Source organism: Stenotrophomonas sp. 169 (genome assembly GCF_014621775.1).
GTDB lineage: Bacteria > Pseudomonadota > Gammaproteobacteria > Xanthomonadales > Xanthomonadaceae > Stenotrophomonas.
The window spans coordinates 1,367,497-1,828,869 of the sequence record NZ_CP061204.1; the positions used below are offsets into that span (position 1 = coordinate 1,367,497).

The following is a 461,373-nucleotide window of genomic DNA, read 5'->3' on the forward strand; positions in this document are numbered from 1 at the left end:
GTTCGGGCTTCATCATTTCCGCTGATGGCTACGTGCTGACCAACCACCACGTGGTGGCCGATGCGGCCGAGGTGAAGGTCAAGCTGGGCGACAGCCGTGAGTTCACCGCCAAGGTGGTGGGCAGCGACCAGCAGTACGACGTGGCCTTGCTGAAGATCGACGCCAAGGGCTTGCCCACGGTGCGCGTGGGTGATTCCAATTCGCTCAAGCCCGGACAGTGGGTTGTCGCGATCGGCTCGCCGTTCGGTCTGGATCACTCGGTCACCGCCGGCGTGGTCAGCGCGGTCGGTCGCAGCACCGGCGGCGCCGAACAGCGCTACGTGCCGTTCATCCAGACTGATGTCGCGATCAACCAGGGTAATTCGGGCGGCCCGCTGCTCAATACCCGTGGCGAGGTCGTCGGCATCAACTCGCAGATCTTCTCCGCCTCTGGCGGCTACATGGGCATCAGCTTCGCGATCCCGATCGACCTTGCCATGGGGGCCGTCGAGCAGATCAAGAAGACCGGCCGGGTCAGCCGCGGTCAGCTGGGTGCGGTGGTACAGCAGATCGATTCGTTGAATGCGCAGGCCTTGGGGCTGCCGGACAGCCGGGGCGCGCTGGTCAACGAGATCGTGGTCGGCAGCGCAGCGGCCAAGGCCGGTGTCCAGGTCGGTGACGTGATCCGCTCGGTGAATGGCAGTGCGGTCAACTCGTTCAGTGACCTGCCGCCGCTGATCGGTGCGCTGCCCCCGGGCAGCAAGGTACGCATCGGGCTGGTCCGCGATGGCAAGGAGCGTGAGCTCAGTGCCACCCTGACCGAGCTGGCAGAAGATGCGCAGGCGGCGGCCAATCGCCCGTCAGCGGCCAATGACGCCGCCGCACCGCAGGCCGGTGCCAATGCCCTGCTGGGCCTGGACGTGGCCGACCTGACCGCCCCGCAGCGCACGCAGTTGGGCCTGGAAGCAGGCGAAGGCGTGCGCGTGACCCGGGTCAACGGGCAGGCAGCGCGCGATGCGCGGCTGTCGCCGGGGATGGTGATCCTGCAGGTCGGGCGCACCTCGGTGGGCAGTGTGGATGCCTTGAACCGCGCGCTGGCGGGGTACAAGAAAGGTGACGTGGTCATGCTGCTGGTGCGCAGCGGCGGCAACAGCGCCTTCGTGGCCGTGAAGATCGGCAGCTGACCCGGTCACGGGTCACGAGTCCTGGGTAGCGCCGAGCCATGCTCGGCGAGCGCAGCGGCATGACGCGTCACGCACCAGGGGAGGTCACCATCCACCGGGGACCCCCTTCCCGTGCGATAATCCAACGTTACCCTGACGACGCCCGGCGCCGCCGCCACCTCTATGTCCTCTGATTCGATGCGGAACATCCGCAATTTCTCCATCATCGCCCACGTCGACCATGGCAAGTCCACGCTGGCGGACCGCATCATCCAGCTGTGTGGCGGCCTGCAGGCCCGCGAGATGGAAGCGCAGGTGCTCGATTCGAATCCGATCGAGCGCGAGCGCGGCATCACCATCAAGGCGCAATCGGTGTCCTTGCCGTACGTGGCCGTGGATGGACAGACCTACCATCTGAACTTCATCGATACGCCCGGGCACGTGGACTTCTCCTATGAAGTCAGCCGCTCTCTGGCGGCATGCGAAGGCGCGTTGCTGGTCGTGGATGCGGCCCAGGGCGTGGAAGCGCAGTCCGTCGCCAACTGCTACACCGCGGTGGAGCAGGGCCTGGAAGTGGTGCCGGTGATCAACAAGATCGACCTGCCCACCGCCGATATCGAGCGCGCCAAGGCGGAAATCGAAGCGGTGATCGGCATCGACGCGGAAGACGCCGTCGCTGTCAGCGCCAAGACCGGGTTGAACGTGCGCGACGTGCTGGAAGCCATCGTCAAGCGCATTCCGCCGCCGGTGCCGCGCGATACCGACAAGCTGCAGGCGCTGATCATCGATTCCTGGTTCGACAACTACCTTGGCGTGGTATCGCTGGTACGCGTCATGCAGGGCGAGATCAAAGCCGGTGACAAGCTGCAGGTGATGTCCACCGGCCGTAACCACCAGGTCGACAACGTCGGCGTGTTCACCCCCAAGCGCAAAGTGCTGGCCAAGCTCGGCGCGGGTGAAGTGGGCTGGGTAACGGCGAGCATCAAGGACGTGCACGGTGCACCGGTGGGTGACACCCTGACCCTGGCGTCGGATCCGGCGGCCAAGCCGCTGCCGGGCTTCCAGGAAATGCAGCCGCGCGTGTTCGCCGGCCTGTTCCCGGTGGATGCCGAAGATTATCCGGACCTGCGCGAAGCGCTGGACAAGCTGCGCCTGAACGATGCCGCGCTGCGCTTCGAGCCGGAAAGCTCCGAAGCCATGGGCTTCGGCTTCCGATGCGGCTTCCTCGGCATGCTGCACATGGAAATCGTGCAGGAGCGCCTGGAGCGCGAATACAACCTGGATCTGATCAGCACCGCGCCGACCGTGGTGTATGAAGTGCTGAAGACCGATGGCAGCATCGTCAACATGGACAATCCGGCCAAACTGCCGCCGGTGAACCAGGTGATGGAAGTGCGCGAGCCTATCATCCGCGCGAACATCCTCACCCCCGAGGAATACATCGGCAGCATCATCAAGCTGTGCGAAGAAAAGCGCGGCAGCCAGTTGGGCATCAATTACCTCGGCAGCCAGGTGCAGATCAGCTATGAGCTGCCGATGGCCGAAGTGGTGCTGGACTTCTTCGACAAGTTGAAATCCGTCAGCCGCGGCTACGCATCGCTGGACTACGCCTTCGTGCGTTTCGACGCCGGCCCGTTCGTGCGCGTGGATGTGTTGATCAACGGCGACAAGGTCGATGCCCTGTCGCTTATTGTCCACCGGTCGCACTCCGATCGCCGTGGCCGCGAGCTGTGCGACAAGATGAAAGAGCTGATTCCCCGGCAGATGTTCGACGTGGCCATCCAGGCCGCGATCGGCGCGCAGGTGATTGCCCGCACCACCGTCAAGGCCATGCGCAAGAACGTTCTTGCGAAGTGCTACGGCGGTGACGTGTCGCGCAAGAAGAAGCTGCTGGAGAAGCAGAAGGAAGGCAAGAAGCGCATGAAGCAGGTCGGCCGCGTGGAGATTCCGCAGGAAGCCTTCCTCGCCGTGCTGCAGATGGACAAGTAAGGTAGCGTTTGGCCCCCCTGGCCCGGGGTAGGGCCGCCCTGCCTTCGATACGTTGCTAAGGACCCTGAATGAAAGCGTTTGAGTTCCTCCTGGTTGCCCTGACCCTGGCCTCCGGCTTGATCCTGCTGGCTGACAAACTGTACTTCGCCCGTCGTCGCGCCCGTCGCGCCGGCCTGCTGGACAGCGAGCCGGCGCTGGTGGACTACTCGCGGGCCTTCTTCCCGGTGCTGGCCATCGTGCTGGTGGTGCGCAGCTTCATCGCCGAGCCGTACAAGATCCCATCCAGCTCGATGATGCCCAACCTGCTGATCGGCGATTTCATCCTGGTCAACAAGTTCGCCTATGGCCTGCGCCTGCCGCTGACCAACACCAAGTTCATCCCGGTGGGCGAGCCGTCGCGCGGTGATGTCGTGGTGTTCCATTTCCCCGGCCACAACGACCAGGATCCGGCGAAGGGCGAGAACTTCATCAAGCGTGTGATCGGTGTACCGGGCGACGAGATCCGCTTCGAAGGCAACGCGCTGACCCTCAACGGCCAGCCGGTGAAGTACGAAGACAAGGGCCTGTACGCCGGCCATCGCGGCCACGGCGAAGGCGCCAGCCTGCTGGTGGAAGAGTTGCCGGGCCGCACCCATACCGTGCTGGAGACGGCGTATCCTGCCGGGCAGGGGGAATGGACCGTTCCGGCGGGCCAGTACCTGGTGATGGGCGACAACCGTGACAACAGTGACGACGGCCGCTTCTGGGGCCTGCTGCCTGAGCAGAACCTGCGCGGCAAGGCATTCCTGATCTGGCTGAACTGCTCGGGCTGGTTCTGCAAGGACGGTTTCGAGCCGTCGCGGATCGGTTCGGGCGTCAATTGATTCATCCACGCGTATCTGGGGAGAACGCAATGAACAACATGAAAGCGCAGCGCGGCCTGACCTTGACCTCCTTCCTGGTGGTCCTGATCGTGGTGGGGTTCTTCTTGTACGTCGGGATGAAGCTGTTCCCGATGTACCAGGAAAACTATGCCGTGCGCTCGGCGATGAAGAGCCTGGCCAAGGAGCCGGGCATCGGGACGATGCAGCCGGCCAACATCCAGTCGCTGTTCTTCAAGCGCCTGTACATCAATTACTCCGACAACGTGAAGCCTGCCAACGTGAAGTTCGACCGCAAGAACAACGGTTGGACCCTGCGTGTGAACTATGAAGTGCGGCGCCCGTTGATCGGCAACCTCGACGTCGTCGGCAAGTTCGACGCCAGCCAGGACCTTACCCGTAGCGGTGTCGAATAAAACTTTCCAACGTGGTGATCTGATCGGTCACCCTTTCGCCACGCCGGACCTGCTCGTGCAGGCCCTGCGGCACCGCTCTGCGGGTGTGCCACACAACGAACGGCTGGAGTTCCTCGGCGACAGCATCGTCAACATGCTGGTGGCCCAGGCCTTATACGAACGCTGGCCGAAGGCCGACGAAGGGGCGCTGACACGCGGCCGTGCCGAGCTGGTGCGCGAAGGTGCGCTCGCCGAACGCGCGCGCGAACTGATGCTGGGCGACCGGCTGACGCTGGGCGCCGGTGAAATGAAGACCGGTGGTCATCGCCGTGATTCGATCCTTGCCGATGCGTTTGAAGCCGTGGTGGCCGCGATTTACCTGGATGCCGGCTTCGATGCCTGCCGTGCCCGTGTGCTGCCCTGGTTCGACGCCGCCATGGATGCGCTGCCGGCGACCGGAAAGCCCGGCAAAGATCCCAAGACCCGCCTGCAGGAATGGCTGCAGGGCCGACAGAAGGCGTTGCCGCAGTACGAACTGGTGTCAGAATCCGGTGACGACCACGCCAAGACCTTCCAGGTACGCTGCATCTTGACCGAACCAACCGTCAGCACCGAGGGCGAAGGCTCCTCGCGGCGATTGGCAGAACAACAGGCGGCCGCGGCCGCGTTAGACCTATTGGTGGATTCAAAGTGAGCGAACAAACGCCCCATCGTTGCGGCAGCGTTGCCGTCATCGGCCGCCCCAACGTGGGCAAATCGACCCTGACCAATGCGTTGGTCGGGGCCAAGGTGAGTATCGTCTCGAACCGGCCGCAGACCACGCGGCACCGGCTGCTGGGCATCGCCACGTATCCGCAGGGCCAGTTGGTGCTGGTGGATACCCCCGGCCTGCACAAGGTGCAGAAGCGGGCGATGAACCGGGTCATGAACCGTGCCGCGCGCGGTTCGCTGGAGGGCGTGGACGCCGGGCTGCTGGTGATCGAGGCCGGTCGCTGGGACGAAGAAGACGCCATGGCCTTCAAGGTACTGCGTGATTCGGGCATCCCGGTGGTGCTGGTGGTCAACAAGGTCGACCGCCTGAAGGAAAAGGCGGCGCTGCTGCCGTTCCTGCAGCAGGTGACCGAGGGGCGCGAGTTTTCCTCTGTCCATCCGATTTCGGCGCAGAAGCGCAACGGGCTGGAAGCACTGGTGCACGACGTGCTCGCGCTGATGCCGGAAGCGCCGCCGATGTTTGGCGAGGATGAAATCACCGACCGCAGCCAGCGCTTCCTGGCCGGCGAACTGGTGCGTGAGCAGCTGATGCGCCAGCTGGGCGAAGAGCTGCCCTATGCCACCACGGTGGAAATCGAACGCTTCACCGAAGACGGCAACCTGCTGCGCATCGGTGCGGTGATCTGGGTCGAGCGCGAAGGCCAGAAGGCCATCGTGATCGGCAAGGGCGGTACCCGCCTGAAAGAGATCGGTGCCAAGTCGCGCCTGCAGATGGAGCGCTTGTTCGGTGCCAAGGTATTCCTGGAGACCTGGGTACGCGTGCGCGAAGGCTGGTCGGACGACGAGGCCGCGTTGAAGGCCTTCGGTTACGAGTAAGCGGCGGAGCGCCCGGGTCGATGCTCATCGCAGCCGAGCCGGGCTTTGTCCTGCATGCGCGGGCTTACCGCGAGACCAGCCTGCTGGTGGATGTACTGACCGCTACGCATGGTCGGCTGGGGCTGTTGGCACGTGGCGTGTCGAGTGCGAAAGGGCAGGTGCTGCGCGCCGCCCTGCAGCCGCTGCAGTGGATACGCTTCGATGCCGTGCAGCGGGGTGAGCTGGCGCAGCTGCGCGCAGCGGAAGCGCTGGATGCCGCACCTCGCCTGGCCGGGCACACCATGCTGGCCGGCTTCTATGTGGGTGAACTGGTGATGCGGCTGGCGCCCCGCAACGATGCCGTGCCCGATCTGTACCGGGCCTACGGTGAAGTGCGGGCGAGGCTGGGACTGGAGCTCTCGCTGGCATGGAGCCTGCGCCGGTTCGAGCGTGATCTGTTGGAATCGCTGGGTGTTGGATTCGACCTGGCCTGCGCGGACGACGGTGTCGCGCTGGATCCTGCGGCGCGCTATGAGCTGGATCCGCAGGACGGGCCGCGTCGCCTGCTCAGCGAGCGCGACGGGCAGGGGCGGCGGGGTACCGCGACCGGAGCGGCGCTGCTGGCGCTGGGCCGCGACAAAGAACCCGCCGCTGACGACCTGGCCAGCCTGCGGCTGCCGATGCGCACCGTGCTGGCCCACCACCTGGGGGGCCGCGGGCTGAAATCCTGGGAGATGCTGGACGACCTGGCGCGCCGGCGCTAGGCCCGCACTTTCAGTGCAGCAATGCCGCGACCGCGTCGCGGAACCCCGCCTGCGCCTGGTGCGAGGCCGGCATCTGGTGCAGGGTGCGCACCGCACGGCTCAGCCGCGCCGCGCCGACAAAGCCGCAGCTGGCCTGCAGGCGATGCAGCTGATTGCGCAGCGCCGGCTCGTCATGACGGTCCACGGCCATGTCCACCGCATCGCGCACACTGGGCAGTTCGGCCAGGAACAGCTCGCGCAGGGCAACCAGATGGGTCCGCTGGCCGTTCAGCGCGGCCAGTGCCGTGATTTCATCCCAGTCCTGCGCTTCGTTGAGCACTAGGCCCGTCGATACCATCGGTGTCGTTCGATACGCGGCGCCGCGCCCCAGGCTGCGGCGCACCACCTTCAGCAGGTCTTCGCGACCCAGCGGCTTGACCAGCACCTCGCTGAAGCCCGCTTCGCGCAGGCGCACATGCAGGCGGGAGTCGCGGTCTGCGGTGTGGGCCAGCGCCGGTGTATCGGGGTGCAGCGGATGCAGGCGTTGCAGCAGCTCGCTGCCGTGCCCATCGGGCAGATTGGCATCGATCAGCCACAGGTCATACCGGCATTGCTGCACGCAGGCCGTCGCCGCGCGCAGGGAATCGGCGGTGTCCACGTCGGCCGGCAGGGTTTCCAGTGCGGCTTTCAGGAACCCGCAGGTAATGATGTCGTCCTCGACCAGCAGGAAACGGGGGCGCGGTGACCGCGACGGGCTCGTCTGCATAAGTGCTGCCTCCATGTCAGCTATGCGCATATTAAACGCCGCGGGCCACCATGCAAGCGCGAAGAGGCGGTCGCGTGCCCTATCTGAGACAATACGCGCCCTTTTTCTCACGCAGCCCTCCGCCACGTGGCCCGTCACCGTTCCCGCATCGACCGTACCCCTTTCGAAACCGACATCCTCGACCTCAGCCACGACGGCCGCGGCGTTGCCCGCCGTGAAGGCGAGGGCGGCAAGGTCACCTTCATCACCGGCGCCCTGCCCGGCGAGGTGGTGAAAGCCGAGCCGACCGCGCGCAGCAAGCATTTCGACCAGGCACGCACGGTCGAGGTCGTGCAGGCGTCGCCGCTGCGCGTGCAGCCGAAATGCCCGCATTTCGGTGTGTGCTCCGGCTGCGTGCTGCAGCACCTGGAGGAAAGCGAGCAGATCGTGGCCAAGCAGCGTGTGCTGATGGATAACCTGCAGCGCATCGGCCATGTGCAGCCGCAACAGGTGCTGCCGCCGCTGGTCGGTGAGAGCTGGGGCTACCGCCGCAAGGGCCGGTTCTCGGTGCGTCGCGTAGAGAAGAAAGACAAGACGCTGGTCGGTTTCCGCGAGCTGGATCCACGGTTCGTGGCGGACCTGTCGCAGTGCCTGACGGTGATTCCGGAGATCGGTCTGAAGGTCTCGGTGATCTCGGCGTTCGTCGAGTCGCTGGACGGCAAGCGCGACATCCCGCAGATCGAATTCATCGCAGGTGACGACGCCATCGTACTCACCATCCGCCACATGCAGCCACTCAGCGCGGCCGATCGTGCTGCGTGGACCGCGTTCGGGCAGGAGCACGGGTTTGCGATCTTCCTGCAGCCTGATGGCGTGGATTCGGTCCATCCGCTGTGGCCGCAGGAAGTGCCGCTGTCGTTCCGGCTGGCGCCGTGGGACATCGAGCTGGCGTTCCGCCCGCTGGACTTCATCCAGGTCAATGCAAACCTGAACGTGAAGATGATCGAGCATGCGTTGGCATTGCTGGACGCCGGTCCGGATGAGCGGGTGCTGGACCTGTTCTGCGGCCTGGGCAACTTCACCCTGCCGCTGGCGCGCGGGGTGCGCGAAGTGGTGGGGGTGGAGGGCGATGCCGGGCTGGTGGCGCGGGCGAAGGACAATGCACAGCGCAACGGGCTGGGCAACGCCAGCTTCCATGCCGCCGACCTCACCCAAGACCAGACCCAGGCGCCGTGGATGCTGGAAGGCTTCGACAAACTGCTGCTGGATCCGCCGCGCTCCGGCGCGATCGAAGTCCTGCAACAGCTGCCGCTGGAGCAGTTCAAGCGCATTGTCTACGTCAGCTGCCACCCGGGCTCGCTGGCGCGCGATGCCGGCTATCTGGTCAAGGAGCGCGGCTTCACCCTGGTCAGTGCGGGGGCGATGGACATGTTCCCGCACACCGCACACGTGGAAAGCATCGCGGTGTTCGAACGCCTGTGACCGGGCAGGGGCGTGACGCGCGTCTGTCGTCACGCCGTTGCTTCATAATCGCCGCATGGGCATTGAAATCGAACGCAAATTCCTGGTGACCGGTGAAGGCTGGCGCGCTGCCGCGCACGCCGTCATCCCGATGGCGCAGGGCTACATCAACGACATGGGCGCGCTGGATCGCGGCGACCAGAACGCGTCGGTGCGGGTGCGCATCGAAGGCGATGTTGCCGCGCTCAACCTTAAATCCCGCACGCTGGGCCGCAGCCGGCAGGAGTTCGAGTACCCGATCCCCCTCGACGACGCGCGGGCGCTGCTGGCGCTGTGCGTGGGTGGCCTGATCGACAAGCGCCGCCATCTGGTGCATCACGAAGGCCTGTTGTGGGAAGTGGATGAGTTCCTGGGCGACAACGCCGGCCTGGTGGTTGCCGAAGTCGAACTGGACGATCCCGACCAGCCCGTACCGCTGCCCTCCTGGGCTGGCGAAGACGTGACCGACCAGGCCCGCTACTACAACGTCGCCTTGGCCTCCCACCCCTACACCCGATGGCAAAAAGGGGACGGAGGGGATTAAGTCGTTTCTGGCTGTCGGACCGCGGGCGGGGTGAACGCGACTTAATCCCCTCCGTCCCCTTTTTTGAGTGGCTCTGAGACAATGCGGCGCCCGGAGTGGAGACCTGACCATGCTGCTGATCGGCGTTGCCGGAACTGAACTGACTGCGCAGGAGCGTGACTGGCTGCAGCACGATGCGGTGGCCGGCGTGGTGTTGTTCAAGCGGAATTTCCAGGACCGGCAGCAGGTGGCAGCGTTGTCCGCTGCCATCCGTGACGCGGCGCCGCGCCCGCAGTTGATCTGCGTGGACCAGGAGGGGGGGCGCGTGCAGCGCTTCCGCGAGGGCTACAGTGCGCTGCCGCCGCTGCAACAGCTCGGCGCCGGTTATGCGGACGATCCGCAGGCGGCGCTGGCCCGGGCCGAACAGCACGCCTGGCTGATGGCCAGCGAGATACGTGCCAGTGGCGTCGACCTCAGCTTTGCACCCGTCGTGGACCTCGGCCATGGCAACCATGCGATCGGCGATCGTGCCTTCAGCGATGATCCGCAGACCGTCGCGGCGTTCACCGCGGCGTATGTCCGTGGCATGCACAGCGCCGGCATGGCCGCCACGCTCAAGCATTTCCCGGGACACGGCACGGTCATCGAGGACACCCACGTGGACACCGCGATTGATCCCCGTGGGCTGGACGAGCTGCGCGCGCGCGACCTGGTCCCCTTCGTCGCGGGCATCGACGCGGGCGCCGATGCCGTGATGATGGCGCATGTGGTCTACCCCCGTGTAGCGTCCGAGCCGGCAGGCTACTCGCGGCGCTGGATCGAGGAGATCCTCCGCGGCGAAATGGGCTTCCGTGGCGTCGTGTTCTCCGACGACATCGGCATGGCGGCTTCGTTCAGCGCCGGTGGAGTGAAGGCGCGCGTGGACGCGCACCTCGACGCGGGGTGCGATGTCGTGCTGGTATGCCATCCTGAACTGGTGGAAGAATCCCTGCGTGCGGTCGAACACCGCACCTGCAACACCGCCGCGCTGCTGGGCCTGATCGGCCGCGGCGCGCTTGGCTGGGACGGCCTGTTGGCCGACGCCCGCCATGGCGATACACGAACCCATCTGCTTGAACTTTCTGGAAGAACCGTCTGATGCCCAACCTCACCATCTCCCAGGCGCTGGAACAGGCCGACCTGCTGGTCGACCGCGCCACCATCGACCAGGCCATCGGCCGCATTGCCGACGCCATCGCGGCGGACTACAAGGGCGAAGTGCCGCTGTTCCTGTCGATCATGCACGGTGCGCTGCCGTTCGCCGGCCAGCTCGCACTGGAGCTGGGTGCCCGTGGCCAGGACGTGCAGTTCGATTACCTGCATGCCACGCGCTACCGGGGTGAGACCACCGGCGGCGACCTGGTGTGGAAGCACAAGCCGGCCACCGCGCTGTTCGGTCGCCGGGTGCTGCTCGTCGATGACATCCTCGATGAGGGCTATACGCTGCAGGGCGTGCGCACGTGGTGCCTGGAACAGGGCGCCACCGACGTGCGTATCGCCGCGCTGACGGTCAAGCAGCACGACCGCGCGCTGCCGGACGTGCACGCCGATTACGCGGGCGTGGACCTGCCGGACCGCTATGTATTCGGCTTCGGCATGGACGTGAACGAGACGCTGCGCTGCCTGCCGGCCATCTATGCGATGAAGGAAGGCTGATGCAGCAGATCGCATTGGCGGTCATCGGCGGGACGGGCGTGTATTCGCTCGCCCAGTTGGACGACGTGCAGACGCACCAGGTCGATACCCGCTACGGCACCCCCTCCGGCCCGATCCGCGTCGGCACGCTGCTGGGCCATCGCGTGGCGTTCCTCGCCCGGCACGGCGAGGGGCACTCGCTGCCGCCGCACAAGATCAATTACCGGGCCAACCTGGCGGCCCTGCAGCAGATCGGCGCGCAGCGCGTGCTGGCGCTGAATACGGTCGGCGGTATCGGCGATGCCTTCGGTCCGCGCGTGCTGGCCTGTCCGGACCAGCTGATCGATTACACGTGGGGGCGTATTTCCACCCTGTGTGAAGAACCGGGCAGCGAGGTGCTGCACGTGGATTTCGGCCACCCCTACACGCCGATGCTGCGGAGCAAAATTCTCGCCGCCGCAAAAGTGACTGGTGTCACAGTCCACGACGGCGGCTGTTACGGCGCGACCCAGGGTCCACGGCTGGAAACCAGCGCGGAAATCGCGCGCATGCGGCGGGATGGGTGCGATCTGGTCGGCATGACCGGAATGCCCGAAGCAGCCCTCGCCCGCGAGCTCGGACTGGACTATGCCTGCCTCGCAATTGTGGCCAATTGGGCCGCTGGGTGTGGGTCCGGAGAGGAAATCACCATGGCCGAAGTGCTCGCCAATGTGCAGGCTGCGTCCAACGGATTGCCCGAATTGATTGGTGAATTGGCACGGGGGTGATTGTCATCCTCGGGCAAGGTTTGCATACTCGCCCAGTGCGCAGGGTTTTTGCGCACACCACCCATTCATTGCAAAGGTCTCGCATCAACATGGCAACAGGTACCGTTAAGTGGTTCAACGACGCCAAAGGATTTGGCTTTATTACTCCGGACGACGGCGGCGCTGATCTGTTCGCGCACTTCTCCGCCATCTCTGGCAGCGGCTTCAAGTCCCTGCAGGAAGGCCAGAAAGTGACCTTCGAAAAGACCCAGGGCCCGAAGGGCGACCAGGCTTCCAACATCCAGGCTGCCTGATTTCCGCGTCTGCGTGTTGAAAAACCCCGCTTCGGCGGGGTTTTTTTTGCCCGCTGCGCAGATCAGGCACACTCTCCGAATGGACTCCCGCATGCGCATCGCCGTCATCGGCTACGGAACCGCCGGCCAGGCATTGGCCATCCTGCTGGGGCGTGACGACCATCACGTCGATATCTTCGAACGGGCACCCGCGCCGGGCCCGGTGGGCGCCGGGTTCCTGCTCCAGCCCAGTGGCCTGCAGGTGCTGTGGCGCATGGGGCTGCTGGATGCGGTGCGCGCGCACGCGGCCCCGGTGCACCGCCTGCACGGCGATACGCCCTGCGGGCGGGCGGTGATGGACATGGGCTACGACGGGCTGGATCCGCGCCTGCACGGGCTGGGCATGCAGCGCGGCGCGCTGTTCCAGCTGCTGGACCAGGCACGTGAAGGCACCGGTGCCCTGCACGCGGGCACCGCCATTACCGCGGTGGACAGCGAACGCGGCCTGCTGCGTGACGCGCAGGGGCGGCAGCATGGCCCCTATGATCTGGTCATCGCCGCCGACGGCTCCGCCTCGGCGCTGCGCGCGCAGGTGGGCGGCACCACCCTGGACCGGGTGTATCCCTGGGGCGCCCTGTGGTGCCTGCTGCCTGCCGAAGACTGGCCCCACGTGAATGAGCTCAGGCAGCGCTACGTCGCCGCGCGCAAGATGATCGGGCTGCTGCCGGTGGGCACCCGGCCCGGAGATGACACGCCGCGGCTGAGCTTCTTCTGGAGCCTGCCGTGCCACGACTTCGCGCGCTGGGAGCAGGACGGCCTGCAGCCGTGGCTGGATGAACTCCACGCGTTGTGGCCCGAAGCGGGGCCCCGCTTTGCCCACCTGCAGGACGCCGGCCAGCTTGCCCGCGCCAGTTACCGCGATGCCGTCGTGCACCGCTGGCACACGGGGCGGCTGGTGCTGGCCGGCGATGCAGCGCATTCGATGAGCCCGCAATTGGGGCAGGGGGTCAACATGGCCCTGATGGATGCGCTGGTGCTGCGTGACGCGCTGCGGGTGCACGGGCGCGGCGAGGCGGCGTTGCAGGCCTATCAGGCCCAGCGGCGTGCCCACGTGGCCGTGTACCAGCGCTGGAGCCGCTGGCTGACGCCGCTGTTCCAGTCTGATCGCGATGCCTGGGCAAAGGCGCGTGACGTCCTGCTGGGCCCGATGGGGCGCATGCCGGGAGGGCGCGGCCACATGCTGCGCGTGCTCAGCGGCACCCAGCAGGGGTGGCTGGGTACGTTGCCGTTGGAGGCCGCATTCATCGATGCGCTTGAACGGCGTCCTGCGGCGTCCGTGGACACGCCGCTGCCGCCTGATGTTAATGCCGCACTGCAATAAGTTGACAGCCGGCTCACCTGCCTCGTGGCACAAGTAGGGGGTACGCACACGCGTGTGGCCCCTGTGATACGTGATCCTGCATCGCGCACCGCCTGCGGCCCGGCGCTGCTGCCCCAGTTGGCTCGGGTGAGCCGAATGCAAAGGAGTCTGTCATGTTGTTCTCGGCCGAAGCGCTGGAATCGGAAATCTGCAAGCTGCGCGGACTGTTGCAGATGCTGCACGAAGACCAGCCGGACGTGCTCGAAGACGTGTTCGAGTTCCATGTCGGTAGTCTGATCAGCCATTCTTCGCCAGAGCACCACGGGTATGTCCGTACCTGCGCACAGGAAATGCTCGCGACCATCCGCGCATTGCCCCGGCGGGTGGAAGGGCGTGAGGTGGATTTTCGGTTGATGCCTGAGATGCTCGCCGTCGCCTGAAGCACCACCCCCCACCAGTAGGATCCCGTGAGCGATGCGCGCGGGGCCCACCCCGGGCGCAGGACCTGCTAAACGCGCTTTGGCAGCAGAAACACCGCCCCATCCCCGCAGGCCGCCATCTGCTCGCCCGTCTGCAGGCGCGGCACCACGCCGGCAGTGAAGGCCGAGAAGGCCGGCAGCACCGTCATGTGTCCACGCAGCCAGAATGCCGGTAGTCGTCGCGGCAGGCCAGGCAGCGCAGCCTGCGGGTGCAGGTGGCCCGCAATCACATGCGTGCCGTCCTCGGCCGGTTCCGGCTCATGCCGCAGCACGAAGGGCCCGAGCATCGCTTGGCGCTCATGCACGTCCACCGCCAGCGTCGCCTTGGACAGGGCGCGATCGTGATTGCCACGCACCACATGGACCTGCAGGCCGGGCTGCTGCTCGCGCCAGCCCAGCCACTGCGCATGCCATGGGGCGCGATGCACCGGGCCGTGCAGCACGTCTCCCAGGATCCAAAGCTGATTGCAGTCGGTGCGCTCTACCAACTGCTGCAGACGCTGCAGGTCGCTGTGGGTGCCGCCCACCGGCAAGGCAATGCCGGCGCGGCGGAAGATGTCCGCCTTGCCCAGGTGCAGGTCGGCGATCAGCACCGCGCCGCGCTGGGGAAGCCACAGCGCACGCTCGCCCAGCAGCACCGCCTCTTCGTCCCCCAGGTGCACGCGTACGTCATCGTCCATGCCGCTTCTCCAGTTGCTGCGACGCACGCAGCACCCGCGTGCGCCAGTCTTCGTTGCTCAGCTGGCCGCGCAGGCGCTCGGCCCACAGCGGGAAGCCCAGTGGCGTGAGTGAGGTCGGCGCACGCAGGCACAGGGCCCGTGCACCCAGCCGCTGCAACGTCGCGTGCAGTCCGTCGATGTCCAGGCTGTCATGCAGCACTTCGTGCTCGGCCAACTGCAGCAGCATGTGATCGGGATCGTGCTCGCGCAGTACGTCATACAGCAGGCCTGACGATGCCTGCAGTTGGCGCAGCGAACGCGGCATGCCACCGGGCAGGCTGGGTACCAGCAGGCCGGCGACGCGGGCAATGCCGCGGAACTGGCGGCGTGCCAGTTCGCCCAGGTTGACCGCCGCGCGCAGGTCATCCAGCAGGCCGTCGGCGGACAGCAGGGCGCGCCACTGCAGTTCGTCGAGCGCCTGCGGCAGCGCCGGGGCCAGCACCAGGCCATGGTCGTTCACCGCGTAGCCGATGCTGTTGCGCTGCAGCCGCGTGCAGCGCAATGCCAGCAGGGCCGCCAGGGCCTCGTGCACATGGCGGCCGGCAAAGGGATACAGGAACAGGAACTGGCCCTCGCGCCGACGCACGTCTTCGATCAGCACATGGGCCGGCGACGGACGCGCCGACAGCCGCTCCTGCAGGCCCAGCAGCGGGTGCAGCCACTGCGACTCGGGGCTGTCGTCGGCGCCGCCGAGCACGGCCTCCAGTTCGCGCCCCAGCGATGGGGACAGCGCCAACTGGCCACCCTGCCAGCGCGGTACCGCCCCCTCGCCGCCACGGGCAAGGCGCACGTAGGCGGTCATGTCCTGCAGCTTCACCAGTTCCAGCAGTCGGCCCGCGAACTGGAAGCGGTCGCCGCGGCGCAGGCGGCTGGCGAACTGTTCCTCCACTGCGCCCAACCCGCCGCCGCGCATGAACTGCACGCGTACGCTGCCGTCACTGCTGATGGTGCCGATCGACAGCCGATGGCGCAGCGCCTGGCGGCGGTCATGCACGCGGTACTGGCCATCGTCGTCGCGCACCACCTTGTGGAAGTCAGGGTACTGCGACAACGCGCGACCGCCCTGCACGATGAACTCGAGTACGGCCTGCCAGTGTGCATCGGTGACCTCGGCGAAGGCATGGGTGCGGCGCACCTGCGCCAACAGCGCGTCGGCCTCGAAGCCGCCGGCCAGGGCGCGGCTGATGCAGTGTTGCGCCAGCACGTCCAGCGACAACTGCAACGGCCGCCGCGCTTCCACCACGCCGTCGTCCAGCGCGCGGCGGACGGCGGCATATTCGGCAAGCTCCAATGCGTGGCTGGGAATGCACACGATCTCGCCACTGGCGCCGGGGCGGTGGCGGGCGCGACCGGCGCGTTGCCGCAAGCGCGCCACGCCCTTCGGGCTGCCCAGTTGCAGCACCTGGTCGACTTCGGGAAAGTCCACGCCCAGGTCAAGGCTGGAGGTGGCCACCACGCAGCGCAGCGTGCCGCCACGCAGGCCATCTTCCACCTGCTGGCGCAGGGCCGGGTCCAGCGAGCCGTGGTGCAGGGCCAGGGTGTGCAGGTCTTCCGGCCACACGGCGGCCAATGCCTGATGCCACAGCTCGGCCTGCGCGCGGGTGTTGGTGAACAGCAGGCTGCTGCGTGCAGCCATCACCGTCTGCAGCACGCGCGGCAGCTGGCGCAGCCCGAGATGGCCGGCCCAGGGAAAGCGTTCGCCGGGCTCGGGCAGCAGGCTGCGCACGCGCACCGGGCGCGGCCGCGCGCCTTCCACGCTCAGTGCATCGTGACGATCAGGCAGCAGCACCGCACGGGCCTGATCAAGGTTGCCGAGGGTGGCAGACAGCCCCCAAAGCTGCACCGCGGGAGCGGCATCGCGCAGCAGTGCCAGGTTGAGCTGCAGCAGCACACCGCGTTTGCTGCCCAGCAGCTCGTGCCATTCGTCGACGACGATGCAGCGCAGCTGGCGCATGCGGGCCAGCGTATCGGGGTAGCTCAGCAACAGCGCCAGCGATTCCGGCGTGGTCACCAGCACGTCCAGCCGTCCTTCGCGCGCCAGGCGTTTGTCACGGCTGCTGGCGTCGCCGCTGCGCAGGCCCACCTGCCAGTCGAGGCCGATGGCCTTCAGCGGCTCCTGGAGCGCGCGTGCGGTGTCGGTGGCCAGCGCGCGCAGGGGCGTCACCCACAGCACCTGCAACGGCCGTATGGCGCTGCGACGGGCCGGTGTGGGCAATGGATCCAGCAGGGCCTGCAACAGCGGTCCGCCGAACATCGCCAGCGTCTTGCCGCTGCCGGTGGGCGTGTGCAGCAGGCCGGAGGCACCGCCCAGGTAGTGCCGCCACATCGTGCGCTGGAACGGCAGCGGGCGCCATCCACGTTCGCTGAAGAATCCCGTCAAACGGGCCAGCGCCTCGCTTCGGGTCATCGAGCGAGGGCCTGCAGCTGTGCCAACTGGTCGGCTTCGCTGGCCGGCTTGTCGTGGCGCCAGCGCAGGATGCGCGGGAAGCGCACGGCGATGCCGGACTTGTGCCGCTTGCTGATGTTCACTGCCTCAAAGCCCAGTTCGAACACCTGTTCGGCGCGGACGCTGCGCACTGGCCCGAAGCGTTCGCGGGTGTTGGCCCGTATCCAGCGGTCGAGGGCGAGGATTTCCTTGTCGTCCAGGCCGGAGTAGGCCTTGGCCACCGGTACCAGTTCTTCGCCGTGCCAGACGCCAAAGGTGTAATCGGTGTACAGCGTGCTGCGCCGGCCATGGCCGGCCTGTGCATACAGCAGCACCGCATCGATGGTCAGCGGGTCGACCTTCCATTTCCACCAGTCACCGCGTCGGCGCCCGGCCTGATACACCGAGTCGCGCCGTTTCAGCATCAGGCCTTCCACGCCGCGCACGCGGGCCTCTTCGCGCAGCGTGGCCGCCTGCTGCCAGTCGTCGGCCTGCACCTGCGGGGACAGCTGGATGCGCGGGTCGGCCAAGCGCTCCAGCAGCGCGGCCAGACGCTCGCGTCGCTGCTGCAGGGGCACGCCGCGCAGGTCTTCGCCGTCCTGTTCCAGCAGGTCATAGGCCAGCACCCGCACGGGAGTGCTGCGCAGGGTGGCCGGCCCCGGTTTGCGCCGCTGGATACGGGTCTGCAGGGCGGTGAAGGCGCGCGGCAGGTCGTCGTCGGCGTCCCACGCCAACAGTTCGCCGTCGATCACGCAGCCATCGGGCAGGGCGGCGGCGGCCTGTTCTATCTCCGGGAAGCGCCCGTCCAGCCGTTCTTCGCCGCGCGACCACAGGGCGACTTCGCCTTTGCGGCGCAGCAACTGCAGGCGGATGCCATCCCATTTCCATTCCAGCACCCAGTCCTTCACAGGGCCCAGCGTCTGCGCCTCGGCTTCCAGCGGCGAGGCCAGGTAGAACGGATAGGGTTGCTGCCGATCCAGGGGCAGTTCTTCGTGCGTCAGCAGGGTGCCCAGCAGATCCGGTGAGGGCACCCACTCACCCAGCATGCGCTGGGCGATGCGCGCGATATCCAGCCCCGACAGTTCCGCCAGGGCCTGTTGCACCAGGCGCTGCGAAACACCGACCCGCAGCGCCCCGGTCAGCAGTTTGTTGAAGACCAGTCGCTGCGGTGCCGGCAGCGACTGCCAGCCGAGTTCGACGGCCGCGCGGCGCACGCTTTCATCCCTGTTCGCCACGGCGAGCAGGTGGCCTTCGATCCACTCCACCAGCGAGCGGTCCGCCGCGGCCTGCGCGGGCTCATCGATCAGCAGGGTAAGTGTCTCGGCAAGATCACCCACCTGTTCGTAGCTGTCCTCCACCAGCCAGGCGGGCAGGCCAGTGGCTTCGACCAACCACGCGCGCAGTTCGCCACTGGCGGCGATCTTCCTGCGTGCACCGCCCACCTTGCCGCCGCTGAGCAGGTACAGCGCCCAGGCCGCATCGTGTGGCGGGGCGGAACGGAAGTAGTCGACCAGCGCGGCGCGCTTGTCGCCGGTCGCGGTGCTGCGGTCAAGGCGCTGGTAGAGCGCGGCGAAGGCCTTCATTCTTCGCTCCCGTAATCGGTACGGAAGGCCTCGGCAGCGGTGCCGTTTTCGCGCAGGTAGCGGATCAGCGCATCGGTGTTGCCATGGGTGGCGATGATGCGCGACGCGCCGGTCTGCGCGATGGTCTGCAGCAGCGCCGGCCAATCGGCGTGGTCGGACACCACGAAGCCGCGGTCGACGTTGCGGCGGCGCCGGTTGCCACGCAGGTGCATCCAGCCGGAGGCAAAGGCCAGTTGATGGCGACCGAAACGCCGCACCCACGGCGTGCCGGCCGCCGACGGCGGTGCCAGTACCAAGCGACCCGCGGAGTCCGGCTGGCGTCCCTGTTCGGCGACGGCTTCGGTGGCCAGCATCGGGATGCCGGCCTGCCGATAGACCTGCACGCCGTTGTCGATGGCGCCGTGCAACCAGGCAGGCTGATCGTCGAGTGGCAGCAGTTCGCCCAGTATGCGTTGCGCCTTGCCCAGCGAGTAACAGAGCAGGATCGCCGCCTCGCCGCGCTCACCGCATTCGCGGCGCCACGCCACGATGTCGGCGGCCACCTCGGTGGTATCGGGCCAGCGGTAGATCGGCGAGGCGAAGGTCGCTTCGGTGATGAAGGTATCGCAGGGCACGACCTCGAAGGGGTCGCAGGTGGGATCGGGCTGCCGCTTGTAGTCGCCCGAGGCCACCCAGACCTGCTCGCCATCATCGATGCGCACCTGGGCCGAGCCCAGTACGTGGCCGGCCGAATGCAGCGACACCTCGACCGCGCCCATTCGGAAGGGCACGCCCCAGCCGTGGGTGTGGATGCGGACATCACCCAGTCGCCAGCGCAGGATCGCCGCGCTGGACAGGCTGCAGAAGTACTCGCCCATGCCGCCCCGGGCGTGGTCGCCATGGCCGTGGGTAATCACCGCGCGCGGCACCGGCCGCCATGGGTCGATGTGGAAGTCGCCAGCGGGGCAATACAGTCCTTCGGGCCGCAGTACCACCAGATCGTCGCGTCTGCTCATGCCCGCACTGTGCCGATGCATTCGTGCAGGAGGTGAGAATCCGCCTGAACAGCAGGGGACACGGCAGTGCGGCAGAATCGTGCTTTGCTGCTGCCAAGGAGGACTCCGCCATGCGCACCGATCCTGCCGCGTTCCAGACCCACGGGGTTCAGAACCAGCCCCCACCCTTTGCCGGGCGGCACCTGTGGTCGGACGACGCGGCACTGGTGGAGGCGGTGGATCGTGCCGGCGCGTCGTCGTTCGTGCCGCGGCTGGCGGCGTACGGCGTGTTGGCCGGTGACACGCTGTATCGGTTGGGCTTCGAAGCGAATCGTGACCGGCCACGGCTGCGCACCCACGATGCACAGGGCCATCGCATCGATACCGTCGAGTTCACGCCGGCCTACCATCAGTTGCTGCAACTGGGAAAGGAACATGGCGTTGCTGGCCTGTCCTGGCATGAGCCACAGCCGGGGGCGCACGTGGCGCGCGCGGCCTTGAGCTATCTGCACCACCAGGCAGAGGCCGGCACCAGCTGCCCCTTGACCATGACCCACGCGGCGGTCGCCGTACTTGCCGACCACCCGGTGCTGTCCGACTGGGCGCGCAAGGCGGCCGCGCCGGTGTACGACCCGCGCGATGTGCCGGTGGCCGACAAAGCCGGCATCACGCTGGGCATGGGCATGACGGAGAAGCAGGGCGGCTCGGACGTACGTGCCAATCAGACCCATGCCGAGCCCTGCGCGGATGGGAGCTATCGGCTCGTCGGGCATAAATGGTTTTTCTCTGCGCCGATGTCCGATGGCTTCCTGGTACTCGCGCAGGCACCGGCGGGCCTGACCTGCCTGCTGATGCCGCGGCGGCTTGCCGATGGCGATCGCAATGCGTTCCAGTTGATGCGGTTGAAAGACAAGCTGGGTGACTGGGCGAACGCATCCAGCGAAGTGGAGTTCACCGGCGCCCAGGCGTGGCGGGTGGGCGAAGAAGGGCGCGGTGTAGCGACCATCATCCACATGGTGATGATGACCCGGCTGGACTGCATGCTCGGGGCGGCGGCGGAGATGCGCATGGCACTTGCCCAGGCACTGCACCACGCGCGCCATCGCCGCACCTTCGGTGAGCGCCTGTGCGACCACCCGCTGATGGCCAACGTGCTGGCCGATCTGGCGCTGGAGTCCGAGGCCGCTACGGCGCTGGCCCTGCACGTCGCCGCGGCGGTGGATGCTGCATCGCGCGATCCGCAGCGCGCGCTGATGGCCCGGGTGGGCACTGCACTGGGCAAGTACTGGGTCTGCAAGCGCGCCGCGGTGTTCGTCAACGAGGCGCAGGAATGCCTGGGCGGGGCAGGCTACGTGGAAGAGTCGATGCTGCCCCGGCTGTACCGGCAGGCGCCGCTCAACTCGATATGGGAAGGCAGCGGCAACATCCAATGCCTGGACCTGTTGCGTACGCTGCAGCGCGAGCCGCAGGCGCGCCAAGCTCTGTACGACGAACTGCTGTCCGCCACGGGCCTGGACAGCCACTTCGACGAGGCGCTCTCACGCTGCTGGCACGACGTGCCGGTCGCACCGGTCATGGCGCGCCTGCATTGCGAGCAGCTTGCGTTGCTGTTGCAGGCCGCGATCCTGCTGCGCGCGGGCAGTCCGTTCGCGGCGGCCTTCGTGCGCAGCCGTCTGTGCGCGCAGCACGGCCTGGCGTTCGGTACCTTGCCCGCCGATCTCGATTTCGGCGCGATGTTGGCGCGCGCGCTGCCCTGAGCGGTGGCATGAAAAAGGCGCCGGATGCCTCCGGCGCCTGCCACGTGGAAGAGCTGCGTGATTCAGTGCTTGCCGTGGTCGGCGGTGTCCTTGGCATCGTCGGCGACATCGCGTGCTTTGTCGGCCACGTTCTGCGCGGCCGTGGCGGTCGCTTCGCTGGCATGGGCGGCAGCATCCTTGGCGGCGACCTTGGCTTCTGCTGCTGCATTGGCCGTGGCATCCGCCGCGCGGTCCAGCGCCTGCTGGGTATCGGCAGCGGCCGTCGCCGAGGCAGCGGAGGCATCATCGGCGGCGTTGCGGGTAGCGGCAGCGGCGCGGTCAACGGCATCGCGCGCGGCCACGCCGGCGCTGTCGGCGGCCTGTGCGGCGTCCTGGCGTGCCTGCTCGGCTTCCGGGCCCTTGCAGGCAGCAAGGCCGAAGACGAGGGAAGCGGCCAGCAGGGAGGTCGTGAGGGTGCGGATGGTCATGGCGCGCTCCAGGTCAGGGTTTCAGTGAGCGCCAGCCTATTCATGTGAGGGTCGATGGCGGGTGAAGTTCTTGTTTGCGCGTGCGCGCGGCTTGAAGGCAAAGGCAAGAGCAACGGCAAAGGCTGCAGGGCTGCGTGCTGGTGGGGCGGGGTGGGTTGGCGGGGGACGGCAGAAGCCGCTCCTGCGGGCCTTGTTTCGCGCCATCCATGGCGCTCAACACCCCCGCCAACCCACCCCGCCCCACCTTCGACAGTTCCGTGGTGGCCCTTGAATCGGTAGCGCCGACCCATGGTCGGCGGACTCTGAGGAAATGGGGTTTGATGGTTTCCGCCGACCATGGGTCGGCGCTACCGCTTTTTCCTTTTTTTCATGCGCGGCGGGCGGCCACGGAACCTGTCAGGGGCCGGGCGGTGGGGCGGGGCGGGGGCGTTGAGCGCAGGGGCTCCCTCCACCCGACGGGGCAACGAGGTCTGCGGTAGCGCCGAGCCGTGCTCGGCGGAATGTTTCCGCCAACGGCCCGCTGCGCTCGCCGACCATGGGTCGGCGCTACCGCTTTTTCCTTTTTTTCATACGCGGCGGGCGGCCACGGAACCTGTCAGGGGGTCGGGCGGTGGGGCTGGGCGGGGGCGTTGAGCGCCATGGATGGCGCGAAACGAGGCACGCATGGACGCAGTTTTTGCCGTCCCCCGCCCAGCCCCACCGCCCGGCCCAGCCCCACATGCACTCAGCCCGCCGCGAGGGGGTCTCACCCGCTCGACCACCCGAACGACGGGCAAAGAAAAAGCCGCTGGCGAACCAGCGGCTTCTTCAGAACAGCGTGAAGAAAGAAGTTATTACTTCTTGGCTTCTTCAGCAGCGTCCTTGGCCTGCTCGGCGGTGCCTTCGGCAGCCTTGGCAGCGTCGGCAGCGGCGTCAGCAGCAGCGTCGGTGGCAGCGCCAGCAGCCTGACCAGCAGCGTCGGCCGAAGCGTCAGCAGCGGTAGCGGCGGTGTCAGCAGCCTGCTGAGCAGCGTCAGCGGTCTGCGAGCCAGCAGCAGCAGCCTGGTCAGCAGCGGCCTGCGCTTCGGTGGCAGCTTCGTTGGCCGAAGCGGCGGCGTCCTGGGCAGCTTCCTGCTTCGAGCAGGCAGCCAGGGCCAGGGCCAGGGACATAGCAACCAGCAGCTTGTTGATGCTCATTTGGTGAATCCTCGTCGTCGTTAGATAGGCAACGCGCAGTTGCGCGCCGTCAACATGATGACAAGCCAAGATTGGCTGTCAAGCGATCCCGCATTCAGTTTTGCGAAACGGGCGTTAAACTCAATCAAATCAATTCGATGGCAATGGCCGTTGCTTCGCCACCGCCGATGCACAGCGTAGCGATGCCGCGCTTGCCACCGCGGCTGCGCAATGCGTGCACCAAGGTGACCACCAGTCGCGCGCCCGAGGCACCGATGGGATGGCCCAGTGCGCAGGCGCCGCCGTTGACGTTCAACTTGTCGTGGGCGATGCCCAGTTCACGCATCGGCGCCATCGCCACCACGGCGAACGCTTCGTTGATTTCGAACAGGTCCACATCCTCCAGCGCCCAGCCGGCTTTTTCAAGCAGCGTATGGATCGCACCGATCGGCGCGGTGGTGAACCACTCCGGCTCCTGCGAGTGGGTAGCGTGGGCGACGATGCGCGCCAGCGGCTGCAGGCCGCGCGCCTTGGCATCGTCTTCCGACAGCAGCACGACCGCAGCCGCACCGTCGGAGATGCTGGACGAGCTGGCGGCCGTGACCGTCCCGTCCTTCTTAAACGCCGGACGCAGGGTCGGGATCTTGCCGATGTCGGCGCGTGTCGGCTGTTCGTCGAGGGAAACCTCGACGTCGCCCTTGCGGGTGGCGACCTTCACCGCGACGATCTCGTCAGCGAATGCGCCGTTGGCCTGCGCGGCCTGCGCGCGCTTTACCGACTCGATCGCGTAGGCGTCCTGTTCTTCGCGGGTGAACTGGTACTTGTCCACCGCACATTCGGCGAACTCCCCCATCGCCTTGCCGTCGTAGGCGTTGACCAGACCATCGTGGGCCATGTGGTCGACCGCCTGGAAGTTGCCGAAGCGGTTGCCGGTGCGCGAATTGGGCAGCAGGTGCGGCGCATTGGTCATCGATTCCATGCCACCGGCCACCACGATGCGGGCCGAGCCGGCCTTGATCAGATCGTGCCCCAGCATGATCGCCTTCATGCCCGAACCGCAGACTTTGTTGAGCGTGGTGGCGCCGGTGGACAGCGGCAGTCCGCCGGCGATGGCCGCCTGGCGGGCGGGGGCCTGGCCCAGGTTGGCCGGCAGCACGCAGCCCATGATGACTTCAGAAACATCCGCAGCAGGGACACCGGACTGTTCCAGCGCGGCGGCGATGGCCGCTGCGCCGAGGGTCGGGGTGGGCACACCGGTGAACTGGCCGAGGAAGGAACCGATGGCGGTGCGCTTGGCGGCGGCGATGACGATGTTGGACATGGCAATCTCGTTGTTGCGTGAGCAAATTCGGAAAAGGAGACGCGAGGCGTTGGATAGCGACGCAAATCCCGGCAGACTGCGTGGGGGACGCCCAGTATAGGCGGTGCCCCTGACCGCTGCTGTCCACGCAGGCTCACACGCAGCGGCGACGGCACTACTCGACACCATCGACGGGGATGCAGGGATGACGCACGTTCACGAGTCGTATCGCGGGGCCATCCGGTCCGCACTGGCCGTTGCACTGGTGGCTGCATTGACGGCCTGTGGCGGAGGTGGCGGGGGCGGCAATGTCCGCGTCGATCCCCCTGTGCCGCCGCCGGTGACCCCCCCTGTCACGCCGCCGCCGACCACGCCGCCGCCGGTGACGCCGGATCCACCGCCGCCGCCGCAACCCACCCTGCAAGGCCACCTGACGGCGGTGAATGCGCTCGGCACCGGCTTGACCGGCCAGGGCGTGCGCATCGGCGTCGTCGACTCCGGGGTCAATCGCAGCCATCCCGCGCTGGCGGGACGTGTCGCGGCCAGTTACAGCTACGTCGACCCACGGGCCAACGACCTGACGCGTGACGATGTGGTCGGGCACGGCACCACCGTCGCCATGCTGGCCGCCGGTGGCTCTTACGCCGGTGCGCAGGTGGGCGTGGCGCCCGGCGCCGAGGTGGTGTCGGCACGGATCATCGCCGACACGCGGCCGGTGGATGATGGGTCAGGCTCCGGTAACCAGGTCGACGGCCCGATCGGCTTGGCCGGTGTTCACCGCGACCTGATCGCGGCCGGTGTGAAAGTGATGAACAACTCTTGGGGCGGCCTGTACTGGACCAGCCCCGCGACCACCGCGCAGATCGCCGACGAGTACCGGTCCTTCATCATCGGCCACGATGGGCTGGTGGTGTTCGCCACCGGCAACGACGGCAGGAACACGCCCTCCAACATGGCGGCCCTGCCCAGCCGCCCCGGCAGCGGCGGCACGTTGCCCGCTGCGGACCTGGCACGCGGCTGGCTGGCAGTGACCGCCGTCGACACGGTGAATCCGACCGAGCTGGCGAACTACGCCAATGCGTGCGGCGAGGCGGCCAGCTACTGCCTGGCCGCGCCTGGCACGGCGGTGTATCCGGATCCGCAGGCGACCACGCAGGCCGCTACGTTTTATTACGGCTGGGGCACGTCGTATGCCGCCCCGCTGGTCTCCGGCGCAGCTGCATTGGTGTGGCAGCGCTTTCCTTATTTCAGCAACGACCTGGTCCGGCAGACTCTGCTCGGCACTGCCACCGATCTCGGCGCGGCCGGCGTCGATCCGGTGTTCGGCAATGGGCTGCTCAACGTCGGCAAGGCGGTGGATGGTCCCGGCCGCCTCGACTGGGGCGACGTCACCGTCAACGTCAACCAGCTCGGACTGGATTCGGTGTGGCGCAACGATATGAGTGGCACGGGTGGCCTGATCAAACAGGGTGCAGGCGCGCTGGGTCTGGCGGGACGCAACACCTATTCGGGCAGCACGCGCATCGAGCAGGGCACGCTGGCCCTGCGGGATGGATCCTCGATCAGCTCCAGCGTCAGCATCCTGCCGCAGTCCGGCAATGCCAGTGGCGCGGGGCTGCAGTTCATGAACGGCAGTACCCGGGTGATCGGCAATGTGGACAACGGGGCCAGCGTGATCCTGACCAGTGCGAACGCCGACGCCACGATCGAGGGCAATTACGTGCAGCGTGACGGGGCGCAGCTGATGGTGGCGCTGGGCGTGAATCCACTGCAGGTGACCGGCACGGCCACGCTGCAGGGCGGGGGGGTGCTGGTCAATGGCGTCATCGCCGGCTACGTCCCGGCCGATGGCAGCCGGCAGGCGCTGCTGCGCGCACAGGGGGGATTGTCCGGGCAGTTCAATACGGCCGCGAGTGGGCAGAACGGGGTTTCGCTTCTGGAATCGCGCTACGGCTATGACAGCACGTCGGCGTGGCTGGAGCTGACGCGGGTGAGCGTGGTGGCGGCCGCAGGCGCGGCGTCATTGGACGCGCAGGCGATGGCTTCCGCGCAGCGGGTGGAGCGGGCTTTTGAACAGCTTGATGGTAATGGCGCTGCGCAGGCCAGTGCGTTTGCCGGTGCGGCTGCCGACCTGCAGCGCGTGAACGGCGGCGCTGGCGGGCTGGCGCAGAGCCTGGACAGCCTGTCCGGCAAGGCGCACGCGGTGGCGGCCCAGGCGACTTTCGACAGCGTCGACATGAGCCGGCGCGCGATCGCCAGCCGCTTCGGCCAGGTGCAGGCCGCGCCTGCGGTGCGCGGTGCGTGGCAGAGCGCGTTGGGTGAAGCGGGGCAGGGCCACTTCGCGGGCAACGCGACGCAGAGTGATGGCTGGATGGTCGGCCAGGAAACGGCGCTGGCAGGCAACGGTGTGCTGGGCGTGGCCTTCGGCGAAATACGCAGTGCGGCCGGTGGCACGGACAACGGCGGCACCGCGCGCGACCGCCAGGCGCAGGGGCAGCTCTACGCAGGATGGACGGCGGGACGCGGCTATGCCCTGGCGCAACTGGGGGTCGGCCAGTTCCAGCGGCAGGTGGATCGACAGCTGTTGCTGGGCAGTACGGCGTTGCCGGCAGGTGCGCGCTATGGCGGCCGTTTCGGCAGCGCGAGTGTCGAATCCGGCCTGCGGTTTGGCACCGCGCGCGCCGCGCTGACCCCTTATCTTGCGGCAAGCGTGGTGCAGGTCCGCTCGGACGGTTTCAGCGAGCAGGGCGGTCTGGGCTTCGGCCTGCGCACGCAGGACAATACGGCCCGTCGCAGCCTGGCGATGCTGGGCCTGCGAGCCGAACGCCAGTGGCATGCATGGACGTTGCGCGGTTATACCGAGTGGCAGCAGGAATTGTCCCGCGATGGATTCGATCCGCAGGCCAGCTTCACCGGCATTGATGCGTTCGCGCCGTTGACGGCGGGTGGCTTGCCGCGCGCATCCGGGTTGGCAGGCATTGGGCTGGAAACCTGGCTCGGTCGCCAGGGGCGGCTGACCTTTGGATATGACCAGCGCTTTGGCGGCGGTTTGGATGTATCGCAGGTGGCCATGCGCTACGCCGCCGGGTTCTGACCGGCAGCGGGCGGGTAGAGCCGACTTCAGTCGGCTGCACCTGCCGCGGCGACAACGGACGGCAGCCGACTGAAGTCGGCTCTACCGGTCAGCTTTACTGGCGCGGCGGGCTTAGCCGGCGCGCAGGTCACCCAGGCGCGGCGTGGCGCGGCCCAGCGGCATCTTGAGCTTGCCGATGGACTGGATGCGCGCTTCTGCGATGCGATCAGCGGCGCGCGGCGGGGCGATGTTCTCGCGCTGCGACAGCTCGAAGACGCGGCCGAGGTTGTGGTAGATGCTGCGGATGAGGCGCATGGCGCGTTCGCGGTTGTAGCCGTCGATTTCCAGCGAGACGTTCATGACGCCGCCGGCATTCACGGCGTAGTCGGGTGCGTACAGGATGCCGCGCGCATGCAGTTCGTCGCCCACGTCGGGGCTGGCCAGCTGGCTGTTGGCGGTGCCACAGATGATGCGTGCCTTGAGGCGCGGCAGCACATCCAGGCTGATCGCGCCTTCCAGCGCACAGGGTGCGAACACGTCCGCGTTCACCTCGTGGATTTCATCGGGTTTGACCGCCTCCGCGCCGTACTCGGTCACGGCGCGCTCGACCAGCGCGGGGTTGAGATCGGTGACGAACAGCTTCGCCCCCCGGTCACGCAGCAGCTTCACGAACTCCATGCCGATGTGGCCCAGGCCCTGCACGGCAATACTGGTCTTGCCCACTTCTTCATGGCCCAGCTTGGTCTGCAGCGAGGCCATCAGGGCCTGCAGCGCGCCGTAGGCGGTGAACGGCGCCGGATCACCGGACCCGCCGTGCACCTGGTGCACGCCGGTGACGAACTGGCTTTCCAGGTAGATGTTTTCCATGTCGTTGACATCGGTGCCGACGTCTTCGGCGGTGATGTAACGACCGCCCAGCGCATCAACCTGGCGGCCGAACGCGCGCAGCAGCACTTCGGTCTTGTCGGTGCGCGGGTCGCCGATGATCACCGCCTTGCCACCACCGACATTGAGGCCGGCCAGCGCGTTCTTGTACGTCATCGTCCGGCTGAGCCGCAGCACGTCGGCCAGCGCCTCGTCGGTGCTGGCGTACGGGCGCATGCGCACACCGCCCAGGGCGGGGCCCAGCGTGGTGTTGTGCAGGGCGATGATGGCCCGCAGACCGGCGTCCGGGTTGTGGCAGAACACCACCTGTTCATGACCGGTGGTTGCGAGGGTTTCGAATAACATGGCGACTCCGTTGGCGTGATCAGCGACGAACCACTTCGAACACGCCGGCAACGATGAGGGTGCAAAAACAAAAAAAGCGACTTCGTCAGTTCTGGAGACGGGTCGCGCGGCGCCATTCTAGTCCATTCCCCGCCGCCCCGCTGTTCACATCCCGGCGCTGGCACGTGACGGCCTAAAGAAGCCGCTTGTGGGGCCGATGCTGGAGACACGGCGATGTCCGCCATGCGAAAGGATGGGTGCAGTGGCAGGTGTGGTGACCAATATGGGGTGGGTCGGCTGCTGCGGCACGGCGCGGGTCCGCCTGCTACCCGGCGGGGCCGGTCGATGACGGGGTTTGCGCGCTGGTGGTGGGGCCTGTTCGGGCGCCCGCCCGGGCGGACCTCATCGCGGCTGCATCAGCGCGCTGACTATGCAGAGCAGGTCCAGCGCGTTGCCGACTCCCTTGCACCGGTCGCGCAGGACGATGCGGAGGCGCGACTGCATGCGGGCCTGTACGCGCTGGCCCTGCACCCGGCGCTCGACGGCGGCTGCCCGCCGAACCAGGCCCTGCTCGAGGCGACACGGCAGGCCCTGCAGCGCAGTGACTGGAATGCCCGCCAGCTGCCGCGACGGCCGCAACTGCTGCCGCAGCTGATCCAGACGGTCAACGATCCGGATGGTTCGGCGCGTGCCACGGCCGCCATCATCGGCCAGGATCCGGTGTTGACCGGCAACCTGCTGCGGATCGCCAACAGTCCCGCGTTCCGCATGCAGGAGCGACCGGTCGACAGCCTGCAGCGCGCGATCACCCTGGTAGGCACCGAAGGCATCCGACAGATCATCAGCGCGGTGCTGGTACAGCCGGTGATGCACATCCAGTGCCAGGCGTTTCCGCAGTTCAGCACCATCATCTGGGAGCACGCGCTGCTGTCGTCGCGCGCGGCCGCTGACCATGCCCGTACGGTCAGCCAGTGCGATCCGTTTGCGGCCCAGTGGTTGGGGCTGACCCAAGGGCTGGGCGCGGCGCTGGTCATGAAGGCGCTGGTGCAGGAAGCGGAGACTCTGCAGGTGGCCGTGGACTATCCCAGTGCAGAAGCACTGCTGCGCCAATGGACGTTGCCGGTGGCGCAGCGTATCGCCGCCGCCTGGGAGCTGCCCCTGCCGGTGCATCAGGCGCTGGAACCCGAGCATGCCGGCAGTGGCCTGGCACAGAGCCTGCGCTTCGCACGGGCGGCGGCAGCGGCCAGCCTGTTGGCACGACATGGGCATATGGGTCAGAGCCAGGGCCTGGCGTGGCTGGAGCAACTGCCGGGTACCCCGCCGCATGCCCTGTTGTGGATCTGGCGCCGCCTGCATGGACGATCAGTGGAAACCCTGGCGGACGAGCACGCCGACGCCTGACACATCCGCCGAGCACGGCTCGGCGCTACAGGCACTCCGCACGGCCGCACCGCCACGCCGCCCGCTCGGTAGCGCCGAGCCACGCTCGGCGAGCGCAGCGGCGCACCGCTGTCTAGAGCTGCGACTCCAGCGGCAACCAACTGATCACGCGCGCACTCGCGCGCATGCGCAGGCTGCTGTCCGGCTCGGTGGTGACCCAGTGCGGAGATTTATCGCGTTCCAGCCAGCGCACGTCGCCGGCCGGATCCAGACCCAGCCACCAGCTCTGCTGCGGGCTGGACAGGCGCAGGTACTCCTGCGTCAGCTGCGCGGCCAGCACCGGGTCGTCGAAGATCACGCCCATTTCCGTATTGAGGTAGGCCGAACGGGGATCCAGGTTGAACGAGCCCACGAAACCATGCCGGTCATCGAGCACGAAGGCCTTGGTGTGCAGGCTGGCGCCACTGCTGCCGAACAGGCCCGAGCTGGTTGCCTTGCCATGCGCTTTCAGTTCGTAAAGCTGCACGCCGGCCTGCAGCAGCGGTGCCCGGTAGGTCATGTATCCGCCGTGCACGGCCACCACATCATTGGCCGCCAGCGAGTTGGTGACCACGCCCACCTGTACGCCGCGCTCGCTCATCATCGACAGGCCGTCCAGCCCCTCGTTGCCGGGCACGAAATAGGGCGAGATCAGCAGCGCCTTGTGCTGGGCGCTTGTCATCATCCGCACCAGATCGGTGACCAGCCAGTTGTGCTGGTCGTCGCGCTTGTGCTTCATCGGCGGATCGGAAGCGATGCGGACGTTGGCACTCCAGTGCAGCGGTGCCGCACTCGCGCGGACGCGCTGCCGCGATGCGGCCACTTCCTTCAGGTAGGGCGTGGCGGCATCCCGCTTGGCCTCGTTGTCGGACTCGCGCAGCAGCAGGCGCAGCTCGGCCGGCGTGTGGAAGGCCAGCGCGCCGATCGGCACGGCGGCCTCGCTGTTCCAGTAGTCGTCGAATACGCGGTTGGCGCCGTCCACGGCCTCGCCGGCAACCAACAGATCCAGATCACGGAAATTGACGTCCGGGCGCGCGCTGAAATATTCCTCGCCGATGTTGCGGCCGCCGACGATGGCGACGCGGCCATCTGCGATCCAGCTCTTGTTGTGCATGCGATGGTTCACCGAGAAAAACCGCTGCACCATTTCGACCAGCCGCCACAGCCCGGCGCGGTTGCGGAAGGGGTTATACAGGCGGATCTCGATATTGGGATGCCTGTCGAGCGCCATCATCAGCGCGTCCTTGTCCTGCGCGTTCATGTCGTCAAGCAGGATGCGCACGCGCACGCCGCGCGCGGCGGCATCGTGCAGGGCACGCGCCATCAGGTGGCCGATCAGGTCGTCCTGCCAGATGTAGTACTGCAGGTCCAGGCTGCGCTCGGCGCGCTCGGTGATGACCGCCCGGGCCGCGAAGGCATCCAAGCCATCGGACAGAAACGCCACACCGGACTGGCCCGGATGGGCAGCCTGCAGTGCACTGATTTCGCGATCGATGCGGGTCTGCGCCGGTTGCACCGGCAGCACGCTCGACGGTGTGCCACGGGCCTGCGGTGTCAGCCGGTCCGCCAGCAGCAGGCCCGACAGCACCAGCAGCACCAACAGGCAGATCAGGATGGCCAGTACACGCAGCAGCCGGCGCCACAGGGGCAAGGGTTCAGTCATCCCCTGACTGTAACCGGCACCGCAGTGCAGAGGGAGTGCAGCCGTCAGAAGCGCTCGTCAGAGCCGAGATAGCGCCACTGGCCCGGTGCCAGCTTGCCCAGTGATACGCGGCCGATGCGCAGCCGGCGGATCGCAACCACCTCCATCGAGGCGATGGCGCAGGCTTCGCGCAGCATGCGCGGATGCAGACCCTTGCCGGCGAAGCGCAGGCGCTGTTCGCTCTGCCAGCTGATCTTGCAGCCAGGTATCGTTCGGCCGTTTTCTTTCAGCCCGGTCTGCAGGCGTGCCACGTCCCACATGGCCCGCTCGCCCTGCACATCGACCAGGAATTCCTGTTCGGTGCGGGACAGCTGCTGCTGCAGGTGGGTGATGATCAAGGGATCCTGGCTGACGACCACCAGCCCGCTGTCCGACGCCGGCAGCGAGGCCGCCAACTGCAGGCCGTGGAAGTGTCGCTGCAGCGGGCGGATGCTGCCCAGGTCCAGCGGACTCTGCGATTCGGGCGTGATCAGCGCGCTCAGCGTGTGCGCGGCCGCATCGATCGGTTTGGCGAGCAGCATCGTGACGCGCTCGGACTTCTCGTCGCGCGCGGCCGGATCCAGCTCCACCGTTTCCGTGGTCACCTGCGCCTGCGGCTGCTCGACCACCTGCCCATCCACGCGCACCCAGCCGCCTTCGATATAGCGGCGGGCTTCGCCACGGGGGCAACCGAGCAGTTCAGCGAGGCGTTTGTCCAGACGGGTCGGGAGCATGGGGCAGGGATCTCCAAGGGGCGCGCAGTGTACCTGTCGCGGCGCGCGGCTGCTTCAGCCGCTGCGGTTGACGAGTTCGGTGAGGTACAGCCGGGTATCGAATTCCAGCTGCAGGTAGTTCGGTTCCATGTGCTGGCACAGCTGGTAGAACGCCTTGTTGTGGTCGGCCTCCTTCAGGTGGGCCAGCTCGTGCACCACGATCATGCGCAGGAACGCCGCCGGTGCCTCCCGGAACACGCTGGCCACGCGGATCTCACGGCTGGCCTTGAGACGCCCGCCATGTACGCGCGAGATCGCGGTGTGGGTACCGAGGGCATGCTTCACCACCTCCAGCTTGCTGTCGTAGCAGACCTTGTTGAGGTGCACCGATTTGCGCAGGTAGCGGTCTTTCAGCTCCTGGGTGTAGTCGTACAGCTGGCGGTCGTTGCGCACCTCGTGCAGCTCCGGGTAGCGGCGCTGCAGCACGGCGCCCAGCTTGTCTTCGGCCAACAGCGTGCGGACCTGGTCGAGCAGGGCGTCGGGGTAGCCGGTCAGGTATTTCAGCGAAGGCATGGGGCCGCCGGGGCTCCGGTATCATGGGGGCCTCCTACGATAGAACAGTTGCAGGCACGATCATGGCAAAGCCCAACGCGCTGCAGGAACAATTGCTCAAGGCCGGGCTGGCGAAGAAGTCGCAGGCCAGTGCCGCCGCCCGTGAGCAGGCCAAGGCCCGGCAGGGCAAGGCACCGGATGCATCGGCCGAGGTCCAGCGTGAGGCCGAGCGGGTCCGGCTGGAGAAGGTCGAGCGTGACCGTGCCATCGCCGCCGAGCGCAACGCGCAGCTGCGTGCGACCGAGCAGAAGGCGCAGGCACGGCAGATCGTGAAGACCCACGCGGTGCCGCATGCAGGCGAGAGCGAGTATCGCTTCAGCGACGGCGATGCGATCCGCACCTTGTGGATCGATGCCAAGCTGCGCAAGGCGCTTTCCGCCGGTGCGCTGGTCATCGTGGCCAACGGTGAGGGCCATGCGCTGCTGCCGCGCGCTGCGGCGGAGAAGGTGCGCGAGCGTGCGCCGGAGCTGGTGGTGGTCGATCATGGCGAGGCCGGCCAGAGCACGGTGGCATCGACCGGCAACGCCGAAGATGACGCCTACTACGCGCAGTTCCAGATTCCCGACGACCTGGTCTGGTAACCGCCGTCGGGGCCGCCCTCAGCGCAGCTGGCTGTCCTTGCTGCCCCGCCGGTTGTAACCGGACTGGGCGTGCTCGTCTTCATCGTGTTCCTGCTGGCAGGACACGCACAGGCGCACGCCGGGCACTGCCTGGCGCCTGGCCAGCGGAATCGGTGCATCACATGCTTCGCAGTGTTCCAGCCCAGGCCCTTGCTTGAGCTGGCTGCGCGCGCGTGCGATGGCGTCATCGACGGTGGCGTCGATCTGGTCCTGTACCGCGCCGTCCTGTGCCCATCCGGTGGCCATGGCCTGTCCTCCACGTGTTTGCCAGCAGACAGCGTAGGCCTGGGAAGGTGTAGGGCAGGTTGAGGTACAGGGGCTCGGGGTCGGACGGGCTCAGCCGTCGCCTTGGATGCCGCCAGGCGCGGTGGACGGATCCCGCCAACGCCGTACCGTGCGCTGGAAGAACAGATTGTTGGGCAGCTGCAGCACCGTGCCCTCATGGCCGTCGCCGGTTTCCTGCAGCGTGGTGTAGATCAGGTTGACGTCGATCACGCGCCCCTTCAGGCCCGGCTTTTCGCCGTTCTCGAGGACTTCGATGTAGTCATGCAGGCGGAACGGCCGCGTGGTGAAGATCAGCAGGGTGCAGAATATGTTCGACAGCACGCTCCACGCGGCGAAGAAGGCCACCGCGCCGACCGCTGCAAAGCCGGTGAAGGCGGTCCACAGCACGGACGCCGACGTGCCCAGGATGTGCAGGATGACCAGCAGCGCGCCGAAGTAGACGATGAAGCTGGTCAAGCGCCGCGCGCCCATCACCATTTCCAGCGGCAGCGTGTAATGGGCGGCGAAGCGGCGGATCAGCCGCCGGGCGATGAAGCGCAGCAACCATGCCGCCAGCAGGGTCAACAGGACCATGCCGATCAGCTCGGCCTGTTCAAGCCAGGCATGGGTCCACGGCGGCAGGTACTTCTCCATGCAACAACATCCAATCAGACACGGGGGAGCACGATGTTACGCGCGCACTGCCCGTGATTCGACCTTCGGCCACGTTGCGGGTAGACCGGTGCAGGCCAGCGTGTGGGCGCCACGCAGCAGGCAGGCCTGCTGCGCCTGCAGGCTGATCCGCAGATGCAGGGGATTGCCCTGCAGCAGCGCGCAGACGAGGATGGCCAGCAGGCCACTGACTGCAGGGGTGGACATCATGTCGCTCCGTGGCCATGGCGGGCCGGTGGGGTGTACGGCTTGGATGCCCCGACCGGCAGAAAGGTTTGAATCCGGCGGCTTTAAACCTTTTCTTTCGTGGCGGCATCCAAGGGTCATGTTCGATACGTTGACGCCAGAACGCGACACCGCTTCCCCCGCCGCCTACGACGAGCACGCCGTGGTACGCGCGGCGGTTGCCGGCGATGTGGCGGCCTACGAGCAGTTGTATCGCCAGCATGCCCCGCGTCTGTTCGCGGTGCTGTGGCGACTGTGCGGTGGGCAGCAGGCGCGCGCCGAAGATGCGCTGCAGGAGGCCTTCCTGCAGGCATGGAAAGCACTGCCCGCGTTCCGCATGGAGAGCAGCCTGGGCACCTGGTTGCATCGGCTCGGCGTCAATGCCGCCCTGATGGACCTGCGTGCGCAGGGGCGCCACGACCATGACAGCCTGGAGGACAGGGACCGGGAGCTGCCCGGGATGGGCATCGATGATCCCTGTGCCGGCACCGAGCGTGACCTGGAACGCGCCCTGGCCCGCTTGCCGCCACGTGCACGTGCGGTGCTGGTGCTGCATGACATCGAGGGCTGGAAACACCACGAGATCGCCGAACAGCTGCAGATGGCGGTGGGTACTTCAAAAGCGCAGCTGCACCGTGCGCGCGGCCTGCTGCGTGCGCGACTGGGAGACATGACATGACGCACCACGATGACCTTGACCACGCGCGGGACACGGCGCTGCTACGTCAACTGCAGGACCTGCCGCGCGAGATGCGCGTGCCTGCCGACGGTTGGACCCGCCTGCAGGCCGCGCTGCCGGTGCGCGCTGCGGAGGAACAGCCCGGGGCGAAGGTGATCCCGTTGCGGCGCCTGCGCCATGCACGCTGGTCGCTGCCCGCAGGCGCTGCGCTGGCCGCCAGCCTGGCGCTGTACTGGGTGTTGCCCTTGCCACTGCAACCCGCCGCGCCGCCGGCGCCCACGGTGTTGCAGCAGCAGGCGGCCGTCATGACCGACGCATACCGCCAGGCCATGGCGGCCCTGCCGCCGGTGGATGCGCCGGAGTGGCGGCCGGCGCTGGTGGAACTCGACCACGGCGCCGACCAGATCCGCGACGCGTTGCAGCAGAGCCCGCGCTCGCGCCATCTTCTTGAACAGCTGCAGCGCACCTACGCATTGCGGTTGGAACTGACCCGGCAGGCAACACGCGCTGCCTCCGGCCTGCCCACCTGATCCTGTTTCCCGAGGTAACGACCATGCGCCCCTTTCTCCTGTTGTCTGCGTTCGCGCTGCTTGCGTCACCGGCATGGGCCGATACGCGTGTCGATGAGCGCCATGCCATCGCGCCCGGCGGACGGATCGAAATCAGCAACATCGCCGGCAAGGTCACCGTGCGCGGCTGGGATCGCCGCGACGTGCAGCTGACCGGCACGTTGTCCGACGGGCTGACGCTGAAGCCGGAAAAGAGTGCCAGCCGCGTGCGCTGGGAAGTGGTCTACCCCCGCCGCAGCAACAGCGGTGGGGCCACGCTCGAGGTCTTCGTGCCGCGCGGGGTGGAGCTGCAGCTCGGGACGGTCAGCGCGGATATCGATATCGCCGGCATCGACGTCAAGCGGGTGCAGGCCAACACGGTCAGTGGCGATGTGCGAGCGGCCGGACGCAGTGCGGAAGGCACCCTCAACTCTGTCAGCGGTGACGTGGACACCGAGTTGCAGACCACCCGCATGGAGGCGCGCACGGTCAGCGGCAGCATCCGTGCCGGTGGCGGACTGTCGGGGGAGATCGGCGCGACCACGGTGTCGGGTCAGGTCGGGGTAGAGGCGGGCCGCACGCAGCGGCTGGTGGTGGAAACGGTGTCCGGCCGCATCGACCTGTCAGCGGCAGCGTTGGCGCCGGGCGGACGGATCAGCGCGCAATCGGTCAGTGCGCCCATATCCCTGCGGGTGCCGGCCACCGTGTCGGCCCAGCTGTCGATCGACAGCTTCAGTGGGAACATCCAGAGTGATGCCGGAAACGTGGAGCGGCCCCGGCATGGTCCCGGCAGCACGCTGGACACGCGGCTGGGGAGCGGCGACGGTGATATCAGCCTGCAGTCACATTCGGGCGGGGTACGCGTGCGCCTGGACCGCTGAGCGGCAGGGCATGCAGGCCGGCCGCGGCGGTGCAGCCGCCGCGGTCGCCGACACGGTCAGCTGGCTTTCTTCAGCGACCAGGTGTTGCCAAGTACTTCGATCTTGCCACCCGCTTTGCGGAACGCGGCCAGGTCGGCGGCGATGCTGTTGCTGCTGGGCGTAGAGCTGGACGAACCGCTCTTGCGCTCATTGCGGATGGTGTTGCTGGCCTTCGCGGGGGTCTTTGCCTTGCGGGGCATGGTTGCTCCTGTCAGGGTGAAGGGTGGGGGGAGGTCCAGGCATCTGCCTGGTGCTGGTAATCCTGCCGTTCGCGCTGGCAGTCATCGCCGCCCATCTTGAACTGGCGACAGATCGCGGGGCGCTGCGTATAGATGCTGCAACGCAGGTGGTACGGGTCGATGGCTGCGCACCAGCCTTCTTCGTTCTGCGCCATGCGACGGCCGCCCCGGCCGTCACTTTCCACGAACCAGATGGGGACGTCATCGCCCGGCATCAACCACACCGGCAGCCGGCAACAGACGGCATCGCATCGACGGCAGTCGATGGGGGCGGGTGCCTGCTCAGGTTGTACGGCCTCGTGGGCCTTCGTAATGCCCAAGGATGGTCTCGATCGCGGCTCGGAAGCGTGGCCATGGCAGAGCCAGGAGCCATGGCCGGAAGGCCCGCGGACGGGCCGTTGCACGCAGTGACACGTCGCGCACGCAGGTAGAACGTGCGCCGACGGAATATGCGGTGATTGTCAAGCCGGTCGAGTTTAACGCGGATCGCTTCGGGATATGTTAAGGGGTGCCGGCTGCTGCCAATGCCAGCCCCTGCACCACGCCGAACGAGGCATCGCCGTGGACCTGCCGGGCATCCGGGAAGGCCGCTGCCGCGACCTGCCGCAGATAGCCTGCGCGGGACATGCCCCCGGTCAGGAAAACCGCATCCGGGTCATGCCCGATGTCCTGCCGGACCTGGGCCAGCAGCGCCTGCAGCTGCCCCAGGTAGGCATGTGCGGCCTGTCCCAGGCCGTCGGCCGAGGTGTCAGCCTGCAGCCCCTTTTCGATGAACGGCAGCGGACTGGCATGGGCGGGCGTGCTGCTCAGGCTGATCTTGGCCCGCTCCACTTCACGGTACAGCCGTGCGGTATTGCCGGTGTCCTGCAGGGCCTGCAGGCGGCTGCCGTACGGGTTTTCAACGTGATCGTAGGTGTGCTGGCGGAAGTCGCGCTGGCGCGTCATGTCCTGCACCGTGGCCGCCTCCACATAGTGGTGGGTTGGCACGCGGGTGATGCCGCGGCCGAACAACGGCATGTACGCCGCCAGGCTCAGCGCCAGATCGATATCGGTGCCACCGCGGGCGATGCCCCAGGCCCGGTGGATGCGCGGGGCTTCACCGCCGCCCACCCGCGCATGGGCGATGTCGGTGGTGCCGCCGCCGATGTCCACGATCACGGCATCATGGGCATCGCTGCTGGTGGCGTGGTAATGCATGGCCGCCGCTGCGGGTTCTTCCAGGAAGTCGACCTGGTCGAAGCCGGCCGCGACCGCTGCCTCGCGCAGGATGTCCAGCGCCTGGTCGTTGCCGGCATCGCCGATCGAGCTGCGGAACTGCACCGGGCGGCCCAGCAGCGCCTCGCGCACGGGCACGCCAAGTTGGGCGCTGGCGGTGAGCCGGATGTGCTCGAGGATGTGCGTGGCGATGCCGGTGATGGTCTGGCGAGCACGCGGATGCAGGTTGTAGCCCAGCATCGACTTCGGGCTCTGCACCAGGTTGCCCTCGTTCTCTTCGAAGTAGGCTTCCAGCGCCTCATCGCCATACACCGCGTTCTGCAGCAGTTGGCTGGAGCTGCGTGGTTCGGCCATGCGGCGCTCCATCCATTGCCGGCGCAGGGTGCGCAGGGCTTCGCGACGGAGGGCTTCCAGCGGACGTGGATGGCCGGCGGCACGGGCTTCGCGCGCGGCGGTGTCGATCAGCTCCTGCAGCTCATGCTCCTGCCCTGGCTCAAGGGTGAACTCACCGGGGTCCTGCATGATGCCGGGAAAGTACACCGTGGTCCGGAACTGGTCGGCGTCGCCGAAGCGGATCGGCTCCACCCGCCCATCGCGGACGATGGCCGCGGCGGAGTTGCTGGTGCCGAAGTCGATGCCCAGGCGCATGTTGGGGCTTCCGTGATTGCAAGGGCCGCGCACTGTAGCGCGCCGGCCGGCGCAGCGGTAGGGCAGGGCGCGGGGGCCGCCCGGTTACAATGCGGGCTGTCGAAATTCTGCAAGGTCCCGCCCGATGTCCGCCACCCCTCCCTGCCCGCAATGCACCCTGGAAAACACCTACGCCGATGGCGCGCTGATGATCTGCGCCGACTGTGGCTTCGAGTGGACGGCTGAAGAGAGTGTCGGCTCCAGCGTGGTGGTGCGGGACAGCAACGGCAACGTGCTGGCGGCCGGGGACACGGTCACCGTGATCAAGGACCTGAAGGTCAAGGGCTCGTCGATTCCGCTGAAGCAGGGCACGGTGATCCGCAACATCCGCCTGGTGGAAGACGATGCCGAACACATCGAAGGCAACTCGGAGAAGATCAAGGGCCTGGTGCTGAAGGTCTGCTTCCTCAAGAAAGCCTGATGCGCGCGCCGCCGGGCAGGGCTCGGCGCTACAACGCCGCATGGGCGGCCTGCTGGTGTCGCCAGCGCTGCAGGCTGTCCAGTTTGCTCTGATAATGCGACTGTTGCGCCGCTCCACCCAGCTGCTGCGCGCGCTGCAGTTCGCGGCCCGCGCGCGGCAGGTCACCGGCCATCACGTAGGCACGTGCCAGCGCGAAGTGGAACTGGTGGGCGCTGTCGTACAGCCGCAACGCCCTGCGATAAAAATGGATGGCGCGATCGCTGTCGCCTGCGCGTTCGGCCTGCGTGCCCAGCAGGTACTGCACGAAGGGATCACGTTGCCGCACGTGCTGCAGGCGCTGCTGCAGGCGCGCTGCTCCCGCGCGGTCGCCCATGCGGGCCAACAGGCTGCTCGCGTTGATCAGGCTGGGGGTGTGGCGGGGCGAAATGCGCAGCGCTTCCATGTAATGCGCTCGCGCCAATGACAGGTTTCCCTGGCGGCCTTCCAGCACGGCGAGGTTGTTCAGGGCTGCACTGAAGCCGGCCGATTGCCGCAGGGCAGCGTCGAACCATGCGCGCGCGGCGACCACGTTGCCCGCCTCCAGCTGCACTGCGCCGCGATTGTTGTAGAAATGGGCGAGGGCCCGCGCATCGTCGATCGGGCGCGGTCCTTTGCGGTCATAAAGGACGTTGCGGTCGAGGTCCACCGTGCCGCTTCGTCCGTTGACCTCGATCCCCGCGTTGACGTGGCCGACGTTGTAGAGCACGCCTTCCTCCTGATACCACGACACCACCTGGTCCACTTCCTGCACGCGGGCCTGGATGCCAGCGCTGCGCGCGAGGGCAACGAACAACAGGGTGAAGGACAGGCAGTTCGCGCGTCGCTGCTGCCAGGTCTCGCTGACGGTGAGCGTTGCAGCGGCGTCGTACTGAAGATCCATGCCGTCGCGGGCGAAGATCATCTCGACCAGTTGCTGCAGGCGCGCTTCGCGGTCGGGCCCGGCGGAGATCACCCGTTGCCGCAGCAGCGCCTGCAGGCCAGGCGGCACCGCGACGATCTGCGACGCCGATGGTGGGGTGTCCGCAGCCAACGCCTGCACCGGAGCGCCCTGCGTCACGGGCAGGGCGAAGGCGGACACGCTGAAGAAAGCGAGCAGCAGCACCGGCCAGCGCGTCATGGCGGTTCTCCGTGGGCACGCGGGTGCCTCTTCGGGCGAGTCTAGCGCCGGCGCGTGCCCCCGCAAGACCGCCCGTCGGCCGGTTGCGCGTCATCCACAGCGGGTGTGGACGAGCGCTCAATAAAGCTGTGCATAAGTGCTCCCGCCCCAAGCGCAGCAAGCATCGTGAAGGGGTGGTGAAAAACTAGCCAGTGCTTGCGTGCGCAGGGACTGGCGGGCCATGCTGCGGTCATGGAATTCCAGCCTATCGTTCTGCCTGCCGCACAATGGACCGAGCTTGAAGCGTGTTACGCCTCGCCGCCGCGTGCGTATCACCATTTCGGCCATGTGCGCGCGCTGCTGCAGCACTGCCAATGGGTTGCCGATGGCCCCGGCTGGGCACAGCCACGCGAGGTGTATCTCGCCGTGCTGTACCACGATGCCGTCTACGAAAGCGGTCGCAAGGACAACGAGGCGCGCTCTGCCGCCCTGGCGGTGGAGGCGATCACCCGCTGGTTGCCGGACGAAGGTATCGACGCGGGCAGAGTGAGCGAGCTCATCCTGCTGACGGCGCAGCATGGTGGGCTGCAGCCGGCCGATGTGGATGCGGACGCCGCGCTCTTCCTGGACTGCGACATGGCCATCCTCGGTGCGCCCGCCGAGGTCTTCGATGCCTATGATCGGGGCGTGGCGGAGGAGTATGCCGGGACGGTTCCCGGCTTCCTGTACCGGGCGGGACGGCGGCGCTTCCTGCGCGGCGTGCTGCGGCAGCCGCGCATTTTCCTCAGTGACACCTTCCACCAGCGTTTCGATGCGCCTGCGCGGGACAACCTGCAGCGGGTGGCGGGCCGCTGAATCGGCTCGTTACACTGACCGCCCTTTTGTTGTCGGCGTGCCTGCGTGGCTGATCCTGATTCCGATCCGCGTCCTGTTCCCCCAGAAGCGCCCGGCCCGAACGAGTGCTGCGGGAGCGGCTGCCCCCTGTGCGTGCTGGACCTGTATAGCGACGAACTGCAGCGTTACCGGCAGGCCTTGGCCGAATGGCAGTCGCGGCACCCTGAGGATGCCGCCAGGTGAGTCGCCAGGATGGGCTGCGCACGGCGAGCGGGGTTGCACTGTTCGCTTTGGCGGGTTTCATCGTCGTCGCACTGTCCACGCAGTTTCTTCGTGATGATCTGGATTGGATGCAGGCGACGTTGAGCCTCTACCTGCGCGGGCCATGGGGGCTCATGTTGCGGTTGGCCTATGCGCTGCTGGCGCTGGCGCTCGTGCTGCTCGGCACCGCCCTGTTCCGATATGCCCGCGGCCCTCGCCGTAGTGGGGCGGCGCCGTTGCTGTTCGCCATGGCGGCCTTGGGACTGCTCGGTGTGGCGGTCGGGGACAGTTGGCTGCCCACCCATGCGCCGTTGGTGTGGCCCTTGGCCCACGGCGTGGCGGCCAACACTGCGTTCCTGTGCGCCAGCGTGGCGATGCTGCTGCAGGCGTGGTATCTGCGCTGCGAGCCCGGCTGGAAACGCATCGCCACCCGGTTGTGGTGGTGGGCGTGGCTGGCCTTCGGGCTGCTGTGGATGCACGTCCTGTGGCGTGCACCGCCCCGCGGTGCGGGACAGAAGCTGGTGATCGCGGTCATCGTCGCGTGGCTGGTGGCAGTGGCATGGGCCGGGTGGCGGCGCGGGGCCCTGCCGGTGGATGACCACGACAGGAACGGCATCGCCTAGCGCACGCGCGCAGGCGTATCGTTGCGGCATTGTCCGATGTCGGGAGCAGTGCATGCGGTTTGCGGGGACGTGCAGCGGGATGCTGCTGATGTTGACGATGCTGGGGGCGCTGCCGGCCGATGCCGGCACGCTTCAGGTCAGCCATGGCCGCTTCCAGCAGGTGCCGGTGCAGCAGCCGGAAACGGCGCCGCAGCGGGTGGTGATCTGGTTCCATGCAGCCGGCAAAGCGGCGCTTGCGCAGCGGGAACGTGCTGCGCTCGCCGACGATGGTGCGCTGGTGGTGGCGGTCGACCTGGGCCAGTTGCAGGCCGCACTGCGCCGAGAGCACGCGGGCGACTGTGCGTTCGGCTCCGGTGATGTCGAGAATTTTTCCCGCTGGCTGCAGGCCTACCTGCGGCTGCCCGGTTACCGGTTACCCCTGCTGGCGGGTGACGGCGAGGGCGCGGCCTTCGCGTATGCGCTGGCGGCCCAGGCCGATACGGGCGTGTTCGCCGGACTGCTCACCACGCAGCTACCGGAGGCGCCTGTACGGCAGCGGATGACCTGCGGCGCCGGTATGGCAGCAGGACGTCTGCAGGCCAGCGCTTTGTCGCTGCCCTGGTTGGACGCACGCGATGCGCAAGGACACGCAGAGCACGCGCTGCTGCGCGAAGTGGCGCGTGCCCGGTCCTTCCGGCGAACCGCGGACGGTGACGCGGTGCCGGGGCTGCGTGCCGCAGCGCGGGTGATCGGTGCGGCACCGGGAGTCAGCGTTGCGCCGCCACCGGCCGGGCTCGACGACCTGCCCGTGGTGGAAGTGCCTGCGGTGGGCGCAGGTGACACGATGGCGATCTTCGTCTCCGGCGATGGGGGCTGGGCCGGGCTGGACAAGGACGTCGCCGCCGCACTGGCCGCGCGCGGGGTCGCCGTGGCCGGGGTGGACTCACTGCGTTATTTCTGGAGTGCACGTACACCGGCGGGATTCGCTGCTGATCTTGCCCGCATCGCGACACACTACCAGCAGCGCTGGCAGCGCCCCAATCTGCTGCTGATCGGCTTCTCGCAAGGCGCGGATGTACTGCCCGCGAGCATCAACAAGCTGGCCCCTGCGCTGCGGGCACGGGTCGATCTGATTGCGCTGATGTCAGTGGGTCGCACGGCGGACTTCGAGTTCCACGTAAGCAACTGGCTGGGCAGCAACGACGATGGCCTGCCGATTGCCCCCGAAGTGGCGAAGCTGCCTGCTGCGAAAACGCTGTGCATCTATGGGGCCAAGGATACCGATGCCCTTTGCCCGGACCTGCCGCCGGGCAGCGTGCGGGTGCTGCAGCTGCCGGGTGATCATCATTTCAACGGCGACCACGACCGTCTGGCCGCCGAGATCCTGAAAGCGGCAGGCCGCTGATCGTCAACCCGAACGTGAAGTACAAGCAGCCGCCCGGTAGTGCCGACTTCAGTCGGCACCGCGAAGCACGAGCAGCCGACTGAAGTCGGCTCTACCGTCGCGGTTCCAGCGAGATCAATCGGGTGGCATCCAGCAGGGCAGCGGGTAGATGGACGCCACCCGGTGCGGCCAGGTAGCGCGGGCGCCACTGCGGCGCGAACTTGGACTTGAAACGGCGCAGCCCGCTGAACCCGTAGAAGCGCTCACCATGGCGCGCCACCAGCGAAGCGACGCGGTTCCACCGGCCCGCGAGGCGATGCGTAGCCAGCCCGGACAACGGCGCCATGCCCAGCGAGAACCGTGTATCGCCCTGTGCGCGGGCCCACAGGAACAGCTCGATGAAAAGAAAGTCCATCGTGCCTTTCGGTGCATCGGGCAAATGGCGCATCAGATCAACCGACAGCTCATGCCCCGCTGGTGCGTGCCATAGGTTGGCGAACGCCACGATGCGCCCCTCTGCCTCGACCAGCGCGATCGGAAAGCGGGCCAGGTAGGTGGGATCGAAACTGCCCAGTGAAAAGCCTTTCTCTTCGCCCGCCTTGTCGTCCAGCCACGCAGTGGAAACCAGCGAGAGCGCCGGAATCAATGCAGGAACTTCGTCGGCGGCGGCGACGCGGAACGTCAGTCCACTGCGCTTGCCCCGGTTCCAGGCCTGCCGCAGATCAGCACGGTCGCGGCCCTCCAGGGTGAAATCCTGCAACGGCACCATGGCTTCCTCGCCCAGCTTCACCAGCCCGAGGCCCAGATCCAGGTAGGTCTGCCAGTACGCTTCGCCGACCTGGTAGAACACCGGCCGCAGCCCCAGCCGGTCCGCCTCTTCGCGGAACTGCCAGATCAGGGCGCGCGCGATGTCCGGCGGGCCCACCGGATCCCCCATGGCGATCAACGAGCCGCCATGGCGCTGCATCATCACGAAGCCCAGGCCCTGCGCATCGCGCAGTACCGCTTTGTCCGCGGTGAGAACCAGGCAGGCCTGCGTATCCTTCGCCTGTGCCAGCACCGGCGTGAGGGCCTGCAGTGTCGCGTCGTCTGCCGGGGGCAACGGGCCCCGCGTGCTGTGCAGCAGCCGGCCCAGGCCGAAGATGGCCAGGGCCATCGCCACCACCAGCAGCGCACGCAGCGCGCGGGGGGCGTTGCCGGACAAGGCGAACTGCCACCAGAGTTCATTCTGGTACTCGACGTGGCTGTAGACGAAGAACAGCAGCCACACCACCGCGACCAGCACCAGACCCAGGTTGCGGATCCACGGCCACGACCACGCCTGGTCAAGCAACGCGCCCTCGCGGTAGAACTCGCGCCGCGCGCTCCACAGCGCCACCGCGACCACCAGTGCGGCCAGCGCGATCAGTACCTGGCCGCCGCGCAGCCAGATCGGGAGCGGCGACGCGACGCAGATCGCCACTGCCAACATCCAGGCGGCATGGCTGCGTCGCGCCAGGCCCTGGGCGATCAACAGCAGGACCACGCCCGCCAGGCTGCCCAGCAGGTGCGAGGTCTCCAGCAGCGGCAGCGACGCGGTACGCAGGTAGCGATGCGTGGCCGGCAGGGTGCCGTCCACGATCAATGCCGCCCCCACGCTGAAAACCGCCAGCGCGATGATGTTCGGTAGCCAGGGGCGCAGGGTCTTCCAGCCTGCGCGCGTCACGCCGGCGCTGGCACGCAAGGGACGACGCAACGTGGGCGCTGCGGCCAGCACGGTGGCCAGCAGCAGCGGCAACACGTAGTAGGTGATGCGATAGACCAGGGCGGCGGCCAGTACCGCGCCGGGGGCCACCTGCGGCAGCAGTTTCAGCAGGCTCCACTCAAACACGCCGAGCCCGGCGGGTACCGTGGATATCAGGCCCGCCAGCACGGCGACCAGGTAAAGGCCGACGAAGCCGGGCAGGCCGGTCGGTGCGGAGTCGGGCAACAGGACATAGAACGCCGCAGCGGCCAGGACCAGTTCCACGATGCTGAGCGCGGTGACGGCCAGCATCGTGCGGCGGTCCGGTAGCCACAGGCCGTGGCCGAGCACCGAGAAGGTGCGCCCCTGACGGCCGACCAGCAACGCCGCGCTGACATACGCCAACAGCAGCAGCACGCCGAGTGCCTGCAGCGCGCCGCTGTGCAGGGGAAGCGCCAGCGCGGCCGCGGCCGGTTCCAGGCTCAGGGCAACACCGAGCAGCACCCAGGCACCAAAGACGAAACCGAGCGTGCTCATCAGCACCACCTGGCCGATCTGTGCCAGGTCCAGGCCAGCGCTGCGGTAGCCCCGCAGGCGAACGGCGCCGCCGGTCAACGCGGCGAATCCCACGGTCTGGCCAAGCGCGTGGGCGAGGAACGCGGTAATGCCGATGCGCGCGGGGTGCACGCGGACGCCGCTGCGATTCAGTCCGATCGCATCGAAGCCGATCAGGCAGGCATAGCTGGCCAGACCCAGCAGCACGGCCAGCAGCAGTTGGCCTGCACTGAAATCGTGGAAGGCCTGGCGCACGGCACGGTACCCATGCGCATCGAAGGCGCCTGCCAGCCCATGCAGGGCCAAGGCCAGCACCGCGAGCGGAAACAGCACGGCGAACACACGTTTGACGCGCAGTGACGTCGTGGAAGAAGGCGCGGTCGTGTCGGTCATGGGGAGAAGGTGGGCCAAGGATGGCGACGGAGGCGTCAATGCGTCGAAGCTGCGCACTTTGCGCCGGGTTGGATGATTTTGCCAGCGGAATGGCGTGCAGAGGATGAGCGCACATTGATGTCCATGTACTGCCCACAGTCGCGCCGTGGTGGAGGACAATGGGGGTCCGTTTCGTCCAAAGAGGAGCCACGCCCATGTTGGAGCGTTTCGATGTTGGTCCGCGCATGTCCGAGATGACCGTGCACAACAAGGTCGCTTACCTGTCCGGACAGATTCCCGAGGACACCAGCCAGGACATCACCGGGCAGACCCGGCAGGTGCTGGAAGAGATCGACAAGTTGCTCGGGCAGGCCGCCAGTGACAAGCAGCACGTGCTGCGCGCGGAGATTTTCCTTGCCGACATGGCGGATTTCGATGGCATGAACGCGGCGTGGGACGAATGGGTCGTGGCAGGAATGACGCCCGCCCGTGCGACCGTGGAAGCCAAGCTGGCGCACGCCGAGTGGAAGGTCGAGATCGTGGTGACGGCCGCCGTCCCGTAAGGGCGGTTGCCCGGGCCCTGCTCTCAACGCGAGGGCCGGAGCTGCGGGGCTGCCTGCAGGTAGGGCGGGGTGGGTTGGCGGCGGGCATGCGCTGACCTGTCGCGCCGACCCATGGTCGGCGGAATGTCCACGCCAACGGCCCGCTGCGCTCGTCGACCATGGGTCGGCGCTACCGTCCTGCGGCGACTGGAAATGGGGGCGTCGCGGGGGTTCAGTCCGTTCGACCGGGCACCAGCACGATGCAGTCCACCGGGCACGGGGGAATGCACAGCTCGCAGCCGGTGCACAGATCGGCAATCACCGTGTGCATGTACTTGGCGCCACCGACAATGGCATCCACCGGACAGGCCTGGATGCACTTGGTGCAGCCGATGCAGTCCGCTTCCACCACCAGCGCGACCTGCGCTGGCTTGTGCGCGCCGCGGGTGCGGTCGAAGGGTACGGCCGGCACGCCCAGCACCCGCGCCAGTGCGCGTGCGCCGGCGTCGCCGCCCGGCGGGCAGCGCTCCACGCCAGCGGCGCGGCGGGCCATCGCATCGGCGTACGGGCGGCAGCCCTCGAAGCCGCACTGCCCGCACTGGGTCTGCGGCAACAGGCGGTCAAGGCGCTCGACCAATGGCGGAAGCATCGTGCTCATGCGGGGCGGAGGCTGCGCAGGGAACTCATGGGGTCAGGGGTTTTCCGCGGTACCAGCGGTCATGGGCGAGGGCCAGCATCGGCCGGTCTTCGCTGCTGTCACCGTAGGCGTGGATGCGTGCGTAGCGGTCCAGGTCGAACCGTTGACGGACCTGCTGCGCCTTGCGTGGACCACAATCGGTGCCGGCGTAGCGGCCGGTCAGGCGACCATCGCGGCTTTCCAGCCGGTTGCAGATCAACTGCAGGCCCAGCGCCGTGCACCAAGGCTGAAGGTACAGGTCCACCGACGCCGAAACCACGGCCACGGTATGCCCCTGCGACTGGTGCCATCGGATCTGCTCCAGCATCTCCGGCCGCACCATGTCCGGCAGCAGGTCGCGCGCATAGCCGGCGGCCAGCGCGGCGATATCGTCTGCGTGGCGGTCCCGCATCACCAGCGCAGTGACCCGTGCGCGGATACGCGCGGCAGAGATCAGCCGTAGCCGGTACGCGGCCAGCCACGGGCCCACCGTCCACCACGCGCGTGCGCGCTGTTCCGGCGTCGCGACACGACGCAGGAAACGGCTGTAGGTATCGCGCGTGGTGATGGTGTGGTCGAAATCGAACAGCGCCAGTTCCATCGCACCCTCCGTGGCGACCATGGCGGGCTTCAGCGGACCGGCATGCCCGGCAGCGCGGCACTGTCGGCGTCCAGCAGGGCCAGGGCACCGCCGTCGAAACCGGCCGAAAGGATCATGCCTTCGCTCAGGCCGAAGCGCATCTTGCGCGGCGCCAGGTTGGCGATGAACACCACGCTGCGGCCGACCAGCTTTTCCGGCTCGCCGTAGCTGGCGCGGATGCCGGAGAAGATCTGCCGGGTGCCCAGCTCGCCGGCATCCAGTTCAAAGCGCAGCAGTTTGTCCGAGCCTTCCACGAATTCGCACGCGACGACCTTGCCGATGCGCAGGTCGAGCTTGGCGAAATCATCGATGCCGATGTAGGCCGGCGCGCCGTCGTCCTTCGTCGGCGTGGGGGCAGCGGCAACTGCGGCAGCCGTCTTGGCTACGGCATTCGCAGCAGCAGCGGGCGCGGCCGGGGTCGGGGTCGGGGTCGGCTGCAGGGTGTCTTTGGAGGCGTCGGTCATGGCGTCGATTTTCTTCGGGTCGATACGGGTGAAAAGCGGAACGTACTCGTTGATGCGGTGGGCCAGCAGCGGCTGCGACAGCGCGGTCCAATCGGTCACCGGCGCGGCGAGGAAGGCTTCGGCTTGTGCCGAGGTGGCCGGCAACACAGGCTTCAGCACGGTCACCAGCACCCGGAACAGGTTCAAGCCCTGGCTGCACACCGACTGCAACTGCGCGTCGGCGCCTTCCTGCTTGGCGATCACCCACGGTTTGACGTCGTCGATGTAACGGTTGGCTTCGTCCGCCAGTGCCATGGTCTGCCGGATCGCCGCCGCCGGGTCGTTGCGCTCGTAGGCTTCGCGGATCGGCGCGAGCGCTTCGACGAAGCGTTCGTACTGCGCCGGGTCAGGCAGCTGCGCGGCCAGTTGGCCATCGAAGCGCTTGGCGATGAAGCCGGCGCAGCGGCTGGCCAGGTTGACGAACTTGCCGACCAGGTCGGCGTTGACGCGGGCGATGAAGTCGCCGAGGTTCAGATCCAGGTCGTCCACGCCGCCAGAGGATTTCGCAGCGTAGTAGTAACGCAGGGCCTCCGGTTCCAACCCGGCATCGAGGAACGTGCGCGCCATGATGAAGGTGCCGCGCGACTTGCTCATCTTCGCCCCGTCCACCGTCAGGTAGCCGTTGACGTGCAGGCGGGTCGGCGCGCGGTGGCCGGTGCCATGCAGCACCGCCGGCCAGAACAGGCCATGGAAGTTGACGATGTCCTTGCCGATGAAGTGATGCAGCTCGGTGGACGTGCCGGCGCGCAGGTGCGATTCGAAATCCACGCCGGTCTTCGCACACAGCGTCTGGAAGCTGGACAGGTAGCCGATCGGCGCGTCCAGCCACACGTAGAAATACTTGCCCGGGTGGCCGGGGATCTGGAAGCCGAAGTAGGGCGCATCGCGCGAGATGTCCCACGCACGCAGGCCGCCGTCGGCATCCAGCCACTCCATCAGCTTGGCCTTGACGCCGGGCAGGGCCACATCGCCGGACAGCCACTCGCGCAGGAAGCCTTCGAAACGGCCGACTTCAAAGAAGAAATGCTCCGAATCGCGGATTTCCGGCGTCGCCCCGGAGATCACCGACTTCGGTTCCTTCAGGTCCGTCGGGCTGTACGTCGCGCCGCAGACTTCGCAGTTGTCGCCGTACTGGTCAGCGCTGCCGCAGTTCGGGCAGATCCCCTTGATGTAGCGGTCCGGCAGGAACATGCCCTTGGCGGGGTCATAGAACTGCGCCACCGAGCGACGGCCGATGTGGCCCTGCGCTTCGAGCTTCAGGTAGAAGGCTTCGGTCAGCGCCCGGTTGGCATCGGAATTGGTCGAATCGTAGTGATCGAAGGCGACGTCGAACGCGGCGAAGTCGCGTTCGTGGCTGGCCTGCACGTTGGCGATGAAGGCCTCCGGGGTGACCCCGGCTTTCTCGGCCGCCAGCATGATCGGCGTGCCATGGGTGTCGTCGGCGCAGACGAACCAGGCGGTCCCGCCACTCATTCGCCGCGCGCGCACCCAGATGTCAGCCTGGATGTAGCCCACCAGATGGCCCAGGTGAAGGGGGCCGTTGGCATAGGGCAGGGCGGTGGTGACAAGCGCGGTACGGGTCATGGTCACGGGGTGCAGCGAGGGGAAGCGACGATTATCGCATGGCCCCCACGGATGGGGGTCGGATCCCGCTCGCAACGCGAACCCGATCCGACCCCGTCGGCCCCGTCGGGCTTATTCGCGCTGCCAGGTCTGCGCGCGGCAGATGAAGGCGACACAGCCGGACACATCCAGCTTGGTGCCGCCGGTCTGCAGCTTCATCTTGGATTTGTAGGTCTTGCCGTTGGCCGGGTCCAGGATGGTGCCGCCGGACCAGCTGCCCGCGCCATCGGACTTCAGGTTCCACAGGATCGTCATGCCCTTGACCGGCTTGTCCTTGTTGGCACCGCTGCAGTCGCTGCAGACCGGGTTGGGGCCCTTGTCGGACTGCAGGATGTCCACCACCTTGCCGCTCAGCGTGCCATTGCTGGCCTGGGCGATTTCCACGATCGACTTCACCTTGCCGGTCTTGTCGTCGATGGTTTTCCAGCGGCCCACCGCAGAGTCGGCGGCATTCGCCGACAGCGCGGCCGCGCACAGCGGCAGCGCCAGCAGCAGGGTCTTGAAGGTCTTGCGCATGGTCCCCTCCCAGGGCATTGATTCGAGATCGGCATGGGTGCCGACGTGTGCTGACTGTATACCCATCCGGGTGGGTATGGTGCAAGGCTTTCCCTCATCGACCACGCGCCCGCCTCAGCCTTCGTAGAGTTCCAGCGGAAGTTCATCCGGGTCGGCGAAGAACGTGAAGCGCCTGCCGGTGTACTCGTCCACGCGGATCGGCTCGCAGGCCACGCCGTGGTGGGCCAGCTGGGCAATGAACGGCTCCAGTGCGTCCACTCGGAAGGCCAGATGGCGCAGTCCCTGGGCTTCCGGGCGACTGGGGCGGGGCGGCGGCGTGGGGAAGGAGAACAGTTCCAGCTGGCCGCCGTCGGGCAGTGCCAGGTCCAGCTTCCAGGAGTCGCGTGCGGCACGGTGATGTTCGCCGAGGACGGTCAGTCCGAGCACGTCGACATAGAACGCTCGTGAGCGGGCGTAGTCGCTGCAGATGAGGGCGACATGGTGAATGCCTTGCAGACCGTGGGCCATGGGCGTGCACTGAGTAAGGGCATGCCATGTTCGCAGAACAGGGCGCAGCGCGGGGCGATTGGCCAGTGTGCAAGGACGAAATGCGAAAGTACGCGCAGCGCGGCGCGGGCAGTCTGAGGCTTCCTCAATCCGCAAACGAGTACCCCCGTGACAGCCACCGCGACACCCAACGCCGAACCGTTGTTCAGGCACACCGCCGCGTTCCTTGCCGGGCAACTGACGATCAAGCCCACTGCGCCTCCGCCGCCGCCGCGTGCGCTGATATCAGTTGCCAACCAGCCCTCGCCTGGCAGGGTGACGAGCCTTTCAGCCGCGCCCCCCAGTGGCGGGGTGGTACCCCGCCCACCCCCGCGTGGCGGGTCTGATGCACCGCTCGTTACCGACTGCGGCGAATGGAGGTGCTTCGTGGACCATCTGCAGCGGGGAGGCAATGTTCCCGGTGCCAGCTGCAATGATCCCGAGGACGGTGTGGTCTCACCGGCCCATGTCAGTGTCAGGCAGATGCTCGCGTTCCTTCGCACCCCGACGCCCGTTGATCCGGCCTGCAGTGCGAAGCCTGCGTCACTGCCCATGGCAGCACGCGTTGCACCGCCCAGTGATGGCGGCGGGACTGACGAGCCGATATCAGCACGCCCCGTCGGTGCTCCGCCGGAGCCGGCCACCCTGCTGCGGCGGGTATCCCAGCCGGAAATGCAGGACATCGCGCTCGACGTTGAAGAAAGCGCGCTGGACGAGGAGCTCGAACAGTGGGCCGAGATCTACCAGACCAACGATCAACCATCGGCCGCGCCGCATGAGGATGAGCACGACGAGCCACACCAGTGCTTTGGCACGATGCCGCGGTTCGAGTTGGCGAAGTACCGGACTGACCGCGTCAAGCAGGCCAACGAGGCGCTCCAGGACGAGGGGAGTGAAACGGCACAGGATGTGGCTGAGCGCACACGCCGTCTGGGGTTTCACGAGCATGAAGTCACGCGCGTCTATACGCTCGACCCGGTGTCTGACGAGCTCGTGTCCAGCAGCGACCAGGTGTACCTGACCAAGGTGTTCGACGGGAAGTCCAAGCCGAAGCGACTGCCCGTGGCGCTCGCGCCCGAGCAGGTCATGCAGCACCGGGCAGCAGGTCAGCGGGGTGCGTCACGCCGCACTGTGAACGTGTCCTCCATGGAGGATGCGCCCCGTAGTGTGCTGAAGCGCGCGGAAGCTGATGCAGGGTTCGTGATGCCCTCGACTGACGCTTACCAGGCGCCGCCGCACGCGGACGTTGCCGAAGGCAGCACGCTCTGGACCGACCTTGGTAGGGATGACGAGTGGCCCGACCTGCACACTCGGTCAGACGAAACGTATGTCTCGCCGATGCAGGGCCTGCAAATCCTGGATCACAGCGACCCCGCCGCCCGCGCCCTTCGCTGCGAGCAGGAATTGGATCACGTGATGGAGAAGGTGGAGCAACTTGAGGACGAGATGAAGGCGCAGCTCCTCCTCAACCTTGGCGGGGAGGAAGGCACCGCACGCACCCTTCGCCGCAAGCAGGAACTGGAGCACCTGCTGCAGAAGGTGCAGCACCTGGAGGACGAGTGGAATGCGTGCGTCTTGCCCGACCAGGCCGAGGAGGACGACGTCGGCGTCTACTTCTGAGCCAAGCAGCGGTCAGGTCCCTTCCCCGGCAGGGAAGGGACCTGATCCGTTCACCGCGCGGGCTGTCCCATCCAGCGGATCATCCGCTGTTCCAGGATGTCCAGCGGCATCGAACCGTCTTTGAGCAGTTCGGCATGGAACGCGCGAAGATCGAAGGCCGCTCCCTGCGCTTGCCGCGCACGATCGCGCAGTTCGACGATCTTCGCCTCACCCAGTACGTTCGACAAGGCCTGGCCCGGCTGCGCCATCATCCGCTCGACCTCGGCATTGGCGTCTTCGGTGGTCATCGCCGTGTTTTTTTCCAGATACTCCACGGCCTGCCTCTTGCTCCAGCCCTGCGCGTGGATGCCGGTATCGGCGACGACGCGCGCCGCGCGCGTCAGTGCCGCGTGCAGGTAGCCGATGTGGTCGTACGGATCGGTGTACAAGCCCAAGGGCTCGCCCAGCGACTCGGCATACAGCCCCCAGCCTTCAATGAAGGCCAGATCACCACCGAGGCGGCGAAACCGTGGCAGTTTTTCGATTTCCTGCTGCAGCCCCAGCTGCACGTGATGGCCGGGGACTGCCTCGTGCAGGTACAGCATCGGCACACTCCAGCGGCGTCGCGTGGGCAGGCTGCTGGTGTTCACGTACAACACGGCAGGACGCGCGCCGGGCACACCCTGCTGGTAAAACGCGGCCGCTGCCGTGGCGGCACGTTCCTGCTCCACCGGCTGGATCTCCAGCGTCGCCTTGGGCAGGGTCTGCAGCACCGTAGGCAGTTTGCCGCTGACCTGCTGCTGCACCTGGCGATAGCGGCCCAGCAACGCATTGGCGTCGTTGTACTGGAACTGCTTGTCGCTGCGCATGCTGCGCAGCAGTTTGGCCTCGTTGCCACGCAGTTTGTTGTCTTTCATCACCGTGGCGATCTGCGCATGCAGGGCCTGCACCCGCTGCTCGCCCCAGGCATGCAGCTGCGCCGGATCCTGTGCCGTGGCGGTTGCTTGGCGCAGCGTGCCGGCATACCACGCCGCACCGTTGGGCAGTGCGCCGATACCGGCGCTGGCGCGGCAGGCGGGCAGGTATTCGGTGGCGATGAAACCGCGCAGCGCGCGATACGCCGGCATGATCCGGTACTCGATCATGCGCTTGTACTCCGCGCTGATACGGGCTTTTTCGTCGGCCGGAATGCTGTCGGGCATGGTCCGCACCGGCGTCCAGAAGATGCTCTCTTCGGCCGTGGGCTTGATCACTGCATCGAGCTGGGGCAGGACTTTTTCCATCAACTCGCGCGGCTGCACCACGCCGGCGGCCATGCCTTGGCGCATGTTGGCGATGGCCTGGTCGAACAGCTCGGGAATGCCGAGCGAGCGCTTGGACCAGTCATCGTAGTCTTTGACCGTGTTGAACGGCTGCGCGCCGGCACCGGCGCCCAGGATCGCCATGATGCTGCCGAGGTTGTAGTACTGGCTGATCGGCAGCATCCACGACGGGTACTGTTCGGCGGCCAGTGAGGCGCGTGCGTCGCGCACGAAGATGTCGTAGCTGAGCAGGTCCTGGCCCTGCAGGCCGGCGCTGCCGATCTTCTCCACCTTGCCCAACCATTGGGTGGTGAAGTCATGCGACTGCTGGCGCCAGGTGGCTGACAGGATGTTGGGCAGCTCGGCGTTGTAGCGCGTTTCGCCCTGGAAGGTCGCCTGCAGCGGATTGAACCGCATCGACGCATCCCAGTATTCCTCGTACAACCGCTCCAGCTGGGCAGCCTTGGTGGCTTGCGCGGCGGGTTGCCGGGCGGCAGCGGCAGCGGCGGGACGCGCACGCGGCTTTGCCTTGGGTTTTGCGGCCTGACGCGTCTGCGCGGCAGCGGGGCGGGTGGCTTTCTTCTTCGCGGCATCGGCCGGCGGCGCAGCGCTGAACAATATCAGCGAGGCAAGAGCGACCGCCAAGGCGCGGGCAAGCTGGGGCATCGGGTCTTTCCGTGGAACACAGATCGTGGAGCTTGCACGATCTGTGCGGATACGGCCAGCGCTGCCGCCGTAGTCAGCGTGCGACGCGTTGGCCGACAGTCAGCTGGGCGATGACGCACGCCCATGTCGCAAGGCGCTTACGCGTTGCGTTCGCCCGCGCGGGTGAATGGCACGGTTTCCGGGGCTACCGCGCCGCCGGAAATGATGAAGCTCATGGCCTGGTCCACGGTCCAGTCGGTCGGCGTGAGCAGTTCCACCGGCACGATTTCCAGGTAGCCAGAGGTGGGATTCGGCGTGGTTGGCACATACACGGCGGCCAGTTCGCGGCCCGTGCCCTGTTCGCGGATGACCCGCGTCACCAGCCCCACTGCCTTCATGTCACGGTGCGGGAAGTCGATCAGCACCACGCGCTGGGTGGTGCCCGGCTCGGTCTGCAGCATGTCAAGCAGCTTCTTGGCACTTTCATAGATGATGCTGGCCAGGGGAATGCGCTTGATCACCGCGCCGACCCAGCGCAGCAGGCGCTGTCCTACCACGCGGCGGCTCAGCACACCTACCGCCAGGATCACCAGCAGCGTGGCGACCAGGGCGACCACGTTCTGGATCCACTCGGCGTGCACCCAGCCCAGTGAATTGGGAAACCAGGTCGCGATGCGCTCGGACATCGGCACCACCAAGGGGCTGGAAATCCCCGACAGCAGCACGAAGACGAACTTCACCACGACCCACGTGAGCCAGATCGGCAGCAGGGTCAACAGGCCGGTCAGGAACAGGCGCTGCAGGGAAGGACGGGGGACAAGTTCGGGGGCAGGGAGTGACATCCGCGCATTGTAGCGGTCGCTGGAGCCCGCTTACGGGGTCCATGTGGAACGACGCACGGCTGCTCAGGGGCCGTTGTGCCAACGGTGATTCAGACGGCGCTGCGTCGACTTCGCAGCACCCCGCAGTGTGCGTCAGATACCGGCCTAGCCGCTGGCCAGCACCACGGTCCATTCGCCGATCAGCGGAGCCGGCGCACCGGCCACGGCGTGACGCGGGTCCAAGGTGACCGTATCCCGTTCTGCAGGTGTCAGCGCCTGATAGAGCCGATCCGTATCGTTGTGTGGCTCGCCAGCGAAGTAGATCTGGGTCACCAGCCGATCGTGCTGGCCGCGTATGTCGAAGTGGATATGCCGCGTGCGCAGCCAGGGAGAGTCGGGGTCGGGGACGGGATAAGCGCCCGGTATCACCGTCAGGAAGCGGAAGCAGCCCTCCGTATCGGTGCGTTGCCGCGCGAAGCCCTGGAATGCGGGATCCAGCGGGGCCGTGACGTTCGTATCGCTGGCATGGGCATAGCGACCGTGCGTGTTGGCCTGCCACATTTCAATGTGGGCGCCGGCCACGGGGTGCCCCAGGGTGTCGAGAACCCTGCCGCGCAGGTCCAGCACGCGCCCCTGTGCAATGCCGGGCTGGCCGGCCACGCGGGTGAGGTCGGCATCCTCGTCCAGCGGGCGCACGATGGGGTAGAACGGCCCCATGATGTCGGCCGCCGTGGGACGGCGTTGCTGCTGGGCACGTGCGGAAGCGGAAGCGGTCAGCAGTGCAGCCGCCGCACAGGCTGCCGCTTTCAGCGCACCGCGCCGGGTTGTCATCGAGTCGGACATGCGGGATCTCCTTGATGTGTCGCCGGCCGCACCGAAAAGTGCGACTCGTGGACATCATCAACAGCAAGGAAATGCGCGGGTGTGCGTTGCTTCCCGGTATGCAAAAAGACAATCCGTGTCGGAAATTCGACTCAGCCAGCCTGCCTTGCCTGCGGCTTGAGCCGGATGTAGACCTGCTTGCGCACGCGTGCGACCACGTCGCCGCTGGCGTCGATCACATCGTTGCTGTACCAGCGCAGCTGCTTGCTGCCATCGGCGGCGGCCTCGCGGATCTCGGCAAGCATGGCCTCGTCGATATGGAACGTTGCGCTGACCGTGCCGCGGCCGGGTTTGAGGAACTCGATTGCGCCTGCGCGGTCCCATACGTAGTAGTCGCGACCCAGGTTGTTCATCAGCCCCAGCATCCAGAACGGATCGGTCATCGCGAACAGGCTGCCGCCAAAGTGGGTGCCGACATAATTGCGGTTCCACGGGCGCATGCGCAGGTCGACGGTGATGTCGCGGTAATCGGCCGCAATGTGACGCACATGGATGCCGGCGAACAGGAAGGGGGGCCACAGGTTGATGCCGTGGCGGAACAGGCTGGCTTTCATCGAGACGCATACCGGGGCGGGAGGCGTCCAGTCTAACCATGCGCATGCGTATGGAAAAGGCCTGTCTGCCATCACGGCTGCGGCGGCTGCGGCGGGTGCGGCAGTCGCCAGACGTACGTTCCGTTCTGCTGGGGGATTGCCTCCCCTTTGTCGGTGATCGCGTCCTGTATGAAGAAGCCCGCCGTGCCGCTGTCCTGGATGAAGGTGAGTTGATGGAACGCGGTGCGGTTTCCCCAGTCCGGAGAGGGCAATGAGATGTAGCGGACGGTGAACGTCTGGTCGTCGAACGCCCCCTGCAGCACGTAGACGCCCCAGTGGTCTTCACCCTCGGAGGTGATGCGGTACATGCCGTTGTCGTAATGGACGAGGCGTGCGTCCGGAAACGGCTTTTCCTCGTAGAGCTTGCGGTAATGCAGTTGGTGCACCGCGATTGCATGGCCTGGTTGGAGCGGATCCGCGGTGGGCAGAGAGACTGCGGAAGGGCTGGTGGCCTGCATCAACGCAAGGGTCAACGGAAGACTGGACAACGTCATGGGCAGCTCGCGGCGTCGGGTGAGCCTCGACCGTCGGCATTTTCCCGCGGAGCGACAAGAGGCAGTCGCGTCATCAGACGGCGCGTGGATGGGCTCAGCCGTTGCTGGAGATGGCGCTGGGAAGGCGCGGATCCGCCTTGGCCTCCTGGAGTGCGTTCTGGGCGTCGGCGAGGACAGCGGGTGCGACCCCTTCCGCGCTGGGCACCCGGCAGTGGATGCCGATGCGGACGGTGCGCGCCGCACGGGTCGTGCCGTGCTCGGGCTGCACGCCGTGCAGATCGCCGAGAAGCGCTTCCGCGACCTGCGTGGCGCCGCTGCAGGGCGTGTCCGGCAGGATCAGGGCGAACGTGCCGGCGCCGAGGCGGGCGGCCGTGTCGCGCGGGCGCCGCGCATGGGCGCTGATGCCCCTCGCCAGGCACTTCAATTGGCGATCGTTGGTCGGGTCGTCGACGCCACCGACCTCCACCAGCATGAGCGACAGCGGGCGCTGGGCGGCATGCGCCGCTGCGCAGGCGTGTCCCAGCGCCTGGTCGAATCGCGATCTTCCGGCGAGGCCGGTCGCCGCGTCCATGCCCGAAGGGCGCCGCCCCACGATCCGCCACGCTGCCCATGCGACCCCTGCGACCGAGATGCACGCCATCGCGGTGGCCGGTGCCCACCAGGCGTGGCCTGCACGCAGCATCGCCGCTGCGATCAGCAGGGGCACCAGCGGCCCGGCTACCGCTGCCGTGCGGGCGATGGCACCGCCACTGGCCAGGGCGAGCACGCTGGCCGCCACCAACAAGGCGGTCGCGGCACCGTGCCAGCGCCTTGGCGGCACGAGCACGGTCTGCTGCTGCAGCAGCGCCGAAGCGAGATTGCCCTGGAACTCGATCTCGCTCATGGCCGGTGGCAGTGGGCTGTGCATGCCTGGCCCGGCGGCCAGGGGCGGCGTTGTCAGTCCGATCAGTATCCTGCGGCCCTGCAGACGAGAGGGCGCGATGCGGCCGCTGAGCACATCGTCATAGGAGACACGTGCCAATGTGCCGGGCGGACCCACCAGTCGGGGGCGAACCGTGGCGGCATGCCGGTCGATGACACGGGGGGCCGGAGCGACCAGCGCCACGCCAAGCGCTGGCCAGTACGGTGCGCCGACGCCCTGCTGCAGTGACACATCACGCACTACGCTGTCGCGATCGGGGTGCGCCATGGCATGGCCCAACGCGGCGGCGCTGGCGCTGAGCACCGGAATCGGCCACTGATCTTCGTGCAGCGCGGCCGCTTGGGGCCACGTGGTGAGTACCGGCAGTACGACATGGCCATTGCGCCGGATCGCGGCGGCAAGGTCGGCATCGGCACCCGGCTGCGGATCGGGCTCCTGCAGCGGCAGGTCAAGGACGATGCGACGTGCACCCGCGTCGGTAAGCCGGTCCAGCAGCCGCGCGTGGACGGTCCGCGGCCATGGCCACGGACCGATCTTCCGCAGGCTGGCGGGATCGATCGCGATGAGCAGGACGCTCGCGTCGGCGCTGGCGTGCCAGTGGCGCGTCAGCCGGTCGTAGATCGCCGTGTCCAGTGGCTGCAACCAGGGACCGTAGCTTGCCGCCCCAGCCAGCAACCCGGCCAACACGACCAGCAGCAGGCGCAACGGCCACCGCGGCGCAGCCCGGTGGGCGACAGCTGGCGCATCAGGTGCTTGTCCATCGACAGGTGTCACGCGATCCTCCCCCCGGAAGATCGGCGGAGCCGCCGCACGACCCGATGGTCGGTGGTCGTTCCCGCCGTGATCGCTGGCGTGCAGTCACCCCAGCGTCCGCAGTATCGCGCTACGTCCTGCGTCAGATTCTTAACGCATTCAGCATCAGAACAGGAGCGCCGCCATCTTCCGGCGGTACTGGCTGACCAGAGCGGGGTCTTCAATGACATTGAACGCGTCGATCAATGCCTTGCGCGGCAGACCGTCATCGTAGGTACGATCGAGGCGCAGCATGGCCAGGAACTGGTCCAGCGCGGCCTGGTCCTCACCGGCCAACAGATGCTGCACACCGCGCAGATGCCGCGCCGCCAGATCTGCATCGTCCGCGGCGATCCGCGCATCCAGTGCCTCGGCGGCGGGGGCGTCCTTCAGCGCGGTGGCGAACGTCAGGCGCGCGCGGGCGCGCACGGCACGGTCATCGGTGGCCAGGTTGGCGGGCAGGCCATCGATCAGGCCGCGTGCTTCGTCCACGCCGCCGATCTGCAGCAGGGCCACGGCGAGGTCCAGCTTCAGCGCCTCATTCCCGGGTTCAGCGGCAATCTGCGCGCGCAGCACATCGACCTGTGCCTGCGGATCCAGGGGTTCCGGTTCCGTTTCGGGCACGGGCTCGGCCGGGCTGATGCCATGCTGGGCCAGGAATTCGCGCAGCTGGCCTTCGGGCACCGCACCGGGGAAACCGTCAACCAGTTGCCCACCCTTGACCAGGAAGACGGTCGGCACCGAGCGGATCTGGAACGCCGCTGCGATCTGCTGCTCCTTGTCCACGTCCACCTTGGCCAGCTGGAAGGCGCCGTTGTATTCGGCCGCCAGCTTCTCCAGCAGCGGGCCCAGCGTCTTGCAGGGTTCGCACCACGGTGCCCAGAAGTCGACCAGCACCGGCGTCTGCAGCGATTTCTGCAGTACTTCGGTTTCGAAGGTTTCGGTGATGGCGTCGAATACGTTCGGCAGTTCGCTCATGGAAGCTCTGGATCTACGGCGGGAAAACGATTCTATGGTGACGCCCCACGCCCGACGCAACCCGCCTGCGCCGCAATGGCCCACAATTGCGCATTGTCTTCTGGAGCCTGCATCAATGCCCCTGCACTCGCCGCGACGTATCGAAAACCCGCTGGGCGCCATCGCCGCCGCGATCTTCATCCTCGCCGTGGTCGGCTTCGGCGCAGCGCTGGACGGGTATGTGCAGACCCGCCATCCGGTGGCCTTGCTCGGCGCCGGGGGCATGCCCCATGCACTGGCCTTCAACGTGCTTGGCTGGGCGGTGCCGGGCCTGCTGGCGGTGGCCGTAGCGGTCTACCTGCTGCTGCGTCTGCCGGTGGGCAGCCACTGGGTGCAGCGGGTTGCGGGCCAACTGCTGGTGCTGGCGGGCATGGCGTTCACCGGCATGGGCCTGCTGCCGCTGGATGTGGCGGACCTGGATGGACCGGCGAGCCAGGCCCATGCCAGTGCGTGGATGGTCTGGGCGCTGGCGTTCATCGCCGGCACGCTGATGCTGGGCATCGGCAGCTGGAAGACCCTGCCGCCGCTGGCGCGGCTGGCCCTGTCTTGCGGCCTGGTCGCGGCTGTGAGTGCCTTTGCCCTGCAGGGCCTGGTGCCGGCGCCGATCGCACAACGCGTCACCTTCCTGGCCTGGGCGGTATGGCTGGGCCTGGCCCTCCCGATGATGGGCAGGTCTTCGCCCCACCGGTGAAGCGGTTGCCCGCCGCAGACGCGGATTTTCGTCCTTGTCTGATGTCGTGAATGGGCCTGGGTGGCCATCCTGCCTGCATCACCGCAGGAGGGCGTCCCATGAAGTTCCGTCATTCACTGCAGTTGCTGGTCGTGGCCGTGGCCATCCTGCAACTGGTCCAGGTGGCCCATGCAGAGGCCTTCGTCTGCAGGGCCAACATCACCACCGGCGACGGGCGCCACAAGGCGGTCTCCGGTTGGATGCACGCCGACTCCGCCGCGCTGGCCGACCAGGCCTGGCGGGAGCGGGTGCATGGCCAGCACCGTCCGCGCCAGATCGCCTCCACCCGCTGCACCCCGGTCGCCGCACCCCCCCGCCGCTGAAGGCTTCCCGGGCAGGCGGCGGATGCGCTGCGCCGCTGATTGGAGGCTTTTGCCGCACTGCGGTACCCTGTGCCGCTTTGCCGCCGCACTTGTGTGTTCCATGACCAGCGTCGAACCAAACGCCTACGATCCGCAGCAGGTTGAATCCGCCGCCCAGCAGTACTGGGACGGCACCCGTGCCTTCGAAGTCAACGAGACCTCGGAGAAGCCGAAGTACTTCTGCCTGTCTATGCTGCCGTACCCGTCCGGGGCGCTGCACATGGGCCATGTGCGCAACTACACCATCGGTGACGTGATCAGCCGCTACAAGCGGATGACCGGGCATAACGTGCTGCAGCCGATGGGCTGGGACGCCTTCGGCCTGCCGGCCGAGAACGCCGCGATCAAGAACAAGACCGCACCGGCCAAGTGGACCTACAAGAACATCGATCACATGCGCACCCAGCTGAAATCGCTGGGCTATGCGATCGACTGGTCACGCGAGTTCGCCACCTGCCGCCCGGATTACTACGTCCACGAGCAGCGCATGTTCACCCGCCTGATGCGCAAGGGCCTGGCGTACCGTCGCAACGCGGTGGTGAACTGGGATCCGGTGGATCAGACCGTGCTGGCCAACGAACAGGTCATCGACGGGCGCGGCTGGCGTTCCGGCGCGCTGGTTGAAAAGCGCGAGATCCCCCAGTGGTTCCTGCGCATCACCGATTACGCCCAAGAACTGCTGGACGGCCTGGACGAGCTGCCGGGCTGGCCGGAATCGGTCAAGACCATGCAGCGCAACTGGATCGGCCGGTCCGAAGGCCTGGAAATCCAGTTCGCGGTGCGCGACGTGGACGGCAGTCCGCTGGACCCGCTGCGGGTGTTCACCACCCGTCCGGACACGGTGATGGGCGTGACCTTTGTGTCGATCGCCGCCGAGCATCCGCTGGCCCTGCATGCGGCGAAGACCAATCCGGCGCTGGCCGAGCTGCTGGGCGGCCTGAAGCAGGGCGGTGTGTCCGAAGCCGAGCTGGAAACCCAGGAAAAGCGGGGCATGGACACGGGCCTGAAGGCTGTCCATCCGGTCACCGGTGAAGAGGTCCCGGTGTGGGTCGCCAACTTCGTGCTGATGGGCTACGGCACCGGTGCGGTGATGGCCGTCCCCGGCCATGACCAGCGCGACAATGAGTTCGCCAACAAGTACGCGCTGCCGATCCGCCAGGTCATCGCGCTGAAGGCACCGCGCAAGGACGAGGGCGCCTACGATTCCGCCCGCTGGCAGGACTGGTACAGCGACAAGACCCGTGAGACCGAGCTGGTCAACTCCGCCGAGTTCGATGGCCTGGATTTCCAGGGCGCGTTCGAGGCACTGGCCGAGCGTTTCGAGCGCAAGGCGCAGGGCCAGCGTCGGGTCAACTACCGCCTGCGCGACTGGGGCGTGAGCCGCCAGCGCTACTGGGGCTGCCCGATTCCGGTGATCTACTGCGAAAAATGTGGTGCAGTACCGGTGCCGGAAGAACAACTGCCGGTCGTGCTGCCTGAAAACGTGGCCTTCGCCGGCACCGGTTCGCCGATCAAGACCGATCCGGAATGGCGCAAGACCACCTGCCCGGAGTGCGGCGCCGCCGCCGAGCGCGAGACCGATACCTTCGATACCTTCATGGAATCGAGCTGGTACTACGCGCGTTACACCTCGCCCGGCGCGCGCGACGCGGTCGACAAGCGGGGCAATTACTGGCTGCCGGTGGACCAGTACATCGGCGGCATCGAGCACGCGATCCTGCACCTGATGTATTTCCGCTTCTATCACAAGCTGTTGCGTGACGCGCGGATGGTGGACAGCAACGAGCCGGCGCAGAACCTGCTGTGCCAGGGCATGGTGATCGCCGAGACCTACTTCCGCCCGAACCCGGACGGCAGCAAGGATTGGATCAACCCGGCGGACGTGGCGGTGGTGCGCGACGACCGCGGCCGCATCACCGGCGCCACGCTGATCGCCGACGGCTTACCGGTGGAGATCGGCGGCACCGAAAAGATGTCCAAGTCGAAGAACAACGGCGTGGACCCGCAGACCATGGTCGGCAAGTACGGCGCCGATACGGTGCGTCTGTTCTCCATGTTCGCTGCGCCGCCGGAACAGTCGCTGGAGTGGAACGAGGCCGGCGTGGATGGCATGGCCCGCTTCCTGCGCCGCCTGTGGGTACAGGTGCACAAGCATGCCGGCGAAGGCGCTGCCGCCGCGCTGGACGTGGCGGCGCTGGACGCCGGGCAGAAAGCCCTGCGCCGCAAGACCCACGAGACCATCGGCAAGGTCGGTGACGACTACGGGCGCCGCCACAGCTTCAACACCGCGATCGCGGCGGTGATGGAGCTGATGAACGCCCTGGCGAAGTTCGACGACAGCAGCGTGCAGGGCCGTGCGGTACGCCACGAGGCGCTGCAGGCCATCGTACTGATGCTCAATCCGATCACCCCGCATGCCAGCCATGCGCTGTGGCAGGTGCTGGGCCACGGTGAGACGCTGCTGGAAGACCAGGTCTTCCCGCAGGCCGATCCGGCGGCGCTGGTCCGCGACGCGCTGACCCTGGCGGTGCAGGTGAACGGCAAGCTGCGTGGCACGATCGAGGTCGCCGCCGAGGCGGCGCGTGAGCAGATCGAGGCGCTGGCACTGGCCGAACCGAACGCGGCCAAGTTCATGGACGGCTTTACCGTGCGCAAGATCATCATCGTGCCCGGCAAGATCGTGAACATCGTGGTCGGCTGATCGCGGGACGGGCGGTGACGGCCCTTGGGTCGTCATCGCGCGTGCCGGCGTCAGAATATCAATCCCCATTCACGCATCATCGGGCAGGCTATGTTGCCGCAACTGCCCGGCTACTACAGACTGTGCCCATGACCCGAATCCTGCTCGCGCTTCTCTTTGCCCTCGGCCTGGCCGGTTGCGGTTTCCACATGCGCAACAAGCTGATGTTGCCGGCCGATACGGCGGCGGTGAAGGTCGTCTCCAGCACGCCCTACAGCGAACTGGCCAAGCTGCTGCGACGCAGCCTGCTGGCATCGGGCGCCGAACTGGCCGACGAGGATTCCAAGGCACCGGCTGCACAGCTGCAGGTCCTGTCCGAGCGCTGGGGCGACCTGCCCATCGCGATCGACGCGCAGGGCCGTGCACAGGAGTTCAGCCTGCGCTACGCGGTGATCTTCATCTTCCGCCGTGAAGATGGCAGCGAACTGGTGCCGCAGCAGGTGATCGAATTGTCGCGGGACTACGTGTCGCCGCCGACCGACGCCACCGGTACCACGACCGAGCGTGAGATCCTGGCTGACGAACTGCGCCGCGAAATGTCGGCGTCGATCATCCGCCGCATCGACAGCGTGGTGCGTAATGAACTGCGCGAAGGCCGCAGCCTGTCCGCCCCGGTGGATGGTGTGGTGGTTCCGGCCGGTCCCGCGCCGGCGGGCGTGCCGGCCATCCAGACCACCGTGCCGACGGCCAAGCCCGCACCCGAACCGGCCACCCGGCCGGTGCAGGACTGAGCCGGCCCCGGCATGGAACTGCGCCCGGAGCAGTTGGCCAGTGCAGCTGGCGGGCAGCCGCTGGCGCCGGTCTACCTGGTCGCCGGGCCGGAGACTCTGCGCGTGCTGGAAGCCGCCGACGCCGTACGCAGCCGCGCACGGGCCGAGGGCATCAGCGAGCGTGAAGTGTTCGACGCCGATGGCCGCGATTTCGATTGGGGCAGGCTGGAGGCGGGCTTCAATGCGCCCAGCCTGTTCAGTGCGAGACGGTTGATCGAAGTGCGCTTGCCCAACGGCAAGCCGGGCAAGGAGGGGGCGCAGGTCATCAGTGATTTCTGCGCGTCCCCACCGCCGGACGTGGTGCTGTTGATCACCACCAACGAGTGGAGCAAATCACATCAGGGCAAGTGGGCCGATGCCGTGGGCCGTGCCGGGGTCATTTCCGTGGCATGGGCGATCAAGCCGCACGAGCTGCCCGACTGGATCGAGCGCCGGCTGCGCAGCAAGGGCCTGCGCGCGGATCCGCAGGCGGTGCAGCGACTGGCCGAGCGCGTGGAAGGCAACCTGTTGGCTGCGGCCCAGGAAATCGACAAGCTGGCGCTGCTGGTGGACGGTGGCGACGTGCTGGATGTTGAAAAGATGGATGCGCTGGTCGCCGACGCGGCTCGCTACGACGTGTTCCGGTTGGTGGAGTCCACGTTCTCCGGCCAGCCCAAGGCTGTGCTGCGCATGGTCGCTGGCCTGCGTGCGGAGGGTGAAGCGGTGGCGGCGCTGATGCCGATCGTCATCCGTGAGCTGCTGGCGGGAGCGGGCCTGGCACAGGTGCAGGCACGCGGTGGCAACCTGGCGGCGGAGATGAAATCCCGCGGCATCTGGGAATCGCGGCAGGCGCCCTACAAGCGTGCGCTCCAGCGCCATCCCGAGGCCAAGCGGTGGGAGCGGTTCGTGGCTGAAGCGGGCCTGGTCGACCGTATCGCAAAGGGGCGGGCCGACGGCGATGCCTGGCTCGCGCTGGAGCGTCTGCTGGTGGCCGTGTCCGAGGCGCGTGCGGTGCGTCTGCTCGCCCGCGCCTGACCCATGGCGAAGGGCCTGCGCCTTTATTACGGCGGCACGTTCGACCCGGTTCACCTGGGTCATCTGGCCATTGCCCGCGCTGCGCGCGACGAGTTACAGGTCAGCGTGCGCCTGCTGCCGTCCGCGGATCCTCCGCATCGGGCAGCGCCGGGTGCCACGGCCGTCCAGCGATGCGAGATGCTGCAGTTGGCGCTGGCCGACGAACCCGGGCTGCAGCTGGACCGGCTGGAACTGGAGCGCGCCGCGCGCACGCCGGGTGTGCCCTCCTATACGTTCGATACGCTGTCCGGCCTGCGCGCCGAGGTCGGCCCGGAGTGCCCGCTGGCGTGGCTGGTGGGGGCCGACAGCCTGTTGTCGCTGGCCACGTGGCACCGGTGGCGCGAGCTGCTGGACCTGGCCCATTTCATCGTGGCCGAACGCCCTGGCAGTCCGCTGCCGGAGGTGGTGGCCGGCGAGCTCGGCCAGGCGTTGCAGGGACGCTGGACCGACCGGGGCCAGGACCTGGCAGCTGCCGCGGCCGGTCGGGTACTGCGCCTGCATCAGCCCCTGCGCGGCGAGTCGGCCAGCGCGGTGCGGACGCAGATTGCCCGTGGCGGGGCAGGGCGCGATCTGCTGCCGCCGGCCGTGGCCGATTACATCGCCGCCAACGGCCTGTACCGTACTGCCGGACGGTAAGGTCCGGCCTGCTGGACTGCCAGCTGAACATCGCCATGAATGGCACGCCGCTGCTGTGGCCGTATAATCCCCCTTACGTTTATCGAGTCGACCCGCTTTGAGCAACCAGCCCGAAACCCAGTCCCAACCCCAGACCATCAAGGTCGATCTGCCCAGCCCGCCGCCCTCCGTGGAGCAGCTGCTGGCCTGTGTCATGGAAGCCACGGAAGAGCTGAAGGCCAAGGACGTGGTGACCATCGACGTGCGCGGCAAGTCCAGCGTCGCCGATTACTTCGTGATCGCGTCGGGTACGTCCTCACGCCACGTCAAATCCATCGCCGAAGAAGTTGTGCGCTTCGCCAAGAAAATCGACCAGATGCCGCTGGGCACCGAGGGCGAGCGCGAAGCCGAATGGGTGCTGGTGGACCTGGGCGACGTCGTCGTCCACGTCATGCTGCCGCGCATGCGCGAGCTGTATGCGCTCGAGCGCCTGTGGACGGTCGGTGACCAGCCGTCTTCGCGCGACGAGATTGAAGACGAAGTCTGAGCGGTCCTGCCGCGTTGACGTTGCACTCTGACGGCGCCGATGGCGCCGTTGGACGTTATGAGGAGCCAGGATGAAAGCACGCCTGATCGCGACCGGTGAACGTGCCCCCAGTTGGGTGGCGCAGGGCTTTGCCGAGTATCAGAAACGTCTGTCGCATTGGCTGCCGTTTGATCTCGTGGAGATCGAGCCGGGCCTGCGCGGCAAAGGGCGCGACGCGCGCCGCGCCACCGATGACGAGGGCAAGCGGGTGATTGCCGCGCTGCCAAAAAATGCCTATGTGGTTGCGCTGGATGTGCCGGGCAAGCAGCTCAGTTCAGAGCAGCTGGCGCAGCGCCTGGAGCACTGGCGCGGGAAGGGGAGGGACCTGGCGTTTCTTATCGGTGGGCCGGAAGGCCACTCCGCCGAAGTGTCCGCATTGGCCGATGAAAAGTGGTCGATCGGACCGCTGACCTTGCCGCACATGCTGGTCAGGCTGGTGGTGGCCGAACAGCTGTATCGCGCGGCCGCGATGTTGGCCAATCACCCCTACCATCGCGCGTGAAGAGTCGTTATACTGGTCGTCTGCCCGAATAGCTCAGCCGGTTAGAGCACTTGACTGTTAATCAGGGGGTCGTTGGTTCGAGTCCAACTTCGGGCGCCATTTTGAAAACCTGCATCGTGAGATGCAGGTTTTTTTTTGCCTGGTCGGATGCGCGGGGGAAGCGCATGCCACTTTTTAAAATACTGTATGGCGTTCGTGGGGGCATCATTGTTCTGATGAAGCACTCCCTCGGAGAGGTGATTTCGATGACTCCTTTCATCGCTGTGGCCACCACTGTTGCCCTTGTCGCCGCGTGCTCATCAGACGTTCTCGCGGCCGAACCGACGCCGGGCCACGACAACGCTCCCGCGTTGATGGCATGCCCACCGGCAGCCCGGGTGCACGTGCACGACGGTCGCTACCACGCACGCGAGACGCTGGGCGGCTGGGAGGGCGAATGGCTGTCGCCGGCGCGGCCATCGGGCGCCGTATCCCGCCTGGAACGCGTACTCCTCTATACACAAGGCGCGGAAACCAACGCCATCGTGGTCAACTGCACCTATGGCCTGATGTCGGGACATGAAATCGACCTCGCCTACCAGCCGGACGGCTCGGAAGGGCGGCTCGGCAACCTTTACGTTGATGTGGAAAACAAGGGCGAGTGGCTGCTTGATCCCGACGACGCGGCCGGAGACGCGTTCAGGGAGTGCACTCCTTCTTCCGCATCGCGCGCCTGCCGTTTCTTCCCGATACGCTATGGTCGCTAGCGATCCAGCGGCGGGTGCCTGACGGCGCTTTCCCGCCTGACTCGTGGCATGCTGCGTCCATCCCTTGGCCGGAGCGTCACGATGGGCGAGATCATGACAGCGGTGGTCGTCTTTGCCTGCCTGTGCGCGGCCTCGATCGGGATGATGTTCCTGTATCCCCGCTTGTCGGCCCGGCATCGCGATGACGAGACCAATACCGTCCTTCGGCTGGTCGCCAACATCTTCGTGGTGATGACCTCGCTGGTGTTCGGCCTGTTGATCAATTCCTCGAAGAACACCTTCGAGACCATCGATACCACCGTGCACGCGTTTTCGACCAGCCTGATCATGTTCGATCGGGCACTGCGCACGTATGGTGCGGAAACCGATGAAACCCGTACGCGGCTGATCGAATACATCGAACTGGCGATTGCCGATCCCGCGCGTGGCGATGACGCGCTGTCGCATCGGCGGAGCCCGGCGGCGAACGCACTGGATCAGGTCGGGGGTGCACTGGACCGCATCGCACCGTCTGACCGTTTCCACGAAGGCCTGCTGGCCGACGCACGCCAGCAGTACCAGACGGTGGTGCGCCAGCGCTGGAGCATCGTCGAGCAATCCGAAGCCAGTGTGCCGCGGTTGATCATCTGGATGCTGATGGCCTGGATGACGCTGATCTACGGCAGCTTCGGCTACCGCGCCCCACGCAATCCGATGGTGGTCGGCGTGTTCGTGGTGTCTGCTGCCCTGATCGCCGTTTCCGTCTACTTCGTGCTGGACATGAGCGTGCCGTTCGACGGCCCGATCCAGGTATCGGACGCACCGCTGCGCAGGGCGCTGGCGCAGATCCAGTAGCGCCGAGCCACGCTCGGCGGAGCGCGTCCCCGTTCGCGTGCGTGCAGACGCAAAGCCACCGAAGTGCGTCACCGCGCTGTAGCGCCGAGCCACGCTCGGCGGAGCGCGTCACCGTTCGCGGGCGTGCAGACGCAAAGCCGCCGAGCACGGCGCGACCGTCACACATTGAAAAAGGCCCGGGCGCGTGGCCCGGGCCTTTTCATTCAAGCGACAGCCTTCCCTCAATTGAACGTGCCCTTCGCCCCCACGGTGAAGTAACGTCCGATCGCGCCGCTGAAGTGCAGCGGGTTGTAGTTGATGCCGCCGTAGGTGGCCGGATCCAGCGGGGCGGTGCGGTCGAACACGTTGGCCACCGAACCGAAGATCTCCATGCTGTCGGCCACCTTCCAGTTGGCGGACAGATCGAAGGTGGTGAACGAGGCCAGCGAGCAGTTGCCCGGGGCCGGACTGCCATCGGCACGGAAGTTCAAGCAGTCGTCTTCTTTGGTACCGCCGGTCTCAGCCAGATTGTCGATCGCGCTGATGTAGTTGACGATGCCGCTGACCGACCAGTCGTGGTAGTTCCAGGTAGCGCCGAAGTTGATGCGGTCCTTCGGCGTGCCGATGCAGTTGGTCACGTCGCAGTTGCCATGCGTGCCCGCGTACTCGTGCGTGGTGCCGCCCTCGGTCCGCTCGAACTTGCTGGTGTGGCTCCACTGCAGGTCCAGCCGCAGATCACCCGCGTTACCCAGCGGAATGTCCTGGCGGATGTCCGTATCGATACCCTCGACCTTCGACGCACTGGCATTTACGTAATTGGTGTTGATGGCCAGGATCGAGCCGGTCCCCGGCACGCCATTGAGCAGATCGGTATCGCGCAGCACGTTGCCCGATGCAATGGCGTCGGCCGTAGAGCCCTGTGCGATTTCGTTGCTGCGCTTGATCCGCCAGGCATCCACGGTGATCGAGGTGGTGCGGGTCGGCTGCAGCACGATGCCGACCGAGTAGCTCTTGGACTCTTCAGCTTCCAGGTCCGGGTTCGGCCGGGTGATGATCGCAACAGGCTGCTGGCCGCAGTCGTCCTGCGTGCCGCCCGGTGCCGGGTTGCCGCCCGGGCAGCGGACCGGATCGAGTGCGTTGGAGAACGCGGCCAGGCCGCCATCTCCGTTCTCGGCCGGGTTCGGTGCACGGAAGCCTTCGGCGTAGGTGCCGCGCAGGGCAAACCACTCGGCCGGCGTCCACTTGAAGCCGACCTTCGGGGTCACCGAGTCGTCACCGCTTTCGTATTTGTCGTAGCGTGCGGCGGCCGTCAACTCCAGCGATTCCAGCACCGGCGCTGCAAGCTCCGCGTAGCCGGCGTAAACGTTCTGGGTGCCGTCATAGGCCGAGTAGCCCAAGCCGATGATGTCGCCCACATCGGTGTAGGTCTGCGGCGTGAGGCTGTTGGTGGTGCGACGCCATTCGGTACCGATGGCCAGGCCGAGTGGGCCACCTGCCAGGTCCATCAGCGAGCGGTTCACCTTGAAATCGAACATGTCCAGGCTGCTCTTGGCGTTGGCCTGGATGGTCGGCGAGATGTAGTCGTACAGGCTTTGCGGATTCGCATCCGATCCGGCGCCGATGTTCCAGGTGCCGGCCGGGCAGGCCAGGTCACCGAGCACGCACTGGACCGCGCTGTAGCGCAGGAAACCATCGCGCTTGTTCACCAGGTTGGTCGACGAGTGCAGATAGCCGGTGTCGTAGCTCCACTCGCCCCAGGTGCCCTTGACCCCGGCCAGGAAGCGGATGAACTCGTTCTTGTTGTTGGTCACCCGTGGACCGACGTCGAAGGCGTTGTAGCGTACGCGCACCGGCGTGGCATACGGGTTGTCCGGGTGGCCAACAGCGAGCACGGTGGCACCGGGGCCGCTGTTCGCGTTGACGGGGCCGCCCTGGAACCCCCAGGCGCCGGATACGTTGGAGGGCGTGTTGTTGAAGGTGGTTTCCTTGCTCGAGTAGCCCATCTCCACGTACGCCTCGGCGCTGTCGTTGAAGGCGAAGGTCGCGCGGCTGAAGACGTTGACGTACTTCTCTTCCGGGCTGAGATCACGGAAGTTGGCCATGTCCCACAGGCAGCCGCCACCCGGATCCTGCGGGCTGACATCGGAGAACTGGGCGCAGCCAGGCAGTGATTCCAGCAGCCCGGTGGTCGGGTTGAAGATGCTGCCGGCCGGTGAGTTGCCGCCGCCGCTGCCGTTGCCGGTGATCGCGCCGCCGAGGAACTGGCTGCCGCCGGCGCTGTAGCCCCAACGACGCAGATCGCCGGTGCCGATCCAGTCACGGTTGCGGCGGTCGCTGACCCGGATGCCGTCGGTCTTGCCGACGTCCAGACTGAAGAACGCATTCCACCCGTCGGTGGACAGGTTGCCGGTACCGGCCGTCAGCGTCGCCTTCTTCGCATCGCCGTCGCTGTCGCCGGATAGACCATACGACCCACGCAGGATCACGCCCTCGAAGTCACTGCGCAGGATGATGTTGACCACGCCGGCAATCGCATCGGACCCGTAGGTAGCGGACGCGCCGTCTTTCAGCACCTCCACGCGCTCCACCGCATCCAGCGGAATGGTGCTCAGGTCGGTGAACACCTTCTGGCCGTCATCGGCCAGGCCGTAGGTGGCCATGCGGCGGCCATTGAGCAGCACCAGGGTGGAGCCGGCGCCGAGACCGCGCAGCGAGATGCCTGCACCGCCGCCAGCGAACCCATTGCCGAAGGTCTTGGGGATGGAACCAGAGCCATCCGAGGTGAGGGTCTGCAGGTACTCCGCAACCGTGGTCTTGCCGGTGCGGTCGATTTCCTGGCGGGTGACCACCTGGACCGGCGATGGGGTTTCGGTGTCGGTGCGGGGGATGTTCGAGCCGGTGACCGTGACACGGTCCAGGTTGGTGGCCTGCTCCTGCGCGAAGGCGCTGGGAGAGACGGCTGCGGCCAGCAGCAGTGCGCCGCCGGTCAGGATGTGGGTGATGGAGGCGGCAAGCGGGGTGCGGCGGGTGGCGGGGCAACGGGTCGGATGATTCACAGCTCTCTCCTGACTGGGAAACCTTGATGGCGTCGTTCGACCGCGGGCCCCCTTGCCCCGCGATGGCGTCAATCTAGGTTCGTATCAGGTGATGCAAGAGTGAAATTTTGCTTAATTCGCACCGCTCTGTGATCTGCGTCAAACGGTGCGGCCGGGGCAGGGCACGCCTGCCCCGGCGATCGGCTTACTGCGGCAGCGAGAAATCAATGGGGACCAGGCCCACGGACGCCGTCGCCACGCCATCGCGCATCGACGGTTCGAACGTCCAGCGACGCAGCACCTGCTGGCGCGCCGCAGTGTCCAGCGCACGCGAGCCGCTGCTGCGCTCGATCGTCACGCGTGTGGGCTGACCCTTCGCATCCACCTCCACGCGCAGCAGTACCGTGCCCTGCTCCTGGTTGCGCAGGGCAGCGATCGGATACGACGGCGGCGGCGCGCTGCGATAGCTCAGGTAGGCGCCGGCACCGCCCATGGCGGGCGCCTCGGTCGATGACGGGACGGCCTGTGGCGCAGCGACTGCGGACGTGGACGCGGACGCGGGCAGCGCAAGCACCGGTGCCTGATCGATGACCGCAGGGGGCAAGGGCAGCGGCGTCGGTAGCGGCTGCACGCTCGTCTGCGGCGGCACCACCGCCACCGGATCTGCAGGTGGCACGGGCGTGGGCGGCAGCGGCTTTTCCGGCGTGATCCAGCGGATCTGTGGCGCCTCGCGCGGAAGCGGCAGGGCGACGTAGGCGGCGGGGATGATCAGCAGCAGAAAGGCCAGCAGATGCAGTGCGATTGCCGCACTCCAGGCGGTGATCCTGACCGGATCGACGTGTTGCGGTACAGCCGGATATGCACGAACCATGATCCACCTCCATGCGGGACAGCGAGGGAACATCGTCTTGCCGGCCGGTGCCGGTGATGCAGGAATAGCGCGCTGAGCAGCCTGTGCCCAGTGGGCGCGCAGGCAGCGTTTGGCTACGGGTCAGGCAGCGGAGCGGTGGGGTGTCCGGGCAGGTCCTCTTCGCGGGGGCGACGAGGACCCGCCTGGATCACGGCATCAGCGTCCGAGTTCGAACACGACGTCCAGGTTCACCGAGACGGTGGTCTCACCTGCGGCTACCGGCGTGCTCATGTCCGCGGCCATCGGGGCGGCCTGCGCGCGCATCATCACCGGGCGGAAACCGCCGCCACTGCTTTCGGAAATGCTGACGATGCGACGGACCTGCAGCCCCAATGACTTGGCATAGGTCTGCGCGCGAGCCTGCGCTTTCTTCAGCGCGGCCAGGCGGGCTTCGTCATAGACCGGTTCCGGCTGGTCGATCTCGAAGCTCGGCCCGTTGATCTGGTTGGCGCCCTGCGCCGCCAGTCCGTCGAGTACCTTGCCCAGCTTGGCGATGTCACGGACCTTCAGGCTGACCGTGTTGCTGGCCTGGTAGCCGGTGATCTTCGGCGCTTCGTTTTCGGCATAGCGGTACTGCGGGCTCAGGTTCACGCCGCTGGTCTGCACGTCGCGCTCGGCGATACCGGCCGCTTTGATCGCAGCAAGCACTTTGTCCATCTTCTGCGCGTTCTCGCGCATGGCACTGTTGCCGTCGACGGCCTGGGTGACGACGCCGGCCGACAGGGTGGCCACGTCAGGTACCCGGCTGGCTTCGGCATTGGCGGACACGTTGAGCAGGGTGCCTTCCACCGGCGCGATGGCAGGGGCCGGTACGGCGGCGTTTGCGGTCACGGAAGCTCCCAGGGCGAGGGACAGGGCGAGCAGAAGCGGGGAAAGAGCAGGGCGACGCATGGTGATCTCCTTGAAGGCCATCGAGGTTGCTGGCGTAGGGATGAACGCGTTGTGAGCCGGAACGGGGTTGCCGGTTTTCCCGCCGTGTTGCCGACGATTCAGGCGCTGCGCGCAGGGTATGCTGTGTGGATGCTCTATCTTGCCTCCCGCTCTCCCCGCCGCAGTGAATTGCTTGCCCGCCTTGGCCGCCCGTTCCAGTCCTTGGACCTGGACGTGCCTGAAGTGCGTCTGGCCGGCGAAAGCCCGCATGATTATGTGCTGCGGGTGGCCACCGACAAGGCCCGCGCGGGCCTGCTCGCGGTAGCCGGGACGGATCCGCGCGCCCAGGTGCTGGGATCAGACACCGAAGTCGTGTTGGGCGAGCGGGTGTTCGGCAAGCCGACCGACGCCGACGATGCCGCCGCGATGCTGCGTGCGTTGTCCGGCCGCAGCCACCAGGTGATGACCGCCGTGGTGCTGGTCGACGCGCAGGGCGTGCACGCTGACGTGGTGGTGTCGGAGGTTCGCTTCGCCACGCTGGACGATGTCTCCATCGCAGCCTATGTGGCCACCGGCGAGCCGATCGGCAAGGCCGGTGCCTACGCCATCCAGGGGGAAGCAGAGCGCTTCATCACCCATCTGGCCGGGAGCTATTCCGGCGTGATGGGATTACCGCTGTACCAGACCGACCGGTTGCTTGCCGGTGCCGGCTTGCCTTCCCACCCTGTTGCCGCCACGGAGGCTGCCGTACATGTCTGAAGAAATACTGGTCAACGTAACTCCCCGCGAAACCCGGGTAGCGGTGATCGAGAACGGCATGCTGCAGGAGCTGCATATCGAGCGCGGCTGGCGGCGCGGTGTGGTCGGCAACATCTACAAGGGCAAAGTGCAGCGGGTCATGCCCGGCATGCAGGCCGCGTTCGTCGAAGTGGGACTGGACCGCGCTGCGTTCCTGCATGCCAACGACGTGGTGCGGCCGGCGCCCGTTGCCAGCCCGGATACCGATGGCACCACGCTGCCGCCGCCATCGTCCGTGCCGATTGTCGAGCTGCTGCGCGACGGCCAGGACATCGTGGTCCAGGTAGTGAAGGATCCCATCGGCACCAAGGGCGCGCGCCTGACCACGCAGATCAGCATTCCATCGCGCTACATGGTGCTGCTGCCGCAGTCCAAGGTGGTCGGTGTCTCGGCGCGGATCGAAGACGAAACCGAGCGGGCGCGGCTGAAGACGCTGGTGACCGAGCTGTCAGCGCAGCACGGCGGCTACGGCTATATCGTGCGCACCAATGCCGAAGGCCAGCCTGCCGAGGCCATCGCCGAAGACGTGGCCTACCTGTCGCGCGTCTGGAACGTGGTCGAGCGCCGTGGCCGCGAGGCCGCATCGTGCAGCGTGATCTATGAAGACCTGAGCCTGCCGTTGCGGTCGGTACGCGACCTGATCCGCAAGGACGTGGACAAGGTAAAGGTCGATTCCAAGGAAACGTTCGTCCAGCTGCAGGCGTTCGTCGCCAAGTACATGCCGGTGCTGGCTGAAAAGCTGGAGCTGTATGCCGGCGACCGTCCGATCTTCGACATGTTCGGGGTGGAGGACGAGATCGGCCGCGCGCTGGACAAGCAGGTGCCGCTGAAGTCCGGGGGCTACCTGGTGATCGACCAGACCGAGGCGATGACCACCATCGACGTCAACACCGGTTCGTTCGTCGGCCAGCGCAATCTGGAAGAAACCGTGTACCGCACCAATCTGGAGGCGGCCCAGGCCGTGGCCAGGCAGCTGCGGCTGCGCAACCTGGGCGGCATCATCATCATCGACTTCATCGACATGGTGGATGCCGAGCATCGTCGTCAGGTGCTGCGCACGCTGGAAAAGGCGTTGGCGCGCGACCACGCCAAGACCACGGTCTATGATTTCTCGCCGTTGGGCCTGGTGGAGATGACCCGCAAGCGCACCGTGGAGAGCCTGGAGCGCCAGCTTTCCGAGACGTGCCCGCAGTGCAGTGGCCGCGGCAGCATCAAGACCACCGAAACGGTGACCTACGAGATCTTCCGCGAGATCACCCGCGCGGTGCGTCAGTTCGAAGCGGCGCGCCTGCTGGTGATCGCTTCGTCGAAGGTCGTGGCGCGGATCACCGATGAAGAATCCACGGCAGTCGCCGAGCTGGAGGAATTCCTCGGCAAGAGCATCAGCTTCCAGGCTGACGACCAGTACCTGCAGGAACAGTTCGATGTGGTCCTGCTCTGATCCAATCCGGCCGGTTGCCGGCCAAGGCCGATGAGCGCGCCGCCGCGCCTGCGACTGCGAAGGATCCGCCGTCTTGCCCTGTACGCGCTCGCCATCACCCTGGTGGTGGTGGCGTTGCTGGTGGGTACCCTCAGCCAGCTGTTGCCGCTGGTTGAGCGTAATCCCGACAAAGTTTCTGCGTGGTTGAGCACGCGTGCCGGGCAGCCGGTGCGCTTCGATGCGTTGAAAGCGCAGTGGACCCGCCGCGGGCCGCTGCTGCAGTTGGATGGACTGCGTATCGGCGCCGGCGAAGGCCTGCGCATCGGCCAGGCCGAGGTGCAGGTGGCGATGTATGCCGGCCTGTTGCCGGGCCGATCTTTGACCGAGCTGCGCCTGCGTGGCCTGGCGCTGACCCTGCAGCGGGCCGATGACGGGCGCTGGAGCGTGCGTGGATTGCCGGCAGCGAAAGCCGGCGACCCGCTGGACGGCCTGCGTCGGCTTGGGGAACTGCAGGTGGAGCAGGGTCGCCTGACCATCGAGGCACCATCGATAGGCCTGCAGACAACCTTGCCGCGCCTGGATCTGCGCCTTCGGGTGGACGCTGATCGGTTGCGCGTTGGCGTGCGGGCCTGGGCGCAAGCCGATGCGCTGCCATTGGCGGCAGTACTGGATGTAGATCGTCGCGCCGGCAATGGCGAGGCGTGGCTGGGCGGCGATCCGGTAGACCTGCAGGCCTGGTCGCCGCTGCTGTCCGGTGCCGGCGTACAGCTGTTGCAGGGCCGCGGCGAGCTCAACGCCTGGGTGGCACTGCGTGATTTCCGCCCGGTGATGGTCACCACGGACTCGGATCTGTCCGGACTGCGGCTTGCCGGCACGCCGACGGCCCACGTGGCCAAGCCCACGTTGGACATCGAGCGCCTGCAGGTACGTGCGCGCTGGCGTTACAGCGCCGGTGGCTGGCGGGCGGAAGCCCCACGCCTGCGGGTGCGGGCGGAAGATCGTGAGCAGGTACTGGATGGACTGCTGATCGGTGCAGGACAGCACACCGCGCTGGTGGCCAACAACATAGACGGCAACGTGCTGCTGCGGGGCCTGGCGCTGACCGACCGGGTGGATGCCGGCCTGCGCGACTGGCTGTACCGCGCCCATCCCCAGCTGCGCGTGCGCCAACTGCAGGCACGCGGTGAGCGCAACGGTCCGTTGTGGGTGCAGGGCGACCTCGACACATTGGCGTTTTCCAGCGTGGATGGGGGCCCCGGCCTGGTCGGTATCGGCGGCCGGTTCCAAGGCGATGCCGAAGGGTTCTCGTTGCAGTTGCAGTCCCGACAGCAGATGCAGCTGGACTGGCCAAAGGGATTCGGCGTGCGCCACGACGTGCGACTCGCCGGTGAGATCGTCGGTTGGCATGACGAAGCGGGCGGTTGGCGGGTCGGCACGCCGGCGCTGCGCGTGCAGGGCACCGATTACGCTGCCGATGTCCGTGGAGCATTGTGGTTCCAGGGCGACGGCACGCGGCCGTGGATGCAGCTGGCAGCGAAGATCGACGATGTCCCGATGACCGCCGCCAAGCGCTTCTGGATCCGTTCGAGGATGAGCGAGCATGCCCGTGACTGGCTGGACACCGCGTTGCAGGCGGGTCGCGTGCGCAACGGTATCGGCCTGGTGGCCGGCGACCTGGACGACTGGCCGTTCGACCGCAACAACGGGCGCTTCGAAGCGACCGGACATATTGAAGACGGCACCATCCGCTTCCAGAAAAGCTGGCCCGACATGACCGCCGTGGATGCGGACATCGCCTTCATTGGCCCCGGCTTCTCGCTGACGGGACGTGGTGATCTGGCGGGCGTGAACGTGGATGCGATGCAGGCAGGCATCGAAGATTTCGGCGAGACGCCGCTGTACGTGCGCGCGCAGAGCCGCAGTGAGTCCAGCAAGCTGCTGGCGATGCTGCGTCGCAGCCCGCTGCACGCGCAGTACGGTGACACGCTGGATGCGCTGAGCGTGAGTGGCCCCGCCGCGGTGGACTTCGATCTGCTGCAGCCGTTGCGTGCGGGTCAGCCGGGGCACCTGAAGGGCAGCGTGACGCTGGAGGGCGTGAAGCTGGCCGACAAGCGCTATGCGCTGGATTTTGACGACGTGCGCGGGGTGGCCCAGTACGCCGGCGGCGGTTTCGGTGCCGACAACCTGGCGGTTCGTCACCTGGGCGCAGCGGGCACGCTGAGCCTGCGCGCGGGCGGCTTCGTGCGCGATCCGCAACTGGCCTTCGAATCGCAGCTGGACGCCAACCTGGATGCCGGCGTGCTGCTGGATCGGGCGCCGGAGATGGCCTGGCTGAAGCCGTACATCACCGGCCGCTCGAACTGGACGATCGGCGTGGACATGCCGAAGGCCGTCGCCGCTGCCGCCACTGGCGGTGCGCCGGCACCGGTGCCGCCCGCACGGTTGCACCTGCAGTCGGACCTGGTGGGCACGGTGCTGAGCTTTCCCGCGCCGCTGGACAAGCCCGCCGGTGAAGCGCTCGATACGCGCGTGGCTGCGCAGCTGCCGATGGGCGATGGCCGCATCGAGGTGGCGTTCGGTGACCGTCTCGCCTTGGCCGCGCGCACCCACCAGGGCCAGACCGGCGTGCAGGTCACGCTGGGCAGCGCACGGGTCGACCGGGATCCGCCCGCCAGCGGCTTGGCGGTGAACGGCCGCAGCGGGTCGCTGGACGCATTGGAGTGGATCGGACTGGCACGGGGTTCGGCTGCAGACAGCAGCGGTGGGGCAGGCAATGACCCCATGCCGCTGCGCTCGGTGGATGTGCAGGTGGCGCAGTTGCTGCTGATCGGCGGGGTGTTCGAACAGACGCGACTGCAGTTGCGGCCGACCCTGGAATTCCTAGATGTGCGTCTGGATGGCCCTTCGCTGGCCGGCCAGTTGCAGGTGCCCAGCGCCCGCGGCGGCACCATCAGTGGCGCCTTGCAACGCGTGCATTGGAAATCGCTGCCGGGCCCGGTGCAGCCCCGTCCGCGCGACGGTGCGCCGATCGTGATGCCCGACGGGGAGGTGATGGCCGCGCGGGTGCAGGCCACGGCCAACGACACCGATCCGGCCGGCATCCCGCCGTTGTCGCTGGACATCGCCGACCTGCAGTTCGGCAAGATCACGTTGGGCCAGGCGACACTGCGCACCCAGCCGGTGGCGAATGGACTGCGCGTGCAGCAGCTGGATTTCCGCTCACCCAAGCAGGCCATCGACGTGCGCGGCGACTGGCTGGGCAAAGGGCCCGCAGCGCGTACCGCGCTGACCGCGCAGGTGCGCAGCGAAGACCTCGGTGACCTGCTGCGTGACCTGGACTACGGCGGCCAGCTGCGCGGCGGCCAGGGCCGCATCGACCTGCAGGCCGGCTGGCAGGGCGGTCCCTCTGATTTCCAGCTGGGCAACCTGCAGGGCACGATGACCGTCGATGCGCGCAATGGCCAGCTGTTGGAACTGGAGCCCGGCGCCGGGCGCGTGCTGGGCCTGCTCAGCATCACCCAGCTGCCGCGGCGGCTGATGCTGGACTTCCGCGACTTCTTCTCCAAGGGCTTCGCCTTCAACCAGATCGGCGGCACGCTGGCCTTCGCGGACGGGTCGGCCACCACCGACAAGGTGATGATCGAAGGGCCGGCGGCAAACATCCGCATCCGCGGCCGGACCGACCTGCGCAACCAGCAGTTCGACCAGACCATCGATGTCAATCCGCGCTCGGGCAACCTGCTGACCGTCGTCGGTGCGGTGGCCGGCGGCCCGGTGGGCGCCGCGCTGGGCGCGGCCACCAATGCGGTGCTGTCCAAGCCGCTGGGCGAGATCGGTGCCAAGACCTACCGGGTAACCGGGCCGTGGAAAGAGCCCAAGGTGGACGTGGTGGAGCGTGATGCCGCCGCGCCTCCGCCGCCCAAGCCGAAGGCGCGCTGAGCGCCTTCCTCCCTCACAACGGCGGCGCGGTGGCTTGCCAATGCCGCCATCCGCCCCCAGATTGAAGCCCATGACCGATAACGCCCTGACCCTCGCTACCGACCGCCTGCTGCAGCCCGCCGGGCTGGATGCCGGCCTCCTGGAAAACACCTTCGGCCACCTGCTGGGCCCGGGCATCGACTTTGGTGACCTGTATTTCCAGCATGCCCGCCGCGAAAGCTGGAGCGTGGAAGACGGCATCGTCAAGGACGGTGCGCATTCCATCGAGCAAGGCGTCGGCGTGCGCGCGATTTCCGGTGAGAAGACCGGCTTCGCCTACTCCGATGACATCCACCGCGACGCATTGTCCAGTGCAGCGCAGTCCGCGCGCGCGATTTCGCGCGAGGGCGGGGCGCAGACCGGCAAGTCGCTGCTGCGCGGCGATGCGCGCGCGCTGTACCCCGCGCTGGATCCGGTGGACAGCCTGGGCAACGAAGCCAAGGTGGAGGTGCTGAAGCGGTTGGACAGCTACCTGCGCGCGGCCGACCCACGGGTGAAGCAGGTCACCGTCAGCCTGTCCGGCGGCGTGGACACCGTGCTGATCGCCCGCAGCGACGGCGTGCTGGGGGCGGATATCCGCCCGCTGGTACGCTTGAACGTGCAGGTGATCGTGGAGCAGGGCGGTCGCCGCGAATCCGGTTATTCCGGCGGTGGCGGTCGCTACGACTACACCGAGCTGTTCGCCAATGGCCGCCCGGAAGCCTTTGCCCGCGAAGCGCTGCGGCAGGCCTTGGTGAACCTGGAGGCCGTACCGGCCCCGGCAGGCGTGATGCCGGTGGTGCTGGGTCCGGGCTGGCCCGGTGTGCTGCTGCACGAAGCCGTGGGTCATGGGCTGGAAGGTGACTTCAACCGCAAGGGCACCAGCGTGTACGCCGGTCGCCTGGGTGAGCGCGTTGCATCGCCCGGGGTGACCATCGTCGACGATGGCACGCTGGAAGGTCGCCGTGGCTCGCTCAACATCGACGATGAGGGCCAGCGGACGCAGTGCACCACGCTGATCGAAGACGGCATCCTGGTCGGCTACATGCAGGACTCGCTCAACGCGCGGCTGATGGGCATGGCGCCGACCGGCAACGGCCGCCGCGAGTCCTTCGCGCACCTGACGATGCCGCGCATGACCAATACCTACATGCGCGCCGGTCAGCACGACCCGCAGGAAATGATCCGTTCGGTGAAGAAGGGCCTGTACGCGGTCAATTTCGGCGGTGGCCAGGTCGATATCACCAGCGGCAAGTATGTGTTCACCGCGACCGAGGCTTACCTGATCGAAGACGGCCGCATCACCGCCCCGGTGAAGGGCGCCACGATCATCGGCAACGGTCCGGAGACCATGCAGAAGGTGCGGATGATCGGCAACGATCTGGCACTGGATGCAGGCGTCGGCATCTGCGGCAAGGACGGCCAGAGTGTGCCGGTAGGCGTGGGCCAGCCCTCGCTGCTGATCGACGGACTCACTGTGGGTGGCACCCAGGCGTGATGCCTGCGGTGCTGAACCTGGGGAGCGCCGAGCCAGGCTCGGCGGCTTTCCCGCCCCGGCGGACCTCAGTCCTGGGCGTCTTCGGTCGCGTCGCTGCTTTCGTCAGCGTCCACGTCTTCGTCGCTGTCGGCCACGATCAACCCCAGCGCCGCCGGCAGCATCAACGCACGCAGCACCTGGAAGATCTCGCGGTACGCACGCGGCGGCTTGTTCTTCGCCTTTTCGGCCTGGGCATTGCGCACCAGCGTGCGCAGTTCCTGCCGGTCCGCCTGCGGATATTCGCCCAGCAGCTTGGACAGCGCCGCGTCACCGTCGTTCATCAGCTTCTCGCGCCAATCTTCGGCACGATGCATCATCGCCACTTCGCGGCGACCGGTATCACTGTTGGCGTCCAGCGCCTCGCGGATCGCATCCAGCGCCGATTCTTCCTCGCGCCGCATGTGCTTGGCCAGGAACGCCAGTTGCCGCTTGTGCGCGATGTGCGCGGTGATGCGCTTGCATTCGGCGATGTGCGGCAGCAGATCCTCCGGCACCGGCAGGCGCGCCAGCTGCGCCGGTGTCAGCGAAACCAGCTTTTCGCCCAGCGCAAGCACGTCCAGCGCATCGTTGCGCTTCTGCTTGCGGCTTTTATCGTGGAATTCACCGGTTTCTTCGTCGCGTCCGCGCATCGTCTTTCCTACTTTCGTAAATACGTCGCCCGGCGCCGTGCCGGGCCCAACCTGTACAGGATAAAGCATTGAACGTCATCGCCCCTGAAGCGGCCGTTGCCACTGGCCCCGAGGCCCGGCTGGAACAGCTGGCCGACATTTCCCAGCAGTTGCTGGACCATGCGCGCCGACTGGGCGCCAGCCAGGCCGAGGTGTCCTGCAGCGAGGATCGCGGGCTGGATGTGAATGTCCGCCTGGGCGAAGTGGAGACAGTGGAATCCACTGCCGACCGCGGCATCGCGGTCACGGTGTACTTCGGCAAGCGCAAGGGCAGCGCCAGCACCGCCGATCTGCAGCCGTCCAGCCTGGTGGCCACGGTGGAGCAGGCCTGCGCCATTGCCCGCCACACCGAAGATGACGTCGCGTCCGGTCTGGCGGATGCCGAGCTGATGGCCCGTGAATTCCCGGATCTGGATGGCTGGCACCCGTGGGCGCTGCAGGCCGAGCACGCCATCGACCTGGCGCTGGCCTGCGAAGCGGCCGGCCGCGAGAGCGATGCCCGCATCAGCAATACCGACGGCGCCTCGGTGTCCACCGGGCAGAGCCTGTCGGTGTATGCCAACTCGCACGGTTTCTTCGGCCGCGAGCGCGGTACCCATCATTCCATGAGCGTGGCCCTGATCGCCGGCCACGGCGATGGCATGCAGCGGGACGGCTGGTACACCAGTGCGCTGGCCCGTGAGGACCTCGAGGACGGCGCGGCCGTTGGGCGCAAGGCGGCCGAGCGCACCATCGCCCGATTGCAGCCGCGCTCGTTGGCGACGGCCAGCATGCCGGTACTGTTCGCCCCGGAAGTGGCGCGCAGCCTGATCGGGCACCTGCTGTCGGCGGTGTCCGGTGGGGCGCTGTACCGCGAAGCCAGCTTCCTGCTGGACAGCGTGGGCACGACGCTGTTCCCTTCCTGGATGCAGATCGACGAGCTGCCGCACCTGCGCCGTGGTCGCCGATCGGCCGCGTTCGATGGCGACGGTGTGGCCACCCGCACCTCGGCCATCGTGCGTGATGGCGTACTGCAGCGTTACATCCTTGGCAGCTATTCGGCACGCAAGCTGGGCCTGCAGACCACCGCCAATGCCGGCGGCGTGCACAACCTGCAGATCGCCGCCAGCGAAGCGGGCCTGGACATGCGGTCGATCGCCCGGCAGATGGGCAATGGCCTGCTGGTGACCGAGCTGATGGGGCAGGGCGTCAATGCCGTGACCGGTGACTACTCGCGCGGCGCCGGTGGCTTCCGCGTGGAGAACGGCGAGATCCTGTACCCGGTGGACGGCATCACCATCGCCGGCAACCTGCGGGAAATGTTCCAGTCCATCGAGGCGATCGGCAGTGACATCGACCCCCGCTCGCACGTTTCGATGGGCTCGCTGCTGGTCGGAAAAATGACGGTGGCCGGTAACGATTGATGTCGTGAATGGCGTACTCTTGCCGGGCTGCGACGGCCTGCGGGGAGCGGGCCACGCTGACCCATTACCTTAAAAGGAGTTTTCCATGAGCGAATTCGACAACGTCACCGCCCCGCCGCCGCCGCCGACCAGCCTGGATCCGGCCCCGGCCGATCAGCGCACCATGGCACTGGCTGCCCACCTGCTGGGTATCTTCACCTGGTTCATCGGCGCGCTGGTCATCTGGCTGATCAACAAGGATGACGCCAGCAAGGCCTTCGTCACCGACCAGGCCAAGGAAGCGCTGAACTTCCAGATCACCATCGCCATCGCCATGGCGATCTGCGTAGTGCTGATGATCGTCTTCATTGGCGCGCTGTTGATGCCGGTGGTCGGCGTGCTGAACGTGGTGTTCTGCATCATCGCTGCAGTGAAGGCCAACAACGGCGAAGCGTACCGCTACCCGTTCACCCTGCGCCTGATCAAGTAATCCTGTTCCTGTGGAGCAGACGACGCCCGGCACTGCCGGGCGTTTTTTTTGCCCGCAGCCCCAGCTACACGTACCCCAGGCTACACGTACCCCCGGTCGCGTATCCCCGGTCACGTACCCCCAGGTCACGTACGCCCGGTAGAGCCGACTTCAGTCGGCTGCCGTTGCCGCTGTTGCTGCCGTTGCCGCCGTGGCGTCCCCCCCATTGTCGACCCCGTACCGCTGACCTACCATCCGAGATCTTCATGGAGGAGCGAGCATGAGCAGGACCGGTATCGCGTTTTGCGTTCTCTACATGGCCATCGCCGCTGTCTTCATCTCCGCTGCCGACGACGCCGGCGGCGACCACAAAGGGCGATTCGTTGCATTGCAATTGCCGCTCGTACTGCAGATGAACGCGTTGGAACTGGTCGGACTGCGCGACTGGTTCTCTGGCACCTCGTGGGTGCAGGCGTACATACGAATCGGCAGCCTGACGCTGGTCGTCCTTTACTTCGCCGGGTGGGGCCTCAGCCGACTCGTCCGCGCACAGCTGGCGCGGGAAAAGAAGGACGCTGGTTAGGCCGTGATCTGCCTGTTCTGCGCCTCGATGCGACACATCGTGGGTGCAGCAGGCATCAGTCCGCGTGGCATGGCTGGGCAGCTTTCATCAACGCACGTCCGGATACGATCAAGCCCTCGACCAGATGCTCGCTGAGCACGCCTTCGTGATCTCCCTCATGGCGGGCGAGTTGCACCGCATGCAGGATCTCGAAAATCGAGGCCAGTCCCTGCAGGATGCCCGGCGAAACGGGCACCTCGCTTCGGCGTTGCATGTCAGCGAGCCGGTCCGCGTCTGATAGGGGAGGCGGGGCGCGAACATCGCCCACCAACTGAAGGTGCGGCACGCGCACGGTGGCCAGACACTCCCGTTCGTAGGCCTCAAGCGTGTGCTCGAGCTGCCTGATGATCCGGGGCGGGAACTGGTACATGCGGTCGCCGAGCAACGCGTACAGGCGCTGCGCATCAGGCGGGTGGGTCGTCTCCATCCGGGTACCTCACATGGCGTGTAACCACCCGCGCCGAGGCGCGAGGTGGCGGGCGATGCGGGTTGGCGTACCGGGAGAAAATACCAAAGAACCGGCGGATCATGGACCCCCACACAGCGCCCGCCGTATGACCGGAGAGCAGTGCAGTTCATTCTCCGCCGTGCCCGGAGGCAAAACAGAGTTCCGTTGGTAAATTCTTACTCAGGACGCCAATCCCGGCTGCAGCCTTTCGGCTTCAGCACGCACATCGTGCGCATGCCATCCGCCAGCGTCCATGAGCAAAGTTGTGGAGTTGTGCGCCGCGACACATGGCTGAGGTGTGTCTACGACCGGCCGGTCGCCCGGTTGCACCGAGCCGATATGCCCACCGCGCGATGTCAGATGAGCTCACTTGCGACCCCAACCTAACACTGTTAGATTCGCCCCTAACAACGTTAGGTAAGGCTGTCCATGCGCCAGGCAATCGCCCGGGAACACATCGTCGAGGCCGCCTTTCTGATCCTCGACGAGGCGGGTCTGGAGGGCCTTACCCTGCGCAAAGTGGCCTGCTCGCTGGGCATCCGCGCGCCGTCGCTTTACTGGCACTTCAAGAGCAAGCAGGCGCTGATCGACGCCATGGCCGACGCGATGATCGCCGACGTGGCGCGGGTGATCCCTGACGGCCAGCCTTGGCGGCAGACCCTGCTGCAGATCGCCCGCGAGTTCCGTCTGGCCTTCAAGGCGCGCCGCGATGGTGCGCGCGTCTATGTGGGGACCTTCCTCGCCACTGAGAACATGCTGCGGGTGGCCGAGGCAAGCATTGCCGCGCTGGTCGGCGCGGGCGCGCCGGTGCCTTTCGCTGCAACCACCGGGATGGATCTCGTTTACTACACGATGGGCTTCGTCATCGAAGAACAATCGTGGCCGGGCGACGGCAGCATGGAAGCGCTGGGCGCGACCTTCATGGCATTGGCCGAAGCCCGTTTCCCACGCTGCTGGCAGGCCCGCGACATCTGGCGTGAAGTCGATTTCGACGCCCGCTTTGAACAAGGGCTGGGCCTGATGCTGGATGGCATCGAACTGCGCCTTGCCCGCGCCTCCTGACTGCATCCCTCTCCGCTGTTCTGACCCGGAAATCCCCCTCATGCGTGCACCCTTCGTGCGTGTTACCCCTCTGCTCCTGATCGCGATCCTGCTCAGCGCATGCGCTGGCAAGGAGGACACGACTGCCGAGGCCGCGGCGGCAACCTCGGCGTTGCCGGTTTCGCTGGCTACGGCGGAGCAGCAGGTGATGGCGCGCACCGTGCTGGTGTCCGGCCCGGTCACCGCGTATGAGGAAATGCAGTTGGGCGTGGAGATCAGCGGTCAGCGCGTTACCGCGTTGCCGGTGGATGTCGGCCAGTGGGTAAAGAAGGGGCAGGTACTGCTGCAACTGGACCATCGCACGCTGGACAGCGAACTGGCACAGGCCGACGCATCGCTCAAGCAGGCACAGGCCGCGCAGGAACTGGCCCGCCTGAACTTCGATCGCAGCGAGAAGCTGGCTGCCCAGCAACTCATCAGTGCCAGCAGCCTGGATGAACTGCGGGCCAGCCGCATCAATGCCGAAGCGCAGACCGCGACCGCGCGCGCCGCGCGCGATGCGGCCCGCCTGCGCCGCGAGTTCGCCGATCTGCGTGCCCCGGCCGATGGACTGATCTCCAAGCGGCTGGTGCAGCCGGGCCAGGTGGTGTCGGCCGGCACCGAACTGCTACGCCTGATCCGCGATGGTCGGTTGGAGTGGCGTGCCGAGCTGCCGGAAAACCAGCTCGCCGATGTGGCGGTCGGCAATGCGATCGAGTTGCCTTACGCAGGGCAGGTGGTCACCGGCCGCATCCGTGCGGTCACTCCGGGGGTGGATGCACAGACGCGCACCGGCACGTTGTACGCCGACCTGCCCACGCCCGGTCCCCTCAAGCCCGGCGTCTTCGTCGAAGGCCGCATCGTCACCGGCGACGGCGAGGTGCTGACCATTCCGACCGCGGCGATCGTGCAGCGTGATGGCCACAGCTATGTCTTCAGCGTGAGCGACACGCAGCAGGCAGCGCGCCTGCGGGTACGTACCGGACAGGCCGTGGAAGGCCGCACCGCGATCCTCGACGGCCTGAAGGCGGGCGACAAGGTGGTGGTGGAGGGCGCTGGTTTCCTCGGCGAGGGGGATCGCGTGCGCGTGGTCAGCGCGGCGAAGGCGGCCGCACGATGAACTTCTCTGCCTGGGCGATCAAGCGCCCGCTGCCTGCGCTGCTGATCTTCTTCGTGTTGTGCGTGGCGGGTCTATGGGGCTTCTACCAGTTGCCGGTGGCGCGCTTCCCGGACATCGCCTTCCCGATGACGACCGTGACGGTAACCCAGCCCGGTGCGTCGCCGAGCCAGCTGGAAGCCGAAGTCACCCGCAAGGTGGAAGACTCGGTCGCCACGGTGAACAACGTGAAGCGGGTGATGTCGTCGGTCAGCGAAGGCGTCAGCACCACGACCATCGAGTTCCAGCTTGAGGCCGACCTGGCCACCGCGCTGGACGATACCCGTGATGCCGTCACCCGCATCCGCACGGATCTGCCGCAGGACATCCAGGAGCCGGTGATCTCCAAGGTCGACATCGGCGGTTCGCTGATGACCTATGCGCTGGTTGCTCCGCACATGACGCCGGATGAGGCGAGCTGGTTCGTCGACCGCGACATCGCCCGCGCCATGTACGGCGTACCCGGCGTGGCACAGGTGACCCGCGTGGGCGGCGTACAGCGGCAAGTGCGCGTGGACCTGGATTCCAATGCGCTGATCGCGATGGGCATCACCGCCGGCGATGTATCGCAGCAGTTGGCCAGGATCCAGGTAGAGCGTGCGGGCGGGAAGGCGGAAATCGCCGGGGCGCAGCAGACCATCCGCACGCTGGGCACGGTAGGCGATGCGCAGGCCCTGCGCGATTACTCCATTGCCTTGCCGGATGGCCGTGCGGTACGCCTTTCGACGCTGGCCACGATCACCGATGCGGCGGCGGATCCGACCGAGGCGGCGCTGCTGGATGGCGGTGAGGTCGTGGCGTTTTCGATGTCGCGCACGCGCGGCTCCAGCGAGGTCAAGGTAGAGGCCGGCGTCCATGCAGCACTGGACCAGATCAAGGCAGCGCATCCCGGCATCGATTTCCGACTGGTCACCACGGCCATCGACGAGACCCACCGCTCCTACGATTCGTCGATGACCATGCTGTGGGAAGGCGCGCTGCTGGCCCTGCTGGTGGTCTGGCTGTTCCTGCGCGACTGGCGTGCGACGTGGGTGGCGGCACTCGCGTTGCCGCTGTCCATCATTCCCACCTTCGCGGTCATGCACTTCTTCGGCTTCACGTTGAACATGATCACGCTGCTGGCGCTGTCGGTGGTGGTCGGCATCCTCGTGGACGATGCGATCGTGGAAATCGAGAACATCGTGCGCCACCTGCGCATGGGCAAGCCGCCGCTGGAGGCGGCGCGCGAGGCCGCGGGTGAAATCGGCAACGCGGTCATTGCGACCTCGCTGACCTTGGCCGCGGTGTTCGTGCCCGTGGCGTTCATGCCCGGCATCGCCGGCAAGTTCTTCCGCGAGTTCGGCTGGACGGCCGCCACGGCGGTACTGTTTTCCTTGCTGGTGGCGCGCCTGCTGACGCCGATGATGGCCGCCTACCTGCTCAAGCCGCACGGCGAAGAGAAGCCGGACTCCCGTTTGATGGTCTGGTACCTCGGCTGGGTGGACGCCGCGTTGCGTCATCGCGGCCGCACGTTGTGGCTGGCCACCGGGCTGTTCGTGGCATCGCTTGCGCTGGTGCCTTTCATCCCGGCGACCTTCATCCCGCAATCCGATCTGGGCCGCAGCAATCTCAACCTGGAACTGCCCCCGGGCACGCGGCTGCAGGACACCGTCGCGGTGGCCGAGCGCGCCCGCGCGCTGCTGACCGGGATGCCGGAACTCAAGCAGGTGTACACCGCGGTAGGCAGCGTGCTCGACCTCGGTGACCCGGGTGCGACGGGCGTGGGTGAGCCGCGCAAGGCCACCCTGGTGCTGGACTGGGGCACCGCCAATACGCGCGACCGTGGCCAGCAGGAACTCGAACGTGACGCACGCCAGCGGCTGGCCAACCTGCCGGGTGTGCGCGTGAGCTATGTCAGCTCCGAACCCGGCAACCTGCTGCAGTTGGTGCTGTCCGGCGACGACCCGCAGCGGCTGCAGGATGCGTCCACCGCACTCGAGCGTGACCTGCGGAGTCTGCAGGGCCTGGGCAGCGTGTCGTCCACCGCGTCGCTGCTGCGCCCGGAGCTGCAGATCGTGCCCAACGCGGCCCGCGCAGCCGATCTGGGCGTGGCGACCGCTGATATCGCCGAGGCCGCGCGCATCGCGACCGCCGGTGATTACGAACAGCGGCTGGCCAAGCTCAACCTGCCGGACCGGCAGGTCCCGATCCGGGTGGGCTTCGCTGAGGCCACGCTGGCCAATCCGGCGTTGATCGGACAGCTGCGGGTGCCCGGCCGAAACGGTCCGGTGCCGCTGGCGGCGGTGGCCGAGATCCAGCAGGGCAGTGGGCCGTCGCAGATCTCGCGCTACCAGCGCCAGCGCAACGTGACCCTTACCGCCGAACTCAACGGACGTCCGCTGGGCGAGGTGATGACCGAAGTGCAGGCGCTGCCCAGCGTCAAGCAGCTGCCGCCGGGCGTGAGTTTCCTCAACACCGGTGATGCGGAAGTCTTCGTCGAGCTGTTCATCGGCTTCATGCTGGCGATGGCGGCCGGCCTGGTCTGCATCTACATGGTGCTGTTGCTGCTGTTCAACCATGCGCTGATGCCGATCACCATCCTGGCGGCGGTGCCGCTGTGCGCGGGCGGTGCCTTCGGTGCGCTGTTGATCACCCAGAACATGCTGTCCCTGCCGGCGCTGATCGGGCTGCTGATGCTGATCGGCATCGCCACCAAGAACTCCATCCTGCTGGTGGATTACGCGGTGATCGCCGAGGACGAACACGGCATGAGCCAGCACGACGCCTTGGTGGATGCCTGCCGCAAGCGTGCGCAGCCGATCATCATGACCACCTTGGCGATGGGCGCGGGCATGATGCCCATCGCGCTGGGGTTTGCCGGTGACTCCAGTTTCCGCGCACCGATGGCGATCGCCGTGATCGGTGGACTGATCACCTCCACGCTGCTCAGCCTGATCGTCATCCCGGCCGCGTTCACCGTGGTCGACGACCTGGGTGAATGGTTGTCGCGGAAGTTCCGCCGCCAACCCTCGCATCCAGTTGCGTAACGCGGTAGCGCCGACAGGTAGAGCCGACTTCAGTCGGCTTCCCCTCCAGTCGGCTCCCCTCCGTGTCTCACCGCTCCCCACGCATCGACACCAGCCTCATGAACGCCTCGTTCTGATAACGGCTCATGCGCAGCTGCTGCCCAGTATCCAGCGTCACCACGTGGTGACCGTTGAACCACGGGTGGATGGACTTCACGCGCCGTACGTTGACGATGGCAGATCGGTGCACGCGCGCGAAGTGCCGCGGATCCAGCCGGGCGGCGAGGGCGGTCATGGTCTCGCGCAGTTCATGGATGCGGTCGGCCACGTGGATCTGCACGACGTTGCGGTCCGCCTTGATCCAGACGATGTCATCCACCGGCACCAGCACCACGTGCTCGTCCACGCGCAGCGGAATCCGCTCCAGGTAATCCTCACGCGGACGCAGCGCATCGAGTGCCTGCAGGATGCGGGCCGACGCCTCGGGTCCCATGCCCGTACGTGCGGAAAGGCGGTCCTTCGCGCGCTGCAGCGTGGCGGCAAAGCGTTCGCGGCTGAAAGGTTTGACCAGATAGTCCACCGCGTTCGCCTCGAACGCCTTCACCGCGTACTGCTCGTAGGCGGTAACGAACACAGTAGCGGGCATGCGCTCCGCGCCGATGGTGGCGACCACGTCCAGCCCGGTGATGGCAGGCATCTGGATGTCGAGGAAGACCAGGTCCGGCGAGTGCTCGCGGATCGCTTTCACTGCGGACACGCCGTCGCCGCACTCACCGACGATCTCGATCTGCGGATCATCGCGCAACAACCGGACGATCGCATGCCGCGCGATGGGTTCATCGTCCACCACCAGCGTGGCGATGCTCATGCGGGGGCGAGCCCGGCGCTGAACTCGGGTCCCTCATCCGGCCCTTCGAGCTCGCGGAAGGGCACGCGGATGCGGCAGACCACTCCCTCTGGCCAGATCATGTCCAAGCGCACATCGGCGGCACCGCCGTAGAGCTCCTTCAGGCGCAGGCGCGTGTTGGACAGGCCGATACCGTGGCCGGCGCACGGTTCCGGTTCGGTGGACAGGGTGCTGTTGCGGTTACGCACTTCGATGCACAGCGTGTCCCCCTCGCGACGGCTCTCGATCTCGATGGTGTCGCTGCCCACACGGTTGCCTATGCCATGCCGCACGGCGTTCTCCACGATGGGCTGCAACAACAGGCTGGGCACGGCGCAGTCCAGCGTGTCAGGTGCGATGTAGATGCGGCTCTGCAAACGGTCCTTGAACCGCGTGCGCTGGATGCCGAGATACAGCTCGATCAGCTCCAGCTCCTGGCGCAGTGTGATTTCCTGGCCGTCGTAGTCCTCCAGGAAGGCGCGCAGCAGCTCGCTCAGCCGCAGCAGCATGTCTTCGGCCGATACCTTGTCTTCGTCAAGCAGGGTAATGATGGCGTGCAGCGTGTTGAACAGGAAATGCGGTTGCAGCTGGGATTTCAGAGCAACCAGTCGTGACTGCGCGAGATCGGTGGCCAGTTGGCTGGCCTCCAGCGTGCGCTGCGCCTGCTCGGCATGGAAGTGCATCGCCTGCTGTATCGCAAACAGGGCCCAGTAGGTCAGCATCCCCACCGCGAAATGCTGGGCAAGGAAATAGCCCAGCTGATCGGCAAACCCGCTGGGCTCGAACAGCGTGGAGATCAGTGCGCCGGTGATCATCGCCATGAAGGTGACGGCGAGGCTGGCGACGAGTTGTGGGCCCAGCCCGAGCAGGTGCCGCCCTGGCTGCAGGGGATAACGCACGGCCAGCCGGAACACCAACGGCGCCAGCGCAGCCCAGCTGTACCACTGGATCATCGACCAGCGCAGGTGATCGAACAGGGCAGCGGCCTCGCCATTGAGCGAGCGGGTGAGTGCGTTCTGCAGGGCGAACACGATGGCCACCGCAGTCCAGATGGCGAGGTAGTACATCCATCCGATGCGGGTCGTGCCGAGGCGGATCTTCATTGCGGTATCCCGTGCGCCCGACGTTCGGAGCTGGCCCATCCTAGGCCCGGTGGGGAGCGGGCGGAAGCGCTGTGGCGGCCGGCTGCGATTGGTCCGCGCTGGCTGACGATTGGTCCCGGATCGCTTGTGGGGCGAGTCCGTGCAGCGCGTGATGCAGAGGCCGGACCGCGCCGCCACGTCGCTGCGACTGGCCCACCGCCACCTACTGGAACCCGTGACATGCCCATGATCCGATTCGCTGTCCTTTCCCTTCTCTCCGCTGCAGCCACTGTGCACGCAGGCGAGGGCATCCGCTATCTCGAACTGCTCAACCGCGCCCATGACAGCGTCACGGGTGTCGCGGTGGCACCGGCCGGTACCGACCGCTTCCGGCAGGTCGACATCGACCTGCTGCCTGGCGGCGGTGGGGCCACCCGCCTCGTGGTGGCCAACACCGGTTGCCGCTACGATCTGCGCGTTGCGTTCCGCAACGGCCAGCAGGTGGTGTATCCCAACGTGGATGCGTGCAAGGGCGGCAAGCTGGTGATCAGCAGCCAAGCTAAAGATGGACGTTACCCGCTGACGGCATCCACGCCGTTGTAGCGCCGAGCCACGCTCGGCGGACTGCGTGGTTGTCCGGCCCGCTGCGCTCGCCGACCGTGGGTCGGCGCTACCGATCTGCCTCGGTCGTTGTAGCGCCGAGCCGTGCTCGGCGGATTGCGTGGTCGTCCGGCCCGCTGCGCTCGCCGACCGTGGATCGGCGCTACCGAACTGCCTCGGTCGTTGTAGCGCCGAGCCGTGCTCGGCGGACTGCGTGGTCGTCCGGCCCGCTGCGCTCGCCGACCATGGGTCGGCGCTACCGATCTGCTGTGGCCGTGCGGACTCCGTCCGGCCAGCGGCCGTCACTACCGGCTAGTGATTGCGTTCTATAGCCAAGCGGCCGAGGGCGCGCAGGGCGTTGGCTTCTTCGCCGTAGTGGGCCAGGGCGTCGTCCATCACTGTGCTCAGTTCGGCCAGCCTGGCCTTGGCGCCGTCCATTCCCAGCAGGGCGGGGAAGGTGGATTTGTCCTGCGCTACGTCTTTGCCGGCGGTCTTGCCCAGCTGCTCGGAGCTGGCTTCCACGTCCAGGATGTCATCGCGCACCTGGAAGGCCAGACCAAGCGCATCGGCGAACTGGTCCAGACGGGCCAGATCGGTTGCCGGGGCGTGGCCGCACAACGCGCCCATGCGAACGGCAGCGCGGATCAGCGCACCGGTCTTCAGCGCATGCATGCGGGTCAGTGCGTCCAGCGACTGCAGTTGGCCGGTGGCATCGATATCCAGTGCCTGACCGCCGCACATGCCGGCCGCGCCGGAGGCGTGAGCCAGCGCCTGCAGGCAGGCAACGCGGAGTTCCGCCGGCAGTGCCGCTTCGGCCAGCAGGCTGAAGGCGCGGGTCTGCAACGCATCCCCGGCGAGGATGGCGGTGGCTTCGTCGAACGCGATGTGGGTGGTCGGCTTGCCACGGCGCAGGGCGTCGTCGTCCATCGCCGGCAGGTCGTCGTGCACCAGCGAATAGGCGTGGATCAATTCCACCGCCATCGCCGGCGCATCCAACTGGTGCGGGTCGGTGCCGAACACGTCGCCAGCCGCGTACACCAGCAGGGGACGCATGCGCTTACCGCCGCCCAGCACCGAATGGCGCATGGCCTGGTGCATCCGACGCGGGGCGTCGGTGGCCGAGGGCAGGGCGGCGTCGAGCTGGCTTTCGATGCGATCGCGCAGGCGCGCGAACATCGCTTCAACCGTCATGGGACGGCGGGTCGAAGGGCTCGGCGTTTTCCGGCTGGGCCGGATCGGTGAGCAGGCGCACGCGCAGTTCGGCCTGTTCCAGCGCCTGCTGGCACTGGCGGTACAGACCGACGCCGCGTTCGTAGGCGCTGAGCGACGCTTCCAGGCTGAGCTCTCCGGTTTCCATCTGCTCGACGAGCTGCTCCAAGGATTCGAGCGACTGCTCGAACTGGGCTACCGGGGACGCATTTTCGGGGGTTTTCTTAGCCATGCGACAAGTGTGGACGGCCCGCGCGCAGGGGTCAATTCACCAGCCGCCGGGACGCCAGTGCAACTGGGCATCGTGCTGCTGCAGCCAGGCCTGCAGCGGCGCGGACAGCACCACGTCGGCGGCGGCCTGCAGCTGGCCATCGGCGGCGAAGAGCAGCGGCAGCTGGCGGCGTCGCCATGGGGCCAGGTGCTCACGCTGCAGGCAGTCCTTCAGCGCATGCTGGTGGCGGCGGCCGGGCAGCTGGATGCGTTCGCCGCCTTGCCGGCCGGTCACCTGCATCGGCGCATCGAATGCCGCCGCACCCTGCAGTTGCAGTTGGCCGCCATCGGGCAGGGCCAGCGGTGCGCGGCCATCCCAGGTGGCCTGCCATCCGGCAGGCAGTTGCGGCAGCTCGGCCGGCAGCAGGTACCAGTGGCCGCGCCATTGGCGGATGCTGTGCTGCTGCCAGCGCACCTGCGCCTCGCGGTCAGGCCCGGCCGGCAGCACTTCGTTTTCCAGCTGCGCGAGCACGCGCGCGGGCAGGGCGGCAGCGCCCTGGGTGGATACCCAGCGACGCAGCACGCGAGCACGGCGCGGCGGTGACACCTGCTGCAGGCGCTCCACCGACACCACGCGCGTGGCGGCCTCCACATGCTGCAGCAGCTCGTCGTCTTCTTCGTCCAGCATGTCCCGCAGCTGACCGCAGTGGGCGGCGCTCGCGGCCAGCGCGGCGTCAGCGTGCGGCCACCGCTCGCGCAACAGCGGCAGCACGTGCAGCCGCAGGAAGTTGCGATCGGGGCCATCGTCGCTGTTGCTGGGGTCTTCGATCCACTCCAGTCCGTGTTGCTGCGCGTAGCTCAACAACGCCGAGCGCGGCGTCTGCAGCAGCGGTCGCCACAGCCGATGTGTACCCAGCGCCGACACGGGCGACATCGCCGCCAGCCCATCCACGCCGGAACCGCGCAGCGCACGCAGCAGGAAGGTTTCGGCCTGGTCATCCTGGTGCTGCGCCAGGGCCAGCGTCTCGCCAGCGCGTAGTTCCGCTACGAAGGCATCGCGCCGTGCCTGGCGTGCTGCCGCTTCCATGCCGATGCCGGAAGAAAGATCCACCTCTACCCGGCGCACGCTCAGCGGCACGCCCAAGGCATCGCACTGGCGTTGGCAATGCACCGCCCAGTCATCGGCCGCTGCCTGCAGTCCGTGATGGACATGGACCGCCCTCAGGGTGAACCCCCACGCCTGCGCCGACGGCAGCAGCCAGTGCAGCAGCACCGTCGAATCCAGCCCGCCGCTGTAGCCGACCAGCAGGGGCGCATCGACAGGCGTGATAACGGAGAGGTCAGGCACGTTCAACGGGTTTCAGGGCTGGATCCATCGACGGAAACTGGAGTCCGCAGCACATAGTGCGCCGACGCCCGCTCATGGTGCAGCACACCCTCATCGACGAGCCACGTCAGCCAGACCTGCGTCTGCGGGAGCGATACCTCCAGCGCCGCTGCGATCTCGGCAGCCTGCAGGGGTTCACGCAGCAGCCGTGAGAAGGCGGCACGCACGCCCTGCTGGAGAAGGTCACGTGCACCCTGCGAAGCAGGCTCCGCAGGCACGGCGTAAGGCTCCATGGCGTCGCTGTCTTGGGTCGCATAGGGTGCAGCGGCTTCAGCGACTGCGCGTATGGAATCCCGCCCACGCGATGCGGTGTAGCCGCTCGATTCGCGGAACACCTGTTCCATCGCGGCGACGTCGAGTGGCGCGGGCCAAGGCGACGCGCCCTTCGCCTGCAGTCCGTCGAGGCCTGCACTGGACTCTCCTGCAGATCGTACGAACAGTGGCACAAAGCGGTGCTTTTCCAGCTGTTCAACCGCGCCTGCCCAGGTTCCCCCCTTGCCGAGATCTGCGTTGACCACCAGCGCCACATCCGCCAATGCGTAGATCAGCTTGTTGCGTTGCATGGCGTGGCCCACGTTGAAGCTGGCAGACGGATCGTACGGAGACACCAGCGTGAGGCGACCCTCCAGCAACGGATCGCGCTGCGCGCGGGTCATGCTGTGCTGTTCCAGGCTGTCTGCCAGAACCCCGCAGACCCGGCCACCCGCGCTCAGTGCGCCGCCCATGGCCGCTTGATCGACCCCTCGCGCCCCGCCAGACACAACCGGCCTCCCTGCTTCCGCGGCCAGACGTCCAAGGGCGGTGGTGTAGTCGATCAAGCTGTCTGTCACTTTTCTTGATCCAACAACGGCGAGCCCACCCTGCTCCAGATTGTGCGGATCGCCGCATCCGTAGAGCACGGCGGGTGCGTCTTCGCGAAGGCGTGTCTTGAGACGTCGCGGGTAGCCGGGGTCTGCGCGGCTGATAACCCAGATTGCGCGCGCACCCCAGCGCTCCAAGGCTTGGCTGAGCAGGAAACCACGGCCCAGCAGTCTCTGCAGGCGCGCGCTGTCAACAAGGCCAGTGCAGTCGCGCAGCACCGGACCCATGTCAGCTGTGACAAGGTCCGCAGGTTGCCGGTGGATGCTGCGCAGGTGGCGTGCAAGTGCCTTGTACTCACCCGGTGTCAGCGGATCAGAAGAGGCGCTCGCCTTCCCGATGATCAGGGGGGCCGTCAGCAGCAGAATGGCTTGGGTGTTCGGCGAGATGGGGGTGGTCATCCGCCATGACCTGTCTTGGCGAGCACCATCGGCCAGACGAGGCCGCTTCCGCTGCGACGAAGCAGCCAGGCCGCCACGGTCAGCGTCCAACGCGAATCCACGATGTCGTCAAGCAGCAGGACCGGCCCATTGGACAAGGGCAATCCGGTGACGGTGAGAGCGCCATCCAGGTTCCGCGCCTGCTGCGTGCTGTTTGCCATCGTCTTCTGCTCTGGTCTTTCGTGGGATTCCGCAATGACCATCGAGAAGGGAAGGCCCAGTGCATGGGCGACGCGCATCGCAAAGTCTGGCATCAGGTCCGGGCGTCGCGGGGAGGGCACGCAGGTCACCCACGTGGGCGCGGGATGCGGGCTCCAATCTTGCAGCATCTCCACACAAGCGGCAACCAGACGGTCGGGGAAGTGATGGTCGGCATACTTTCCCTCCTGCACAAGGCGGCCAAGACCGGCGTCATTGAGCATGCAGAGGGCCTTCCCAGCCTGCGCCACGTGCGAGATGGAGCTGGCGTTGTGGATTCCGAAGCGGGGCATTCCGCCCACGGGCCACTTCAGCCTGGGGGCAATGGGCAGACAGGTCCGGTTGAGGAAGGCCTGGGCGCGCTGTAGCAGTGTCGTATCGATGTCCGAGGGAAGGGCTGGCAGGCGAGGGGGCGTGAGCATATCGCTGTTGCCATCAAGGGCATCAATGAGAAATGCCATGTGGCTGCCAAAGGGCTGAGCGACGTAGGTCCTCATCTGTTGCAGTTCCTGATAGCGGAGTGCCGTCAAGCGTTCGGCCCGCGACCAGAATTCAGGACGCAGCAGGGCGGACGTGAGCTGCCACCGGGTCTGCTGCCGTGCGATCGGTGCGGGTGATTCAAGCGACAGAGCGGTGATCGTCTTCTCGATGCGCCCCTTTCCCAGATTCACCCGTGCCATCAAGTCCGGCACGGAAAGCCCCTCGGGCGCGGTTTCAAGCGCAGCCAGGACCAGGGTGACTTCGTCACGGCTGGGGAATGCGCTGCGGATGAACCAGTCGAGGGTTGCTTCCTGTTCGTCTCCGCTGAGGAGCACCCCGTATGCAGATTCGAGCGCGCGTCCCGCACGCCCTGCCTGCTGGTAATAGGCGACGACGGAACCCGGCATCTGGTAGTGGATGACGAACGAAAGATCGGGCTTGTCGTAGCCCATACCCAAGGCAGTCGTTGCGACCAGCGCCTTCACCTTGTTGTCCTGCAGGGCCTGCTCCAGCGCAGGGCGGTGTTCGCCCGACTTGCCGGTGTAGGCGTCGACCGCGAATCCCTGCAGCCGCAGCCACGCTGCGACTTGATCGGCGTCGTCTATCGTGAGGGTGTAAATGATGCCGTGACCGGGCAGTGTGTGCAGTTGCTGCGCCAACCAAACCAGACGACTTGCCTTGTCGGGCATCTGGAGCGTTTGCAGGGTCAACGAGCTTCGATTCAGATCGCCTCGCATCACCCGCATCCCCGGTCCCAGGACAGCGGTCAGGTCCTGCATCACGCGGTCATTCGCGGTGGCCGTCGTAGCCAGCAGGCGAAGGTTCTGCGGCAGTCGCTTCACGACGCGTTCCAACAGGCGATAGTGCGGACGGAAGTCGTGGCCCCAGTCTGATATGCAGTGGGCTTCGTCGATCACCATCAACGCGATGTCAGAGGCGATCGGTGCAAGGATTTCCGCAGTGAAGTACTCACTTCCCAGCTGCTCAGGCGAGATAAGCAGGATGTCGATGTCGTTGCTGTGCAATCGTGCCGTGATGGCATCCCACTCTTCGCGGTTTTCCGAGTTCAGCGTCGCAGCGCGAAGGCCCATGCGCTCCGCTGCAAGGACCTGATTGCGCATGAGTGCCAGCAAGGGCGATACCAGCAGAGCAGGGCCGGCACCCCTGTCGCGGAGCAGCCGGGTCGCGATGAAGTACACGAAGCTCTTGCCCCAGCCGGTTTTCTGCACAACGAGCAGACGCCCTGCGCCCTCCACGACGTGACGTATGGCGGCTTCCTGGTCTTCCCGGAAATCTGCCATCACGTTGCCTGAGCCGAGCCTCAGAAGTTCAAGCGCACGCGTGTGATCGTAGGTCATGACCTGCTCTCCTCAGTCCTCCATAAGGTCTAACGGATCGGTCTGCCTTTGTCCAAGTGAAAGAAAAGGCGGCAACCCGCAGGGGTCGCCGCCTTCGCTTCACATCCTCCCAGCCAGCGCCTTACTCGGCAGCCGGTTTCCGCTCGAACTTCACCGGCGCCGGCAGTTCCACCGGTACGCCGTTGCCATCACAGGTGCCGGCTTCGCACAGCCGCGCACGCAGGCGCGGGGTAGCCTGCACGATCATGTGGTAGATCGCGTTCTGCTCCAGCGTGCCGCGGATCGCCTTGCTGCCCGGACCGCGCGCCCAGATGCCCACGTCCTCGCCACCGTGCGATTCACTCTTGCCCGGCACCAGCGCTTCCTGCATGTAATCCGGGTGCTCGGTATCCACCGCGGTCAGGTCGGGACGGCCGGTGGACGGGTCGAAGCTGGACGGATTGTGCGGGTAGCGCTTCGGGCCGGCCGGCTGCTGGTTGGTGGCGCCGGTGAAGCCCGGGCCATTGGCGTAGGTCAGCGTGGTGTACGGCTGGCCGCCCCCGTCCCGTGCCAGATCCAGTGCGCCCAGCCCGTCTTCGCCGCCCTTGTCCTTCACCTTGCCCAGGATCGGGTTGCCGCGCGCCGGATAGCCGACGAAGTTCAGGGTGTGCGAATGGTCGGCGGTGACGATGATCAGCGTGTCGTCATCCTTCGTCAGTTCGGTCGCCACCCGCACCGCGTCGGACATCGCTACGGTGTCGGTCAACGCACGGTAGGCGTTGCCGCTGTGGTTGGCGTGGTCGATGCGCGCGCCTTCGATCATCAGGACGTAGCCTTCCTGGTGCCGGGACAGGTTGGTGATGGCGGTGCGGGTCAGCTCGGCGAGGCTGGGCTCACCGCCCGGATCCTGCGCGCGCTCGTGCTCGTACTGCATGTGGTCCGGCTCGAACAGGCCAAGGATCGCCGGCGCGTTGCCGGCGGCCTTGAGCTGCGCGGCATTCCACACGTAGGCACCCTGCGGATGGGCCTGCTGCCATTCGGTGACCAGGCTGCGCCCGTCCAGGCGCTGGCCGACCTTGTCGTCGTATTCGGGATCGCGTTCTTCCACGGTGGTGAACTCGCCGCGGCCACCGCCCAGGGCGACCAGCGGGCCGCGGCCGAAGCGTGCAGTGGACAGCAGCTGTTGGGCGATGTCCTTGCAGCCGGCGGCCTTGGCCTCTTCGGTCAGGTCGGTGTCGTTTTCCCAGTTGCGCTCGGGCGAATGGGCGTACGTGGCGGCCGGGGTGGCGTGGGTCAGCCGCGCGGTCGACACGATGCCGGTCGCCATGCCGGCGCTGTCGGCCAGCTGCAGCCAGCTCAACAGGCCTTTCTGCAGGCTGTCGGCACAGTCCGGACGCTTGCCCGCACTGACGCCGATGGCGCCCATGTGGGTCTTCACGCCGGTGGTGATGGCGGTCATGGTGCCGGCCGAATCCGGGGTCTGCGAGTCGACGTTGTAGGTCTTGCTGAATGCCGTCGCCGGGAAGTGCTCCCAGGACAGCAGGTTTTCTTCACCCGAGCTGCCCTTGCGCTGGCCTTCAAAGATGCGCGCGGCGGCCACGGTGGTCAGGCTCATGCCATCGCCGAGGAACAGAATCACGTTCTTCGCTTTGCCGTTCATGGCGCCATTGCCGGCGGCCTGGGCGGCGCCGCTGCGGTACCACCACTGCGGGGTCTCGCCATCCGGGTGGGTCACGGCAGGCACCGCGACCGTCAGGCCGGCAGGTCCCGCTGCCTGCGGCGTGCTGGAACAGGCGCCCAGCAGCAGCGTGGCGGCGGTGGCGGCGAGCAGGGTGGTGGTACGGATCATGGACAGCGGGCCCTCACGAAACGGAACAGGCGTTCATTATGACGCGTACGACAAGGCACGCCGATGACACGCTGATTTGCCGCTCGGGCTGTCGTACCCGAAGCTGGGTTGGGCTAAGGTGCGATCAGTATTCTCTCCCCCTGGAATTTCCATGAAGCTGGTCTCTGCCTGGCTGCGCATCCCGTTCTGGCAACGCGTGGTCGCAGGCTTCGTCCTTGGCGCCCTGGCCGGCTGGTTGATGGGCCCGGCTGCCGAAACCTGGTTCGGCCCCTTGGGCGACCTGTACGTGACGCTGATCAAGATGATCGCGGTGCCGCTGGTGTTTTTCGCGGTCATCAATGCCATCTCCTCGCTCAGTGGCCAGAAATCGGTCGCCGCGCTGAGTGGCCGCACGTTCCTGTGGTTCGTCATCACCGCTGCGCTGGCCGTCGGTATCGGCCTGCTGGTCGGCACGGTGATGCAGCCCGGTACCGGGGGACTGCAGTTGGCGATGCCGCACAACTACGTGCAGCGCGAAGTCCCCAGCGTGATCCAGGTGTTGCTGGACGTGGTGCCGTCGAATGTCTTCTATGCGCTCAGTGGCATCGGCACGCGCGTCAATGCCGCCGGTGAGACCGTGCTGGCCGCCGGACGGGGCTCGATCCTGCCGGTGATCTTCTTCGCCGGGCTGGTCGGCTTCGCCATCGTCAAGCTGGGCGAGAAAGTCACCCAGGCCCGCCTGCTGGTCGGGCAGTTGAGCGAGATCATGATCCAGGTGACCCGCTTCGTGCTGGAAGTCACCCCCATCGGGACGTTCGGCCTGATCGCCGCGCTGGTGGGCAGCTACGGTTTCGAGAAGCTGCTGCCGCTGGGCAACTTCGTGCTGGCGCTGTACATCGCGTGCACCCTGCACATCGTGGTGGTGTACAGCACGCTGCTGCTGGCGCACGGCCTGAACCCGCTGAAGTTCTTCCGCGGGGCCGCGCCGGGCATGCAGGTGGCCTTCGTCAGCTCGTCCAGCTTCGCGGCGATGCCGGTCGCATTGCGTTCGATCACCCACAACCTGGGCGTCAACAAAGATTACGGTTCCTTCGCGGTGCCGCTGGGTGCCAGCATCAAGATGGATGGTTGCGGGGCGATCTATCCGGCGCTGTGTGCAGTGTTCATATCGCAGTACAGCGGTGTGCCGATGTCGGTGGAGCAGTACGTGATCGTGCTGATTGCTTCGGTGCTGGGCAGCTTCGGTACCGCCGGTGTGCCGGGCACGGCGGTGGTGATGGCCACGGTGGTGCTGAGTGCGGCCGGATTGCCGCTGGAGACCATCGGCTACCTGTACGCCATCGATCGCATCCTGGACATGATGCGCACCATGACCAATGTCACCGGGCAGATGCTGGTGCCGGTGCTGGTGGCCAAGGAGACCGGCCTGCTGGACCAGGCGGTGTATGACAATCCATCCACCAACGTGGGTATCGACGATCCGGATCCCGCGCCACGCGCGTGAGCACAGTCAGCCCATGGGCCGTCACTACCGGCGTACGAACATCGGCAGCTGAAGCGGGGGCGTACGGGGGTGTGTCATCCCCTGTAACAGGGGTGATACACCCGCGCCCGCGCCAGGCGGGGCGGTCGCCTTCGCTGATTCATCGAGCGCCCGGCATTCACCCGGGTGTAACGGTCGGCATCCACAACGCCCCGCCCTGAGCCACGAATTCCCTTGCCAGGCGGGCCCTGCGTAGTTGGCACGAATGCTGCGTTCCCCTCTCCATACGTAACGGGAGAGCGGCATGGACAGCAGCACGCGCAATACCTACCTGATGGCCAGCCTGATCGTGCTGACGGCGTGCCCCGCCGTTGCCGGGGCCTCCGGTGCGCGTCAAGGTGTCAACGCGCGTCCAGGTGAGATGGTGCTGCTGCGTGACGTGCACGCCCGCACCGCCTACCGTCCGGCGCCTCCGGGCATTGCCCTGATCGCCGATCCCTCGCCACAGCGCGAAGTCAGCGCGGCACTGGGCACCTCCAACGGCATGGCCGAGCTCAGCGACGACGATTTCGCTGGGCTGGGTGCTGGCCAGGGCACGGCTCCCGCGCATACCGGCAGCACCACCGTGGAGCGGGTCACCACCACGGCGCTCGGCGGCGCGGTAGGCCGGCTGGGCAGCGGCAACGGCGGCATGATTTCCGGCAACCAGATCAGCGGCGCGCTCAGCGGCCCACTGAGTGCGATGGGCAACAGTACCCGCGGCATCGGCGATACGGTGCGCGGTGCGCTGGCCCAGTTCCCGATGGGCGGCGCCCCGGCAGGTGGCAAATGAAGCGGTGCGGCGCATGGCTGATGGCGGGCCTGCTGCTGCCGTGTGCGGCGTTTGCCGACGAGTACGCCGGCATGCTGGGCTACCTCAATCAATCACGCATCGAGGGCCACGCGCTGGCGGGTGCCAACGGCCTCATCGCGATCAACCAGGCCGCCGGTGATCTCAATGCCCAAGCCAACCTGATCGGCATGGCGCAGGGGGGCCAGGCGCACGTGGATATCGATGCGCGGAGCACCTCGGCACGCAACACCGTGCTGCTGGATGGCCCGCTGCATGCCAGCGCGCACATCGACGGCCAGGCGTTGCAGGGCGCCAGTGGCATCGCAACGATCAACCAGGCCAGCGGCATCGCCAACACGATGGTGAACATCGTCAGCGCGACGCTGGCCCGTGAAGGAATACGCGAGTCCGACGACGCGGCACTTGCCGCAGCGCGCGTACCCGCGTCAGCAGGGGGGCAGGGCAGTGCCGGTGACGGCGACGCCATGGGCACCCGCAACGTCGGCGTGGCAGCGTCGGCGTTGCAGGGGTTCGATGGTGTCCTGCAACTCAATCAAATCGCGGGAGCAGGAAACGATACGGCCAACATCCTCGGTATGGCCGTGCACGGCACCCCGTGAGTGGTACCCACCCGTTACACCACTGATGAGAGAGAAGGCACCATGAAAGCGATCGTAAAAGGGACTGTACTCGCCATGGCCATTGCAGGCGTCGTGGCAACCGCCTCTGCAGCTGACAACCAGAACCAGAGCGCGAACATCAACCACAACCACAACGTCAATGAAAACTGGACGTTGAACGATACCCGCAACGTCACCCGCAACAACGTGACCAGCAACACCAACACCGATACCGACAACGACAACTACACGCTGAACGACAGCCGCAACCTGGTGCGCAACACCACGCGCAACACCAATACCACCAACAACACCAGCACCACCAACAACACGGCCAACACCACGTCGAACGTGCGCTACAGCAGCACCACGACCAATACCGCCACCAACCGGTCCAACGTCGATTTCTCCGACGTGGACCACACCCGCGATGTCACGGTCAACGAGACCAGCAACATCTCCGCCGATGAGCGCAAGGAAAAGAACAACCACGGCGTGGACGTGAACCTGGAGAAGGACCTGCGCCTGAGCTCGGACATCAACTTCTCCGGCGATCCGGAGATCACCGGTGCCATCGATCTCGATTCGGCCGCCATCGCCGTCATCGACAACCGCCAGACCATCAGCGCCAACGATGCGTCCAACGAAATGCTGGACAACACCGCCACCATCTCCGACGACGTCGCCTCGGGTGCCTCGGGCAACCTGGGCTTCAACGTCGCCGCTGGTGACAACAACGCGCAGGACAACGCCGCTTCGCTTTCCGCGGCCGATGCCTCCTTCAGCTTCGGCATGGCCGATGCCGAGGTGTTCGTCAACCAGGGTGTGGGCGGCAACACCACCATGAACGAAGGCGTGACCAACGCGGCCGGCCTGGGTGGCAATGCGTTCTCGGGGGCTTCGGGCAACATCGGTGTCAACGTCGCGTCGGGCAACAACAACGCGCAGAAGAACGCGCTTGCCGCTTCCGTAGCGACCGCCGCCATGGCGCAGTCGAGCATTTCCTCCAACCAGGTATCCAGCGGCAACTCGGTGACCAACGCCGGTTACGTGCAGCGCTTCAGTGACACCACTGAAGTCAGCCTGCGTGGTCGTGTGGCCGGCGCCACGCTTGCTATCGGTGCTGGCACCTATCAGGGAACCGGCAACGCCTACCAGCAGGACAACTATTACCTGGACAGCTGGAGCGGCGCACTGCCGCACGCCAGTGGCAACCCCACCGGGCACATCGACCTGGATGACGAAATCCAGAACGCAACCGACAACCCGTACCGTGACGGCGTCGGTGGCATCGCGTTCGACACCGATGAGGAAGGCACCAGCCAGTTCGTCGAACTGGGCGTGGCTGACCTGTATGCCAGCCTGAGCGGCACCGTCCGCACCTCGCGCTGGGTGGCAGTCAATGCCACCAACACCGCTGGCCTCAACGGCAGTGCGTTCTCCAACGCGTCGGGCAACATCGGCGTGAACGTGGCCTCCGGCAGCGGCAACCTGCAGGCCAACAGCCTGGCCTTGGCCGTCGCACAGCCCTCGACCGGTCCGGCACCGGGCGGCGGCGGCGGCGAGTAACGACCAGGCGTGACCGCTTTCGCAGGCTGACTGCGTTGAGCGCAACAAACCCGGTCATCCGCCAATGACCGGGCTCCCCGGGAGCCCCTGTTCCATCTCCCCCTTTGGGGCAGGGGCTCCTTTCTTGGAAGGAGCCGTTGCAATGCACGTGTCCTGGATCGCAAGCCTGCTGCTGGGCGTGGTCGTGTCGAGCAGCGCCGTTGCGGCGCGGGCCGGCGAAGTGAGGTTCAGTGGCGTGCTGCCCAATGGCGCACTGATCGAACAACGCGTGGAGAGCATGCAGGAACGGCGTTTCCGCAACCTGGTGCGACAGCACACGGACTACAGCTGCGGCGCTGCGGCGCTGGCAACCATCCTCAAGTACGCCTATCACCTGGATGCCGACGAAGCGACGGTGATTGAAGGAATGATGGGGGTGTCCGATCAACAGCTGGTACGTGATCGCGGCTTCTCGTTGCTGGATATCAAGCGTTATGTCGAATCAATGGGCATGCGGGGCCGCGGCTACCGCGTTGATGAGGCCCGACTGCGCAACCTGCGCGTGCCCGGCCTGGTGCTGATGGATGTGCGTGGCTTCCGCCATTTCGTGGTGATGAAGCAGGTGCGCGGCGACATCGTCGAAGTCGCCGACCCGATCCTTGGCAACCGCAGCCTGCCCTTGGCTGAATTTCTTGAAGCATGGCCGTCGCGTGCCGTTTTCATCGTCATCGGCAGTGACTTCGATCGCAACAGCGTACTGCTGCAACCCAACGAACGACCCAGCGCCCGCGCACTGTACGCGCGGCAAGGGCCGATCACCGATGCCGAGCTGGTCGACTTCGGCTTCAGCCACGCCGACCTGTTCTGAAGGAGAACCGCCATGGATACCCGTCTTCTGCTACTGGCCACCGCGCTGCTGGGGTTGATGCCCGCTGCGGTACTGGCCGAGCAACCGCGTGGCAATGGATTGACCGAAATACCCGATCCGGAACTCAACCTGATGCGCGGGCGCTACACGGTCGGCGGCAACAACGTGGCCTGGTTCGGCGTCACCATGGTCTCGCAGTGGCAGGCCGCCAACGGCACCGCCATGCAGGGCGCGCTGACGCTGGGCATGGACTTCCGCCAGGGCAGGACGCCGAAAGTGAGCTTCACCCCCAGCGTCAGCATCACCGCCGTTGACGCGCCGCTGCCGCAGGGCGGCAGCATCGCCAGCGTGGACAGCAGTGGTCTGGCCAACGCATCCGGGCTGGTGCAGAGCGTGCAGGTGGCCGGTGATGGCAATGTCGCGCGCAATGTCACCTCGCTGACCCTGCGCGATGGTGAGGTACCGGCCATGACCGGCAGTGAGGTCGGCACGGCGAGCGCCCAGCAGGGCGGAGCGCGTGCTACGGCGTCCTTCGACAACAACCAGGCGCGCCTGCTGCTGCAGCTGGACGGCGTCGGCGAAGTGCAGCAGTGGATCCGCAACGGCAGCGTAGGGCAGAGCATCGCCCTGGCCGGCGATGGCCAACAGGTGGGCAATCGCCTGCAGATTGAACTGGTCCGGCAGAACCTGGCCAGCAACACCCCGTTGACGCAGAACATCGCGCAGGCAATGGCACTGACGCGCGGGATCGGGCCGGGCCAATAGATCGGTCGGGCAAAGGGGGAATGGCACTCACCGGAAAAGGGACATGCACACCACACACCGCTTCACCCCACTGGCGCTGGCGGCGCTGGTCTACATCGGAAGTACCGCCACGGTCCACGCACAGGCGACGTCAGGCGAACACGCTGACGTGCAGGCTCTGATGGCTCAACTGGAATCACTGAAAGCCAATTACGCGCAGGAAGTGCGCCGGCTGCGCGAGCTCGACATGCAGGTGCAGGCCATGCAGGCGCGCCTGTCGGGCAAAGCCTCGGTCGCCACGGCGGGCCCGCCCGCTCCGCCCCCCCTGCCTGACCAACCCCCTGCTTCAGTGGGCGGTGGCGAGGGGTACGCCAGCTCTGCAGCCGAAGCACAGCAGGCAAAACAGGCCGCCCGACGCAGCGTGGATGATGTGAAGCAGCAGCAGGCCGCATTGTTCTCGCGTCGGTTCACGGTGGAAAACAGCATTACCTATGCACGGTATGACCGAAAGCAGTTGACCTTGAATGGCTTCCTTGCACTGGACGCGATTTTCCTGGGCAACATCGGCATCGAGAACGTCGAATCCGATTCGATCACTTACAACCTGGCGGCACGCTGGGGCATCAGTCCTACCCTGACGGTCAACATGGATGTTCCATGGATTGCACGCAAGACCGTGTACCAGAAGGGGGGCGCAGGGGGCTCCGCTGCGGCGATCGCCGAAGAAGAGACGACCGGCAACGGGATCGGCGACGTCAGTCTGGGGGCCAACTATAAGGTGTTCGGCGAACGCGGCTGGCGGCCCGAGACCGTGCTGACTGCCGGCGTCACCGCCCCCACCGGGCGCGCGCCGTACGGCGTGGACTGGACGGTGCTGGAACGCGATGACGATGACTACATCCGGTTCGCCGTGCCCAAGGACCAGCCCACCGGTAACGGGGTATGGCAAGCCAACATCGGCCTGTCCATCGTCAAGACGGCAGACCCGGCGATCCTGTTCGCGAATGCGGGCTACATCCACTCATTCAAACAGAGTTTCGATGACATCGACGGTAATCCGGATACGGTCAATCCCGGGGATGTGAAGCTGGGGGGCTCGTACTACTTCGGCGCCGGCGTGGCGTTTGCGTTCAACGAGCGTACCAGCCTGAGCATTTCCTTCAGCGACAAGCTCAGTGCGCGTGCGTCCACGCGGTACAGCAACGGGCAGTGGATGAAGGTGATCGGCAGTGATGCGAATGCCGCGACATTCAACCTGGGCGTTACCTATGCACTGAACCAGAAGACCACCCTGGTCAGCCTGCTGGGCATCGGCCTCACCCCGGACGCGCCCGACTTCAGCCTGGCCTTCAAGGTGCCGTACATGCTGTAACCGCGTGCGTTGAATGGGCACGGATCCCGGTAGCGCCGACCCAGGGTCGGCGAGCGCGCGGCGCGGCGCTTTTGTTCTCCCGCCGAGCACGGCTCGGCGCTACCAACCGCGTGCGTTGAATGGGACGGATCCCGGTAACGCCGACCCAGGGTCGGCGAGCGCGCAGCGCGGCGCCTTTGTTCTCCCGCCGAGCACGGCTCGGCGCTACCAACCGCGTGCGTTGAGTCCCCACGGATCCCGGTAGCGCCGACCCATGGTCGGCGAGCGCGCAGCGCGGCGCTTTTGTTCTCCCGCCGAGCACGGCTCGGCGCTACCAACCGCGTGCGTTGAGTCCCCACGGATCCCGGTAGCGCCGACCCAGGGTCGGCGAGCGCGCAGCGCGGCGCTTTTGTTCTCCCGCCGAGCACGGCTCGGCGCTACCAACCGCGTGCGTTGAGTCCCCACGGATCCCGGTAGCGCCGACCCAGGGTCGGCGAGCGCGCAGCGCGGCGCTTTTGTTCTCCCGCCGAGCACGGCTCGGCGCTACCAACCGCGTGCGTTGAGTCCCCACGGATCCCGGTAGCGCCGACCCAGGGTCGGCGAGCGCGCAGCGCGGCGCTTTTGTTCTCCCGCCGAACACGGCTCGGCGCTACCGGCGACGACAGACATGGATTCACCGTATCGCGGGCAACTCCACCTGGTGCTTGCGGCACAGCCGATACACCGTCACCCGCGATACCTGCATGTGCCGTGCGCAGGCAGAGACGTTGAACTCATTCTCGCGCAACGCCTGCACCAGCAGATCGCGCTCCACCTGCTCGCGTGCGCTCTGCAGCAGCGCACGCGCAGCCGCCGGCAGGGTCGCAACCAGATCCAGATCCGACGGCTCGATCAGCTCACCGTCGGCCACGATCGCCGCACGTTGAACCCGGTTGAGCAGCTCGCGCACGTTGCCCGGCCAGTCGAAGCGTTGCATGGCCTGCCGCGCGCAACTGCTGAAGCCCCGTGCACGGCCGGGGTGGCGTGCACGGAACTGGCGCAGGAAATGCTCCGCCAGCACCAGCACATCCCCGCTGCGCTCACGCAAGGCCGGCATGGCCAGCCGCAGCACGTTGAGGCGGTAGAACAGATCGCGGCGGAAGCGTCCTTGGGCGACGGCCTGCTCCAGATCGACATGGGTGGCCGCCAGCACACGCACATCCACCCGCAACGGCTGGCTGCTGCCCACGCGCTCGATGGTGCCTTCCTGCAGCACGCGCAACAGGCTGGTCTGCGCATCCAGAGGCAGGTCGCCAACCTCGTCGAGGAACACCGTGCCACCGCTCGCGCTTTCGAACAGGCCCAGACGTCGCTGCGCCGCGCCGGTGAACGCGCCGCGCTCGTGGCCGAACAGTTCCGACTGCACCAGGTTGGCCGGGATCGCGCCACAGTTGACGGCCATGAACCGATGATCCGCGCGCGCGGACATGGCATGCAGCGCGTGTGCGGCGAGCTCCTTGCCGGTCCCGGTTTCGCCGGTCACCAGGACCGGCAGGTCGACCGGGGCGAATTTGAATAGCGATGCACGGGTGGCCAGCAGCGCGGGGCTGTCGCCGATAAGGCGCTGTGCAGGGCTGTCGGCGTCGGTGCTGGTGTGCTGTGGATGATGCGCAAGCTGCTCAAGCAGTGCCTGCTGTTCCAGCGGCAGGCTGAAGTGACCCTGGCACGCATCAAGAAGCGGCTGCCAACTGGGGGGAGGGCTGCTTACCCCTGAAGGCAGCACGGCCAGCAGCGGCAGGTGATCGTGCCGCTGCGTCCACTCGGTCACCGCCGTCAGCGCGAGAGCGGGAATCTGCCGGAGATCGATGACGCCAACCACTTGGTCCCGGCCACGCAAGCCCACGGCCTGCGGCTGCAGGGGATCCACGCTGCGCACCTGCCAGCCGACCGCCGCCAGCGCTGCCCGCTCGGTCGCAAGTGGCTGGCCGAACCAGATCGCGCAACGTGCCTGGATATCAGAGACCACCGCCATGCCTCACCTGTCCTTGTAGAGGGGCGGCCCTGGATGAAAAAAGTGCGTACGTGCCGCCCCACGCCGCGCCCCCGGCCGGGCATTGCTGCCACAGCCACCCCTGGATCCAATCCGGGGGATACACCATGCGAACGCGGTCGGCGGTCAGGACCGGCCACGCAGCTCGCAGGTGGGAGGCAAAAAAAAACCGCTGCAGGGCAGCGGCTTTCGGAGCGGGTACGGCGTGACCGGTTACAGGTCGACGCGGCGTGCCTGCATGAACTTGTTACCCCAGTAGCCGGTCAGCAGGGTGTCCACGCGGACGTCCTTGCCGGTGCTCGGCGCATGCAGGAACCGGCCCTCGCCGACGTAGATCCCGACGTGGTCCACCCGTCCCTTGCGGCCGAAGAAGACCAGATCGCCTTCGCTCAGCGCCGTACGGTCGGCAATCAGTTCGTTCTGGCGGTCGCTGGCCATGTCACGCGACACGCGCGGCAGTTCGATGCCCAGCGCAGTGCGGAAGACGTAGCCGACCAGGCCACTGCAGTCGAAGCCGCTGTCCGGGGTGTTGCCGCCCCAGCGATAGGGCGTGCCCAGCAGGGTCATCGCGCGGCGCAGGACGGACTGGATCTTGCCGTTCTCTTCGGCACCACCGACCACGATCGAACCGGAGGCACTGGTGTCGTAGTTGGCGAGAAGGCGGCTGAGGTCGCCGGCGACCATCGCCGAACGGTCCATCAGCGGAATGCTGTCGTTGGCGGCAAGGTGGGGAAGGAGGGCGGCGAGGGTGGCGCTGGCGGCGGCATCGGCGCGGCTGCGGGTGGCAGCGACCGGCTCGGCCTTGGCAGCAGCCTTCACTGCGGTGATGGCGGTGTCGGTCGGTACGGCGACCGGTGCGCTCTGTGCCCAGGCCGGTGCACTGGTGAGTGCAAGGGTCAGCGAGAGCAGGGCGACGCGCGTGATGCGCTGGGTCAGGCGAGGTGAATTTACGGCGCGCTGGCCTTCACACATCAGTTCGTCGGTCGTCACTCGGCGGTCACAGGGTTAGAAGCGATGGGCAATCATGCCTTGCGAAAGCGTCAAATAAGTACAAATTCCGTTAAAGTTTCGTTGGAAAGGGTGTGATGGCCATCACGTTTTGGGTCATCTGCCCTATTCACGTTAGTGGAGGACGCGTTTGGCTCCTGTGTAGTGGTCCTTCCAGTAGTGTCCGCCCAGCGAATCCAGCCGGACCGTGCCGCCGGTGCTGGGGGCATGCACAAAGCGCCCTTCGCCGACATAGATGCCCACGTGGCTGACGTTGCCGCGGCTGCCGAAAAAGACCAGGTCGCCCGTCGCCAAGCGCTGGGGTTCGATCTTCGGGCCCTGCACGGCGGCCAGCTCGCGCGAGGTGCGTGGCAGTTTCAGGTCGACCATTTCACGATAGACATATGTCACCAGGCCGCTGCAGTCGAAGCCCGACTCAGGGGTGTTGCCCCCGTAGAGATACGGTGTGCCGACCAGACCGATGGCGCGCATCAGCACGGCGTTGGCCACCTGCGGGTTGGCCGGCGACACGCTGGGCCAGACCTGGGTGACGGACGGGGCAGGGGGCGGGGCGGGGCGGGACGCTTTGCCGCCACCGCATCCACTCAGTGTGGCGGAGAGGGCGAGCGTCGCGGCGAGGGAAAAGAAACGGCGCAGGCCGGGCGAAACTGGCGTCATGTCCATGATCTCCGGATAATGCGCGACCTCAGATAGGCCGCCATGATGGCGGCGTACCCGTCGGGCGGCAACCCGCCCCCTCCCGCCTGCCCTCGGCAGCTACCAGACAGAGTTACGCATGAAGATCGAAAAAGACCGCGTCGTCCGTTTCCACTACACCGTTTCCGAAGTCGGCCAGGAGCCGATCGAATCGTCCAAGGACCGTGAGCCGCTGGCCATCCTGTTCGGCCACGGCAACATCATTCCGGGCCTGGAAAAGGCGATGGAAGACAAGGAAGCGGGCGCCACCTTCGGCGTTGACGTTGCGTCGGCCGATGCCTACGGCGAGCGCCGCGAGGGCCTGACCCAGCGCGTGCCGAAGAAGCATTTCGGCAAAGAGAAGCTGGTGCCGGGCGCGCAGGTCGTGCTGCAGACGAACTTCGGTGCGCGTGCGGTGACGGTGCAGAAGGTGGGCATGAGCGTGGTCGACGTCGACCTCAACCACCCGATGGCCGGCAAGGATCTGCACTTCGACGTTGAAATCATCGACGTGCGCGAAGCCAGCGAAGAAGAAGTCCAGCACGGCCACGTGCACGGCGACGGCGGCCACCAGCACTGAGTGCCAGTGGTTGCAGTGTTTCGAACGGCCCGTGCAAGCGGGCCGTTTTTTTTAGCGTCAACGTCAACGTCAACAGCTGCAGGGCGGTGGGTCGCGGGGCGGGGTGGCGGATCGGTAGCGCCGACCCATGGTCGGCGGAATGTTCCCGCCAACGGCCCGCTGCGCTCGCCGACCATGGGTCGGCGCTACCGCTTTTCTTTTTTCTTTATTACGCGGCTGGCGGCCCCGGAACCTGTCAGGGGGGCGGGCGGTGGGGCTGGGCGGGGGCGTTGAGCGCCATGGATGGCGCGAAACGAGGCACGCATGGACGCAGTTTTTGCCGTCCCCCGCAGCCTCACCGCCCGGCCTCTGGCACGTAGCTTTGAGGCAGCCGCCCGCGAGGGGGTCTAACCCGTTCGATCCACCCTCACCGCATAATGATGCCCCGCCTTCCCGGATTCCCCGTGACCATCGCGACTTCCTCCCTGCCGCCGTTCGCGGACGCCGACCGCATTACGGTGATGGACATCCTGCGTGGCGTGGCCCTGTTCGGCATCCTGCTGATGAACATCGAAGCGTTCAGCGGGCCGCTCGATCTTTCCTTCACCGGCATCGACCCGCACTGGCAAGGGCTGGATTACGCAGCGGACGCGCTGGTCTACGTGCTGGTGCAGGGCAAGTTCTTCCTGTTGTTCTCCTTCCTGTTCGGTGCGGGTTTCGCGGTGATGGCACGACGTGCCGACGAGGCCGGCCGCGCGTTCACGCCGATCTACCTGCGGCGCAGCGTGGTGCTGATGCTGATCGGTGCCTGCCATGCCTTGCTGGTGTGGTCCGGCGATATCCTGATGGTGTACGGCCTGCTGTCATTTCTGCTGCTGGGCACACGGCGTTGGCCGGTGCCGGTGCTGCCCGTCGCCGGCGTCCTGGTGTACGCCTTCGCGGTCGGCTTGACCCTGTTGTTCGCCCTGCTGGTATGGGCGGCCGCGCAGGGCGGCACTGCGTTGGACAGCGCAGGAAGCCTGCGTACGGCGCAGGACATCATTGAAGCGCAGCGCCAGGCCTACGGTCATGGCACGTGGAGGCAGGGCACCCTGCAGCGGCTGGCCGATGTGCGCCACATGGTCGGCGGCATCCTGATCACCGGTCCGGAGATCTTCGGCATGTTCCTGCTGGGCGCATGGTTCACGCGCAGCGGCGCACTGTCCGATCCACAGCGCCATGCGACGCTGTACGCACGCCTGCGCTGGATCGCGATGCCACTTGGTCTGCTGCTGATGGTGATCAGCGCAGTGTGGAATCCGTATCTGGCGCCCGGCGAGTTCACCGTACAGACCGGACTGTCCTATGCACTGGCGGCGGTCGCGAGCCTGCTGATGGCGCTGGGCTACCTGGCGTGGATCGTGCAAGCGCGCCACGCGCTGGGCTGGCTGGCAGCACCAGGACGCATGGCGCTCACCCACTATCTGCTGCAGTCGTTGCTGTGCACGTGGGTGTTCTACGCGCCCGGCATGGGTTTCTTCGAGCAGATGCCGCGGGTCTGGCAGTTGCCCTTTGCATCGGCGGTGTTCGCCGCGCAGGTAGTGATCAGCCATGCATGGCTGGCGCGTTTCCGCCACGGGCCGATGGAATGGCTGTGGCGCGCACTGACCTACCTGCGCCTGCCGCCGATGCGCCGCACGGTGGCAGCCCGCTGAGCGGGCGTCGTCACGTCTGCCGCGCAGCGGGACATGGCATGCTCTTGCCCTGTAGGACCCTGATACGTAACGACGCGAGCGATGCCGATGACCACGACTTCCCATGACTACGACCTGATTGTCCTCGGCGGCGGTTCCGGTGGCCTGGCGGCCGCCTTCCGCGCCGCACAGTACGGCAAGCGCGTCGCGATGCTGGAGCCGGATGAGCTCGGCGGCACCTGTGTCAATGTCGGCTGCGTGCCGAAGAAGGCGATGTGGCTGGCCGCCGATCTCGCCGGCCGTATCGGCTTGGCGCGTGCGATGGGATTCGACGTGCCGCTGCGTCCCGCGTTGTCCTGGAAAGAACTGATCGTCCATCGCCAGGGGTATATCGAGAACATCCACGTCAGTTATCGCAAGCGGCTGGACGAGACGGGCGTGGTGCGCGTGCCGCGCCGCGGGCGACTGGTGGACACGCACACGGTGGAGTGCAGCGATGGCGTGCGCATCAGCGGCGAGCACATCGTGCTGGCCACCGGTGCTCACCCGCAGCGCCCGGACATTCCCGGTGCGGAACTGGGCCTCGTCTCGGACGACTTCTTCAACCTGTGCGATGCACCGGACCACGTTGCCATCGTCGGCGGTGGCTACATCGCCGTGGAGTTGGCTGGCCTGCTGCAGGCGCTGGGCAGTCGAGTGACGATGCTGGTGCGCGGTAGTCGCCTGCTGGACCGCTTCGATGGCGAACTCGCCGCGCAGTTGGCGGATAATCTCTGCCATCAGGGGGTACGGATCCAGTTCAATTACCGGCTGCGCGAACTCCAGCGCGACAGCGAGGGCGATCGCGTGCGTGTACTGGGCCACGACGGCCCGTTGGACAGTGTGTTCGACAAGGTGTTCTTTGCGATCGGCCGACGTGGCAACTCCCGGGACATGGGGCTGGAGCAGGTTGGCGTGCAGATCGGCGAGCGCGGCGAAGTGAGGGTCGACGAGTGGCAGACGACCTCCGTTCCCAGCGTGCATGCGGTGGGCGACCTGGCCGGCAAGGAAGGCTTGACGCCGGTGGCGATCGCCACGGCGCGCCACCTCATGGACCGCCTGTTCGGCGGCAAGCCGCAGGCGAAGATGGATTTCGACAACATTCCCAGCGTGGTGTTCTCGCACCCACCGCTGGGCAAAGTCGGTCTTGGCGAAGAAGAGGCCCGCCAGCAGTTCGACGACGTCCGCATCTACCACAGCAATTTCAGGCCCATGCTGCAGGCACTGGCCGACGGCACCCAGCGCAGCATGTTCAAGCTGGTCTGCGTCGGCCCGGAAGAACGCGTGGTGGGTGTGCACCTGCTCGGTGAAGCCGCAGACGAGATCCTGCAGGGCTTCGCGGTCGCGGTGAAGATGGGCGCGACCAAGGCGCAGTTCGATGCAACGGTGGCGATCCATCCCACATCGGCCGAGGAAATCGTGTTGATGCACCGCTGAGCACGGCATTGGTAGAGCCGACTTCAGTCGGCTGCCTGTCAGCGCCAGCCGACTGAAGTCGGCTCTACCCCGGGGCACCACACCAGGGCACCACACCAAGCCACCACACCAAGCCACCACACCAAAGCACCACAGGCCAGGCCCGCCCGTAACCCGTGCGACAATAACCGGCCTCATGAACACCCCTTCGACCTTCCCCACGTCCTCCGCCCGCCTCGCCGTGGGCGGCGTAGGGCTGGCAGCCATCGGCGCCATCGCCGCGTCGGGCAAGGCGATCATCGTCAAGCTGGGTCTGCGTCATGGCGTGGACGCCACGACGCTGCTTGCGCTGCGGATGGCGATGGCCCTGCCGCTGTTTCTGCTGTTGGCCTGGTGGTCTTCGCGCCGCGCCGCGCCCTTGTCCTGGGCCGACCGCGGACGCATCGCGTGGCTCGGCTTCACCGGCTACTACCTGTCCAGCTGGCTGGACTTCCAGGGCCTGCAGTACATCAGCGTGACCTTGGAACGGCTGATCCTGTACCTCAATCCCACCTTGGTATTGCTGATCCATGTCGTGCTGACGCGACAGCGACCAGGCCGCTGGCAACTGGTGGCGCTGGCGCTCAGCTATGCCGGCGTGCTGGTGGCGTTCGGCCATGATCTGCAGCGCGAGGGCGGGCAGATCATCCTCGGCAGCCTGCTGGTGCTGGGCAGTGCCATCAGCTATGCCTTGTATCTGTTCGGCAGCGGCCAGATCGTGGCCCGCATCGGTGCCGTGCGCCTGACCGCGCAGGCCAGTTGCGTGGCCTGCGCGCTGGTGCTGCTGCACTTCGGCCTGACCCGTCCGTGGCCTGTGCTATGGCAGGCACCGCACGCGGTGCACTGGTTGTCGCTGATCAATGCCACGGCCTGCACGGTGCTACCGGTGCTGGCGATCATGCTGGCGGTCAAACGCATCGGCTCGTCGTTGGCCGCGCAGGTCGGTATGCTCGGGCCGGTGTCCACCATCGTGATGAGTCTATGGCTGCTCGACGAACCCATGGGCCCGGCGCAGATCGCCGGCACCGTCCTGGTGCTGTGCGGGGTGCTGCTGGTGACCCGGCTCCGGCGCTGACGCCGGAACAGGCGCGTGAGCGCATCCTGGCGGTGATCCGTGCCATCCCGGTCGGCCAGGTGATGGGCTACGGCCAGGTCGCGGCACGTGCGGGGCTGCCAGGACGCGCGCGCTTGACTGCCCGCGTGCTGGGCATGAATGACGACCCGGAGCTGCCGTGGCATCGCGTACTGCGTGCCGACGGACGTATCGCCATGCCCGAAGGGTCGACAGGCTGGCGCGAGCAGAGTCGGCGCCTGCGCGCCGAGGGCGTGGCGGTGGAGCGGGGCAGGGTGCGGATGCAGGCCGTCGACCCATCCGCATCGCTGGATGCCGCGCTGTGGGGGCCCGGTTGACCCTGGCCGCGTGCTGAACCTGTCCTCGCCCGGGCGTGCCGACGCGCCGCGGCGCTGCCGCTATGATGGAGGCCGTTCCCGAGGGTACCCCCATGCTTCCGCGACTGCCTACCGTCACCAAGGCGCTGTTGATCGCCAATGCGATCCTGTTCCTCCTGCAGCAACCGTTCCTGCTGGGCGATGCGACGTTCGCGCCGTTCATGCTGCAGCCGTTGCAGGGCAGCTTCGATGCCTTCTCACCCGGCGGTAATTTCCAGCCTTGGCAGCTGCTGACCTACGGCTTCCTGCATGGCAGTTTCAGCCACCTGTTCTTCAACATGTTCGCCGTTTTCATGTTCGGCGCCGCGTTGGAGCAGACCTGGGGCGAGAAGCGCTTCCTGATCTATTACCTGGTGTGCGTGGCCGGTGCCGGCCTGTGCCAGCTGCTGGTGGGCAGCCTGATGGACAACCCGGCGACCGTACTGGGCGCATCCGGCGGTGTGTTCGGGCTGCTGCTGGCCTACGGCATGCTGTTCCCCAACCAGCGGGTGATGCTGCTGTTCCCACCGATCCCGATGAAAGCGCGCACGTTCGTGATCCTGTTCGGCATCGGCGAGCTGGTACTCGGTGCCACAGGATGGCAGCCGGGAGTGGCGCATTTCGCGCACCTCGGGGGCATGCTGTTCGGCTGGCTGCTGATCCGTTACTGGCGCGGCCAACCCCCGTTCAAGCGCCGCCCCCCCGGCCCACCCAAGCGCCCCAACCACCTGCGCAGCGTCTGACAATGAAAAAGGGGACGGAGGGGATTAAGTCGTTTCCGGCCCGCCCGCGATGCAGGGGGGCCGGAAACGACTTAATCCCCTCCGTCCCCTTTTTATCAAGTCTTCGATCTAGAGATCGCAGCTCCGCTGGTTGGCATCGTGGGGTACAGGGGACCGCTGTCACTACCCGTCCTGAGGGGCGGTTCGTGATCGGCTGGATTCCGAGCTGCGATCGTCGTGCCTGCGCGACGTCAAAAGCCTGAATGCGAAACCGAGTGACTGTATGGACGCTGGAATGATGATTATCCGCGTTCGTCGCAGGAGTGTGGTTCAGCTGCTTGTTAGAACAGGGTTGCAGATCGGCGGGTGACCGCGGCCTGTTTCTTCTGGGACAAGGAGCTTGCATGAGCAGCAGCAACCACGCCGCAGCATTGAGGCGCAGCAGTATCGCATTAGCCCTGATGTCGATCATGGGCACCGCCGCAGGCCAGAGCACCACAGGCTCGCTTTACGGCAGCGTGCCGGGCGCTGCGGGTGCCTCGATCATCGTGGAGAGCGACAGCGGTCTGAAGCGCATTGCCGAGGTCAATGCGAACGGCCGATACTCACTCAGCTCGTTGCCCGTCGGCAAGTACACGGTCACCCTGCAGCGTGATGGGCAGATGGTCCAGCAGCGCGAAAACGTGCAGCTGACAGTGGGCATGCGCACCGACGTGTCATTCGATGGGCCTGTCGCCAATACGCTGGACACGGTCACGGTGACGGCGGCCAACCTGCCGAAGATTGATGTCACCAATACCGTTTCGCGGTCGGTCATCACCTCCGAGCAGCTTGATGTACTACCCCTGGGGCGCAGTGCTGAAGCCATCGCGCTGTTGGCACCGGGCGTTGTGGCGGGCAGCGGCGCGTTCGGCAACGGCTCGCGCTCTGCGCTTTCCTTCGGGGGTTCCAGCGTCAGCGAGAATGCCTATTACCTCAACGGCTTCAATGCCACCAATCCGCTCAACAACATCGGTGGCGTGAGCCTGCCTTATGGCTCCATCGACCAGCAGGAGACCTATACCGGCGGTTACAGCGCCCGCTATGGCCGATCCACCGGTGGGGTGATCAACCAGCTCGGCAAGCGCGGCACCAACCAGTGGCACTACGGCGTCCAGACTACCTGGGAGCCCGGTTCGCTGGCCTCCTCGCCACGCGACATCCGCTACCCACTTCATTCGCCGGGGGCAGGCTATGAGCTGCAGGATCCGACTCTTTCCGGTTCGCTTTACCGCTCGCGTCGTGGTGACACCGCCGACCGTAAAACGCACAGCGCGTATGTCAGCGGCCCGCTGATCGAGGACAAGCTGTTCTTCCACGTGGCCGGAGAGATCGCCACATCCCGCGGCGTCTCGACCACCAGCGTTGAATCGGCTCAGCAGGTGAGGGGGCATTACGCCGTCGATGCGCCGAAGTTCTACGGCAAGATCGACTGGAACATCAACGACAGCAACACGTTGGAGTACACGCGTATCCAGAATACGGACCGCTATGCTGCCTACCTTCGCGCGTATGACTACGCGACGGGTAGCGAAGGAGGCCGCACCGGCACCTTCGCCAATACCACCAAGCTGAAAGACACCTATGACATCTTCAAGTTCACCAGCTATCTCAGCGACGACCTGACGCTGAGCGCGGTGTGGGGCCGGAGCCGACAGCTCAATCTCGATTCGAATCCGCTTAGCTCTGCGAACCCGTTCATCAGCGGCGCCAACAACCAGGATCCGTCCATCACCGGGGGCTCGCCTATCCGCAACGATCAACCGGCGATCAATGAAAAGGCGGCCAACGCAGGCAGTAGCACGCGCGGCCTGCGCGTGGACCTGCAGTACCGCATCGGTGACCACGAGCTCACCGCTGGCATCGACAACATGACCTTCAATGCGAACAACGAAGGCCAGGCCATGAGCGGTCCCGGCCATGCATGGATTTATTCCCGCATCGCCCCGGGCTCCTCGCCTTCACCGGGTTTCGGCATCCGCCCGCCGGGTGGTGACGGTTACTTCGTGCAGAAATATATCTTCTCCACCACCACCAGCATGTCGCTGGCGCAGAAGGCGTACTACCTGGAAGACCGCTGGCAGGTGACGCCGGATTGGCTGCTTACCCTGGGGCTCCGCAACGACAAGTTCACCAACTACAACAGCGCCGGTACAGCCTACGTGCAAAGCGGCAATCAATGGGCGCCGCGGCTGGGTGTGGCGTGGGATGTATCCGGCGACGCGTCGCTGAAAGTGTTCGCCAATCTGGGACGGTATTATCTGGCGCTGCCCAACAGCGTGGCCATCCGCGGAGCATCGGCGTCGACCTATACCCGTGAATACTTTACTTACAGCGGCATTGATGCCAACGGCAACCCTACCGGCCTCAACCCTCTGGGACCGGGCCCGGTTTCGTCCAACAACGAGTATGGCCAGACACCCGATCCGCGCGGCGTCGCGCCCTCGGACCTGGCCTCCCAGTACCAGGATGAGTTGATCGTTGGGTTCGAAAAGGCCTTCGGCGCCTCATGGAACAGTGGCGCCAAGGCGACTTACCGCCGCCTGCAGACCGCTATCGACGATACCTGTGATGGGGGCCGCATTGCCGACAAACTCAAGGCGGCGGGCGTGGACCCGAGCACGCTGGATGTCCCCGGCTGCGTCATCTTCAATCCGGGCAAGACCAACACCTTCCTGGTCAAGAAGCGCGATGGCACAGGCTATGTGCCGGTGAGCATGAGTGCGGGAGACTGGGGGCTGGACGGGCGAAAGGCCAAGCGCGACTATGTCGCGGTGGACATGTTCATCGAGCACCCTATGCGCAGCAACTGGTACGGGCGCCTGGATTACACATGGTCGCGCAGTTTCGGCAACACCGAAGGGCAGGTAAAATCGGACATCGGCCAAGGCGATGTGTCCAAGACCCAGGACTGGGACTCGTATTATCTGATGGAATATGCTGGCGGCTATCTGGCCAATGACCGTCGTCACCAGTTGAAGGGATACGGCGCTTACCAGTTCACCGACGAGTGGACGGCGTCGGCCACGCTGCAGGTGATGTCCGGTGCCCCCAAAACCTGCTTGGGCTTTTACGGTGCCGATGAGGGTGACCCGGTGGGATATGGCTCGTCGTACCACTACTGCAATGGCAGCCCGTCGCGTCCTGGCGATGCCGGCCGCCAGCCGTGGACCGCCCGCCTTGACCTGGGCGTGATGTATCGCCCGGCGTTCGCGCGGAAGCGGTTGGCACTGGGGCTGGACGTGTTCAACGTCCTCAACCAGCGCCGCCAGGTGCAGTCCGATGCGACCTATGAGAAAGGACCGTATACCCTATCCAATACCTATGGCATGGGGACCTACTTCAGCGCGCCGCGCTCGGTCCGCCTGACTGCCGCTTACGATTTCTGAGCAGCGCACGGTGCTACTGATAACGCAGAAGGGCGCCCTCGCGGGCGCCCTTCTGTTTTACCGCTGATTCTTCACTCAGCGCCAGATACGCAGCTGTTCGGCGTCGGTACGCTGCATCGGCTGGCCCGGCTTGCAGCTGAAGCTGGCCGAGAAGGCCGGCAGGTTGGACAGCGGGCCGTTGGTGCGCCACTTGCCCGGTGCGCGGACGTCCGTGCTCAGGCGTGCAGCCGCTTCGTTCGGCGACAACTGCTGGCCCCACAGCGTGGCCCATGCGCTGAAGAAGCCCTGCTGGTCCGCCGGCTTGGCGTTGGCTTCGACGGCGCGGTAGGCGTCCCACGCCAGCTCCAGGCCGGCCAGGTCGGCCAGGTTCTCTTCCTGGGTCAGCGTGCCGTTGACCTTGGCACCCTTGACGCCCGGGAACTCGTACGCGCCGTACTGCGCGGCCACGCGGCTGCCCAGCAGGGTCCAGGCGGTCTTGTCGGCCGGCGTCCACCAGCTGCGCAGTTCGCCCTTGGCGTCGATCAGCGAACCCTTCGCATCGATCGCACGGGTCAACTCATGGCCGACCAACGCGCCGTAGCTGCCGAACTTGTCGGCGGCACTGGCCTGTGCGTTGAAGATCGGGCCCTGCAGCGCGGCGGCGGTGACGATCAGGCGGTTCTGCGCTAGGTCATAGGCCAGCGACGGCTGCTGCGGCAGGACGTCCCAGCGACGATCCGCGTTGCCCTTGCCGATGCGCTTCATTTCTTCGCGATGGCGCCAGGTGGAGGCGATCAGCATGTTGCCACCGAAGCTGCCGCGGCCCATCGGCTGCACGCTGTAATCCAGATCGCGCCGCGGGGTGCCGATTTCGATCTTCATCGCGCCCAGCTTGGCCTCTGCTTCGGCCTTCGCCTCGGCGCTCAGCCAGGTGCTGCGCTTCACGGCTTCGATCTGCGTTTCGCGCAGCTTGTCGATGATCCAGGCGGCCTGGCGGCGATCTTCCGCCGACAGGTGCTTGGCGGCGTACTCGCGACCGACCATCGGACCGGCGGCGACGTTGATCGCATCCAGCACCTGCTCCCAGCGCGCGGCCGGCAGGGTCTGCGCGCGCAGCACGCGGCCACGGAACTCAAACTCGGCATCGCGGTAGGCCTTGGACAGGTACGGCGCCATCGCATCGCCCACGCGCCAGCGCAGGTAGGCTTTCCACTGGTCCGGTTTGATGCGCGTGACCATGCCATCCAGCGCGCGGAACAGGGCTTCGTCGGACAGCGACACCAGATCGTCGTTGACACCCTGTGCCTTCAGGAAGGCATCCAGCTGCAGGTTCTTGTAGCGGCCGTTGAGATCCTTGGTGGAGATCGGCGCGTAGTTGCGGAACGGGTTGTTGAGGTCGGCCAGCGACTGCGCGTTGCGGGCCAGCTCGGTCTCCAGCGCGATGACGGCCTGCGATTCGGCATCCAGCTTGTCCGCCGCGGTGCCGGTCAGTGCCAGGATCTGCTTGACGTAGGCGCGGTAGCGGCCCATCACGGCCACGGTATCGGCGTCGGTGCGGGTATAGAACGCCGGGTCCGGCAGGCCCATGCCGCCCTGCATGAAGTAACCGATGTGGCGGTCGAGCGCCTTCAGGTCCACGTCGGGGCTGAAGTTGAAGGCCACCGGGATGCCGACTTGGTGCAGGGCGGCGATCGATGCCGGCACATCCTTGGCGCGCTTGATCGCGTTGATGCGGGTCAGCAGCGGGGCGATCGGATTGGAGCCGTCGGCTTCAACCGCAGCTTCGTCCAGGCCGCTGGCCCAGAAGTCACCGAGCAGCTTCTGCACGTTGCCCTGCGGGCTGTTCATTGCGGCATCCAGCAGTTCGCGCTGCTGCGCGCGACTGCGGTCGACCAACTGGCCCATGGCCGTGGTGGCGCCGCTCTGCGGGACCGGGTTGGCCTTCAACCACGTTGCGTTGCTGGCGTCGTAGAAATCCGTGCACTGGGCGCTGACGGCCGGTGCACGCGCCGCCTTCTTCTTCGCCGCCAGGGCATCGGTAGCGGGAACCAGGAAGGCCAGGCTGACGCCCAGGGAAATGGCAAGCGGACGAAGGTTGGGCATGGAAGAGCGAATCCGTCGAGGATTAAGGGCGGGCGAACTATAGCAAGCCCTGCATGTGCAGAGCATGCAGACGCGGCGATACACCGCGGTGTGCAGGGCTGCCAACGAAAAGGCCCGGGTTTCCCCGGGCCTCCATGGCAACAAGCGGTCAGCCGTGGCTTACCAGATCACCACCTGTGCATCGCCTGCGCGCACCATCGGCGAACCGGCCTTGCACTGGAACGCCGCCGCGAACGTCGGCAGGTTCGACGGCGCGCCCATCGCGCGGAACTGCGCCGGTGCGTGCGGATCGGTCGCCAGACGGACCTTGGCGTTTTCCGGGGTGTACTTGGTACGCCACACGGTGGCCCAGTTGAAGTAGAAGCGCTGATCGCGGGTGAAGCCATCGATCTTCGGATCTTCCTTGCCTTCCGATGCCTTCTGCAGCGCATCGTAAGCGGTGGCCAGGCCACCCAGGTCGGCGATGTTCTCACCCAGCGTCAGGCTGCCGTTGACGGCCTGGCCGTCGACTTTGTAGCCATCGAACTGCTTGACCAGCTTGCCGGTCAGGCCCTGGAAGTTTTTCTTGTCGGCGTCGGCCCACCACTCTTCGAAGTTGCCGGTCGGGCCGAAGCGCGCGCCCTGGTCATCGTAGCCGTGGGTCATTTCGTGGCCGATCACCGCACCGATGCCGCCGTAGTTGAGCGCGTCGTCCGCGTTGGGATCGAAGAACGGCGGCTGCAGGATGGCGGCCGGGAACACGATCTCGTTCTGCAGCGGGTTGTAGTAGGCGTTGACCGTCTGCGGGGTCATGCCCCACTCGGTCTTGTCCACCGGCTGGCCGATCTTGGCCAGGTTGAACTTGTAGTTGAAGGCATTGGCCGCACGCACGTTGCCGAGGAAGCTGTCACGGCCGGTGTCCAGGCCCGACCAGTCACGCCACTTGTCCGGGTAACCGATCTTCGGGGTGAAGGTCTCCCACTTGGCAATGGCCTTCGCCTTGGTCTCAGCGCTCATCCAGGACAGGCCCTGGATGCGTTCCTTGAGGGCGGCGGCCAGGTTCTTCACCAGCGTTTCCATCTTCGCCTTGGCTTCCGGCGAGAACGCGACCTTGACGTACAGCTGGCCGAACGCTTCGCCCGCACCGTTTTCGATGGTGCCGAGCACGCGCTTCCAGCGCGGCTTCTGTTCCTTCTGACCGTTCAGGGTCTTGCCGTAGAACTCGTAGTTCTCGTTGGCGAAGGCATCGCTCAGGTACGGCGAGGCGCTGTCCACGGTATGGAAGCGCAGGTAGGCCTTCCACACGGCCGGATCGGTATCGCCCAGCGCCTTGCTCACTTCCTCGTGGAAGCTCGGGATGGCCAGCGAGAACTTCTCCGGCGCGGCCACGCCCTGCGCCTTGAAGAACTCGGTCCAGCTGAAGTTCGGGGTCAGCGTGTCCGCATCCGCCAAGGTCACCGGGTGATAGAACAGCGAGACATCGCGCGACAGTTCAACGCTGGACTTGGAGGCCTTGGCGAGGCGGGTTTCCAGCGCGACCACGTCCTGTGCCTGCTTGGCGGCGTCGGCCGCCGGCACGCCGGCCAGCTCGAGCACCTTGGCCACGTGGGCCTGGTAGGCCTTCAGCTTGTCGGCCTTGCTGGCTTCGGTATAGAAGGTCTTGTCCGGCAGACCCAGGCCGCCCTGGCTGGCGTAAGCCATGTTGACCGCGGAGTTCTTGAAGTCCGCTTCGGCGCCGAAACCGAACAGTACGTTCTCGCCCTTGGCCGCGCTGTCGCGCAGGTAAGCGGCGATGGCGCCCTTGTCGTTCAGCGCATCGATGGCAGCAAGGTCCGCCTTCAACGGTTCGATGCCCTGGGCATTGATCTTCGCTTCGTCCATGCCGGTGGCCCACAGGTCACCAACCACCTTTTCGATGTGGTTCGGGTTCTTGACCTGCGCGACCTGCTCGGCGAGCTGGTGCTGCGCGGCCACCGAGCGCTCGTCGAGGATGGTGAAGGCGCCCCAGCTGGTGCGGTCGGCCGGGATTTCATTGGCGGCCAGCCACTTGCTGTTGACGTAGTCGCCGAAGGCCGTGCAGGCGTCCAGCGTGCTGTCCAGGTCGCTGGGCTGGAAGGCGTTGTACGCCGGCAGCTTGGCCTGGTCCAGGGTGTAGGTGGTGGCTTCGGGTGTGGCGGCCGGGGTGGAGGCGGCGCCTTCCGTGGCCGGGGCTTCGCTCTTGCCGCAGCCGACCAGCGCGGCCGAAACGGCGAGGGTCAGCAGGACGATCTTGGGAGTACGGGTCACTTTGTTTGGCCTCCAGGCCGCGTGATAGCTGAGAAAGCCCCCGCAGGGGCCGTAGGGCGGACGATACGCCTCCAGCCCGGCCCGCAAGGGTGTCGAAGGTCATGCCGGGACGCAAGTGGGCGAACGGACAAGGTTGGCAACATGCCGGCCCGCGCCCATGAAAAAAGGAGGCGACCGGGGTCGCCTCCTTCGGGTGTCACGTCGTGCGGATTATCAGAACTTGTACTTCAGACGCACGTACGGGGTGCGGCCGTACAGGTCGTACTGCGTAGCGAACGCGGCGGTGTTGCCGTAACGCGTACCGGCACCGGTGGAGATCAGGGCGGGCTTGGTGTTGAACACGTTGGACACACCGACCAGGATTTCCCAATCCGACTGCTCGTAGCTCAGCGACGCGGTGTGGTACAGGCGTGCGTCGGCGGTCAGGTCGCGGTAGGAGTTCGGACGACCCTGGTAGGTGAACACATTGTTCAAGTCCTTGTTCTCGGTCGAGCCGATGTACTGGGTCAGCCAGTTGTAGCTCCAGTCGCCACGGGTCAGGCTCAGGCCCAGGTTGGCCACCACGTCCGGCCGGCCGATGTAGCCCAGCTGGTCCGAATCAGACAGGCCGCTGGCTTCGGCGGTGTCGAAGATCTGCGCCACGTCTTCCATCGTGTAGGTGACCTGGGTGTCGACCGCGAAGGTGCCGAAACCGAACTCACGTTCCCAGTTTGCCGTCAGGTCCCAACCACGGGTGCGCTGCTGGTTGATGTTGAGGTACTGGGCGTAGATCTCGCGGATCGAGTTGGCATCCGGACCGGTGGTCGGGTTGCGCACCAGCAGCTCGCAGTAACGGTTCGGGAAGGTGCTGGAGGTATAGCAGCCGTCCACGATGTCGGCCGAACCCAGCGCGGTGATCTGACCCTTGACCTTGTAGTCGAAGTAATCGATCGCGATGCTCAGGTCGGTGAACGACGGGGTGAAGACGATACCGGCGCTCTTCGCCCGCGAGGTTTCCGGCGTCAGGTTGCCGGCGCCGCCGCTGGTGAACACCGTGGCGCTGGAGCCTGCACCGGTGTAGTCCGCCGGGATGCCCGCCGCGCCGCAGTTGGTCTGCAGGTTGGTGTTGTTGCTCTCGCCCCAGCGGATGCACGGATCGATCGCGGTCTGTGCCTGGAAGCCGGTCTGGTTGCCCAGGTACAGCTCATACAGGCCCGGTGCGCGGTACGACGTACCCAAGGTGCCGCGGACACGGAACGCCGAATTGATCTGCCAGTTCAGGCCGAGCTTCCAGACCGAATCGCTGCCATCGACCGAGTCGTATTCGAAGATACGGCCGGAGGCGTTGGCGCTCAGCGATTCGATGCCGGTGATGCCCTTCAGCAGCGGAACGTCGAACTCGACGAAGGCTTCCTTGACCTTGTCTTCGCCCTTGGTCTGGTCAGCGGTGGACGCGCCCCACAGATCCTTGTACTCGACGCCCGGCTGATCGTTGATCTTGTAGTTGCGGTACTCGAAGCCGATGGCCGTGCCGACCGCGCCGGCCGGCAGGTCGAACAGCTCACCGGTGAATACTGCGTTGATGCTGTACTGGTCGTAGGTGGTCTTGCCCGGGGCCCACACGCCCAGGATGTCGACCAGCTCGTCGACCTTCGCACCGCTCAGGTAGCCCGGATCGAAGTAATTGGCGGCCGGCGTTTCGCCTGCGCCTTCGGTGAGCAGGTCACCGGTGATCGAGTTCTTGATGCCCAGCGTGTTGTACTTGCCGCTGGACCGGCTGTAGTTGCCGTTGACTTCCCAGCCCCACGACTCGGTGCCCTTGAACAGGCCATCGAACTTGGTGGCGCCGTAGAAGTAGTCGACCTCGGTGTGGGACTGCGACTTGAACGGCAGCACCGGCTGGGCATAGCCGTTGGTGGTGCCCGGCGCTTCCACGGTCGGGAAGAACTGGCGCCACTGGAAGTTGTCCGTGGTGCGCTTGTTGTACAGGAACTGGGTCTTCCAGTTGAACGAATCGAAGCCGAAATCAGTGGCCAGGTAAGCCGACTTGCGCTCCTGGCGGTTCATGATGTGGCTCTCGCCCCAACGCGAGAAGTTCAGCGGTTCCTGGTAGAACGCAACCGGGTTGCCACCGGCATAGGTCTGGTTCGCGCGCGGGCGATAACCGGCGAACGGACCGACCGTGCTGCCATCAGCAGAGGGCACGTAGCGGATCGGCGAATCGTATTCGTCGATGACGTTGTGCAGCAGGTTGTTGCAGTTCGCCAGCGGAGTGCCGGCATTGATGGAACGATCCTGGCGATCGATACGGTTGCCGTCGGCATCCTTGATCAGATCTTCGCCGCACTTGAGGTAATCGCGGTCACCGCGGGTCAGCTCGTTGTGGCGGTACCACTCGACCGCAGCGACGACGCTGCCGGTTTCGAAGTTCCAGCCATTGGCCAGCGACGCGGCGAACACTTCACCGCCGCCCTGGGTCGGGATGCGCGAGGTCACGGTCAGTTCCGGACGATCGAAGTTCTTCTTGGTGATCAGGTTGACCACGCCGGCGACGGCGTCGGAGCCGTAGATCGAGGACGAACCGTCCTTCACGATCTCAGCGCGCTGCAGCACCGCGGTCGGGATCACGTTCAGATCGAAAGCGCCGACGGCGCCGCGGGTGCCGGCCGGGCCGGGACGCTGGCCGTCAAGCAGCACGAGGGTACGGTTCGCGCCCAGGCCGCGCAGCGAGAACGTCTGCACGCCGGTACCGCCGTCGACGACGAAGCCGCCGAACTGGTGGGTGATCTGCGTTTCAGCGGCGCCGATGGCCGAGCGCTGCAGGAATTCGCCAACGTTCACCTGGCCCTGAGCGGCGTTCTTCTCGGTGTCAATGGTGAACACGGGGGAGGCGGTCTCGTAATCCGCACGGCGGATCAGCGAGCCGGTGACAGAGACTCTGTCCAGATCCCGGGTCGTCGGCTCAGCGGAGGCGGCCGTTGACTTGGCGGTGTTGCTCTGATTGCTCTCCTGCGCGAAGGCAGGTGCGGCGGTGAGGCAGGCCAGCACAGCGAGGGTCAGAGGGACACGGCTTGGCGAGAGGTGGCGATTGGCTTTGCGCATTGCGTTGACTTCCCAGTTGTTATGCTCCGGTTAACCGAGTCTATGAGCGCTATTTGCTAAATGCAACGTAAATGTTGCGACATTTTCATCACACTGTCGTAATCACTGATTCAGGTTCGCAGACACGAAAAGAGCTCCGGCGAGGTGATCGCCGGAGCCCTGTGCTGACCGTTGCGTCGCGCTGGATCGATTTACAGACCGCCCGGACCGCACTCCTTGGCGAGGAAGTCGGACATCAGCGGCAACGTCTTCTGATAGTGGCTGGGGTACCACGGCATGCTGTGCGGCATGTCGGGGATCAGCTCGAACTTGGCAGGCACCTTGCCCTGCACGGCGTTGTAGAAGCTGCGCGCATGGAACGAAGGCGTGCGTACATCGCGGTCACCCACGTAGAGCAGCACGGGGATGGTGGCCTTGGCGGTGTTCTGCATCGGGTCCATGCCCTTCACCGTCTGCCCCTGCAGGATGCGCTGCAGCCGGTTTTCGCTCCAGGACACGCCGAGTCGTGCCAGGTCGGTCACCGGTGCACCGGCGATGGCGCACTGGTAGGGCGATGGGCTGCGCACGGTGGCTGCCGCCGCCGCGAAGCCACCGTAGGAATAGCCGAAGATCGCGACGCGATCCTTGGCGGCAATGCCCTGCTGCACCATCCAGGCCGCCGCATCGTCGTTGTCGTCCTGCATCTTCTGGCCCCACTCGCGGTCACCGGCAATCCAGTGCTCGCGGCCGAAACCGGTGGAGCCGCGGTACTGCGGGCGGATCACCGCATAGCCACGCGAGGTGAAGTAGGGCACCCAGCCCGAGCGGTCCCAGCCGGTGTAGTCGCGTGCCCACGGGCCGCCGTGCGGATGCACCAGAGTGGGCAGCGCGGTGCTGCCTTCCTTCCAGCCAACCGGCAGGTCGACGATGGCGGGAATCTTGCGGCCATCCCGTGCGGTGTAAGTCACCCAGCGCTGCTCGCCGATCTGCTTGCCATCGATCCACGGACGTTCGCTGCCCAGGGTGGTCACGTTCTTGCGGTCGCGCAGCACGTAATAGCTGACCGGCGACTGCGCGCTGTCGGTGGTGAACAGCACGCGTGACAGATCGTCGTTGTAGCCGGTGATGGTGACATCCAGACCCGGGTAAGCCTGCTTCAGCCCGTCCTGCAGGGCCTTCATCTGCGGATCGACGTAGATCGTTTCACGGGTGGGGCCATCGACGTGGAATCCCAGCACCTGGTTGAAGTTGCTCGGGCGCGTACCCAGCACCAGGCCGCCGATCGGATAGGTCGGGTGCGCGGCGAGGGGCTCCGGATCGAAGGCGCGGGTGGTCGGGTCGTACATCCGCGCCTGCACCTGCGGCGAGAAGCGATCGGTCAGGATGTAGAGCTTCTTCGATGCTTCATCGATGCCGACGATGTCCATCGTGTAACGATCGGTGAGCTTGGTGGTCAGCGGATCGTGCTTCTCGAACTGCCCGGAGGCCGGGTTCTTGATCAGGATCTGCTGCTCGTACTCGTTGGCGCCGGCTGGCTCGATCTGCACGCGGGTCAGCAGTTCACCGTTGCGCGGATTGAACAGGCCCGGCGAGGAACGCGCGCCGCCGCGGAACAGAAGTTCGGTCTGCCCGGTGCGCAGGTTGAACAGATAGTAGTTCGCCGACAGGGTGGTCTGGTTGACCTGGGAGATGACGACCTTGTCCGGGTCCAGCGGCAGCGCGTGCACCAGCGACGCGGAACCGGCGATCTCAAGGCAGCGCTGGGTCTGCTCGCTGATACCCAGTTTGCGCGTGTTGTCGGCGAACGCTTCGTCGAACTTCACCTGGCTGGAATCGGTCAGGTAGGCCTTGGTCAGGAAGGTCTTGGTGGAGCCGATCGAATTGCCTTCGCCGCAGCCGGACAGCTGCGCGGTCAGCTCCTGGCGGCTGAGCACCAGGTTCTTGCCGGCCTTCAACGCACTGGCGGCAACGAACTTCATGCGGTCACCGGACGGGGTGATCGCCACCGGACCGGCATCCAGCTTGTCCATGTCCCAGTTGGCAAGGGCGGTGTCGCCGTTGTTGCTGCCCGGGGCGGAGATGATGGCGACCAGCTGCTTGCCGTCGGCGCTCATGGTCACCGACTGGATGGCCGGGATCTTCGAGAAGTCGTCGACCGGCAGGGGGGCGGCCATCGCCTGCGAGACAGAGGCGGCAAGCAGCGACAGCGCGGTGCAGAAGCGAAGCGATCGGGTGAGGTGCATGGTGAAAAGCGTCCGTTGCAATGAGGCTGCGAAGATGAACGAAGCGTGAGTGTGAGTCAACTTCGATCACGTTGTTGGCTGTGGGATTCACGTCACGACGGGCGGCCGCGGGCCATGGGGCCGGAACGAAGGCGCGGGGCCACGCGTATCATCTCTATGTCCCGCACTATTTCCCCCGGAGTCCCGAAGTGAACAACCCGCCACGCCGCCCGCACGTCAGCCAGGTCCAGAAAGGGCTGACGCCGCATCCGCGCATCCGCAACGTGGTGGCCGTGGGCTCTGGCAAGGGCGGGGTGGGCAAGAGCACCACGTCGGTCAACCTGGCCGTCGCGCTGCAGCAGTTGGGCGCCCGCGTCGGCCTGCTGGATGCCGACATCTATGGTCCGTCGGTGCCGGCGATGATGGGCCTGTCCGGCCGGCCGGAGAGTCCGGACAACAAGAGCATCGAGCCGCCGCGTGCATTCGGCGTGGACACGATGTCGATCGGCTACCTGATCGACGATGAGACTCCGATGATCTGGCGCGGCCCGATGGCCACCTCGGCGATGACCCAGTTCTTCAACGACACCCTGTGGGACGACCTGGACGTGCTGCTGATCGATCTGCCGCCCGGCACCGGTGACATCCAGCTCACCCTCACCCAGAAGATTCCGCTGGCCGGTGCGGTGATCGTCACCACGCCGCAGGACATCGCCACGCTCGACGCGCGCAAGGCGCTGAAGATGTTCGAGAAGGTCGAAGTCCCGGTGCTGGGTATCGTGGAAAACATGGCCGTGCATACCTGCAGCAACTGTGGTCATGTCGAGCACCTCTTTGGAGCGGGCGGCGGCGAGAAGATGGCCGCGCAGTACGCTGTACCGTTGCTCGGCTCGTTGCCGTTGCAGATCGACATCCGCGAGCAGGGGGATGCCGGCACGCCGATCACCGCCGCGCAGCCTGATTCGACCGCTGCGCAGGCCTACCGCGTCGCCGCGACGCGCCTGCTGGAAGAGCTGGCCAAGCGTCCGCGGGCCTCGATTCCGATCCTGTCCTCGCTGGTCTGACGGCCGCTGGCCGCCAGAACGGCGCGCGAGCGGCCGCTGGTCGTCACCCCGTGGCCGCAGCTGTAGAATCAGGCCCCGGGTTATTGCCTCCCTCCCCAGCCAGGATCAAGCATGAGCATCAAGAGTGACCGTTGGATCCGCCGCATGTCCGAGCAGCACGGCATGATCGAGCCGTTCGAAGCCGGGCAGGTCAAGCAGGCCAACGGCGAGCGCATCGTCAGCTACGGCACCTCGAGCTATGGCTACGACGTGCGCTGCTCGCGCGAGTTCAAGGTGTTCACCAACATCAACTCCACCATCGTCGACCCCAAGCACTTCGATCCGAAGAGCTTCGTCGACGTGGTGGCCGATGAGTGCATCATTCCGCCGAACAGCTTCGCGCTCGCACGTACCGTGGAGTTCTTCCGCATTCCACGCGACACGTTGGTCGTCTGCCTGGGCAAGAGCACGTACGCGCGCTGCGGCATCATCGTCAACGTGACCCCGCTGGAGCCGGAGTGGGAAGGGCACGTGACGCTGGAATTCAGCAACACCACGCCGTTGCCCGCACGCATCTACGCCAATGAAGGCGTGGCACAGATGCTGTTCTTCCAGGCCGACCAGGACGATGTCTGCGAGACCTCGTACAAGGATCGCGGCGGCAAGTATCAGGGCCAGACCGGTGTGACGCTGCCGCGCACCTGATCAACGTCGCATGCCGACCGGCCAGGTCGGCATGCGCGCGATCCGCGCAGTTACTTGCCGCGGCCGAACAGCATCCCGATGCCGACCGCCACCAGGCCCACGGGCCACCACGTGGCAAGCAGGCGGGTGAAGTTCATGTTGGTCCAACCGAGGTTGGTGGCGAGCATGAACAGCCCGACCAGGATCAGCAGGATGGCGGCGACTAGATTGAAACGCATCGGGGTCTGCTAACGCTCAAGGGTGGGGCGGATATCCTAGCTTGTCCTTCCAGTGCAGGACACGTTGTTCCAGCACCTCCGGAGCGAAACGATGTGCTTCGCCGTGGCCCCACACCGGTGCCGGCCATGCCGGATCGCCTTCATGGCGCCCGATCACATGGAAATGCAGCTGCGGCACGATGTTGCCAAGCGCACCGATGTTGATCTTCTGCACCCCGTCTTCGACCTTCAGCGCCTTGGATACCCGGTTGAGCTCGGTGCGCAGCTTGTCCTGCTGCTCGCCATCCAGGTCGATCCATTCGGTGACCCCGGGCAGGCGCGGCACCAACAGCAGCCAAGGGTAACGTTCATCATTCATCAACCGGATCTGCGACAACGGCCCCTCGGCGACCAGTACGCTGTCGTTGGCCAGGCGCGAATGCAGTTCGAAATCACTCATCCAAGATGCTCCTTGAAGAATTTCAGGGTGCGGTCCAGCGCCAGGGCGGCGCTGTCTGGATCATACGCATGTCCGACGTCCCGGTTGAAGCCGTGGTCGGCCGGGTACACGAAGGTCTCCATTCTGGGCAGCTTCTCGCGGTGGGCGGCAATGGCCTCCGGCGGGATGCTCTTGTCCTGTGCGCCGAAGTGGAACATCACCGGTGCCTTGGGGACTTCATCCAGGAACTGCACGTTGCGGGCGCCGTAGTAGCTGACCGACGGCAGGCCCAGCCGCAGCGCGGCGAGCAGGGCGATGCTGCCACCCCAGCAATAGCCGACCGTGCCCACTTTGCCATGCACGGCCAGCCGGCTGGCCGCGGCGCGGACCAGCACCAGTGACTTCTCCACACCGACGGCGTCCACCTTTTCCAACCCGGCCTTCACGCCGTCACCGTCGTAGGGCAGCTCGACCGGCGGGGCGTCCGCGTCATCGCTGAGCAGGTCGAAGAATGACGGCGCGAGGACCGCGTAGCCCTCGGCGGCAAAGCGTTCAGCGACCGAGCGCATGTGCGGGTTCACCCCGAAGATTTCCTGGATGACCACCAGGCCGCCACGGGGCGTGCCTTCCGGCAGGACTTCCCAGGCGCGTGCCTTGCCGTGGTGAGTATCAAGGTTGATCCAGTTGCCCATGGTGCGAGGCCTCTTCAATAGGGTTGGCGCACCATTATCCGCTTCGGCGGCGTAAGCGGGCTGTCAGCAGCGACCGGTCAGCGGCATCCGAGGTGCTGGGGCTGCTTGCCCTGTGCCCGCAGGTCGTCCAGAAAGACTTCAAACTTCGCCATGGCCGCCTGAAGGCTGCTTTCCAGGTACTCCACCCGGCGCACGACGGGCTGGCCGTTCTCGTACACCCGGTAGGAACAGGTGTAGTACGTGTCTCCCGCACGGGCTGCCGAAGCGGCTGTGGTCAGCAGAAGGAGGGTGAGGCAGGTCGCGGCGATGCGTGTCATCGGGGAGTCCTCTTGCATGCCGGCACCGGGCCGGTCCGGCGCGGGCGGATGATCGCCCTGGCAGCTTCATGCTGGGATCGACCGGGCAGCATGCATATGAGGATTGCTGCAGAAATGAGGCCGGGGCACCCATTGTCTTCATCCCGTCATGCCCTGCCGCCCGGCTCAGGGTTCAGGCGCCGGCGGCTGGCCCGGTATACTTGCCCGATCCAGGCCCCCAGGCCACGCCCGGCCCAGGCCCCCAGAGTCCCCGATCCATGTCCCAGCTGAACCCCAAAGTCGGCTTCGTCAGCCTTGGCTGCCCGAAGGCCCTCGTCGATTCCGAACGCATCCTCACCCAGTTGCGGGTGGAGGGGTACGACATCGTGCCGACCTACGACGCCGCCGACGTAGTGGTGGTCAATACCTGTGGCTTCATCGATTCGGCAGTGGCCGAGTCGCTCGACGCCATCGGTGAGGCCATGAATGCCAACGGCAAGGTGATCGTCACCGGCTGCCTGGGCAAGCGCCCCGAACAGATCCGCGCGGCGTATCCGGACGTGCTGGCCGTGTCCGGTCCGCAGGACTACCAGAGCGTGATGGAAGCGGTGCATGCGGCGATTCCGCCACGCCACAACCCCTTCGTGGACCTGGTGCCGGATTACGGCATCAAATTGACGCCGCGCCACTACGCCTATCTGAAGATCTCCGAGGGCTGCAACCACCATTGCAGTTTCTGCATCATTCCGTCGATGCGCGGCAAGCTGGTCTCGCGGCCGGTGGATGAGGTGCTGCGCGAGGCCGAGCGGCTGGTGCGGGGTGGCGTGCGCGAACTGCTGGTGGTCTCGCAGGACACCTCGGCCTACGGCGTGGATGTGAAGTACGCCGAGCGGATGTGGCGTGACAAGGCTTACCAGACGCGCATGAAGTCGCTCTGCGAAGGCTTGTCCGAACTCGATGCCTGGGTGCGGATGCACTATGTCTACCCGTATCCGCACGTGGACGACATGGTGCCGCTGATGGCGGAAAACCGCATCCTGCCCTACCTGGATATCCCGTTCCAGCACGCCAGTCCGCGCATCCTGCGCCTGATGAAGCGCCCGGGTGCCGTGGAAAAGACCCTCGAACGCGTGCAGAACTGGCGCCGCATCGCGCCGGACATCACCGTGCGGTCGACCTTCATCGTGGGCTTCCCCGGTGAGACCGAGGCGGAGTTCGAAGAACTGCTGTCCTTCCTGGACGAGGCGCAGCTGGACCGTGTCGGTGCGTTCGCGTACTCGCCGGTGGAAGGCGCGACCGCCAACAACCTGCCTGATCCAGTGCCGGAAGAGGTGAAGCAGGAGCGTCTGGCGCGTTTCATGGAGAAGCAGGCACAGATTTCCGCGTCGCGGCTGGAGGCCAAGATCGGCACTGTGCAGCAATGCCTGGTAGACGCCATTGAAGGCGACATCGCGGTGGCCCGCTCCAAGGCCGATGCACCGGAGATCGATGGACTGGTGCATATCCAGAACGCCGACGAGGTGACCCTGCGGGTGGGCGATTTCGTCGACGTGGAGATCACCGAAAGCGATGAGCATGATCTGTACGGCGACGCGCTGCCGCCGGCGGCCGTGCCTGCCGCACGCAAGTCGCTCGACCTGAAGATGCTGTGACCCTGTCGGGCCCCGGGGGCGTCGTGCGTGGCAACGAGTGACTGTCACGCTGTGGCGCCAGACGGGCCGCGTCGGCGCTTCGTTGCCCCGCAGCGACAGGACGTGGATATGTCCTGCTTTGCGCACCCGCTGTTCGACGCGGTGCGCGCATACGGCGATCTACTGACCGCACGTGACTGGCCAGCGATCGATGGTCTTGCCAACCGTCTGCTGCTGCCCGGCAAGCATCTTGTCCCGCAGGATGAGAGGCTGCTGGCCGATGGCCTGCACTATGAGTGCCGCATTGCCGAGCGCGGGCAGATCGCGACCCGCGCGGAAAACTGGCATGACCTGTTCAATGCCTTGGTCTGGGCGCGCTACCCGGCCATCAAACTTGCCCTCAACGCGTGCCAGTGCATGCACATTGCGGCCATGGGGGCCAGCCAGCGCAATCGCGCGCAGGCCGCGCTGACCCAGTTCGACGAAACGGGCGTGATCGTCCGGGTGCGCGACGCTGCGGTGATGGCAGCGTGGAATGCGCACGATTGGCAGGGTCTGTTTGTCCAGCACGCTGGATCGTGGCGTAACGGCGACATCAGCGTGGTTGCGGTGATCGGCCACGCGCTGATGGAGCAGGCGCTGCTGCCGGGCCGTCTGCTGGTCGGCAAATGCGTGGTGGTGCAAGGCGAGGAGGATGCGATGTGCGTCGACGCGGTGGCGCAGGCGATCGGGCATCAGGACGTCCTGACAGACCCCCTGCAACTGCGGCCCCTGCCGTTGGCCGGGATTCCCGGATGGCATGCCCCGCAGGACGTCGGATTCTATCGCCAGGCAGCGTATTTCCGACCGCTGCGCGACGGCCGTGTCTACCCGCTCCCGGTAGAGCCGCAGGTAGAGCCGCCGGTAGAGCCGACTTCAGTCGGCTGCATTTCACGCGGTGCAAAGGCAGCCGACTGAAGTCGGCTCTACCCATCGGCTCTACCCATCGGCTCTACCCATCGGCCAACCGTCGGTGTCAGACGCTGTTGTACGCGACCGATACGATCACGAAGCCGTGCCGGCCCCCGGGCAGGTCGACTTCGAACTCGTCGTCGACGCGCTTCTTCAACAGGGCGCGGGCCAAGGGCGAATCAATGCTGATCCAGCCGGTGCTGGCGTCGGTTTCGTCCGGGCCGACAATGCGGTGCCGACGCACTTCGCCGCTGTCCACGTTCTCCAGTTCCACCCACGCGCCGAAGAAGACCGCCTGTGGGTCGCTGGGTTCACCGTCGACCACGCGCAGGGCTTCCAGTCGCTTGCTCAGGTACCGCACGCGCCGGTCGATCTCGCCGAGCTGCTTCTTGCGGTACGTGTATTCGGCGTTCTCCGAACGATCGCCTTCAGCGGCGGCCGCCGCCAGGGCCCGCACCACCTCCGGGCGGCGTACCCGCCACAGGTCGTCCAGCTCTGCTTTCAGGCGCGCATGGCCGCTGGAGGTGATCAACGCAGTACTTTTCTCTGCCGGTGGACGCCAACGCGACATCAGCGCTTGCCGCCGAAGATGCCACCGAGAATCCCGCGTACGATCTGGTTGCCCAGCTTGGTGCCGACGGTCCGCGTGGTCTGTTTGGCCATGGTCTCGATCATGCCTTGGCGGCGTTTGGTGCCGAAGATGGCGTCCTTGATGGTCTGGCCGAAGCCGCCGCCCTGGGCGTCATCCTGTTCGCGCGTGCGGGCCTTGGGCGCGTCGGTCGTTTCCACGGTTTTCTGCGCCCGCTGTGCCAGCCGTTCCGCTGCCGATTCGCGGTTGATGGCAGTGTCATAGCGCGTCCCGACCGGACTGCCTGCACGCACCTGCGCACGTTCCGTGTCGGTCACCGGCCCCATCCGGCAGCGGGGTGGGGCGATCAGGGTCTGCTGCACCGGCATCGGAATGCCTTTGTCCTGCAGCGTGGACACCAGCGCTTCACCGGTGCCGAGCGAGGCAAGGACGCGCGCCACGTCCAGCTTCGGATTGGGAACGAACGTCTCTGCGGCGGTCTTGACCGCCTTCTGGTCGCGCGGGGTAAAGGCGCGCAGCGCATGCTGCACCCGGTTGCCCAGCTGGCCCAGGATGTTGGCGGGCACGTCGTCGGGGAACTGGGAACAGAAGTACACACCGACCCCCTTGGAACGGATCAGCCGCACCACCTGCTCGATACGCTGCACCAGGGACGACGGTGCGTCGTTGAACAGCAGGTGCGCCTCGTCGAAGATGAAGACCAGCTTCGGCTTCTCCAGGTCGCCCACTTCCGGCAGCGTTTCAAACAGCTCCGACAGCAACCACAGCAGGAAGGTGGAATACAGCCTGGGCTTGAGCACCAGCTGGTCCGCTGCAAGGATGCCGATCACGCCGCGTCCGTCATGGTTGACCCGCATGAGGTCAGCCAGTTCCAGTGCCGGTTCGCCGAAGAACGCTTCACCGCCGTCCTGGGACAGGCGTAGCAGCGCGCGTTGGATCGCCGCGACCGACTGCGCGCTGACCAGGCCGTATTCGGTGGAGATGTCCTTGCGTTCTTCAGCAACCAGGCCAAGCAGGGCGCGCAGGTCATCCATGTCCAACAGCAGCAACCCGCGGTCATCGGCCAGCTTGAACACGATATCCATCACGCCGGACTGGGTGTCACTCAGTTCCAGGATCCGTGACAGCAGGGTCGGCCCCATTTCGCTGATGGTGGTGCGCACCGGGTGCCCCAGCTTGCCGTACAGGTCCCAGAAGATGGCCGGACTGGCCGCCGGTGCGTAGTCGGCCACGCCGATCTGCGCCGCGCGCTGCAGCAGGGCATCACCGCCGGCCCCGGCAACCGCCAAGCCGGATACGTCGCCTTTTACGTCCGCCATGAATACCGGAACGCCGATGCGCGAGAAGCCCTCGGCCAGCGTCATCAAGGTGACGGTCTTGCCGGTACCGGTAGCGCCGGCGACCAGGCCATGGCGATTGCCCAGTTTCGGCAACAGGGTGACCGCTATGTCGTCGGTGATGCCGTTGCCGAGCAGAATCGGGTCCATGGTCCAGCCTCTCTGATGAATACGCGCAATGTACGCGCAATGTTAACGGGCCGCGCCGCGCTGTCGTTGCCCGGGTTGCCCCGACCTTGGCGGCACCGCTACTCTGCCCGTCTGATCCGCACACAGTGCCAAAAATGCCCGTTCCTGTCCTGCTTGCTCGTGCCTTGCCCGTCCTGGCGCTCGCCAGCCTGCTGGTTGCCGTCCCCGACGCCCATGCGCAGCGTGTATCCAACCGTGACCGGGCCAAGGCCGATGCGCTGCAGCAGCGCATGGGCGTGGCCGAGAAACGCTACACCGACGCGCTGCTGCGCGTGGCCAATGCCGATCCCAAGGGGGCTGCCGAAGCCGATGCGGCACTGGAAGACATGGAGGACGTGCTGAGCGCATGCGTGGCGCAGAAGGGCTGCCAGATGAGCAACCTGCTGGCGACCTACAAGCGGCTGCTCAAGCGGGATGCCGATGCGGAAGGCGAGGACAGCGTGGCCGACGAGGCGGGTGACACCTTGCAGGCCGACCCTGACCACATCGGGCCGCTGGCCGCCGACGTGCCCGAGGCGGCGCGTGCCGCCGCCCTGCTCAACGACAAGCGCCACGCCTTCGACAGCATGGTGGAGTACAACCCGGCCATCCAGGCCGGCATCCGCCGTTGGCTCACCGACATGCGCCCCGCGTTGCTGACCAGCTACGAGAATTACCAGAACGTGCGCGCGGTCATGTGGCCGGAGTGGGAGAAGCGCGGTCTGCCCGAGGCGCTGCTGTTCGGCATCATGGCCAAGGAATCCAACGGGCGCGTGCATGCGTCATCGCGTGCGGGCGCTGCCGGGTTGATGCAGTTCATGCCGGCTACCGGTCGGCGGTTCGGACTGGGCCCGGATGGCACCGGCTTCGATACCCGGTTCGATGCGCGCAGCGCGGCTGAAGCCAGCGCGACCTACCTCAATGAGCGCATGCGCCAGCTCAACAACAATATCGAGCTGTCGCTGGCAGGCTACAACGGCGGGGAAGGGCGCGCGCTGCGTGTGTTCCGCCAGGGCGGTGGTCAGAGCTTCTGGGTGGACAGCGTGTACAGCGAGTTCCCGGCAGAAACCAAAGACTACGTGCCGATGGTGATCGCGGCGGCCTGGATCTTCCTGCATCCGCAGCAGTACGGCGTCGAGTTCCCGAAGGTCAACGCACAGCCGGCCACGGTGCGCCTGGCCAAGTCGACGACGATCTACGAGCTGACCATCTGCCTGGGTAGCCAAGGCACGCGTGATGGCTACATGCGGACGCTGCGCAACCTCAACCCGCGCTACGAGGCGGACGGCTGGATCCCGGCCGGTACGCTGATCAATGCCACCACCCGCATCGCTGGTCTGTACACGCGCAACTGCGTCAGCGGCCCGCGTGCCGACCTGGCGCGTACGCTGATCACCGCCGATCTCAATGCGGCGATCGTGCGTCCCAGCGCAGCCAGCTTCACCGGCAGCGTGGCGGTGGGGGGCGTGGTGCCGGTGGCGGCTGCGGAAGCGAGCGTGGTCGGCACGGCGCCGGCCGCCCCGGTGGTCGCACCGCGTCCTGCCGCAGCGCGCCCGCAGCCGGTGCGCACCCACAAGGTGGGAAAGGGCGACACGCTTGGCAGGATCGCGGCGAAGTTCCGCTGCGATGTGCCGACGCTGGCCCGCGCGAATGGGCTGAAAGCGCCCGCGTACAGCCTGCGCCAAGGCCAGACGTTGAAGCTGCAGGGCTGTGGCAACTGACGTGCCCCGGTAGTGACGGCCGCTGGCCGTCAACGGGCAGAGCCGCCGAGCATGGCTCGGCGCTACCGAAGCGAGGGTCGCGTCCAAGGGCGCGCGATGGCGGGATACCCGGTAGCGCCGAGCCACGCTCGGCGAGCGCGCAGCGCGGCCTGCATCAGGTGATGCGCGCGGTGTCGGTAATGACGGCCGCTGGCCGTCAACGGGCAAACGCGCCGAGCATGGCTCGGCACTGCCAGGGCCGTCTTACTGCAGGTCGCGCAGGTTCAATCGGCGCAGCGTGGGATTCTTCCAGGCGGTAATGCCCGCCACGCTGAGCACGGCGAAGCCGCCCAGTACCACCGCAGGCACCAGTCCCAGCCACTTCGCCATCGTGCCCGCGTAGAACGCGCCGAGTTCGTTGGACGAGCTGATGAAGATGCCGTTGATGGACGACACGCGACCGCGCATCTCTTCCGGCGTCGCCAGCTGCAGGATGGTCGAACGCACCACCACCGACACGCCGTCAAACGCGCCGTAGAACAGCAGGATGAGCGCCGACAGCCAGAAGTGGTGGGACAACCCGAAGCTGATCACACATACGCCGAAGCCGCCCACGGCGAACAGCAGCACGCGGCCGGCGTGCTGCTGCAACGGGTGGCGCGCAAGCCACAGCCCGACCGCGATGGAACCCAATGCCGGGGCCGCACGCAGGATGCCCAGTCCTTCCGGGCCGTAATGCAGAATCTCCTGCAGGAAGGCGGGCAGCATCGCCACCACGCCGCCCAGCAGCACCGAAAACATGTCCAGCGCCATCGCCCCGACCATGATCCGGTTGCCGACCACAAAGCGCGCCCCTTCGGCGATGCTGCGGAAGATCGGCGCGGCCGGCCCGGTGTGCACCGGCTCGGTGACGCGCAGCGAGGCCAGGCAGCCCATGGCCACCACCGCAAAGCCGGTCGCCACACCGTACGCCACGCCCTTGCCGCCCCAGCCCACCAGTACGCCGCCCAGCGCGGGGCCGACCACCATGCCCGCCTGGAAGAACACACTGCCCAGCCCGGCGCCGCGTGCGAACTGATGGCGCTCCAGCACGCGGGCAAACAGTGCGTTGTAGATGGGTGACAGGAAGGCGCGGACCATGCCGGTCAACGCGATGGCCGCATAGATCGGCCAGACGCCGTGGAAGGGGAGCCGGCCGAACGCTACCGCGCACAGCACCAGCGCGGTGGCGACCAGGCCGGCACACGCGGCCATGCCCAGCCGGCGCCGCGGCAGGTGGTCGACCAGATAGCCCGCGAACGGCGCCACGCAGAAGAACGGCAGCACTTCGGCCAGGCCGACCAGGCCCAGCGAAAAGGGATTCCGGGTGACCTCGTAGATGTGCCACCCCACGGTGACAGCCACGATCTGGTACGACAGCATCGCGAAGATGCGGTAGGCCAGCAGCTTGGTGAAGCCGGGACGGGCCAGCAGCGTGCGCGCGCTTTCTTCGGTGGGGGCCGGCACGCTCACGGGGCAGGGTGCGGTTGCTGGGCCTGTGCAGTCTCACGGATGAAGGACAGCATCGCCGCCACGCCATTGCTGCGGGTGGGCGAGAGGTGGCGCGACAGACCGATGTCCTGGATGTAGGTCGGTTCGGTGGCGAGTATCTCGCTTGCGCTCCTGCCGGAATACACCCGCAGGGCCAGGAAGATCAGGCCGGACACGATCGCCGAGTCACTGATCGCATGGAAGCGCAGGTTGTCTGCATTGCCCTCGGGCACGATCCACACCATCGACTGGCAGCCGAGCAGGCGATGCTCTTCGGTCTTCCATGCCTCAGGGAAGGTCGGCAGCTTGCGGCCCAGGTCGATCAGGTACTGGTAGCGCTCGGACCAGTCGCTGAAGAACGAGAACTCGTCGGCGATCGTGGTCTGTGCCTCGGCAGCGGTGGCTTCAAGGGGAAAGGGGGAGTCGGTCATTTCAGTCTTCAAAGGGCGGAACAGCCGGCCGCAGCGGCCGACCGAGGGACCATCAGGCGCGCTTGCGTACCCAGCGCACACCCTGGGCGGTGTCTTCCAGCACGATGCCTTCGGCCGCCAGCTGGTCGCGGATGGCGTCGGAACGGGCGAAATCGCGGTTCTGCTTGGCCGCTGCCCGCGCGTCGATCAGGGCCTGGATGCGGGCATCGTCGTCGCTGTCGCCAGCGGCGTTGCCGAACCACACGCCCGGATCCTGCTGCAACAGGCCCAGCGCGAGGCCGGCGCCGAGCAGTTCCTGCTTGAGCTGGTGGCGTGCAGCAGGATCGACGGCTTTGCGCGCCTCACCGGCGATGCGTGCCAGTTCGGCCAGGGCCAAGGGCGTGTTGAGGTCGTCATCCAGCGCCGCTTCGATGGCTGCCGGAATCCGTGCCTGCGCGTCGACGTCGGCCAGATCACGCAGCGTGCCGTACAGGCGGTCCAAGGTGCGTCCTGCTTGCTCGATCACGGCGTCGGACCAGTCCAGCGGCTGCCGGTAATGCGCCGACAGCAGCGCCAGGCGCAGCGCTTCCGGAGGGTGCTGGCGCACCAGGTCGTGCACGCGTTCGATGTTGCCGAGCGATTTGCTCATCTTGGCACCGCCGAAATTCAGCATGCCGTTGTGCAGCCAGAAGCGCGCAAAGACCTTACCGCCATGCGCGCACTCACTCTGCGCGATTTCGTTTTCATGATGCGGGAACTGCAGGTCCACGCCGCCGGCGTGGATGTCGATGGTCGGGCCCAGGTGCGCGGCGGCCATTGCCGAACACTCGATGTGCCAGCCGGGGCGGCCACGCCCCCACGGGGACGCCCAGCCCGGGAGGTCGTCGCTCGACGGCTTCCACAGGACGAAATCACCCGCGGCGCGTTTGTAGGGCGCCACCTCCACGCGGGCACCGGCCAGCATTTCCTCCGGGTCGCGGCGCGACAGCTTGCCGTAGCCCTCGAAGGTGTCCACGGCGAACAGGACGTGGCCTTCCGCCGCGTAGGCATGGCCGTTGGCGATGAGCTGCTCGATCATGGCGATGATCTGCGCCATGTGCGCGGTGACTTCCGGCTCGATATCCGGCGGTACCACGCCCAATGCGGCCATGTCGTCGCGGTAGGCAGCGGCGAAGCGGTCGGTGATGGTGCTGATCGGCACACCCTGCTCTCGCGCAGCGGTGTTGATCTTGTCGTCCACGTCGGTGATGTTGCGCGCATAGCGCAGGTTGCCGAAGCGGCGGCGCAGCAGGTCGGCCAGCACGCCGAATACCACCGGTCCGCGCGCGTTGCCGATGTGCACGTAGTTGTAGACAGTAGGGCCGCACACATACAGGGTCGGACAGGCAGGATCGAGCGGGGTGAACGTTTCGAGCTGTCGTGTCAGGTTGTTGTGCAGGCGCAGTGTCATGGCGGGAGGACTGGGGGACAAGCCGTTGATTCTAGCGCTGCAAGGGCCTGCGGGGTACCGCCGGGCATTGCGCGCGACCGCGTGGGGTGGCCCCGCGCGCGACGGACGGGTAATGTTCAGCCCCTTGGCGTCCGTGCTGCCTACACTATTACCGTGCATCTGATCCCCTCGCCAATGAGAACCGCCCTCCTGCCTGCGCTGGCCTGCCTGCTGGCCGGGCCTGCCGTGGCCCAGTCCGAAGAGGGCGAACCGCGCAACCGGGTGGTGATCGTCGAGAATCTGAAGTTCGACTACGCCCAGGTGCTGAACGTCGAGCCGGTGTTCCAGACGCTGCGTGCGACACGCACCGAGGAGCATTGCGAGCCGGTGACCACGCGCAACCTGCCACCGGTGAATGTCACCGGCGAAGAGCCGGTGGAAGACAAGGGGCGGTTTGGACGGCTGTGGGAGTCGGTCCGGTCTATCTTCAAGCCGGGCGAGCAGGATCCGGCGGCCCCGCCGGTCGCGCCGTCCGAGACGCCGTCCAGCAATGCACCGATGCTTACCCGTGACTGCCGGATCGTCCCGGTCGGGCGCGAGTTCCGCCGGCCCATCGCCTACGATGTGGATTACGTCTACAAGGGCACCAAGTACCGCTCGCGACTGGCCGAAGACCCGGGCAACCGGTTGAAGATCCGCGTATCGATCACCCCGTGGGTGGGGGCCGAGCAGGGCGCCGCCGCAAATCCCTGATCAGCCTCTTGCACCGCACCATCGGCCATGCCACCATGGCGGAAATGAACGCAACCGACTTCCAGCACGACACGAGCGCCGCCCGCCAGGCCACCGGCATGACGTCGCGTGCCCGCCGACCGGAATCCCACATTTCCGCTGGGTGACCGGAGCTTCGTGCTGTCTGTTCGGTAAAAAACCCAGCCCCCCGGCTGGGTTTTTTCGTTTCAGCGTCTGAAAAGTTACATCTGCACTCATTCCCACCCCCGCGCACTGGACGCTCCGCCCCGCCCGTGCCCAACGCAAGGATCGATTGATGTCCCTCAAGCATTTCCTGAACACCCAGGACTGGAGCCGCAGCGAGCTTGATGCGCTGCTGACCCAGGCGGCGCTGTTCAAGCGCAACAAGCTCGGCGACCAGCTCAAGGGCAAGTCGATCGCACTGGTGTTCTTCAACCCCTCCATGCGCACCCGCACCAGCTTCGAGCTTGGTGCGTTCCAGCTGGGTGCCCACGCGGTGGTGCTGCAGCCGGGCAAGGACGCATGGCCGATCGAGTTCAACCTCGGCACGGTGATGGATGGCGACACCGAAGAGCACATCGCCGAAGTGGCCAAGGTGCTGGGGCGGTACTGCGACATGATCGCCGTGCGTGCCTTCCCGAAGTTCGTCGACTGGTCGGTCGACCGCGAAGACACCGTGCTGAAGAGCTTTGCGAAGTACTCGCCGGTGCCGGTGATCAACATGGAGACCATCACCCACCCGTGCCAGGAGCTGGCGCACGTGATGGCCCTGCAGGAGCACTTCGGCACGCAGGACCTGCGCGGCAAGAAATACGTGCTGACCTGGACCTACCATCCCAAGCCGCTGAACACCGCGGTGGCCAATTCCGCGCTGACCATCGCCACCCGCATGGGCATGGACGTGACCCTGCTGTGCCCGACCGAGCAGTACATCCTGGATGAGCGGTACATGGGCTGGGCCGAGCAGAACGTGGCCGAGAACGGTGGCTCGCTGCAGGTGAGCCACGACATCCAGAGTGCCTACGCCGGTGCGGACGTGGTGTATGCCAAGAGCTGGGGCGCGCTGCCGTTCTTTGGCAACTGGGAGCCGGAAAAGCCGATCCGCGAAAACTACAAGCACTTCATCGTCGACGAGCAGAAGATGGCGTTGACCAACAATGGCGTCTTCAGTCATTGCCTGCCGCTCCGCCGCAACGTCAAGGCCACCGATGCGGTGATGGATTCGCCGCAGTGCATCGCCATCAACGAGGCCGAGAACCGACTGCACGTGCAGAAGGCGATCATGGCCGCGCTGGCCGGCCGCTGAGTTCTTTCTGATTGAACCCTTCCGTCGGGCACGGCCCGGCGCTACCAGGATCCTACCCCCATGAGCAACAAAGACGTCGTCCTCGCCTTCTCCGGCGGCCTTGATACCAGCTTCTGCGTGCCCTACCTGCAGGAGCGCGGCTACAACGTGCACACCGTGTTCGCCGATACCGGCGGCGTGGATGATGAAGAGCGCGACTTCATCGAAAAGCGCGCCGCCGAGCTGGGCGTCACCAGCCATGTCACCGTCGACGGTGGCCCGGCGATCTGGGAAGGCTTCGTCAAGCCGTTCGTCTGGGCCGGCGAAGGCTACCAGGGCCAGTACCCGCTGCTGGTGTCGGACCGTTACCTGATCGTCGATGCCGCGCTCAAGCGCGCCGCCGAGCTGGGTACCCACCTCATCGCCCACGGCTGCACCGGCATGGGCAACGACCAGGTGCGTTTCGACCTGGCCGTGAAGGCGCTGGGCGACTACCAGATCATCGCCCCGATCCGCGAGATCCAGAAAGAACACACCCAGACCCGCGCCTACGAGCAGAAGTACCTGGAAGAGCGCGGCTTCGGCGTGCGCGCCAAGCAGCAGGCCTACACCATCAACGAGAACCTGCTGGGCCTGACCATGTCCGGTGGTGAGATCGACCGGTGGGAAGCGCCGGGCGAAGGGGCCCGTGGCTGGTGCGCACCGCGCAGCGAATGGCCGGAGCAGGCGCTGACGGTCACCCTGAAATTCGTTGACGGCGAAGCGGTCGAGCTGGATGGCAAGGCGCTGCCGGGTGAAAAGATCCTGGCCACGTTGAACGCGTTGTTCGCACCGTACGGCGTGGGTCGTGGCGTGTACACCGGCGATACCGTGATCGGCCTGAAGGGCCGTATCGTGTTCGAAGCGCCGGGCCTGGTCTCGCTGCTGGCCGCGCATCGCGCGCTGGAAGATGCCGTGCTGACCAAACAGCAGAACCGCTTCAAGCCGGACGTGGCGCGCAAGTGGGTGGAGCTGGTGTACGAGGGCTTCTACCACGACCCGCTGAAGACCGACATCGAAGCGTTCCTGAAGTCGTCGCAGGCCAAGGTCACTGGTGAAGTCGTGCTGGAAACCCGCGGTGGCCGTGTCGATGCGGTGGCCGTGCGTTCGCCGCACCTGCTCAACACCAAGGGCGCCACGTATGCGCAGTCGGCCGATTGGGGCGTGGAAGAAGCCGAGGGCTTCATCAAGCTGTTCGGCATGAGCTCGACTGTCTATGCGCAGGTCAATCGCGGTTAAGCAGCGATTGACCTGCCCACGCATTCCACCTTGACCCCGCGCCGTTGGCGCACCCCCTTCAACAAGAAGGGGGTTCTCCACCAGACGCGTTCCGGTAGCGCCGGGCCATGCCCGGCGGAATTCCACAGGATTGTTGATTCATGCTTGAACAGACGCTCGATCACCTGCAGGCCCTGGTGTCTTTCGACACCCGCAATCCACCGCGCGCAATCACCACGGGGGGGATCTTCGATTACCTGCGTGACCACCTGCCTGGCTTCCAGGTGGAGGTGATCGACCACGGCGACGGAGCGGTCAGCCTGTATGCGGTGCGCGGTACGCCGAAGTATCTGTTCAACGTGCATCTGGATACGGTGCCGGATTCGCCCCACTGGACTGCGGACCCGCACGTGATGCGGCGCCTGGACGATCGCGTGGTGGGGCTCGGTGTGTGTGACATCAAGGGTGCAGCGGCGGCGTTGGTGGCTGCGGCCAATGCCAGCGACGGCGATGCCGCGTTCCTGTTCTCCAGCGATGAAGAAGCCAATGATCCGCGCTGTATCGCCGCGTTCCTGGCGCGCGGCATTCCCTATGAAGCGGTGCTGGTCGCCGAGCCGACCATGAGCGAGGCGGTGCTGGCCCACCGTGGCATCAGCTCGGTGCTGATGCAGTTTGCCGGCCGCGCCGGCCACGCATCGGGCAAGCAGGATGCGGCGGCCAGCGCGCTGCACCAGGCCATGCGCTGGGGCAACCGGGCGCTGGACCACGTGGAGTCGCTGTCGTCGGCGCGCTTCGGCGGATTGACGGGCCTGCGCTTCAACATCGGCCGCGTGGAAGGTGGGATCAAGGCCAACATGATCGCGCCCGCTGCGGAAGTGCGTTTCGGCTTCCGGCCGCTGCCGTCGATGGATATCGATGCCTTGCTGGCCACGTTTGCCGGGCTGGCCCAACCGGACGCGGCGCAGTTCACTGAGACCTTCCGTGGCCCCAGCCTGCCGGCCGGCGACATCGCCGATGCGGAGAACCGACGCCTTGCCGCGCGCGACGTGGCCGATGCACTGGACCTGCCGATCGGCAATGCGGTGGACTTCTGGACCGAAGCGTCGCTGTTCTCTGCAGGTGGCTACACCACGATGGTGTTCGGCCCGGGCGACATCGCCCAAGCACACACCGCCGACGAGTTCGTGACGCTGGAGCAACTGCAGCGTTACACCGATGCCGTGCACCGGATCATCAGCGCCGGCGCCTGAGTACTTCCACTGCCGTCGTGCCATTGGTACGGCGGACCTGCAACGCGGCCCAGCCGCCTGTGACGAAACCGAAATGTCCCCAGCCCTCCAGCCTCATCGCCAGACCCGCCAGACCATCGTGCGCCTGCTTTCCAGCATGGCCAGCGCGAAGGAGATCAGCCAGTACCTCAAGCGCTTCTCGCAGCTCGATGCCAAGCGCTTCGCCGTGGTCAAGGTCGGCGGTGCCGTGCTGCGCGATGACCTGGATGCGCTGACGTCTTCGCTGTCGTTCCTGCAGGAAGTCGGCCTGACGCCGATCGTGCTGCACGGCGCCGGCCCGCAGCTGGATGCCGAACTGGCCGCGGCCGGCATCGAGAAGCAGACCGTCAACGGCCTGCGGGTGACCTCGCCGGAGGCCTTGGCGATCGTGCGCCAGGTGTTCCAGCAGTCCAACCTGCGACTGGTCGAGGCGCTGCAGCAGAACGGTGCGCGCGCCACCTCGATCACCGGTGGCGTGTTTGAAGCGGAGTACATGGACCAGGACGTCTACGGTCTGGTCGGTGAAGTCCGCAAGGTCAACCTCGCCCCGATCGAGGCCAGCCTGCGGGCCGGGTCGATCCCGGTCATCACCAGCCTGGGCGAAACGCGCAGTGGGCAGATACTCAACGTCAACGCGGACTTCGCGGCAAACGAGCTGGTGCAGGAGCTGCAGCCGTACAAGATCATTTTCCTGACGGGCACCGGCGGCCTGCTCGACGAGGACGGGAAGGTGATCGATTCGATCAACCTCTCCACCGAGTACGCCGACCTGATGACCCAGCCGTGGATCCACGGTGGCATGAAGGTGAAGATCGAACAGATCAAGGACCTGCTGGATCGTCTGCCGCTGGAGTCGTCGGTGTCGATCACCCGGCCGGCCGATCTGGCCAAGGAACTGTTCACCCATAAAGGATCGGGCACGCTGGTGCGCAAGGGCGAGAAGGTGCTGCGCGCCACCTCGTGGGACGAACTGGACCTGCCACGCCTGCGCGGCTTGATCGAATCCAGTTTTGGTCGCGTGCTGGTCGCGGATTACTTCGACAGGACCCGGCTGCTGCGTGCCTATGTCAGCGAGAACTACCGGGCGGCGGTGATCCTGACCGACGAAGCGGAAGGCGTGTATCTGGACAAGTTCGCCGTGCTCGATGATGCACAGGGCGAGGGGCTGGGCCGTGCGGTCTGGAATGTCATGCTGGACGAGACGCCGCAGCTGTTCTGGCGGTCTCGCAACGGCAACCCGATCAACCACTTCTACTACGCCGAATCCGATGGCTGCTACAAGCAGGGCAGCTGGAAGACGTTCTGGTACGGTGCGGATGGCTTTGACCGCATCAGGGCGTATGTCGAGCATTGTGCGCAACGTGCACCGAGCCTGCAGGGATGAGCAGCGCTGACCACTGGGTGCAGGTGCCCACGCTTCGCGGCCGCCATGTCAGCCTGGAACCGCTGCAGCCGTCGCATGTGCCGGGGCTGCAGCAGGCCGTGCAGGGCAGCGGGTTGGACCAGTTGTGGTTCACCCAGGTGCCAGCGCCGCCCGACGTGGCGGCGTATGTGGACGCGGCGCTGCAGGCGCAGGCAGAAGGCCGCGTGCTCCCCTTCGTCATCCGTGACGCAGCGGGCGATATCGTCGGCAGCACCCGTTATTACGGGTTGGATGCCAGCGTTCCCACGCTGAGCATCGGCTATACCTGGCACGCGCCGCGCGTACAGCGCACCGGCCTGAATACCGAAGCCAAGCTGCTGTTGCTGCAGCATGCGTTCGAGACGCTGGGCTGCCTGAGCGTGGTGTTCGAGACCAGCTGGTTCAACCACGCATCGCGCACGGCGATTGCGCGCCTGGGTGCCAAACAGGATGGCGTGCTGCGCAATCACCGGCGACATCCCGATGGCACGCCACGCGATACCGTCATCTTTTCCATCATCGATGCGGAATGGACAGGGGTGAAGCGCCACCTGCAGTTCCGCCTGGACAGCCACTCATGAATGACAGCACGACCTTCACCCTTGGCATTGTCGGGGCCCGCGGCCATACCGGCGCGGAGCTGATCAAGCTGGTCGCCGCTCATCCGCGGCTGGCGTTGGCCTTTGTCTCTTCGCGCGAGCGGGCAGGGCAGCGCCTGGCCGATCATCATCCGGAGATCGAGGGCGATCTGCAGTACGAGAACCTGGACGCCAACGCGGTGGCCGGCAAGGGCGTGGACGCCGTGATCCTGGCCCTGCCCAATGGCCTGGCGGCGCCCTTCGTGGCTGCGCTGGAGGCGATCAGGCCTGACACGGTCATTGTGGATCTGTCGGCCGATTACCGCTTTGAGGGCAGCTGGTACTACGGCCTGCCTGAGCTCACCCGCAGCGGCTACAACGGCGAGAAGCACATCAGCAATCCGGGCTGCTACGCCACGGCGATGCAGCTGGCGATCCATCCACTGCTCGACCTGCTGGCCGGTCCGCCGCAGTGTTTCGGCGTATCGGGGTATTCCGGTGCCGGCACCACGCCTTCCGACAAGAACGATCCGGCCCTGCTGGCCGACAACCTGATGCCGTACGCACTCACCAACCATGTGCATGAGCGCGAAGTGTCCGCGCACCTGCGCGTGCCGGTGGAGTTCATGCCGCATGTGGCGCCCCACTTCCGCGGCATCACCATGACCGTCAACCTGTGGCTCAACCAGCCGCAGACCCGCGAACAGATCGTCGCGCGCTTCACCGATGCCTATGCCGCCGAGCCCTTGATCGAGGTGGTGGATGAAGCGCCATGGGTCAGCCGCATCGCCGGCCGCCATGGCGTGCAGATCGGTGGCTTCACCCTGGCGCCGGGCGGCAAGCGGGTGGTGGTGGTGGCCACGCTGGACAACCTGCTGAAGGGCGCGGCCACCCAGGCCATGCAGAACCTCAACCTCGCGCTGGGCATCGACGAACTCACCTCGATCCCGCACTGATTGACATCGACAGGCGGCCGTGGCCGCCGATGGAGCACAACATGGCAGACCTTCTGTGGCAGAAGCCGGGCGTCGCGGTCGACGCAAAGATCCAGACCTTCCTTGCCGGCGATGACGTGATCCTTGATCGCGAATTCTTCCTGCACGACATTGCCGCCAGTGCAGCGCACGCGCAGGGACTGCAGCACATCGGCATCCTCAGCGCGGACGAGCTGGCCGGCCTGCAACGCGAGCTGGAGGTACTGGCCGACGACTTCCGCAGCGGACGCTTCGTGCTGGACGAGCAGTACGAAGATGGTCATTCGGCCATCGAAGCGCGCCTCACCGAGCGCTTGGGCGACGCAGGCCGCCGGATACACACCGGCCGCAGCCGCAACGATCAGGTGCTGGTGGCCACGCGCCTCTGGCTGAAGGAAAAACTGCTGCGCGTGTCCCAGCTGAGCGCGGAGATCGCCAAGGTGGCGCTGGACCGTGCCGAGGCGGAGAAAGACCTGCCGATTCCCGGCTACACCCATATCCAGCGCGCGGTCGTCTCGTCGGCTGGGATGTGGTGGGCGGGCTGGGCCGAAGCCTTCATCGACAACGCCATCCGCGCCCGCGACACGCATGCACTGGTGGATGCCAATCCGCTGGGTACCGCAGCCGGCTATGGCGTCAACCTGCCGCTGGACCGAGCGCACACCACGGCGGCGCTGGGCTTTGCGCGCATGCAGATCTCGCCGATCTACGCGCAGCTGTCGCGTGGCAAGTTCGAGATGGCCGCCCTGGAAGCACTGGGCAGCGCCACCCTGGACCTGCGCCGCATCGCCTGGGACCTGTCGCTGTTCACCAGCGCCGAGTTCGGCTTCGTCGCACTGCCTGCGCAGTACACCACCGGCAGTTCGATCATGCCGAACAAGCGCAATCCGGATGTCATCGAGCTGATGCGCGCCACCCATGCCAGCGTGGCCGCCGCGCGTACCGAGATCGAGCAGCTGTTGTCGCTGCCGTCGGGCTACCACCGTGACCTGCAGGGCTCCAAGGGGGCGATTTTCCACGGCTTCGGCCGCGGACTCGCTGCGCTGGAGCTGCTGCCCGCCTTGCTGGCCAATCTGGAATGGCGCAACGACAAGTTGCTGGCGGGCATTGATTCGGGCATGTATGCCACCGACGTGGCGGTGGAGGCCGCGGTGGCCGGCGTGCCGTTCCGCGAAGCCTACAAGGCCGCCGCGGCAGGCGCCGACAGCGCAGGGCAGGGGCGGACACCGGAAGGCAGCCTGGCCGCGCGTGTCTCGCCCGGTGCGGCAGCGGACCTGCAGCTGGATGCCCTGCGCGCGCGCTGGCAGGCGCTGGGCTGATGGCCGGCACCCTGTATCTGGTCGTGGCGCTGCGCCGGCCTGATTTCGACGCGCAGGCCATACCGCCGCATGTGGCGTTCCTGGACGCCTTGCGTGACGCGGGGCAACTGCAGCTCACCGGCGGATTCAGTGACAGCAGCGGCGGTGCCTATGTGCTGTGCAATGTGGGCAGCCTGGAGGAAGCACGCGCCATCGTCGCGCGCGATCCGCTGGTCACGATGGAGACGTCGGACCTGACCGTGCACGAGTGGATCACCCGATGAGCCGCTCATGAGTACATCGCCCTTCGTCGAGCAGCCCCTGCCACCTTGGCGACGGGCGGTGTTGAAGGTCGGCAGCAGCCTGCTCGCTGCCGATGGTGGCGGGTTGTCGCCGCGCTACGCATTGGGGCTTGCGCAGTTCGTCTCTGCCCACGTGCTGGCAGGTCGAGAGGTGGTCATCGTGTCGTCCGGTGCGGTAGCGGCTGGTCGCGCCATCCTGCCGAAGGTAGAGGCCGCCGGTGCCGCGATGGCCGCCCGCCAAGCGCTCGCCGCGCTCGGCCAGGCGCAGCTGATCGGCCTGTGGCAGCGGTTCTTCGAGCGTCCGGTTGCGCAGGTCCTGCTCACCCACGATGACCTGCGCAATCGGCGTCGCTATCTCAATGCCCGTGCCACGCTGACTGAACTGCTGCGGCTCGGTGCGCTGCCGGTGGTCAACGAAAACGACACCGTGTCGGTGGATGAACTCAAGCTCGGCGACAACGACAACCTGGCGGCGACAGTCGCTGCGCTGGTCGACGCCGATGTGCTGTTCATCGCGACCGATATCGATGGCTTGTACAGCGCCGACCCGCGCCGCGACCCGGGCGCTCGCCCCATCATCGACGTGCGCGAGATCACCGCCGAGGTGCTGGCGATGGCCGGTGGCAGCGGCAGCAGTGCGGGCACCGGTGGCATGCGCACCAAGCTGGAGGCCGCCGCCAAGGCGGCGCGGCTGGGCATCGAAACCATTCTGTTCAACGGTCGCGATGGCGATGTGGTGCGTGCCCTTGCGCAGGGCCGGCTGCACGGTACACGCCTGCATGCGTCACAGAGCCGCGAGGCGGCACGCAAGTACTGGTTGCGCCACGCGCCGGTCGAGCCCGGGGTGATCTGGATCGACGACGGTGCGGCACAGGCCATGCGGACAAAAGGCGCGTCGCTGTTGCCCGGTGGTATCACCGGCGCCGATGGCGATTTCCGCCGGGGTGACATGGTGGAGATACGCAGCCGCTGCGAAGGCGCCGCGTCCCGCGTCGCGCGCGGCGTCAGCCAGTATGCGGCCAGCGATGTCAGGCGTATCGCTGGCCGCCACTCGCGCGATATCGAAACTGCGCTGGGATACAACTACGGTGGCAGCGTGGTCCATCGTGATGACCTGGTCCTGCTCTGATCGCATTGCGGCCTGCCACGCGATGGCACATGCGCCGGGTCAGGTCACGTGTCGTCGGTACCTGGGACGTCTTCGACCAGGAAGGTGCGACGCGTCTGCTCCCGCTTGTGGTTGGTTGCGGCAGATCGTGCGATCACGGTGTGTATGCCGGGTGCAAAGGGACCCAGTACGACCTTCCAGGCGTACTCCTTGTCGGGCCTTACCCGCTGCTTCGATCCATCTGGCAGTTCGATATCGAAGGCAAGTCCTGCAAAGCCGCTGAATTCCACGCTGGGTCCGGTGACGGCGCCTTCCTCTGGCGACGTGATGACGGGCGGTTGCAGTTCTACCGTGTAATCACGAATCAGGGGATCACCTGGGCAGCGGAGATAGAGTCTGCCGATCCGGAAGGGCGGCGGCGGGGGAGGTGGTGCCACGTGTTCGAACCGCCAGCGCAGGTCCTCGCCCACCGTCGCCAGGTCGGTCCAAGGCTCTTCGCCGCGCGCGCTGTATTGGATCGTGTCTCCTTGCTCGCCGCGTCCTTCGGCAACGGCACCGGCGCGGGTCACCAGTCCGCTTTCGTCAACGATCGGTCCGGCGAACAGGTGGGTGACCTCCCACACGGGAAAAGACTCCACGTCCACACTGCGTCGCAAGGCCTCACCCGTATCCGGGGTCTCCACGAACACGTCCACCAGCCCCGGCGTGTCTGAACGCGCCTCGGACACTTCCCACGCCCCTCCGGCATTGGCCTCCGTGACAGCGACCGGACCGCCGCCCACCGACACCTCTACCCGCGTCTTCGGCCTGGCGGTACCGGTGACGCGGGTGAGCCGGCTTATCTTCCTTCCTTCTTCGGGGAACAGCAGCCGCAAGGGAATGGCGGGGGCTTCGGCCACCACCACCTGCACAGAGACCCTGGGCGAGTCTGGAAGCGTTCCACCGAGGCACTGGGCGCTGGCCGTGTACGTGCCTGGGGCTGTGTCGATAATGGCGCGCCATGTCCCATCTTTCCCCGCCTCAACCTTGCTGGACGTCTTGTCCAGACGCAGCAGTACTTCTCCGTAAGGCAGCGCCCTGCCGGTGCATATGACGTTCAACCCACCATCTCGTGCAGAAAACTCCGTAGGAGCCGGCAGTGCTGGCAGCACGATATCCACGTAGTTGCTGACGCGTACCGGATTCTCCCGACTCCAGGCGGCGAAGAACCGCATGGTCGTTGCCGTATGCCGTATGGCGTGAGCCCACCATAGGCGCGTCCCGAAGGGCCGCTGGTGCATTTCAGCGTTATCTTTGGTGCTGCTGTGTCGGAAGAAGCCTCCCGATTCGTCTTCACTCCACAGCTGGTAGCCGTCCACGTGAGCTACGTTTGCCTTGGCAGTGATCTTGAAGTCGATCGCGGCATTGCCCTCGGGCGCCACCGTGACCGAATCAATGGTCAGTTCGATCTGGAGATCCGTGGTAGGGACAGAGGGGGTGTCTGTAACGGGTCTGGTCGTCATCGGTCGTTCCTCCTGGCATCGTCAGGCAGACAGGTTCTGCCGGTTGCGAGGCTCGTCTGCAAGATTGCATGCACAAAGGCGCTGCGCATTCGATTGAGCCGGGGGCGGAAACAAATGACCATCCGAGAACGTCGGCATCGGATCAGGCAGCAACCAGGCAGGCCGGAAGCGAACGTCATGGTTGCGGGCACGGCACGCGGATTGACGCGGTAAGCCTTCGCTATACTCGACGCCAGTGTGTGCCTACCTCAGTCTTCAGCAGGTTCTGCCATGACGCCGTCGCCCTTTTGCCTTTTCTGCTCTTCTGCGGGGTCCAACCATGTCTGGAATTGAACAGCAGGCACGTGCCTGCCGCAGTGCCGCCACCGTGGTGGCTGGCCTGGATGCGGGCCAGCGTGCGGCCCTGCTGCAGGCGATGGCTGCCGCGCTTGAGAGTCACGCCGGACAGATTCTTGCCGCCAATGCGCGCGACCTCGCGGCGGCACGCGCGAAGGACGTTGGCACTGCGATGCTGGACCGGCTTGCGCTGGATCCGGCGCGTCTGTTCGCCATGGCCGAGGCGCTGCGTGAAGTGGCGGGACTGCCTGATCCGGTCGGTCAGGTCACCCGCGACGAGGTGCGTCCCAACGGCATCCGCGTGCAGAAGGTGCGCGTCCCGCTGGGGGTGATTGCGATGATCTACGAAGCGCGCCCCAACGTCACGGCGGAAGCGGCGGCGTTGTGCCTGAAAGCGGGTAACGGGGTGATCCTGCGCGGCGGGTCCGAAGCGATCCATTCCAATACCGCGATTGCTGCGGCCTTGGGCAGCGCCCTGCGCGGCCAAGGCATACCCGAGGCGGCAGTCACCGTGCTGACCGACCTGCGCCGGGAAGCGATGCTGGAACTGCTGCAGTTGCACGAGCTGATCGATCTGGCCATCCCGCGCGGCGGCGAGGGCCTGATCCGCTTCGTCGCCGAACACGCGCGAGTGCCGGTGATCAAGCACTACAAGGGCGTGTGTCATCTCTTCGTGGATGCCAGTGCGGACGTGGCGCAGGCCGTCGACCTGCTGGTCGACGGGAAGTGCAGCCGGCCCTCCGCGTGCAATTCGCTGGAGACGGTGCTGGTCCACCGCGATATCGCCGATGTGTTCCTGCCGTTGGCCGGCAAGGCGCTGACCGAACGGGGTGTCCAGCTGCGTGCCGACGTGGCGTCACAGGCGTTGCTGCCAGGCAGCGTGGCGGCGACGGAAGATGACTATGCCGCGGAGTTCCTGGACCTGGTGATCGCGGTCAAGGTGGTCGATGACGTGGACGCGGCAATCGGACATATCCGGCGCTTCACTTCCGATCACACGGAAGTCATCGCGACCCGCGACGCCGCGCACGCCGAGCGCTTCATCACGGCATTGCGGTCGGCGGTAGTGATGGTCAATGCGTCGTCGCGGTTCTCGGACGGCGGCCAGCTGGGGCTGGGCAGCGAGATCGGCATCTCCACCACACGCCTGCATGCGTATGGCCCGATGGGCCTTGAGTCGCTGACCGTGGAGCGTTTCGTCGTGCGTGGCGAAGGGCAGGTCCGCGCGTAGGTGGCAAAGCCGACGGTAGAGCCGACTTCAGTCGGCTGCTGTCGGCTGCGCTCACCGCGCTGCGCGCTCGCCGAGCGGGGTGACCGGCAGCTGCTGCTCGGTCAGACCCACCGGGCGTGCGTCGTCATCCATGTGCAACATCACGGCTTTAGCGCCCGCCAACTGACGGGCAAGCGCATCGGTGGCGCCGAGGTCACGGGCGATGTCCGCATGCGCTACATCGATGCGCGGGGCACGCCGCTCCTTGCCCGAAAAGCGGAAGCGATTGTATTCCGCCCACACGATCAGCAGCGCCGCGCAGCCCACCAGCAATACCGGCAGTGCGACGATCAGGAAAGGATCCAGCTGCTGCTTGCGCTCGTACAGCTGCACCCAGGCCAGGCGCCCCCCCACCAGCCAGGAAACCAGCGTCAGCACCGGCGCCCACAGATAGAAATAAAAGGCCCAGAACACGAGGGTGACGAATCCCCACGCGGTGCGTTGCAGACGGGGTTGCTGGCGCGGCTTCTGGATCAGGCGCGAGTCGAAACGGCGGGACGGCTTGTTGGCGTTCATCGTATTCCCCGGTCCGGGCTGACCCAGGTGGCGCGCCTGCGGCCCCGCTTGAGCAGGGTTTTCGGGAAGGCCACCAGGGTGGTGAACAGGCTGATCAACCAGTACGCCATCGGGTACCAGATCACCCAGAAATAATTGCGGCCGATGTGGGTTTCGTAACGACGGTCGATGATCAGGCTGCTGGCGAACTGCAACAGGCAGACCAGCGCCAGGATCACGCCATGCCACTGCGGCAGCAGGGTGTGGATGTACAGCGAAGGGGGCAGTTCGACGAACTTGCCGAGCGCCCAGAGCACGATGATGAGCAGCATCACGTAGGCCCACAGCACGCTGAAGATGTACTCCACCAGCACGCCCCACATGCGTCGCTTGCGCCAGTCGAACAGGCTGGCGCCGTGCCGCAGCAGGACTTCCACGCCGCCTTGTGCCCAGCGCAGGCGCTGCTTCCACAGGCCGCCGAGGGTTTCCGGCATCAGGATGAAGCCCAACGCATTGGGCTCATAGCGGATGTCCCAGTGATCCAGCTGCAGGCGCCAGCTGATGTCGATGTCCTCGGTCACCATGTCATCGGCCCAGTAGCCGATACGGTGCAGGGCGGTGCGTCGGAACCCGGCGATGACTCCGGAGATGGTGAAGATGCGGCCATAGACGCGCTGCGCGCGCTTGATCATGCCGATGATCGAGGAGAACTCGGCGACCTGCAGGCGGCCAAGCAGGGTGGAGCGGTTGCGGATGCGTGGGTTGCCGGTCACCGCACCCACGCGAGGACCACTGTTCAGGTGCCAGACCATCCAGTGCATGGCGTGCTCTTCGAGCATGGCATCGCCGTCGATGCAGATCAGGTACTCCGACTGCGCCGCCAGCGCACCCATGCGCAGTGCGTTGGCCTTGCCCAGGTTGCGGTCCAGGTGCACCACACGCAGTCGCGGGTGCACGGCGGCCAGTGCATCGAGACGTGCGCCGGTAGCGTCGCTGCTACCGTCGTTGATCGCGATGACTTCGAAATCCGCGTAGCGCTGAGCGAGGGACGCGCCGATGGTGTCGTCCAGGTTGTCCGATTCGTTGTGGCATGGAATCAGCAACGAGGCGAACGGATACTCCGCCATCGGCGGCGGATCAGCGCGGTCGCGTGATTTCCGCTCGCGGCGGAAGAAGTAATAGAGCCCCCCGGACATCCAGAAGAACGCCATCACCATCGGGTAGAAGAAGGCGAACTGGAACAGGTAGTAGACCAGGGTGTGTTCCATGTCACCGCTCCGGATAGGGGAAGTTGCGTGCGGACATGGCGGCCCGGGCGTCTGCAGTGGATGGTTTGTCGGCGATGAAGTCATCCGGGTACCACGCCAGGTGACGCACTCCCTGCGCCTGCAGGCGACGCACCTGGGCACGCAGGCGCTCGCCCGGAATAGGCGTCTGCGTGCGCCAGTCGACCGTCTGCAGCTCGAACAGCGTGTGCTTCAGCTCGGGGTCGTGCTCACGCACCGCCGCCACCAGCCGGTCCAGCCAGCGCTCGGGATCTTTGCTTCCCTCCATCCACGGCATCGCCATCAGCGCGGTGCGATCGTAGGCGGCATTGAACAGGTCAAGGCGTTGTGCGAACCAGGCGGCGCTCTGCGGTTCCAGCACCGGCTGGGCATACAGGTTGCGCACGGTAGCCAGCTTGGGCCGCCAGCGCTCCGCACGGTCGCGCAGGGCCAGGGTGAAATCGATCAGCGCCTGGGTACGGTTACCGTCCGCGCCTTCCTGGTCGAGCGCGGTGAGCTCGGTATCGCGCACGTACGCATCGTCATGGAACAACAAGCCTTCGAAGTACGAATTGATCGCCAGGTCTTCGTAGAGGTCCAGGATGATCTGGCGCGCGGCGGGCTGGGTGAAGTCCATCCGGTACATGCCATCCTTTTCCGGGCTGGCGATGCCCAGCGCCTGCCTCTGCGCCGGGTCGGGCAGCTCGAACCCCAGCACCGGCAGCCACGCATACACCTTCACCCCTGCGCGTGTTTTCAGCTGCCACGCCACCCGGTTGAACAGGTCCGCGCGCATCGGCAGGTGGCGGTTGGGAAAGTACAGCGCATCGGCGGTGTTGTTACCGTCGGGGTCTGCAAAGGCCTGCAGGTAGACGTGGGTCGGGCCGATCTTCTTGACCCGGTCGATGAGCACGTCGAGGTTGCGTGCCAGCTGCGCTGGATCGGCGTCATACACCGCGTCCATGTCGATCTGCAGGGCCCGGGTGCCATCCAGATTGGTATTGCGACGCAGCTCGAACGCCAGCCCGGTGACGTTGGGATTGCCGGTCACCAGCAGGCGCGCAAGTCCGTGCAGATCGCGCGTGATCGGCGTGCTGCGGCCTTCCAGGTCGAATGACACCGGCATGCCCAGCTGCTCGGCGATCGTGTTGCTGAGCTGGTTGTAGGCCGCATACGGCCAGACGATGGCCTGCGGGCGCACGCCCAGGTGCTTCTCGATGAGATCGGCGCTGCGTGACAGGTCATCGCGCAGGCGCTTCTCGTACGCGTCGGCGGTCTCATAGGTGCCGCTGGCCGGATCGTAGGCGCGGGTGATCACCGCCGGGGTCGAGTTGCCCTGTGGGTTGGACTGCACGCCGTGATGCTGGTTGTCGGTATGGCTGGCCAGCTCGATCAGGCCACTGTCCTTCATCTCACGCAGCTGGTCCCAGGTGAGGAAGTCATCGTGGCCGAACGGGCGGTAGCCGTAATCGATCGTGCGATCGGGCGCCATGTCCACGTAGTCGGTGATCACGGCCACCAGGGCGGGATAGTTGTAGGCGCGCAGCAACGGGTAGACCTTGCTGTACACGCTGCACAGCCCATCATCGAAGGTCAACAGTACCGGCCGCGTCGGCAGCGCAGCTTCTCCGCGCGATGCCTTGACGAGCTGGCTGAGCGACACCGGGTGATAGCCGTGCGCAGACAGCCAGTCCAGGTGCGCGGCAAAGTTCTGCGTACTCACCGCGTACGCATCGGGGTCGCCCTTGGCGGCGACGTCGTCGCGCACATCGTGGTAGCTCAGGACCAGCAGGCCATTGCCGGCCGCATCCAGTTCCGTGCGTTGCTGCGCCTGCAGCGGCGCGCACAGCGCCAGCAACAGCAGCATCATCAACACCGGCAGTCGCATCGTGATCATCCGCATCTCATTCTCCCCAGCGCACGCCGGCTTCCAGGCCGACATGCTGCTCGCGTTGGCCGTCATACACCGGACGCGACCAGCGCACGCCGTACTCGAAAATCCGCCCTGCACCGATCTGCCACTCGTGGCGATACTCGGCCGACGGGACCAGGGCGCTGCCGAAGCCTTCCTGCCAGTAGTCGCCGACCGACACGGTCAGCCGATGGCGGAAATGCTTCTCGTAGTGGCGCCACAACTGCTGGTCGATGCGCAGTCCGACTTCCACCGAGCGATCGAGTGAGGGATTGAAGTAGGGCACATCGTCACGACTGCCACGGCTGGCATACAGGCTGCCCAGGCCGTCGACCAGCACGGTGGGCGTACTGAGCAGACGCTGCACCACCGACGTGTTGACGGTATCGCGGCGATTGCCGTCGTCGTAACGGAACTGGCTGGCGCCCATGCTCCATTGGGTGCGCTCATTGCGAGTGTAATCGGCGGTGAGCGCGACGCTGTCGGCGGTGATGCCTGACACACGGGCCTGCATCGATGCATCGGCGTCGTTGCGCGCCGCGCTGACCCCTGCATGCCATTGGTCGCTGAACTGCCAGCCCAGGCCGCCGCGCAGCCCGGTATCGCCTAGCTGGTCATTGGGGTGCACCACCGTCAGCTCGCCATCGAGTCGATCGAAGCGGTAGTTGACACCCGCACCTAACCACCACGGGTTGATGCGCTGGTCCTGGAAATCCACCGAACGTCGGTCAGCGAAGGCGAGCACGCGCCAGCGGTCCGCGATGATCGGCGAAGCCGCCTGCACGCGGTAGCTGCCATCGTCGTTGCCCAGCGGCGATGCACCGCCTCCGCCACTGCTGCGTCCCACCTCGGCGTTGGCCTGCAGCTGCCAGCCGCGGTGGGCACGCCACGCGCGGTCCATCCGCTGTACCGACGGCTGGTTCGGATAGCGTGCCAACAGATCGTCGTGCAACGGGCGCGCCAGATCATCGCGCTGCAGCGCGATATGCGATTCGAACATGCCGATGCGGGGGGAAACATCGCGCGGGTCCAGTGTGTAAGCCATCTGGTGGCGCTCCATGGCCCGACGAGGCCAGCCGCGCATCTGGTAGACGCCGCCGAGCGCGGTCTGCAGGCCACCATTGCCCGGACCGATGGCAACCATCTGCTGCAGCTCGCTCTGTGCCGTCGGCAGGTCGTTGCTGTAGGCGCGGATCATCGCCAGGTTGAGGTCTGCTTCATAGCGCGCCCAGTTCGCGTAGGGTGCACGTGCATTCGGACCCCATCGCCACACGGGTTCTTCTTTCTGCCAGCGCTGTAGATAGTCGATGGCGGTCGTTGCCTGTTCGGTTTCCAGGTAGGCGTAAGCGAGCTCGGATCGCGCCTGAAAGCGCGACGGATCGTTCTTCACCGCGCGCTCCAGCACCGGAATGGCTTCTTCCGGGTGCTGGGTGGCCATCAGCGAATCGCCGACGGCCGGCAGCACGTAGTCCGGCAATTCGATGCCATCGGCGATCAGGGCGTGGTACTCCTTGCGCAGCTGTGCATGGCGTGACAGACGGTTCAACAGGATCAGGCGATCCAGCCGGATGCGCTGCGGGGCCTGCGCCAACGGCGTGCCACCGCGCTGCAGGTAGCGCTCCATCAACGCCAGTGTGTCTTCGGCTTCGTCCAGCCGGGTGTCTTCGCTTTCGCCATAGGCCAGGCTCCAGCCCACCAGGCGGGCCAGGTAATCCGCTTCGAAGCGTTGCTTCTGGCCTTCATCGAACAGCGTCGGACGTGCCTGGTACAGCTGCCACGCACGGCTGGCGTTGCCGATGTCGCCCAGCGTCAGCACCTTCAACTTGTAGAGCAGATCATCGTCCGGCGTGGACGCCTGCGCGCGCTCGATGGCCGCCAAGGCATCCAGCCAGTGTGCCTGGTCGCGATGGCGGCTGATCTCGGCCATCTGCTCGGCATGGCGGGGTGGCGCGGTGGCAGCCTGTGACCCCGACGCAAGGACGAGGCAGGCCAGGCCGACGCAGTGCGCCAGCGGACGGTGGAAAGACATGGGACCCCCAATAGCGACGTTCTGGTGTTGCGTTCAGTGCAAAGTGTGACGCACATCACGTGCCAGCAGCGTGCATGCCCGGGCAAAGCACCGTGGGCAGCCCATGTCGATCCTCTCTGTGAGCACGCGCCTCCCCGACAATCCGGTCTGGAAGCGCGCGCAGGGTCACTAGCTGACGCAGTCCGTCACCTGCGACGGATCACGCCGGCCTGGCGGCCATCCCGGTGTCCATCAAACGGGCGCCGGACCCCACAGGTCTTCCAGTTTGCGTGGCTTGCAGGCGAACCACGAGGCGCAGAGCATCACCAGCGCACAGCAGAACAGGAAGCCGAACGGCACCGTCCAGTTGCCGCTGAGGTCATGCAGCCAGCCGACCACGAACGGGCCCAGGCAGCTGAAGCTGTAGCCGACGCCCTGCATGAATCCGGACAGGGCGGCCGAGCCGGTGGGGGTGCGCGTGCGCAGGTTGATCAGCGTCAGTGCGAGCGGGAACGTGGACGGCCCCACGCCAAGCAGGCAGGCCCACAGCAACGGCGCCTTCATGGGGGCGAGCAGCAGCCCGGCGAACGCGATGGTGAATGCACTGAAGCCGATCAGCACCAGCGGAAACGGATTCTGCATGCGTACCGCCAAGGAGGGAATCACCAGCGACGGCAACAGGCCCAGGCCGGAAAACATGGCGACCATCAGCCCGCCAAAGGCAGGCGTCGCCCCGGCTTCGACGACGATGCGTGGCAGCCAGGTGAACATCGAGTAGGTCATCAGCGAGGTCATGCCGAACATCAGCGTCATGCCCCAGCCCAGCGAGGTGCGGGAGACCTTGCCATGGGGTTGCGCGGACGGATCCGGCGCGTCGTTGATCGTGTCGTGGCGTGGCGTGCGCCGGACCAGCATCAGCCACGGCAGCATGGCGGCTAGCGCCAGCAGCGCCCACATGCCCAGCGACACCCGCCAGCCGGCCGCGTTGGCCACCGGCACCGCCAGCAACGCCGGCAGCATCGTGCCCAGTTGCAGCACGCTGATGTACAGCGTACTCATGGCGCCGACCTTGTTGGCGAAGTAGCGCTTCACCAACGGGGGCACCACGACGTTGCCGATGCCCATGCCCGCCAGGGCGATGATCGAACCGGCCAGCAGGCTGCCCACGCCGACGGCACTGGAGCGCAGCAGAAGACCCACGGCGGCCAGGGCCATCGCCAGCAGGGTGGCGCGCTCCAGCCCGATCCGCCGCGCCAGCATCGGCGTACACACACCAAACAAGGCGAACGACGCGGTGGGCAACATGCCCAGCACGCCGGTCATGGTCGTGCCGAAGCCGAAAGCGTGGCCGAGTACGTCCAGCAGCGGAGTGACCGAGGTCACGGCGGTACGCAGGTTGACCGCCGCCAGCAGGACAGCAGCGAATACCAGCGCACGCCCGTGCAACAGCGAAGGCGCGGGGGACAGCGGAGAGGAGACGGGGGTCATCATGGATCCTTGCCGGCGGCGCGTGGCAGCGACCGGATGCAGCAGCGGCACCGGGCAGAGGCCGGTGCGGCAGGTGGGGGAGGGCATCATTGTACGTCGACCGGTCGACCGGTCGCCCGCCCGCCGATCCTGGCCCGGCGAGCACGGTGGCGGCTCGATATCAGGACGGCAGACATGAAAAAGCCCGGAAGACCGTCGTCTTCCAGGCTTTGTCACGACCAACAAGTGGTCGGGGAGACAGGATTCGAACCTGCGACCTCTACGTCCCGAACGTAGCGCTCTACCAGACTGAGCTACACCCCGAAGGGTAGCCGCCTATCATATCGATTTCCGCGAAGGGCGGCAAGGGAAATCGTTTTTTCCTTCGGTCGTTCCGATCACCTGAGTGGTCGGGGAGACAGGATTCGAACCTGCGACCTCTACGTCCCGAACGTAGCGCTCTACCAGACTGAGCTACACCCCGAAGGAGCCGCCTAAGATACCGTGTGAAGGCCAAGGCGGCAACACTTTTGTTACATCAATTGCCGTCTCGATCGTCGATGCTGCCCGACTCACGCGCTTCGAACCACATGCCGTTGAGGATGGCGACGACCGAGGCCAGACCGGTGCCAAGAATCCAGGCGAAATACCACATGGTGTGCTCCTAGGTAGGTGCCGGCCCGCAGGCCGGCAGGGTCAGTCAATACGCGTTGGGGTTGTCGCCCATTTCTTCGGCGCTGGTCTTGCCTTTCATCACCCGGTAGACCCAGGTGGTGTAGGCCAGGATGATCGGCAGGAAGATCGCCGTGGCGACCAGCATGATGCCCAGGGTGAGATGACTGGACGAGCTGTCCCAGACGGTCAGGCTGGAGCCCGGCTGGCTTGAGGAAGGCAGCAGGAACGGGAAGATCGCAAAGCCGACGGTCAGGATGATGCCGGTGATCGATGCGCCCGAGGCGAGGAAGGCCAGCCCGCCGCGGCGAGCGCGCAGCAGGGCTGCACTGGCCAGTGCACCCGCCAGGCCGATGATCGGCGCGAGCAGGGTGGCGGGCATGCTGCCGTAGTTGCGCAGCCACCCCCCGGCTTCGGCCCCCACGGCCGCGGTTTTCAGCAGTGGATTGGTCGGCCCATCGGTGACCACCTGCGAGGTGATCTCATAGCCGGGCAGGCCGAACGCAACCCAGACACCGGCCAGGGCGAACAGGACGAAGGTCAGCAGCGCCGCGACGCTGCCGTAACGGGCCGCGCGCTCGGCGACCGGACCGTCTGTCTTGAGCACCAGCATCGCCGCCCCGTGTGAGACCACCATCGCCACGCTCACCAGGCCGGCCACCAGGGCGAACGGGTTGAGCAGGCCGATCAAGGTGCCGGTGTAGAAGATGCGCATGCTGTCATCGAAGTGGAAGGGCACGCCGAGCAGCACGTTGCCCACCGCCACGCCGGCGATCAGTGCCGGCAGCAGGCCGCCGACGAACAGCGCACGGTCCCAGTTTTCGCGCCAGCGCTTGCCCGGCATCTTGCTGCGGTACTTGAAGGCGACCGGGCGCAGGATCAGCCCGAACAGCATCAGGAACACCGCGAGGTAGAAGCCGGAAAAGCTGACCGCATACAGCGGCGGCCAAGCGGCGAAGATCGCGCCGCCACCGAGCACCAGCCACACCTGGTTGCCTTCCCACACGGGGCCGACGGTGTTGATCACCAGCCGGCGTTCGTCATCGGTCCTGGCCACGAACGGCAGCAGCGTGCCGACGCCGAGATCGAAGCCATCCATCACGGCCCAACCGATCAGCAGGATGCCCAGCAGCAGCCACCAGATGATGCGCAGGGTGGTGTAATCAAGTCCAAGGATTTCCATTCGGGTTCTCCTGCCTTATGCCTGGCCTGGGGCCGGGTGGGCGGTATGGGAAACGGACGCACGCGGCGCCTGCAGGGAGGGCAGGATCTCGTCAGGTCCCTTTCTGATCGCCTTCAGCATCAGCTTGACCTCGATCACCAGCAGCACCGTGTAGAGCAGCGTGAACACGGCCAGGGTGGTCAGGATCTCGTGCAGAGCCAGGCCCGATGCGGCGTAGAACGTGGGCAGCACGCCATCGACGGCCCAGGGCTGGCGACCGTACTCGGCGACGAACCAGCCACACTCGATGGCGATCCACGGCGCCGGCAGCGACCACACAGCCAGTGTCAGGAACCAGCGTTTGTCCTGGAAGTTGTTGCGGCAGGAGTAGTAGAACGCGAGCGCAAAGAATGCGATCAGATAGAAGCCCAGCCCGGCCATGATGCGGAAGGTCCAGAACAGTGGGGCAACGCGCGGCACGGTATCCATCGCCGCCTTGGCGATCTCGTCCGGGGTGGCGTTGCCGATGTCGTCGCGATAGCGCTTCAGCAGCAGGCCATGCCCAAGGTCCTGCCAGTGGCGATCGAATACCTCGCGTGCTTCCAGGTCGTTCTTGTCGGCACGCACCCGTTGCAGGGCGCCGTAGGCGATCTGTCCGCCGCGGATGCGGTGCTCGGCACGCTCCACCAGTTCCAGGATGCCCGGGATCGGCTGGTCCAGCGAGCGGGTGGCGATCAGGCCCATCAGGTAAGGAATCTTGATCGCGTAGTCGTTCTCCTGCGTGGCCTGGTTGGGGATGCCGAAGGCAGTGAAGTCGGCCGGCGCACGCTCGGTCTCCCACATCGCTTCGATCGCGGCCAGTTTCATTTTCTGGTGTTCACTGGCGGCGTAGCCACTTTCATCACCCAGCACCACCACCGACAGCGAGGACAGCAGGCCGAAGGCGGCGGCAACGGCGAACGAGCGCCGCGCCATGTCCTTGTGCTTGTTGCGCAGCAGGTAGAGTGCGCTGATGGACATCACGAAGATCGCGCCGGTCACATAGCCGGCACTGACGGTGTGCACGAACTTGGCCTGCGCCACGGGATTGAGCAGCACGGCGGCGAAATCCACCACTTCCATGCGCATCGTTTCTGGATTGAAGATGGCGCCGGTCGGGTTCTGCATCCAGCCGTTGGCGATCAGTATCCACACCGCCGACAGGTTGGTGCCCAGTGCCATCAGCCAGGTCACGGTGAGGTGCTTGACCGGGGTCAGGCGCTTCCAGCCGAAGAAGAACAGGCCGATGAAGGTCGCCTCCAGGAAGAACGCCATCAAGCCTTCGATGGCCAGTGGCGCCCCGAAGATATCGCCGACGTAATGGCTGTAGTAGGACCAGTTCATGCCGAACTGGAACTCCATCACCAGGCCGGTGGCCACGCCGATGGCGAAGTTGATGCCGAACAGCGTGCCCCAGAACAGGGTCATCTGCCGCCAGACCGGCTTGCGGGTCATGACGTACACGCTTTCCATGATGGCCACCAGGAACGACAGGCCAAGGGTCAGGGGGACGAAGAGGAAGTGATACATCGCGGTCAGGGCGAACTGCAGCCGCGACAGTTCTACGACTGTCGAATCGATCATGGCCTGGCTACCTCGTGGGATAAAGCCGTGTGGGGTGCGGGAAGGTGGGTCTACGTGGAGTGATGATGTGACCGACGACTTCGAACAGCCTTGATTCAGATCAATGTGCGGATGGATCCCCGGGCCGATCGTATGCCAACACCGCAGGCGATGCGACCGACTGCCGCAGTACCGCCGCGGCCACGGCCTACAATGCGCCCAGCTACCGAGGCCAGAGCCCCGCAGGGGGCCGACCCCGGCTTCTTCTTCCCAGCCCAGAATCCAGTGAGCCAGGCCATCGACAACGAACAGCAGCAGGCGCAGCAGCACCAGCGCGAGACCGCGCAGCGCAAGGACCGCCAGCAGTGGCTGGAGGGGCTGGCAACGGCAGCGGCAGGCAAGCGGCGGCTGGCGGCGGCGTCGATCAGCCTGTCGGGCATCCTGCTGGTCGCGCAGGCCGCCGCCATCGCCTGGCTGGTCCAGCACGTGCTGTTCGAGCGGGCGCCCCTGGCGGACGGCATGGGGGTGCTGGCCGGCCTGGGCGGGGTACTGCTGCTGCGCACCCTGCTGGGCAGCATGACCCAGGCCGCTGCGGGGGATGTCGCCGATGCGGCACGCCTCGCGCTGCGCGAGCGCGCCTACGCCAGCCTGCTGGGCAAGGGGCCGCTGTGGCTGCGGCAGCAGCGCAGCGGCGAGCTGGGTGAGGTGATGCTGGCCCATGCCGATGCCATCGAGAACTACTTCAGCGGATTCCAGCCGGTGCGCATCGAAGTGGTCGTCGTGCCGCTGGTCATCGCGCTGGCCGTCGCCTGGGTGGACTGGGTGGTGGCGGTCATCTTCATCGCCACCGCGCCGCTGGTGCCGTTCTTCATGATGCTGGTGGGCTGGGGCGCGGAGGCGGCAGGGCGCGCGCAGCTGGGCGAGCTGGCGCGCATGAGCGGCCACTTCGCCGACCGCATCAAAGGCCTGGGCCTGCTGCGCCTGTACGGGCGTGGGCAAGCCGAGCTGGATGGCGTGGCGGCCGCTGCGGAGGGGGTGCGCGAGCGCACCATGAAGGTACTGCGCATCGCGTTCCTGTCGTCCACGGTGCTGGAGTTCTTTGCTTCGGTCAGCGTGGCCATGGTGGCGCTGTACCTGGGCCTCAGCTACCTGGGGATGATGTCGCTGCACGCGCAGGTCCCCACCTTGGGAGCGGGCCTGTTCTGCCTGCTGTTGGCGCCGGAGTTCTATGCGCCGCTGCGGCGGCTGGCAGCGCACTACCACGATCGGGCCAACGCGTTGGCCGCCGCCGCCGAGATCGAGCGTCTGCTCGGCGGATTGCCGGCAGCGGCCACCGCGCCCGCCGCACCGCGGGCCACGGTGGTGGCCACCGAGCCGCTGCAGTTGCACGCGCCGCCTCTGCGGGCCCGCGCGTTGGTGCTGCGGCCCTTGGGTGCCGCTCACGATGTTGTGCGCGACATCAGCTTCCAGCTGGAACAGAACCAGCGACTGGCCCTGGTCGGCCCCAGTGGCAGCGGCAAGAGCACCCTGCTGGAGGCACTGGCAGGCTGGCTGCCGCCACGCGGGGGCAGTGTCATCCTGCGCCCGGGTATCGAGGTCGGCTACGCCGGGCAACGGCCCTACCTGTTCCACGGCAGCATCGCCGACAACCTGCGCCTGGCCGATCCCACCGCCAGCATGGCGACGCTGCGCCAGGTGGCGGACGCGGCGCAGGTGCTGGCCTTCGCCGACCGCTTGCCGGCCGGTCTGGACACGGTGATCGGAGAGCGCGGATTCGGCTTGTCGGGGGGGGAAGCACGACGCATCGGCCTGGCCCGGTTGCTGCTGCGCAATCCCGGCATCCTGCTGCTGGACGAACCTACCGCGTTCCTGGATCCGCGCACCGAGGCCGCGCTGCTGCAGGCACTGGCGGTATTCGCCCGCGGCCGCAGCGTGATCGTCGCGACCCACAGTCCGGTCGTGATGGCATGGGCAGACAGCACGCTGGTCCTGCCGCAGGGACAGCTGCACGATGGCGCGCCCGAGGTGCCGGCATGAGCGCCGCGCAGCGCGACACGCTGCGGGCGGTGTTCCGCCGGCACACGCCGCGGCTGCTGCTGACGGTGCTGCTGTTGTGGACCACCATGCTGGCAGGCAGTGCCCTGCTGGGGCTGTCCGGCGGCTTCCTTACCGCGGCGGCGCTGGCCGGTGCCGCTGGACTGGGCAGTGGCTTCAATTTCTTTTCGCCCTCGGCCGGCATCCGCGGCCTGACCATGGCGCGCATCGCATCGCGTTACTTCGAAAAGCTTGTGGGACACGACGTCACCCTGCGCATCGCACGCGATGCGCGCGTGTGGTTTTTCCGCCGCGCACTGCCCTTGGCACCGGCGCGGCTGGGCACGACACGCACGGCTGAACTACTGGCGCGGCTGCTCGGCGACATCGCCGAGGTGGATGGCCTGTGGGTGCGCGCGCTTGGCCCGCTGCTGGCATTGGCGGCACTCAGCGGGGTGGCGATGGCATCGGCGTGGCTGATCCTGCCCAGCGCTGCTGCACTGCTGGCCGTGATGAGCGTGCTGGTTGGCCTGGGCGTGCCGTGGCTGGGCGTGCGTGGGCGCGATGAGGAAGAGCGTGATCGCGCCCAGCATCGGGCGCAGCTGCGCAATCTTTCGTTTGAAGGCATCGAGGGCGCTGCCGATCTGACCGCGCTGGGCGCGGTGGATCACTGGCAGGGCCGGGTGGAGGTCGCGGCGCGGCAACTGCGCGCGCGGGATCGGCGGCGACGCTGGCGGCTGCTGGGGGCGACCACCCTGCATGGCGTAGTGACCGGTGGTGGGTTGCTGGCCATGCTGGCGCTGGTGCTGTCGGCCCATGAGCACGGACGGTTGGATGCACCGCTGGCCGCCGGTCTGCTGTTCCTGACCGTGGCGATGATCGAGCTGTGGGCCGGCCTCGGCCTGGCCTGGCAGTCGCTGCAGTCAGGGCAGGTGGCCGTCGCGCGCCTGCAGTCCATCGTTGATCAGCCGCCGATGGTCGAGGAGCCTGCCGCGCCTGTTCCGATGCCCGACGTACCCGCCGTAGTGCAGTGGGAAGGCGTTTCGTTCGGCTGGGAGCACGGCAGTCGCACGCTGTTGGAAGGGATCGATCTGACCATGGAGCCTGGCCGTCGCATCGCCATCCGCGGCGACAGCGGGAGCGGCAAGACCACGCTGTCCAGCCTGCTGCTGCGTCTGTATGACCCGGGCGCGGGCCGCATCACCCATGGTGGCGTGGACCTGCGTGCGTATGCGCAGGAAGACTGGCACCGGCAACTGGCTTGGCTGCCCCAGCATGCCCCGGTGTTTGCCGGCAGCGTCGCCGACAACCTTCTGCTGGGCAATCCCCACGCCAGCGATGCGGTGCTGTGGGCGATGCTGGAGCGGGTCCGGCTGGGGGAGTGGGCGCGTGCCGTCGGCGGACTGGACGGCTGGGTCGGCGAAAACGGCGCCACGCTGTCGGCTGGGCAGGCGCGTCGGCTGGCGCTGGCGCGCGCGCTGCTGCGCGGGGCGCCGATCCTGGTGCTGGACGAGCCAACTGAAGGGCTGGACGTGGACACCGCCCACGCGCTGCTGCGTGATCTGCCGGCATTGCTGGAGGGGCGCAGCCTGCTGCTGATCACCCACGACGAGTTGCCCGATGGCGTGGTCGATGTTGTGTATCGCGTGCAGGGCGGTCGGATCGCGGAGGAGTCGTTACAAAGCGTGAGCAACACGGCCCCTTAGCCGGTATCCGCCGTTACGTTTTTGCTCCGCGCACTGCTTCAGGTGTATTGGCCAGCAGCGCGCAGCAGCACCGCGACCGAGGCCACGTTGGCCACCACGCACACCCAGAACACCTGCTGGAAACTGGCCTTGCGGCTCTTGTGGCGCAGCAGTGACTGCGCGAACAAGGCGCCGGGCCAGCCGCCGGCAAGCGCGAGCATCTGCAGGGTGCGCTCAGGCGTGCGTCGTTGCGTGGCGCACATGGCGGCACGTTTGTCACGCCAGTACAGACCGAATGTCCACAGGCTTGCGATGAGCAGCCACACCGCCAGCCATCCCGGCAGCCAGCCCACGACCGTGCAGGCCAGCAGTCCACCGGCCACGCACAGCGCCAGCGCGGTACGGGGCGACAGGCGCGGTTCGGGGCGCGGTGCGACAGGCCGACGGCGGGGCGCGGGACGGCGGCTCACAGTGCGTCGAGGAATTCGCGCACGGGGGGGGCAAAGCGCTCGAAATCGACGAGGAACGCGTCGTGGCCCTGCGGTGAATCCAGCCCGATGAAGCGTGCCCGGGCACCGCCTGCCCGCAGCCCGTCCGCGATCTGCTGCTGTTGCTGCACCGGGAACAGGATGTCCGTGTTCGCCCCGATGGCCAACGCCTGTTCCACCTTGATCGAAGACAGGCCGGCCAGCACGTCGCCGTCACCTTCATCGGCCAGATCGAACCAGTCCATGGACCTGCTGAGATACAGATAGCAGTTCGGATCGAAGAAGCGCACAAAGCGTCGCGCGTGGCCTTCGAGGTAACTCTCGACCTGGAACTCAAGGCCGAACGGGTCGTCGTCGGCCTGGTCGGAGTCCAATCGCACGCGACCGAAACGTCCGTCCCATTCCAGCGCCGAGCGATAGGTGATCACGCCCAGCTTGCGTGCCATGCGCATGCCCGATTCCGGGTAATGCGCGTCGTCGTAGTCTCCGTTGTTCCATTGCGGATCCAGCCGGATGGCTTCGCGCTGCAAGGATCGGATGGCGATGGAAAACGGCAATGCCTGTGCACTGCCCGAGATGTTGATGTGGCTGCGCGCAATGCCGGGCTGCACCATCATCAGTGCCAGCGCGGTCATGCCGCCCATCGAGTTGCCAACCACGCAGGCCAGTTGCTGCACACCCAGTGCGCGCACCACCTCCACCGACGCACGCGCTCCGTCTTCCACCGACAGTTCCGGGAACGTAAGACGGTAACGCTCACCGGTGTCGGGGTTGATGCTGGCAGGGCCGGTGGAGCCTTTGCAGCTGCCCAGCGAGTTCACGCAGATCACGAACCAGCGGTCGGTGTCGATCGCCTTGCCGGGACCTACCATGGCCTCCCACCAACCCGGGGCCGGATTGGCTGCGTTGGATGCGGCATGCGCGTCCGGCGACAGCCCAGTGACGATCAGGATCGCATTGCCGGCGTCGGCATCCAGCGTTCCCCACGTTTCGAACGCAACACGGGCGCCGTGCAGGGCGCCGCCTCGCTTGAACGCAAACGGGGAGGGAAGGGCGTGGAAGCGGGTGCCGGGCGGGATGAATTCAGTCATGGCGGCATTCTAGCCGCTGCGCTCGCCGAGCATGGCTCGGCGCTACCAGGTGCCAGGCGGGCGCAGCGGCACGCCGCTCGATCAGCGCAGCGTCGCCAGCGCTTGTCCCAGCTGCACGGCATGCTCGGCATCCAGGTGCGCGGCGAAGTCCGCCACGCCCGGGGGCAGCAGCACGATCACCGTAGAGCCGTAATTGAAGCGCGCCATTTCGGCGAAGCGGTCCAGCACGATGCCGCGGCCACGATAATCCTTGCGCGTGATGCGATCGCCGTAGTGGGGGATCTCCTCGCCACTCCAGACCGTCTCCACGCCGGACACCAGCAACGCGCCGACCATCACGCTGACCATCGGGCCGAATGACGTGTCGAAATGGCAGACCAGCCGCTCGTTGCGGGCGAACAGGCCGGGCACCTTGTTGACCGCAGCCGGGCCCACGCTGAACAAGCGGCCGGGCACATGCACGGTCTCACGCAGCGTGCCGGTCCACGGCATGTGCACCCGGTGGTAATCCTTGGGTGACAGGTACACCGTGGCAAACAGACCCTCGTTGAACGGCTTGGCATCCGCTTCGCTGCCCAGCAGTTCGGCGGCGGTGAATGACTGGCCTTTGGCCTGGAAAATCCGACCGGCGTCGATGCGGCCCAGCTGGCTGATGCGGCCATCGGCGGGCATCACCAGGCTGCGCGGATCAGCATCGGCCACGCGCGCGCCGGGCTTCAATGCACGGGTGAAGAACTGGTTGAAGGTGGGATAGCTGCGCGGGTCCGGGTTGGCCGCCTCGTCCAGGTTCACGCCGAACTTCGCCGTCACCGTGTCGATCAGCCACTGCGATACACGCGGATTGTCCGAGTACGCCAGCGAACGCGCCATCGAGGACAGCAGGCGGTGCGGCAGGGCGTAGCTCAGGGTGGTCATCAGGCTCATGGGGCGGATTTCTCGGTCAGCTTCTGCAGGTCGCGGGCCATGGCCGGCGCGTTGAACGGGGGGCGGATGATGCCGGCAAGGCGGCCTTCGGGATCCAGCACCGCCAGGGTGGCCGAATGCTCGACCGAGTAATCTTCCGGGTTCTCGTCGAAATGCGTCCCCGGCACCTTCTGGAACACGAAGCCCAGGGCGGTGGCGAACTTCTCCAGCGACGGCACGTCGCCGGTGGCGGCCAGGGTGTCCTTGTGGAAGGCATGGACGTACTCACCCAGACGGGTGGCGCTGTCGCGTTCCGGGTCGACTGACACGAACAACACGCGCGGGCGCAGACTCTCCGGCACGGTTTCCCACTGCTTCTGCGCCCCGGCCAGCTCGGCCAGCGTGGTCGGGCACACATCGGGGCAGAAAGTGAAGCCCAGGAACACCAGGGTCCAGTGACCTTTCAGCTCGCCGGGGATCAGGCGGGTGCCATCGGATTGGGCGAGGTTGAAGTCAGGCAGCGGGCGGGGTTGCGGGTAGAACGTGATCGATTCGGTGGCCGGCAGCCCGCTGGGGGCCTTCGGCGCGAAGACCTTCTGCGCCACGAGCAGGCCGAGACCGGCTGCCAGGGCGATCAGCAGGATGATGCCGACGTTGCGGTTGAACATGAGGGCCTGCGCTGCCGAGGGATCGGCCCCCATCATAACGGCTGTACGGTGGCGGTTTCCCCTGCAACGGATGCCGAGGCAGGCGCCAGCCCCTATAATCGGGGGCCAATTTCCCCGTCGTACCGCCATGACTGCCGAAACGGCCGCCGAACTCCACACGATCATCGACCTGATCCGCTACGGCACCAGCCGTTTCAATGCTGCTGGCCTGACCTTCGGGCACAGCTACGACAATGCCCTGGACGAGGCGACCCAGCTGGTGCTGCACAGCCTGCACCTGCCGCACGACCTCGGCCCGGCCTATGGCCAGGCCCGCCTGCTGCAGTCGGAGAAGCAGCAGGTGCTGGAACTGTTCCAGCGCCGCATCGATGAGCGCATTCCGGCCGCCTACCTGACCGGTGAGGCATGGTTTGCCGGGCTGAGCTTCAAGAGCGACGCCCGTGCCCTGGTGCCGCGTTCGCCGATCGCCGAGCTGATCGAAACCGGCTTCGAGCCTTGGCTGGCCGGCCGCCACGTGCAGCGCGCGCTGGATCTGTGCACCGGCTCGGGCTGCATCGCCATTGCCATGGGCCATTACTACCCGAATTGGGAAGTGGACGGCGTGGACCTGAGCGATGACGCGTTGAGTCTGGCGCATGAGAACAAGGACCGCCTGCAGGCGCACAACGTGACCCTGTTGAAGTCGGACCTGTTCAATGGCCTTGGCGGGCGCCACTACGACCTGATCGTGACCAATCCGCCGTATGTCACCAACGACGAGACCGATGCGCTGCCGCAGGAGTATTCGTACGAGCCGGACATGGGCCTGCGTGCCGGCGACGACGGCCTGGACCTGGTGCTGAAGATCCTGCGTGATGCGCCGCTGCACCTGAGCGAAGATGGCCTGCTGATCTGTGAAGTGGGCGAATCCGAACAGCACCTGATCAAGCTGCTGCCGGAAGTGGAATTCGCCTGGGTGGAGTTCAAGGTCGGCCAGATGGGCATCTTCGCGGTGGAATGCCGCGACCTGATCGCCCACAGCGCCCGCATCACCGAACTGGCGGCGCAGCGACCGTGAGCTCCAATTCGTTCGGCAAGCTGTTCACCGTCACCACCTTCGGCGAGTCGCACGGTCCGGCCATCGGCTGCGTGATCGATGGCTGTCCGCCGGGGCTGGCGCTGGATGCGGCCGAGTTCACGCATGACCTGCAGCGTCGGGCCACCGGCAAAAGCCGGCACACCTCGGCACGGCGCGAAGCTGACGAGGTGGAGATCCTCTCCGGGGTGTACGAGGGGCTGACCACCGGCACGCCGATCGCCCTGCTGATCCGCAACACCGACCAGCGCAGCAAGGATTACACCGCCATCGGCCAGCAGTTCCGTCCGGGGCACGCCGATTACAGTTATTGGCACAAATACGGGATCCGCGATCCCCGCGGTGGCGGACGCTCTTCGGCGCGCGAAACCACCATGCGCGTGGCCGCCGGCGTGGTCGCCAAGAAGTGGCTGGGCGAGCGCTTCGGCGTGACCGTGCGCGGCTACCTGTCGCAGCTGGGCAGCATCACCCCGCGTGGGTTCGACTGGTCGGCGGTGGAAGACAATCCGTTCTTCTGGCCCGATGCCGCCCAGGTGCCGGAACTGGAAAGCTACATGGATGCTCTGCGCAAATCCGGTGACTCGGTAGGTGCGCGGGTAGACGTGGTGGCCGACAACGTGCCGCCGGGTTGGGGCGAGCCGATCTACGGCAAGCTCGATGGCGAACTGGCCTCCGCGCTGATGAGCATCAACGCGGTGAAGGGCGTGGAGATCGGTGACGGCTTCGCCAGCGCCGCACAGAAGGGCACCGAGCACCGCGACCTGCTGACCCCGCAGGGCTTTGCCAGCAATCATGCCGGCGGGATCCTGGGTGGCATCTCCACCGGCCAGCCGGTAACAGCCTCGATCGTGCTCAAGCCGACCTCCAGCCTGCGCCTGCCGGGTGCGTCGCTGGACAGCGAAGGCAACATCATTGAAGTCGTCACCGTCGGTCGCCACGACCCGTGCGTCGGTATCCGTGCCGCACCGATCGCCGAGGCGATGATGGCCATGGTGCTGATGGACCAGGCCTTGCGTCACCGCGCGCAGTGTGGCGACGTCGGCAGCATCACCCCGCGCATTCCGGGCATGATCGATGGCTGAGCCGCGGCCGCGCGTCTGGGTCAGCCAACCGCTCATCGATGCGGTGATCGAGCCCCTGCGCGCGCAGGTCGAGCTGATCACCACCGATGAGGTCACTGCCTGGACGGCGGAACAGCTGGCTGCGCGCCTGGCCGACGTGGACGGTGCGATCATCACGCTCAACGAGCGGGTGGGGGCGGCGCAGGTCGCCGGTGCCGCGCGGTTGCAGGTGATCGCCAATGTCGGCGTGGGCTACAACAACCTGGATGTCGAGGCGCTGAGCGCTGCCGGTATCGTCGCCAGCAATACCCCGGACGTGCTGACCGAAACCACGGCGGACCTGGGTTTTGCGTTGCTGATGGCAGCGGCGCGCCGGATTACTGAATCCGAGCGCTGGCTGCGCGAGGGCCAGTGGGGCCAGTGGTCCTTCCAGACCATGCTCGGCGCCGATATCCATGGCAGCACGCTGGGCATCCTCGGCATGGGCCGCATCGGCCAAGGCATCGCGCGCCGCGGTGCACACGGCTTCGGCATGCGCGTGCTGTACCACAACCGATCGCGGTTGCCCGAAGCGGCCGAAGGCGAGGTGGGGGCGCAGTACGCCGACTTCGATACGCTGCTGGCGCAGAGCGATCATCTTGTTCTGGTACTTCCGTATACCGCTTCCTCGCACCACATCATCGATGCAGCGGCATTGGCGAAAATGAAACCGACCGCGACGCTGGTGAACATCGCCCGCGGTGGCATCGTCGACGAGCTGGCGCTCGCCGATGCGCTGGCCAATGGCCGCCTGGCCGCGGCCGGACTGGACGTATACGAAGGCGAGCCGGCCGTGCGCCCGGAGCTGCTGGCGCTGCACAACATCGTGCTGACGCCGCATATCGGCAGTGCCTCGCTGGCCACGCGCAAGGCGATGGTGCAGCTGGCGGCGGACAACCTGCTGGCCGCGCTCAATGTGGACGGCGCAGCGGCCCGCATGCCCAGCGCGATCAACGCAGAGGCCGCCTTCGCGGCGCGCACTGCCTCGGGCGACAAAAGCAAAAAACGATAGGGAGCCTCCGCGCCTGCACGAGGAGGTTCCCCGAACCCTGCCGCATTGCGTGAATCCCCCCTTTTTTGTCGAGAAACATCCCATGAGTACCGAACCACGTTCCTTCCATGTCGCCGTCGTGGGTGCCACCGGCGCCGTCGGTGAGGCGATGCTGTCCATCCTGGCCGAGCGCAATTTTCCGATCGCCAGCCTGAGCCTGGTCGCCTCGTCGCGCTCGGCGGGCGGCGAAGTGGAGTTCAACGGCCAGAAGCACACCATCAAGGACCTGGCCGACTTCGATCCGAGCGGCGTGGACATCGCGCTGTTCTCCGCAGGCGGCAGCGTGTCCAAGGAATACGGCCCGAAGTTCGCCGCCGCGGGTGCGGTGGTGATCGACAACTCATCGGCGTTCCGCTACGACGACGACGTGCCGCTGGTGGTGTCGGAGGTCAACCCGGAGCAGGTGGCCAACCGCCCGCGCGGGATCATCGCCAACCCGAACTGCTCGACCATGCAGATGCTGGTGGCACTGGCCCCGCTGCACCGCCGATACGGCATCGAGCGCATCAACGTGGCGACCTACCAGTCGGTGTCCGGCGGCGGTCGTTCTGCGCTGGAGGAGCTCGGCAAGCAGACCGGCCAGCTGCTGAGCTTCCAGGAAATCGACCCGCAGCGCTTCCCCGTGCAGATCGCCTTCAACCTGATCCCGCAGATCGACGATTTCCTTGAGAACGGCTTCACCAAGGAAGAAATGAAGCTGGTCTGGGAGACCCGCAAGATCCTCGGTGACGACAGCATCATGGTCAATCCGACCGCCGTTCGCGTGCCGGTGTTCTACGGCCACTCTGAAGCAGTGGCGATTGAAACACGCGACAAGGTCACTGCCGAGGCCGCACGCGAGCTGCTGTCGCAGTCGCCGGGCGTGGAAGTGGTGGACCGTCGCGAAGCCGGTGGCTATCCGACACCGGTGACCCATGCGTCGGGTACCGATGCGGTGTATGTCGGTCGCATCCGCGAAGACATCTCGCATCCGCGTGGCCTCAACCTGTGGATCGTGTCGGACAACATCCGCAAGGGCGCCGCGCTCAACGCCGTGCAGATCGCCGAGCTGGTTGCCGCCGAAGCGCGTTGATCCGCGCGCCGGGCGCCGGCTGCACAGGGCCCGGCCTGGCCGATGGGGAGCGCCGGACCCTGTGCTATCGGTAAGTGGCGGCCAACCGGTATATTGGCCGCCATGAACAAAGGGGCCCGCGGCGTTATGCGACCGCTCACGTATCTGACGACCCTGCTGCTGGCGCTTGCCAGCAGCTCGGCCATGGCCTTGGGGCTGGGTGACATCCGCGTGCTGTCCAAGCCAGGGCAGCCACTGCTGGCCGAGATCCCGGTGATTTCCGCCGATCCGTCCGAGCTGCAGAACCTGCGCGTAGGACTGGCCTCGCCGGTAACCTTTGAACGGGTGGGCCTGCAGCGTCCCTCCGGGCTGGTCAGCGAACTGCAGTTCGAACTCAGCCGCAATGCGCAGGGAAGGGCGGTGGTGCGTGTCACCTCGTCCTCTCCGGTGGAGACGCCGGCGCTGGCCTTTCTGATCGAGGCGGATTGGGGGCAGGGCAGGCTGGTGCGCGAGTACTCCGCCCTGATGGATGCCCCGACCAGTGCCATGGCCGTCAGCGAACCGGAGATCGTCGCGCCGGCCGGGGCGATGTCGAATGCCATCATCCGTGAAGCGCAGGCACCTTCCGTGGCTGCAGCCAGTGATCGTGCTCCGATGCCAGTCGCTCGGTCCGCGTCCACAGCCGCCGCGCCACGCGCAGAGAGCGCTGCCGCACCAGCGGAGGGCGCTGCAGTAAAGCGGGGCCAGACGTTGTCCGGGATCGCACAGGCCCTCGCCACCAGCCAGCAGATCAGTCGCGAACGGGCGATGATTGCCCTGCTGCGCGCCAATCCAGACGCGTTCATCCGCGGCAACATCAACCTGCTCAAGCAGGGGACGGTGCTGCGCATGCCCGATGCGGCAGCGCTTGCTGCCGTGGATGACAACGAAGCCGCTGCAATGGTGCGCGAGCATGCCGCGCAGTGGCGCCAGGCCCGTGCTGTTCCGCAGCCGGCTGCCGTTGTGGCCGCCGTGCAGGGGCCGGCGACCGCAACGCCCGCAGTGGCCGCGTCGGACAGCGGCGCCCGTCTTGAAATCGCTCCGGCGGTGGCGGCTGCGGCCGCCACGGCGGGCTCAACCACCGGCACCGGTGATGGCAACGAGGGTGACATGCTCGGCAACGAACAGCTGCGTCAGGCCAGGGAAGACGTCGCCACGCGCGATGCCGAAATCGATGAACTCAAGCAACGGGTCGCGGAGCTGGAGAAGCTGCGGACCGATCAACAGACGCTGGTGCAGATAAAGGACAGCCAGTTGGCCGCGGCCGAACAGCGCCTTGGCCAGGCGCCGCCGCCGGTGCAGGAAGCGGGCGGCCCGTGGTACTTGCTGGGTTTACCCCTTCTGCTGCTGGCCGGCGCAGCCTGGTGGCTTGCCCGGCGCCGCAAGCCGTCGCCGTTGCCGCCGTTGCGACGCGATGATCATGATGACAGTGCGCTGGCGACCAGCCTTCCCGCCGGTGCCGGACTGGACGTACTGGCCGAGCGTGAGGGCTGGAACGACGATGACCTGCACGCGGCGCCCGCGTCGGACGATGCGGGCCCGGTGGCAGTGGACGCTGCTGCGGCGCCGCCTGCCGTAGCGACGCTGGCCCCACTGGGGGATGACCCGGCCACGCCGGCCGATGCCGTGTCGCAGGGGGAAGATATCGGGTTGTCTGCGGTCGCGGTGGACAACGTCGTGGCCGATGCCGGCCCCGATCCGGTGCCCGCCTATGCCCGTCAGGCGGAGCAGCAGGACGACTTCCGCGGTGTGTTCGAGCTGCCGGCAGACGACGTGTACTCCGCGCCCGCATCTGTCGATGCACCCGTGGCACACGAGACTCCGGCATCGTCGACACCGCACGCCGCGGGCCATGACCGCCTTGAGCTGGCCATCGCCTATCTCGACCTGGGTGATGCGCAGACCGCGCGCGCGTTGCTGGAGGAGGTCGCCGCTGCAGACGATCCGCACCTCCGTGCGCAGGCACGTGAACTATTGGCCCGCCTGGGTTGATCCATCAGCAAGGACAAACGGAGTTCCCGACATGCACCACGACAATCGCATCGATTATGTCGAGTTCGCCTCGCACGATCCTGCTTCCAGCCGTCGTTTCTTCGAGACGGTATTCGGTTGGACGTTCCAGGACTATGGCCCTGATTACACCGCCTTCGACGACGGTCGGTTGCAGGGGGGATTCTTCAGCGGAGAGCCCGGCGGTTCATCGACCGGGGCGCCCCTGCTGGTGCTGTATGCCGAAGACCTGCAGCCAGTGATGGATGCCGTGGTGGCCGCTGGGGGGCACATCCTCAAGCCGGTTTTCTCATTCCCTGGCGGCAGCCGGTTCCAGTTCCGCGAGCCCGGTGGCAATGAACTTGCCGTGTGGTCCGAGCGCGACCCCGCCACGTAGGACGCGTCGGCCGCGTGCCTGCGCGCCCTTTTCAGATACAGAGGTAGCACCATGCGTTACGCGCTAGGCGTCGAATATGACGGCAGCGGATTCAACGGCTGGCAGACGCTGGGTGATGCCGGCCCAAGCGTGCAGGCCAGCCTGGAAAAGGCCCTTTCCTCTGTTGCCGATGCGCCCGTGCGGGTCACCTGTGCCGGTCGAACCGATACCGGCGTGCACGGTCAATGCCAGGTGGTCCATTTCGATACCGAGGCCCAGCGGGACCCGCGCGGCTGGGTGCTTGGCACCACCGCCCGCCTGCCGCATGCGATCGCAGTGCGCTGGTGTGTGCCGGTGGCGGACGATTTTCATGCCCGCTTCTCGGCGCGCGCGCGTCGTTACCGCTATCGCCTGCTGACCCGGCCGGTCCGTCCCGCGCTGCAACGGCAGACACTCAGCTGGGATCGACGTGTGATGGATGCGGCGTTGATGCACGAAGCCGGACAGGCGTTGCTGGGCGAGAACGACTTCAGCGCCTTCCGCAGCACCCAGTGCGAGGCGCGGCATGCGCGTCGGTCCCTGCACGCGTTGGCGGTGACCCGGCATGAGGACATCATCGAAGTGTCGGTGCAGGCCAATGCATTCCTTCATCACATGGTCCGCAATATCGTGGGCTCGCTGATGCTGGTCGGCACCGGGGATCGGCCAGTGGAATGGATCGGCGAACTGCTGGCCGGCCGCAATCGTTCCGTGGCAGGACCGACGGCCCCTCCGCAGGGTCTGGTGTTCCTGGGTCCGCTGTACCCCGATAACTGGCAACTGCCCGCCGAGGTCACTTTATGAGTCGTTCCTACTACCGCACCCGCATCAAGTTCTGTGGCATGACACGCGCCGGCGATGTGCGCCTGGCGGGCGAACTCGGCGTCGACGCGGTGGGTTTCATTTTCGCGCGCGAGAGCAAGCGCCGTGTCGCCCCGGCGGAGGCACGCGCGATGCGGCAGGCCATCGCGCCGATGGTGGACGTGGTGGCGCTGTTCCGTGACAACACCCGCGAGGAGGTGCGCGAAGTATTGCGCACGGTGCGTCCGACGCTGCTGCAGTTCCATGGCGACGAAGACGAGAGCTTCTGCCGCGGCTTCAACATGCCGTACCTGAAAGCCATCGCGATGGGCGGGCGGGAGGAAGTCAACGCGCGGACGCTGCAGCTGCGTTACCCCAGCGCGGCTGGCTTCCTGTTCGACAGCCACGCCCCCGGTGGTGGTGGTGGAACGGGCGTGGCGTTTGACTGGACGCGCATTCCCAGCGGCCTGCATCGCCCCTTCCTGCTGGCCGGTGGGCTTACCCCGGACAACGTCTACGAAGCGACGGTGGCGACCCTGCCGTGGGGCGTGGACGTGTCAAGCGGGATCGAATCCGAGCCGGGCATCAAGGACGGATACTCGATGCGCAAGTTCGTCGAAGAAGTCCGCCGCGCCGACTGCGCCAGCCTGGACTGAGTTTCCCGCGATACGCCCAGCGGCCGCATCGCGTCATCCCGCCCCGGTAGCGCCGAGCCACGCTCGGCGAGCGCAGCGGCCGCTTCTGACGGCCAGCGGCCGTCACTACCGTTATCTGACGGCCTACCGGGGGTAGCGCCGAGCCACGCTCGGCGAGCGCAGCGGCCCGGCTTTCACGGCGTCCCTGCCAGTTGCCCCTTCAGCCACACCGCCAGCGCATCGACGCGCGCGTCCTCACGTCCCGTCGGGCGGGCCAGCACCCACATGCCGCCCGTGCCGGCGAATCCCCACGGGGCCAGCAAGCGTGAACTCGCCACGTCTTCGGCGACCAGCGGTTCCGGCGCAATCGCAACGCCCAAGCCTGCGACCGCAGCTTCCAGCAGGTAGTACAGATGCTCGAAGCCCTGGCCAAGCTGGATGGCACGCGGATCAAGCCCCTGCGCCTCGGCCCATGCGGGCCACGCCTGCGGCCGTGACATCGTGTGCAGCACTGCTTCTGGCAGCAAGGCCGCAGGAGGCTGTCCCTGCAGCCGCTGTGCTGCCGGGTGGCCCGGGGATATCACCGCGCCCACGCGCTCCGCTGCGAGTTCGATGACCTGCCAGCCACTCGGCCACGGTGGCTCGGCCAGCAGCAAGACCGCATCCAGTTGCGCCTGTTCCTCGCTGAAGCTGCCATCCAGGGCCGACCAGTGCACGTGCACTGTCGGCAGCGCGGCCTGCAGGCGTGGCAGCCGTGGAATCATCCAGCGCGCCAGCACACTGCTGCTGCAGCCGAGCACCAGCGCGGCCGCCCGGACGGGGCGGCGCACGGCGTCGACCGCCTCGTGCAGCCGGCCAAATGCCTCGCGGCAGGCAGCGTGCAGCACGTGTCCGGCATCGGTCAGCCGCAATCCGCGGCCCTCACGCTGGAACAGCACCGTCGCCACGTCCGCTTCCAGCAGCTTGATCTGGCGACTGACCGCGCCATGGGTGACGTGGAGCTCGTGGGCTGCGCGCCCGACGCCGCCGAGCCGCGCCGTGGCCTCGAAGGCGCGGAGGGCGTTGAGAGGAGGTAGCGGTCTGCTGGTCATGTGAGAAATACTGACATGTCACGCCGGAAATATCGATATTCGCCCGCTGGAGCGTGCGCTAGAGTATCCATCCACCTGCACCACCGGTTGCCGACATGTCGCTCCCCCCGATCACTGATTTCCACGCCTATCCCGATGCTCGCGGTCATTTCGGCCGTTACGGCGGCAGCTTCGTCGCTGAAACCCTGGTTGGCCCGCTGCAGGAGCTCGCGGCAGCCTACGATCTGGCACGCAAGGACCCGGCATTCATCGCCGAATACGACCATGACCTGGCGCACTACGTGGGGCGACCCAGCCCGATCTATCACGCACGCCGTCTCAGCGACCACGTTGGCGGTGCGCAGATCCTGCTCAAGCGCGAAGACCTGAACCATACCGGCGCGCACAAGATCAACAATACGGTCGGCCAGGCGCTGCTCGCCTCGCGCATGGGCAAGAAGCGGATCATCGCCGAGACCGGTGCCGGCCAGCACGGTGTCGCCAGTGCGACGGTAGCCGCGCGGCTCGGACTGGAATGCGTGGTGTACATGGGCGCCACCGATATCGAGCGGCAGAAGATCAACGTCTATCGGATGAAGCTGCTCGGCGCGACGGTGATTCCGGTGACTTCCGGATCGGCGACGCTGAAGGACGCGCTCAACGAAGCGATGCGCGACTGGGTGACCAACGTGCAGGACACGTTCTACATCATCGGCACGGTGGCTGGCCCGGACCCGTACCCGCGCATGGTGCGCGATTTCAACGCCATCGTCGGCCGCGAAGCGCGTGAGCAGATGCTGCTGGAGTACGGCCGGCTGCCCGATGCGATCACCGCCTGCGTCGGCGGTGGCAGCAACGCCATCGGCCTGTTCCACGCCTTCCTCAACGATCCGCAGGTGCAGATCTTCGGCGCCGAAGCGGCCGGTGACGGCATTGAAAGCGGTCGCCATGCGGCCTCGATCGCCGCCGGTCGCCCGGGCGTTCTGCACGGCAACCGCACCTATGTGCTGTGCGACGACGATGGCCAGATCATCGAAACCCACTCGGTATCGGCAGGCCTGGATTACCCCGGGGTCGGGCCGGAGCACGCGTTCCTTGCAGACAGTGGCCGTGCCACCTACCTGGGCATCACCGATGACGAGGCGCTGGAGGCGTTCCATCTGCTGGCGCGTACCGAAGGCATCCTGGCCGCGCTGGAGTCCAGCCATGCGCTTGCGCAGGCGATGAAACTGGCCCGTGAGCGCCCGCGTGACCAGTTGGTGCTGTGCAACCTGTCCGGTCGCGGCGACAAGGACGTACACACCATCGCGGCACGTGACGGCCTGATCCTGTGAATCCCACGGTGTACCAAGGCCGTGCGGAGCTGCGGGGACCGGGCGCCATCCCACCGCGAACGACGAGAAGCTCACCCTGCGCCATCCGGGCTTGGACCTGATGCTGAGGTGGGAGTTGCACCGTGGAAACGTGGAAACGTGACCCGCATGTACTGGGGAACCAGTGACGCTGTTGAACTGATTGAAGGATGTGCCTGATATGCCTGTTTCTCGACTTGACGCCTGTTTCGAGTCCCTGCGCGCGCAGCAGCGCAAGGCGCTGATCCCGTTCATCACTGCCGGCGATCCGTCGCTGGAAGCGACCGTGCCGGTGATGCACGCGCTGGTGGCAGCGGGGGCCGACGTGATCGAGCTCGGCGTGCCGTTCTCCGATCCGATGGCGGACGGTCCCACCATCCAGCGCAGCTCGGAGCGGGCCCTGGCGCGTGGCGCCGGCCTGCGTTACGTGCTGCAGACGGTGGCGGCATTCCGTGAGCAGGATGCACGCACGCCGGTGGTACTGATGGGGTACCTCAATCCGGTGGAGATCCATGGTTACGCGCGATTCGCCACCGAAGCGGTCGCGGCGGGCGTGGATGGCGTCCTGCTGGTCGATCTGCCGCCGGAAGAGGCCGAAGAGGCGAACGTGGCATTTGATGCGGCGGGCCTGGCCCTGGTGCTGCTGGCGTCGCCGACCACCAGCACGGCCCGCGCCGAGACCCTGCTGGGCCTGGCACGTGGCTATCTGTACTACGTCAGCTTCGCCGGGGTGACCGGTGCCTCCGAGCGGCTTGACCACGATGCGGCTGGCACCCGTCTGGCGGCCCTGCGTGCGCGTGCAAGCGTGCCGGTGGTGGCCGGGTTCGGCATCAAAGACGCGGCCAGCGCAGCGGCAATGGCGCGACAGGCCGACGGCGTGGTCGTAGGCAGTGCCCTCGTGGCCGTACTCGCCGAAGCCGATTCGATCGACGCCGCAGTGCAGGCCGCGACCCGGTTCCTGGCCCCGCTGCGCCAGGCCCTCGACGGCTGACCGTCCCGCACGCAGGTAGCGCCGAGCCACGCTCGGCGAGCGCAGCAGCCGGCCCGCACCCAGGTAGCGCCGAGCCACGCTCGGCGAGCGCAGCGGCCGGCTCCGCCCAGGTAGCGCCGAGCCATGCTCGGTGAGCGCAGCAGCCGGCCCGCACCCAGGTAGCGCCGAGCCACGCTCGGCGAGCGCAGCGGCCGGCCAGCGTACGCAGCAGTAGGGTTTTCACCCGCCCCATACGCCGTCGCAGGGGTGCACGGGCGGGGAAGGCCTGAGCTAGACTGTCGGCCTTTGCGGCCTTCGGGCCGCCCTGAACGGAAGTAGCATCCCGCATGAGTTGGCTCAGCAAGTTGATGCCGTCGGGCATCCGCACCGACAACGTCCCCAGCAAGAAGCGCAGCGTCCCCGAGGGCCTGTGGGAAAAGTGCAGCAGCTGCGGCAGCGCGCTGTATGGTCCCGAGCTGGAAGAGAACCTGGAAGTCTGCCCCAAGTGCGGCCATCACATGGCGATCCGCGCGCGCGCGCGCCTGGCGGCACTGTTCGATGCGGACAGCACCACCGAAATCGCCGCACGCCTTGGGCCGACCGATCTGCTGAAGTTCAAGGACCAGAAAAAGTACGCCGAGCGCATCAAGGTCGCGCAGAAGAACACCGGCGAGTACGACGCCCTGATCGCCATGCGCGGTCTGCTGAAGGGACGCCCGTTGGTCGCGTCCTCGTTCGATTTCGCCTTCATGGGCGGCTCGATGGGCTCGGTGGTCGGTGAGCGCTTCGCGCTTGCCGCCGAAACCGCGCTGGAGATCGGCGCACCGTATGTCAGCTTCTCCGCCAGCGGCGGCGCACGCATGCAGGAAGGCCTGTTCTCGCTGATGCAGATGGCGAAGACATCGGCCGCGCTGGGCAAGTTGCGCGAAGCCGGGCTTCCCTACATTTCAGTGCTCACCCATCCCACCACCGGTGGTGTCTCGGCATCGTTCGCGATGCTGGGTGACATCAACATCGCCGAGCCGCACGCACTGATCGGCTTTGCCGGTCCACGCGTGATCGAGCAGACCGTGCGCGAGAAACTGCCGGAAGGCTTCCAGCGCTCGGAGTTCCTGCTGGAGCATGGCGCCATCGACCAGATCTGCGATCGCCGCGAACTGCGCGACCGGCTGTCCGACCTGCTGGCGATGCTGCGCAGTGAGCCGGCACCCGCAGTCGCCGAATCCTGATGGGCGCGCGCAAGTATTTCGGTACCGACGGCATCCGCGGTCGTGTCGGCCAAGGGGTGATTTCGGCGGATTTCGTGCTGCGGCTCGGCAACGCCTTCGGGCGCGTGCTGGTGGCCCAGCAGCGCAACGAGGGCCGCCGCCCGATCGTCGTGATCGGCAAAGACACCCGTATCTCCGGCTATATGTTTGAAGCGGCGCTGGAAGCTGGATTGGTTGCCGCCGGCGTGGACGTGCAGTTGCTGGGGCCGATGCCGACTCCGGCGGTGGCCTTCCTGACCCTGACGCTCGGTGCCGACGCCGGCATCGTCATCAGTGCTTCGCACAACCCGCACTATGACAACGGCATCAAGTTCTTCTCCGCGCAGGGCGAGAAACTCGACGACGCCACCGAGCTGGCGCTCGAGGCTGGCATCGACGAGCCGTTCAGCACGGCGGAGTCCGAAAAGCTTGGCAAGGCGATGCGCGCGCGCGAAGCGATCGGCCGCTACATCGAGTTCTGCAAGTCCAGCGTTCCGCGCAGTTTCGACCTGCGTGGCATGCGCCTGGTGCTGGACTGTGCGCATGGCGCCACGTACCACATCGCACCGCTGCTGTTCCGCGAGCTGGGTGCGGAGGTGATCGCCATCGGCGCTGCGCCGGACGGGCTGAACATCAATGCCGGGGTGGGCTCTACGCACATCGACAGTCTGGCGGCCAAGGTCAGCGAGATGCGCGCGGATCTGGGCATCGCCTTTGATGGCGATGGCGACCGTGTGCTGATGGCCGACGACCAGGGCAACCCGGTTGATGGGGATGACCTGCTCTACATCCTGGCGCGCTCGTGGCAGGCCGAAGGTCGTCTTCGTGGCCCCGTGGTCGGCACGCTGATGACCAACTTCGGTCTTGAGCAGGCGCTGGAAAAACTGGCGATTCCGTTCATCCGCAGCAATGTGGGCGACCGCTACGTACACCAGGCGCTGACCGAACGTGGCGGTGTTCTGGGGGGCGAGGCGTCCGGCCACTTGCTGTGCCTGGACCGGGCGACCACCGGTGATGCGATCGTCAGTGCGCTGCAGGTCCTGGTAGCGCTGCGCCAAAGCGGGCAGACCCTGCGTGAGTCGCTGCAGCCGCTGGTCAAGGTGCCGCAGAAGACCGTCAACGTGCGCTTGGGCAATGTGTCCGCCAAGGCCACGGTGCAGGCGGCGAGCGTGCAGGATGCGCTCGCGCGGGCACAAGAGGCAGTCGCTGGCCGCGGCCGTGCCTTCCTGCGGCCCTCGGGCACCGAGCCGGTCGTCCGGGTAACGGTGGAAGCGGACGAAGCGGGGCTGATGCAGGACACGCTGGACCAGCTGTCCGCCGCGGTGCAGGCGGCCGCCGCCGCCGCCTGACACAGGGCGGCGTCCGCGCCCGAGCTTTCCCCGCATCGATAGAGCCGACTTCAGTCGGCTGGCCTTTGGCATTTCGGTAGAGCCGACTTCAGTCGGCTGGCCTTTTGCGTTTCGGTAGAGCCGACTTCAGTCGGCTGGCCTTTTGCGTTTCGGTAGAGCCGACTTCAGTCGGCTGGCCTTTGGCGCGGTGCCGGCTGAAGCCGGCACTACCAGGGCGTGGTTCGCGCGGTGCCGGCTGAAGCCGGCACTACCAGGCGATGCGGGCCCCGGCGTGAATGCATTGGCTGCCTTAGTGACGGCGGAAACGCGTCAGCGCATCCCATGCGTCGCGCACGCTGGCCGTGTCGGGTTGCTGCACGGGTAGCGGCAGATAGTTCGCTCCCAGCGCGGTGGCATTCCCGAACTTGTCGAATACATAGGTATCGTGGCCATGCCGGATGCCGCGCTGTGACCAGCTTTCCACCAGCAGCGAGCGCGTTCCCGGCGGTGCGGGGGCCAGCAGGTCCTGCCCCGTGCTGAAATCCTCCAGCGGATTCTCACACCCCAGTGCATGGCGCAGCACCGTAGGCACCCAGTCTTCATGCGAGCTCATGCGTGCGTCATGCGCTGCATCGCGCCCCGGCCAATGCAGCACGAACGGCACCTGCAGCTGGTAGTCGGAGAAGTTGCCGTTGTGGCCCCAGTAGTTCAGGCCGAGATCATTGAACTCTTCGGCATGATCGCCGGTGACCAGCACGATCGTGTTCTCGTCCATGCCCGCATCGCGCAGGCCCTGCAGCAGTTCACCCAGCAGGCTGTCTGCGTAGTGCACTGCCGTGCGGTACCGATTGCGTTCGGGCGTGGCGTCGTGGTCGTTGTCCAAGGCAAGGAAATCAATGTCCGGCGCCATCGGGCTGACCAGCGGCGGATAGTCTTTCGGCATGTGATAGGGTGCGTGGGTGGCGTCCAGGAAGGCAAAGCCGAACCACGGCGTGCCGGGCGGGCTTGCCTTGATCTCCGCTTGCAACGTCTGCACCACATGGCGGTCCCGCTCGGCGACGGACAGTGCCGACGGCGCGGTCTGCAGCAGGTCTCGCACATCGGCAAAGGCGGTACGGTCGAACTCCGGGCTGTACAACGGTGCACTGCCATGGATGTGCAGCGCATACCCCTGTTGTTTCATCACCTGCAGCAGCAGCGAGCCACGCTGCTCGGCCAGCATCGGCTGCCAGTAGCCGCCGGGCAGGCCATAGAGCAGGCCGAACAGGCCAAAGCGCGTGGCGTTGCCCGTGCTGTAGTGGTGGTCGAACACCTGCGAACGCGCAGCCAGTGCCCAGGTGTTGGGCATCGTCTGCGGATCAAGCGCGTCGGCGCGCAGCGATTCCATCACGACCATCAAGATGTTCCGGCGTTGGTGGCTCTGGCAGCGCAGTGGCGCCAGCGGCCAGTCCAGCTCGCTGAATCGTGGGTCGGGCAGGGCACTGGCGGGCTGGAGCACGGGGACACCGAGTGCGCGCATCTGGCGCTTGGCCGTGATCGGCTGCGCCCACGGAATGTACGCCCACTGGCTGACCACCGCGCGTTCGCCCCGTGCATCGTAGTAGGCCGTTGCCAGCTGGCCGACGCCCATCACCAGCGCTGCCACCAGCAACGTGGCGGTCAGCACGCGCTGCGGCAGGCGGGCCGGCAGCAACCGCCAGCAGCTCCACGCAAGCAGGCCTTGTGCGATGAAGACCGCCACGAGCACGCCGGCCACCTGCAGCCAGTTCGTCCAGGACAGGCTGACCTGATCGTGCAGGGCGCCGCCGAAGACCATGTTGAGCACCAGGGCATTGATGTGGAACCGGTAGAGCGCGAACACCTTCGCATCGACCAGCAGCAGGCACAGCCACAGGCCTTGGCAGACAACGGCAGCCACCGTCAGTGCGCGCGTGCGGCGCGGCCACAGTCCGATCAACAGGGCCGGCAGCATCGTCAGCGCGCCGAATGCGAGGAAATGGCCGGGCAGGGCGATAGCCAGGTAGGCCTTGCCGAGGGTTCCGCCCGGATTGGCGGACCACGGCGCGTAGGACGCCACGATGGCGATGGCGATCAGCGCGTTGAGGAGGGTGAACAGCGATGCCCATGTCACTCGGGCGCGGCGTGTCAAAGGGCGTGCGGAGGCGTCCATGTCGGTCGGGGGTATCGTGCGGAATCAGAGGGGGAGTCGACAGGCAGCGCATGCCGGGCGCGCGCATTGTATCGATTTGTATCCTCTGGTTGGCTGGCGGCAGGGGGCCGATCTGTCACAATGGCCATCCGCGCCAGCGTCTCTGCGCGGACCGTTCAATTGCCAGCCAGGACATGTTCGTGAGCCAGATCCCCACCCTCGACATCACCCGTTTTGACAGCGACCGCGACGCCTTCGTGGCCGAGCTGGGCGCCGCGTACCGCCAGTGGGGCTTCGCCGGCATCCGCAATCACGGCATTCCGCAGGCCGAGATCGATGCGGCCTACGAGGTTTTCAAAGCTTTCTTTGCCCTGCCCGACGAAACCAAGCGCCAGTACCACGTGGCCGGTGGCGGTGGTGCGCGGGGCTATACCCAGTTCGGCGTCGAGACGGCGAAGGGTTCGCAGCATTTCGATCTGAAGGAGTTCTGGCATATCGGCCGGGAGATTCCGGATGATTCACCGTACCGTGAGGTGATGCCGCCGAATCTGTGGCCGAGTGAAGTGCCGGGCTTCCGTGAGGCGGGCTATGGCCTGTACCAGGCGCTGGACCACCTCGGTTCGCGCGTGCTGTCCGCGCTCGCGCTGCACATTGGTCTGGCGGAGGACTTCTTTGCCGACAAGACCAACCAGGGCAACTCGATCCTGCGCCCGATCCATTACCCGCCGATCACCACCGACGACGTGCCGAACGTGCGCGCCGGCGCGCATGGTGACATCAATTTCATCACCCTGCTGGTGGGTGCCAGTGCCGCCGGCCTGGAAGTGCAGTCGCACGATGGCAAGTGGGTGCCGTTTACGTCGGACGCGGACACCATCGTGGTCAACATCGGCGACATGCTGCAGCGGCTGACCAACCACGTGTATCCGTCGACTATCCACCGGGTGGTGAATCCGCCGGGTGATCTTGCGCGCCAGCCGCGTTACTCGGTGCCGTTCTTCCTGCACCCGAACCCGGATTATCTGATCGACGTGCTGCCCTCGTGCATCACCCCGGAGAATCCGAGCCGGTACCCGGAACCGATCACCGCCCACGGTTTCCTCGAAGAGCGCCTGCGCGAGATCAAGCTGAAGTAGTAGGGTGCCCGGCCTGCGGCCGGACCGCTTCAGGGCAACAGCAACGGCGACAGCGACAGCGACAGCAACAGCAACGGCAACCTCAAGAGCTGCAGGGCTGCTTGTTGGCGGGGCGGGGTGGGTTGGCGGGGGACGGCAAGGGCCGCATCCATGCGGGCCTCGTTTCGCGCCATCCATGGCGCTCAGCGCCCCCGCCAACCCACCCCGCCCCACCTTCGACAGGTCCACGGTGGCCTTGGTAGCGCCGACCCATGGTCGGCGAGCGCAGCGGGCCGTTGGCGGGAACATTCCGCCGAGCACGGCTCGGCGCTACAGATGGCGGCAATCCGTCGGGTGGAGGGGGCCCCTGAGTCAGGGGCGGCCGCGAAGCGGCGGGGTCTGGGAGCTGGTGAGACGGGGCCCACGGTTTGCGCAGCAAAGCGTGGGAGCGACAGCGCGAATGCGATGACGTGGACCCCGCCATGGATGGCACGAAACGAGGCACGCAGGAGCGGCTCTTGCCGTCCCCCGCCCAGCCCCACCGCCCGGCCCCAAGCACGTAACCCGCTGTCAGAGCCCACCGCGAGGGGGCCCCCGCCCGTTCGACCACCCTCAAACCAACGTGTAACCGGTTACTACCCAACGGCGAATAATTTCATTCGTTATCATGTCCAGCTGATACGAAACGGAGCCATCGCCCATGCGCCGCAAGATCGTCGCCGGAAACTGGAAGCTGCACGGCAGCCGCGAATTCGCCACGTCCCTGGTCACCGACATCGCCAACGGCGCACCGGAGCAGGGCGTTGAACTGGTCATCCTGCCGCCCTTGCCGTACCTGGGCGAACTGGTCGACGATTTCGCCGACACCGCCGTCGCCTTTGGCGCGCAGGACGTCAGCAGCAATGAAAAGGGCGCGTACACCGGCGAAGTTTCCGCCGCGATGCTGCACGAGGTGGGCGCGCGCTACGGACTGGTGGGCCACTCCGAGCGGCGCCAGTTCCACCACGAAAGCAGTGAGCTGGTGGCGCGCAAGTTCGCTGCAGCGCTGCATGCCGGCCTGGTACCGGTCCTCTGTGTGGGGGAAACCCTGGAGCAGCGCGAAGCCGGACAGACCGAGAACGTGATCGCCAGCCAGTTGGCCCCGGTGCTCGCGCTGGTGGGCGGGCAGGGCTTCCAGAACGCCGTCGTCGCCTATGAGCCGGTGTGGGCCATCGGCACCGGACGCACCGCGAGCAAGGAGCAGGCGCAGGACGTGCACGCGTTCATCCGTGGCGAAGTAGCCAAGGTCGATGCTAGAATTGCCGATTCCCTGACCATCCTTTACGGTGGCAGCGTGAAGCCCGACAATGCCGCAGAGCTGTTCGCACAGCCCGACGTCGATGGTGGGCTGGTAGGTGGCGCCTCATTGGTGGCTGCCGATTTTCTGGCCATCGCCCAGGCGGCGGCTGCAACCTGATTAGAAGTAGTCCGAGGACGGATTCCAGATGCTGATGTTGATCCTCAATGTCGTTTACGTGCTGGTGGCAGTGGCCATGATCGCGCTCATCCTGATGCAGCGTGGTTCCGGTGCGGCCGCCGGTTCGGGCTTTGGTGCCGGTGCCTCGGGCACGGTGTTCGGCGCACGTGGTGCCTCGAACTTCATGTCGAAGTCGACCAAATGGCTGGCCGTGGTGTTCTTCGGTATCAGCTTGTTCATGGCCTGGTACGCCGGCCATGGCAGCCGCCCGGCGGCGCAGCAGGATCTCGGTCTGATGGCCGCGCCGGCCGCCAGCGTGCCGGCCGCCCCGGCAGGCGAGCGTCCGGCCACGGTGCCGGCAGCCAATGCCGTGCCGGTCCAGCAGCCCGCGCAGCAGCCGGTTCCGGCCGCGACTGTGCCGGCTCAGGCGGAATCTTCAAATTCTGGTGAAGAAAAGCAGCCGGAAGGCTCCCAGAAAGACTGAAGACGGTTACAATACGCCGCGCACTGGAATGATAGTCCAGCGCGATCGTAAGCCCAGGTGGCGGAATTGGTAGACGCACTACCTTGAGGTGGTAGCGACTTAGGTCGTAGGGGTTCGAGTCCCCTCTTGGGCACCATTTAGTAAGTAAAGCGGGTACGTCCGGCGCGCTCTGCGCCGGGTAGCGTTGTCCCCGTCCACTCCCCCATGCCAAAGCGCCTGCAGGCGCGGCGGCAGAGGCAAGAGAGAATCGCTGTGCTGGCCGAATATTTGCCGTCTCTGCTGTTTCTGATCGTCGCCACCGGTATCGGCATTACGCTGATGCTGATTGGCCGATTCCTCGGCCCACGCCGTCCCGATCTGCAGAAGCTCTCGCCGTACGAATGCGGCTTCGAGGCTTTTGAAGACGCGCGCATGAAGTTCGATGTGCGCTATTACCTGATCGCGATCCAGTTCATCGTCTTCGATCTGGAAATCATCTTCATCGTGCCCTGGACCCAGGTCTTCATGGAGCTCGGCGCCCGTTCGCTGGTCACCATGGGTCTGTTCGTCGGCATGCTGTTCCTCGGCTTCATTTATGTCTGGAAGAAGGGAGCGCTGGAATGGGAGTGATCCAAACTCTCGACGGCCTGATGAACAACCCGAGCCCCGAAGGGCGGGTTGACGACATCCTGCGGCCGGCCGGCGATAATCCGCTGCTGGAAAAAGGCTATGTCACCACCAGCGTCGATGCCCTGCTGAACTGGGCACGTACCGGTTCGATGTGGCCGATGACCTTTGGTCTGGCCTGCTGCGCCGTTGAAATGATGCACGCCGGCGCTGCGCGCCTGGATCTGGACCGGTACGGCGTGGTGTTCCGCCCGTCGCCGCGCCAGTCCGACGTGATGATCGTGGCCGGTACGCTGGTCAACAAGATGGCCCCGGCGCTGCGCAAGGTCTACGACCAGATGCCGGACCCGAAGTGGGTCATCTCGATGGGCAGCTGCGCCAATGGCGGCGGTTATTACCATTATTCGTATTCGGTGGTCCGCGGTTGCGATCGCGTGGTCCCGGTGGACATCTATGTCCCGGGCTGCCCGCCGACTGCCGAGGCGCTTGTGTACGGGATCCTGCAGCTGCAGAAGAAGATCTGGCGTACGCAGACCATCGCCCGCTGACCCTTCCCACCTTATCAAGAGCGCGCCAAGCCCCCATGGCAGAGCAAGCATCCTTCATCGACCGACTTTCCGCCCGCTTCGCTGGCGGCCAGGTCATCGTGGTCGAACCCCGCGGCGAAGTGACGCTGGAAGTGCCTGCCGCCGATTGGCACGCCACCGCGCTGGCGCTGCGTGACGAATTTGGTTTCGAGCAGGCCGTTGACCTGTGCGGCGTCGATTATCTCGGCTACGGCTCTGACGAATGGGACACCGCAGACGTGTCTTCGCAGGGTTTCAGTCGCGGTGTCGAAGGCAAGGGCGCCGGCCGCTTCGCCTGGGGTGAGTTCCCCAGCGAAGAGGATGCCGGTGGCGCGCAGCCGCAGCACATGCCGACCCAGCGTTTCGCCGTGGTGGCGCAGGTGCGCTCGTACCAGCACAACCTGATGATGCACCTGCGCTGTTTCGCACCGAACGAAGGCTTGCCGGTGGTCGCGTCGCTGACCGACATCTGGCCGGGACTGAACTGGTTCGAGCGCGAAGCGTTCGACCTGTTCGGCGTGATCTTCGAAGGCCATCCGGACCTGCGCCGCATCCTGACCGACTATGGCTTTGTCGGTCATCCGTTCCGCAAGGACTTCCCGCTGATCGGCAACGTCGAAGTGCGCTACGACGAAGAAAAGAAGCGCGTGGTCTATGAGCCGGTCACCTCGGTGGAGCCGCGCGTCGGCGTGCCGCGCGTGATCCGTGACGACGCCCGCCTGCAGACCGCGGCCGGCGAGCGTTCGCAGGAGGCAGTGAAGTGAGTCAGTTCGAGCAGGCGCACCAGGCGTTCGCCAGCAACACGGCCGAGCGTCGGCAGGAAATCCGCAATTACACGATGAATTTCGGTCCGCAGCATCCGGCCGCGCACGGTGTGCTGCGCCTGATCCTGGAAATGGACGGCGAGACCATCATGCGTGCCGATCCGCATGTCGGCCTGCTGCACCGTGGCACCGAAAAGCTCGCCGAATCCAAGCCGTTCAACCAGTCCATTGGTTACATGGACCGCCTGGATTACGTGTCGATGATGTGCAACGAGCATGCTTACGTGCGTGCCATCGAGACCCTGATGGGAATCGAGGCGCCGGAGCGTGCGCAGTACATCCGCACCATGTTCGACGAAATCACCCGCATCCTGAACCACCTGATGTGGCTGGGCTCCAATGCGCTCGATCTGGGCGCGATGGCGGTGATGCTGTACGCCTTCCGTGAGCGCGAAGAGCTGATGGACTGCTATGAAGCGGTCTCCGGCGCACGCATGCACGCTGCGTACTATCGTCCGGGCGGCGTCTACCGCGATCTGCCGGACCATATGCCGAAGTACAAGGAGTCGCGCTGGCACAAGGGCAATGCCCTGAAACAGCTCAATGCATCGCGCGAAGGCTCGCTGCTGGACTTCATCGAGAACTTCACCAACGAATTCCCGGGTCGCGTCGACGAATACGAGACCCTGCTCACCGACAACCGAATCTGGAAGCAGCGTACCGTCGGTATCGGCGTGGTCACCCCGGAGCTGGCCCATCAGTGGGGCATGACCGGCGTGATGCTGCGTGGCTCGGGCATCGCCTGGGATCTGCGCAAGAAGCGCCCGTACGCGAAGTACGATGCCGTCGATTTCGACATCCCGCTGGGCAAGGAAGGCGATTGCTACGATCGTTATCTGTGCCGTGTGGCGGAAATGCGCGAATCCAACCGCATCATCAAGCAGTGCGTGGCGTGGCTGAAGGCCAACCCGGGCCCGGTGATCGTCAACAACTTCAAGGTCGCGCCGCCCAGCCGCGAGGCGATGAAGGACGACATGGAAGCGCTGATCCACCACTTCAAGCTGTTCAGTGAAGGCTACTGCGTGCCGGCTGGCGAGACCTATGCCGCCGTCGAAGCCCCGAAGGGTGAGTTCGGCTGCTACCTGATGTCCGATGGCGCGAACAAGCCGTTCCGCGTGCACCTGCGTGCGCCGGGCTTCGCCCATCTGTCCTCGATCGATTCGATCGTGCGCGGCCACATGCTGGCCGACGTGGTGGCGATGATCGGCACCTACGACCTGGTGTTCGGCGAGGTCGACCGGTGAATCCGGCCGCCCTGACCCTCTTTCCTGCAGGCAGCCGGCGCAAGCCGGCGCCGCAGCATATGGAATTCCAAGACATGCATTTCGCTGAGGTCGGCCGATGAAGGCGACAGGTAATTTCGAGGCGGCGCGCGACGTCGATCCGATGGTGGTGCTGAGCGACAAGACCCGTGCTCACATCGAGCACTGGCTGTCCAAGTTCCCGCCGGACCGCAAGCGTTCGGCTGTGCTGCAGGGCCTGCACGCCGCGCAGGAGCAGAACGGCGGTTGGTTGACCGACGAGCTGATCGCCGGCGTGGCCAAGTACCTGGACCTGCCGCCGGTATGGGCCTATGAGGTCGCCAGCTTCTACTCGATGTTCGAGCTGGAAAAGGTCGGCCGCCACAACGTGGCCTTCTGCACCAACATCAGCTGCTGGTTGAATGGCGCCGAGGACCTGGTCGCGCATGCCGAGAAGAAGCTCGGCTGCAAGACCGGCCAGTCCACCGCCGACGGCCGCATCTACCTGAAACGCGAAGAAGAATGCCTGGCCGGTTGTGCTGGAGCGCCGATGATGGTCATCAATGGCCATTACCACGAGCGCCTGACCGTCGAGAAAGTCGACGAGCTGCTGGACGGGTTGGAGTAAGCCATGGCACATCATCACGCACCCAGTGGTCCGGTCGGTCCCGCACCGTTGCCGCACCAGGTGGTCTACACCACGCTGCATTACGACACTCCGTGGTCGTACGAAAGCTATCTCAAGACCGGTGGCTATGCCGCCCTGCGCAGGATCCTCGAAGAGAAGATCAGCCCGGAGCAGGTCATCGAGATGGTCAAGCAGTCGAACCTGCGCGGCCGTGGCGGCGCCGGTTTCCCGACCGGCCTGAAGTGGTCCTTCATGCCCAAGGGCACGATGCAGAAGTACATCCTGTGCAACTCGGATGAATCCGAGCCGGGTACCTGCAAGGATCGCGACATCCTGCGTTACAACCCGCATTCGGTGGTCGAAGGCATGGCGATCGCCTGCTACGCCACCGGCAGCACCGTGGGCTACAACTACCTGCGCGGTGAGTTCCACCACGAGCCGTTCGAGAACTTCGAACAGGCACTGGCCGACGCGTATGCGAACGGCTGGCTGGGCAAGGACATCCTCGGCAGCGGCGTGGACATCGACATCTACGGTGCACTGGGTGCTGGCGCCTACATCTGCGGCGAAGAAACCGCGCTGATGGAATCGCTGGAAGGCAAGAAGGGCCAGCCACGTTACAAGCCGCCGTTCCCGGCGAACTTCGGCCTGTACGGCAAGCCCAGCACGATCAACAACACCGAGACCTATGCCTCGGTGCCGGCGATCATCCGCAACGGTCCGGAGTGGTTCGCCGGTCTGTCGCTGACCAAGAACGGCGGTCCGAAGATCTTCTCGGTGTCCGGCTGCGTACAGCAGGGCGGCAACTTCGAGGTGCCGCTGGGCACCACCTTCGACGAACTGCTGGAAATGGCCGGTGGCCTGAAGCCGGGCCGCACGTTGAAGGGCGCAGTGCCGGGTGGTGTGTCCATGCCGGTGCTGAAGGCCGAAGAGCTGAAGGGCCTGCAGATGGACTACGACACCCTGCGTGCCCTGGGCACCGGTCTGGGTTCGGGCGCCATCGTGGTGCTGGATGACAGCGTGTGCTGCGTCAAGTTCGCCTGCCGCATCAGCCAGTTCTTCCACAAGGAATCCTGTGGCCAGTGCACGCCGTGCCGCGAAGGCACCGGCTGGATGCACCGGGTGCTGGAGCGCATCGTCGCCGGCAAGGCCACGATGGAAGACCTGCACCAGTTGAAGGCCGTGGCCGGCCAGATCGAAGGTCACACCATCTGCGCGTTCGGTGAAGCGGCGGCATGGCCCATCCAGGGTTTCCTGCGCCAGTTCTGGGACGAATTCGAGTACTACATCGTCAACGGTCATTCGATGGTTGACGGCAAGAAGGTGGAGGCTGCTGCCGCATGAGCGCGCAACCCGTAAATCAGAGCGTGCCACCGGATCACGTCACCGTCGAAATCGACGGCCAGTCGCTGGTCGTGCCGAAGGGCTCGATGATCATCCAGGCGGCCGACAAAGCCGGCATTCCGATCCCGCGCTTCTGCTACCACGAGAAGCTGCCGATCGCGGCCAACTGCCGTATGTGCCTGGTGGATGTGGAGAAGTCGCCGAAGCCGGCGCCTGCCTGCGCCACGCCGGTGATGGATGGCATGAAGGTTGCCACCCGCAGCGAAAAGGCACTCAAATTCCAGCGTTCGGTGATGGAGTTCCTGCTCATCAACCATCCGCTGGACTGCCCGGTCTGTGACCAGGGCGGCGAATGCGAGCTGCAGGACGTGTCGCTGGGTTATGGCCGTTCGGTCAGCCGCTTCAACGAGCGCAAGCGCGTGGTGGTGGACGAGGACATGGGGCCGCTGGTGGCCACCGAAATGACCCGCTGCATCCAGTGCACGCGCTGCGTCCGCTTCACCGCCGACGTGGCCGGCACCTACGAGCTGGGTGGCATGTACCGCGGCGAGAATCTGCAGATCGGTACCTACGACGGCAAGCCGTTGACCACCGAACTGTCCGGCAACGTGGTCGACGTCTGCCCGGTCGGTGCACTGACCAACAAGGTGTTCCAGTTCCGCGCGCGTCCGTGGGAACTGACCGCGCGCGAATCGCTCGGCTACCACGATGCGATGGGCTCGAACCTGTTCCTGCACGTGCGTCGCGGCGAAGTGCTGCGCACCGTGCCGCGCGACAACGAGCTGGTCAACGAGTGCTGGCTGTCCGACCGTGACCGTTATTCGCACCAGGGCCTGTACAGCGAAGACCGTGCGGTCAAGCCGCTGCGCAAGGTCAATGGTGAGTGGAAGGAAGTGAGCTGGGCCGAAGGTCTGGCCGCCGCCGCGGACATCCTCAAGGCCAACCAGGGCGATGCCCTGGGCGTGCTGGTGCATCCGTCCACCTCGAACGAAGAGGGCGCGCTGCTGGCCCGCCTGGCTTCGGGCTTGGGCAGCACGAACCTCGATCACCGCATCACCAACCGCGACTTCTCCGACGCCGCCACGGCCGAGGTCTTCGGCCTGCCGCTGGCCGAGATCGAAGGGGCCGACCAGATCGTCGTGCTGGGCAGCAATGTCCGCCACGAGCTGCCCCTGCTGCATGCCCGTCTGCGCAAGGCGCAGACCAGCAACGGCGCGAAGATCCACGTGGTCAACCCCGTCGACTTCGACTTCGCCTTCAGCATTGCCGGCAAGCAGATCGTCGCTCCCTCGAAGTTCGTCGACGCGCTGGCCAATGTCGAGCTGCGTACGGCGGTGCAGGGCGGTCGCAATACCGTGCTGATCGTCGGCGGTATTGCCGAGAACCATCCGCAGGCTGCTGCGATCCGCGCTGCTGCGCGTGATTTCGCTGCGGCAACCGGCGCCCGGTTGTGCCGTATCCCGCAGGGCGCCAATGCCATCGGCCTCACCCGTGCCGGCGTGCTGCCGGCGGGCAAGGATGTGGCCGCCATGCTGGCGCAGCCGCGCCAGGCGTACGTGGTCTACGGCCTCGAGCCGGGCCTGGATTTCGCCGACGCCCCTGCCGCCCGCAAGGCGCTGGCCGGTGCGCAGGTCGTGGCTTTCAGCCAGTTCGCCTGTGCCTCGACCCGCGATGTCGCCGACGTGATCCTGCCGATCGGTGCGCTGCCGGAAATCGACGCCACGCTGACCAACCTCGATGGTCGCTCGCAGTCGGCACGTGCCGGCGGCAAGCTGCCGGGTGAGGCCCGCGAGGGCTGGCGCGTGCTGCGTGCCCTGGGTGGCGAGATGGCGCTGGCTGGTTTCGAGTTCACCGATCTGGCCGGCCTGCGTGCCAGTCTGGCCCCGGTGAGCGTGAACGTGGCCGGTTCCACCGCCGTTGCCGTGAGCAACGAGGGTCTGGAAGTCGCGTCGACCGCGGCGATCTACCGTACCGACGCCGTCGTCCGCCGCGCCCCGGCGCTGCAGTCGCATCCGCTGAACACTGCCCCGCGCATCGTGCTCAATGCCGACGATGCCGCGCGCCTGCAGTTGCAGGAAGGGCAGATGGCCAAGGTCGGCACCGACGCCGGCCGTGCCACGCTGCCGGTGGTGGTCGACCGCCGCGTCGCGGCAGGGTCGGTCTGGATTGAATCGGGCCACGGTGCAACCGCACCGCTGGGTGCCGCTCGTGTAACGGTGGTGGCTGCATGAACGAATTGCTGTTGAACGCAGTGGACCCGCTGCACCAGTGGCTGCTTGGCCTTGGTGACATCGGCGCGCTGCTGTGGATCATCCTGAAGATCCTGGTGATCACCATGCCGGTGATCATCTCGGTGGCCTTCTATGTGGTCTGGGAACGCAAGCTGATCGGCTGGATGCATGTCCGCCACGGTCCGATGTACGTGGGCATGGGCATCTTCCAGGCCTTCGCCGACGTCTTCAAGCTGCTGTTCAAGGAAGTGCTGCAGCCGGCCAACGCGCACAAGGTGCTGTTCCTGCTGGCCCCGCTGATCACCCTCGCACCGGCCTTCGCGGCCTGGGCGGTGGTGCCCTTCGATGCGCAGCTGGTGTTGTCCAATGCCAACGCCGGCCTGCTGTACCTGCTGGCGATGACCTCGCTGGGCGTGTACGGCATCATCCTGGCGGGCTGGGCATCCAACTCGAAGTACGCGTTCCTGGGCGCGATGCGCGCCTCGGCGCAGATGATCAGCTACGAAATCGCCATGGGCTTTGCCCTGGTCGGCGTGATGATCGCTTCGGGCAGCCTCAACCTGACCGGCATCGTCATGGCGCAGGCCGGAAGCTCCGGCTTCCTCGACTGGTTCCTGCTGCCGCTGTTCCCGCTGTTCATCGTGTACTGGGTGTCCGGCGTGGCCGAAACCAACCGCGCGCCGTTCGACGTGGTGGAAGGCGAATCGGAAATCGTCGCCGGTCACATGGTCGAGTACTCCGGTGGTGCATTCGCGCTGTTCTTCCTGGCCGAATACGCGAACATGATCCTGATCAGCTTCCTGATCGCGATCTTCTTCCTCGGTGGCTGGCTGAGCCCGATCCAGGGTTGGGTCAATCCGGGTGCGATCTCGCCGTTCATCGACTGGATCTGGACCGGTGGCTGGCCGTGGCTGTTCATCAAGGTCTTCTTCTTCGCCAGCGCCTACATCTGGTTCCGTGCCAGCTTCCCGCGTTTCCGCTATGACCAGATCATGCGGCTGGGCTGGAAGGTCTTCATCCCGCTGACCATTTTCTGGATCGCGGTCACCGCCTTGATGGTGTTCTTCGGCGTGATTCAAAAGGGTGTCTAACGTAATGAACAGGATTACCCATTACTTCAAGAGCCTGCTGCTGCTGGAGCTGTTGGCCGGTCTGTGGCTGACGCTGAAGTACAGCTTCAAGCCGAAGTACACGATGATGTACCCGATGGAAAAGTTCCCGCAGTCCCCGCGCTTCCGCGGCCTGCACGCCCTGCGCCGTTATCCGAACGGTGAAGAGCGCTGCATCGCCTGCAAGCTGTGCGAGGCGGTCTGCCCGGCGCTGGCCATCACCATCGATTCGGCCAAGCGCGAGGACGGCACCCGCCGCACCACGCGTTACGACATCGATCTGTTCAAGTGCATCTTCTGTGGCTTCTGCGAAGAAAGCTGCCCGGTGGACTCGATCGTCGAGACCCACATCCTCGAGTACCACTTCGAGAATCGTGGCGAGAACATCGTTACCAAGCCGCAGCTGCTGGCCCTGGGTGATCGGCTTGAGTCCGAAATCGCCGAGCGCCGTGCCGCCGACGCCGCTTACCGCTGAGGTCGAGACATGGATTGGGTAAATATCGCTTTCTGGGTTTTCGCCATCGCAGCCAGTGTGTCGGCAGCGGCGGTGATCAGTGCGCGCAGCCCGGTCAACGCCGTGCTCTGCCTGGTGCTGACTTTCTTCTCCGTCGCCTGTATCTGGATCCTGGTTGGTGCCGAGTTCCTCGGCGTGGCGCTGGTGCTGGTGTATGTCGGCGCGGTGATGGTGCTGTTCCTGTTCGTGGTGATGATGCTGGACATCGACACCGACAACCTGCGCGAGGGCTGGGTGCGTTACCTGCCGGTCGGGCTGGTGGTCGCGGTGGTGATGCTGGTGCAGATCGTCACCCTGATCGGCGTGCGGGGCAGGGCGGTGACGCCGTTCCCGGCCGACAACGCGGCGGCGCTGGCGGCTGACACCTCCAACATCACCTGGTTGGCACGCAGCCTGTTCACTGAATACCTGCTGCCGTTCGAGTTCGCTGCGGTCATCCTGACCGTCGCCGTGGTCGCCGCTGTGATGCTGACCCTGCGCCAGCGCACCGGCATCAAGACGCAGAACCCGGGCGAGCAGACGATGGTCAAGTCGCGTGACCGCCTGACGGTGGTGAAGATGGACGTCGAAACGCCGTTCGTGCACAGCAACACCAAGGCTGCCGTCGACATGCCGGCCGCCGGCGAGGAGACCAAGCCATGATCACGTTGGGCCATATCCTGGCGCTGGGCGCGGTGCTGTTCTGCATCAGCCTGGCCGGCATCTTCCTCAACCGGAAGAACGTCATCGTCCTGTTGATGTCCATCGAGCTGATGCTGCTTTCGGTGAACATCAATTTCGTCGGGTTCTCGCGGGAACTGGGTGACACGGCCGGCCAGCTGTTCGTGTTCTTCATCCTGACCGTGGCAGCCGCCGAGGCCGCGATCGGCCTGGCGATCCTGGTGACCCTGTTCCGTACACGTCGAACGATCAATGTCGGCGAAGTCGATTCGTTGAAGGGCTGATTAACAGATGGAAATCACACTCGCCAAGAGTCTGTTGATCGCAGTGGTGCTTGCACCGCTGTTCGGCAGCATCATCGCCGGCCTGTTCGGTCGTCAGGTCGGGCGCCTCGGCGCGCAGACCATCACCATCCTCGGCGTGGCCGTCAGCTGCGCCCTGTCGATGTACACCTTCTACCAGCTGCTGTGGGGCGGCGCGCAGCCGTTCAACGAAAACCTGTACACCTTCTTCGAAGTGGGCCAGTACTCGGCACACGTCGGCTTCATGGTCGACAAGCTGACCGCGATGATGATGGTGGTGGTGACCTTCGTGTCGCTGCTGGTGCACATCTACACCATCGGCTACATGGAAGAAGATCCGGGCTACCAGCGCTTCTTCAGCTACATCTCGCTGTTCACCTTCTCCATGCTCACGCTGGTGATGAGCAACAACTTCCTGCAGCTGTTCTTCGGCTGGGAAGCGGTGGGTCTGGTGTCCTACCTGTTGATCGGCTTCTGGTTCAAGCGCCCGACCGCGATCTTCGCCAACATGAAGGCCTTCCTGGTCAACCGTGTCGGTGACTTCGGCTTCCTGCTCGGCATCGGCGGCGTGATGTGGGTGTTCGGCACCCTCGACTACGCCACCGTGTTCGCCAAGATCATGGATCCGGAACTGGCCAACGGTGCGCTGCAGGTCTGGTCCGGCTCGATCAGCCTGTTCGGCCTGCACACCATCCAGGTACTCGACCAGCCGGTCATCTGGGGCAGTGCCACGGTGATCTGCATCTGCCTGTTCATCGGCGCCATGGGCAAGTCTGCCCAGGTCCCGCTGCACGTGTGGCTGCCGGACTCGATGGAAGGACCGACGCCGATCTCGGCGCTGATCCACGCCGCGACCATGGTCACCGCCGGCATCTTCATGGTGACGCGCATGTCGCCGCTGTTCGAGCTGTCGCCGACCGCGCTTAACTTCGTGCTGTTCATCGGTGCGACCACGGCGTTCTTCACCGGCCTCATCGGCATTGTGCAGAACGACATCAAGCGCGTCGTCGCGTACTCCACGCTGTCCCAGCTGGGTTACATGACCGTTGCGCTGGGTGTGTCGGCGTACTCGGCCGCCGTGTTCCACCTGATGACCCACGCCTTCTTCAAGGCACTGCTGTTCCTCGGCGCGGGCTCGGTGATCATCGCCATGCACCACGAGCAGGACATGCGCAAGATGGGCGGCCTGCGCAAGTACATGCCGATCACCTTCATCACCATGTGGATCGGTACGTTGGCCCTGGTCGGCACGCCGTTCTTCTCCGGCTTCTACTCGAAGGACACCATCATCGAGGCCGCCGAGATCCACGCGCACATGTCCAACAGCTGGGTTGCGACCTATGCCTACTGGGCGGTACTGGGCGGCGTGCTGGTCACCAGCTTCTACAGCTTCCGCCTGCTGTTCCTGACCTTCCATGGCAAGGAGCGCTTCCGTGACGTGGCGCATGACGACCATGGTCATGGCCACGGTGCGACTGCGCACCATGACCATGACCATGCGCATGCCGCCGACGCGCATGCGGTCGATGCCCATGCAGGTCATGACGACCACGGCCATGGCCACGGTCCGCACGAGCCGCACGAAACCCCTTGGGTGGTGACGCTGCCGCTGATCCTGCTGGCGATCCCCTCGATCCTGATCGGCTTCTTCAGCATCGGTCCGATGCTGCACGGCACCGATTGGGCCGGGCATCACGCGCACGAAGGCATCAAGGGCCAGGCCACCAACTTCTTCACCGGTATCGTCGATTTCTACGACCCGGCAAAGAACACGGTCGGCTTCCTCGGCGAGCACTTCCATGGCCCGGTGGCGTTCGCGCTGCATGGCATGACGGCCTGGCCGTTCTTCCTGACCGTGGCAGGCTTCCTGCTGGCCGTGATCTTCTACCTGTGGAAGCCGGACCTGTCGGGCAAGGCCCGCAGGACGTTTGCTCCGATTGTTTCGGTACTGGAAAACAAGTACGGCATGGACACGCTGTGGATCGACGGCTTCGCCGGCGGCAGCGTCAAGCTGGGCAAGGTGGCGCGCTGGATCGACACGAACATCGTCGACGGCACCGTCAACCTGGTCGCACGTGGGGCGGACGTAGCAGCCAATGTGCTGCGTCGTACCCAATCCGGTTTCCTCTATCACTACGCCTTCGCGATGATCATCGGCCTGATTGCCCTTCTGGGCCTGCTGATGCATTACCTGCGTTGATGACCTGTACGGAATAAGAAAACGTGTCGAACTGGCCCCTACTTAGTGTCCTCATCTGGCTGCCGATCATCGGTGGCGCCCTGGTCCTTGCCATCCGTGATGCGCAGACCGCCCGCTGGGCGTCGCTGGGTGTCGCGCTGCTGACCTTCGCCCTGAGCATCCCGCTGCTCACCGGTTATGACCCGGGTATCGACGCGCTCCAGTTCGTCGAAACCCGCGCCTGGATCCCGGCTTACGACATCGGCTACAACCTCGGCGTCGACGGCATCGCCATCGCGCTGATCGCGCTGACCACGCTGGTCAGCGTGTTGGCCCTGATCGGCGCATGGAGTGCCATCGACAAGCGCGTGAACCAGTACGTTGCCGCCTTCCTGATCCTGGAAGGCGTCACGGTCGGCATCTTCGCCGCCACCGATGCGATGCTGTTCTACGTGTTCTTCGAAGCGATGCTGATCCCGATGTTCCTGATCATCGGTGTCTGGGGCGGCCCGCGCCGCATCTATGCCGCGCTGAAGTTCTTCCTCTACACCTTCCTCGGCTCGGTGCTGATGCTGGTGGCGCTGGTCTACCTGTACCTGAAGGGCGGCAGCTTCCAGCTGGCCGACCTGTACGCACTGCAGCTCACCGCGACCGAGCAGACCTGGATATTCTTCGCCTTCCTGATCGCCTTCGCGGTCAAGGTGCCGATGTTCCCGGTGCACACGTGGCTGCCCGATGCCCACGTGGAAGCCCCGACCGCCGGTTCGGTGATCCTGGCGGCCATCGCGCTGAAGATCGGTGGCTACGGCTTCCTGCGCTTCAACCTGCCGATCGTCCCGGACGCGTCGCAGGAATGGGCGTGGCTGGTCATCGCCCTGTCGCTGATCGCGGTGATCTACGTGGGTCTGGTCGCGCTGGTCCAGGACGACATGAAGAAGCTGATCGCCTATTCCTCGGTCGCCCACATGGGCTTCGTCACCCTGGGTACCTTCATCGCCCTGTGGCTGGTGCGTGAGGCCGGCAATGCCGACGCCGCCCGCCTGGGCCTGCAGGGTGCGATGGTGCAGATGATTTCGCACGGCTTCGTGTCCGGCGCGATGTTCTCGTGCGTGGGCGTGCTGTACGACCGCATGCACAGCCGCCGCATCGCCGATTACGGCGGCGTGGTGAACGTGATGCCGTGGTTCGCCACCTTCGCCATGCTGTTCTTCATGGCCAACGCCGGCCTGCCGGGTACCTCCGGGTTTGTCGGTGAATTCATGGTCATCCTGGCCGCCTTCCAGCGTAATCCGTGGATCGCACTGGGCGCTGCCACCACCCTGATCATCGGCGCGGCCTACACGCTGTGGCTGTACAAGCGCATCTTCTTCGGCGAAGTGGCCAATGCGCACGTCGCCGAACTGAAGGACATCAACGGCCGCGAGTGGCTGGTGCTGGGGGTGTTCGCCATCGGCGTACTGGCCCTGGGCATCTACCCCAAGCCGCTGACCGACCTGATGGAGCCGTCGATCGCCAAGCTGGCGATGCAGATTGCTTCCAGCAAATTGCTCTGATCGGCCTGCCGAGCGAACTGATTCCAGGATTTGATAATGACCACCTCGCCGTTGCTGCCACTGACCGCCGCTGACCTGCCCCCGCTCGCTCCCGAGCTGGTGCTGGTTGCGAGCGCCTTCGCCCTGATGATCCTCGATCTGTTCGTCAGCAAGCAGAACAAGCTGATCACCCATCTGTTCTCGCTCGCCGCCCTGGCGGTGGTGCTGGTCATGCTGGCCACCGGAACGGGCGGGCAGGGCGAGGTCTTCCACGGCATGTTCGTGCGCGATACCGCGGCCGACGTGATGAAGGTGGTGATCGTGCTGTGCAGCGGGCTGAGCCTGGTGTACGGCTGGAGCTACCTGCGCGAGCGCAATCTGTTTCAGGGGGAGATCCCGGTGCTGGTGCTGTTCGCCACGGCCGGCATGATGATCCTGGTGTCCGCCGGCAGCCTGCTGATGGTCTACCTGGGCCTGGAACTGCTTGCGCTGTGCTCGTACGCACTGGTGGCCAGCAACCGTGACAACGGCCTGGCGTCCGAAGCGGCGATGAAGTACATCGTGCTGGGTTCGCTGGCATCGGGCCTGCTGCTGTACGGCATGTCGCTGATCTACGGCGCAACGGGCTCGCTGCACCTTGATGCGATCAATGCGGCCATCCCGCATTCCGACGAGAAGATGCTGCTGCTCACCGGCGCGGTCTTCATGATCGCCGGCGTGGCGTTCAAGCTGGGCGCGGCGCCGTTCCACATGTGGCTGCCTGACGTGTACCAGGGCGCTCCGGCGCCGGTCGCACTGTTCATCAGTTCGGCCCCGAAGCTGGCGGCGTTCGGCATGGCCTACCGCCTGCTGGAAGTGGGCGTCGGTCCGCTCTCGGATGAGTGGAAGATCCTGATCGGTGGCCTGGCGGCCTTGTCGCTGGTGATCGGCAACCTGATGGCGGTCGCCCAGCACAACCTGAAGCGCATGCTGGCGTTCTCCACCGTGTCGCACATCGGTTTCCTGCTGATGGGCATCGCCGGTGGCGGCTCGCAGGGCTACGCGGCCGCGCTGTTCTATGCGCTCAGCTACGCGATCATGTCTACTGCCGCGTTCGGCGCGATCATCGCGATGTCCCGCAATGGCTTCGAGGCTGAGAACATCAACGATTACAAGGGTCTCAATGCCCGTAATCCGTGGATGGCGGCGCTGATCCTGTGCATCATGGCGTCGATGGCCGGTATTCCCCCGTTCCTCGGTTTCTGGACCAAGCTGGCGGTGCTGGGCGCAGCGGTCAACGGCGGCATGCTGTGGCTGGCGATCCTGGGTGTGCTGTGTGCCGTGATCGGTGCGTTCTACTACCTGCGGGTCATCAAGGTCATGTACTTCGATGAGCCGGTGGGCGAGCCGCTGCCGCGCAACACCGACCGCGTGCTGGGTGTGGTGCTGGGCGTGAATGCGTTGGCACTGCTGGCGTTGGGCCTGGCCTGGAACCCGATCATGGTGTGGTGCCAGCAGGCATTTGCACATATTTCTTAAAAAACGATACAAAACTGCGTTAATCGTGTAATATTCATCTCCTGAGTTGTGACTGCAGCGGTTCTGCCAGAACATCGTTGCAAGAGGCCTCCCTCGCGGGGCAGCAATTCAACCACTTCTGATGCGGGGTGGAGCAGTCTGGCAGCTCGTCGGGCTCATAACCCGAAGGTCGCAGGTTCAAATCCTGCCCCCGCTACCAAGACGAACAAGCGACTCCGGAAACGGGGTCGCTTTTTTCGTTATGGGGGTTTGGATGCGCTGGCCGCGCAGGCAGAAGCCAAGGCAACGGCAACGGCAACGGCAACGGCAACGGCAACGGCAACGTCAAAAGCTGCAGGGCTGCTGGTTGGGCGGGACGGGGTGGGTTGGCGGGGGACGGCAAGGGCCGCATCCATGCGGGCCTCGTTTCGCGCCATCCATGGCGCTCAACGCCCCCGCCAACCCACCCCGTCCCACCTTCGACAGGTTCCTGGTGGCCATGGAGCCTTTGGCGTGCGCCACATCCGTAGCGCCGACCCGTGGTCGGCGGATGTTGAAGGGGAGGGGGTCTGATGGTTTCCGCCGAGCATGGCTCGGCGCTACCGCTTTTTTTCTTTTTTCATACGCGGCGGGCGGCCACGGAACCTGTCAGGGGCCGGGCGGTGGGGCTGGGCGGGGGCGTTGAGCGCCATGGATGGCGCGAAACGAGCGCTACATGGACGTACTCGTGCGCGTCCCCCGCGCAGCCCCACCGCCCGGCCCGGCCCGAGCTCCGGCTTCGCAGCAGCCAGCCGCGAGGGGGTTTCCACCCGTTCGACCACCCAAACCAACAGGAAAAGCTGAGCGGGGGTTGCGCGGCGCAGCAGAATGCTGCATAATTCCGCTTCTGGTGCGGGGTGGAGCAGTCTGGCAGCTCGTCGGGCTCATAACCCGAAGGTCGCAGGTTCAAATCCTGCCCCCGCTACCAACTAGGCATCAGACGAAAAAGCGATTCCGGAAACGGGGTCGCTTTTTTCGTTGGAGCCTTGCAGGGAAGGGCCTCCGCAGGCACAGGCAGCATCCGCAGCTTGCACCAACCCGGTGCAAGGTCTATCATCAGCGGGCTGGCGGTATATCTGATGGTGGGCTCTGCAATGAGTGCGACCATCCCGCCACCGGCTTCGACCAGAAGTTGGGCTTCGCAGGGGATCGCGTCAGCGCGCCCTGCGGCCGGAATCCAATGACCGGATTTCACCGGACAAAGGGCCCAGCGGGCCCTTTTTCGTTTCCGGAACGGGCCCACTGCGGGTCCGGACACCATCCACATTCAACAACAAGGCAGGCTGTGAGCGACAAGGCAACCGAAATCGCGAATCTGCTCGGCCCCACCGTCGATGCGCTGGGCCTGGAACTGCTGGGCGTCGAGTATCTGCCCGCACCCGGCGGCGCCACGCTGCGTCTGTACATCGACGTGCTGATCGCCGAGCAGGACGAGCGCACCATCAACGTCGAGGACTGCGAGCGCGTCAGTCGCGAAGTGTCCGCGCAGATGGACGTCGAAGATCCGATCAGCGGAAATTACACGCTGGAGGTTTCATCGCCTGGCGTGGACCGTCCGCTGTTCAACCTGCAGCAGTTCGGCCAGCACCTGGGGCAGAACGCCAAGGTGCAGCTGAAGCTGCCGCAGGAGAATCGTCGCCGTCTGCAGGGCCGTATCGATTCGGTCGACGCAGAGCAGGGCACGATCAGTTTCACTGTCGACAAGACCACGCTGGTGGTGTCGGCCGACAACATCGACAAGGCACGCATCATGCCGGACTGGGTGGCGCTGGGGCTGGCCCCGAGCAAGCCGACCGGTCCTGCCAAGCAGCCGAAGCCGAACAAGAATCCATCCAACGAGCCTGCGGCCAAGAAGCCGCGCGCGGAGTGAGCCAATGAGCAAGGAACTTCTGCTGGTAGTTGACGCGGTCGCCAATGAAAAAGGCGTGCCGCGTGAAGTGATTTTCGACGCGATCGAAGCCGCTCTGGCGTCGGCCGCGAAGAAGCGCTACCCCGACGAGGAAGTGCTGGCGCGCGTGGTCATCGACCACAAGGACGGCACGTACGAAACCTTCCGCCGCTGGGAAGTGGTCGCTGACGACGTGGTCATGGAGTCTCCGGACCGCCAGATCCGCCTGATGGATGCCATCGACGAACAGGAAGGTGCTGAAGTCGGTGACTACGTCGAAGCACAGATCGAAAACCCGGACTTCGGCCGCATCGCCGCCCAGGCCGCCAAGCAGGTCATCGTGCAGCGTGTGCGCGAGGCCGAGCGGCAGCAGGTGGTGGATGCATGGAAGGATCGCGTCGGCGAGCTGATCACCGGTGTGGTCAAGCGTGCCGAGCGCGGCAATATCTTCGTTGACCTGGGCGGCAACGCCGAGGGCTTCATCCCGAAGGACAAAGGCATCCCGCGCGACGTGCTGCGTGCCGGTGACCGCGTCCGCGGCTATCTGGCTGAAGTGCGCTCCGAGCCGCGTGGCCCGCAGCTGTTCATCAGCCGCGCCGCGCCGGAGTTCATGATCGAGCTGTTCAAGCTCGAAGTGCCGGAAGTCGGCCAGGGCCTGGTGGAAATCATGGCCTGCGCACGTGATCCGGGCGACCGCGCCAAGATCGCCGTGCTGGCCCACGACACCCGTACCGACCCGATCGGTGCCTGCATCGGCATGCGCGGTTCGCGCGTGCAGGCCGTGTCCAACGAGCTCAATGGCGAGCGCGTGGACATCGTGCTGTGGAACGAAAATCCGGCCAACTTCGTCATCAATGCGATGGCGCCGGCCGAAGTGCAGTCGATCATCGTCGATGAAGACAAGCACTCCATGGATCTGGCCGTGGCGGAAGACCGCCTGGCCCAGGCCATCGGCAAGGGCGGACAGAACGTTCGCCTGGCCAGCCGCCTGACCGGGTGGCAGTTGAACGTGATGACCCAGGATCAGGTGACCGCCAAGTCCGAAGCCGAGCAGACCTCGGCCCGCCAGCTGTTCATGGACAAGCTGGAAGTGGACGAAGAGATCGCCAGCATCCTGGTAAGCGAAGGCTTCGGCACTGTCGAAGAAATCGCGTATGTACCCGTCGGCGAGCTGCTGGCGGTGGAAGGCTTCGACGAGGACATCGTCGAGGAACTGCGCGCACGAGCCCGTGACGCGCTGCTCAACGAGGCGCTGGCCGTTGAAGAAGGCCTGGAAGACGGCGTTCCTGCCGACGACCTGCTGGCCCTGGAAGGCATGGACGAGGTTACCGCCTACGCCCTGGCCAGCCATGGCGTGCGCACCGGTGAGGACCTGTCGGACCTGGCTGCCGACGAGGTGGTTGAATTCGGCATCGAGGGGCTGGACCAGGAGCGCGCCGCGGCGCTGATCCTGTCCGCCCGTGCCGAGGAAATCGCCCGATTGGAACGCGGCGAATGAGCCGGCAATGAACAGGGCCCTGAGCCGATCAGGGCGTAGAATCCGCGCTACCTCCAAAAACGGGGGGGCGCCCTCAAGATCATAGGATCCGAATGTCGCAGCAAACCACCATCCGCAAGCTTGCCGAACTGGTCAATACACCGGTTGAAAAACTGCTGGAACAGCTGGCGGGTGCCGGCATGAAGTTCAGCGGCCCAGAACAGGTCGTGACCAGCACCGAGAAGGTGAAGCTCCTGGGCTTCCTTCGCCGTGCCCATGGCAAGCCCGAGCAGGCCGTCGAAGAAGCCACCGAGGCTTCGAAGAAAATCACCCTGAACCGCCGCAAGCACCAGGAAGTGACGGTGAATGCGGGTCGCAGCAAGACCACCGTGAACGTGGAAGTGCGCCAGAAGCGCACCTACGACAAGGCGGCTGCGCGCATGACCCCGGATGAGGAGCGCGCCGACATCCTGCGCAAGCTGGAGGAATCCCGCCAGCGCAATCTTGATGAACAGGCAGCGCTGGCGGAGAAAGACCGCCTGCGCGATGAAGCCATCGTGCGCAAGCGCGAAGAAGAGGTCGCTGCCAAGGAGCGCGCCGAGGCAGACAAGAAGGCCGCTGAAGAAGCTGCCATCGCGGCCAAGGCGGCCGAAGCCGAAGCTGCCAGCCGTCCGGCTGCGCGACCGGCCGATGCCGCTGCGCCTGCCGCACCGCGTGCTGCGCGTCCGCCGGCCGGTGGCCCGTCCGCGCCGCCGCGTGGCGCCGCACCGCCGCGTTCGGATGACCGCAACAACCGGGGTCCGGCACGTACCGACCGTCCGGGCGGCGATCGTTTCGCTGGCCAGATGCACCTGTCGGCCGCCGATCGCGCGCGTCGTGGCAACAGCAACAACAACAACCGTGGCCGTCCGGGCAGCCGCCCGCAGCCGGGCCGTCGTGACATGCGCGGCAGCCAGAACAGTGGTCCGCACGCGTTCGAGCGGCCGACCGCACCGGTCGTGCGTGAAGTGGCGATCGGTGACAGCATCACCGTGGCCGACCTGGCGCAGAAGCTCGCGCTGAAGGGCGGCGAAGTGGTCAAGGCGCTGTTCAAGATGGGCGTCATGGCGACCATCACCATGAGCATCGACCACGACACCGCGGCACTGGTGACCGAAGAGCTGGGCCATGTCGTGGTCCGCGCCGGCAATGATGACGTGGAAGAGGCGCTGCTGGCCGCTGCCGGTGAAGAGCGCGGCGAAGCCGTCTCGCGTCCGCCGGTGGTCACCATCATGGGTCACGTCGATCACGGCAAGACCTCGCTGCTGGATTACATCCGCCGCACCAAGGTCGCTACCGGCGAAGCGGGTGGCATCACCCAGCACATCGGTGCTTACCACGTGGAAACGCCGAAGGGCGTGATCAGCTTCCTGGATACCCCGGGCCATGCTGCCTTCACCTCGATGCGTGCCCGCGGCGCCAAGCTGACCGACATCGTGGTGCTGGTCGTGGCCGCCGATGACGGCGTCATGCCGCAGACCAAGGAAGCGATCCAGCACGCCCGTTCGGCGAACGTGCCGCTGATCGTGGCGATCAACAAGATCGACAAGTCCGGTGCCGATCCGATGCGTGTGAAGAACGAACTGCTCACCGAGCAGGTCGTGTCCGAAGACTTCGGTGGTGACATCCAGATGGTCGAGATTTCGGCCAAGGCCGGCCTGGGCATCGACGACCTGCTGGAAGCCATTTCCGTGCAGGCCGAGCTGCTCGAGCTGAAGGCGGTGTCTGATGGTCGCGCCAGTGGCGTGGTCATCGAATCCTCGCTGGACAAGGGCCGTGGCCCGGTCGCGACGGTGCTGGTGCAGCAGGGCTCGCTGAAGAAGGGCGATTACCTGGTGTGCGGTATCCAGTACGGCCGCGTGCGTGCGCTGTTCGACGAAACCGGCAAGCAGCCGGACCAGGCCGGTCCGTCCATTCCAGTGCAGGTGCTGGGTCTGTCCGGCGTGCCGGAAGCGGGTGATGATTTCACCGTGGTCGACGACGAGCGTCTGGCCAAGGACGTTGCACAGCAGCGCGAAACCAAGCGCCGCGAATCGCGCCTGGTGCAGTCTGCCGGCAGCCGCATGGAAGACATCATGGCGCAGCTGGGCAAGGGCGAGGGCCAGCAGGTCCTCAACCTGGTCATCAAGGCCGACGTGCAGGGTTCGGTGCAGGCGCTCAGCCAGGCGCTGGTCGGTCTGTCCAACGACGACATCCGCATCAACGTGATCCACTCCGGCGTGGGCGGCATCACCGAATCGGACGCCAACTCGGCGGTCGCTTCGAAGGCCACCGTCATCGGCTTCAACGTGCGTGCGGACGCTTCGGCCCGTCGCCTGATTGAATCCAACGGCGTCGACCTGCGTTACTTCTCGATCATCTATGACGTGATCGATCAGGTGAAGCAGGTGGCTTCCGGCCTGCTGGGCGTGGAGATCCGCGAAGAGATCATCGGTATCGCCGATGTGCGCGACGTCTTCCGCAGCTCGAAGTTCGGCGCAGTGGCCGGCTGCATGGTCGTGGAAGGCATCGTCAAGCGGAACAAGCCGATCCGCGTGCTCCGCGACAGTGTCGTGGTGTTCGAGGGCGAGCTGGAATCGCTGCGCCGCTTCAAGGAAAACGTCGACGAAGTCCGCAATGGTACCGAGTGCGGTATCGGCGTGAAGGCGTACAACGACGTCAAGCCGGGTGACCAGATCGAGTGCTTCGAGCGTATCGAAGTGCCGCGCACCCTGTAACGGCTGCAAGGGACCGGGCCGAAAGGCCCGGTCCTGCTTTCAGGCACCACCCGTTAGACTGCTGTCATTACTCCAAATACAAAGAGCCCTGCCGCGTGCCCAAGACTTTCCATCGAACCGACCGTGTCTCCGCCCAGATCCGCCGCGAGCTCGGCACCCTGGTGCACAACGCCGTGCGTGTACACGGGTTGCCCTCGGTGAGCGTGTCCGATGTGGAAATCACCCGCGACATGTCTCATGCCAAGATTTTCGTTACTGCGCTGATGGCGGAACGATCCGAAGAAGCAATGAAGGGCCTGAAGGAACTGGCCTGGCAGCTGCGCATGGACCTGGCGCGCGCGATGAAGCTGCGCCACGTGCCCGAACTGCACTTCCACTACGATGATTCAGTCGATCGCGGCGAACGCATCGACAACCTGCTGCGCGAGCTGCCCGATACGCTGGCGGCGGAAAAGAAGCGCGAAGGCAACGAAGAATAAGGACTCCGTCGCGTCGAGCGCTGCTCGGCGACTGCCTGCGGGCACGGATCCTGCCCGCCGAGCATGGCTCGGCGCTCCCAACGTTGGCGTTCCACAATGAAACCCCGTATTCAATTCCGTCGCCTTGACGGCATTCTGCTGCTCGACAAGCCGACCGGCATGAGCTCCAACGCTGCGCTGCAGAGTGCGCGCCGCCTGTTCCGGGCAGAGAAGGGCGGCCACACCGGCAGCCTGGATCCACTGGCTACCGGGCTGTTGCCGCTGTGCTTTGGCGAAGCGACCAAGATCGCCGGCCTGCTGCTGGGCTCGGCGAAGGCGTATGACGCCGACATCGTGCTGGGGCAGAGCACCGACACCGACGACGCCGAGGGCCAGGTACTGCTGCAACGGCCGGTGCCGTCCATCAGTGCCGATACGCTGCAGGCTGCGCTGGCTCCGTTCGTGGGTCACATCCGCCAGCGCGCGCCGGTGTATTCGGCGTTGAAGCAGGGCGGCGAGCCGCTGTATCTCAAGGCGCGGCGTGGCGAGGTGATCGATGCGCCCGAGCGCGACGTCCATGTCCAGTCGATCACGGTGCTTGAGCAGCAGGCTGATCGCCTGCGCCTGCGCGTGACCTGTGGCTCCGGGACGTATATCCGCAGCATCGCCCGTGACCTTGGCGAGGCGCTGGGGTGTGGCGCGCACATCGGCGCGTTGCGACGCCTCTGGGTGGAACCCTTCCTCGATCCGGTGATGGTGACCCTGGACCAACTGCGTACGCTGGCCGATGCCGGCGATGAGGCGGGGATGGAAGCCCATCTGTTGCCCTTGGCGGCCGGCCTGGTTGCGTATCCGCCTGTACATCTGGATGAACAGCAGGCTGCGCGATTCTGCATGGGCCAGCGGCTGCGCGATACGTCATGGCCGAGCGGGCTGGTCGTGGTGCATGACGCAGCCGGCGGCGTATGCGGCCTGGGCCAGGTAGACGAAACCGGCCTGTTGGCCTCGCAGCGACGCTTCAATCCGTGACATGCAACCGGGCGATTCAGCCCAGGTCCTTGTTCCGGGAGGTCGCTCCCGTTACAATTTTGCGGCCCTTTACAGGGTAGCCTGCGTCCTGCAGGTTCATCATCAGCCTACGGCGAGCCAAGCGGTGCGTGAACACGTTCCTGCTGGCCCCGCATCAAAAGAGAAAAAGCAATGTCGATCGACACCCAGAAGGTAATTGAAGACAACAAGCGCAGCGCCACCGACACCGGTTCCCCGGAAGTCCAGGTCGCCCTGCTGACCGCACGCATCGAACTGCTGACCGGCCACTTCAAGACCCACAAGAAGGATCACCACAGCCGTCGTGGCCTGCTGCAGATGGTCAACCGCCGCCGCAGCCTGCTCGACTATCTGAAGAAGAAAGACGTTGCCCGCTACAAGGGTCTGATCGAAAAGCTTGGCCTGCGTCGCTAAGCAAGAAATCCTCCGCGGCGCAGTGATGCGCCGCGGTTTTGTTTTGCAGCATCGTTTTTCATCGCATTCAGACCGGGACACCGGTCACCCGCAGGCGGCATGGGTCGCCGACGGTCCATTCGCAGACAGCATCCCCAAGGACACCCTCCGTGGCAAAAATCACCAAAACCTTCCAGTACGGCAAACATACCGTCACGCTTGAGACCGGCGAAATCGCGCGCCAGGCCGGCGGCGCGGTCATCGTCAAGTTCGACGACACCGTACTGCTGGTCTCCGCCGTTGCTGCAAAGAGCGCGCGTGAGGGCCAGGACTTCTTCCCGCTGACCGTTGATTATCAGGAGAGGTTCTACGCCGGTGGCCGTATTCCGGGTGGCTTCTTCAAGCGCGAAGGCCGCTCGACCGAGAAGGAAACCCTGATCTCGCGTCTGATCGATCGTCCGATCCGTCCGCTGTTCCCGGAAGACTACAAGAACGAAGTGCAGATCATCGCCACGGTCATGTCGCTGAACCCGGACATCGACGGTGACATCCCGGCCCTGATCGGCGCCTCCGCTGCCCTGGCCCTGGCCGGCACCCCGTTCAAGGGTCCGATCGCCGCTGCCAAGGTCGGTTACAAGAACGGTGAGTACATCCTCAACCCGACCGTGACCGAGCTGAAGGATTCGGAGCTGGAACTGGTGGTTGCCGGTACCTCCAACGCCGTGCTGATGGTGGAATCCGAAGCCGCGCTGCTGTCCGAAGACGTGATGCTGGGCGCCGTGACCTTCGGTCACCGCGAAATGCAGAAGGTCATCCACATCATCAACGAGCTGGTCACCGAAGCCGGTACCAAGCCGTCGACGTGGGTTGCCCCGGCCAAGAACGATGCGCTGATCAGCGCCCTGCAGGAAGCCATCGGCCCGCGTCTGGGCGAAGCCTTCCAGGTGCGTGACAAGCTGCAGCGCCGTGACGCCATCTCGTCGATCAAGAAGGACGTGGTCGAGTCGCTGGCAGGCCGCGTGGCCGCTGAAGGCTGGAACCCGGCCGAACTGTCGAAGGAATTCGGCGAGCTGGAATACAGCACCATGCGCAACTCGGTGCTGGACACCAAGGTCCGCATCGACGGCCGTGCGCTGGACACCGTGCGCCCGGTTTCGGTGCGCACCAGCGTGTTGCCGCGTACCCACGGCTCGGCGCTGTTCACCCGCGGTGAGACGCAGGCCCTGGTCGCGATCACCCTGGGCACCGCTCGCGACGGTCAGGTCATCGACGCCGTGTCCGGTGAGTACAAGGACAACTTCCTGTTCCATTACAACTTCCCCCCTACTCGGTGGGTGAGTGCGGCCGCATGATGGGCCCGAAGCGTCGCGAAATCGGTCATGGCCGTCTCGCCAAGCGCGGCGTGCTGGCAGTGATGCCGTCGCTGGAATCCTTCCCGTACACCATCCGCGTCGTGTCGGAAATCACCGAGTCGAACGGCTCCTCGTCGATGGCATCGGTCTGCGGTTCCTCGCTGGCCCTGATGGACGCCGGCGTGCCGGTCAAGTCGCCGGTTGCCGGTATCGCCATGGGCCTGGTCAAGGAAGGCGAGCGCTTCGTCGTCCTGTCCGACATCCTGGGCGATGAAGATCACCTGGGTGACATGGACTTCAAGGTCGCTGGTACCGCTGAGGGCATTTCCGCCCTGCAGATGGACATCAAGATCGAAGGCATCACCGAAGAGATCATGAAGCAGGCACTGCAGCAGGCCAAGGCCGGCCGTCTGCACATCCTGGGCGAGATGGCCAGTGGCCTGTCCGCGCCGCGTCAGGAGCTGTCGGACTACGCTCCGCGCCTGCTGACCATCAAGATCCACCCGGACAAGATCCGCGAAGTGATCGGCAAGGGTGGTTCCACCATCCAGGCCATCACCAAGGAAACCGGTACGCAGATCGACATCCAGGATGACGGCACGATCGTCATCGCTTCGGTCAATGCCATCGCTGCCCAGGCCGCGAAGGCACGCATCGAGCAGATCACCTCGGACGTCGAGCCGGGTCGCATCTACGAAGGCAAGGTCGCCAAGATCATGGACTTCGGTGCATTCGTCACCATCCTGCCGGGCAAGGATGGCCTGGTGCACGTGTCGCAGATTTCCAGCGACCGCGTCGAGAAGGTCGGCGACGTGCTGAAGGAAGGCGATGTGGTCAAGGTCAAGGTGCTGGAAGTGGACAAGCAGGGCCGTATCCGCCTGTCCATGAAGGCCGTCGAAGAAGGCGAGGGTGTGTCTGCCGAGTAATCGGCCGAAACTCGATCGCGGTGGGTGGCGACCAGGAGTTGTCGCCCACGGCGCGTCGCGGCACTCCATCTGCTCCAGACAAACAACGCCCCGTCAGGGGCGTTGTTTGTTTTGGGCATTGCCTGTTCAGCTCGTCAGCCAAGCTAGCAGGGATCTCGGCAAGTGAGGGCGGACGCGATCCAGTACCTCCACGGACGGTCCCCGTCGGGCCTGGTGGACCAATTGGAAGCCCAGCACACAACCGCTGACCATACCGTCGACGTGATCTTTGCCGCGGCCAATGGCGCGCACCGACGACAGCCGATGCTGGTCAACAGCGCTTGTCACGGTGCGGTCATGACGCCCGGGCTCTCTCCCCAGCAACGTCTGTCGTCCACCGGGCTGGCTGCGCACCTCGATTCCACCCATTGCGGCCGATACATGGCTCCGGACCTGATCAACGGTGAGAAATGCCGCGCCCAGGTCGCGCGTTTGGACCTCGCCCTTCAACGTGCCCGTTTTCGTCTCATTGCCATCACTGTACCGGCAGCTGAATCCGGTCAGATACCTGGCGTCCGGCCTCCCGTCACTCCATGCGCTGATCTGGTCAAGGCTGCCCGCTGGTGCGGGCCAGGCAGGCAGTTCAGTTGGAGGCGTGGAGGCGGAATCCCACCACCCAATCACCGGAGTAAACACTTCTCTGGTGAGATAGACCTCTGTACGACCGGGGTGTTTCCTGCTGTCGAATGCATACCATGTGTCCCGCTGATCGAGTACGGTCAAGTAGAGCGAGGTTCTTTTCTCCAGCATGGCGCTCATCGGCTGGTTGCGGCGATCAGGCTCACTGCCGGTCGGATTATCGTCGCGGACTTTTTCCAGCGCCCTGCGCTGGCATAGGTCGGCATGGCGGGTATAAGACGCGATTCGTGTGGTTAATTCCTCTGCCACGAATTGCACGTACGCATCCTCGAATCCAACGGCTTTTCCTGTCAGGGCGATGTCCCGCAGCAGCGCCAGGTGCAGCGTCGCGCCAATGGCAAACAGGGGAAGCAACTCGAGCGCCTCTGCGGGAATCTGGAACCGCGGCAGCAGTGCAGTCATCAGACTGTTCGCTGCAATGCTCTGCGCCTGCACTGCCTTTGCATCACCTGAGGCTACCGTCCTGATGTACAGAGAGACGACGTCGCTCAGGCCGACCAGGTCGGCACGCACACTCGCAAAGAGTGACTCCGATATTTTCTGGTCGGTGTAGCGGCGCCATGTTGCTTCAGGCGATTCGCCAGCTGCCGGGATGACAAGGGCGCCGATGTAGGAAAGAAATCCGCCGACCGTAGGTACCAGATTGAGCGAGGCGAGGATGCCGTCGCGCAGCAGGCCATAGGCATCGTCTGACGAAACAGCACGCGGTGGCTGGGGGCGGTGCTGCAAGAGCAGGGCGTGTCCATCGGCTGGCAGTGCCAACGCGTTGGGAACGATCAACATGCCTGCGGTGGCAAGTGCAGTGGTCTGCATCCAGCGCCTTCTGCTGCATCCATCAGGCGAGGGGGCACCGGGTGCATTGCTGTCCGGCTTGAGCGGGATACGCATGGCAGGGTCCTTTCGAAGCGGCGACACCCTGTCGCCGAGTTCTAAGGATCCTCTCACTGTGCGGACACTGACCCCATCGGTGGACCAAGCCGATAGCCGTCAGGCTTGCCCGCTGGAAGTCGCCGCAGCCGCTCGCCCGGCCACACCTCTGCGTTGATTACGCGTCGGCCCAGACACTGTTCGGGTCGCCGTCACGCGCGCGCCGTGCGGTCGCGCGTGCAATCACCGCAAAACCAACCGCCATCGCCACAGCGACCGCGTCCACCCAGAACAGCGGCCAGTAGCCCTGGCCGGCGCTGGTCCACCACCAGTATCCGGTAAGCGCACCATGCGCTACCGGCACTGCAGCGGTCACGATCGCAGCCGCCCACAGCAGTTCACGTGCTGCCTGCGCCGGGCGCCGCAGCGCAGCCCACAGTACACAGGCTGCCCAACTGCCGAAGCACACCCAGCGGATGCCCGCGTCGACGCTGTGCGGAGCGAACCGTTCCACTAGCTGTGCCGCGACGAAGGCCGCGGAGATAGCGACCACCAGGCCGATGCACACGCCGACGGTCGCTCGCGCCATGTTGACCTGCGCGCGCCCCTGCTCGACCTGCCGCCGCTTGCGCCGCGATTCGATCCACAACAGGTTGCCGGAGTAGAACAGGAAGGCGCCGCCCAGGCCCATCAGGAAATACAACCAGGCGACCAGTCCATTGCCGAATTCCCCGAAGTGCAGGGCATAGGCCGCGCTGAGGGTGGCATGGTTCGCATCACGCTGGCCCGGCAGCTGGCTGGCCAGCAGTCTGCCACTGGCGACGTCGAAGGCCACCGCGCCTGCCGGCCCCAGTGTGCCCTCCGATTCACCGGTGATCTCAATCGTGGCCATCGCGTCGCCGGCATTTGCCAGCTTCAGATAGGCCGGTTCAAAGCCCTGCACACCTTGGTCGCGGGCGGCTTGCAATGAACGGGCATGCAGGTCGGCCAGGTCCACGCCTCGTCCGGTGGTGCCGCTGGGGGCACGGACGGGCGCGGTGTCCATCGCCGCCGGCACGGCCTGCAGCAGCTTGCCGTCGTAGACCAGCGGGTTGAGCAGGGCCATCTGGAGGAAGACCAGGCACAACAACGCCCCGGTCACCGCGAACATCAGGTGGAAGGGAAGGCTGAGCACACCGACCACATTGTGGGCGTCCTGCCAGAACTGCTTCAGGTTGCGGCCCGGCCGCAGCGCGAACAGATCGCCGGCCAGCTTGGGCAGGTGGATCACCAGTCCGCTGAGCAGGGCCACGCCATACAACAGGCTGACGATGCCCATCAGGTAGATGCCGGCCACCGGCAGGCCCAGCGTGTAATGCAGTTCATTGACCAGCTCAGCCAGGCCGGTCTGCGGCGGGGTGACACTGCCGTCGTAGTGATCCAGCCAGGCGTACTGCCAGACGCCTTTGGCGTCCTGCCAGTAGGCGATCGGCTGCGGGTGGTCGCCGCCGGGGAAGGTCATGCCCACGTGCGTGCGTGCAGCCGGATGGCGCTCCAGCACCCCGTCAAGCAACCGCTGGGTGTCCGCCAGCGTGGCGGGCGCCTGGGTCACGGCCTGCGGGGTCTGCCACAACGGCACGTCATGGTGGAATACCGTCAGGGCTCCGGCATAGAACGCCACGAACAGCGCGAAGCCTGCCACCAGCCCAACCCAGGTGTGCAGCGTGGTGAACGTACGCAGGGTCTGCGAGCTGAACTTCATGTGCGGTTACTCACTGCACCGCGCCGGACAGGCGCAGCAGCCATAGAAGAAGGAAGATGCCTGCCGCACTTGCGCCCAACAGCGCCCATGCGCGTGCCGCAGTGCGGAAGCTGAAGGCCCAGATCGCTGCAAGCATCCACAGCGGGATGAAGGCGATGAGGCTCGGCACCAGAGCGGCCTGCCAGTGCCCGGGGGGCAGCCAGGCGACCAGACCGGTCAGTCCGGCGGCGACCAGGAAGCCGACGACGATGCCCGCCGATGCGCGGCCCCACATCAGCGCCGCGCCTTGGCGGGGTGTGCGTGCGGCCGGTGCCAAGCGGCCAGGGCGGGCAGCAGCATCGCCATGGCCATCCAGCTGCACAGCATCACCACCAGGCCTGCGCCGACACCCAGGTTGGCCATCCACAACCACAGCGAAGCCACCGCTGCGACCGTGCCGATCTCGCGGCCGAGCCGGCCGGCACGGTGCACGCGCGGCCACCGGCAGTGCCGGGAGGCGGCATAGAAGGCCATCGTGGAGAATATCGACGCTGCCAAGGCAAGCGAACAGAAACCCAACGAAGACAATCCGATGGTGGGAACCTGGATCATGCGGCGATCAAGCCCATGGCGCGTGTGGACGGACGATCAGAAGAGGGGGTCATGGGGGAGCCGGAAGGAAAGGCAGGGCCGATTGCCTGAGCATGGTAATCATTGCCATTTGCCGCCGCCAGCCTGGGCTATTCAGGCCGGACACGGTGTTGACCTTGGGCTTTGCGGCAGGCTGGTTTAAGATCAGCGTGGATACCCTGACTGGAACCAAGGTGGCCCGCGCCCAGCGCCGGCCGAGCGTGTGACATGAGCACTACCACCGCCCACCGCTGACCTGCCCCGACGGCCCACTTGCAGGCGCCTTCGTGGCGCTTTTTTATTATCCGGGCGCTGCCCGGATCCGCATTCCAGCCCCTGCGCGGGCCTTGCCAGAAAAAATATCCCGATGATCACGATCACCCTTCCCGACGGCAGCCGCCGCGAATTCGAACATCCCGTCAGCGTCATGGACGTCGCCCAGTCGATCGGCGCCGGCCTGGCCAAGGCCACCCTCGCCGGCTCGGTGGATGGCGTGCTGGTCGATGCCAGCGACGTGATCGATCATGACGCGACCCTGCGCATCATCACCGCCAAGGACGAGGAGGGCGTGGAGATCATCCGCCACTCCAGCGCGCATCTGGTCGGCCACGCGGTGAAGCAGCTGTACCCCGACGCCAAGATGGTGATCGGCCCGGTCATTGCCGAAGGGTTCTATTACGACATCCAGTCCGAACGTCCGTTCACCCCGGATGACCTGGCCGCGATCGAAAAGCGCATGGGCGAGCTGATCGCGCAGGACTACGACGTGGTGAAAAAGGTGACCCCGCGCGCCGAAGTCGTGGAAATCTTCAAAGCGCGTGGTGAGGACTACAAGCTGCGCCTGATCGAAGACATGTCCGACGACATCCAGGCGATGGGCATGTATTACCACCAGGAATACGTGGACATGTGCCGTGGTCCGCACGTGCCGAACACGCGCTTCCTCAAAGCGTTCAAGCTGACCCGCATTTCGGGCGCATACTGGCGCGGCGATGCGCAGAACGAGCAGCTGCAGCGCATCTACGGCACCGCGTGGGCCGACAAGAAGCAGCTGGATGCCTATATCAAGCGCATCGAAGAAGCGGAAATGCGCGACCACCGCCGCATCGGCAAGCAGCAGGACCTGTTCCACCTGCAGGAAGAGGCGCCGGGCCTGGTGTTCTGGCACCCGAAGGGCTGGGCGCTGTGGCAGGTGGTGGAGCAGTACATGCGCAAGGTCTACCGCAACAGTGGCTATGGCGAGGTGCGCTGCCCGCAGATCCTGGACGTGTCGCTGTGGAAGCAGTCCGGCCATTGGGACAACTACAAAGAGAACATGTTCTTCACCGAATCGGAGAAGCGCACCTACGCGGTCAAGCCGATGAACTGCCCGGGCCACATCCAGGTGTTCAACCAGGGCCTGCACAGCTACCGCGACCTGCCGATCCGCTACGGTGAGTTCGGTTCCTGCCATCGCAACGAGCCCTCCGGCGCGCTGCACGGCATCCTGCGCGTGCGCGGTTTCACCCAGGACGACGGCCATGTGTTCTGCACCGAATCGCAGATCGAAGACGAAGTGACGGCGTTCCACCAGCAGGCGCTGGCGGTGTACCAGCACTTCGGTTTCGAGGACATCCAGATCAAGATCGCACTGCGCCCGGAATCGCGCCTGGGCGACGACGCCACGTGGGACAAGGCCGAAGGCGCGCTGCGCTCGGCGCTGTCCAGCTGTGGCGTGGAATGGCAGGAGCTGCCGGGCGAGGGCGCCTTCTACGGGCCGAAGATCGAGTACCACCTGAAGGACGCGATCGGCCGTACCTGGCAGCTGGGCACCATGCAGGTCGATTTCATGATGCCGGGACGCCTGGGGGCGGAGTATGTGGACGAGAACAGCCAGAAGAAGCACCCCGTCATGCTGCACCGGGCGATCGTGGGGTCGATGGAGCGTTTCATCGGTATCCTGATCGAGCACCACGCCGGCCAGTTCCCGGCATGGCTGGCGCCGACGCAGGTGGTGGTGGCCAACATCACCGATGCACAGGCTGAATACGTGAGCGAGGTGCGCAAATCCCTTGCGGATCAAGGCTTCCGCGTTACCGCCGATTTGCGTAACGAGAAGATCGGTTATAAGATTCGCGAGCACACGCTTCAGCGCGTGCCGTACCTCCTGGTCATTGGTGACCGTGAGAAGGAAAACGGCGCGGTCGCGGTGCGTACGCGCTCCGGCGAGGATCTGGGCAGCATGAGTCTCCAGGCCTTCGTTGAGCGGCTGCAGGCCGAAGGCGCGTAATCAAAAGGTCCGACCCGTGCGCAAAGGCGCGCGGGTCGGTTCAACCCCCTTGGGAGATCGCAATATCAGTACCCCTGACAACAAACAGAATCGCAGGAATCAGGAAATCCGTGTCCCGCGCGTCCGCGTGATCGGTAGTGACGGTGAGATGATCGGCGTGCTGACGCGCGACGAAGCACTGTCCATGGCCGAAGACGAGGGCTTGGACCTGGTCGAGATCCAGCCGCAGGCCGATCCGCCGGTGTGCAAGATCATGGACTTCGGCAAGTTCAAGTTCGAAGCCCAGAAGAAGGCCAGCGAGGCCAAGAAGAAGAGCAAGCAGGTCGAGATCAAGGAAGTGAAGTTCCGTCCGGTCACGGATGAGGGCGACTACCAGATCAAGCTGCGCAAGATGCGCGGTTTCCTCGAAGAGGGCGACAAGATCAAGGTCAACATCCGCTTCCGTGGCCGCGAAATGAGCCATCAGGAACTGGGTCGTGAAATCGCCAGCCGGATCGAGACCGATCTGGGCGAGGACATCGTGATCGAATCCCGTCCGCGCCTGGAAGGCCGTCAGATGGTGATGATGATTGCTCCGAAGAAGAAGACATAAAGCCTGACGGGCTGCCCTGCGGGGCGCCTGGCGGCTGAATCGTCACGGTGGAAAGGCGCTCATGGCGCCTTTCTGCTTTTCCGGGGATGACGAGCGGGCAGGCATCTGCTTTGCCCGCTTTTCTTTTTTTCTGCGCGGCCGGCGGATTGCGGAAACCGTCAGCGGGCCGGGCGGGGCAGGTTGCACGGGGCCCTTGGAGCCCCGGACGGGCGGAAAGGAGCTTACATGGACGTACTTGCAGCGTGCCCCGTGCAGCCTGCCCCGTCCGGCCCAGCCCCGGCAACCGCGTTGCATGCGTCGGCGCGAGGGGGTGTCACCCGTTCGCTGACATCAATCGCGTTGCCCGAGGCCCATTTCCCCTGTATGATTGCCGGCTCGACCCATCAGGAGGGGTCGTACGCGGATCATGGCAGGACGGAAAGAGTGGCCACGGCCACCGCCAGATCAGTCAGAAACCAGGGTCATATCCCATCAAGGACATTGCAATGCCCAAGATCAAGACCAACCGGGCGGCGGCCAAGCGTTTCCGCAAGACCGCCTCGGGCAAGTACAAGTGCGGCCACGCAAACCGTAGCCATATCCTCACGAAGAAAGCGACCAAGCGGAAGCGTAACCTGCGGCAGACGAATCACGTCCGCGCAGAAGACGCCGGCCGTCTGGACCGCATGCTCCCTTACCTCTGAGGAACTGACACATGGCACGAGTAAAGCGTGGCGTACAGGCGCGTCGCCGCCACAAGAAAATCCTGACTCTGGCGAAGGGCTACTACAATGCCCGTCGTAAGGTCTTCCGCGTTGCCAAGCAGGCCGTCATCAAGGCCCAGCAGTACGCGTACATCGGTCGTAAGCAGAAGAAGCGTAATTTCCGCTCGCTGTGGATCGTCCGCATCAACGCAGCAGCCCGCATCAACGGCCTGAGCTACAGCCGTTTCATGAATGGTCTGCTGAAGGCGGGCATCACCCTTGACCGTAAGGTCCTGGCTGATATCGCCGTGCACGACGAGGCAGCTTTTGCCGCGTTGGCTGAAAAGGCCAAGGGCGCACTGGCGGCATAAGTCCCCATCCCGCCGTTGACGTTCGCGCGCAACGGTGGTGGTTGAGGCAATGCATGGGGAAGGGCGCAAGTCCTTCCCCATTCTTTTTTGTGCGGTGGCCAGCGCAATGCGCGGCGGCCGGACGGCGGTGGCGACGGGGGTCGGCCCTTCGCGCATCGCGAGGGCACATCCGACCCGAGGTTTCGGCACCCCATGAGTGACATCCAATCCCTGACCCACCAGGCACTGGCCGATGTGGCTGCCGCGCAGAGTCCCGAGGCGCTGGAGCAGTTGCGCGTCTCCCTGCTGGGCAAGAGTGGCAGCATCACCGCGCAGCTCAAGCAGCTCGGCGCCTTGCCGGCCGACGAGCGCAAGGCCGCCGGTGAAGCCATCAACCTCGCGCGTGACGCACTGGGCGCTGCGCTGGCTGCGCGCAGGACCGTGCTGGAAGACGCTGCGCTGGACGCGCGCCTGTCCGCCGAAGCGATCGACATCACCCTGCCGGGCCGTCGCAGTGGTCGCGGTGGCCTGCACCCGGTGACCCGCACGCTGGAACGCATCACCGAGATCTTCGCGCGGCTGGGGTACGAGCTGTCGGAAGGGCCGGAGATCGAAGACGACTGGCACAACTTCGAGGCGCTGAACTTCCCGCCGCACCACCCGGCGCGCGCCATGCACGACACCTTCTATTTCGGTGATGGCCGCCTGCTGCGCACGCATACCTCCGGTGTGCAGGTGCGCTACATGGGCGACCACGCACCGCCGCTGCGGATGATCGCGGCCGGCAAGGTCTATCGCAGCGACAGCGACCAGACCCATTCGCCGATGTTCCACCAGGTGGAAGGCCTGCTGGTGGACGAGCATTCCAACTTCGCCGACCTCAAGGGCACGCTGTCCGAGTTCGTGCGCGCCTTCTTCGAGCGTGACTTCGAGATGCGCTTCCGGCCGAGCTATTTCCCCTTCGTGGAGCCGGGTGCGGAAGTCGACATCGCCTGGCAGCAGCCCGATGGCAGCACGCGCTGGCTGGAAGTGCTGGGCTGCGGCATGGTGCACCCGAACGTGCTGCGCAGTGTCGGGATTGATCCGGAGCGCTATACCGGTTTCGCCTTCGGCCTCGGCGTGGAGCGATTCGCGATGCTGCGCTATGGCGTCAACGACCTGCGCGCGTTCTTCGAGAACGATGTGCGCTTCCTGAAGCAGTTCGCGTAATCCCGATCCGTAGCGCCGAGCCATGCTCGGCGGCTGTTGCTCGGTTGCTCCATTCAACCAGGTTGAACCTCATGAAATTCTCCGAAAACTGGCTGCGCAGCCACGTCCCGACCGCCGCATCGCGCGATGAGCTCAGCGCGGTATTGACGGCCATCGGCCTGGAAGTGGAAGCGGTCGACGCGCTGGGCGCGGGCCTGGACCACGTGGTCGTGGCCCGCATCGTCGAGGCCGTGCGCCATCCAGAAGCCGACCGCCTGCAGATCTGCCAGGTCGATGCGGGGCAGGGCAGCCTGCTGCAGATCGTCTGCGGCGCGCCGAACGCGCGCCCCGGCCTGGTCGCGCCGCTGGCGCTGGTCGGTGCGCAGATCGGCAGCCTGAAGATCAGTGCCGCCACACTGCGCGGCGTCGACTCCAATGGCATGCTGTGCTCGGCCAAGGAACTGGGCCTGGACAGCGATGCGTCCGGCCTGTTCGAACTGCCTGATGACGCACCGATCGGCCAAGGCCTGGTCGAGTACCTGGGCCTGCCCGACGCCAGCATCGAGATCAAGCTGACCCCGAACCGTGCCGACTGCTTCAGCGTGCGCGGCATTGCCTTCGACGTGGCCGCTGCCACCCGCAGCGACGTAGTGCCGTTTGCCGCTGATGCGGTACCGGCCACCGCCACGCGCGAGCTGTCGATCTCGCTGGATGCCGGTGCCGAAGCGCCGCGTTATCTGGGTCGTGTCATCGAAGGCGTCAACGCGGCCGCCAAGACCCCGCTGTGGATGGCCGAGCGCCTGCGTCGCAGCGGTGTGCGGCCGGTGTCGCTGCTGGTCGACATCACCCAGTACGTGATGCTGGAACTGGGCCAGCCGATGCATGCCTATGACCTGGGCACGTTGCAGGGCAGCATCGCCGTGCGTCGCTCGCGTGCCGGCGAATCCCTGAAGCTGCTCGACGGCCGCGACGCCGCGCTGGATGACAGTTTCCTGGTGGTCACCGATGCAGACCGTCCGGTCGGCCTGGCCGGCCTGATGGGCGGCTTCGACACGCGCGTCACCGACGCCACCACCGACGTATTCCTGGAGGCCGCGCACTTCGCGCCGGCCGCCATCATGGGCCGCGGCCGCAAGCTGGGCCTGCATACCGATGCCGGGCACCGCTTCGAACGCGGCGTGGATCCGGCGCTGCCGCGCACCGCCATCGAGCATGCCACCGCGCTGGTGCTGGAGCTGGCCGGTGGCACGGCCGCCCCGGTGACCGAAGCGGTGCGTGCGTCCGACCTGCCGTCGCCGGCGGTGATCGGCCTGCGCCGTGCGCGCATCACCCGCGTGCTTGGCATCACCATCGCTGATGCGGAAGTCGAGCGTATCCTGCGCGCGCTGGGCATGGAGGTCGCCGCCGCAGCCGATGGCTGGCAGGTCACTTCGCCGAGCCGCCGCTTCGATGTGGCCATCGAAGAAGACCTGATCGAAGAGCTGGCGCGCATCCACGGCTACGAGCAGATCCCGACCACGTTGCCCGGTGGCGCCGCGCGCGTGGCGATGCCCAGCGAGACCCGTCTGGAAGAGCTGAGCGTGCGTCGCCAGTTGCTGGCGCGCGAACTGCAGGAAACCATCAATTTCGCGTTTGTCGACGCGCAGCTGCTGCAGCAGTGGCAGCTCAATGACAGTCTGGTGCCGCTGGCCAATCCGCTGTCGGCCGAGCTGGCGATCATGCGTCCGGCGCTGCTGCCGGGTCTGGTCGCCACGTTGGGCCGCAACGTGGCGCGTCAGGCCGGTCGCGTACGGCTGTTCGAAATCGGCCGCGCGTTCGCCGCGCAGGCCGGCGAGGGCGCTCCCGCACCTCTGGAAACGCAGCGCGTGGCCGTTGCGGTGTGCGGCGACGCCGATGCCGAGCAGTGGGGCGTGGCGGCGCGCAAGGTCGATTTCCACGACCTGAAGGGCGATCTGGAAGCGCTGGCCGCTGCCAGCGGGGCTGAGCTGACCTTCAAGCCGTCCGTGCAGCCCTTCGGTCACCCGGCGCGATCGGCCGATGTGTACCGCGGTGAGGTGCGGCTGGGGTGGATCGGACAGATGCATCCGCGGCTGGCCAAGGCGATGGAGATCGACGTGGACGTGTACGGTCTGGAGCTGGATCTGGCGCCCTTGGCGGCCCGTGAACTGCCGCGTGCCGGCGAGCTGTCGCGCTTCCCGGCGATGCGTCGCGACCTGGCCGTGCTGGCGCCCGACGCCGTCGACTGGGCCGATCTGGCGGCCACCGTGCGACGGGCCGCCGGCCCCTTGCTGCGCGAGCTCAACCTGTTTGATCGATACGTCGGACAGGGGGTAGAGCCGGGCTTCAAGAGTCTCGCTATGGGCTTGATTTTGCAGGACAAGTCGCGCACTCTGACGGACCGCGACGTGGACGCGGTGGTGGCCGAGGTGGTCACCGCCATCGAGCGTGAACACCACGCCCGGATCCGCGGTTGAGCGGGCAGCACCAAGGGGTAAGCAGGCGATGGCACTGACCAAGGCCGAAATGGCCGAAAAACTGTTCGACGAAGTGGGCTTGAACAAACGTGAAGCCAAGGAATTCGTCGATGCGTTCTTCGATGTGCTGCGTGACGCCTTGCAACAGGGACGTCAGGTAAAGCTGTCCGGCTTCGGCAATTTCGATCTGCGGCGCAAGAACCAGCGCCCAGGTCGCAATCCGAAAACCGGTGAGGAAATTCCGATTTCCGCCCGCACGGTAGTCACCTTCCGTCCAGGCCAGAAGCTCAAGGAAAGGGTGGAAGCGTATGCTGGATCCGGGCAGTAACCGAGAACTTCCGCCGATACCGGCCAAGCGCTACTTCACCATTGGTGAGGTCAGCGAGCTGTGTGACGTCAAGCCGCATGTGCTGCGCTACTGGGAGACGGAATTTCCCAGCCTGGAGCCGGCCAAGCGACGCGGCAACCGCCGGTATTACCAGCGCCATGACGTGCTGATGATCCGGCAGATCCGCAGCCTGCTGTACGAACAGGGCTACACGATCGGCGGCGCGCGGCTGCGCCTGGATGGTGCCGATGCGCGCGGCGAAGCCGCGTTGAGCCAGCAGATCATCAAGCAGGTACGCGTGGAACTGGAAGAAGTGCTGCAACTGCTTCGCCGCTGATTCCTTTTTCGCGCTGATCCGCTATACTTCACGGCCCGCATCAACGGCGGGGCAACATCGCAGATATTCGGGGCGTAGCGCAGCCTGGTAGCGCATCTGCCTGGGGGGCAGAGGGTCGTCGGTTCGAATCCGGCCGTCCCGACCACTGTTGATGTAAACGAAGAGGCTCGTGCAGCAATGCGCGGGCCTTTTTCGTTTTCGGAGTTTCTACTACCGCTGCGCTCGCCGAGCCATGCTCGGCGGACTTCGTCCGGCACCGCGATGTTGGACACAGGCCGCGCTTCGCGCTCGCCGAGCATGGCGCGGCGCTACCCGGTGAGCAGCGGGGGCGTTACCCGCCGATGCCCACCATCGTCGCCAGCTCATCAGCCGACAGGGGGGCGGCAAACAGGAATCCCTGCAGCTGGTCGCAGTGCAGGTCAGTCAGCACGTCCCGCTGCGCTGCGGTTTCCACGCCTTCGGCCACGGTCGTATAACCCAGGCCCTTGGCGAGCTCGATGATCGCCTTCGCCTTCAAACGTGCACCCGGATCATCCGCCAGGTGATCCACCAGCGACTTGTCCATCTTGATCGTGGAAATGGGCAGCCGTGAGAGATACCCGAAGTTGCTGTAGCCGCTACCGAAGTCATCAATTGCAATCCGCACGCCCACGCCCGCCAGGCGCGCCAACTGCTCGCCCGCAACGGTATTGGCTCGCAGCCATTCTCCCTCGGTAATCTCGATTTCCAACAGCGAAGGCGCCAGCTCACGCACGGCTAGTTTCTGCAGCAGCCGCTCGGCCATGCCCTCGGTGGACAGGTCCGACGCGGCCAGGTTGACCGACAGCGACAGCGACAGGCCGGCCAGCTGCCACGCCGCCAGCTGGTCCAGCGCTGCATCGACGACCCAGCCGCTGACTGCCGGCATCAGCGCCGTACGCTCGAAAACGGGAATGAACTCGGCCGGGCCTACCGGCCCCAGGCGGGGATGGTTCCAGCGGATCAGCGCTTCGGCCGAAACGATCTTCTGCGTGATCGCCTCCACGCGTGGCTGGAACAGCAGGTAGAACTCCTCGCGCCGCAGGCCGCGCTCCGCATCCGCTGCCAGACGGTAACCGCGCCGCAGCAGCTCATCGCGGCGCTCGGAGTACCAGCAGAAGTCCAGGCGCCCGGTGATGGCCGCCTGCAGGCTGACCAGCAGCTTGCGCAGCACATCGTTGCTGCTGTCCTTGGCCGGATCGAACGTGCAGATGCCGGCATGGAACTGCGGTGACATGGGCACGGCGGCGGCCATCACCGGGCGGGTGATGCGCTGCTTCAGTTCCAGCAGCAGCGTCTCTACATCCTCCGCCAACGGCTGATCGACCAGAAAAACAAAGCGGCTGGTGCCGACGTGGTAGATATCGGCGATGTCCTCCAGGGCGACGCGCAGGCGAACGCCGGAGCGGTGGATCATCGCCTCCAGCGGCGGCATGCCCAACGCCTGGCCTGCTTCTTCCAGCCGCGGTACATCCAGCACGTCCAGCAGCACGGCGTGCACGGGGCCCCGCGCACGCGATACCAGGCCGTCGTAATCAATATGGAACTGGTGCCGGTTGGGCAGGCCGCTGACCGGATCCTGCCGCCCGGACAGGCGCCGCAGCTCCAACTGGCTCATGGCCATGGCGGCGAGGGTCTTGAGGTGCTGGCGGTCGTCTTCGCTCAGCTCGCGCGGCTCGCGCGCCATCACGCAGATCGCGCCGATCGGCACCCCGTTCTTGGCCACCAGCGGGGCACCGGCATAGAAGCGCAGGTGCGGCGGACCGCACACCAGGCCGTTACCCGCAAAGCGGGGATCTGCGCGCAGGTCCGGCACTACCATGACGTCGGCAGCGGTGATGGTGTAGGAGCAGACAGACGAGCGGATATCGGTTCCGGGAATGTCCAGACCGACTTTGGAGATGAAGCGCTGGGAGTCCGTACCCACGATCGAAACGAACGCGACCGGCGCATTGAACGCGAATGCAGCGAGCTGCGTGATGCGGTCCAGCGATGCGCCCGCCGCCGCATCGAGCACCTGCAGGGCACCCACGGCGGCCATCCGTTCCTGGGTTTTCAGTTCCTCTGACATCGGCGTCATGGGTGGTGCAAGGCTCTTGGACTGCAATGAACGATTCGATAGTGCCGCACTGAGGGCAGAAGCGGCAGATGCAGGCGCACATCATCGGCAAGCCGGCTAAATCGTTCAGTGCACAGACGTGGTGCAGAGGCAGATCGCATGTTTCGCTGCAGCATCCCGCCACCCCCGGTCACGTCCCGGTGCCATGCGCACAGCGTGCACCCTGCGACATCAACGCCGCGTCACGCCGATAGTCCAGATCAGAAAGTGCTGCGTATTCAGGGGCTTCACCGGACAGGTGTTATTGACGTGAGGTAAGGTACCGCGTTGCCTGCGCTCACCTGTGTCGTTTGAAACGCCGTGTGACGTGGGCCGAAAGGACCATCTGTTTTTCATCCGAGGGCATGATCCACCCATGAGCAATTCCCCCATCCCCCTGGCGCCCGGTGCTCTCCGGCGCTCGGTATCCAATACCCTGAAAGGCTCTGCCGGCAATCTGGTCGAGTGGTACGACGTTTACGTCTACTCGGTGTTTGCCAAGTATTTCGAATCCCAGTTCTTCTCGGCCGACGACAAGAACTCCAACATGTACATCTGGGGCATCTTTGCCGCGACCTTCCTGATGCGCCCGATCGGTGCGTGGTATTTCGGTCGTTTCGCCGACCGTTACGGCCGCCGGCTTGCGCTCACCGTGTCGGTCAGCGTGATGGCTGCCTGTTCGTTCCTGATCGCCATCGCGCCTACGGCGGCCTCCATCGGCATCTGGGCGGCGGTGATCCTGTTGTTTGCCCGCCTGCTGCAGGGCTTCGCCACCGGCGGCGAATACGGCGCCAGTGCGACGTACATGTCCGAGGCGGCCGTTCCCGGCTGGCGCGGTTTCCTGTCCTCCTTCCATTACGTCACCCTGGTCGGCGGCCATGTGCTCGCACAGGCGGTACTGCTGGTGATGCTGCTGTCCTGGGACGCGACGCACGTGTCTGAATGGGGCTGGCGTGTGGCCTTCGGTATCGGCGGCATCGGCGCGCTGGTCGTGTTCTGGCTGCGACGCACGATGGACGAATCGCTGAGCGCGGAATCGATCGAAGCAGCGAAGGACGGCAAGGCAAAGGCCACGGGCTCCATGCGTGAGCTGTTCGTCAACCAGTGGCGTCCGCTGCTGTTGTGCTTCCTGATCACGGCCGGCGGTACGGTGGCGTTCTACACCTACACCATCAATGGCCCGAAGATGATCCAGACCGCTTTCGCTGGCGATGACGTGATCACCGGTACGCTGATCAACCTGGGCGTGCTGACGTTCCTGATGCTGCTGCAGCCACTGGGCGGGCTGTTGTCCGACCGGATCGGCCGCAAGAGCCTGCTGGTGTTCTTCGGCATCGGTGGCGTGCTCTACACCTGGTACCTGATCACGGCACTGCCGCAGCAGACTTCGGCCCTGTCGGCGTTCCTGATCCTGGCCACCGGCTTTGTCATCCTGACCGGTTACACCTCGATCAACGCCGTGGTGAAGGCCGAGTTGTTCCCGGCACACATCCGTGCGCTGGGCGTCGGCCTGGGTTATGCACTGGCCAACTCGTTGTTCGGTGGCACCGCGCCGCTGCTGTACCAGGGCGCGCTCGCGACGGGCCGCGTGGATGAATTCATCATCTACATCACGGCGGTCATTGCCGTGTCGTTGGTGGTCTATATCTTCTTCCTGAAGAACAAGGGCCCGAACTGGCTGGATGGCACACGCAGCTGACCGCGCTGAGCCAGCAATGATGAAATGAGAAGGGCCCGTGCAGCGATGCGCGGGTCCTTTTTCATGGTGCGGAGCGGACAGGTGTGGCTCGTCGATGCTGACGCGCCCTGCACGCGGCGTGCACCTTGCGGATGCTGCCACTCACGCACTCTGGGAATGTCCTTCACCTGATCGGAGCCACATGAATACTCCCGGCAAGCCCAAGCCCTCGTGGCGTCAGGGCCGCTACCTCTGGGTCGCCTTTGCAGTCGTACTGGTGATCGTGTTCATCACCATGTTCAATCCCTGGTAACGCGCGGTCTCCTTCAGTCGAAGTAGACCGCCAGCCCCACGCCTGCCTGCAGATCCGGGCTGTCAGCGTCCAGACCGGCATCGAGTGACGCATCCAGCTGGATGCGTTCGCTCCACAGGAAGGTGACACCGCCGCCCGCGACCGATTCATTGGGCTCGCCACGCGTATGAGTGAAACCCGCTTCAATGAAAGCTGACCAGCGCGGCCCCAAGGCCAGCGACAGGCTGGGTGACCATACCGTTGAGCGCTGTCCGTCGCCACGACTATGGCTGACATACAGATCGCTGGTCAGATCCTCAGTGAAATCATGTTCCCAGCTACCGGCGAGCGCGTACTGCCTGCCCTCACTGAACGCGGCATCCCCGCGTGCCAGGGTCGCAGACGCCAGCACGGCAAAGCGGTCGTTCTCGGTGCGCAGTGGGGCGAGCCACTTCAGTGCGATCTGGGTATCGCCGGTACCACGCTCACGAAGACTCGGTTCCGCCGGTGCACGCATGCGCTCGCGTTGCCAGGGTGACCCCGACAGTTGCAGTTCCAGTCGCGGCGCCAGGCCCGTGCGCAGGGTGACGTCGCTGCCGAACTGTTCGCTGCGGACGCCGTCGCGATCGGTATCGCGCGTGTAGGACGGCAGGCCCAGTTCCAGTGCCATGGCGCCACGCGGCACGATACCGGTCCCCAGCCCGAGACCCGGACGATCAAACGCGGGGACGTCCTCATCGTCTGCCTGTTGCGCGGCGGCGGTGCCGCTCAGCAGCAGGCCCAGCAAGGAGGCGACGAACAGGGGAGTGCGCATGGGATGTCCTGCAGGAACGGTGCGCGGATGATGCGACCGCCGCGATAGCCGGGTCAATCGACCAGGCGGGCAAAGCGGGGCTGCGGACCCTCTGCGCCGGCGATCGTTTCGACGAACATGTCGTACGGGCGTACCCACAGACCGCCTTCGCCGTACAGGGCGCGATACAACACCATCGGCTGCAGCGACTCGCTGCTGCGCACGACGTCGACCACCTCATAGAGGCCGCCCTTGAAATGACGGTAGCGCCCCGGTGTCAGGTGAGGCAGGGCGGGGAGGTCGGACATGGCGGCACCGGTCAACGGGGAAGAAGAACCGGGATTGTTCAACGGCCCGGTCGCCACGTCCACTGCGGTTGCAGCGCGGGTCAGAACACCGTGGCGCGCAGCAGCTCTTCGACCAGGACCAGATAGCTGGCGACGAAGTAGAACTTGATCAAGGACGGACGTTGAGCGAAGTAGGTGCGCATGTGGAAGGGGCCCCCTGTGGTGTACGCAGTGTGAAATAAAACACCAGTGCGTGACAAGCATCACGTAGCGTTCACGGTGAACGGACTCAGGGATGTGATTTCCCGGCAGGGCGGGCCTTTCAGACCGGACCGATGGGGTAGGGGAAGGCCGGCACCTAGCATCTGCTCAACGGCTGGGCTGTCGTCATCAGCCTTGACCCGACCCTCACCCACCTGCCAGGAGCTCCCGCATGGTCATCGTCGTAGAAAAGGTCGAACGCCGCTGGCGTGTCGTCCACCCCAGCATCCCTTGCACCAGGATTTCGCCAGCGGCAGAGATGCATTCGACGTGGCGGCTGCACTGGCCCGCTCCTGCCACCGTGAGGGTGGCCAGGATGTCGTGGTGCGTGTCGAAGCGTTCCAGGCGGGCGTGGAGGCGCTGCGTATCAGTGGCAGTGGCCGCGCCTGAAAATCAGAAAACCCTGATGGAGTCCGAGACAGACATCCCCTAGTCTCGGTGGTTGGCGGGGGCCATTGGTGCCAGGCACAGGGCAGGACGGCGAGGGCAGCGCGAAGGCTTCCCTCCCGTGCCGTATGTCGTGGCATCCCGTTTGCTCATGGAGAGAGACCGACATGTTGATCCGCGTCCAGAACGAGCAGCGCCACTGGCGCGTGCTCCATCCCCAGAAGACTGAAACCGTTTCGTTCCACGAAGGCACGGCCGCGTTCGACTTCGCCGATGCGCTTGCGCGCGATCTGCACGCACGTACCGGCCAGGCCTGCGCGGTACGCGTGGAGACCCCCGACAGTTACGTTGACACCGTCCGCTACGGCTGAAATCGCAGTGCAGCGTGAGGCAGGCGTGCCCCAAGGCTGAACAGGGCGTAGGGGTAGTACAACTGAGGCTGACCGGTTCCGCCCGTGGAGGCTTTGCGTCGGGCTGAACTTGCGCCATGCTCGGCCTACCGATCGATCAGGACGCTTCACATGACCCAGGAACTGTCTTCCTCACGCCGCCCCGTGGCCTCCTTGTGGGCGATCTGCCTGCCGCTGCTGGTCGGTGCCGGCATCGCCGGCACGGCACACGCGCAGTATCGTGACAACGATCGCTACGCGGAGGATCGGTATGGCAACAGCAACACCACCATCCGCTGCGAATCGGTGAAAAACCGCAACAAGGAATGCCGACTCGACGGCCGTGCACGGCTGGTACGCCAGCTGTCCGGCGCGGCCTGCGTTGAAGGGCGGAGCTGGGGCCAGTCGCGCGGCGGCGTGTGGGTCAGCAATGGGTGCCGTGCAGAGTTCGTTGGCGAGCGGGGACGTCCCTCACGCCCGGGCCACGGCGGCGGCAACTGGGGCGGCGGCAATGGCAATGGTAACGGCTGGGGCTCGGCAGGGCAGGTGATCGACTGCGACTCGAATGATCGCCGCCAGCGCCGCTGCAACGTCACCATCCGGCAGGACGCGCGCCTGATCAAGCAGAAATCCGGTACCGCCTGCATCGAAGGGCAAAGCTGGGGCTGGGATCGCAACGGTGTGTGGGTCAGCAACGGCTGCCGCGGCCAGTTCCAGGTCCGCTGAGCCAGCGGATACAGGGGCCCGCCGAGCATGGCTCGGCGCTACGGACTGCGTGACGATCCATCGAAATGCGTGTAGCGCCGAGCCATGCTCGGCGGGGCCACGCGACACGCCACCGACCCGGGGTCGGCGCTACCCGATCAGCCTGCCGCGCTCAGCGGCGTACTGCCCGCCGCCAACGTCGGCCAGCGCTTGAGCACCGCCGCCCGGATCCCGGCGGCATCGATGCCGGCTTCGCCCAGCAGATCTTCGCGGCTGGCGTGATGCTGGAAGGCATCCGGCAGCCCGAGGTGCAGGAACGGCTTCAGCACCTCTTCTGTGCTGAGCAGCTCAGCCACGGCAGACCCGGCACCACCGGCCACCACGTTGTCTTCGATGGTCACGAAGCCCTCGTGGCGCGCAGCCAGCTGCAGAAGCAGATCGCGGTCCAGCGGCTTGATGAAGCGCATGTTGACCACCGTCAGGCCCAGTGCGCGGCCGACGGCCTCGGCATCGTTGACCGTGCTGCCGAAGGCCAGCAGCGCGATCCGGCTGCCCTCCACGCGGACCTCGCCCTTGCCGATCGGCAGGGTGGACAGATCGGTGCCGGCGGCCACGCCGGTGCCACTGCCGCGCGGGTAACGCACGGCGGCGGGGCCCGTGTGCTGCAGGCCCGTGCTCAGCATCTGCCGGCATTCGGCTTCGTTGGACGGCGCCATCACCACCATGTTCGGCACGCAGCGCAGGAAGCTCAGGTCCAGGTTGCCGGCATGCGTGGCACCGTCCGGACCCACTACGCCGGCGCGATCGATGGCGAACAGCACGTCAAGGTTCTGGATCGCCACGTCATGCACCAGTTGGTCATAGGCGCGCTGCAGGAAGGTGGAATAGATCGCCACCACCGGCTTGGCGCCCTGCGTAGCCATGCCGGCTGCGAGTGTCACCGCGTGTTGTTCGGCGATCGCTACGTCGTTGTAGCGGTCGGGATACTCACGGCTGAAACGCACCAGGCCGGAGCCCTCGCGCATCGCCGGCGTGATGGCGTGCAGGCGCGGCTCTGCGGCGGCGGCATCGCACAGCCAGTCGCCGAAGACATCGGTGTAGGTGGGCTTCTTCGCGCCGCCCTTGGCCACCAGGCCCTTGATCGGATCGAACGGGCCCACTGCGTGGTAACCGATCTGGTCACCCTCGGCCGGCTCGTAGCCCTTGCCTTTGGTGGTCAGCACGTGCAGCAGCTTGGGGCCCTTCAGCGTGCGCAGGGTCTTCAGCGTGGACAGCAGCGCTGGCATGTCATGGCCATCGATGGGGCCGGTGTAATGGAAGCCCATCTCTTCGAACATCGTGGACGGCACGAACATGCCTTTCCAGTGTTCTTCCCAGCGTTTGACGAAGCGCGCGGGATTGTTGCGTTTGTCGCCGAGGATCTTCTTGCCGCCTTCGCGCAGGGCATTGAGCGTGCGGCTGCCCGTTGCGCGGCCAAGCACTTTGGTCAGTCCGCCCACGGCTTCGGAGATCGACATATTGTTGTCGTTGAGGATCACCAGCAGGTTCGGCTCCGGTTCCATGCCGCCGGCGTGCATCAGGGCCTCGAAGGCCATGCCTGCCGTCATCGCGCCATCGCCGATCACAGCCACCACGCGGCGATCATCGCCTTCACGCTGGCGGGCGATCGCCATGCCGAGCGCGGCCGAAATCGAGGTCGACGAATGGCCGACGCCAAAGGTGTCGTACTCGCTCTCTTCGCGCTTGGGGAACGGAGCGACGCCGTCTTTCTGCTTTACCGTATGGATCTCATCGCGCCGTCCGGTCAGGATCTTGTGCGGATAGGTCTGGTGGCCCACGTCCCATACCAACTGGTCGTGCGGCGTCTGATAGAGGTAATGCAGGGCGACAGTGAGCTCGATCACGCCCAGGCCGGCGGCGAAATGCCCCCCGCTGCGGCCTACCGATTCGATCAGATAGGCGCGCAGTTCGTCGGCGACCGCCCTCAGTTCGGATTCTTCGAACGTGCGCAGGTCATCCGGTGTCTGGATGCGCGAGAGACGGGGATAGCGGGCAGAGTCGATCATCATGTTCGTACTTGTGCTGACCGTCTATTTTCGCGCTCATTCCAAGGTGGAGCAAGCAGACGCCGACATCCGTGATCGCCCAGTGAGTTCTGATGCCTGCCGGTTCACGCCGAGAGCTTGGATTTCTTCGGCAGCTGCGCTTTCAGGAAGGCCATCTGATCGGCCAGGATATTGCGGTTGGACAGGATCAGGTGTTCGATCCAGCTCGGCCGGAAAGGCACGGCCAGCAAGGGCATGCCCGCTTGCTGCGGGGTGCGGTTGCTCTTGCGCGAGTTGCAATGGAAGCAGGCGGTGACCACGTTTTCCCAGACATCCAGGCCGCCCTTGGACAGCGGCATCACATGGTCGCGGGTGAGAACCGGACGTGAATGCTGTTGCCCGCAGTACAGGCAAAGATGGGCATCACGCGCGAACAGCGCGGCATTGGTGAGGTTGGGCGTGGGAGCGGGCGACCGCGAACGCGCGTGCCCGCGGGTGGCGATGATGGGGTGCAGGTCCATCCCGCTGCGCAGGCCGCTGAGCCGGTTGACGCCGCCGTGAATGTGCAGGCAGGGGTCGCCCAGCGTCCACGACACCGCACCGCGGGCATACAGGCACGACGCGTCCTGCCAGTTGATCCAGTCCAGGACCCGGCCGTGGGCATCAAGGGAAAGCAGGCGGACGGTGCCGGGGCGATGCAGTGCGCTGGCGAGCGGCGATGACCCGGCCTCCGGAGCGGATGAGGCAGCTCCGGTAGTGATCAGACCCAGGCGTGTAGTGTCTGTCTCCATCGGAATAACAGCTTATACCCGAAAGATGACGCTTTGTGTAACAGCCCCCCGCACGGTCATGACGGCCGCTGCGCTCGCCGAGCATGGCTCGGCGCTACCGGGTAGTGACGGCCGCTGGCCGTCAGCCGAAGCGCGCGTCGTCCATCGCCATCAGCGTGTCGGCGCCGGCCTGGATCGCGGCGGCGTGGGCCAGGGTGCGTGGCAGCACGCGCGCGAAGTAGAAACGTGCCGTTTCGCGCTTGGCCTGCTTGAACGCAGCGCTCTGTGCGCTGGCATCAGCGGCGGCCACGCTGCGGGCCCACCAGTAAGCCAGCACCACATACCCGGAGTAGAACAGGTAGTCGTGGCTGGCTGCGCCGAGTTCGTCGGGATTGCCGGCCGCACGCTGCAGGACGTCCATCGTCAATGCGCCCCACTCACTGGCCTTCGCGCGCAGCGGTGCGATGAACTCCGCCAACGCGTCATCCCCTTGGTGCGCCTGCGCGAAGGTTTCAATTTCCGCCAGGAACAGTTTCAGGCCTGCGCCCTGGCTGGAGGCGGTCTTGCGGCCGATCAGGTCCAAGGCCTGGATACCGGTCGTGCCTTCATACAGCGTGGTGATGCGGGCATCGCGGGCCAACTGCTCCATGCCGTGTTCGCGGATATAGCCGTGGCCGCCGAAGCACTGCAGGGCGTTGTACGTATTCTCGATGCCCCATTCGGTCTGGCATGCCTTCGAAATGGGAGTCAGGAAGCTCACCAGCGTGTCGGCACGCTCGCGCTCGGCGGGGTCCTGCGCGCCGTGGGCGATGTCGATCAACGTGCCGGCATGCAGCGCCAGCAGGCGGCTGCCTTCCAGCAGCGACTTGATGGTCAGCAGCATGCGGCGCACATCGGGGTGCACGATGATCGGATCAGCCGGCTTGTCCGGGAACTTCGCGCCGCTCAGCGAGCGCGACTGCAGCCGCTCACGCGAATACTTCAGCGCATTCTGATACGCGCGCTCGGACAGGCCGATACCCTGCAGGCCCACACCCAGGCGCGCGGTGTTCATCATGGTGAACATTGCCTGCAGGCCCTTGTGCGGCTGGCCGACGAGATACCCCTCGGCGCCGTCGAAGTTCATCACGCAGGTGACCGAGCCCTTGATGCCCATCTTGTGTTCGATCGAGCCACACCGCAGCGCGTTGCGTTCGCCGACCTGGCCCTCGCGGTCGACCTTGAACTTGGGCGTCACGAACAACGAAATGCCCTTCGCGCCGGCCGGTGCGCCGGGCAGCTTGGCCAGCACCAGGTGCACGATGTTGTCGGTCAGGTCGTGCTCGCCGGCGGTGATGAAGATCTTGGTGCCGGTGATCGCGTAGCTGCCATCCGGATTCGGCTCGGCCTTGGTCTTCAGCAGGCCCAGGTCGGTGCCGCAGTGGGGTTCGGTCAGGCACATGGTGCCGGTCCAGCGGCCTTCGATCAGCGGCTTCAGGAACGCTTCGTGCTGCCACGGTTCGCCATGGTGCTTCAGCGCCTCGATCGCACCGTGCGACAGCAGCGGGAAATTGCCCCAGGCCAGGTTGGCCGCGTTGATCATTTCATTGAGCGGGACCCCCAGCGTATGCGGCAGACCTTGTCCGCCAACGTCGGGCGACGCGGTCAGGCCTGTCCACCCGCCCTCGACGAACTGGTCGTACGCCTGCTTGAAGCCCGGCGGCGTGGTGACTTCACCGCTTGCCTGGTCGAGCACGCAGCCCACCTCGTCGCCGACGCTGTTCAAGCGCGCCAGCACCGAGCCACTGAAGCGGCCTGCCTCTTCGAGTACGGCATCCACCACGTCGGCGGTGGCATCACTGAAGCCCAGGCGGGCGAACAGTGCCTCCACCTTGAGCACGTCATGCAGGGCGAAGCGCAGGTCGGAAAGCGGTGCGGTATAGCTGCTCATCGTGAAGCGTCTCGATCAGGGGCGGGGGGCAGGGAAGGCGGGAATCAGCGCAGCACGCCGGGCAGGCCCGGTGCGGGGTTGAGGGTGCTGCGGTTGTTGATCTGGAACGTGCGCTGCTTTTTCTCTTCCGGCGTGGCTGAGACCGATCCTTCCAACGTGTAGGAAAGGGTGTGGTTGCCGGCCAGTGCATCGGCCACCATCAGGCGCGCCTGTGCAGCGGGCTGTACCTGCAGTTCGATCACGTCGGCCGATGTGCCGCCGATGGACACGCCGGGTTTGGCGCTGAGCGTCCCGGCGTCGGCGTCGCCGACCGAAAGCTTCAGTTCCACGTCATCGAAGTGCATCGGCATCGAGCTGAAGTTCTGCAGGCGCAGCGCGATCTTCCAGCTCCCGTCGGCATTGACGGTGAGCTGCTGCAGGCGCGTGGCGGGTTCGGAAACGCGCTTCACCACGCCCTCGCCGCAGGCGGTCAGGGCGAGCAGGGAAAGCAGAATCAGGGCAGTACGGAAGCGGCGGAACATGGGCGCAGGTCCTCGCGGAAGAGAGTGCGTGGGAAGGAAGATACTACGGCGTATGGTGCCGTGCACAGGGCTTCGGCTGAACGCCAATCCTAATCGGTACGCACGACGACGGGGCCAGCGCCCTCTGCAGTGCCGCAAGCGGTATCCGGCCCCTGGATCGTCGTGGCGAGCCCGTTATTCGATGGGCGCCAACACCCGCAGTGGCGCCAGGTCGTAGCCCATCGATTCGGCACGTGCCTTCAGGGCGTCCAACTGCGCCCGCGGCATGCTTGGCGAGCGCGAAAGGATCCACAGGTATTTGCGATCCGGCTCGCCGACCACCGCCCACTGGTAGTCCGGGTCCAGCGCGATCACCCAGTAATCCGCCCATACCAGCGGTACCCACGACAGCCAGTCTGGCGCAAAGCGCACCTGCAGCTGTCCGGGCTCGCCGGTGACCGGGCGCGCCACGCCCTCGGCCTGCAGCCGGCTGCCATCTTCCACGCGGCAGCCGTTCAGCACGCTGATGCGCCCGTCGCTGCGCAGGCTGTAGGTCGCGGTGATGTCACCCACGCACTTTTTCTGGAACGACACGGGCAGGTGCGCGATCTCATGCCACTGGCCGGCATAGCGGTCGATATCCAGCGCTGCAACCGAGCGCACCGGCTCGGCAGCGTAAGCGCTCACGGTGAGGCACAGCAGCGCAGCGGATGCCAGCAGGCGGGGCAGGGCATGACGATTTTTCATGGTGGGGGCCCAAGGTCGTAGGGGTCGATCTTAGCCATGCCGGCAGCTCCACCGATGTGAAGTGCGCGATCCGCCTCCGCCCCGGATGTGCCATGCTCCGGCCGTCGCTACCGACAAAGGGAATGCCGTAATGAGCAAGGGTATGAACCAGAAGAAAGACCAGAAGAAGAAGCCGGCGAAGACGGCCAAGGAAAAGAAGGCGGAAAAGACCGAAAAGAAGGCAACCCGCAGCTTCGCGCCGACCTGATCCGCGCGAACTGCCGGCAGGTGCGGGCGCTGCGCTCAGGCGGGAGCGCTCTCGCCTTGTCGCAGGGTCAGTACCTGCACACCCTCGCGTGTCACCGCCACGGTGTGTTCGAACTGCGCTGACAGTTTGCCGTCGCGCGTATGCACGGGCCATGCGTCCGGGCGGTGCCGGATCGCGGCCTTGCCCTGGTTGAGCATCGGTTCGATGGTGAACACCATCCCCTCTTCCAGTTCCACGCCGGTGCCGGCATGGCCGTAATGCAGGATCTGGGGTTCCTCGTGCATCTCCGTACCGATGCCGTGACCGCAGTATTCCTTGACCACGCTGTAGCCCATTTCGCGCGCGAAGCGGGCGATGGCGTGGCCAATGTCGCCGGTGTGTGCACCCGGCCGCACCGCCGCGATGCCTTTCCACATCGCCAGGTACGTCGCGCGCACCAGGCGACGCGCCGGATAGGCAACTTCGCCCACCAGATACGTCGTGCTGGAATCGGCGATGTAGCCATTTTTTTCCAGGGTGATATCGAGGTTGACGATCTGCCCGCTGCGCAGCACGTCATCTGCTGACGGCATGCCGTGGCAGACGATGTCGTCAATGGACGCATTGAGCACGAACGGGAAATCGTACTGCCCCTTGCTGGCCGGTCGCGCCTGCAGGTCGTCGACGATCATCCGTTCGACCAGATCATTGATCTCCATCGTGCTGCGGCCCTCGAGGGGCAGCCGGTCCAGGCGATCGAACACCTGCGCGAGCAGGGCGCCGGACGTGCCCATCAAGGCGATTTCCTGCGCACTCTTGATCATGTGCGCGGTTCACTGAGTCGCTTCGGCTGCACGCCGGCAGCGCGCAGCTCGCTGGCGACGATGTCCTGGAAGCTCGTCTCCGGGTGCATTTCGCACAGCATGCCCCCCTTGATCCAGAAGTTGGCCTGCGCATTGATCGAGCGGTGGCTGACGGTGCACGCGCGACGCAGCTGATCGTGCAGTTCGTCGTCGATGTTGACGATGCCCATGGAAGTACCTGATTACGGAATATACGAATCGTATATGTATCGTATATCTCAAGCAACGGGCAAAAAAAAAGGGCCTGCATGTACGCAGACCCTTCGAAACTAATGGTGGCCGAGGACGGAATCGAACCGCCGACACGGGGATTTTCAATCCCCTGCTCTACCAACTGAGCTACTCGGCCACTTGTTTCGTTGCAGCGATGTCGCTGCCGAGGAGGCGCATATTACGGACGTCGAAGCAGTTCGGCAAGCCTTTTGCAGAAAAAACTTCACATTCGTGTCTGCGCGCTGCGGATGCGCATGCAAGTGGTTGATCCTGCGTCGCTGCAACCCGCCTTCTGCGCGTGCGATGCCCTGCGTGGAAAACTGGCGCGACGCGTGCGTGGGCAATGCTGCTGTGACAGGCGCCGCACGCGTGCAGATGCACAGCACGCCATGGAACGCTGTTTTCGTGTCGCACTCTGCTGCGGCCGAGGAGCGTAACGTCGGTGGTCTCCTTTCAGAAAATGGATATGAACGATGAGCGTTTCTGTCAGCAGTACCGACCGCATCGTGCTTGCCTCGCGACCCAACGGGGCGCCGGTGGCGGCCAACTTCCGTCGTGAGCAGGCCGCACTTCCTCCGCTGCAACCGGGGCAGGTGCTGTTGCGCAATCGCTATCTCTCATTGGATCCGTACATGCGCGGTCGGATGGAAGAGGGACCATCGTATGCACCGCCGGTTGCGCTGGATGCCGTGATGGAGGGGAGCACGGTAAGCGAGGTGGTGGCGTCAGCCGACGATGCGCTGACGGTCGGCACGCTGGTGATCGCGCCCGGTGGCTGGCAGACCCATGCCGTGGTGGATGCCGCATCGATCAGCCGCCGCTTGAATCCCGCGGGATTGCCGCTGAGCACCGCGCTGGGCGTGCATGGCATGCCGGGTTTCACCGCTTACGCGGGGCTGCAGGAAATCGGCCGTGTGCAGCCCGGCGAAACCCTGGTGGTTGCCGCCGCCAGTGGCCCGGTGGGCGCTACGGTGGTGCAGTTGGCCAAGCAGCAGGGCGCGCGCGTGGTGGGCATCGCCGGTGGCGAGGCCAAGCGCGCGTATGTGGAAACACTGGGCGCGGATGTGGCACTGGACCACCGTGCGGATGACTTCGCCGAGCAGCTCCGCCACGCTGCGCCCGACGGCATCGATGTCTATTTCGAAAACGTCGGCGGCAAAGTGTTCGATGCGGTGCTGCCGCTGCTCAACGACTTCGCCCGCGTGCCCGTGTGCGGCACCATCGCCACCTACAACGCGCGCGGTGTGCGGGTGCCGGGACCGGACCGGCTGCCCGGCTTTTTCAGCCAGGTCCTGCGTCAGCGCTTGAACGTGCGCGGCTTCATCCAGTCCGACTTCAACGATCTGTTCCCGCGCTTTGAACAGGACATGGCGCAGTGGCTGCGCGAAGGCCGCATCCAGTACCGCGAAGACATCGTGCAGGGGCTGGATGCGGCCCCGGATGCCTTCTTCGGACTGCTGCAGGGACGCAACTTCGGCAAGCTGGTGGTGGAGCTGGATTGATCAGCCGCCGCGATCAGGGGGCGAAGCGGGCCTGGCGCGGGTCACTCAGGCGCACATGCGTCTGGTAGTAGTACTTGTCGCTGGGCACGCCATCGCGGCTGAAGACGATCTTCTCGCGGCGGGCGGTGCCCTGTACCAGCAGGCGGCGGTTGACCAGCCGGTCCAGCGGCAGATTGTCCAGCCGTGCCCGCAGCGCATCGGCCTGCTCGGGCGCCAGCCACACGGTCAGGTTGGCCTGGTGGCGGTAGTCCGTTTCGCTGTTGAGGTACAACCCGTGGTCGGTCAGATCGACCGTGCGCACGTGGATCACGAAGGTGCCACTGATGCCGCGCTGCGGATCATCGTTGGCGGCGTGCACCGCTTCGGCAGGGGTGATCCAGCCAGCCATCGCTGGCGGCGGTGGCGGCGCAACGCTGCCGTGATGGGCACAGCTGGCGCACAGCAGCAGGGCAGGGAGCAGCAGGGTGATGCGCATGGGACGTCCGTGTTCGATGGCAGGCGCCCAGTGTGACGCGGTCATGCGGCCGCGCCAAGCGACGCTGCACGGCGCCATCGCGTCGTCGTGATGTGCGGCTCACGAGCACGTCGCTAGCGTGGTCGGCAGGCGGGGGCATCGTGCCGCCGCAGCAGCACAGGGCAGCACTCATGGTGGATGACAAGCAGAACCAGGACGACAAGGCCGGCGTGCAGGAAAGCCAGCAGGACCAGCGCCACGACGACGTGGCCAAGCAGCGCCCAGGCCAGCAGGACGAGAAAGTGCGTGACGCGCACTCGAAAAAACCGGAGCGCAAGGATGGCGGCGGCGAGCCGGCCTGAGCCGTGCCGGCCGCGACAACAAAAAACCCCGGGATCGCTCCCGGGGTTTTTCGTTGTAATCATGGTGGAGCCAAGGAGGATCGAACTCCTGACCTCGTCGATGCGAACGACGCGCTCTCCCAGCTGAGCTATGGCCCCATGTCGTGGTCGAGTCTATCCAACCGCTGAATACTTGCCAAGCATCCACACCTCACCCGGAAGGGCGCACATCGCGGTGATGTAACCGGTTACACGGCTATTTCGATTCCGATCAACAGCTTGCAGATGAATCGCAGACTCCTTGGATCGATCCAAGGCTAAAGAGGACCGAAATGGTGCCGATAGAAGTGTGACGCGCAACACGCGCCTTCCCCTTCCAACCAAAGTGCCTCTCGATGACGACTTCTGCCGCCACCGGTTCCACGATGTCCATTTCCAGCCGCTTGGCGCTTCTGCTCGCCGCGATCACGGCCACGGCCTTCATCCTGCTCGCCCTGCTGATCTACCGGCAGACAGCAGCCAGCTACCAGCAGCGGGTAGAGGCGGGACTCACCACGTCGGCCAGCCTGATGCGCGACTCCGTGGCGCTGTATGACCGCAGCCTGGGTGAGAGCACGCGCCATATGGCCGAGTTGTTCCGCAGTGCGTTGCCGCCCGGCGATCCCTCGGTCGACGCCGAGCAGCGTGTCGAGGTGGCCGGCCAGTCCGCGCCGCAGCTGCGCTTCGGCGCTACGCCGCTGGCCCTGGATGACGCATCGGTGGACCGATTTGCCTCCTCTACCGGCGGCGTCGCCACCATCTTCGTGCGCGAAGGGGATGACTTCATCCGCGTGGCGACCTCGCTGCGCAATGCGGCGGGCGAGCGTGTGCTGGGTACCAAGCTGGACCACGCCCATCTGGCCTACCCGAAGATCATGGCCGGTGAGGCCTTCAGCGGCCCGGCGCATCTGTTCGGCACCGATTACATGACGTATTACATGCCGATGAAGGACGCCGCAGGCGAGGTCGTCGGCATCGCCTTCGTCGGCCAGGACCAGTCCGCCGGCCTTGCCGCCCTCAAATCCAGCCTGCGCGAATCCACCCTGGGCCGCGAAGGCTACTTCATGGCGGTCGACACCCGCCCGGGCGAAAGCTTCGGCAAGGTGATCGCTGCGGCTGCCGGAGAAGGCACCGCGCTCAGCGAGCGGGTGGCTGTGGAGGACCGCCCCGTGCTGCAGGCGCTGCTGGAAGGCCGCGAGGCCTCGGCGACGCTGCGCCTGCGCACCGCCGATGGTGCCGGCACGCGCGACTATTTCGTTTCCGCGCAGGCGCATGGGCCGTGGCGCTGGATGGTGCTGGGGCTGGAACCGGTGTCGGTCCTGCAGGACGTGCTGCGCACGCTGCTGCTGCAGATCGCCGGCATTTCCGCACTGGCCCTGCTGGCGGTGATCGCGGCCACCGTGCTGGCCATGCGCCGCCTGCTGGGACGCCCGCTGCAGGAGGCCGAACAGGTCGCTGTCGATGTGTCCGCCGGGCGTCTGGACCGCCACATCCCGCAACGCCGTGCCGACGAGGTCGGGCGCCTGCTGGCGTCGATGCGGCGCATGCAGTCCACCCTGCGCGCCGTCTCCGCCGCGCAGGACCAGATGGCGCAGCAGCACACCGACGGCACCATCAGCTATCGCATCGATGCCGCCCCGTTCGAGGGCGCCTTCCGCAGCATGGTGGAAGGCACCAATGCACTGGTGGATTCCCATGTGCGCACCAAGCTGGACATGGTCGAACTGGTGCAGCAGTACGCGGCCGGTGACCTGTCTGCGTCGATGGCCGAACTGCCGGGTGAAAAAGCAAAGATCAGTACGGCCGTCAACGGCGTGCGTTCACGGCTGCTGTCCATCAACGGTGAGATCAAGCGCCTGGTCGCGGCCGCGGCGGCCGGTGACTTCAGTGCGCGCGGTGATGCGCAGGCGTTCGAGAACGATTTCCGCGAGATGGTGGAAGGCCTCAACACGCTCATGACCACCGCCGACCACAACCTGTCGGCGCTGTCGGACCTGCTGCGCAACCTGGCACGTGGCGACCTGCGCAGCCGAATCGAAGGCGATTTCCAGGGCGTGTTCGCCGAGATGCGCGACGATGCCAATGCCACGGTGGACAGCCTGGGCGGCATCATTGCCGGCATCCAGCGCTCGGCCGACGGCGTATCGGCGGCGGCAGCGGAAACCGCAGCCGCCAGCGAAGACCTGTCGCGGCGTACCGAACAGCAGGCCGCGAACCTGGAGGAGTCGGCCGCGTCGATGGAAGAAATGACGGCGGCCGTGCGGCAGAGCGCCGATCATGCCGCGCGCGCGGACCGGTTGGCGCTGCAGGCATCGGCCGTGGCGACCCAGGGCGGGCAGGCGGTATCGCAGGTGGAGCAGACGATGGCGCTGATCGAGGCGTCGTCGCGGCGGATCGCCGATATCACTACGGTGATCGACGGCATCGCGTTCCAGACCAACATCCTGGCACTCAACGCAGCGGTGGAGGCCGCCCGCGCCGGCGAAGAGGGACGGGGCTTCGCCGTGGTGGCCAGCGAGGTGCGCACCCTGGCACAGCGTTCGGCGCAGGCCGCGCGCGAGATCAAGGGCTTGATCGATGATTCAGTGGAGCAGGTGGGCACGGGCACCACGCTTGCCGCGCAGGCCGGGCAGACGCTGCAGCAGGTCGTCGCCGCGGTGGGTGAGTTGGGCGGTGTGATCGGCGGCATCGCCGCCGCCTCGCGGGAGCAGGCCGCGGGCATCGAACTGGTCAACCAGAGCATCGTGCAGATGGACGGGGTGACCCAGCAGAATGCCGCGCTGGTGGAGGAAACCTCCGCTTCCGCGCAGGCGATGACGGCGCAGGCGCAGGCCCTTCGCGAGGCGACCGCACGTTTCATGCTGGCGCGCGGGAGCATGGCGGCGGCGTAGTTCCGGCACGACAGGCGGCGCCGCGCCCTGCGCGGCGCCTTCAGGGGGCGGGGTTGCCACCAAATTGAAACGCAATCGCCATACTGTGCGCCTGCGCGCTTTGATTTCCTCATCCGCCCGGCTCGCGCAGGCCGCACGGACGCTCACTCGAATCCTCTCCATGCACCCCAATTACCGATCCTTCCGTCGCCACCCGCTGGCGCTGGCCTGCGCTGCATTGTCACTGGGCATGGCGGCACCGTCTTTCGCCCAGCAGGCCGGCGGGGCCCCCAGCGCCACGGCGCTGGACGCCATCACCGTGACCGCCGAGCGGCGCGAGCAGAACCTGCAGGAGGTGCCCGTATCGGTGGGCGTAGTGCAGGGCGAGAAGCTGCGCGACTACACCGCAGGTGGCGATGACACCCTGCTGGCGCTGTCCGGCCGCGTGCCGAGCTTCTATGCCGAAACCACCACGGGCCGCATCTTCCCGCGCTTCTACATCCGTGGCCTGGGCAACATCGACTTCTACCTGGGTGCCTCGCAGCCGGTATCCATCATCCAGGATGACGTGGTGCTGGAGCACGTGGTGCTGAAGTCCAATCCGGTTTACGACGTGGACCAGATCGAGGTGCTGCGCGGCCCGCAGGGTACCTTGTTCGGCCGCAACACCACCGCCGGCATCGTCAAGTTCGACACCATCAAGCCCAGCCAGGATCCGAGCGGGCGCGTCAATGCCAGCTACGGCACCCACAACAGCGTGGCCGTCGATGCCGGCTTCGGGGCGCCGATCAACGACATCGCGGCGTTCCGAGTGTCGGCGCTTTACCAGCACCGCGATGACTACGTCGACAACACCTACGCCGGCTCCAGTGCGGATGGCACGGTAGCGCCGCGCAAGAACGCGATGGGGGGCTTCGACGATCGCAACGTGCGCGCGCAGCTCCTGCTGACCCCGACCGACGCGTTCTCGGTGCTGGCCTCGGCCCATGCGCGTGATTACGAAGGCACCTCCACGCTGTTCCTGCGCAATGCGATCAGCAAGGGCTCCAACCAGCCCACCGCGCCGCGCGATCGGGTGGCGTATGACGAGGCCGCCAACAATCCGCAGGCGTACAAGACGTACGGCGGATCGGTGAAGGCCACCTACGATTTCGGCAATGTCGAGCTGACCTCGATCACCGCCTACGAGACCACCTCCGGCTACAGCCGTGGCGACACCGATGGCGGCGCGGCGGCCAACTTCCCGGTCAACGGCGTGCCCAACGGCTTTGGCCAGTCGATGGGCCAGGTGCGCGACCTGGACCAGTGGACCCAGGAAGTACGGCTGGCCAGCGTCGGCGAAGACCGCCTCAAGTGGCAGGTCGGTGCGTTCTACTTCGATGGCCGTGACACCACCGATTTCTACCAGCGGGCGTGGTTCCTGCAGGGTGCGGCGCGCAACCCGAACAACTGGGTGCGCCTGCGCAATACCAATACGTCCTTCGCGGGCTTCGGCCAGCTCAGCTATGCCGCTACCGACAAGCTGACCCTCACCGCCGGCCTGCGCCAGACCCGTGACGAAAAGCGCACACGCCTGTTGAAGACCGCTGATACGGCGGCCGGGCTGGTCACCTATCGTGGCCGCACCGACGTGGAAATGAGCGACACCACGCCCAGCTGGGACCTCAGTGCGATGTACCAGGTCAACGACCAGGTGGGTGTCTACGCCAAGGTCGCGCGGGGCTTCCGGGGCCCGACGATCCAGGGTCGCTCGGCGGTGTTCAACTCGGACTTCACCACCGCCGAGTCGGAAACCATCCTGTCCTGGGAAGCCGGCGTGAAAAGCAGCCTGTGGGACAATCGCCTGCGCCTGAACGCTACGGCCTTCACCTACGCGGTCAACGATATCCAGCTCAACGGCAACGATTCGGACGGCAACGGCGTGCTGTTCAACGCCGACAAGGCGCGCGCCTACGGCCTGGAGGCGGACATGGAGCTGCGCCCGATCCCGAACCTGACCCTGAGTGCCGGCCTGAGCCTGCTGCACAGCGAGATCCAGGACGACCGCGTGTATGCACAGGTCTGCGCCCTGAACGGCGTGGTGGTGTGTACGGTGGCCGACCCGACGATCAAGGTGGGGGCCAACACGTTCGCGCAGATCAACGGCAATCCGCTGCCGAACGCGCCGAAGTACGGGATCAACCTTGCCGCGCGCTACGACATCCCGCTCAACGACGCCGGCACGCTGTTCGTATCGACGGACTGGAACAAGCAGGGCTATACCAGCTTCGTGCTGTATGACTCGGCGGAGTTCAATTCCAAGGGCGACTTCGAAGGCGGCCTGAAGCTGGGCTACTCCGGCAACTACGGCGCGTACGAAGTGGCGCTGTTCGCGCGCAACATCACCAACGAGAAGAATCTCAAGGGTGTGATCGAGAACTACATGGCTGCGGTGTACAACGAGCCGCGCACCGTCGGCGTGTCGTTGAACATGAACTGGTAACGGATAACCGGCAGTGACGGCCGCTGGCCGTCACTGCCACTGTTTGACGGCCAGCGGCCGTCACTACCGGGTTCGTCAGGGCAGCAACGGCTGCAGCTTCGGCTCCAGCACCTGCTGGCGCCAGCCGGCCAGCGGGGCAGGCCAGGTGCGGCGCTCCAGGTAGCTTTCCAGGTGCTTGCGCGATGCCAGCACGCCGTCCGGCAGGTCCAGTTCGCGGCTGCATTCGGCAACGGCATCCTGCAGTTTCTTCAGTGCCTGTTTGTTGGTGTCGGTGGCCGGCAGGATCCGTGGTGCCTCGGCTTCATCTGCCAGCGGGGTATTCAGTGCCTGCCATACCGCGCCGGCCAGCTTGCGCGGCGCCTTCGGGAACTGGTCGAACAGCCGGCCCAGCGCCGCTTCGTCGACAGGCGGGACGCGTGCCAGCGTGGCCGCCAGCTCGTTGTCCAGGATCCAGCTGCGCGGGCGATCGCTTGCCCGGGCCTGCACGTCACGCCAACGCAGCAGGCGCAGCAGCCGATGCTGGGCAGCCACATCGAGGAACTGCGCGGAGCGCATGCCCAGGTGCGGCCAGAGGTCTTCGTCGTTGGCCACGCTGGCCAGCAGGCGCTCGCCGTCGTCAGCCAGCCACTGCAGGCGACCCTGTGCCTCCAGCTTGGAGCTGATGGCATCGTGCAGGGCGAACAGGTGCTCGACATCGTCGGCGGCGTACTGCAGCTGGGAGTCCGACAGCGGGCGGCGCATCCAGTCCGAGCGGGTCTCGCCCTTCGCCAACGCCACGCCGGTGATTTCCTGCACCAGTTTCTGGTAGCCCATGCCACCGCCGATGCCCGCCAGTGAGGCGCCGATCTGGGTGTCGAACAGTGGTCGGGGCAGGGCACCACAGGTGTGCTTGAACGCCACCAGGTCTTCGCTGGCGCTGTGCATCACTTTCACGATGGAGGTATCGGTGAGCCACGGCGCAAGGGCCTCGGCCATGCCGGGGGCGAGCGGATCGATCAGCAGGATCTCTTCGCCGACCGCCATCTGCACCAGGGCCAGTTGGGGCCAGAAGGTGCGTTCGCGGATGAACTCGGTATCCAGGCCGATGCGGGTGGGGCGCTGCGCATGGCGCGCCTGCAGGTCTGCGGGGGTGGTGATCCAGATTGCCACGGGGCGTTCGACTTCTCGCGTTTGCTCAGGCAGGGGAGAATAGCCTAACGTCGGCCGTCACCCCCGGCATGAAGGAGATGGTTTTGCGTTTGCCGCGCCTGCACCTGCTGTTGACCGCCCTGTGGCTGCTGGGCGCGACCGGCTGCGGAGAGCCACCACCGCCCCCGGCGCAGACGCCGCCGGGCAAGGCCGCACCGCCTGCCCCGGCGCCGGATGCGCAGGAGGCCAGCAGCGGCACGGTCACCATAGGGGGCGAGGACGAGGCTGAGACGGTGCAGCGTTGGACGCCGCCGTCGGTACAGATCGATGCCGCCGATCGCGCTGCGGCGCGCCGGGCCGCCGATGAGGCCCTGCGTGAGGGGCGTCTGTACGAATCCGCCGAGGATGCCATTCCGATCTGGCTGGCGCTGCTGCAACAGGATCCGGACGACCGCCGTGCGCGGCAGGGACTGCAGCGTGCACGTGGTGCGTTGCTGGCGCAGGCCGATGCGCTGTTGGCGCAGCCGCTGCAGCAGCGCATGGCCCTGGCCGAAGCCACCCAGCTGGCGCTGGTCCTGATGACCATCGCGCCCGATGATGAAAAGGTGCGCGCGCTGCAGCAGCGTGTAGAGCGTGCCCAGCGTGTCGTGGCCTTCAACCGCGCGGGCGAGGATGACCTGCGGGCCGGGCAGATCGGCGAAGACGGCGACGGCGCGATCGTCAATTTCCGCGAGGCACTGGCCCTGGACAAAGACAATGGACGCGCTCGCCAGGGTCTCGCCGCGGCGGAGAGCGGGCTGATCGGCCGTGCCGAGCGTGCCGCCCGGTCAGCGGACTTCGCCGCTGCTGGGCGCTGGCTGGCCGAGGCGAGCAAGGTCCATGACGCGTCCCCCACCATTTCCGACGCCTTCGAGCGGATCGAGGCGATCCGCGCCGCCACGCTGGCCACGCTGCGCGACCAGGGCCTGCGTGACCTGGTCACCCCGCAGGGCCTGAAGCCGGCACGGGAGAAGCTGGAAGCCGCGATGCGCATCGCGCTGCCCGGTGACCCGGCGGTAGCCCTGCTGCGCGAGCGCATTGAACTGGCCACCCACTACGGGAGCTTCCGCCCGGGGCAGGTGTTCAGCGACGCGCTGCGGGATGGGGGGCGCGGGCCGCAGATGACCGTCGTGCCGCATGGCGGCTTCCAGATGGGCGCCGGGCCGACCGAGCCTGGTGCCACCGATGCCGAACGCCCGTCGCATTACGTCCGCTTCGAGCGCGGCTTTGCGATGGCGATCACGGAGGTCACGGTGGACGATTTTGCGCGCTTCGTGAAATCGGCCAATGCACGTCCGCGCGCGACCCGGCGCGGCCATTCCATCGTCTATGACGAGCGCAGTGGCAACTTCATCCGCCGCAGCGGCGTGGACTGGCAGTCCGATTACGATGGCGGCCGCGCGTTGGCCAACCAGCCGGTGATGCACGTCAGCGTGCGCGACGCAGAAGCCTATGCCAGCTGGCTGAGCGAACAGACCGGCCGCTCGTATCGGCTGCCCAGCGAAGCCGAGTTCGAATATGCAATGCGTGCGGGCAACGCCGGGCGCTATCCCTGGGGCGATGGCGGGAAGCCGCCGGAGGACTCGGGCAACTTCACCGGCAGCCTGGACGTGTCGCCGTCCGGTCGACGCTGGGCGAATGCGTTCATCGGGTACGGCGACGGGTACTGGGGCGCGGCGCCGGTGGCAATGTTCAAGCCCAACGCCTGGGGCCTGCATGACATGGCGGGCAACCTGAGCGAGTGGGTGGCCGACTGCTGGCACGCCAGTTACCGCCGCGCGCCCGCCGATGGCGCGGCCTGGTACAACCCGGGCTGCCGGGCACGCGTCATACGCGGCGGCAACTGGGCCAACTCGCCTGAACAGACCCGTGCGGCATGGCGGCAGTCCCAGGATTCGGACACCACCAGCGCGCGTATCGGCTTCCGCCTGGTGCGCGGCATCTGAGCTAGGATGGCGGCGTTCCCGCCCGTTCCGGCGGGTCTTGGCCAGGACGCTCGGTGATGCGCAACGATCCCTTTTCCCGATCCCCGCAGCAGCGTCCGCGTCGCGGCCTGTTCGGCAACATCCGCTGGTGGGTGCTGCTGGCCTTCGCTGGTTACGCGGCGTTCTACTGGTTTTCCAACCGCACGGTGGATCCGTACACCGGCGAATCGGTGCTGATCGACAGCGCGCTGGATGCCGATCAGGAAAAGGCCCTCGGTCTGCAGGCCTACCAGCAGATCCTCGCGCAGGAGCGGCCGCTGGATCCCAACGCGCCGATGTCGCGCGACGTGCGTGACATCGCCCAGCGCCTGATCGCCAAGGTGGACGTGGTGGAAACCGCGCTGGCGCAGGAACACGGCCTGCAGCCGGGTCATTTTTCGCGCGGGTTTGATTGGGAAGTGAACGTCATCGAGTCCGAGCAGGCCAATGCGTTCTGCCTGCCCGGCGGCAAGATGGCGGTCTACACCGGGCTGGTACCGGTCGCGCAGACGCGCGATGCCATGGCCGTGGTGATGGGCCATGAGATCGCCCATGCATTGCTGCGCCATGGCGCACAGCGCATGGCGCAGCAGAAGCTGACCCAGATCGGGCAGATGGCCGGCGCAGCCAGCGGCATGGCCCCGCAGCAACAGCAGATGGTGATGGCGGCAATGGGCTACGGTTACCTGCTGCCGTATGCGCGTGGCCATGAAACACAGGCCGACGAAGTGGGCCTGATGCTGGCGGCGGCCGCGTGTTTCGACCCGCGCGAAGCCGTGCCGCTGTGGGAACGGATGGGGCAGGCCAGCGGCGGCCAGTCGCAACCGGAGTTTTCCTCCACCCATCCCAATCCCGGCACCCGTATCCAGAACCTGCAGGCGCTGATGCCCAAGGCGATGGAATACCGGCAGACGTTCTGCGAACAGAAATGACCGGGTTGTGACGGCCGCTGGCCGTCAATCCTTGCCGTCGATCTGGACTCAGCGCTTGACGGCGGTCACCTGCACATCCAGCACGCCATCGCCCACGCGCGCCTGCAGCGCGTCGCCGGCCTGCACCTGCTCCACGCTGCGTACCAGCGTGCCATCGTCATGGCGGGTCAGAATGCTGTAGCCACGCGCAACAGTCGCCAGCGGGCTGACCGCCTCCATTGAACGCGCAAGTCCCCGCAGGCGCAGCGCGTCGCGCTGCAGTTGGCGCTGCATTGCCGCATCCGGACGCCCGCGCAGTGCGAGCAGTCTCTGGCGCAGGGCATCAAGCTGGCGCTGCGGGTGATGACCGCGCAGCACCGCGGATGCGTGGCGCAGACGCGCCGTGCGCTGGTGCCGCTGCTGCGCCGCTACCGCCTGCAGGCGCCGCCCCAGATCGGCATGGCGACGTTGCAGCAACTGCAGGCGGGCCTGTGGACTGCATGCGTTCAACCGCAGCATCAGCCGGTCCGCGCGCTGCATGGCCTGCGTCATCGTCTGCCGGTGCAGCTGCTGCAGGCGTGCGGCATCGCGGCGCAGGCGTCGCGCCAGGTCCTGCTGGTCAGGTACCAGCAGCTCGGCCGCCACCGACGGGGTGGGCGCGCGCAGATCGGCGGCGAAGTCGGTCAGGCTGAAGTCGGTCTCGTGGCCGACCGCCGACACGACCGGCGTGGTGCTGGCGGCCACCGCACGGGTCAGCGCCTCGTCGTTGAACGCCCACAGGTCTTCCAGCGATCCGCCACCGCGGGTCAACAGGATCACGTCGTAGCGGCCACTGGCATCGGCTGCCTGCAGAAGGCGGGTGATCTGCGCTGCTGCCGTCGCGCCCTGCACCAGGCTGGGCAGAACATCCACCTGCAACAGCGGGAAGCGGCGGGCGAGCACGCTGACCACGTCACGCACCGCGGCTCCGGTGGGCGAGGTGATCACCGCCAGCCGGCCGACGTGTGCGGGCAACGCGCGCTTGCGTTCGCTGGCGAACAGACCTTCGGCTTCCAGCCGCGCCTGCAGTTCCTCGAACGCACGGCGCAGGGCCCCTTCGCCGGCTTCCTCCATGTGATCGAGCACCATCTGGTACTCGCCGCGCGCGTCGTACAGCGTCACCCGGCCACGCACGAGCACGCGCATGCCCTCGCGCGGCACGAAGCGCAGCGCGCTGGCTTTCATGCGGAACATCGCCGCGCGCAGCTGCGCCCGCGCATCCTTCAGCGTGAAGTACATATGGCCTGATGACGGCCGCGCCACGCTGCCCAGTTCGGCTTCCACCCAGATGGCCGGGAAGCTGCCTTCCAACAGGTCGCGCGCCAGCGTGTTGAGCTGGCTCGGAGTAAGCACATCGATGCTGCGTTGTTGCATGGGAATCACGGACCAGCGTGGATCAGGCGCTCATGGTCGCACGTCACCCCGTGTGGATCATCCCGCGCCGTGCTGGGCCAGCGCCCAATGCACGTGTTCGCGCACCATCTCGGACGGGTCGGCTGCGCGCGTGCGCAGGCTGTCCACCACCGGCGCGGAGGTGGGCGCATTGCCCAGCGCGACGGCGATGTTGCGCAGCCAGCGCTGGTGGCCGCTGCGACGGATCGGGCTGCCCTCGGTACGCTGCAGGAACTCCGCTTCGTCCCAGGCAAACAGTTCGTCCAACCGCGCCCGGTCGAGATTGTTGCGGGCACGGAAATCGGCTTCGTCGGTACGTTTGGCGAACTTGTTCCAGGGACAGACCAGTTGGCAATCGTCACAGCCGTAAATGCGATTGCCGATCAGCGGACGCATGTCCTCTGGTATCGCACCGTCATGCTCGATGGTCAGGTAGGAGATGCAGCGGCGCGCGTCCAGCCGCTGCGGCGCGATGATCGCCTGGGTGGGGCAGACCTCGATGCAACGGGTGCAGGTGCCGCAGTGCGCACTCGCGGGCGTATCGATGGGCAGCGGCAGGTCGATGTAGATCTCGCCCAGGAAAAACCACGAGCCGCCGTTACGATCGATCAGGCAGGTGTGCTTGCCGATCCAGCCCAGCCCCGCATTGCGGCCCAGAGCGCGTTCCAGCACGGGCGCCGAATCCACGAAGACGCGGAATCCCAGCGGTGCGACCTCATCGCTGATCTGCGTTGCCAGCTTCTGCAGCCGGTTGCGCATCAGCTTGTGGTAATCACGCCCCAGTGCATAGCGCGCGACATAGGCGCGGCCCGGGTCGGCCAGGGTCGCCCAGGCTTCGGTGTCATCTTTGTGGCTGTAATCCATGCCCAGCGAGATCACCCGGACGGTGCCCGGCAGCAACTCGGCAGGGCGCGCGCGCAGGGTGCCGTGGCGGGCCATCCAGTCCATCGTGCCGTACAGGCCCTGGCCCAGCCAGTCCGCCAGATGCGCTTCGTCTTCGGCCAGATCGACGCCCGCGATGCCACAGCGCTGGAAGCCATGCGCGCGGGCGAGGGCGCGGATGCGCTGTACGGCCAGGTGGGGATCGACGGGGGCAGGGGCGGGGGACATGGGGGCAAGTATAGAATCCCTGCATGCATGAGCTTTCCGATCTGTTCGATTCCGCTGCGGCCCGTTCATTGGACGCGCGCGCTTCCGCCATGGCGGGCGACGATGGCCAGACGCTGATGGCGGCTGCTGGACACGCCGCCTGGCAATGCCTGATGCAGCAGTGGCCGGAAGCGCGGCACGTCTGCGTCGTGGTCGGCGCAGGCAACAACGGCGGCGATGGCCTGGTGCTGGCCCTGCATGCGCTGCAGGCCGGGCACCACGTCACGGTGATGGGGCTGAGCGGAAAGCCGCCAGCGACCGCCCTGGCTGCGTGGGCGGCGTCCGCGTTCTTCGAAGCAGGCGGTGTGATCAACGCGTTTTCCGGCTCGTTACCCGTGTCCGACGTGCTGGTGGATGCGTTGTTCGGCATCGGCCTGCAGGACGCGCCGCGCGCCGATGCCGCCGCGCTGATCGAGGCGATGAACGCGCATCCGGCCCCGGTATTCGCGCTGGACGTGCCCAGTGGCGTGGACGCCGACCGCGGCAGCGCGCGCGGTGCAGCGGTGCGCGCGAAGCTGACGCTGCAGTTCATCGTGGCCCACCGTGGGCTTTATACGGGGGACGGGCTCGAGCACGCCGGCGAACGCAGGCTGGCGCCGTTGTCGGTGCCCGACAGCGTGCGTGCCAGCGTGCCGGCGGCTGCGGCGCTCTGGCACCAGGACCGTGCGGCTGCGTTGCTGCCCCCACGCCGCCTCAACGCCCACAAAGGCAGTTCGGGCCACGTGCTGTGCGTGGGCGGGAATCATGGCAGCGGTGGCGCGCTCCTGCTGACCGCGCATGCAGCGCTGCGAGCGGGTGCGGGCCTGGCCAGCCTGGCCACGCGGGCCGAGCACGTGGCGGCGGCCCTGGCCCGCCTGCCCGAAGCGATGTGTCATGCCGTGGACAGCGACGCGGCACTGCAGGACGTGTTGCAACGCGCGAGCGTCGTCGCGATCGGCCCCGGGCTTGGCCAGGACGACTGGGCGCGTGCCCTGTGGCGAGGCGTGCGTGACAGCGGCAAGCCGCTGATCGTGGACGCCGATGCACTGAACCTGCTCGCGCAGGATCCGCAGCCCCTGCCGCAGGCCGTGCTGACCCCTCACCCCGGTGAGGCGGCACGCCTGCTGCACTCGACGACGGCGGCGGTACAGGCCGATCGCTTCGCCGCCGCCGCTGCGTTGGCCGATCGCTTCCACGCTGTCGTGGTGCTGAAGGGGGCAGGCAGCCTGGTCGCCGCGCCCGGTCGGTGCCCTGCGGTGATTGCCGCCGGCAACCCCGGCATGGCCGTGGGCGGCATGGGAGACCTGCTGACCGGCATCATCGCCGCCCTGCGTGCGCAAGGCCTGGAGCCGTTCCCTGCGGCGGCGGGCGGCGCCCTCCTGCATGGCCTGGCCGGCGATGTCGCGGCACGCGACGGCGCGCGGGGCCTGCTTCCCACTGATCTGCTGGCGCCCCTGCGCCGGCTCTGCAACCCGGAACCGCGTGATGTTTGAACTGTATCTTCCCGAGCCTGACCACACTGATCTGCTCGGTGCGGCGCTGGCCACCACGCGCCCAGCCCACGCGCTGTTGGAACTGCAGGGCGACCTGGGAGCGGGCAAGTCCACCACGGCGCGTGCCCTGCTGCGCGCGCTGGGCGTCACCGGCGCCATTCGCAGCCCGACCTATACGCTGGTGGAGCGCTACCCATTGGCCGACGGCCGCGAGGCGTGGCACATGGATCTGTACCGGATCGCTGGCGCCGGCGAACTGGATTTCCTGGGCTTGGACGACGACGTCGCATCGCTGTGGCTGGTGGAATGGCCCGAACGCGGTGCAGGCTCGCTGCCACCCACCGATCTGCGCGTCGAGCTGCGCATTGAAGGGGCCGGGCGGCATGCCCGTCTCATTCCGCTGAGCGATTCAGGTGAAGGCTGGGTGACGCGTTTGCGCGAGCAGGATCAGTTGCGTGTCCTTTCTGTCGATTAACCAGAACAAACCGATGAAAGTTACGGATTATTAAGGGAAAAGGTTTGCATTTCGTTCAGCGCAGTGATTGAATCCTGAGCATGCGATCTGGACCCCTCTCTCTTGCCGTCTGTGCCGCCATCGGTTTCGCTTTGGCGAGCGCAGCCGCGTGGGCGGGCGAGATTCATCAGGTTCGGCTGGACACCGGCTCTACCGGCACGCGCGCCGAGATCGCGCTGGCGGGCAAGGGCGGCTACAAGACCATCGCCCTGTCCGCGCCGAACCGGCTCGTGGTCGACTTTCCGGATTCCAGCGCGGTGCGGGGGCTGAAGCTGCCTGCCGCGCAGGGCGTGGTGACTGCCGTGCGTACGGGCCAGCCCGTGCCGGGCACGTTCCGTGTGGTGTTTGATCTGGCCGACAACGTGGCACCGTTCAAGCCGCAGATGCTGCAGCAGGGCAACGAGTCGAAGCTGGTCATCGAATGGCCAGGCGATGCGCCGGGCAGCACGTCTGCGCCTGTGGCGTCGGCTGCGCCGACCCCGACCCCGACACCGGCACCTGCCCCTGCGGCCACGGTTCCCGTTTCAGGCGCCGTCACCCCGGCACAGTCGCGCAGCGATGCCGCCCGGGCCACGGCCCTGCTGACCGCGCAGGTACAGCAGCAGGCGAGCGCCACGGCGGCCGTCTCCGCCGCACCGGCGCCGGTACCCACTGCCGCGACCGCCAACGTGGTCGCGGCTGGCACTACTGCCAGCAGCGGCACTGCCGCCGCATCGCCGGCTGCCATTCTCGCCGGCCAGCCCACCGGCCAGCGACCGCCCAACACCACCATCGCCGGTACGATGCCGACCCGCACCGGCGCGGCCGCGGCCGCCGTGGCCACTGCACCGCCTGCACCCACCCCGGACGCCGCACCACCGCCGCGCCCGGCGATGCCGAGCGAGGCATCGCGTGTGCGCATGCAGGCGGGCATGCGCCCGCTGGTGGTGGCGATCGATCCGGGCCACGGTGGCCAGGATCCGGGTGCCGTCGGACCCAGTGGCAAGCGTGAGAAGGACATCACCCTCGCGGTAGGCCGTGAACTGGCGCGCCAGGTCAACGCCATGCCGGGGCTGAAGGCCTACATGACCCGCGACAGCGACGTCTTCATCCCGCTGCCGATGCGCGCGCAGAAAGCACGCGCTGCGAAAGCGGACATCTTCATTTCGATCCACGCCGATGCCGCGGAGAACCGCGCAGCGCGCGGTTCGTCGGTGTACGTGCTGTCGACCAAGGGCGCGTCCTCGCAACGCGCCCGTTGGCTGGCCGACAAGGAGAACGCGGCGGATCTGATCGGTGGCGTCAGCCTGCAGCGTACCGAAGGCACGCTCGCGAACGTGCTGCTCGACCTGGCACAGAGCGGCTACATGAAGGCATCCGAAGATGCGGCCAGCCACGTACTGGGTGGCCTGAAGCGCATCGGCAACAACCACAAGCCGAACATCGAGCGCGCGAACTTCGCGGTGCTGCGCACCTCGGACATGCCGGCGATGCTGGTGGAAACCGCGTTCATCTCCAACCCGGACGAAGAGCGGCGGCTGATGGACCCGGCCTACCAGCGCAAGATCGCCGCAGCGGTGCTGGACGGTGTCAATGTGTTCTTTACCCGCCAGCCGCCCCCGGGCACGCTGTACGCCGCACGCGCACAGGCGGAAATGGAAGCAGCCAGCACCGTCGCCGGCGGCAGCAAGTAACACCCGACAACGCAGGTAGCGCCGAGCCACGCTCGGCGAGCGCGCAGCGCGGCCCGCGTCAGGCATCCCCCCCGGTAGCGCCGAGCCACGCTCGGCGAGCGCGCAGCGCGGCCCGCGTCAGGCATCCACACCCCCCGGTAGCGCCGAGCCATGCTCGGCGAGCGCGCAGCGCGGCCTGCGTCAGGCATCCGCACCCCCCGGTAGCGCCGAGCCATGCTCGGCGAGCGCGCAGCGCGGCCTGCGTCAGGCATCCGCTATCATCAGCAGATGAAGTCAGATCTCCGTTTCCCCTCTTTTTCGTTCCCGCCCGCATCATGCCGCCGGGGGCCTGCATGAGCGCCACCATCCGGCCCTTGCCGGACATCCTGATCAACCAGATCGCCGCCGGCGAAGTCGTCGAGCGGCCGGCATCGGTGGTCAAGGAACTGGTCGAAAACGCGATCGATGCCGGTGCGACCCGGGTGGACATCGACCTCGAAGAAGGCGGTGTGCGGCTGATCCGCATCCGCGACAACGGCAGCGGTATCGCGGCCGATCAGTTGGCGTTGGCCGTGTCGCGCCACGCCACCAGCAAGATATTCAGCCTCGACGACCTGGAAGCCGTGGCCACGCTTGGTTTCCGGGGGGAGGCCCTGCCATCGATCGCCTCGGTCAGTCGCTTCACCCTGTCCTCGCGTCGCGCCGATGACGAGCACGGTGCCGCGCTGCAGATCGAAGGCGGCAAGCTGGGCGAGGTAATGCCGCGCTCGCACGCACCGGGCACCACGGTCGAGGTGCGCGAGCTGTTCTACAACGTGCCGGCGCGGCGCAAGTTCCTGCGCGCCGAGCGCACCGAGCTGGGCCACATCGAAGAATGGCTGCGTTCGCTGGCGCTCGCCCGCCCCGATGTGGAACTGCGCGTGTCGCACAACGGCAAGGCCTCGCGCCGGTACAAACCGGGTGATCTGTATTCCGATGCGCGCATCGGCGAAACACTGGGCGAGGACTTCGCCAATCAGGCGGTGCGTGTCGATCACAGTGGCGCCGGCCTGCGCCTGCACGGTTGGATCGCCCAGCCGCATTACTCGCGTGCCAGTACCGATCAGCAGTACCTCTATGTCAACGGCCGCTCGGTGCGCGACCGCAGCGTCGCCCATGCGGTGAAGATGGCCTATGGCGATGTGCTTTTCCACGGCCGGCAGCCGGCGTACGTGCTGTTCCTGGAGCTGGACCCCACCCGGGTGGACGTCAATGTGCATCCCGCCAAGCATGAGGTGCGTTTCCGTGATGCGCGCCTGATCCACGACTTCGTCTACCGCACGTTGAAGGACGCGTTGGCCGACACCCGCGCTGGCATGTCGGTGCAGGAGATCGGTGCTGGCGGCGGTGCGGCCATCGCAGCAGGTGCGCCGCTGCAGCAAGGCGCAGGGTGGGGCCTGGCGCGGAGTGGATCGGGCGCTGGCGGCGGCTCCTGGGGGGCGCAGCAATCACCGCTCGGCCTGCAGGTCGCTGATGCGCCGGCCGCCTACGCTGCCCTGTATGGCGGGCCTGCGGAGCCGGGGATGGGCCCGCAGGGCGACACGATGCTGCAGACCCGTTCCGGCGAATACGGTCTGCCGGTGACCAGCGCCGACGCGGGCGTGCCGCCGCTGGGGTACGCGATCGCGCAGTTGCACGGTATCTACATCCTGGCGGAGAACGCCGAAGGCCTGATCGTGGTGGACATGCATGCCGCCCACGAGCGCATCGGCTACGAGCGGTTGAAGACCGCGCACGATGGGATCGGCCTGCACGCGCAGCCGCTGCTGGTGCCGATCACCTTGGCCGTAGGAGAGCGCGAAGCGGACACCGCCGAGCGCGAAGTCGATACGCTGGTCGCGCTGGGCTTCGACATCACTCGCGCCGGCCCCGGCGCGCTGCATGTGCGCAGCATTCCCGCGCTGCTGGCCAACGCCGAGCCGGAAGGACTGCTGCGCGATGTGCTGGGCGACCTGCGTGAGCACGGGCAGTCGCGCCGCATCGCCACGGCCCGCGATGAGCTGCTGTCCACGATGGCCTGCCACGGTGCGGTACGTGCCAATCGGCGGTTGACGGTGCCGGAAATGAACGGCCTGCTGCGCGACATGGAGATCACCGAGCGCTCGGGGCAGTGCAACCATGGACGCCCGACCTGGGCGCGTTTTTCACTGGCAGAAATCGACCGCTGGTTCCTGCGCGGTCGTTGAAGGGGGCGGCAATGGGGATGCAGCACAAGGGCAGGCCGCGGGGAGTGGCGTCCATGGCGGTCATCGCGATGGCGATGCTTCTGGCGGGGTGCGGCGGCAAGGCACCGGAACCGGCTGCCGCCGTGCCGGACGATCCCGCGTTCGCCGCACAGCAACAGCAATGGCGCATGCAGCGTTATACCGAGCTCACCGCCGCTGACGGCTGGACCGCCCTGGTCGGACTGCATTGGCTGGAACATAAAGCGCACTACATCGGTCGCGGGCCCGGCAGCGGCATTCGCCTCGCCGTCGGTCCAGACAAGCTGGGCATGGTCAGCCGGCAGGGCGATCGCTGGTCATTCACACCCGAGCGAGGGGTGGCGCTGAGCGTGGACGGCAAGCCCCTGACGGGGCGCATCGCCTTCAACAGCGACCACGACGCGCAGCCCACGCGCATCGCCTTCGACCAGGGTAAAGGCCAGCTCAGCCTCATCCATCGCGGTGAACGCTTCGCGCTGCGCATCAAGCACGCCGAGGCGGCATCGCGCACGGGCTTCACCGGACTGGAGTACTGGCCGGGAGGTGCCGACTGGCAGGTGCGTGCCCGGTTCCTGCCGCACCCCCCCGGCCGCACCCTGCCGATCGTGGACATCACCGGCCTGACCACCGCCATGCCCAACGCCGGCACGGTGACCTTCGAGCGCGACGGGCAGGCGTATCGGCTGGAGGCGATCGGCGAGCACGGCGCGCCGTTGTTCCTGATCTTCGCCGACCGGACCAGTGGCCACGGCAGCTATCCCGCCGGACGCTACCTGGATACCGACGCGCCGGGGGCGGACGGCCATGTCCTGGTGGATTTCAACCACGCCTACAATCCCCCCTGTGCGTTCACCCCTTTCGCGACCTGTCCGCTCGCGCCACCGGAGAACCGGCTGGACCTGCGTGTCGAGGCGGGCGAGCGCGCTTACCACCTGCCCAAGGAGAGTGCTGAGTGAAGCGACCTGTTTCCCGCTGGATGAGTGCATCGCTGCTGATGTTGGCGGCCTGCTGCAGCATAGGGGCGGTAGCGGCCCCGGCAACAGCAGCAAAGCCTGCCGGCACCACCCGGCCAGCCCCGCCCGTACCGTTGCTGTGGAAGGTGACCGGCGCAGGCGATGCGCGGCTCTACCTGCTGGGTTCGTTTCACCTGCTGCGCGCTGACGACTACCCCCTCGCTGCGGAGGCGGACAACGCGTTCGACGCCGCGAACCGCGTGGTCTTCGAGCTGTCGGCGGCGGATATCGAGTCGCCCGATCTGGCGAAGAAGATGGTGCAGGCCGCCGTGCGGACCGATGGCACGGAGCTGCGCAGTGACCTGGGCGATGCGACCTGGGCGAAGCTGCAGGACTATGCGACCAAGCACCCGCTGCCGCTTGCGCAGATGCAGGGAATGAAGCCCTGGTTCGTGGGCTTGAGCATCAGCATCGGGCAGATGCAGGCGATGGGCCTGGATCCTGCCCTTGGGCTGGACAAGCATTTCATGGAGCGCGCGGCAAAGGCCGGAAAGCCGATTTCCGGCCTGGAGAGCATCGACACGCAGATCGCGGTGCTCGCCGGCATGAGCATCACCGAGCAGCGGCAGATGGTGGAAGAAGCGCTTGAATTGTCGGACAAGGGCAATGCGGAGATCCGCGCGCTGCACGACGCGTGGCGGCGCGGTGACGATGCCCTGATGTGGAACCGCATGGCGGTGGACATGAAGCGCCAGTACCCGCAGCTCTACCAGCGCATCAACACCGATCGCAACGACGCGTGGCTGCCCAAGCTGCAGCCATACCTGCAGGCGGGGCAGGGCGGTACCCTGGTGGTGGTGGGCACCCTGCATCTGCTGGGCAGTGATGGCGTGGTCGAGAAGCTGCGTGCCAAGGGCTACAAGGTGGAGCGGGTGCGCGCCAAGCGCTGAGCTGCTGGCGTGTAACCCGCAGGGCCGACGTCAGTCGACGTCGCCTGCTGCGTGATGGCCGCACGAAAAACGGCGCGCCTGCCAGGACGCGCCGTTCGTATCTGCGCAGCGGAGCTGTCAGCGACCGCGCGGCTTGCTGCCCGTCGGGCCAGGCGCTTCGCCGGGCTTGTGCGCGGTGGAGCCGGAGGACTGGCCCGGACGCGGGCCCAGGCCGGGGCCGGGATTCGGTGCGGTGCCGCCCGGACGCGGGCCACCAAAGCCGGTGCCCATGCTGCGCTGGAACTCCTGCCAGAGTTCCAGGTTGCGCTCGGTCAGCTGGTTCATCATGGCCCAGGGCGTCTGGCCCAGCAGGTTGCCCATCTGCTGGCGGAACTGCTGCTGCTGGTCGAGGAACACCTGCATGCTGCGCTCCAGGTAATTGCCCATGAAGCCCTGCAGGGAATCGCCGTAGAAACGGATCAGCTGGCTGAGCAGCTGGGTGGAGAGCATCGGCTCACCGTCCTGCTCCTGGTCGGCGATGATCTGCAGCAGGACCGAACGGGTCAGGTCGTTGCCGGTCTTGGCATCGCGGACTTCAAAGTCCTCGCCATCCAGGATCAGCTGGCGCACATCCTCTATGGTGATGTAGCTGGAAATCTCGGTGTCGTAGAGACGGCGATTGGGATACTTCTTGATGATGCGTGTAGCAGCCATGAAGCAAGCACTCGTCACAATAGATGCGCAGCATGGCGCAGCGCAGCAGCTGTTGCAACGGCCGAATGCCCCTCAAACGTGCCGGATGCGTCTAACAATGTTGCGCAACAAGGGTTTTCATGTTGCGCAACATTTCATGCCCGTTGCCACGGCGGCGGCCCCAAGGCGGGCGACCTGCCGCTGCGCGGCGGGCATCCCCTCGTCACCAGCCCATGTGATGGCCGCCGTTGATGTCCAGGTTGCTGCCGGTGATCCACGCCGCCTCTTCGGCTACCAGGAAGGACACGCCGTACGCGATCTCCCCAGGCTTGCCCAGCCGCCCGGTGGGGATGTCGGCAATGATCTTCGCCCGCACTTCCTCGGGGACGGCCATCACCATGTCGGTGGCGACGTAACCGGGCGAAATCGTGTTGACCGTGATGCCGAACCCAGCATTCTCGCGCGCAAGCGAGATGGTGAAGCCGTGCATCCCGGCCTTGGCAGCCGCATAGTTGGCCTGGCCGTACTGGCCCTTCAGGCCGTTGATTGAGCTGATCTGGATGACCCGGCCCCAGCCGCGGCGGCGCATGCCCTCGATGACCGGGCGGGTGACATTGAACACCGAGTTGAGGTTGGTGTTGATGACCTCGTGCCACTGCTCGGCGCGCATGCGGTGGAAAGTGGTGTCGCGGGTGATGCCTGCGTTGTTGACCAGGATCTCCACCGGGCCCAGTTCGGCCTCCACTGCCCGCACCATGGCCTCTGCGCTGTCCGGGGTGGAAACATCACCGGGAAAAATGCCGATCGACAAGCCGCGCGCTGCCATGGCGGATTGCCAGGCCAAGGCTTTTTCGTGGTCACGGTAATTGGTGGCGACCCGGTGGCCCTGGTCGGCCAGGCGTTGGCAGATGGCCGTGCCGATGCCGCCGGTACCACCGGTGACCAGTGCGACGCGTGGAGTCATGCTGCGCTTCCGATTCAGGAGGGGAAAGGGGATTCTGCATGATCAGCGCACCGCGTGCGCCTTCAGGTCAGCAGAATGTCGTGATCGGGAATCCGCCCGGCATCGAACGCCGATGCCGCGCGCCGCAGCAGATCATCCCGATCCGTTGCATCGACAAGGGCCTCCGGTGCCTGGCCGAGCAGATGCCAAAGCTGCCTCAGTACAGGGACAGGGTCGCCTGCGTCCATTGGCAGTGCGGCATCTGATTTGGACAGTTTGCGGCCGTCTGTACCCAGCAGCAGCGGCAGGTGCGCATAGCGCGGGGTGTGCAGTCCCAGCGCGCGCTGCAGGAGCACCTGCCTTGCGGTCGACTCGAGCAGGTCGGCACCGCGGACAACGTCGGTGATGCCCTGCGCCGCATCGTCCACCACGACGGCCAGCTGATACGCCCAGCAGCCATCTGCCCGGCGCAGCACGAAATCGCCGACCTGCGTGTGGACGTCCTGCTGCTGCGGTCCACGCACGGCGTCGTTGAACGTCACCACGCTGCCAGGCGGCACGCGCAGGCGCACGGCGGGATCATGTCGCGGTCGGCGGCTGATGCAGCGATGGTGGATGCCGCCGTTGGCGGCCAGCTCGGAGCGGCTGCAGTGACAGATGAACGCCTCGCCGCTGGTCAGCAAGGCATCCAGGGCCTGCTGATAGGCCGGGGCGCGCTGGCTTTGCCAGAGCACGGGGCCATCGCTGCCCAGGCCGAAATGATCCAGCACGCGCAGCTGCGCCTGGGCTGCGCCGACGACGGTTCGGGGGGGATCCACATCCTCGATGCGCACCAGCCAACGTCCCCCGGCCTGGCGAACGAACAGCCAGCCAGCGAACGCCGCCAGCAGCGATCCGGTGTGCAGGGGGCCGGTAGGCGAAGGCGCGAAGCGGCCGCAGTGAATAGGGGGCGTCATGGAGGCTGAATCGTCGGTCAGGTTGGCGCTTGAATTCAAGCTGAAGTCACCGCAGATTGAGCGTCGACATCCTCATCAGAGCTTACCTTCCCCATGTTCAGTCGTATTGGCTTGTTCCTTCTGACCAACCTCGCAGTGCTGGTGCTGGCCGGTATCGTGATGTCGGTGCTGGGGGTCAACCCCAACCAGATGAGCGGCCTGCTGGTGATGGCCGCGATCTTTGGCTTTGGTGGTTCCTTCATCTCTTTGCTGTTGTCCAAGTGGATGGCCAAGCGCTCCACCGGCGCAGTGGTGATCACCGAGCCGCGCAACGAAACCGAGCGCTGGCTGCTGAAGACCGTGGAGCGCCAGGCGCGCGAAGCCGGCATCGGCATGCCGGAGGTGGCGGTGTACGACGGTCCGGAAATCAACGCGTTCGCCACCGGTGCCAATCGCAACAAGGCGCTGGTCGCCGTGTCCACCGGCCTGCTGCACAACATGAGCGAGGACGAGGCCGAAGCGGTGCTGGGCCATGAAATCGCCCACGTGGCCAACGGTGACATGATCACCATGGCGCTGCTGCAGGGGGTGTTGAACACCTTCGTGATCGTGCTGGCCCGCGTGGTCGGCGGCGTGATCGACAGTGCGATGTCGGGCAACCGCGAAGGCGGTGGGCGTGGCATCGGGTATTACGTGATCGTGTTCGTGCTGGAAATGGTATTCGGCATCTTCGCCACGATGATCGCGATGTGGTTCTCGCGTCACCGCGAGTTCCGCGCGGACACGGGCGGTGCGCAGTTGGCCGGTCGCCAGAAGATGATCGCGGCGCTGGAGCGTCTGAAGGCCAATCATGGCCAGAGCACGCTGCCCACGCAGGTGGCGGCCTTCGGCATCGCCGGTGGCATCGGGCAGGGCATGCGCAAGCTGATGCTGAGCCATCCGCCGCTGGACGAGCGCATTGCCGCACTGCGTGCTTCTACCTCCGTCTGAGGCGGATTGGTCGAACGGGTGAGACCGCCTCGCGGCTGGCTGCTTTCAAGCTGCAGCCGGGGGCCGGGCGGTGGGGCTGGGCGGGGGACGGCAAGGGCCGCATCCATGCGTGCCTCGTTTCGCGCCATCCATGGCGCGGGTCCACGCCATCGCATTCGCGCTGTCGCTCCCACGCTTTGCTGCGCAAACCGCGGGCCCCGTCTCACCGGCACCCACACCCCGCCGCTTTGCGGCCGCCCCTGACTCAGGGGCTCCCTCCACCCGACGGGTCAACGAGGCCGACCCATGGTCGGCGGAACGTTCCTGCCAACTGCCCGCTGCGCTCGCCGACCATGGGTCGGCGCTACCTATGCCCGCATGCCCCATGGCCACCATGGACCTGCCGAAGGTGGGGCGGGGTGGATTGGCGGGGGTGTTGAGCGCCATGGATGGCGCGAAACAAGGCCCGCATGGATGCGGCCCTTGCCGTCCCCCGCCAATTCACCCCGCCCCGCCAGCAAGCGGCCCTGCAGCTGTTGCTTTTGCTTTTGATCCTGCTGTTGCACCAGACAGCAGAACGGCGCCCGCAGGCGCCGTTCGACCAGCCGGATTTCGAAGCGAAGCGTTAGAACTTCGCCTCGAACTCGGCGGCGTAGCCAGTGTTGACCAGCACCTTCTGCAGCGCCTCGGCCACCTTCAGGTTGCCGGCGACCACCTGGTGGTTTTCCGGGCCGCGGTTGTCCATGCGGCCCAGGGGGGCGCCCTTGTAATCGCAGACCTTGCCGCCCGCCTCGCGCACCAGCAGCACACCCGCCGCGATGTCCCACGACTTCACGCCGGCTTCGAAGTAGGCATCGGCGCGACCACAGGCCACGTAGGCCAGGTCGAGTGCCGCCGAGCCGGTACGGCGCACGTCTTCGGCCTGCACCAACAGCGTATCGAGCGTCTTCAGCTGGACGCTGGCGCGGGCGCGCTCGCGCGGCGCGAAGCCGGTGTGGATCATCGTGCCTTCCAGGTCCTTGCGGTCCGACACGCGGATGCGGCGATCGTTGAACACCGCGCCGGCGCCACGGCTGGCCGTGAACAGCTCATTGCGCAGCGGGTCGAAGATGACCGCATCGATCGGCTCGCCGTTCTCGACCAGTGCGATGGACACGCAGTAGTGCGGAAAACCGCGCAGGTAGTTGCTGGTTCCGTCCAGCGGATCGATCACCCACATGTAGCGGTTGGCGCCCTGGATGCCGCCCTCTTCGCCGATCACGCCGTACTCGGGGTAGGCGCGCTTGAGTTCCTTGATGATGACCTTTTCCGCATCGCCATCCACCTCGCTCGCATAATCCATGCGGCCCTTCTGAACGACGTTCAGCGTCTCGAGCTTGTTGATGTTGCGCAGCAATACATTGCCGGCGAGGCGGGCGGCCTTGACCATGACGGTGACGGCGGGTTTCTGCATGGTAATAGCTCCCGGGAGGGCAGAGGGGGGATTGGCGGGGGAAAAGAGCAGGTCCGGCGCAGTGGCCGGCCGCACAGTTTACCATTGCAGGCCGTCCAGCTCGACTACTGCGTTCATGTCCGATCCATCCCTAGCTCCCCGTATCCGTTTTGTCCTGGTGGGCACCCAGCATCCCGGTAACATGGGTGCCGCCGCACGTGCCATGAAGACCATGGGCCTGAGCCGGTTGGTCCTGGTCGCCCCGGAAAAGCCGCTTGATGAAGAAGCCTTCCGCCGCTCGGCCGGGGCCGAGGACGTGCTGGGCGACGCGCCGGTGGTGGCGACCCTGGCGGACGCCGTCGCGGACTGCACCCTGGTGTTGGGCTGCACGGCCCGCGCCCGCCGGGTGCAGCTGGAAGAGCTGCTGCCCACCTTGGCTGCCGAACGGGTGGCTGGCAAGGCGGCCGAAGGGGCCGAGGTGGCGGTGGTGTTCGGCCGGGAGCGCACCGGCCTGACCAACGAGGAGCTGCAGCTGTGCCACGTCGCGGTGCACATTCCGTCCGATCCGGCCTTCAGTTCGCTCAATCTGGCTGCCGCGGTGCAGGTGCTGGCCTACGAAGTGCGCATGCGCTTGTTGGGCGATGCCGCCGCGCCGGTGGTCGAGCCCGGCCTGCGCGAGCAGCCGGCCAGCCACGAGCAGATGGAGAGCTTCTTCGGTCAGCTGGGTGAGACGCTGGAAGAGATCGAGTTCCACAAGGGCAGGGCGCCGGAATCGGCGATGCGCAAGCTGCGTCGCCTGTTCCTGCGCAGTGCGCCGAGCGAACAGGAAGTCCGCCTGCTGCGCGGCATCCTGGCCGATGCCCAGCGGATGGCCCGGATCGCCCACGAGGGCGATAAATAGCCTGACGCAGTTCTCACTTTTTCGGGTAGTCTTTCCCCTACACCAAGGGGGTCATCGTGATCGGTTGGCTGGGACGCATGCAGTGGGGACTGCTGGGCCTGGCGTGTCTGCTGTCGGCAGGCACGTGCTTTGCTGCGTCCGCACCCGTGCCCACGAACCGCCAGGGCGACAGCCATGTGCTGGTGCTGGGGCGCATCACCGATGACCCGCAGGCGCATTACCCACAGCTGCAGCCGTTGCTGGACTACGTGGTAGCGCACATGCACGACCTTGGCATCCGCGAGGGCCGCGTGCTGATGGCACGCGATGCCCAGCAGATGGCCAGCTATCTGCGCCGGGGTCGGGTCGACTGGGTCACAGAAACCGCCGGCACCGCCGTCGCGCTCGGGCAGCGTGCCGACGCGCGCCCGCTGCTGCTCACCGAGCGCAGTGGCGTGCGCGATTACCACAGCGTGTTTTTCGTGCGGAAGGAAAGCCCGGTGCGCCAGCTCGCCGATCTGCGCGGCCACACGGTGGCCTTGCAGAACGTGGCCTCCACCAGCGCGTACCTGGTGCCGGCGATGACCCTGCTCGAGCACGGGATGGTGCCGCAGATCCTGCAGTCGCCCGACGATGTGCCGACCGCTGACGCGGTGGGGTATGTGTTCGCCCGTACCGAATTGAACATCGCGACCTTCGTGCAGAAGGGCATGGTGGACGGCGGCGTGGTCAGCAGCGTGGACTGGGACGACGAGCGGCGCGTGCCGCCGGCGTTCAAGCATGATCTGCGGGTGATCTTCCGCACCGCGCCGTATCCGCGCGCAGTGGAAGTGGTGCGCGCCGACCTGGACGTGCGCGTGCGCGACCGGCTGCAGCAGGTGCTGCTGGATGCAGCGAACGATCCCGCTGCGCGCGGTGCGCTTGAACGGTTTTTTGGTACATCCGGCTTCCATCGCGTCGATGCGCGGATGCAGCAGCGCCTGGATGATTTGAAACGAGGCTTGGTACGCGTGCGGATGGAAGTGGAATGAGGCGGCTAGGGTCTGGGATGCAGGCGCGCTTCGTGCTCGCGATGGGCGGGGCGATGCTGGTGGTGGTGGCGATCCTCGGTGTGTTGCTGGGGCGGCAGGCGGCGTCGCAGCGGGAGGTCACGCGGCTGAGCGGCACGGTGATCCATGAGCTGTTCGATCGCAGCACGCGCAGCCGTGGCGAGATCATGGCGCGCGAGCTGGCGGATGCGCTGGCCAATCCCATCTACTACAACGACCTGGAGCAGGTCGGCGCGTTGGTGCGCAACATCGCCCGCCAACGCGCGGTGGGGTATGTGCTGGTGTTCGATGGCAAGGGCCGTCTGCTGCACGACGGCACCGTCGCGGTGCCCGGCTACGGGCGGGCGATGTCCGATCCGCTGGCGGCCGGCGCGATCGCGGCCACCGGTCCGCTGGTGCAGGAGTCGCCGAAAGTGCTGGAAAACAGCATGCCCATCATGATCGGCAACCAGCGCCTTGGGGGCGTGCGCGTCGGCATGGCCTTGCAGGAGATCCAGGCGCTGGAGGCGCAGGCCAGCCAGACCCTGGCCCAGCGTCTGCAGCAGGTAGGCACGCGCCACCTCGGCTGGCTGCTGCTGATGCTGGGGCTGCTGCTGGCGATCGGCGTGGCCGTGGTGATGTATGTACAGCGCACGCTGGTCGCCCCGATACGAGGGCTGGCGCTGGCCGCACGGCAGATCGAAGCCGGCGATTACCAGGTGCCACTGCGCGAGAACCATCGCGATGACGAGGTAGGTGAGCTGGTGCGCGCTTTCGCCCGCATGCGGGATGCGATTGCGCGGCACGACCGCGAGGTCCGCCACATGGCCTACACCGATGCCCTGACCGGCCTGACCAACCGGCTCGCCTTCCGCGAGGCGCTGGACCATCGCCTGATGGCTGCACGTGCGTCGGGCCAGCGCTTGGCGTTGCTGTTCGCCGACATGGATGATTTCAAGCGGGTCAACGACACGCTGGGTCACGATGCCGGTGACGAGGCCCTGTTGCAGTTCGTGCAGCGTATCGGCGATGCCGTGTCAGAGGCGGGGGGCGACGATGCACTGCTTGCCCGCTTCGGCGGCGACGAATTCGTGATCCTGCTCGGCGAGGGCGACGTGGCGGCACGTGCGCGCGAGCTGGCCGACCGTCTGGTGCACGAGCTGGGCAAGCCGCTCCGGGTGCACGGCAAGGAACTGTTTCTGGGCGCCTCCATCGGCGTCACCTTGTTCCCCGATGATGCAGCCGATGCCACCGCGCTGCTGAAGAACGGGGACGTGGCGATGTACCAGGCCAAGATGGCGGGAAAGAACTGCCACCGGTACTACAGCCGGGCGATGGACCATGCGGTGGAGCGTCGCGTGCACATGGAGCAGGAGCTGCGTGGTGCATGGGAGCGCGGTGAACTGCGGCTGGCCTACCAGCCGATCTTCCGCACGCGGGATCGCCGCATGGTCGGCGTGGAAGTGCTGCTGCGCTGGCAGCACCCGACGATGGGCACGATTCCGCCTTCGGTGTTCATCGAAGTGGCCGAGCAGAGTGGGCTGATTGAAGTCATCGGCCCGAAAGTCCTGCGTGCGGCCTGCATGGAAGCGGCGCAGTGGCCCCGCAACGTGGATGACGAAGGTCTCTTCGTGTCGGTCAACGTGTCGCCGCGGCAACTGCGCGGGGGCGAGTTGCCGGATCTGGTCGCGCAGTGCCTGCATGAATCCGGTCTGCCCGCCTCGCGCCTGCACCTGGAGCTGACCGAAACCGCAGTCATCGGCGATGAAATGCTCGCCGCACAGCTGTTGGACAAGCTGCACCGGACAGGCGTCAAAGTCTGGCTGGACGATTTCGGTACGGGTTTCTCCGGCCTGAGTCATCTTCGCCAAGTGCCGGTGGACGGGGTGAAGATCGACAAGAGCTTCGTGGCCGACATGCAGCGCGACCCGGACGACTTGGCCCTGACTACTGCGATCATCGCCATGGCCCATGCGCTGGGCATCACCGTGGTCGCCGAAGGCATCGAACAGGAAGTGCAGTTCGAGCTGTTGAGCCAGCGCGGCTGCGACCTCGCCCAAGGCTACTGGCTGAGTCACCCGGTCACCGCCACGGCGATCGTGCAGATGATCGAATCCGGCGCCTGAAAAAAGGGGACGGAGGGGATTAAGTCGCATCTGGCCCGCGTGGGCCAGATGCGACTTAATCCCCTCCGTCCCCTTTTTTCTACAGCGGGCGCTTGCTGGGGTCGCCGGGGAGTTCGCGGACCAGCTTGGGCACGAGGTAGCCGGACAGGCGGGCGGTCAGCGCGGCCAGCAGCGCCTTGGCGCGGGCGTCGTCGACTTCGAAGTGCGCTACGCCTTCCACCTTGTCCAGCTGGTGCAGGTAGTAGGGCAGCACGCCGGCGGCGAAGCTGCGTTCGCTCAGCGCGGCGAGGGCTTCGACGCTGTCGTTGACGCCGCGCAGCAGCACGGCCTGGTTGAGCAGCTGGACGCCGGCCGCACGCAGTCGCGCCATCGCGGTGTCCACGCTGTCGTCGAACTCATTGGCATGGTTTGCATGCACCACGAAGGCCAGCGGCCAGGGAAGGCTGCCGAGCCAGGCGATGAGTTCGTCATCCACGCGTTCGGGCAGCACGATCGGCAGGCGGCTGTGGATGCGCAGGCGGCGGATGTGCGGGATGGCACGCAGGGCGTCGGTCAATTCGACCAGCTTGTGCGTGGCCAGCGACAGCGGGTCACCCCCGGACAGAATGACTTCATCGATGGACGGGTCTTCGGCGATTGCCTGCACCGCATCCTGCCATCCGCCCTTGGCCGCGTTTTCCGTGCCGTAGTCGAAGTGGCGACGGAAGCAGTAGCGGCAGTTGATCGCGCAGCTGCCGGTGGTGACCAGCAGCGCCCGCCCGCGGTACTTCTGGATGACGCCAGTGGCCTTCTTTGCGGCACCGTCGCCCACGGCATCGAAACTGAATCCTTCGACCCGCCGCATTTCCTCGTTGATCGGCAGTACCTGGCGCAACAGGGGGTCGTGCGGATCGCCATGGCGCATGCGCCCGGCGAAGCCCTCCGGCACACGCTGCGCGAACTGCTGCAGCGCGGCCTCGGATACGCCCAGTGCCACCGGATCCAACCCCAGCCGGGACAACAGCTCGGCCGGGTCGCGGATCGCCTGGCGCCAGAGCTGCTGCCAGCGGGCGGAGACGGGGCGGGGAGCGGCAGAGAGCTGCATGGACAGGGGGCCTGCGGTTATCATGGGGATATAAATCAGCGCCCACCGGCCTCCGGTGGGCGTTCCATTCTATCCGGCTCGCCGCACATGCGGCGGTTTCGCCATTTGAGGAGCTTGAGCATGGCCACTGCGGGCATGAACGATGTCAAGAACGGGATGAAGATCCTGGTCAACAATGAACCGGCGGTCATCTCGGAAACCGAATTCATCAAGCCGGGCAAGGGCCAGGCCTTCACCCGCGTGCGCTACCGCTTCATCAAGTCCGGCCGTACGGTCGAACTGACCATGAAAGCCACCGACAACGTGGAAGTGGCCGACGTCGTCGACACCAACATGGACTTCATGTACAGCGACGGCGAGTACTGGCACTTCATGGATCCGGAATCCTTCGAGCAGGTCCAGGCCGACAAGGCCGGCATGGGCGGCGCGGAGAAGTGGCTGAAGGGCGAAGAGTCCTGCATCGTGACCCTGTGGAACGGTTCGCCGATCTTCGTGCAGCCGCCGAACTTCGTCGAGCTGAAGATCACCGAGACCGATCCCGGCGTGCGCGGCGACACCTCCGGCGGCGGCGGCAAGCCGGCCACGCTGGAAACCGGCGCAGTGGTGCGTGTGCCGCTGTTCGTCAACCAGGAAGAAATCATCAAGGTCGATACGCGTTCGGGCGAATACTCCGCACGCGTAAAGTAATCCGGCCAAGCCGGATTACGGCAGAGACGGCCGCTGGCCGTCTGCTGCTGCTCCACCTGGCAGACGGCCGCCGGCAGTCTGCTACCTGCTCTACAGGGGGGACGGCCAACGGCCGCCCCCACGGCAGGCCCGCCGCCCCCAGCCAAGTGAGCCCGCATGACCGATACCCTGCGCACCCCCGAAGCCTGTGACCTGCTGATCGAAGCGGGCTACGTGGTCCCGATCGAGCCGCATGCGGTTGTGTTGGAAGACCATGCGGTGGCCATTCGCAACGGAGAGATCATCGCCGTCCTGCCGCGCGCCGATGCCCGCGAGCGCTTCAGCGCCGCCCAGGTAGTGAGCCGTCCGGACGCTGCACTGATGCCCGGGCTGGTCAATGCCCACACGCACAATCCGATGACGCTCCTGCGCGGGGTGGCCGACGACCTGCCGCTGATGACCTGGCTGCAGCAGCACATCTGGCCGGTGGAAGCGGCGGTGATCGGGCCGGAATTCGTGGCCGACGGCACCACGCTGGCCATCGCCGAGATGCTGCGCGGCGGCACTACGTGCGCCAACGAGAACTATTTCTTTGGTGACGTGCAGGCGGCTGTCTACAAGAAACATGGTTTCCGCGCGCTGGTCGGCGCGGTGATCATCGATTTCCCCACGGCGTGGGCGAAGTCCGATGACGAGTACTTCGCCAAGGCCGGCGAGCTGCATGACCAGTGGCGCAACGATCCGCTGATCGGCACGTCGTTCGCCCCGCACGCGCCGTATACGGTCAACGATGCGAACTTCGAGCGCGTGCGCATGCTGTCCGACCAGCTGGACATGCAGGTGCACCTGCACACGCATGAAACCGCTCAGGAGATCACCGATTCGATCAAGCTGCATGGCCAGCGTCCGCTCGCGCGACTTGATCGCCTGGGCCTGGTCAACGACCGCCTGATCGCCGTGCACATGACCCAGCTGACCGAGGCGGAGATCCACCTGTGCGCCGAACGTGGCGTGAGCGTGGTGCACTGCCCCGAATCCAACCTCAAGCTGGCGTCCGGCTTCTGTCCGGCGTGCGCGCTTGAGCGGGCCGGCGTCAATCTCGCGATCGGCACCGATGGCTGCGCCAGCAACAACGACCTGGACATGTTCAGCGAGAACCGCACCGCGGCGATCCTGGCCAAGGCCGTCGCCAACGATGCCACCGCACTGGACGCGGCGACCACGCTGCGTGCCTCGACACTGGGCGGTGCGCGCGCGCTGGGCTTCGGCGAGCGCATCGGTTCGATCGAAGTCGGCAAGCAGGCCGACCTGGTCTGCGTGGACCTGTCCGCACTGGAAACCCAGCCGCTGCACAACGTGCTGTCCCAACTGGTGTATGCCACCGGCCGGCAGCAGGTGAGCGACGTCTGGATTGCCGGACAGCCCAAGCTGCTGCAGCGCGAGCTGGTCGGCATGGACCTGCCGGGCATCATCGCCAACGCACGCCAGTGGCGCGAGCGCATCCGCCACGTACGTGCCTGAACTGCCCATCCGCGTGCGTCTAGCGCCGCAAGGACTCCCGACATGAATGCCCCCAATCCTTCTTCCAATTTCGACCAGGCCGAGCTGGACAAATTCGCCGCGCTGGCGACCCGCTGGTGGGATGCCGACGGCCCGCAGAAACCGCTGCACGCACTCAATCCCGTGCGCCTGCAGTACGTGGTCGAGCGCGCTCCGCTGCGCGGCCTGCGCGTGCTGGATATCGGCTGCGGTGGTGGCCTGTTGAGCGAAGCATTGGCCCAGGCCGGTGCGGAAGTCACCGCGATCGACCTTGCCCCGGAGCTGGTCAAGGTCGCCCGGCTGCATGCGCTGGAAAGTGGAGTGACCGTCGACTACCGCGTACAGGCAGCCGAGGACCTGGCGGCCGAGCAGCCGGCAGGTTTCGACGTGGTCACCTGCATGGAAATGCTCGAGCACGTGCCCGATCCCGCCGCCATCATCGAGGCCTGCAAGCAGCTGCTGAAGCCGGGCGGGCAGTTGTTCCTGTCCACGATCAACCGCACCGCGGCAGCGTTCGCGGTGGCGATTGTCGGTGCCGAGTACGTGGCGCGCCTGCTGCCGAAGGGGACGCATCACTACCAGGAATTCATCAAGCCGGCCGAGCTCTCGCGCTGGCTGCGCGAAGCGGACCTGCAGTTGCAGGATGTCAGTGGCATGGCCTACGAGCCGTGGCGCAACCGTGCGCGCCTGAGCAGCCGTACCGACATCAATTACCTCGCCCACGCGGTCAAGCCCGCATGACCGCAGCGCGCTTCCCGCGCGCGGTGCTGTTCGATCTGGACGGCACCCTGCTGGACAGCGCGCCGGATTTCGTGGCCGCCACCACGGCGATGCTGGCGGCACGCGGCCGCGCGGCGGTGTCGCTGGAGCAGCTTCGTCCCGTGGTGTCCAAGGGCGCGCGCGCCATGCTGGCGGTTGCGTTCCCCGAGCTGCCCGACACCGCACGCGATGGATTGGTGCCGGAGTTCCTGCAGCGCTATGAAGGCCTGATCGGCCAGCATGCCGTGCTGTTCGACGGAGTGGCGGACATGCTCGATGCGTTGGACGCCGATGGCGCGCGCTGGGGCATCGTCACCAACAAGCCGGAGTACCTGGCACGACTGATCCTGCCCCAGCAGCACTGGCAGGACCGGTGTGCGGTATTGGTCGGCGGCGACTCGCTGCCGCAGCGCAAGCCGCATCCTCTGCCGCTGCTCCACGCCGCGCAGCTGATGGGCGTCAGCGCCCCGCACTGCGTCTATGTCGGCGACGACGAGCGCGACATCATCGCGGCACGCGCGGCGGGCATGCGATCAATCGCCGCGCTCTGGGGTTACCGCCTCGCCGAGGACGATCCAGCGACCTGGCAGGCCGACACCAACGTTGAAGATGCGGTCTCCCTGCAACAGGCCTCGCAGTGGCCCACTTTCCCGGCCCATGCCGGGTTCTATTTGAAGGACGTGTAGTGAACAGCAGTGCGTTGGACAGTTTCCTCGACAAATGGCGAGCCCGCTGGCCGGAATGGTCGGTCGCCGAGCCATTCGTGGCGCCAGACCTCCGCGCGCGCACCGTGGCGTGGTTCGCGCTGCTGCAGGAATTCGACGACATGCTCAACACCAGCGGCGACCCGCTGCCGGCCGATGCCAAGCTGGCCTGGTGGGGCGAGGAGCTGCGCAGCTGGGCGTCACAGCGCTCACGGCATCCGCTGGGGCGCGTGCTGGAGCCGGTGCGTGCGCCGTGGGCGCAGCTGGCTGATGCACTGCCGTCGCTGGTCGATGCGCGTGCCGTTGCGCCCGATGCGCCGGCCGCGGAACGCGCGCTGGGCGACTACGCCAACGCCGTGGCGGGCGTGGAGGCGGTGCTGTTCGAAGATCGATTGCGCAGTGGGGCAGGGCAGGCCGTGCTGACGCAGACAATGGCGCAGCGGCTGTTCGATGCCGGTGTTGCCGGCATCCCGCGATCACTGCTGGAGCAGGACGCGACGGGGGCAGCCCAGCGCTGGGCCAGCATGCTGTTGAAGCCGTGGCGTCGGCGCGTTGCCGGCCCGCGGCCGCGTCGGATATGGGCGGCATTGGCCCGTGCCCGGCTGCAGGCACAGGCCGATGGCAAGCCGATAGAAGCGACCCCGGTGCGCACCTTGTTGCGTGTGTGGTGGGCCGCGCGGGGCTGATGCCAGCGCGTCGACGGTAGCGCCGAGCCACGCTCGGCGAGCGCAGCGGGCCGTTGCCTGGACGATTCCGCCGAGCGTGGCTCGGCGCTACCGATGCAGAATCCGCGACGTCCGTAATCCGTAGCGCCGACCCATGGTTGGCGAGCGCAGCGGGCCGTTGCCTGGACGATTCCGCCAAGCGTGGCTCGGCGCAACCGATGCAGAATCCGCGACGTCCGTATTCCGTAGCGCCGACCCATGGTCGGCGAGCGCAGCGGGCGGTTGCCTTGACGCTTCCGCCGAGCGTGGCTCGGCGCAACCGTTATTTCCGTTCGAGCACCAGCAGCGGATCCATGCGGGTGTCGAACCAGTTCATGCCCCAATGCAGATGCGGACCGGTCGCTCGCCCGGTCGCGCCGACGGCGGCGATCACCTGACCCTGCTCGACACGGTCCCCCACCTTTACGTCGATGCGTGACAGGTGCAGGAAATTCGAACTGACCCCGAAACCATGGTCCAGCAGCAAGGTGCCGCCGGTGAGATACAGGTCAGGCGCGGCGAATGTGACCACACCTGCGGCTGGTGCCTTCACCGGGGTGCCGGTGGGCACCGCGATGTCCATGCCGGAGTGGCCCGAACCGGGCTGACCGTTGTACACGCGTGCATTGCCGAAGCGCCCGCTGATGCGCCCCTGCACCGGCCACGTGAACGGCTGCGCGAAGTCGGCGCGGTTGTCATCGCGGGCGCGGGCGGCAGTGACCTGCGCCTGCTCCCGCTTGATGCGCTCGGCAATGGCCGCGGGCGGATTGACCGTCTTCGGCGGGACGCCGTTGACGCGCTCCACCGGCCAGTCGCGGGCCGTGACGGCGATACGCACGGTCTCGCTGCCGCCGTCGGGGCGCTGCACGTCCACCTGCAGCGGACCCTTCTCGTCACGACCGATGCCGAACACCACGCTGCCATAACCGCTAACGCGCAGCGTGCGTCCGCCGAAACGCACGGTGCTGCCTGCGGGCACTTTCCCGATCACCATCGCGCCTTGCGATGCACTTGCCGGGAACACCACCCGGGCCTCGGCGGACTGCGCGGCGGCCGGCGAGATCGGAAATGCAAGCACGAGCGGCAGGGCGCCGGCCAGGATCGACGCGAGCAACGTCCCGCGCATCAGCGGCTGAACGCCAGACGCTGGCCGTTGGCCGCACCGACAATCTGGCTACCGTCCCAGGCCAGCTGGCCATTGATCCAGGTGGACGCGATGCGCGACTGGAACGTGGTGCCTTCAAAGGGCGACCAGCCACACTTGGACAGCACGTCTTCGCGCTTCACGGTAAACGGCTTGTCTTCCACCAGCACCAGGTCGGCGAAATAGCCTTCGCGCAGGAACCCGCGCTCGGCCACGTCGAACAGCTGTGCCGGCGCATGCGCGAACTTCTGCACCACGCGCGTGATGTCGAGCTTGCCTTCGTGCACCAGTTCCAGCGCGGCCGTCAGGGCGTACTGCACCAGGGGCAGGCCGGACGGTGCCTGCGGGTAGGGTTTCTGCTTTTCTTCCCAGGTGTGCGGGGCGTGGTCGGTGGCCAGCACATCGATGATGTCCTCCACCAGAGCGCGGGTCAGTGCCTCGCGGTCGGCCACGTCCTTGATGGCCGGGTTGCACTTGATCAGGTTGCCCAGCCGCGCGTAATCGGTGCGGTCGAAGCGCAGGAAATGGATGCAGGTTTCCGCGGTGATCTGCTTGCGACTGCCATCGGCACGGATCATCGGTCCGCGCTCGAACAGCATCAATTCGTCGGCCGTGGAGATATGCAGCACGTGCAGGCGCGTGCCGTGTTTCTTCGCCAGCGCCACCGCCAGCTGCGATGACTTCAGGCAGGCTTCGCGCGAACGGATGTCGGGATGCTGTTCAGCGCTCAGCGTATCGCCGTACTGCGCCTGGAACTGCTTGGCCAGCGCGTCGATCATCGGCGTGTCTTCGCAATGGGTGATGATCGGCGTCGGCGCATCGCGGAAGATCGCATCCAGCGTGTCCGGGTTGTCCACCAGCATGTTGCCGGTCGATGCGCCCATGAAGACCTTGATGCCCGGCGCGGTCTTCGGATCCAGCCGCTGGATGTGCTCCAGGTTGTCGTTGCTTGCACCCATGTAGAAGCCGTAATTGGCGCGCGCGCGGCCTGCGGCGGCATCGTACTTGGCCTGCAGTGCATCGGCGTTCAAGGTGGGCGGATTGGTGTTCGGCATGTCCATGAAGGTGGTCAGTCCACCGGCCACGGCCGCCGCCGATTCGGTCGCGATGTCGCCCTTGTGGGTCAGGCCGGGTTCGCGGAAATGCACCTGGTCATCGATCATCCCGGGCAGCAGCCAGCGGCCAGCGGCGTCGACGACCTGTTCGCCATCGCGGGCGGCCAGGCTGCCGTCAATGCGGGCGATGCGGCCGTTCTCGATGCGCAGATCGGCAGTGAAGACCCGCCCTTCGTTGACCAGGCGGGCATTGGTGATCAGGGTGGACGACATGTCAGTGGTTTCCTTTGCAGCGGCAGGCAGGGTCGTCGGTGCGCTCGGGCACCGGATCGAATCCGCCGGGATGGAAGGGATGGCAGCGGCCGATGCGGCGCACGGCAAGCCAGCTGCCGCGCAGCGGCCCGTGGCCGGCGATGGCCTGCATGGCATATTCGGAACAGCTGGGGAAAAAGCGGCAACGCGGCCCGAGCAACGGGCTGATGAAGCGCTTGTAGAAGCGCAGCACGGCGATGAGCAGGTGGGAGATCACCCGTTCATAGTAAAACGTGGTCCGTCCTTTGGGGTGAATCGCGGCGGCATGGCAGTCGGCGGCCTCAGGCCCCCCACAAGGACGATGTCGCCCATTCAGTAGAGGCGACGCAGCCGGCATGGTTGGCAGCGGCGAGGATTTGTCGCAGGATGGGCCGTTGGCTGCCGCGCGCGTCCTGCGCCGCAGCCATGCCGGTGGCATGATCCGCCGGCCACGTTCCGTGCCGCGCGGGTGGTGAAGCGGGTCAGGGACAGCATGGGGTCCTGCAGTGGGAGGGCCGTGTGTGCGTCCTGTCACGCGGTTGCTGCTGTCGGCCGGGTAGGCTATAAAGGCCCGCTTTCCCGGGCCCCGGGGAATCCAAGGAAGAGCGTTTCGTGGCTGCTAAAAAAACTGCAAAGAAGGCCGTCAAGGCCGCCAAGAAAACCGCCAGCCCTGTTGCGAAGAAAACGGCGGCCAAGTCTGTAGCGAAGAAGCCGGCCAAGCCGGTAGTGAAGACAGCGAGCAAGCAGGGAACAGCCAGGACGGCGGCAAAAAAGGCCCCGGCAGCGAAGGCGCCGGCAAAGAAGGCGGTGGCCAAGGCAGCACCCGTCAAGGCGGCACCCGCCAAGGCAGTCAAGACGGCCAGCACGCCGGCGAAGTCGGCCAAGGTGGCCTCCAAGCCTGCGAAGTCGACCGGCAGAACGACGGCCGGCAAGGGCGTCGTCAGCACGTCGGCGGCAAAGAAGACCGCGGCCAGTACGGCCCCGGCAAAGAAGGTTTCCAAAGTCGCCACGGCGACCAAGGCCGCCAAACCGGTTACCGGCAAGGCGTCCGTCAACAAGCCGTCGGCCCGTCCGGCGGTGAAGAAGTCCGCACCGGCCTCGCCGGTGGTGGGCAAGGCCGCGAGCAAGCCGGCAGGCAAGCCGGCGGCGGCGCCCGCAGTGAAGTCCGTACCGAAGCCGGCCCCGCCGGCTCCGGCCAAGTCTGTCCCGGCCAGTAACGCGGTCGCTGCGGCACCTGCAAAGGCTGCCAACGCAACTGCCAAGAAGGCCCCGCAAATCAAGAATCCCGTGCCCGTTTCGAAATCGCCCGCGAAAACTCCAGTGAAATCCGATGCCGCCCCGAAGACCGCAACCCGCCCGGTGGGCAAGGTTGCCGTGGCAGTGACCGCCCGCTCGACCGCTCCCGCGCCGCGCAGCAAGTACAAGGTGGTCGAGTACAAGACCGACGAAGCCACCGGCCGTCCGATCCTGCCCACCGGTTACAAGCCGGGTGCGGAAGAGGAATACATGAGCCCGCTGCAGCAGGAGTACTTCCGCAAGCGCCTGCAGGACTGGCGCGCCGACCTGGTGGAAGAATCCAAGCAGACCATCGAGAACCTGCGTGAGGAAGTGCGTGACATCGGCGATGAAGCCGAGCGCGCGACCCGCGAGACCGAGAACTCGCTGGAACTGCGTACCCGCGACCGCTACCGCAAGCTGATCGGCAAGATCGACAGCACGCTCAAGCGCCTGGAAGCCGGTGACTACGGTTACTGCGTGGATACCGGTGAAGAAATCGGCCTGGATCGCCTTGAGGCGCGCCTGACCGCTGAGCGCACCATCGACGCCCAGGAACGTTGGGAACACATGCAGAAGCAGCAGGGCGACTAAGCCCTGCCTGCGCAAGCGGAATCAAAAAGCCCGGCTCACGCCGGGCTTTTTCGTGGGCGGCAGGATTCCGCCGAGCACGGCTCGGCGCTACCAGGCGAGGCTCACGTGCGTCATCAGGCGAGGGTAGCGCCGACCCATGGTCGGCGAGCGCAGCGGGCCTTCGGCGCAGGCCGTTACCGCGCGTGCGGTATCAGGCGAGGGTAGCGCCGACCCACGGTCGGCGAGCGCAGCGGGCCGTCGGCGGACCGTGTCACCGCAGCTGCAGCTGCAGCTCGCCGGACTGCGGCAGCTGCACGATCACCGGTTCGCTTTCCAGGTCACCCTCGGTGTGCGACGCCGTCCCTGCGCGCGACAGGCGGGCCAATACCTCCACGCGTGCGTGGGCAGACAGCGGCTGGGTCGGCATCGGGCTGTCGGCGTCGCTGAGCGTGACGCTGGACGGCAAACCGTCAAGGGGATAACGGCGCACCGCCACCGGCATCGGCGGGCCTCCGGGGGCACGCGCCAGTACGAACAGAGCCGTGGCCTGCGGCCACTGCGCGGGATCGAAGCCAGCGGGCAGTGCAATGCGTACGCTCAGCAGCGGATCGGCGTTTCGCTGCGCCGGGTCCGGGCTGGTAGCGGGTGCCTCGGTGCCCGCCGCAGCGCGTGCGATCGCCAGCTGCTGTTCCAGCGCCGTGGCCGCACCGGGCTGCAGCCGCGGCAACAACGCCGACCACACCTCGACCGCTTCTGCATCGCGCCCGCGTTGGCGCAGCGCGATGCCCAGCAGCCAGGCGGCGCGCTCGGCGTCGGGTTGCACCGTCAGGGCATGCTGCAGCCATTGCAGTGCCGTGTCATCGAACCGCTTCGCGGCGGCGGCCTGCGCGCGTGCCTGTGCCGCTTCGACCAGCAGACCGGCATCATCCGGTGCCAGGGCGGCCGCACGGGCGAACGCATCGGCCGCCGCCGTATTCTGGCCAAGCTCGCTGCGGGAGCGGCCCAGCAGTGCCCAGCCGTCGGCGCGCTGTGGCTCGCGCTGCAGCGATGCCTCCAACGCTTCCACGCCTTGTCGAAGATCGGCCATGGACGGTGCGGCGGGCTGCTGCGCCGCGCGTGGATCGCCGACCAGCAGGTACAGGCTGGCGCTGACGATACCCAGACTGAGGCACGCCGCCATGAAGCCGGTGCGCCCGCGCCGTCGCAACGGCCAGAGCACGCAGGCGGCCAGCACGATGCCGGCCAGCCCGGACAGCAGGGCAAGCCAGAGCGTCACCAGCCGTCTCCGCGTGCGTCATCCACCACCACGGCGCTGCCGCGACGGCGCACCAGCCGCCACAACAACACGGCGCCGCCGAGCAGGAACAGCAGCGGCCCGCCCCACAGCAACCAGGTGCCCGGTTGCAGGGTGGGTTGATAGAGCACGAACTCGCCGTAGCGCTGCACCAGGAACTGCTTCACTTCGGCATCGTCATGGCCCTGGTGGATGAGCTCCAGCACTTCGCGGCGAAGATCCTGGGCAATCTGTGCGTTGGAATCGGCCAGCGACTGGTTCTGGCACTGCACGCAGCGCAACTGCGCGGCCAAGGCATGGAAGCGCGCCTCTTCGGCGGCATCGGCGAACTGCAGCGGGCGCGCATCGTGCACCGGCTGCTGCGCACGCGTGGCGGTGCAGAACAGCGAGGCCACCAGCAGCACGGCCATCAGCAGGCCGTTGGCGAGCAGCCCCAGGCCGCGGCGGTCAGGGCGTGGCGCGCAGCGCATTGCCGGCATCGGCCTGGGCCTTTTCGATCTGTTCCAGCGCCGGGATCAGCTTCTGGTCGACGACGGCCTGGGTCATCGCACCACTGTATTTCCAGCGCACCACGCCACTGCCGTCCACCAGGAAGGTCTCCGGTGCGGCGGTGATGCCCCAGTCGATCGCGGTGCGGCCTTCGATATCGCTCAGCACCACCATGAACGGGTTGCCCAGCTGCTCCAGCCAATGCAGTGCATCGGTGGGCTCGTCCTTCCAGTTGTAGCCGATCACGCGCACGCGCTTGCTTTCGGCAAAGCGGGTCAGCACCGGATGTTCTTCGCGGCAGGCCGCACACCAGCTCCCCCATACGTTCAACAGGTACGGTGCGCCCCGCAGTTCTTCGCTGCGCACCCTGATGTCCGGGTCATGCAGCACCGGCAGGCTGAACGCCGGTGCCTGCTTGCCGATCAGCGGCGAGGGCAGCACATCACGTTGTGGATCGTCGCTCTTCATCACCCCGTACACCATCAGCCCGAGCAGGCCGAAGAAGAACAGCACGCCGATCACGATGGCTACCGGCGGCAGCGGGCGGGAGGGGCGGGGGGCAGGGGATTCGGACATGGACAACGCAACTCCTAACGACGACGGAAACGACGATCAGCCGCAGCAACCAGGCCACCGAGCGCCATCAACAGCGCCCCGAGCCAGATCCAGCGTACGAACGGCTTGATATGCACGCGTACGGCCCATGCATTGTTGCCCAGTGGTTCGCCCATTGCTACGTACACGTCACCCGACAGCCGTGCATCGATGCCGGCTTCGGTCATCACCTGCCCGCCGCTGGCGTACAGGCGTTTTTCCGGGTGCAGCAGGGCCAGCTCACGCCCATCGCGGAACACGCGCAGGTGGCCGCGGTCCGCGCTGAAGTTCGGCCCCTCGCGGTGGTCCACGCCTTCGAAGCGGATTTCGTGGTCACCCACCACCACGGTCTGTCCCGGTGCGAGTGCCACCTCGCGTTGCACGTTCAGCGCCTCCACCAGCAACGCGCCGGCCAGGAACACCGCGACCCCGGCGTGGCCCAGCAGCATGCCGACCATCTCGGCAGTGAAGCGGCCGTTGCCGCGCAGCCGCTGCCAGATGAAGCGTGCAGTGCCGAGTCCCACCCAGGCGGCCGCGCCCACGCCCAGCCCGACCTTCCAGCCATTCTGCGGTGCGTGCCACCAGGCGACGGCCGCCAGCAGCACGGCCAGCAGCAGCCACGGGGCCAGCAGCGCAAGTGCGCGCGACGGCTGGTCGCGCTGCCAGTTGACCAGCGGTCCGAACGGCAGCAGCAGCACCAGCGGCGCCATCAACAGCAGGAACAGACTGCCGAAGTAGGGGGGACCCACGGAAATCTTGCCCATGCCCAAGGCATCGGCCAGCAGCGGATACAGCGTGCCCAGCAGCACCATGGCGCAGGCACAGGCCAGCAGCAGGTTGTTGGCCATCAACAGGGTTTCGCGCGAGGTCGCGGTGAAGCCTCTGCGGGGATCGGCACTGTCCACGCCCATGCGGCCGGCGCGCAGCACGTAGAGCAGCAGCGCACCGCCGACCAGGATGGCCAGGAACAGCAGGATGAACATGCCGCGCGACGGATCGGCAGCAAACGAGTGCACGCTGGTCAGCACGCCGGAGCGCACCAGGAACGTACCCAGCAAGGACAGCGCAAAGGCGGTGATCGCCAGCAGCAGCGTCCAGCTGGCGAACGTTCCGCGCTTCTCGGTCACTGCCTGCGAATGGATCAGCGCCGCGCCGGCAAGCCACGGCATGAAGCTGGCGTTCTCCACCGGGTCCCAGAACCACCAGCCGCCCCAGCCGAGTTCGTAGTAGGCCCACCAGCTGCCCAGTGCGATACCCAGGGTCAGGAACGCCCAAGCGACGTTGGTCCACGGCCGCGTCCAACGCACCCAGCGCGTGTCCACGCGACCGTCCAGCAGCGCGGCGACCGCGAAGGCGAACGGTACCGAGAATCCGACATAGCCCAGATACAACATCGGCGGATGGATGATCAATCCGGGGTCCTGCAGCAGCGGATTGAGGTCGCGGCCTTCCAGCGGCGCCGGAATCAACCGGGTGAACGGATTGGAGGTGAAGATCAGGAAGGCGAGGAAGCCGACGCTGACCAGGCCCATCACCGCCAGCACGCGCGCCTGCACGTCGTCGGGCAGCTGGCGCGAGCCCAGCGCCACCGCACCGGTCCATGCCGCCAGCACCAGCGCCCATAGCAACAGCGAGCCCTCGTGGGCGCCCCACACTGCGGACCAGCGGTACACCATCGGCAGTAGGCTGTTGGAGTTCTCCGCGACGTAGCGGACGGAAAAATCCTGCTGTACGAAGGCGGCCGTCAGCACCGCGAACGCCGCGAGCACCAGCACCAGCTGCGCGAACGCGGCAGGCCGGGCGACCTGCATCCAGCTGCCGATGCGGCGATGCGCACCCACCAGCGGCAGGCTGGACTGCAGCAGCGCGGCCAGCAGGGCCAGCAGCATCAGGATCTGTCCGAGTTCGGGCAGCACTCAGCGCACCTCGGGCACGGGCACGGGCACATCGTGCTTCACGTGCGCCTCGCCCATCTTGTCGGCCAGTTCCTTCGGCATATAGGTTTCATCGTGCTTGGCCAGTACTTCTTCGGCGACGAACTGGCCGCCCTGCAGACGTCCGGTGACCACCACCGCTTGGCCTTCGCGGAACAGGTCGGGCAGGATCTGGTCGCTGCGCACGACGAGGTCCGCATCGCCATCGGTCACGGTGAAATGGGCGACCAGCGAGCCAGACTCCCGGGTCAGGGAACCCTTGGCGACCATGCCACCCAGTCGGAAACGCTCGGCATTGCCGTTTTCGCCACGCAGCACTTCGGCCGGCGTATACAGATAGGCCACGTTGCGCTGCAGGGCCATCGCCACCAGCGCGGTGGCCAACCCCGAAGCGGCCAGCAACAGCACTACCCACAGCAGGCGACGGCGGCGCTGCGGGTTCATCGCTCCAGCTCCAGCGGCCCGGTCGCGGCACTGCGCCGCGCGTCTTGGCGTTGCTGGCGCTGCCGTGCGACCTGCAGGGCCCGGCGCAGGCGCAGGCGCGAGCCGATGGCATCGACGACCAGCAGGCCGACGAATACCGCATAGGCGCCGACGACGTAACCGAGATAGCTCATGGCGCGCCTCCCAGCTGGCGTTGTACCCAGTCCTTGCCGGCCTCGCGCTGCAGGTTGTCCGCACGCGCCTTGGCCAGCAGCGAGCCGACGAACCACAGCTTGGTGCCGATGACCATCAGCCACAGCGGCAACTGCATGCTCGCATCCAGCGTGGACGGCCCGAACAGGCGGATCGTCTGGCCCTGGTGCAGGCTGCCCCACCAGTCCACTGAGTAGCGGATGACGGGTAACAGGGCAACGCCGACGATGGCCAGCAGCCCCGCGGCGCGCGCGGCATTGCGCCGGTCTTCGATGGCCATGTACAGGCCGATCACCCCGAAATACAGGAACAGCAGGATGAGTTCGGTGGTCAGCCGCGGATCCCAGTCCCACCACGTACCCCACATCGGCCGGCCCCAGATGCTGCCGGTGAGCAGGGTGACGGCGGTGAAACCGGCGCCGATCGGCGCGCAGGCCATGGCGAGCACTTCGCAGATCTTGATCTTCCAGATGAGCGCGATGGCGGCATACAGGGCCATCAGCGCGAACACGAACAGGCTCATCCACGCGCTGGGCACGTGCACGAACAGGATGCGGAAGCTGTCGCCCTGCTGGTAGTCGGCGGGCACCACGAACAGCGCCTGCCACAGGCCCAGGGCCAGCACCGGCAACGAGGCGATGAGGAAGAGACGGGACCAGCGACGAGCGAAGCGGTCGAAGGTGGGCGGCGAGCCGAGTTGGTGGAACCAGCGGACGATCGGTTGCATGCGGTAGCGGCTATCCCGGGTGGTCGGTGTGGCTCGGCTCAAGAACAATCAGCTCAACGAGATGCGGATCGCCGCTGCCGTGGCCAGGGGCGCCAGCACCAGCGCGACCACCAGGCCGGCGGCGAGCATCAGCAGCGCACCCAGCGGATCCTGGCCGCGTGCGGCGGCGGCGACACTGCCTGCACCGAACACCAGCACCGGTACGTACAGCGGCAACGACAACAGTGCAACGAGGATACCAGAGCGTCGGATGCCCACCGTCAGTGCGGCGACCATGCCACCGATCAGGCTCAGCAGGGGGGTTCCCAGCAGCAACGATGCCAGCAGCATCGGCCATTGGTCATGTGGCAGATGCAGCATTTCCGCCAGCAGCGGACTGATCACGATCAACGGCAGGGCGGTGGTCAGCCAGTGCATCAGCACGCGGACCAGCACCAGCCAGGACAGCGGTACCGGGGCCAGCAGCCATTGCTCCAGCGAGCCATCTTCGGCATCGGAACGGAACAGCGAATCCAATGCCAGCTGGCCTGCCAGCAGCACCGCCAGCCACAACACGGCCACCGCATTGGCCGCCAGCACCTGTGGATCGCGGCCCAGCGCCAACGCGAACAGCACGACGACCAGCAGGGCGAAAAGCACCGGTTGCAGCGCATCCCCCCGCCGCCGCCAGACCAGACGCAGGTCGCGGCTGGCAAGGGCGCGCGCGGTCTGCCACAGGCCCGGCTCGGTGCCCGGGGCGATCATGCGATCACCTGCAGCGGCAACTGCAGTTGGCGCGTCCGCACCGGCGGCGCAGCGTAGGCACCGTGGGTGGTGACCAGCGCCGCGCCACCGCCGCGCAGGTGGGCGGAAATCATCCGGTTCACCAGGTTGATGCCCTCCAGATCGAGGTTGGCGTAGGGCTCGTCCATCAGCCACAACGGTGCCGCTGACAGCCACATGCGGGCCAGCGCCAGCCTGCGCTTCTGCCCAGCGGAAAGATGCCGCACCAGGGTGTTTTCATATCCGGCAAGGCCCACCACGGCCAGCGCACTGCCCGGCATCTGCCGCGCGCGCCGCCCATGCAGCCCGCACAGGAAGTGCAGATTTTCCAGGGTATCCAGATCCGCCTTCAGCGCGGGAAGGTGGCCCAGGTAGGCGACGAAGTGCGCACGTTCGGCGATGCCTGCGGCGCGTCCATCGATCTCGACCGTGCCTGCCGCCGGGCGCAGCAGCCCGGCCAGCACACGTAGCAAGGTGGTCTTGCCGGCGCCGTTGTCGCCCTGCACCAGCAGGGCCTCGCCTGCATCGACATGGAAGTCGAGCGGACCAAACACCGTTTCTTCGTCGCGGGAAAAACACAGGCCACGGGCGGCCAGCAGCGCAGGGGTATCCAAGGGGCGATTCTCTGCGCCGAACACGGGCCCCGATTGTAAAGGGTAGTGACGGCCGCGCGTCGGTAGTGACGGCCGCTGGCCGTCAAGGCGCTACACTCACATGCCTGTCTTCCAACCCCGCACAGGCCGATGCAACCGCAGACCAAGCTGCCCAAGGTGGGCACCACCATCTTCACCGTGATGTCCCAGCTGGCAGCCGAACACGGTGCCGTGAACCTCGGCCAGGGCTTTCCCGACTTCAGCGCGCCGCAGCGGCTGATCGATGCCACCACGGCGGCCATGGCCGACGGTCTCAACCAGTATCCGCCGATGACCGGCGTGGCGCCGCTGCGCCAGGCCATCGCGCAGAAATCGCTGGACCTGTACGGCGCGGAGGTGGACCCGGATACGGAAATCACCGTCACCAGCGGTGCCACCGAAGCGATCTTCAACGCGATCCACGCCGTGGTGCGTGCCGGCGAAGAAGTGATCGTGCTCGACCCGGCGTATGACTGCTACGAGCCGGCGATCGATCTTGCCGGCGCGCGCGCGGTGCACGTGCCGCTGGATCCGCATACCTTCGCCGTCGACTGGGATCGCGTGCGTGCGGCGATCACCCCGCGCACGCGCATGCTGATGGTCAACACACCGCACAATCCGTCCGGCGCGATGCTCGATGCGGCGGACATGCAGGCCCTGGCCGATCTGCTGCGCGGCACGGACATCTATCTGATTTCCGATGAAGTGTACGAGCACATCATCTACGACGGCCGCCGCCACGAGTCCGCCCTGCGGCATCCGGAGCTGCGCGAACGCGCGTTCGTGATCTCCAGCTTCGGCAAGACCTACCACTGCACCGGCTGGAAGATCGGCTACGCCATCGCCCCGCCCGCAATGAGCGCGGAATTCCGCAAGGTGCACCAGTACAACACCTTCACCAGTTTCGGCCCGGCACAGTATGGCTTCGCGGCGATGATCCGTGACGAGCCGGAACACCACCTGCAGTTGGGGGCGTTCTACCAGGCCAAGCGTGACCGCTTCCGTGAGCAGCTGGCGCAGACGCGCCTGCAGGCGCTGCCGGTGCCGGGCGGTTACTTCCAACTGGTGGATTACTCGGCGATCAGCGACTTGCCGGACCATGAATTCGTGAAGTGGCTGACGATCGAGAAAGGCGTGGCGGCGATTCCGCTGTCACCGTTCTACGAAACGCCGCCGGCCGGCCAGCGCATCGTGCGCTTGTGCTTCGCCAAGAACGAAACGACGCTGGATGCGGCCATCGAACGGTTGGCACGGCTGTGAGCGCGGTGCCGACGAACGCACAGGGCGCTGTGCAGGACCTGCGTATCAGCCTGGTGCAGGGCGACACGCGCTGGCACGATCCGGCCGGCAACCGCACGTATTACGGTGACCTGCTGTCGCCGCTGGCGGGCCGTACCGACCTGGTGGTGCTGCCGGAAACCTTCACCAGCGGCTTCTCCAACGAGGCGATTGCCCAGGCCGAAGACATGCAGGGGCCGACCGTCGCCTGGATGCGCCAGCAGGCCGCGCAGCTGGATGCGGCGGTGACCGGCAGCGTGCAGCTGCGCGAAGGCGAGGCGGTCTACAACCGGTTGTTGTTCGCCACGCCCGATGGCGAGGTGCAGCAGTACGACAAGCGCCACCTGTTCCGTTACGGCGGCGAGCATGAGCGCTATGCCGCCGGCCGCGAGCGCCTGAGCGTGCAGTGGAAGGGCTGGCGGATCAATCCGCAGGTCTGCTACGACCTGCGCTTCCCCGTGTTCTGCCGCAACCGGTACGACGTGGAGCGGGCAGGGCAGTTGGACTTCGACCTGCAGCTGTTCGTGGCCAACTGGCCCTCGGCGCGTGCCTATGCCTGGAAGACCCTGCTGCGTGCGCGTGCGATCGAAAACCTCTGCTTCGTCGCCGCGGTCAACCGGGTGGGTGTGGACGGCAACGATCTGCACTATGCCGGCGACAGCGCGGTGATCGATTTCCTGGGCCAGGCTCAGGTGGAGGTGCGTGAGGTCGAACAGGTCGTGACGACCACGCTGTCGGCCGGTGCGCTGGCGGCACACCGCGCCCGTTTCCCGGCGATGCTCGATGCCGACGCCTTCGTGCTGGAGCAGCCGACGGCTGACTGAACCACAGGACGCGGATGGCGCAGCTGCCCCTGTCCGGAGGAAGGGGCCACTGCTAGATTTCGCGCATTCCACAACGCGGAGCACCCCTATCATGAAGTCCACCGTTTCCCTGCTGCTCGTGCTCGCTGCCTCTGCTTTCGTCGCGCCCGCCGCGCAGGCAGCGGGCAACATCGAATGCAACCTGCGCTACGACATGTCCGGTTGGTCGGTGTTCTACAAGACGGCGTCCGGTACCGGCACGATCACCTGCGACAACGGCATGACGATGCCGGTCAAGCTCAAGGTCAAGGGCGGCGGGCTGACGATCGGCAAATCGAAGATCGTCGATGGGACCGGCCGCTTCAGCGGCGCGTACTCGCCCAATGATCTGTTCGGCACCTATGCCGCCGTTGGCGCACATGCGGGCGTGATCCGCTCCAGCGGTGCAGCGGCGATGACCAAGGGCGACATCTCGCTTGCCTTGGCCGGCACCGGCAAGGGCTGGGACCTGGGCATCGACGGCACCGCGTTCACCATCGAGCGCCGCTGAAAGCCACGGTAGTGACGGCCAGCGGCCGTCACTACCCGACACAAAAAACCCGGCCGCGAGGCCGGGTTTTTTATTGATCAGCCGCCGCGCGGGCCGCCGCCACGTCCGCGGTTGCCACCGGGGCCACCCGGACCGCGATTGCCGCCACCGGGGCCGCCGGGACCACGATTGCCGCCACCGGGACCACCCGGTCCGCGGTTGCCACCGGGACCACCCGGCCCCCGGTTGCCGCCGGGGCCACCCGCCGAGCGGTTACCGCCCGGGCCACGGTTGCCGCTGGCCGGACGGGCACTGCCGTACGGGCTGAAGCCCGGGTTGGCATGATCGGACGGGAATGACGGGGCGTTGCCCGGATGCCCGTAGGGATGCTTGTTGCCCTGGCCACCCTGGCCCTGGCCGCCGCGGTTGCCACCGGCGCCGGCACCCGGCGACTTCGGCTTGGCATAACCGCCACGAGCGCCTTCACCCTGGCCCTGGCCGTAACCGCCACCCTGGCCTGGACCGCGCGCACCCGGACCCCGGGCACCCGGACCACCGGGACCGCGCGCGCCGGGGCCACCGGGACCACGGGCACCCGGACCGCGGGCAGCGCCCGGGCCGGCATTGCGGTGTCCACTCGGGCCGGTGCTGACGCCGTCCGGCACATACCAGCTGCGGAACGCAGCCGGGTTGCCTTCCGGCAGGCCACGATCGTTCTTCTGCGGGCGGGCCTTGAACGGGCGCTGCGACTGCTTGGCAGCCGCTTCACCGCTGACCGTCAGGCCGCCCTTGAAGCCGCCACCCGGCTTGCCGCCGCGACCGCGGCCGCGGTCTTCGCGCACGTTGTCGAAGCGGCGCAGTTCGCGGCCTTCATCGGCGGTGTTGTGGCCATTGACGTAGGCCGTACCCCGACCCCCGTCACGGCCGATGCGCACCGTGGTCTTGGCAGCGCGACGCTGACCGATCACCGGCTGCAGCGTCAGCGCCGAAGGCGCGCCTTCTTCCAGCTTCAGGTCGGCGCGCAGGGCGTCGACCTGTGCGGTCGTCAGCTCCACGGAATGACCACGGACCAGTTCGCGGGGCAGGCTGACCTTGCCGTAGCGCGTGCGCTTCAGCCGGCTCACCTGGCAGCCCTGGGATTCCCACAGGCGACGGACTTCGCGGTTGCGGCCTTCCTTCACCACCACGCGGAACCAGTCGTGGGAATCGGTGCCGCCGATGCGTTCGACTTCGTCGAACTTGGCCGGGCCATCTTCCAGTGCCACGCCGCGCTGCAGGCGCAGGATGGTGTTGTCGTCGACCTTGTCCTGGCCTTCCGGGGCACGCACGCGCACCACGTACTCGCGCTCGACTTCGAAGGACGGGTGCATCATGGCGTTGGCCAGCTCACCGTCGGTGGTCGCCAGCAGCAGGCCGGTGGTGTTGATGTCCAGGCGGCCGACGGCGATCCAGCGTGCGCCCTTCAGTGCCGGCAGCGACTCGAACACGGTCGGTCGGCCTTCGGGATCTTCGCGGGTGGTCACTTCGCCTTCCGGCTTGTTGTAGACCAGCACGCGCGACGGCTCGGCCAGGGCGGTGGCGACGAAGCCGCGGCCATCCAGCTCGATACGGTCGCCGCTGCGCACGGACATGCCGGTCTGCGCGACTTCGCCATTGACCTTGACCAGGCCCTCGGCGATGCGCTGTTCCAGCGCGCGGCGCGAGCCCAGGCCGGCCTGCGCCAGCACCTTGTGCAGGCGCTCTTCCAGCTTGAACTGTTCGGAGGTGGCTTCCCGCTTCAGCGAGAGCTTGTTCAACGAAGGCTTACGGGGGGTGTCACTCATTAACTTTGGCTCCAGCCGACGTTTCGTCATCGGCCTCTGGTTCGGAATCGGCTAGGTCAACAGCCACGGTCGTCATCGCGACGGCGTTGTCTTCGCTTTCGTTCACTGGCGCCGCGCGCGTTCCCGGCGCGGTTTCGGGGTGCCCGTTTTCGGTGGGCGAAGGTGCTTGCTCATCAGGGTCCGCCGCCACGGGGGCGTCGGATGAATCGGGTGCGGCATCGGCGCCATCGGCGGCCAGGGTGCCTTGGTCGTCACTGCCATCGGCGGCGGTGTCATCGTTTGCGGCCAGGTCCGGGCTGCCTGCACTGGCCGTCAGGGGCGCGTCGGGCTGCCCATCCGCGCCAAGCGGCAACTGCGGTTCCAGGTCGGCCAGGTCGCGCAGCTCGGACAGCGGCGGCAGCTCGTCCAGCCGCTTCAGGCCGAAGTAATCCAGGAATCCCTTGGTCGTGCCGAACAGGGCCGGCCTGCCGGGCACGTCGCGGTGGCCGACCACGCGGATCCATTCGCGCTCTTCCAGGGCCTGGATGATATTGCTGCTGACCGCTACGCCGCGCACCTGCTCGATCTCGCCGCGGGTGATCGGCTGCCGGTAAGCGATCAACGCCAGGGTTTCCAGCGTGGCACGCGTGTAACGGGTCTTGCGTTCGGTCCACAGCCGGCTGATATGGCTGTGGACTTCAGCGGTGACCTGGTAACGGAAGCCGGAGGCGACCTCCACCAGTTCCACGCCGCGTTCCGCACAGGCCTCACGCAGGTATTCCAGCGCGCGCTCGACACTGCCGGCCGGTGCCGGCTCGTCTTCCGGGAACAGCTCCTTGAGCTGCACCAGGGTCAGCGGCTGCGCAGATGCCAGCAGGGCGCCTTCGACGATACGGTTGATCAGCGGTTGATCCATCGGCAGTTCGGGCTCACTCAGCGTCGTTGTCGTCGAATTCGCTGCTGAAGGACAGCGGCTCATTGGTGTTTCCCGCCGCCAGCGACTTGACGTAGATCGTCGCCAGCGGGGCTTCCTGCACGATATCCAGCAGTTGCTCCTTGGCCAGTTCCAGCATTGCCAGGAAGGTGACCAGCACGCCGAGTTTTCCTTCCTCGGCGCCGAACAACGACTCGAACCGGTAAAACACGCCTTCGTCCATGCGGCCCAGCAGGTCGCCCATCCGCTGGCGCACACTCAGCGCCTCGCGTTTGATCGCGTGGCCGCTGAACAGCTCGGCGCGCTTGAGCACGTCATGCAGCGCCATCAGCATTTCCTTCAGGTCCACCGGCGGTGGCAGCTTTATCGCTGCACGATCGGGGACGAAGGCATGCACCACGGTGGTGTCGCGGTCTTGCCGGGGCAGGCTGTCGATATCCTCGGCCGCCTGCTTGAAACGTTCGTACTCCTGCAGCCGACGCACCAGCTCCGCGCGCGGATCGGCCTCATCGCCGTCCTCGCTGATCGGCCGCGGCAACAGCATCCGCGACTTCACTTCGGCCAGTATCGCCGCCATCACCAGGTATTCCGCGGCCAGCTCGAAACGCAGCTCGCGCATCACGGTGATGTATTCCACGTACTGCCGGGTGATCTCGGCGACGGGGATGTCCAGCACGTCAAGGTTCTGGCGGCGGATCAGGTACAGCAGCAGGTCCAGTGGTCCCTCGAACGCGTCGAGGATGACTTCCAGTGCATCCGGCGGGATGTACAGGTCCTGCGGTATCTGCAGGACCGGCTGCCCATGCACCACGGCCAGCGGCATTTCCTGCTGCTGTGGATGGGGCGGCCGGGTTGACGGATTCGCGCTGGGCGCGGTTTCAGAGGTCATCTAGGGACATCAGGATTGCAACGGACCGGTCGCGGTACCGCGCAGCGCCAACAGGAGATGACCTGACAGGCGATCGCGGGAACCAGGACACGCCGGAGTCGGCGCGATTCCACACATCAATGAAGCAGGACGCACCGCATCTGCGGAAGCGACGAAACTACGGGGAGGTCGTCTACATGGTCTGGTCGGGGGCAGCGGATCGATCATCGGGGGCTTGTAGGGCCACTGATCCGACGGGACGCTGCGTCCAGCCACGTGCAACACGTGCAATGGAAGTAGGTTACGGCTTTGCCTGGCTGCTGTCCAGCCTGCGCGGGGCAGGGGGCGAACGGGCTGGGCCCCCTCGCGGCCGGCGGTGGGGCATAAGCAGGTCATGGGTAGGGTCCGGGCGGGTGCGGGCATGGGGGACCCGGCGCAAGTACATCCCTGTAGCCTTGTTTCCGCCCATCCATGGGCTCCAACAGTCCCCCATGCCCGCACCCGCCCGGACCCCTGACGGGTTACGGGCGCCGCCGGTCGCGGATGAAGAAATAAAAAAAGCGGTAAAGCGGTAAAGCGGTGGCGCCGCGCCGTGGTCGGCGGCGCTGTTCCCGCTGGGGCTAGAATCACCGGCGATTCCCGTCCCGGGACAGTGAGGAGACAACCATGTGGTACGTGATCGAAGGCTATGACGCTCCGGATGTCCTGCCGGCGCGTCTGGAGGCGCGGCCTGCGCATCTTGCGCGGCTGCAGGCCCTGGTGGAGCAGGGGCGCTTGTTGGTGGCCGGCCCGTGCCCGGCAATCGACAGCGAAGATCCCGGCCCGGCGGGATTCAGCGGCAGCGTGGTGATCGCCCAGTTCGATTCGCTGCCGCAGGCGCGCGCGTGGGCCGATGCCGATCCTTACGTGGCCGCTGGCGTGTATGCGCGGACCGATGTCCGCCCGTTCCGGAAGGTGCTGCCGTGAGCAATGCGGAACGGGTCGAGCGTATTCGTGCGGCACTGCAGCAATCGCTGGCCCCTGTGCACCTCGATGTCGAGGATGACAGTCATCGCCATGCGGGCCATGCAGGGGCCCGTGACGGGCGCGGTCACTTCAATGTGCAAGTGGTCAGTACCGCCTTCGAAGGCATGGGCGCACTTGCGCGGCATCGGGCCGTGTACGCTGCCGTTGGCAGCATGATGGATACCGATATCCATGCGTTGTCGATCAACGCACAGACCCCGGCCGAGGCTGGCTGATCCCTGTCCGCTCTTGTCCCGTGGCGTCGTGGTGACGTCCCGCCAGGACAGCGGGCGGACGTCGAATGACAATCAGGACTAACGGAGTGTTTACATTGGACATTGGAAACGCTTACATTCCGCGCCAAGCCGAATGGCTCAAGTCGTGGAGGGCGACTTCGTGAACAAGGCAGCGATCACCATCAAGGATGTCGCACGGGAAGCCAAGGTCTCAGTGGCCACGGTTTCGCGCGCGCTCAACGGACACGAAAATGTCGCCGAGCCGGTTCGCCAGCTGGTGCTGGAGGTGGCTGCGCGCCTGCGCTACACCCCGCATGCGGCGGCGCGCAGTCTCAGCAGCCGCCGCACCAATACGGTGGGCGTGGTGCTGCCTGATCTTTACGGCGAGTTCTTCTCCGAACTGATGCGTGGCATCGACCAGATCGCCCGTGTGCGCCGCCAGCATCTGCTGGTGTCCAGTTACCACGGTGACCAGGAACAGCAGGGTGCGGCGCTGCGCGCGATGCGCGGCCGCGTGGATGGCCTGCTGGTGCTGTCGCCGTATGCCGAAAGCCCGGGTTTCCTGACCGACAACCTGCCGCAGTCGTTGCCCACCGTTCTGATCAACACCTATCTGCCCGACCAGGACCATCCTGTGTTGAGCATCGATGACCATGCCGGTGCGGTGGCGATGACCCGCCATCTGCTGGACGTCGGTCACCGACGCATTGCATTCATTTCAGGCCCGGACTCCAACTACGATGCGCGCGAACGCCTGCGAGGCTTCCGTGACGCGCTCACTGCCTTCGGCGCGCAGGCGCAGGGGATCGAGTTGCCCGGTGATTTCGACGAAGCTTCCGGCCATCGTGCCGGTCAGGAGTTGCTGGCAGCGGGGACGCTGCCCGACGCGGTGTTCGCAGCCAACGACATGATGGCGCTGGGGTGTCTGTATGCGTTCGCGCAGGCAGGACTGAAGGTGCCGGACGATGTGGCGTTGGCCGGATTCGATGACATTCCGCTGGCCCGTTTCGTTCACCCGTCTTTGACGACGATGCAGGTGAGTATCGCCGAGCTTGGTGACATGGCGATGACGCGCCTGATGCAGTTGATGGATTCAAAAACCACGGAAGGAGCGGGCGACAAGCAGACGCTGGTGCCGCGACTGATCGTGCGTGATTCAAGTAAGTGCAAGCCCAGGAACGAGACGCCATCCGGCCGCTGAAGCCGGAGGCATTACCTTTTTGTTTGACATGAAAGGGGCGGCCATGACGGTCGCCACCACCCCCGGAGATTTTCATGATGCATCTCAATAACCATCGTCGGATGCCGGCTCGCCGCCTGCTGACCTGTGCCCTGGCCAGTTGCCTGGTGTTCGCCGCTGCCCCGGACGTGATGGCCCAGTCGGCCAACGCGAGCCTGCGTGGCCAGGTCGCTTCGGCCCAGGCCGGCAGCGAAGTGGTCGCCACCAACGTGGCCACCGGCACCGTGCGTCGCGGCACTGTCCGCGCCGACGGCAGCTACTCGCTGATGGGCTTGGACCCGGGCACCTATGACGTGGTGGCCAACGGCCAGACGCAGAAGGTCACCGTGACCGTGGCCTCGACCGCGACGCTGAACTTCAGCGGCGCCCAGGCGACTGCGCCGGCCGATGGCAGTGCGACCAACCTCGATGCGATCACCGTCGTGGCACCGACCCTGTTGCAGGAAGTGCGCACCTCTGAAGTCGGCAAGACCGTCAGCCTGCAGCAGATCCAGACCACCCCGCAGGTGTCGCGCAACTTCCTGGAATTCGCCGACGCGGTTCCGGGCCTGATCTTCACCCGTGATGCGAAGGGCAACACCTCGCTGCGCGGCGGTGCCACCAACTCCGACGGCACCAACGTGTACATCGACGGCGTGGGCCAGAAGAGCTACGTCAAGGGCGGCGGCGTGGCCGGCCAGTCTGGCAGCGCCGGCAACCCGTTCCCGCAGCTGGCGATCGGTGAATACAAGGTCATCAGCGGCAACTACAAGGCTGAATACGGTCAGGTCTCCAGCGCGGCCGTGACCGCAGCGACCAAGTCCGGTACCAACGAGTTCAAGGGTGAAACCTTCTACCGTTACACCAACGAAGACATGCGCGCCAAGACCCCGGCCGAGCGTCAGCCGGGCCAGAGCAAGGAAGCGTCGGCCGAGAAGGAATACGGTTTTGCATTGGGTGGCCCGATCATCCAGGACAAGGCCCACTTCTTCGTGACCTATGAAGCCAAGCGCTTCGACCTGCCGGTCACCATCGCCCCGGAAGGTTCGGTCACCAACCGCGTCGGCCTGCTGCCGGCAGACGCCGCCGCCGGCCTCGGCCCGGCCAGCCAGCCGTTCCAGCAGGACCTGATCTTCGCCAAGATCGACTTCGAGCCGACCGACAACGATCGCATCGAACTGAGCTTCCAGGATCGCGACGAGACCCAGCAGCAGTTCAGTGGTCAGACCGCGCCGGAAGCCGGCCGTGAAGTGGTCAACACCGACCGTCGTTACGCGCTGCGCTGGAACCACAGCGGTGAGCGTTTCTACAACGAAATGATGCTCACCCACGAAGACTCGTTCAACAATCCGACCCCGCTGACGCTGGCCAACGGCTTCACCTACACCGCACCGGACGGCACTGAAGACCGCACGCTCGTGAAGATCGGTGGCGCATCGGCGCTGGATTCGCAGGTGAAGGGCCAGAAGGGCTGGGCGATTGAAGACAACCTGACCCTGGATGGCATCACCTGGAATGGTGACCACACCATCAAGATGGGCGCCAAGTACAAGGAAATCGACCTGTACGCATCGGATGCGGCACAGATCAACCCGGCATTCACCTATACGCTGGGCGATCCGGACTTCCCGTCCGACATTCCGTACAAGGCGCAATTCGTCAAGCCGGTGACCGGCGTGTCGGGCGTGTCCGGCGAAGTGCGTTCGAAGTCCAAGCAGATCGGCCTGTTCATCCAGGACGACTGGCAGGTCAACGACCACCTGCAGCTGAACCTCGGCCTGCGCTGGGACTACGAAAAGACCCCGGCCTACCTGGACTTCGTGACCCCGCAGGCAGTGGTCGACGCGATCTACTCGCAGGATCCGCGCGCTGCTGCTGGCCAGACCTACGCCGATTCGCTGGCGCTGGGTGGCCTGGACATCAGCCAGTACATCAGCACCGGCAAGAACCGCAAGGCGTTCAAGGATGCCTGGCAGCCGCGCATCGGCTTCTCGTATGACATCAACGCCGACGAGCAGCACGTGTTCCACGGCGGTGCCGGTCGTTCGTACGATCGCGACCTGTTCGACAACCTGCAGCTGGAAACCACCAAGCTGGCCCTGCCGCAGCCGACCATCTACTTCCGCAATCCGAACACCGGCACCTGCCTCAATGGCCAGGCCGCCTGCTATGACTGGAACCCGAACCTGCTCAACGGCATCGGCAACCTGCAGTCGCTGGTCGGTTCGACCAGCAATGCCGGCCTGGAAGTGGACCTGCTGAACAACAATCTGAAGGTGCCGTACTCCGATCAGTTCAGCTTCGGCATGAGCAACCAGGTCGGTGACTGGCTGACCGATGCGACCATCTCCCGCACCCTGAGCTACGACGGCTTCGCCTTCACGCTGGGCAACCGTTACCCGACCGGTCAGTTCTTCGATGACCCGCGTCTGTGCGGTGGCTCCGACCCGGGCTTGAGCCAGGCCTGGAGCTGCAACGTGCCGGGCTTCGGCAGCCTGATCATCGGCCAGCAGGGCATCAAGACCCGCGCGACCCAGCTGCTGCTGTCGGCGCAGAAGCCGTTCACCCAGGAAAGCGGCTGGGGCTCCTCGATCGCTTACACCTGGACCACCGCGCGCCACAACCGCGACATCAATGAGAAGTACGCGTTCGACCGTGGCCTGATCGAGGACTACCCGACCATCCGCTCCAACGGCGCCCCGCGTCACCGCCTGGTGGTCACCGGTTCGTATGCCGGCTTCTGGGGCATCACCTTCGGCGGCAAGGTCACCCTGGCCACGCCGACCGCGGTGAACGATTGGTACCCGGTGACCCAGTCGACGGGCTTCGACCTGCCGACCCCGGGCGCCGCAGTGCCCAACGGCAACGGCAAGTTCCTGCTCGGTGGCAAGATCTTCGGCTACCGTTCGGTCGACCTGCAGGCGACGAAGACGTTCAAGATGGCGCACGAGACCGAGCTGTACGCTCGTATCGACATCATCAACGTGTTCAACTTCGACAACTTCTCGAACTACAACTACACCAAGACCAACGGCAAGTTGCTGGCCAGCTACAACGAGACCGGCGACATCGTCGGTACCCCGCGTCAGGTGAAGGCCGAAGTCGGCTTACGCTTCTGATACAGGGGAGTTGAGAGGAACCGCGGTGCCGCCTTCGGGCGGTACCGTGGGCAGGCAATGGCGGATCTTCGGATCCGTCCATTGTCCAGCCCGCTGCCAGTGAGGGGGCAGCGGGCTGGGCAATGATCCATCGGTCCCGACCACCGCAGGTGGTTTTTTTCGGGGCAGATATGTAAACGATTTCAAGTCATGGGACGTTATGCTCTGTACTCTTGAACAGCAAAAAAGGAAGGGGCCGATGCGGGTACGCCACGTGTTGACTGTCGCGTTGTTCGGCCTGGCCACCGTCGGCTGCAAGCCACAAGCGGCGCCGGAGCCGGTCAAGCCAGCCCCCCAGGTGATCCTGGTCGAGGCGGACCTGCCGCCGCGGCCGATGAAGCCGGAACTGCCGCCGCTGTTCGATGACATCGAGCGCCGCACGTTCCAGTTCTTCTGGGATACCACCAACGAGATCAACGGGCTCACCCCGGACCGCTATCCTTCGCGTCCGTTCGCCAGCATCGCCTCGGTCGGTTTCGCGCTGACGGCGTACCCGATCGGCATCGAAAATGGCTGGGTCAGCCGCAACCAGGCGGTCGAGCGCACGCTGACCACCCTGCGATTCCTGCGCGACGTGCCGATGGGCCCGCAGCGCACCGGCAAGGGCGGTTACAAGGGCTTCTATTACCACTTCCTGGACATGCAGCAGGGTCAGCGTTACGACAGCTGGGTCGAGCTGTCCTCGGTGGATACCGCGCTGCTGATGATGGGCGTGCTGTTCGCGCAGTCGTATTACGACGGTGGCGACAGCCGCGAGAAGGAAATCCGTGACATCGCCGACACCCTGTACAAGCGGGTGGACTGGCCGTGGCTGCAGGAACGCGCCCCGCTGATCTCGATGGGCTGGTTCCCGGAAAGCGGCACCATCGAACACGACTGGATGGGCTACAACGAGGCGATGATCGTCTACATCCTGGCCTTGGGGTCGCCCACCCATCCGGTCAGCCCGGACGCGTGGACGGTGTGGACACGGACGTATGACAACGACTGGGGCGTGTACCAGGGCCAGGAATACCTGTCCTTCGGCCCGCTGTTCGGTCATCAGTACAGCCACGTCTGGATCGACTTCCGTGATATCCAGGATGCGTACATGCGCGAGCGTGGCAGCACCTATTTCCTGAACAGCCGTTCGGCGGCGCTGGCACAGCGCGAGTACGCCATCAGCAACCCGATGAACTGGAAGGAATACGGCCAGAACGTGTGGGGCCTGACGGCCAGCGACGGGCCGCAGAACACCACGCAGGAGTATCGCGGCGAGCAGCGCCAGTTCCGCCATTACTCTTCGCGTGGCGCGGGCCTGCGCGAGAATTTCGACGACGGTACGATCGCGCCGACTGCGGCGATCTCGTCGATCGTGTTCGCCCCGGAAGAGGTGATCCCCGCCACCCAGGAAATGCACAAGCGCTTCGGTGACTACATCTATTCCAGCTACGGGTTCCTGGATTCGTTCAACCCCAGCTTCAACTACGACATCCCGATAAAGACCGGGCGGATGGTGCCTGATCGTGGTTGGGTGGCCAGTGATTACATCGGCATCGACCAGGGCCCGATCCTGACCATGATCGCCAACTACCGTAATGATTTCGTGTGGGAGGTGATGAAGAAGAACCCCCACATCCGCAAGGGGCTGGAGCGCGCTGGATTCAGCGGCGGCTGGCTGACCCCCGAAGGCGAGCAGCAACCGCTGCAGCTGGAGAAGGACGAACAGGCCGCCGGCGCACGCGCTGTTGGTATTGCAGAATCGCGCGCTGCCGCGGCACAGGAACAGAAGAATGCATCCCGCAACAACAACCCCGGCAAGTAAGCCAGTGGCCGCAGTGAAATCCGTCGCCCGGCGTTGGCGCCGTGCCGCCGTGCTGGTGGCCATGCTGGCGCTGGCCGGCTGCGGTCGGCAGGACGAGGGCACCACGGTGCGCTTCTGGGCAATGGGACGCGAAGCCGAAGTAGTGGCCGAGCTGATCCATGAGTTCGAAGCGGAAAACCCCGGTATCAAGGTGGATGTGCAGAACATCCCGTGGACGGCGGCGCATGAAAAGCTGCTGACCGCGTTCGCCGCCGATGGGCTGCCCGACGTCTGCCAGCTGGGAAACACCTGGATCCCCGAGTTCGCCGAACTCAATACGCTGGTGCCGCTGCAGCCCTACATCGACCGCTCCAGCGTGGTGAAGCCGGATGACTATTTCCCCGGCATCTGGGACACCAACGTCATCCACGACGAAGTGGTCGGCGTGCCGTGGTACGTGGACACGCGCCTGCTGTATTACCGCAAGGACCTGCTGGCCAAGGCCGGCCACGATGCGCCGCCGCGCACCTGGGCCGAGTTCGAGCAGCAGATGGCCGACATCAAGAAGATGCAGGGCGCGAACCGCTATGCGGTGCTGATGCCGATCAACGAGTTCGAGCAGCAGCTGTCCTTCGCCCTGCAGCAGCCCGATCCGTTGCTGCGCGACGACGATACCCGTGGCAATTTCCGCAGCCCGGGCTTCCGTCGCACGCTGGGCTTCTACGCCAACATGTTCGAGAAGGGCTGGGCGCCGAAGATGTCCGAAACCCAGATCTCCAATGTCTGGGATGAGTTCTTCCGCGGCTTCAATGTGTTCTACATCTCTGGTCCCTGGAACATCCGTGAGTTCAAGAAGCTCGAACCCAAGGAGCTGGCGGGCCAGTGGGGCACGGCCGCGTTGCCGGGTCCGGATGGCCTGGGTGCTGGCATCGCCGGGGGCACCAGCCTGGTGATCTTCCGCAAGTCGCAGCAGAAGGAGGCGTCGTGGAAACTGATCGAGTTCCTGTCGCGTCCGGAGATCCAGGCCCGCTTCCATTCCATCATCGGTGACCTGCCGCCGCGTCGCAGCACCTGGGAAGCGCCCTCGCTGGCCAATGACCCGCTGGCGGCTGCGTTCCGTGACCAGCTCGAGCGCGTGAAGCCTACGCCGAAGGTGCTGGAGTGGGAGCGCATCGTGCAGGAAATGCGCATCGTGACCGAGAAGGTCGTCCGCGGTGGACAGGCGCAGGATGCGGCCGTGACCGAACTGGATGATCGCGTGGACAAGGTGTTGGCCAAGCGTCGCTGGATGCATGAGCAATCGTTGCAGGAGGCACCGCCGCAGGGCGATGCATCGGCGGTCGAAGGAGGCCTGCCATGAACCGTTCTTCCCTTGCCGGCTGGATCTTCGCCGCACCGGCGGTGATCGTGCTGGGCGTGTTCTTCGGCCTGCCGGTGGCTTCGGCGCTGGCGCTGAGTGTCACCGATTTCGACCTGTATTCGCTGGCCGACAGCAGCAACCTGCGCTTTGTCGGGCTGGGCAACTACATCGACCTGCTGCAGACCCCGATGTTCTGGAAGTCGCTGTGGAATACCACCTACTTCGTGGTGATCGGCGTGCCGCTGTCCATCGCGGTGTCGCTGGGTGCGGCCATCCTGCTCAATGCACCGGCCGCCCGCTTCAAGGCGCTGTTCCGCACCGCGCTGTTCGCCCCGGTGGTGACCACCCTGGTGGCGGTGGCGGTGATCTGGCGTTATCTGTTCCATACCAGCTACGGGCTGGTGAACTACGGCCTGGGCCACATCGGCATCAGCCCGATCGACTGGCTGGGTGACCCGAACTGGGCCATGCCGACCATCATGCTGTTCGCGGTGTGGAAGAACTTCGGCTACAACATGGTGATCTTCCTGGCCGGCCTGCAGGCGATCCCGCATGACCTGTACGAGGCAGCGCGCATCGATGGCGCATCGCGCTGGAAGCAGTTCCTGCACATCACCCTGCCGATGCTCGGCCCGGTGCTGCTGGTGGTGGGGGTGATCACGGTGTCCGGCTACTTCCAGCTGTTCGCCGAACCCTACGTCATGACCCGCGGCGACCCATTGCAGAGCACCGTCAGCGTGCTGTACTTCATGTTTGAAGAAGGCTTCAAGTGGTGGAACCTCGGCCGCGCGTCGGCGGTAGCGTTCCTGTTGTTCCTGATCATCCTGGCGGTGACGTCGGTGATGCTGCGCTTCGGGCGCAAAAGGCAGATGGTATGAGTCGCGAAATCGGCCAGTCACGCTGGCACGGATGGTGGATAAACGGCGGGCTGCTGGTGCTGGCGCTGGTCAGCCTGGCGCCGCTGTTGTGGATGGTTTCGGTGTCGGTGATGCCGGCTGGCGAGGCCACCACGTTCCCGCCGCCGCTGACCCCGTCCCACATCACCTTCGCCAACTACCACGAGCTGTTCGCGCGGACCGGCATGGGCGTCAACTTCGCCAACAGCCTGCTGGTGTCGGTGTCCATCACCCTCGGTTCGCTGCTGATGAACACGATGGCCGGGTATGCCTTCGCCAAGTTGCGGTTCGTTGGCCGTGAGCGTCTGTTCCAGGTGCTGATGGCGGCCCTGGTGATCCCGGCACAGGTGGCGATGCTGCCGCTGTTCCTGCTGATGAAGCAGCTGGGCCTGGTCAACAGCTTCGGCGGGGTGATCGTGCCGGCGCTGGCCACGGTGTTCGGCATCTTCCTGGTGCGCCAGTACGCGCGCTCCATTCCGGATGAGCTGCTGGAAGCAGCGCGCATGGACGGGGCAGGGGAGCTGCGGATCTTCTTCCAGATCGTATTGCCGATGCTCAAGCCGGTGCTGGTGACACTGTCGATCTTCACCTTCATGGGCGCCTGGAACGACTTCATGTGGCCGCTGATCGTGCTGACAGACCAGGAGCACTACACGCTGCCGGTGGCGCTGGCGACATTGTCACGCGAACACATCATGGATGTTGAGATGATGATGGCCGGCGCGGTGGTCACCGTGATTCCGGTGCTGGCGTTGTTCCTGCTGCTGCAGCGCTATTACATTCAAGGTCTGATGTTGGGGAGTGTCAAAGGGTGAACCGGAAAATCATCGCTGGCCTGGCGTTGTTGTGGTCCTGCGTGGCAGTTGCTGCCCCGCCTCCTGCCGCACCTGCACCGAAGGTCATCGATGATTTCGACGACATGGGCCAGTGGAAACTGGTGCTGTCCGACCAGGTCAGTGGTTCCCTGCGCAACGTCGCCGGTGCTGGCGGCGGGCGTGCGATGTGCCTGGATTACGATTTCCACGACGTGTCCGGCTACGTCGGCGTGCGCCGCGCGCTGAACATCGAGTACCCGGCCAATTACCGGTTCGGTTTCCAGCTGCGCGGTGATTCGCCGTCCAACGACCTGCAGTTCAAGCTGATCGACGCCAGCGGCGACAACGTCTGGTGGGTCAACCGCCCGGCCTACCGCTTCCCCAAGACGTGGACGCCGGTGGAATTCCGCAAACGGCACATCGACAAGGCATGGGGCCCTTCGCCGGAGAAGGAGCTCAAGCGCAGCGCGGCGATGGAGTTCACCGTCTACAGCAAGGTCGGCGGTCGGGGCTCGGTCTGTTTCGACAAGCTCACCCTGCAGGGCTTGCCCGCGCAGGATGATTCGCCGCTGCATCCGCAGGTGCTGACCGATACGGCGACTGCGCTGCAGGACCGGATGATCGACGGTAAATCCGATACCTTCTGGGTCAGTGGCGGGGTCAAGGAGCAGACCATCAGCCTGGATCTGGGCAAGCCGCGCGAAGTCGGCGGGGCGGTGATCGACTGGCTGCCCGGCCTGGAGGCCACGCGCTACACCGTGCGCGCATCGCAGGATGGACGTGACTGGCACACCGTGCGCGAAGTCACTGCCGGGAGTGGTGGCCGTGACTGGCTGGCCCTGCCGGAAACCGATGCCCGCTACCTGCGTTTCGACCTGCAGGGCGGCCCGAACTGGCGCTATGGCATCCGCGATATCGCGCTGAAGCCGCTGGCGTTCGCCGCCACGCCCAACGCGTTCCTGTCCTCGGTGGCGGCTGATCTGCCGCGCGGTTCACTGCCGCGTGCCTATGTAGGTGAGCAGCCGACGTGGACCCTGCTGGGCCTGGACGGCGGCCGCGAACAGGCGCTGATCAGCGAAGACGGCGCGCTCGAAATGGCACGCGGCAGCTTCAGTGTCGAGCCCTTCCTGAAGCTCGACGGCAAGCTGATCAGCTGGGCCGACATCACGCCGATCCAGTCACTGCAGGACGGTTATCTGCCCGTGGCCAGCGTGGACTGGCAGCATGACAAGGCGTCGCTGGCGGTGACCGGCTTCGTGCAGGGCACGCCGGATGCTTCGCAGCTGGTAGCGCGTTACTCGCTGAAGAATCCCGACAAGGTGGCCCACGAGTACACGCTCGCGCTGGCGATCCGTCCATGGCAGGTCAACCCGCCCACCCAGTTCCTCAATACGGTGGGTGGCTTCAGCCGGATCGACAGTCTGGACGTGGAAGAGGGCCTGGTGAAGGTCAACGGCGAGCCGCGGCTGTACCCGCTGCAGGTGCCGGACGCACGCTTCGCCACCCCGTTCGACGGCAAGCTGGAGGTGATGCACCTGGCCGACGGCAAGCTGCCGACGACCACCTCGGTCAAGGACCCGACGGGCATGGCGTCCGGCGCGCTGTTGTACACGATCAAGCTTGAGCCGGGCCAGAGCCGCGAGATCGCGCTGGTGTTGCCGCAGGTCGGCAGCTTCAATCCCCGCGGCTTCGATGCCGGCAAGGCGCAGGCGCAGGTGGCGGCGATGTGGCGGCAGAAGCTGGACGGCCTGCAGTTGCAGCTGCCCCGCGAAGGCCAGCCGTTGGCTGATACCCTGCGCACGGCGCTGGCCCACATGCTGATATCGCGCGTGGGTCCGCGCCTGCAGCCCGGCACGCGTTCCTACGGACGCAGCTGGATCCGCGACGGCGCGATGATTTCCGAAGGCCTGTTGCGCATGGGCCGCAGCGATGCGGTGCGCGATTACGTGCAGTGGTATGCCCCGTTCCAGTTCGACAACGGTAAGGTGCCGTGCTGCGTGGACGACCGCGGCAGCGATCCGGTACCGGAAAACGACAGCCATGGCGAGCTGATCTACAACATCGCCGAGTACTGGCGTTACACCGGCGATGACGCGTTCCTCGAGGCCATGTGGCCGCACGTGGCCGGCGCCTTCCATTACATGGAGCGTCTGCGCGCCAGCGAGCGCACCGAAGAAAACCGCGCACGCAATCCGGCGTTCTACGGCATGATGCCGGCGTCCATCAGCCACGAAGGGTATTCGGCCAAGCCGATGCACTCGTACTGGGACAACTTCTGGGCGTTGCGTGGCTACAAGGACGCGGCGATCATCGCCGAGCATCTGCAGAAGATGGAAGTGCTGGCGATCACCGGCGCGCGCGATGAATTCCGCGCCGACCTGCAGGCGTCGCTGTATTCGGCGATGGAGCAGCATCACATCGATTACCTGCCCGGTTCGGCCGAGCTGGGCGACTTCGACGCTACCTCGACCACGATCGCGCTGGCACCGGGCGGCGAGCAGGGTCGCTTGCCGCAACCGCAGCTGGATAACACCTTCCAGCGCTACTGGACCGAGTTCGTCGCGCGTCGCGACGGCACGCGCGAGTGGAAGGATTACACCCCCTACGAATGGCGCAATGTGGCGGCCTTCGTGCGGCTGGGCTGGCGCGACCGCGCCTGGCAGGCCACCGAATTCTTCTTCAAGGATCGCTCGCCGCAGGCCTGGAACCAGTGGGCCGAAGTCGTCTCGCGCACCCCGCGCAAGCCGTTCTTTGTCGGCGACCTGCCGCACGCCTGGGTGGCATCGGACTTCGTCCGCTCCGCGCTGGACATGTTCGCCTACAACCGCGACATCGATCAGTCGCTGGTGCTGGCTGCCGGCGTCCCGGTGCGCTGGTTCGAAGGGCAGGGCATCGCGGTGAAGGGCCTGCGCACGCCGCAGGGCCAGCTGGACTACCGCCTGCAGCGCAGCGACAAGCAACTGGTGCTGGAGGTGCGTGCCGGCATCGTGCCGCCCGCCGGCGGTCTGGTACTGCCCTGGCCGTATGCCGGTGAGCCCGGTGCGGCCACCCTCAATGGCGAGCCGGTGCAATGGGTTGACGGCGAACTGCACGTGCACCAGGTGCCGGCGAAGATCGAGATCGAGGTCCCGGCGGCCGTGCGCCGGGCCGAGCGCAAGGGGTAACAGCATGCGGGTGAGGGAAACGAAGGTCGCGCATCCGCTCGTCGGGCGCGCGCTGGGCGGGGTGGTGGGGTTGGCGTTGCTGCTGCCCGGTGCTGCAGGAGCGGCAGATCCGCCTTCGCGCGCCATCGCTGCAGCCAACCCCACCGTCGCGGGCGACGCCACGCGCGATGCGGGCATGAGCATGGTGACCTTCAACCTGCATCATGATCGCGAGGATTGGCCGGAACGCCGGAAGACCATCCTCGCCGGGCTGAAGCGCCTGCAGCCCGATGCGATCGCACTGCAGGAGGTCATCCAGAAGCGCGACGTGCGCAACCAGGCCGAATGGCTGGCGGCGAAACTCGGTTACAGCTACCAGTTTGTTTCCACTGATCCCGCCGGGTCGGTGAAGCGCTATGGCAATGCCTTGCTGACACGGCGTCCGGTACTGGCGCGTGGCGAGCACCTGTTGGCGCCGCTGGGTGACTACCGCACGGTGGCTCATATCCGCATCGATGTGGACGGACGGCCGGTGAACGTCTACGCCACGCATCTCAACGAACGGGCGGACGACGCAGGCAAGCGGATCCGTCGCGAGCAGGTGGAAGACCTGCTGCGTTTCATCAGCGCCACCTCGGCCGGAGCGCCGGTGGTGATCGCCGGTGACTTCAACGCACTGGTGGACGCGGGCGATCTCAGCGAGCTGCGCAGCCACTACGGCGACAGCTACGGCAGCGTGCACGTCAACAATGACCTGAGCACGGTGAGCACGCTCAACCGCCACTACTTCCAATCGCCGTCGCGGATCGACCATATCTTCTTCCAGCAGGACGTGATGCTGGCGCGCGAGGCGCGGATCCTGTTCGACACGCCCGACGAAGGCGGCCGCTGGGCGTCGGATCACTATGGCGTGTGGACGCGCCTCCAGTTCGCGCCGGATCGCCCGCGCTGAGCGCCGGGTAGACCCGCGGGTAGAGCCGACTTCAGTCGGCTTGCGACATGAGCCGACTGAAGTCGGCTCTACCGGGAATATCGGCTGCGCCGGCCACAAAAAAACAGCGGCCCGAGGGCCGCTGTTTTCGTTTGCGTCACCGCTGGAGATCAGCCCTGCGGCAGATTGTCCGGTTTGGCTTTCTCTTCATCCGCGTCGGCAGCCTGTGCGTTGGTCTGGCTGACGATCGCGGCCTGCTCGGCGGCGTCGGTGCCGCCGGCCAGGATCGCCGGTTCGGCAGCCGCAACGGCTTCGACCACGGCCGGGGTGGCGACCGCTGCAGGCAGCGGATCCGCAGCCTGCTCAACCGTCGGCTGAACGGCCGGCGTGCTGGCGACCGGAGGTGCAACCGCGGCAGCTTCCTGTGCAGCCACCGGCGCACGGGCGGCAGGTGCGTTCACCGCGTCGAGCATGGTGGTCTGCACCGGGGTAGGCGATGCCACCGGGGAAGGCTTGACGGCTTCCGGTTCGGCGGCAGGCACGTGGGCGGGAGCCGACGGTGCCGGCTGCCAGGTCGGGGCGGTGTCGGTAGCAGTTGCCGGCGTCGCAGCAGCCACCGGGGCGTCAACCTTGCTGGCCTCAACCTTCGGAGCCTCCACCTTCGGAGCCTCAACCTTCGGAGCCTCAACCTTCGGAGCCTCAACCTTCGGAGCCTCCACCTTCGGAGCCTCGACCGGCGTTTCGACCTTCGGTGCCTCGACGGCCGCGACCGGCGGGGCCATCGGAGCTGCGGCAACGATCGGCGTCTCGACCTTGGGCAGTTCAGCCTTCGGTGCTACTTCCTTCGGCGCCTCGACCTTCGGCGCGGCCGGAGCCACGAAGGCGACCGGTGCGCTGCTGGCTGCCGGGCTGGCCGCGACCGGCACGATCGCCGCCGTGGTCATCACCGCAGCCGCACGCTTCTCGCGCTCGGCCGGCGCAGGCGCATCGCCTTCGTCATCGAAGTCGAACTCCGGCTGCGGACGCGACGACCTGGGTGCACGCGGTTCGGCCGAATCGCCGTCCTGCGCCTCAGCGCCCTGGGCGACGTCACCGTCCTCGTTGTCATCCTCGTCCGCATCATCCTGGCCGAGCGAATCGGTGGCGGTGCCTTCGGCATTGCCACGACGACGGCGGCGACCACCACGACGACCACGACGACGACGCGAGCCGCCTTCGCCTGCACCTTCATCACCGGCGGGCGGCAGTTCGCCGTCGGCCTGGGTGACCGCGTTGGTTTCGTCCGTGTCCGCTGCGTTGTCGGCAACAGCATGGGAAACCGCAGCAATGTCCTGTGCGGCCGGCATGACCGGCGTTGCCGCCACGTCCTGCCTGGACGGGTCGGCGGCAGTCGATGCGGCAGCAACGCCTGCCGTCGCGGTCGCAACGGTGGCGGCGATGGCGGCCGTGTCGATCTGCTCGGCCGCATCACGCTGCGGCTTCTCGCCATTGGCACGCTCGCCATCCTGCTGACGCGGCTGGCGCGGCTGCTTCACCTTCGGCTGCTGCTGGCCCTGTGCGGGCGCCTGGCCTGCGGCCTGCTCGCTGCGTTCGCCACGCGGCTTGCCCTGTTCCTGGCGCTGCTTGGGCTGCTGCTGGCCATTGCCGTTACCGTTTCCGGCAACCGGCTGGGCGGCGACCTGCGCATTGCCACCCTGCGCGTTGCCCTGGCGGCGTTCACCGCGTTCACCGCGTTCGGCACGTTCACCGCGCTCGCCACGGTCCTTGTTGCGACCCTGGCCCGGTGCAGCAGCGTTGCCGGCTGCCGCGCCGTTGCGACCTTCATCACGGCGGTCCTTGCGGTCCTTGCCGTTGCGATCCTTGCCGCTGCGGTCCTTGCGGCCACTGTCGTTGCCGTTCGAACGCGCGGCCGGTGCCGGTGCCGGCGCGGCGGCCGGTTCACCACCGAAGATGCGCTTGAACCAGCCGACCACACCGCCGGTAGCGGCCGGTGCGACAGCAACCGGAGCCGCGACGGGCGCGGGGGCCGGCTGCGGTGCGGCTTCGTCGCGGATCGGGGCGGGCGAGTTGTGCTGCACCTGGGTCACGGCCGGCGGCGGGATGTTCAGCTGGCCCTTGGTCAGGGCATGCACCGGCAGCTTGCGCGGGGTGCCGCGCTGGTAGCTCGGCTTGCCGCTTTCTTCACCCAGCTCGTTCTCACGCAGGCGGGTGACGGTGTAGTGCGGCGTGTGCAGCTGCTCGTCGGCCACGATGACGATCGGGGCTTCGTGACGCGCCTCGATCTCACGCAATGCGCTGCGCTTTTCGTTGAGCAGGTAGTTGGCGATTTCCACCGGCGCCTGTACCAGCACCTGTCCGGTGTTCTCCTTCATCGCGTGCTCTTCGGCGACGCGGATGATCGACAGCGACAGCGACTCGACGCTGCGCATGCGGCCATGGCCGTCGCACTGGGGGCAGACCAGCTGGCTGGATTCGCCCAGGCTCGGACGCAGGCGCTGGCGGCTCATTTCCAGCAGGCCGAAGCGCGAGATGCGGCCGACCTGGACGCGGGCACGGTCGTACTTCAGGGCCTGCGCCAGGCGGTTCTCGACCTCGCGCTGGTGCTTGTTGGACGACATGTCGATGAAGTCGATCACGACCAGACCGCCCAGGTCGCGCAGGCGCAACTGGCGGGCCGCTTCGTCAGCCGCTTCCAGATTGGTCTGGAACGCGGTGTCCTCGATATCGCTGCCCTTGGTGGCGCGCGAGGAGTTGACGTCGATGGCGGTCAGCGCTTCGGTCTGGTCGACCACGATCGATCCGCCCGACGGCAGACGCACGTTGCGCTCGTAGGCGCCCTCGATCTGCGATTCGATCTGGAAGCGGTTGAACAGCGGGATGTCGTCGGTGTAATGCTTGAGCTTGCGCAGGGTCTGCGGCATCACCTGCTGCATGAACTCGCGGGCGTGCTCGTACATTTCTTCGGTATCGACCAGGATCTCGCCGATGTCCGCACGCAGGTAATCGCGCAGGGCACGTACGATCAGGCGCGATTCCTGGTAGATCAGGAAGGGGGCCGGCTTGCTCAGTGCGGCTTCGGCAATGGCGCGCCACACGTTCAGCAGGTAATCCAGATCCCACTGCAGCTCTTCGGCATCACGGCCGACGCCGGCGGTACGGATGATCACGCCCATTTCGTCGGGAATGTTCAGCTTGTCCAGCGCGTCCTTCAGGGCGGCGCGGTCTTCACCTTCGATGCGACGCGACACGCCACCGGCGCTCGGCGAATTCGGCATCAGCACCATGTAGCGGCCGGCCAGCGAGATGAACGTGGTCAGGGCGGCACCCTTGTTGCCGCGCTCATCCTTGTCGATCTGCACCACGATTTCCTGGCCTTCGCGCAGGAGCTCCTTGATGCCGGCCTTGTTGTGGTCCACACCGGCCTGGAAGTAATCGCGGGAGATTTCCTTCAGCGGCAGGAAGCCATGACGGCCACCGCCGTATTCAACGAAAGCCGCTTCCAGCGAGGGCTCGATGCGGAAGATCCGGCCCTTGTAGATGTTGGACTTCTTCTGTTCCTTGGCCGGCTGCTCGATGTCGATGTCATACAACGACTGGCCATCCACGATGGCGACGCGCAGCTCTTCAGCCTGCGTAGCGTTGATCAGCATTCGCTTCATTGTTGCGTTCCTCGCAAGCGGCTACCGCGCGGAACGCCATGGAGTTTCGCCTCTGGACACGGCTGGCCGCCCATTCGCGCAGGCGCGGGGAGGGAGGCCCGGGTTTCCAGCGCTACGACACCACGGCAGGCCGCGGGAGCGCTCTTCTTATCTGGTTTTGGTAGTACGGGACCGGCGGCAGCTGTCAGCCAAAACTGGAGCGCCACGCGGGACATGTTCAGCGCGATTACGTGTCAGGCAATCGGCGATGGCCGGGAGTGCCGATGAGCCGCTAACATGGCCGCCCCGGGGGCGGTGGTCGCGCACTGTGCCGGATTCGTCGGAAGACAGGCTTCTGGCCTGGAGTAACTTCCAACGAAATCAATCCCTTATCTCGCCGCCCGAGTGTAACAGAATAAACAGGCTGATGACTGCTCAAGACCCCGCAAGCCCCAATTCCGACAAGCCTTCCGTGCGCATGATCACCGTTCCCGATGACCGGGCGGGACAGCGCTTGGACAATTTCCTGCTCGGACAACTGAAGGGCGCTCCGCGCAGCCTGGTCTACAAGCTCGTCCGCAGCGGCCAGGTGCGGGTGAATGGCGGCCGCGCCAAGGCCGAGCGCAAGCTGGAGGGCGGTGAGGTGATCCGCATCCCGCCGGTTCATCTCAGCGAGGAGGGCGACAAGACCGGTCCGCCGGAATCGTTCATGCGGCGGCTGGAACAGGCCATCGTCTACGAGGACGAGCGCCTGCTCGCACTGAACAAGCCGTCCGGCGTGGCCAGCCACGGCGGCAGCGGGATCAGCTTCGGCGCCATCGAGACCTTGCGGGCCCTGCGCCCGGGCAGGACGTTGGAGCTGGTCCACCGTCTGGACCGTGACACCTCCGGCCTGCTGATCGTGGCCAAGAAGCGCTCGGCACTGAGCGAGCTGCAGGCCCTGCTGCGGGAAGACCATGGCGCGGGCATCCGCAAGAAGTACCTGACCCTGCTGGTCGGGCGCATGCCCGATGGCACGATGACCGTGGATGCGCCGCTGCACGTCGGCCTGCGGCAAGGCGGGGAGCGTCACGTGCAGGTGAATGCGATCGGCAAGGAGTCCATCAGCCACTTCAAGGTGCTTGAGCGTCGCGGTGGCCATTCATATTGCGAGGTGCGCATCGAGACGGGCCGCACCCACCAGATCCGCGTGCACGCACAGCACCTCGGGCATTCGGTAGCCGGTGACGACAAGTACGGCGATCCTGCAGTCAACAAGCGCTTTCGTGAGCAGATCGGGCTGAAGCGGCTCTTCCTGCATGCCGCGTCGCTGGAGTTCTCGCTGGACGCCGGCAAGACCCCCTATCTGCTCACTGCGCCGCTGGCCGAGGAGCTGGTCGAGGCGCTGGATCGGCTGAAGTAGGGATCAGCGAACGGCGGAGCCCCGCGCGGCGGACGGTTTGAAGCAGGTTGCGTGTTTGGGGCCGGGCGCTGGGACTGGTCGGGGGACGGCAAGAGCCGCATCCATGCAGGCCTCGTTTCGCGCCATCCATGGCGCTCAACGCCCCCGCCCAGCCCCACCGTCCGGCCCCCTGACAGGTTCCGGGGCCGCCCGCCGCGTATGAAAAAAGAGAAAAGCGGTAGCGCCGACCCATGGTCGGCGAGCGCAGCGGGCCGTTGGCGGAAACCCTCCGCCGACCATGGATCGGCGCTACCGATGACGATATCCCGTCTGGTGGAGGGAGCCCCTGAGTCAGGGGCGGCCGCGAAGCGGCGGGGTGTGGGTGCTGGTGAGACGGGGCCCGCGGTTTGCGCAGCAAAGCGTGGGAGCGGCAGCGCGAATGCGATGACGTGCCCCCTTACCCGTTCGACTACCCATTCACCACTTGAACAGCACCAGGCTCAACGCCAGCGTCATCATGCCGGCCACCAGCCCGTAGACCGTTTCGTGACCCTTGGCGTAGCGCTTCGCGGCCGGCAGCAGCTCGTCCAAGGCCAGGAACACCATCACGCCGGCGATCAGGCCGAACACCCAGCCGAAGGTCGCGTGGTTGAGTGACCCGGAAAGCAGGAAATACCCGATGGCCGCGCCAATCGGCTCGGCCAGGCCGGACAGCAGGCTCGCGGCGAACGCATAGAACTTGTTCTGCGTGGCGAAATACACCGGGATCGCGATCGCGATGCCCTCCGGGATGTTGTGGATCGCGATGGCGAAGGCCAGTGGCATCCCGACCGAGGGGCTTTCCAGCGTCGCGAAGAACGTGGCAAGGCCTTCGGGGAAGTTGTGCGCGGTGATCGCAACGGCGGTCAGCAGCCCGACCCGCTTGATGTAGGCCTTGTTGTCGTCGCGAAACGCCGGGTCTTTCTTGTCCAGGCTTTCGTGCGGATTCGGGATCAGGTGGTCGATGCCCATGATCAGCAGGATGCCAAGCAGGAAGGCGAACGTGCCGAAGGTGAAGCCGAGCCGCGCGTCGTAGGCCTGGGTGAACGAGTCGATGGACTTGTTGAGAATCTCCGACAACGACACATACACCATGGCACCGCCGGCGAATGCCAGGCCGAATGCCAGCAGTCGGGGGTTCGGCCGCTTGGCGAACAGCACCATGAGGCTGCCGAGGGCCGTCGCCAATCCGGCGGCGAGGGTGACCCCCAGCGCCATCCAGACGTTTTCAGTGGAAATCTGCAACATGGGCCAGCGCGATCCTTCAGGGAGTGCGCGCCCCGCAGAGGCGGGACGCAATGGGCAGGGAAGGCGGGCGCTGGCTGGCCTTGGGTGTCAGGAAAGGACGTCAGCCGCCGCGGCGCAGGCGCTCTTCCACCGCGAAGCATTCGGTGGGGCGCGGTTCGGGCGGGTTGAAGCTGACCGGTACCTGGATCGTCGCCGGCACCTTCTGGCCGTTGCGGCTGGCCGCATTGAACTGCCACGCCAGCACGGCGGTGCGGGCATTTTCATCCAGCTGCGCATTGCCGCTGCCGGTCAGCACGGTCACTTCGGTCGGTTTGCCTTCAACACCGACGACGACCTTCAGCGTACTGGTGCCACCGACGCCGGTGCAGGCCAGCTCGATGGGGTATTGCGGCGGCGGGGTCTTCACCGCGGCCACCTCCGTCGGGGGCGTACGGGGTGCAGTCGGCGCATCCGCGGTGCCGGTGCCACCACACGCCGCCAACAGCGCCGCGGTGGCCAAGGGGACGATCAACAGGCGCAGTTTCATGGGGTTCACTCCGTCAGGGCCGATGCTTTGGCGGCGCAGATGAAATCATTTTCGCTGAGGCCGCCCACGTCATGGGTGGAGAAGCGCACCACGGCCCTGTCGTAATGAACCCCCAGGTCCGGGTGGTGGTCTTCACGGTGGGCCACGAACGCAAGCGCGTTCACGAAGGCCATCGTGCGGTGGTAATCGCTGAAACGAAACGTGCGCTGCAGGGCCTGGCCGTTCTCCACCAGTTCCCACCCGGGGATCTGCGGCAGCAGTTCCGTCACCCGGGCCTGGCCCAAGCGGTGTTCGTTGCCGCGGCGCGGGATGCAGTGGGCCTGTGCCAAGGGGACCAGGTCGTTCATGGGACGCTCCACGTGTGAAAAAGTTGACTGAACAGTGCGCGGTCAGGTGTATAAACCGAATGAGCGCGAAATGATCGCCTGACAGGGTACTTGGTTAGAATAGCCCGATGATCCAGATATCCGACACTGCCCAGACCCATTTCAGTCGATTGATCGAACGCGAAGGCGTGCCCGGAATGGGCGTGCGGTTGAGCGCGGTCGATCCCGGTACGCCGCGTGCCGACGCGCGCTTGGAGTTCGCTGACCCCAGCGACCTGCAGGGCGATGAGTGGGCCGTGGACTGTAATGGCTTTACGTTGTACGTCGCCGCAGACAGCGTGGGCTGGCTGGATGGCGCGGAGATCGACATCGTCACCGGTGCGGCCGGCGGCCAGCAGCTGACCATCAAGGCGCCGCGCATCAAGGGCGAAGCGCCCGGCGATGCGGCTTCCCTGGTCGAACGCGTGCACTGGGTCGTGGAGAACGAGATCAACCCGCAGCTTGCCTCGCATGGTGGCAAAGTCGCGGTGCAGGAGGTGTCGGCCGAAGGGGTCGTCCTGCTGCGTTTCGGTGGCGGTTGCCAGGGCTGCGGCATGGCCGATGTCACCCTGAAGCAGGGCATTGAAAAGACGTTGATGGGCCGCGTGCCGGGCATCACCGCAGTGCGCGACGCCACCGACCACGAAAGTGGCCAGGCGCCGTACATCCCCCGCGGCAACGCCGCCTGACGCCCGCTGCGTGCCGTCAGCCCGGGCGACACAGTTGATCGACGCCCTGCTGGCACGCCAGCAGGAGCCGCCCATCCTGGAGAAAAAGACCCGCCTGCCTTATGGCTGGGCGATCTGGTTCCGTGCGTTGTCTCCGTTGCCGCGTCCGCAGCATGCACGCGAGATCGTCGCCGTCCTGGTACCACGCCCGCTGCCGGCATCGCCCGGCCGGTTGCCGCAACTCGGTGCGTGGACGGCCCTGCGTCGGCTGGCGTGGCAGCAATGGGAACCGGCACCCCGCGACCAGCGCTGGATGCGCTGGACCTCGGCGGCCGTCAGTGTCCTGCTGCATCTGCTCTTCGCATTCCTGCTGCTGTGGGTCGCCCTGGTGCGGTCGCCTACGCCTGAAACACAGGGCGGTGATGGCGAGCGCGTGCAGGTCGAGTTCGTCGGGCAGGGCGCGCAGGAAGGCGGAGGAGACCAGCCGGGTGGCGATCCCGCTGCGGCCGCCGCCGCCAGCGCAGCGCAGGCCGCGGCTGAGCCGTCGCCTGCGTCGAACGCTGCCGCCGATGCGTCCCCGCCGCCGGCCGAGACCGCGCCGGCGTCTGCTTCGGCAGCATCGCCGGCCGAGACGCAACCGTTGCCGCCACAGCCTGCGCCCGCTCCGCCTGTGCCGGCCGATCCCGCTCCCCCGGTGCAGGCCACCACGGTGGTCGAGCCGACAACCGATTTCATCGTGCCGCCGGTCACTGTGCCGCGTACCGAGGTCACGGTCGTACCGCGCGAGGTCGCTCCGACGGTGCGCGAGCGGGAAGTGACGCTGCCGGTACAGGCACCAACGCCCCTGCGTGTTGCACCGGCCGAGGTGACCGTTCGCGTGCCGGTGCGTGAGCCTGCCCCTGTGCGCGAGCGCGAGGTCACGACGGTGACGGCACCGACCATCACGCTGCCGACGCTGAAGGGCAATGAGCCGGTGGTGCAGCCGCGCCCCGCCGCTGTGGCGGCGGTGCGCGAGCGCAGCGTGGCCAACGCAGTGGCGCCGTCTCCGTCACGCCCATCGCCTGCCGCGTCATCCGCCTCCTCGTCGTCGTCATCGAATGCCGCCTCCCAGACCGCTGCACAGCAGCGCACGGGTGACCGTGCTGCCGCTGCGCCGGCGCGCGCTGGCGCTCAGCCCAGCCCGACGCCGGGCAACTGGGCGACACCGGCGCGCGGCGATGACTGGGGCGCGTCCAATCGCAACCAGGCCGCTGCTCCAGCGGGCGCGCAGGCGGGCCGCGCGGCCGGCAAGGGCGACGGTCTGTTCAACGCCGATGGCAGCACCCGCGTGCCGGGCCAGGACGGCAAGGGCGACAGCGAACGTGGCGCGCCGGGCGGTGACAGCGACGGCTGGTCGCGTGAGCGCATCGCCGCCTCCGGTACATGGCTGAAACGGCCGCCGTACGATTACACGCCGACCTCGTTCGATAAGTACTGGGTGCCGCAGGAATCGTTGTTGGCGGAGTGGGTACGCAAGGGGGTGCAGTCGGTGGAGATCCCGATTCCCGGCACGAGCACGAAGATATCGTGCGTCATCTCGGTGCTGCAGTTCGGTGGCGGCTGCGGCCTGAACGATCCGAACATGCAGGAGCAGCCCGCCATCGCCCGCCCGCCGCCGGATATCCCGTTCAAGAAAGAGCTGCAGGAAGACAACGGCAGCCGCTGACGGCCAGCGGCCGTCACTACCTGGCTACGGTGATCGGGCCGGTGTAGCGCCGAGCCACGCTCGGCGAGCGCGCAGCGCGGCGCCTTGGTTGTTCCGCCGAGCACGGCTCGGCGCTACCGAAGCACACGCGGCTGCCGTTATCGGGCGGCGGTGATCGGGTCGGTGTAGCGCCGAGCCACGCTCGGCGAGCGCGCAGCGCGGCGCCTTGGTCGTTCCGCCGAGCACGGCTCGGCGCTACCGAAGCACACGCGGGTGCCGTCACCCGGCGTCGGGATCCGGCGCGGCGGAAAGAAACACCCACATCGGCACATCCTGCCCCAGCCAGAACTGGCTGGCCTCGTCCAGGATGTCCAGCAACGTGTCGAAGCTTTTGCTGTCCTGTGCGCGCAGTGCATCGATGCGGTCAAAGAACAGGGCATGGCCCGTTTCCGAGCGCAGCCACTGCAGGTCACGCAGGTTGTCCGCCAGCGCATCCCAGTTGCCACCGAAGCCGGCAGGGAAATCCAGCTGGGCCGACAGCCGCGCCAGCAACGTGCGCTTGTCTGCCACACCCTGCAGATCGATGCGGCGCACCTGCAACCCGGCATCGCGCATCGCCGCAGCCAGTGCCGCTTCGTCGCCTTCGGCAATCGCATAGACGCCGGCATTGTTGATGTCGTGCAGGCCGAGGCCGAATGCATCCTGGCTCATCGTGGGGTCTCCCGCGCCGGGACGCTGAAGCTGCGGAACGACGCATAGTGGTCGCTGGTGTAATACCAGGCGTCTGGCGGATCACCGCCGGTGATGATGCGGCGCGCGCCACGGTTCGAGGCGCCAGGCGTGCGCACCGTGTACTCGCGGTAATAGCCGCGCGGACGCTGCGGCAACTGCTGCTCGCGGTTGCCGAATGTGCTGCCATCCTGCGCATGCGGGTAGGGGCCTCCGCGCTGGATCAGTGCGATGGTGTCCCGCGCCTCGGGCGGCAGGAACGACGGAAACGCGTCGTGTGTACTGCCACTCGCTTTTGCATCGGAGGCGGCCGGCGCGCCAGGCGCCGACAAGGAGGGCGCGAACTGCGGCTTGGCCGGGCGCTGAAGGTAGTGATTGCCGATCAGGCCCAGCAGCAGCAGGCCGATGGCGGTGATCAACAGCCGGGGGTTGCGCATGGTGGCGACGGAGAAAGGGAGGAAGGGGAATATCGTAGCGTCTGTCCGCTGCACCGGGGATGAGAAGGCGGCTGTCGCACCACGGTCACCTGCAGGACGAAGTTTCCTTTACATCCCACTTGGTAATCTTCACGCCTGTCCCCATCCTTTACTGCGCACCGCCCGGCAGTCGCCGGGTCCCCAAGCTACAAGGAGATGCACCATGGCCTACACCCTGCCCAAGCTGTCCTACGCCTACGATGCCCTGGAACCGCATATCGATGCGGCCACCATGGAAATCCACCACACCAAGCATCACCAGACCTACATCAACAACGTCAACGCGGCGTTGGAAGGCACTGAGTTCGCCGATCTGCCGGTTGAAGAGCTGGTGAAGAAGCTGAAGTCGCTGCCGGAAAACCTGCAGGGCCCGGTGCGCAACAACGGCGGCGGCCATGCCAACCACTCGCTGTTCTGGACCGTGATGGCCCCCAATGCCGGTGGCAATCCGGTGGGCGACGTGGCCAAGGCGATCGACGCCGATGTCGGTGGTTTCGACAAGTTCAAGGACGCCTTCACCAAGGCCGCGCTGACCCGTTTCGGCAGCGGCTGGGCGTGGCTGAGCGTCACCCCGGACAAGAAGGTCGTGGTGGAAAGCACCGGCAACCAGGACAGCCCGCTGATGGAAGGCAATACGCCGATCCTGGGCCTGGACGTGTGGGAACACGCGTACTACCTGAAGTACCAGAACCGTCGCCCGGATTACATCGGCGCGTTCTTCAACGTCATCGACTGGAACGAAGTCGAGCGCCGTTACCAGGCCGCGATCGCCTGATCGCAGTTGCTGGGTGAAATGCAGGGGCCGTGCAGCGATGCGCGGCCCTTTTTTGTTGTTTGACGGGCAGCGAAGGTCACTGCCGATGCATCAGCCTGCCGGACTCTGCAGCCTCAGCACCGCCATGACGCCCAGCGGCAGCAGGGGCTGCTCGCCTTCCGCGGAAAGTTCAACGCGTTGTTGACGCTGGCCACTGAACGACTTCACCTGGAACAACACATCCAGGCCATGGCTGCCTTGGCTGCCATTGTTTCTGTCCGGATGCGCGGACGGATTTCGCCGCGAGGGCTGGAATCCGGGCATACCCCGCACCACTTCACTGCTGCCTGCGCCGAAGTCGCCCACGATCAGGCTCGGATGTCCTTCCGCCGTGGCCGCGATCCAGGCCATCAGGTCGTTGGCCTGGTGCTGCCGGTTGGCGGCCGAGTCCGGATCCGTACGCAGCCGCGCCGCATAGATGTTGACCTGGGTCTCGCCCAGTGCCACCCGCATCATGCCGGCCGCGCTGTAGGGCCCCGGCGGATGCAGCAGGGTCACCCCGTCTTCTTCAACCCGCAGGCGGCTGAGCAGCGCACTGCCATGGCGTTCTGCCTGGCTGGGCGGATCGGCGGTAATGAAATCGCAGCTGTAACGCAGGCGGCTGGCCAACCAGCAGGCCGGATTGCGTCGACCCTCCTGCAGTACCTGTTGTACCGAGATGACATCCGGCCGCAGCGTGGACAGCAACTGCGCGATGGCCTCCCGGCGCGCCAGCCAGGCCGGATCGTCCTGTGCGGGAAGATGCAGGGTGGCCACAGTGAGCTCGGGAACCGGCGCGGACGCGGCAGGCTGCGCACGTAATGCCAACGGAGTCAGCAGAAGGCCAAGGCAGAGCAACACGGGGGAGGGCAGGGCGCGCATAACGATAAGTTTACGCTTGTGCCGTGCAGGTATCGTGACCCCGGATCCACCACAGCTGCGCCTGCCACGCTTTCATGTGCGTGTCATGCAGCCCTGCAGCGTGCGCAGGGCTGGCCCATTCCGGTAACCTTGGCGCTTTCGTGTCCGCAGGAAAGCATCACAGGATGAGCCATAACGCAGCCGCCCCCGCCGGCAAGGGCACCATGCCGCGCCAGATTCCCTACATCATCGGCAACGAGGCCTGCGAACGGTTCAGTTTCTACGGGATGCGCAACATCCTGGTGCAGTTCCTGATCACCTCGCTGCTGCTGCAGGAGCTCACCGCGGAAGGACGCGCCGGTGAGGCCAAAGACATCATGCACAGCTTCATGATCGGCGTGTATTTCTTCCCGCTGCTCGGTGGCTGGCTGGCCGACAAGTTCTTCGGCAAGTACCACACCATTCTGTGGTTCAGCCTTATCTACTGCCTGGGGCACCTGTGCCTGGCGCTGTTTGAAGGCAGCCGCGAAGGCTTCTTCTTCGGGCTTGGGTTGATCGCGCTCGGTGCCGGTGGCATCAAGCCGCTGGTCGCTTCGTTCATGGGCGACCAGTTCGACCAGAGCAACAAGCACCTGGCGAAACTGGTGTTCGATGCCTTCTACTGGATCATCAACTTCGGCTCGCTGTTCGCCTCGCTGCTGATTCCGTTGGTGCTGAAGAACTGGGGCCCGCAGTGGGCCTTCGGCATCCCCGGCATCCTGATGTTCATCGCGACCTTCGTGTTCTGGCTGGGGCGCAAGCGCTACGTGTTGACTCCGCTGCCGCCGAAGGACCCGCATTCCTTCTCCAACGTGGTGCGCACGGCACTGACCGCGCGCGTACCGGGCCGCGGTCGCCCCGGCCTGGCCATTGCGGTGGCCGGCATCGTGCTCGCGGTCGCCTCGTTCGGCCTGGTGGGATCGCTGGGCATCGTGATCTGCCTGTGCCTCGCGCTGGTGGCCATCCTGGCGGGCATCGGCGGCGGTACGTGGATGCAGCTGGATCGTGCACGCAGCGTGCATCCGGCCGAGGCGGTGGAGGGCGTGCGCTCGGTCCTGCGCGTGCTGGTGATCTTCGCGCTGACCACGCCGTTCTTCTCGCTGTTCGATCAGAAAGCATCCACGTGGGTGCTGCAGGGGCAGCAGATGGAGATGCCGAGCTGGTTCACCGCCTCGCAGATGCAGGCGTTGAATCCGCTGCTGGTGATGATCCTGATCCCGTTCAACAACCTGGTGCTGTACCCGGCACTGCGTCGCTTCGGTTTCGAGCCGACCGCGCTGCGCCGGATGACCGTGGGCATCGCCTTCAGTGGGCTGGCGTGGATCGTGGTGGGTGGCATCCAGGTGGTGATGGACGGCGGCAACGCGATGTCCATCTTCTGGCAGATGCTGCCGTATGCGCTGTTGACCTTCGGCGAAGTGCTGGTCTCGGCCACCGGCCTGGAGTTCGCCTACAGCCAGGCCCCGCAGGCGATGAAGGGCGTGGTGATGAGCTTCTGGAACCTGACCACGACAATCGGCAACCTGTGGGTGCTGCTGTCCAACGCCGCAGTGCGCAACGATACGGTGACCCATCGGATTGCCAGTACAGGCTTGAGCGAAGCCGCTTTCCTGATGTTCTTCTTCGCTGGCTTTGCGTTCGTGGCGGCACTGGCCTTCGGCTGGTATGCACGCCGTTACCGCATGGTCGACAACTACCGCGCTGCCTGAGCCTGACATGACGCCCGTAAATCTTCTCCTGATCGCCATCACCGTCATCGTGTCCTGGATGGCATTCAACAACCGCAAGCTGGCGGACCGGCTGATCCTGTGGCCGCCGGCGGTTGACCGCCATCGTCAGTACGACCGCCTGATCACGTATGGCTTCCTGCATGCGGACTGGCCGCATCTGATCTTCAACATGATCACGCTGTTTTTCTTTGGTGGTCAGATCGAAGGCTTGATGGTGCAGTTGTCAGGCAGCTATCTGACGTATCCGGCGTTCTATCTGGGTGCGCTGGTGATTTCCATCCTGCCGAGCTACATCAAGAACCAGAAGAACCCGAACTACCTGAGCCTGGGTGCATCGGGCGCGGTGTCGGCGGTGCTGTTCGCCTTCATCCTGCTCAGCCCGTGGACACTCATCTTCGTGTTCTTCATCCCGGCACCGGCGATCCTCTACGCGGTCTTCTATGTCGGCTACAGCATCTGGATGGACAAGCGCGGTGGCGATCAGGTCAACCACAGTGCCCACTTGGCCGGCGCCGCGTTCGGCGTGCTGTTCATGCTCGCGATGCAGCCCAGCATCTTCAACCACTTCCTGACCGAGCTGGCGAACCCGCGCTTCGGCCTCGGCGGCTGACACGCGCGCGGGGCGGGTAGAGCCGACTTCAGTCGGCTGGGCGGAGCGCGTGCAACATCAGCCGACTGAAGTCGGCTCTACCAGGGCAGAGCGCGTGCAACGTCAGCCGACTGAAGTCGGCTCTACCTCCCGGGGCTGGCGGTTACCGTGAGACGGTGTCTACGCCATAGGTGTCCAGCAGGCGGGTGAAGACTTCCTCGCCGATCTGCTGGAACTGACGGTCGTCAGTATGGCCTTCAACGGCAAGCTGCAGCAGCCCTTCCAGCAGGGTGGCATCGCTGGCTGTTCCGTCGGGGGCCGGGGTGGGGTAGTGGCGCATCAGAACCTCCTTGGTACGGGGGCGGGGTGCAGCGGCAAGCCACCCCATCGACCCTGTGAGCGGCCGCGCGGCGGATTTCTTTAGCGTGGCCGCCTGCGATACCTCAAAACCCCTTGCCCCTGTTCAGGCTTCACACGATCATGGCGGCTGGCTGCGCACCATCGGCAGTGCCGCCCAAGGAGTAAGGTCCATGGCTTCGGTCACGCCCCCCGGATTGGCCTATGAGGTCGACCATGATCTGGCCGGCCACCGCTTCACCGCCCGTGTCCGCGGGCATCTGGCGTTGCTGGAGTACCAGCTGAAGCGCCGCCGCATGGTGATCACCCATACGGAAGTGCCCGAGGCGATCGGGGGCCGCGGTGTTGCCGGCGAGCTGACCAAAGTGGCGCTGCGCTGGGCGCGCGAGAACAAATACAAGGTGGTCCCCGCCTGCGCATACGCAGAGGCGTTCTTCGACCGCCACGAGGAGTTTCATGACCTGTTGGCCGGATGACCCGGCAAGGTCCGTTCTAGCAAGGGAACTACAGTGATGTTGTCTGAAAATCAGGGGAAATGCATGGAGCCGGCACCGCGCCGAATTCTCACCGCCTCGCTGCTGAGCCTGGCGGTCACCGTCGTGCTGCTGGCCGGCTGCGGTCGCCAGGGCGATGCGGACGGCACCGCGCAGGCACCGGCGTCGTCGGCGGAGAGCGCCCTGCCTGCACCGGTGGCCGAGGCCCCGGCCGACGCACCGGTTGCGTTGACCGATGTCATCGAGACCAGCGGACAAGCGGTGGTAGGCATCAGTTATCCCGCCGGGCTGGATCGTTACCCCGGTCTGGCCAAGGCATTACAGGATTACGCCGCCGTCGCGCGTGGCGAGCTGCAGCAGGCGGTGGACGGGCTGGGCAATGACAAACCGAGCATGCCGTACGAGCTGTCCCTGGCCTTCGAGAAGCAGTTGGAGACCGCTGATCTGGTCGTAGTCAAAGCGGAGGGAAGCCGGTACACCGGCGGGGCGCACGGCGAACCCCTGGTGGCACGCTTTGTGTGGCTGCCGCAGCAGGGCCGGATGCTGACCGCCGATGAGCTGGTGGCCGATGCGAAGGGATGGAAGGCGATCAGCGATCACGTGGCCGACCAGCTGCGCGAGCGCGTGGCGACCCGCCTGAGCAGCGAGGATATGGAGCCCGGCGAACTGCAGGAGTCGTTGCGCAGCGCATCGCGGATGATCGCCGATGGTACCGGCGCGAAGGCGGACAATTTCCGTCAGTTCGAACCGCTGACCGACGCCAGCGGCAAGGTCACCGCGCTGCGGTTCGTGTTCCCGCCCTATCAGGTGGGACCGTATTCCGAAGGCACGCAGACCGCCGACGTGCCGGCGGCCGTACTGGCGCCGCTGGTCGCGCCGGAGTACGCCCCCTTGTTCGCGCACAGCTGACAGGGGACGGGGTGGACGCGGCGCTGCAGGCACGTGTCACCACCCTCCTGCATGACGCCGGCATCGAGGTCGGCGGGCCATGTGGACACGATATCCAGGTGCATGACCGGCGCTTCTTCGCGCGGGTCATCGCCGGTGGTTCGCTGGCGCTGGGCGAAAGCTACATGGACGGCTGGTGGGACGCGCGCCAGCTTGACGATCTGCTGCTGCGTTTGATGCAGGCGCATCTGGACCAGCGCGTGCAGGGATGGCGCGACCTGGCTGATGCAGTGCGTGCACGGGTGCTCAATGCGCAGGCGGGGCAGGGCAGCTACGAGGTCGGTCGGCGACATTATGATCTGGGCAATGATCTCTACCAGGCGATGCTGGGCCGACGCTTGGTTTACAGCTGTGGCTACTGGCCCAAGGCGCGCGACCTGGATGGCGCGCAGGAGGCCAAGCTGGACCTGGTGTGCCGCAAGCTTGGCCTGCGCCCAGGGCAGCGTGTGCTGGACATCGGCTGTGGCTGGGGCGAGGCACTGAAGTTCGCCAGTGAACGGTATGGCGTGAGCGGCGTCGGGGTGACCATCTCCGAGGAGCAGTCGACGCACGCACGCGAGCTGTGTGCGGGGCTACCGGTGGAGATCCGCCTGCAGGACTATCGCCAACTGGACGAACACTTCGACGCGGTGTTTTCGATCGGCATGTTCGAGCATGTCGGCGTGCGCAATTACCGGCATTTCTTCGACGTGGCACGGCGCTGCCTGGCACCGCACGGATTGCTGTTGCTGCACACGATCGGCGGTAATGTCAGCCGCTATCGCACCGATCCCTGGATCGCCCGCTACATCTTCCCCAACTCGATGCTGCCATCCGCCGCGCAGATCACCCGCGCATTCGAAGGACGCTTCGTGTTGGAGGACTGGCACGGTTTCGGCGCGGACTACGACCTCACCCTGCAGGCGTGGCGAAGCAACATTGAACGCGCGTGGGCGTCGCTGGATCCCCGGCGTTACGACGAGCGGTTCAAGCGGATGTGGCGATTCTATCTTGCGGCGTCGATGGCCAGCTTCCGCTGTCGCCACGCCCAGTTGTGGCAGCTGGTCCTGTCGCCTGATGGCGTGCCGGGCGGTTACACCGCGGCACGTTGAAAAAAAAATCGCCCGGTTTCCCGGGCGATTCTGGTCACACGTTACGTTTTACGCTGAGTCGCTCAGTTGCCAGCGCCGGTCAGGCCACGCTTCTCCAGCAGCGGCTCGATCTGCGGCTCGTGGCCAGCGAAATCGCGGAACAGCTGCATGGCATCGACGCTACCGCCGCGCGACAGCAGGGTCTTGCGGAAATGGTCACCGTTCTTGCGGCTGAGGCCGCCGTTCTCGTTGAACCACTTCTGGGTGTTGGCATCCAGCACTTCCGACCAGATGTAGGCGTAATAGCCGGCCGAGTAGCCGCCCATGATGTGGCTGAAGTACGGGGTCTTGTAGCGCGGCGGAACCGGCGCGTAGAAGATGCCGTCCTTGACCAGCGCATCGGCTTCGAACTTCATCACATCCGCTGGCGCCGGCACCTGGTCGGCACTGATCTGGTGCCAGCGCTGGTCGAGCATGGCCGCACCCAGATACTCGGTGGTGGCGAAGCCCTGGTTGAACTTGGCAGCCGCCACGACCTTGTCCAGCAGCGCCTGCGGCATCGCCGAACCATTCTGGTAGTGCTTGGCGTAGTTCTTCAGGATGACCGGATTGTCGGCCCACATCTCATTGACCTGCGAGGGGAACTCGACGAAGTCGCGCGGCACGGCGGTGCCGGAGAAGTACGGGTACTTCACATCGGAGAACATGCCATGCAGGGCGTGGCCGAACTCATGGAAGGTGGTGGTCACTTCGTCCCAAGTCAGCAGCGTCGGCTTGCCGGCCGGCGGCTTGGGGATGTTGAGGTGGTTGGCCACCACCGGCTTGAAGCCGGTCAGTTCGGACTGGGACACATACGAGTTCATCCACGCACCACCGCGCTTGGACGCGCGCGCATACGGGTCGAAGATGAAGATCGCCAGCTGGCTGCCATCGGCATCGAAGACGTCATACACGGTGACATCGTCGTGGTACACCGGCAGGTCGGTGCGCTGCTTGAAGGTCAGGCCGAACTCCAGCTGCGCGGCATGGAACACGCCGTTTTCCAGCACGTTCTTCATCTCGAAGTACGGCTTCAGCTGCGATTCGTCGAAGTTGTACTTCGCCTGGCGCACCTTCTCGCTGTAGAACGCCCAGTCCCAGGCTTCCAGTTTGAAGGTCGGCTTGCCGGCGGCCTTCTGCTCCTGGTCGATCATCGCCTGCAGGTCGGCGGCTTCGCGCTTGGCATTGGCCACGGCGGCCGGTGCCAACTGGCCCAGCATCGCATTGACCGCTTCCGGCGTCTTCGCGGTCTGGTTGGTCAGGTTGTAGGCAGCGAAATTCGGGAAGCCCATCAGCTTGGCCTTGTCGGCGCGCAGCTGCATGATCCGCGATACCAGCGCGGTGTTGTCGAACTCACCGCCGCGGCTGCCGCGGGTCGTCGATGCCTCGAAGATCTTCTGGCGCAGCGCACGGTTGGCCAGGTTGGTCAGCGGCGGCTGGCCGGTGGTGTTGAGCAGGGTGATCACGTACTTGCCGTCCAGGCCGCGTGCCTTGGCGGCTTCGGCAGCGGCGCTGATCTGCTCCTGCGACAGCCCGTCGAGTTCCTTGACGTCATCCACGGTGAGCGCCGAGGCATTCACTTCGGACTGCACGTTCTGGCTGAACTTCGTGCCCAGGTTGGCCAGCTCGGCATTCATTTCCTTGAGCTTGGTCTTGTCCGCCTCGGACAGCTTGGCACCGGCGCGGACGTAGTTCTCGTAGTACTTCTCGACCAGGCGCACGCCCTCGGCGTCCAGGCCCAGCTTCTGGCGGCCGTCGTACAGCGCCTGGATGCGGGCGAACAGCTTGCCGTTCAGTGCGATGGTGTCGCTGTGCGCGGCGAAGCGGGCCGAGTAGTCAGCCTGCAGCTTTTTGCGCGCATCGTTGGTATCGGCACCGACCAGCGAGAAGAACACGGTGGTGGCACGATCCAGCGTCTCACCGCTCTTTTCCAGCGCGATCAGTGTGTTTTCAAAGGTCGGCTTGGCCTTGTTGTTGGCGATCGCCTCCACTTCCTTCAGCTGCTGCGCCATGCCGGCGTCGAAGGCCGGGGCGAAGTCGCTATCGGTGATCTTGTCGAACTGCGGGTAGTGCAGCGCAAGGGGGCTGTCAGCGAAGAACCGGTTGGCCTGCTGTGCAGCAGGGCTGGCTGCCGGGGTGGCGGCGCCGGCCGAATAGGCGGGCAGGGCAAGGCCGAGGGTCATGGCCACGGCAAGGGCAAGGCGGGTGGTCAAGGTCAGTACTCCACGAAAACAAGTCCCCGAGGGTAACCCGGCGTTGAACGGGGCGGCTTGTGTCGAAAGGCATGGACGTTCAGGCTGGGCTGTCTCCTTTCAGGACCGGACCGCCATGGGCAGTGCCTACGACTTCGACATCACGACCCTGGAGGGGGAAACGTACGCGTTGTCCCGGTATCGCGGTCAGCCCTTGCTGCTGGTCAACGTGGCCAGCCGCTGCGGCTTCACCCCGCAATACGCGGGGTTGGAACAGCTGTGGCAGGAGCGGCGCGGACAGGGGCTGGTGGTCATCGGCTTTCCGTGCAACCAGTTCGGCGCGCAGGAACCGGGCGACGCCGCGCAGATCCGTGCCTTCTGCTCGCTGGATTATCCCGTAACGTTCCCGCTGTCGGCCAAGATCGACGTCAACGGTCCGCACGCCGACCCGCTCTGGCAATGGCTGTCCACGCAGAAGCGTGGCGTGCTGGGCACCGCGCGTATCAAGTGGAACTTCACCAAGTTCCTGATCGACCGAGAGGGCCAGGTCGAGGCACGCTTTGCCCCGACCACGAAGCCGGAGCAGATCTTCTGAAAAAAGGGGACGGATCCCGGTAGCGCCGAGCCATGCTCGGCGGGCCTTTTATGGTGCCACGGCCCGCTGCGCTCGCCGAGCGTGGCTCGGCGTTACCGCGCTTCAGCCAGCTTCTGCTTATTTTTCGACGAAGGCGCGTTCGAAGACGTAGTGGCCGGGGCTGCCGATGCGTGGGGAGACCTGGAAGCCCTTGGCATCCAGCACCGTACGCAGGTCAGCCAGCATCTGCGGGCTGCCGCAGATCATGGCGCGATCATGGGCCGGATCAAGTTCCGCAAGGCCCAGCGTGCGCTGCATTTCGCCGCTCTCCATGAGCGAGGTCAGGCGGCCCTGGTTCGCGAACGGTTCGCGCGTGACCGCCGGGTAATACAGCAGCTTGTCGCCGATCATCTCGCCCAGGAACTCATGCTCGCGCAGCTCCTTCTCGAAGTAATCGCGGTAAGCGAGGTCCTTTTCGTAACGCACGCCGTGGGTCAGGATCACCTTGTCGAAACGCTCGTAGGTTTCCGGGTCCTTGATGATCGACAGCCACGGTGCCATGCCGGTGCCGGTGCCCAGCAGGTACAGGTTCTTGCCCGGGTGCAGGTCGCTGATCAGCAGCGTGCCGGTCGGCTTCTTGCCCACCAGCACCTTGTCACCCGGTTTGATGTGCTGCAGGCGAGAGGTCAGGGGGCCGTCCTGGACCTTGATGCTGAAGAACTCCAGGTTCTCTTCCCAGTTCGCGCTGGCGATCGAGTACGCACGCAGCAGCGGGCGCGCTTCGGTTTCAAGGCCGATCATTACGAACTGGCCGTTCTCGAAGCGGAACCCGCTGTCACGGGTGAGGGTGAAACTGAAGTAGGCATCGGTCCAGTGGCGGACCTCAAGCACCGTCTCGGCGCCGAAAGCAGCAGACATGGGGGTAGCGTATCCAGGAAATCGTCCGCGCCATTCTACCTCAAATGAGACAGGTTCTCATTGAGGGAAATGAGAGTCGTTCTTGATGGTCGCTCAGCGGTAGCCAGCGGCCTGCAGTTCGAACAGTTCGGCATAGCGGCCACCCTCGGCCATCAGCTGCGCATGGCTGCCACTGGCCTCGATCCGACCATCGGCCAGCACCAGGATGCGGTCGGCCATGCGTACCGACGAGAAACGATGCGAGATCAGCACTGCCGTACGTTGTTCGGACAGTTCGCGGAAGCGCTGGAACACCTCGTACTCGGCCCGTGCATCCAGCGCCGCGGTGGGCTCGTCGAGGATCATCACCTGCGCCTGGCGCATGTAGGCACGGGCAATGGCGATTTTCTGCCACTGGCCGCCCGACAGGTCCACACCCTGTTTGAAGCGCCGGCCGATGACCTGTTGGTAGCCGCCCGGCAGTGCCTCGATGACATCGGCGGCCATGCCACGGCGGGCGGCCTCGCGGATGCGTTGTTCGTCATCCAGCGCGTCGACCTGGCCCACGCCGATGTTCTCGCCGGCGGTCAGGTTGTAGCGCACGAAGTCCTGGAAGATCACCCCCATGTTCGCCCGCAGGTCGTCCAGGTCGTAGTCGCGCAGGTCACGTCCGTCCAGCAGGATGCGCCCTTCATCGGGGTCGTACAGACGGGCCAGCAGTTTCACCAGAGTGGTTTTGCCTGCCCCGTTCTCACCCACCAGGGCCAACACTTCGCCAGCGTGCAGCTGGAAATCCAGATGGCGCACCGCCCAGGTCTCTGCATCCGGGTAGCGGAACCCCACGTCTTCGAAGACGAAGCCCTGGCGGATCGGGCGCGGTATCGGCACGGCATCGGCGCGGCTGTGGATCTCCGGTTGGATCTGGAAGAACGTGAACAGGTCATCCAGGTACAGCGCCTGGCTGGCGACCTGCGAGAAGCCGATCAGCAGCCCTTCCAGCAGTTGCCGCAGGCGCAGGAAGCTGCCGGCGAGGAAGGTGAGGTCGCCGATGCTGAAATCGCCGCGCACCGTGCGCCATGCGATGTACGCATAGGCGGTGTAGTAGCCCAGCGTACCCAGCGCGGCCAGCAGCGTGCCCCATATCGCACGGCGCCGTGCCAGCGTCCGGTTGGCCAGGAAGAAGCGGTCGGCGAGCAGCTTGTAGCGGTTGATCAGGAAGCGGTGGAGGTTGAAGATCTTCACCTCTTTCGCGGTCTCGACGCTGGCGCCCACCTGACGCAGGTAATCCAACTGACGGCGCTCGGGCGTCCACTGGAAATTGAGGCTGTAGCCGGCGGCGTTGAAGTGCGACTCGCCGATGAACGCCGGCACCAGGGCGAGGGCGAGCAGCACGATCAGCCAAGGCGCATACACCAGCAGGCCCACGGCAAGGCTGGCCACGGTGATCGCATCCTGCACCTGGCCGAACAGCTGGCTCATCAGGTTCATCCGGCCCATGGTCTGGCGCCGCGCACGTTCCAGCTTGTCCTGCAGTTCCGGGTCTTCGAAGTCTTCCAGGTCCAGCGATGCGGCGTGCTCCATCAGGCGCACGCTGGTGACATTGGTGAACAGCTCCGACAGCAGGGCGTCGGCGTAGCTGACGATGCGCCCCAACAGGTCCGACGCGATCGCCAGGCCGAACTCGAGCGCCAGCAGATACAACAGGGGATTGAGCAGGCCGCTGGCGAGGGCATCACCGAAAGGCGGGAAGCCGGCATCGTGCTGGCTGAGCTGCACCGCCGAGTCGATGATGAGCTTGCCGACGTACAGCATCGCCACCGGCAGCAGCGCGCGGATGATGCGCAGGCCAAGGCTGGCACTGGCCAGGCCCGGACTGGTCTGCCACACCTGGCGCAGGAACGGTGGCAGGTTGCGCATGGCGGAGAAGCGCTGGCGCAGGCTGGGGCGGGCGGACGCGGGGATATCGGGCATGCCGGTAGTGTGCGCCGTCATGGCGTGACGAGGGTATAGCCGACGGGTAGAGCCGACTTCAGTCGGCTGCGTTGCCCACAGCCGACTGAAGTCGGCTCTACCCGTCGCCTCTACCCGTCAGCGCAACCCGTCGGCTCTACCGGCCGGCATCGCAGCGGGCTTATGCCAGCGGCGGTAGCAGCCCGGCGCCCAGCCGGTTCCATGCGTTGATCACGGCCACTGCCATGCTCAGGTCGCTGATCGCCTGCTCATCGAAATGCGGTGCCAGCGCATTGAACGCGGCATCGGACGGGGCACCGTCGGGCAGCCGGGTGAGGGCCTCGGCCCAGCCCAGGGCCGCGCGCTCGCGTGCATCGAAGAAGCGGCTCTCGCGCCACGCCGCAACGGTATCCAGCTTGCGCGGTTCGACGCCAGCTTTCCGCAGCGCTGTCGCGTGCATGTCCAAGCAGTAAGCGCAGCCGTTGATCTGCGAAACGCGCAGGAACACCAGCTGCTGCAGCTCACTGTCCAAGGTGCTGCCATGGACCGTACGGCTGACCGCCAGCAGGCCGTTATAGGCGTCGGCCGACAGGCGGGTGTAGGGCACGCGCGGGGTGGTGTGACTCATGTCAAAGCTCCAAGGGCGAGCCGGAATGGCCGCCTCTCATGCCAAAGACGCGTCGCCATCGCGCGCTGTGACAGCCCCGCGCAATTTGTTTGGATTCAGCACGCTGTACACCGCACTGATGCGTCCGTCGTCCACCACGATGGTGGTGACCGACTGCAGCCGCGTACCGTCGAAACGCAGGATGGCCGGCTCGCCGTTCACCGTCCCCAACCGCGCCGGCAACGCACCACCGCGACGCGCGATCGCCCAGTACAAGCGACCGATGCGTTCGGCGCCCAGCAGCGGGCGGATACCGGCGGTGACCACGCCGCCGCCGTCGGAAACGTGACGTGCATTGGCATGCAGCAGTGCCTGGATCGCCTCGCTGTCGCCGCGCTGGGACGCGTCCAGGAAGCGCGCAAGCAGGCGGCGATGCTGTCCGGCATCGGCGCTGAAGCGCGGCCGGCCTTCCTGCAGGCGCCTGCGCGCCCGATGCACCATCTGCCGGCAGTTGGCTTGGCTGTGCCCCAGCAGGGCGGCCACCTGCGGGTAGTCGTGGTCGAAGACCTCCTTCAGCAGAAAGGCCGCGCGCTCTTCCGGGGCCAGTTGCTCCAGCAACGCGAGGAAGGCCAGTGAGACGTCTTCGGCCACGGCATGCACCTGTGCCGGATCGGGCTCAGGTGGCAGGTCGAGGGCGATATGCAGGGGTTCGGGCAACCAAGGGCCCACATAGTCCGTGCGGTGCCGCTTGACGGCGCGCAGGCGGTCCAGCCCCAGCCGGGTGGTTGCGGTCACCAGCCATGCGAGCGGATCGACGATGTGGGCATGATCGGCGGCGGCCCAGCGCAGCCACGCATCCTGCACCACGTCCTCGGCATCGGCACGGCTGCCCAGCAGGCGATAGGCCAGCGCCAGCAGGCGGGGGCGGTGCTCATGGAAAGCGGATTCGGTGCTCATGGACCCAGGACGCGGCGGCGGCATGCGGTGTGACAGCCATGGCGGCAAGTGAAGCACGGTTCGCGTTTGCGGGATGGCGGGAGTCGGCTCTACCGGCGGCGCGAACGGTTGAAGCCACATGCGCGGGCGCCCGGGGGTAAAATGGGCGGATTACCCCGCCAGCCCCCAGCAAGCGAGCAGCCCGTGACATCGATCAAGCAGGAAGACCTCATCCAGTCCATCGCCGACGCGTTGCAGTACATTTCGTACTACCACCCGGTCGACTACATCAAGAGCCTGTCCGCTGCCTACGAGCGCGAGGAATCGCCGGCGGCCAAGGAAGCGATGGCGCAGATCCTGATCAATTCGCGTATGTGCGCCGAGGGCCACCGGCCGATCTGCCAGGACACCGGCATCGTCACCGTGTTCCTGGAAATCGGCATGAACGTGCGCTGGGACGACGCCACGATGGGCGTGGAAGACATGGCCAACGAAGGCGTGCGCCGTGCCTACAACCATCCAGACAACAAGCTGCGCGCTTCGGTATTGGCTGATCCCGCGGGCAAGCGCACCAACACCAAGGACAACACTCCGGGCGTGGTCAACGTCAAGGTGGTGCCGGGCAATACGGTGGACGTCATCGTCGCGGCCAAGGGCGGTGGCTCGGAAGCGAAGAGCAAGTTCGCGATGCTCAATCCCTCCGACTCGATCGTCGACTGGGTGCTGAAGACGGTGCCGACCATGGGGGCTGGCTGGTGCCCGCCGGGCATGCTCGGTATCGGCATCGGCGGCACGGCTGAAAAGGCGATGCTGTTGGCGAAGGAGTCGCTGATGGAGCCGATCGACATCAACGAACTGAAGGCACGCGGAGCGTCGAACCGCGCCGAAGAACTGCGCCTTGAGCTGTTCGACAAGGTCAACGCGCTGGGCATCGGCGCGCAGGGCCTGGGCGGCCTGACCACGGTGCTGGACATCAAGGTCAAGGACTTCCCGACCCATGCGGCGAACCTGCCGGTGGCGATGATTCCGAATTGCGCGGCGACCCGCCATGCGCACTTCACCCTGGATGGCAGCGGCCCGGTGATGCTGGACCCGCCGTCGTTGGCCGACTGGCCGCAGATCACCTATGACGCGTCGAAGGGCACGCGCGTTGACCTGGATACGATCACCCCGGACGACGTGGCCAGCTGGAAGCCGGGCCAGACCCTGCTGCTCAACGGCAAGCTGCTGACCGGGCGCGACGCAGCGCACAAGCGCATCGTGGAGATGCTGGACAAGGGCGAGCCGCTGCCGGTGGACCTGAAGGGACGCTTCATCTACTACGTCGGCCCGGTGGATCCGGTGCGCGACGAAGTCGTGGGCCCGGCCGGCCCGACCACCGCAACGCGGATGGACAAGTTCACCCGTCAGGTGCTGGAACAGACCGGCCTGCTGGGCATGGTCGGCAAGGCCGAGCGCGGCCCGGCGGCGATCGAAGCGATCCGTGACAACAAGTCGGCCTATCTGATGGCCGTGGGCGGATCGGCGTACCTAGTGTCCAAGGCGATCAAGGCTGCCAGGGTGGTGGGTTTCGCCGACCTGGGCATGGAAGCCATCTACGAGTTCACGGTGGAGGACATGCCGGTGACCGTGGCGGTGGATTCCACCGGCGAATCGGTGCATGTCACCGGCCCGCGCGAGTGGCAGGCCCGCATCGGCAAGATCCCGCTCGTGGTGGTGTAAGCCGTCGCATCCGGAATGCAAGCGCATTCCACGGTAGCGCCGAGCCATGCTCGGCGAGCGCAGCGGGCTCCCGGCAAGGATCGGTACGGTAGCGCCGAGCCATGCTCGGCGAGCGCAGCGGGGCTTTTGCAGAGCCAGGGCAGCCGACTGAAGTCGGCTCTACCAGGGCGGCTCTACCCGCCAGTACTCAAAGGATGTCCAGCACCCGTTCCGGCGGGCGACACAGGCGCGTGCCATTGTCGGTGATCACGATGGGCCGGTTGATCAGGCGCGGATGCGCGGCCATTGCCGCCACCAGAGCAGCTTCGTCCGCACCGGACAGCCCCAACTCGGTGAACAGCGGCTCCTTACTGCGCACCAGCTCCAGCGCGCCCAGCCCGGCATCGTCGAGCACCCGGCGCAACGTCGCCGCATCGGGCGGTGTCGCCACATAGTCCACGATGACCGGCTCCACGCCGGCATCGCGGATCAGCTTCAACGCACCGCGCGAGTTGCCGCACGCCGCGTTGTGCCAGATCGTCACCGCCATCAGAACCATTCCAGCAGCGACACACCCACGCCGATGTAGGTGGCCTTGTGGTTGTAGTCGATCATGCTCTCGCCATAGCCGTCGAACACCTGCACATGGCCGCGCAGCAGGTTGCTGATGGGGAAGCCATAATCCAGCTGCAGCGCGCCGTGCGAGCGGTCGCCGCCGCGCAGCGAGTGGCGGGCCAGCAGCGCGACCTCGTGGCCCTTGTGGTTCCAGACCAAGGTGGCATCGCCACGGCCCATGTAATCTTCGATGTCCGGATTGTTGTCTTCGCTGCGCGACTCGGGAATGCGGTACCACGGACGCAGGGTAAGGGCCCAGTTCTCGCGGTCCAGGCCGACACTGACGATCACCCGGTTCCAGCTGCGCGAGAACGGATCGGAGCGTCCGTTGGACTGATGGTTGACGCCGATCGTGCTCATCCGGCCACGCCAGCCGCCGATGGAGTAACCGTTGCGGAACACGGCCATGACCTCCGGCTCATAGTTCGTTTCGCGGAACGGTCGCGAGTTGTCCGCGTTGTAGGCCTGCCAGCGCGAGCTCTGCGTGTAAGCGGCCCAGATATCGCCGTTATCGCCGAACAGGTTCTCGACGATCTTGGTCTTGAAGCTGAGCTGGAACTTCAGCTCGTTGCTGTCCAGCAGCTGCGGCGTGGTCACCGTGTTGGCCGGGTTCGGCGACTGCGGCATCAGGTTCTTGTCGCTGGTCCAGAAGGCGGGCAGCAGATAGACCGGCTTGTAGGCGCGCAGCTGGAAGGGGCCGAGCTTGGAGGCCTCCGCCAGTTCCCAGCGGCTGTCCAGCAGCGAGCCGCGACCGGCATTGGCCACCGCTTCATCGTGCGGGGCGGGGCGAAATAGATCGCCCACGCGCGAGCGGATCTTTTCCTCGCCCTCGCTCACGCGCACGGTCTGGCGTTCTTCGCGACGGTCCTGCTTGGCCGCTTCGGCAGCCGCGTCGGCCTGCGCGGTGGTTTCCTGGGTCGGACCAAACAGCTGGTCATAGCACGCAAGGCGCGCGGCATCGACGGTGATGGCGGCGCAACCGGTGGGCGTGGTCGCTGCAGAGGAAGTGAACTCCTGCGCGGCCAACGGCGCGCTGGCCATGGCGAGCACCAGCGGGGCGATGCGGGGAAAGTGAGAGGTGAGGGTCATTGCTGCGGGCCCTTGCACAGGATGCGAAGTAAGGAGAATGGGCGACAGTGTGCTGCCTGCGGTGCATGCAGGCCAGTACCGGCGGCGATATGCCCGCCACTATCGTGAGGTGACCGTGAAGGCGGTGCGTTCAGAAGAACCAGGCAAAGGCGAACAGGCCCAGCATCGCCACCCCCAACGCAAGCTTGAGCGCGAGGCCCAGCAGGATACCCAGCCAGGTGGACAGCCCCACGCGCGTAGAGCGGCCGAGTTCGCGGGTGTGCCAGTACTCGCCCAGCAGCGCACCGACCAATGGGCCGAGGAACAGGCCGATCGGCATGAAGAACAGCCCCGCGATGCTGCCGACGAAGGTGCCCCACAGCGCTTTGCGACTGGCCCCCACCCGCTTGGCACCGACGACCGTTGCCAGGATGTCGACCACGAAGGACAGTACGGTCAGTAGGGCCAGCACGAGCAGGGTGGGCCAGCCGACATGGACGAATCCGTCAGCCCACGCGGCAAGCAGCAGGCCGAGGAAGACCAGCGGGATACCCGGCAGGGCGGGCAGGGCAATGCCCGCGATGCCGACAACAACGAGGAGTGCCGCTAGCAGGTACAAGATGAATGAAAGGTCCATGCTTATCCGTAGGGAGGTCGAAATGGTCTTGACACCCGGCAAATCTACCCGTTGCAAATTCGTTTTGCTCGGGTTAAGTTGACCTCGCTGAGCTTGGCAAGGTCACCGTGGATCGTGGCCTGGTGTTGGTGGATCGTCACGAACCGCTGCATCGTTGCACCTCGCTTCCCCCTTGCTGTCAGCCGCCTGCCAGGGCGTATCCAACAACAAGACAGTCAGGGAGTAGGCAAGATGAGTGAGAAGGGCACCGTCAAGTGGTTCAACGACGCCAAGGGCTTTGGTTTCATCAGCCGTGAGAGCGGCGAAGATGTGTTCGTGCACTTCCGTGCGATCGAATCCCAGGGCTTCAAAAGCCTGAAGGAAGGTCAAGAGGTCGAGTTCGAAGTCGTGACCGGCCAGAAGGGTCTGCAGGCGGACAAGGTGAAGCCGCTCTAAGCGCGCACCGCACATCCTGCGGGAGAGACACCAGAAGGGCCCGCTCGCGCGGGCCCTTCTTTGCTTTCATCCGCTTGGAATGCAGAGCAGGCGGACGATCAGCGCAGGATCACGCGGCCATTCACCACGCGAACGTAAGTGTTCTCGCGGATGCCGGCCAGGTCACGCTGGTTGACCACGATGGTGCGCCCGTCGTCCATGCGCACCGAGATGTCGTAGGTATCGCTGGTGACGTTCTTCTGGATCTGGTTGCCTGCCAGGGCACCACCGACCGCGCCTGCTGCAGCGGCGATGTTCTTGTTGCCGCGGCTGCCGCCGGTGTGGTCGGAGATCTCATGGCCGGCAACGGCGCCGACGATGCCACCCAGCACGGCGCCGGTGGCGCTCGGTGCAGCGCGGCCGGAGGCGACGGTGTTGATGCGGGTCACGATGCCGCAGTCCGCACAGCGATTGGTGTTGTAGTTGCCGCCGCTGTTGCCGTAGCTGTTGTTGTTGTTGTTGTAACCGCCGCCGCCGTAACCCGGGGAGGTGGCACAACCGGCCAGGGCGAGCGTGGCAATGGCACTTGCGGCGATGAGCTGGATCTTCATGGTGGTTCTCCTGGCCAGAATGAGGTGGTGGAGCGTCTGGTGCGCGTGGGGGGATCGTCCTGCTTTGAACGTGAACGGAGCGCCAACCACGCCAGGTTTAGATGGCTGGCGGATGAACCGTTTCCGCTTCGCCCCTCGAATGAGTGGGATGCGAGGGAACGCGCGAGCCGCTTTACACTATGCCGATGAATGAATCGATCAAAGAGCGCTTCGCCGGCGTTGAACGGCTGTATGGGCGGGGGGCACTGGAGACGCTGCAGGCACGCCGGGTCGCGGTGGTCGGCATGGGAGGGGTGGGGTCGTGGGTGGTGGAGGCACTGGCGCGGTCGGCCGTGGGCCACCTGACCCTGATCGACGCCGATGACATCTGTGTCTCCAACACCAACCGGCAACTGCCCGCGCTGGAGGGCAACTACGGCCGTAACAAGGCGGTCGCGATGGCGGAACGGTGTCGCGCCATCAATCCCGCCATCGACGCGGCCGCGGTCGAGTCGTTCTTGACGCCTGCGAACATGGCGGACCTGCTGGACCACGGATTCGATCTGGTGATCGACGCCTGTGACAGCTTCCGGGTGAAGGTGGAAACCATCGCCTGGTGCCGCCGCCGCAAGCTGCCGCTGCTGACCGTGGGCGCCGCCGGTGGACGCACCGACCCCACCCTGGTGCGCGTGCGTGATGTGTCGCGCACCGAGCACGATGCCATGTTGGCGATGATCCGCAAGAAGCTGCGCAGTGAGTTCAATTTCCCGAAGAACGCGAAGCGCTACTTCGGCGTCCCGGCGGTGTATTCGCTGGAGAACGTGCGTTACCCGCAGGCCGATGGCAGTGTCTGCGGGATCCGCCCGAACCTGGGCGCCGATGCGGCGATGAAGCTCGATTGCGGTGCTGGGCTGGGTGCAGCCACCCACATCACCGGCGCCTTCGCCTTCGTTGCCGTGGCCAAGGCACTGGAGATGCTGCTGGCCCCGGCAAAGCCGTAACGACCGCCGCCATCGGCGGCGCGATCCAGGTAGAGCCGACTTCAGTCGGCTGCTTGGGGGCGACCGCCCGGGTAGCGCCGAGCCACGCTCGGCGAGCGCAGCGGCAGCGTCATCACGATGCGCGGTCCGGGCCACGATACGAATGCGCAGGACAGCAGCCGACTGAAGTCGGCTCTACCAAGCTGCCTCTACCAAGTCGGCTCTATCCCATGCCGGTTACACCACAGGCAGGCCGAACAGTCGCTGCGCGTTGGCCGTGGTCGCTTCCGCAAGGACATCTAGCGAAATGCCGCGTAGCGCCGCAATCTCGCTGGCGATGTGATGCAACCGCGCCGGTTCGTTGCGTTCGCCGCGTATGCCGCTGTCCGGCTGATCGGGCGCATCGGTCTCCAGCAGCAATTGTTCCAGCGGCATGTTCTGCACCAAGCGGTGCAGCCGTTGCGCGCGGTCGTAGGTGACCGGTCCACCCAGGCCGAGCAGGAAGCCGGCCTTGTGCAGCAGCGCGGCCTGCTCGGGGCTGCCGGAGAAGCTGTGCACCACACCGCGCAGCCCGCCGACCCGTCGAATGGCGGCGATCACCGCATCGACGGCGCGCCGTGCGTGCACGATCACCGGCAGATCGAACGCGCGTGCCAACTCCAGCTGTCCCACGAAGTACAACTGCTGCTGCTCGCGGTCCAGGTCATCGATGAAGAAGTCCAGCCCGCACTCGCCGATGGCACAAGGACGCTCGCGCTCGATCCACTGACGCAGCGTCGCCAGATCGGCAGGGGCGTGGTCGGCGAGGAAGACAGGATGCAACCCATAGGCGGGGAACAACCCCGTGTCCTGCTGGCAGACCGCCCGCAGCTTCGGCCAGCTGGCGGCGGTGACGGCGGGTACCACCTGCTGCCGCACCCCGGCCGCGCGTGCCCTCGCCACTACCGCGCTGCGGTCGACATCGAACTCGCCCGCGTCCAGATGGCAATGGCTGTCGATCAGCACGGTCAGCGCAGCTCCAACGGCGGCGCCGCAGGTTTGCGCGTTTTCCAGCTCGCCAGCAACAGCGTGCCCATGCCCAGCAGGAGTTCGTCGACAAAGGGAATCGGATCGGGCACCACCAAGGTGATCGCAAACAGCCCGGCAGTGAGCTTGAACAGGGTGGGGAAGCGCAGGCGGCGCGCCCAGCCCAGCACGGGCAGCAGCATCGGATTGGCCATCTTGGATTTCCTCGCAGGACAGGCTGCAAACGCTACCACGGCGTCCGGATGGCCGTTTCCTGAATGGGAGGCGGAAAGATAAAGGTCTTGTCGAGATTCCGTTCAGGGAGCGCGTGCTGCAATCCGCATTGTGAACGTTGCGGGTGGTCCGCAAGGAGCAGGTCATGAAAACTACTACTACTACGGTCCTGGTCGCTGCAGGTGCATTGCTGGTCGGTGGCATTGCCACGGCTGCCTTCATGAAAAGCGGCGACAAGAGCCCGGGTTACGTGACCGCCGCCGATGGAACGGTGCTGCCGGACGCTGCGCTGGCCGATGACGGCGCGCGCACCGACGCGCTGGATGTCGATGCCAAGCGCGGCCTGGAATATGCCGACGTGATGAAAGTCGCCCCGATCACCCAGAAAGAAAAAGCCTATGCGACCGTGATCGGGACCGAGGCGGTGCGCCAGACCTCCAGCACCCAGACGCCGCATGAAGTCTGCGAAGACGTCGTGGTGCAGGAACGACTGCCCGAGCGCGACGGCAACGTGGGTGGCACGGTCGCCGGTGCGGTGATCGGCGGCCTGCTGGGCAACCAGGTAGGCGGCGGCAATGGCCGCAAGGTCGCCACCGCAGCGGGCGCCGTGGCGGGTGGCATGATCGGCAACAACGTCGACAAGCGCCACGTCGGCGGTCGCGTGGTCAATCGCACCGAGCGCCAGTGCCACACCGAAACCACCACCTCCGAGTCCAGCCAGGTCACCGGCTACAACGTGACCTATCGCAACGAAGACGGCACCACCGGGACGATGCGCATGGACAGCAAGCCGGGCACCCGGATCGCCATGGGGACTTCCGATGTGGTCAAGGGCTACGACGTGACGTATCGCTACGACGGCGCTGAGAAGACCATCCGCATGAACGACAAGCCGGCCAGCGATCGTCTGCCGGTGGTCGATGGCCAGTTGGTGACCCAGACCGCTGCAGCCGCGAGCAACCACCAGTAACGCGCTTCACTGACCGCAGTCGCTGCAAGGACGAGGCCGGCGCAAGCCGGCCTTTTCCGTATCCAGCGGTGGCTGCAGCCCGCTTGGCAAGGCGGCGCACAGTTGCCAGACTGCCCAGCACGCGCCGGCGTGGCTGGCGGCCCAGAGGGAGTGCAGTGATGGCGGATGAGCGGGTAGGTCTGACAGTCCATGGGATGTCCGTATCGGGCAACTGCCACAAGGTGCGGCTGCTGCTGGAGCAGCTCGGCACGCGCTATCGCTGGGTAGAGGTGGACAGCGCGCACGGACAGACCCACGAGCCCGGGTTTCTGGCGCTCAACTTGAATGCCAAGGTACCCGTCGTCGTACGCGATGACGGGCGGGTACTGCCCGAGTCCAACGCCATTCTGTTCTGGTTGGCGGAAGGCACGCCGTTCCTGTCCAGTGATGGCTGGGAGCGCGCACAGACCCTGCGCTGGATGTTCTTCGAACAGTACAGTCATGAACCGTACGTCGCCGTGGCGCGCTTCATCCGCGGATGGGTGGCTGCGGATTCGCCGCGGCATGCAGAGCTGCCGCAGTTGCGCGAGCGCGCGGCGCAGTCGCTCGCCGTGATGGAGCAGCACTTGGCCGGCGCATCGTGGTTCAGTGGCCGCCAGTACGGGATCGCCGACATCGCACTGTTCGCCTATACGCACGTCGCGGGCGATGGCGGCATTTCCCTGCAGGCGTTTCCGTTGATCAGCGCATGGCTGCAGCGTGTCCGCGCGCAGCCTGGGTTCGTGCCGATGCCTGCGGTGACGGCCGAGGTGCAGGCGCGGTTCGACGCGCAATAGCCGGGCCGGTCATGGACCCGCCCTGCGCCACGGGCGACAATGTGCAGGTAGCGTCCCATCGCCCTGGGCGCAGGAAGCAGATGCATGTGTGGATTGGCGGGAATGCTGTTGCCGGCACCTTCGATGGAGGCCGGACCCCTGCAGGCGCTGGCCGGGCGGATGGGCGATGCGTTGCTGCATCGCGGACCGGATGATCGCGGTGTGTGGGCTGATGAAGCGGCGGGCGTGGCCCTCGCACATCGTCGCCTGAGCATCCTCGATCTTTCACCGCTGGGCCACCAGCCGATGGCCTCGGCCGATGGCCGCTACGTGATGGCCTACAACGGCGAGGTCTACAACTTCGCTGCGCTGCGTGCCGAGCTGGAGCCGCATGGTCACCCGTTCCGGGGTCACTCCGATACCGAAGTGCTGCTCGCGGCGATCCTGCAATGGGGGCTGGACGATACCCTGCAGCGCTGCAACGGCATGTTCGCCATCGCGCTCTGGGATCGCCACGAGCAGTGCCTGTGGCTGGCGCGCGATCGCGTCGGCAAGAAACCGCTGTATTACGGCTGGGCGGGTAGCACGCTGGTGTTCGGATCGGAGTTGAAAGCGCTGTGGCAGCATCCCGATTTCGACAACGACATTGACCGCGACGCGCTGACCCTGCTGCTGCGGCTGGACTACATTCCCGCGCCGCACAGCATCCACCAGGCATGCTTCAAGATGATGCCGGGCCGTGTGCTGCGGCTGGATGCGGCCATGGTGGAGGCGGGCGCCTCCGCGCATCGGCCGGAGCAGGCGCAACGTCCGTTCTGGGACGCGCGTGCGCGCATGCAGGCTGCCTTGGCCAACCCCTTCCGCGGCAGCATCGACGACGCCGAACAGCAGCTCGATACCTTGTTGCAGGATGCGGTTGGCCTGCGCATGGTCGCCGACGTGCCGGTCGGCGTGTTCTTGTCCGGCGGCACCGATTCTTCACTGGTCGCCGCGCTCATGCAGGCGCAGAGCAGCAAGCCGGTGCACAGCTTCAGCATCGGCTTCAGTGATTCGCACCACGATGAAGCGCCGCTTGCCAAGGAGCTGGCCGCGCACCTGGGTTGCGACCACACCGAGCTGTATGTCAGTGGGGCCGATGCGCTGGCGGTGGTGCCGCAGCTGCCGACGATGTTCGATGAACCCTTCGCCGACGCCTCGCAGGTACCGACGGCCCTGGTGGCCCGACTGGCGCGGCAGGGTGTCACCGTGGCGTTGTCCGGTGATGGCGGCGATGAACTGTTCTTCGGCTACATGCGCTACGTGCGCGCGCTGCGCAACTGGCAGATGCTCGGCCGTGTCCCGGCCCCGCTGCGGCGCTGGCTGGGTGCGCGTTCGACGGGGCAGGGCGAGGCCTCGCGCACGGGGGGGCTTGCGGCATTGCTCGCCGAGACCGGCGCGCGCGGCATCGGCGATGTGTACCGCAACCGGATCTCACGCTGGCGCGACCCGCTGGCTGCCGTGCAGGGTGCCCGCGGGGCGGGGAGTTTCTATGACCTGGCCGATCCGCTGCATGGCGCCGGCACACCCGCCGACGCGATGATGCTGGCCGACTTCGTGAGCTATCTGCCCGATGACCTGCTGTGCAAGGTCGACCGCACTTCGATGGCGGTAAGCCTGGAAGCGCGTGCGCCCCTGCTGGACTGGCGGGTGGCTGAGTTTGCGTGGTCGTTGCCGCTGGCGTTCAAGCGTCAGGACGATGTGAGCAAGGTACTGCTGAAGCGCGTACTCGGACGCTATGTGCCGCAGTCGATGGTGCACCGACCCAAGCGCGGCTTCGGCGCGCCGGTCAGCGACTGGCTGCGTGGCGACCTGCGCCCGTGGGCCGAGGCGCTGCTGGATCCGGGCCGGCTGCAGCGTGAGGGCGTGCTGTCCGCTGCGGCCATCCAGCCGCTGTGGCAGCAGTTCATCGGCGGCCAGCGCAAGTGGCATACCCACCTGTGGAACGTGCTGATGTTCCAGGCGTGGCAGGCGCACTGGCGTGAGACGCGCGACAGCATCCGTGCAGCCAGTCGGCAGGGCGGATCTGTGTGACTGCGCGAGCGGGCAACATGGGCCTGCTCGCGTGCCTTCACCCAGCCACAAGGCGGCCGCCACTAGGGTGAAACATCCCCAACGCGAGACCATCCCATGGCCGAGTTCACCATTGCCGTCCTTGTCGGCAGCCTTCGAAAAGAGTCGATCAACCGCAAGCTGGCGCGCGCGCTGGAAAAACTGGCAGCGGGCAAGGCGCGCTTCGACTTCGTGCAGATCGGCGACCTGCCGCTGTATGACCAGGATTTCGACAGCGACTATCCGGCCGAAGGCAAGCGGCTGAAGGACCAGATCAAGCAGGCGGACGCCGTGCTGTTCGTCAGCCCTGAATACAATCGCTCGGTGCCCGGTGTGCTGAAGAACGCCATCGACATCGGCTCCCGGCCGTATGGACACAGCGCGTTCGCTGGCAAGCCCGCCGCCGTGATCGGTGCCTCCATCGGCGTCATCGGGACGGCGGTCGCCCAGCAGCACCTGCGCAACATCCTGGCCTACCTGGACATGCAGGTGCTGGGTCAGCCAGAGGCCTTCCTGCATTTCAAGGAAGGGCTGATCGATGACAACGGCACGATCACCAACGAAGGGACGCAGAAGTTCCTGCAGGACTTCGTCGACCGTTTCATCGCGCTGGTGCAGGTCCACGCCAAGGCTGTCTGAACACCCCGGTCGCGGTCGCCGGCTGGCGGCCGCGATCTGCGATAATGCACCACGCGGGCGTCGCAACGATGCCTGCCATCGGCACCACGACATCGCAGCGCCACGTTGGTCATGCACCGGTGGATATCCCCCGTTTGCCCACGGCTTATCCACAGGCTTGTCCATGGCGGCAGGGGTTCGCGCGTGCCTACACTGATCTCGCCAACCCGTAGGAAATTCCGCCGTATGTCTGCCCGTTCCGGCTTCCGTTCCGACCGTCGTGAGCGTTCCGACCGCCACGACCGCGATGACTCGCGCATTGATTCGCTGCGTGTGCCGCCGCATTCGGTGGAAGCCGAGCAGGCCGTGCTGGGCGGCCTGATGCTCGCGCCGGAGGCCTTCGACCGCGTCAACGAGCAACTGGCCGAGGGAGACTTCTACCGGCGCGACCACCAGATGATCTACCGCGCCATCCGCGAGCTGTCCGAGCGTGACCGTCCGTTCGATGCGGTCACGCTGGGCGAGTGGTTCGAATCGCAGGGCAAGATGGAGCTGGTCGGCGACGGTGCCTACCTCATCGAGCTGGCCAGCACCACGCCATCGGCGGCGAACATCGTGGCCTACGCGGAGATCGTGCGTGACAAGGCGGTGCTGCGCCAGTTGATCCAGGTCGGCACGGACATCGTCAACGACGGCTTCCAGCCCGAAGGCCGCGAAAGCAGCGAACTGCTGGCCAGCGCGGAAAAATCCGTGTTCGCCATCGCCGAGCAGGGCGCTCGCGGGCGGACGGATTTCGTGGCGATGCCGGGTGCGCTGAAGGACGCCTTCGAGGAGCTGCGCAACCGCTTCGAGAACGGCGGCAACATCACCGGACTGCCGACCGGGTACAACGATTTCGATGCGATGACCGCCGGCCTGCAACCGACCGACCTGATCATCCTCGCGGCTCGTCCCGCGATGGGCAAGACAACCCTGGCGCTGAACATCGCCGAGTACGCAGCAATCAAGTCGAAGAAGGGCGTCGCGATCTTCTCGATGGAAATGTCGGCCTCGCAGTTGGCGATGCGCCTGATTTCATCGAATGGCCGCATCAACGCCCAGCGCCTGCGCACCGGTCAGCTGGAAGATGAGGATTGGAGCCGGGTGACCGGCGCCATCCGCATGCTGAAAGAGACCAAGATCTTCATCGACGATACGCCCGGCGTGTCGCCGGAGATCCTGCGGTCCAAATGCCGTCGTCTGAAGCGCGAGCATGACCTGGGCCTGATCGTGATCGACTACCTGCAGTTGATGAGCGTGCCGGGCAACAGCGAAAACCGCGCGACGGAAATCTCCGAAATCTCGCGAGGCCTGAAGGGCCTGGCGAAGGAGCTCAACGTGCCGGTGATCGCGCTGTCCCAGCTCAACCGATCGCTGGAAACGCGTACCGACAAGCGCCCGGTGATGGCCGATCTTCGCGAATCCGGCGCTATCGAGCAGGATGCGGACATGATCGTCTTCATCTACCGCGATGATTACTACAACAAAGAAAACTCGCCGGACAAGGGCTTGGCCGAGATCATCATCGGCAAGCACCGTGGTGGCCCCACCGGCTCGTGCAAACTGAAGTTCTTCGGTGAGTACACCCGGTTCGACAACCTGTCGCACGATTCGGTGGGGTCGTTCGAGTAAGGGACGTAGCGCCGAGCCCTGCTCGGCGCTACCAGCATCATGGATGCGCGCGCGGGGTTCGTCGGCGCATCCGGCGTTTCGTCGCATTCCGCTTGCACCGCGCACAGCGGGAGGGAAGGATGGTCTCCAGGCGGCGCGGTGCCGTCGTAGGAGCCCCTGTCATGAAGACCCTGTTCGCGCTCGGCGTGTGGTGCCTGCTGTTCGTGCTGTGCTGGCCGCTGGCGATACTCGCCCTGATCGCGTGGCCGTTCGTGTGGTTGATCAGCCTGCCGTTCCGCCTGGTGGGAGTGACCCTGTCGGCCGTGTTCGCGTTCCTGTCGGCGGTCTTGATGCTGCCCGCGCGCCTGCTCGGCGGTGGGCGACAGCCAGCCGCCGCTCGGTAGAGCCGACTTCAGTCGGCTGGCGGTCGTAGGTCATGTAGCCCGCAGCCGACTGAAGTCGGCTCTACCCAGGGCAAAGCAGCCGGCCGGCCCCCTGAGGCCACAAAAAAACCCCGCCGAAGCGGGGTTTTTCGTTACGCCACCAAAGCGGTATCAGTTCGCCTTGTGGATCGCGCGCTTGCTGACCGCCATCGCGGCGTCGTGCACCACTTCCGACAGCGACGGATGGGCGTGGCAGATGCGCGCGAGATCATCGGCCGAACCGCTGAACTCCATGGTCAGCACGCCTTCGTGCACCAGCTCGGACACATTCGCGCCGACCAGGTGCATGCCCAGGATGCGATCGGTTTCGGCGTGTGCCAGCACCTTGACGAAGCCGGTCGGCTCGATCATCGCAACCGCACGGCCATTGGCGGCGAACGGGAAGCTGCCAGCCTTGTACGGAATGCCTTCCGCCTTCAGCTGCTGCTCGGTCTTGCCGACCCAGGCCAGCTCCGGCTCGGTATAGATGACCCACGGGATGGTGTCGAAGTTGACGTGGCCCGGCAGGCCCGCGATCAGCTCGGCCACGGCGATGCCTTCCTCGAAGCCCTTGTGTGCCAGCATCGGGCCGCGCACGCAGTCACCGACCGCCCACACGCCATTGACGCCGGTGTGGCAGTGCGCGTCCACTTCGATCTGGCCACGCTCGTTGATCTTGACGCCGGTGCCTTCAGCCAGCAGGCCCTTGGTCGCTGCGCGACGGCCGACGGCCACCAGCAGCTTGTCCACGGTCAGCGACTTCTCGCCTTCGCTGTCAGTGTAGGTCAGCGCGACTTCGGCCTTCTTGCCCTTGCCGGTGACTTCAGCCTTGGACACCTTGGCGCCCAGCTTGATGTCCAGGCCCTGCTTCTTGAACTCCTTCAACGCGACCTTGCCCACTTCGGCGTCGGCGGCGGCCAGGAAGTCCGGCAGTGCTTCCAGGATCGTCACTTCCGACCCCAGGCGCTTCCACACGCTGCCCAGTTCCAGGCCGATCACACCGGCGCCGATCACGGCCAGGCGCTTCGGGACTTCGGTGAAATCCAGGCCGCCGACGTTGTCGACGATGGTCTCACCGTCGAACTTGGCGAACGGCAGTTCGATCGAGTCCGAGCCAGCGGCGATGATCACGTTGGTGCCCTTCAGCTCGACGATCGAGCCGTCGTGCTGGGTCACCTTGACCACGTTGTCCTTCTGCAGCTCGCCGAAACCGTAATACGCAGCCACCTTGTTCGCCTTGAACAGCATGGCGATGCCACCGGTGAACTGCTTGACGATCTTGTCCTTGCGGCCAACCATCGCCTCGACGTCCATCTTGGCATCCTTGAAGCTGATGCCGTGGTCGCCAAAGATGTGGCCCATGTTCCAGTACTGGCGCGAGGAATCCAGCAGCGCCTTGGACGGGATGCAGCCCACGCGCAGGCAGGTGCCGCCGAGCGCCGGCTTGCCGTCCTTGCCCAGCGCCGCGTCGATGCAGGCCGTCTTCAGGCCCAGCTGCGCGGCACGGATGGCGGCGTGGTAACCGGCCGGGCCGGCACCGATGACGACGACGTCGAATTGTTCAGCCATTTGAAGGTTCCTTGTTGCATTCCTCGACCCGTGGAACGGATCGGTGGCGCGAGGCGCCGGGAGGCGGGCAGGGCGGTGGCCGTGCCCCTGAATCGACAGACCCCTCCCGCGGGCGGGAGGGGTCGGCGGGTCTTACAGGCCGAACAGCATGCGGCCCGGGTTTTCCAGCTGGTTCTTGATGTCCACCAGGAACTGCACCGAATCCTTGCCGTCGATGATGCGGTGGTCGTAGGACAGGGCCAGGTACATCATCGGCGCGATCACGACCTGGCCGTTCTCGGCGATCGGACGTTCCTTGATCGCGTGCATGCCCAGGATGGCGCTCTGCGGCGGGTTGATGATCGGGGTGGACAGCAGTGAACCGAAGGTGCCGCCGTTGGTCACGGTGAAGGTGCCGCCCTGCAGGTCGTCCAGGCTCAGCTTGCCGTCACGCGCCTTCTTGGCGTACTCGGCGATGCCCTTTTCGATATCGGCGAACGACTGGCGTTCGACGTTGCGCAGCACCGGAGTGACCAGGCCCTTTTCGGTGGACACCGCGATGGAGATGTCCGAGAAGCCGTGATAGATGATGTCGCTGCCGTCGATGGACGCATTGACCAGCGGGAAGCGCTGCAGCGCGTTGGCGGCGGCCTTGACGAAGAAGCTCATGAAGCCGAGCTTGATGCCGTGCGCCTTCTGGAACTCTTCCTGCAGTTCCTTGCGCGCGGCCGATACCTTGGCGAGGTTGACCTCGTTGAAGGTGGTCAGCATCGCGGTGCCGTTCTTGGATTCCATCAGGCGGTCGGCGATGCGCTTGCGCATGCGGGTCATCGGCACGCGTTCTTCCGGACGCGCACCACCGGCCTTGCCAGCGCCGCCGTTGCGGGCGTAGTTGACGATGTCTTCCTTGGTCACCGCGCCACGACGACCGGTACCGTCCACGTCAGCCGGGTTCACACCTTCGGTGATCGCCGAGAAACGGGCGCCCGGGGGCAGCGAATCGGCGGCGGACTTCGCAGCCGGTGCCGGAGCGGCAGCGGCCTTCGGTGCGTCGGTGGCCTGTGCCGGTGCAGCTTCGGCCTTCTTTTCTTCAGCGGCCGGGGCCGGGGCTGCGGCTTCAGCCACTGCACCTTCCTCGATGATCGCCAGCACCTGGGAGCTGGTGACGGTGTCACCTTCCTGGAACTTGATTTCCTTCAGCACGCCGTCGACGGTCGACGGGACTTCCAGAACGACCTTGTCGGTCTCCAGGTCAACCAGATTCTCGTCACGCTTGACGGCGTCGCCGACCTTCTTGTGCCAGGTGGCGATGGTGCCGTCGGAGACGGATTCGGGCAGTACCGGGACTTTGACTTCGGTGGCCATGCGGGGGCTTCCTGGGTTCTTTTTTCGTGGAATGGGGGGGTTATTCGGCGACCGAGTCGTCGAACGGGTTGACCAGCGCATCGGCGACCAGCTTCTGCTGCTCGATGACGTGGTCAGCCATGTGGCCGGCTGCCGGCGATGCCGACCGTGCACGACCTGCGTAATGGAGGCTCTGGCCTTCGCCGACGCAGAACTGCAGGTGGTGGCGGATCTGGTACCACGCACCCTGGTTCTGCGGCTCTTCCTGCGTCCACACCACGTCGGTGGCATTGCCGTACTTCTTCAGTTCGGCAGCCAGCAGCGCGCGCGGGAACGGGTACAGCTGCTCCACGCGGATGATCGCCACGTCGTCCTGGCCCCGCTTGGTCTGGTCTTCCAGCAGGTCGTAGTAGACCTTGCCCGAGCACAGCACCACGCGCTTGACCTTCTTCGGATCTGCCTTGGCATCACCGATGAGGTGCTGGAACTCGCCATTGGCCAGTTCTTCCAGCGTCGACACGGCCAGCTTGTGGCGCAGCAGCGACTTGGGCGACATCACGATCAGCGGCTTGCGCGTGGTCAGGTGCTGCTGGCGACGCAGCATGTGGAAGGCCTGCGCCGGCGTGGACGGGACCACCACCAGCATGTTTTCCAGCGCACACAACTGCAGGAAGCGCTCAAGGCGCGCCGAGCTGTGTTCCGGACCCTGGCCTTCATACCCATGCGGCAGCAGCAGGGTTAGACCGGTCAGGCGGCCCCACTTGGCTTCACCGGCGGCGATGAACTGGTCGATCACCACCTGGGCGCCGTTGGCGAAATCGCCGAACTGGCCTTCCCAGATGCACAGGGTGCCCGGGTCGGTGGTGGAGAACCCGTACTCGAATGCCATCACGGCTTCTTCGCTGAGCAGCGAATCGATGATGGTGGCTTTTTCCGGCGCGTCCACCAGCTGCCGCAGCGGCAGGTAGTAGTTGTCGGTGTTCTGGTCGTGCAGGATCGCGTGGCGGTGCGTGAACGTACCGCGGCCGACGTCCTGACCGACCAGACGCAGGCGATGGCCTTCGTCGAGCAGGGTGGCGTAGGCCAGGTTTTCCGCAAAGCCCCAGTCGCCCGGGATCTCGCCGGCGGCCATCTTGCGACGGTCGTCATACACCTTGGCCACGCGCGAATGGACCTGCACGCTTTCCGGGATGGTGGTGATCCGCTTGGCCAGATCGGTCAGCTTCTCCATGCCTACCGCAGTGCTGATGCTGTCCGACAGCTTGCCGTCCAGCAGCTTCGGCCAGTCCACGAACAGCGGGCTGGTCGGCGGGGTCTTCTCCACCTTGGCCAGCTCGGTGGTGTACTCGCCGCTGTCCAGCTTGACGCGGTAGCCATCCACCAGTGCCTTGCCGCCACCGGATTCGATCACGCCGGCCTGCTCAAGCTGCTCGGCGTACATCTCACGGGTGGTCTTGTGCTTGCGGATCACCTGGTACATCAACGGCTGGGTGATGGCCGGTTCGTCGGCTTCGTTATGGCCCCAGCGGCGGTAGCACATCAGGTCGATGACCACGTCCTTGGCAAACTTCTGCCGGAACTCGAAGGCCAGCTTGGCAGCGAACACCACGGCCTCGGGATCATCACCGTTCACGTGGAAGACCGGTGCGGCAATCATCTTGGCCACATCGGTGCAGTACAGCGTGGAGCGCGAGTCTTCCGGGTTCGACGTGGTGAAGCCGACCTGGTTGTTGACCACGATGTGCACGGTGCCGCCGACGGCGAAACCGCGCGCCTGCGACATCTGGAACAGCTCCATCACCACGCCCTGACCGGCAAACGCCGCATCACCGTGGATCAGGATCGGCATCACCTGCTTGCGCTCGGTGTCGCTGCGGCGTTCCTGGCGCGACCGCACCGAACCGGCCACCACCGGATCGGCGATTTCCAGGTGCGACGGGTTGAACGCCAGCGCCAGATGAACCGGGCCGCCGTCAGTGCTGACATCGGCGGAGAAGCCCATGTGGTACTTCACGTCACCGGCGGAGGCATGGTTGTCGTGCTCGAACTTGCCTTCGAATTCGTCGAACAGCTTGCGCGGGTTCTTGCCCAGCGTGTTGACCAGCACATTCAAGCGGCCACGGTGGGCCATGCCGATCACTACGTCCTTGACGCCGTCCTTGCCGGCATCACGGATGATGGTGTCCATCATCGGGATCAGCGCGTCGCCGCCTTCCAGCGAGAAGCGCTTCTGGCCCACGTACTTGGTGTGCAGGTAGCGTTCCAGGCCTTCCGCAGCGGTCAGGCGCTCCAGCGTGCGGCGCTTGGTCTCTGCATCCAGCGCGTAGTCGCCACCGGCGAGCTCGAGCTTTTTGTAGATCCACTGGCGCTGCTCGACCTCGGAGATGTGCATGAACTCCGCACCGATCGAACCGGTGTAGGTCGCCTTCAGGCGCGCCAGCAGGTCACGCAGTTTCATGCGCGGCTGGCCACCCACGCCGCCGGTGCTGAACTCTGCGTTCAGGTCACCATCGGACAGGCTGTGGAAGGGCAGGCCAAGGTCCGGCGGGTTGGTCGGTTCGGCCAGGCCAAGCGGATCCAGGCGCGCACCGAGGTGGCCGCGCGAACGGTAGGCGGTGATCAGGCGGCCGACATTGCGCTCGCGCTCGTCACCGGCACCTTCGCCCGTACCGCTCTTCAGCGCACCCTTGGCGGCGTCTGCGATGTGCGCGATGACGGCCGAGTGCGGGATGTCACCGGCTTCGCGACCCTGGAAGCCATCGAAGTAGGCCTTCCATTTGGGATCGACACTGTCCGGCGAGACGAGGTACTGCTCGTACAGATCCTCGACATAGGAGGCGTTGCCGCCGGCGAGTTGCGATGATTGCGCAAACTGCTTCAGTAGATTGTCCACGATGGAGAGTGATTATTCGCTTGTGGGGTAGGGCTCTGGAAGTACCCGGCCGACTGGATGAATAGCCATGCACGGGCGCGTTCAAACACTTGAATTGTACCCCTATCCGCCGAATGAAGGGGCGCTGCGGGGTGCTTTGGGTGGCCTGCCGTGCCGCTGGCAGACAGGTTGCAGTGGGGTGCCAGGCTCAGATCCCGAGAGCCCGCAGCTCGTTGCATTCGCGCGAACGGTCCCAGACCCGCTGCAATTGTTGCTCGAACGGCTGCGAACGTGATGGCAGGGCAATGCCCGCTTCGCCGTCCAGTCGATGGCCCATCAGACGAAAGTAGTAGTCGCCGCTGTCATTGCAGGCACAGGCCGATGCCAGTGCGCGATCGACCGGGTCGCTGACCTCGCGGAACTGGAAGACGCTGGGCAGTCGTTGCGCCAGCGCCAGCAGCGGTGCGCCCCCCGCCTGCACCGCGGCCGCATCGTGCACGATCACCCGCACCTGCTTGTCGTGCGTACGGGTGGCAAAGCGTCGCAGCGCCTGCTGCACGGCGGGTGCGTCCAGCAGGCCGGGGTCCAGTTGGCGGCTGTGGATCCACAGGCGGCGGCGCGCGCGATGGATGATGGCCGTGGTCACCGCCAGCGCGGCTTCTCGACCGTCGACCGCCATCGGTGCACCCAGCGCGCGGCGCATCTGCAGGTGGGTGATGCCGGCCTCTTCGAACCGGCCGCCCTCTGGCACGAAGCCCTGCCGCGCATAGAACTCGCAGGCGGGCAGCTGCGCATGCAGGCTGACCTGTGGCAGGCCGGCGTCCATGGCTGCCTGCACCAAGGCCTGCAGCAGCGCTTCGCCCACGCCGCGGCTGCGCCATCCCGGCAGCACCGCCATCCGGCCGATGCGGCCATCGGGCAGCAGACGGCCGGTGCCGCTCGGCGCGCCGTCGGCGTCGCGGGCCAGCACTTGCACGCAGACCGCGTCCAGTTCGTCGCGCTCCAGATCAGCGGGCACGCTCTGCTCGACGACGAACACCTGCTGGCGCACGCGGTGAAGGTCGGCGTGGTGGAGCGCATAGTCAGCGCGCTCGACGTGGAAGGCCGTCATGCTCAGTGGCGGCGCTGGCCGGCGCCGTCCTCCTGCTCATCTTCTTCATCGTCCTCGTCGAAGCTCACCACCACTTCCACGCCGTCTTCGTGCACGTTGACTTCGCGCACATCGTCGGAGAAGTCGTCGACCTCGATGGTCTCGACCGTTTCCACCGCCTCGACCACCTCCGCGCTCGCATCCAGCACGTCGTCCTGCTCGTCGTCCGTATCGCGGGGATCGGTGAGCTGGTAGAAGCCCAGCACCATCAGCTCCTGCAGCGCCTGGCGCCCCTTCGCCGACAGGCCGCGCCAAGCTGCCTCGTCCAGCCGTTCGGCCGCCGCGATGCGCTGCGCGTCCTTGACCGGCACACTCAGGTCCAGACCGCTGCAATACAGGCTGGCACCGCGCTTTGCACGACGCCATGCCAGCCGCGCCCAGGGGTGCCGCTCCAGCAGCAGCCCATGCGCCAGCGCCTGGTCGACCTCGTCCAACGACGGTGCCGGCCCGCTGGGCATGACTTCACCGGCGGCCCGGTAGGTGGTGATGAACCGGCCGAACCAGTCACCCAGCTTGTCCGGGTCATTCATGCGGATGGCATTGAGCGCGGCGACGACCCGGTTCATGGCCGCCACGTCGATTTCGTTGGGATCTTCCGGCAGCTTGAGGTCCGGGTCCTGATAGCGGATGGACTCGTCGGCGTCCACGACCAGCGTATCCAGGTAATCGCTGATCAGCTCGGCCGAGGCCGGCGCGCGCATGCCGAAGGAGAACGTCAGGCACGCATCCTCGGCCACGCCGTTGTGCGGTACGTTCGGCGGCAGGTAGAGCATGTCGCCCGGCGCCAGCACCCAGTCGTGGGTCGGCTTGAATTTCGTGAGCTGCTTGAGCTCGATGTCAGGGCGGAAATCCAGCGCTGGCCGCTTGCCCTTGGTCGATTCGCTGGCGTCGATCTGCCAGCGCCGGTGGCCGTGGCCCTGCAGCAGGAATACGTCGTACTGGTCCACGTGCGCGCCCACCGAGCCGCCGGCGGCAGCGAAGCTGATCATCACGTCGTCCATCCGCCAGCGGGGCAGGAAGTCGAACCGTGCGATCAGCGCCCGCACGTCCGGGTCCCACTTGTCCACGTCCTGCACCAGCAGGGTCCAGTCCTGTTCGGGCAGGGCAGGGAACACCGCTTCCTGGAAGGGGCCGGTACGCACGCGCCAGCCGTCGGTGCCGCGGTCGTGTTCGATCAGGCGGGCCAGCACGCCGTCCTCGCAGGCCAGGCCCGCCAGGTCTTCCGGGGTCACCGGGGTCTGGAAATCAGCGAAGGCGTTGCGGATCAGCAGCGGGCGCTTCTGCCAGTAGTCGCGCAGGAAGGTCGCGGGGGCCATGCCCAGCGGCTTGGCGGCGGTCGCGTGGACTTCGATGGCGAAGGGCTTGGGGCGGGGGGCGGGTGTGCGTGCGGCCATGGGGGAGATCCTTGCAGCGGAAACAGGGGCGGCCTGTCGGGGCCGCTGATGGCCTATTGTCCGCGCTCGGGCGGGGTGGTGTCGAACGGGTGGAACCCCCTCGCGGTGGGGGCTGCGAAAGCGGGTTACGTGCTTGGGGCCGGGCGGTGGGGCTGTGCGGGGGACGGCAAGAGCCGCATCCATGCGTGCCTCGTTTCGTGCCATCCATGGCGCGGGACCGCGTCATCGCATTCGCGCTGCCGCTCCCACGCTTTGCTTCGCAAACCGTGGGCCCCGTCTCACCAGCACCCACACCCCGCCGCTTCGCGGCCGCCCCTGACTCAGGGGCTCCCTCCGCCCGACGGGTCAACGAGGCCTGTGGTAGCGCCGACCCATGGTCGGCGGAAACCATCAGATCCCATCCCCCAAGAATCCGCCGACCATGGGTCGGCGCTACCGAAATCGGGAGGCACCACGGTCCCAAGGCCGCCATGGACCTGTCGAAGGTGGGGCGGGGGTGGGCTGGCGGGGGCGTTAAGCGCCATGGATGGCGCGCAACGAGGCCCGCAGGATGCGGCTCTTGCCGTCCCCCGCCAGCCCACCCCCGCCCCGCCAACACGCAGCCCTGCAGCCTTTGACGTTGCTGTTGCTGTTGCTGTTGCTTGAAAAGCAGGTGCCGGGCGCAGCCCGGCACACACTCAGATCGCGCGGGCGAGGTCGGCCGCCAGGCCGGCGTAGCCGCCTGGGGTCAGTTCGCGCAGGCGCTGCTTGGCGTCTTCCGGCAGTTCCAGCGATTCCACGAACGCGCGCATCGACTCGGCCGTGATGCCCTGGCCGCGGGTCAGCGCCTTCAGCTGCTCGTACGGATTGGGCAGGCCATGGCGACGCATCACCGTCTGCACGGCCTCGGCCAGCACTTCCCACGCACCGTCCAGGTCCGCATCAAGACGCTGCGGGTTCACTTCCAGCTTGCCGATGCCCTTGGCCAACGAATCCAGCGCCACCTGGGTGTGGCCGAACGCCGTGCCCAGTGCCCGCAGCACGGTGGAGTCGGTCAGGTCACGCTGCCAGCGGCTGATCGGCAGCTTGGCGCTGAAATGCTCGAACAACGCGTTGGCGATGCCGAAGTTGCCCTCGGCGTTCTCGAAGTCGATCGGGTTGACCTTGTGCGGCATGGTGGACGAGCCGACCTCGCCTTCCTTCAGGCGCTGCTTGAAGTAGCCCAGCGAGATGTAGCCCCACACGTCGCGGGAGAGGTCGATCAGGATGGTGTTGGCGCGACGTGCGGCATCACCGATCTCGGCCACGTTGTCATGCGGCTCGATCTGCGTGGTGTACGGGTTGAACACCAGGCCCAGGCCTTCGACGAAACGCTGGGCGAACAGCGGCCAGTCCACGTCCGGGTAGCTGACCACGTGCGCGTTGTAGTTGCCCACTGCGCCGTTGATCTTGCCGGTCAGCTCGACCGCGGCGATCTGACGACGCTGGCGTTCCAGGCGGGCAACCACGTTGGCCAGCTCTTTGCCCAGGGTGGTCGGCGAGGCGGTCTGGCCGTGGGTGCGCGACAGCATCGGCTGCGCGGCCTGTGCATGGGCGAGGCTGCGCAGCGATGCCGCGATGCCATCGAGGGTCGGCAGCAGCACCTCGCGGCGGGCCTGCTCCAGCATCAGGCCGTAGCTGAGGTTGTTGATGTCTTCGCTGGTGCAGGCGAAGTGCACGAACTCCAGCGCCGGGGCCAGCTCGGCATCGTCCTTCAGCTGTTCCTTGATGAAGTATTCCACCGCCTTGACGTCATGGTTGGTGGTGCGCTCGATGTCCTTCACGCGTGCGGCCTGCGCGGGGCTGAAGCCATCGGCCAGCGCGCGCAGGCGGGTGGTGGCGGCTGCCGAGAACGGTGCCAGCTCCACGATGGCCGGCTCGGCAGCGAGCGCCAGCAGCCACTCCACTTCTACCTTGATGCGCGCCTTGATCAGGCCGTACTCGGAAAAGATCGGGCGCAGGGCATCGACCTTGCCGGCATAACGGCCATCGAGCGGGGACAGGGCGAGCAGGGCAGATTCGGACATGTCGGCAGGCAGCTGGGAAACGGCGGGGGGCATAGTCTAATCCAGCTGGGCATACGGCATGCCCCGCAGGCCGCCGCCGGTTGCCGCCGCCCGTGCGTTGACGGCCCGTCGCCATCCCCACGCGGTATCCTGAAAGCAGACGCCAGCCAGGGACTCTGCCCGATGCCAGCCGCAGTGTCCCTTTCCCCCTGAAAGATTGCGGAGTTGATCGATGAGCAAGCGTTCCAGCACCATTTCCAGCACCGGTTTCCGGACCGAACATGACAGCATGGGCGAGCTGCAGGTGCCCGCGGACGCCCTGTGGGGCGCGCAGACCCAGCGTGCCGTGGACAACTTCCCGGTGTCCGGCCAGCGCATGCCGCGGGGCTTCATCCGCGCACTTGGCCTGGTCAAGGGCGCGGCCGCCGAGGTCAATGCCGATCTGGGCCACCTGCCGAAGAACATCGCCAAGGCCGTGCAGTTGGCGGCGGCCGAAGTGGCGGGTGGCGAGTGGGACGCGCACTTCCCGATCGATGTCTACCAGACCGGCTCGGGTACCTCCTCGAACATGAATGCCAACGAGGTCATCGCCACGCTGGCCAACCGCGCCGGCAAGGCGGGCCGCATCACGGTGCACCCCAATGACCATGTCAACCAGGGCCAGAGCTCTAACGATGTGATTCCCACTGCGCTGCGGGTGTCTGCCGCGCTGGCGGCACAGGAAGACCTGCTGCCCGCGCTGGCCCACCTGCGCAAGGTCATCGACCGCAAGGGCCGCAGCCTGCGCAAGGTGGTCAAGACGGGCCGTACCCATCTCATGGATGCGATGCCGCTGACCTTCGAGCAGGAATTCTCGGCGTGGTCGGCGCAGTTGTCTTCGGCACAGGACCGGTTCGACGACAGCCTGAAGCGTCTGCGCCGCCTGCCGTTGGGAGGCACCGCCATCGGTACCGGCATCAACGCCGACCCGCGTTTCGGCGAGCGCGTGGCCAAGGTCCTGAAAAGCAGTACCGGGGTGAAGTTCGAGAGCGCCGCCAACAAGTTCGAAGGGCTCGCCGCGCAGGATGATGCGGTGGAAATCTCCGGCCAGCTCAACGCCCTCGCGGTGGCGCTGATCAAGATCGCCAACGACCTGCGCTGGATGAATGCCGGTCCGTTGGCCGGTCTGGGCGAGATCGAGCTGCCCGCGCTGCAGCCTGGCAGCTCGATCATGCCGGGCAAGGTCAACCCGGTGATTCCGGAAGCGACGGTAATGGCCTGCGCGCAGGTGATCGGCCACCACACGGCGATCACCGTGGCCGGGCAGACGGGCAACTTCCAGTTGAACGTGACCCTGCCGCTGATCGCGGTGAACCTGCTGGACAGCATCAATCTGCTGGCGAATGTGTCACGGCTGCTTGCCGACAGCGCCATCGACGGACTGACCGTGCGCGAGGACCGCGTGCGTGAGGCGCTGGACCGCAATCCGATCCTGGTCACCGCGCTGAATCCGATCATCGGCTATGAAAAAGCGGCGGCGATCGCCAAGCGCGCGTACAAGGAGCAGCGTCCGGTGCTGGACGTCGCCTTGGAAGACAGCGGCCTGGAGGAAGCCGAGCTGCGTCGGCTGCTGGATCCGAAGGCCTTGACCGCTGGCGGAATCCCCGCCGGCGGTTGATTAACCGGCGCCGGACGGTCTGCGTCGCCGAGCGTGCCTCGGCGCTCCAGACTGTCCGGATCCTGCGTGATCGGCGGGCCCTCAGCGGCGGTCGGCCTGCAGGTTGCCGAACGTCTCGGTGTAATCCTTGAACTCCGGGATCACCTGCACCAGGTCGGCCGGGATCGGATTGCCCCCTTCGGGTGGCACGATCTTCACCGGCTTCCTGTCCGGGTCGGCCGGCGCATCGACCAGCGTGTTCTGCCGCAGTACCTGCAGGTGGCCGAACATCTGCTGCAGCATCTGCTGCTGGTTGGGCTGCAACGGTATCTCGATCTCGTCCACTTTCATGTGGCCGTTGGCCAGGATGATGATGTTGGGCGCTGGCGCGCGGCGCACGGTGACCATCGTGTCGCTGACGGTGATCTTGGGCTTGCTGCGCTCCACGCGGTGGTTGCGGTACTCCTGGTCACAGCCAGCGAGCATCAGGCAGGACAGGGCGGCCAGCAGCAGGAACAGCTTCTTCATGGCGGTCCAGAGAGGGGGAGGGGAGCCCCCTAGTGTAATACCGGCAACGCGCTCCGGCCGCCCCCGCAGGGGCGGTGGCGGCCGGGTGCGCTCATTTGCCGCAGTCGACGATGTCGTTGTGGTCCATCTTCGCGTAAGGCGCGAACTCGGGCAGCGTCGCCGCGAGGGCCTGCTGGGACGCCATCATCGCCGGCAGCTGGTCGCAGATGCCTTTTGCCTGTTCTTTCATCTTGTCGGCCTCGGCGTTGATGCGCTCTTCGATGCCGTCGGTCTTTCCGCTGAAGACCCCTTTCAACGCCTCACCGGCTGCCTTGACGCCCAGGTTCGCCCCGGACACGCCGATCTGCATGCCGGCTTCGGCAATGCGTTCGATCTGGTGCCGGTACTCCAGCAGTTGGGCGCGTTGTTCGGCGGTGGTCACCACGTCCTTGCCCTGGATCAGCAAGCCCCCCTGCGGGGTGATCTCCGCCGTCGGCAGCCCGTCGACGGTCAGCTTGAAGTTGGTGGTCGCCATTTCTTTGCGCGCCGTGTCGGTGGCTTCCTGCACCGTGCGGCCGATGGTGCTGGTGGAGTCGGTGACCGATTTGGCTGCATCGTTCCCTGCCCGGTCGCAGGCGGTGAGGGACAGGGCGAGCAGGGCAGGCAGGAGCAGGGGACGCAGGTTCATGATGGGATTCCGTGTCAAAGGATCAGGGGTTACTTGCCACGCGGCAGGCTGACAGTGCCGCGCACGCCGTCATGGCGGATGCTGCCGCTGCCACTGCGTTCGACGGTCAGGTTGCCGCCGACACCGTTGACGCGTACATCCCCCGAGCCGTGTGCGCCGACCTTCAGGTTGCCGGTGATGTCGCGCAGCTCGACGTCACCAGAGCCGACCACGCCGATGTCCGCATTGCCGCTTACCACGCGCACGTCCGCGTCGCCCGATCCGATGGTGTCGATGCGCACGTTGCCGCCGATTTCGCGCAGGTCCGCATCGCCGGAACCGATGGTGCCCACGTGCAGGTCGCGACGAACATGCGACACCTTGGCGTCGCCGGAGCCGACCGACAGCAGGTTCACGCTCTCGGCGCCGTCGATCATGAGATCGCCCGAGCCCACCGTCGCGTGCACGGCGCCCTGCGTGCGCAGGACATCGGCATCGCCGGAGCCCACGTCCACGCTCAGCGACCTGGCGCCATCGACGTGTGCATCACCGGAACCCACCTTCAGCTGCACCATCACATCGGCCGGCACGCTGCCGCGGATATCCAGCCAGGCATAGCTGTCCGATCCCATCGACCACGACTGCTTGCCCTCGCGGCGCAGGCTCACCACCAGCTTGTCGCCACTGCGCTGCTGGGTCAGCGTCAACTCGCGCAGCCAGTCGGCATTGGAGGCGCAGGCCCGGCCGGACAACTGGGCGGGACCCTTGCCGGCCAGCAGATGCAGGTCGTGCTGGTTGACCTCGAAGACGACCGTCTTCGCACCGTCCAGCTGCAGGGTGAGGTCCCGGGTCTCGGTGAACTTGCAGGGCGCGTCGTTGGCCAGGGCGGACAGCGGCAGCAGCATCAGCGTGGTGAAAGCGAGCAGGGTACGCATGGCGGGTGGCTCCTTGGAGTTAGATTTCGCCAGCGCGACGGCGCAGGCGGATGGCGATGAAGATGAAGACGATGCCGACGGCGGCGCCGATCCAGATCTCCGGCAGGGCCAGTGCACCCAGCTGATGCGACGGCGACAGCAGCTCGACGATCGAATCACGCGACATCGCAGCCTCGGGCCGGTAGGCCAGTTCCACGCCCGGGATGGTGCCCAGCAGCAGGCGGCCGACGATGTGCTGCCAGAACCAGCCGCTGGTCATGTCAAACAGGCCCATCACCTTGGTCGTGCTGACCACGATGCCGGCGAACAGCGGCAGCATCACTGCCCACAGGAAGGGCTTGCTCTTGGCCCACGACGAGCACAGCAGCAGCCAGCCCACGGTCGGCAGCGACCACAGCATGAACACCGGGATCCAGCTGAGGTGGCCGGCGGCGAGCAGCAGCGGGCTGGAGGGCCCCCAGATCAGCGCCATCGGATCACCGCCATGGGTCAGGGCGACGATCGAGATCACCACCAGGAAGCACAGCATGGTCACGATCGACGCCACTACGGCGATGATCGGCGCCACCAGCACGGCACTGATCAGCTTGGACAGCACGGTCTGGGTGTCGGACAGTGGCAGCGACTTCCAGAACAGGATGCTGCGGTCGCGGCGGTCGTCATACAGCGCGCCCAGGCAGTAGAAGAACACCACGAAGCCAAGCACCACGAAGGGCCATGCCGAGCTCAGGGCCAGGGTGGCGTCCAGGCCGTTGCCCAGTTCGACCAGGTCCTTCGGATTGAGCTGGCGGGTCAGCAGGTCCAGGTCCAGGCCATTGACCTGGATGTCACTGTTGTTGATGTGCAGGTCGCCCTGCGAGGCGGCGCGGCGCAGGACGAACAGGCCGATGACGATGCCGACCGTGCTCATTACCAGCGAGGCGATGCCCGCGATGAAAGGGGCATACAGGAAACCGCCGCGGTTTTCCCAGTATTCGCGCTTGAGCAGCCAGCGCAGCGTGGAGACCTTGCTGATGGGATGGTTCACGGCGTTCATGCGTAGGTTCCCTTCATGATGGCAACGAACAGATCGGCCAGGCCGGGGCTGCGGATTTCGCCCAGGGTGGACAGCTGCGTGCGCGGTACGTTGTCGAACAACAGCACGGATTTGCCGAACGGCAGGGCGCGCTCGTCGATGGGCTTCAGCGCGCGGGCGTTGTCGACCTGGTCGGCGTTCACCAGCACCTCGGTGTAGCGCTCGCCCACTTCATCCATCTCGGCACTGAGCACGACCTTGCCATCACGAATGAACATCACGTCGGTAAGGATGTGCTCGATCTCTTCCACCTGGTGGGTGGTGACGATGATCGTCTTCTGTTCGTCGAAATAGTCTTCCAGCAAGCGCTGGTAGAACTCCTTGCGGTACAGGATGTCCAGGCCAAGTGTGGGCTCGTCGAGCACCAGCACGCGTGCGTCGATGGCCATCACCAGGGCCAGGTGCAGCTGCACGATCATGCCCTTGGACAGTTCGCGTACCCGCTGCTTCGGCTGCAGCTTGGTGGTGGACAGAAAGCGTTCGCAGCGGGCACGGTCGAAGCGCGGGTGCACGCCGGCGACAAAGTCGATCGCCTCCCGCACCTTCAGCCAGCGCGGCAGCACGGCAACGTCGGCGATGAAGCAGATGTCATTCATCAGCTCATCGCGGTGGGTGCGCGGATCCTTGCCCAGTACGCTCAGCTCGCCCTCCACCGCGGTCAGGCCGAGCAGGGCCTTCAGCGCGGTGGTCTTGCCTGCACCGTTGGGTCCGATCAGGCCGACGATGCGGCCGGACGGAATGCTGAAACTGGTGTTGTCCAGGGCCAGCGTGCGCTTGTAGGCCTTGCGCAGGCCCCGCGCGGTAATGACATCCACATCCTGGGTTGCTACGGCATTCATTGGATTTTCCCCTGGGTCAGCAGATCGTTGACGTTCAGGCCCAGGCGCTGGATGCGCTCGAGCACGGCCGGCCATTCTTCGTTGAGGAAACGGTCGCGTTCGCTGCTGCGCAGCTGCGTGGCCGCTTCTTCGGTCATGAACATGCCCAGACCGCGGCGCTTCTCGACCAGGCCCTCATCGGCGAGCTCCTGGTAGGCACGGGACACGGTGATGGGATTCAACTGGTAATCGGCGGCCACCTGGCGCACCGAGGGCAGGGCGTCGCCCGGCTTGATTATTCCGTCAAGCATCATGGCGATCACGCGCTCCTTCAGCTGACGGTAGATAGGAGCGCCATCGCTCCACTGGATATCGCTCATGGTCAGCTCCGGGAATTCAGCGACTGTGCGAAAGAAAAATACGGCATGGACAAAGAGCTGTTCAGCCGCCGCGGGGGGGAGGGTGCCGGCGGTGCTTTCCCAGCTTCCGGCACGCCCGCATCCTGCAGGCTTTGAAGGGCGGGGGAGGTGTCGACGTTGCCGGCGCCCCCCGGCGCTGCACCAAACCACAATGAGAACAGCAGCAGACCCGCCGCGGTGGCGGCTGTGCGGGTGGTACGACGTCGGTATGACGTATTCATCGGCTGCCCCTGTCTCAGGTGACTGGTGTTGTAGTCAACTATAACACCACCGATTCAGAGTGCAAGCCTTCTGTATGACCAACTGATGGCATAGGACGGCAGCCGCCGCTTTGGCCACGTAACCTGTTGAATATAAACAGGACGCTCTCATCGCGTAGGCTTCACCTCGATGACGGCGCGTTCAGGGCGCCGTGCGTCGCCGGCGTGCTGCTCTGGATTCGACGCCCGTCATCGGTGTTGTCTGGCGTACCGCGCGGTGCTCCGGGCAAGGCGGCGAAAGCCCCGGTGCTATAGTTCGCGGCGAAATCCGGGCCCCGTGTCCGGCCCGAAACTTCCCACCAGGATCATCCGCCATGCTGCGTTCCGTAACCTCCCAGCGCCGCACTCCCCGCGCGCTTTCTTCCGTGCTTGGCGCGTTCCTCGTGGCGGGCAGCCTGGCCCTGCCGTTGGTGGCCTCCGCCGCCGGCCTGCTGGATGTCTCTTACCGCCAGTTGGCGGGCAAGGAGCAGGTCAATCTGGCCCAGCGTTACCACGGTCGCGTGCTGCTGGTGGTCAACACGGCCAGCAAGTGTGGGTTTACCCCGCAGTACGAGGCCCTTGAGGCGCTGCAGAAGAACTACTCCCCGCGCGGCCTGAGCGTGCTGGGCTTCCCGTCCAATGATTTCAAGGGACAGGAGCCGGGCGACGAAAAGGATATCCAGGACTTCTGCACGCTGACCTATGGCGTCAAGTTCCCGATGTTCGAGAAGGTGCATGTGATCGGTGACCAGGCCACGCCGCTGTACAAGGGCCTGACCGCCGCCACCGGCGTCGCGCCGGGCTGGAACTTCCACAAGTACCTGATTGGCCGGGACGGCAAGGTCATTGCCCAGTTCCCGAGCAAGGTCAAGCCGGATGCACCGGAGCTGGTCGCTGCCATCGAGCGCGCACTGGCTGCGCCAGCGGGCCATTGAAACCAGCGCGCGCGCCTCGACATATCCAGCGTGCGTGCGACAATGAACGTTTTAGCGCCGACGTCGGCGTCTTTTCACTTCCAGGAATGCAACACATGAAGATGGGAATGCGTGGCGCCGCGGCGTCGGTTCTGATTCTGGCGATGGGCACCACGGGCGTGGCGCTCTCGCAGCAACCGGCTGCCGCCCCGGCAGCTGCCAAGGAGACCAGCAGTTTGAATTCAAAGCAGAAGCTCGGCTACGCCATCGGCGCCGACGTCGCCCGTTCGCTTGAAGCGATCAAGGCCCACATCGATCTGGCCGCCATGCGCGAAGCCGTGCAGGCCACCTTCGACGGCAAGCAGCCGCTGATCACCCAGGCCGACGCGCAGAAGACCGACGCCGCCCTGCGCGAGTCGATGGCCATCGCCAGCGGCCAGCAGGTACCGGGCCGTGCCCCGGGCAGCGCAGCGCCGAAGGTGGACAGCCGCCAGGTCGGCCTGATGCTGGGCAGCTACATGGTCGGTCCGTCGCTGGCCGAGCTGAAGGATGACATCGAGCTCGATGCGCTGTTTGATTCGGTGAAGACCGCCTTCGCCGGTGGCCAGCCGAAGATCAGCCAGGAAGAGGGCGCAGCCATCCTGCAGTCCTTCATGGCCGGCAAGCAGGCGGAAATGCAGGCCAAGGCCGCGCAGCTGGGCCAGACCAACCGTCAGGAAGGCAACGCGTTCCTGTCCAAGAACAAGACCGTGCCCGGCGTGGTCACCACCGCATCGGGCCTGCAGTACCAGGTCATCCGCCCGGGCAGCGGCGAACGTCCGATGCCGACCAGCAAGGTCAAGGTCAACTACGAAGGCAAGCTGCTGGACGGCACCGTGTTCGACAGCAGCTACCAGCGTGGCCAGCCGGTCGAGTTCGGCCTGGACCAGGTGATCAAGGGCTGGACCGAAGGCGTGTCGCTGATGCCGGTGGGCTCGAAGTACCGCTTCTGGATTCCCGGCGAGCTGGCCTATGGCGAAAACGGCACCCAGGGCGGTCCGATCGGCCCGAACGCCACGCTGACCTTCGACGTTGAACTTCTGTCCGTGCAGCCGTAAGGCACGCAGGCGCCCTGCCAAGCCCGCCGGTGCAGCATCGGCGGGACTGGCCTGATTCGGCATTGGCCGGGGATCCTCACTGCATGTCTGATATTCCGTCAAGCGAACGCGAGCAGGCGCTGGAAGCGCGTCTGGTCGAGCTGGAAATGCGTGTCTCCTTCCAGGAGCAGGCATTGGCCGAGCTGAGCGAGGCGTTGGCTGACGCGCGCATGGAAGGTACCCGCAACGCGGGCCTGATGCGCGTGCTGCTGGAGGACCTGGGCAAGGTCCGCAATGCGCTGCATTCCTCTGATCCGGTGGATGAGCCGCCACCGCCGCACTACTGACGTCCCCCTTATGACCGATTCCCTCCGCGACCAGCTGATGGGCCTGGGCTTCAAGCCTGCGCCGAAGCCTGAACGCAGCAATGAGCGCAAGCCGGACCGCAAACCGGACGCGCGCCGCGATGCGCGACCGGGCAGCGGCAAGCCGGCACATGCCGGTGCCCGTCCCGGCGGCAAGCCGGGCGAAAACCGCTCGCCGGCCTCTCGCCCCGGCAACGCCGGTAACCCTGGCAACCGTGCGAACGCCAACCGTCCGCAGGGTGCGCGCAAACCGCGTTCGCAGGAAGAAATGGATCTGGCCAAGGCCTACGCCATCCGTGCGCAACGCGAGAAGGAAGAGCGCATCGAAGGCGAGCGCCTGAAGCAGGAAGAAGCACGCGTGCGCCGCGAGGCGAAGGCGAAGCTGGAAGAGCTGCTGAAGGACAAGTCGCTCAATGCCGAAGAAGCCGACATCGCACGGCACTTCCCGTATGGCGGCAAGATCAAGCGCATCTACGTCACCGCCGATCAGTTGAAGGCCCTCAACGCCGGTGAACTGGGCGTCGTGCAGGTGGCGGGGCGTTACATCCTGGTCACCGCCGAACTGGTGCTGCAGACCGAGGCGATCTTCGCCCAGGCCGTCGCGCTGAAGGTCGATCCGAACGCGCCTGCCGAAGACGATCCCTATGCGGACCCGCAGTACCAAGTGCCTGACGACCTGGTCTGGTAGTAGCGGTTGCGGTATCGCCGACCCATGGTCGGCGAGCGCAGCGGGCCTTTCGCAGGAATCCAACCGCCGAGCAGCGCTCGGCGTTACTGCGACAATCTTCCCGCACCTCTTGCATCACTCGATGATCGGGCCGCTCACTTCCCGACCGGCCTGCCACACCGCGCGGATCTGCCGCGTATTGTCGATATCCGCCAGCGGATCCGCATCGAGCACCAGCAGATCCGCGCGCTTGCCTGCAGCAATCCTGCCGCGATCGGCAAGCCCCAGCAGATCCGCTGCATCGGCGGTGGCGACCTGCAGCGCACGCGCTGGGGTCAAGCCGGCTTCGGTCAGCAGCTTCAGCTCACGATGCTCGGCAAAGCCGATCACCCGCTGCGGCATTGCGCCAGAATCCGTACCGAAGCCCAGTTTGACCCCGCCGGCATGTAGCCGGCGCAGGTTTTCCAGGCTCATCTCCACCGCCTTGCGTGCGCCGGCGATGTTCGCGCCTGCCAACTGTTCGCTCTGCCACTGCGGCTGCTGCCAACGGGCAAGCACCTCGGCCGGCAGGGCGGCACGCAGGAACGCTGTCTGCAGTTGCTGCGGGTTTTCCGCATACCAGTAATTGGCCTCGTCGATGTTGACGGTGGCGATGTAGCCGGTGCCTTGCTCGCGCATTTTGCGCACCAGCATCGGGTCGATCGCGCGGTCGCGGATGCCATGGGCGATGATGTCGACCTTGGCATCGATCAGGTCACGGGCCTGGTCCAGATCGTGGATATGCGCGGCGACCTTCAGGTCGCGGGCGTGCGCTTCGGCAATGGCGGCGCGATAGATCTCCGGCGGCATCATCGGCACCTTACCGCCGAGGTTGTCCACCCACAGCTTGATCAGGTCCACCCCGTCGGCCTGTTGGGTGGCAACGGCGGCACGGGCTTCCTCGGCATTGCGCGGGCGGGCCACCGCATCACGCTGCAGGCCCATCGCCGCCGCAGGCGGTGCACCGTCCACCGCGCCAATGCCCCCACCTGCGCCGTACAACTGCGCGCCGAGCGTCGGATCGGCATTGACCTCGGTGCGGATGGCGGAAAATTCGTGGCCGTTCATGCCCAGCGCAGTGACGGTGGTGATGCCGAAGCGCTGGAACTGGCGCAGGTCACGCACCACGTTGTCGCGCGTGTAGTAGCGATCGCCGTGCTGCAGGCCTTCGGTATTGCCGACATGCGCATGGTCGCTGACCAGTCCCGGCAGCAGGGTCTTGCCGCTGTAATCAACGCGGCGGGCACCGGTTGCCGCCGCAGGCAGCGGCGCGCCGACATGCACGATGCGCGTTCCATCAATGAGCACCGGCGTCACACCGAGATCGCGCGTGCCATCGAAGACGCGGGCATGCTCCAGCAACACCGGCTCGGCGGCAGCGGGCAGGGCGATCGCGGCAAGCAGCACAGACCACAGGCGATTGAGGCGCATCGGCGATTCCTTTTTCAAGACGTACCCCGAGCCTAACCCGCACACCGTGACGGCACCAACGCCCGCTACCGCGCAACACATCCCCGCTACCGCGCGACACATCCCCGACGCCGCGCAACACATCCATGTACCGCGCGACACATCCAAGGGTAGCGCCGACCCATGGTCGGCGAGCGCAGCGGGCGCTACGCGGAACGCGTCCGCCGAGCACGGCTCGGCGCTACCGACAAGGGTGCCACGTTCAAGACCCGGCCTTACTCCGGATCGTAATCCAGGTTCGAGGCCAACCAGCGTTCAACCTGGATGCGATCCACGCCCTTGCGCTTGGCGTAATCGGTGACCTGCTCACGGCTCACGCGCCCGACAACGAAATACTGGCTGCCAGGATGACTGAAGTAGTACCCGGATACCGCCGCCGTCGGCAGCATCGCGAAACTTTCAGTCAACTGCATGCCTGCATTTCCCGGCGCATCCAGCAACCGGAACAGGGTGTCTTTTTCACTGTGCTCCGGACACGCGGGATAACCCGGTGCGGGCCGTATCCCGCTGTATTTCTCGGCGATCAACGCCTCGTTGTCCAGCGTTTCCGCGCTGGCATGTCCCCAGAATTCCTTGCGCACGCGCTGGTGCAGCCGCTCGGCCAAGGCTTCGGCGAATCGATCTGCCAGCGCCTTCAGCAGGATCGAATTGTAGTCATCGTGCGCCGCTTCAAAGCGCGCCACATGCGCGTCGATACCGATGCCGGCGGTGACCGCAAACGCACCGATCCAGTCCTGCCGACCACTGTCGGCCGGGGCGATGAAATCCGCCAGGCAGAAGTCCGGCCGTTCGGCGGGCTTGTCTACCTGCTGACGCAGGAAATGCAGCGTGGCTTCACCGTCGGGGTGCTGCACGCGGACATCGTCACCGACGCTGTTGGCCGGCCACAGACCGAACACCGCCCGGGCCTGCAGCCACTTCTCATCGACGATCCGCGCCAGCATCTCGCGCGCATCGCGGTACAGTTCGCTCGCCTGGCTGCCCACGATGTCATCGGTCAGGATCGCGGGATACTTGCCGGCCAGCTCCCATGCCTGGAAGAACGGCGTCCAGTCGATATAGTCGACCAGTTCGGCCAGGGGGTAGTCGTCGAACACGTGCAGGCCGGGCTGCTTCGGTGCCGGCGGCGTGTAATCCGTCCAGCCGCCGTCAAAGCGCTGCCCCCGCGCATGGGTCAGGCTCACCAGTCGTTTTGCATCGCCGCGGTTGCGATGGCGCTTGCGGATCTCCGCATAATCCGCTTCGTTGGCGGCCACGAAATCCGCACGCAGATCGCGCGAAATCAGGGACTGCGCCACGCCGACCGCACGCGACGCATCTTTCACCCACACCGTGGGCGCTTTGTAATGCGGATCGATCTTCAGTGCGGTGTGCGCGCGCGACGTCGTCGCGCCGCCGATCATCAAAGGCAGGTCGAAGCCTTGGCGCTCCATCTCACGGGCGACATGGCTCATCTCCTCCAGTGACGGGGTGATCAGGCCGGACAACCCGATGATGTCGGCGTTCTCGGCGCGCGCGGCATCCAGGATTTTCTGCGCGGGCACCATCACCCCCAGATCGATCACCTCGAAGTTGTTGCAGGCCAGGACCACGCCGACGATGTTCTTGCCGATGTCGTGCACGTCGCCCTTGACGGTGGCCATGATGATCTTGCCGTTGCTGCGTGCGGTGTCGCCGCTGCGCGCCTTCTCTGCCTCGATGTAGGGCAGCAGGTAGGCCACGGCTTTCTTCATCACCCGCGCTGATTTCACGACCTGGGGCAGGAACATCTTGCCGGCGCCGAACAGATCGCCGACCACGTTCATGCCGTTCATCAGCGGCCCCTCGATCACATCGAGCGGCCGCGTCGAGGCCTGTCGCGCTTCCTCGGTATCCAGCTCTACGAAGGCATCCAGGCCGTGCACCAGTGCATGTGCAAGACGCTCGGTGACCGGCTTGTCGCGCCACGCAAGATCTTCTACGCGCGCCGCTCCCTTCTTTCCCTTGTAGCGCTCGGCGGTCTCCAGCAGCCGCTCGGTGCCATCGGGACGGCGGTTGAGGACCACATCCTCGACGCGCTCGCGCAGTTCGGGATCCAGATCGTCGTAGATCGGCATGGCACCGGCGTTGACGATGCCCATGTCCATGCCCGCGCCGATGGCGTGGTACAGAAACACCGAATGGATCGCCTGGCGCACGGTTTCGTTGCCGCGGAACGAGAACGACACGTTCGATACGCCGCCGGAGACATGGCAGTGCGGCAAGGTGCGCCTGATGATGCGGGTGGCTTCGATGAAGTCGACGGCGTAGTTGTCGTGTTCTTCGATGCCGGTCGCTACGGCGAAAATATTGGGGTCGAAGATGATGTCCTGCGGCGGGAAGCCGACCTCATCGACGAGGATGCGGTAGGCGCGCGTGCAGATTTCCACCTTGCGTGCACAGGTATCGGCTTGGCCTTCCTCGTCGAAGGCCATCACCACGGCCGCGGCGCCATAGCGCAGCACCTTGCGTGCGTGCTCGATGAACTGCGCCTCGCCTTCCTTCAGCGAAATCGAGTTGACCACGCTCTTGCCCTGCAGGCACTTCAGGCCGGCCTCGATCACGCTCCACTTGGACGAATCGACCATCACCGGGATGCGCGCGATATCCGGTTCGGACATGATCAGGTTCAGATAGCGCGTCATCGCGGCTTCCGAATCGATCAACCCTTCATCCATGTTGACGTCGAGGATCTGCGCGCCGCTGGCCACTTGCTGGCGTGCCACGTCCACGGCTTCCTCGTAGCGCTCTTCCTTGATCAGCTTGCGGAACTGCGCGCTGCCGGTCACGTTGGTGCGCTCGCCGATGTTGACGAACAGCAGGTCCGGGGTAATGACCAGCGGCTCCAGGCCGGACAGGCGGGTGTACGGGCCGTGGGTGCTCATGCCGCCTGCTCCCGCTCGCGCGGCAGGGCGCGCGGTGGCAGCCCGGACACGGCGTCGGCGATGGCGCGGATATGCGCGGGCGTGCTGCCACAGCAGCCGCCTACCAGGTTCAGCAGGCCGTCGGTGGCGAATCCACGCAGCGTCGCCGCCATTTCCTCCGGCGTCTCGTCGTACTCGCCAAAGGCGTTGGGCAGGCCGGCGTTCGGATGAGCGCTGACGAAGCAGTCCGCTACCTGGGACAAGGTCTCCACGTGCGGACGCATCGCGTCCGCGCCGAGCGCACAGTTCAGGCCGATGGAGAGCGGGCGGGCATGCGCCAACGAAGCATGGAACGCCTCTGCCGTCTGCCCGGACAGGGTGCGTCCGGACGCATCGGTGATCGTGCCGGAGATCATCACCGGCAAGCGGCCGCCGCGTGCATCGAAGACTTCTTCCACCGCGAACAAAGCGGCCTTGGCGTTGAGCGTGTCGAAGATGGTCTCGACCATGATGGTGTCCGCGCCGCCATCGATCAGCCCTTCAATGGCCTCGCGGTAGGTGCCGCGCAGTTCGTCGAAGCTGGTGTTGCGGAAGCCGGGATCGTTGACATCCGGGCTGATGGAGGCCGTCCGGCTGGTCGGTCCGAGCACGCCTATGACGAAACGTGGCTTGTCCGGCGTGGTCACCGTCATCGCATCGCAGCAGGCACGGGCAACAGCTGCGCCTGCCTTGTTCAACTCGTAAACCAGATGCTCAAGGTGGTAGTCCGCCTGGCTGACCGACGTTGCATTGAACGTGTTGGTTTCCACCAGGTCCGCGCCCGCCTGCAGATACTCGGTGTGGATGCCGGCGATGATCTCCGGCCGCGTCAGCAGCAGCAGATCGTTGTTGCCCTTCAGATCCTGCTCCTCCACCGGCCCATGATCGCAACCGGCACCGTGCACGTGATGGTCCGCGTGCGTGTCGCTCCCGTCGCTGAAGCGCTCACCGCGGTAGTCCGCTTCCTGCAGGCCGTGGCGCTGGATCATCGTGCCCATTGCACCGTCGATGATCAGGATGCGCTCGCCGAGTGCGGCAAGCAGGGACGTGGCACGTTCGGGATGCAACCAGGGTAGGGCGGGCACGGCAACCTCAGGGTTTGTTGGCAATCAGCGAAATGACTTCGAAATGGGGTGGCCGTTTTTCACGTGTCACCGTTTCCAGGCTGGATACCTGCAGGCCGGCCTTGTCGACGAACTTCTTCAGTTCTTTGTCGCTGAAGCCAAGATTCACGTGGCCATACGCGTCAACCGCCGCCTTGTGTTCATGGCGGGCCAGGCTGCACAGCAGCAGGCGACCGCCGGGACGCAGGACGCGCGCTGCCTCGGTGACGGCCTGCGCCGGTTTGGCTGCATAGGTAAGCGCGTGCATCAGCACGACCAGGTCGAAGCTGCGGTCCTTGAAGGGCAGGGCATGCATATCACCCTCGCGCACTTCCACATTCGGCAGACGGCGCAGGCGCTCGCTCGCAGCGGCGACCACGCGCGCGCTGGTATCGATGCAGACATAGCGGCTGGCATGGGGGGCCACCAACTCGGCCAGCACGCCATCGCCCGAGGCGATGTCGAGCACATCTCCGGTTTCCAGCAGTGGCAGCGCGGTGCGCGCCAGTGCTTCCCAGGTCCGGCCGGGGGAGTAGTGGCGTTCCATGTCGCCGGCGACGCTGTCCGCCCAGTTCTGGTCAGCCGCACGGCTGGCCAGCACCGAGGCCACGCGCTCGGCGTCCTGGCGCAGCAGCGGGTCATCGCTGCCAGTGCTCAAGGCATGCCACAATGCGCGCTGCGCAGGATCCAGCTGCGCGTCATCGAAGCGGTAGTACGCCGAAACGCCTGCACGGCGGTCGCGCACCAGGCCGGCTTCCTTGAGCCGGGCCAGATGGGTCGACACCCGCGGCTGCGCCAGACGGGTGATTGCCGAGAGCTCGGCCACCGTCAGTTCTTCCTGCTCCAGCAGCGCCAGCAGCCGCACCCGGGTGGCGTCGGCAAACACCTTCAGCCGAACCGACCAATCCTCGAGATCCATAAATATCCACCTATCGCGATAGAGAGATATTTTCACCGCCAACCGTCTCGTGGTCAAGGCGGTAACGAAACGGGTGTTCAGTGAAACCCAGCGTCGGGGAAGCGTCGGGGACCGGTAGCGCCGACCCATGGTCGGCGAGCGCAGCGGGCCGTTGGCGGATTGATCCCGCCGAGCGTGGCTCGGCGCTACCAGAGCGTCCGGGACCGGTAGCGCTGACCCACGGTCGGCGAGCGCAGCGGGCCGTAGGCGGAGAGATTCCGCCGAGCGCGGCTCGGCGCTACCAGAGCGTCCGGGACCGGTAGCGCCGACCCACGGTCGGCGAGCGCAGCGGGCCGTGGGCGGAGGGATCCGCCGAGCGCGGCTCGGCGCCACCGGGAGCATTTCCCACGCCTGCAAATCGCGTTCCCTGATCGTGACGTGTGGTGCATCCCCGGATACTGGACCCATGTCCAGCCGTCATCTCCAGCGCGGTCGTGCGTCCATCCCCGGTGGGTATTACGTTTTGACCACAGTCACCCACTGCCGCCGCCCGGTCTTCGAGTTCCCTTGCAACGCTCAGATCATTATCGAATCGCTGCGTGACGTAGAGCGGGCAGCGATCAGCCGCTCGTTCGCCTGGGTCGTCATGCCCGACCATGTGCATTGGCTGCTGCAATTGCGTCAAGGCACCTTGGGCGCCTGCATGCAGCGATTCAAATCCCGAAGCAGCCGGTTGATCGGCAGGACGTCTGGATCCGGAGCGCGGCTATGGCAGCCCAGCTACTTCGATCACGCCTTGCGATCGGAAGAGTCATTGCGTACGCAGGCCCTCTACATCGTGGCCAATCCTGTGCGCGCCGGGTTATCCGAGAACCTCGACGACTACCCCTACGCCTGGTGCCGCTGGCCCCTGCATCCGTGAAAAGCGCAGCGCAGGTAGCGCCGACCCATGGTCGGCGAGCGCAGCGGGCCGTGAGCGGAGGGATTCCGCCGAGCGTGGCTCGGCGCTACCGCAGCGTCCGGGGTCGGTAGCGCCGACCCACGGTCGGCGAGCGCAGCGGGCCGTGGGCAGGAAGATTCCGCCGAGCGCGGCTCGGCGCTACCGCAGCGTCCGGGGTCGGTAGCGCCGACCCATGGTCGGCGAGCGCAGCGGGCTGTGGGCTGATAGATTCCGCCGAGCGTGGCTCGGCGCTACCGAGGTGCCAGGATCGGTCGGCGAGCGCGGTAGCGCCGTATCCGAAAGAATTGCGCCAGCGCATCCGGGATCGGTAGCGCCGACCCATGGTCGGCGAGCGCAGCGGGCTGTGGGCGGAGAGATTCCGCCGAGCGCGGCTCGGCGCTACCAGAGCGTCCGGGATCGGTAGCGCCGACCCATGGTCGGCGAGCGCAGCGGGCCGTTGGCGGAGGGATTCCGCCGAGCGCGGCTCGGCGCTACCGCAGCATCCGGGATCGGTAGCGCCGACCCATGGTCGGCGAGCGCAGCGGGCTGTTGGCGGAGGGATTCCGCCGAGCGTGGCTCGGCGCTACCGAGGTGGCAGGCAGGCAGTGACCGGACGGATTCCACCAGCATCCGGGATCGGTAGCGCCGACCCATGGTCGGCGAGCGCAGCGGGCCGTTGGCGGATTGATCCCGCCGAGCGCGGCTCGGCGCTACCGGACGGGGTTGTCGCCGCGCAGTCAGCTGCAATCACGGCGCCCCCAGTACAATCCCGTATTCGTTACCCGGGAGGGGTTGTTGTGGATTTCAGCTTTACCGAAGAGCAGTTGATGCTGCAGGACGTTGCGCGCCGCATTGCGCAGGAAAAGATCGGCCCCAGCGCCGAACACCATGACCAGACCGGCGAGTTCCCGCTGGCCAATATCCAGCTGCTCGGTGAGAACGGGCTGATGGGGATCGAGGTGCCAACGGAGTACGGCGGCGCGGGCATGGACCCGATCGCCTATGTGCTGGCGATGGTGGAAATCGCCGCGGGTGATGCCGCTCATTCGACCATCATGTCGGTCAACAATTCGTTGTTCTGCAACGGCATCCTGACCTACGGCACCGAAGCGCAGAAGCAGAAGTACGTGCGCGCCATCGCCGAAGGTACGGCCATCGGGGCGTTCGCGCTGACCGAGCCGCAGTCGGGCTCGGACGCCACCGCCATGCGCTGCCGCGCGGTGAAGCAGGCTGACGGCACGTATGTGATCAACGGCAAGAAGAGCTGGATCACGTCCGGTCCGGTGGCAAAGTACATCGTGCTCTTCGCGATGACCGACCCGGACAAAGGTGCCAAGGGCATTACGGCCTTCCTGATCGACACCGACAACGCCGGCTTCGGCCGCGGCAAGACCGAGCCGAAGCTGGGCATCCGCGCGTCGGCCACCTGCGAAATCGAGTTCGATGACTACGTTGCGCAGGCAGGCGACGTGCTCGGCCAGGAAGGCGAGGGCTTCAAGATCGCGATGGGCGTACTGGACGCGGGCCGTATCGGTATTGCGTCGCAGGCCATCGGCATCGCGCGTGCGGCGTACGAAGCCACGCTGGAATACGTGAAGGAGCGAAAGGCCTTTGGCGCGCCGATCGGCACCTTCCAGATGACCCAGTCCAAGATCGCGGACATGAAGTGCAAGCTGGACGCGTCCCTGCTGCTGACCCTGCGCGCGGCGTGGGTGAAGGGCGAGGGCAAGCGCTTCAGCAACGAAGCGGCCATCGCCAAGCTGACTGCATCGGAAGCTGCGATGTGGATCACCCACCAGGCCGTGCAGATCCATGGCGGCATGGGGTACTCCAAGGAAATGCCGCTGGAGCGTTACTTCCGTGATGCCAAGATCACCGAGATCTACGAAGGCACTTCGGAGATCCAGCGGCTGGTGATCGCCCGCAACGAAACGGGCCTGCGCTGACCCAGTGGCGTGCGCGCTGAAGCGGGTCCATGACCCGCTTCGTGTCGCTGATCACCTAGAATGCCCGTCCTTTCAAAGCAGGTACGGGCATGATCATTTACCGCGGCGCAGGGTTCTTCACCCTGCTCACTCCCATCGTGGCTGTGTTGCTGCTGATGTGGCTGCAACAGGATCCGACCGTGGCCAAGGGCAACATGACGTTGCCGCAATTCCTGCTGGGCTGCGGCATCGGTGCGGCGATCAATACGCTGCTGGGCTTCGTGCTCAATCGTGGCGTGCGGGCAGACGGCGAGCCGGCGAAGCATCATTTCTTCTACCTGCCCATGCAGTGGCCTTCGTTGGCCATCGTGGTCGTCTGTGCGGTAGTTGCGGCCGTTCGCTGAGTCAGCGTCCCCCGAAAATGAAAAAGGCCCCGGATCGCTCCGGGGCCTTTTCATTTCAACCGCAGCGGATCAACGATCCGGGCGGTGCGGGCCATTGGCCTCGCTCTGGCTCTGCAGGAACTCCTTGGACGGCTCGTCGATCTTGTCACCCAGCATGCGGCGGACCACGACGAAGAACACCGGAATCATCAGCAGGCCCAGGAACGTGGCGAACACCATGCCGCCGATCACGCCCGTACCAATGGCGTGACGCGAGTTGGCGCCGGCACCGGTGCTGATCGCCATCGGGATGACGCCCATGATGAAGGCGAAGGAGGTCATCAGGATCGGGCGGAAGCGCAGGCGTGCCGCCTCGATGGTGGCATCGCGCAGCGTCTTGCCGGCCGCACGCTGTTCCACCGCGAACTCCACGATCAGGATCGCGTTCTTCGCCGCCAGGCCGATCACGGTGATCAGGCCGATCTTGAAGAACAGATCGTTGGGCAGGCCACGCGCCATCGAGAACACCAGCGCACCCAACACGCCCAGCGGCACCACCAGCAGCACCGCCACCGGGATGGACCAGCTTTCATACAGGGCGGCCAGGCACAGGAACACCACCACGATGGACAACACCATCAGCAGCGTGGCAGCGTTGCCGGCGAGGATTTCCTGGTAGGACATGCCGGACCAGTCGAAGCCGAAGCCCGGCGGCAGCTCATCGCGGACGATCTCTTCCATGGCGGTCATGGCTTCGCCGGAGCTGCGCCCCGGAGCCTGCGAGCCGACGATGTTGAACGCCGAGTAGCCGTTGTAGCGGCTGAGCGAGGGCGGAGCGGACACCCACTCCGAGCGCACCACGGTGTTCAGCGGGATCATTGCGTTGGTGCCATCGGCATTCTGGGTCAGCGACGAAGGACTGTAGAAGCTCTTCAGCGATTCCTCACCGGTGCGGAACGGCGCGTCGGCCTGCATGGTCACGCGCTTGATGCGGCCTTCGCTGAAGAAGTCGTTGACATACACCGGGGCCAGCATCAGCTGGATGGTGCTGTAGACATCAGTCACCGACATGCCCATCGCCTGCGCCTGCACACGGTCGACATGCAGGGCCAGCTGCGGGGCGTTTTCCAGTCCGTTGGGACGCACGCCGGTCAGCAGGTCGCTCTTCTGCGCCGCCGCACCCAGCAGGGTGTTGCGCGCGCTGGTCAGCTGGTCGAAGCCCGCACCGGCACGATCCTGCAGCCACATGTCAAAGCCGCCGAACTGGCCCAGTCCCTGCACGGTAGGCAGGTTGACCACGAAGATCTGCGCTTCCTTGATGCCGTAGAACGCGCCGTTCATGTTCTTGATCAGCTCGGGCACGGTGACGTCGCGGTCGGCCCAAGGCTTGAGGCGGATGAAGCCCATGCCCACGTTCTCGCCGGAACCGACGAAGCTGAAGCCGGCAATCTGCAGCAGGCCTTCGAAGCCTTCCTGCTTTTCCAGGATGCCGCGCATCTGCGTGAATACTTCGTTGGTCTGGCTCTTGCTCGACCCCGGCGGCAGCTGCACGATCGCCAGCGCGTAGCCCTGGTCTTCTTCGGGCAGGAAGCTTCCCGGGATGCGGGTGAACATGAAGGCACACAGCGCACCCAGCACCACGAACAGGATCATCCAGCGCGGCGCATGCTTCACCGCCGAGGTGATGTGGCCCACGTAGGTGCCACTGATCTTGTCGTAGTACTTGTTGAACGTGCGGTAGACGATGTTCGGGTGGTCGTTGTGCGTCGGCTTCAGGAACGTGGCACACAGTGCGGGGGTGAAGCCCAGCGCCAGGAACGCGGAGAACCCCATCGAGATGGCGATGGTCAGTGCGAACTGCTTGTAGATCTCACCGGCCGCACCGCCCTGCAGGGCGGAGGGAATGAACACCGCCGCCAGCACGACGGTGATCGCCACCACCGCGCCGGTGATCTGGGTCATCGCCTTCTGCGTTGCCTGCTTGGGCGGCAGTTTTTCCTCGGTCATGATGCGTTCGACGTTCTCGATCACCACGATCGCATCATCGACCACGATGCCGATCGCCAGCACCAGCGCGAACAGGGTCAGCTGGTTGATCGTGAAGCCGATCATCCACATGCCCAGGAACGTACCCAGCAGCGCGACCGGAATCACCAGCGTGGGGATCAGCGTGGCGCGGAGGTTCTGCAGGAAGATCAACATCACCAGGAACACCAGCACCATGGCCTCGATCAGGGTCTTGATGACTTCCTCGATCGAGATCTTGACGAAGGTGGTGCTGTCATACGGCGAGAACCAACTGACGCCTGCCGGGAAGCTGGGCTGCAGCTCTTCCATTTTCGCGCGCACCGCGTCGGCCACGTTCAGCGCGTTCGCGCCGGGCAGCAGCTGGATCGCGAAGGCGCCGGTGGGCTTGCCGTTGTACTGGGTATCAAAGCCGTAGTTGCCGGCACCGAAACCAATGCGGGCAATGTCCTTGAGCAGCACGCGCGAGCCATCCGGATTGGCGCGCAGGATGATGTTCTCGAACTCTTCCGGGGTGCTGAAACGGCCTTCGGCCGATACCGTGGCGGTGAAGTGCTGGCCGGCGGGCGCCGGATCCGAGCCCAGTGAACCCGCTGCGAACTGTACGTTCTGCTCGCGCACGGCCGCCAGCACCTGGCTGGCCGACAGACCGTAACCCTGCATGCGTTCGGGGTTGAGCCAGATGTTCATGGCGTACTCGCCGCCGAACTGCTGGGTGCTGCCGACGCCGGGGATACGCGAAATCTGCTCGAGCACGCGCGAGGCCACGATGTCGTTGAGCGCATCGCGGCTGACGCTTCCCGAATCCGAGCGCAGTGCCACCACCATCAGGAAGCCGGCGTTGGCCTTGGCCACCACCACACCCTGCTGGGTCACTTCGGTGGGCAGGCGCGGCGTGGCCAGCGACACCTTGTTCTGCACCTGTACCTGGGCGATATCGGGATCGGTGCCGGTCTCAAAGGTGACCGTGATCGTGGCCCGGCCATTGGACGACGACGAGGAGCTGAAGTACAGCAGATGATCGATACCGGTCATCTGCTGCTCGATCACCTGGGTGACCGACTTTTCCGTGGTGTCCGCACTGGCACCGGGGTAGGTAGCCGACACGGTGACCTGCGGCGGGGCAATGGTGGGGTAGGACTCCACACCCAGGTTGAGGATCGCGATCACGCCGCTGAGCGAGATAAGGATCGCTACCACCCAGGCAAAGACCGGATGTTCGATGAAAAATTTAGGCATGACGGATGATTCCCGTTACTGCTTGGTCGAATCGGATGCCGGCGCCGCCTGGTCGGCGGGTGCCGGAGCCTGCGGTGCCTGCGGTGCGGCGTCAGGTGCTGCGGCAGCATCGCCCTGCGCGGCGGGTGCGCCGCCGGTCGGCTTGCCGCCCGCTGCGCCGCCCTGGGCGGCCGCCTGCTCGGGGGTCCACGGCTTGGCCGTGGCCGGTGCGCCTTCCTTGACCTTCTGGGTACCGGCCACCACGACCTTGTCGCCCGGCTCCAGGCCGGCGGTGACCAGCCAGTTGCCGCCCTGCGCACCTTCGGTCTTGACGTTGCGGCGGACGACCTTGCCATCGGCACCGACCACCATCAGGTAGCCGCCGGTGGCGTCGCGCAGCAGCGCCGGCTGCGGCACCAGGTACGCGTTGTTGCGCTCGCCCAGGGTGGCCTGGAAGCTGACGAAGGCGCCGGGCAGCAGAATGCGCTGCGGATTGGGCAGCACCGCACGCAGCGACACGGCGCCGGTGGCCGGGTCGACGGTGGTGGACGAGAAGTCCAGCGTGCCGTTTTCACCGTAGGTGGTGCCATCGGACAGCTTGACCTGCACGGTGGCCTTGCCATCGCCGCTCAGCGCGAGCGCGCCCTTGGCCTGCGCGGCACGCAGCTGCGACAGCTCGTCCACGCTCAGCGAGAAGTTCACGTACAGCGGATCAAGCTGGTCCACGGTGGTCAGCAGGGTCACATCACCCTGGCCGACCAGCGCGCCCTCGGTCACCTGCTGCTTGCCGGCCACGCCGCTGATGGGCGCCTTGACTTCGGCATAGCCCAGGCTGATCCGCGAGCTGCTCACAGCGGCTTCGGACTGCTTCACCGCCGCCTGCGCGGTGCGCTCGGCCGACTCGGCGTTGTCCAGGTCTGCCTTGGACACATACTTCTGCGGGGCCAGCGAGCGCGCGCGATCAGCGGCCACCTTGGCATTGGCGTACGTGGCACGGGCCGAGGCCAGCTGGGCTTCGGTGGCATTGAGCTCGGCGCGCAGCGGTGCCGGGTCGATCAGGAACAGCGTCTGGCCCTGCTTGACCTCGCTGCCTTCCTGGTAAACGCGCTTGAGCAGCACGCCCGGGACGCGGGCACGCACATCCGAGCTGCGGTACGGCGACAGGCGGCCGACCAGCTCGCGCTGCAGCGGCAGGGTCTGCGGCTTGGCATCGATCACGCCCACTTCCGGCGGCGGCGGTGCTTGCTGCTCTTCTTTCTTGCAGGCAGCCAGCGCAACGGCGACAGCGCACGTCAAAGCGAGGGTGCGGAGTGGGGCGATCATCAGGAGAAACTCCGGTGTTGGTTTGAAGACGGTTGGGTCGATGCGCCGGGCGCGAACGCGCGCAGGAAGCTGTCGACAGAGAATTCTGCCCAGCGCCGACGCGCCAGGGCGTCGTCGCGGTGGGTAATGAAGAAGCGTTGCCGGTCGAAATCCTGCCCGCCGATCATGCTGATCAGCAGCTCGGCCATGAAGTGCGGGTCGTCATGCCTCAGGTGGCCACGCGCAATGGCGTCAGCTATCCATTCAGCAAGGTGAAGCGTCAGCGTGCCGGTGCCGTCACGGTAGAGGTTGCGCGCCTCATCAGGGAACTGTGCGGCATCGGCCGCGATCAGCCGGCAGGCCTGCGCCACGTGCGGCTGGTTGAAATGGTCCAGATAGTCGGTGGCGAACTGCAGCAGGCTGCCGTGCAGATCGTCGCCGCGCAGGCTGCGCAGGCCGGCGGTGGCACGGCAGACGTGGCGTTCCACCACCCGGCGCATCAGCTCCTGCTTGCTGCCATAGCGCGAATACAGGGTCTGCTTGGAGCAGCCGGCATGCTGGGCGACCGCCTCCATGCTCATCTGCATCCCGTGTCGCGCCAACAGTTCGCGCACCGCGTCAAACACACGCAGGTCGCGCGCGTCCGTGTCGGAAGCGGGGAGGGAAGAGGGGTTCACGGAGTGGACTATACCGTCCAGTTCAGAATTGTGGAATCGTTTTGCAGCCAAACGCCGCCTTGCTGTCACACGCTTTGCCGATCCTGTCGGCAGCGCTTGCCGATCGCGACAGCCGTACGTCGGCGCATGGGGGCGGGTGTCGGCAATCGCATGTAAACCGCACCCAACCCGCAGATTCATATTCCGTCCTGCAGCAAGGCCTTTTCGTGCAACAGGGCTACACTTTCATTTTCCCAACTGGGCAACACGACTCGCTCTGCCATGAAATCGCAAAAGTCTGCAGTCAAAACCGTGAAAACCAAGCCCGCTACGGCGGAAACCCAGCTTGTCCCGGCAACTGGTTTCTCGCTGGAACCGGTGTACACGGCCTTGCGCAAGCGATACCCCGCGGCGGGGCAGGCCGAGGCCGTGGCTTTCGCCGCCGATTTCTACAAGCGTATGGAGGCGGACGAGTTCCCGCATCACAGCGCTGAAGAATGGGCTGCGCTGGCCGCCGATACGCTGGAGTTCGCCCGCAACCGCAAGGTCGGCAAGGCCAATGTGCGCGTGTTCAATCCGACGGCCAAGGCCAACGGGTGGGAATCGCCGCATACGGTGCTGCAGATCGTCAATGACGACATGCCGTTCCTGGTCGACACCGTGACCATGGCGCTGGCCGAACAGGGCATCGGCGTGCACGTGCTGGGTCACCCGGTGATCCGCTTCGGGCGCGACAAGGCCGGCAAGCTGTCCACGGTCGGGGAGGGTGACGTCGAGTCGGTGATGTTGCTGGAGATGGACCGTCAGTCGCCCGAGGCGATGGCCGACATCGAGCAGAGCATCGGCAAGTCGCTGGAAGAAGTGCGCTCGATCGTGCGCGATTGGCAGCCGATGCGTGACAAGGCGCTGGCCGTGGCCGAAGACCTGGGCAGCCGCCAGCTGCCGGTCGACGATGCCTCGCGTCGCGAGGCGCAGGAGTTCCTGCGCTGGGCGGCCGACAACCACTTCACGTTCTTCGGCTACCGCGAGTACCGCGTGCAGAAGGAAGGCAAGGAAGACGTGCTGGCGCCGCTCAACGATACCGGCCTGGGCCTGATGCGCGGCCGTGACAAGTCTGCCGCACGTCCGGTCAAGACGCTGGCCGCCCAAGGTCTGAACACCACCACCGGACTGAAGGATGCGTTGATCCTGACCAAGACCAATGCCCGCTCGCGCGTGCATCGTGCCGGTTACATGGATTACATCGGCGTGCTGGAGTTCGACGCCAAGGGCCGCATCATCGGCGAGCAGCGCTTCCTGGGCCTGTTCACCTCCAGTGCCTACAACCGCCGTCCGTGGGAAATTCCGCTCGTGCGCCAGCGCTACGAGCACGTGATGGAGCGTTCGGGTCTGTCGTTGTCCAGCCATAGCGGCAAGGCACTGCGCCACATCCTGGAAACCCTGCCGCGCGAAGAGCTGTTCCAGTCCAGCGAAGACGAACTGTTCCGCACCGCCATGGGCGTGCTGGGCCTGCAGGAGCGCGTGCGCAGCCGCCTGTTCCTGCGCCGTGACAAGTATTCCCGCTTCATCTCCGCGCTGGCGTTCCTGCCGCGCGAACGTTTCAACACCGATGTGCGCCTGCGGATCGAAGCCATGCTGCGCGACGCCCTGCAGGGTGAGCACGTGGACAGTTCGGTGGTGCTCGGCGATTCGCCGCTGGCCCAGGTGCACCTGATCGTGCGGCCGAAGGCCGGCCCGGTGGTCGACGTGGACACCAACGCGCTGGAACAGAACCTGGCCCACCTGCTGCGCAACTGGCAGGACGACCTGCGCGAAGCGCTGGTCACCCGTCACGGTGAGACCGAAGGCCTGCGTATCGCGGCCCGCATCGGCAAGGCATTGCCGGCCGGTTACATCGAAGACAACAGCACCGCCGTGGCCGCCAGCGATGTCAGCCAGCTTGACGCGCTGACCGGTCCGGACGATCTGCGCCTGAGCCTGCAGACGGTACCGCGCGAGAGCGGTGACGGCCTGCGCCTGAAGCTGTACCGCCAGCTGGACGACATCCCGTTGTCCGATGCGCTGCCGATGATGGAAAACATGGGCCTGCGGGTCATCTCCGAGCGCCCGTACCGGCTCTCCGTGGACGACGCGCCGGTGTACGTGCAGGACTTCGAAGTGGAGTCGGTGGCCGGTGCCATCGATGCCGCCAGTGTCGACGAAGCCTTCGGCCAGACCTTTGCCCGCGTGTGGCACGGTGACGCCGAGAACGACGGCTTCAACCGCCTGGTACTGGCCGCCGGCCTGCATTGGCGCCAGGTCGCCATGCTGCGCGGTTACTGCAAGTACCTGCTGCAGACCGGCGTGCCGTTCTCGCAGGCCTACGTGGAAGGCACGTTCACCCGCTATCCGCTGCTGGCACGCCTGTTGGTGGAACTGTTCGAAGCGCGCTTCGATCCGGCGACCGGCAACGAGAGCAAGGACGACATCGCGGCCGGCCAGGCCACGCTGAAGGCGCATCTGGATGTGCTGGCTGCCGGTGACGACGCCACGCTGAAGGTGCTCAAGGGCGTGGTCGACGCTCGCAAGGGCGACCGCAACTCTCAGATGCAGGCCGCGCGCGATGCGCTGCTGAAGCTGATGGACCGTGTGTCCAGCCTGGACGAGGACCGCATCCTGCGCAGCTTCATGGGCGTGATCGATGCGACCCTGCGCACCAGTTACTACCAGAGCGATGCCAACGGCCAGCCCGGCCATTGCATCAGCTTCAAGTTCGACGCCGCGCTGGTGCCGGACCTGCCCAAGCCGCGCCCGTACCGCGAAATCTTCGTCTACGGTCCGCGCGTGGAAGGCGTGCACCTGCGCTTCGGCGCGGTGGCCCGCGGCGGCCTGCGCTGGTCGGATCGTCGCGAAGACTTCCGTACCGAGGTGCTGGGCCTGGTCAAGGCACAGATGGTCAAGAACACCGTGATCGTGCCGGTCGGCGCGAAGGGCGGCTTCTTCGCCAAGGTGCCGCCGGCCAGCGGTGACCGCGATGCGGTGTTCGCCAATGGCGTGGCCTGCTACAAGCTGTTCATCCAGGGCCTGCTGGACATCACCGACAACATCGTCAACAACAAGATCGTGCCGCCCATCGATGTGGTGCGCCACGATATGGACGACCCGTACCTGGTGGTGGCCGCCGACAAGGGCACCGCGACGTTCTCCGACATCGCCAACGGCCTGGCCATCGCGCACGGCTTCTGGATGGGCGATGCATTCGCCTCCGGCGGCTCGGTCGGTTACGACCACAAGGGCATGGGCATCACCGCACGCGGTGCGTGGGAGTCGGTCAAGCGCCACTTCCGTGCACTCGGCCGTGACAGCCAGAGCCAGGACTTCACCACGGTCGGGGTCGGCGACATGTCCGGCGACGTGTTCGGCAACGGCATGCTGTTGTCGCGCCACATCCGCCTGCTGGCCGCGTTCGATCACCGCCACATCTTCCTCGACCCGAATCCGGATGCCGCCACCACGTTCGTCGAACGCGAGCGTCTGTTCACCGTGCCGCGCTCCAGCTGGGCCGACTACGACGCCACGCTGATCAGCAAGGGCGGTGGCATCTTCCCGCGTTCGCTGAAGTCCATCGAGATCACCCCGCAGGTGCGTGAAGCGCTGGGCCTGGAAGACGGCGTCAAGGCGATGTCGCCCAACGACCTGATGAGCGCCATCCTGAAGGCGCCGGTCGACCTGCTGTGGAACGGCGGCATCGGCACCTACGTCAAGGCAGCCAGCGAGCAGCACAGCGATGTCGGCGACCGTGCCAACAACGCGCTGCGCGTCAACGGCGGCGAGCTGCGTTGCAAGGTGGTGGGCGAGGGCGGCAACCTGGGCATGACCCAGCTGGGCCGCATCGAGGCGGCGCAGGCCGGCGTCCTGCTCAACACCGATTTCATCGACAACTCGGCCGGCGTGGACACCTCCGATCACGAGGTGAACATCAAGATCCTGCTCAACGACGTGGTGCGTGCGAAGAAGCTCACCGTCGAGCAGCGCAACAAGCTGCTGGCGTCGATGACCGATGAGGTCGCCGCGCTGGTGTTGAACGACAACTATCGCCAGAACCAGGCACTGAGCCTGATGGAGCGGATGGCGGTCAAGCGCCTGGGTTCCAAGCAGCACTTCATCCGCACCCTGGAACAGCAGGGCCTGCTGGACCGCCAGATCGAGTTCCTGCCGTCCGATGCCGAGCTGTCCCAGCGCAAGGCGCGCGGCCAGGGCTTGACCCGTCCGGAGCTGTCGGTGCTGCTGTCGTACTCCAAGCTGGTGGCCTTCCAGCAGCTGCTGGAATCGGACATCCCGGAAGATCCGTACCTGTCCAAGGAGTTGCAGCGCTACTTCCCGCAGCCGCTGCAGAAGAAGTACGCCGATGCGATGGAACGCCACCGCCTGAAGCGCGAAATCATCGCTACGGCCGTGACCAACCAGACCATCAACCGGATGGGCGCCACGTTCCTGATGCGCATGCAGGAAGATACCGGTCGCTCCATCGCCGAGGTCGCCAAGGCATACACCATCAGCCGCGAAACACTGGATGCCCGCGCGCTGTGGGCGCAGATCGATGCGCTGGACGGCACCCTGCCTGAAGCCGTGCAGATCGACGCGCTGGAAGTGATCTGGAAGCTGCAGCGCGCCTTCGTGCGCTGGCTGCTGTCGCGCCCGGGCCCGATGCCGGGCATCACCGAAGCGGTCAACCGGTACCAGGCGCCGTTCAACGACATCCGCGTCGCGTCCGGCGTGCTGCCCGATTCCCAGCGCCCGACCTACGAGGCCTTGGTACAGCAGTGGAACGAGAAGGGTCTGCCCGCCGCGCTGTCGCAGCAGCTGGCCGAGCTGCACTTCCTGGAACCGGCGTTCGACATCATCGAGCTGGCCCGCACGCGCAAGCTGAAGCCGGTGGATGTATCGAAGATCCACTTCCGCCTGGGCGAAGCGCTCAGCCTGCCGTGGCTGTTCGAACAGATCGACGCGCTGGAGGTCAACGGTCGTTGGCATGCGGTTGCACGCGGCGTATTGCGTGACGAACTGGCAGCGCATCACCGCAATCTGTCCGGCCAGGTGATCGGCACCAAGGGCAGCGGCGCGGAGGCCAAGGTGGCCGCCTGGATGGGCCGTGACGACAGCAGCCTGCGCTTCACCCTGGCCATGCTCAGCGAACTGGCCGAGCAGAAGACGCTGGACTATCCGACCGTGTCGGTTGCGGTACAGCGGTTGGGTCAGCTGGCGTCGCACGGTTCGTAAGCGCATCCGCACTGATGCCCCACGGTTTGCGTTGCACACCGTGGGGCCCGTGCAGAGCGTGCTTCCAGACTCCCGCGCCTCTTTGGCGCGCCCCCCTGACTGAGGGGGCTCTGGTCCGGATACCGTCCGGGCCGGCGGCACGTGGCGCGGTTTCCGCGCCACGTCCGGTTATGCTCTACCGGTACCCGCGCATCACCGGACAGCCTGCATGAGCGATTCTCCCCGCATTGCGTTTCTTGCCAGCAGTACCGAGCCGGCACGGCTTGCCTTGGCCGCAATGGTGGCACGGCATGGTGCCCATGCCCCCGAGGACGCGGACGTGCTGTGCCCGCTGGGCGGCGATGGCTTCATGCTGCAGACCCTGCACCGCTTCGGTCATCTGGGACGTCCCGTGTTCGGGATGAAGCTGGGGACGGTCGGTTTTCTGATGAACCAGTACCGCGACGATGACGATGTCGCCCGGCGCATTGCAGAGGCCGAGCCGGCGCACCTGCGTCCGCTGCAGATGATGGCCCTGACCGAATCGGGTTCGACCACCGGGTCGCTGGCCTACAACGATGTGTCCTTGCTCCGGCAGACCCGTCAGGCGGCCCATATCGGCGTGGATCTGAACGGCCAGGAACGCGTCGCCGAACTCATCGGCGACGGCGTGCTGGTGGCGACGCCGGCGGGCAGCACCGCGTACAACTACTCCGCGCACGGTCCCGTGTTGCCCTTGGGCTCAGCGACCATCGCCCTGACCCCGCTCGCCCCGTACCGTCCACGACGCTGGCGCGGCGCCATCCTCAAGGCGGATACCGAAGTGCGCTTCCGCGTGCTGGACCCGTACAAGCGACCGGTCAGCGTGACGGCCGATTCGCATGAGACCCGGGACGTGGTCGAAGTCACCATCCGGGAATGCCGCGATCGCCAGGTCACGCTGCTCTTTGACCCGGAGCACAACCTGGAAGACCGGATACTGTCAGAACAGTTCGTGTTCTGAGCGACAATAGGCGGCCGGCAACCGCCGGCTGCAGCAAGGAACCGAGCCGATGGGCGACAACACCCCCCGATTGTTGACGGTCGCGGTGACAGCACGCGCGCTCTTCGACCTGGAAGAGAGCCACGCACTGTTTGAGAGTGACGGTGTGGATGCCTACGCGCAGTACCAGCGCGAGCACGAAGATGATGTGCTGGGTCCCGGCGTTGCCTTCCCGGTGGTGCGCAAGCTGCTGGCCCTCAACCAGGGGGCAGGCCCGGAAAACCCGCGGGTGGAGGTCATCCTGCTGTCGCGCAATTCGGCCGATACCGGCCTGCGTATCTTCAATTCCATCCAGCATTACGGCCTGGACATCATCCGCGCCACGTTCACCGCCGGTGAACCCACCTGGCCCTACGTGAAGCCGTTTGGCACCGATCTGTTCCTGTCGGCCAATCCGGAGTCGGTGCGCAGCGCACTGCTGCACGGAATTGCCGCGGCCACCATCCTGCCGAAGCCGCCGGGCGAAACAGCAGCTGCGGCGGCCGACCAGTTCGTGGACATGCGTCGACCGGCGGGACAGTTGCGCATCGCCTTTGACGGCGACGCGGTGATCTTCGGCGATGAGAGCGAGCGTATTTCGCGCGAGCAGGGCGTTGAAGCGTTCGGCCGGCATGAACGCGAGCGCGCACGCGAAGCATTGAGCGGCGGCCCGTTCCGTAATTTCCTGTCTGCGCTGCACACGTTGCAGGAAGTCTTCCCGTCCGGCGAAGACGCACCGATCCGTACCGCACTGGTGACAGCCCGTTCGGCACCGGCACACGAGCGGGTCATCCGCACGCTGCGGGAGTGGGGGGTGCGGCTGGACGAGGCGCTGTTCCTCGGCGGACGGCACAAGGGCCCGTTCCTGCAGGCCTTCGGCGCGGACATCTTCTTCGACGACTCCCAGCACAACATCGACAGCGCCCGCGAGCACGTCGCCGCTGGCCACGTACCGCACGGCGTCGCCAACGAACGCTGACCTGCCGTCGCAACACACCCCGGGCGGCCTGCGTCCGGGATCGCGACGTCGCATCACGTCCAGGTAGCGCCGACCCATGGTCGGCGAGCGCCCCGCGCGGCCTGCGTCCGGGGATCGCGATGCCGGAACGAAGGGCCGCCGAGCACGGCTCGGCGCTACAGTTACGGTGCCGGTATCGCGTTGCGCAGGTCGACCACCCGCCAGCGCAGTCCCTGCGGTTCCAGTACCACCTGCAACGGCGGCTCGGCGGGACCCCGATCTACATCCACCACGAACCGATCCAGCCGCTCGAACCGATGCCGGGCTTCCTTCAGCGGTTGCGCCGGCTCGGTGGCACCGTACGCATCGCCGCCCTGCAACTCGTTGCGACCTCGCTTGTACAGCACGTGTCCCTGCAGCAGGGCGCCGATACCCATCGGGGTGATCATCGTATCGACCGCGGCACCGCCCAGCTGGCCACCCAGCCCGTAGAGCAGCGCGCCGAACGGGCTTTCGGCCACGCCGGGCCCCGCCTGGCGGACCAGGTAGTCGCTGATCTGTGCGCGCAGGCTGACGCGAACCCGCGGGAAATCGACATAACGTTCCAGGCGGGAGGTATCACGCTGCTCGATGGCGGTGGCCAAGCCATGGACGGTCAGATACGGGCCACTGAACCACCAGCCCGCAAGCGCCAGCACCAGCAACACGACAACGGTAATGAGTTTCTTCATCGGACAGGCAGCGCAGAGGAGGACACACAGCGTGCCGCATCGCCAAGGCGGCCGGGTTAAGCCTCAGTGACTGGGTGAGCCACTGCCGTCGCCGAAGGCCTCGACCAGCGCCGCCAGGTCGGCCTCCGTCAGCCGGTCCGGATCGGTCTGCAGCACCTGTTCCAGGCTCGCCACCCGGGTCGTACCGAGGATGCCAGCCGCCACCCCGGGATGCCGCAGCACGTAAGCAAACGCGGTCTGCGCCGGGCGCTGCGAGCGGATCGCCGCCACCGCCTGCTGCATCGCGCGGGCGCTGTGCATCAGGCGACGGCTGCTCGGTTTCAGCCACGCGCGGGCAAGATACCAGGCATCGGCGAGGCGCGGCACACGGGCACGCGCAGGCAGCAGGTGCCCCTGCGCCAGCACCGTACCGGCCAGAACGCCGATGCCGGCCTCGTGCAGCCGGCTGATGTGCGTGCCGCGATCCTGCTGCAGTGCGTTGTAGTCCAACAGGACCACATCGAAGGCTGCCGGATGCGCCAGCATCCAGTCGAACGTCACCGCCGAATGGGTATTGATGCCCGTGCTGCGGATGAGCCCGCGCTGTCGCAGCTGCTGCAGCGCGTGCAGCAGCTCATCGGTGATTTCGTGGCCACCGATGCCATGCAACTGATACACGTCAAGGTAGTCCAGCCCCAGGTTGCGCAAGGACGCCTCGCAGCTGGCGACGATCGCCGCGGGCGAGAAGTCGCGTTGCTCCGCCCCGCTGATGCCCGCTTGGCCGGTCAGCGTGCCGCCCTTGCTCGAGATCACCAGCGAATCGCGTGGAAAACGTGACAGCAGCGGGCGCAGGATGCGACCGAGCCGAGGTTCCGCGTTGAACCCCGAGTAGTTGTGGCCCGTATCCAGCAGATTGAGTCCGCGCTCCAGCGCATGGGCCACCACGCGCGCGGCGTCGGCTTCATCGAAGCGCCTGTGCCCCCAGAATCCAGAGCAGCCCAGGCCGACGGGCGAAACCTGCAGGCCGGTGCGTCCGAGCGTTCGCCGTTGCTGAGTGAGCGGAGTGGTGGTCACGGAACTCAGAATTCCAGGTCCAGCGCAGCGCACAGATAGTCCACGAACGGCCCCAGCGCGGCCAGGTCCTTGCCCAAGGTGGAGAGCAGACGCGGCCCCGTCATCATGGTGTCGTCGAGCGGACGCCACATGACCCAATTACGGTGCTTCAGGTCTTCGATGAACTCGAAATCCGCCGGGAATCCGCGCGGCGGCCGGACCAGTTTTTCCGTCTGCTCCAGCTCGAACCGTCGACGCAGTGCAGGGGCATGCGCGGCCTGCTTCCAGCTGCCCGGGTTGTCCAGGATGAAATGACGGATGCGCCGCTGGGTGTCCGGCTCCGGGTGCCACAGCCCTGCGCCGACAAAGCTCCCGCCGGGCTGCAGGTGGATGTAGAAAGACGGTGCGGCGACTTCACGGCGCCGCTCATGGAACAGGCGGGCGCCCTGCCAGTTCTTGTACGGTGATTTGTCGTTGGAAAAACGCGCATCGCGGTAGATGCGGAACAACGATCCGCCCATCGTGCGCGTATCGGCACGGAACTTCGGGCTGACCTCGGCCAGTGCGGGCTGCAGGTCGCCGATCAGGCGCAGGAACGGCTGGCGCACGTGATCTTCGTACTGCCGCTTGTGCTCGTTGAACCACGGCTTTTCGTTATGCAGGGCCAGGTTGCGCAGGAAGGCGAAGCTGGCATCGGAAAAATAGGCACTCACAGGCTGTCCTCAAGCTGCTTGCCCCAATCGCGCAGTGCCTGCAGCAGCGTGTTGCGGCGCAGGTCGTCGGACGACTCGGCGGCAAGGGTATCGATCTGTTCGCGGTACTCGGCCAGGTTCACCTCACCCAGCCGGTCGTCGCCCCGCAGTCGCTTCTGCCGGTAGGCCTGCCAGCGCGCCTGCGCGGCCGGGTCCAGGCTGCCGGGATGGTTGCGTGCCCGGTAACGCAGCAGCAACTCGGGCAGACGCGGGTCGTTGAATTCGCCTTCAAGCGCGGCCAATCCGTCCGCCGCCGTAGTGCGTACGCGTGCCAGCAGCGGTTTGTCACCGGCACCGAGGAAGCCATCGTAGATCGAGGCATCCACATCGGAGGGGCCACCTTCGCGCGGGCGGGAAAAGACCAGGCGCGCCTTTTCGGCCAGCATCGGGGCGTGCGGACGCAGCCGCTCCACCTTGGCCTGGATCGCGTCGACGTCCAGCCCCAGCCGCGCGTGGTCGTCCGCACGCAGATGGTTCCAGGCGACCAGCGCCGGCACCTTGTTGGTATGCACTTCTTTCAATGGCACGCGCGCCATGCCCTCGGGCATCTCACTGGAGCGCAGGTACAGCCGCTCGGCGATGGTCTCGGCCGGCAGCTCCAGCAGCGCATCGATATCGCCCTCCAGATCGAACACGATGTACCGGTTGTTGATCTGCGGGTGCACGGCCAGCGGCAACACCGGGGCCGCGCACAGGCGCGTGGCGGGGTAACGCATGGAGATGTGCAGCAGCGGTTGCAGTGCGGTCACATCCAGCAGGCTGGAAACAAACCGCTTGTCGCGCAGACGCAGCGCGTACTCCCACAGGCGCGGCTGCGCCTTGCGGAACAGGCGCGCCATGCCGATCGTCGCGCGCACATCCGACAGGGCCTCATGCGCGTCGCCATCGCGCACCCCGTTGGCCTCGGCCAGATGTTCCAGCTTGAAGGACGTGGCGCCGTCCTCGCGTTTGGGCCACACGATGCCCTCCGGGCGCAGTGCATGCATCAACCGCAGCATGTCCAGCAGGTCCCAGCGCGAGTTACCGTTGCGCCATTCGCGCTCATACGGGTCGAAGAAGTTGCGGAACAGGCCATGACGGATGAACTCGTCGTCGAAGCGCAGCGTGTTGTAGCCCAGCGAGCAGGTGCCCGGACGGCTCATCAGGTCGTTGATGCGCGCCAGCGCGTCGGCCTCGCTGATGCCCTCGGCCAGCGCATGCTGCGGGGTGATGCCGGTCACCAGCGTGGCGTACGGCGAGGGCAGCAGGTCGTCGGCGGGACGCACGTAAAAGCTGACCGGCGTGTCGATCTCGTTGAGCTCGGCATCGGTGCGGATGGCAGCGAACTGGGCGATGCGGGTGCGGCGTGGATCCTGGCCGAACGTTTCGAGGTCATAGAACAGGAAGCTGTCAGCCATCAGTGCGCGCCCTCCAGCACCGGCAACTTGGCGTGCACTTCGGATTCGAGGGCGGACCAGTCGATCTGCAGCAGCGAATCGAGGCCGTGGGTGGCGTTGCGCAGGATGCGGCGCTGGATCCGGGTGCGCTCCAGCGCGACCGCGTAGGGCGTGTGCAGGAAGGTAACCATGGTGTAGTGTGGCACGAAGCGGGTAGGCCAGCGCTGCTGCAGCGCAAGCTCCAGTTCACGCTGCAGCAGGAACGTCGGCTCGGCGACCTGGTCGCGCATTTCCACGTAGTTTTCCAGCGCCATCTGCTGGATCGCCCACGCATTCGGCGAGCGCTCCACTTCGAATGCGGCGTATGCCGTGCGCAGGTCCGTGGCCACATCCAGATGCCGCGCCAGTGCCACGCAGTCTTCAAAGGCGCAGTTCATGCCTTGGCCGTGGAACGGCACCATCGCGTGCGCGGCATCACCGATCAGCACGGCCTTGTCGTCGCTGTGCCAGCGTTCCAGATACAGCGTGCCGAGCAACCCGGGCGGATGTGCATCCCAGTCCGCGCGCAGGTCGGGTATCAGGGGCAGTGCATCCGGGAATTCCCGCGCGAACAGCGCATGCGCCTGGTCACTGCTCACCACGGTGTTGAACCCCGGATTGCCCTTGTTGGGCAGGAACACGGTGACCGTGAACGTTCCTTCGTGGTTGGGCAGGGCGATGCACATGAAGCGGCCGCGCGGCCAGATGTGCAGCGCATTCGGATCGATCTGGAACGCACCATCGGGGCCGGGCGGAATCTCCAGCTCCTTGTACGAGTGGTCCAGGAATTCGGTCCGCTCACCCAGTGGCTGGCGGCGGTTCATTGCCCCACGCAGTGCCGAGCCGGCACCGTCGGCACCGATCAGGCTGTCGAAGCGGATGTCGTGCGGCGTATCGTCACGGTCATCGATGAAACGCGCCTGCTGCGCATCGAAGTCGACGGTGTGCAGGCGGCGGTGGAAATGCACCGTCGCACCCGCCGCCTCGGCCAGCTCCAGCAGGGTGATGTTGAGATCGCGGCGGTGGATCGACCAGATCACTTCACTGTCGTCGCGGCCGTAGCGCTGCAACTGCGGCGCGTCACCGTCGCGCAGATGGACCATGCGGCCGCGCATCATCACCGCGCGCGCCATCACCGCTGCTTCCACGTGGGCGCCGGCCTGGCGCAGTGCATTGCGTCCACGCTCGGCCAGCGCCAGGTTGATCGAGCGCCCGCTTTCATAGCCACTCACGCGCGGATCGCCACGGCGTTCGTACACTGTGATGTTCCAGCCCTGCCGCGACAGCAGGATGGCCAGCAGCGAGCCGGCCAGGCCCGCGCCGACAAGGGTCAGTGATCGCGGGCGGGCAGGGGTCTTCAGAGAGGGCTGCACGGGCTCAGCCACCGGCCCACGCCTCCACTTCGTCGACGAAGTGGTGCACGTCCTGATAGCGGTTGTAGAGCGGCGTGGGGGAGATGCGGATGACATCCGGCTCGCGCCAGTCGCCCAGCACGCCAACCGAGCGGAGATGCTCGAACAGGGCGCGGCCCCGCTCGCGGCCACCGATCACCCGCAGCGAGAGCTGGCAGCCGCGCCGCTCGGCTTCGGCCGGGGTGATGCGCTCCAGCACGTGCGGCAGCCGTGCCTGCACCAGCGCGTCAAGCAGGCCGGTGAGCGCCTCCGATTTCTTGCGCAGCGCGTCCATGCCGGCACGTTCGAACAGGCCCAGCGAGGCACGCAGCGGCGCGAGACCGAGGATCGGCGGATTGCTCAACTGCCAGCCCTCTGCGCCGACCGCCGGGGTGAACTGTGGGGCCATCTGGAAGCGGGTGGACTCTTCATGCCCCCACCAGCCGGCGAAGCGGGGCAGGGTGCGGTCGCGGTGATGTCGTTCGTGGACGAACGCACCGGCCACGGCGCCGGGGCCGCTGTTGAGGTACTTGTAATGGCACCAGACGGCAAAATCCGGCGCCACGTCGTGCAGGTTGAGTGGCAGATTGCCGACCGAGTGCGCCAGGTCGAAGCCGATGGCGGCACCCTGCGCCCGCGCCAGTGCGGTGATGGCCTGCAGGTCGAACGCCTGGCCCGTGCGGTACTGCACGCCGGGCCACAGCACCAGCGCCAGCCGCGCACCCTGCGTGGCGATGGCCTGCTCGATGGCGGCGAGCGAAATCGTACCGGCGGCCTCGTCGGGCTGTACTTCCACCAGACAGTCGGCCGGGTCGAAGCCGTGGAAACGGATCTGTGCCTCCACCGCATGGCGGTCCGTCGGGAACGCGCCTGCTTCCATCAGGATCACCGGGCGCTGCGTGGTGGGGCGGTAGAAGCTCACCATCATCAGATGCAGGTTGACGCTCAGCGTGTTCATCGCCACTACTTCGCTGGGCAATGCCCCCACCACCCGGGCCAACTGCTCGCTGACCAGCCGGTGGTAGCCCAGCCACTGGGTGGGGCCGGTGAAGTGGCCTTCCACGGCCAGGTCGCCCCATTGGCCCATCACTTCCTGCACCATCGCCTGCGCACCGCGCGGCTGCAGGCCCAGCGAGTTGCCGACAAAGTAGATCTGCTGGCCGCCATTGTGGCGTGGGATCAGGAATTCATCGCGCAAGGCGCGCAGCGGATCTGCGGCATCCAGGGCCAGGGCATGGGCGCGGGTAAGCAGTTCGGACATGAGGGCAGCGGCATAGATTGACGTGGCACGAAGTGTACCGCGCAGCGGACGGGCCGATCGTCGTCGACCCCGGTGGCGCCGATCCACGCTGGGTGGAATGTCCGAGGCGTGCGCAGCGCCGCCGAGCACGGCTCGGCGCTACCGGATCGGGGCGGTGGCGTTGGGGGGATGCAGGTAGCGCCGAGCCATGCTCGGCGGGACGTTCCAGACTGCAGCGATGCCCATGGCCGCGCTGACGTGCGTGTCCCAGTCTTGATGGCTTCGAAGCGCGGATACGAAGATGAGCGACGACGCGTTCTTTGATGTCGATGGCACGCTCCACGGCGGCGATCTGTTCGGACACTATCTGCTGCATCTAGCCCGCACCCGTCCGCTCAGGCTGGCGCTGACCTGGCCGCTGGTTGTCACTGCGCTTCTTTCCTACCTGCTGCGCCCGCATGGCCGGCGAAGCCTGGGCTTCCTGCTGTGGACGCTGACCGTGGGGCTGTCGGAGGCGGCACTGCAACGCGGCACGCAGCGCTGTCTGAGAGCGTTCTGGATGAGGGGCGAACGTCATCCTGCAGTGTGGGCTGCACTTGAGCGGCACCTTGCCCGTGGTGACCGTGTGTGGCTCATATCGGGAAGCCCGGAATGCCTGCTCCGGGGGCTGTATCCGCGATTTGATGACGATCCACGGGTGAGGATCATCGGCTCGCGGATGGCGCCTTTCTTCGGCGGGCAGGTGCTCGCGATGCGTTGCATTTCGCTGGAAAAGGCGCGGCAACTGGACCTGCGTGCGCAACGGGAAGTGACCTTCCGCGTAGGCTACTCGGACTCCGCGCAGGATATGCCGCTCCTCATGCGCTGCCGGCGGGCGTACAAGGTAAAGCGTGCGGGCCGCATCACGCGGTGGCGCTGACCGGGTCTGCGCGTAGAGCCGCCGAGCACGGCTCGGCGCTACCATGCAGGTCGGCAATCGTGGCCGCAGCGCCGGGTCGCCGATCATGGCGAACGCAGGGTGCAGGGTAGCGCCGAGCCACGCTCGGCGGAATGCCCGGCCCGCGCGCAGCGCCGGGTCGCCGATCATGGCGAACGCAGGGTAGCGCCGAGCCATGCTCGGCGGAATGTCCATCCCGCGCGAAGAGCCGCCGAGCACGAAGAGCCGCCGAGCACAGCTCGGCGCTACCAGACAGGTCAGCCCGCAGGCAGCGGGTCGACGTGACCGCACTGCGCACACGTGCGCAGCGACAGATCGCCTTGGTAGCGGGCGAAGACTTTTGGCAGATCACTTTCGATGTTCTGCAGGTGGAACCACTCTTCATGCAGCAGGTGGTTGCAGCGCTCGCAATGCCACGCCACGCCGTCGCGCTCATGGGGAAGCCGCTTGCGCTCCACCACCAGCCCGACGCCACCGGCGGGGCGACGCGGTGAGTGCGGTACGTTGCCGGGCAGCAGGAAAATTTCACCGGCGCGTATCGGAATGTCGCGGACCCGGCCGTCCTCCTGCACTTTCAGCACCATCTCGCCCTCGAGCTGGTAGAACCATTCCGGACCGGCATCGATATGGAAGTCGGTGCGCGCGTTCGGACCGCCGACCACCATCACGATGAAGTCGCCGTCCTCGATCATCTTGTTGCCCACCGGCGGCTTCAGCAGGTGGCGATTCTCTTCTACCCAGGCCAGCAGGTTGATCGGCGACGCAAGCATGACGCTACTCCTGTGGAAAGCTCAGTCGCGCTTGCCGGTGCGCGGAACGAAGGACAGCGCCTTCTCATAAGCCGGCTGCAGCGCTTCGGCGCTGTCCACGTCGATGCCCATCTCGCGCACGCGGCCATCGCGCAGGCTGTAGACCCATCCGTGCACCGTCAGCTTCTGGCCGCGGGTCCATGCATCACGGACGATCGTCGACTGGCACGCGTTGGCCACCTGTTCGATGACGTTCAGTTCGCACAGCCGCGCATGGCGCTGGTCCGGATCGTCGATCGCATCCAGGATCGCGGCGTGCTTCTGCGCCACATCGCCAACGTGGCGCAGCCAGTTGTCGGCCAGGCCCACGCGCACATTGTTGAGGCTGGCATGCACGCCGCCGCAGCCGTAATGGCCGACGATCAGGATGTGCTTCACCTTCAACTGGTCCACGGCGTACTGGATCACGCTCAGGCAGTTCAGGTCGGTGTGCGCCACGACGTTGGCCACGTTGCGGTGGACGAACACCTCGCCCGGTGCCATGCCGATGATCTGGTTCGCCGGCACGCGCGAATCGGAGCACCCGATCCACAGATACTCGGGACTCTGCTGGGTGGACAGGCGATGGAAGAACTCGGGGTCTTCCTTCTGCACCCGATCAGCCCATTCGCGGTTGTTCTGCAGCAGCTTGAAAACGTCTTTCATGAAAGTGTCCCTGCGGGAAAGGGGATGGCTCAATCAGCCATGCGCTATGGCGTGGCAAGGAAGCGGCGCATCCACTGCGCCAGCTCATGCGAAGCGGGGGAGGGCAACGCCTCCAGCGCGCCCATGACGGCCTGCTGGTTGGCCACCGGATGGTTCTGGCTGAGCTTGAGTTTCAGTTGCACATCGTCCACCACGAAACGGAAGCCGATGATGCCGCGCAGTTGACTGCGGTGGTCTTCGCGCTCGGGTTCGAACCGCCATGCCTGGCCAACGCCGGCTTCAAACAGATCGCCGGTAGCGGCCACCAGGTCGGCCAGCGCGTCGGTGTCGTCGAAGCGCTGCAGCTGGCCGCGCAGTTCGGCGGCGGCATAGTTCCAGGTCGGTACGCGGGCCATCTGTTCTTTGTCGGGATACCACGACGCCGAGATATAGCCATGCGGTCCGTCCACCAGCACCTTGGCGGCCCCGTCGCGACGCGACTGCGGGTTTGCCCTAGCCCAGTGGCCATGCAGCGTGATGTCACTGCCTCGGCGCTGGTACAGCACCGGCAGTCGGGTCAGCTCCGGCAGGCCATCGTCACCGGTGGTGAGCACGGTGATGAACGGATCGCGCGCGAACAACGCGTCCAGCCACTGCAGGTCGGTCTCGGCGAACGCGCGCGGGGTGAACACCGTGCTTAGACCGTGCGGCCCAGCGACTGCACCATCAGGCCGCGCAGGCCTTCGTCGCTGGACGCTTTCGGCGGCTGCACTTCATGCAACGAGAAACCGCGCACCAGCGCGTCCTCTTCATCCAACCCCTCGAACTCGACGAAGTCGGCGTCGAACAGTTGCGCGCGCGCGGTGTCTTCGCCGTCATAGCTCAGCGTGTTGCCATCACTGTCGAGCACCTCGGCGGTGCCGGCAGGCCGGATGCGCAGGCGTGCCCAGATCAGCGTGTTGCCGAGGCTGGCCAGCCACCAGGTGTCCTGGGATGCGGTTTCTTCATTCATTTCGTGATTACCAGAGCGATGCCAGCCAGAGCAGGGCAGCCATGCCCAATCCTGCCAGCAGGGTCAGCAGCGACACCCAGGCCGGTGTCGCCAGCCCGGACAGCGAGCGGTCCGGCTGCGCGCGGTAGTCACGCCGCAGCAGCCAGGCCAACGCCTCGGGCTTGAGGAAGGCGCCGCTGCCGAAGCGCTGCGACAGCGCCGGGTGGCGGTCGCGCAGGTGCACCAGGGTCAGCGGCCAGAAAATCACGAAGGCACTGAACCCGGCGATCGCCACGCCAAAAAAACACAGCGCGAAGAACAGGGTCATCGTTGCAGTACCTCCATTAGTGCAGGATGGATCAGAAGTCGGCGCTGCCCGGTGCACGCGGATACGCAATCGCATCACGGATGTTGGACAAGCCGCACACGTAAACCACCAGGCGCTCGAAGCCGAGGCCGAAGCCGGCATGCGGCACCGAACCGTAGCGGCGGAAGTCGCGGTACCAGCTGTAATGCTCGCGGTCCAGGCCGAACTGCGCCATGCGTGCATCCAGCACGTCCAGTCGCTCTTCGCGCTGGCTGCCACCGATGATCTCGCCGATGCCCGGCGCCAGTACGTCCATCGCGGCGACCGTCTTGCCATCGTCGTTCAGGCGCATGTAGAACGCCTTGATGTGCTCGGGGTAGTTGGTGACCACCACCGGACGCCCGATGTGTTCTTCGGTCAGCCAGCGCTCGTGCTCGGTCTGCAGGTCCAGGCCCCACTCGACCGGGAAGTCGAACTTCTTGCCCGAGTTCTGCAGCAGCTTCACCGCTTCGGAGTAGTCGATCTGCTCGAACGGGGCGTTGATGAAGTTTTCCAGCTTGCTGATCGCGTTCTTGTCCACGCGCTCGGCAAGGAAGGCCAGATCATCACCGCGCTCGTCCAGCACCGCACGGAACAGGTATTTCAGGAACTCTTCGGCCAGACGCGCATCTTCGGCCAGGTCCGCGAACGCGATTTCCGGCTCGATCATCCAGAACTCGGCCAGATGCCGCGTGGTGTTGCTGTTCTCGGCGCGGAAGGTCGGACCGAAGGTATATACCTTGCTCAGCGCCAGGCAGTACGCCTCGACATTCAGCTGGCCGGACACGGTCAGGAAGGTTTCCTTGCCGAAGAAGTCGCGGCTGAAATCCACTTCGCCGCGGTCGTTGCGCGGCAGGTTGATCATGTCCAGCGTGGAAACGCGGAACATCTGCCCTGCGCCTTCGGCATCGGAGGTGGTGATGATCGGCGTGCTGATCCAGTTGAACCCGTTCTGGTGGAAGAACCGGTGCACGGCCTGCGACAGGCAGTTGCGGATGCGGGTGACCGCACCGAACAGGTTGGTGCGCGGGCGCAGGTGGGCGACTTCGCGCAGGAACTCCGGCGACATCGGCTTCGGCTGGATCGGGTAGGTAAGCGGGTCTTCGACCCAGCCGACCACTTCCACGTGGCTGCCCTGGATTTCGAACGACTGGCCCTTGCCCTGGGACTTTACCAACGTGCCCTTGGCGATGACCGAGCAGCCACTGGTCAGGCGCTTGATTTCATCGAAGTTGGCCAGTGATTCGGCCGCCACCACCTGGATGGGGGCAAAGCAGGACCCGTCGGTGACATTGATGAAGGCCAGATTCGCTGAGCCACGGACCGTGCGCACCCAGCCGCGCACCGTGACTTCGCCGCCTTCCGGGATCTTCCCCGCAAGCGCATGTTCAACGCTGACCACCGTCATGACTTGAATCCTCTGCTGATCGACTCGATCTGTGAATTCGAAGTTTACCGGTTGCAGCGTTCTGCTTGCGAGGCATTTCTGCCGGGCCGGTCCCCCTTATACTCGTCTGGTACCTTCGTGGAGCACCATCATGGCTGTCAGCCTGACCCCCATTGCCTTTGAGCGCGTTCAGCGCTTCGTTTCCCAGAGCCCGGGGGCGCTGGGCCTGCGCTTCGGCGTGACCCGTACCGGCTGTTCCGGCTGGGGCCATGTGACCGACCTGGCACGCGACGAGCGCGAGGGCGACAGCGTGTTCGAGCAGGAGGGCGTGCGCATCTACGTGGACGCGCAGAGCTTGCCGCTAGTGGATGGCACGGTGATCGACTTCGGCAAACACGGCCTGAGCGAGACGTTCACGTTCAAGAATCCGAACGCGTCGGCCGAATGCGGCTGCGGCGAGAGCTTTACCACAGACGAAAGCCACCGCTGAGGGGTGGTTGCCGGGCTGCGCCCGGCGCCCGCAGAGGCGACGGCCACGCCAACTGCAACGGCCACGTCGACGGCAACAGCAACAGCAACGGCAACGGCAACGTCCAGAGCTGCATGGCTGAGGGCTGGCAGGGCGGGGTGGATTGGCGGGGGACGGCAAGGGCTGCATCCATGCGTGCCTCGTTTCGCGCCATCCATGGCGGGGTCCACGTCATCGCATTCGCGCTGCCGCTCCCACGCTTTGCTTCGCAAACCGCGGGCCCCGTCTCACCAGCACCCACACCCCGCCGCTTCGCGGCCGCCCCTGACTCAGGGGCTCCCTCCACCAGACGGATTGGCATCATCGGTAGCGCCGAGCCGTGCTCGGCGGAATGTGACCGACAACGGCCCGCTGCGCTCGCCGACCATGGGTCGGCGCTACCGCTTTTCTTTTTTTTCATACGCGGCTGGCGGCCACGGAATGTGTCAGGGGGCCGGGCGGTGGGGCTGGGTGGGGGCGTTGAGCGCCATGGATGGCGCGAAACGAGGCACGCAGGAGCGGCTTTTGCCGTCCCCCGACCAGCCCCACCGCCCGGCCCACTCGCAGCAGCCTTGAAGCAGCCAGCCGCGAGGGGGTTTCACCCGTTCGACGCCGCCGCTGCCAGCGACCCGGCGCCACGCCGGCGCTCGATCAGCACCGACACACCCCACAGCAGCAACCCCGCCGCCGCAGTCGCAGCGCCCACGTAACCGGTGGAGGCGTAGCCGAACCCGCCGCCGATGGCCATGCCGCCCAGCCACGGGCCCAGCGCATTGGCCGTATTGAACGCCGCGTGGTTGGATGCCGCCGCCAGCGTCTGCGCTTCACCGGCGGCATCCATCAGGCGGGTCTGCAGGGCCACGGCCAGCGCGCCCATCGTGCCCACCGCGATGATCGCCGGCACCATCGCCCACGGGGTGTGCGCCGCCAGCGGAAACAGCAGCAGCACCACCACCGACCACGCCAGCAGCACGCCGGCCGCGCGCAACTGCAGGCGATCCACCAGCCAGCCGCCCATCATGTTGCCAATGATCGCGCCGACACCGAACAGGCCCACGGCCGCCGGCATCCAGCGCTCGTTGATGCCGGTTACATGCACCAGGGTGGGGGCCAGGTAAGTGAAGACGCAGAACATGCCGGCAAAGCCGATCGAGCCGATGGCCAGCGCCAGCCACACCTGGGTGGTGTTGAACGCGCGCAGTTCGCGCATCGGACTGGTGCGCACTTCGTTCGGGTCCGGCGCCAGGTGGCGGGCCACCATCACCACCGTGGCCAACGCCAGCAGGCTGACCAGCGCAAACGCGGTGCGCCAGGTGAACTGTTGGCCCAGCCAAGTGGTCAACGGATTGCCGACCAGGATGGCGACGGACAGGCCCAGCAGCACCTTGGACACCGCAGCGCCGCGTTGCGCCGGCGGGCTGATCGACGCTGCCACCAGCATGGCTACGCCAAAGTACGCGCCGTGCGGCAGCCCGGCGACGAAGCGCGCCAGCAACATCGTGGGGTAGCTGGGCGCCAGTGCGCTGGCCAGGTTGCCAATGGCATAGAAGCCCATCAGTCCCAGCAGCAGGCTGCGACGGCTGATCCCCGCACCGGCGAACGCCAGCACCGGGGCACCGACGACCACGCCGATCGCATATGCGCTGATCAGGTGGCCGACCTGGGCTTCAGTGATGGACAGGCCGCGGCTGATGTCCAGCATGAGGCCCATGCTGGCGAATTCGCTGGTGCCGATGGCAAACCCACCCAGCGACAGCGCCAGCAGAATGAAGGTGCGCTGGCGCGGTGTCAGTGTGGCCGCCAGTGAAGAAGTGACGACAGGGGCAGGGGACGGGTTCACGACAATCCGGGGCATGTAAACGATTGCAGATTGTACTGCTGCGCTGCAGCACGGTCGCGCGTTTTCCGTCCTGTGCGCTGAACGCTGTATTTCCAATGGCCGGCAGAGATCCCGCCGAGCGTGGCTCGGCGCTACCCATGTCGGGCGCACGCAATGTGTCAGCCCCACCGCCCGGCCGACGCCCGAGCTTGCCCCGCGCGAGCCAGCAAGGCATACTTGGCGGCTTCCTGCGCCCAGCGCGGGAACCCTTGCCCCACCGCCGAACTTACTGCGGGGGGCTGTCCGGCCTAACGGCCACATCCGAAAGGTATATAAACATGAGTCGTCATTACGAAATCGTGTTCCTGGTCCACCCGGACCAGAGCGAGCAGGTCCCGGCCATGATCGAGCGCTACAAGTCGCTGGTCGAGAACGGCAACGGCACCATTCACCGTCTGGAAGACTGGGGCCGTCGTCAGCTGGCTTACCCGATCCAGAACCTGGTGAAGGCCCACTACGTCATGCTGAACATCGAAGTGGACCAGGCCGTGCTGAGCGAGCTGGTGGAAAGCTTCCGCTTCAACGACGCCGTGCTGCGCAACCTGGTCGTCAAGCGCGATGGCCCGGATACCGAGCAGTCGCTGATCATGAAGAGCAAGGACGAGAAGGGCGAGAAGCCCGAGCGTGGCGAGCGTCGTCGTCGTGACGACGAAGAAGGTGAGACCACCACCACCCCCGCCGCTGACACCGATGCCGGCGAAGACGCCGCTTCGGCCGCTTAAGGAGCACTGACATGTCCAAGTTCTTCCGTCGCCGCAAGTTCTGCAAGTTCACGGCCGAAGGTGTCAAGGAGATCGATTACAAGGATCTCAACACCCTGCGCCAGTACCTGACCGAGAACGGCAAGATCGTGCCGAGCCGCGTCACCGGTACCAAGTCGAAGTACCAGCGCCAGCTGGCAACGGCCGTCAAGCGCGCCCGTTTCCTGGCCCTGATCCCGTACACCGACAACCACGACATCTGATGCCGGCGGGCGGCCCCGTGCCGCCCCTCTGCACCTGATATTCGGACAGCCATCCGCTGCGGGGCCTTGCCTCGCTAACGAATACATTCTGGAGTAACACCATGCAGCTGATCCTTCTGCAGAAAGTCACCAACCTCGGCAACCTGGGCGACCTGGTCGACGTGAAGCCGGGCTACGGCCGTAACTTCCTCGTGCCGCAGGGCAAGGCCGTGCCGGCCACCGAGAGCAACAAGGCCGAGTTCGAAGCCAAGCGCGCCGAATACGAAGCCAAGGCAGAGTCGATCCATTCCGACGCCGAAGCCCGCAAGGCCAAGCTGGAAGGCAAGAGCGTCACCATCGGTGCCAACGCTTCGACCGAAGGCAAGCTGTACGGCTCGGTCGGCGCACGCGAAATCGCTGATGCCTTCACCGCTGCTGGCCTGCCGGTCAACAAGAGCGAAGTCATCCTGGGCGAAGGCGCCTTCCGCAACATTGGCGAGTACGACGTCCTGGTGCACCTGCACGCTGACGTTGAGACCACCGTCAAGGTCGTGGTTGAAGCCGAAAAGGCCTGATCCCACGCCGAAAGGCATGGAATCACCAGAACGGGCTCCCGCAAGGGGGCCCGTTTTGCGTTGGGCGGGCGGAAGTCGGATGCCCGGTGGTGCGCGATCACGCGGGCGCGTTCGTACAACACGGCCACATCGGTATACTCGGCGCATGACATCCGTCCGACGGCCCTGACCCAACCGGGCCAAGGGGTTGGCGGGTAAATGCAGGCCGTACCCCGGCCCCAGCCCGGAAACCCTATGCGTCTTTCCACGATCAAGCTGTCTGGCTTCAAGTCCTTCGTCGATCCCACCACGCTGCACCTGCCGACCAACATGACCGGCGTGGTCGGACCGAACGGCTGTGGAAAGTCCAACATCATCGATGCGGTGCGCTGGGTGATGGGCGAAAGCTCGGCCAGCCGGCTGCGTGGTGACTCGCTGACCGATGTGATCTTTGCCGGTTCGTCGGCCCGCAAGCCGGTATCGCAGGCGACGGTCGAGCTTATTTTCGACAACAGCGACCACACCATTTCCGGTGAGTACGCCTCGTTCAACGAGATATCGGTAAAGCGCACCGTCAGCCGCGACGGCAGCAGCAACTATTATCTCAACGGCACCAAGTGCCGCCGCCGCGACATCACCGATCTGTTCCTCGGTACCGGCCTGGGGCCGCGCAGTTATTCCATCATCGAACAGGGCATGATCAGCCAGATCATCGAGGCCCGGCCCGAAGACCTGCGTGTCTACCTGGAAGAAGCCGCCGGCATTTCCAAGTACAAGGAACGGCGCAAGGAAACCGAGACCCGTATCCGCCACACCCGTGAGAATCTGGATCGGCTGGGTGACCTGCGCGATGAGATCGGCAAGCAGCTCGAGCACTTGAAGCGGCAGGCGCGGCAGGCCGAGCAGTACCAGGCATTGCAGGAAGAACGGCGGGTCAAGGATGCTGAGTGGAAGGCGCTGGAGTTCCGCGGGCTGGACGGGCGCCTGAGCAAGTTGCGCGAAGGGTTGGCGCAGGAAGAAACGCGCCTGCAGCAGCTGATCGCCGAACAGCGCGAGGCAGAGGCGCGCATCGAGACCTCGCGCGTTCGTCGTGAAGAATCCGCCGATGCCCTCAATGCGGCACAGGCCGAGGTGTATCAGGTGGGCAGCACGCTGGCCCGCCTGGAACAGCAGATCCACCACCAGCGCGAGCTGTCGCAGCGCCTGCACAAGGCGCGCGATGAAACGCAGCAGGCGCTGGCCGAGCTGGGCCACCACATCAGCGGCGACGAGGCGAAGCTGATGGTGCTGCGCGAATCGGTCGATGCCGCGACCCCGCAGCTGGAGCAGTTGCAGGAAGAGAACGAGATCAAGCAGGACAGCCTGCGTGAAGCAGAAGCGCGACTGGCCGACTGGCAGGTGCGTTGGGAGCAGCACACCCGCCAGAGCTCGGAAGCATCGCGCTCCGGCGACGTCGAGCGCACCCGCGTGGACTACCTGGACAAGCAGGTGCTTGAGGCGGATCGTCGTCGTGAGGCCCTGCAGGCCGAGCGTTCGGGACTGGATGTAGATGCCCTCGAAGCGGTGTTCGAGCAGCTGCACGTGCAGCACGATACGCAGAAGAGCGCGCTGGAAGAACTGGGCGAGCAGGTCGAGCTGCGCAAGCAGGAGGTTGCCGCCGTCCAGGAGCAGCAGCGCGGCACCCAGAATGAGCTGGCCGAGCTGCGCAAGCAGGGCAACGGGGTGCGCGGTCGCCTGGCCTCGCTGGAGACGTTGCAGCAGGCCGCACTCGGCCAGGAGCAGGGCGCCGCCGTTGCCTGGTTGAAAGCGCGAGGGCTCGATTCGGGCGCACGCGTGGGTGAGCGCCTGCAGGTCGAGGCGGGCTGGGAAAACGCGGTGGAAAGCGCGCTTGGCCAGTTGATCGAAGGCGTGCTGGTGGATGCACCCGAGCAGCTCGTCGAGGCGCTGGGTGAGCTGGGCGAAGGCCGCATCGCATTGGTTGCAGATGACGATGCGCCGTTGCAGGTCGCCGCCACGTCGCTCGCTGCAAAGGTGACAGGGCCGGCGGCGATCCGTCGCCTGTTGGCCCGCCTGCACGCCGCCGAAGATCTGGCGGACGCGGCGCGGCTGCAGGCCACGCTGCCCGAAGGTGATTCCGTGATCACCCGTGGGGGTGAGCGCCTGGGTACAGGCTGGGTGCGTGTGTCGCGCTCCGGTGCCGCCAAGCAGGGCGCGCTGCTGCGCGAACGCGAGATCAACACCCTGCGCGAGCAGATCGAAGTACTGGCGCAGCGCGAGGCCCAGCTGGAACAGTTGCTGGTCGGCTTCCGTGAGCAACTGCTCGACGCCGAGCAGCAGCGCGAAGACGTGCAGCGGTCGCTGTACCAGATGCACCGTGGTGTTTCCGAGCTCGCTGGCCAGTTGCAGGGCCAGCAGGGCAAGCTGGAGTCGGCGCGTACCCGCATCGATCGCATCGAAGGTGAGCTGAGCCAGCTGCTGGAGACGTTGGACGTCAACCGCGAGCAGGTGCGCGAGGCACGGGCGCGGTTGGACAGTGCCGTCAACAGCATGGGCGACCTGGAGTCGGTGCGGAACGCCCTTGAAAACGAGAGGCGGCAATTCACCGAAGCGCGCGATCGCGCCCGTGACGCCGCCCGCAGTGTGCGTGAGACGGCGCACTCCCTGGCGCTTACCCTGGAATCACAGCGTGCGCAGGTGGCGTCGCTGAGCCAGGCGCTGGAGCGCATGAGCAACCAGCGTGGCCAGCTGGATTCGCGGCTGGGCGAACTGCATGCGCAGCTGGACGATGGCGATACGCCCGTCGAGTCGTTGCAGGCCGAGCATCAAGCCGCGCTGGAGGCCCGTGTTCGCGCAGATGGCTTGCTGTCCCAGGCCCGCTCGCTGCTGGATGGCATCGATGTGGAGCTGCGCGAGCTGGAGCAGACCCGGCACAAGCGGGACGAGCAGGCCTTGGCCCAGCGCGAAAAGATCTCGCAGCGGCGGCTGGACCAGCAGGCGCTGGTGCTCAGCGCCGAGCAGCTTCAGGCGGCCGTGGAAAAGGCCGGATTCGTGCTGCAGGAGGTCATTTCAACCCTGCCGGACGATGCCCGGCTGGGCGACTGGGAACAGACCGTGCAGCAGATCGACGGCCGCATGCGCCGGCTGGAGCCGGTGAACCTTGCGGCCATCCAGGAATACGGCGAAGCCTCCCAGCGCTCGGAGTACCTGGATGCGCAGAACCTGGACCTGACCACCGCGCTGGAAACGCTGGAAGATGCGATCCGCAAGATCGACCGCGAAACCCGTGGCCGCTTCAAGGACACCTTCGACCGGGTCAACGCCGGCGTGCAGGCGCTCTATCCGCGCCTGTTCGGTGGTGGCCATGCCTATCTGGAGCTGACCGGCGAAGACCTGCTTGATACCGGCGTCACCATCATGGCGCGGCCTCCGGGCAAGCGCGTGTCGAGCATTTCGCTGCTGTCCGGCGGTGAAAAGGCGATGACCGCCGTGGCGTTGGTGTTCGCGATCTTCCAGCTCAATCCCGCACCGTTCTGCCTGCTGGACGAGGTCGATGCGCCGCTGGACGAAGCCAACGTCGGCCGTCTGGCCAACATGGTGAAAGAGATGAGCGAGAAAGTGCAGTTCCTGTTCGTCAGTCACAACAAAGCCACGATGGAAGCGGCGCACCAGCTTTCCGGCGTCACCATGCGCGAGCCCGGCGTCAGTCGCCTGGTGAGCGTGGACCTGGAAGAGGCGGCGCGGCTGGCAGGCGCGGCCTGATACACGCTCTGCACGGGGGGATCAGGCATTCTTGCCGCCCCCCCGGTGCAAGAAGCCTTGCATCGTGCCATTCTTGTCTGAACGTATTTAGCCGGAGACCCTCTCGAATGTCCGACACCGCACTGCTGCGCATCGGCATCCTCACTGCCGGCCTGCTGTTGATCGCTGCGATCTTCCTGTTTGGCCGACCGAAAAAGAAAACCCAGGGGCGCCGCGTCGAGGGCGAGCCAGGTGGGGACAAATCCGCGCGTCGCGAGCCCGTGCTGGGTGGCGGCGTGCCAGGCGAGGAGGGCGAAGGCCTCCCATCCTCGGGTATGGAAGGCGAACAGCCCGAGCTGGGCCTGTCCGACGCGGATCCGCACGGAAACAGCGATCTGGGCAAGCGGGCCAGCCAGGACTTCGACAAGATCGTGTCGCTGTTCGTGGCCGCGCGTGCGGGTGAAAAGCTGCGCGGCGAAGACATCGTGGTGGCGGCGGAAAAGACCGGTCTGGTGTTCGGCCACATGAATGTGTTCCACCGTCTGGTTGAAGGCCATCCCGAGCGCGGCCCGATCTTCTCCATGGCCAGCATCATGAAGCCGGGCAGCTTCGACATGGGCACCATCCGCGAGATGGAGACCCCGGCAATCGCCTTCTTCCTGACGCTTCCCGCCCCGCTGACCGCGCTGGATGCCTGGGAAAAGATGCTGCCGACCGTGCAGCGCATGGCCGAACTGCTGGACGCGGTGGTGCTGGATGACGGGCGCAATGCACTGGGTCGCCAGCGCATCGCGCACATCCGTGACGACCTGCGTGCGTATGACCGCCAGCATCAGGCACCGCCGCTGACCAAGACGCCGCGCTGGTAAGCAGGGCGCTGACAGGGGAGGCGGGCTGCTGTGCCCGCCGTCCCTGGGTCAACGCTGCAAACGCCTGCACATCACGGACCGCACCGTGTCATGGCGGCCGGTGGCGGTAGAATCTCTGCCTGTCCAAGACCCACCGGATCTGCATGAACGTTACTCCCGCCGAGCGCATCGAAGCGCTGCGCCGTCAGCTTGCCAGTGCCAATGCGGCCTACAGCGAGCGCGATGAACTGCTGATCCCGGACGCGGATTACGATGCGCTGATGCGTGAGTTGCAGGGGCTGGAGCAGGCGCATCCTGAGCTTGCCGCTGCGGATTCGCCCAGCAGTACGGTGGGCGGACGCCCCTCATCGCGCTTCGCCGAAGTCACCCACGCCCTGCCCATGCTGTCGCTGGGCAATGCCTTCAGTGACGAAGAGGTTGCCGATTTCGTGCGCCGTATCAGCGAGCGCCTGCGTCGCCCGGCGCTGCACTTTTCAGCAGAGCCGAAGCTGGATGGGCTGGCCATCAGCCTGCGCTTCGAAGACGGCCACTTCGTCCAGGGCGCGACCCGGGGCGATGGCAGCAAGGGAGAGGACGTAACCGCCAACCTGCGGCAGATCCGTGACATCCCGCACCAGCTGCAGGGCAGCGGCTGGCCGGCGGTGCTGGAAGTGCGTGGCGAGGTCTACATGGCGCGCGCGGATTTCGAGGCCTTCAACGAACGCGCGCGACAGCAGGGCGGCAAGGTGCTGGCCAATCCACGCAACGGGGCAGCTGGCTCGCTGCGCCAGCTCGACCCGAAGATCAGCGCGCAACGACGGCTGAGTTTCTTCGCCTACGGCACCGGCCAGGTCGAAGGCGGGGAGCTGCCCGACACCCATTCGCAGACGTTGCAGCAGTTGCACGGCTGGGGCTTCCCGGTCAGCGATCTGTGCAAGGTGGTGAGCGGGACCGAGGGCCTGCTCGCGTATTACCGCGACATCGGCGCGCGCCGCGATGGGCTGGCGTTCGATATCGATGGGGTCGTGTACAAGCTGGATGATCGCGAAGGGCAGCAGGCCATGGGCTTTGTCGCCCGCGCCCCGCGCTGGGCGATCGCGCACAAGTTCCCCGCGCAGGAACAGAGCACGACGGTCGAGGCGATCGAGATACAGATCGGCCGCACCGGCGCCGCCACACCGGTCGCGCGTCTGGCGCCGGTCGCCGTGGCCGGAGTGATCGTGTCCAACGCCACGCTGCACAACGCCGACCAGATCGCGCGGCTGGATGTCCGGGTGGGCGACAGCGTGATCGTGCGCCGCGCGGGCGATGTGATTCCCGAAGTGGTGAGCGTCATCGCCGACCGCCGACCTGCCGGTACGGTGCCGTGGACCATGCCCACCGTGTGCCCGGTCTGCGGATCGGAGATCGTGCGCGAAGAGGGCGCCGCCGCCTGGCGCTGTTCCGGCGAGCTGAGCTGCCCGGCACAACGCAAGGAAGCCATCGCGCATTTCGCCTCACGACGCGCGATGGACATCGACGGCCTGGGTGGCAAGTACATCGAGACCCTGGTGGATGCGGGCATCGTACGCAGCGTCGCCGATCTGTACCGGCTGACCCGCGACACCCTGCTGCAGCTGAAGCTGGTGCTCGATGCCGAAGATCCTTCTGCGCTGGCGGCCAGCTATCAGCCGCATCTGCCGCCAGAAGGCAGCAGCGCGGTACTCAATGCTGCGATGAAGCTCGATGGCGGCGATGCAGGCTGGCGTGCGCAGGCGCTCGCGCAGCCCGTTGCGTTTACCTGGAACACGAAGAAGATCGCCACGCGCTGGGCCGACAATCTGGTCGCCGCGATTGACGCCAGCCGTGACGCTACGCTGGAGCGCCTGCTGTTCGCACTCGGCATCGAGCACGTGGGCGAGAGCACCGCCAAGGCGCTGGCACAGTGGTATGGCGAGCTCGAGCTGATCCGCCACCTGCCGTGGCCGCTGTTCAAGCGGGTGCCGGATATCGGCGGCGAAGTAGCACGTTCGCTGGGACATTTCTTCGAACAGGCAGGTAACCAGCAGGCCATCGATGACCTGCTGCAGGTGGGTCAGGTGCGCATCACCGATGCCCATCCGCCCAGTGCGAAGCTGCGCGAAGGGCTGGACAGTGCGCAGCTGCTGGTGGAAGCGGAGATTCCCGGCATCACCCGGCTGCGTGCCGAAAAGCTGGTGGCCGCGCTCGGCAATGCGCAGTCCGTGCTCGACGCCGAGCATGGCCAGCTGGTCAATGCCGGGCTGCCGGATGACACGGCCCGCGCCGTGGCCACCTGGCTGGACAGCGACGGCCACGGCGAGATGTTGTTGAAGGCCGAACAGGCGATGCGCGAGATCCTGCAGAAGGCGCCGACGCAGGTGCAGCAGGCCGCTGGACCCTTGGACGGGCAGACTGCAGTGCTCACCGGCACGCTGACCGCGTTGACCCGCGACGCGGCGAAAGAGCGGCTGGAAGCGCTGGGTGCCAAGGTCGCAGGTAGTGTGTCGAAGAAAACCAGTTTCGTGGTGGCCGGCACCGAGGCGGGTTCGAAGCTGGAGAAGGCGCAGTCGCTGGGCGTACCGGTCTGGGACGAAGACCAGCTGCTGGCGTTCCTTGCCACACACGAATGACGGATACAGGCCGGGCTGATGCCCGGTCGCCCCCTTGAAGGAGACTTGCATGCAGACCGCCCCCCTGGATTTCCGCCTGGCCACGCGTGCCGACGAGGCGCAGCTGATTGAGCTGATGCGCGCGTTCTACATCGAAGACCAGATCGAATTCGATGATGCGCGCGTGCGCCGTGGCGTGGATGCGCTGCTGGCCGATCCCCGTAACGGCGAGGTGCTGATGTTGCTGGACGAGCACGGCGCGGTAGGTGGCTACGTGGTGATCGCCATGGGCTTCAGCCTGGAGCAGGGCGGGCACTTTGCGCTGCTGGATGAACTGTATCTCGCCCCCGGCATACGCGGTCGTGGGCGCGGCAAGCAGGCGCTGGCGATTGTCGAGCAGCGCGCACGCGGGCGTGGCGTCGGCCGCTTGCGCCTGGAAGTGAACCGCCACAACGAGCTGGCGCGCCGTCTGTACACCGCCACCGGTTACATCGACGACACGCGCGACCTGATGACGCTGCCGCTGGACCACCCGCGCGACGGCGTGCTGTGAGCCCCTTGCTGCACGCGCTGCGGCAGCGCGCCGCGCTCAATGCGCTCATCAGGCAGTTCTTCGCCGAACGCGCTGTGCTGGAAGTGGAGACCCCGATCCTGTCGGCGGCCGGCAACACCGAGCCGAACATCGACAGCTTCCACACCGATTTCAGCGGCCATCGCGATGCCGGCGTGCGCCGGCGCTGGCTACGTACCTCGCCGGAGTTTCCGCTCAAGCGTCTGCTGGCTGCAGGCGTGGGTGACTGCTATGAACTGGGGCGTGTTTTCCGCAACGGGGAAGCAGGCGGGCGGCACAACCCCGAGTTCACCATGCTGGAGTGGTATCGCATCGGCTGGGATCATCATGGACTGCTGGTGGAAACCGCCGCACTGGTGAATCAGGCGCTCGCGCTGGTGGGACGGCAGGCGACGCTGCAGGTCATCGATTACCGGTCGCTGTACCAACAGCGCGTGGGCGTTGACCCCTTCGAGGACAGCATCGAGCAGTTGCGGCAGCCACTGGCCGACATCGCCATCGATCCCGCCGGCCTGGGGCGTGACGACTGGCTGGACCTGCTGATGACCCATTGCATCCAGCCTGGATTCGACGACGCGGTCATGACCGTCGTGCACGACTGGCCGGCGTCGCAGGCCGCGCTGGCCCGCATCCGCCCCGGTACGCCTGCGCTGGCCGAACGCTTCGAGCTGTATCTTGGCCCGGTGGAGCTGGCCAACGGGTACCACGAGCTTGGCGATGCGCACGAACAGCGCGCACGGTTCGAGGCCGACCATGTGCGCAGGCAGGCGCGCGGTGACGTATTGCCCCCGCTGGACGACGCATTGCTCGCCGCCCTGCCGGCAATGCCAGCCTGCGCGGGCGTGGCGGTGGGGGTGGACCGGCTGCTGATGGCGATGGCGCAGACCCCGCGCATCGCCGACGTGCTGGCGTTTGATTTCAGCCGTGCCTGAACGACGCGTTTTACGCTTGCGGCGCGCGCGTGATGATGCTCTTATCACGCCGGTTGCCGCATGGTGGCAAGTGAATCGCGATTACAGGCGGGGTTGTCGTTGAACAAGCTGTTGGCAAGCACGGGGGCATCGATGGGCGCGCTGCTGCTCTGGACCGCGTTGCTGCCTTCGGCGGCCGCGGCACCGGGGCAGGGCGGCTATGCCGGCGAGGTGGTGCGCTGCCAGTCCCGCGATCTGGAGTGGAAGCATTGCGATATGGACGTCAGTGGAGGCGTTGAACTGGTCCGCCAGCTGTCTGACAACGCGTGCGTGCGCGGCAGCGAGTGGGGCACCGACCGTTCAGGCGTGTGGGTCACCCTCGGCTGCCGGGGCGAGTTCCGCGCGCGCGGTAACGCAGCGCCCGCGGTCGAAGGGGCCGCGCCCAAGCTGGTGCGCCGCGTCGTGCGTTGCGAATCCAACGGCCGCCCGCAGAGCTGCCCGGTGCGCCTGGAAGGGGCGCCGGTGCGCCTGCTGCGGCAGAACTCGCGCATGCCTTGCCGCGAAGGCCACAGTTGGGGCTACCGGCGCAACGAAATCTGGACCACCCGTGGCTGCGAGGGCGACTTTGAGATCGGCGCGGAAGACGGCGGCGGCTTCGTCGATGTGCCGCGCCGGTTGACCTGCGAATCCAAGGACCGGCGCAAACGCTTCTGTGGGGCCACGATCAGCACCGGCGCGAACATGGTCCGCCAGCTGTCCGGCAGCCCCTGCGTGGAAGGCCGCAGCTGGGGTTGGGACAAGCGCGGGGTGTGGGTGGACGATGGCTGCCGCGCCGAGTTCTCGGTGAACTGAGCGCGCATTACAATGGGCGCATGAACGCGCCTACCGATATCGATTACGCCCGCTACGACCACATCCGTCCGATCCTGTGGACCGGCGACGCCCTGCAACTGCTGGATCAGCGCAAGCTGCCCTTCGTGGTGGAGCACGTGGCGTGCACCACCAGCGACGACGTCGCCGCGGCGATCCATGCGCTGACCGTGCGCGGCGCACCCGCCATCGGCATCGCCGCCGCGTGGGGCGTCGTGCTTGCCGCCCGCGAGGTGGACGCCGACGACGGCGCGCAGGCGCTGATGAAGCTGGAGCCTGCGCTGCAACGCCTCGATGCGTCGCGGCCGACAGCGGTCAACCTCGCGTGGGCCCTGGCCCGCATGCGGCGCGTGCTGGCCGTAGCCGATGGCCAGTGGAAGCAGGTGCTGGAGGCTGAGGCCGAAGCGATCGCCACCGAAGACCTCGCGGCCAACCGCCACATGGGGGCACTGGGCGCTGGCCTGATCGAGCCCGGCAGCGGCGTGCTGACCCATTGCAACACCGGTTCACTGGCCACGGCCGGCTTCGGTACCGCCCTCGGGGTGATTCGTGCCGGCATGGCGCAGGAGCGCATCGCGCGCGTGTTCGCCGGTGAAACACGGCCATGGCTGCAGGGCGCCCGGCTGACGGTGTGGGAACTCCAGCAGGACGGTATCGATGCCACCCTCATCGCCGATTCGGCCGCTTCGCACCTGATGAAAACCGGTGCGGTGCAGTGGGTGATCGTTGGCGCAGACCGCATCTGTGCCAACGGTGATACGGCCAACAAGATCGGCACCTATCAGCTGGCGATCGCCGCGCGCCACCACGGCGTCAAATTCATGGTGGTGGCACCGTCCTCGACGGTCGACATGGATACCGCTGATGGCACCGAGATCGAGATCGAGCAGCGTGACCCGGGTGAGCTGTACGGTGTCGGTGGCACGCGCACGGTGGCAGAGGGCATCGCCGCCTGGAACCCGGTGTTCGATGTCACGCCGGGCGAGCTGATCGATGCCATCGTCACCGAGCGCGGCGTCATTCTGGCCCCGTCGGTAGCGAGCATGCAGGCCGCTTTCAGCCGCTGATGGGCCGAGCTCGCTCCGATCACCGCGAACCGGCCCCTAAGTTGCTGATTTCTTCGGGTAAAAACCGGCTGAACAGGGGCGGAAAAGCCTGCGTTGTGGTAGACTCCGTCAGTTAATCGAGATTCCGTCGCTGCCGCTCCGCAAGGGCTGGCGCGACGGACTGGACCGCTACCAGACAACGGAACCCGAATGGCAGAATCCGCCAAGGAAATCATCCAGGTAAATCTGGAAGACGAGATGCGCAAGAGCTACCTCGATTACGCGATGAGCGTGATCGTGGGGCGCGCATTGCCTGATGCGCGCGACGGCCTCAAGCCCGTGCATCGCCGTGTGCTGTTCGCGATGAATGAGTTGAACGCGCACAGCAACAAGCCTTACTTCAAGTCGGCCCGTATCGTCGGTGACGTCATCGGTAAGTATCATCCGCATGGCGATCAGTCGGTGTACGACACGCTGGTGCGCATGGCACAGCCGTTCTCGCTGCGCTACATGCTGGTTGATGGCCAAGGCAACTTCGGTTCCGTCGACGGTGACTCCGCCGCGGCCATGCGTTACACCGAAGCCCGCATGTCCAAGCTCACCCATGAACTCATGGCTGACCTGGACAAGGAAACGGTCAATTTCCAGCCCAACTACGACGAAAAGGAACTCGAACCGACGGTCATGCCGACCCGGTTCCCGAACCTGCTGGTCAACGGCTCGGCCGGTATTGCCGTGGGCATGGCGACCAACATCCCGCCGCACAATCTCACCGAGTCCATCAACGCCTGCATCGCGTTGATCGATAACCCGGAGATCGACGTCGATGGGCTGATGGAATACATCCCGGGCCCGGATTTCCCCACCGCCGGCATCGTCAATGGCACGGCCGGCATCATCGCCGGTTACCGTACCGGGCGTGGCCGCGTGCGCATCCGGGCCAAGGCGGACGTGGAAGTGGCCGATAACGGCCGCGAATCCATCATCGTCACCGAAATCCCGTACCAGGTGAACAAGGCGCGTCTGATCGAGAAGATCGCCGAGCTGGTCAAGGAAAAGAAACTCGAAGGCATCAGCGAACTGCGCGATGAGTCCGACAAGGACGGCATGCGCATCTTCATCGAGATCAAGCGCGGCGAGTCGGCGGAAGTTGTGTTGAACAACCTCTACCAGCAGACCCAGATGGAATCGGTGTTCGGCATCAACATGGTGGCGCTGGTCGACGGCCGTCCGCAGTTGATGAACCTCAAGCAGATGCTCGAGGCGTTCGTCCGCCATCGCCGTGAAGTGGTCACCCGCCGCACCGTGTTCGAGCTGCGCAAGGCGCGCGCCCGTGCCCACGTGCTGGAAGGCTTGACCGTTGCACTGGCCAACATCGACGAGATGATCGAGCTGATCAAGAGCTCGGCCAACCCGAACGAAGCCCGCGAGCGCATGCTGACGCGCGTGTGGGATCCGGGTCTGGTGGGTTCGCTGCTGGGCGCTGCCGGCGCCGAAGCATCGCGCCCGGAAGACCTGCCCAAGGGCGTGGGCCTGATCGAAGGCGGCTACCAGCTGACCGAGATCCAGGCGACGCAGATCCTGGAAATGCGCCTGCACCGCCTGACCGGGCTGGAGCAGGACAGGCTGACCGACGAGTACAAGCAGCTGCTGGAAGTGATCGCCGGGCTGATCCACATCCTGGAGAATCCGGACCGCCTGCTGGAGGTCATCCGCGAAGAGCTGATCAACGTGCGCGAAGAGTTCGGCGACGAACGACGCACCGAGATCCGCCACAGCGAAGAAGACCTGGACATCCTCGACCTCATCGCGCCGGAAGACGTAGTGGTCACGCTGTCCCATGCCGGCTACGCCAAGCGCCAGCCGGTCAGTGCGTACCGTGCACAGCGCCGTGGCGGTCGTGGCCGCAGTGCCGCGTCGACGAAAGAAGAGGATTTCATCGAGCAGCTCTGGCTGGTCAACACCCATGACACGCTGCTGACCTTCACCAGCGCGGGCAAGGTGTTCTGGCTGCCGGTGCACCAGTTGCCGGAGGCCGGTTCCAATGCCCGTGGCCGCCCGATCATCAACTGGATTCCGCTGGAGCCGGGTGAACGCGTGCAGGCCGTATTGCCGGTGCGCGAGTACACCGAAGGCCAGTTCGTGTTCTTCGCCACCCGCAACGGTACGGTAAAGAAAACGCCGCTCAGTGAGTTCGCGTTCCGTCTTGCGCGCGGCAAGATCGCCATCAACCTCGACGAGGGCGATGCCCTGGTCGGCGTCGGGTTGACCGACGGTGTGCGGGACATCCTGCTGTTCGCATCGAATGGCAAGACCGTGCGCTTCGGTGAAGACAAGGTCCGCTCGATGGGCCGCACCGCCACCGGCGTGCGCGGCATCAAGATGCCCAAGGGTGAGGAAGTCGTCAGCCTGATCGTCGCAGAGAGTGCCGGCGGCGTTGAGGAAGAGATCGAGGACGACAGCACCGTCGAAGACACCAGCGTGGAGAGCGCGGACGTCGTGGTCGACGTTGGTGACGAGGCAGGCATGCAGTTCATCCTGACCGCCACCGAGAACGGCTACGGCAAGCGCACGCCGCTGCCGGAGTATCCGCGCAAGGGTCGCGGCACGCAGGGTGTGATCGGCATCCAGACCAGTGAGCGCAACGGCAAGCTGGTCGCTGCGGTGCTGATGGGGCCGGCCGACGAAGTGCTGCTGATCTCCGATGGCGGTACCTTGGTGCGTACGCGCGGCTCGGAAATCAGCCGTGTCGGCCGCAACACCCAGGGTGTCACCCTGATCCGCCTGTCGAAGGAAGAGAAACTGCAGGCCGTCGAGCGGATGGATGCCTTCATCGAGGCGGAGGAGCTGGACGTGGCGGTCGACACCCCCACCGAAGCGCCCACTGCCCCGGTGCCAGGCGACGAGACGCCGCAGGAGTGATGAACGAAGAACGCCGGCCCCAAGCCGGCGTTTTTCGTTATACCGGCGGCATGTAGACGGTAGAGCCGACTTCAGTCGGCTGCCTTTCGCCGGAAGCCCAACCGCAGCAGGTAGAGCCGACTTCAGTCGGCTGCCGTTCGCGGGCTCTAAAACCAGTCGACTGAAGTCGGCTCTACCCCCGCCGTCGCCACTCAGGGTGCATCTCTCACCCCACTTACCACTGTGCGCCGATTCCGTGCCCCCCCGGTGCTGCCCACCATGGACAGCATGTCCAGCCCACGCCTCCACCTCGGCCGCCACTCCTCGCTCGGCAACGTCTACGCCGTCACCACGATCTGCCGCCACCGCGCGCCGCTGTTCCTTGACCCCGCCAACCCGGCCATCATCAGGGAGGTCATCGCGTCTCACGACGTCCGAGGCTTCACCAGCACGTTCGCATGGGTTGCCATGCCAGACCATCTGCACTGGCTCTTCCAACTGCAGCAAGGATCACTGGCGCAGTGCATGCAATCCATGAAAGGGGGGAGCAGTCTGCAGATCAATCGGCAGCGAGGCCGGGGTGGCGCGATCTGGCAACCGGGGTATCACGATCACGCCGTCCGGGCAGATGTATCGTTGCACAAGCACGCCCGCTACATCCTGGCCAACCCCATCCGCGCAGGTCTCGCCACCACCCTCGGCGAATACCCGCACACCGGGTGCCGATGGACGCGGGAAGAAATAGACGACCCCCAGGCACCCGTTATGTGACTGCCCCGGTAGAGCCGGCTTCAGCCGGCTGCCGTTCGCGCGGTGTCACGCAAGCCGACTGAAGTCGGCTCTACCTCTCCACCATCCGCAGCGGTGTCACACAAGCCGACTGAAGTCGGCTCTACTCCCCCCGCCAGCCGTTCGCGGGGTGTCAAACAACTAGGTCGGGACCCGCACCATCTTCTTCAGCAGATGCTCCACCACCCCCTGCGGGTCGGCGGTACGGCCGACATGCGTGCTCGACATCTGCACCACTGAGCTGCGTTTTGCCGTCAGAAAGTGGAAACGGGCCCGCGCCGGCAGTTGCGCGATGGGTCCGGCGCCGGCGTCGCCGCGGCAGATGGCCACGATGGCGTCCAGCCACGGCTGCAGGTCCTGAAGTTCGAGCGTCGGTGCGAATGCATGCAAGCGCGCCGGATCGATCTCGATTGCGGCTTCCAGGTGCTGGGCGCCGGGGCAGGACACGATCACGCCGACGTTGATGAACTCCTCGCGGTCGACCCGGGGTACCACGCGGATCACCGCGTAGTCATATGTGTGCAGCGTGGGCACGAATGGCCTCCTGGACGAAGGCGGCGCGGACGCGCAGGCGATGGACGAAATAGTCGACGTATGCCTGTCGGTACATCGCCGGGGTCTGGAAAGCCGGCTCGTTGACCAGCCAGGCATCGGGCACCAAGGCCACGATGCGCTCGATCTCCTGCGGCGGCAGGCGCGCCGCCAACGCCTCGTCAACACCGGCAATGCATGAGGCAAACGGCAACAGCACGTGGTCACGGATCAGCACGAACGGCTTCGTGCAGGCTTCACCCGCACTGTCCCAGTCGTGGTGGAAGTACATCGCTGCACCGTGGTCGATCAGGTACAGCTTGCGATGCCAGACCATCAGGTTGGGATTGCGCGCAGTGCGATCCACATTGCTGGTGAACGCATCGAACCAGACGATGCGCGAGGCCAGCTCCACCTCCACGGGCATGGCCGCAGGATCGTAATTGATGGCCCCGGGAAGATAATCACTGCCCAGATTCAGGCCCTCACTGGCCCGTATCAGTTCCTGGATTTCCGGATCGGGTTCGGTGCGGGCGAACTCGCGGTCCAGCTCGACGAACATGATCTCCGGAATAGGCAGGTCCAGCGTTCGGGCAAGCTCGCCGGCAATCAGTTCGGCAATGAGCGCCTTGGGGCCTTGCCCGGCACCGCGGAACTTGAGGACCACCATCCCGTCATCGTCGGTCTCGACGATGGCAGGCAGCGATCCCCCTTCGCGCAGCGGGGTGACGTAACGCAGGGCGTGCACGGTGCGCACGGCAGCTTCCTTGGGCGGGGGACCGCAAGATTACCGCAAGGGCGATGATCCAAGCATGCCCAGGTAGCGCCGAGCCGTGCTCGGCGGAGTGGTCGGAGGGCACGGGGTGTAGACATCCGACTGACGTCGGCTCTGCGCTGTCACGCACGGCGGTTCGGCAGCAGGGCGGCGACGATGCCGAGCAGCGGCAGGAACGAGATCAGCTGGTACACGTGCACGATACCGGTGTGGTCGGCCAGCACGCCGAGCACGGCGGCGCCCAGTCCGCCCATGCCGAAGGCGAAGCCGAAGAACAAGCCGGACACGGTGCCGATGCGATGCGGCATCAGTTCCTGCGCATACACCAGGATCGCCGAGAACGCAGAAGACAGCACAAAGCCGATGATCACCGCCAGCACGCCGGTCCACGCCAGGTCCACGTACGGCAGGGCGAGGGCGAACGGCGCCACGCCGAGGATGGAGGCCCAGATCACCGGCTTGCGGCCAATGCGGTCGCCCACCGGACCGCCGATCAAGGTGCCCGCGGCAGACGCCAGCAGGAACGCGAACAGGTGCATCTGTGCGCTCTGCACGGACACATGGAACTTCTGTATCAGGAAGAACGTGTAATAGCTGCTCAGGCCGGCGATGTAGAAGTACTTGCTGAAGATCAGCACCAGCAGGATGCCGATCACCCAGCGCACCGTGCGGGCAGGAAGCACCTCCGCCGATCCGGCGGGGTCTGCGGAACACGGCCGCCGTGGTTCCGCTGCCACGCTGGCCAAGTGCTGCTGATACCACCGGCTGACATAGGTCAGCAGTGCGATGCCGATCAGCGCTGCGCCGGCAAACCACGCCACACTGGTACGGCCGTTAGGGACGATCACCGCCGCCGCCAGCAACGGACCGATCGCGGTGCCGGTATTGCCGCCGACCTGGAACACCGACTGTGACAAGCCATGCCGACCACCAGAAGCCAAGCGTGCGATGCGCGAGGATTCAGGGTGGAAGATCGCCGACCCGATACCCACCAACATGGCAGCTGCCAGCACCAGCGTGAAGCTGGGGGCATAGGCCAACAACAGCAGACCACACAGCGTGGACACCATGCCGAAGGGCAGGGAGTAGGGGGCGGGACGACGGTCCGTGCGCAGCCCGATGAGTGGCTGGAACAGCGACGCAGTGAGCTGGTATGTGAGGGTGATCAGGCCGATCTGGGCGAAGCTGAGATGGAACTGCCCCTTCAGGATCGGATACAGCGCCAGGATCAGCGACTGCATCATGTCGTTGACCAGATGCGAGCCGGTGATCGCGGCAAGGACGCCGCCGACCAAGCGACGGCGCGGTGCAGCGACGGAGGATGACAATGAAGGGGTGGTACTGGACATGGGCGCGCTGCATCAGCGGGGGGAGCCGCATGGTAAAGTCGCCGCCGAAGTCCCTCCCGCGCGATATGGTCATGGATCATCGAGAAAAGGACAACTCGGCGCCTGCCGGTCAGGGGCGTCCCCTGCCGATAGGCCCGTCCACGGCGGTGTTCTGCCGGGCGCGCAACTATCAGGCCGATACCGTCATCCCGCTGCACCATCACCCAGATCGGCACCAACTGGTCTATGCCGAAAGCGGGGTGCTGGTGGTGCATGCCGGCACGGGTCGCTGGGTGGTGCCCAGCACGCGCGCGATCTGGATGCCTGCCGGGGTCGGGCATCGGGTCGATTGCCTGGGGCCGGTGCGCATGCGCAGCCTGTACATCGCGCCACAGGCGATGCCGCATGCAGCCGCCGAAGCGTCCACGGTGTCGATCACCCCCTTGCTCGCCGCGCTGATCCACGCTGCAGTCGAGGTGCCCCAGCCCTACGCGCCGGATTCCCGTGACGGCCGGCTCATGCAGTTGATCATTGACGAATTGCAGACCCTCCCCGTGCTGCCGCTGCACCTGCCCGAACCCCGCGATCCACGCCTGCGGCGCATTGCACGCCACTGGGAGCGCACGCCCCACGATGTCTCGACCCTGCAGGATTGGGCGCAGCGCCTGCAGATCGACGTAAAGACCATCCAGCGTCTGTGCGCGCGCGAGTTGGGCATGACGTTCGGGCAGTGGCGGCAGCAGGCGCGCCTTCTGCGTGCGTTGGAACGGCTGGCGCAGGGCGGCAAGGTGATCGATGTCGCCCTGGCGTTGGGGTATGACAGCCCCAGTGCGTTTGCCAGCATGTTCAAGAAGCGGTTCGGCCTCAGTCCAAGCCAGTTTTTCCGCTGACGCATAGCCGCCGTTGGTAGAGCCGGCTTCAGCCGGCGCCGCTATTGGTAGAGCCGGCTTCAGCCGGCTGGTTCGGTGCAGCCGACTGAAGTCGGCTCTACCCGTCGACTCTACCCGTCGGCTGCCGGGGTGTGGGCGCGGATGTGGTCTATCAGTGCGCGCAACTTCGCCGGCGGATTATGGCGGCTTGGAAAATACAGAAAGAAGCCAGGGAAGGGCGGCAGGTACGTCTCCAGCATCGTCACCAATTCGCCGCGCGCGATGTACGGGGCGAAGGTTTCTTCCATGCCGAAGGTGATGCCCCCGCCGGACAGCGCGGTACGGACCATCAGCAACATGTCGTTGGTGGTCAACTGCGGGGATACGGTGACGTCGAACGCGCGGCCGCCCTCGGCGAACTCCCAGCGATACGGCGCTGCTTCCGGCGCGGGTCGCCAACCGATACAGCGGTGGCGGGAGAGCTCGCCGGGATGCGTGGGAACGCCATGCTCCGCGACATAGCCGGGCGAGGCGACGACGACCTCGCGCTGCGGACCGGTAAGCGCGATGGCCACCATGTCCTGTTCGATCACCTCACCCAGCCGCACGCCCGCGTCGAAGCCGGCCGCCACGATGTCCGATGGCGCGTCGGTCACGGTGACATCCAGCGTGATGCCGGGATGCGTCTGCAGGAAGTCGGATATCACCGGCCCGGACAGGAAGCGCTCGGCGATGGAGGTCACCGCAACGCGCAGCAGGCCGCGTGGCTCACCCACACTGGCGGCATCTTCGAGTGCCGAGGCAACGACGTTCAATGGCGCGGCGATTTGGCTGAGCAGCCGCTCGCCGGCCTCGGTCAGCCGCACGCTGCGGGTGGAGCGCTGCACCAGCGCGATGCCCAGGCCGTCCTCCAGTCGCCGGATGCCTTGGCTCACCGCAGAGCGGGTCACGCCCAGGCGATCAGCCGCCGCACGGAAGTTGCCTCCCTCGGCAACGGCAAGGAACAGGCGCAGCAGGTTGAGATCGGTGTCCATTGGTTACCGATACTAACCACTCTGTCCAGCGGACGGGGAGTTCTCTGGACACTGACACGCTCGTAAGGTGACTGCTCTTCCACGAAGTCACCGCAGGAGTTCGCCATGAACCAGATTCAGGACAAGATCGTGCTCATCACCGGGGCCAGCAGCGGGATCGGCGAGGCCACCGCGCGGCTGCTTGCGCAGCAGGGCGCGACGGTGGTGCTGGGGGCGCGCCGCATCGATCGGTTGCAGGCACTGGTGATCGAGATCCAGGCTGCCGGCGGAACCGCGATGGCGCTGGCGCTGGATGTCACCGATCGAACGCAGACGGCGGATTTCGTCCAGCGTGCCGTGGAGACCTACGGGCGGGTGGACGTGATCATCAACAACGCAGGGGTCATGCCACTGTCCCCACTGGCGTCGTTGAAGCTGGATGAGTGGGATCGCATGATCGACGTCAACATCCGCGGGGTGCTGCACGGGATCGCAGCGGTGCTGCCGCAGATGCAGGCGCAGGGCCACGGGCAGGTGATCAACATTGCCTCCATCGGGGCGCATGCGGTGTCACCGACGGCGGCGGTCTACTGCGCAACCAAGTACGCGGTCTGGGCGATCTCCGAGGGGCTGCGGCAGGAGAGTCCGTCGATACGGGTGACCACCATCAGCCCGGGTGTCACCACGTCCGAACTGGCGGACAGTATTTCCGATGCGCAGGGCCGCGAGGAAATGAAGGCGTTCCGCGCGACGGCGATTCCGGCCGAGGCAGTGGCACGTGCGATCGCGTTTGCGGTGGCGCAGCCGGCTGATGTGGATACCAGTGAGATCATCGTCCGTCCGACCGCCAGTCCGCATTGATTTCCGCACGGACGCTGCGAGGAACCGAGACCCGCAGCCCGCACGAAATGGAGACCGCAGCCCTGGTAGCGCCGAGCCATGCTCGGCGGAATGCGGGACGGCGAGCGCGCCAACAGCAGCCGACCGAAGTCGGCTCTACCAAGCGATCAATCCACCGCGCGATCAATCCACCACGCCGTCAATCCACCGCTCGATCCACGCGTCATGCAGGCACTTCGGCGTCGGCGGCAATCAGTTTTTCTTTTTTCAGTTCCGCCCAGAAATCCGCCGGGATGGCGATGGACATCGACGCGACGTTCGCGCGGACCTGCTCGGGCGTCCGTGCACCGGGGACGATGCACGAGACCACCGACGGCGCGTCGGCAAACTGCAGCGCCGCAGTGCGCAGGTCGATGCCATGGCGCTCGCAGATCGCGGCGATCTTGGCGCGCTTGGCCGGCGCCCACTCCGGGATCGGGCTGCCGTACAGATAGCGCTCGCGGCCGGTCAGGTAGCCTGCCAACAGCGGTGAGCCCACCATCACCGATACGCCTTTTTCAGCGAGCTTCGGGAAGGTGTCGCGCAGGGTGGTTTCGTGGTCCAGCAGTGAGTACTGGCAGGCCAGCAGCATGATGTCCGGATCCGATTCGACCACCGCGCGCAGTGCCGGTTGCGGCCGGTTCACCCCGAACCCCCAGCCTTTGATCAAGCCTTCCTCGCGCATCTTCGACAGTTCCGGCATGGCGCCGCGCAGTGCTTCGGCAAAGCGCTGTTCCCACGGCATGCCGAGGTCTTTTTCGTTCTCCGGCGACAGGTCATGGATGAACACGATATCCAACTGCGACACGCCCAACCGGTTGAGGCTGTCTTCCACGGAACGCCGTGCGCCGTCTGCGGAATAGTCGTAGCGATAACGGAACGGCGCCGGATCGTGCCAGTTGGTTTTCTGCAGGGGGCCGGACGTGCCCGTGAGCAGGCGACCGATCTTGCTGCTGAGGGTGTACTGATCGGCGGGGTGCAGGTGCAGTTCATTGCCCATGCGCCGCTCGCTCAGGCCCAGCCCATACCAGGGCGAGGTGTCGAACAGGCGGACGCCCGATGCCCACGCCGCCGCCATGGTGGCCTGTGCTGCGTCACGGGTAGTGGGTGCCAGGCTGCCTCCCAAGGGCGCACCGCCGAGTCCCATGCGGGTCGGCGGACGGTAGCGGCCACCTGCGGGCTGCGGTCGCGCAACCGGGCTGCCGCCGCTGCGGGGTGTGCCACGCGTGGGCAGCACGCTGCCCGGTGCCGGTGACTGCGCGAACAACGGCGAGGCCGCCATGACCGCCGCGCTGGCCGCGGCAAGGGAAAGAAACTGACGTCGTGAGTTCACTGGGGTCTCCTGGAGGGGAAGGCGTGCAGGGCGCTCGCAAGCCACACGACCTTATCGCGGCACCGTGTCAACGCAGCGGGAACGGCCATCGCCGACGCCCGTTACGCCGGTGGCGAGCGATTCCTGCAAGTGCGCTGCCAGCGCGCTCCCTAGGCTTTTCCCATGCAACGGAGGGGGAGAGTGGGATGCGGGGTGCAGGCGAAGAAACAGGCAGCCATACCGGTCTCGAACCGCCTGCCTGGCAGCAGGTGGCACGCGAAGAAATCAGCCAGCGGCTGGCGGATGTGGACTTCCCGTGCCTGTTCGCGCGCAAGGCGTGGCGGGCCGGTTCCATCTGGTTCCAGTTCTGCGAGCGCGATCGCTACGTTGCCGCGCGTGAAGCACTGACCGCCTACACTGACATGGTCAAGACGGTCGCCATCGAGGAGCGTCTCTATCGGCCGCTGTGTCTGGTCTTCCGCAACGAGGAAGACGAGCAGCCAATGGACCAGCACGCGGCGGCGTGGCAACTGCTGGAGTGGCTGCATCGCTACGATCCGCAGGCATGGCCTGCGAAGGTGCCCGATGAAACCGACGACCCGGCTTGGAGTTTCTGCTTCAACGGCGTGCCGTTGTTCGTCAACATCAGCTCGGCCGCCCATGTGCAACTGAAGAGTCGCAACCTGGGCCGATGCCTGGTGCTGGTGGTCAACCCGCGCGAGAACTTCGACGTGGTCGCCAGCGCGGCCTCGCCGCATGGGCGCACGTTGCGCGCGCGGATCCGCAGTCGCGTGGAAAGCTACAACCAGGCACCTGCGCCGGCGAGTCTGGGATTCCATGGCGAACCGGGCAACCGCGAATGGATGCAGTACCAGCTGGACGAGCCAGGGCTGGAGGCGCCTGCGTGCTGCCCGTTCTCCACGCAGCGCAGGCGCCTCCGATGATCGGATTCGATCTGAACCTGTTGCTGCTGTACATCGTGACGGTCACGGTGATGATCGCGCTGCCCGGCCCGGTGATGATCCTGGTGGTCAGTGCGGGACTGTCCGGTGGGCCGAGGCGCGCGTTGTCGACCATCGCCGGTACCAATGCGGCCTCGCTGCTGCTGATCGCGCTGTCGGCGCTCATGGTCCAGGGTCTGCTGGCCATCGATGAGGCGTACTTCAACGGCATCAAACTGCTGGGGGCGCTGTACATCGGCTACGTCGGCTGGGGGCTGCTGCGCGCGGTCCCCTTCGAAGGCCGGCCGCAGTCAGGTGGCGGTGTCGGCGGCTTCGGCAAAGGCTTCATGGTCGCCATCGCCAACCCCAAGGACATCATCTTCTTCGCCTCGTTCTTCCCGCAGTTCATCGGCATCATGCCGCAGCCGGCACTCAGCCTCGTGGTGCTGACACTGCTCTGGGTGGCGCTTGATTTCGCTACGCTGATGGTGATGTTCCAGCTGGTGCGTCGATTGCTGCGACCGGTGCTGCAGCGTGCGCTGCTGCGGTGCTCGGGCGTGCTGCTGATCGTTGTGGCACTGGTGGGGGTGGCGTTTGCCGGACGGGCGTTGTGGACGACCTCGGGATGACGGCCAAGCGGCCGTGGCGGCAGTGCGTCATCGCAGGTCAGCACCGTGCCACGGGTCAGCTCGCCCATGTTGAGCGGAATGCGAAAGCGTATCCGCAGGCGAACAGTTTTACTGAAATTCGTGAAATCAGGCGCGCTACCCCCGTGTTTCCGATGTCCCCTGTTGGCAGCCGCTCCATCCTGCGAGAGCCCTCCGCACCGGGCGCGCGCGTGAGTACGACCGCTCCCGGCCCGCTTTCGCTGCGAGCAGTTGGCAATGGAGCTGCCATGCAGGCCCCGCTCGTGCGCTCGTTCGATCCGCCCCGAGTGGATTGGAGCCAAGGGCTTCCTGCGGTATGGGAGGCGAGGCAGGGAAGCGCCACAGGTCGCACCTCGGATCCATCGAGCCTGCAACAGATCGTTCTCGGTCTTGGAGACGATGATGCCTGGCGCCGCATCAGTCCGTACTTGGAACAAGCGACGATGGCGCCGTATGCCGATGCGTTGAGAGGCCTCGTTGCCGCGGTCAGCGCACTGCCAACCAGCGAGCGCAAGGCGTATCCGGGTCTGCCCGGCTTCACGCGCCATCACGCGGTCAAGTCATTGCTGGAGTCCAGAACAGATGTGCCCGTACCCCCAAAGGTGCTCGTGAGCATCATGGGGTGGCAGCAGTCCGTCATCGGTGAGTTGTACGCCGCACTTTTCTCCGGTGGCGTGCTTGACTGGGATACGACATGGTTCGACTTCGGCCTGGATCACGACAGTGTCGCCACCGGTGCCATACGCACGGAGCTGTGGGCCGCAATGGTCGTGGGGCCGACTTATTCCAGCTTCGAACACGGCGCGGTGGTCTCGCCCGACCAGTTCGACGGTCCGCTTGTGCAGCGACTGCGGGGCGAAGAATCGGCTGAACAGGTAAGCGCTGCAATGCACATCGATGACACTGCATTCAAAAAATGGATTTCATGTGCGGCCGAGACGTTGCGACGTGGCGGAACCCTGTCGTCGGAACATGTCCTACCGTTGAACAGGGACGGTAGTAGACCTGCGCCTGCGGACACGCGCTAACGTTGCCCGATGCGCGTGGGACCTGACATCCATCATGGTCGTGGCCGCGAGGGCCGCGAACGTGGCGCGGCCCCACCCATCTTCGTTCCAGCGTCAGTGCGCCAGCAGTCGCGCGTACAGTGCGGCACCGTAATGCGGTGGATGCTGGGGTGCGTGCAGGGTGAAGTGCGGGCTGGCAGCGTGCAGCGCGGTCGAGAACGGCCCCATCAGTGCATCGCCTGCGCTGAAGGCACCGCCCGACCAGGACAGCGGCACCGGCTCGCCGGCCTGAAAGTCCAGGTTGATGCGCAGCGCGTCGGCGATGGCAGCCAACTCGTGCCCGGCCCGCTCGAAGATCGAGGCGGCCACCGGGTCGCCAGCCTGTGCTGCGCGCGATACCAGCGGCGACAGCTGCGCCAACTCACCCCGTGAGCCGTGGCCCTCGCCGTACACATGCGCGCAGATGTCCAGGTCGTGCTCGCCCAGCTGGAAGTGCTCGCGCAGGATGCCGTGCAGCGGCCCGCGCGGCAGGCGGCCATCACTCATCCGCGAGAACGCATTGAGCCCCTGCACGGCGATCCAGTACGCCGACCCTTCATCGGAAAACGCTTCGCCCCAGCCGCCGGCACGTGCAGAGGCTGCACCGCGACGTCCGTAGCCCATCGAGCCCGTGCCGGCGATGATGTTGATGCCATCGGCGCAGGCCAACGACCCGGCCCAGCCACAGACCATGTCGTTGTCGCAGCTGTAACGTGCGTGACCCAGCACGTCCCCGGGAATCGACTGCAGCCGGGCAGTGGCGCGGCTGTCTTCGCCGTACGCAGGCAGGCCGAAGAACGCCTGGCGGATGGCCTCGCGTCCTGCGTCAACCTGCGTCAGGACCTGCTCGATGCCTTCAGCAAGAATCGCACGCACGCCGTCCAGCCCCACCTGCGGGTGATACGTCGTCCCCAGCTGCGCCTCGGCCAGCAGCGTGGCCTGCGCATCGATCAGGGCGAAGCGGGTCTTGGTGCCGCCACCGTCCACGCCCAGGTACAGCGCGCCACTCATGCGTCCAACGCGTACAACTGCACGCCCTGTACCACGCGGTTGACGATGCCGGCCGGGTTCGGATTGTCCGGTGTCACCCCGCGCGCCAGCGAATGCAGGAACGCGTAGATCTGCGCCGCGGCGACATAGGGCCACAGGAGCTCGACATCGTGTGCGTCCTGCAGCCCGCGCACCGCCAGCGTATCGGCGGCGGCCGCATCGCGCGGCTGGGCGGAGATCTCGATCACCCGCGCCGCACAGCCGTCGCGGCGCAGTTCGTCGATCAGGTCGTGGTCGTAGCGCCGCGTGTGCGGATCGTTGGACACGAACACCACCACCAGCGTGGAATCGGTGACGAAGGTCTTCGGACCATGGCGGAATCCCAGCGGTGAGTCATAGCACGTGACAACGGCCCCGTTGGTCAGCTCGCCGAGCTTCAGCGTGGCTTCGCGCGCCAGGCCCTGCAGCAGCCCGCTGCCCAGATACACCACGCGGTCATGGCGGGCTTCGGCCAAGGTGTGGAGCAGGGGCAGGGCGGTGTCGATCACCTGCGCAGTGGCCGCCGCAATGGCGTCGACGCGACCGCCGCGCACGCTGGCAGGCACCAGCGCGGCCAGCGTGGCGTACATCATGCAGCTGAAACTGGAGGTCATCGCAAAGCTGGTGTCGTGCGTCTGCTCGGGCAGCAGCAGGGTCATCGAGCGGGCCACGGGCACCCGCGCCAACGCGCCGGTGGGATTGCAGGTCACCACCAGATGGTGCACCTCATCGACCAGCGATTCGGCCAGTTCGACCGCTGCCAGACTTTCCGGACTGTTGCCGGAACGCCCGAAGGACACCAGCAGCAGGCGCTGCGTCGGGTCCAGGTACAGGCGCGGTGCACAGACGATGTCGGTGGTCGGTACGGCGTCCACGCGCGCGGCCAACTGGCGGTCCAGCAGCGGTGCAAGGCATTGGCCGATGTACGCCGATGTGCCCGCACCGGTCAGCACGACGCGCGCGGACGGGTCATCGATCAGGGGCCCGACGAACGCGCGCAGCTGATCGGCCATCGTCGCCACCAGAGCATTGGTGGCCTGCAGCATGTCCGGTTGCTGGGCGATCTCGCGCGCGGTCCACAGTGCACCGTTCGCTTCCAGCGTCGGTTCGGGGAAACCGAGAATGTCAGGTGAGGTCATGGTTCGTGCATGCATGGTGGTAGTCATCGAGGACAGCGCTGATATGGGCCATGGCCAGGGACTGCGGATCGAACGTTGCCGTTCCGTTGCGCACCGCGTTCAAGGCATGGGGAAGGTACTGGCCGATGAGCGGCATCGGCGGCGGGTCGGCCCGCAGGTTGTCGAACAGCTGCACCCGCGCCGCTTCGATCAGCGGGTCAGGCCAGTAGTAGCGGATGCGGTCGCTGAGGCTGTACTGCAGATCGGTGGACAGGGCACGGCCTTCGCCGTGGTAATAGCGCTGCCAATAACCGGGTGCATCCTGCATGCGGCGCAGGGTGACCTCGCGCAGCCGCGCGCGCTGGTCATCGGCGATCCACTCGCGCTCGATGGCATCGAGTCCCCACAGTGCTTCGCGCAGGGCGAATGTCAGGCCCGGACCCACCTTCAGGATCGCGAAGTGATCACGCACCAGCGCGGCCAGCGCATCGCGGGTCTGGTAGTCGGTGGAATGCGCTTCGAAGACCAGCCCCGGCACCGTGGTGACAGACTGGCTGAGCGCCTGTGCCTTGCTGCTGTCGTAGTCGATGACGTCGTGGTGGTCGAACTCCACGCCCGGTTGCACCACCGAGGCCAGCACGCGCAGCCACGCCTCGCCCAAGCCGGCGGCCTCGAAGGCGACGCGATGCGCCTGGATGGTGGCCAACGCGGCATCGGCAGTGGTCACCGCCAGGCCTTCGATCGACTCCGTGGCGCCGCCGGGCACGGGCACTTCGGTGCCGATGACATACACCGGCGCCTCGCCACCGGCCTGCTGCCACGCGGCCTCTGCGGCACGGCACAGGCGTACGGCACGCCTTACGATCTCGGCTTCCGGCAACGGCTCCGGGTCGCCACTGCAGGCCATCGAGCAGTCCAGGTGGATCTTGCGGAAGCCGGCAGCGACGTACTCACCGACCATCACCTCGGCCTTGTCCATCGCGGCCTCCGCGTCCAGCGACGTCCACGGATTGGGACCCAGATGATCGCCTCCGAGCACGATGCGGCCGGCGTCGAAACCTACGCGCTCGGCGATGTCATGCACGAAGCGCACGAAGTCCGCCGGTCGCATGCCGGTATAGCCGCCATCCTGGTTGACCTGGTTGCAGGTCGCCTCGAACAACAGCAGATCCTGACCGGTGCGCTGAGCGTGGCGCAGGCTGGCCTCGATGACCAAGGGATGGGCCGAGCAGATCGAGGTCACGCCGATGGCGTGGCCTTGCCGATGCCGCGCGACCAGGTCGAGCAGAACGTGCATGGGGAGTCCTGTCAGGGGAGGGGGGAAGGCGGTGTCTGGCGCTCGGGTTCGAGCACCAACAGCAGCGATGCGATCAGGGCGAGGACCAGGCCGACCGTCTTCAGCGGGCCCGGCACGACGCTGGCGAACAGCAGCGACAGCACGGCCGTCACCAGCGGTGCGCCTGCGTTGCTCAGCGGCGCCACCACCATGGCCTTGCCGTAGCGGAAGGCAAAGACCAGGGTGAGCGCGCCGATCGCGTTGAGGATCTGGATGCCGGCGGTCATCCACGGCCCGGTCAGGCCCCAGTTGATCGGTTGCGAAAAGTCGGTCATCGCCAAGGCCACCGGTGCCAGCAGCAGCGCGCCGAGCGTCATGTAGGCAAAGATGCTCTCCGCCCGCACCGTGTCGTTGGCCAGCTTCATGAAATAGGCCTGCAGGCCCCACGCCAGCATGATCAGCAGGGATTGCACGAACCAGCCCAGGCCGGCTTCGCCGCGCCCGAAAGACAGATCCAGCAGCGGCAGCGCCACCAGGGCCAGCACGATGCCCAGCGTGCCCTGCCAGCCGGTGCGCTCGCGCAGCAGCAGGAAAGACAGCGCAATGGTCACCACCGGCGACAGCGAAATCACCGGGAACACGAAGTACGCAGGACCGATGGTCAGCGTATGGAACAGCAGCATCTGCCCACCGGCACCGAGCAGGCCGATGATCAGGCCGTAGCCGATCGCCCGCTTCGAGCGCTCCAGCTGCCAGCCGCCGCGCCACAGGATGTACAGCGCCGGCGGCACCATGGTCAGCGCCCAGACGCAGTACACCAGCGTGTCCGGGAAGCCATGCGCAGCAGATAGCGGGGACAGCGCGCCCCACACACCCCAAAGGGCCACCGTGGCCAGCGCGAATCCCAACCAGGGGCGACGGCGCGCGGGCGGGGCAGCCATCACGACGGCCTCGGCACTCATGCGCCGGTACCGGCAGGAGTGGCCTGCAGCATCAGGAAGCGCTCGAACCGCGCGGGCAGGCGGGCCACGGCGCCGCCGTCCACCTCGCCCAGATCGGTGTCGTTGAACAGGTCACGCACCGCCCAACGGCCGGCCGGCAGTCCACGCAGCTCGACCTTGCCGTCCCAGCGGGGCGCGTAAAAGGTGTAGTAGCGAGCTCCGTCCTTGGCGATGGCATGCGCTTCGGGCTTGTCGAAGCCGATGTCGTACAGCGTACCCAGGTACTCGCCCTTGGGCAGCATGTGCGTGTTGTACAGGCCCACCCACCGACGCCACAGCGCTTCGCGCTCGTCGGTCAGCACGAAGCCGCCGGGCGGAAGGGGGACCGAGGGATGATCGGTGTCCTTCGGCCAGGTGAACTTGCTGGAGATCACCGCGCCGATGCCCACGCTGGAAGCGAAGTCATCGCGGTTGTCGGACAACTCCACATGGTCACCGGCGTAGCTGCTGCGGTCGCCGATCAGCGCCTTGATGGATTTGCCCTTGCTGCGTACCTGCCACGACGACAGCGGATCCGACGACGGGAACTGGTCGGTGGCCGGCAGGTTGTGGAAGGCAAATGCGGTGCCGCAGGGGCACAGCTCGACGACGGCATCGGGGTTCGCATCGTGCGCCGCGCGGTAGATCGCATCCCAGAATTTCGCCAGGCCGACCACGGAATCCTGCGGGCTGGCGTGCTTGTGTGCCGGATTGAAGCAGGGCGCAACGGCATTGAGATGCTGGCCATCCAGCTTGATGCCCTCGAAGCCCCAGTCGGCGATCGCCTTGCGGGTCAGTTCGACGTAGAAATCGATGGTCGGCTGGTAAGCCGGACACTGGGTCAACGCGTTCCACCAGGTGACGGTCTGGAAGGCGCCTTCCTTGTCCAGCAACAGCATGTCGACATGGTCGTGCAGCACGTCGCTGCCCGGGTCGGCGGCCAACGGGGCCAGCCACAGGCGCGGACGCATGCCATGACGGCGCACCTCCGCGGTGAACGCGCGCATGTCCGCATCGCCGCGCGGGAACTTGCGCAGGTCGATCTTCCAGTCGCCTTCGTTGGTCTGCCACCCGTCATCCAGTACCGCCCACTCGAAGCCAAGCTCCTTCGCCTTCGGCAGCGTGGCGAAGATCTGCTCCACGCTGAAGTCGCGCTCGTAGCCCCATGCACACCAGATCGGCGCGAACGCCGAATCGGGCGGACGCGGGCCTTCGATGCCTTCGCCGCGCATGAAGACCTGGTACTGCTGCAGGGGCGCGTAGAAATCGCCTTCGTGCACGGCCAGCAGGGTCCGCTCGGTCACCAGTTGCTGGCCCGGTGCCAAGGTGACGGCCTGCGGTGATTCGATGGCGATGGCCGCACCCTTCGCGGTGCGCCTGACCGGCATGTCCAGTGGGCGCGGGACGGGCTCGACATGGCCAACGGCCAGGCCGACATCGCGGCGCCAGATATTGGCAACCGGCGTGCCGCCGCCGTAGTCCGATGAATCCATGGACAGCGTGTTGCGCTGGTCGAAACCCGCATCCATCGGCTGCACCCAGTCGCGGCGATCGGTGTGGGTGGCACCGGAAAAACTCCAGAAGCCGCCCGGCGCCTCGTCCAGCTGGTACGCGCTGTTGCGCCAACCGGTGACGGCCAGTGGCACGCTGCCGATGTTGCGGTAACGCACCTGCAGCAGGGCCAGGCCAGGCTGCTGGTCAAAACTGCTCACCGCAACCTGCTTTTCCACCCCATTGCGGGAGCGGCCGGTGAAGACCACCTGCTTGCCGGGGCCATGACGGGGGTCATCCAGCACATGCGCCTGCTGATCCACCAGTGCAAAGTCGACGATCTCGATGTCAGCCAGCAGCAGCGCTTCACTGGGCTGCCAGCCGGTCAGGGGCTTGCCGTTGCGGGAAACGCGGGTATGCATGCGCTTGTCGAAGGCAAGGCTCAGCACGGCATCGCCGGCGGCCTGATCCGTCGAACGGGGAGCCATCGCGGCGCGCGCCCAAGGGGCTGCACTCCAGGCCATGCTGCCTGCCACGCTTCCGGCAATCAGCTTCAATGCGGTACGGCGTCCAATCGGTGGCATAACGTCATTCCGAGTAACGATGAGGGGCATTCTGCGCACGCGCCAAACGTTGATGCAAGCGTTTTGTTGCGATATGGTTCGATTAAGTTTCGTTTCCTAACAGTGGAGTGCGTCATGGCAGTGAAACAGCAGGTGTTGGCCCTTGGAGTGGCGCTGGCGGCCATCAGTCTCGCGGCCTGTTCGCCGTCACCTGGCGCCGGCAAAGCCGCTGCGTCGGTGCCCGCACCGAGTGCTGACGCCGTCACGACGAACACTACGCCCTATGCGATGGCCGACTTCGCCACCGTGCGCAAATTCGATGCCCATGTGCACGCCAACGACCTTGATACCTCCCTGTTGCAGCAGGCGCGCGCGGACAACTTCGAAGTGCTGTCGATCAATGTCGATTACCCGGACTTCCCCAGCCTGCAGGATCAGCATGCGATCGCCGTCGCGCAGGCGAAGCAGGATCCCGCGCACTTCCACTGGGCGACCACGTTCTCGATGAAGGACTATGGCAGCGAGGGCTGGCTGCAGCAGGTCAACACGGGGCTGGACCGTGACATCGCCGAGGGCGCGCGGGCAGTCAAGGTCTGGAAGAACATCGGCATGGTGGAGAAGGACGCGCAGGGCAGGGCGATCATGCTCGACGACGCAGGCCTTGCACCGGTGGCCGAGCACGTGCGCGCACTGGGTGTGCCGTTGATCGCGCACCAGGGCGAGCCGTACAACTGCTGGCTGCCGCTGGACAAGATGACCACCAACAACGACCGCGAGTACTTTGCCAAGCACCCGCAGTACCACATGTTCCTGCATCCTGAGCAGCCTTCGCACGCCGACCTGATGGCGGTGCGCGACCGTTTTGTCGCCGCGCATCCGCAGTTGCGGGTGATCGGGGCGCACATGGCCAGCCTGGAGTACGACGTGGACGTGCTGGCCGGCTTTCTTGACCGATTCCCGAACGCAACGGTCGATCTGGCTGCACGCATGAGCCAGGTGCAGTATCAGTCCAATGCAGACCGCGCGAAGGTGCGCGACTTCTTCATCCGCTACCAGGATCGGCTGCTCTACGGCACCGACCTGACCCAGTCACCGGGCGCGGATACGGCACAGTTCAAGGCGGAAACGCATGCGGTGTGGCAATCGGACTGGCGCTACCTGGCCACCGACGAAACCCAGCACATCGACGTGCTGGCCGCCGACGTCGCCGGACTGGCGCTGCCGCGTACGGTGATCGACAAGGTGTACTACGGCAACGCAGCACGCGAGTTCAAGCTGTAACGGCGGGCCCAGGAATCCCGGTGACGCCGAGCCGCGCTTCGCGGATTCCGGGCGACCGGTGAGTGGGCTTTGGTAGCGCCGAGCCACGCTCGGCGGAGTGGGTCAGCGCACGTGGGTTGGGTGCAGCCGACTGAAGTCGGCTCTACCCGCTGGCTGTACCCCGCCAGCAGGCGGTCAACCACGCGCGGTCGAAGCCGCCGCTGCCGCTGCGCTCGCCGAGCGTGGCTCGGCGCTACCGGGCGACCGGTGAATGGGCTTTGGTAGCGCCGAGCCGTGCTCGGCGGAGTGGGTCAGTGCGCGTGGGTTGGGTGCAGCCGACTGAAGTCGGCTCTACCCGCTGGCTGTATCCCGCCAGCCGCTGCCGCCGCTGCGCTGTGGATCAGGTCAGCTGCAGGTCCACGCCCAGGGCCCGGCAGTGCTGGGCCACGTCGTCGGGGGCGCCGACATCGGTGATCAGCGTGTCGATGTCCGATACCGGAATGATCCGGTGCAGGCAGACCTTGCCGAACTTGGAGCTGTCCGTGATCGCGACCACCGCACGTGCCGCCTCGACCATCTTGCGGTTGAGCATGGCTTCGGGTTCGTAGTGCGTGGTGATGCCGCGCTCCACATCGAATCCATCCACGCCCAGGAACAGCAGGTCCACATGCAGGGCATCGAGTGCTTCCACGGTCAGCCCGCCATAAAAGGCCATGTTCTTGCGCCGCAGTTCTCCGCCCAGCATCACCAGGTTGATCCGGGTCTTCGGGCTGAGCACGGTCAGTACGCCGAAATCGTTGGTGACGACGGTCAGATCAATGTCCGGCAGGGCCTCGGCCAGCTGCATCGCTGTAGTGCCCGAATCAATCGCGATGGTGTCGCCCGGCCGTACCATCGCCGCAGCGCGTGCACCGATGCGGCGCTTCTCATCCAGAAACACAGTGCGCTTGGTCTCGTAGTGAGGCTCGGCCGCAGGCGCAGCACTCACCGCACCGCTGTCGATGCCGCCGCCGTAGGCGCGCGCCATGACCCCGCGCTCAGCGAGGTAGCGCAGGTCCTTGCGCACGGTCTGCAGGCTCACACCGAACTGTTGGGCGAGCGAGGACACCTGCACACTGCCGTGCTGGCGAACCAGTTCACTGATCTGTTGGCGGCGATGGCTGGTGTCCCGGGTGGCGACCATGCAGAGAGCTCCTTTCAAACGTTCAAGAGTATGCGCCTTTTCGTTACATTTCGCTATTGATGCAAAACGAAACCTCATATACGCTCGGTTTCGTTGCTTCACCAGCCAGGCCCCCACAGCCACCGTCCTACGCTTCATGCCTCAGGAGAGAGAGCCCGTGAACGCCGTCCGTCCGCATCGCCATTGTCTTTACCATGGAATCACCCTTGCCTTGCTGCTGCCCGCCACGGCGTGGTCGCAGCAAGCCAGTCCCGACACGCCGCCGCCCGCCGGTGCACCGGTGGCTGCTGCTGAGCAGGCACCTGCCGGCAGCGCCGTCGATCTGGAAACCGTGCAGGTCAGCGGTGTCCGCGCCGCGCTGGCGCGCTCCACCGAACTGAAGCGCGATGCGTCTACCGTGCAGGATTCGATCAGCGCGCTGGAACTGGGCCGCTTCCCGGATGACAACGTGGCCGACTCGCTCAGCCACATCACCGGCGTATCGATCACCCGCACGGCCGGCGGCGAAGGACAGAAAGTCAGTGTCCGTGGCCTGGGCCCGGAATACACGCTCACCACCTTCAACAACCGCATCCTCGCCACCGACGGCGCAGGGCGCGACTTCGCCTACGACGTGTTGCCGTCGGACGTGATCAGTGGCGCCGATGTGGTCAAGGGCGCACAGGCATCCCTCACGGAAGGGGCGATCGGCGGCCTGATCAACCTGCGTTCGGCCAGCCCGTTCGACAACAAGGGCCAGCATGCGATCGTGCGTGCAGAGGGCGACCACAACCAGATGTCCGAGTTGAACGGCCGCAAGTTCTCTGCGACCTACAGCAACACCTTTGCCGACGACACCATGGGTCTGCTGATCGGCGCGGTCTACGCCGAGCGCAAGGACCGCACGGATATCGCGGGCAATGACGGCGGCTGGACCCGTAATCCGGACCCGGCCGACCCCAGCTGGGGTGGCAATGCCTGGGGCGGCAACATCGACCCGAACGGCAATGGCGAACTGGATCCGGAAGAATACGGTCTGATCGCGCCGGGTCAGTTCCGCGTCGGTTCGGTGCTGGAAGACAAGAAGCGCAAAGCCTTCTCGGGCAAGTTCGAGTGGCGTCCCAACGACGACGTGCGCATCGTGGTGGATGGCCTGAAAACCCGCCTGGATTCGCCGCAGGTGTCTTACCAGCAGTCGTTCTACCCGCTGTTCGCACCGGGCCGTTGGTCGGATATCAACGTGCAGAACGGCATCGTCACCGGCTTCACCATGGACAACCCGGATCCAGAGCAGCGGATGAACCCGGAAGTGCTCAACCAGACCGAGCACCGCGTGGTGGATACCGATCTGTTCGGCATCAACGGCAGCTGGAAGGTCAACGACAGCCTGACCATGACCGGCGATGTGTACCGCTCCACTTCCGAGCGCAAGTCGGGCGGGCAGGACACCTACGTGGTGCTGCGCATGAACCAGCCGAACGTCACGCGCATCGACCTGACCGGCGACGCCGTGCCGAATGTCACAACGACGCTGGATGATGGCCGCGATCTGTCCACGGGGCTGGCCAACGGCCAGTTCAATGACCGTGATTTCAACACGCACTACATGGAACTGCGTGGCGACAACATCAAGGACGAGATCACGGGCGGCACCATCGCCGGCAAGTTGTACGTCGGCGAGTGGGGCGTGGACTCACTGAACTTCGGCATGACCCGCACCGAGCGCAGCAAGCGCCGTGACCTGGTCAACAACACCCTCAACGGCGGTGCCGACTACTACTCGGTGGACAACGCGATCAACGTCGGCGATCTGGGCGGTGGCGTGCTGGACCGCACCCTGTCACTGCCGAACTTCATGAACAAAGTGGGCTCGAACTTCCCGCGCAGTTTCCTGGGCTTCGACGTGCCGAACTACCTGGCCAGCCTGGAAGCCTACAACGGCAACCCGCGTCCCGACGGCAGCGTGTACGACTTCGCCAACGCCGCACCGCAGTGGAATCCGCTGGAAAGCTACCGCGTGGAAGAAAAGACCAACGCGTTCTACGTCCAGGCCGACCTGTCCGGCGAGCGCTGGAGCGCAGACGTGGGGGTGCGCGTGGTCAGCACGACGACGCGCGCGCAGGCATGGGATGCAAAGATCATCAGCATCACCGAGAACGGCGCGTTCAACTACACCGCACGCTACGCCGACCCGACCCCGGTGCTGCAGGACGGCAGCTACCGCTACATCTTGCCGTCGGGCAACTTCACCTGGCGCTTCACCGATGATCTGCTGCTGCGCCTGGGCGCGGCCAAGACGATGGCCCGCCCGCCGGTGGACAAGCTCGCACCGACCAACACCACGGCCAGCGTGTCGTGGGGCGAGTTCACCCAGATCTACGGCGGCAACGTGGATCTCAAGCCCTACACCGCGCAGCAGGGCGATGTCTCGCTGGAGTGGTACTTCGACGAGCAGTCGATCGCCAACATGGCGGTGTTCTACAAGCGGATCGAAAACCAGATCACCACCAGCTGGGAGCCGGGCCAGGACATCGGCGTGCCGGGCTACCTGTTCAACGTGATGCGCCCGATCAACGGCGACTACGCCAAGGTGCACGGCATCGAAGCTGGCCTTCAGCACTTCTGGGAGAACGGCCTGGGGTTCCGCGCGCAGTACACGCGCAACTGGTCCAAGAGCTTCGTCGGCGGCGAAGAGCGCCCGCTGGAAGGCATCGCTCCTTCGGTGTATTCGTTGGGCCTGATGTATGAAAAGGGCCCGTGGTCGGTGAGTGCAACGGCCGATTACAGCGACGGTTTCGTGACCGCCACCAACGTGCTCGGTGCGGGCTACAACGAACAGGCCGACGAGATCACCTGGCTGACCGCGAGCATCTCGTATGAGATCAACGACATGTTCAGCGTCAGCCTGCAAGGCCAGAACCTGCTGGACGAAGCACAGACCTACAGCATCAACGGCAACCCGTTGCTGTCGCAGGGCTATTACCGCTACGGCCGCTCGTTCACGCTGGGCTTCAGCGCGCGCTTCTGAATGAGCGAAGCGTAGTGCCGGTGCGTGACGGTCGCAGACTGTCACGCACCGGGTGAACCTGACTGGATGAACCTGGACTGGTAGAGCCGACTTCAGTCGGCTGCTTTTGCATGCCGAGGCCGACTGAAGTCGGCTCTACCATTCTCCGTGAAGCCGACTAAAGTCGGCTCTACCATTCTCTGTGCAGCCGACTAAAGTCGGCTCTACCGGTATCGGCGCTACCTGGCCGGCAGCAGCCGGGGCTGCTTTTCATACCATTCCTTGGCACCGGCCAGATGCCACTGGCGGTTCTCACCGTCGAGTTCGATGCCGGCGCCCAGTACGCCCCAACGCAGGTACAGGTCGCCGCGCTTGCCCGGCTTGCCGATGTCCAGCCGCCCGCGCAACGAAAGCCGTGCGTTCTCCGCTTCCAGGTCATCGATCACCAGCTGGCCCTGCCGCCAGCGCAACTGACCGCTGGCCTGCACCTCGCCCGAATCCACCAGCCCCAGTACCCACCGGGGGTAGGCGCTGCGTTCGCCGAATACATCCAGCAACGGGCCCGCATCGCGCAGGCGGATGTCGGCCACCGCATCGGCATTCAGCGGCGCCGACGCACCCAGATGCCCGCTGCGCACCGCCAACTCGCCCCACCACCCGGCATCGGTGCTGTCGGCGATGCGGACGTCCTGCAGACGCACGGTGGTGCCGCCCAGGTCGAACTGCTTCTGCTCGAAATCCGCCCGCTTGATGCGTGCCCGCAGCAGCGCATCGCCGCGCATCGCGACACCGGCCAGCTGCATCCGCGCACCTTCGCCACGCAGGTCGGCCTTGCCCGTCCCGATGCGGCCGGAGGTATCCAGCTCGACATCGCCACTCAGCAGGCCGGTACCGCCCAGCAGCCGCAGCTGGTCATTGCCCACGAAGCGGTTGTAGCGCGACAGGTCGGGCACACGCGCGTCGTTGAACCGCAACCGGGCGCGCACACCTTCCTTAAGCTCTTTCAGGCGTGCATCCCCGGTGAGATCCAAGGACATCGCGCGGCCATCAAACAGCACCTGATCGGGCGCATCCGTCGGTGCAGCGCGGAACTGGGGAATCTCCACCTTCAACTCCGCCTGCGGCGTGGTGCCCTCGGTAATGCGGCCCTTGGCATGTGCATCGCCGCGCATCCGCACCCCCGCCACATCGGCAATGGCCACCACCTGCGGAACCTCGGCGGTGCTGCCCGGTGCCAGTTGGCCATTGGCCAGTTTCAGGTCTGCCTTCACCAGTCCGCCACCATCCAGCCGGAACCACGGCTTGCGCACGATCAGCTCGGAGATCCAGTTGAGCGATTCGAACTTCCAGCTCGCGCGTACCTCGCCGGAGGTCCGTGGCAGCAGGTCGGACAGATCATCAAAGGGAATCGTGCGGCCGGCGATGTGCAGGTCGGCGTCGATCTCGCTGCCGGTATCCTCGTCCTTTGGCAGCCGGGCCTGCAGGCGGATCTGCTCGGCGACGTTGAGCTGCAGTGCCAACAGGCCGCGATCGGTCGCGTGGTCACCGGCGTGCACCGGCAGGCGCCACACCAGATGGCTGCCCGGCCGCAGCACGCCACCGTGATCCATTGCCAGGTCGGCCTGCAATCGCGCCGTAGACGGGATCGTACCGACCTTGACGTGGGCGCCGGCCGTGTCGATGCGCAGGGCCTGGCTGCGCGCATCCACCTTCAACTCGGCGGTCAGGATGCCGAGCTTGCGGCGTCCCGGCGCTTCGTCGCGGTAATGGCGCGGAAAGCTGGCACGCGCGTCAAGGTGGGCCTGGTCCAGCACGGTCGTGCCATCGAGGCTGATCGTGGCCTCATCGAACGTCGCCGTGCTGTCGAGCAACTCGGCGGGCCCGCCGCGCAGCTGCTTGACGAATCCCACGGTCGCCTGGCCCTTGCCGGCTATCAGCAGCTTGCCGAACTCGCCGCTGCGGACGCTGTCGCTATGGATCTCATCCATACGCACGGTCCATCCCCGGTCGCTGCGTGGCGGGGGCGGGATGGCCTTGTCGACCTGGCGGATCACGGCGCGTACGCCGGCGGCATCCACGCGCGGGATATGGATCTCACGACGCAGCAGCGCGGGCAGCGAAATATACGCGCTTGCCCGCTCACCACTGAACACGAACAACGTCCGGTTGGCCTGCACCCGCACGTGCACGTTCCATAGCACTGCATGCCCTGGCACCACGGTCAGGGCAGGGCCGCTGTGCAGCTGGAACTTGTCCGGCTTGCGGTTGGTGACCATGTCGAACAGCGGCGTGTTGAGGAAGATGTTGCCTGCAAGCAGATACAACAGATACAGCGCCAACAGGGTTGCCAGCGCGATACGGACAGGTCGGGGCCAGCGCGGCAGGCGCTGCAGACGCGCAGGAATCAGGGGCATGGTGGACCGCAGGCGGGAATCATGCTGCTACTATCGGCAGCGGCCGGCGGCAACAGCGTGAAGGCTGCAGGCTCAGGTGATACTTTCTGCAGGGGGGCTGCACGTCCCTGTTGCCTGTTACTGGAGTGAACTGCATGTCGCTGCTGTCCAACCTGCTGCCGATCCTGATGATGGCCGGCCCCGCCGTACTGCCCGAACCGCCGGCCAGTGACCCGATGTTCCATGCCGAGCCCGGGTCGCTTCAGCCCGAACAGATACGCGCCATGCAGCAGCGCCTGGCCGACTGGCCGCAACTGGGGTATTACCGCGAACAGAATGCCGCCTTGCCTGCCGCCACGGCCGACCGCCCCCGTGTGGTCTTCTTCGGCGACTCCATCACCGAAGGATGGGGCGCCACCGGCAGCAGTACGTTTTTCCCCGGCAAGGGCTACATCAACCGCGGTATCTCCGGACAGACGACGGCGCAGATGCTGCTGCGCTTCCGCCAGGACGTGATCGCGCTGCGCCCGGCGGTCGTCGTGGTGCTGGCCGGCACCAATGACATCGCCGGCAACACTGGCCCGGCGACGCAGGCGATGATCGAGGACAACCTGCACGGCATGGTGGAACTGGCCAAGGCCCATGGCATCGCAGTGGTGCTGTCATCGGTGCTTCCCGTGAGCAGTTACCCGTGGCGCGCAGGGCTGCGGCCAGCGGACAAGGTGCGGGCCCTGAACACAGCGCTGAAGCAATACGCAGGCACAGAGGGAATCGTGTTCCTGGACTACCACGCGCTCATGACCAACAAGGAAGGCGGGCTGGATGTCGCGCTGTCGGCGGACGGGGTGCATACCACGCCGGCCGGCTACGCGCGCATGGCCCCCCTGGCCGAGGCCGCGATCGCCGACGCACTGGCTGCGGCGGGCGCGGTGCCATCAGGCAGGACGCAGGGGACGCAGCGGTGAAACGAGCCGGGTGGTCTGGTCGCTCGCCGGACGGAATGCTGCGTTGAGCGTGCCCACCACACCGGATGGCCGTTACATTGTCGTCCGCGGACGTCTGTGGCGTGCAGCCAACCCTGGATTGGACGAGGTCACCCGGACGGCGTTGGTGGCCCAACTGATGGACGCGCGGCGAGCGGTGAAAACGGCCCTGGCTGCAGACGACGCAGCGCAGCTTGCTGCCGCGCGTGCCGCGGTTGACGCCGCGAAGATAGGGCTGGGAGAGCGTGGTCCGGTCTGGTGGAGCGACGGGGCGAAGGACTTCAACCGTCATCTGGTGAAGAACACGCCGTATGCAACGTGGTATGCGGCTCTGCCGTGCAGCGAGCAGGGGCCGAACGCATGAAGTGGCGCATCGCGTTGTCCGTCTTGATCTGGCTGTTATGCATTCCGGGGATGATGTGGCAGCTGATGTTCGTAACGGTTGCGCTGGGGCAGCCCCTGAGCTGGGAGGGATGGCCTCCCCTCCAAGACCTCTATCTCTTTGTCGCCGCGCCCGCGAGCTTGGCGGCCTGGCCCATTCTGGGTGCGCTCAACCTGCGTTGGTTGGAGCGCCGTCCGCTGCATTGGCGTTGGCCGCTGATGGGGACCTTGCTGGCGGTGGGATGGCTGCTGCCGGGCGTGCTCGGATTGCTGCTGTTCGCCGCGCCGGGTGTCCTGTTTGCCACCTATCTCTGCCTCTGGCACGTCACGATGTGGCGCAGACAGCAGCGAACGGCTTAGCGCTATCGCGCACCGTCCGTCACGTCAGGTCACCACCATCGACCCCTGTACGCGGTCCATCGCATCGAGCTGCAGCTGTGAAGCATCCAGCTGGATGGTGCAGCGCAGTCCATCATCGGCAAAGCCGTAGTCGACGTCGGCACCGATCTGGTACGGCAACGCGCGTTCGATCAGCTCACGTCCCGCACCACCGCCACGGATCTGCTGGGGATTCTCCGGCAGGTCGTGTACATCGTGTTCGTTCCAGTCGATGCGCAGCGTAGGGGCACCGGGGTCGGCAGCGCCGGTCTCCAGCAGCGACCACCGCACATGCAGCCGACCTCCCTGCTGGCGCAGCGCCCCGTACTTTACCGCGTTGGTCGCCAGCTCGTGCAACGCCATCGCCAGGGGCTGCACGCTGCCTGATCTCAAGGGAATGTTGTACGGACCTTCCAGTACGATCTGATCGCCCTGTGCCGCCGGATCGCAATGCGCGGCCAGCTCCCCGCGCAGCAGCGCATCGAACTGCACCCGGTCCAGTTCGCCAAGCCGCGACAGCAGGCCCTGCGCGCGTGCCAGGGCATCCAGACGGGCATCGAAACGGCTGGCGAAGTCGGTCATGTCGCGGCTGGTGGCGAGGGTGCGGCTGGCCATCGCGCGCACTACCGACATGATGTTCCGTGTCCGGTGTTGCAGCTCATCGACCAGGATGCGCAGCATCGCCTCACTGCGCCGCCGTTCTTCTTCATGTTCGCTGCGCTCGGTGACATCGCGCGTGGTCCCGACGATCGCTTCGACGTTGCCGCGCGCGTCCAATTGCGGGACGAAGATGTAGTCGTACATGCGACGCCCCAAAGGACCTTCGAACGGGACGTCGCCCCGTATGGGCTTGCCGGTCGCGATCACTTGATCGAGCTCGCGGCCATGCATGGCTGCATGCCAGTCGGGGTAGCCCAGCTCCAGGCAGTTCAGGCCCAGCGCCTCTTCCTCAGTCTTGCCCCACATCCGCAACAGGGCACGATTGGCGTAGGTGAAGCGATGATCGAGGTTGAAGATGTAAGCAAGGTCCGGTGAGCTGTCCAGGAACGCTTTCAGGCGGCGACGCTCGCGTTCTGCGTCATGCAGCGCGTGCACCACCGCATCGGCCGCCCGCTCCAGTGCCAACTGCTGGTCTTCGCGGTCCAGCACGACGGCCGCGATACGGGTGCCGAACTGTGCGACATCTTCCTCCCACCCGCTGAGCGGGCGCGCCTCGGACAGGCACATCAGCAGCCACGCACGCGGACCTGCACCGGCGTGGGTGATGGCAATCGGGTTGCAGGCCTGCAGTCCCTGTTGCTGGCAATGGCCCTGCCACTGCGCCGCCCATGCCGCGTCCGTCGACGTGTCTGGTGGAACCGCAGCGACAGACCCGCCAGTGAAGCGCGCGGCAAGCGGGGAGCAGGACGCGCGCTCAAGTTGCTCCAGCAGAGCAGGGGGCATGCTGCTCCCGATGACATAACGCACCAGCGGCTCACGTGCGGAGGCGACGACGACGCACGCCCGCAGACCCGGCTTCATCCGTTCAATCGAGTCGATCAGTACCTGCAGGCACTCGCGCGGCGGTGTGCCCCGTGCCAGCGTATCCAGCAGTGTTGCCTGTTCTCGTACCAGCAGTTCGGCGCGCACCCGGCGGGTCATGTCCAGGCACATGCCGTTGATGTGGTCACGCTGCCGATCCAGCCGCCCGCGCAGCATCAGCCAGCGTCGGCTGTTGCCATCGGTCCAAGGGAGTTCGATCTCAAAGTGCGGGGCGTCGCGGGTCTGCCGATGCACGCGCCGCCATGCAGCGCGCAAGACGGCAGGTGCGATGCCGCCCAGTTGATCAGCGGCGGTACCCGACGCCGTGAGCTGCCGTCGAGCGATATCGAAGTGCCAGACACCCAGGCGGGAGTCGTCGAGGATCGTTTCGACGGCGACGTCGGACAGGGCAGGGGGCATGATGGCGAAGGGAAAGTTCGTCAGGCCCACCGTTTTGCCAACCCCGACGCAAAGAGCACGTGAAGGCTACCCGGTAGCGCCGACCCATGGTCGGCGAGCGCAGCGAGTTCGAACGGTGCAGAACTGCACGGTAGCGCCGACCCATGGTCGGCGAGCGCAGCGGGACTCGAACGGTGCAGGAATCCGCCGAGCGTGGCTCGGCGCTACCCGCCAGTATGCGCAGGGCGCGCCATCACCAACGCAATCGTGCGCCGGCGTAGACGCCGAATCCTTCGCCCGGCGTGGAACGGGCCACGTCACGTCCACCGTCGTCGTACCCCGGCGTCACCGTGGCGGCGTAGTGCTTGTCGCCCAGGTTGCGCAGCTCCAGCCACCCCTGCCACTTACCACTCGGTGCATCGAAGCCCACACGGCTGCCGAAGATGACGTGGCCGTCCGCGCGGAAGCTGTTCGCGTAGTCAACAAAGCTCTTCGACGCGTACTCGGTGTTCACCGCCGCATACAGACCGGATGCGTGGTCGTACCGAAGCTCGGCCTGGTAATAGTGCCGGGGCAGCCCAGGCAGCCAGTTCTCACCGAACCGTGAGTCATGCCGGTACCGGAAATCGCTGAACGTGTAGGCCTGCCGCAGTGACATCCGCCCCGTGCTGCCTTGGTACAGCGTGCTGTCCAGCCCGGCTTCCACACCGCGATGCACGGTGGGGCTGGCGTTGTTCTCCGCAATGAACAGGTTCGGGACCGGCGCCACTTCCACGCTCAACAGCTCATGGTTCACGAGCGCGTAGTAGCCGGTAAGCTCCCATTGCCCGATAGCCGCCGTGCCACGCGCGCCGAGCTCAAGCGTCGTCGCGGTCTGGTTGTCCAACGCCACCGGCGCACGCTGCCGTCCACTCGATGCGCCATTGCCCGCAGGGAAGAACAGGTTCGATCCCCAGATCATCGACCAAGGATGTGCCGGCTCGACCGAACGGCTGAGATTGCCGAACCACTGGGTGGCCGGCGAGGCCTGCCACGTGAAGCCGAGCCGCGGCGCGTAATCCCAGTCGCGTTCGTTCAAGCGCTCACCGGTGCGTGGCCAGGTGACCTCCACCTCTCGCCGCGTCTGCACCAGCGCCACGCCCGTCTGCACGCTCAGGGCATCGCTCAGCTGCAGTTCGTTGCTGATATTCAGCGTGCTGTCGGTGCCGTGATGGGAGAAGTCGCGCGTGTGGGTCCCGGCGGGATAGCCACCGTTGGGGAAGCGCAGCGTCTCGCGCACGTCCGCGTCCAGGTCATGGCTGACGCGCAGGCCGATGGTGGTCACGCTGTCACGGCCGAACAGCGCGTGGCGGTGGCGGTAATCCAGCGTCGCGTTGAGGTTGGCGTAATCCAACTGCTGCCGGTACAGGCTCTCGTTCAAGTCCATCGGGTACTTGTGATACACCACGCCAGCCTGCAGCGATGAATCCTCATCCACCTGCAGCGTGGTCATGTTGCCGATCCACGTGCTGCCCGGTTGTGGCCGGCTGGCGTCGATGGCCAGGTTGGCCGGGTTGGCCGCGCGCGGGTCGTTGCGGATCTGCGCGCGGGTCAGGCGCCCGGGCGTCTCGTGGTCGGTCTCGCGATAACGCACGAAGAAGCGCGTCTGCAGGTCCGGGGTGATCTGCCAGCCGACATTGGCCATTGCGCCTTTGCCGTCGCCGGACGCATGCCGCTGGTAACCGTCGAACTGGGTGTCGGTGTAGGCGACGTAGTAATCCAGTGCGTCCTGCACCCCACCGTAGCCGACGCTGCGCTTCTGGTAGCCACGGCTGCCTGCTTCGTAGTGCAGCTCCAGCCCTGGTGCGTCGCGGCCGCTGCGGCTGACGTAGTTGATGGCACCGCCCAATGCCAGCGCGCCACGCTCGAACCCGTTGGCACCGCGCAGCACTTCCACGCGTGAGAGCCAAAGCGGCTCCAGCAGTTCGTACGGCGTACCGCCGGCGCCGGTCAGGGGCAGCCCATCCAGTGATACCGAAATGCCCGAGGCATGCGCACCGGGACCGCGATTGATGCCGGATCCGCGGATGGACACCTTCGTGCCTTCGTTGCCTGGTGACTGCGCGTTGATGCCCGGCTGATAGGCGAGCACGTCCGCGGTGCCGCCGACCCGGCCCTGCGACACCTTTGCCAGATCCACGACATTGCCGGCGCCCGGCACCCGCGCAAGCGCCTTGCGGGCGGCGTCGGTGGTATCGGCCGCGGTGACATCGACCCGATCCAGCGTCGTCGGCTGGGCCGCGGTTTCAGCGCGGGCGGGCAGGGCTGCAAGGGCGGTCAGCACCGCAACGGCGAGCACGCAGGGAGGCAGGACAACAGGCGTCATGAGCAGTAAAACCAGCAGCGGAGTGAGGCCGCGGCCGGGTATGAGCCCTGTAAACCGTAGCGAGGCCGCGAAAGTTAACAGGGCGGATGCAGGTTGTCGAGCCCGCGCTGAAGGGGGCGACGGGTATCGGTAGCGCCGAGCCACGCTCGGCGAGCGCAGCGGCAGGGCGTTGACGGCCAGCGGCCGTCACTACCGATGAGATGGCTCAGCCCAGAATGCCCGGCAGGTCCAATCCCTTTTCCTTGGCGCACTCCAGCGCGATCTCATAGCCGGCGTCGGCATGCCGCATCACGCCGGTGGCCGGGTCGTTCCACAGCACGCGGGCGATGCGCTTGGCGGCCGCCTCGGTGCCATCGCAGACGATCACCATGCCGGCATGCTGCGAGAAGCCCATGCCCACGCCGCCGCCGTGATGCAGCGATACCCACGTTGCGCCGCTGGCGGTGTTCAGCAGGGCGTTGAGCAGCGGCCAGTCCGATACCGCATCGGAGCCGTCCGCCATCGCTTCGGTTTCGCGGTTGGGCGAAGCCACACTGCCCGAATCCAGATGATCACGGCCAATCACCACCGGCGCCTTCAGCTCGCCACTGGCAACCATTTCATTGAACGCCAGCCCCAGGCGATCGCGATCCCCCAGCCCGACCCAGCAGATACGCGCGGGCAGGCCCTGGAACTTGATCTTCTCGGCGGCCATGTCCAGCCAACGGTGCAGGTGCGGGTTGTCCGGAATCAGTTCCTTCACCTTGGCATCGGTCTTGGCGATGTCTTCCGGATCACCGCTCAGCGCGGCCCAGCGGAACGGGCCGATGCCGCGGCAGAACAACGGACGGATGTAGGCCGGCACGAAGCCGGGGAAATCGAACGCATCTTCAACGCCTTCTTCCAGCGCCATCTGGCGCAGGTTGTTGCCGTAGTCGACGGTCGGGACGCCCAGCGCATGGAAGGCGAGCATCGCGCGGATGTGATTGGCCATCGATTCGCGTGCCGCTTTCTCCACCGTCTTCGGCGCAGACACGCGCTTCTCGTCCCATTCCTCCACGGTCCAGCCCTGCGGCAGATAGCCGTTGACCGGGTCATGTGCGGAGGTCTGGTCGGTCAACAGGTCCGGCTTGACCCCGCGCACCAGCAGTTCGTCCAGCACATCGGCGACATTGCCGAGCAGGCCGACCGACAGCGGCTTCTTCGCCGTGCACGATTCCTCGATCAACCGCAGGGCTTCATCCAGGTCGTCGGTCCAGGTGTCCAGGTAGCCAGTGCGCAGGCGCATCTCGATGCTGGACCTGCGGCATTCCACCGCCAGGCACGAGGCGCCGGCCATCACCGCAGCCAGCGGCTGTGCCCCGCCCATGCCGCCCAGACCCCCGGTGAACAGCCACTTGCCGGCCAGGCTGCCGTCGTAGTGCTGGCGGCCCATCTCCACGAAGGTCTCGTAGGTGCCCTGCACGATGCCCTGCGCGCCGATGTAGATCCAGCTGCCGGCGGTCATCTGGCCATACATCGCCAGGCCCTTCTTATCCAGCTCGTTGAAGTGGTCCCAGTTGGCCCAGCGCGGTACCAGGTTGGAATTGGCGATCAGCACGCGCGGTGCATCGACGTGGGTGCGGAACACCCCCACCGGCTTGCCGGACTGCACCAGCAGGGTCTGGTCGTCGTCCAGCCGGGTGAGCGCGGCCACGATCGCATCGAAGCTTTCCCAGTCACGTGCGGCGCGGCCGATGCCGCCGTACACCACCAGTTCCTGTGGCCGCTCGGCCACATCCGGGTGCAGGTTGTTCATCAGCATCCGCAGCGGCGCTTCGGTCAGCCAGCTCTTCGCGGTGAGGGTGGTGCCGGTGGGCGCGATGATGGTGCGGGACGGGTCGTTACGGGTCATGCGGCGCTCCGGGTCGATGCGAATTCAAGGCAGGCGTTCAGTACCTGCGCCAAAGTGTGGCGCAGCGGTGCGGCGTGGTCGTCGTCCAGCGGCGTAGGCCAGCTGTGCGCGTCCAGCGCGGCGGGGGCCGGCTCGTGCATATAGCCCCGGCAGGCCAGTTCCATCTGCAGGCTGTGCACGCCGCCCGGGATGTCGCTGTAGTGACGGGTGATCCAGCCCCCCTTGAAGCGGCCGTTGCGCACGTGGGGCATGCCGCTGAGTCGGCAGAAATTCTCCACCACGTCCGACAGCGCGTTGTCGCAGGACGTGTCCACCGCGCCCGACGGACCGGCGGTGCCGAGGTTGAACTGCGGCAGTTCACCGTCGAACAGGTGCGGAATCTGCGATCGGATCGAATGCGCGTCGTACACCACCACGGTGGGGTAGCGCTCACGCAGGCGCGCGATCTGCGCACGCAGCGCAGCGTGATAGGGCGCGAAATACGTGTCGCGGCGCCGCGCGATCTCCGCTTCATCCGGTTCCATTCCGTCCGAATACAGGGGCTGATTGTCGAAGGTCGTCAGCGGGCACAGGCCGGTCGTATTCTGGCCCGGATACAACGACACGCCGCTGGGGTCGCGGTTGAGGTCGATCACCGACCGCGAGATCGCCGAACGCACCGTGGTGGCCCCCAGCCCGCGCGCGAAGGCGTAGAGCTCATGCACCCACCAGTCGGCGTCACGTCGCGCCAGCCATGGCGAGACGAAACGGCCGCGCAGGTCATCGGGCAGGTCACTGCCGGTGTGCGGGAAGCTGATCACCAGCGGCGCATCACCTTCATGCACCTCAAGCCAGGACGGATAGGCGTTCATGCAACCGGCTCCACACTCGGCAGTACCTCGGCGAGGCCAGCAGACAGCGCACCGCTGCGCACCAGGTTCGTTGCCGCCACCATGTCCGGGTGGAAATAGCGGTCGTCTTCCAGCGTCGGCACCTGCGCGCGCAACAGCACGCGCACCGCTTCCAGCGGCCCACTGGACTGCAGCGGGGCATGGAAATCGCAGCCCTGCGCGGCAGCCAGCAGTTCGATACCGACCACATTGGCGGCGTTCTCGGCCATCTGCATCAAGCGGCGCGCGCCATGCGCTGCCATCGACACGTGGTCTTCCTGGTTGGCCGAGGTGGGAATCGAATCCACGCTGGCCGGGTAGGCGCGCTGTTTGTTCTCCGACACCAGCGCGGCGGCGGTGACCTGCGGAATCATGAAGCCGGAGTTCAAGCCAGGACGCGGGGTCAGGAACGCAGGCAGGCCGGACAAGGCGGGGTCCACCAGCATCGCAGTGCGGCGCTCGCTGATCGAGCTGATCTCGCAGATCGCCATCGCCAGCATGTCCGCGGCAAAGGCCACCGGTTCGGCGTGGAAGTTGCCACCGCTGAGCGCTTCACCGGTATCGGTGAACACCAGCGGATTGTCCGTCACGCCATTTGCCTCGATTTCCAGCGTCGTGGCGGCCTGGCGGATGATGTCCAGCGCCGCGCCCATCACCTGGGGCTGGCAGCGCAGGCAGTACGGATCCTGCACGCGCACGTCGTTGTCGCGGTGCGATTCGCGGATCGCCGAGCCCTGCATCAGGGTGCGCAGCGCGGCGGCGGTGACGATCTGTCCGCGCTGTCCGCGGATGCTGTGGATGCGTGGATCGAACGGGGTGTCAGAGCCCTTGGCCGCTTCCACCGACAGCGCGCCGGTGACCAGTGCAGCCTGGAACACGATCTCGATCTCGAACAGCCCCGCCAGCGCATACGCGGTCGAAAACTGCGTGCCGTTGAGCAGGGCCAGCCCTTCCTTGGCACCCAGCTGCAGCGGCTGCAGGCCCGCCTGCGCCAAGGCCTCGGCGGCCGGCAAGCGAGTGCCCCCCACGAACGCCTCGCCCACGCCGATCATCACGCTGGCCAGGTGCGAAAGCGGCGCCAGATCGCCCGATGCACCGACCGACCCCTGCGCCGGGATCACCGGCACCACGTCGTGCTGCAGCAGCGCTTCAAGCAGCTGCAGGGTCTGCACCCGGATGCCCGATGCGCCCTGTGCCAGGCTGACCAGCTTCAACGCCATCATCAGGCGCACCACCGGCAGCGGCATCGGCTCACCCACACCGGCGGCATGGGACAGCACGATGTTCCGCTGCAGCGTGGCCAGGTCTTCGGGCTCGATGCGCACGCTGGCCAGCTTGCCGAAGCCGGTGTTGATGCCATAGACCGGCGCGCCCTTGGCGACGATGGCGTCCACGGTCGCGGCGCTGGCCTGCACGGCCGGCAGGCACGCCGGATCCAGTGCGATGCGTGCGCCGCGATACACCTGCCGCCACTGCGCAAGGGGTACATGGGCAGGGCGAAGGACCAGCGGGGTGTTGCGCGTGTCATCTTGCATTGAAGCGTGCTCCATCAAACAGGGTCGGGCTGCCCGCGCACGACGCGCGCGTGCAGCGGATTGAAGCCGATGCGGTAGACCAGGTCGGCCGGCGCGTCGATGTCCCAGATCGCCAGGTCGCAGTCCATGCCCACTGCCAGCCGGCCGATGCGATCACCCCGGCCCAGCGCCTGGGCCGCATGCCGGGTGAAGCCGGCAATGCACTCTTCCACCGTCAGCCGGAACAGCGTGGCGCCCATGTTCATCGCCAGCAGCGGGCTGGTGAGTGGTGAGGTGCCGGGATTGCAGTCGGTGGCCAGTGCCAGCGGCACGCCGGCTGCACGCAGCGCCGCGATCGGCGGCAGGGTTGTGTCGCGGGTGAAGTAGAACGCGCCGGGCAACAGCACGGCCACGGTGCCGGCCTCGGCCATGGCGGCGATGCCGGCCGCATCCAGATGTTCGACATGGTCGGCCGACAATGCACCGTGGCGCGCGGCGAGTTCGGCGCCGTGCTGGTTGCTCAGCTGCTCGGCATGGATCTTGATCGCCAGCCCGTGCGCCTGCGCGGCGGCGAATACCTGGGCGGCCTGCGCGGTGGAAAACGCGATGTTCTCGCAGAAGATGTCGACCGCTTCAGCCAGCCCCTCCGCTGCAATGGCCGGGATCATCACGGTGCAGACTTCGTCGATGTATTCCTGCGCCTCACGTCCCGGCGGCACCGCGTGCGCGCCGAGGAAAGTCGGTACGACGTGCACGTTGCACGCTTCCCCGAGTGCGCGTGCGACCTGGAGTTGCTTGCGTTCGTCGTCCAGGGTCAGGCCGTAACCGGATTTGACTTCCAGCGTGGTGATGCCTTCCGCACGCATCGCCAGCAGGCGAGGGCGGCTTTGTCGCGCCAGCTCTTGGTGGTCTGCCGCACGCGTGGCGCGCACCGTGGAGACGATGCCGCCGCCGGCGCGGGCGATGTCGGCATAGCTGACCCCCTGCAGGCGCTGCTCGAACTCGTTGGCGCGGTTGCCGGCGTACACCAGATGGGTGTGGCAGTCGATCAAGCCGGGGGATATCCAGCGGCCTTCGCCGTCGATACGGCGCGTGGGCTGCAGGTGGGCGCCGCTGCGTGCGGGTCCGACATGGAGGATGCGACCCTCATGCGCGGCAAGCTCGCCATCGCGCAGGATGCCCAAGCCGTCGCCGCACAGGGTGATCAGGTGTACGTTGGTCCACAGGGTGTCGCACTGCATGGGCGTCGCTACACGGTTGCGCTGATATGTCTATACAATATAGGCGTCCTTTCCGGGTTGTCCAGCCATGACCGATGCGATGTCTCCGCCTGCCTTCCACGCTGCCCACGCCCTGCTGCCCGATGGCTGGGCGCGCGATGTCAGATTGCAGGTACGCGACGGATGCATTGCGTCGGTGGACGCGGGTGTTCCCGCGCAGCGCAGCGATACGGCGGTGGAGATTCTGGTCCCCGGCCTTCCCAACCTGCACAGCCATGCGTTCCAGCGGGGCATGGCCGGGCTGACGGAGATCGGCGGCGGCGACGGCGATAGCTTCTGGAGCTGGCGCGAGCTGATGTACCGCTTCCTGGCCCGGCTGGTACCAGACGCGGTCGAGGCCATCGCCGCACAGGCGTACATGGAGATGCTGGAAAGCGGCTTCACCCGCGTCGGCGAGTTCCATTACCTGCACCACGATGCCGACGGCAATGCGTATGCGGACCCGGCCGAGATGTCTGCTCGTATCGCCGCTGCAGCCGCGCAGACGGGCATCGGCCTGACCTTGCTGCCGGTGTTCTATGCGCATGCGGACTTCGGCGGCGCGGCGCCCAATCCGGCGCAGCGGCGATTGATCCACGACGTGGACGGGTTCGCGCGATTGCTGGAAGGCGCGCGCGGCGCGTTGGCCTCGCTGCCGGACGCGGTGCTCGGCATGGCCCCGCACAGCCTGCGCGCGGTGACCGGCGATGAGCTGTCCGCGTTGCTGCCGCTGAACGACGGTCCGGTGCACATCCATATCGCCGAGCAGCTGCGCGAGGTC

403 protein-coding genes, 9 tRNA genes and 2 pseudogenes (2 of these 414 cut by a window edge) are annotated in these 461,373 nt (G+C 66.1%); 226 read left to right on the plus strand and 188 right to left on the minus strand.

Features of this window, described 5'->3' with window-relative positions; genetic code table 11:
- The 7 genes from ICJ04_RS05820 to recO form a co-directional block, all read left to right on the plus strand.
- Positions 1–1,163 carry the 3' portion of a DegQ family serine endoprotease gene (locus ICJ04_RS05820; RefSeq protein ID WP_188327217.1) on the plus strand. Its footprint begins 400 nt before the window's first position, so the window shows 1,163 of its 1,563 coding nt (coding positions 401–1,563); its start codon lies beyond the left edge, outside the window; its stop codon occupies positions 1,161–1,163.
- A gap of 177 nt (positions 1,164–1,340) precedes the next feature.
- Positions 1,341–3,131 carry a translation elongation factor 4 gene (lepA, locus tag ICJ04_RS05825; protein WP_188327218.1) on the plus strand — a complete coding sequence of 597 codons (1,791 nt, stop codon included), beginning with the start codon at positions 1,341–1,343 and terminating at the stop codon, positions 3,129–3,131.
- Positions 3,132–3,199: 68 nt separating this feature from the next.
- Entirely contained in the window at positions 3,200–3,994 is a 795-nt protein-coding gene (gene lepB / locus ICJ04_RS05830; protein WP_188326591.1) for a signal peptidase I, read from the plus strand.
- Positions 3,995–4,032: 38 nt separating this feature from the next.
- A complete protein-coding gene (locus ICJ04_RS05835) occupies positions 4,033–4,407 on the plus strand; it encodes a DUF4845 domain-containing protein (RefSeq protein WP_188327219.1) in 375 nt (124 codons plus the stop codon).
- On the plus strand, positions 4,397–5,080 hold the full coding sequence (gene rnc / locus ICJ04_RS05840; RefSeq protein WP_188326592.1) for a ribonuclease III: 684 nt from the start codon (positions 4,397–4,399) through the stop codon (positions 5,078–5,080). The genes ICJ04_RS05835 and rnc overlap by 11 nt, the downstream gene beginning before the upstream one ends.
- On the plus strand, positions 5,077–5,973 hold the full coding sequence (gene era / locus ICJ04_RS05845) for a GTPase Era (RefSeq protein WP_188326593.1): 897 nt from the start codon (positions 5,077–5,079) through the stop codon (positions 5,971–5,973). Before rnc ends, era begins: the two co-directional genes overlap by 4 nt.
- A gap of 20 nt (positions 5,974–5,993) precedes the next feature.
- Positions 5,994–6,716 carry a DNA repair protein RecO gene (gene recO / locus ICJ04_RS05850; protein ID WP_188326594.1) on the plus strand — a complete coding sequence of 241 codons (723 nt, stop codon included), beginning with the start codon at positions 5,994–5,996 and terminating at the stop codon, positions 6,714–6,716.
- A 10-nt stretch (positions 6,717–6,726) separates the two neighbouring features.
- Here the strand turns inward: recO and ICJ04_RS05855 are convergent, their stop codons facing one another.
- The gene (locus ICJ04_RS05855) at positions 6,727–7,461 is read right to left on the minus strand and encodes a response regulator (protein WP_188326595.1); all 735 of its coding nucleotides are present in this window, start codon (positions 7,459–7,461) and stop codon (positions 6,727–6,729) included.
- A gap of 126 nt (positions 7,462–7,587) precedes the next feature.
- Between ICJ04_RS05855 and rlmD the strand changes: the two genes are divergently transcribed.
- The 8 genes from rlmD to ICJ04_RS05895 all read left to right on the plus strand — a co-directional run bounded on the left by rlmD (position 7,588) and on the right by ICJ04_RS05895 (position 13,976).
- The gene (rlmD, locus tag ICJ04_RS05860) at positions 7,588–8,922 is read left to right on the plus strand and encodes a 23S rRNA (uracil(1939)-C(5))-methyltransferase RlmD (protein ID WP_188326596.1); all 1,335 of its coding nucleotides are present in this window, start codon (positions 7,588–7,590) and stop codon (positions 8,920–8,922) included.
- Between the two features lie 55 nt (positions 8,923–8,977).
- On the plus strand, positions 8,978–9,484 hold the full coding sequence (locus ICJ04_RS05865; RefSeq protein WP_188326597.1) for a CYTH domain-containing protein: 507 nt from the start codon (positions 8,978–8,980) through the stop codon (positions 9,482–9,484).
- Between the two features lie 109 nt (positions 9,485–9,593).
- Entirely contained in the window at positions 9,594–10,601 is a 1,008-nt protein-coding gene (nagZ, locus tag ICJ04_RS05870; protein WP_188326598.1) for a beta-N-acetylhexosaminidase, read from the plus strand.
- Positions 10,601–11,158 carry a hypoxanthine-guanine phosphoribosyltransferase gene (locus ICJ04_RS05875; protein ID WP_188326599.1) on the plus strand — a complete coding sequence of 186 codons (558 nt, stop codon included), beginning with the start codon at positions 10,601–10,603 and terminating at the stop codon, positions 11,156–11,158. Before nagZ ends, ICJ04_RS05875 begins: the two co-directional genes overlap by 1 nt.
- Positions 11,158–11,904 carry an S-methyl-5'-thioinosine phosphorylase gene (locus ICJ04_RS05880; RefSeq protein ID WP_188326600.1) on the plus strand — a complete coding sequence of 249 codons (747 nt, stop codon included), beginning with the start codon at positions 11,158–11,160 and terminating at the stop codon, positions 11,902–11,904. The genes ICJ04_RS05875 and ICJ04_RS05880 overlap by 1 nt, the downstream gene beginning before the upstream one ends.
- An 89-nt stretch (positions 11,905–11,993) precedes the next feature.
- Positions 11,994–12,197 carry a cold-shock protein gene (locus ICJ04_RS05885; protein WP_188326601.1) on the plus strand — a complete coding sequence of 68 codons (204 nt, stop codon included), beginning with the start codon at positions 11,994–11,996 and terminating at the stop codon, positions 12,195–12,197.
- Between the two features lie 79 nt (positions 12,198–12,276).
- Positions 12,277–13,557 (plus strand): NAD(P)/FAD-dependent oxidoreductase, encoded by a 1,281-nt coding sequence (locus tag ICJ04_RS05890; RefSeq protein ID WP_188326602.1) that lies wholly within the window; start codon positions 12,277–12,279, stop codon positions 13,555–13,557.
- A gap of 152 nt (positions 13,558–13,709) precedes the next feature.
- Positions 13,710–13,976 carry a hypothetical protein gene (locus ICJ04_RS05895; RefSeq protein WP_188326603.1) on the plus strand — a complete coding sequence of 89 codons (267 nt, stop codon included), beginning with the start codon at positions 13,710–13,712 and terminating at the stop codon, positions 13,974–13,976.
- 68 nt (positions 13,977–14,044) lie between these two features.
- Here ICJ04_RS05895 and pdeM read toward each other — a convergent pair whose 3' ends face one another.
- The 4 genes from pdeM to ICJ04_RS05915 are packed head-to-tail and all read right to left on the minus strand — an operon-like array spanning position 14,045 to position 19,737.
- On the minus strand, positions 14,045–14,695 hold the full coding sequence (gene pdeM, locus ICJ04_RS05900) for a ligase-associated DNA damage response endonuclease PdeM (protein WP_188326604.1): 651 nt from the start codon (positions 14,693–14,695) through the stop codon (positions 14,045–14,047).
- The gene (locus ICJ04_RS05905) at positions 14,685–17,141 is read right to left on the minus strand and encodes a ligase-associated DNA damage response DEXH box helicase (protein ID WP_188326605.1); all 2,457 of its coding nucleotides are present in this window, start codon (positions 17,139–17,141) and stop codon (positions 14,685–14,687) included. The genes pdeM and ICJ04_RS05905 overlap by 11 nt, the downstream gene beginning before the upstream one ends.
- Positions 17,138–18,742, minus strand: a complete 1,605-nt coding sequence (locus tag ICJ04_RS05910; protein ID WP_188326606.1) for an ATP-dependent DNA ligase — start codon at positions 18,740–18,742, stop codon at positions 17,138–17,140. Before ICJ04_RS05910 ends, ICJ04_RS05905 begins: the two co-directional genes overlap by 4 nt.
- Positions 18,739–19,737: a ligase-associated DNA damage response exonuclease gene (locus ICJ04_RS05915; protein ID WP_188326607.1), complete on the minus strand. Its 999-nt coding sequence runs from the start codon at positions 19,735–19,737 to the stop codon at positions 18,739–18,741. Before ICJ04_RS05915 ends, ICJ04_RS05910 begins: the two co-directional genes overlap by 4 nt.
- Before the next feature lie 110 nt (positions 19,738–19,847).
- Between ICJ04_RS05915 and ICJ04_RS05920 the strand changes: the two genes are divergently transcribed.
- The gene (locus ICJ04_RS05920; RefSeq protein ID WP_188326608.1) at positions 19,848–21,473 is read left to right on the plus strand and encodes an acyl-CoA dehydrogenase family protein; all 1,626 of its coding nucleotides are present in this window, start codon (positions 19,848–19,850) and stop codon (positions 21,471–21,473) included.
- Between the two features lie 62 nt (positions 21,474–21,535).
- On the opposite strand, the gene ICJ04_RS05925 is transcribed toward ICJ04_RS05920, so the two are convergent.
- The 3 genes from ICJ04_RS05925 to ICJ04_RS05935 all read right to left on the minus strand — a co-directional run bounded on the left by ICJ04_RS05925 (position 21,536) and on the right by ICJ04_RS05935 (position 24,415).
- On the minus strand, positions 21,536–21,940 hold the full coding sequence (locus ICJ04_RS05925; RefSeq protein WP_188326609.1) for a hypothetical protein: 405 nt from the start codon (positions 21,938–21,940) through the stop codon (positions 21,536–21,538).
- A gap of 833 nt (positions 21,941–22,773) precedes the next feature.
- Positions 22,774–23,115: a hypothetical protein gene (locus ICJ04_RS05930; RefSeq protein ID WP_188326610.1), complete on the minus strand. Its 342-nt coding sequence runs from the start codon at positions 23,113–23,115 to the stop codon at positions 22,774–22,776.
- Between the two features lie 124 nt (positions 23,116–23,239).
- Positions 23,240–24,415 (minus strand): acetyl-CoA C-acyltransferase, encoded by a 1,176-nt coding sequence (locus ICJ04_RS05935; RefSeq protein ID WP_188326611.1) that lies wholly within the window; start codon positions 24,413–24,415, stop codon positions 23,240–23,242.
- A 184-nt stretch (positions 24,416–24,599) separates the two neighbouring features.
- Between ICJ04_RS05935 and ICJ04_RS05940 the strand changes: the two genes are divergently transcribed.
- A complete protein-coding gene (locus tag ICJ04_RS05940) occupies positions 24,600–27,488 on the plus strand; it encodes a S8 family serine peptidase (RefSeq protein WP_188326612.1) in 2,889 nt (962 codons plus the stop codon).
- A 111-nt stretch (positions 27,489–27,599) separates the two neighbouring features.
- Here the strand turns inward: ICJ04_RS05940 and ICJ04_RS05945 are convergent, their stop codons facing one another.
- A complete protein-coding gene (locus tag ICJ04_RS05945; protein ID WP_188326613.1) occupies positions 27,600–28,697 on the minus strand; it encodes a Glu/Leu/Phe/Val dehydrogenase in 1,098 nt (365 codons plus the stop codon).
- A gap of 324 nt (positions 28,698–29,021) precedes the next feature.
- Here ICJ04_RS05945 and ICJ04_RS05950 point away from each other — a divergent pair, with 324 nt between their 5' ends.
- A complete protein-coding gene (locus ICJ04_RS05950; protein ID WP_188326614.1) occupies positions 29,022–30,077 on the plus strand; it encodes an HDOD domain-containing protein in 1,056 nt (351 codons plus the stop codon).
- Positions 30,078–30,189: 112 nt separating this feature from the next.
- On the opposite strand, the gene ICJ04_RS05955 is transcribed toward ICJ04_RS05950, so the two are convergent.
- Genes ICJ04_RS05955 through ICJ04_RS05965 form a run of 3 tightly spaced genes read right to left on the minus strand, consistent with a single transcriptional unit; the run spans position 30,190 to position 33,062 of the window.
- The gene (locus ICJ04_RS05955; protein ID WP_188326615.1) at positions 30,190–31,758 is read right to left on the minus strand and encodes a phospholipase D family protein; all 1,569 of its coding nucleotides are present in this window, start codon (positions 31,756–31,758) and stop codon (positions 30,190–30,192) included.
- Between the two features lie 44 nt (positions 31,759–31,802).
- Positions 31,803–32,510, minus strand: a complete 708-nt coding sequence (locus tag ICJ04_RS05960; RefSeq protein WP_188326616.1) for an RNA pseudouridine synthase — start codon at positions 32,508–32,510, stop codon at positions 31,803–31,805.
- 54 nt (positions 32,511–32,564) lie between these two features.
- Entirely contained in the window at positions 32,565–33,062 is a 498-nt protein-coding gene (locus ICJ04_RS05965) for a M48 family metallopeptidase (RefSeq protein WP_188326617.1), read from the minus strand.
- Between the two features lie 62 nt (positions 33,063–33,124).
- Here ICJ04_RS05965 and ICJ04_RS05970 point away from each other — a divergent pair, with 62 nt between their 5' ends.
- Positions 33,125–33,682: a DUF2058 domain-containing protein gene (locus tag ICJ04_RS05970; protein WP_188326618.1), complete on the plus strand. Its 558-nt coding sequence runs from the start codon at positions 33,125–33,127 to the stop codon at positions 33,680–33,682.
- Between the two features lie 18 nt (positions 33,683–33,700).
- Here the strand turns inward: ICJ04_RS05970 and ICJ04_RS05975 are convergent, their stop codons facing one another.
- The 3 genes from ICJ04_RS05975 to ICJ04_RS05985 all read right to left on the minus strand — a co-directional run bounded on the left by ICJ04_RS05975 (position 33,701) and on the right by ICJ04_RS05985 (position 34,864).
- Positions 33,701–33,967: a DksA/TraR family C4-type zinc finger protein gene (locus tag ICJ04_RS05975; protein ID WP_188326619.1), complete on the minus strand. Its 267-nt coding sequence runs from the start codon at positions 33,965–33,967 to the stop codon at positions 33,701–33,703.
- 90 nt (positions 33,968–34,057) lie between these two features.
- Positions 34,058–34,579 carry a mechanosensitive ion channel family protein gene (locus ICJ04_RS05980; RefSeq protein ID WP_223203042.1) on the minus strand — a complete coding sequence of 174 codons (522 nt, stop codon included), beginning with the start codon at positions 34,577–34,579 and terminating at the stop codon, positions 34,058–34,060.
- A gap of 96 nt (positions 34,580–34,675) precedes the next feature.
- Entirely contained in the window at positions 34,676–34,864 is a 189-nt protein-coding gene (locus ICJ04_RS05985; RefSeq protein ID WP_188326621.1) for a hypothetical protein, read from the minus strand.
- 118 nt (positions 34,865–34,982) lie between these two features.
- Here ICJ04_RS05985 and ICJ04_RS05990 point away from each other — a divergent pair, with 118 nt between their 5' ends.
- Genes ICJ04_RS05990 through ICJ04_RS06000 form a run of 3 tightly spaced genes read left to right on the plus strand, consistent with a single transcriptional unit; the run spans position 34,983 to position 36,990 of the window.
- Positions 34,983–35,561: a sigma-70 family RNA polymerase sigma factor gene (locus tag ICJ04_RS05990; protein ID WP_188326622.1), complete on the plus strand. Its 579-nt coding sequence runs from the start codon at positions 34,983–34,985 to the stop codon at positions 35,559–35,561.
- Positions 35,558–36,091 (plus strand): hypothetical protein, encoded by a 534-nt coding sequence (locus tag ICJ04_RS05995; RefSeq protein ID WP_188326623.1) that lies wholly within the window; start codon positions 35,558–35,560, stop codon positions 36,089–36,091. Before ICJ04_RS05990 ends, ICJ04_RS05995 begins: the two co-directional genes overlap by 4 nt.
- Before the next feature lie 23 nt (positions 36,092–36,114).
- The gene (locus ICJ04_RS06000) at positions 36,115–36,990 is read left to right on the plus strand and encodes a DUF4097 family beta strand repeat-containing protein (RefSeq protein ID WP_188326624.1); all 876 of its coding nucleotides are present in this window, start codon (positions 36,115–36,117) and stop codon (positions 36,988–36,990) included.
- 56 nt (positions 36,991–37,046) lie between these two features.
- Here the strand turns inward: ICJ04_RS06000 and ICJ04_RS06005 are convergent, their stop codons facing one another.
- From ICJ04_RS06005 to ICJ04_RS06015, 3 genes are all read right to left on the minus strand, one after another.
- Positions 37,047–37,229 carry a hypothetical protein gene (locus ICJ04_RS06005; protein ID WP_188326625.1) on the minus strand — a complete coding sequence of 61 codons (183 nt, stop codon included), beginning with the start codon at positions 37,227–37,229 and terminating at the stop codon, positions 37,047–37,049.
- An 11-nt stretch (positions 37,230–37,240) separates the two neighbouring features.
- On the minus strand, positions 37,241–37,534 hold the full coding sequence (locus ICJ04_RS06010; protein WP_188327220.1) for a YkgJ family cysteine cluster protein: 294 nt from the start codon (positions 37,532–37,534) through the stop codon (positions 37,241–37,243).
- Positions 37,535–37,769: 235 nt separating this feature from the next.
- Entirely contained in the window at positions 37,770–39,131 is a 1,362-nt protein-coding gene (locus ICJ04_RS06015; protein WP_188326626.1) for an Hsp70 family protein, read from the minus strand.
- Positions 39,132–39,255: 124 nt separating this feature from the next.
- Here ICJ04_RS06015 and ICJ04_RS06020 point away from each other — a divergent pair, with 124 nt between their 5' ends.
- Complete coding sequence (locus ICJ04_RS06020) at positions 39,256–39,591, plus strand: zinc ribbon domain-containing protein YjdM (protein WP_188326627.1); 336 nt, start codon at positions 39,256–39,258, stop codon at positions 39,589–39,591.
- Positions 39,592–39,619: 28 nt separating this feature from the next.
- On the opposite strand, the gene ICJ04_RS06025 is transcribed toward ICJ04_RS06020, so the two are convergent.
- The gene (locus tag ICJ04_RS06025; protein WP_188326628.1) at positions 39,620–40,747 is read right to left on the minus strand and encodes a transglutaminase-like domain-containing protein; all 1,128 of its coding nucleotides are present in this window, start codon (positions 40,745–40,747) and stop codon (positions 39,620–39,622) included.
- Between the two features lie 231 nt (positions 40,748–40,978).
- Here ICJ04_RS06025 and ICJ04_RS06030 point away from each other — a divergent pair, with 231 nt between their 5' ends.
- From ICJ04_RS06030 to ICJ04_RS06045, 4 genes are read left to right on the plus strand one after another with little or no spacing between them, the layout of a single operon-like run.
- Positions 40,979–41,581 (plus strand): hypothetical protein, encoded by a 603-nt coding sequence (locus ICJ04_RS06030; protein WP_188326629.1) that lies wholly within the window; start codon positions 40,979–40,981, stop codon positions 41,579–41,581.
- A gap of 45 nt (positions 41,582–41,626) precedes the next feature.
- The gene (locus ICJ04_RS06035) at positions 41,627–41,803 is read left to right on the plus strand and encodes an oxidoreductase-like domain-containing protein (protein WP_188326630.1); all 177 of its coding nucleotides are present in this window, start codon (positions 41,627–41,629) and stop codon (positions 41,801–41,803) included.
- Entirely contained in the window at positions 41,800–42,444 is a 645-nt protein-coding gene (locus tag ICJ04_RS06040; RefSeq protein WP_223202998.1) for a DUF998 domain-containing protein, read from the plus strand. Before ICJ04_RS06035 ends, ICJ04_RS06040 begins: the two co-directional genes overlap by 4 nt.
- Before the next feature lie 52 nt (positions 42,445–42,496).
- A complete protein-coding gene (locus tag ICJ04_RS06045; protein WP_188326631.1) occupies positions 42,497–43,828 on the plus strand; it encodes a virulence factor family protein in 1,332 nt (443 codons plus the stop codon).
- A gap of 91 nt (positions 43,829–43,919) precedes the next feature.
- On the opposite strand, the gene mprF is transcribed toward ICJ04_RS06045, so the two are convergent.
- Positions 43,920–46,478 (minus strand): bifunctional lysylphosphatidylglycerol flippase/synthetase MprF, encoded by a 2,559-nt coding sequence (mprF, locus tag ICJ04_RS06050; protein ID WP_188326632.1) that lies wholly within the window; start codon positions 46,476–46,478, stop codon positions 43,920–43,922.
- A 194-nt stretch (positions 46,479–46,672) separates the two neighbouring features.
- Between mprF and ICJ04_RS06055 the strand changes: the two genes are divergently transcribed.
- Complete coding sequence (locus tag ICJ04_RS06055; RefSeq protein WP_188326633.1) at positions 46,673–47,020, plus strand: RidA family protein; 348 nt, start codon at positions 46,673–46,675, stop codon at positions 47,018–47,020.
- A gap of 211 nt (positions 47,021–47,231) precedes the next feature.
- On the opposite strand, the gene rnfB is transcribed toward ICJ04_RS06055, so the two are convergent.
- From rnfB to ICJ04_RS06080, 5 genes are all read right to left on the minus strand, one after another.
- A complete protein-coding gene (gene rnfB / locus ICJ04_RS06060) occupies positions 47,232–47,657 on the minus strand; it encodes an Rnf electron transport complex subunit RnfB (protein ID WP_188326634.1) in 426 nt (141 codons plus the stop codon).
- 25 nt (positions 47,658–47,682) lie between these two features.
- Complete coding sequence (locus ICJ04_RS06065) at positions 47,683–48,276, minus strand: HAD family hydrolase (RefSeq protein ID WP_188327222.1); 594 nt, start codon at positions 48,274–48,276, stop codon at positions 47,683–47,685.
- Between the two features lie 29 nt (positions 48,277–48,305).
- Complete coding sequence (metG, locus tag ICJ04_RS06070) at positions 48,306–50,402, minus strand: methionine--tRNA ligase (RefSeq protein WP_188326635.1); 2,097 nt, start codon at positions 50,400–50,402, stop codon at positions 48,306–48,308.
- Between the two features lie 111 nt (positions 50,403–50,513).
- Positions 50,514–50,957 carry a DUF2147 domain-containing protein gene (locus tag ICJ04_RS06075; RefSeq protein ID WP_188326636.1) on the minus strand — a complete coding sequence of 148 codons (444 nt, stop codon included), beginning with the start codon at positions 50,955–50,957 and terminating at the stop codon, positions 50,514–50,516.
- A gap of 114 nt (positions 50,958–51,071) precedes the next feature.
- On the minus strand, positions 51,072–51,464 hold the full coding sequence (locus ICJ04_RS06080) for a VOC family protein (protein WP_188326637.1): 393 nt from the start codon (positions 51,462–51,464) through the stop codon (positions 51,072–51,074).
- A 405-nt stretch (positions 51,465–51,869) separates the two neighbouring features.
- Between ICJ04_RS06080 and ICJ04_RS06085 the strand changes: the two genes are divergently transcribed.
- The gene (locus ICJ04_RS06085) at positions 51,870–53,102 is read left to right on the plus strand and encodes a hypothetical protein (RefSeq protein WP_188326638.1); all 1,233 of its coding nucleotides are present in this window, start codon (positions 51,870–51,872) and stop codon (positions 53,100–53,102) included.
- 50 nt (positions 53,103–53,152) lie between these two features.
- On the opposite strand, the gene ICJ04_RS06090 is transcribed toward ICJ04_RS06085, so the two are convergent.
- The 7 genes from ICJ04_RS06090 to trxA form a co-directional block, all read right to left on the minus strand.
- The gene (locus ICJ04_RS06090; protein WP_188326639.1) at positions 53,153–55,048 is read right to left on the minus strand and encodes a DUF885 family protein; all 1,896 of its coding nucleotides are present in this window, start codon (positions 55,046–55,048) and stop codon (positions 53,153–53,155) included.
- Between the two features lie 137 nt (positions 55,049–55,185).
- Positions 55,186–55,869, minus strand: a complete 684-nt coding sequence (locus ICJ04_RS06095) for a DUF502 domain-containing protein (protein WP_188326640.1) — start codon at positions 55,867–55,869, stop codon at positions 55,186–55,188.
- Between the two features lie 144 nt (positions 55,870–56,013).
- Positions 56,014–56,691 (minus strand): twin-arginine translocation signal domain-containing protein, encoded by a 678-nt coding sequence (locus ICJ04_RS06100; RefSeq protein ID WP_188326641.1) that lies wholly within the window; start codon positions 56,689–56,691, stop codon positions 56,014–56,016.
- Positions 56,692–56,822: 131 nt separating this feature from the next.
- Positions 56,823–57,284 (minus strand): DUF4442 domain-containing protein, encoded by a 462-nt coding sequence (locus ICJ04_RS06105; RefSeq protein WP_188326642.1) that lies wholly within the window; start codon positions 57,282–57,284, stop codon positions 56,823–56,825.
- Between the two features lie 71 nt (positions 57,285–57,355).
- A complete protein-coding gene (locus ICJ04_RS06110; protein WP_188326643.1) occupies positions 57,356–57,817 on the minus strand; it encodes a hypothetical protein in 462 nt (153 codons plus the stop codon).
- Positions 57,818–57,911: 94 nt separating this feature from the next.
- Positions 57,912–59,513, minus strand: a complete 1,602-nt coding sequence (locus ICJ04_RS06115) for a CHASE2 domain-containing protein (protein WP_188326644.1) — start codon at positions 59,511–59,513, stop codon at positions 57,912–57,914.
- Positions 59,514–59,657: 144 nt separating this feature from the next.
- The gene (gene trxA / locus ICJ04_RS06120; RefSeq protein WP_188326645.1) at positions 59,658–60,509 is read right to left on the minus strand and encodes a thioredoxin; all 852 of its coding nucleotides are present in this window, start codon (positions 60,507–60,509) and stop codon (positions 59,658–59,660) included.
- Positions 60,510–60,624: 115 nt separating this feature from the next.
- Between trxA and ICJ04_RS06125 the strand changes: the two genes are divergently transcribed.
- The 11 genes from ICJ04_RS06125 (at position 60,625) to ICJ04_RS06175 (ending at position 69,486) form a co-directional block, all read left to right on the plus strand.
- Positions 60,625–61,239, plus strand: a complete 615-nt coding sequence (locus ICJ04_RS06125) for a DUF998 domain-containing protein (RefSeq protein WP_188326646.1) — start codon at positions 60,625–60,627, stop codon at positions 61,237–61,239.
- Between the two features lie 98 nt (positions 61,240–61,337).
- Positions 61,338–61,601, plus strand: coding sequence for a hypothetical protein (locus tag ICJ04_RS06130; protein ID WP_188326647.1), 264 nt, complete (start codon positions 61,338–61,340; stop codon positions 61,599–61,601).
- A 100-nt stretch (positions 61,602–61,701) separates the two neighbouring features.
- Complete coding sequence (gene leuS / locus ICJ04_RS06135; RefSeq protein ID WP_188326648.1) at positions 61,702–64,341, plus strand: leucine--tRNA ligase; 2,640 nt, start codon at positions 61,702–61,704, stop codon at positions 64,339–64,341.
- 128 nt (positions 64,342–64,469) lie between these two features.
- Positions 64,470–65,111, plus strand: coding sequence for an LPS assembly lipoprotein LptE (gene lptE, locus ICJ04_RS06140; RefSeq protein WP_188326649.1), 642 nt, complete (start codon positions 64,470–64,472; stop codon positions 65,109–65,111).
- 12 nt (positions 65,112–65,123) lie between these two features.
- Positions 65,124–66,164: a DNA polymerase III subunit delta gene (gene holA / locus ICJ04_RS06145; RefSeq protein WP_188326650.1), complete on the plus strand. Its 1,041-nt coding sequence runs from the start codon at positions 65,124–65,126 to the stop codon at positions 66,162–66,164.
- 3 nt (positions 66,165–66,167) lie between these two features.
- Entirely contained in the window at positions 66,168–66,839 is a 672-nt protein-coding gene (gene nadD / locus ICJ04_RS06150) for a nicotinate-nucleotide adenylyltransferase (protein WP_188326651.1), read from the plus strand.
- Between the two features lie 97 nt (positions 66,840–66,936).
- Positions 66,937–67,365 (plus strand): ribosome silencing factor, encoded by a 429-nt coding sequence (gene rsfS / locus ICJ04_RS06155; protein ID WP_188326652.1) that lies wholly within the window; start codon positions 66,937–66,939, stop codon positions 67,363–67,365.
- Between the two features lie 70 nt (positions 67,366–67,435).
- Positions 67,436–67,906, plus strand: coding sequence for a 23S rRNA (pseudouridine(1915)-N(3))-methyltransferase RlmH (rlmH, locus tag ICJ04_RS06160; RefSeq protein ID WP_188326653.1), 471 nt, complete (start codon positions 67,436–67,438; stop codon positions 67,904–67,906).
- A 22-nt stretch (positions 67,907–67,928) separates the two neighbouring features.
- Positions 67,929–68,005 (plus strand) — tRNA-Asn (locus ICJ04_RS06165).
- A gap of 116 nt (positions 68,006–68,121) precedes the next feature.
- On the plus strand, positions 68,122–68,652 hold the full coding sequence (locus ICJ04_RS06170) for a DUF3757 domain-containing protein (protein WP_188326654.1): 531 nt from the start codon (positions 68,122–68,124) through the stop codon (positions 68,650–68,652).
- A gap of 81 nt (positions 68,653–68,733) precedes the next feature.
- Positions 68,734–69,486 carry a hypothetical protein gene (locus ICJ04_RS06175; RefSeq protein WP_188326655.1) on the plus strand — a complete coding sequence of 251 codons (753 nt, stop codon included), beginning with the start codon at positions 68,734–68,736 and terminating at the stop codon, positions 69,484–69,486.
- Between the two features lie 221 nt (positions 69,487–69,707).
- Here ICJ04_RS06175 and ICJ04_RS06180 read toward each other — a convergent pair whose 3' ends face one another.
- The 3 genes from ICJ04_RS06180 to ICJ04_RS06190 all read right to left on the minus strand — a co-directional run bounded on the left by ICJ04_RS06180 (position 69,708) and on the right by ICJ04_RS06190 (position 74,301).
- The gene (locus tag ICJ04_RS06180) at positions 69,708–72,521 is read right to left on the minus strand and encodes a TonB-dependent receptor (RefSeq protein WP_188326656.1); all 2,814 of its coding nucleotides are present in this window, start codon (positions 72,519–72,521) and stop codon (positions 69,708–69,710) included.
- Positions 72,522–72,705: 184 nt separating this feature from the next.
- The gene (locus tag ICJ04_RS06185; protein ID WP_188326657.1) at positions 72,706–73,371 is read right to left on the minus strand and encodes an energy transducer TonB; all 666 of its coding nucleotides are present in this window, start codon (positions 73,369–73,371) and stop codon (positions 72,706–72,708) included.
- 195 nt (positions 73,372–73,566) lie between these two features.
- The gene (locus ICJ04_RS06190) at positions 73,567–74,301 is read right to left on the minus strand and encodes an SIMPL domain-containing protein (protein ID WP_188326658.1); all 735 of its coding nucleotides are present in this window, start codon (positions 74,299–74,301) and stop codon (positions 73,567–73,569) included.
- Positions 74,302–74,430: 129 nt separating this feature from the next.
- Between ICJ04_RS06190 and ICJ04_RS06195 the strand changes: the two genes are divergently transcribed.
- From ICJ04_RS06195 to tldD, 4 genes are all read left to right on the plus strand, one after another.
- Positions 74,431–75,039: a Maf family nucleotide pyrophosphatase gene (locus ICJ04_RS06195; protein WP_188327223.1), complete on the plus strand. Its 609-nt coding sequence runs from the start codon at positions 74,431–74,433 to the stop codon at positions 75,037–75,039.
- Positions 75,032–76,519 (plus strand): ribonuclease G, encoded by a 1,488-nt coding sequence (gene rng, locus ICJ04_RS06200; RefSeq protein ID WP_188326659.1) that lies wholly within the window; start codon positions 75,032–75,034, stop codon positions 76,517–76,519. The genes ICJ04_RS06195 and rng overlap by 8 nt, the downstream gene beginning before the upstream one ends.
- A gap of 30 nt (positions 76,520–76,549) precedes the next feature.
- Positions 76,550–80,437: a YhdP family protein gene (locus tag ICJ04_RS06205; protein WP_188326660.1), complete on the plus strand. Its 3,888-nt coding sequence runs from the start codon at positions 76,550–76,552 to the stop codon at positions 80,435–80,437.
- Positions 80,438–80,507: 70 nt separating this feature from the next.
- A complete protein-coding gene (gene tldD, locus ICJ04_RS06210; RefSeq protein ID WP_188326661.1) occupies positions 80,508–81,953 on the plus strand; it encodes a metalloprotease TldD in 1,446 nt (481 codons plus the stop codon).
- Between the two features lie 65 nt (positions 81,954–82,018).
- Here tldD and yjgA read toward each other — a convergent pair whose 3' ends face one another.
- A complete protein-coding gene (gene yjgA / locus ICJ04_RS06215) occupies positions 82,019–82,621 on the minus strand; it encodes a ribosome biogenesis factor YjgA (RefSeq protein WP_188326662.1) in 603 nt (200 codons plus the stop codon).
- A 68-nt stretch (positions 82,622–82,689) separates the two neighbouring features.
- Between yjgA and pmbA the strand changes: the two genes are divergently transcribed.
- The 3 genes from pmbA (at position 82,690) to ICJ04_RS06230 (ending at position 85,094) form a co-directional block, all read left to right on the plus strand.
- On the plus strand, positions 82,690–84,063 hold the full coding sequence (gene pmbA, locus ICJ04_RS06220) for a metalloprotease PmbA (RefSeq protein WP_188326663.1): 1,374 nt from the start codon (positions 82,690–82,692) through the stop codon (positions 84,061–84,063).
- Between the two features lie 85 nt (positions 84,064–84,148).
- Positions 84,149–84,532 (plus strand): DUF4870 domain-containing protein, encoded by a 384-nt coding sequence (locus ICJ04_RS06225; protein ID WP_188326664.1) that lies wholly within the window; start codon positions 84,149–84,151, stop codon positions 84,530–84,532.
- A gap of 259 nt (positions 84,533–84,791) precedes the next feature.
- Positions 84,792–85,094, plus strand: coding sequence for a hypothetical protein (locus tag ICJ04_RS06230; RefSeq protein WP_188326665.1), 303 nt, complete (start codon positions 84,792–84,794; stop codon positions 85,092–85,094).
- Between the two features lie 55 nt (positions 85,095–85,149).
- On the opposite strand, the gene ICJ04_RS06235 is transcribed toward ICJ04_RS06230, so the two are convergent.
- On the minus strand, positions 85,150–85,560 hold the full coding sequence (locus tag ICJ04_RS06235; RefSeq protein WP_188326666.1) for a hypothetical protein: 411 nt from the start codon (positions 85,558–85,560) through the stop codon (positions 85,150–85,152).
- Between the two features lie 450 nt (positions 85,561–86,010).
- On the opposite strand from ICJ04_RS06235, the gene ICJ04_RS06240 reads away from it, so the two are divergent.
- From ICJ04_RS06240 to ICJ04_RS06250, 3 genes are read left to right on the plus strand one after another with little or no spacing between them, the layout of a single operon-like run.
- Positions 86,011–86,643 carry a TetR/AcrR family transcriptional regulator C-terminal domain-containing protein gene (locus tag ICJ04_RS06240; RefSeq protein ID WP_188326667.1) on the plus strand — a complete coding sequence of 211 codons (633 nt, stop codon included), beginning with the start codon at positions 86,011–86,013 and terminating at the stop codon, positions 86,641–86,643.
- A 40-nt stretch (positions 86,644–86,683) separates the two neighbouring features.
- Positions 86,684–87,781 carry an efflux RND transporter periplasmic adaptor subunit gene (locus tag ICJ04_RS06245; RefSeq protein ID WP_188326668.1) on the plus strand — a complete coding sequence of 366 codons (1,098 nt, stop codon included), beginning with the start codon at positions 86,684–86,686 and terminating at the stop codon, positions 87,779–87,781.
- Entirely contained in the window at positions 87,778–90,843 is a 3,066-nt protein-coding gene (locus ICJ04_RS06250) for an efflux RND transporter permease subunit (protein ID WP_188326669.1), read from the plus strand. Before ICJ04_RS06245 ends, ICJ04_RS06250 begins: the two co-directional genes overlap by 4 nt.
- A gap of 67 nt (positions 90,844–90,910) precedes the next feature.
- On the opposite strand, the gene ICJ04_RS06255 is transcribed toward ICJ04_RS06250, so the two are convergent.
- Together ICJ04_RS06255 and ICJ04_RS06260 are read right to left on the minus strand one after the other, a co-directional pair.
- Positions 90,911–91,690: a response regulator gene (locus ICJ04_RS06255; RefSeq protein WP_188326670.1), complete on the minus strand. Its 780-nt coding sequence runs from the start codon at positions 91,688–91,690 to the stop codon at positions 90,911–90,913.
- Positions 91,687–92,811 carry a histidine kinase gene (locus tag ICJ04_RS06260; RefSeq protein ID WP_188326671.1) on the minus strand — a complete coding sequence of 375 codons (1,125 nt, stop codon included), beginning with the start codon at positions 92,809–92,811 and terminating at the stop codon, positions 91,687–91,689. Before ICJ04_RS06260 ends, ICJ04_RS06255 begins: the two co-directional genes overlap by 4 nt.
- A 219-nt stretch (positions 92,812–93,030) precedes the next feature.
- Between ICJ04_RS06260 and ICJ04_RS06265 the strand changes: the two genes are divergently transcribed.
- Entirely contained in the window at positions 93,031–93,393 is a 363-nt protein-coding gene (locus ICJ04_RS06265) for a hypothetical protein (RefSeq protein ID WP_188326672.1), read from the plus strand.
- Positions 93,394–93,702: 309 nt separating this feature from the next.
- On the opposite strand, the gene ICJ04_RS06270 is transcribed toward ICJ04_RS06265, so the two are convergent.
- The 6 genes from ICJ04_RS06270 to ICJ04_RS06295 form a co-directional block, all read right to left on the minus strand.
- Positions 93,703–94,581, minus strand: coding sequence for a farnesyl diphosphate synthase (locus ICJ04_RS06270; RefSeq protein WP_188326673.1), 879 nt, complete (start codon positions 94,579–94,581; stop codon positions 93,703–93,705).
- On the minus strand, positions 94,571–94,831 hold the full coding sequence (locus ICJ04_RS06275) for an exodeoxyribonuclease VII small subunit (RefSeq protein ID WP_042612267.1): 261 nt from the start codon (positions 94,829–94,831) through the stop codon (positions 94,571–94,573). The genes ICJ04_RS06270 and ICJ04_RS06275 overlap by 11 nt, the downstream gene beginning before the upstream one ends.
- Before the next feature lie 36 nt (positions 94,832–94,867).
- On the minus strand, positions 94,868–96,157 hold the full coding sequence (tilS, locus tag ICJ04_RS06280) for a tRNA lysidine(34) synthetase TilS (RefSeq protein ID WP_188326674.1): 1,290 nt from the start codon (positions 96,155–96,157) through the stop codon (positions 94,868–94,870).
- 2 nt (positions 96,158–96,159) lie between these two features.
- Positions 96,160–97,455 (minus strand): DNA-processing protein DprA, encoded by a 1,296-nt coding sequence (locus ICJ04_RS06285; protein WP_188326675.1) that lies wholly within the window; start codon positions 97,453–97,455, stop codon positions 96,160–96,162.
- Complete coding sequence (locus tag ICJ04_RS06290; protein WP_188326676.1) at positions 97,452–99,530, minus strand: DEAD/DEAH box helicase; 2,079 nt, start codon at positions 99,528–99,530, stop codon at positions 97,452–97,454. Before ICJ04_RS06290 ends, ICJ04_RS06285 begins: the two co-directional genes overlap by 4 nt.
- A gap of 121 nt (positions 99,531–99,651) precedes the next feature.
- The gene (locus tag ICJ04_RS06295) at positions 99,652–101,358 is read right to left on the minus strand and encodes an alkaline phosphatase (RefSeq protein ID WP_188326677.1); all 1,707 of its coding nucleotides are present in this window, start codon (positions 101,356–101,358) and stop codon (positions 99,652–99,654) included.
- A gap of 151 nt (positions 101,359–101,509) precedes the next feature.
- On the opposite strand from ICJ04_RS06295, the gene ICJ04_RS06300 reads away from it, so the two are divergent.
- The 7 genes from ICJ04_RS06300 (at position 101,510) to ICJ04_RS06330 (ending at position 108,804) form a co-directional block, all read left to right on the plus strand.
- Positions 101,510–102,841: a dicarboxylate/amino acid:cation symporter gene (locus tag ICJ04_RS06300; RefSeq protein ID WP_188326678.1), complete on the plus strand. Its 1,332-nt coding sequence runs from the start codon at positions 101,510–101,512 to the stop codon at positions 102,839–102,841.
- A gap of 283 nt (positions 102,842–103,124) precedes the next feature.
- Complete coding sequence (locus ICJ04_RS06305; protein ID WP_188326679.1) at positions 103,125–103,652, plus strand: hypothetical protein; 528 nt, start codon at positions 103,125–103,127, stop codon at positions 103,650–103,652.
- Positions 103,649–104,272 carry a hypothetical protein gene (locus ICJ04_RS06310; RefSeq protein WP_188326680.1) on the plus strand — a complete coding sequence of 208 codons (624 nt, stop codon included), beginning with the start codon at positions 103,649–103,651 and terminating at the stop codon, positions 104,270–104,272. Before ICJ04_RS06305 ends, ICJ04_RS06310 begins: the two co-directional genes overlap by 4 nt.
- A 42-nt stretch (positions 104,273–104,314) precedes the next feature.
- Positions 104,315–105,841, plus strand: a complete 1,527-nt coding sequence (locus ICJ04_RS06315; protein WP_188326681.1) for an adhesin — start codon at positions 104,315–104,317, stop codon at positions 105,839–105,841.
- Positions 105,842–105,983: 142 nt separating this feature from the next.
- A complete protein-coding gene (locus ICJ04_RS06320) occupies positions 105,984–106,688 on the plus strand; it encodes a C39 family peptidase (RefSeq protein WP_188326682.1) in 705 nt (234 codons plus the stop codon).
- 57 nt (positions 106,689–106,745) lie between these two features.
- Entirely contained in the window at positions 106,746–107,453 is a 708-nt protein-coding gene (locus tag ICJ04_RS06325; RefSeq protein ID WP_188327224.1) for a hypothetical protein, read from the plus strand.
- A 43-nt stretch (positions 107,454–107,496) separates the two neighbouring features.
- A complete protein-coding gene (locus ICJ04_RS06330; protein WP_188326683.1) occupies positions 107,497–108,804 on the plus strand; it encodes a transporter in 1,308 nt (435 codons plus the stop codon).
- 652 nt (positions 108,805–109,456) lie between these two features.
- Here the strand turns inward: ICJ04_RS06330 and ICJ04_RS06335 are convergent.
- From ICJ04_RS06335 to ICJ04_RS06345, 3 genes are all read right to left on the minus strand, one after another.
- Complete coding sequence (locus ICJ04_RS06335) at positions 109,457–110,794, minus strand: sigma-54 dependent transcriptional regulator (protein ID WP_188326684.1); 1,338 nt, start codon at positions 110,792–110,794, stop codon at positions 109,457–109,459.
- Between the two features lie 231 nt (positions 110,795–111,025).
- On the minus strand, positions 111,026–111,802 hold the full coding sequence (locus ICJ04_RS06340; RefSeq protein ID WP_223202999.1) for a C40 family peptidase: 777 nt from the start codon (positions 111,800–111,802) through the stop codon (positions 111,026–111,028).
- 132 nt (positions 111,803–111,934) lie between these two features.
- A complete protein-coding gene (locus tag ICJ04_RS06345) occupies positions 111,935–112,483 on the minus strand; it encodes a C40 family peptidase (protein ID WP_188326685.1) in 549 nt (182 codons plus the stop codon).
- Positions 112,484–112,595: 112 nt separating this feature from the next.
- Between ICJ04_RS06345 and ICJ04_RS06350 the strand changes: the two genes are divergently transcribed.
- From ICJ04_RS06350 to ICJ04_RS06380, 7 genes are all read left to right on the plus strand, one after another.
- Positions 112,596–113,075: a peptidylprolyl isomerase gene (locus ICJ04_RS06350; protein ID WP_188326686.1), complete on the plus strand. Its 480-nt coding sequence runs from the start codon at positions 112,596–112,598 to the stop codon at positions 113,073–113,075.
- Between the two features lie 419 nt (positions 113,076–113,494).
- The gene (locus tag ICJ04_RS06355) at positions 113,495–114,748 is read left to right on the plus strand and encodes a DUF418 domain-containing protein (RefSeq protein ID WP_188326687.1); all 1,254 of its coding nucleotides are present in this window, start codon (positions 113,495–113,497) and stop codon (positions 114,746–114,748) included.
- An 87-nt stretch (positions 114,749–114,835) separates the two neighbouring features.
- A complete protein-coding gene (gene gorA / locus ICJ04_RS06360) occupies positions 114,836–116,203 on the plus strand; it encodes a glutathione-disulfide reductase (RefSeq protein WP_188326688.1) in 1,368 nt (455 codons plus the stop codon).
- Between the two features lie 175 nt (positions 116,204–116,378).
- Entirely contained in the window at positions 116,379–117,296 is a 918-nt protein-coding gene (locus ICJ04_RS06365; RefSeq protein ID WP_188326689.1) for a DMT family transporter, read from the plus strand.
- Entirely contained in the window at positions 117,260–117,631 is a 372-nt protein-coding gene (locus ICJ04_RS06370; RefSeq protein WP_223203000.1) for an MGMT family protein, read from the plus strand. The genes ICJ04_RS06365 and ICJ04_RS06370 overlap by 37 nt, the downstream gene beginning before the upstream one ends.
- Before the next feature lie 92 nt (positions 117,632–117,723).
- Positions 117,724–118,392 (plus strand): rhomboid family intramembrane serine protease, encoded by a 669-nt coding sequence (locus ICJ04_RS06375; RefSeq protein ID WP_188326691.1) that lies wholly within the window; start codon positions 117,724–117,726, stop codon positions 118,390–118,392.
- Between the two features lie 383 nt (positions 118,393–118,775).
- A complete protein-coding gene (locus ICJ04_RS06380) occupies positions 118,776–121,799 on the plus strand; it encodes a TonB-dependent receptor (protein WP_188326692.1) in 3,024 nt (1,007 codons plus the stop codon).
- Positions 121,800–121,874: 75 nt separating this feature from the next.
- On the opposite strand, the gene ICJ04_RS06385 is transcribed toward ICJ04_RS06380, so the two are convergent.
- The 4 genes from ICJ04_RS06385 to ICJ04_RS06400 all read right to left on the minus strand — a co-directional run bounded on the left by ICJ04_RS06385 (position 121,875) and on the right by ICJ04_RS06400 (position 131,449).
- The gene (locus ICJ04_RS06385) at positions 121,875–123,881 is read right to left on the minus strand and encodes a M13 family metallopeptidase (RefSeq protein WP_188326693.1); all 2,007 of its coding nucleotides are present in this window, start codon (positions 123,879–123,881) and stop codon (positions 121,875–121,877) included.
- A gap of 159 nt (positions 123,882–124,040) precedes the next feature.
- Positions 124,041–126,146, minus strand: a complete 2,106-nt coding sequence (locus tag ICJ04_RS06390; RefSeq protein WP_188326694.1) for a M13-type metalloendopeptidase — start codon at positions 126,144–126,146, stop codon at positions 124,041–124,043.
- Between the two features lie 213 nt (positions 126,147–126,359).
- Complete coding sequence (locus ICJ04_RS06395) at positions 126,360–129,227, minus strand: TonB-dependent receptor (protein WP_188326695.1); 2,868 nt, start codon at positions 129,225–129,227, stop codon at positions 126,360–126,362.
- 191 nt (positions 129,228–129,418) lie between these two features.
- Entirely contained in the window at positions 129,419–131,449 is a 2,031-nt protein-coding gene (locus ICJ04_RS06400) for a prolyl oligopeptidase family serine peptidase (RefSeq protein ID WP_188326696.1), read from the minus strand.
- 188 nt (positions 131,450–131,637) lie between these two features.
- Here ICJ04_RS06400 and apbC point away from each other — a divergent pair, with 188 nt between their 5' ends.
- Entirely contained in the window at positions 131,638–132,492 is an 855-nt protein-coding gene (gene apbC, locus ICJ04_RS06405) for an iron-sulfur cluster carrier protein ApbC (protein ID WP_188326697.1), read from the plus strand.
- 111 nt (positions 132,493–132,603) lie between these two features.
- Positions 132,604–133,176: a dCTP deaminase gene (gene dcd / locus ICJ04_RS06410; RefSeq protein WP_188326698.1), complete on the plus strand. Its 573-nt coding sequence runs from the start codon at positions 132,604–132,606 to the stop codon at positions 133,174–133,176.
- A gap of 50 nt (positions 133,177–133,226) precedes the next feature.
- Here dcd and ICJ04_RS06415 read toward each other — a convergent pair whose 3' ends face one another.
- From ICJ04_RS06415 to ICJ04_RS06430, 4 genes are all read right to left on the minus strand, one after another.
- Positions 133,227–133,394 (minus strand): DUF5668 domain-containing protein, encoded by a 168-nt coding sequence (locus tag ICJ04_RS06415; RefSeq protein WP_188326699.1) that lies wholly within the window; start codon positions 133,392–133,394, stop codon positions 133,227–133,229.
- A gap of 16 nt (positions 133,395–133,410) precedes the next feature.
- The gene (locus tag ICJ04_RS06420) at positions 133,411–133,833 is read right to left on the minus strand and encodes an HIT family protein (protein ID WP_188326700.1); all 423 of its coding nucleotides are present in this window, start codon (positions 133,831–133,833) and stop codon (positions 133,411–133,413) included.
- The gene (locus ICJ04_RS06425; RefSeq protein ID WP_188326701.1) at positions 133,830–134,504 is read right to left on the minus strand and encodes a dienelactone hydrolase family protein; all 675 of its coding nucleotides are present in this window, start codon (positions 134,502–134,504) and stop codon (positions 133,830–133,832) included. The genes ICJ04_RS06420 and ICJ04_RS06425 overlap by 4 nt, the downstream gene beginning before the upstream one ends.
- Positions 134,505–134,581: 77 nt before the next feature.
- A complete protein-coding gene (locus ICJ04_RS06430) occupies positions 134,582–134,821 on the minus strand; it encodes a hypothetical protein (RefSeq protein ID WP_188326702.1) in 240 nt (79 codons plus the stop codon).
- A gap of 257 nt (positions 134,822–135,078) precedes the next feature.
- Here ICJ04_RS06430 and rimO point away from each other — a divergent pair, with 257 nt between their 5' ends.
- Complete coding sequence (gene rimO, locus ICJ04_RS06435) at positions 135,079–136,452, plus strand: 30S ribosomal protein S12 methylthiotransferase RimO (protein ID WP_188326703.1); 1,374 nt, start codon at positions 135,079–135,081, stop codon at positions 136,450–136,452.
- Between the two features lie 108 nt (positions 136,453–136,560).
- A complete protein-coding gene (locus ICJ04_RS06440; protein ID WP_188326704.1) occupies positions 136,561–137,388 on the plus strand; it encodes a DUF3025 domain-containing protein in 828 nt (275 codons plus the stop codon).
- A gap of 58 nt (positions 137,389–137,446) precedes the next feature.
- Here the strand turns inward: ICJ04_RS06440 and greB are convergent, their stop codons facing one another.
- Together greB and ICJ04_RS06450 are read right to left on the minus strand one after the other, a co-directional pair.
- Positions 137,447–137,953: a transcription elongation factor GreB gene (gene greB / locus ICJ04_RS06445; RefSeq protein ID WP_188326705.1), complete on the minus strand. Its 507-nt coding sequence runs from the start codon at positions 137,951–137,953 to the stop codon at positions 137,447–137,449.
- Positions 137,953–139,458 (minus strand): helicase HerA-like domain-containing protein, encoded by a 1,506-nt coding sequence (locus ICJ04_RS06450; protein ID WP_188326706.1) that lies wholly within the window; start codon positions 139,456–139,458, stop codon positions 137,953–137,955. Before ICJ04_RS06450 ends, greB begins: the two co-directional genes overlap by 1 nt.
- Positions 139,459–139,592: 134 nt before the next feature.
- Between ICJ04_RS06450 and ICJ04_RS06455 the strand changes: the two genes are divergently transcribed.
- Positions 139,593–141,197, plus strand: coding sequence for a transglycosylase SLT domain-containing protein (locus tag ICJ04_RS06455; RefSeq protein ID WP_188326707.1), 1,605 nt, complete (start codon positions 139,593–139,595; stop codon positions 141,195–141,197).
- A gap of 243 nt (positions 141,198–141,440) precedes the next feature.
- Here ICJ04_RS06455 and ICJ04_RS06460 read toward each other — a convergent pair whose 3' ends face one another.
- The 3 genes from ICJ04_RS06460 to cysS are packed head-to-tail and all read right to left on the minus strand — an operon-like array spanning position 141,441 to position 144,566.
- Positions 141,441–142,688, minus strand: coding sequence for an MFS transporter (locus ICJ04_RS06460; protein ID WP_188326708.1), 1,248 nt, complete (start codon positions 142,686–142,688; stop codon positions 141,441–141,443).
- On the minus strand, positions 142,685–143,137 hold the full coding sequence (locus ICJ04_RS06465; RefSeq protein WP_188326709.1) for a SufE family protein: 453 nt from the start codon (positions 143,135–143,137) through the stop codon (positions 142,685–142,687). Before ICJ04_RS06465 ends, ICJ04_RS06460 begins: the two co-directional genes overlap by 4 nt.
- 52 nt (positions 143,138–143,189) lie before the next feature.
- On the minus strand, positions 143,190–144,566 hold the full coding sequence (gene cysS / locus ICJ04_RS06470) for a cysteine--tRNA ligase (RefSeq protein WP_188327226.1): 1,377 nt from the start codon (positions 144,564–144,566) through the stop codon (positions 143,190–143,192).
- A 174-nt stretch (positions 144,567–144,740) separates the two neighbouring features.
- Between cysS and ICJ04_RS06475 the strand changes: the two genes are divergently transcribed.
- The 10 genes from ICJ04_RS06475 to proB all read left to right on the plus strand — a co-directional run bounded on the left by ICJ04_RS06475 (position 144,741) and on the right by proB (position 154,791).
- A complete protein-coding gene (locus ICJ04_RS06475) occupies positions 144,741–145,298 on the plus strand; it encodes a hypothetical protein (RefSeq protein WP_188326710.1) in 558 nt (185 codons plus the stop codon).
- A gap of 295 nt (positions 145,299–145,593) precedes the next feature.
- The gene (locus ICJ04_RS06485) at positions 145,594–146,604 is read left to right on the plus strand and encodes an N-acetylornithine carbamoyltransferase (protein WP_188326712.1); all 1,011 of its coding nucleotides are present in this window, start codon (positions 145,594–145,596) and stop codon (positions 146,602–146,604) included.
- 60 nt (positions 146,605–146,664) lie between these two features.
- On the plus strand, positions 146,665–147,861 hold the full coding sequence (locus ICJ04_RS06490) for an argininosuccinate synthase (protein ID WP_188326713.1): 1,197 nt from the start codon (positions 146,665–146,667) through the stop codon (positions 147,859–147,861).
- Between the two features lie 140 nt (positions 147,862–148,001).
- Positions 148,002–149,090, plus strand: a complete 1,089-nt coding sequence (locus ICJ04_RS06495) for an acetylornithine deacetylase (RefSeq protein ID WP_188326714.1) — start codon at positions 148,002–148,004, stop codon at positions 149,088–149,090.
- 73 nt (positions 149,091–149,163) lie between these two features.
- The gene (locus ICJ04_RS06500) at positions 149,164–150,492 is read left to right on the plus strand and encodes an acetylglutamate kinase (RefSeq protein ID WP_188326715.1); all 1,329 of its coding nucleotides are present in this window, start codon (positions 149,164–149,166) and stop codon (positions 150,490–150,492) included.
- Positions 150,489–151,091 (plus strand): GNAT family protein, encoded by a 603-nt coding sequence (locus ICJ04_RS06505; protein ID WP_188326716.1) that lies wholly within the window; start codon positions 150,489–150,491, stop codon positions 151,089–151,091. The genes ICJ04_RS06500 and ICJ04_RS06505 overlap by 4 nt, the downstream gene beginning before the upstream one ends.
- Positions 151,088–152,044, plus strand: coding sequence for an N-acetyl-gamma-glutamyl-phosphate reductase (gene argC, locus ICJ04_RS06510; RefSeq protein WP_188326717.1), 957 nt, complete (start codon positions 151,088–151,090; stop codon positions 152,042–152,044). Before ICJ04_RS06505 ends, argC begins: the two co-directional genes overlap by 4 nt.
- A 41-nt stretch (positions 152,045–152,085) precedes the next feature.
- Positions 152,086–153,381, plus strand: a complete 1,296-nt coding sequence (gene argH / locus ICJ04_RS06515; protein ID WP_188326718.1) for an argininosuccinate lyase — start codon at positions 152,086–152,088, stop codon at positions 153,379–153,381.
- A complete protein-coding gene (locus ICJ04_RS06520) occupies positions 153,381–153,644 on the plus strand; it encodes a YciI family protein (RefSeq protein WP_188326719.1) in 264 nt (87 codons plus the stop codon). Before argH ends, ICJ04_RS06520 begins: the two co-directional genes overlap by 1 nt.
- Positions 153,645–153,651: 7 nt before the next feature.
- Positions 153,652–154,791 carry a glutamate 5-kinase gene (gene proB, locus ICJ04_RS06525; RefSeq protein ID WP_188326720.1) on the plus strand — a complete coding sequence of 380 codons (1,140 nt, stop codon included), beginning with the start codon at positions 153,652–153,654 and terminating at the stop codon, positions 154,789–154,791.
- A gap of 44 nt (positions 154,792–154,835) precedes the next feature.
- Here the strand turns inward: proB and ICJ04_RS06530 are convergent, their stop codons facing one another.
- Positions 154,836–156,272, minus strand: a complete 1,437-nt coding sequence (locus ICJ04_RS06530) for a hypothetical protein (RefSeq protein WP_188326721.1) — start codon at positions 156,270–156,272, stop codon at positions 154,836–154,838.
- 319 nt (positions 156,273–156,591) lie between these two features.
- Between ICJ04_RS06530 and ICJ04_RS06535 the strand changes: the two genes are divergently transcribed.
- Positions 156,592–157,839, plus strand: coding sequence for a glutamate-5-semialdehyde dehydrogenase (locus ICJ04_RS06535; protein ID WP_188326722.1), 1,248 nt, complete (start codon positions 156,592–156,594; stop codon positions 157,837–157,839).
- 51 nt (positions 157,840–157,890) lie between these two features.
- Here the strand turns inward: ICJ04_RS06535 and pgaD are convergent, their stop codons facing one another.
- The 10 genes from pgaD to ICJ04_RS06585 all read right to left on the minus strand — a co-directional run bounded on the left by pgaD (position 157,891) and on the right by ICJ04_RS06585 (position 168,482).
- Complete coding sequence (gene pgaD / locus ICJ04_RS06540) at positions 157,891–158,394, minus strand: poly-beta-1,6-N-acetyl-D-glucosamine biosynthesis protein PgaD (RefSeq protein ID WP_188326723.1); 504 nt, start codon at positions 158,392–158,394, stop codon at positions 157,891–157,893.
- Positions 158,391–159,641 carry a poly-beta-1,6-N-acetyl-D-glucosamine synthase gene (gene pgaC, locus ICJ04_RS06545; RefSeq protein WP_188326724.1) on the minus strand — a complete coding sequence of 417 codons (1,251 nt, stop codon included), beginning with the start codon at positions 159,639–159,641 and terminating at the stop codon, positions 158,391–158,393. Before pgaC ends, pgaD begins: the two co-directional genes overlap by 4 nt.
- Before the next feature lies 1 nt (position 159,642).
- Complete coding sequence (gene pgaB / locus ICJ04_RS06550) at positions 159,643–161,535, minus strand: poly-beta-1,6-N-acetyl-D-glucosamine N-deacetylase PgaB (RefSeq protein ID WP_188326725.1); 1,893 nt, start codon at positions 161,533–161,535, stop codon at positions 159,643–159,645.
- Between the two features lie 7 nt (positions 161,536–161,542).
- Entirely contained in the window at positions 161,543–163,579 is a 2,037-nt protein-coding gene (gene pgaA / locus ICJ04_RS06555) for a poly-beta-1,6 N-acetyl-D-glucosamine export porin PgaA (RefSeq protein WP_188326726.1), read from the minus strand.
- Positions 163,580–163,810: 231 nt separating this feature from the next.
- Complete coding sequence (locus ICJ04_RS06560; RefSeq protein WP_188326727.1) at positions 163,811–165,046, minus strand: MFS transporter; 1,236 nt, start codon at positions 165,044–165,046, stop codon at positions 163,811–163,813.
- A 226-nt stretch (positions 165,047–165,272) separates the two neighbouring features.
- A tRNA-Pro gene (locus ICJ04_RS06565) sits at positions 165,273–165,349 on the minus strand.
- Positions 165,350–165,432: 83 nt separating this feature from the next.
- Positions 165,433–165,509: transfer RNA gene (locus tag ICJ04_RS06570), tRNA-Pro, on the minus strand.
- Between the two features lie 54 nt (positions 165,510–165,563).
- Positions 165,564–165,680 (minus strand): cytochrome bd-I oxidase subunit CydX, encoded by a 117-nt coding sequence (gene cydX / locus ICJ04_RS06575; RefSeq protein WP_188326728.1) that lies wholly within the window; start codon positions 165,678–165,680, stop codon positions 165,564–165,566.
- 45 nt (positions 165,681–165,725) lie between these two features.
- Complete coding sequence (cydB, locus tag ICJ04_RS06580; RefSeq protein ID WP_188326729.1) at positions 165,726–166,880, minus strand: cytochrome d ubiquinol oxidase subunit II; 1,155 nt, start codon at positions 166,878–166,880, stop codon at positions 165,726–165,728.
- A 15-nt stretch (positions 166,881–166,895) separates the two neighbouring features.
- Positions 166,896–168,482 carry a cytochrome ubiquinol oxidase subunit I gene (locus ICJ04_RS06585; protein WP_188326730.1) on the minus strand — a complete coding sequence of 529 codons (1,587 nt, stop codon included), beginning with the start codon at positions 168,480–168,482 and terminating at the stop codon, positions 166,896–166,898.
- Between the two features lie 264 nt (positions 168,483–168,746).
- On the opposite strand from ICJ04_RS06585, the gene cydD reads away from it, so the two are divergent.
- Both cydD and cydC read left to right on the plus strand, forming a co-directional pair.
- Complete coding sequence (cydD, locus tag ICJ04_RS06590; protein ID WP_223203001.1) at positions 168,747–170,498, plus strand: thiol reductant ABC exporter subunit CydD; 1,752 nt, start codon at positions 168,747–168,749, stop codon at positions 170,496–170,498.
- Positions 170,495–172,201 (plus strand): thiol reductant ABC exporter subunit CydC, encoded by a 1,707-nt coding sequence (cydC, locus tag ICJ04_RS06595; RefSeq protein ID WP_188326732.1) that lies wholly within the window; start codon positions 170,495–170,497, stop codon positions 172,199–172,201. Before cydD ends, cydC begins: the two co-directional genes overlap by 4 nt.
- 38 nt (positions 172,202–172,239) lie before the next feature.
- On the opposite strand, the gene ICJ04_RS06600 is transcribed toward cydC, so the two are convergent.
- The 4 genes from ICJ04_RS06600 to ICJ04_RS06615 form a co-directional block, all read right to left on the minus strand.
- Positions 172,240–172,650 (minus strand): DUF1294 domain-containing protein, encoded by a 411-nt coding sequence (locus ICJ04_RS06600; protein WP_342589186.1) that lies wholly within the window; start codon positions 172,648–172,650, stop codon positions 172,240–172,242.
- Positions 172,647–173,759: a homoserine O-acetyltransferase gene (locus tag ICJ04_RS06605; RefSeq protein ID WP_188326733.1), complete on the minus strand. Its 1,113-nt coding sequence runs from the start codon at positions 173,757–173,759 to the stop codon at positions 172,647–172,649. The genes ICJ04_RS06600 and ICJ04_RS06605 overlap by 4 nt, the downstream gene beginning before the upstream one ends.
- A gap of 81 nt (positions 173,760–173,840) precedes the next feature.
- Entirely contained in the window at positions 173,841–174,683 is an 843-nt protein-coding gene (asd, locus tag ICJ04_RS06610) for an archaetidylserine decarboxylase (protein ID WP_188326734.1), read from the minus strand.
- A complete protein-coding gene (locus ICJ04_RS06615; RefSeq protein ID WP_188326735.1) occupies positions 174,680–175,330 on the minus strand; it encodes an SCO family protein in 651 nt (216 codons plus the stop codon). Before ICJ04_RS06615 ends, asd begins: the two co-directional genes overlap by 4 nt.
- A gap of 127 nt (positions 175,331–175,457) precedes the next feature.
- Between ICJ04_RS06615 and prmB the strand changes: the two genes are divergently transcribed.
- The 8 genes from prmB to ICJ04_RS06655 all read left to right on the plus strand — a co-directional run bounded on the left by prmB (position 175,458) and on the right by ICJ04_RS06655 (position 183,507).
- Positions 175,458–176,387 (plus strand): 50S ribosomal protein L3 N(5)-glutamine methyltransferase, encoded by a 930-nt coding sequence (prmB, locus tag ICJ04_RS06620; protein ID WP_188326736.1) that lies wholly within the window; start codon positions 175,458–175,460, stop codon positions 176,385–176,387.
- Positions 176,384–177,487, plus strand: coding sequence for a chorismate synthase (gene aroC / locus ICJ04_RS06625; protein ID WP_188326737.1), 1,104 nt, complete (start codon positions 176,384–176,386; stop codon positions 177,485–177,487). Before prmB ends, aroC begins: the two co-directional genes overlap by 4 nt.
- On the plus strand, positions 177,480–178,517 hold the full coding sequence (locus ICJ04_RS06630) for a D-glycerate dehydrogenase (RefSeq protein WP_188326738.1): 1,038 nt from the start codon (positions 177,480–177,482) through the stop codon (positions 178,515–178,517). The genes aroC and ICJ04_RS06630 overlap by 8 nt, the downstream gene beginning before the upstream one ends.
- A gap of 82 nt (positions 178,518–178,599) precedes the next feature.
- Complete coding sequence (locus ICJ04_RS06635) at positions 178,600–179,628, plus strand: aspartate-semialdehyde dehydrogenase (protein ID WP_188326739.1); 1,029 nt, start codon at positions 178,600–178,602, stop codon at positions 179,626–179,628.
- Between the two features lie 102 nt (positions 179,629–179,730).
- Positions 179,731–181,638, plus strand: a complete 1,908-nt coding sequence (locus ICJ04_RS06640; protein ID WP_188326740.1) for a FimV/HubP family polar landmark protein — start codon at positions 179,731–179,733, stop codon at positions 181,636–181,638.
- A 31-nt stretch (positions 181,639–181,669) separates the two neighbouring features.
- Complete coding sequence (locus tag ICJ04_RS06645; RefSeq protein ID WP_188326741.1) at positions 181,670–182,032, plus strand: VOC family protein; 363 nt, start codon at positions 181,670–181,672, stop codon at positions 182,030–182,032.
- 51 nt (positions 182,033–182,083) lie between these two features.
- Complete coding sequence (truA, locus tag ICJ04_RS06650; RefSeq protein WP_188326742.1) at positions 182,084–182,854, plus strand: tRNA pseudouridine(38-40) synthase TruA; 771 nt, start codon at positions 182,084–182,086, stop codon at positions 182,852–182,854.
- Positions 182,851–183,507, plus strand: a complete 657-nt coding sequence (locus ICJ04_RS06655; RefSeq protein ID WP_188326743.1) for a phosphoribosylanthranilate isomerase — start codon at positions 182,851–182,853, stop codon at positions 183,505–183,507. The genes truA and ICJ04_RS06655 overlap by 4 nt, the downstream gene beginning before the upstream one ends.
- Before the next feature lie 173 nt (positions 183,508–183,680).
- On the opposite strand, the gene ICJ04_RS06660 is transcribed toward ICJ04_RS06655, so the two are convergent.
- Positions 183,681–184,577 carry a LysR family transcriptional regulator gene (locus ICJ04_RS06660; RefSeq protein ID WP_188326744.1) on the minus strand — a complete coding sequence of 299 codons (897 nt, stop codon included), beginning with the start codon at positions 184,575–184,577 and terminating at the stop codon, positions 183,681–183,683.
- Between the two features lie 95 nt (positions 184,578–184,672).
- Here ICJ04_RS06660 and trpB point away from each other — a divergent pair, with 95 nt between their 5' ends.
- From trpB to glmM, 4 genes are all read left to right on the plus strand, one after another.
- Complete coding sequence (gene trpB, locus ICJ04_RS06665; RefSeq protein ID WP_188326745.1) at positions 184,673–185,890, plus strand: tryptophan synthase subunit beta; 1,218 nt, start codon at positions 184,673–184,675, stop codon at positions 185,888–185,890.
- A 199-nt stretch (positions 185,891–186,089) separates the two neighbouring features.
- Complete coding sequence (trpA, locus tag ICJ04_RS06670) at positions 186,090–186,899, plus strand: tryptophan synthase subunit alpha (RefSeq protein ID WP_188326746.1); 810 nt, start codon at positions 186,090–186,092, stop codon at positions 186,897–186,899.
- Between the two features lie 326 nt (positions 186,900–187,225).
- The gene (gene accD, locus ICJ04_RS06675; protein WP_188326747.1) at positions 187,226–188,107 is read left to right on the plus strand and encodes an acetyl-CoA carboxylase, carboxyltransferase subunit beta; all 882 of its coding nucleotides are present in this window, start codon (positions 187,226–187,228) and stop codon (positions 188,105–188,107) included.
- The gene (gene glmM / locus ICJ04_RS06680) at positions 188,107–189,474 is read left to right on the plus strand and encodes a phosphoglucosamine mutase (protein WP_188326748.1); all 1,368 of its coding nucleotides are present in this window, start codon (positions 188,107–188,109) and stop codon (positions 189,472–189,474) included. Before accD ends, glmM begins: the two co-directional genes overlap by 1 nt.
- Before the next feature lie 289 nt (positions 189,475–189,763).
- Here the strand turns inward: glmM and ICJ04_RS06685 are convergent, their stop codons facing one another.
- Positions 189,764–191,623 carry a sulfatase-like hydrolase/transferase gene (locus ICJ04_RS06685; protein ID WP_188326749.1) on the minus strand — a complete coding sequence of 620 codons (1,860 nt, stop codon included), beginning with the start codon at positions 191,621–191,623 and terminating at the stop codon, positions 189,764–189,766.
- 173 nt (positions 191,624–191,796) lie between these two features.
- On the opposite strand from ICJ04_RS06685, the gene ICJ04_RS06690 reads away from it, so the two are divergent.
- Positions 191,797–192,738, plus strand: a complete 942-nt coding sequence (locus ICJ04_RS06690) for an isopenicillin N synthase family oxygenase (RefSeq protein ID WP_188326750.1) — start codon at positions 191,797–191,799, stop codon at positions 192,736–192,738.
- A gap of 29 nt (positions 192,739–192,767) precedes the next feature.
- On the opposite strand, the gene ICJ04_RS18480 is transcribed toward ICJ04_RS06690, so the two are convergent.
- The gene (locus tag ICJ04_RS18480) at positions 192,768–192,890 is read right to left on the minus strand and encodes a hypothetical protein (RefSeq protein WP_275138271.1); all 123 of its coding nucleotides are present in this window, start codon (positions 192,888–192,890) and stop codon (positions 192,768–192,770) included.
- Positions 192,891–193,417: 527 nt separating this feature from the next.
- Here ICJ04_RS18480 and tpiA point away from each other — a divergent pair.
- The 26 genes and pseudogenes from tpiA (at position 193,418) to pnp (ending at position 220,226) form a co-directional block, all read left to right on the plus strand.
- Complete coding sequence (tpiA, locus tag ICJ04_RS06695; protein ID WP_188326751.1) at positions 193,418–194,173, plus strand: triose-phosphate isomerase; 756 nt, start codon at positions 193,418–193,420, stop codon at positions 194,171–194,173.
- Between the two features lie 28 nt (positions 194,174–194,201).
- Positions 194,202–194,657, plus strand: coding sequence for a preprotein translocase subunit SecG (gene secG / locus ICJ04_RS06700; protein ID WP_188326752.1), 456 nt, complete (start codon positions 194,202–194,204; stop codon positions 194,655–194,657).
- Between the two features lie 51 nt (positions 194,658–194,708).
- A tRNA-Leu gene (locus tag ICJ04_RS06705) sits at positions 194,709–194,793 on the plus strand.
- Between the two features lie 116 nt (positions 194,794–194,909).
- Entirely contained in the window at positions 194,910–195,266 is a 357-nt protein-coding gene (locus ICJ04_RS06710) for an NADH-quinone oxidoreductase subunit A (protein ID WP_042614960.1), read from the plus strand.
- Complete coding sequence (locus ICJ04_RS06715) at positions 195,257–195,811, plus strand: NADH-quinone oxidoreductase subunit B (RefSeq protein WP_182339617.1); 555 nt, start codon at positions 195,257–195,259, stop codon at positions 195,809–195,811. The genes ICJ04_RS06710 and ICJ04_RS06715 overlap by 10 nt, the downstream gene beginning before the upstream one ends.
- A gap of 35 nt (positions 195,812–195,846) precedes the next feature.
- A complete protein-coding gene (locus ICJ04_RS06720) occupies positions 195,847–196,593 on the plus strand; it encodes an NADH-quinone oxidoreductase subunit C (protein ID WP_188326753.1) in 747 nt (248 codons plus the stop codon).
- On the plus strand, positions 196,590–197,897 hold the full coding sequence (locus ICJ04_RS06725; RefSeq protein ID WP_188326754.1) for an NADH-quinone oxidoreductase subunit D: 1,308 nt from the start codon (positions 196,590–196,592) through the stop codon (positions 197,895–197,897). Before ICJ04_RS06720 ends, ICJ04_RS06725 begins: the two co-directional genes overlap by 4 nt.
- Positions 197,898–197,994: 97 nt before the next feature.
- Positions 197,995–198,522, plus strand: coding sequence for an NADH-quinone oxidoreductase subunit NuoE (nuoE, locus tag ICJ04_RS06730; protein WP_188326755.1), 528 nt, complete (start codon positions 197,995–197,997; stop codon positions 198,520–198,522).
- Positions 198,523–198,525: 3 nt separating this feature from the next.
- Positions 198,526–199,866, plus strand: coding sequence for an NADH-quinone oxidoreductase subunit NuoF (nuoF, locus tag ICJ04_RS06735; RefSeq protein ID WP_188326756.1), 1,341 nt, complete (start codon positions 198,526–198,528; stop codon positions 199,864–199,866).
- Positions 199,863–202,097, plus strand: a complete 2,235-nt coding sequence (gene nuoG, locus ICJ04_RS06740; RefSeq protein WP_188326757.1) for an NADH-quinone oxidoreductase subunit NuoG — start codon at positions 199,863–199,865, stop codon at positions 202,095–202,097. The genes nuoF and nuoG overlap by 4 nt, the downstream gene beginning before the upstream one ends.
- Complete coding sequence (gene nuoH / locus ICJ04_RS06745) at positions 202,094–203,188, plus strand: NADH-quinone oxidoreductase subunit NuoH (RefSeq protein WP_188326758.1); 1,095 nt, start codon at positions 202,094–202,096, stop codon at positions 203,186–203,188. The genes nuoG and nuoH overlap by 4 nt, the downstream gene beginning before the upstream one ends.
- A gap of 4 nt (positions 203,189–203,192) precedes the next feature.
- Positions 203,193–203,681: an NADH-quinone oxidoreductase subunit NuoI gene (nuoI, locus tag ICJ04_RS06750; RefSeq protein ID WP_005417924.1), complete on the plus strand. Its 489-nt coding sequence runs from the start codon at positions 203,193–203,195 to the stop codon at positions 203,679–203,681.
- 9 nt (positions 203,682–203,690) lie between these two features.
- Positions 203,691–204,362 carry an NADH-quinone oxidoreductase subunit J gene (locus tag ICJ04_RS06755; RefSeq protein ID WP_188326759.1) on the plus strand — a complete coding sequence of 224 codons (672 nt, stop codon included), beginning with the start codon at positions 203,691–203,693 and terminating at the stop codon, positions 204,360–204,362.
- Entirely contained in the window at positions 204,359–204,664 is a 306-nt protein-coding gene (gene nuoK, locus ICJ04_RS06760; protein ID WP_042614969.1) for an NADH-quinone oxidoreductase subunit NuoK, read from the plus strand. Before ICJ04_RS06755 ends, nuoK begins: the two co-directional genes overlap by 4 nt.
- Positions 204,665–204,671: 7 nt before the next feature.
- The gene (nuoL, locus tag ICJ04_RS06765; RefSeq protein WP_188326760.1) at positions 204,672–206,882 is read left to right on the plus strand and encodes an NADH-quinone oxidoreductase subunit L; all 2,211 of its coding nucleotides are present in this window, start codon (positions 204,672–204,674) and stop codon (positions 206,880–206,882) included.
- Positions 206,883–206,905: 23 nt separating this feature from the next.
- Entirely contained in the window at positions 206,906–208,414 is a 1,509-nt protein-coding gene (locus tag ICJ04_RS06770) for an NADH-quinone oxidoreductase subunit M (RefSeq protein ID WP_188326761.1), read from the plus strand.
- 36 nt (positions 208,415–208,450) lie between these two features.
- Positions 208,451–209,911 carry an NADH-quinone oxidoreductase subunit NuoN gene (nuoN, locus tag ICJ04_RS06775; protein ID WP_188326762.1) on the plus strand — a complete coding sequence of 487 codons (1,461 nt, stop codon included), beginning with the start codon at positions 208,451–208,453 and terminating at the stop codon, positions 209,909–209,911.
- A 122-nt stretch (positions 209,912–210,033) separates the two neighbouring features.
- Positions 210,034–210,110: transfer RNA gene (locus ICJ04_RS06780), tRNA-Met, on the plus strand.
- Between the two features lie 670 nt (positions 210,111–210,780).
- Positions 210,781–210,857, plus strand: a tRNA-Met gene (locus ICJ04_RS06785).
- A 357-nt stretch (positions 210,858–211,214) separates the two neighbouring features.
- Positions 211,215–211,799, plus strand: a complete 585-nt coding sequence (rimP, locus tag ICJ04_RS06790; protein ID WP_188326763.1) for a ribosome maturation factor RimP — start codon at positions 211,215–211,217, stop codon at positions 211,797–211,799.
- Between the two features lie 4 nt (positions 211,800–211,803).
- Positions 211,804–213,315, plus strand: coding sequence for a transcription termination factor NusA (gene nusA / locus ICJ04_RS06795; protein WP_188326764.1), 1,512 nt, complete (start codon positions 211,804–211,806; stop codon positions 213,313–213,315).
- Positions 213,316–213,407: 92 nt separating this feature from the next.
- Positions 213,408–216,050: a translation initiation factor IF-2 gene (infB, locus tag ICJ04_RS06800; RefSeq protein WP_188326765.1), complete on the plus strand. Its 2,643-nt coding sequence runs from the start codon at positions 213,408–213,410 to the stop codon at positions 216,048–216,050.
- Positions 216,051–216,145: 95 nt separating this feature from the next.
- Positions 216,146–216,529, plus strand: coding sequence for a 30S ribosome-binding factor RbfA (gene rbfA / locus ICJ04_RS06805; RefSeq protein WP_188326766.1), 384 nt, complete (start codon positions 216,146–216,148; stop codon positions 216,527–216,529).
- Positions 216,530–216,625: 96 nt separating this feature from the next.
- The gene (gene truB, locus ICJ04_RS06810) at positions 216,626–217,537 is read left to right on the plus strand and encodes a tRNA pseudouridine(55) synthase TruB (protein ID WP_188326767.1); all 912 of its coding nucleotides are present in this window, start codon (positions 216,626–216,628) and stop codon (positions 217,535–217,537) included.
- 171 nt (positions 217,538–217,708) lie between these two features.
- Complete coding sequence (rpsO, locus tag ICJ04_RS06815) at positions 217,709–217,969, plus strand: 30S ribosomal protein S15 (RefSeq protein WP_188326768.1); 261 nt, start codon at positions 217,709–217,711, stop codon at positions 217,967–217,969.
- A gap of 149 nt (positions 217,970–218,118) precedes the next feature.
- Positions 218,119–220,226: pseudogene (pnp, locus tag ICJ04_RS06820) on the plus strand (polyribonucleotide nucleotidyltransferase).
- Positions 220,227–220,352: 126 nt separating this feature from the next.
- On the opposite strand, the gene ICJ04_RS06825 reads toward pnp, so the two are convergent.
- From ICJ04_RS06825 to ICJ04_RS06840, 4 genes are all read right to left on the minus strand, one after another.
- Positions 220,353–221,717, minus strand: coding sequence for an insecticidal delta-endotoxin Cry8Ea1 family protein (locus tag ICJ04_RS06825; protein WP_188326769.1), 1,365 nt, complete (start codon positions 221,715–221,717; stop codon positions 220,353–220,355).
- Positions 221,718–221,949: 232 nt separating this feature from the next.
- Positions 221,950–223,512 (minus strand): PepSY-associated TM helix domain-containing protein, encoded by a 1,563-nt coding sequence (locus ICJ04_RS06830; protein WP_188326770.1) that lies wholly within the window; start codon positions 223,510–223,512, stop codon positions 221,950–221,952.
- 10 nt (positions 223,513–223,522) lie between these two features.
- Positions 223,523–223,786 carry a hypothetical protein gene (locus ICJ04_RS06835; RefSeq protein ID WP_188326771.1) on the minus strand — a complete coding sequence of 88 codons (264 nt, stop codon included), beginning with the start codon at positions 223,784–223,786 and terminating at the stop codon, positions 223,523–223,525.
- Positions 223,786–224,103 (minus strand): hypothetical protein, encoded by a 318-nt coding sequence (locus tag ICJ04_RS06840; RefSeq protein ID WP_188326772.1) that lies wholly within the window; start codon positions 224,101–224,103, stop codon positions 223,786–223,788. The genes ICJ04_RS06835 and ICJ04_RS06840 overlap by 1 nt, the downstream gene beginning before the upstream one ends.
- Positions 224,104–224,488: 385 nt before the next feature.
- Here ICJ04_RS06840 and thrS point away from each other — a divergent pair, with 385 nt between their 5' ends.
- From thrS to ICJ04_RS06885, 9 genes are all read left to right on the plus strand, one after another.
- Positions 224,489–226,390, plus strand: a complete 1,902-nt coding sequence (gene thrS, locus ICJ04_RS06845) for a threonine--tRNA ligase (protein WP_188326773.1) — start codon at positions 224,489–224,491, stop codon at positions 226,388–226,390.
- Between the two features lie 64 nt (positions 226,391–226,454).
- Complete coding sequence (infC, locus tag ICJ04_RS06850; RefSeq protein ID WP_342029549.1) at positions 226,455–226,982, plus strand: translation initiation factor IF-3; 528 nt, start codon at positions 226,455–226,457, stop codon at positions 226,980–226,982.
- 485 nt (positions 226,983–227,467) lie between these two features.
- Positions 227,468–227,665 (plus strand): 50S ribosomal protein L35, encoded by a 198-nt coding sequence (rpmI, locus tag ICJ04_RS06855; protein ID WP_002811096.1) that lies wholly within the window; start codon positions 227,468–227,470, stop codon positions 227,663–227,665.
- Between the two features lie 11 nt (positions 227,666–227,676).
- Positions 227,677–228,036: a 50S ribosomal protein L20 gene (rplT, locus tag ICJ04_RS06860; protein WP_166924555.1), complete on the plus strand. Its 360-nt coding sequence runs from the start codon at positions 227,677–227,679 to the stop codon at positions 228,034–228,036.
- A 192-nt stretch (positions 228,037–228,228) separates the two neighbouring features.
- Positions 228,229–229,224, plus strand: coding sequence for a phenylalanine--tRNA ligase subunit alpha (locus tag ICJ04_RS06865; protein WP_188326775.1), 996 nt, complete (start codon positions 228,229–228,231; stop codon positions 229,222–229,224).
- A gap of 71 nt (positions 229,225–229,295) precedes the next feature.
- On the plus strand, positions 229,296–231,677 hold the full coding sequence (gene pheT / locus ICJ04_RS06870) for a phenylalanine--tRNA ligase subunit beta (RefSeq protein WP_188326776.1): 2,382 nt from the start codon (positions 229,296–229,298) through the stop codon (positions 231,675–231,677).
- Between the two features lie 28 nt (positions 231,678–231,705).
- Positions 231,706–232,005: an integration host factor subunit alpha gene (locus tag ICJ04_RS06875; RefSeq protein ID WP_188326777.1), complete on the plus strand. Its 300-nt coding sequence runs from the start codon at positions 231,706–231,708 to the stop codon at positions 232,003–232,005.
- Complete coding sequence (locus ICJ04_RS06880) at positions 231,986–232,342, plus strand: MerR family transcriptional regulator (RefSeq protein WP_042612987.1); 357 nt, start codon at positions 231,986–231,988, stop codon at positions 232,340–232,342. The genes ICJ04_RS06875 and ICJ04_RS06880 overlap by 20 nt, the downstream gene beginning before the upstream one ends.
- A 68-nt stretch (positions 232,343–232,410) precedes the next feature.
- A tRNA-Pro gene (locus tag ICJ04_RS06885) sits at positions 232,411–232,487 on the plus strand.
- Positions 232,488–232,673: 186 nt separating this feature from the next.
- Here ICJ04_RS06885 and ICJ04_RS06890 read toward each other — a convergent pair.
- Positions 232,674–234,440, minus strand: a complete 1,767-nt coding sequence (locus ICJ04_RS06890; RefSeq protein WP_223203003.1) for a sensor domain-containing phosphodiesterase — start codon at positions 234,438–234,440, stop codon at positions 232,674–232,676.
- Positions 234,441–234,834: 394 nt separating this feature from the next.
- On the opposite strand from ICJ04_RS06890, the gene ICJ04_RS06895 reads away from it, so the two are divergent.
- Positions 234,835–236,157 (plus strand): MFS transporter, encoded by a 1,323-nt coding sequence (locus tag ICJ04_RS06895; RefSeq protein WP_188326778.1) that lies wholly within the window; start codon positions 234,835–234,837, stop codon positions 236,155–236,157.
- A gap of 305 nt (positions 236,158–236,462) precedes the next feature.
- On the opposite strand, the gene ICJ04_RS06900 is transcribed toward ICJ04_RS06895, so the two are convergent.
- Positions 236,463–237,242: a transporter gene (locus ICJ04_RS06900; protein ID WP_188326779.1), complete on the minus strand. Its 780-nt coding sequence runs from the start codon at positions 237,240–237,242 to the stop codon at positions 236,463–236,465.
- Between the two features lie 53 nt (positions 237,243–237,295).
- Positions 237,296–237,529: a DUF1653 domain-containing protein gene (locus tag ICJ04_RS06905; RefSeq protein ID WP_188326780.1), complete on the minus strand. Its 234-nt coding sequence runs from the start codon at positions 237,527–237,529 to the stop codon at positions 237,296–237,298.
- 471 nt (positions 237,530–238,000) lie between these two features.
- Between ICJ04_RS06905 and ICJ04_RS06910 the strand changes: the two genes are divergently transcribed.
- The 3 genes from ICJ04_RS06910 to ICJ04_RS06920 all read left to right on the plus strand — a co-directional run bounded on the left by ICJ04_RS06910 (position 238,001) and on the right by ICJ04_RS06920 (position 239,271).
- Complete coding sequence (locus tag ICJ04_RS06910) at positions 238,001–238,159, plus strand: hypothetical protein (protein WP_188326781.1); 159 nt, start codon at positions 238,001–238,003, stop codon at positions 238,157–238,159.
- Between the two features lie 164 nt (positions 238,160–238,323).
- A complete protein-coding gene (locus tag ICJ04_RS06915) occupies positions 238,324–238,527 on the plus strand; it encodes a hypothetical protein (RefSeq protein WP_188326782.1) in 204 nt (67 codons plus the stop codon).
- Positions 238,528–238,677: 150 nt separating this feature from the next.
- Positions 238,678–239,271 carry a DUF3011 domain-containing protein gene (locus ICJ04_RS06920; RefSeq protein WP_188326783.1) on the plus strand — a complete coding sequence of 198 codons (594 nt, stop codon included), beginning with the start codon at positions 238,678–238,680 and terminating at the stop codon, positions 239,269–239,271.
- A 137-nt stretch (positions 239,272–239,408) separates the two neighbouring features.
- Here ICJ04_RS06920 and dxs read toward each other — a convergent pair whose 3' ends face one another.
- From dxs to ICJ04_RS06960, 8 genes are all read right to left on the minus strand, one after another.
- On the minus strand, positions 239,409–241,316 hold the full coding sequence (gene dxs, locus ICJ04_RS06925; protein WP_188327229.1) for a 1-deoxy-D-xylulose-5-phosphate synthase: 1,908 nt from the start codon (positions 241,314–241,316) through the stop codon (positions 239,409–239,411).
- Positions 241,317–241,420: 104 nt separating this feature from the next.
- Positions 241,421–242,086, minus strand: coding sequence for an HNH endonuclease (locus ICJ04_RS06930; protein ID WP_188326784.1), 666 nt, complete (start codon positions 242,084–242,086; stop codon positions 241,421–241,423).
- Between the two features lie 121 nt (positions 242,087–242,207).
- Positions 242,208–243,995, minus strand: coding sequence for an acyl-CoA dehydrogenase C-terminal domain-containing protein (locus tag ICJ04_RS06935; RefSeq protein ID WP_188326785.1), 1,788 nt, complete (start codon positions 243,993–243,995; stop codon positions 242,208–242,210).
- A gap of 44 nt (positions 243,996–244,039) precedes the next feature.
- Positions 244,040–244,516 carry an LEA type 2 family protein gene (locus ICJ04_RS06940; RefSeq protein WP_188326786.1) on the minus strand — a complete coding sequence of 159 codons (477 nt, stop codon included), beginning with the start codon at positions 244,514–244,516 and terminating at the stop codon, positions 244,040–244,042.
- A gap of 174 nt (positions 244,517–244,690) precedes the next feature.
- Entirely contained in the window at positions 244,691–245,242 is a 552-nt protein-coding gene (locus ICJ04_RS06945) for a lipocalin family protein (protein ID WP_188326787.1), read from the minus strand.
- Positions 245,243–245,524: 282 nt separating this feature from the next.
- Positions 245,525–246,292 carry a type I methionyl aminopeptidase gene (gene map / locus ICJ04_RS06950; protein WP_188326788.1) on the minus strand — a complete coding sequence of 256 codons (768 nt, stop codon included), beginning with the start codon at positions 246,290–246,292 and terminating at the stop codon, positions 245,525–245,527.
- Positions 246,289–246,501 carry a ParD-like family protein gene (locus ICJ04_RS06955; RefSeq protein ID WP_188326789.1) on the minus strand — a complete coding sequence of 71 codons (213 nt, stop codon included), beginning with the start codon at positions 246,499–246,501 and terminating at the stop codon, positions 246,289–246,291. The genes map and ICJ04_RS06955 overlap by 4 nt, the downstream gene beginning before the upstream one ends.
- A 103-nt stretch (positions 246,502–246,604) precedes the next feature.
- Positions 246,605–246,680: transfer RNA gene (locus ICJ04_RS06960), tRNA-Phe, on the minus strand.
- A gap of 337 nt (positions 246,681–247,017) precedes the next feature.
- Here ICJ04_RS06960 and ICJ04_RS06965 point away from each other — a divergent pair.
- A complete protein-coding gene (locus ICJ04_RS06965) occupies positions 247,018–248,046 on the plus strand; it encodes an NADP-dependent oxidoreductase (RefSeq protein WP_188326790.1) in 1,029 nt (342 codons plus the stop codon).
- Between the two features lie 13 nt (positions 248,047–248,059).
- Here the strand turns inward: ICJ04_RS06965 and ICJ04_RS06970 are convergent, their stop codons facing one another.
- Positions 248,060–248,521, minus strand: a complete 462-nt coding sequence (locus ICJ04_RS06970; protein WP_188326791.1) for a hypothetical protein — start codon at positions 248,519–248,521, stop codon at positions 248,060–248,062.
- A 170-nt stretch (positions 248,522–248,691) separates the two neighbouring features.
- Here ICJ04_RS06970 and ICJ04_RS06975 point away from each other — a divergent pair, with 170 nt between their 5' ends.
- Positions 248,692–248,862, plus strand: coding sequence for a hypothetical protein (locus tag ICJ04_RS06975; RefSeq protein ID WP_188326792.1), 171 nt, complete (start codon positions 248,692–248,694; stop codon positions 248,860–248,862).
- Between the two features lie 62 nt (positions 248,863–248,924).
- On the opposite strand, the gene ICJ04_RS06980 is transcribed toward ICJ04_RS06975, so the two are convergent.
- Positions 248,925–249,000, minus strand: a tRNA-Ala gene (locus ICJ04_RS06980).
- Positions 249,001–249,236: 236 nt separating this feature from the next.
- Between ICJ04_RS06980 and ICJ04_RS18260 the strand changes: the two genes are divergently transcribed.
- Both ICJ04_RS18260 and ICJ04_RS06990 read left to right on the plus strand, forming a co-directional pair.
- A complete protein-coding gene (locus tag ICJ04_RS18260) occupies positions 249,237–251,771 on the plus strand; it encodes a Cache 3/Cache 2 fusion domain-containing protein (protein ID WP_223203004.1) in 2,535 nt (844 codons plus the stop codon).
- 160 nt (positions 251,772–251,931) lie between these two features.
- Positions 251,932–254,232 (plus strand): TonB-dependent receptor, encoded by a 2,301-nt coding sequence (locus ICJ04_RS06990; RefSeq protein WP_188326793.1) that lies wholly within the window; start codon positions 251,932–251,934, stop codon positions 254,230–254,232.
- A gap of 75 nt (positions 254,233–254,307) precedes the next feature.
- Here the strand turns inward: ICJ04_RS06990 and rnd are convergent, their stop codons facing one another.
- Entirely contained in the window at positions 254,308–255,381 is a 1,074-nt protein-coding gene (gene rnd / locus ICJ04_RS06995) for a ribonuclease D (RefSeq protein WP_188326794.1), read from the minus strand.
- Positions 255,382–255,626: 245 nt separating this feature from the next.
- Between rnd and ICJ04_RS07000 the strand changes: the two genes are divergently transcribed.
- Together ICJ04_RS07000 and ICJ04_RS07005 are read left to right on the plus strand one after the other, a co-directional pair.
- Positions 255,627–257,345 (plus strand): formylglycine-generating enzyme family protein, encoded by a 1,719-nt coding sequence (locus ICJ04_RS07000; protein WP_223203043.1) that lies wholly within the window; start codon positions 255,627–255,629, stop codon positions 257,343–257,345.
- Positions 257,346–257,401: 56 nt separating this feature from the next.
- Positions 257,402–258,295 (plus strand): M48 family metallopeptidase, encoded by an 894-nt coding sequence (locus tag ICJ04_RS07005; protein ID WP_188326796.1) that lies wholly within the window; start codon positions 257,402–257,404, stop codon positions 258,293–258,295.
- Between the two features lie 48 nt (positions 258,296–258,343).
- Here the strand turns inward: ICJ04_RS07005 and xseA are convergent, their stop codons facing one another.
- A complete protein-coding gene (xseA, locus tag ICJ04_RS07010; protein WP_188326797.1) occupies positions 258,344–259,687 on the minus strand; it encodes an exodeoxyribonuclease VII large subunit in 1,344 nt (447 codons plus the stop codon).
- A 57-nt stretch (positions 259,688–259,744) separates the two neighbouring features.
- A complete protein-coding gene (gene queG, locus ICJ04_RS07015) occupies positions 259,745–260,815 on the minus strand; it encodes a tRNA epoxyqueuosine(34) reductase QueG (protein WP_188326798.1) in 1,071 nt (356 codons plus the stop codon).
- 23 nt (positions 260,816–260,838) lie between these two features.
- Between queG and ICJ04_RS07020 the strand changes: the two genes are divergently transcribed.
- The 6 genes from ICJ04_RS07020 (at position 260,839) to ICJ04_RS07045 (ending at position 268,638) form a co-directional block, all read left to right on the plus strand.
- Complete coding sequence (locus ICJ04_RS07020; protein ID WP_188326799.1) at positions 260,839–262,326, plus strand: NAD(P)H-hydrate dehydratase; 1,488 nt, start codon at positions 260,839–260,841, stop codon at positions 262,324–262,326.
- Positions 262,319–262,801, plus strand: a complete 483-nt coding sequence (gene tsaE / locus ICJ04_RS07025) for a tRNA (adenosine(37)-N6)-threonylcarbamoyltransferase complex ATPase subunit type 1 TsaE (protein ID WP_188326800.1) — start codon at positions 262,319–262,321, stop codon at positions 262,799–262,801. Before ICJ04_RS07020 ends, tsaE begins: the two co-directional genes overlap by 8 nt.
- Positions 262,802–262,881: 80 nt before the next feature.
- Entirely contained in the window at positions 262,882–264,513 is a 1,632-nt protein-coding gene (locus tag ICJ04_RS07030; protein ID WP_188326801.1) for an N-acetylmuramoyl-L-alanine amidase, read from the plus strand.
- 332 nt (positions 264,514–264,845) lie between these two features.
- Complete coding sequence (gene mutL, locus ICJ04_RS07035) at positions 264,846–266,717, plus strand: DNA mismatch repair endonuclease MutL (RefSeq protein WP_188326802.1); 1,872 nt, start codon at positions 264,846–264,848, stop codon at positions 266,715–266,717.
- A 53-nt stretch (positions 266,718–266,770) separates the two neighbouring features.
- A complete protein-coding gene (locus tag ICJ04_RS07040; protein ID WP_188326803.1) occupies positions 266,771–267,691 on the plus strand; it encodes a DUF1684 domain-containing protein in 921 nt (306 codons plus the stop codon).
- A 20-nt stretch (positions 267,692–267,711) separates the two neighbouring features.
- Positions 267,712–268,638, plus strand: coding sequence for a TraB/GumN family protein (locus tag ICJ04_RS07045; protein ID WP_188327231.1), 927 nt, complete (start codon positions 267,712–267,714; stop codon positions 268,636–268,638).
- Positions 268,639–268,755: 117 nt separating this feature from the next.
- Here the strand turns inward: ICJ04_RS07045 and phaR are convergent, their stop codons facing one another.
- The 3 genes and pseudogenes from phaR to gluQRS all read right to left on the minus strand — a co-directional run.
- Positions 268,756–269,331 (minus strand): polyhydroxyalkanoate synthesis repressor PhaR, encoded by a 576-nt coding sequence (gene phaR, locus ICJ04_RS07050; RefSeq protein WP_223203005.1) that lies wholly within the window; start codon positions 269,329–269,331, stop codon positions 268,756–268,758.
- 202 nt (positions 269,332–269,533) lie between these two features.
- Positions 269,534–270,274: an acetoacetyl-CoA reductase gene (gene phbB, locus ICJ04_RS07055; RefSeq protein ID WP_188326804.1), complete on the minus strand. Its 741-nt coding sequence runs from the start codon at positions 270,272–270,274 to the stop codon at positions 269,534–269,536.
- Positions 270,275–270,293: 19 nt separating this feature from the next.
- A pseudogene (gene gluQRS / locus ICJ04_RS07060) lies at positions 270,294–271,209 on the minus strand (tRNA glutamyl-Q(34) synthetase GluQRS); the annotation flags it as partial.
- 93 nt (positions 271,210–271,302) lie between these two features.
- Here gluQRS and htpX point away from each other — a divergent pair.
- Entirely contained in the window at positions 271,303–272,178 is an 876-nt protein-coding gene (htpX, locus tag ICJ04_RS07065; protein ID WP_188326806.1) for a protease HtpX, read from the plus strand.
- Between the two features lie 449 nt (positions 272,179–272,627).
- Positions 272,628–272,786 (plus strand): hypothetical protein, encoded by a 159-nt coding sequence (locus ICJ04_RS07070; RefSeq protein WP_188326807.1) that lies wholly within the window; start codon positions 272,628–272,630, stop codon positions 272,784–272,786.
- Here ICJ04_RS07070 and ICJ04_RS07075 read toward each other — a convergent pair.
- Positions 272,783–273,610: an inositol monophosphatase family protein gene (locus ICJ04_RS07075; protein WP_188326808.1), complete on the minus strand. Its 828-nt coding sequence runs from the start codon at positions 273,608–273,610 to the stop codon at positions 272,783–272,785. The two genes, ICJ04_RS07070 and ICJ04_RS07075, sit on opposite strands and share 4 nt — an antisense overlap.
- Positions 273,611–273,725: 115 nt before the next feature.
- Between ICJ04_RS07075 and ICJ04_RS07080 the strand changes: the two genes are divergently transcribed.
- The 3 genes from ICJ04_RS07080 to ICJ04_RS07090 all read left to right on the plus strand — a co-directional run bounded on the left by ICJ04_RS07080 (position 273,726) and on the right by ICJ04_RS07090 (position 277,623).
- Positions 273,726–274,490, plus strand: a complete 765-nt coding sequence (locus ICJ04_RS07080) for an RNA methyltransferase (protein ID WP_188326809.1) — start codon at positions 273,726–273,728, stop codon at positions 274,488–274,490.
- A gap of 77 nt (positions 274,491–274,567) precedes the next feature.
- Complete coding sequence (locus ICJ04_RS07085; protein WP_188327232.1) at positions 274,568–275,500, plus strand: phosphate/phosphite/phosphonate ABC transporter substrate-binding protein; 933 nt, start codon at positions 274,568–274,570, stop codon at positions 275,498–275,500.
- The gene (locus ICJ04_RS07090; RefSeq protein ID WP_188326810.1) at positions 275,497–277,623 is read left to right on the plus strand and encodes a GGDEF domain-containing phosphodiesterase; all 2,127 of its coding nucleotides are present in this window, start codon (positions 275,497–275,499) and stop codon (positions 277,621–277,623) included. Before ICJ04_RS07085 ends, ICJ04_RS07090 begins: the two co-directional genes overlap by 4 nt.
- 79 nt (positions 277,624–277,702) lie before the next feature.
- Here the strand turns inward: ICJ04_RS07090 and epmB are convergent, their stop codons facing one another.
- Complete coding sequence (epmB, locus tag ICJ04_RS07095; protein ID WP_188326811.1) at positions 277,703–278,707, minus strand: EF-P beta-lysylation protein EpmB; 1,005 nt, start codon at positions 278,705–278,707, stop codon at positions 277,703–277,705.
- A 120-nt stretch (positions 278,708–278,827) separates the two neighbouring features.
- On the opposite strand from epmB, the gene efp reads away from it, so the two are divergent.
- From efp to ICJ04_RS07120, 5 genes are all read left to right on the plus strand, one after another.
- Positions 278,828–279,394 (plus strand): elongation factor P, encoded by a 567-nt coding sequence (gene efp, locus ICJ04_RS07100; protein ID WP_188326812.1) that lies wholly within the window; start codon positions 278,828–278,830, stop codon positions 279,392–279,394.
- Between the two features lie 156 nt (positions 279,395–279,550).
- Positions 279,551–280,894, plus strand: coding sequence for a TRZ/ATZ family hydrolase (locus ICJ04_RS07105; RefSeq protein ID WP_188326813.1), 1,344 nt, complete (start codon positions 279,551–279,553; stop codon positions 280,892–280,894).
- A gap of 42 nt (positions 280,895–280,936) precedes the next feature.
- A complete protein-coding gene (gene ubiG / locus ICJ04_RS07110) occupies positions 280,937–281,653 on the plus strand; it encodes a bifunctional 2-polyprenyl-6-hydroxyphenol methylase/3-demethylubiquinol 3-O-methyltransferase UbiG (RefSeq protein WP_188326814.1) in 717 nt (238 codons plus the stop codon).
- Complete coding sequence (locus tag ICJ04_RS07115) at positions 281,650–282,357, plus strand: phosphoglycolate phosphatase (protein WP_188326815.1); 708 nt, start codon at positions 281,650–281,652, stop codon at positions 282,355–282,357. The genes ubiG and ICJ04_RS07115 overlap by 4 nt, the downstream gene beginning before the upstream one ends.
- Complete coding sequence (locus ICJ04_RS07120; RefSeq protein WP_188326816.1) at positions 282,357–283,061, plus strand: squalene/phytoene synthase family protein; 705 nt, start codon at positions 282,357–282,359, stop codon at positions 283,059–283,061. Before ICJ04_RS07115 ends, ICJ04_RS07120 begins: the two co-directional genes overlap by 1 nt.
- A 301-nt stretch (positions 283,062–283,362) precedes the next feature.
- Here the strand turns inward: ICJ04_RS07120 and ICJ04_RS07125 are convergent, their stop codons facing one another.
- From ICJ04_RS07125 to yidD, 3 genes are read right to left on the minus strand one after another with little or no spacing between them, the layout of a single operon-like run.
- Entirely contained in the window at positions 283,363–284,205 is an 843-nt protein-coding gene (locus ICJ04_RS07125; RefSeq protein ID WP_188326817.1) for a M23 family metallopeptidase, read from the minus strand.
- Positions 284,205–285,551, minus strand: a complete 1,347-nt coding sequence (locus ICJ04_RS07130) for a dihydroorotase (protein ID WP_188326818.1) — start codon at positions 285,549–285,551, stop codon at positions 284,205–284,207. Before ICJ04_RS07130 ends, ICJ04_RS07125 begins: the two co-directional genes overlap by 1 nt.
- A gap of 1 nt (position 285,552) precedes the next feature.
- Positions 285,553–285,807 (minus strand): membrane protein insertion efficiency factor YidD, encoded by a 255-nt coding sequence (yidD, locus tag ICJ04_RS07135; RefSeq protein ID WP_223203044.1) that lies wholly within the window; start codon positions 285,805–285,807, stop codon positions 285,553–285,555.
- A 374-nt stretch (positions 285,808–286,181) separates the two neighbouring features.
- Here yidD and dksA point away from each other — a divergent pair, with 374 nt between their 5' ends.
- A complete protein-coding gene (gene dksA / locus ICJ04_RS07140) occupies positions 286,182–287,438 on the plus strand; it encodes an RNA polymerase-binding protein DksA (RefSeq protein WP_188326820.1) in 1,257 nt (418 codons plus the stop codon).
- Positions 287,439–287,688: 250 nt separating this feature from the next.
- On the opposite strand, the gene ICJ04_RS07145 is transcribed toward dksA, so the two are convergent.
- The 9 genes from ICJ04_RS07145 to ccmA are packed head-to-tail and all read right to left on the minus strand — an operon-like array spanning position 287,689 to position 294,467.
- Positions 287,689–288,693, minus strand: coding sequence for a cytochrome C biogenesis protein (locus ICJ04_RS07145; RefSeq protein WP_223203006.1), 1,005 nt, complete (start codon positions 288,691–288,693; stop codon positions 287,689–287,691).
- Positions 288,690–289,121, minus strand: a complete 432-nt coding sequence (locus tag ICJ04_RS07150) for a cytochrome c-type biogenesis protein (RefSeq protein WP_223203045.1) — start codon at positions 289,119–289,121, stop codon at positions 288,690–288,692. The genes ICJ04_RS07145 and ICJ04_RS07150 overlap by 4 nt, the downstream gene beginning before the upstream one ends.
- Positions 289,122–289,158: 37 nt before the next feature.
- Positions 289,159–289,776, minus strand: a complete 618-nt coding sequence (locus ICJ04_RS07155) for a DsbE family thiol:disulfide interchange protein (RefSeq protein WP_188326822.1) — start codon at positions 289,774–289,776, stop codon at positions 289,159–289,161.
- Between the two features lie 14 nt (positions 289,777–289,790).
- Positions 289,791–291,710 carry a heme lyase CcmF/NrfE family subunit gene (locus ICJ04_RS07160; RefSeq protein WP_188326823.1) on the minus strand — a complete coding sequence of 640 codons (1,920 nt, stop codon included), beginning with the start codon at positions 291,708–291,710 and terminating at the stop codon, positions 289,791–289,793.
- Positions 291,711–292,172 (minus strand): cytochrome c maturation protein CcmE, encoded by a 462-nt coding sequence (gene ccmE / locus ICJ04_RS07165; RefSeq protein WP_188326824.1) that lies wholly within the window; start codon positions 292,170–292,172, stop codon positions 291,711–291,713. It abuts the gene before it with no gap.
- Entirely contained in the window at positions 292,169–292,345 is a 177-nt protein-coding gene (gene ccmD, locus ICJ04_RS07170) for a heme exporter protein CcmD (RefSeq protein ID WP_188326825.1), read from the minus strand. The genes ccmE and ccmD overlap by 4 nt, the downstream gene beginning before the upstream one ends.
- On the minus strand, positions 292,342–293,091 hold the full coding sequence (locus tag ICJ04_RS07175) for a heme ABC transporter permease (protein ID WP_188326826.1): 750 nt from the start codon (positions 293,089–293,091) through the stop codon (positions 292,342–292,344). The genes ccmD and ICJ04_RS07175 overlap by 4 nt, the downstream gene beginning before the upstream one ends.
- Before the next feature lie 48 nt (positions 293,092–293,139).
- Positions 293,140–293,835, minus strand: a complete 696-nt coding sequence (ccmB, locus tag ICJ04_RS07180) for a heme exporter protein CcmB (protein ID WP_188326827.1) — start codon at positions 293,833–293,835, stop codon at positions 293,140–293,142.
- Positions 293,832–294,467 (minus strand): heme ABC exporter ATP-binding protein CcmA, encoded by a 636-nt coding sequence (gene ccmA, locus ICJ04_RS07185; protein WP_188326828.1) that lies wholly within the window; start codon positions 294,465–294,467, stop codon positions 293,832–293,834. The genes ccmB and ccmA overlap by 4 nt, the downstream gene beginning before the upstream one ends.
- Before the next feature lie 129 nt (positions 294,468–294,596).
- Between ccmA and ICJ04_RS07190 the strand changes: the two genes are divergently transcribed.
- From ICJ04_RS07190 to ICJ04_RS07200, 3 genes are all read left to right on the plus strand, one after another.
- Positions 294,597–295,745, plus strand: a complete 1,149-nt coding sequence (locus tag ICJ04_RS07190) for a pyridoxal phosphate-dependent aminotransferase (protein ID WP_188326829.1) — start codon at positions 294,597–294,599, stop codon at positions 295,743–295,745.
- A 29-nt stretch (positions 295,746–295,774) separates the two neighbouring features.
- Positions 295,775–296,587 carry an amidohydrolase gene (locus ICJ04_RS07195; protein WP_188327234.1) on the plus strand — a complete coding sequence of 271 codons (813 nt, stop codon included), beginning with the start codon at positions 295,775–295,777 and terminating at the stop codon, positions 296,585–296,587.
- 91 nt (positions 296,588–296,678) lie between these two features.
- Complete coding sequence (locus ICJ04_RS07200; RefSeq protein ID WP_188326830.1) at positions 296,679–297,116, plus strand: hypothetical protein; 438 nt, start codon at positions 296,679–296,681, stop codon at positions 297,114–297,116.
- Between the two features lie 77 nt (positions 297,117–297,193).
- Here ICJ04_RS07200 and ICJ04_RS07205 read toward each other — a convergent pair whose 3' ends face one another.
- From ICJ04_RS07205 to ICJ04_RS07215, 3 genes are read right to left on the minus strand one after another with little or no spacing between them, the layout of a single operon-like run.
- A complete protein-coding gene (locus ICJ04_RS07205) occupies positions 297,194–298,918 on the minus strand; it encodes a pseudouridine synthase (protein WP_188326831.1) in 1,725 nt (574 codons plus the stop codon).
- Positions 298,911–299,813 carry an SMC-Scp complex subunit ScpB gene (scpB, locus tag ICJ04_RS07210; RefSeq protein ID WP_188326832.1) on the minus strand — a complete coding sequence of 301 codons (903 nt, stop codon included), beginning with the start codon at positions 299,811–299,813 and terminating at the stop codon, positions 298,911–298,913. The genes ICJ04_RS07205 and scpB overlap by 8 nt, the downstream gene beginning before the upstream one ends.
- 13 nt (positions 299,814–299,826) lie before the next feature.
- A complete protein-coding gene (locus ICJ04_RS07215) occupies positions 299,827–300,720 on the minus strand; it encodes a ScpA family protein (RefSeq protein ID WP_188326833.1) in 894 nt (297 codons plus the stop codon).
- Positions 300,721–301,365: 645 nt separating this feature from the next.
- On the opposite strand from ICJ04_RS07215, the gene ICJ04_RS07220 reads away from it, so the two are divergent.
- The 10 genes from ICJ04_RS07220 (at position 301,366) to ICJ04_RS07265 (ending at position 315,266) form a co-directional block, all read left to right on the plus strand.
- On the plus strand, positions 301,366–301,665 hold the full coding sequence (locus ICJ04_RS07220; protein ID WP_188326834.1) for a YciI family protein: 300 nt from the start codon (positions 301,366–301,368) through the stop codon (positions 301,663–301,665).
- On the plus strand, positions 301,662–301,940 hold the full coding sequence (locus ICJ04_RS07225) for a BolA family protein (protein ID WP_188326835.1): 279 nt from the start codon (positions 301,662–301,664) through the stop codon (positions 301,938–301,940). Before ICJ04_RS07220 ends, ICJ04_RS07225 begins: the two co-directional genes overlap by 4 nt.
- A gap of 145 nt (positions 301,941–302,085) precedes the next feature.
- Positions 302,086–303,141: a LacI family DNA-binding transcriptional regulator gene (locus ICJ04_RS07230; protein WP_188326836.1), complete on the plus strand. Its 1,056-nt coding sequence runs from the start codon at positions 302,086–302,088 to the stop codon at positions 303,139–303,141.
- 74 nt (positions 303,142–303,215) lie between these two features.
- On the plus strand, positions 303,216–306,278 hold the full coding sequence (locus tag ICJ04_RS07235; protein WP_188326837.1) for a TonB-dependent receptor: 3,063 nt from the start codon (positions 303,216–303,218) through the stop codon (positions 306,276–306,278).
- 238 nt (positions 306,279–306,516) lie between these two features.
- Positions 306,517–308,121 carry a glucoamylase family protein gene (locus ICJ04_RS07240; RefSeq protein ID WP_188326838.1) on the plus strand — a complete coding sequence of 535 codons (1,605 nt, stop codon included), beginning with the start codon at positions 306,517–306,519 and terminating at the stop codon, positions 308,119–308,121.
- Positions 308,122–308,182: 61 nt separating this feature from the next.
- Positions 308,183–309,460 carry a sugar ABC transporter substrate-binding protein gene (locus ICJ04_RS07245; RefSeq protein WP_188327235.1) on the plus strand — a complete coding sequence of 426 codons (1,278 nt, stop codon included), beginning with the start codon at positions 308,183–308,185 and terminating at the stop codon, positions 309,458–309,460.
- Entirely contained in the window at positions 309,457–310,338 is an 882-nt protein-coding gene (locus ICJ04_RS07250; protein WP_188326839.1) for a sugar ABC transporter permease, read from the plus strand. Before ICJ04_RS07245 ends, ICJ04_RS07250 begins: the two co-directional genes overlap by 4 nt.
- Positions 310,335–311,171, plus strand: a complete 837-nt coding sequence (locus ICJ04_RS07255) for a carbohydrate ABC transporter permease (protein ID WP_188326840.1) — start codon at positions 310,335–310,337, stop codon at positions 311,169–311,171. The genes ICJ04_RS07250 and ICJ04_RS07255 overlap by 4 nt, the downstream gene beginning before the upstream one ends.
- Before the next feature lie 41 nt (positions 311,172–311,212).
- Complete coding sequence (locus ICJ04_RS07260) at positions 311,213–314,335, plus strand: discoidin domain-containing protein (RefSeq protein ID WP_223203046.1); 3,123 nt, start codon at positions 311,213–311,215, stop codon at positions 314,333–314,335.
- Between the two features lie 4 nt (positions 314,336–314,339).
- A complete protein-coding gene (locus ICJ04_RS07265; RefSeq protein ID WP_188326842.1) occupies positions 314,340–315,266 on the plus strand; it encodes an endonuclease/exonuclease/phosphatase family protein in 927 nt (308 codons plus the stop codon).
- 149 nt (positions 315,267–315,415) lie between these two features.
- On the opposite strand, the gene ICJ04_RS07270 is transcribed toward ICJ04_RS07265, so the two are convergent.
- The gene (locus tag ICJ04_RS07270; RefSeq protein ID WP_188326843.1) at positions 315,416–318,904 is read right to left on the minus strand and encodes an Rne/Rng family ribonuclease; all 3,489 of its coding nucleotides are present in this window, start codon (positions 318,902–318,904) and stop codon (positions 315,416–315,418) included.
- A 406-nt stretch (positions 318,905–319,310) separates the two neighbouring features.
- On the opposite strand from ICJ04_RS07270, the gene ICJ04_RS07275 reads away from it, so the two are divergent.
- Complete coding sequence (locus tag ICJ04_RS07275; RefSeq protein ID WP_188326844.1) at positions 319,311–320,285, plus strand: RluA family pseudouridine synthase; 975 nt, start codon at positions 319,311–319,313, stop codon at positions 320,283–320,285.
- Between the two features lie 456 nt (positions 320,286–320,741).
- On the opposite strand, the gene zupT is transcribed toward ICJ04_RS07275, so the two are convergent.
- The 3 genes from zupT to ICJ04_RS07290 all read right to left on the minus strand — a co-directional run bounded on the left by zupT (position 320,742) and on the right by ICJ04_RS07290 (position 322,424).
- Complete coding sequence (gene zupT, locus ICJ04_RS07280) at positions 320,742–321,551, minus strand: zinc transporter ZupT (RefSeq protein WP_188326845.1); 810 nt, start codon at positions 321,549–321,551, stop codon at positions 320,742–320,744.
- Between the two features lie 100 nt (positions 321,552–321,651).
- Positions 321,652–322,077, minus strand: coding sequence for an energy transducer TonB (locus ICJ04_RS07285; protein ID WP_188326846.1), 426 nt, complete (start codon positions 322,075–322,077; stop codon positions 321,652–321,654).
- 5 nt (positions 322,078–322,082) lie between these two features.
- Complete coding sequence (locus ICJ04_RS07290) at positions 322,083–322,424, minus strand: 4a-hydroxytetrahydrobiopterin dehydratase (protein WP_188326847.1); 342 nt, start codon at positions 322,422–322,424, stop codon at positions 322,083–322,085.
- A gap of 107 nt (positions 322,425–322,531) precedes the next feature.
- On the opposite strand from ICJ04_RS07290, the gene ICJ04_RS07295 reads away from it, so the two are divergent.
- Both ICJ04_RS07295 and ICJ04_RS18485 read left to right on the plus strand, forming a co-directional pair.
- A complete protein-coding gene (locus tag ICJ04_RS07295) occupies positions 322,532–323,131 on the plus strand; it encodes an NfuA family Fe-S biogenesis protein (protein ID WP_188326848.1) in 600 nt (199 codons plus the stop codon).
- A 34-nt stretch (positions 323,132–323,165) separates the two neighbouring features.
- Positions 323,166–324,815: a hypothetical protein gene (locus tag ICJ04_RS18485; RefSeq protein WP_275138272.1), complete on the plus strand. Its 1,650-nt coding sequence runs from the start codon at positions 323,166–323,168 to the stop codon at positions 324,813–324,815.
- Between the two features lie 258 nt (positions 324,816–325,073).
- On the opposite strand, the gene ICJ04_RS07305 is transcribed toward ICJ04_RS18485, so the two are convergent.
- Together ICJ04_RS07305 and ICJ04_RS07310 are read right to left on the minus strand one after the other, a co-directional pair.
- Positions 325,074–325,505 (minus strand): barstar family protein, encoded by a 432-nt coding sequence (locus ICJ04_RS07305; RefSeq protein WP_188326850.1) that lies wholly within the window; start codon positions 325,503–325,505, stop codon positions 325,074–325,076.
- Positions 325,502–325,960, minus strand: a complete 459-nt coding sequence (locus ICJ04_RS07310; protein WP_188326851.1) for a ribonuclease domain-containing protein — start codon at positions 325,958–325,960, stop codon at positions 325,502–325,504. The genes ICJ04_RS07305 and ICJ04_RS07310 overlap by 4 nt, the downstream gene beginning before the upstream one ends.
- 202 nt (positions 325,961–326,162) lie before the next feature.
- Here ICJ04_RS07310 and ICJ04_RS07315 point away from each other — a divergent pair, with 202 nt between their 5' ends.
- Positions 326,163–326,774 carry a superoxide dismutase gene (locus ICJ04_RS07315; RefSeq protein WP_188326852.1) on the plus strand — a complete coding sequence of 204 codons (612 nt, stop codon included), beginning with the start codon at positions 326,163–326,165 and terminating at the stop codon, positions 326,772–326,774.
- A gap of 90 nt (positions 326,775–326,864) precedes the next feature.
- Here ICJ04_RS07315 and ICJ04_RS07320 read toward each other — a convergent pair whose 3' ends face one another.
- On the minus strand, positions 326,865–327,674 hold the full coding sequence (locus ICJ04_RS07320; protein WP_188326853.1) for an endonuclease/exonuclease/phosphatase family protein: 810 nt from the start codon (positions 327,672–327,674) through the stop codon (positions 326,865–326,867).
- Positions 327,675–327,838: 164 nt separating this feature from the next.
- Between ICJ04_RS07320 and ICJ04_RS07325 the strand changes: the two genes are divergently transcribed.
- Positions 327,839–329,401 (plus strand): oligopeptide:H+ symporter, encoded by a 1,563-nt coding sequence (locus ICJ04_RS07325; protein WP_188326854.1) that lies wholly within the window; start codon positions 327,839–327,841, stop codon positions 329,399–329,401.
- 7 nt (positions 329,402–329,408) lie between these two features.
- The gene (locus tag ICJ04_RS07330; RefSeq protein WP_188326855.1) at positions 329,409–330,032 is read left to right on the plus strand and encodes a rhomboid family intramembrane serine protease; all 624 of its coding nucleotides are present in this window, start codon (positions 329,409–329,411) and stop codon (positions 330,030–330,032) included.
- Between the two features lie 142 nt (positions 330,033–330,174).
- Here ICJ04_RS07330 and ICJ04_RS07335 read toward each other — a convergent pair whose 3' ends face one another.
- Positions 330,175–330,351, minus strand: a complete 177-nt coding sequence (locus tag ICJ04_RS07335; RefSeq protein ID WP_188326856.1) for a hypothetical protein — start codon at positions 330,349–330,351, stop codon at positions 330,175–330,177.
- Positions 330,352–330,541: 190 nt separating this feature from the next.
- On the opposite strand from ICJ04_RS07335, the gene ICJ04_RS07340 reads away from it, so the two are divergent.
- Genes ICJ04_RS07340 through cfa form a run of 3 tightly spaced genes read left to right on the plus strand, consistent with a single transcriptional unit; the run spans position 330,542 to position 332,901 of the window.
- Complete coding sequence (locus tag ICJ04_RS07340) at positions 330,542–330,844, plus strand: GNAT family N-acetyltransferase (protein WP_188326857.1); 303 nt, start codon at positions 330,542–330,544, stop codon at positions 330,842–330,844.
- A gap of 36 nt (positions 330,845–330,880) precedes the next feature.
- The gene (locus tag ICJ04_RS07345; protein WP_223203007.1) at positions 330,881–331,771 is read left to right on the plus strand and encodes a DUF3298 and DUF4163 domain-containing protein; all 891 of its coding nucleotides are present in this window, start codon (positions 330,881–330,883) and stop codon (positions 331,769–331,771) included.
- A gap of 11 nt (positions 331,772–331,782) precedes the next feature.
- Positions 331,783–332,901 carry a cyclopropane fatty acyl phospholipid synthase gene (gene cfa / locus ICJ04_RS07350; protein ID WP_188326858.1) on the plus strand — a complete coding sequence of 373 codons (1,119 nt, stop codon included), beginning with the start codon at positions 331,783–331,785 and terminating at the stop codon, positions 332,899–332,901.
- A 62-nt stretch (positions 332,902–332,963) separates the two neighbouring features.
- Here the strand turns inward: cfa and ICJ04_RS07355 are convergent, their stop codons facing one another.
- Positions 332,964–335,132 carry a M3 family metallopeptidase gene (locus tag ICJ04_RS07355; protein ID WP_188326859.1) on the minus strand — a complete coding sequence of 723 codons (2,169 nt, stop codon included), beginning with the start codon at positions 335,130–335,132 and terminating at the stop codon, positions 332,964–332,966.
- Positions 335,133–335,247: 115 nt separating this feature from the next.
- On the opposite strand from ICJ04_RS07355, the gene ICJ04_RS07360 reads away from it, so the two are divergent.
- Entirely contained in the window at positions 335,248–335,706 is a 459-nt protein-coding gene (locus ICJ04_RS07360) for a glutathione peroxidase (RefSeq protein WP_188326860.1), read from the plus strand.
- A 117-nt stretch (positions 335,707–335,823) separates the two neighbouring features.
- Here the strand turns inward: ICJ04_RS07360 and ICJ04_RS07365 are convergent, their stop codons facing one another.
- The 4 genes from ICJ04_RS07365 to sigJ form a co-directional block, all read right to left on the minus strand.
- A complete protein-coding gene (locus tag ICJ04_RS07365; RefSeq protein ID WP_188326861.1) occupies positions 335,824–336,603 on the minus strand; it encodes a ferredoxin--NADP reductase in 780 nt (259 codons plus the stop codon).
- Positions 336,604–336,696: 93 nt separating this feature from the next.
- Positions 336,697–338,553 (minus strand): ABC transporter ATP-binding protein, encoded by a 1,857-nt coding sequence (locus tag ICJ04_RS07370; protein ID WP_275138279.1) that lies wholly within the window; start codon positions 338,551–338,553, stop codon positions 336,697–336,699.
- A 160-nt stretch (positions 338,554–338,713) separates the two neighbouring features.
- The gene (locus ICJ04_RS07375; RefSeq protein WP_188326863.1) at positions 338,714–339,160 is read right to left on the minus strand and encodes a carboxymuconolactone decarboxylase family protein; all 447 of its coding nucleotides are present in this window, start codon (positions 339,158–339,160) and stop codon (positions 338,714–338,716) included.
- A gap of 36 nt (positions 339,161–339,196) precedes the next feature.
- On the minus strand, positions 339,197–340,096 hold the full coding sequence (sigJ, locus tag ICJ04_RS07380; RefSeq protein ID WP_188326864.1) for an RNA polymerase sigma factor SigJ: 900 nt from the start codon (positions 340,094–340,096) through the stop codon (positions 339,197–339,199).
- A gap of 183 nt (positions 340,097–340,279) precedes the next feature.
- Between sigJ and ICJ04_RS07385 the strand changes: the two genes are divergently transcribed.
- A complete protein-coding gene (locus ICJ04_RS07385) occupies positions 340,280–341,797 on the plus strand; it encodes a fumarate hydratase (protein ID WP_188326865.1) in 1,518 nt (505 codons plus the stop codon).
- Between the two features lie 187 nt (positions 341,798–341,984).
- On the opposite strand, the gene arsC is transcribed toward ICJ04_RS07385, so the two are convergent.
- The 3 genes from arsC to ICJ04_RS07400 all read right to left on the minus strand — a co-directional run bounded on the left by arsC (position 341,985) and on the right by ICJ04_RS07400 (position 344,096).
- A complete protein-coding gene (gene arsC / locus ICJ04_RS07390) occupies positions 341,985–342,326 on the minus strand; it encodes an arsenate reductase (glutaredoxin) (protein WP_188326866.1) in 342 nt (113 codons plus the stop codon).
- Complete coding sequence (locus ICJ04_RS07395; protein ID WP_188326867.1) at positions 342,326–343,480, minus strand: phospholipase A; 1,155 nt, start codon at positions 343,478–343,480, stop codon at positions 342,326–342,328. The genes arsC and ICJ04_RS07395 overlap by 1 nt, the downstream gene beginning before the upstream one ends.
- 130 nt (positions 343,481–343,610) lie before the next feature.
- Positions 343,611–344,096, minus strand: coding sequence for a DUF456 domain-containing protein (locus ICJ04_RS07400; protein WP_188326868.1), 486 nt, complete (start codon positions 344,094–344,096; stop codon positions 343,611–343,613).
- 231 nt (positions 344,097–344,327) lie between these two features.
- Here ICJ04_RS07400 and ICJ04_RS07405 point away from each other — a divergent pair, with 231 nt between their 5' ends.
- Complete coding sequence (locus ICJ04_RS07405) at positions 344,328–344,531, plus strand: cold-shock protein (RefSeq protein WP_188326869.1); 204 nt, start codon at positions 344,328–344,330, stop codon at positions 344,529–344,531.
- Between the two features lie 98 nt (positions 344,532–344,629).
- Here ICJ04_RS07405 and ICJ04_RS07410 read toward each other — a convergent pair whose 3' ends face one another.
- Positions 344,630–345,121, minus strand: coding sequence for a glycine zipper 2TM domain-containing protein (locus ICJ04_RS07410; protein ID WP_188326870.1), 492 nt, complete (start codon positions 345,119–345,121; stop codon positions 344,630–344,632).
- A 185-nt stretch (positions 345,122–345,306) separates the two neighbouring features.
- Between ICJ04_RS07410 and ICJ04_RS07415 the strand changes: the two genes are divergently transcribed.
- A complete protein-coding gene (locus tag ICJ04_RS07415; RefSeq protein WP_188326871.1) occupies positions 345,307–346,101 on the plus strand; it encodes a tRNA threonylcarbamoyladenosine dehydratase in 795 nt (264 codons plus the stop codon).
- Between the two features lie 216 nt (positions 346,102–346,317).
- Here ICJ04_RS07415 and ICJ04_RS07420 read toward each other — a convergent pair whose 3' ends face one another.
- Both ICJ04_RS07420 and ICJ04_RS07425 read right to left on the minus strand, forming a co-directional pair.
- Positions 346,318–347,091: a TatD family hydrolase gene (locus ICJ04_RS07420; protein WP_188327237.1), complete on the minus strand. Its 774-nt coding sequence runs from the start codon at positions 347,089–347,091 to the stop codon at positions 346,318–346,320.
- A complete protein-coding gene (locus ICJ04_RS07425) occupies positions 347,088–347,300 on the minus strand; it encodes a DUF6116 family protein (RefSeq protein WP_188327238.1) in 213 nt (70 codons plus the stop codon). The genes ICJ04_RS07420 and ICJ04_RS07425 overlap by 4 nt, the downstream gene beginning before the upstream one ends.
- 164 nt (positions 347,301–347,464) lie before the next feature.
- Here ICJ04_RS07425 and ICJ04_RS07430 point away from each other — a divergent pair, with 164 nt between their 5' ends.
- From ICJ04_RS07430 to ICJ04_RS07455, 6 genes are all read left to right on the plus strand, one after another.
- Positions 347,465–348,289, plus strand: coding sequence for a glycine zipper 2TM domain-containing protein (locus tag ICJ04_RS07430; RefSeq protein WP_274602778.1), 825 nt, complete (start codon positions 347,465–347,467; stop codon positions 348,287–348,289).
- Between the two features lie 158 nt (positions 348,290–348,447).
- On the plus strand, positions 348,448–349,104 hold the full coding sequence (locus ICJ04_RS07435; RefSeq protein ID WP_188326872.1) for a glutathione S-transferase family protein: 657 nt from the start codon (positions 348,448–348,450) through the stop codon (positions 349,102–349,104).
- Between the two features lie 84 nt (positions 349,105–349,188).
- Complete coding sequence (asnB, locus tag ICJ04_RS07440; protein WP_188326873.1) at positions 349,189–351,153, plus strand: asparagine synthase (glutamine-hydrolyzing); 1,965 nt, start codon at positions 349,189–349,191, stop codon at positions 351,151–351,153.
- 96 nt (positions 351,154–351,249) lie between these two features.
- Positions 351,250–351,810 carry an NAD(P)H-dependent oxidoreductase gene (locus ICJ04_RS07445; RefSeq protein WP_188326874.1) on the plus strand — a complete coding sequence of 187 codons (561 nt, stop codon included), beginning with the start codon at positions 351,250–351,252 and terminating at the stop codon, positions 351,808–351,810.
- A gap of 225 nt (positions 351,811–352,035) precedes the next feature.
- Positions 352,036–353,460: a replicative DNA helicase gene (locus ICJ04_RS07450; RefSeq protein ID WP_188326875.1), complete on the plus strand. Its 1,425-nt coding sequence runs from the start codon at positions 352,036–352,038 to the stop codon at positions 353,458–353,460.
- 161 nt (positions 353,461–353,621) lie between these two features.
- Positions 353,622–353,843 (plus strand): hypothetical protein, encoded by a 222-nt coding sequence (locus ICJ04_RS07455; protein ID WP_188326876.1) that lies wholly within the window; start codon positions 353,622–353,624, stop codon positions 353,841–353,843.
- Positions 353,844–353,993: 150 nt separating this feature from the next.
- Here ICJ04_RS07455 and lpdA read toward each other — a convergent pair whose 3' ends face one another.
- From lpdA to purB, 6 genes are all read right to left on the minus strand, one after another.
- Complete coding sequence (gene lpdA / locus ICJ04_RS07460; protein WP_188326877.1) at positions 353,994–355,430, minus strand: dihydrolipoyl dehydrogenase; 1,437 nt, start codon at positions 355,428–355,430, stop codon at positions 353,994–353,996.
- A gap of 132 nt (positions 355,431–355,562) precedes the next feature.
- Entirely contained in the window at positions 355,563–356,774 is a 1,212-nt protein-coding gene (gene sucB, locus ICJ04_RS07465; protein WP_188326878.1) for a dihydrolipoyllysine-residue succinyltransferase, read from the minus strand.
- Positions 356,775–356,814: 40 nt separating this feature from the next.
- Complete coding sequence (locus tag ICJ04_RS07470) at positions 356,815–359,646, minus strand: 2-oxoglutarate dehydrogenase E1 component (protein WP_188326879.1); 2,832 nt, start codon at positions 359,644–359,646, stop codon at positions 356,815–356,817.
- Between the two features lie 187 nt (positions 359,647–359,833).
- Entirely contained in the window at positions 359,834–360,736 is a 903-nt protein-coding gene (locus tag ICJ04_RS07475; protein WP_188326880.1) for a GNAT family N-acetyltransferase, read from the minus strand.
- 2 nt (positions 360,737–360,738) lie between these two features.
- On the minus strand, positions 360,739–362,169 hold the full coding sequence (locus tag ICJ04_RS07480) for a cupin domain-containing protein (protein ID WP_188326881.1): 1,431 nt from the start codon (positions 362,167–362,169) through the stop codon (positions 360,739–360,741).
- 677 nt (positions 362,170–362,846) lie between these two features.
- Positions 362,847–364,214, minus strand: coding sequence for an adenylosuccinate lyase (gene purB, locus ICJ04_RS07485; RefSeq protein WP_188326882.1), 1,368 nt, complete (start codon positions 364,212–364,214; stop codon positions 362,847–362,849).
- Between the two features lie 211 nt (positions 364,215–364,425).
- On the opposite strand from purB, the gene ICJ04_RS07490 reads away from it, so the two are divergent.
- Positions 364,426–365,850, plus strand: coding sequence for a class II fumarate hydratase (locus tag ICJ04_RS07490; RefSeq protein WP_188326883.1), 1,425 nt, complete (start codon positions 364,426–364,428; stop codon positions 365,848–365,850).
- A gap of 81 nt (positions 365,851–365,931) precedes the next feature.
- On the opposite strand, the gene ICJ04_RS07495 is transcribed toward ICJ04_RS07490, so the two are convergent.
- From ICJ04_RS07495 to ICJ04_RS07520, 6 genes are all read right to left on the minus strand, one after another.
- Entirely contained in the window at positions 365,932–366,357 is a 426-nt protein-coding gene (locus tag ICJ04_RS07495) for a hypothetical protein (protein WP_188326884.1), read from the minus strand.
- A gap of 91 nt (positions 366,358–366,448) precedes the next feature.
- Complete coding sequence (locus ICJ04_RS07500; RefSeq protein ID WP_188326885.1) at positions 366,449–367,024, minus strand: hypothetical protein; 576 nt, start codon at positions 367,022–367,024, stop codon at positions 366,449–366,451.
- A 29-nt stretch (positions 367,025–367,053) separates the two neighbouring features.
- The gene (locus tag ICJ04_RS07505) at positions 367,054–367,938 is read right to left on the minus strand and encodes a DUF2807 domain-containing protein (protein ID WP_188326886.1); all 885 of its coding nucleotides are present in this window, start codon (positions 367,936–367,938) and stop codon (positions 367,054–367,056) included.
- A gap of 19 nt (positions 367,939–367,957) precedes the next feature.
- Entirely contained in the window at positions 367,958–368,974 is a 1,017-nt protein-coding gene (locus ICJ04_RS07510; RefSeq protein WP_188326887.1) for an ABC-2 transporter permease, read from the minus strand.
- Entirely contained in the window at positions 368,971–369,852 is an 882-nt protein-coding gene (locus ICJ04_RS07515; protein WP_188326888.1) for an ABC transporter ATP-binding protein, read from the minus strand. The genes ICJ04_RS07510 and ICJ04_RS07515 overlap by 4 nt, the downstream gene beginning before the upstream one ends.
- Positions 369,849–370,211: a GntR family transcriptional regulator gene (locus ICJ04_RS07520; protein ID WP_188326889.1), complete on the minus strand. Its 363-nt coding sequence runs from the start codon at positions 370,209–370,211 to the stop codon at positions 369,849–369,851. Before ICJ04_RS07520 ends, ICJ04_RS07515 begins: the two co-directional genes overlap by 4 nt.
- A gap of 613 nt (positions 370,212–370,824) precedes the next feature.
- Here ICJ04_RS07520 and ICJ04_RS07525 point away from each other — a divergent pair.
- The 4 genes from ICJ04_RS07525 to ICJ04_RS07540 all read left to right on the plus strand — a co-directional run bounded on the left by ICJ04_RS07525 (position 370,825) and on the right by ICJ04_RS07540 (position 373,532).
- Positions 370,825–371,424, plus strand: a complete 600-nt coding sequence (locus ICJ04_RS07525; RefSeq protein WP_188326890.1) for a glutathione peroxidase — start codon at positions 370,825–370,827, stop codon at positions 371,422–371,424.
- A gap of 95 nt (positions 371,425–371,519) precedes the next feature.
- The gene (locus ICJ04_RS07530) at positions 371,520–372,500 is read left to right on the plus strand and encodes an FKBP-type peptidyl-prolyl cis-trans isomerase (RefSeq protein ID WP_188326891.1); all 981 of its coding nucleotides are present in this window, start codon (positions 371,520–371,522) and stop codon (positions 372,498–372,500) included.
- Between the two features lie 83 nt (positions 372,501–372,583).
- Positions 372,584–372,826 carry a SlyX family protein gene (locus ICJ04_RS07535; protein ID WP_188326892.1) on the plus strand — a complete coding sequence of 81 codons (243 nt, stop codon included), beginning with the start codon at positions 372,584–372,586 and terminating at the stop codon, positions 372,824–372,826.
- Between the two features lie 10 nt (positions 372,827–372,836).
- On the plus strand, positions 372,837–373,532 hold the full coding sequence (locus ICJ04_RS07540; protein WP_188326893.1) for a DUF2058 family protein: 696 nt from the start codon (positions 372,837–372,839) through the stop codon (positions 373,530–373,532).
- 114 nt (positions 373,533–373,646) lie between these two features.
- On the opposite strand, the gene ICJ04_RS07545 is transcribed toward ICJ04_RS07540, so the two are convergent.
- The 4 genes from ICJ04_RS07545 to ICJ04_RS07560 form a co-directional block, all read right to left on the minus strand.
- The gene (locus ICJ04_RS07545) at positions 373,647–374,981 is read right to left on the minus strand and encodes an amidohydrolase family protein (RefSeq protein WP_188326894.1); all 1,335 of its coding nucleotides are present in this window, start codon (positions 374,979–374,981) and stop codon (positions 373,647–373,649) included.
- 254 nt (positions 374,982–375,235) lie between these two features.
- Entirely contained in the window at positions 375,236–377,923 is a 2,688-nt protein-coding gene (gene metH / locus ICJ04_RS07550) for a methionine synthase (protein ID WP_188326895.1), read from the minus strand.
- Complete coding sequence (locus tag ICJ04_RS07555) at positions 377,920–379,026, minus strand: homocysteine S-methyltransferase family protein (protein WP_188326896.1); 1,107 nt, start codon at positions 379,024–379,026, stop codon at positions 377,920–377,922. The genes metH and ICJ04_RS07555 overlap by 4 nt, the downstream gene beginning before the upstream one ends.
- A gap of 7 nt (positions 379,027–379,033) precedes the next feature.
- On the minus strand, positions 379,034–379,963 hold the full coding sequence (locus tag ICJ04_RS07560) for a metalloregulator ArsR/SmtB family transcription factor (protein WP_188326897.1): 930 nt from the start codon (positions 379,961–379,963) through the stop codon (positions 379,034–379,036).
- A gap of 445 nt (positions 379,964–380,408) precedes the next feature.
- On the opposite strand from ICJ04_RS07560, the gene ICJ04_RS07565 reads away from it, so the two are divergent.
- The 3 genes from ICJ04_RS07565 (at position 380,409) to ICJ04_RS07575 (ending at position 383,211) form a co-directional block, all read left to right on the plus strand.
- Positions 380,409–380,864, plus strand: coding sequence for a transposase (locus ICJ04_RS07565; RefSeq protein WP_188326898.1), 456 nt, complete (start codon positions 380,409–380,411; stop codon positions 380,862–380,864).
- 815 nt (positions 380,865–381,679) lie between these two features.
- Positions 381,680–382,828, plus strand: a complete 1,149-nt coding sequence (locus ICJ04_RS07570; protein WP_188326899.1) for an acyl-CoA dehydrogenase family protein — start codon at positions 381,680–381,682, stop codon at positions 382,826–382,828.
- An 89-nt stretch (positions 382,829–382,917) separates the two neighbouring features.
- Positions 382,918–383,211, plus strand: a complete 294-nt coding sequence (locus ICJ04_RS07575; protein WP_188326900.1) for a hypothetical protein — start codon at positions 382,918–382,920, stop codon at positions 383,209–383,211.
- Positions 383,212–383,280: 69 nt separating this feature from the next.
- Here ICJ04_RS07575 and ICJ04_RS07580 read toward each other — a convergent pair whose 3' ends face one another.
- From ICJ04_RS07580 to ICJ04_RS07590, 3 genes are read right to left on the minus strand one after another with little or no spacing between them, the layout of a single operon-like run.
- On the minus strand, positions 383,281–386,454 hold the full coding sequence (locus ICJ04_RS07580) for a multidrug efflux RND transporter permease subunit (RefSeq protein ID WP_188326901.1): 3,174 nt from the start codon (positions 386,452–386,454) through the stop codon (positions 383,281–383,283).
- A 15-nt stretch (positions 386,455–386,469) separates the two neighbouring features.
- Positions 386,470–387,756, minus strand: coding sequence for an efflux RND transporter periplasmic adaptor subunit (locus tag ICJ04_RS07585; RefSeq protein WP_188326902.1), 1,287 nt, complete (start codon positions 387,754–387,756; stop codon positions 386,470–386,472).
- Complete coding sequence (locus tag ICJ04_RS07590) at positions 387,756–388,412, minus strand: TetR/AcrR family transcriptional regulator (RefSeq protein WP_223203047.1); 657 nt, start codon at positions 388,410–388,412, stop codon at positions 387,756–387,758. The genes ICJ04_RS07585 and ICJ04_RS07590 overlap by 1 nt, the downstream gene beginning before the upstream one ends.
- A gap of 261 nt (positions 388,413–388,673) precedes the next feature.
- Here ICJ04_RS07590 and ICJ04_RS07595 point away from each other — a divergent pair, with 261 nt between their 5' ends.
- The 3 genes from ICJ04_RS07595 (at position 388,674) to ICJ04_RS07605 (ending at position 395,629) form a co-directional block, all read left to right on the plus strand.
- A complete protein-coding gene (locus tag ICJ04_RS07595; RefSeq protein ID WP_188326904.1) occupies positions 388,674–393,650 on the plus strand; it encodes an NAD-glutamate dehydrogenase domain-containing protein in 4,977 nt (1,658 codons plus the stop codon).
- Between the two features lie 208 nt (positions 393,651–393,858).
- Positions 393,859–394,632 (plus strand): NAD kinase, encoded by a 774-nt coding sequence (locus ICJ04_RS07600; RefSeq protein WP_188326905.1) that lies wholly within the window; start codon positions 393,859–393,861, stop codon positions 394,630–394,632.
- Positions 394,633–394,681: 49 nt separating this feature from the next.
- Positions 394,682–395,629: a 5'-nucleotidase gene (locus ICJ04_RS07605; protein ID WP_188326906.1), complete on the plus strand. Its 948-nt coding sequence runs from the start codon at positions 394,682–394,684 to the stop codon at positions 395,627–395,629.
- A gap of 161 nt (positions 395,630–395,790) precedes the next feature.
- Here the strand turns inward: ICJ04_RS07605 and ICJ04_RS07610 are convergent, their stop codons facing one another.
- The 6 genes from ICJ04_RS07610 to kynU form a co-directional block, all read right to left on the minus strand.
- Positions 395,791–396,339 carry a DUF2939 domain-containing protein gene (locus ICJ04_RS07610; RefSeq protein WP_188326907.1) on the minus strand — a complete coding sequence of 183 codons (549 nt, stop codon included), beginning with the start codon at positions 396,337–396,339 and terminating at the stop codon, positions 395,791–395,793.
- 63 nt (positions 396,340–396,402) lie between these two features.
- Entirely contained in the window at positions 396,403–397,392 is a 990-nt protein-coding gene (locus tag ICJ04_RS07615; protein WP_188326908.1) for an aldo/keto reductase, read from the minus strand.
- Between the two features lie 5 nt (positions 397,393–397,397).
- Entirely contained in the window at positions 397,398–398,084 is a 687-nt protein-coding gene (locus ICJ04_RS07620) for a DUF2461 domain-containing protein (RefSeq protein WP_188326909.1), read from the minus strand.
- Entirely contained in the window at positions 398,081–399,520 is a 1,440-nt protein-coding gene (gene sbcB / locus ICJ04_RS07625; protein WP_188326910.1) for an exodeoxyribonuclease I, read from the minus strand. The genes ICJ04_RS07620 and sbcB overlap by 4 nt, the downstream gene beginning before the upstream one ends.
- Entirely contained in the window at positions 399,520–400,899 is a 1,380-nt protein-coding gene (locus tag ICJ04_RS07630; RefSeq protein WP_223203048.1) for an NAD(P)/FAD-dependent oxidoreductase, read from the minus strand. Before ICJ04_RS07630 ends, sbcB begins: the two co-directional genes overlap by 1 nt.
- Positions 400,900–400,915: 16 nt before the next feature.
- On the minus strand, positions 400,916–402,190 hold the full coding sequence (kynU, locus tag ICJ04_RS07635) for a kynureninase (RefSeq protein ID WP_188326912.1): 1,275 nt from the start codon (positions 402,188–402,190) through the stop codon (positions 400,916–400,918).
- A gap of 280 nt (positions 402,191–402,470) precedes the next feature.
- Between kynU and ICJ04_RS07640 the strand changes: the two genes are divergently transcribed.
- The gene (locus ICJ04_RS07640) at positions 402,471–403,088 is read left to right on the plus strand and encodes a haloacid dehalogenase-like hydrolase (protein WP_188326913.1); all 618 of its coding nucleotides are present in this window, start codon (positions 402,471–402,473) and stop codon (positions 403,086–403,088) included.
- 275 nt (positions 403,089–403,363) lie between these two features.
- Here ICJ04_RS07640 and ICJ04_RS07645 read toward each other — a convergent pair whose 3' ends face one another.
- The 6 genes from ICJ04_RS07645 to asnS are packed head-to-tail and all read right to left on the minus strand — an operon-like array spanning position 403,364 to position 407,284.
- Positions 403,364–403,876, minus strand: a complete 513-nt coding sequence (locus tag ICJ04_RS07645) for a 3-hydroxyanthranilate 3,4-dioxygenase (RefSeq protein ID WP_188326914.1) — start codon at positions 403,874–403,876, stop codon at positions 403,364–403,366.
- A gap of 21 nt (positions 403,877–403,897) precedes the next feature.
- Entirely contained in the window at positions 403,898–404,560 is a 663-nt protein-coding gene (gene can, locus ICJ04_RS07650) for a carbonate dehydratase (protein WP_188326915.1), read from the minus strand.
- Positions 404,561–404,604: 44 nt separating this feature from the next.
- Complete coding sequence (locus ICJ04_RS07655; RefSeq protein ID WP_188326916.1) at positions 404,605–405,231, minus strand: FMN-binding negative transcriptional regulator; 627 nt, start codon at positions 405,229–405,231, stop codon at positions 404,605–404,607.
- A gap of 5 nt (positions 405,232–405,236) precedes the next feature.
- Positions 405,237–405,551, minus strand: coding sequence for a hypothetical protein (locus ICJ04_RS07660; protein WP_188326917.1), 315 nt, complete (start codon positions 405,549–405,551; stop codon positions 405,237–405,239).
- 7 nt (positions 405,552–405,558) lie between these two features.
- Positions 405,559–405,858, minus strand: coding sequence for a hypothetical protein (locus ICJ04_RS07665; protein WP_188326918.1), 300 nt, complete (start codon positions 405,856–405,858; stop codon positions 405,559–405,561).
- 31 nt (positions 405,859–405,889) lie between these two features.
- On the minus strand, positions 405,890–407,284 hold the full coding sequence (gene asnS / locus ICJ04_RS07670; RefSeq protein WP_188326919.1) for an asparagine--tRNA ligase: 1,395 nt from the start codon (positions 407,282–407,284) through the stop codon (positions 405,890–405,892).
- Positions 407,285–407,414: 130 nt separating this feature from the next.
- Here asnS and ICJ04_RS07675 point away from each other — a divergent pair, with 130 nt between their 5' ends.
- Complete coding sequence (locus ICJ04_RS07675) at positions 407,415–407,753, plus strand: iron-sulfur cluster assembly accessory protein (protein WP_188326920.1); 339 nt, start codon at positions 407,415–407,417, stop codon at positions 407,751–407,753.
- Between the two features lie 616 nt (positions 407,754–408,369).
- Here ICJ04_RS07675 and ICJ04_RS07680 read toward each other — a convergent pair.
- Positions 408,370–409,626 (minus strand): MFS transporter, encoded by a 1,257-nt coding sequence (locus ICJ04_RS07680; RefSeq protein WP_188326921.1) that lies wholly within the window; start codon positions 409,624–409,626, stop codon positions 408,370–408,372.
- A gap of 302 nt (positions 409,627–409,928) precedes the next feature.
- Between ICJ04_RS07680 and rpsF the strand changes: the two genes are divergently transcribed.
- From rpsF to ICJ04_RS07740, 12 genes are all read left to right on the plus strand, one after another.
- Positions 409,929–410,372, plus strand: a complete 444-nt coding sequence (rpsF, locus tag ICJ04_RS07685; protein WP_188326922.1) for a 30S ribosomal protein S6 — start codon at positions 409,929–409,931, stop codon at positions 410,370–410,372.
- A gap of 11 nt (positions 410,373–410,383) precedes the next feature.
- Positions 410,384–410,614: a 30S ribosomal protein S18 gene (gene rpsR / locus ICJ04_RS07690; protein WP_005926280.1), complete on the plus strand. Its 231-nt coding sequence runs from the start codon at positions 410,384–410,386 to the stop codon at positions 410,612–410,614.
- 101 nt (positions 410,615–410,715) lie between these two features.
- Complete coding sequence (gene rplI / locus ICJ04_RS07695; protein ID WP_188326923.1) at positions 410,716–411,168, plus strand: 50S ribosomal protein L9; 453 nt, start codon at positions 410,716–410,718, stop codon at positions 411,166–411,168.
- Positions 411,169–411,402: 234 nt separating this feature from the next.
- On the plus strand, positions 411,403–414,906 hold the full coding sequence (gene smc, locus ICJ04_RS07700; protein WP_188326924.1) for a chromosome segregation protein SMC: 3,504 nt from the start codon (positions 411,403–411,405) through the stop codon (positions 414,904–414,906).
- Between the two features lie 107 nt (positions 414,907–415,013).
- Positions 415,014–415,754, plus strand: a complete 741-nt coding sequence (gene zipA / locus ICJ04_RS07705) for a cell division protein ZipA (RefSeq protein ID WP_188326925.1) — start codon at positions 415,014–415,016, stop codon at positions 415,752–415,754.
- A gap of 143 nt (positions 415,755–415,897) precedes the next feature.
- Positions 415,898–418,363 (plus strand): NAD-dependent DNA ligase LigA, encoded by a 2,466-nt coding sequence (gene ligA, locus ICJ04_RS07710; protein WP_188326926.1) that lies wholly within the window; start codon positions 415,898–415,900, stop codon positions 418,361–418,363.
- A gap of 49 nt (positions 418,364–418,412) precedes the next feature.
- Positions 418,413–418,895, plus strand: coding sequence for a GNAT family N-acetyltransferase (locus ICJ04_RS07715; RefSeq protein ID WP_188326927.1), 483 nt, complete (start codon positions 418,413–418,415; stop codon positions 418,893–418,895).
- Positions 418,896–418,900: 5 nt separating this feature from the next.
- Positions 418,901–419,845: an EF-P lysine aminoacylase EpmA gene (epmA, locus tag ICJ04_RS07720; protein WP_188327240.1), complete on the plus strand. Its 945-nt coding sequence runs from the start codon at positions 418,901–418,903 to the stop codon at positions 419,843–419,845.
- A 132-nt stretch (positions 419,846–419,977) separates the two neighbouring features.
- On the plus strand, positions 419,978–420,676 hold the full coding sequence (locus tag ICJ04_RS07725; protein ID WP_188327241.1) for a DUF3011 domain-containing protein: 699 nt from the start codon (positions 419,978–419,980) through the stop codon (positions 420,674–420,676).
- Positions 420,677–420,696: 20 nt separating this feature from the next.
- The gene (gene mtnA, locus ICJ04_RS07730) at positions 420,697–421,761 is read left to right on the plus strand and encodes an S-methyl-5-thioribose-1-phosphate isomerase (RefSeq protein ID WP_188326928.1); all 1,065 of its coding nucleotides are present in this window, start codon (positions 420,697–420,699) and stop codon (positions 421,759–421,761) included.
- Positions 421,762–421,950: 189 nt separating this feature from the next.
- On the plus strand, positions 421,951–424,662 hold the full coding sequence (gene gyrA / locus ICJ04_RS07735; protein WP_188326929.1) for a DNA gyrase subunit A: 2,712 nt from the start codon (positions 421,951–421,953) through the stop codon (positions 424,660–424,662).
- A 258-nt stretch (positions 424,663–424,920) separates the two neighbouring features.
- Complete coding sequence (locus ICJ04_RS07740; RefSeq protein ID WP_342589187.1) at positions 424,921–425,412, plus strand: transposase; 492 nt, start codon at positions 424,921–424,923, stop codon at positions 425,410–425,412.
- A 159-nt stretch (positions 425,413–425,571) separates the two neighbouring features.
- On the opposite strand, the gene ICJ04_RS07745 is transcribed toward ICJ04_RS07740, so the two are convergent.
- From ICJ04_RS07745 to ICJ04_RS07755, 3 genes are all read right to left on the minus strand, one after another.
- A complete protein-coding gene (locus tag ICJ04_RS07745) occupies positions 425,572–425,964 on the minus strand; it encodes a DUF3037 domain-containing protein (protein ID WP_188326930.1) in 393 nt (130 codons plus the stop codon).
- Positions 425,942–426,718 carry a HipA family kinase gene (locus ICJ04_RS07750; protein WP_188326931.1) on the minus strand — a complete coding sequence of 259 codons (777 nt, stop codon included), beginning with the start codon at positions 426,716–426,718 and terminating at the stop codon, positions 425,942–425,944. The genes ICJ04_RS07745 and ICJ04_RS07750 overlap by 23 nt, the downstream gene beginning before the upstream one ends.
- Before the next feature lie 140 nt (positions 426,719–426,858).
- Complete coding sequence (locus tag ICJ04_RS07755) at positions 426,859–428,085, minus strand: MFS transporter (RefSeq protein ID WP_188326932.1); 1,227 nt, start codon at positions 428,083–428,085, stop codon at positions 426,859–426,861.
- Between the two features lie 71 nt (positions 428,086–428,156).
- Between ICJ04_RS07755 and ICJ04_RS07760 the strand changes: the two genes are divergently transcribed.
- The gene (locus ICJ04_RS07760) at positions 428,157–428,954 is read left to right on the plus strand and encodes a helix-turn-helix transcriptional regulator (RefSeq protein ID WP_188326933.1); all 798 of its coding nucleotides are present in this window, start codon (positions 428,157–428,159) and stop codon (positions 428,952–428,954) included.
- Positions 428,955–429,064: 110 nt separating this feature from the next.
- Here ICJ04_RS07760 and ICJ04_RS07765 read toward each other — a convergent pair whose 3' ends face one another.
- Complete coding sequence (locus tag ICJ04_RS07765) at positions 429,065–429,967, minus strand: LysR family transcriptional regulator (protein ID WP_188326934.1); 903 nt, start codon at positions 429,965–429,967, stop codon at positions 429,065–429,067.
- Between the two features lie 105 nt (positions 429,968–430,072).
- Between ICJ04_RS07765 and ICJ04_RS07770 the strand changes: the two genes are divergently transcribed.
- A complete protein-coding gene (locus ICJ04_RS07770; RefSeq protein WP_188326935.1) occupies positions 430,073–430,807 on the plus strand; it encodes an SDR family oxidoreductase in 735 nt (244 codons plus the stop codon).
- 202 nt (positions 430,808–431,009) lie between these two features.
- Here the strand turns inward: ICJ04_RS07770 and ICJ04_RS07775 are convergent, their stop codons facing one another.
- Positions 431,010–432,158, minus strand: coding sequence for an aldo/keto reductase (locus ICJ04_RS07775; protein ID WP_188326936.1), 1,149 nt, complete (start codon positions 432,156–432,158; stop codon positions 431,010–431,012).
- Positions 432,159–432,343: 185 nt separating this feature from the next.
- Between ICJ04_RS07775 and ICJ04_RS07780 the strand changes: the two genes are divergently transcribed.
- The 3 genes from ICJ04_RS07780 to ICJ04_RS07790 all read left to right on the plus strand — a co-directional run bounded on the left by ICJ04_RS07780 (position 432,344) and on the right by ICJ04_RS07790 (position 434,753).
- Positions 432,344–433,081, plus strand: a complete 738-nt coding sequence (locus tag ICJ04_RS07780; protein ID WP_188326937.1) for a YqcI/YcgG family protein — start codon at positions 432,344–432,346, stop codon at positions 433,079–433,081.
- Positions 433,078–433,707, plus strand: coding sequence for a LysE family translocator (locus tag ICJ04_RS07785; protein ID WP_188326938.1), 630 nt, complete (start codon positions 433,078–433,080; stop codon positions 433,705–433,707). The genes ICJ04_RS07780 and ICJ04_RS07785 overlap by 4 nt, the downstream gene beginning before the upstream one ends.
- A 266-nt stretch (positions 433,708–433,973) precedes the next feature.
- Positions 433,974–434,753: a hypothetical protein gene (locus ICJ04_RS07790; RefSeq protein WP_188326939.1), complete on the plus strand. Its 780-nt coding sequence runs from the start codon at positions 433,974–433,976 to the stop codon at positions 434,751–434,753.
- A gap of 93 nt (positions 434,754–434,846) precedes the next feature.
- Here the strand turns inward: ICJ04_RS07790 and ICJ04_RS07795 are convergent, their stop codons facing one another.
- Genes ICJ04_RS07795 through ICJ04_RS07815 form a run of 5 tightly spaced genes read right to left on the minus strand, consistent with a single transcriptional unit; the run spans position 434,847 to position 441,249 of the window.
- Positions 434,847–435,782: a BadF/BadG/BcrA/BcrD ATPase family protein gene (locus ICJ04_RS07795; RefSeq protein ID WP_188326940.1), complete on the minus strand. Its 936-nt coding sequence runs from the start codon at positions 435,780–435,782 to the stop codon at positions 434,847–434,849.
- Entirely contained in the window at positions 435,779–436,939 is a 1,161-nt protein-coding gene (locus ICJ04_RS07800; RefSeq protein ID WP_188326941.1) for an SIS domain-containing protein, read from the minus strand. The genes ICJ04_RS07795 and ICJ04_RS07800 overlap by 4 nt, the downstream gene beginning before the upstream one ends.
- Positions 436,926–438,215 carry a D-tagatose-bisphosphate aldolase, class II, non-catalytic subunit gene (locus ICJ04_RS07805; protein WP_188326942.1) on the minus strand — a complete coding sequence of 430 codons (1,290 nt, stop codon included), beginning with the start codon at positions 438,213–438,215 and terminating at the stop codon, positions 436,926–436,928. Before ICJ04_RS07805 ends, ICJ04_RS07800 begins: the two co-directional genes overlap by 14 nt.
- 11 nt (positions 438,216–438,226) lie before the next feature.
- Positions 438,227–439,156, minus strand: coding sequence for a DMT family transporter (locus tag ICJ04_RS07810; protein ID WP_223203008.1), 930 nt, complete (start codon positions 439,154–439,156; stop codon positions 438,227–438,229).
- Positions 439,153–441,249: a glycoside hydrolase family 36 protein gene (locus ICJ04_RS07815; protein ID WP_188326943.1), complete on the minus strand. Its 2,097-nt coding sequence runs from the start codon at positions 441,247–441,249 to the stop codon at positions 439,153–439,155. Before ICJ04_RS07815 ends, ICJ04_RS07810 begins: the two co-directional genes overlap by 4 nt.
- A gap of 114 nt (positions 441,250–441,363) precedes the next feature.
- Here ICJ04_RS07815 and ICJ04_RS07820 point away from each other — a divergent pair, with 114 nt between their 5' ends.
- Positions 441,364–442,509: an amidohydrolase family protein gene (locus ICJ04_RS07820; RefSeq protein ID WP_188326944.1), complete on the plus strand. Its 1,146-nt coding sequence runs from the start codon at positions 441,364–441,366 to the stop codon at positions 442,507–442,509.
- Between the two features lie 379 nt (positions 442,510–442,888).
- Here ICJ04_RS07820 and ICJ04_RS07825 read toward each other — a convergent pair whose 3' ends face one another.
- Positions 442,889–443,671 (minus strand): DeoR/GlpR family DNA-binding transcription regulator, encoded by a 783-nt coding sequence (locus ICJ04_RS07825; RefSeq protein ID WP_188326945.1) that lies wholly within the window; start codon positions 443,669–443,671, stop codon positions 442,889–442,891.
- A 157-nt stretch (positions 443,672–443,828) separates the two neighbouring features.
- Between ICJ04_RS07825 and ICJ04_RS07830 the strand changes: the two genes are divergently transcribed.
- Positions 443,829–446,678, plus strand: a complete 2,850-nt coding sequence (locus ICJ04_RS07830; protein WP_223203009.1) for a TonB-dependent receptor — start codon at positions 443,829–443,831, stop codon at positions 446,676–446,678.
- Positions 446,679–446,896: 218 nt separating this feature from the next.
- Here the strand turns inward: ICJ04_RS07830 and ICJ04_RS07835 are convergent, their stop codons facing one another.
- Positions 446,897–449,071 carry a hypothetical protein gene (locus tag ICJ04_RS07835; RefSeq protein ID WP_188326947.1) on the minus strand — a complete coding sequence of 725 codons (2,175 nt, stop codon included), beginning with the start codon at positions 449,069–449,071 and terminating at the stop codon, positions 446,897–446,899.
- Positions 449,072–449,286: 215 nt separating this feature from the next.
- Here ICJ04_RS07835 and ICJ04_RS07840 point away from each other — a divergent pair, with 215 nt between their 5' ends.
- From ICJ04_RS07840 to ICJ04_RS07850, 3 genes are read left to right on the plus strand one after another with little or no spacing between them, the layout of a single operon-like run.
- The gene (locus ICJ04_RS07840) at positions 449,287–450,015 is read left to right on the plus strand and encodes an SGNH/GDSL hydrolase family protein (RefSeq protein WP_223203049.1); all 729 of its coding nucleotides are present in this window, start codon (positions 449,287–449,289) and stop codon (positions 450,013–450,015) included.
- Positions 450,016–450,025: 10 nt separating this feature from the next.
- The gene (locus tag ICJ04_RS07845; protein WP_188326949.1) at positions 450,026–450,397 is read left to right on the plus strand and encodes a hypothetical protein; all 372 of its coding nucleotides are present in this window, start codon (positions 450,026–450,028) and stop codon (positions 450,395–450,397) included.
- Positions 450,394–450,774: a hypothetical protein gene (locus ICJ04_RS07850; protein WP_188326950.1), complete on the plus strand. Its 381-nt coding sequence runs from the start codon at positions 450,394–450,396 to the stop codon at positions 450,772–450,774. Before ICJ04_RS07845 ends, ICJ04_RS07850 begins: the two co-directional genes overlap by 4 nt.
- 24 nt (positions 450,775–450,798) lie before the next feature.
- Here ICJ04_RS07850 and ICJ04_RS07855 read toward each other — a convergent pair whose 3' ends face one another.
- From ICJ04_RS07855 to hutI, 6 genes are all read right to left on the minus strand, one after another.
- Positions 450,799–452,763 carry an HWE histidine kinase domain-containing protein gene (locus tag ICJ04_RS07855; protein WP_188326951.1) on the minus strand — a complete coding sequence of 655 codons (1,965 nt, stop codon included), beginning with the start codon at positions 452,761–452,763 and terminating at the stop codon, positions 450,799–450,801.
- A 202-nt stretch (positions 452,764–452,965) separates the two neighbouring features.
- On the minus strand, positions 452,966–455,077 hold the full coding sequence (locus ICJ04_RS07860) for a TonB-dependent receptor (RefSeq protein ID WP_188326952.1): 2,112 nt from the start codon (positions 455,075–455,077) through the stop codon (positions 452,966–452,968).
- A 205-nt stretch (positions 455,078–455,282) separates the two neighbouring features.
- Complete coding sequence (gene hutU, locus ICJ04_RS07865; protein ID WP_188326953.1) at positions 455,283–456,950, minus strand: urocanate hydratase; 1,668 nt, start codon at positions 456,948–456,950, stop codon at positions 455,283–455,285.
- On the minus strand, positions 456,947–457,801 hold the full coding sequence (hutG, locus tag ICJ04_RS07870; protein ID WP_188326954.1) for an N-formylglutamate deformylase: 855 nt from the start codon (positions 457,799–457,801) through the stop codon (positions 456,947–456,949). The genes hutU and hutG overlap by 4 nt, the downstream gene beginning before the upstream one ends.
- Positions 457,798–459,354: a histidine ammonia-lyase gene (gene hutH / locus ICJ04_RS07875; RefSeq protein WP_188326955.1), complete on the minus strand. Its 1,557-nt coding sequence runs from the start codon at positions 459,352–459,354 to the stop codon at positions 457,798–457,800. Before hutH ends, hutG begins: the two co-directional genes overlap by 4 nt.
- A gap of 14 nt (positions 459,355–459,368) precedes the next feature.
- Positions 459,369–460,574: an imidazolonepropionase gene (hutI, locus tag ICJ04_RS07880; RefSeq protein WP_188326956.1), complete on the minus strand. Its 1,206-nt coding sequence runs from the start codon at positions 460,572–460,574 to the stop codon at positions 459,369–459,371.
- Positions 460,575–460,641: 67 nt separating this feature from the next.
- Here hutI and ICJ04_RS07885 point away from each other — a divergent pair, with 67 nt between their 5' ends.
- Positions 460,642–461,373, plus strand: partial view of a formimidoylglutamate deiminase gene (locus ICJ04_RS07885; protein WP_188326957.1) — the 5' portion only. The gene runs 639 nt beyond the window's last position; 732 of the gene's 1,371 nt are visible here — the first part of the coding sequence; the start codon lies at positions 460,642–460,644; its stop codon lies off the right edge, out of view.

Coding starts and splice junctions, on each gene's coding strand:
- lepA (WP_188327218.1), top strand. CDS start 1,341: ATGCGGAACATCCGCAATTTCTCCATCATCGCCCACGTCGACCATGGC.
- lepB (WP_188326591.1), top strand. CDS start 3,200: ATGAAAGCGTTTGAGTTCCTCCTGGTTGCCCTGACCCTGGCCTCCGGC.
- ICJ04_RS05835 (WP_188327219.1), top strand. CDS start 4,033: ATGAAAGCGCAGCGCGGCCTGACCTTGACCTCCTTCCTGGTGGTCCTG.
- recO (WP_188326594.1), top strand. CDS start 5,994: ATGCTCATCGCAGCCGAGCCGGGCTTTGTCCTGCATGCGCGGGCTTAC.
- ICJ04_RS05855 (WP_188326595.1), bottom strand. CDS start 7,461: ATGCAGACGAGCCCGTCGCGGTCACCGCGCCCCCGTTTCCTGCTGGTC.
- ICJ04_RS05865 (WP_188326597.1), top strand. CDS start 8,978: ATGGGCATTGAAATCGAACGCAAATTCCTGGTGACCGGTGAAGGCTGG.
- nagZ (WP_188326598.1), top strand. CDS start 9,594: ATGCTGCTGATCGGCGTTGCCGGAACTGAACTGACTGCGCAGGAGCGT.
- ICJ04_RS05875 (WP_188326599.1), top strand. CDS start 10,601: ATGCCCAACCTCACCATCTCCCAGGCGCTGGAACAGGCCGACCTGCTG.
- ICJ04_RS05880 (WP_188326600.1), top strand. CDS start 11,158: ATGCAGCAGATCGCATTGGCGGTCATCGGCGGGACGGGCGTGTATTCG.
- ICJ04_RS05885 (WP_188326601.1), top strand. CDS start 11,994: ATGGCAACAGGTACCGTTAAGTGGTTCAACGACGCCAAAGGATTTGGC.
- ICJ04_RS05890 (WP_188326602.1), top strand. CDS start 12,277: ATGGACTCCCGCATGCGCATCGCCGTCATCGGCTACGGAACCGCCGGC.
- ICJ04_RS05895 (WP_188326603.1), top strand. CDS start 13,710: ATGTTGTTCTCGGCCGAAGCGCTGGAATCGGAAATCTGCAAGCTGCGC.
- pdeM (WP_188326604.1), bottom strand. CDS start 14,695: ATGGACGATGACGTACGCGTGCACCTGGGGGACGAAGAGGCGGTGCTG.
- ICJ04_RS05905 (WP_188326605.1), bottom strand. CDS start 17,141: ATGACCCGAAGCGAGGCGCTGGCCCGTTTGACGGGATTCTTCAGCGAA.
- ICJ04_RS05910 (WP_188326606.1), bottom strand. CDS start 18,742: ATGAAGGCCTTCGCCGCGCTCTACCAGCGCCTTGACCGCAGCACCGCG.
- ICJ04_RS05915 (WP_188326607.1), bottom strand. CDS start 19,737: ATGAGCAGACGCGACGATCTGGTGGTACTGCGGCCCGAAGGACTGTAT.
- ICJ04_RS05920 (WP_188326608.1), top strand. CDS start 19,848: ATGCGCACCGATCCTGCCGCGTTCCAGACCCACGGGGTTCAGAACCAG.
- ICJ04_RS05925 (WP_188326609.1), bottom strand. CDS start 21,940: ATGACCATCCGCACCCTCACGACCTCCCTGCTGGCCGCTTCCCTCGTC.
- ICJ04_RS05930 (WP_188326610.1), bottom strand. CDS start 23,115: ATGAGCATCAACAAGCTGCTGGTTGCTATGTCCCTGGCCCTGGCCCTG.
- ICJ04_RS05935 (WP_188326611.1), bottom strand. CDS start 24,415: ATGTCCAACATCGTCATCGCCGCCGCCAAGCGCACCGCCATCGGTTCC.
- ICJ04_RS05940 (WP_188326612.1), top strand. CDS start 24,600: ATGACGCACGTTCACGAGTCGTATCGCGGGGCCATCCGGTCCGCACTG.
- ICJ04_RS05945 (WP_188326613.1), bottom strand. CDS start 28,697: ATGTTATTCGAAACCCTCGCAACCACCGGTCATGAACAGGTGGTGTTC.
- ICJ04_RS05950 (WP_188326614.1), top strand. CDS start 29,022: ATGACGGGGTTTGCGCGCTGGTGGTGGGGCCTGTTCGGGCGCCCGCCC.
- ICJ04_RS05955 (WP_188326615.1), bottom strand. CDS start 31,758: ATGACTGAACCCTTGCCCCTGTGGCGCCGGCTGCTGCGTGTACTGGCC.
- ICJ04_RS05960 (WP_188326616.1), bottom strand. CDS start 32,510: ATGCTCCCGACCCGTCTGGACAAACGCCTCGCTGAACTGCTCGGTTGC.
- ICJ04_RS05965 (WP_188326617.1), bottom strand. CDS start 33,062: ATGCCTTCGCTGAAATACCTGACCGGCTACCCCGACGCCCTGCTCGAC.
- ICJ04_RS05970 (WP_188326618.1), top strand. CDS start 33,125: ATGGCAAAGCCCAACGCGCTGCAGGAACAATTGCTCAAGGCCGGGCTG.
- ICJ04_RS05975 (WP_188326619.1), bottom strand. CDS start 33,967: ATGGCCACCGGATGGGCACAGGACGGCGCGGTACAGGACCAGATCGAC.
- ICJ04_RS05980 (WP_223203042.1), bottom strand. CDS start 34,579: ATGGTCCTGTTGACCCTGCTGGCGGCATGGTTGCTGCGCTTCATCGCC.
- ICJ04_RS05985 (WP_188326621.1), bottom strand. CDS start 34,864: ATGTCCACCCCTGCAGTCAGTGGCCTGCTGGCCATCCTCGTCTGCGCG.
- ICJ04_RS05990 (WP_188326622.1), top strand. CDS start 34,983: ATGTTCGATACGTTGACGCCAGAACGCGACACCGCTTCCCCCGCCGCC.
- ICJ04_RS05995 (WP_188326623.1), top strand. CDS start 35,558: ATGACGCACCACGATGACCTTGACCACGCGCGGGACACGGCGCTGCTA.
- ICJ04_RS06000 (WP_188326624.1), top strand. CDS start 36,115: ATGCGCCCCTTTCTCCTGTTGTCTGCGTTCGCGCTGCTTGCGTCACCG.
- ICJ04_RS06005 (WP_188326625.1), bottom strand. CDS start 37,229: ATGCCCCGCAAGGCAAAGACCCCCGCGAAGGCCAGCAACACCATCCGC.
- ICJ04_RS06015 (WP_188326626.1), bottom strand. CDS start 39,131: ATGCGCCTGGGCATCGACTTCGGCACCAGCAACTCCGCCGCGGCCATC.
- ICJ04_RS06020 (WP_188326627.1), top strand. CDS start 39,256: ATGTCCGCCACCCCTCCCTGCCCGCAATGCACCCTGGAAAACACCTAC.
- ICJ04_RS06025 (WP_188326628.1), bottom strand. CDS start 40,747: ATGACGCGCTGGCCGGTGCTGCTGCTCGCTTTCTTCAGCGTGTCCGCC.
- ICJ04_RS06030 (WP_188326629.1), top strand. CDS start 40,979: ATGGAATTCCAGCCTATCGTTCTGCCTGCCGCACAATGGACCGAGCTT.
- ICJ04_RS06045 (WP_188326631.1), top strand. CDS start 42,497: ATGCGGTTTGCGGGGACGTGCAGCGGGATGCTGCTGATGTTGACGATG.
- mprF (WP_188326632.1), bottom strand. CDS start 46,478: ATGACCGACACGACCGCGCCTTCTTCCACGACGTCACTGCGCGTCAAA.
- ICJ04_RS06055 (WP_188326633.1), top strand. CDS start 46,673: ATGTTGGAGCGTTTCGATGTTGGTCCGCGCATGTCCGAGATGACCGTG.
- rnfB (WP_188326634.1), bottom strand. CDS start 47,657: ATGAGCACGATGCTTCCGCCATTGGTCGAGCGCCTTGACCGCCTGTTG.
- ICJ04_RS06065 (WP_188327222.1), bottom strand. CDS start 48,276: ATGGAACTGGCGCTGTTCGATTTCGACCACACCATCACCACGCGCGAT.
- metG (WP_188326635.1), bottom strand. CDS start 50,402: ATGACCCGTACCGCGCTTGTCACCACCGCCCTGCCCTATGCCAACGGC.
- ICJ04_RS06075 (WP_188326636.1), bottom strand. CDS start 50,957: ATGCGCAAGACCTTCAAGACCCTGCTGCTGGCGCTGCCGCTGTGCGCG.
- ICJ04_RS06080 (WP_188326637.1), bottom strand. CDS start 51,464: ATGGCCCACGGTCTGCAAGGCATTCACCATGTCGCCCTCATCTGCAGC.
- ICJ04_RS06090 (WP_188326639.1), bottom strand. CDS start 55,048: ATGCCCCAGCTTGCCCGCGCCTTGGCGGTCGCTCTTGCCTCGCTGATA.
- ICJ04_RS06095 (WP_188326640.1), bottom strand. CDS start 55,869: ATGTCACTCCCTGCCCCCGAACTTGTCCCCCGTCCTTCCCTGCAGCGC.
- ICJ04_RS06100 (WP_188326641.1), bottom strand. CDS start 56,691: ATGTCCGACTCGATGACAACCCGGCGCGGTGCGCTGAAAGCGGCAGCC.
- ICJ04_RS06105 (WP_188326642.1), bottom strand. CDS start 57,284: ATGAAAGCCAGCCTGTTCCGCCACGGCATCAACCTGTGGCCCCCCTTC.
- ICJ04_RS06110 (WP_188326643.1), bottom strand. CDS start 57,817: ATGACGTTGTCCAGTCTTCCGTTGACCCTTGCGTTGATGCAGGCCACC.
- trxA (WP_188326645.1), bottom strand. CDS start 60,509: ATGAGCGAACTGCCGAACGTATTCGACGCCATCACCGAAACCTTCGAA.
- ICJ04_RS06125 (WP_188326646.1), top strand. CDS start 60,625: ATGCCCCTGCACTCGCCGCGACGTATCGAAAACCCGCTGGGCGCCATC.
- ICJ04_RS06130 (WP_188326647.1), top strand. CDS start 61,338: ATGAAGTTCCGTCATTCACTGCAGTTGCTGGTCGTGGCCGTGGCCATC.
- leuS (WP_188326648.1), top strand. CDS start 61,702: ATGACCAGCGTCGAACCAAACGCCTACGATCCGCAGCAGGTTGAATCC.
- lptE (WP_188326649.1), top strand. CDS start 64,470: ATGACCCGAATCCTGCTCGCGCTTCTCTTTGCCCTCGGCCTGGCCGGT.
- holA (WP_188326650.1), top strand. CDS start 65,124: ATGGAACTGCGCCCGGAGCAGTTGGCCAGTGCAGCTGGCGGGCAGCCG.
- nadD (WP_188326651.1), top strand. CDS start 66,168: ATGGCGAAGGGCCTGCGCCTTTATTACGGCGGCACGTTCGACCCGGTT.
- rlmH (WP_188326653.1), top strand. CDS start 67,436: ATGAAAGCACGCCTGATCGCGACCGGTGAACGTGCCCCCAGTTGGGTG.
- ICJ04_RS06170 (WP_188326654.1), top strand. CDS start 68,122: ATGAAGCACTCCCTCGGAGAGGTGATTTCGATGACTCCTTTCATCGCT.
- ICJ04_RS06175 (WP_188326655.1), top strand. CDS start 68,734: ATGGGCGAGATCATGACAGCGGTGGTCGTCTTTGCCTGCCTGTGCGCG.
- ICJ04_RS06185 (WP_188326657.1), bottom strand. CDS start 73,371: ATGGTTCGTGCATATCCGGCTGTACCGCAACACGTCGATCCGGTCAGG.
- ICJ04_RS06190 (WP_188326658.1), bottom strand. CDS start 74,301: ATGCGTCGCCCTGCTCTTTCCCCGCTTCTGCTCGCCCTGTCCCTCGCC.
- ICJ04_RS06195 (WP_188327223.1), top strand. CDS start 74,431: ATGCTCTATCTTGCCTCCCGCTCTCCCCGCCGCAGTGAATTGCTTGCC.
- rng (WP_188326659.1), top strand. CDS start 75,032: ATGTCTGAAGAAATACTGGTCAACGTAACTCCCCGCGAAACCCGGGTA.
- ICJ04_RS06205 (WP_188326660.1), top strand. CDS start 76,550: ATGAGCGCGCCGCCGCGCCTGCGACTGCGAAGGATCCGCCGTCTTGCC.
- tldD (WP_188326661.1), top strand. CDS start 80,508: ATGACCGATAACGCCCTGACCCTCGCTACCGACCGCCTGCTGCAGCCC.
- yjgA (WP_188326662.1), bottom strand. CDS start 82,621: ATGCGCGGACGCGACGAAGAAACCGGTGAATTCCACGATAAAAGCCGC.
- ICJ04_RS06225 (WP_188326664.1), top strand. CDS start 84,149: ATGAGCGAATTCGACAACGTCACCGCCCCGCCGCCGCCGCCGACCAGC.
- ICJ04_RS06230 (WP_188326665.1), top strand. CDS start 84,792: ATGAGCAGGACCGGTATCGCGTTTTGCGTTCTCTACATGGCCATCGCC.
- ICJ04_RS06235 (WP_188326666.1), bottom strand. CDS start 85,560: ATGGAGACGACCCACCCGCCTGATGCGCAGCGCCTGTACGCGTTGCTC.
- ICJ04_RS06240 (WP_188326667.1), top strand. CDS start 86,011: ATGCGCCAGGCAATCGCCCGGGAACACATCGTCGAGGCCGCCTTTCTG.
- ICJ04_RS06245 (WP_188326668.1), top strand. CDS start 86,684: ATGCGTGCACCCTTCGTGCGTGTTACCCCTCTGCTCCTGATCGCGATC.
- ICJ04_RS06250 (WP_188326669.1), top strand. CDS start 87,778: ATGAACTTCTCTGCCTGGGCGATCAAGCGCCCGCTGCCTGCGCTGCTG.
- ICJ04_RS06255 (WP_188326670.1), bottom strand. CDS start 91,690: ATGAGCATCGCCACGCTGGTGGTGGACGATGAACCCATCGCGCGGCAT.
- ICJ04_RS06260 (WP_188326671.1), bottom strand. CDS start 92,811: ATGAAGATCCGCCTCGGCACGACCCGCATCGGATGGATGTACTACCTC.
- ICJ04_RS06265 (WP_188326672.1), top strand. CDS start 93,031: ATGCCCATGATCCGATTCGCTGTCCTTTCCCTTCTCTCCGCTGCAGCC.
- ICJ04_RS06270 (WP_188326673.1), bottom strand. CDS start 94,581: ATGACGGTTGAAGCGATGTTCGCGCGCCTGCGCGATCGCATCGAAAGC.
- ICJ04_RS06275 (WP_042612267.1), bottom strand. CDS start 94,831: ATGGCTAAGAAAACCCCCGAAAATGCGTCCCCGGTAGCCCAGTTCGAG.
- ICJ04_RS06285 (WP_188326675.1), bottom strand. CDS start 97,455: ATGACCACCCCCATCTCGCCGAACACCCAAGCCATTCTGCTGCTGACG.
- ICJ04_RS06290 (WP_188326676.1), bottom strand. CDS start 99,530: ATGACCTACGATCACACGCGTGCGCTTGAACTTCTGAGGCTCGGCTCA.
- ICJ04_RS06295 (WP_188326677.1), bottom strand. CDS start 101,358: ATGATCCGTACCACCACCCTGCTCGCCGCCACCGCCGCCACGCTGCTG.
- ICJ04_RS06300 (WP_188326678.1), top strand. CDS start 101,510: ATGAAGCTGGTCTCTGCCTGGCTGCGCATCCCGTTCTGGCAACGCGTG.
- ICJ04_RS06305 (WP_188326679.1), top strand. CDS start 103,125: ATGGACAGCAGCACGCGCAATACCTACCTGATGGCCAGCCTGATCGTG.
- ICJ04_RS06310 (WP_188326680.1), top strand. CDS start 103,649: ATGAAGCGGTGCGGCGCATGGCTGATGGCGGGCCTGCTGCTGCCGTGT.
- ICJ04_RS06315 (WP_188326681.1), top strand. CDS start 104,315: ATGAAAGCGATCGTAAAAGGGACTGTACTCGCCATGGCCATTGCAGGC.
- ICJ04_RS06320 (WP_188326682.1), top strand. CDS start 105,984: ATGCACGTGTCCTGGATCGCAAGCCTGCTGCTGGGCGTGGTCGTGTCG.
- ICJ04_RS06325 (WP_188327224.1), top strand. CDS start 106,746: ATGCCCGCTGCGGTACTGGCCGAGCAACCGCGTGGCAATGGATTGACC.
- ICJ04_RS06330 (WP_188326683.1), top strand. CDS start 107,497: ATGCACACCACACACCGCTTCACCCCACTGGCGCTGGCGGCGCTGGTC.
- ICJ04_RS06335 (WP_188326684.1), bottom strand. CDS start 110,794: ATGGCGGTGGTCTCTGATATCCAGGCACGTTGCGCGATCTGGTTCGGC.
- ICJ04_RS06345 (WP_188326685.1), bottom strand. CDS start 112,483: ATGGACATGACGCCAGTTTCGCCCGGCCTGCGCCGTTTCTTTTCCCTC.
- ICJ04_RS06350 (WP_188326686.1), top strand. CDS start 112,596: ATGAAGATCGAAAAAGACCGCGTCGTCCGTTTCCACTACACCGTTTCC.
- ICJ04_RS06355 (WP_188326687.1), top strand. CDS start 113,495: ATGCCCCGCCTTCCCGGATTCCCCGTGACCATCGCGACTTCCTCCCTG.
- gorA (WP_188326688.1), top strand. CDS start 114,836: ATGACCACGACTTCCCATGACTACGACCTGATTGTCCTCGGCGGCGGT.
- ICJ04_RS06365 (WP_188326689.1), top strand. CDS start 116,379: ATGAACACCCCTTCGACCTTCCCCACGTCCTCCGCCCGCCTCGCCGTG.
- ICJ04_RS06375 (WP_188326691.1), top strand. CDS start 117,724: ATGCTTCCGCGACTGCCTACCGTCACCAAGGCGCTGTTGATCGCCAAT.
- ICJ04_RS06380 (WP_188326692.1), top strand. CDS start 118,776: ATGAGCAGCAGCAACCACGCCGCAGCATTGAGGCGCAGCAGTATCGCA.
- ICJ04_RS06385 (WP_188326693.1), bottom strand. CDS start 123,881: ATGCCCAACCTTCGTCCGCTTGCCATTTCCCTGGGCGTCAGCCTGGCC.
- ICJ04_RS06395 (WP_188326695.1), bottom strand. CDS start 129,227: ATGCGCAAAGCCAATCGCCACCTCTCGCCAAGCCGTGTCCCTCTGACC.
- ICJ04_RS06400 (WP_188326696.1), bottom strand. CDS start 131,449: ATGCACCTCACCCGATCGCTTCGCTTCTGCACCGCGCTGTCGCTGCTT.
- dcd (WP_188326698.1), top strand. CDS start 132,604: ATGAGCATCAAGAGTGACCGTTGGATCCGCCGCATGTCCGAGCAGCAC.
- ICJ04_RS06415 (WP_188326699.1), bottom strand. CDS start 133,394: ATGCGTTTCAATCTAGTCGCCGCCATCCTGCTGATCCTGGTCGGGCTG.
- ICJ04_RS06420 (WP_188326700.1), bottom strand. CDS start 133,833: ATGAGTGATTTCGAACTGCATTCGCGCCTGGCCAACGACAGCGTACTG.
- ICJ04_RS06425 (WP_188326701.1), bottom strand. CDS start 134,504: ATGGGCAACTGGATCAACCTTGATACTCACCACGGCAAGGCACGCGCC.
- ICJ04_RS06430 (WP_188326702.1), bottom strand. CDS start 134,821: ATGACACGCATCGCCGCGACCTGCCTCACCCTCCTTCTGCTGACCACA.
- rimO (WP_188326703.1), top strand. CDS start 135,079: ATGTCCCAGCTGAACCCCAAAGTCGGCTTCGTCAGCCTTGGCTGCCCG.
- ICJ04_RS06440 (WP_188326704.1), top strand. CDS start 136,561: ATGTCCTGCTTTGCGCACCCGCTGTTCGACGCGGTGCGCGCATACGGC.
- greB (WP_188326705.1), bottom strand. CDS start 137,953: ATGTCGCGTTGGCGTCCACCGGCAGAGAAAAGTACTGCGTTGATCACC.
- ICJ04_RS06450 (WP_188326706.1), bottom strand. CDS start 139,458: ATGGACCCGATTCTGCTCGGCAACGGCATCACCGACGACATAGCGGTC.
- ICJ04_RS06455 (WP_188326707.1), top strand. CDS start 139,593: ATGCCCGTTCCTGTCCTGCTTGCTCGTGCCTTGCCCGTCCTGGCGCTC.
- ICJ04_RS06465 (WP_188326709.1), bottom strand. CDS start 143,137: ATGACCGACTCCCCCTTTCCCCTTGAAGCCACCGCTGCCGAGGCACAG.
- cysS (WP_188327226.1), bottom strand. CDS start 144,566: ATGACACTGCGCCTGCACAACAACCTGACACGACAGCTCGAAACGTTC.
- ICJ04_RS06475 (WP_188326710.1), top strand. CDS start 144,741: ATGAGAACCGCCCTCCTGCCTGCGCTGGCCTGCCTGCTGGCCGGGCCT.
- ICJ04_RS06485 (WP_188326712.1), top strand. CDS start 145,594: ATGTCCCTCAAGCATTTCCTGAACACCCAGGACTGGAGCCGCAGCGAG.
- ICJ04_RS06490 (WP_188326713.1), top strand. CDS start 146,665: ATGAGCAACAAAGACGTCGTCCTCGCCTTCTCCGGCGGCCTTGATACC.
- ICJ04_RS06495 (WP_188326714.1), top strand. CDS start 148,002: ATGCTTGAACAGACGCTCGATCACCTGCAGGCCCTGGTGTCTTTCGAC.
- ICJ04_RS06500 (WP_188326715.1), top strand. CDS start 149,164: ATGTCCCCAGCCCTCCAGCCTCATCGCCAGACCCGCCAGACCATCGTG.
- ICJ04_RS06505 (WP_188326716.1), top strand. CDS start 150,489: ATGAGCAGCGCTGACCACTGGGTGCAGGTGCCCACGCTTCGCGGCCGC.
- argC (WP_188326717.1), top strand. CDS start 151,088: ATGAATGACAGCACGACCTTCACCCTTGGCATTGTCGGGGCCCGCGGC.
- argH (WP_188326718.1), top strand. CDS start 152,086: ATGGCAGACCTTCTGTGGCAGAAGCCGGGCGTCGCGGTCGACGCAAAG.
- ICJ04_RS06520 (WP_188326719.1), top strand. CDS start 153,381: ATGGCCGGCACCCTGTATCTGGTCGTGGCGCTGCGCCGGCCTGATTTC.
- proB (WP_188326720.1), top strand. CDS start 153,652: ATGAGTACATCGCCCTTCGTCGAGCAGCCCCTGCCACCTTGGCGACGG.
- ICJ04_RS06530 (WP_188326721.1), bottom strand. CDS start 156,272: ATGACGACCAGACCCGTTACAGACACCCCCTCTGTCCCTACCACGGAT.
- ICJ04_RS06535 (WP_188326722.1), top strand. CDS start 156,592: ATGTCTGGAATTGAACAGCAGGCACGTGCCTGCCGCAGTGCCGCCACC.
- pgaD (WP_188326723.1), bottom strand. CDS start 158,394: ATGAACGCCAACAAGCCGTCCCGCCGTTTCGACTCGCGCCTGATCCAG.
- pgaC (WP_188326724.1), bottom strand. CDS start 159,641: ATGGAACACACCCTGGTCTACTACCTGTTCCAGTTCGCCTTCTTCTAC.
- pgaB (WP_188326725.1), bottom strand. CDS start 161,535: ATGATCACGATGCGACTGCCGGTGTTGATGATGCTGCTGTTGCTGGCG.
- pgaA (WP_188326726.1), bottom strand. CDS start 163,579: ATGTCTTTCCACCGTCCGCTGGCGCACTGCGTCGGCCTGGCCTGCCTC.
- ICJ04_RS06560 (WP_188326727.1), bottom strand. CDS start 165,046: ATGACCCCCGTCTCCTCTCCGCTGTCCCCCGCGCCTTCGCTGTTGCAC.
- cydX (WP_188326728.1), bottom strand. CDS start 165,680: ATGTGGTATTTCGCCTGGATTCTTGGCACCGGTCTGGCCTCGGTCGTC.
- cydB (WP_188326729.1), bottom strand. CDS start 166,880: ATGGAAATCCTTGGACTTGATTACACCACCCTGCGCATCATCTGGTGG.
- ICJ04_RS06585 (WP_188326730.1), bottom strand. CDS start 168,482: ATGATCGATTCGACAGTCGTAGAACTGTCGCGGCTGCAGTTCGCCCTG.
- cydC (WP_188326732.1), top strand. CDS start 170,495: ATGAGCGCCGCGCAGCGCGACACGCTGCGGGCGGTGTTCCGCCGGCAC.
- ICJ04_RS06605 (WP_188326733.1), bottom strand. CDS start 173,759: ATGACTGAATTCATCCCGCCCGGCACCCGCTTCCACGCCCTTCCCTCC.
- asd (WP_188326734.1), bottom strand. CDS start 174,683: ATGAGCCTGATGACCACCCTGAGCTACGCCCTGCCGCACCGCCTGCTG.
- ICJ04_RS06615 (WP_188326735.1), bottom strand. CDS start 175,330: ATGTTCAACCGCAACGTCGGCATCATCCTGCTGATCGCCCTGGCAGCC.
- prmB (WP_188326736.1), top strand. CDS start 175,458: ATGACTGCCGAAACGGCCGCCGAACTCCACACGATCATCGACCTGATC.
- ICJ04_RS06630 (WP_188326738.1), top strand. CDS start 177,480: ATGGCTGAGCCGCGGCCGCGCGTCTGGGTCAGCCAACCGCTCATCGAT.
- ICJ04_RS06635 (WP_188326739.1), top strand. CDS start 178,600: ATGAGTACCGAACCACGTTCCTTCCATGTCGCCGTCGTGGGTGCCACC.
- ICJ04_RS06640 (WP_188326740.1), top strand. CDS start 179,731: ATGAACAAAGGGGCCCGCGGCGTTATGCGACCGCTCACGTATCTGACG.
- ICJ04_RS06645 (WP_188326741.1), top strand. CDS start 181,670: ATGCACCACGACAATCGCATCGATTATGTCGAGTTCGCCTCGCACGAT.
- truA (WP_188326742.1), top strand. CDS start 182,084: ATGCGTTACGCGCTAGGCGTCGAATATGACGGCAGCGGATTCAACGGC.
- ICJ04_RS06655 (WP_188326743.1), top strand. CDS start 182,851: ATGAGTCGTTCCTACTACCGCACCCGCATCAAGTTCTGTGGCATGACA.
- ICJ04_RS06660 (WP_188326744.1), bottom strand. CDS start 184,577: ATGACCAGCAGACCGCTACCTCCTCTCAACGCCCTCCGCGCCTTCGAG.
- trpB (WP_188326745.1), top strand. CDS start 184,673: ATGTCGCTCCCCCCGATCACTGATTTCCACGCCTATCCCGATGCTCGC.
- trpA (WP_188326746.1), top strand. CDS start 186,090: ATGCCTGTTTCTCGACTTGACGCCTGTTTCGAGTCCCTGCGCGCGCAG.
- accD (WP_188326747.1), top strand. CDS start 187,226: ATGAGTTGGCTCAGCAAGTTGATGCCGTCGGGCATCCGCACCGACAAC.
- glmM (WP_188326748.1), top strand. CDS start 188,107: ATGGGCGCGCGCAAGTATTTCGGTACCGACGGCATCCGCGGTCGTGTC.
- ICJ04_RS06685 (WP_188326749.1), bottom strand. CDS start 191,623: ATGGACGCCTCCGCACGCCCTTTGACACGCCGCGCCCGAGTGACATGG.
- ICJ04_RS06690 (WP_188326750.1), top strand. CDS start 191,797: ATGTTCGTGAGCCAGATCCCCACCCTCGACATCACCCGTTTTGACAGC.
- ICJ04_RS18480 (WP_275138271.1), bottom strand. CDS start 192,890: ATGGATGCGGCCCTTGCCGTCCCCCGCCAACCCACCCCGCCCCGCCAA.
- tpiA (WP_188326751.1), top strand. CDS start 193,418: ATGCGCCGCAAGATCGTCGCCGGAAACTGGAAGCTGCACGGCAGCCGC.
- secG (WP_188326752.1), top strand. CDS start 194,202: ATGCTGATGTTGATCCTCAATGTCGTTTACGTGCTGGTGGCAGTGGCC.
- ICJ04_RS06715 (WP_182339617.1), top strand. CDS start 195,257: ATGGGAGTGATCCAAACTCTCGACGGCCTGATGAACAACCCGAGCCCC.
- ICJ04_RS06720 (WP_188326753.1), top strand. CDS start 195,847: ATGGCAGAGCAAGCATCCTTCATCGACCGACTTTCCGCCCGCTTCGCT.
- nuoE (WP_188326755.1), top strand. CDS start 197,995: ATGAAGGCGACAGGTAATTTCGAGGCGGCGCGCGACGTCGATCCGATG.
- nuoF (WP_188326756.1), top strand. CDS start 198,526: ATGGCACATCATCACGCACCCAGTGGTCCGGTCGGTCCCGCACCGTTG.
- nuoG (WP_188326757.1), top strand. CDS start 199,863: ATGAGCGCGCAACCCGTAAATCAGAGCGTGCCACCGGATCACGTCACC.
- nuoH (WP_188326758.1), top strand. CDS start 202,094: ATGAACGAATTGCTGTTGAACGCAGTGGACCCGCTGCACCAGTGGCTG.
- nuoI (WP_005417924.1), top strand. CDS start 203,193: ATGAACAGGATTACCCATTACTTCAAGAGCCTGCTGCTGCTGGAGCTG.
- ICJ04_RS06755 (WP_188326759.1), top strand. CDS start 203,691: ATGGATTGGGTAAATATCGCTTTCTGGGTTTTCGCCATCGCAGCCAGT.
- nuoK (WP_042614969.1), top strand. CDS start 204,359: ATGATCACGTTGGGCCATATCCTGGCGCTGGGCGCGGTGCTGTTCTGC.
- nuoL (WP_188326760.1), top strand. CDS start 204,672: ATGGAAATCACACTCGCCAAGAGTCTGTTGATCGCAGTGGTGCTTGCA.
- nuoN (WP_188326762.1), top strand. CDS start 208,451: ATGACCACCTCGCCGTTGCTGCCACTGACCGCCGCTGACCTGCCCCCG.
- nusA (WP_188326764.1), top strand. CDS start 211,804: ATGAGCAAGGAACTTCTGCTGGTAGTTGACGCGGTCGCCAATGAAAAA.
- infB (WP_188326765.1), top strand. CDS start 213,408: ATGTCGCAGCAAACCACCATCCGCAAGCTTGCCGAACTGGTCAATACA.
- truB (WP_188326767.1), top strand. CDS start 216,626: ATGAAACCCCGTATTCAATTCCGTCGCCTTGACGGCATTCTGCTGCTC.
- rpsO (WP_188326768.1), top strand. CDS start 217,709: ATGTCGATCGACACCCAGAAGGTAATTGAAGACAACAAGCGCAGCGCC.
- ICJ04_RS06825 (WP_188326769.1), bottom strand. CDS start 221,717: ATGCAGACCACTGCACTTGCCACCGCAGGCATGTTGATCGTTCCCAAC.
- ICJ04_RS06830 (WP_188326770.1), bottom strand. CDS start 223,512: ATGAAGTTCAGCTCGCAGACCCTGCGTACGTTCACCACGCTGCACACC.
- ICJ04_RS06835 (WP_188326771.1), bottom strand. CDS start 223,786: ATGTGGGGCCGCGCATCGGCGGGCATCGTCGTCGGCTTCCTGGTCGCC.
- ICJ04_RS06840 (WP_188326772.1), bottom strand. CDS start 224,103: ATGATCCAGGTTCCCACCATCGGATTGTCTTCGTTGGGTTTCTGTTCG.
- thrS (WP_188326773.1), top strand. CDS start 224,489: ATGATCACGATCACCCTTCCCGACGGCAGCCGCCGCGAATTCGAACAT.
- rpmI (WP_002811096.1), top strand. CDS start 227,468: ATGCCCAAGATCAAGACCAACCGGGCGGCGGCCAAGCGTTTCCGCAAG.
- rplT (WP_166924555.1), top strand. CDS start 227,677: ATGGCACGAGTAAAGCGTGGCGTACAGGCGCGTCGCCGCCACAAGAAA.
- ICJ04_RS06865 (WP_188326775.1), top strand. CDS start 228,229: ATGAGTGACATCCAATCCCTGACCCACCAGGCACTGGCCGATGTGGCT.
- pheT (WP_188326776.1), top strand. CDS start 229,296: ATGAAATTCTCCGAAAACTGGCTGCGCAGCCACGTCCCGACCGCCGCA.
- ICJ04_RS06875 (WP_188326777.1), top strand. CDS start 231,706: ATGGCACTGACCAAGGCCGAAATGGCCGAAAAACTGTTCGACGAAGTG.
- ICJ04_RS06880 (WP_042612987.1), top strand. CDS start 231,986: ATGCTGGATCCGGGCAGTAACCGAGAACTTCCGCCGATACCGGCCAAG.
- ICJ04_RS06890 (WP_223203003.1), bottom strand. CDS start 234,440: ATGACGCCGATGTCAGAGGAACTGAAAACCCAGGAACGGATGGCCGCC.
- ICJ04_RS06895 (WP_188326778.1), top strand. CDS start 234,835: ATGAGCAATTCCCCCATCCCCCTGGCGCCCGGTGCTCTCCGGCGCTCG.
- ICJ04_RS06900 (WP_188326779.1), bottom strand. CDS start 237,242: ATGCGCACTCCCCTGTTCGTCGCCTCCTTGCTGGGCCTGCTGCTGAGC.
- ICJ04_RS06905 (WP_188326780.1), bottom strand. CDS start 237,529: ATGTCCGACCTCCCCGCCCTGCCTCACCTGACACCGGGGCGCTACCGT.
- ICJ04_RS06915 (WP_188326782.1), top strand. CDS start 238,324: ATGTTGATCCGCGTCCAGAACGAGCAGCGCCACTGGCGCGTGCTCCAT.
- ICJ04_RS06920 (WP_188326783.1), top strand. CDS start 238,678: ATGACCCAGGAACTGTCTTCCTCACGCCGCCCCGTGGCCTCCTTGTGG.
- dxs (WP_188327229.1), bottom strand. CDS start 241,316: ATGATCGACTCTGCCCGCTATCCCCGTCTCTCGCGCATCCAGACACCG.
- ICJ04_RS06930 (WP_188326784.1), bottom strand. CDS start 242,086: ATGGAGACAGACACTACACGCCTGGGTCTGATCACTACCGGAGCTGCC.
- ICJ04_RS06935 (WP_188326785.1), bottom strand. CDS start 243,995: ATGAGCAGCTATACCGCACCGCTTTCCGACCTGCGCTTCGCCCTGCAT.
- ICJ04_RS06940 (WP_188326786.1), bottom strand. CDS start 244,516: ATGTTCCGCCGCTTCCGTACTGCCCTGATTCTGCTTTCCCTGCTCGCC.
- ICJ04_RS06945 (WP_188326787.1), bottom strand. CDS start 245,242: ATGAAAAATCGTCATGCCCTGCCCCGCCTGCTGGCATCCGCTGCGCTG.
- map (WP_188326788.1), bottom strand. CDS start 246,292: ATGATCAAGAGTGCGCAGGAAATCGCCTTGATGGGCACGTCCGGCGCC.
- ICJ04_RS06955 (WP_188326789.1), bottom strand. CDS start 246,501: ATGGGCATCGTCAACATCGACGACGAACTGCACGATCAGCTGCGTCGC.
- ICJ04_RS06965 (WP_188326790.1), top strand. CDS start 247,018: ATGAGCGTTTCTGTCAGCAGTACCGACCGCATCGTGCTTGCCTCGCGA.
- ICJ04_RS06970 (WP_188326791.1), bottom strand. CDS start 248,521: ATGCGCATCACCCTGCTGCTCCCTGCCCTGCTGCTGTGCGCCAGCTGT.
- ICJ04_RS06975 (WP_188326792.1), top strand. CDS start 248,692: ATGGTGGATGACAAGCAGAACCAGGACGACAAGGCCGGCGTGCAGGAA.
- ICJ04_RS18260 (WP_223203004.1), top strand. CDS start 249,237: ATGACGACTTCTGCCGCCACCGGTTCCACGATGTCCATTTCCAGCCGC.
- ICJ04_RS06990 (WP_188326793.1), top strand. CDS start 251,932: ATGCACCCCAATTACCGATCCTTCCGTCGCCACCCGCTGGCGCTGGCC.
- ICJ04_RS07005 (WP_188326796.1), top strand. CDS start 257,402: ATGCGCAACGATCCCTTTTCCCGATCCCCGCAGCAGCGTCCGCGTCGC.
- xseA (WP_188326797.1), bottom strand. CDS start 259,687: ATGCAACAACGCAGCATCGATGTGCTTACTCCGAGCCAGCTCAACACG.
- queG (WP_188326798.1), bottom strand. CDS start 260,815: ATGTCCCCCGCCCCTGCCCCCGTCGATCCCCACCTGGCCGTACAGCGC.
- ICJ04_RS07020 (WP_188326799.1), top strand. CDS start 260,839: ATGCATGAGCTTTCCGATCTGTTCGATTCCGCTGCGGCCCGTTCATTG.
- tsaE (WP_188326800.1), top strand. CDS start 262,319: ATGTTTGAACTGTATCTTCCCGAGCCTGACCACACTGATCTGCTCGGT.
- ICJ04_RS07030 (WP_188326801.1), top strand. CDS start 262,882: ATGCGATCTGGACCCCTCTCTCTTGCCGTCTGTGCCGCCATCGGTTTC.
- mutL (WP_188326802.1), top strand. CDS start 264,846: ATGAGCGCCACCATCCGGCCCTTGCCGGACATCCTGATCAACCAGATC.
- ICJ04_RS07040 (WP_188326803.1), top strand. CDS start 266,771: ATGGCGGTCATCGCGATGGCGATGCTTCTGGCGGGGTGCGGCGGCAAG.
- ICJ04_RS07045 (WP_188327231.1), top strand. CDS start 267,712: ATGAGTGCATCGCTGCTGATGTTGGCGGCCTGCTGCAGCATAGGGGCG.
- phaR (WP_223203005.1), bottom strand. CDS start 269,331: ATGGCTGCTACACGCATCATCAAGAAGTATCCCAATCGCCGTCTCTAC.
- phbB (WP_188326804.1), bottom strand. CDS start 270,274: ATGACTCCACGCGTCGCACTGGTCACCGGTGGTACCGGCGGCATCGGC.
- htpX (WP_188326806.1), top strand. CDS start 271,303: ATGTTCAGTCGTATTGGCTTGTTCCTTCTGACCAACCTCGCAGTGCTG.
- ICJ04_RS07070 (WP_188326807.1), top strand. CDS start 272,628: ATGGATGCGGCCCTTGCCGTCCCCCGCCAATTCACCCCGCCCCGCCAG.
- ICJ04_RS07075 (WP_188326808.1), bottom strand. CDS start 273,610: ATGCAGAAACCCGCCGTCACCGTCATGGTCAAGGCCGCCCGCCTCGCC.
- ICJ04_RS07080 (WP_188326809.1), top strand. CDS start 273,726: ATGTCCGATCCATCCCTAGCTCCCCGTATCCGTTTTGTCCTGGTGGGC.
- ICJ04_RS07085 (WP_188327232.1), top strand. CDS start 274,568: ATGCAGTGGGGACTGCTGGGCCTGGCGTGTCTGCTGTCGGCAGGCACG.
- ICJ04_RS07090 (WP_188326810.1), top strand. CDS start 275,497: ATGAGGCGGCTAGGGTCTGGGATGCAGGCGCGCTTCGTGCTCGCGATG.
- epmB (WP_188326811.1), bottom strand. CDS start 278,707: ATGCAGCTCTCTGCCGCTCCCCGCCCCGTCTCCGCCCGCTGGCAGCAG.
- efp (WP_188326812.1), top strand. CDS start 278,828: ATGGCCACTGCGGGCATGAACGATGTCAAGAACGGGATGAAGATCCTG.
- ICJ04_RS07105 (WP_188326813.1), top strand. CDS start 279,551: ATGACCGATACCCTGCGCACCCCCGAAGCCTGTGACCTGCTGATCGAA.
- ubiG (WP_188326814.1), top strand. CDS start 280,937: ATGAATGCCCCCAATCCTTCTTCCAATTTCGACCAGGCCGAGCTGGAC.
- ICJ04_RS07115 (WP_188326815.1), top strand. CDS start 281,650: ATGACCGCAGCGCGCTTCCCGCGCGCGGTGCTGTTCGATCTGGACGGC.
- ICJ04_RS07125 (WP_188326817.1), bottom strand. CDS start 284,205: ATGCGCGGGACGTTGCTCGCGTCGATCCTGGCCGGCGCCCTGCCGCTC.
- ICJ04_RS07130 (WP_188326818.1), bottom strand. CDS start 285,551: ATGTCGTCCACCCTGATCACCAATGCCCGCCTGGTCAACGAAGGGCGG.
- ICJ04_RS07150 (WP_223203045.1), bottom strand. CDS start 289,121: ATGGCCGTGCTGCTGGTGGCCTCGCTGTTCTGCACCGCCACGCGTGCG.
- ICJ04_RS07155 (WP_188326822.1), bottom strand. CDS start 289,776: ATGTCCGAATCCCCTGCCCCCCGCCCCTCCCGCCCGCTGCCGCCGGTA.
- ccmE (WP_188326824.1), bottom strand. CDS start 292,172: ATGAACCCGCAGCGCCGCCGTCGCCTGCTGTGGGTAGTGCTGTTGCTG.
- ccmD (WP_188326825.1), bottom strand. CDS start 292,345: ATGAGCTATCTCGGTTACGTCGTCGGCGCCTATGCGGTATTCGTCGGC.
- ICJ04_RS07175 (WP_188326826.1), bottom strand. CDS start 293,091: ATGCAACCGATCGTCCGCTGGTTCCACCAACTCGGCTCGCCGCCCACC.
- ccmB (WP_188326827.1), bottom strand. CDS start 293,835: ATGATCGCCCCGGGCACCGAGCCGGGCCTGTGGCAGACCGCGCGCGCC.
- ICJ04_RS07190 (WP_188326829.1), top strand. CDS start 294,597: ATGCAACCGCAGACCAAGCTGCCCAAGGTGGGCACCACCATCTTCACC.
- ICJ04_RS07200 (WP_188326830.1), top strand. CDS start 296,679: ATGAAGTCCACCGTTTCCCTGCTGCTCGTGCTCGCTGCCTCTGCTTTC.
- ICJ04_RS07205 (WP_188326831.1), bottom strand. CDS start 298,918: ATGAGTGACACCCCCCGTAAGCCTTCGTTGAACAAGCTCTCGCTGAAG.
- scpB (WP_188326832.1), bottom strand. CDS start 299,813: ATGGATCAACCGCTGATCAACCGTATCGTCGAAGGCGCCCTGCTGGCA.
- ICJ04_RS07215 (WP_188326833.1), bottom strand. CDS start 300,720: ATGACCTCTGAAACCGCGCCCAGCGCGAATCCGTCAACCCGGCCGCCC.
- ICJ04_RS07220 (WP_188326834.1), top strand. CDS start 301,366: ATGTGGTACGTGATCGAAGGCTATGACGCTCCGGATGTCCTGCCGGCG.
- ICJ04_RS07235 (WP_188326837.1), top strand. CDS start 303,216: ATGATGCATCTCAATAACCATCGTCGGATGCCGGCTCGCCGCCTGCTG.
- ICJ04_RS07240 (WP_188326838.1), top strand. CDS start 306,517: ATGCGGGTACGCCACGTGTTGACTGTCGCGTTGTTCGGCCTGGCCACC.
- ICJ04_RS07245 (WP_188327235.1), top strand. CDS start 308,183: ATGCTGGCGCTGGCCGGCTGCGGTCGGCAGGACGAGGGCACCACGGTG.
- ICJ04_RS07250 (WP_188326839.1), top strand. CDS start 309,457: ATGAACCGTTCTTCCCTTGCCGGCTGGATCTTCGCCGCACCGGCGGTG.
- ICJ04_RS07255 (WP_188326840.1), top strand. CDS start 310,335: ATGAGTCGCGAAATCGGCCAGTCACGCTGGCACGGATGGTGGATAAAC.
- ICJ04_RS07265 (WP_188326842.1), top strand. CDS start 314,340: ATGCGGGTGAGGGAAACGAAGGTCGCGCATCCGCTCGTCGGGCGCGCG.
- ICJ04_RS07270 (WP_188326843.1), bottom strand. CDS start 318,904: ATGAAGCGAATGCTGATCAACGCTACGCAGGCTGAAGAGCTGCGCGTC.
- ICJ04_RS07275 (WP_188326844.1), top strand. CDS start 319,311: ATGACTGCTCAAGACCCCGCAAGCCCCAATTCCGACAAGCCTTCCGTG.
- zupT (WP_188326845.1), bottom strand. CDS start 321,551: ATGTTGCAGATTTCCACTGAAAACGTCTGGATGGCGCTGGGGGTCACC.
- ICJ04_RS07285 (WP_188326846.1), bottom strand. CDS start 322,077: ATGAAACTGCGCCTGTTGATCGTCCCCTTGGCCACCGCGGCGCTGTTG.
- ICJ04_RS07290 (WP_188326847.1), bottom strand. CDS start 322,424: ATGAACGACCTGGTCCCCTTGGCACAGGCCCACTGCATCCCGCGCCGC.
- ICJ04_RS07295 (WP_188326848.1), top strand. CDS start 322,532: ATGATCCAGATATCCGACACTGCCCAGACCCATTTCAGTCGATTGATC.
- ICJ04_RS07305 (WP_188326850.1), bottom strand. CDS start 325,505: ATGAGCCAGGATGCATTCGGCCTCGGCCTGCACGACATCAACAATGCC.
- ICJ04_RS07310 (WP_188326851.1), bottom strand. CDS start 325,960: ATGCGCAACCCCCGGCTGTTGATCACCGCCATCGGCCTGCTGCTGCTG.
- ICJ04_RS07315 (WP_188326852.1), top strand. CDS start 326,163: ATGGCCTACACCCTGCCCAAGCTGTCCTACGCCTACGATGCCCTGGAA.
- ICJ04_RS07320 (WP_188326853.1), bottom strand. CDS start 327,674: ATGCGCGCCCTGCCCTCCCCCGTGTTGCTCTGCCTTGGCCTTCTGCTG.
- ICJ04_RS07325 (WP_188326854.1), top strand. CDS start 327,839: ATGAGCCATAACGCAGCCGCCCCCGCCGGCAAGGGCACCATGCCGCGC.
- ICJ04_RS07330 (WP_188326855.1), top strand. CDS start 329,409: ATGACGCCCGTAAATCTTCTCCTGATCGCCATCACCGTCATCGTGTCC.
- ICJ04_RS07335 (WP_188326856.1), bottom strand. CDS start 330,351: ATGCGCCACTACCCCACCCCGGCCCCCGACGGAACAGCCAGCGATGCC.
- ICJ04_RS07340 (WP_188326857.1), top strand. CDS start 330,542: ATGGCTTCGGTCACGCCCCCCGGATTGGCCTATGAGGTCGACCATGAT.
- ICJ04_RS07345 (WP_223203007.1), top strand. CDS start 330,881: ATGTTGTCTGAAAATCAGGGGAAATGCATGGAGCCGGCACCGCGCCGA.
- ICJ04_RS07360 (WP_188326860.1), top strand. CDS start 335,248: ATGGGCAGTGCCTACGACTTCGACATCACGACCCTGGAGGGGGAAACG.
- ICJ04_RS07365 (WP_188326861.1), bottom strand. CDS start 336,603: ATGTCTGCTGCTTTCGGCGCCGAGACGGTGCTTGAGGTCCGCCACTGG.
- ICJ04_RS07370 (WP_275138279.1), bottom strand. CDS start 338,553: ATGCCCGATATCCCCGCGTCCGCCCGCCCCAGCCTGCGCCAGCGCTTC.
- ICJ04_RS07375 (WP_188326863.1), bottom strand. CDS start 339,160: ATGAGTCACACCACCCCGCGCGTGCCCTACACCCGCCTGTCGGCCGAC.
- sigJ (WP_188326864.1), bottom strand. CDS start 340,096: ATGAGCACCGAATCCGCTTTCCATGAGCACCGCCCCCGCCTGCTGGCG.
- arsC (WP_188326866.1), bottom strand. CDS start 342,326: ATGGCGGTGACGATCTGGCACAACGCGGCGTGCGGCAACTCGCGCGGT.
- ICJ04_RS07395 (WP_188326867.1), bottom strand. CDS start 343,480: ATGACCCTCACCTCTCACTTTCCCCGCATCGCCCCGCTGGTGCTCGCC.
- ICJ04_RS07400 (WP_188326868.1), bottom strand. CDS start 344,096: ATGGACCTTTCATTCATCTTGTACCTGCTAGCGGCACTCCTCGTTGTT.
- ICJ04_RS07405 (WP_188326869.1), top strand. CDS start 344,328: ATGAGTGAGAAGGGCACCGTCAAGTGGTTCAACGACGCCAAGGGCTTT.
- ICJ04_RS07410 (WP_188326870.1), bottom strand. CDS start 345,121: ATGAAGATCCAGCTCATCGCCGCAAGTGCCATTGCCACGCTCGCCCTG.
- ICJ04_RS07415 (WP_188326871.1), top strand. CDS start 345,307: ATGAATGAATCGATCAAAGAGCGCTTCGCCGGCGTTGAACGGCTGTAT.
- ICJ04_RS07425 (WP_188327238.1), bottom strand. CDS start 347,300: ATGGCCAATCCGATGCTGCTGCCCGTGCTGGGCTGGGCGCGCCGCCTG.
- ICJ04_RS07430 (WP_274602778.1), top strand. CDS start 347,465: ATGAAAACTACTACTACTACGGTCCTGGTCGCTGCAGGTGCATTGCTG.
- ICJ04_RS07435 (WP_188326872.1), top strand. CDS start 348,448: ATGGCGGATGAGCGGGTAGGTCTGACAGTCCATGGGATGTCCGTATCG.
- asnB (WP_188326873.1), top strand. CDS start 349,189: ATGTGTGGATTGGCGGGAATGCTGTTGCCGGCACCTTCGATGGAGGCC.
- ICJ04_RS07445 (WP_188326874.1), top strand. CDS start 351,250: ATGGCCGAGTTCACCATTGCCGTCCTTGTCGGCAGCCTTCGAAAAGAG.
- ICJ04_RS07450 (WP_188326875.1), top strand. CDS start 352,036: ATGTCTGCCCGTTCCGGCTTCCGTTCCGACCGTCGTGAGCGTTCCGAC.
- ICJ04_RS07455 (WP_188326876.1), top strand. CDS start 353,622: ATGAAGACCCTGTTCGCGCTCGGCGTGTGGTGCCTGCTGTTCGTGCTG.
- lpdA (WP_188326877.1), bottom strand. CDS start 355,430: ATGGCTGAACAATTCGACGTCGTCGTCATCGGTGCCGGCCCGGCCGGT.
- sucB (WP_188326878.1), bottom strand. CDS start 356,774: ATGGCCACCGAAGTCAAAGTCCCGGTACTGCCCGAATCCGTCTCCGAC.
- ICJ04_RS07475 (WP_188326880.1), bottom strand. CDS start 360,736: ATGACGGCCTTCCACGTCGAGCGCGCTGACTATGCGCTCCACCACGCC.
- ICJ04_RS07480 (WP_188326881.1), bottom strand. CDS start 362,169: ATGGCCGCACGCACACCCGCCCCCCGCCCCAAGCCCTTCGCCATCGAA.
- purB (WP_188326882.1), bottom strand. CDS start 364,214: ATGTCCGAATCTGCCCTGCTCGCCCTGTCCCCGCTCGATGGCCGTTAT.
- ICJ04_RS07490 (WP_188326883.1), top strand. CDS start 364,426: ATGAGCAAGCGTTCCAGCACCATTTCCAGCACCGGTTTCCGGACCGAA.
- ICJ04_RS07495 (WP_188326884.1), bottom strand. CDS start 366,357: ATGAAGAAGCTGTTCCTGCTGCTGGCCGCCCTGTCCTGCCTGATGCTC.
- ICJ04_RS07500 (WP_188326885.1), bottom strand. CDS start 367,024: ATGAACCTGCGTCCCCTGCTCCTGCCTGCCCTGCTCGCCCTGTCCCTC.
- ICJ04_RS07505 (WP_188326886.1), bottom strand. CDS start 367,938: ATGCGTACCCTGCTCGCTTTCACCACGCTGATGCTGCTGCCGCTGTCC.
- ICJ04_RS07510 (WP_188326887.1), bottom strand. CDS start 368,974: ATGAACGCCGTGAACCATCCCATCAGCAAGGTCTCCACGCTGCGCTGG.
- ICJ04_RS07515 (WP_188326888.1), bottom strand. CDS start 369,852: ATGAATGCCGTAGCAACCCAGGATGTGGATGTCATTACCGCGCGGGGC.
- ICJ04_RS07520 (WP_188326889.1), bottom strand. CDS start 370,211: ATGAGCGATATCCAGTGGAGCGATGGCGCTCCTATCTACCGTCAGCTG.
- ICJ04_RS07525 (WP_188326890.1), top strand. CDS start 370,825: ATGCTGCGTTCCGTAACCTCCCAGCGCCGCACTCCCCGCGCGCTTTCT.
- ICJ04_RS07530 (WP_188326891.1), top strand. CDS start 371,520: ATGAAGATGGGAATGCGTGGCGCCGCGGCGTCGGTTCTGATTCTGGCG.
- ICJ04_RS07535 (WP_188326892.1), top strand. CDS start 372,584: ATGTCTGATATTCCGTCAAGCGAACGCGAGCAGGCGCTGGAAGCGCGT.
- ICJ04_RS07540 (WP_188326893.1), top strand. CDS start 372,837: ATGACCGATTCCCTCCGCGACCAGCTGATGGGCCTGGGCTTCAAGCCT.
- ICJ04_RS07545 (WP_188326894.1), bottom strand. CDS start 374,981: ATGCGCCTCAATCGCCTGTGGTCTGTGCTGCTTGCCGCGATCGCCCTG.
- metH (WP_188326895.1), bottom strand. CDS start 377,923: ATGAGCACCCACGGCCCGTACACCCGCCTGTCCGGCCTGGAGCCGCTG.
- ICJ04_RS07560 (WP_188326897.1), bottom strand. CDS start 379,963: ATGGATCTCGAGGATTGGTCGGTTCGGCTGAAGGTGTTTGCCGACGCC.
- ICJ04_RS07565 (WP_188326898.1), top strand. CDS start 380,409: ATGTCCAGCCGTCATCTCCAGCGCGGTCGTGCGTCCATCCCCGGTGGG.
- ICJ04_RS07575 (WP_188326900.1), top strand. CDS start 382,918: ATGATCATTTACCGCGGCGCAGGGTTCTTCACCCTGCTCACTCCCATC.
- ICJ04_RS07580 (WP_188326901.1), bottom strand. CDS start 386,454: ATGCCTAAATTTTTCATCGAACATCCGGTCTTTGCCTGGGTGGTAGCG.
- ICJ04_RS07585 (WP_188326902.1), bottom strand. CDS start 387,756: ATGATCGCCCCACTCCGCACCCTCGCTTTGACGTGCGCTGTCGCCGTT.
- ICJ04_RS07595 (WP_188326904.1), top strand. CDS start 388,674: ATGAAATCGCAAAAGTCTGCAGTCAAAACCGTGAAAACCAAGCCCGCT.
- ICJ04_RS07600 (WP_188326905.1), top strand. CDS start 393,859: ATGAGCGATTCTCCCCGCATTGCGTTTCTTGCCAGCAGTACCGAGCCG.
- ICJ04_RS07605 (WP_188326906.1), top strand. CDS start 394,682: ATGGGCGACAACACCCCCCGATTGTTGACGGTCGCGGTGACAGCACGC.
- ICJ04_RS07610 (WP_188326907.1), bottom strand. CDS start 396,339: ATGAAGAAACTCATTACCGTTGTCGTGTTGCTGGTGCTGGCGCTTGCG.
- sbcB (WP_188326910.1), bottom strand. CDS start 399,520: ATGGCTGACAGCTTCCTGTTCTATGACCTCGAAACGTTCGGCCAGGAT.
- kynU (WP_188326912.1), bottom strand. CDS start 402,190: ATGTCCGAACTGCTTACCCGCGCCCATGCCCTGGCCCTGGATGCCGCA.
- ICJ04_RS07640 (WP_188326913.1), top strand. CDS start 402,471: ATGAGCGACGACGCGTTCTTTGATGTCGATGGCACGCTCCACGGCGGC.
- ICJ04_RS07645 (WP_188326914.1), bottom strand. CDS start 403,876: ATGCTTGCGTCGCCGATCAACCTGCTGGCCTGGGTAGAAGAGAATCGC.
- can (WP_188326915.1), bottom strand. CDS start 404,560: ATGAAAGACGTTTTCAAGCTGCTGCAGAACAACCGCGAATGGGCTGAT.
- ICJ04_RS07660 (WP_188326917.1), bottom strand. CDS start 405,551: ATGAATGAAGAAACCGCATCCCAGGACACCTGGTGGCTGGCCAGCCTC.
- ICJ04_RS07665 (WP_188326918.1), bottom strand. CDS start 405,858: ATGACCCTGTTCTTCGCGCTGTGTTTTTTTGGCGTGGCGATCGCCGGG.
- asnS (WP_188326919.1), bottom strand. CDS start 407,284: ATGACGGTGGTCAGCGTTGAACATGCGCTTGCGGGGAAGATCCCGGAA.
- ICJ04_RS07675 (WP_188326920.1), top strand. CDS start 407,415: ATGGCTGTCAGCCTGACCCCCATTGCCTTTGAGCGCGTTCAGCGCTTC.
- ICJ04_RS07680 (WP_188326921.1), bottom strand. CDS start 409,626: ATGCCCCGGATTGTCGTGAACCCGTCCCCTGCCCCTGTCGTCACTTCT.
- rpsF (WP_188326922.1), top strand. CDS start 409,929: ATGAGTCGTCATTACGAAATCGTGTTCCTGGTCCACCCGGACCAGAGC.
- rpsR (WP_005926280.1), top strand. CDS start 410,384: ATGTCCAAGTTCTTCCGTCGCCGCAAGTTCTGCAAGTTCACGGCCGAA.
- rplI (WP_188326923.1), top strand. CDS start 410,716: ATGCAGCTGATCCTTCTGCAGAAAGTCACCAACCTCGGCAACCTGGGC.
- smc (WP_188326924.1), top strand. CDS start 411,403: ATGCGTCTTTCCACGATCAAGCTGTCTGGCTTCAAGTCCTTCGTCGAT.
- zipA (WP_188326925.1), top strand. CDS start 415,014: ATGTCCGACACCGCACTGCTGCGCATCGGCATCCTCACTGCCGGCCTG.
- ligA (WP_188326926.1), top strand. CDS start 415,898: ATGAACGTTACTCCCGCCGAGCGCATCGAAGCGCTGCGCCGTCAGCTT.
- ICJ04_RS07715 (WP_188326927.1), top strand. CDS start 418,413: ATGCAGACCGCCCCCCTGGATTTCCGCCTGGCCACGCGTGCCGACGAG.
- ICJ04_RS07725 (WP_188327241.1), top strand. CDS start 419,978: ATGGGCGCGCTGCTGCTCTGGACCGCGTTGCTGCCTTCGGCGGCCGCG.
- mtnA (WP_188326928.1), top strand. CDS start 420,697: ATGAACGCGCCTACCGATATCGATTACGCCCGCTACGACCACATCCGT.
- gyrA (WP_188326929.1), top strand. CDS start 421,951: ATGGCAGAATCCGCCAAGGAAATCATCCAGGTAAATCTGGAAGACGAG.
- ICJ04_RS07740 (WP_342589187.1), top strand. CDS start 424,921: ATGGACAGCATGTCCAGCCCACGCCTCCACCTCGGCCGCCACTCCTCG.
- ICJ04_RS07755 (WP_188326932.1), bottom strand. CDS start 428,085: ATGTCCAGTACCACCCCTTCATTGTCATCCTCCGTCGCTGCACCGCGC.
- ICJ04_RS07760 (WP_188326933.1), top strand. CDS start 428,157: ATGGATCATCGAGAAAAGGACAACTCGGCGCCTGCCGGTCAGGGGCGT.
- ICJ04_RS07765 (WP_188326934.1), bottom strand. CDS start 429,967: ATGGACACCGATCTCAACCTGCTGCGCCTGTTCCTTGCCGTTGCCGAG.
- ICJ04_RS07770 (WP_188326935.1), top strand. CDS start 430,073: ATGAACCAGATTCAGGACAAGATCGTGCTCATCACCGGGGCCAGCAGC.
- ICJ04_RS07780 (WP_188326937.1), top strand. CDS start 432,344: ATGCGGGGTGCAGGCGAAGAAACAGGCAGCCATACCGGTCTCGAACCG.
- ICJ04_RS07785 (WP_188326938.1), top strand. CDS start 433,078: ATGATCGGATTCGATCTGAACCTGTTGCTGCTGTACATCGTGACGGTC.
- ICJ04_RS07790 (WP_188326939.1), top strand. CDS start 433,974: ATGCAGGCCCCGCTCGTGCGCTCGTTCGATCCGCCCCGAGTGGATTGG.
- ICJ04_RS07795 (WP_188326940.1), bottom strand. CDS start 435,782: ATGAGTGGCGCGCTGTACCTGGGCGTGGACGGTGGCGGCACCAAGACC.
- ICJ04_RS07800 (WP_188326941.1), bottom strand. CDS start 436,939: ATGACCTCACCTGACATTCTCGGTTTCCCCGAACCGACGCTGGAAGCG.
- ICJ04_RS07805 (WP_188326942.1), bottom strand. CDS start 438,215: ATGCACGTTCTGCTCGACCTGGTCGCGCGGCATCGGCAAGGCCACGCC.
- ICJ04_RS07810 (WP_223203008.1), bottom strand. CDS start 439,156: ATGAGTGCCGAGGCCGTCGTGATGGCTGCCCCGCCCGCGCGCCGTCGC.
- ICJ04_RS07815 (WP_188326943.1), bottom strand. CDS start 441,249: ATGCCACCGATTGGACGCCGTACCGCATTGAAGCTGATTGCCGGAAGC.
- ICJ04_RS07820 (WP_188326944.1), top strand. CDS start 441,364: ATGGCAGTGAAACAGCAGGTGTTGGCCCTTGGAGTGGCGCTGGCGGCC.
- ICJ04_RS07825 (WP_188326945.1), bottom strand. CDS start 443,671: ATGGTCGCCACCCGGGACACCAGCCATCGCCGCCAACAGATCAGTGAA.
- ICJ04_RS07835 (WP_188326947.1), bottom strand. CDS start 449,071: ATGCCCCTGATTCCTGCGCGTCTGCAGCGCCTGCCGCGCTGGCCCCGA.
- ICJ04_RS07840 (WP_223203049.1), top strand. CDS start 449,287: ATGTTCCATGCCGAGCCCGGGTCGCTTCAGCCCGAACAGATACGCGCC.
- ICJ04_RS07850 (WP_188326950.1), top strand. CDS start 450,394: ATGAAGTGGCGCATCGCGTTGTCCGTCTTGATCTGGCTGTTATGCATT.
- ICJ04_RS07860 (WP_188326952.1), bottom strand. CDS start 455,077: ATGACGCCTGTTGTCCTGCCTCCCTGCGTGCTCGCCGTTGCGGTGCTG.
- hutU (WP_188326953.1), bottom strand. CDS start 456,950: ATGACCCGTAACGACCCGTCCCGCACCATCATCGCGCCCACCGGCACC.
- hutG (WP_188326954.1), bottom strand. CDS start 457,801: ATGAACGCCTATCCGTCCTGGCTTGAGGTGCATGAAGGTGATGCGCCG.
- hutH (WP_188326955.1), bottom strand. CDS start 459,354: ATGCAAGATGACACGCGCAACACCCCGCTGGTCCTTCGCCCTGCCCAT.
- hutI (WP_188326956.1), bottom strand. CDS start 460,574: ATGCAGTGCGACACCCTGTGGACCAACGTACACCTGATCACCCTGTGC.